The organism is Micromonospora sp. NPDC049201 (assembly GCF_055586805.1).
In genome coordinates this window covers 1-447,560 of the sequence record NZ_JBVJHM010000004.1, presented here as the reverse complement: position 1 = coordinate 447,560, position 447,560 = coordinate 1, and the positions used below count along the sequence as shown (strand labels likewise).

General features: G+C 72.7%; 436 protein-coding genes, 4 tRNA genes, 5 pseudogenes and 1 riboswitch (1 of these 446 running past the window's edge). Of the genes and pseudogenes, 195 read left to right on the top strand and 250 right to left on the bottom strand.

The genetic code is table 11. The annotated features are described in order from the left end of the window. A protein-coding gene (glpX, locus tag ACZ6O5_RS12085; RefSeq protein WP_107162337.1) for a class II fructose-bisphosphatase crosses the window boundary here: on the top strand, positions 1–872 show its 3' portion. Its footprint begins 160 nt before the window's first position; the window shows 872 of its 1,032 coding nt (coding positions 161–1,032); the start codon falls outside the window, past its left edge; it ends in the stop codon at positions 870–872. Continuing rightward, positions 869–1,876, top strand: coding sequence for a DMT family transporter (locus tag ACZ6O5_RS12080; RefSeq protein WP_465976520.1), 1,008 nt, complete (start codon positions 869–871; stop codon positions 1,874–1,876). The genes glpX and ACZ6O5_RS12080 overlap by 4 nt, the downstream gene beginning before the upstream one ends. Positions 1,877–1,901: 25 nt before the next feature. Here ACZ6O5_RS12080 and ACZ6O5_RS12075 read toward each other — a convergent pair whose 3' ends face one another. Further along, entirely contained in the window at positions 1,902–2,831 is a 930-nt protein-coding gene (locus tag ACZ6O5_RS12075) for an NAD-dependent epimerase/dehydratase family protein (RefSeq protein WP_465976518.1), read from the bottom strand. 140 nt (positions 2,832–2,971) lie between these two features. Here ACZ6O5_RS12075 and ACZ6O5_RS12070 point away from each other — a divergent pair, with 140 nt between their 5' ends. Then, complete coding sequence (locus tag ACZ6O5_RS12070) at positions 2,972–3,658, top strand: TetR/AcrR family transcriptional regulator (RefSeq protein WP_465976516.1); 687 nt, start codon at positions 2,972–2,974, stop codon at positions 3,656–3,658. A gap of 65 nt (positions 3,659–3,723) precedes the next feature. Here the strand turns inward: ACZ6O5_RS12070 and ACZ6O5_RS12065 are convergent, their stop codons facing one another. From ACZ6O5_RS12065 to ACZ6O5_RS12040, 6 genes are all read right to left on the bottom strand, one after another. Next, positions 3,724–4,692, bottom strand: a complete 969-nt coding sequence (locus ACZ6O5_RS12065; RefSeq protein ID WP_465976514.1) for an NAD(P)/FAD-dependent oxidoreductase — start codon at positions 4,690–4,692, stop codon at positions 3,724–3,726. A 101-nt stretch (positions 4,693–4,793) separates the two neighbouring features. Next, positions 4,794–5,453, bottom strand: a complete 660-nt coding sequence (locus ACZ6O5_RS12060; protein WP_465976512.1) for a rhomboid family intramembrane serine protease — start codon at positions 5,451–5,453, stop codon at positions 4,794–4,796. A gap of 103 nt (positions 5,454–5,556) precedes the next feature. Beyond that, on the bottom strand, positions 5,557–6,264 hold the full coding sequence (locus tag ACZ6O5_RS12055; protein ID WP_425785774.1) for an aggregation-promoting factor C-terminal-like domain-containing protein: 708 nt from the start codon (positions 6,262–6,264) through the stop codon (positions 5,557–5,559). 299 nt (positions 6,265–6,563) lie between these two features. Further along, positions 6,564–7,979: a PhoH family protein gene (locus tag ACZ6O5_RS12050; RefSeq protein WP_107162330.1), complete on the bottom strand. Its 1,416-nt coding sequence runs from the start codon at positions 7,977–7,979 to the stop codon at positions 6,564–6,566. 315 nt (positions 7,980–8,294) lie between these two features. After that, entirely contained in the window at positions 8,295–8,741 is a 447-nt protein-coding gene (locus ACZ6O5_RS12045) for a hypothetical protein (RefSeq protein WP_465976509.1), read from the bottom strand. A 22-nt stretch (positions 8,742–8,763) separates the two neighbouring features. Beyond that, positions 8,764–9,105: a hypothetical protein gene (locus ACZ6O5_RS12040; RefSeq protein ID WP_107162328.1), complete on the bottom strand. Its 342-nt coding sequence runs from the start codon at positions 9,103–9,105 to the stop codon at positions 8,764–8,766. A gap of 264 nt (positions 9,106–9,369) precedes the next feature. Here ACZ6O5_RS12040 and ACZ6O5_RS12035 point away from each other — a divergent pair, with 264 nt between their 5' ends. The 3 genes from ACZ6O5_RS12035 (at position 9,370) to otsB (ending at position 11,224) form a co-directional block, all read left to right on the top strand. Continuing rightward, positions 9,370–9,810, top strand: a complete 441-nt coding sequence (locus ACZ6O5_RS12035) for a helix-turn-helix domain-containing protein (protein ID WP_465976507.1) — start codon at positions 9,370–9,372, stop codon at positions 9,808–9,810. 162 nt (positions 9,811–9,972) lie between these two features. Further along, positions 9,973–10,326: a hypothetical protein gene (locus ACZ6O5_RS12030; protein ID WP_107162326.1), complete on the top strand. Its 354-nt coding sequence runs from the start codon at positions 9,973–9,975 to the stop codon at positions 10,324–10,326. A 70-nt stretch (positions 10,327–10,396) separates the two neighbouring features. After that, positions 10,397–11,224 carry a trehalose-phosphatase gene (otsB, locus tag ACZ6O5_RS12025; protein WP_465976505.1) on the top strand — a complete coding sequence of 276 codons (828 nt, stop codon included), beginning with the start codon at positions 10,397–10,399 and terminating at the stop codon, positions 11,222–11,224. 171 nt (positions 11,225–11,395) lie between these two features. On the opposite strand, the gene ACZ6O5_RS12020 is transcribed toward otsB, so the two are convergent. The 4 genes from ACZ6O5_RS12020 to ACZ6O5_RS12005 all read right to left on the bottom strand — a co-directional run bounded on the left by ACZ6O5_RS12020 (position 11,396) and on the right by ACZ6O5_RS12005 (position 16,431). Beyond that, on the bottom strand, positions 11,396–12,166 hold the full coding sequence (locus ACZ6O5_RS12020; protein ID WP_281942819.1) for an isoprenyl transferase: 771 nt from the start codon (positions 12,164–12,166) through the stop codon (positions 11,396–11,398). Positions 12,167–12,386: 220 nt separating this feature from the next. After that, a complete protein-coding gene (locus tag ACZ6O5_RS12015) occupies positions 12,387–13,520 on the bottom strand; it encodes a geranylgeranyl reductase family protein (protein ID WP_465976719.1) in 1,134 nt (377 codons plus the stop codon). A gap of 183 nt (positions 13,521–13,703) precedes the next feature. Beyond that, positions 13,704–14,549, bottom strand: a complete 846-nt coding sequence (locus ACZ6O5_RS12010) for a hypothetical protein (protein ID WP_465976503.1) — start codon at positions 14,547–14,549, stop codon at positions 13,704–13,706. Between the two features lie 40 nt (positions 14,550–14,589). After that, complete coding sequence (locus ACZ6O5_RS12005) at positions 14,590–16,431, bottom strand: phosphoenolpyruvate carboxykinase (GTP) (RefSeq protein WP_465976501.1); 1,842 nt, start codon at positions 16,429–16,431, stop codon at positions 14,590–14,592. A 441-nt stretch (positions 16,432–16,872) separates the two neighbouring features. Here ACZ6O5_RS12005 and ACZ6O5_RS12000 point away from each other — a divergent pair, with 441 nt between their 5' ends. Then, the gene (locus ACZ6O5_RS12000; RefSeq protein ID WP_465976717.1) at positions 16,873–17,409 is read left to right on the top strand and encodes a GtrA family protein; all 537 of its coding nucleotides are present in this window, start codon (positions 16,873–16,875) and stop codon (positions 17,407–17,409) included. Between the two features lie 63 nt (positions 17,410–17,472). Further along, positions 17,473–18,171 (top strand): GtrA family protein, encoded by a 699-nt coding sequence (locus tag ACZ6O5_RS11995; protein WP_465976499.1) that lies wholly within the window; start codon positions 17,473–17,475, stop codon positions 18,169–18,171. Positions 18,172–18,196: 25 nt separating this feature from the next. Here ACZ6O5_RS11995 and ACZ6O5_RS11990 read toward each other — a convergent pair whose 3' ends face one another. Both ACZ6O5_RS11990 and ACZ6O5_RS11985 read right to left on the bottom strand, forming a co-directional pair. Then, positions 18,197–18,766 carry a PH domain-containing protein gene (locus tag ACZ6O5_RS11990; RefSeq protein ID WP_465976497.1) on the bottom strand — a complete coding sequence of 190 codons (570 nt, stop codon included), beginning with the start codon at positions 18,764–18,766 and terminating at the stop codon, positions 18,197–18,199. 147 nt (positions 18,767–18,913) lie between these two features. Next, complete coding sequence (locus tag ACZ6O5_RS11985) at positions 18,914–19,789, bottom strand: biotin--[acetyl-CoA-carboxylase] ligase (RefSeq protein WP_465976495.1); 876 nt, start codon at positions 19,787–19,789, stop codon at positions 18,914–18,916. 97 nt (positions 19,790–19,886) lie between these two features. Between ACZ6O5_RS11985 and ACZ6O5_RS11980 the strand changes: the two genes are divergently transcribed. After that, positions 19,887–21,470, top strand: a complete 1,584-nt coding sequence (locus tag ACZ6O5_RS11980; RefSeq protein WP_281942833.1) for an acyl-CoA carboxylase subunit beta — start codon at positions 19,887–19,889, stop codon at positions 21,468–21,470. Positions 21,471–21,538: 68 nt separating this feature from the next. On the opposite strand, the gene ACZ6O5_RS11975 is transcribed toward ACZ6O5_RS11980, so the two are convergent. The 4 genes from ACZ6O5_RS11975 to ACZ6O5_RS11960 form a co-directional block, all read right to left on the bottom strand. Then, positions 21,539–22,417, bottom strand: a complete 879-nt coding sequence (locus ACZ6O5_RS11975) for a hypothetical protein (RefSeq protein WP_465976493.1) — start codon at positions 22,415–22,417, stop codon at positions 21,539–21,541. Next, positions 22,410–22,913, bottom strand: a complete 504-nt coding sequence (locus ACZ6O5_RS11970; RefSeq protein WP_281942863.1) for a SigE family RNA polymerase sigma factor — start codon at positions 22,911–22,913, stop codon at positions 22,410–22,412. The genes ACZ6O5_RS11975 and ACZ6O5_RS11970 overlap by 8 nt, the downstream gene beginning before the upstream one ends. A gap of 56 nt (positions 22,914–22,969) precedes the next feature. Continuing rightward, positions 22,970–23,953, bottom strand: coding sequence for a ketopantoate reductase family protein (locus ACZ6O5_RS11965; RefSeq protein WP_465976491.1), 984 nt, complete (start codon positions 23,951–23,953; stop codon positions 22,970–22,972). Positions 23,954–24,075: 122 nt separating this feature from the next. After that, positions 24,076–24,819 (bottom strand): M50 family metallopeptidase, encoded by a 744-nt coding sequence (locus ACZ6O5_RS11960; protein ID WP_465976489.1) that lies wholly within the window; start codon positions 24,817–24,819, stop codon positions 24,076–24,078. A gap of 90 nt (positions 24,820–24,909) precedes the next feature. Between ACZ6O5_RS11960 and ACZ6O5_RS11955 the strand changes: the two genes are divergently transcribed. Both ACZ6O5_RS11955 and ACZ6O5_RS11950 read left to right on the top strand, forming a co-directional pair. Beyond that, a complete protein-coding gene (locus ACZ6O5_RS11955) occupies positions 24,910–25,479 on the top strand; it encodes a Uma2 family endonuclease (RefSeq protein WP_465976715.1) in 570 nt (189 codons plus the stop codon). Between the two features lie 128 nt (positions 25,480–25,607). Next, positions 25,608–26,360 (top strand): GH25 family lysozyme, encoded by a 753-nt coding sequence (locus tag ACZ6O5_RS11950; protein WP_465976487.1) that lies wholly within the window; start codon positions 25,608–25,610, stop codon positions 26,358–26,360. 71 nt (positions 26,361–26,431) lie between these two features. Here ACZ6O5_RS11950 and ACZ6O5_RS11945 read toward each other — a convergent pair whose 3' ends face one another. After that, a complete protein-coding gene (locus ACZ6O5_RS11945; protein WP_107157229.1) occupies positions 26,432–26,647 on the bottom strand; it encodes a hypothetical protein in 216 nt (71 codons plus the stop codon). Positions 26,648–26,730: 83 nt separating this feature from the next. Continuing rightward, positions 26,731–28,731 (bottom strand): serine/threonine-protein kinase, encoded by a 2,001-nt coding sequence (locus tag ACZ6O5_RS11940; protein ID WP_465976485.1) that lies wholly within the window; start codon positions 28,729–28,731, stop codon positions 26,731–26,733. Between the two features lie 91 nt (positions 28,732–28,822). Here ACZ6O5_RS11940 and ACZ6O5_RS11935 point away from each other — a divergent pair, with 91 nt between their 5' ends. Then, positions 28,823–29,035, top strand: coding sequence for an acyl-CoA carboxylase subunit epsilon (locus ACZ6O5_RS11935; RefSeq protein WP_465976483.1), 213 nt, complete (start codon positions 28,823–28,825; stop codon positions 29,033–29,035). A 103-nt stretch (positions 29,036–29,138) separates the two neighbouring features. Continuing rightward, complete coding sequence (locus tag ACZ6O5_RS11930) at positions 29,139–29,594, top strand: hypothetical protein (protein ID WP_465976481.1); 456 nt, start codon at positions 29,139–29,141, stop codon at positions 29,592–29,594. Here the strand turns inward: ACZ6O5_RS11930 and ACZ6O5_RS11925 are convergent. After that, positions 29,570–30,151: a hypothetical protein gene (locus tag ACZ6O5_RS11925; protein WP_465976479.1), complete on the bottom strand. Its 582-nt coding sequence runs from the start codon at positions 30,149–30,151 to the stop codon at positions 29,570–29,572. The two genes, ACZ6O5_RS11930 and ACZ6O5_RS11925, sit on opposite strands and share 25 nt — an antisense overlap. Positions 30,152–30,957: 806 nt before the next feature. Between ACZ6O5_RS11925 and mycP (ACZ6O5_RS11920) the strand changes: the two genes are divergently transcribed. From mycP (ACZ6O5_RS11920) to ACZ6O5_RS11910, 3 genes are read left to right on the top strand one after another with little or no spacing between them, the layout of a single operon-like run. Continuing rightward, the gene (mycP, locus tag ACZ6O5_RS11920; protein WP_465976477.1) at positions 30,958–32,070 is read left to right on the top strand and encodes a type VII secretion-associated serine protease mycosin; all 1,113 of its coding nucleotides are present in this window, start codon (positions 30,958–30,960) and stop codon (positions 32,068–32,070) included. 10 nt (positions 32,071–32,080) lie between these two features. Beyond that, on the top strand, positions 32,081–32,737 hold the full coding sequence (locus tag ACZ6O5_RS11915; protein WP_465976475.1) for a Maf family protein: 657 nt from the start codon (positions 32,081–32,083) through the stop codon (positions 32,735–32,737). A gap of 9 nt (positions 32,738–32,746) precedes the next feature. Then, the gene (locus ACZ6O5_RS11910) at positions 32,747–33,400 is read left to right on the top strand and encodes an O-methyltransferase (RefSeq protein WP_465976473.1); all 654 of its coding nucleotides are present in this window, start codon (positions 32,747–32,749) and stop codon (positions 33,398–33,400) included. Here the strand turns inward: ACZ6O5_RS11910 and ACZ6O5_RS11905 are convergent. The 5 genes from ACZ6O5_RS11905 to ACZ6O5_RS11885 form a co-directional block, all read right to left on the bottom strand. Next, positions 33,378–33,917, bottom strand: coding sequence for an MFS transporter (locus ACZ6O5_RS11905; RefSeq protein ID WP_465976471.1), 540 nt, complete (start codon positions 33,915–33,917; stop codon positions 33,378–33,380). The genes ACZ6O5_RS11910 and ACZ6O5_RS11905 overlap by 23 nt on opposite strands. Continuing rightward, positions 33,917–34,879 carry an MFS transporter gene (locus tag ACZ6O5_RS11900; RefSeq protein ID WP_465976469.1) on the bottom strand — a complete coding sequence of 321 codons (963 nt, stop codon included), beginning with the start codon at positions 34,877–34,879 and terminating at the stop codon, positions 33,917–33,919. Before ACZ6O5_RS11900 ends, ACZ6O5_RS11905 begins: the two co-directional genes overlap by 1 nt. A gap of 117 nt (positions 34,880–34,996) precedes the next feature. Beyond that, positions 34,997–35,752, bottom strand: coding sequence for an ABC transporter permease (locus ACZ6O5_RS11895; RefSeq protein WP_107157220.1), 756 nt, complete (start codon positions 35,750–35,752; stop codon positions 34,997–34,999). A gap of 18 nt (positions 35,753–35,770) precedes the next feature. Then, the gene (locus tag ACZ6O5_RS11890) at positions 35,771–36,730 is read right to left on the bottom strand and encodes an ATP-binding cassette domain-containing protein (protein WP_396773009.1); all 960 of its coding nucleotides are present in this window, start codon (positions 36,728–36,730) and stop codon (positions 35,771–35,773) included. A gap of 94 nt (positions 36,731–36,824) precedes the next feature. Then, a complete protein-coding gene (locus ACZ6O5_RS11885) occupies positions 36,825–37,418 on the bottom strand; it encodes a PadR family transcriptional regulator (protein ID WP_465976713.1) in 594 nt (197 codons plus the stop codon). Positions 37,419–37,551: 133 nt separating this feature from the next. On the opposite strand from ACZ6O5_RS11885, the gene ACZ6O5_RS11880 reads away from it, so the two are divergent. Both ACZ6O5_RS11880 and ACZ6O5_RS11875 read left to right on the top strand, forming a co-directional pair. Further along, the gene (locus ACZ6O5_RS11880) at positions 37,552–39,306 is read left to right on the top strand and encodes an acetyl/propionyl/methylcrotonyl-CoA carboxylase subunit alpha (RefSeq protein WP_465976467.1); all 1,755 of its coding nucleotides are present in this window, start codon (positions 37,552–37,554) and stop codon (positions 39,304–39,306) included. 117 nt (positions 39,307–39,423) lie between these two features. Further along, on the top strand, positions 39,424–40,863 hold the full coding sequence (locus ACZ6O5_RS11875) for a GuaB1 family IMP dehydrogenase-related protein (RefSeq protein WP_431933166.1): 1,440 nt from the start codon (positions 39,424–39,426) through the stop codon (positions 40,861–40,863). Between the two features lie 4 nt (positions 40,864–40,867). Here the strand turns inward: ACZ6O5_RS11875 and ACZ6O5_RS11870 are convergent, their stop codons facing one another. Then, positions 40,868–41,416 carry a TetR/AcrR family transcriptional regulator gene (locus tag ACZ6O5_RS11870; RefSeq protein ID WP_465976465.1) on the bottom strand — a complete coding sequence of 183 codons (549 nt, stop codon included), beginning with the start codon at positions 41,414–41,416 and terminating at the stop codon, positions 40,868–40,870. A gap of 87 nt (positions 41,417–41,503) precedes the next feature. Between ACZ6O5_RS11870 and ACZ6O5_RS11865 the strand changes: the two genes are divergently transcribed. Continuing rightward, positions 41,504–41,947: a DoxX family protein gene (locus tag ACZ6O5_RS11865; RefSeq protein ID WP_465976463.1), complete on the top strand. Its 444-nt coding sequence runs from the start codon at positions 41,504–41,506 to the stop codon at positions 41,945–41,947. Positions 41,948–41,968: 21 nt separating this feature from the next. On the opposite strand, the gene ACZ6O5_RS11860 is transcribed toward ACZ6O5_RS11865, so the two are convergent. Beyond that, a complete protein-coding gene (locus tag ACZ6O5_RS11860; RefSeq protein ID WP_465976461.1) occupies positions 41,969–43,591 on the bottom strand; it encodes an MFS transporter in 1,623 nt (540 codons plus the stop codon). A 56-nt stretch (positions 43,592–43,647) separates the two neighbouring features. On the opposite strand from ACZ6O5_RS11860, the gene ACZ6O5_RS11855 reads away from it, so the two are divergent. From ACZ6O5_RS11855 to ACZ6O5_RS11840, 4 genes are read left to right on the top strand one after another with little or no spacing between them, the layout of a single operon-like run. Next, complete coding sequence (locus ACZ6O5_RS11855; protein ID WP_465976459.1) at positions 43,648–44,199, top strand: MarR family winged helix-turn-helix transcriptional regulator; 552 nt, start codon at positions 43,648–43,650, stop codon at positions 44,197–44,199. A 47-nt stretch (positions 44,200–44,246) separates the two neighbouring features. Further along, positions 44,247–44,780, top strand: a complete 534-nt coding sequence (locus ACZ6O5_RS11850) for a MarR family winged helix-turn-helix transcriptional regulator (RefSeq protein WP_465976711.1) — start codon at positions 44,247–44,249, stop codon at positions 44,778–44,780. Continuing rightward, positions 44,774–46,507 (top strand): ABC transporter ATP-binding protein, encoded by a 1,734-nt coding sequence (locus ACZ6O5_RS11845; protein WP_465976457.1) that lies wholly within the window; start codon positions 44,774–44,776, stop codon positions 46,505–46,507. Before ACZ6O5_RS11850 ends, ACZ6O5_RS11845 begins: the two co-directional genes overlap by 7 nt. 53 nt (positions 46,508–46,560) lie before the next feature. Then, complete coding sequence (locus tag ACZ6O5_RS11840; RefSeq protein ID WP_465976709.1) at positions 46,561–48,612, top strand: ABC transporter ATP-binding protein; 2,052 nt, start codon at positions 46,561–46,563, stop codon at positions 48,610–48,612. A 74-nt stretch (positions 48,613–48,686) separates the two neighbouring features. On the opposite strand, the gene thrS is transcribed toward ACZ6O5_RS11840, so the two are convergent. Next, positions 48,687–49,919 carry a threonine--tRNA ligase gene (thrS, locus tag ACZ6O5_RS11835; RefSeq protein WP_281943790.1) on the bottom strand — a complete coding sequence of 411 codons (1,233 nt, stop codon included), beginning with the start codon at positions 49,917–49,919 and terminating at the stop codon, positions 48,687–48,689. A 204-nt stretch (positions 49,920–50,123) separates the two neighbouring features. Continuing rightward, entirely contained in the window at positions 50,124–50,402 is a 279-nt protein-coding gene (locus tag ACZ6O5_RS11830) for an excalibur calcium-binding domain-containing protein (RefSeq protein ID WP_465976455.1), read from the bottom strand. Positions 50,403–50,649: 247 nt separating this feature from the next. Between ACZ6O5_RS11830 and ACZ6O5_RS11825 the strand changes: the two genes are divergently transcribed. Then, complete coding sequence (locus tag ACZ6O5_RS11825; protein ID WP_465976453.1) at positions 50,650–51,471, top strand: DedA family protein; 822 nt, start codon at positions 50,650–50,652, stop codon at positions 51,469–51,471. 26 nt (positions 51,472–51,497) lie between these two features. Here the strand turns inward: ACZ6O5_RS11825 and ACZ6O5_RS11820 are convergent, their stop codons facing one another. Next, positions 51,498–52,901, bottom strand: a complete 1,404-nt coding sequence (locus tag ACZ6O5_RS11820) for an NAD(P)H-quinone dehydrogenase (RefSeq protein WP_465976451.1) — start codon at positions 52,899–52,901, stop codon at positions 51,498–51,500. A gap of 106 nt (positions 52,902–53,007) precedes the next feature. On the opposite strand from ACZ6O5_RS11820, the gene ACZ6O5_RS11815 reads away from it, so the two are divergent. Then, positions 53,008–53,463 (top strand): gamma-glutamylcyclotransferase, encoded by a 456-nt coding sequence (locus tag ACZ6O5_RS11815; protein ID WP_281942908.1) that lies wholly within the window; start codon positions 53,008–53,010, stop codon positions 53,461–53,463. A 74-nt stretch (positions 53,464–53,537) separates the two neighbouring features. On the opposite strand, the gene ACZ6O5_RS11810 is transcribed toward ACZ6O5_RS11815, so the two are convergent. The 4 genes from ACZ6O5_RS11810 to ACZ6O5_RS11795 are packed head-to-tail and all read right to left on the bottom strand — an operon-like array spanning position 53,538 to position 56,935. Then, complete coding sequence (locus ACZ6O5_RS11810; protein ID WP_465976449.1) at positions 53,538–54,500, bottom strand: GNAT family N-acetyltransferase; 963 nt, start codon at positions 54,498–54,500, stop codon at positions 53,538–53,540. A gap of 42 nt (positions 54,501–54,542) precedes the next feature. Further along, entirely contained in the window at positions 54,543–55,289 is a 747-nt protein-coding gene (locus tag ACZ6O5_RS11805; protein ID WP_465976447.1) for an SCO6745 family protein, read from the bottom strand. Positions 55,290–55,329: 40 nt separating this feature from the next. Beyond that, positions 55,330–56,310, bottom strand: a complete 981-nt coding sequence (locus ACZ6O5_RS11800; protein WP_465976445.1) for a hypothetical protein — start codon at positions 56,308–56,310, stop codon at positions 55,330–55,332. Beyond that, positions 56,303–56,935, bottom strand: coding sequence for an MBL fold metallo-hydrolase (locus ACZ6O5_RS11795; RefSeq protein WP_465976443.1), 633 nt, complete (start codon positions 56,933–56,935; stop codon positions 56,303–56,305). Before ACZ6O5_RS11795 ends, ACZ6O5_RS11800 begins: the two co-directional genes overlap by 8 nt. Positions 56,936–57,059: 124 nt before the next feature. On the opposite strand from ACZ6O5_RS11795, the gene ACZ6O5_RS11790 reads away from it, so the two are divergent. After that, the gene (locus ACZ6O5_RS11790) at positions 57,060–58,034 is read left to right on the top strand and encodes a DUF4349 domain-containing protein (RefSeq protein ID WP_465976441.1); all 975 of its coding nucleotides are present in this window, start codon (positions 57,060–57,062) and stop codon (positions 58,032–58,034) included. Here ACZ6O5_RS11790 and ACZ6O5_RS11785 read toward each other — a convergent pair. Next, the gene (locus ACZ6O5_RS11785; RefSeq protein ID WP_281942918.1) at positions 57,991–59,250 is read right to left on the bottom strand and encodes an amidohydrolase; all 1,260 of its coding nucleotides are present in this window, start codon (positions 59,248–59,250) and stop codon (positions 57,991–57,993) included. The two genes, ACZ6O5_RS11790 and ACZ6O5_RS11785, sit on opposite strands and share 44 nt — an antisense overlap. A gap of 478 nt (positions 59,251–59,728) precedes the next feature. Beyond that, the gene (locus ACZ6O5_RS11780) at positions 59,729–61,312 is read right to left on the bottom strand and encodes an acyl-CoA mutase large subunit family protein (RefSeq protein WP_465976439.1); all 1,584 of its coding nucleotides are present in this window, start codon (positions 61,310–61,312) and stop codon (positions 59,729–59,731) included. Positions 61,313–61,514: 202 nt separating this feature from the next. Here ACZ6O5_RS11780 and ACZ6O5_RS11775 point away from each other — a divergent pair, with 202 nt between their 5' ends. Further along, on the top strand, positions 61,515–63,530 hold the full coding sequence (locus ACZ6O5_RS11775; RefSeq protein WP_465976437.1) for a serine/threonine-protein kinase: 2,016 nt from the start codon (positions 61,515–61,517) through the stop codon (positions 63,528–63,530). 49 nt (positions 63,531–63,579) lie between these two features. Continuing rightward, positions 63,580–65,244 carry a phospho-sugar mutase gene (locus ACZ6O5_RS11770; RefSeq protein ID WP_465976435.1) on the top strand — a complete coding sequence of 555 codons (1,665 nt, stop codon included), beginning with the start codon at positions 63,580–63,582 and terminating at the stop codon, positions 65,242–65,244. 87 nt (positions 65,245–65,331) lie between these two features. On the opposite strand, the gene ACZ6O5_RS11765 is transcribed toward ACZ6O5_RS11770, so the two are convergent. Further along, the gene (locus ACZ6O5_RS11765; protein WP_465976433.1) at positions 65,332–66,015 is read right to left on the bottom strand and encodes a GOLPH3/VPS74 family protein; all 684 of its coding nucleotides are present in this window, start codon (positions 66,013–66,015) and stop codon (positions 65,332–65,334) included. 140 nt (positions 66,016–66,155) lie between these two features. After that, a complete protein-coding gene (gene upp / locus ACZ6O5_RS11760; protein ID WP_396772968.1) occupies positions 66,156–66,788 on the bottom strand; it encodes a uracil phosphoribosyltransferase in 633 nt (210 codons plus the stop codon). A 136-nt stretch (positions 66,789–66,924) separates the two neighbouring features. On the opposite strand from upp, the gene deoC reads away from it, so the two are divergent. From deoC to ACZ6O5_RS11710, 10 genes are all read left to right on the top strand, one after another. Then, positions 66,925–67,953 carry a deoxyribose-phosphate aldolase gene (gene deoC, locus ACZ6O5_RS11755; protein ID WP_465976431.1) on the top strand — a complete coding sequence of 343 codons (1,029 nt, stop codon included), beginning with the start codon at positions 66,925–66,927 and terminating at the stop codon, positions 67,951–67,953. A gap of 5 nt (positions 67,954–67,958) precedes the next feature. Further along, the gene (locus ACZ6O5_RS11750; RefSeq protein WP_465976429.1) at positions 67,959–69,389 is read left to right on the top strand and encodes an aldehyde dehydrogenase family protein; all 1,431 of its coding nucleotides are present in this window, start codon (positions 67,959–67,961) and stop codon (positions 69,387–69,389) included. Then, the gene (locus ACZ6O5_RS11745) at positions 69,382–70,206 is read left to right on the top strand and encodes an aldehyde dehydrogenase family protein (protein WP_107157190.1); all 825 of its coding nucleotides are present in this window, start codon (positions 69,382–69,384) and stop codon (positions 70,204–70,206) included. The genes ACZ6O5_RS11750 and ACZ6O5_RS11745 overlap by 8 nt, the downstream gene beginning before the upstream one ends. A 160-nt stretch (positions 70,207–70,366) precedes the next feature. Then, positions 70,367–70,783: a BlaI/MecI/CopY family transcriptional regulator gene (locus ACZ6O5_RS11740; RefSeq protein WP_107157189.1), complete on the top strand. Its 417-nt coding sequence runs from the start codon at positions 70,367–70,369 to the stop codon at positions 70,781–70,783. A 9-nt stretch (positions 70,784–70,792) separates the two neighbouring features. Next, positions 70,793–71,698 (top strand): M56 family metallopeptidase, encoded by a 906-nt coding sequence (locus ACZ6O5_RS11735; RefSeq protein ID WP_465976427.1) that lies wholly within the window; start codon positions 70,793–70,795, stop codon positions 71,696–71,698. A 103-nt stretch (positions 71,699–71,801) separates the two neighbouring features. Next, positions 71,802–73,049, top strand: coding sequence for a cytochrome ubiquinol oxidase subunit I (locus ACZ6O5_RS11730; protein WP_465976425.1), 1,248 nt, complete (start codon positions 71,802–71,804; stop codon positions 73,047–73,049). A gap of 11 nt (positions 73,050–73,060) precedes the next feature. After that, on the top strand, positions 73,061–74,068 hold the full coding sequence (locus ACZ6O5_RS11725) for a cytochrome d ubiquinol oxidase subunit II (RefSeq protein WP_465976423.1): 1,008 nt from the start codon (positions 73,061–73,063) through the stop codon (positions 74,066–74,068). Beyond that, a complete protein-coding gene (gene cydD / locus ACZ6O5_RS11720; RefSeq protein ID WP_465976421.1) occupies positions 74,065–75,747 on the top strand; it encodes a thiol reductant ABC exporter subunit CydD in 1,683 nt (560 codons plus the stop codon). Before ACZ6O5_RS11725 ends, cydD begins: the two co-directional genes overlap by 4 nt. 103 nt (positions 75,748–75,850) lie before the next feature. Beyond that, positions 75,851–77,692: a thiol reductant ABC exporter subunit CydC gene (gene cydC / locus ACZ6O5_RS11715; protein ID WP_465976419.1), complete on the top strand. Its 1,842-nt coding sequence runs from the start codon at positions 75,851–75,853 to the stop codon at positions 77,690–77,692. A gap of 59 nt (positions 77,693–77,751) precedes the next feature. After that, positions 77,752–78,435 (top strand): permease prefix domain 1-containing protein, encoded by a 684-nt coding sequence (locus ACZ6O5_RS11710; protein WP_465976417.1) that lies wholly within the window; start codon positions 77,752–77,754, stop codon positions 78,433–78,435. A 56-nt stretch (positions 78,436–78,491) separates the two neighbouring features. On the opposite strand, the gene ACZ6O5_RS11705 is transcribed toward ACZ6O5_RS11710, so the two are convergent. Next, on the bottom strand, positions 78,492–78,833 hold the full coding sequence (locus tag ACZ6O5_RS11705; protein ID WP_465976416.1) for a PadR family transcriptional regulator: 342 nt from the start codon (positions 78,831–78,833) through the stop codon (positions 78,492–78,494). A gap of 116 nt (positions 78,834–78,949) precedes the next feature. Here ACZ6O5_RS11705 and ACZ6O5_RS11700 point away from each other — a divergent pair, with 116 nt between their 5' ends. The 3 genes from ACZ6O5_RS11700 (at position 78,950) to ACZ6O5_RS11690 (ending at position 83,769) form a co-directional block, all read left to right on the top strand. Further along, positions 78,950–79,945 carry a DNA primase gene (locus tag ACZ6O5_RS11700; RefSeq protein ID WP_465976414.1) on the top strand — a complete coding sequence of 332 codons (996 nt, stop codon included), beginning with the start codon at positions 78,950–78,952 and terminating at the stop codon, positions 79,943–79,945. Positions 79,946–79,985: 40 nt separating this feature from the next. Beyond that, positions 79,986–82,424, top strand: a complete 2,439-nt coding sequence (locus ACZ6O5_RS11695; RefSeq protein ID WP_465976412.1) for a serine/threonine-protein kinase — start codon at positions 79,986–79,988, stop codon at positions 82,422–82,424. A 124-nt stretch (positions 82,425–82,548) separates the two neighbouring features. After that, positions 82,549–83,769 (top strand): ABC transporter substrate-binding protein, encoded by a 1,221-nt coding sequence (locus ACZ6O5_RS11690; protein ID WP_465976411.1) that lies wholly within the window; start codon positions 82,549–82,551, stop codon positions 83,767–83,769. 120 nt (positions 83,770–83,889) lie between these two features. Here ACZ6O5_RS11690 and ACZ6O5_RS11685 read toward each other — a convergent pair whose 3' ends face one another. From ACZ6O5_RS11685 to ACZ6O5_RS11670, 4 genes are all read right to left on the bottom strand, one after another. After that, positions 83,890–84,483, bottom strand: a complete 594-nt coding sequence (locus tag ACZ6O5_RS11685) for a GTP-binding protein (protein WP_107157178.1) — start codon at positions 84,481–84,483, stop codon at positions 83,890–83,892. Position 84,484: 1 nt separating this feature from the next. After that, positions 84,485–84,862, bottom strand: a complete 378-nt coding sequence (locus ACZ6O5_RS11680) for a DUF742 domain-containing protein (protein WP_107157253.1) — start codon at positions 84,860–84,862, stop codon at positions 84,485–84,487. A gap of 100 nt (positions 84,863–84,962) precedes the next feature. Continuing rightward, positions 84,963–85,367, bottom strand: coding sequence for a roadblock/LC7 domain-containing protein (locus ACZ6O5_RS11675; protein WP_013731521.1), 405 nt, complete (start codon positions 85,365–85,367; stop codon positions 84,963–84,965). Further along, positions 85,364–89,146, bottom strand: a complete 3,783-nt coding sequence (locus ACZ6O5_RS11670) for a sensor histidine kinase (RefSeq protein ID WP_465976408.1) — start codon at positions 89,144–89,146, stop codon at positions 85,364–85,366. Before ACZ6O5_RS11670 ends, ACZ6O5_RS11675 begins: the two co-directional genes overlap by 4 nt. Before the next feature lie 501 nt (positions 89,147–89,647). Here ACZ6O5_RS11670 and ACZ6O5_RS11665 point away from each other — a divergent pair. Beyond that, complete coding sequence (locus ACZ6O5_RS11665; RefSeq protein ID WP_465976406.1) at positions 89,648–89,944, top strand: hypothetical protein; 297 nt, start codon at positions 89,648–89,650, stop codon at positions 89,942–89,944. On the opposite strand, the gene ACZ6O5_RS11660 is transcribed toward ACZ6O5_RS11665, so the two are convergent. Together ACZ6O5_RS11660 and ACZ6O5_RS11655 are read right to left on the bottom strand one after the other, a co-directional pair. Next, the gene (locus ACZ6O5_RS11660; RefSeq protein ID WP_465976404.1) at positions 89,945–91,021 is read right to left on the bottom strand and encodes an adenosine deaminase; all 1,077 of its coding nucleotides are present in this window, start codon (positions 91,019–91,021) and stop codon (positions 89,945–89,947) included. A 46-nt stretch (positions 91,022–91,067) separates the two neighbouring features. Beyond that, a complete protein-coding gene (locus ACZ6O5_RS11655; protein WP_396772936.1) occupies positions 91,068–91,487 on the bottom strand; it encodes a PPOX class F420-dependent oxidoreductase in 420 nt (139 codons plus the stop codon). Between the two features lie 64 nt (positions 91,488–91,551). Between ACZ6O5_RS11655 and ACZ6O5_RS11650 the strand changes: the two genes are divergently transcribed. Then, positions 91,552–92,403 (top strand): putative RNA methyltransferase, encoded by an 852-nt coding sequence (locus ACZ6O5_RS11650; protein ID WP_465976706.1) that lies wholly within the window; start codon positions 91,552–91,554, stop codon positions 92,401–92,403. Between the two features lie 6 nt (positions 92,404–92,409). Here ACZ6O5_RS11650 and ACZ6O5_RS11645 read toward each other — a convergent pair whose 3' ends face one another. The 9 genes from ACZ6O5_RS11645 to ACZ6O5_RS11605 all read right to left on the bottom strand — a co-directional run bounded on the left by ACZ6O5_RS11645 (position 92,410) and on the right by ACZ6O5_RS11605 (position 102,660). Next, positions 92,410–93,090 (bottom strand): DUF4272 domain-containing protein, encoded by a 681-nt coding sequence (locus ACZ6O5_RS11645; protein WP_465976402.1) that lies wholly within the window; start codon positions 93,088–93,090, stop codon positions 92,410–92,412. A 98-nt stretch (positions 93,091–93,188) separates the two neighbouring features. Further along, entirely contained in the window at positions 93,189–94,469 is a 1,281-nt protein-coding gene (locus ACZ6O5_RS11640; protein WP_465976400.1) for a thymidine phosphorylase, read from the bottom strand. A 144-nt stretch (positions 94,470–94,613) separates the two neighbouring features. After that, positions 94,614–95,315: a cytidine deaminase gene (locus ACZ6O5_RS11635; RefSeq protein ID WP_465976398.1), complete on the bottom strand. Its 702-nt coding sequence runs from the start codon at positions 95,313–95,315 to the stop codon at positions 94,614–94,616. A 101-nt stretch (positions 95,316–95,416) separates the two neighbouring features. After that, the gene (locus ACZ6O5_RS11630; protein ID WP_465976396.1) at positions 95,417–96,697 is read right to left on the bottom strand and encodes an ABC transporter permease; all 1,281 of its coding nucleotides are present in this window, start codon (positions 96,695–96,697) and stop codon (positions 95,417–95,419) included. A gap of 2 nt (positions 96,698–96,699) precedes the next feature. Further along, positions 96,700–98,055 carry an ABC transporter permease gene (locus ACZ6O5_RS11625; RefSeq protein WP_465976394.1) on the bottom strand — a complete coding sequence of 452 codons (1,356 nt, stop codon included), beginning with the start codon at positions 98,053–98,055 and terminating at the stop codon, positions 96,700–96,702. Further along, positions 98,052–99,656: an ABC transporter ATP-binding protein gene (locus tag ACZ6O5_RS11620; protein WP_465976705.1), complete on the bottom strand. Its 1,605-nt coding sequence runs from the start codon at positions 99,654–99,656 to the stop codon at positions 98,052–98,054. Before ACZ6O5_RS11620 ends, ACZ6O5_RS11625 begins: the two co-directional genes overlap by 4 nt. Positions 99,657–99,921: 265 nt before the next feature. After that, positions 99,922–100,995, bottom strand: coding sequence for a BMP family lipoprotein (locus ACZ6O5_RS11615; RefSeq protein ID WP_465976703.1), 1,074 nt, complete (start codon positions 100,993–100,995; stop codon positions 99,922–99,924). A 276-nt stretch (positions 100,996–101,271) separates the two neighbouring features. Continuing rightward, positions 101,272–101,613: a hypothetical protein gene (locus tag ACZ6O5_RS11610; RefSeq protein WP_091061503.1), complete on the bottom strand. Its 342-nt coding sequence runs from the start codon at positions 101,611–101,613 to the stop codon at positions 101,272–101,274. 57 nt (positions 101,614–101,670) lie between these two features. After that, positions 101,671–102,660, bottom strand: coding sequence for a hypothetical protein (locus ACZ6O5_RS11605; RefSeq protein ID WP_465976393.1), 990 nt, complete (start codon positions 102,658–102,660; stop codon positions 101,671–101,673). A 98-nt stretch (positions 102,661–102,758) separates the two neighbouring features. On the opposite strand from ACZ6O5_RS11605, the gene ACZ6O5_RS11600 reads away from it, so the two are divergent. After that, positions 102,759–103,346, top strand: coding sequence for a TetR/AcrR family transcriptional regulator (locus tag ACZ6O5_RS11600; protein ID WP_465976392.1), 588 nt, complete (start codon positions 102,759–102,761; stop codon positions 103,344–103,346). A gap of 55 nt (positions 103,347–103,401) precedes the next feature. On the opposite strand, the gene ACZ6O5_RS11595 is transcribed toward ACZ6O5_RS11600, so the two are convergent. From ACZ6O5_RS11595 to ACZ6O5_RS11580, 4 genes are all read right to left on the bottom strand, one after another. Continuing rightward, a complete protein-coding gene (locus ACZ6O5_RS11595; RefSeq protein ID WP_465976391.1) occupies positions 103,402–105,201 on the bottom strand; it encodes an alpha-amylase family glycosyl hydrolase in 1,800 nt (599 codons plus the stop codon). Between the two features lie 140 nt (positions 105,202–105,341). Continuing rightward, a complete protein-coding gene (locus ACZ6O5_RS11590) occupies positions 105,342–106,226 on the bottom strand; it encodes a sugar ABC transporter permease (RefSeq protein WP_465976390.1) in 885 nt (294 codons plus the stop codon). Beyond that, positions 106,223–107,866 (bottom strand): ABC transporter permease subunit, encoded by a 1,644-nt coding sequence (locus ACZ6O5_RS11585; RefSeq protein WP_465976389.1) that lies wholly within the window; start codon positions 107,864–107,866, stop codon positions 106,223–106,225. Before ACZ6O5_RS11585 ends, ACZ6O5_RS11590 begins: the two co-directional genes overlap by 4 nt. Further along, positions 107,866–109,119: a sugar ABC transporter substrate-binding protein gene (locus ACZ6O5_RS11580; protein WP_281942978.1), complete on the bottom strand. Its 1,254-nt coding sequence runs from the start codon at positions 109,117–109,119 to the stop codon at positions 107,866–107,868. The genes ACZ6O5_RS11585 and ACZ6O5_RS11580 overlap by 1 nt, the downstream gene beginning before the upstream one ends. Positions 109,120–109,316: 197 nt before the next feature. Here ACZ6O5_RS11580 and ACZ6O5_RS11575 point away from each other — a divergent pair, with 197 nt between their 5' ends. Both ACZ6O5_RS11575 and ACZ6O5_RS11570 read left to right on the top strand, forming a co-directional pair. Then, positions 109,317–110,384 carry a LacI family DNA-binding transcriptional regulator gene (locus tag ACZ6O5_RS11575; protein WP_465976386.1) on the top strand — a complete coding sequence of 356 codons (1,068 nt, stop codon included), beginning with the start codon at positions 109,317–109,319 and terminating at the stop codon, positions 110,382–110,384. A 182-nt stretch (positions 110,385–110,566) separates the two neighbouring features. Then, positions 110,567–112,198 (top strand): glycoside hydrolase family 13 protein, encoded by a 1,632-nt coding sequence (locus tag ACZ6O5_RS11570; RefSeq protein WP_465976384.1) that lies wholly within the window; start codon positions 110,567–110,569, stop codon positions 112,196–112,198. A gap of 152 nt (positions 112,199–112,350) precedes the next feature. Here the strand turns inward: ACZ6O5_RS11570 and ACZ6O5_RS11565 are convergent, their stop codons facing one another. The 6 genes from ACZ6O5_RS11565 to ACZ6O5_RS11540 form a co-directional block, all read right to left on the bottom strand. Beyond that, complete coding sequence (locus ACZ6O5_RS11565) at positions 112,351–112,794, bottom strand: hypothetical protein (protein WP_107157157.1); 444 nt, start codon at positions 112,792–112,794, stop codon at positions 112,351–112,353. 73 nt (positions 112,795–112,867) lie between these two features. Continuing rightward, entirely contained in the window at positions 112,868–113,242 is a 375-nt protein-coding gene (locus ACZ6O5_RS11560) for a GntR family transcriptional regulator (RefSeq protein ID WP_396772909.1), read from the bottom strand. Next, on the bottom strand, positions 113,239–114,180 hold the full coding sequence (locus tag ACZ6O5_RS11555; RefSeq protein ID WP_405092344.1) for a YihY/virulence factor BrkB family protein: 942 nt from the start codon (positions 114,178–114,180) through the stop codon (positions 113,239–113,241). The genes ACZ6O5_RS11560 and ACZ6O5_RS11555 overlap by 4 nt, the downstream gene beginning before the upstream one ends. A gap of 56 nt (positions 114,181–114,236) precedes the next feature. After that, the gene (locus ACZ6O5_RS11550) at positions 114,237–114,800 is read right to left on the bottom strand and encodes a 2'-5' RNA ligase family protein (protein WP_465976701.1); all 564 of its coding nucleotides are present in this window, start codon (positions 114,798–114,800) and stop codon (positions 114,237–114,239) included. A gap of 34 nt (positions 114,801–114,834) precedes the next feature. Then, on the bottom strand, positions 114,835–115,860 hold the full coding sequence (gene trpS / locus ACZ6O5_RS11545) for a tryptophan--tRNA ligase (RefSeq protein ID WP_405092343.1): 1,026 nt from the start codon (positions 115,858–115,860) through the stop codon (positions 114,835–114,837). 33 nt (positions 115,861–115,893) lie between these two features. Next, entirely contained in the window at positions 115,894–116,910 is a 1,017-nt protein-coding gene (locus ACZ6O5_RS11540; protein WP_465976381.1) for a hemolysin family protein, read from the bottom strand. Between the two features lie 228 nt (positions 116,911–117,138). Here ACZ6O5_RS11540 and galE point away from each other — a divergent pair, with 228 nt between their 5' ends. Continuing rightward, positions 117,139–118,071 (top strand): UDP-glucose 4-epimerase GalE, encoded by a 933-nt coding sequence (galE, locus tag ACZ6O5_RS11535; protein ID WP_465976699.1) that lies wholly within the window; start codon positions 117,139–117,141, stop codon positions 118,069–118,071. After that, positions 118,068–119,225: a galactokinase gene (gene galK, locus ACZ6O5_RS11530; protein WP_465976380.1), complete on the top strand. Its 1,158-nt coding sequence runs from the start codon at positions 118,068–118,070 to the stop codon at positions 119,223–119,225. Before galE ends, galK begins: the two co-directional genes overlap by 4 nt. 89 nt (positions 119,226–119,314) lie before the next feature. Here galK and cysN read toward each other — a convergent pair whose 3' ends face one another. The 9 genes and pseudogenes from cysN to ACZ6O5_RS11485 form a co-directional block, all read right to left on the bottom strand. After that, entirely contained in the window at positions 119,315–120,619 is a 1,305-nt protein-coding gene (gene cysN, locus ACZ6O5_RS11525) for a sulfate adenylyltransferase subunit CysN (protein WP_465976378.1), read from the bottom strand. After that, complete coding sequence (cysD, locus tag ACZ6O5_RS11520; protein WP_107157148.1) at positions 120,619–121,530, bottom strand: sulfate adenylyltransferase subunit CysD; 912 nt, start codon at positions 121,528–121,530, stop codon at positions 120,619–120,621. Before cysD ends, cysN begins: the two co-directional genes overlap by 1 nt. A gap of 79 nt (positions 121,531–121,609) precedes the next feature. After that, entirely contained in the window at positions 121,610–122,443 is an 834-nt protein-coding gene (locus tag ACZ6O5_RS11515) for an inositol monophosphatase family protein (protein ID WP_281943000.1), read from the bottom strand. 74 nt (positions 122,444–122,517) lie between these two features. Next, positions 122,518–123,108 carry an aminoacyl-tRNA hydrolase gene (gene pth / locus ACZ6O5_RS11510; protein ID WP_465976375.1) on the bottom strand — a complete coding sequence of 197 codons (591 nt, stop codon included), beginning with the start codon at positions 123,106–123,108 and terminating at the stop codon, positions 122,518–122,520. Between the two features lie 100 nt (positions 123,109–123,208). Then, on the bottom strand, positions 123,209–123,904 hold the full coding sequence (locus tag ACZ6O5_RS11505) for a 50S ribosomal protein L25/general stress protein Ctc (RefSeq protein WP_465976373.1): 696 nt from the start codon (positions 123,902–123,904) through the stop codon (positions 123,209–123,211). A gap of 284 nt (positions 123,905–124,188) precedes the next feature. Next, complete coding sequence (locus ACZ6O5_RS11500; RefSeq protein WP_107157145.1) at positions 124,189–125,169, bottom strand: ribose-phosphate diphosphokinase; 981 nt, start codon at positions 125,167–125,169, stop codon at positions 124,189–124,191. A gap of 50 nt (positions 125,170–125,219) precedes the next feature. After that, a pseudogene (gene glmU, locus ACZ6O5_RS11495) lies at positions 125,220–126,743 on the bottom strand (bifunctional UDP-N-acetylglucosamine diphosphorylase/glucosamine-1-phosphate N-acetyltransferase GlmU); the annotation flags it as partial. A 73-nt stretch (positions 126,744–126,816) separates the two neighbouring features. Further along, positions 126,817–126,887, bottom strand: a tRNA-Gln gene (locus tag ACZ6O5_RS11490). Between the two features lie 47 nt (positions 126,888–126,934). Next, positions 126,935–127,672 (bottom strand): resolvase, encoded by a 738-nt coding sequence (locus tag ACZ6O5_RS11485; RefSeq protein ID WP_465976371.1) that lies wholly within the window; start codon positions 127,670–127,672, stop codon positions 126,935–126,937. A gap of 76 nt (positions 127,673–127,748) precedes the next feature. Between ACZ6O5_RS11485 and ACZ6O5_RS11480 the strand changes: the two genes are divergently transcribed. Continuing rightward, positions 127,749–128,411: a TetR/AcrR family transcriptional regulator gene (locus ACZ6O5_RS11480; protein ID WP_107157143.1), complete on the top strand. Its 663-nt coding sequence runs from the start codon at positions 127,749–127,751 to the stop codon at positions 128,409–128,411. Here ACZ6O5_RS11480 and ACZ6O5_RS11475 read toward each other — a convergent pair. The 6 genes from ACZ6O5_RS11475 to ACZ6O5_RS11450 all read right to left on the bottom strand — a co-directional run bounded on the left by ACZ6O5_RS11475 (position 128,408) and on the right by ACZ6O5_RS11450 (position 134,321). Then, the gene (locus ACZ6O5_RS11475) at positions 128,408–128,881 is read right to left on the bottom strand and encodes a DUF4383 domain-containing protein (protein ID WP_465976369.1); all 474 of its coding nucleotides are present in this window, start codon (positions 128,879–128,881) and stop codon (positions 128,408–128,410) included. The two genes, ACZ6O5_RS11480 and ACZ6O5_RS11475, sit on opposite strands and share 4 nt — an antisense overlap. Positions 128,882–128,997: 116 nt before the next feature. Further along, positions 128,998–129,453 carry a DUF4383 domain-containing protein gene (locus ACZ6O5_RS11470; protein ID WP_465976367.1) on the bottom strand — a complete coding sequence of 152 codons (456 nt, stop codon included), beginning with the start codon at positions 129,451–129,453 and terminating at the stop codon, positions 128,998–129,000. An 85-nt stretch (positions 129,454–129,538) separates the two neighbouring features. Continuing rightward, positions 129,539–131,338, bottom strand: a complete 1,800-nt coding sequence (locus ACZ6O5_RS11465) for an ABC-F family ATP-binding cassette domain-containing protein (protein WP_465976365.1) — start codon at positions 131,336–131,338, stop codon at positions 129,539–129,541. A gap of 66 nt (positions 131,339–131,404) precedes the next feature. Then, on the bottom strand, positions 131,405–132,358 hold the full coding sequence (locus ACZ6O5_RS11460) for a 4-(cytidine 5'-diphospho)-2-C-methyl-D-erythritol kinase (protein WP_465976363.1): 954 nt from the start codon (positions 132,356–132,358) through the stop codon (positions 131,405–131,407). A gap of 84 nt (positions 132,359–132,442) precedes the next feature. Further along, positions 132,443–133,312 (bottom strand): 16S rRNA (adenine(1518)-N(6)/adenine(1519)-N(6))-dimethyltransferase RsmA, encoded by an 870-nt coding sequence (rsmA, locus tag ACZ6O5_RS11455; protein ID WP_465976361.1) that lies wholly within the window; start codon positions 133,310–133,312, stop codon positions 132,443–132,445. A 79-nt stretch (positions 133,313–133,391) separates the two neighbouring features. Next, on the bottom strand, positions 133,392–134,321 hold the full coding sequence (locus ACZ6O5_RS11450; protein WP_465976359.1) for a TatD family hydrolase: 930 nt from the start codon (positions 134,319–134,321) through the stop codon (positions 133,392–133,394). A gap of 82 nt (positions 134,322–134,403) precedes the next feature. Here ACZ6O5_RS11450 and ACZ6O5_RS11445 point away from each other — a divergent pair, with 82 nt between their 5' ends. Together ACZ6O5_RS11445 and ACZ6O5_RS11440 are read left to right on the top strand one after the other, a co-directional pair. After that, the gene (locus tag ACZ6O5_RS11445; protein WP_465976357.1) at positions 134,404–135,648 is read left to right on the top strand and encodes a hypothetical protein; all 1,245 of its coding nucleotides are present in this window, start codon (positions 134,404–134,406) and stop codon (positions 135,646–135,648) included. Between the two features lie 58 nt (positions 135,649–135,706). After that, the gene (locus tag ACZ6O5_RS11440) at positions 135,707–136,558 is read left to right on the top strand and encodes an alpha/beta fold hydrolase (protein WP_465976355.1); all 852 of its coding nucleotides are present in this window, start codon (positions 135,707–135,709) and stop codon (positions 136,556–136,558) included. Between the two features lie 55 nt (positions 136,559–136,613). On the opposite strand, the gene metG is transcribed toward ACZ6O5_RS11440, so the two are convergent. After that, the gene (gene metG, locus ACZ6O5_RS11435; protein ID WP_465976353.1) at positions 136,614–138,416 is read right to left on the bottom strand and encodes a methionine--tRNA ligase; all 1,803 of its coding nucleotides are present in this window, start codon (positions 138,414–138,416) and stop codon (positions 136,614–136,616) included. Between the two features lie 127 nt (positions 138,417–138,543). Between metG and ACZ6O5_RS11430 the strand changes: the two genes are divergently transcribed. Then, positions 138,544–139,371, top strand: coding sequence for a hypothetical protein (locus tag ACZ6O5_RS11430; RefSeq protein ID WP_465976351.1), 828 nt, complete (start codon positions 138,544–138,546; stop codon positions 139,369–139,371). Positions 139,372–139,445: 74 nt separating this feature from the next. On the opposite strand, the gene rsmI is transcribed toward ACZ6O5_RS11430, so the two are convergent. Beyond that, positions 139,446–140,285 carry a 16S rRNA (cytidine(1402)-2'-O)-methyltransferase gene (rsmI, locus tag ACZ6O5_RS11425; RefSeq protein ID WP_465976697.1) on the bottom strand — a complete coding sequence of 280 codons (840 nt, stop codon included), beginning with the start codon at positions 140,283–140,285 and terminating at the stop codon, positions 139,446–139,448. Positions 140,286–140,377: 92 nt separating this feature from the next. Between rsmI and ACZ6O5_RS11420 the strand changes: the two genes are divergently transcribed. The 3 genes from ACZ6O5_RS11420 (at position 140,378) to ACZ6O5_RS11410 (ending at position 144,479) form a co-directional block, all read left to right on the top strand. Then, positions 140,378–142,051, top strand: a complete 1,674-nt coding sequence (locus ACZ6O5_RS11420; protein WP_465976349.1) for a dolichyl-phosphate-mannose--protein mannosyltransferase — start codon at positions 140,378–140,380, stop codon at positions 142,049–142,051. Positions 142,052–142,413: 362 nt separating this feature from the next. Then, a complete protein-coding gene (locus tag ACZ6O5_RS11415) occupies positions 142,414–143,703 on the top strand; it encodes a VWA domain-containing protein (RefSeq protein WP_431935662.1) in 1,290 nt (429 codons plus the stop codon). A 2-nt stretch (positions 143,704–143,705) separates the two neighbouring features. Then, on the top strand, positions 143,706–144,479 hold the full coding sequence (locus tag ACZ6O5_RS11410) for a peptidase (protein ID WP_465976347.1): 774 nt from the start codon (positions 143,706–143,708) through the stop codon (positions 144,477–144,479). Between the two features lie 56 nt (positions 144,480–144,535). On the opposite strand, the gene ACZ6O5_RS11405 is transcribed toward ACZ6O5_RS11410, so the two are convergent. Further along, entirely contained in the window at positions 144,536–144,805 is a 270-nt protein-coding gene (locus ACZ6O5_RS11405; protein ID WP_465976345.1) for a hypothetical protein, read from the bottom strand. 120 nt (positions 144,806–144,925) lie between these two features. Here ACZ6O5_RS11405 and ACZ6O5_RS11400 point away from each other — a divergent pair, with 120 nt between their 5' ends. The 5 genes from ACZ6O5_RS11400 (at position 144,926) to ACZ6O5_RS11380 (ending at position 149,262) form a co-directional block, all read left to right on the top strand. Then, a complete protein-coding gene (locus ACZ6O5_RS11400; RefSeq protein ID WP_465976343.1) occupies positions 144,926–145,582 on the top strand; it encodes a 4'-phosphopantetheinyl transferase family protein in 657 nt (218 codons plus the stop codon). A 79-nt stretch (positions 145,583–145,661) separates the two neighbouring features. After that, positions 145,662–146,894 (top strand): DUF4352 domain-containing protein, encoded by a 1,233-nt coding sequence (locus tag ACZ6O5_RS11395; protein ID WP_465976341.1) that lies wholly within the window; start codon positions 145,662–145,664, stop codon positions 146,892–146,894. Positions 146,895–147,022: 128 nt separating this feature from the next. Then, entirely contained in the window at positions 147,023–147,742 is a 720-nt protein-coding gene (locus ACZ6O5_RS11390; protein WP_465976340.1) for a VOC family protein, read from the top strand. 259 nt (positions 147,743–148,001) lie between these two features. Further along, on the top strand, positions 148,002–148,733 hold the full coding sequence (locus tag ACZ6O5_RS11385; RefSeq protein ID WP_465976338.1) for a G5 domain-containing protein: 732 nt from the start codon (positions 148,002–148,004) through the stop codon (positions 148,731–148,733). A gap of 64 nt (positions 148,734–148,797) precedes the next feature. Further along, positions 148,798–149,262 (top strand): hypothetical protein, encoded by a 465-nt coding sequence (locus ACZ6O5_RS11380; RefSeq protein ID WP_465976336.1) that lies wholly within the window; start codon positions 148,798–148,800, stop codon positions 149,260–149,262. 125 nt (positions 149,263–149,387) lie between these two features. Here ACZ6O5_RS11380 and ACZ6O5_RS11375 read toward each other — a convergent pair whose 3' ends face one another. Then, the gene (locus ACZ6O5_RS11375) at positions 149,388–150,257 is read right to left on the bottom strand and encodes an alpha/beta fold hydrolase (protein ID WP_465976334.1); all 870 of its coding nucleotides are present in this window, start codon (positions 150,255–150,257) and stop codon (positions 149,388–149,390) included. Positions 150,258–150,353: 96 nt separating this feature from the next. Beyond that, complete coding sequence (locus tag ACZ6O5_RS11370) at positions 150,354–151,469, bottom strand: EcsC family protein (RefSeq protein ID WP_465976332.1); 1,116 nt, start codon at positions 151,467–151,469, stop codon at positions 150,354–150,356. A gap of 467 nt (positions 151,470–151,936) precedes the next feature. Between ACZ6O5_RS11370 and ACZ6O5_RS11365 the strand changes: the two genes are divergently transcribed. Continuing rightward, positions 151,937–152,320: a hypothetical protein gene (locus ACZ6O5_RS11365; protein WP_425785679.1), complete on the top strand. Its 384-nt coding sequence runs from the start codon at positions 151,937–151,939 to the stop codon at positions 152,318–152,320. A gap of 353 nt (positions 152,321–152,673) precedes the next feature. Here the strand turns inward: ACZ6O5_RS11365 and ACZ6O5_RS11360 are convergent, their stop codons facing one another. Beyond that, the gene (locus ACZ6O5_RS11360) at positions 152,674–153,045 is read right to left on the bottom strand and encodes a hypothetical protein (RefSeq protein WP_465976330.1); all 372 of its coding nucleotides are present in this window, start codon (positions 153,043–153,045) and stop codon (positions 152,674–152,676) included. Between ACZ6O5_RS11360 and ACZ6O5_RS11355 the strand changes: the two genes are divergently transcribed. Beyond that, positions 153,031–153,174: a hypothetical protein gene (locus ACZ6O5_RS11355; RefSeq protein WP_465976328.1), complete on the top strand. Its 144-nt coding sequence runs from the start codon at positions 153,031–153,033 to the stop codon at positions 153,172–153,174. The two genes, ACZ6O5_RS11360 and ACZ6O5_RS11355, sit on opposite strands and share 15 nt — an antisense overlap. Positions 153,175–153,260: 86 nt before the next feature. Here the strand turns inward: ACZ6O5_RS11355 and ACZ6O5_RS11350 are convergent. The 6 genes from ACZ6O5_RS11350 to ACZ6O5_RS11325 form a co-directional block, all read right to left on the bottom strand. Next, positions 153,261–153,334: transfer RNA gene (locus tag ACZ6O5_RS11350), tRNA-Ala, on the bottom strand. 239 nt (positions 153,335–153,573) lie between these two features. Continuing rightward, positions 153,574–154,356 carry a divisome protein SepX/GlpR gene (sepX, locus tag ACZ6O5_RS11345; RefSeq protein ID WP_465976326.1) on the bottom strand — a complete coding sequence of 261 codons (783 nt, stop codon included), beginning with the start codon at positions 154,354–154,356 and terminating at the stop codon, positions 153,574–153,576. Positions 154,357–154,534: 178 nt separating this feature from the next. After that, positions 154,535–155,176, bottom strand: a complete 642-nt coding sequence (locus tag ACZ6O5_RS11340) for a GNAT family N-acetyltransferase (RefSeq protein WP_465976324.1) — start codon at positions 155,174–155,176, stop codon at positions 154,535–154,537. Then, positions 155,173–156,486 carry a molybdopterin molybdotransferase MoeA gene (locus ACZ6O5_RS11335; protein ID WP_107157119.1) on the bottom strand — a complete coding sequence of 438 codons (1,314 nt, stop codon included), beginning with the start codon at positions 156,484–156,486 and terminating at the stop codon, positions 155,173–155,175. Before ACZ6O5_RS11335 ends, ACZ6O5_RS11340 begins: the two co-directional genes overlap by 4 nt. After that, entirely contained in the window at positions 156,483–157,472 is a 990-nt protein-coding gene (locus ACZ6O5_RS11330; protein WP_465976322.1) for a UTP--glucose-1-phosphate uridylyltransferase, read from the bottom strand. The genes ACZ6O5_RS11335 and ACZ6O5_RS11330 overlap by 4 nt, the downstream gene beginning before the upstream one ends. A 9-nt stretch (positions 157,473–157,481) precedes the next feature. Further along, positions 157,482–159,668, bottom strand: coding sequence for a sensor domain-containing diguanylate cyclase (locus ACZ6O5_RS11325; protein WP_465976320.1), 2,187 nt, complete (start codon positions 159,666–159,668; stop codon positions 157,482–157,484). A gap of 86 nt (positions 159,669–159,754) precedes the next feature. Between ACZ6O5_RS11325 and ACZ6O5_RS11320 the strand changes: the two genes are divergently transcribed. Both ACZ6O5_RS11320 and ACZ6O5_RS11315 read left to right on the top strand, forming a co-directional pair. Continuing rightward, complete coding sequence (locus ACZ6O5_RS11320) at positions 159,755–160,402, top strand: 5-formyltetrahydrofolate cyclo-ligase (RefSeq protein WP_465976318.1); 648 nt, start codon at positions 159,755–159,757, stop codon at positions 160,400–160,402. After that, positions 160,359–160,559 (top strand): annotated as a pseudogene (locus ACZ6O5_RS11315) (FmdB family zinc ribbon protein); the annotation flags it as partial. The gene ACZ6O5_RS11320 and the pseudogene ACZ6O5_RS11315, both read left to right, overlap by 44 nt. A 62-nt stretch (positions 160,560–160,621) precedes the next feature. Here ACZ6O5_RS11315 and ACZ6O5_RS11310 read toward each other — a convergent pair. Then, entirely contained in the window at positions 160,622–160,831 is a 210-nt protein-coding gene (locus tag ACZ6O5_RS11310; RefSeq protein WP_465976731.1) for a hypothetical protein, read from the bottom strand. A gap of 208 nt (positions 160,832–161,039) precedes the next feature. On the opposite strand from ACZ6O5_RS11310, the gene ACZ6O5_RS11305 reads away from it, so the two are divergent. Next, positions 161,040–161,552 carry a flagellar biosynthesis protein FlgA gene (locus tag ACZ6O5_RS11305; RefSeq protein ID WP_465976316.1) on the top strand — a complete coding sequence of 171 codons (513 nt, stop codon included), beginning with the start codon at positions 161,040–161,042 and terminating at the stop codon, positions 161,550–161,552. A gap of 145 nt (positions 161,553–161,697) precedes the next feature. Here the strand turns inward: ACZ6O5_RS11305 and ACZ6O5_RS11300 are convergent, their stop codons facing one another. Continuing rightward, positions 161,698–161,880 (bottom strand): hypothetical protein, encoded by a 183-nt coding sequence (locus ACZ6O5_RS11300; protein ID WP_281943797.1) that lies wholly within the window; start codon positions 161,878–161,880, stop codon positions 161,698–161,700. Positions 161,881–162,607: 727 nt separating this feature from the next. Between ACZ6O5_RS11300 and ACZ6O5_RS11295 the strand changes: the two genes are divergently transcribed. After that, complete coding sequence (locus ACZ6O5_RS11295; RefSeq protein ID WP_465976315.1) at positions 162,608–163,033, top strand: hypothetical protein; 426 nt, start codon at positions 162,608–162,610, stop codon at positions 163,031–163,033. 186 nt (positions 163,034–163,219) lie between these two features. Here the strand turns inward: ACZ6O5_RS11295 and ACZ6O5_RS11290 are convergent, their stop codons facing one another. After that, entirely contained in the window at positions 163,220–163,702 is a 483-nt protein-coding gene (locus tag ACZ6O5_RS11290; protein ID WP_465976313.1) for a DUF2231 domain-containing protein, read from the bottom strand. Positions 163,703–163,868: 166 nt separating this feature from the next. On the opposite strand from ACZ6O5_RS11290, the gene ACZ6O5_RS11285 reads away from it, so the two are divergent. Both ACZ6O5_RS11285 and ACZ6O5_RS11280 read left to right on the top strand, forming a co-directional pair. Continuing rightward, a complete protein-coding gene (locus tag ACZ6O5_RS11285) occupies positions 163,869–164,297 on the top strand; it encodes a Fur family transcriptional regulator (RefSeq protein WP_281943076.1) in 429 nt (142 codons plus the stop codon). Between the two features lie 45 nt (positions 164,298–164,342). Further along, on the top strand, positions 164,343–165,194 hold the full coding sequence (locus ACZ6O5_RS11280) for an oxygenase MpaB family protein (RefSeq protein ID WP_357292781.1): 852 nt from the start codon (positions 164,343–164,345) through the stop codon (positions 165,192–165,194). 72 nt (positions 165,195–165,266) lie between these two features. Here the strand turns inward: ACZ6O5_RS11280 and ACZ6O5_RS11275 are convergent, their stop codons facing one another. The 11 genes from ACZ6O5_RS11275 to ACZ6O5_RS11225 form a co-directional block, all read right to left on the bottom strand. Then, complete coding sequence (locus ACZ6O5_RS11275; RefSeq protein ID WP_465976311.1) at positions 165,267–166,220, bottom strand: RecB family exonuclease; 954 nt, start codon at positions 166,218–166,220, stop codon at positions 165,267–165,269. A 42-nt stretch (positions 166,221–166,262) separates the two neighbouring features. Further along, positions 166,263–166,877 carry a MarC family protein gene (locus ACZ6O5_RS11270; RefSeq protein WP_343443615.1) on the bottom strand — a complete coding sequence of 205 codons (615 nt, stop codon included), beginning with the start codon at positions 166,875–166,877 and terminating at the stop codon, positions 166,263–166,265. A 31-nt stretch (positions 166,878–166,908) separates the two neighbouring features. Next, on the bottom strand, positions 166,909–167,775 hold the full coding sequence (locus ACZ6O5_RS11265; protein ID WP_465976309.1) for a PHP domain-containing protein: 867 nt from the start codon (positions 167,773–167,775) through the stop codon (positions 166,909–166,911). A gap of 10 nt (positions 167,776–167,785) precedes the next feature. Further along, a complete protein-coding gene (locus ACZ6O5_RS11260; protein WP_465976307.1) occupies positions 167,786–169,066 on the bottom strand; it encodes a hypothetical protein in 1,281 nt (426 codons plus the stop codon). After that, positions 169,063–169,911 (bottom strand): SigE family RNA polymerase sigma factor, encoded by an 849-nt coding sequence (locus ACZ6O5_RS11255; protein ID WP_465976305.1) that lies wholly within the window; start codon positions 169,909–169,911, stop codon positions 169,063–169,065. Before ACZ6O5_RS11255 ends, ACZ6O5_RS11260 begins: the two co-directional genes overlap by 4 nt. 103 nt (positions 169,912–170,014) lie before the next feature. Further along, positions 170,015–170,887 (bottom strand): PH domain-containing protein, encoded by an 873-nt coding sequence (locus ACZ6O5_RS11250; protein ID WP_281943086.1) that lies wholly within the window; start codon positions 170,885–170,887, stop codon positions 170,015–170,017. A gap of 6 nt (positions 170,888–170,893) precedes the next feature. Then, the gene (locus tag ACZ6O5_RS11245) at positions 170,894–171,052 is read right to left on the bottom strand and encodes a hypothetical protein (protein WP_013283898.1); all 159 of its coding nucleotides are present in this window, start codon (positions 171,050–171,052) and stop codon (positions 170,894–170,896) included. Between the two features lie 118 nt (positions 171,053–171,170). Continuing rightward, positions 171,171–171,869, bottom strand: a complete 699-nt coding sequence (locus tag ACZ6O5_RS11240) for a DUF6758 family protein (RefSeq protein WP_465976303.1) — start codon at positions 171,867–171,869, stop codon at positions 171,171–171,173. Between the two features lie 89 nt (positions 171,870–171,958). Continuing rightward, positions 171,959–172,585, bottom strand: a complete 627-nt coding sequence (locus ACZ6O5_RS11235) for a TrmH family RNA methyltransferase (RefSeq protein ID WP_465976301.1) — start codon at positions 172,583–172,585, stop codon at positions 171,959–171,961. 35 nt (positions 172,586–172,620) lie between these two features. Next, positions 172,621–173,112, bottom strand: coding sequence for a hypothetical protein (locus tag ACZ6O5_RS11230; protein ID WP_465976300.1), 492 nt, complete (start codon positions 173,110–173,112; stop codon positions 172,621–172,623). Positions 173,113–173,204: 92 nt separating this feature from the next. Continuing rightward, positions 173,205–173,720, bottom strand: a complete 516-nt coding sequence (locus ACZ6O5_RS11225) for a MaoC family dehydratase (protein WP_357292824.1) — start codon at positions 173,718–173,720, stop codon at positions 173,205–173,207. 545 nt (positions 173,721–174,265) lie between these two features. Here ACZ6O5_RS11225 and trxA (ACZ6O5_RS11220) point away from each other — a divergent pair. The 3 genes from trxA (ACZ6O5_RS11220) (at position 174,266) to ACZ6O5_RS11210 (ending at position 176,141) form a co-directional block, all read left to right on the top strand. Next, positions 174,266–174,628 carry a thioredoxin gene (gene trxA / locus ACZ6O5_RS11220; RefSeq protein ID WP_281943096.1) on the top strand — a complete coding sequence of 121 codons (363 nt, stop codon included), beginning with the start codon at positions 174,266–174,268 and terminating at the stop codon, positions 174,626–174,628. A gap of 149 nt (positions 174,629–174,777) precedes the next feature. Continuing rightward, a complete protein-coding gene (locus ACZ6O5_RS11215) occupies positions 174,778–175,218 on the top strand; it encodes a hypothetical protein (protein ID WP_465976298.1) in 441 nt (146 codons plus the stop codon). Beyond that, positions 175,215–176,141, top strand: a complete 927-nt coding sequence (locus ACZ6O5_RS11210) for an MFS transporter permease (protein WP_465976297.1) — start codon at positions 175,215–175,217, stop codon at positions 176,139–176,141. The genes ACZ6O5_RS11215 and ACZ6O5_RS11210 overlap by 4 nt, the downstream gene beginning before the upstream one ends. Positions 176,142–176,193: 52 nt before the next feature. Here ACZ6O5_RS11210 and ACZ6O5_RS11205 read toward each other — a convergent pair whose 3' ends face one another. Continuing rightward, positions 176,194–176,613 carry a thiol-disulfide oxidoreductase DCC family protein gene (locus ACZ6O5_RS11205; RefSeq protein WP_465976295.1) on the bottom strand — a complete coding sequence of 140 codons (420 nt, stop codon included), beginning with the start codon at positions 176,611–176,613 and terminating at the stop codon, positions 176,194–176,196. On the opposite strand from ACZ6O5_RS11205, the gene ACZ6O5_RS11200 reads away from it, so the two are divergent. Beyond that, positions 176,549–178,771, top strand: a complete 2,223-nt coding sequence (locus tag ACZ6O5_RS11200; protein WP_465976293.1) for an intein-containing Rv2578c family radical SAM protein — start codon at positions 176,549–176,551, stop codon at positions 178,769–178,771. The genes ACZ6O5_RS11205 and ACZ6O5_RS11200 overlap by 65 nt on opposite strands. Before the next feature lie 26 nt (positions 178,772–178,797). Continuing rightward, positions 178,798–179,205: a CoA-binding protein gene (locus ACZ6O5_RS11195; protein WP_465976291.1), complete on the top strand. Its 408-nt coding sequence runs from the start codon at positions 178,798–178,800 to the stop codon at positions 179,203–179,205. 100 nt (positions 179,206–179,305) lie between these two features. On the opposite strand, the gene ACZ6O5_RS11190 is transcribed toward ACZ6O5_RS11195, so the two are convergent. Next, entirely contained in the window at positions 179,306–180,502 is a 1,197-nt protein-coding gene (locus ACZ6O5_RS11190) for an acyl-CoA dehydrogenase family protein (RefSeq protein ID WP_465976289.1), read from the bottom strand. 176 nt (positions 180,503–180,678) lie between these two features. Between ACZ6O5_RS11190 and ACZ6O5_RS11185 the strand changes: the two genes are divergently transcribed. Then, positions 180,679–181,083, top strand: coding sequence for a DUF4190 domain-containing protein (locus ACZ6O5_RS11185; RefSeq protein WP_465976287.1), 405 nt, complete (start codon positions 180,679–180,681; stop codon positions 181,081–181,083). A gap of 4 nt (positions 181,084–181,087) precedes the next feature. Here the strand turns inward: ACZ6O5_RS11185 and ACZ6O5_RS11180 are convergent, their stop codons facing one another. Further along, entirely contained in the window at positions 181,088–181,978 is an 891-nt protein-coding gene (locus tag ACZ6O5_RS11180) for an SDR family NAD(P)-dependent oxidoreductase (protein ID WP_281943110.1), read from the bottom strand. A 116-nt stretch (positions 181,979–182,094) separates the two neighbouring features. On the opposite strand from ACZ6O5_RS11180, the gene ACZ6O5_RS11175 reads away from it, so the two are divergent. Beyond that, positions 182,095–182,583, top strand: coding sequence for a DUF4190 domain-containing protein (locus ACZ6O5_RS11175; RefSeq protein WP_465976285.1), 489 nt, complete (start codon positions 182,095–182,097; stop codon positions 182,581–182,583). Positions 182,584–182,623: 40 nt separating this feature from the next. Here ACZ6O5_RS11175 and ACZ6O5_RS11170 read toward each other — a convergent pair whose 3' ends face one another. After that, on the bottom strand, positions 182,624–183,580 hold the full coding sequence (locus ACZ6O5_RS11170; protein ID WP_465976283.1) for an HpcH/HpaI aldolase/citrate lyase family protein: 957 nt from the start codon (positions 183,578–183,580) through the stop codon (positions 182,624–182,626). A gap of 124 nt (positions 183,581–183,704) precedes the next feature. Here ACZ6O5_RS11170 and ACZ6O5_RS11165 point away from each other — a divergent pair, with 124 nt between their 5' ends. Both ACZ6O5_RS11165 and ACZ6O5_RS11160 read left to right on the top strand, forming a co-directional pair. Next, the gene (locus ACZ6O5_RS11165) at positions 183,705–184,529 is read left to right on the top strand and encodes an SDR family NAD(P)-dependent oxidoreductase (RefSeq protein ID WP_357292891.1); all 825 of its coding nucleotides are present in this window, start codon (positions 183,705–183,707) and stop codon (positions 184,527–184,529) included. Positions 184,530–184,600: 71 nt separating this feature from the next. After that, entirely contained in the window at positions 184,601–184,888 is a 288-nt protein-coding gene (locus ACZ6O5_RS11160) for a hypothetical protein (RefSeq protein WP_465976281.1), read from the top strand. 4 nt (positions 184,889–184,892) lie between these two features. On the opposite strand, the gene ACZ6O5_RS11155 is transcribed toward ACZ6O5_RS11160, so the two are convergent. After that, positions 184,893–187,046, bottom strand: coding sequence for an APC family permease (locus ACZ6O5_RS11155; protein WP_465976279.1), 2,154 nt, complete (start codon positions 187,044–187,046; stop codon positions 184,893–184,895). A gap of 132 nt (positions 187,047–187,178) precedes the next feature. Between ACZ6O5_RS11155 and ACZ6O5_RS11150 the strand changes: the two genes are divergently transcribed. Continuing rightward, on the top strand, positions 187,179–188,135 hold the full coding sequence (locus tag ACZ6O5_RS11150) for a DMT family transporter (RefSeq protein ID WP_465976277.1): 957 nt from the start codon (positions 187,179–187,181) through the stop codon (positions 188,133–188,135). A 27-nt stretch (positions 188,136–188,162) separates the two neighbouring features. Here ACZ6O5_RS11150 and ACZ6O5_RS11145 read toward each other — a convergent pair whose 3' ends face one another. Next, entirely contained in the window at positions 188,163–188,678 is a 516-nt protein-coding gene (locus ACZ6O5_RS11145) for a hypothetical protein (protein ID WP_465976275.1), read from the bottom strand. A gap of 247 nt (positions 188,679–188,925) precedes the next feature. Then, complete coding sequence (locus tag ACZ6O5_RS11140; protein WP_465976273.1) at positions 188,926–189,795, bottom strand: PhzF family phenazine biosynthesis protein; 870 nt, start codon at positions 189,793–189,795, stop codon at positions 188,926–188,928. Between the two features lie 33 nt (positions 189,796–189,828). Between ACZ6O5_RS11140 and ACZ6O5_RS11135 the strand changes: the two genes are divergently transcribed. From ACZ6O5_RS11135 to ACZ6O5_RS11125, 3 genes are read left to right on the top strand one after another with little or no spacing between them, the layout of a single operon-like run. Further along, positions 189,829–191,109 carry a magnesium transporter MgtE N-terminal domain-containing protein gene (locus tag ACZ6O5_RS11135; RefSeq protein ID WP_405092283.1) on the top strand — a complete coding sequence of 427 codons (1,281 nt, stop codon included), beginning with the start codon at positions 189,829–189,831 and terminating at the stop codon, positions 191,107–191,109. Continuing rightward, positions 191,102–191,761, top strand: coding sequence for a DUF1003 domain-containing protein (locus ACZ6O5_RS11130; protein WP_465976271.1), 660 nt, complete (start codon positions 191,102–191,104; stop codon positions 191,759–191,761). Before ACZ6O5_RS11135 ends, ACZ6O5_RS11130 begins: the two co-directional genes overlap by 8 nt. 10 nt (positions 191,762–191,771) lie before the next feature. Next, positions 191,772–192,917, top strand: a complete 1,146-nt coding sequence (locus tag ACZ6O5_RS11125; RefSeq protein WP_343443645.1) for a P-loop NTPase — start codon at positions 191,772–191,774, stop codon at positions 192,915–192,917. Positions 192,918–192,964: 47 nt separating this feature from the next. On the opposite strand, the gene ACZ6O5_RS11120 is transcribed toward ACZ6O5_RS11125, so the two are convergent. Both ACZ6O5_RS11120 and ACZ6O5_RS11115 read right to left on the bottom strand, forming a co-directional pair. Further along, positions 192,965–193,393, bottom strand: a complete 429-nt coding sequence (locus ACZ6O5_RS11120; protein ID WP_431935705.1) for a twin-arginine translocase TatA/TatE family subunit — start codon at positions 193,391–193,393, stop codon at positions 192,965–192,967. 70 nt (positions 193,394–193,463) lie between these two features. Then, complete coding sequence (locus tag ACZ6O5_RS11115) at positions 193,464–194,771, bottom strand: S1C family serine protease (protein ID WP_465976268.1); 1,308 nt, start codon at positions 194,769–194,771, stop codon at positions 193,464–193,466. A 257-nt stretch (positions 194,772–195,028) separates the two neighbouring features. Here ACZ6O5_RS11115 and ACZ6O5_RS11110 point away from each other — a divergent pair, with 257 nt between their 5' ends. After that, a complete protein-coding gene (locus ACZ6O5_RS11110; RefSeq protein ID WP_281943139.1) occupies positions 195,029–195,637 on the top strand; it encodes an O-methyltransferase in 609 nt (202 codons plus the stop codon). Positions 195,638–195,647: 10 nt separating this feature from the next. Here the strand turns inward: ACZ6O5_RS11110 and ACZ6O5_RS11105 are convergent, their stop codons facing one another. Together ACZ6O5_RS11105 and ACZ6O5_RS11100 are read right to left on the bottom strand one after the other, a co-directional pair. After that, a complete protein-coding gene (locus ACZ6O5_RS11105; RefSeq protein WP_465976265.1) occupies positions 195,648–197,108 on the bottom strand; it encodes a leucyl aminopeptidase family protein in 1,461 nt (486 codons plus the stop codon). A 145-nt stretch (positions 197,109–197,253) separates the two neighbouring features. Then, the gene (locus tag ACZ6O5_RS11100) at positions 197,254–197,421 is read right to left on the bottom strand and encodes a DUF3117 domain-containing protein (RefSeq protein WP_013283866.1); all 168 of its coding nucleotides are present in this window, start codon (positions 197,419–197,421) and stop codon (positions 197,254–197,256) included. Positions 197,422–197,610: 189 nt separating this feature from the next. On the opposite strand from ACZ6O5_RS11100, the gene ACZ6O5_RS11095 reads away from it, so the two are divergent. Next, the gene (locus ACZ6O5_RS11095) at positions 197,611–198,429 is read left to right on the top strand and encodes a PaaX family transcriptional regulator (RefSeq protein WP_465976263.1); all 819 of its coding nucleotides are present in this window, start codon (positions 197,611–197,613) and stop codon (positions 198,427–198,429) included. A 4-nt stretch (positions 198,430–198,433) separates the two neighbouring features. Further along, the gene (locus tag ACZ6O5_RS11090) at positions 198,434–199,225 is read left to right on the top strand and encodes an enoyl-CoA hydratase/isomerase family protein (RefSeq protein ID WP_107154891.1); all 792 of its coding nucleotides are present in this window, start codon (positions 198,434–198,436) and stop codon (positions 199,223–199,225) included. A 3-nt stretch (positions 199,226–199,228) separates the two neighbouring features. On the opposite strand, the gene ACZ6O5_RS11085 is transcribed toward ACZ6O5_RS11090, so the two are convergent. From ACZ6O5_RS11085 to ACZ6O5_RS11070, 4 genes are read right to left on the bottom strand one after another with little or no spacing between them, the layout of a single operon-like run. Then, positions 199,229–199,852 (bottom strand): hypothetical protein, encoded by a 624-nt coding sequence (locus ACZ6O5_RS11085; RefSeq protein ID WP_396772762.1) that lies wholly within the window; start codon positions 199,850–199,852, stop codon positions 199,229–199,231. 25 nt (positions 199,853–199,877) lie between these two features. Next, positions 199,878–200,462 (bottom strand): DNA-3-methyladenine glycosylase I, encoded by a 585-nt coding sequence (locus tag ACZ6O5_RS11080; protein ID WP_465976261.1) that lies wholly within the window; start codon positions 200,460–200,462, stop codon positions 199,878–199,880. A gap of 46 nt (positions 200,463–200,508) precedes the next feature. Further along, on the bottom strand, positions 200,509–201,006 hold the full coding sequence (locus ACZ6O5_RS11075; protein ID WP_396772760.1) for an SRPBCC family protein: 498 nt from the start codon (positions 201,004–201,006) through the stop codon (positions 200,509–200,511). Continuing rightward, the gene (locus ACZ6O5_RS11070; protein ID WP_465976259.1) at positions 201,003–201,623 is read right to left on the bottom strand and encodes a DivIVA domain-containing protein; all 621 of its coding nucleotides are present in this window, start codon (positions 201,621–201,623) and stop codon (positions 201,003–201,005) included. The genes ACZ6O5_RS11075 and ACZ6O5_RS11070 overlap by 4 nt, the downstream gene beginning before the upstream one ends. A gap of 253 nt (positions 201,624–201,876) precedes the next feature. Here ACZ6O5_RS11070 and folP point away from each other — a divergent pair, with 253 nt between their 5' ends. Further along, a complete protein-coding gene (gene folP, locus ACZ6O5_RS11065) occupies positions 201,877–202,746 on the top strand; it encodes a dihydropteroate synthase (protein WP_281943157.1) in 870 nt (289 codons plus the stop codon). 3 nt (positions 202,747–202,749) lie between these two features. On the opposite strand, the gene ndhC is transcribed toward folP, so the two are convergent. Then, on the bottom strand, positions 202,750–203,127 hold the full coding sequence (ndhC, locus tag ACZ6O5_RS11060; RefSeq protein WP_405092275.1) for an NADH-quinone oxidoreductase subunit A: 378 nt from the start codon (positions 203,125–203,127) through the stop codon (positions 202,750–202,752). Positions 203,128–203,255: 128 nt separating this feature from the next. Here ndhC and ACZ6O5_RS11055 point away from each other — a divergent pair, with 128 nt between their 5' ends. From ACZ6O5_RS11055 to ACZ6O5_RS11045, 3 genes are all read left to right on the top strand, one after another. Continuing rightward, a complete protein-coding gene (locus ACZ6O5_RS11055; protein ID WP_465976257.1) occupies positions 203,256–204,689 on the top strand; it encodes a hypothetical protein in 1,434 nt (477 codons plus the stop codon). 197 nt (positions 204,690–204,886) lie between these two features. Then, complete coding sequence (locus tag ACZ6O5_RS11050) at positions 204,887–206,734, top strand: 2-oxoacid:acceptor oxidoreductase subunit alpha (protein WP_465976255.1); 1,848 nt, start codon at positions 204,887–204,889, stop codon at positions 206,732–206,734. Further along, positions 206,727–207,761 (top strand): 2-oxoacid:ferredoxin oxidoreductase subunit beta, encoded by a 1,035-nt coding sequence (locus tag ACZ6O5_RS11045; protein WP_281943165.1) that lies wholly within the window; start codon positions 206,727–206,729, stop codon positions 207,759–207,761. Before ACZ6O5_RS11050 ends, ACZ6O5_RS11045 begins: the two co-directional genes overlap by 8 nt. A 76-nt stretch (positions 207,762–207,837) precedes the next feature. On the opposite strand, the gene ACZ6O5_RS11040 is transcribed toward ACZ6O5_RS11045, so the two are convergent. After that, positions 207,838–208,479, bottom strand: a complete 642-nt coding sequence (locus tag ACZ6O5_RS11040) for an FMN-dependent NADH-azoreductase (RefSeq protein ID WP_465976253.1) — start codon at positions 208,477–208,479, stop codon at positions 207,838–207,840. Between the two features lie 83 nt (positions 208,480–208,562). Between ACZ6O5_RS11040 and ACZ6O5_RS11035 the strand changes: the two genes are divergently transcribed. Continuing rightward, positions 208,563–209,036 carry a MarR family winged helix-turn-helix transcriptional regulator gene (locus ACZ6O5_RS11035; protein ID WP_431935716.1) on the top strand — a complete coding sequence of 158 codons (474 nt, stop codon included), beginning with the start codon at positions 208,563–208,565 and terminating at the stop codon, positions 209,034–209,036. Positions 209,037–209,075: 39 nt separating this feature from the next. Here the strand turns inward: ACZ6O5_RS11035 and ACZ6O5_RS11030 are convergent, their stop codons facing one another. Further along, positions 209,076–210,089, bottom strand: a complete 1,014-nt coding sequence (locus tag ACZ6O5_RS11030; protein ID WP_465976251.1) for a potassium channel family protein — start codon at positions 210,087–210,089, stop codon at positions 209,076–209,078. A gap of 177 nt (positions 210,090–210,266) precedes the next feature. On the opposite strand from ACZ6O5_RS11030, the gene ACZ6O5_RS11025 reads away from it, so the two are divergent. The 3 genes from ACZ6O5_RS11025 to ACZ6O5_RS11015 all read left to right on the top strand — a co-directional run bounded on the left by ACZ6O5_RS11025 (position 210,267) and on the right by ACZ6O5_RS11015 (position 212,844). Then, positions 210,267–211,301 (top strand): hypothetical protein, encoded by a 1,035-nt coding sequence (locus tag ACZ6O5_RS11025; RefSeq protein ID WP_465976249.1) that lies wholly within the window; start codon positions 210,267–210,269, stop codon positions 211,299–211,301. Between the two features lie 107 nt (positions 211,302–211,408). After that, positions 211,409–212,029, top strand: a complete 621-nt coding sequence (locus tag ACZ6O5_RS11020; RefSeq protein ID WP_465976247.1) for a helix-turn-helix domain-containing protein — start codon at positions 211,409–211,411, stop codon at positions 212,027–212,029. A gap of 224 nt (positions 212,030–212,253) precedes the next feature. Beyond that, the gene (locus ACZ6O5_RS11015; RefSeq protein ID WP_465976245.1) at positions 212,254–212,844 is read left to right on the top strand and encodes an ATP-dependent Clp protease proteolytic subunit; all 591 of its coding nucleotides are present in this window, start codon (positions 212,254–212,256) and stop codon (positions 212,842–212,844) included. Positions 212,845–212,967: 123 nt separating this feature from the next. Here ACZ6O5_RS11015 and ACZ6O5_RS11010 read toward each other — a convergent pair whose 3' ends face one another. Continuing rightward, positions 212,968–214,755, bottom strand: coding sequence for an adenylyl cyclase (locus ACZ6O5_RS11010; protein ID WP_465976243.1), 1,788 nt, complete (start codon positions 214,753–214,755; stop codon positions 212,968–212,970). Between the two features lie 167 nt (positions 214,756–214,922). Between ACZ6O5_RS11010 and ACZ6O5_RS11005 the strand changes: the two genes are divergently transcribed. Next, entirely contained in the window at positions 214,923–215,768 is an 846-nt protein-coding gene (locus ACZ6O5_RS11005; RefSeq protein ID WP_465976241.1) for an SDR family oxidoreductase, read from the top strand. A gap of 35 nt (positions 215,769–215,803) precedes the next feature. On the opposite strand, the gene ACZ6O5_RS11000 is transcribed toward ACZ6O5_RS11005, so the two are convergent. After that, complete coding sequence (locus tag ACZ6O5_RS11000) at positions 215,804–216,580, bottom strand: HAD-IIB family hydrolase (protein WP_465976239.1); 777 nt, start codon at positions 216,578–216,580, stop codon at positions 215,804–215,806. A 172-nt stretch (positions 216,581–216,752) separates the two neighbouring features. Between ACZ6O5_RS11000 and ACZ6O5_RS10995 the strand changes: the two genes are divergently transcribed. The 5 genes from ACZ6O5_RS10995 to ACZ6O5_RS10975 all read left to right on the top strand — a co-directional run bounded on the left by ACZ6O5_RS10995 (position 216,753) and on the right by ACZ6O5_RS10975 (position 220,785). Continuing rightward, entirely contained in the window at positions 216,753–217,487 is a 735-nt protein-coding gene (locus ACZ6O5_RS10995; protein WP_465976237.1) for a class I SAM-dependent methyltransferase, read from the top strand. A 171-nt stretch (positions 217,488–217,658) separates the two neighbouring features. Then, a complete protein-coding gene (locus tag ACZ6O5_RS10990) occupies positions 217,659–218,864 on the top strand; it encodes a cytochrome P450 (protein WP_465976235.1) in 1,206 nt (401 codons plus the stop codon). Next, positions 218,861–219,082, top strand: a complete 222-nt coding sequence (locus ACZ6O5_RS10985) for a ferredoxin (RefSeq protein WP_405092258.1) — start codon at positions 218,861–218,863, stop codon at positions 219,080–219,082. Before ACZ6O5_RS10990 ends, ACZ6O5_RS10985 begins: the two co-directional genes overlap by 4 nt. A gap of 571 nt (positions 219,083–219,653) precedes the next feature. Next, positions 219,654–220,217 carry an Ltp family lipoprotein gene (locus ACZ6O5_RS10980; protein WP_465976233.1) on the top strand — a complete coding sequence of 188 codons (564 nt, stop codon included), beginning with the start codon at positions 219,654–219,656 and terminating at the stop codon, positions 220,215–220,217. A 139-nt stretch (positions 220,218–220,356) separates the two neighbouring features. Then, complete coding sequence (locus ACZ6O5_RS10975; protein ID WP_465976232.1) at positions 220,357–220,785, top strand: VOC family protein; 429 nt, start codon at positions 220,357–220,359, stop codon at positions 220,783–220,785. Between the two features lie 433 nt (positions 220,786–221,218). On the opposite strand, the pseudogene ACZ6O5_RS10970 reads toward ACZ6O5_RS10975, so the two are convergent. The 9 genes and pseudogenes from ACZ6O5_RS10970 to ACZ6O5_RS10930 all read right to left on the bottom strand — a co-directional run. Continuing rightward, positions 221,219–221,587 (bottom strand): annotated as a pseudogene (locus ACZ6O5_RS10970) (ADP-ribosylation/crystallin J1); the annotation flags it as partial. Positions 221,588–221,862: 275 nt separating this feature from the next. Then, a tRNA-Arg gene (locus ACZ6O5_RS10965) sits at positions 221,863–221,935 on the bottom strand. A 295-nt stretch (positions 221,936–222,230) separates the two neighbouring features. After that, complete coding sequence (locus ACZ6O5_RS10960; protein ID WP_465976230.1) at positions 222,231–223,946, bottom strand: tetratricopeptide repeat protein; 1,716 nt, start codon at positions 223,944–223,946, stop codon at positions 222,231–222,233. Positions 223,947–224,284: 338 nt separating this feature from the next. Beyond that, positions 224,285–224,467, bottom strand: coding sequence for a hypothetical protein (locus tag ACZ6O5_RS10955; RefSeq protein WP_465976228.1), 183 nt, complete (start codon positions 224,465–224,467; stop codon positions 224,285–224,287). 200 nt (positions 224,468–224,667) lie between these two features. Continuing rightward, positions 224,668–224,964: a helix-turn-helix domain-containing protein gene (locus ACZ6O5_RS10950; RefSeq protein ID WP_107154856.1), complete on the bottom strand. Its 297-nt coding sequence runs from the start codon at positions 224,962–224,964 to the stop codon at positions 224,668–224,670. A 1,168-nt stretch (positions 224,965–226,132) separates the two neighbouring features. Next, the gene (locus ACZ6O5_RS10945; RefSeq protein WP_465976226.1) at positions 226,133–228,172 is read right to left on the bottom strand and encodes a family 43 glycosylhydrolase; all 2,040 of its coding nucleotides are present in this window, start codon (positions 228,170–228,172) and stop codon (positions 226,133–226,135) included. Between the two features lie 176 nt (positions 228,173–228,348). Next, positions 228,349–229,740 (bottom strand): glycoside hydrolase family 6 protein, encoded by a 1,392-nt coding sequence (locus ACZ6O5_RS10940; protein WP_465976224.1) that lies wholly within the window; start codon positions 229,738–229,740, stop codon positions 228,349–228,351. Between the two features lie 148 nt (positions 229,741–229,888). After that, entirely contained in the window at positions 229,889–230,323 is a 435-nt protein-coding gene (locus ACZ6O5_RS10935; protein WP_465976222.1) for a DUF4913 domain-containing protein, read from the bottom strand. 26 nt (positions 230,324–230,349) lie between these two features. Continuing rightward, complete coding sequence (locus ACZ6O5_RS10930) at positions 230,350–231,153, bottom strand: hypothetical protein (protein ID WP_465976220.1); 804 nt, start codon at positions 231,151–231,153, stop codon at positions 230,350–230,352. Positions 231,154–231,308: 155 nt separating this feature from the next. Here ACZ6O5_RS10930 and ACZ6O5_RS10925 point away from each other — a divergent pair, with 155 nt between their 5' ends. Beyond that, entirely contained in the window at positions 231,309–232,883 is a 1,575-nt protein-coding gene (locus tag ACZ6O5_RS10925; RefSeq protein WP_465976218.1) for a DUF4139 domain-containing protein, read from the top strand. Positions 232,884–232,942: 59 nt separating this feature from the next. On the opposite strand, the gene ACZ6O5_RS10920 is transcribed toward ACZ6O5_RS10925, so the two are convergent. The 4 genes from ACZ6O5_RS10920 to ACZ6O5_RS10905 form a co-directional block, all read right to left on the bottom strand. Continuing rightward, a complete protein-coding gene (locus ACZ6O5_RS10920) occupies positions 232,943–233,212 on the bottom strand; it encodes a GlsB/YeaQ/YmgE family stress response membrane protein (protein WP_107154844.1) in 270 nt (89 codons plus the stop codon). A 114-nt stretch (positions 233,213–233,326) separates the two neighbouring features. Further along, positions 233,327–234,739 carry a DUF6297 family protein gene (locus ACZ6O5_RS10915; RefSeq protein WP_465976216.1) on the bottom strand — a complete coding sequence of 471 codons (1,413 nt, stop codon included), beginning with the start codon at positions 234,737–234,739 and terminating at the stop codon, positions 233,327–233,329. Further along, a complete protein-coding gene (locus ACZ6O5_RS10910) occupies positions 234,736–235,353 on the bottom strand; it encodes an ABC transporter ATP-binding protein (RefSeq protein ID WP_465976214.1) in 618 nt (205 codons plus the stop codon). The genes ACZ6O5_RS10915 and ACZ6O5_RS10910 overlap by 4 nt, the downstream gene beginning before the upstream one ends. A gap of 76 nt (positions 235,354–235,429) precedes the next feature. Continuing rightward, positions 235,430–236,350: an ion transporter gene (locus tag ACZ6O5_RS10905; RefSeq protein WP_465976212.1), complete on the bottom strand. Its 921-nt coding sequence runs from the start codon at positions 236,348–236,350 to the stop codon at positions 235,430–235,432. A gap of 176 nt (positions 236,351–236,526) precedes the next feature. On the opposite strand from ACZ6O5_RS10905, the gene ACZ6O5_RS10900 reads away from it, so the two are divergent. Next, complete coding sequence (locus tag ACZ6O5_RS10900; RefSeq protein ID WP_465976210.1) at positions 236,527–237,708, top strand: MFS transporter; 1,182 nt, start codon at positions 236,527–236,529, stop codon at positions 237,706–237,708. Here ACZ6O5_RS10900 and ACZ6O5_RS10895 read toward each other — a convergent pair. From ACZ6O5_RS10895 to ACZ6O5_RS10880, 4 genes are all read right to left on the bottom strand, one after another. Beyond that, positions 237,686–238,804, bottom strand: a complete 1,119-nt coding sequence (locus ACZ6O5_RS10895; protein ID WP_465976209.1) for a magnesium and cobalt transport protein CorA — start codon at positions 238,802–238,804, stop codon at positions 237,686–237,688. The two genes, ACZ6O5_RS10900 and ACZ6O5_RS10895, sit on opposite strands and share 23 nt — an antisense overlap. Positions 238,805–238,862: 58 nt before the next feature. Further along, positions 238,863–239,543 carry a response regulator gene (locus tag ACZ6O5_RS10890; RefSeq protein WP_465976207.1) on the bottom strand — a complete coding sequence of 227 codons (681 nt, stop codon included), beginning with the start codon at positions 239,541–239,543 and terminating at the stop codon, positions 238,863–238,865. A gap of 180 nt (positions 239,544–239,723) precedes the next feature. After that, positions 239,724–240,926: an FUSC family protein gene (locus ACZ6O5_RS10885; protein ID WP_465976205.1), complete on the bottom strand. Its 1,203-nt coding sequence runs from the start codon at positions 240,924–240,926 to the stop codon at positions 239,724–239,726. 37 nt (positions 240,927–240,963) lie between these two features. After that, complete coding sequence (locus ACZ6O5_RS10880; RefSeq protein WP_465976695.1) at positions 240,964–241,668, bottom strand: ANTAR domain-containing protein; 705 nt, start codon at positions 241,666–241,668, stop codon at positions 240,964–240,966. 212 nt (positions 241,669–241,880) lie between these two features. Here ACZ6O5_RS10880 and ACZ6O5_RS10875 point away from each other — a divergent pair, with 212 nt between their 5' ends. Both ACZ6O5_RS10875 and ACZ6O5_RS10870 read left to right on the top strand, forming a co-directional pair. After that, a complete protein-coding gene (locus ACZ6O5_RS10875; protein WP_465976203.1) occupies positions 241,881–242,327 on the top strand; it encodes an STAS domain-containing protein in 447 nt (148 codons plus the stop codon). A 174-nt stretch (positions 242,328–242,501) separates the two neighbouring features. After that, positions 242,502–243,212 (top strand): GAF and ANTAR domain-containing protein, encoded by a 711-nt coding sequence (locus ACZ6O5_RS10870; protein WP_465976201.1) that lies wholly within the window; start codon positions 242,502–242,504, stop codon positions 243,210–243,212. 14 nt (positions 243,213–243,226) lie between these two features. On the opposite strand, the gene ACZ6O5_RS10865 is transcribed toward ACZ6O5_RS10870, so the two are convergent. Both ACZ6O5_RS10865 and ACZ6O5_RS10860 read right to left on the bottom strand, forming a co-directional pair. After that, positions 243,227–243,445: a hypothetical protein gene (locus ACZ6O5_RS10865; RefSeq protein WP_281943282.1), complete on the bottom strand. Its 219-nt coding sequence runs from the start codon at positions 243,443–243,445 to the stop codon at positions 243,227–243,229. Between the two features lie 68 nt (positions 243,446–243,513). Beyond that, positions 243,514–244,545: an extracellular catalytic domain type 2 short-chain-length polyhydroxyalkanoate depolymerase gene (locus tag ACZ6O5_RS10860; protein ID WP_465976200.1), complete on the bottom strand. Its 1,032-nt coding sequence runs from the start codon at positions 244,543–244,545 to the stop codon at positions 243,514–243,516. A gap of 172 nt (positions 244,546–244,717) precedes the next feature. On the opposite strand from ACZ6O5_RS10860, the gene ACZ6O5_RS10855 reads away from it, so the two are divergent. Further along, positions 244,718–245,464: an SAM-dependent methyltransferase gene (locus tag ACZ6O5_RS10855; RefSeq protein WP_465976198.1), complete on the top strand. Its 747-nt coding sequence runs from the start codon at positions 244,718–244,720 to the stop codon at positions 245,462–245,464. A gap of 66 nt (positions 245,465–245,530) precedes the next feature. Next, entirely contained in the window at positions 245,531–245,956 is a 426-nt protein-coding gene (locus ACZ6O5_RS10850; protein WP_465976196.1) for an ATP-binding protein, read from the top strand. 3 nt (positions 245,957–245,959) lie between these two features. On the opposite strand, the gene ACZ6O5_RS10845 is transcribed toward ACZ6O5_RS10850, so the two are convergent. Both ACZ6O5_RS10845 and ACZ6O5_RS10840 read right to left on the bottom strand, forming a co-directional pair. After that, positions 245,960–246,937, bottom strand: a complete 978-nt coding sequence (locus ACZ6O5_RS10845; protein WP_465976694.1) for an aldo/keto reductase — start codon at positions 246,935–246,937, stop codon at positions 245,960–245,962. Positions 246,938–247,020: 83 nt separating this feature from the next. Beyond that, on the bottom strand, positions 247,021–247,884 hold the full coding sequence (locus tag ACZ6O5_RS10840) for a DUF3152 domain-containing protein (protein ID WP_465976195.1): 864 nt from the start codon (positions 247,882–247,884) through the stop codon (positions 247,021–247,023). Positions 247,885–248,022: 138 nt separating this feature from the next. Between ACZ6O5_RS10840 and ACZ6O5_RS10835 the strand changes: the two genes are divergently transcribed. From ACZ6O5_RS10835 to ACZ6O5_RS10820, 4 genes are all read left to right on the top strand, one after another. After that, positions 248,023–249,222 (top strand): DUF2786 domain-containing protein, encoded by a 1,200-nt coding sequence (locus tag ACZ6O5_RS10835; RefSeq protein WP_465976193.1) that lies wholly within the window; start codon positions 248,023–248,025, stop codon positions 249,220–249,222. A gap of 177 nt (positions 249,223–249,399) precedes the next feature. Further along, positions 249,400–249,759 (top strand): YciI family protein, encoded by a 360-nt coding sequence (locus ACZ6O5_RS10830; protein WP_465976692.1) that lies wholly within the window; start codon positions 249,400–249,402, stop codon positions 249,757–249,759. Continuing rightward, positions 249,756–251,000 carry an RNA polymerase sigma factor gene (locus ACZ6O5_RS10825; protein WP_465976191.1) on the top strand — a complete coding sequence of 415 codons (1,245 nt, stop codon included), beginning with the start codon at positions 249,756–249,758 and terminating at the stop codon, positions 250,998–251,000. The genes ACZ6O5_RS10830 and ACZ6O5_RS10825 overlap by 4 nt, the downstream gene beginning before the upstream one ends. Before the next feature lie 29 nt (positions 251,001–251,029). Continuing rightward, the gene (locus ACZ6O5_RS10820) at positions 251,030–251,665 is read left to right on the top strand and encodes a dihydrofolate reductase family protein (RefSeq protein ID WP_465976189.1); all 636 of its coding nucleotides are present in this window, start codon (positions 251,030–251,032) and stop codon (positions 251,663–251,665) included. Positions 251,666–251,753: 88 nt separating this feature from the next. Here ACZ6O5_RS10820 and ACZ6O5_RS10815 read toward each other — a convergent pair whose 3' ends face one another. From ACZ6O5_RS10815 to ACZ6O5_RS10800, 4 genes are all read right to left on the bottom strand, one after another. Next, positions 251,754–251,927 carry a CsbD family protein gene (locus ACZ6O5_RS10815; protein WP_013283784.1) on the bottom strand — a complete coding sequence of 58 codons (174 nt, stop codon included), beginning with the start codon at positions 251,925–251,927 and terminating at the stop codon, positions 251,754–251,756. A gap of 80 nt (positions 251,928–252,007) precedes the next feature. Next, a complete protein-coding gene (locus ACZ6O5_RS10810; protein WP_465976187.1) occupies positions 252,008–254,260 on the bottom strand; it encodes a heavy metal translocating P-type ATPase in 2,253 nt (750 codons plus the stop codon). Between the two features lie 16 nt (positions 254,261–254,276). After that, positions 254,277–255,227, bottom strand: a complete 951-nt coding sequence (locus ACZ6O5_RS10805) for a hypothetical protein (protein WP_465976185.1) — start codon at positions 255,225–255,227, stop codon at positions 254,277–254,279. 34 nt (positions 255,228–255,261) lie between these two features. Continuing rightward, on the bottom strand, positions 255,262–255,468 hold the full coding sequence (locus tag ACZ6O5_RS10800) for a heavy-metal-associated domain-containing protein (RefSeq protein ID WP_465976183.1): 207 nt from the start codon (positions 255,466–255,468) through the stop codon (positions 255,262–255,264). A gap of 79 nt (positions 255,469–255,547) precedes the next feature. Between ACZ6O5_RS10800 and ACZ6O5_RS10795 the strand changes: the two genes are divergently transcribed. The 3 genes from ACZ6O5_RS10795 to ACZ6O5_RS10785 all read left to right on the top strand — a co-directional run bounded on the left by ACZ6O5_RS10795 (position 255,548) and on the right by ACZ6O5_RS10785 (position 258,736). Further along, positions 255,548–255,847 carry a metal-sensitive transcriptional regulator gene (locus ACZ6O5_RS10795; RefSeq protein WP_281943313.1) on the top strand — a complete coding sequence of 100 codons (300 nt, stop codon included), beginning with the start codon at positions 255,548–255,550 and terminating at the stop codon, positions 255,845–255,847. A 266-nt stretch (positions 255,848–256,113) separates the two neighbouring features. Beyond that, positions 256,114–257,421 (top strand): YibE/F family protein, encoded by a 1,308-nt coding sequence (locus ACZ6O5_RS10790; protein ID WP_465976182.1) that lies wholly within the window; start codon positions 256,114–256,116, stop codon positions 257,419–257,421. Between the two features lie 154 nt (positions 257,422–257,575). Continuing rightward, positions 257,576–257,706: riboswitch (cyclic di-AMP (ydaO/yuaA leader) on the top strand. A 4-nt stretch (positions 257,707–257,710) separates the two neighbouring features. Beyond that, positions 257,711–258,736, top strand: a complete 1,026-nt coding sequence (locus tag ACZ6O5_RS10785; protein ID WP_281943317.1) for a coiled-coil domain-containing protein — start codon at positions 257,711–257,713, stop codon at positions 258,734–258,736. A 57-nt stretch (positions 258,737–258,793) separates the two neighbouring features. On the opposite strand, the gene ACZ6O5_RS10780 is transcribed toward ACZ6O5_RS10785, so the two are convergent. Next, a complete protein-coding gene (locus ACZ6O5_RS10780) occupies positions 258,794–259,447 on the bottom strand; it encodes a carbonic anhydrase (protein ID WP_425785385.1) in 654 nt (217 codons plus the stop codon). A gap of 170 nt (positions 259,448–259,617) precedes the next feature. Here ACZ6O5_RS10780 and ACZ6O5_RS10775 point away from each other — a divergent pair, with 170 nt between their 5' ends. Beyond that, positions 259,618–259,962: a helix-turn-helix transcriptional regulator gene (locus ACZ6O5_RS10775; RefSeq protein WP_281943321.1), complete on the top strand. Its 345-nt coding sequence runs from the start codon at positions 259,618–259,620 to the stop codon at positions 259,960–259,962. Positions 259,963–260,021: 59 nt separating this feature from the next. Continuing rightward, positions 260,022–261,260 carry a type VII secretion-associated serine protease mycosin gene (mycP, locus tag ACZ6O5_RS10770; protein ID WP_465976179.1) on the top strand — a complete coding sequence of 413 codons (1,239 nt, stop codon included), beginning with the start codon at positions 260,022–260,024 and terminating at the stop codon, positions 261,258–261,260. 155 nt (positions 261,261–261,415) lie between these two features. On the opposite strand, the gene ACZ6O5_RS10765 is transcribed toward mycP (ACZ6O5_RS10770), so the two are convergent. From ACZ6O5_RS10765 to eccCa, 7 genes are all read right to left on the bottom strand, one after another. Beyond that, a complete protein-coding gene (locus ACZ6O5_RS10765; protein WP_013283773.1) occupies positions 261,416–261,697 on the bottom strand; it encodes a WXG100 family type VII secretion target in 282 nt (93 codons plus the stop codon). Positions 261,698–261,725: 28 nt separating this feature from the next. Then, positions 261,726–262,034, bottom strand: coding sequence for a WXG100 family type VII secretion target (locus ACZ6O5_RS10760; protein WP_357294299.1), 309 nt, complete (start codon positions 262,032–262,034; stop codon positions 261,726–261,728). A 174-nt stretch (positions 262,035–262,208) separates the two neighbouring features. Beyond that, on the bottom strand, positions 262,209–262,496 hold the full coding sequence (locus ACZ6O5_RS10755) for a hypothetical protein (protein WP_465976177.1): 288 nt from the start codon (positions 262,494–262,496) through the stop codon (positions 262,209–262,211). Continuing rightward, complete coding sequence (locus ACZ6O5_RS10750) at positions 262,493–263,221, bottom strand: hypothetical protein (RefSeq protein WP_465976175.1); 729 nt, start codon at positions 263,219–263,221, stop codon at positions 262,493–262,495. Before ACZ6O5_RS10750 ends, ACZ6O5_RS10755 begins: the two co-directional genes overlap by 4 nt. A gap of 31 nt (positions 263,222–263,252) precedes the next feature. Then, complete coding sequence (locus ACZ6O5_RS10745) at positions 263,253–263,546, bottom strand: hypothetical protein (protein ID WP_405092214.1); 294 nt, start codon at positions 263,544–263,546, stop codon at positions 263,253–263,255. Between the two features lie 13 nt (positions 263,547–263,559). After that, the gene (locus ACZ6O5_RS10740) at positions 263,560–263,940 is read right to left on the bottom strand and encodes a YbaB/EbfC family nucleoid-associated protein (protein ID WP_465976173.1); all 381 of its coding nucleotides are present in this window, start codon (positions 263,938–263,940) and stop codon (positions 263,560–263,562) included. 99 nt (positions 263,941–264,039) lie between these two features. After that, positions 264,040–268,005 carry a type VII secretion protein EccCa gene (gene eccCa / locus ACZ6O5_RS10735; protein ID WP_465976171.1) on the bottom strand — a complete coding sequence of 1,322 codons (3,966 nt, stop codon included), beginning with the start codon at positions 268,003–268,005 and terminating at the stop codon, positions 264,040–264,042. Positions 268,006–268,159: 154 nt separating this feature from the next. Here eccCa and eccD point away from each other — a divergent pair, with 154 nt between their 5' ends. After that, a complete protein-coding gene (gene eccD, locus ACZ6O5_RS10730; protein ID WP_465976169.1) occupies positions 268,160–269,557 on the top strand; it encodes a type VII secretion integral membrane protein EccD in 1,398 nt (465 codons plus the stop codon). Here the strand turns inward: eccD and ACZ6O5_RS10725 are convergent. Beyond that, positions 269,541–270,710 carry a type VII secretion protein EccE gene (locus tag ACZ6O5_RS10725; RefSeq protein ID WP_465976167.1) on the bottom strand — a complete coding sequence of 390 codons (1,170 nt, stop codon included), beginning with the start codon at positions 270,708–270,710 and terminating at the stop codon, positions 269,541–269,543. The two genes, eccD and ACZ6O5_RS10725, sit on opposite strands and share 17 nt — an antisense overlap. A gap of 160 nt (positions 270,711–270,870) precedes the next feature. Here ACZ6O5_RS10725 and eccB point away from each other — a divergent pair, with 160 nt between their 5' ends. The 3 genes from eccB to ACZ6O5_RS10710 all read left to right on the top strand — a co-directional run bounded on the left by eccB (position 270,871) and on the right by ACZ6O5_RS10710 (position 274,068). Next, a complete protein-coding gene (gene eccB / locus ACZ6O5_RS10720; protein WP_465976166.1) occupies positions 270,871–272,349 on the top strand; it encodes a type VII secretion protein EccB in 1,479 nt (492 codons plus the stop codon). A gap of 104 nt (positions 272,350–272,453) precedes the next feature. Further along, entirely contained in the window at positions 272,454–272,825 is a 372-nt protein-coding gene (locus ACZ6O5_RS10715; protein WP_465976164.1) for a hypothetical protein, read from the top strand. Further along, positions 272,818–274,068 (top strand): WXG100 family type VII secretion target, encoded by a 1,251-nt coding sequence (locus tag ACZ6O5_RS10710; RefSeq protein ID WP_465976162.1) that lies wholly within the window; start codon positions 272,818–272,820, stop codon positions 274,066–274,068. Before ACZ6O5_RS10715 ends, ACZ6O5_RS10710 begins: the two co-directional genes overlap by 8 nt. An 88-nt stretch (positions 274,069–274,156) precedes the next feature. Here the strand turns inward: ACZ6O5_RS10710 and ACZ6O5_RS10705 are convergent, their stop codons facing one another. Next, positions 274,157–274,759, bottom strand: coding sequence for a lipocalin family protein (locus ACZ6O5_RS10705; protein ID WP_465976161.1), 603 nt, complete (start codon positions 274,757–274,759; stop codon positions 274,157–274,159). 207 nt (positions 274,760–274,966) lie between these two features. On the opposite strand from ACZ6O5_RS10705, the gene ACZ6O5_RS10700 reads away from it, so the two are divergent. From ACZ6O5_RS10700 to ACZ6O5_RS10690, 3 genes are all read left to right on the top strand, one after another. Continuing rightward, complete coding sequence (locus ACZ6O5_RS10700) at positions 274,967–275,365, top strand: hypothetical protein (protein ID WP_465976159.1); 399 nt, start codon at positions 274,967–274,969, stop codon at positions 275,363–275,365. A 140-nt stretch (positions 275,366–275,505) separates the two neighbouring features. Then, positions 275,506–276,342: a hypothetical protein gene (locus tag ACZ6O5_RS10695; RefSeq protein ID WP_465976158.1), complete on the top strand. Its 837-nt coding sequence runs from the start codon at positions 275,506–275,508 to the stop codon at positions 276,340–276,342. Positions 276,343–276,383: 41 nt separating this feature from the next. Further along, positions 276,384–276,719, top strand: a complete 336-nt coding sequence (locus ACZ6O5_RS10690; protein ID WP_396772660.1) for a hypothetical protein — start codon at positions 276,384–276,386, stop codon at positions 276,717–276,719. A gap of 134 nt (positions 276,720–276,853) precedes the next feature. Here ACZ6O5_RS10690 and ACZ6O5_RS10685 read toward each other — a convergent pair whose 3' ends face one another. After that, positions 276,854–278,641 carry a trypsin-like serine protease gene (locus ACZ6O5_RS10685; RefSeq protein ID WP_465976156.1) on the bottom strand — a complete coding sequence of 596 codons (1,788 nt, stop codon included), beginning with the start codon at positions 278,639–278,641 and terminating at the stop codon, positions 276,854–276,856. Positions 278,642–278,853: 212 nt separating this feature from the next. Between ACZ6O5_RS10685 and ACZ6O5_RS10680 the strand changes: the two genes are divergently transcribed. Continuing rightward, the gene (locus ACZ6O5_RS10680; protein WP_465976154.1) at positions 278,854–279,267 is read left to right on the top strand and encodes a pyridoxamine 5'-phosphate oxidase family protein; all 414 of its coding nucleotides are present in this window, start codon (positions 278,854–278,856) and stop codon (positions 279,265–279,267) included. 112 nt (positions 279,268–279,379) lie between these two features. Here ACZ6O5_RS10680 and ACZ6O5_RS10675 read toward each other — a convergent pair whose 3' ends face one another. After that, a complete protein-coding gene (locus ACZ6O5_RS10675; RefSeq protein WP_465976152.1) occupies positions 279,380–279,562 on the bottom strand; it encodes an antitoxin in 183 nt (60 codons plus the stop codon). 129 nt (positions 279,563–279,691) lie between these two features. On the opposite strand from ACZ6O5_RS10675, the gene ACZ6O5_RS10670 reads away from it, so the two are divergent. Then, complete coding sequence (locus ACZ6O5_RS10670) at positions 279,692–280,885, top strand: AI-2E family transporter (protein ID WP_465976151.1); 1,194 nt, start codon at positions 279,692–279,694, stop codon at positions 280,883–280,885. Positions 280,886–280,984: 99 nt separating this feature from the next. On the opposite strand, the gene ACZ6O5_RS10665 is transcribed toward ACZ6O5_RS10670, so the two are convergent. Continuing rightward, a complete protein-coding gene (locus ACZ6O5_RS10665; RefSeq protein ID WP_465976690.1) occupies positions 280,985–281,683 on the bottom strand; it encodes a dienelactone hydrolase family protein in 699 nt (232 codons plus the stop codon). Between the two features lie 160 nt (positions 281,684–281,843). Between ACZ6O5_RS10665 and ACZ6O5_RS10660 the strand changes: the two genes are divergently transcribed. The 3 genes from ACZ6O5_RS10660 (at position 281,844) to ACZ6O5_RS10650 (ending at position 282,795) form a co-directional block, all read left to right on the top strand. Beyond that, the gene (locus ACZ6O5_RS10660; RefSeq protein ID WP_465976149.1) at positions 281,844–282,236 is read left to right on the top strand and encodes a MerR family transcriptional regulator; all 393 of its coding nucleotides are present in this window, start codon (positions 281,844–281,846) and stop codon (positions 282,234–282,236) included. Next, complete coding sequence (gene trxA, locus ACZ6O5_RS10655; RefSeq protein WP_465976147.1) at positions 282,206–282,553, top strand: thioredoxin; 348 nt, start codon at positions 282,206–282,208, stop codon at positions 282,551–282,553. The genes ACZ6O5_RS10660 and trxA (ACZ6O5_RS10655) overlap by 31 nt, the downstream gene beginning before the upstream one ends. A gap of 62 nt (positions 282,554–282,615) precedes the next feature. Beyond that, the gene (locus ACZ6O5_RS10650; RefSeq protein ID WP_465976145.1) at positions 282,616–282,795 is read left to right on the top strand and encodes a hypothetical protein; all 180 of its coding nucleotides are present in this window, start codon (positions 282,616–282,618) and stop codon (positions 282,793–282,795) included. A 48-nt stretch (positions 282,796–282,843) separates the two neighbouring features. On the opposite strand, the gene ACZ6O5_RS10645 is transcribed toward ACZ6O5_RS10650, so the two are convergent. Genes ACZ6O5_RS10645 through ACZ6O5_RS10620 form a run of 6 tightly spaced genes read right to left on the bottom strand, consistent with a single transcriptional unit; the run spans position 282,844 to position 288,904 of the window. Next, positions 282,844–285,216: a glycoside hydrolase family 65 protein gene (locus tag ACZ6O5_RS10645; protein WP_465976143.1), complete on the bottom strand. Its 2,373-nt coding sequence runs from the start codon at positions 285,214–285,216 to the stop codon at positions 282,844–282,846. Next, positions 285,213–285,965 carry an HAD family hydrolase gene (locus tag ACZ6O5_RS10640; protein WP_465976141.1) on the bottom strand — a complete coding sequence of 251 codons (753 nt, stop codon included), beginning with the start codon at positions 285,963–285,965 and terminating at the stop codon, positions 285,213–285,215. The genes ACZ6O5_RS10645 and ACZ6O5_RS10640 overlap by 4 nt, the downstream gene beginning before the upstream one ends. A gap of 47 nt (positions 285,966–286,012) precedes the next feature. Continuing rightward, positions 286,013–286,480, bottom strand: coding sequence for a DUF4442 domain-containing protein (locus ACZ6O5_RS10635; RefSeq protein ID WP_107154791.1), 468 nt, complete (start codon positions 286,478–286,480; stop codon positions 286,013–286,015). A gap of 53 nt (positions 286,481–286,533) precedes the next feature. After that, positions 286,534–287,598, bottom strand: a complete 1,065-nt coding sequence (locus ACZ6O5_RS10630) for an ABC transporter permease (protein WP_465976139.1) — start codon at positions 287,596–287,598, stop codon at positions 286,534–286,536. Beyond that, the gene (locus tag ACZ6O5_RS10625; RefSeq protein ID WP_465976137.1) at positions 287,595–288,503 is read right to left on the bottom strand and encodes an ABC transporter ATP-binding protein; all 909 of its coding nucleotides are present in this window, start codon (positions 288,501–288,503) and stop codon (positions 287,595–287,597) included. Before ACZ6O5_RS10625 ends, ACZ6O5_RS10630 begins: the two co-directional genes overlap by 4 nt. Further along, the gene (locus ACZ6O5_RS10620) at positions 288,500–288,904 is read right to left on the bottom strand and encodes a GntR family transcriptional regulator (RefSeq protein WP_465976136.1); all 405 of its coding nucleotides are present in this window, start codon (positions 288,902–288,904) and stop codon (positions 288,500–288,502) included. The genes ACZ6O5_RS10625 and ACZ6O5_RS10620 overlap by 4 nt, the downstream gene beginning before the upstream one ends. A gap of 110 nt (positions 288,905–289,014) precedes the next feature. On the opposite strand from ACZ6O5_RS10620, the gene ACZ6O5_RS10615 reads away from it, so the two are divergent. Then, positions 289,015–289,545 carry a hypothetical protein gene (locus ACZ6O5_RS10615; protein WP_465976135.1) on the top strand — a complete coding sequence of 177 codons (531 nt, stop codon included), beginning with the start codon at positions 289,015–289,017 and terminating at the stop codon, positions 289,543–289,545. A gap of 8 nt (positions 289,546–289,553) precedes the next feature. Next, positions 289,554–290,093, top strand: coding sequence for a P-loop nucleotide/nucleoside kinase family protein (locus tag ACZ6O5_RS10610; RefSeq protein WP_465976134.1), 540 nt, complete (start codon positions 289,554–289,556; stop codon positions 290,091–290,093). Between the two features lie 8 nt (positions 290,094–290,101). Here the strand turns inward: ACZ6O5_RS10610 and ACZ6O5_RS10605 are convergent, their stop codons facing one another. From ACZ6O5_RS10605 to ACZ6O5_RS10595, 3 genes are all read right to left on the bottom strand, one after another. Further along, entirely contained in the window at positions 290,102–290,830 is a 729-nt protein-coding gene (locus ACZ6O5_RS10605; protein ID WP_465976133.1) for a hypothetical protein, read from the bottom strand. 75 nt (positions 290,831–290,905) lie between these two features. Next, complete coding sequence (locus ACZ6O5_RS10600) at positions 290,906–291,094, bottom strand: DUF397 domain-containing protein (RefSeq protein ID WP_465976131.1); 189 nt, start codon at positions 291,092–291,094, stop codon at positions 290,906–290,908. Next, entirely contained in the window at positions 291,085–291,912 is an 828-nt protein-coding gene (locus ACZ6O5_RS10595; RefSeq protein ID WP_465976129.1) for a helix-turn-helix domain-containing protein, read from the bottom strand. The genes ACZ6O5_RS10600 and ACZ6O5_RS10595 overlap by 10 nt, the downstream gene beginning before the upstream one ends. A 100-nt stretch (positions 291,913–292,012) precedes the next feature. Here ACZ6O5_RS10595 and ACZ6O5_RS10590 point away from each other — a divergent pair, with 100 nt between their 5' ends. Next, on the top strand, positions 292,013–292,240 hold the full coding sequence (locus ACZ6O5_RS10590; protein ID WP_465976689.1) for a hypothetical protein: 228 nt from the start codon (positions 292,013–292,015) through the stop codon (positions 292,238–292,240). Positions 292,241–292,268: 28 nt separating this feature from the next. Further along, a complete protein-coding gene (locus ACZ6O5_RS10585; protein ID WP_465976127.1) occupies positions 292,269–292,739 on the top strand; it encodes a MarR family winged helix-turn-helix transcriptional regulator in 471 nt (156 codons plus the stop codon). Positions 292,740–292,750: 11 nt separating this feature from the next. Here ACZ6O5_RS10585 and ACZ6O5_RS10580 read toward each other — a convergent pair whose 3' ends face one another. The 8 genes from ACZ6O5_RS10580 to ACZ6O5_RS10545 all read right to left on the bottom strand — a co-directional run bounded on the left by ACZ6O5_RS10580 (position 292,751) and on the right by ACZ6O5_RS10545 (position 303,291). Next, on the bottom strand, positions 292,751–294,016 hold the full coding sequence (locus tag ACZ6O5_RS10580) for an MFS transporter (RefSeq protein ID WP_465976125.1): 1,266 nt from the start codon (positions 294,014–294,016) through the stop codon (positions 292,751–292,753). Further along, the gene (locus ACZ6O5_RS10575) at positions 294,016–294,591 is read right to left on the bottom strand and encodes a winged helix-turn-helix domain-containing protein (RefSeq protein WP_465976124.1); all 576 of its coding nucleotides are present in this window, start codon (positions 294,589–294,591) and stop codon (positions 294,016–294,018) included. Before ACZ6O5_RS10575 ends, ACZ6O5_RS10580 begins: the two co-directional genes overlap by 1 nt. A gap of 98 nt (positions 294,592–294,689) precedes the next feature. After that, complete coding sequence (locus tag ACZ6O5_RS10570; RefSeq protein WP_465976122.1) at positions 294,690–296,000, bottom strand: ABC transporter ATP-binding protein; 1,311 nt, start codon at positions 295,998–296,000, stop codon at positions 294,690–294,692. Positions 296,001–296,104: 104 nt separating this feature from the next. Continuing rightward, on the bottom strand, positions 296,105–298,294 hold the full coding sequence (locus ACZ6O5_RS10565; RefSeq protein WP_465976120.1) for a bifunctional glycosyltransferase/CDP-glycerol:glycerophosphate glycerophosphotransferase: 2,190 nt from the start codon (positions 298,292–298,294) through the stop codon (positions 296,105–296,107). 16 nt (positions 298,295–298,310) lie between these two features. Continuing rightward, on the bottom strand, positions 298,311–300,287 hold the full coding sequence (locus tag ACZ6O5_RS10560; protein ID WP_465976119.1) for a DUF5941 domain-containing protein: 1,977 nt from the start codon (positions 300,285–300,287) through the stop codon (positions 298,311–298,313). Further along, positions 300,284–301,027: an ABC transporter ATP-binding protein gene (locus ACZ6O5_RS10555; protein ID WP_465976117.1), complete on the bottom strand. Its 744-nt coding sequence runs from the start codon at positions 301,025–301,027 to the stop codon at positions 300,284–300,286. The genes ACZ6O5_RS10560 and ACZ6O5_RS10555 overlap by 4 nt, the downstream gene beginning before the upstream one ends. Further along, positions 301,028–301,855 (bottom strand): ABC transporter permease, encoded by an 828-nt coding sequence (locus ACZ6O5_RS10550; RefSeq protein ID WP_465976115.1) that lies wholly within the window; start codon positions 301,853–301,855, stop codon positions 301,028–301,030. A gap of 65 nt (positions 301,856–301,920) precedes the next feature. After that, entirely contained in the window at positions 301,921–303,291 is a 1,371-nt protein-coding gene (locus ACZ6O5_RS10545) for an L-serine ammonia-lyase (protein ID WP_465976113.1), read from the bottom strand. Between the two features lie 436 nt (positions 303,292–303,727). On the opposite strand from ACZ6O5_RS10545, the gene ACZ6O5_RS10540 reads away from it, so the two are divergent. Beyond that, positions 303,728–303,931, top strand: a complete 204-nt coding sequence (locus tag ACZ6O5_RS10540) for a PspC domain-containing protein (protein ID WP_281943400.1) — start codon at positions 303,728–303,730, stop codon at positions 303,929–303,931. A 51-nt stretch (positions 303,932–303,982) separates the two neighbouring features. Here ACZ6O5_RS10540 and ACZ6O5_RS10535 read toward each other — a convergent pair whose 3' ends face one another. The 7 genes from ACZ6O5_RS10535 to pdxH form a co-directional block, all read right to left on the bottom strand. Beyond that, complete coding sequence (locus ACZ6O5_RS10535) at positions 303,983–304,747, bottom strand: DUF4230 domain-containing protein (protein WP_465976110.1); 765 nt, start codon at positions 304,745–304,747, stop codon at positions 303,983–303,985. A 99-nt stretch (positions 304,748–304,846) separates the two neighbouring features. Further along, complete coding sequence (locus ACZ6O5_RS10530) at positions 304,847–306,007, bottom strand: acyl-CoA dehydrogenase family protein (RefSeq protein WP_465976108.1); 1,161 nt, start codon at positions 306,005–306,007, stop codon at positions 304,847–304,849. Positions 306,008–306,011: 4 nt separating this feature from the next. Then, entirely contained in the window at positions 306,012–306,317 is a 306-nt protein-coding gene (locus ACZ6O5_RS10525) for a type II toxin-antitoxin system VapB family antitoxin (protein ID WP_107154773.1), read from the bottom strand. 54 nt (positions 306,318–306,371) lie between these two features. Next, complete coding sequence (locus tag ACZ6O5_RS10520; RefSeq protein ID WP_281943405.1) at positions 306,372–306,974, bottom strand: nitroreductase family protein; 603 nt, start codon at positions 306,972–306,974, stop codon at positions 306,372–306,374. Positions 306,975–306,976: 2 nt separating this feature from the next. After that, entirely contained in the window at positions 306,977–307,903 is a 927-nt protein-coding gene (locus tag ACZ6O5_RS10515; protein ID WP_465976106.1) for an aldose 1-epimerase family protein, read from the bottom strand. A 15-nt stretch (positions 307,904–307,918) separates the two neighbouring features. Next, positions 307,919–309,211, bottom strand: coding sequence for an MFS transporter (locus tag ACZ6O5_RS10510; protein ID WP_465976104.1), 1,293 nt, complete (start codon positions 309,209–309,211; stop codon positions 307,919–307,921). Continuing rightward, a complete protein-coding gene (gene pdxH, locus ACZ6O5_RS10505) occupies positions 309,208–309,837 on the bottom strand; it encodes a pyridoxamine 5'-phosphate oxidase (protein WP_405094125.1) in 630 nt (209 codons plus the stop codon). The genes ACZ6O5_RS10510 and pdxH overlap by 4 nt, the downstream gene beginning before the upstream one ends. Before the next feature lie 274 nt (positions 309,838–310,111). Between pdxH and ACZ6O5_RS10500 the strand changes: the two genes are divergently transcribed. The 3 genes from ACZ6O5_RS10500 to sepH all read left to right on the top strand — a co-directional run bounded on the left by ACZ6O5_RS10500 (position 310,112) and on the right by sepH (position 313,884). Continuing rightward, positions 310,112–311,218, top strand: coding sequence for a citrate synthase 2 (locus tag ACZ6O5_RS10500; protein WP_281943411.1), 1,107 nt, complete (start codon positions 310,112–310,114; stop codon positions 311,216–311,218). A gap of 260 nt (positions 311,219–311,478) precedes the next feature. After that, positions 311,479–312,606, top strand: coding sequence for a phosphoserine transaminase (serC, locus tag ACZ6O5_RS10495; protein ID WP_465976102.1), 1,128 nt, complete (start codon positions 311,479–311,481; stop codon positions 312,604–312,606). Between the two features lie 189 nt (positions 312,607–312,795). After that, the gene (gene sepH, locus ACZ6O5_RS10490; protein WP_465976101.1) at positions 312,796–313,884 is read left to right on the top strand and encodes a septation protein SepH; all 1,089 of its coding nucleotides are present in this window, start codon (positions 312,796–312,798) and stop codon (positions 313,882–313,884) included. Between the two features lie 168 nt (positions 313,885–314,052). On the opposite strand, the gene thpR is transcribed toward sepH, so the two are convergent. The 5 genes from thpR to ACZ6O5_RS10465 form a co-directional block, all read right to left on the bottom strand. Beyond that, on the bottom strand, positions 314,053–314,622 hold the full coding sequence (thpR, locus tag ACZ6O5_RS10485; RefSeq protein WP_465976099.1) for an RNA 2',3'-cyclic phosphodiesterase: 570 nt from the start codon (positions 314,620–314,622) through the stop codon (positions 314,053–314,055). 4 nt (positions 314,623–314,626) lie between these two features. Continuing rightward, the gene (locus tag ACZ6O5_RS10480; RefSeq protein WP_281943419.1) at positions 314,627–315,136 is read right to left on the bottom strand and encodes a hypothetical protein; all 510 of its coding nucleotides are present in this window, start codon (positions 315,134–315,136) and stop codon (positions 314,627–314,629) included. A gap of 125 nt (positions 315,137–315,261) precedes the next feature. Then, positions 315,262–316,548 carry an MFS transporter gene (locus tag ACZ6O5_RS10475; RefSeq protein ID WP_465976097.1) on the bottom strand — a complete coding sequence of 429 codons (1,287 nt, stop codon included), beginning with the start codon at positions 316,546–316,548 and terminating at the stop codon, positions 315,262–315,264. Positions 316,549–316,617: 69 nt separating this feature from the next. Then, positions 316,618–317,067, bottom strand: coding sequence for a MarR family winged helix-turn-helix transcriptional regulator (locus ACZ6O5_RS10470; RefSeq protein WP_281943423.1), 450 nt, complete (start codon positions 317,065–317,067; stop codon positions 316,618–316,620). A gap of 61 nt (positions 317,068–317,128) precedes the next feature. Continuing rightward, positions 317,129–318,610: an NCS2 family permease gene (locus ACZ6O5_RS10465; protein WP_357294731.1), complete on the bottom strand. Its 1,482-nt coding sequence runs from the start codon at positions 318,608–318,610 to the stop codon at positions 317,129–317,131. A 137-nt stretch (positions 318,611–318,747) separates the two neighbouring features. On the opposite strand from ACZ6O5_RS10465, the gene ACZ6O5_RS10460 reads away from it, so the two are divergent. After that, a complete protein-coding gene (locus tag ACZ6O5_RS10460) occupies positions 318,748–318,963 on the top strand; it encodes a DUF2530 domain-containing protein (RefSeq protein WP_374709276.1) in 216 nt (71 codons plus the stop codon). A gap of 4 nt (positions 318,964–318,967) precedes the next feature. On the opposite strand, the gene ACZ6O5_RS10455 is transcribed toward ACZ6O5_RS10460, so the two are convergent. Further along, on the bottom strand, positions 318,968–319,807 hold the full coding sequence (locus ACZ6O5_RS10455) for a DUF3027 domain-containing protein (RefSeq protein ID WP_465976095.1): 840 nt from the start codon (positions 319,805–319,807) through the stop codon (positions 318,968–318,970). A 65-nt stretch (positions 319,808–319,872) separates the two neighbouring features. Between ACZ6O5_RS10455 and ACZ6O5_RS10450 the strand changes: the two are divergent. From ACZ6O5_RS10450 to ACZ6O5_RS10440, 3 genes and pseudogenes are all read left to right on the top strand, one after another. After that, positions 319,873–321,274, top strand: a pseudogene (locus tag ACZ6O5_RS10450) (MFS transporter); the annotation flags it as partial. 92 nt (positions 321,275–321,366) lie between these two features. Continuing rightward, positions 321,367–321,534: pseudogene (locus ACZ6O5_RS10445) on the top strand (MFS transporter); the annotation flags it as partial. Then, a complete protein-coding gene (locus ACZ6O5_RS10440; protein WP_465976093.1) occupies positions 321,531–322,181 on the top strand; it encodes a futalosine hydrolase in 651 nt (216 codons plus the stop codon). The pseudogene ACZ6O5_RS10445 and the gene ACZ6O5_RS10440, both read left to right, overlap by 4 nt. Here the strand turns inward: ACZ6O5_RS10440 and ACZ6O5_RS10435 are convergent. Further along, a complete protein-coding gene (locus tag ACZ6O5_RS10435; protein ID WP_465976091.1) occupies positions 322,153–323,019 on the bottom strand; it encodes a helix-turn-helix domain-containing protein in 867 nt (288 codons plus the stop codon). The two genes, ACZ6O5_RS10440 and ACZ6O5_RS10435, sit on opposite strands and share 29 nt — an antisense overlap. A 627-nt stretch (positions 323,020–323,646) precedes the next feature. On the opposite strand from ACZ6O5_RS10435, the gene ACZ6O5_RS10430 reads away from it, so the two are divergent. Next, positions 323,647–324,477: a 1,4-dihydroxy-6-naphthoate synthase gene (locus tag ACZ6O5_RS10430; RefSeq protein WP_465976089.1), complete on the top strand. Its 831-nt coding sequence runs from the start codon at positions 323,647–323,649 to the stop codon at positions 324,475–324,477. Here the strand turns inward: ACZ6O5_RS10430 and ACZ6O5_RS10425 are convergent. Beyond that, positions 324,438–324,824: a cold-shock protein gene (locus ACZ6O5_RS10425; RefSeq protein ID WP_073826071.1), complete on the bottom strand. Its 387-nt coding sequence runs from the start codon at positions 324,822–324,824 to the stop codon at positions 324,438–324,440. The genes ACZ6O5_RS10430 and ACZ6O5_RS10425 overlap by 40 nt on opposite strands. A gap of 28 nt (positions 324,825–324,852) precedes the next feature. Then, positions 324,853–325,476, bottom strand: a complete 624-nt coding sequence (locus ACZ6O5_RS10420) for an HAD family hydrolase (protein ID WP_396856135.1) — start codon at positions 325,474–325,476, stop codon at positions 324,853–324,855. A 37-nt stretch (positions 325,477–325,513) separates the two neighbouring features. On the opposite strand from ACZ6O5_RS10420, the gene ACZ6O5_RS10415 reads away from it, so the two are divergent. Then, complete coding sequence (locus tag ACZ6O5_RS10415; RefSeq protein WP_465976087.1) at positions 325,514–327,979, top strand: helicase-associated domain-containing protein; 2,466 nt, start codon at positions 325,514–325,516, stop codon at positions 327,977–327,979. Position 327,980: 1 nt separating this feature from the next. On the opposite strand, the gene ACZ6O5_RS10410 is transcribed toward ACZ6O5_RS10415, so the two are convergent. Then, complete coding sequence (locus ACZ6O5_RS10410; protein ID WP_465976085.1) at positions 327,981–328,214, bottom strand: hypothetical protein; 234 nt, start codon at positions 328,212–328,214, stop codon at positions 327,981–327,983. A gap of 51 nt (positions 328,215–328,265) precedes the next feature. Continuing rightward, entirely contained in the window at positions 328,266–329,141 is an 876-nt protein-coding gene (locus ACZ6O5_RS10405; protein WP_465976083.1) for a L,D-transpeptidase family protein, read from the bottom strand. 173 nt (positions 329,142–329,314) lie between these two features. Between ACZ6O5_RS10405 and ACZ6O5_RS10400 the strand changes: the two genes are divergently transcribed. Continuing rightward, positions 329,315–330,994, top strand: coding sequence for a DNA repair helicase XPB (locus ACZ6O5_RS10400; RefSeq protein WP_465976081.1), 1,680 nt, complete (start codon positions 329,315–329,317; stop codon positions 330,992–330,994). 77 nt (positions 330,995–331,071) lie between these two features. Continuing rightward, positions 331,072–331,365, top strand: a complete 294-nt coding sequence (locus ACZ6O5_RS10395; protein WP_465976079.1) for a hypothetical protein — start codon at positions 331,072–331,074, stop codon at positions 331,363–331,365. 68 nt (positions 331,366–331,433) lie between these two features. Here ACZ6O5_RS10395 and ACZ6O5_RS10390 read toward each other — a convergent pair whose 3' ends face one another. The 6 genes from ACZ6O5_RS10390 to ACZ6O5_RS10365 form a co-directional block, all read right to left on the bottom strand. Continuing rightward, the gene (locus tag ACZ6O5_RS10390; RefSeq protein ID WP_465976077.1) at positions 331,434–332,384 is read right to left on the bottom strand and encodes a zinc metalloprotease; all 951 of its coding nucleotides are present in this window, start codon (positions 332,382–332,384) and stop codon (positions 331,434–331,436) included. A 390-nt stretch (positions 332,385–332,774) separates the two neighbouring features. Beyond that, a complete protein-coding gene (locus ACZ6O5_RS10385; RefSeq protein ID WP_465976075.1) occupies positions 332,775–333,494 on the bottom strand; it encodes a PaeR7I family type II restriction endonuclease in 720 nt (239 codons plus the stop codon). A gap of 3 nt (positions 333,495–333,497) precedes the next feature. After that, positions 333,498–335,372 carry an Eco57I restriction-modification methylase domain-containing protein gene (locus tag ACZ6O5_RS10380; protein ID WP_465976073.1) on the bottom strand — a complete coding sequence of 625 codons (1,875 nt, stop codon included), beginning with the start codon at positions 335,370–335,372 and terminating at the stop codon, positions 333,498–333,500. Positions 335,373–335,425: 53 nt separating this feature from the next. Beyond that, positions 335,426–336,286: a GNAT family N-acetyltransferase gene (locus ACZ6O5_RS10375; protein ID WP_465976071.1), complete on the bottom strand. Its 861-nt coding sequence runs from the start codon at positions 336,284–336,286 to the stop codon at positions 335,426–335,428. Between the two features lie 139 nt (positions 336,287–336,425). Further along, positions 336,426–337,148, bottom strand: coding sequence for a TIGR03089 family protein (locus tag ACZ6O5_RS10370; RefSeq protein WP_465976069.1), 723 nt, complete (start codon positions 337,146–337,148; stop codon positions 336,426–336,428). Between the two features lie 27 nt (positions 337,149–337,175). Beyond that, positions 337,176–337,754 carry a TetR/AcrR family transcriptional regulator gene (locus ACZ6O5_RS10365; RefSeq protein WP_465976067.1) on the bottom strand — a complete coding sequence of 193 codons (579 nt, stop codon included), beginning with the start codon at positions 337,752–337,754 and terminating at the stop codon, positions 337,176–337,178. A gap of 87 nt (positions 337,755–337,841) precedes the next feature. On the opposite strand from ACZ6O5_RS10365, the gene ACZ6O5_RS10360 reads away from it, so the two are divergent. Both ACZ6O5_RS10360 and ACZ6O5_RS10355 read left to right on the top strand, forming a co-directional pair. Then, a complete protein-coding gene (locus tag ACZ6O5_RS10360) occupies positions 337,842–338,216 on the top strand; it encodes a DUF4267 domain-containing protein (RefSeq protein WP_465976066.1) in 375 nt (124 codons plus the stop codon). Positions 338,217–338,316: 100 nt separating this feature from the next. Further along, complete coding sequence (locus ACZ6O5_RS10355; protein WP_465976064.1) at positions 338,317–339,393, top strand: hypothetical protein; 1,077 nt, start codon at positions 338,317–338,319, stop codon at positions 339,391–339,393. Here ACZ6O5_RS10355 and ligD (ACZ6O5_RS10350) read toward each other — a convergent pair. Both ligD (ACZ6O5_RS10350) and ligD (ACZ6O5_RS10345) read right to left on the bottom strand, forming a co-directional pair. Beyond that, the gene (gene ligD / locus ACZ6O5_RS10350; protein WP_465976062.1) at positions 339,320–340,234 is read right to left on the bottom strand and encodes a non-homologous end-joining DNA ligase; all 915 of its coding nucleotides are present in this window, start codon (positions 340,232–340,234) and stop codon (positions 339,320–339,322) included. The genes ACZ6O5_RS10355 and ligD (ACZ6O5_RS10350) overlap by 74 nt on opposite strands. Further along, a complete protein-coding gene (gene ligD, locus ACZ6O5_RS10345; protein WP_465976686.1) occupies positions 340,224–341,162 on the bottom strand; it encodes a non-homologous end-joining DNA ligase in 939 nt (312 codons plus the stop codon). Before ligD (ACZ6O5_RS10345) ends, ligD (ACZ6O5_RS10350) begins: the two co-directional genes overlap by 11 nt. Before the next feature lie 87 nt (positions 341,163–341,249). Here ligD (ACZ6O5_RS10345) and ku point away from each other — a divergent pair, with 87 nt between their 5' ends. After that, a complete protein-coding gene (gene ku, locus ACZ6O5_RS10340) occupies positions 341,250–342,248 on the top strand; it encodes a non-homologous end joining protein Ku (protein WP_465976060.1) in 999 nt (332 codons plus the stop codon). A 55-nt stretch (positions 342,249–342,303) separates the two neighbouring features. On the opposite strand, the gene ACZ6O5_RS10335 is transcribed toward ku, so the two are convergent. Then, positions 342,304–342,696: a PPOX class F420-dependent oxidoreductase gene (locus ACZ6O5_RS10335; RefSeq protein ID WP_281943457.1), complete on the bottom strand. Its 393-nt coding sequence runs from the start codon at positions 342,694–342,696 to the stop codon at positions 342,304–342,306. Positions 342,697–342,884: 188 nt separating this feature from the next. On the opposite strand from ACZ6O5_RS10335, the gene ACZ6O5_RS10330 reads away from it, so the two are divergent. From ACZ6O5_RS10330 to ACZ6O5_RS10315, 4 genes are all read left to right on the top strand, one after another. Then, entirely contained in the window at positions 342,885–343,556 is a 672-nt protein-coding gene (locus ACZ6O5_RS10330) for an FKBP-type peptidyl-prolyl cis-trans isomerase (protein WP_465976058.1), read from the top strand. 139 nt (positions 343,557–343,695) lie between these two features. Further along, positions 343,696–344,544 carry an SCO6745 family protein gene (locus ACZ6O5_RS10325; RefSeq protein WP_465976684.1) on the top strand — a complete coding sequence of 283 codons (849 nt, stop codon included), beginning with the start codon at positions 343,696–343,698 and terminating at the stop codon, positions 344,542–344,544. A 31-nt stretch (positions 344,545–344,575) separates the two neighbouring features. Then, on the top strand, positions 344,576–345,232 hold the full coding sequence (locus tag ACZ6O5_RS10320) for an HAD family hydrolase (RefSeq protein ID WP_465976056.1): 657 nt from the start codon (positions 344,576–344,578) through the stop codon (positions 345,230–345,232). A gap of 101 nt (positions 345,233–345,333) precedes the next feature. Continuing rightward, positions 345,334–346,347 (top strand): NADPH:quinone reductase, encoded by a 1,014-nt coding sequence (locus ACZ6O5_RS10315; RefSeq protein WP_465976054.1) that lies wholly within the window; start codon positions 345,334–345,336, stop codon positions 346,345–346,347. Between the two features lie 175 nt (positions 346,348–346,522). Here the strand turns inward: ACZ6O5_RS10315 and ACZ6O5_RS10310 are convergent, their stop codons facing one another. Further along, the gene (locus ACZ6O5_RS10310) at positions 346,523–348,172 is read right to left on the bottom strand and encodes a fatty acid--CoA ligase (RefSeq protein WP_465976052.1); all 1,650 of its coding nucleotides are present in this window, start codon (positions 348,170–348,172) and stop codon (positions 346,523–346,525) included. 84 nt (positions 348,173–348,256) lie between these two features. Here ACZ6O5_RS10310 and ACZ6O5_RS10305 point away from each other — a divergent pair, with 84 nt between their 5' ends. Continuing rightward, complete coding sequence (locus ACZ6O5_RS10305) at positions 348,257–348,748, top strand: NUDIX domain-containing protein (protein ID WP_465976050.1); 492 nt, start codon at positions 348,257–348,259, stop codon at positions 348,746–348,748. Between the two features lie 6 nt (positions 348,749–348,754). Here the strand turns inward: ACZ6O5_RS10305 and ACZ6O5_RS10300 are convergent, their stop codons facing one another. Together ACZ6O5_RS10300 and ACZ6O5_RS10295 are read right to left on the bottom strand one after the other, a co-directional pair. Further along, positions 348,755–350,428 carry an MDR family MFS transporter gene (locus ACZ6O5_RS10300; RefSeq protein ID WP_465976048.1) on the bottom strand — a complete coding sequence of 558 codons (1,674 nt, stop codon included), beginning with the start codon at positions 350,426–350,428 and terminating at the stop codon, positions 348,755–348,757. 55 nt (positions 350,429–350,483) lie between these two features. Further along, positions 350,484–351,041, bottom strand: coding sequence for a type 1 glutamine amidotransferase domain-containing protein (locus tag ACZ6O5_RS10295; protein WP_465976046.1), 558 nt, complete (start codon positions 351,039–351,041; stop codon positions 350,484–350,486). A gap of 138 nt (positions 351,042–351,179) precedes the next feature. Here ACZ6O5_RS10295 and rfaE2 point away from each other — a divergent pair, with 138 nt between their 5' ends. Further along, positions 351,180–353,066 carry a D-glycero-beta-D-manno-heptose 1-phosphate adenylyltransferase gene (rfaE2, locus tag ACZ6O5_RS10290; protein WP_465976044.1) on the top strand — a complete coding sequence of 629 codons (1,887 nt, stop codon included), beginning with the start codon at positions 351,180–351,182 and terminating at the stop codon, positions 353,064–353,066. Continuing rightward, positions 353,063–353,935 carry a glycosyltransferase family 2 protein gene (locus ACZ6O5_RS10285; RefSeq protein ID WP_357294949.1) on the top strand — a complete coding sequence of 291 codons (873 nt, stop codon included), beginning with the start codon at positions 353,063–353,065 and terminating at the stop codon, positions 353,933–353,935. Before rfaE2 ends, ACZ6O5_RS10285 begins: the two co-directional genes overlap by 4 nt. Here the strand turns inward: ACZ6O5_RS10285 and ACZ6O5_RS10280 are convergent. From ACZ6O5_RS10280 to ACZ6O5_RS10270, 3 genes are read right to left on the bottom strand one after another with little or no spacing between them, the layout of a single operon-like run. Further along, a complete protein-coding gene (locus ACZ6O5_RS10280) occupies positions 353,910–355,028 on the bottom strand; it encodes a glycosyltransferase family 9 protein (RefSeq protein WP_465976042.1) in 1,119 nt (372 codons plus the stop codon). The two genes, ACZ6O5_RS10285 and ACZ6O5_RS10280, sit on opposite strands and share 26 nt — an antisense overlap. 7 nt (positions 355,029–355,035) lie before the next feature. Next, positions 355,036–355,572 (bottom strand): Hsp20/alpha crystallin family protein, encoded by a 537-nt coding sequence (locus ACZ6O5_RS10275; RefSeq protein ID WP_465976040.1) that lies wholly within the window; start codon positions 355,570–355,572, stop codon positions 355,036–355,038. Further along, positions 355,569–356,075 (bottom strand): DUF2231 domain-containing protein, encoded by a 507-nt coding sequence (locus tag ACZ6O5_RS10270; RefSeq protein WP_465976038.1) that lies wholly within the window; start codon positions 356,073–356,075, stop codon positions 355,569–355,571. Before ACZ6O5_RS10270 ends, ACZ6O5_RS10275 begins: the two co-directional genes overlap by 4 nt. Positions 356,076–356,241: 166 nt before the next feature. Between ACZ6O5_RS10270 and ACZ6O5_RS10265 the strand changes: the two genes are divergently transcribed. Next, positions 356,242–356,862 carry a pyridoxamine 5'-phosphate oxidase family protein gene (locus ACZ6O5_RS10265; protein ID WP_465976036.1) on the top strand — a complete coding sequence of 207 codons (621 nt, stop codon included), beginning with the start codon at positions 356,242–356,244 and terminating at the stop codon, positions 356,860–356,862. Between the two features lie 4 nt (positions 356,863–356,866). Here the strand turns inward: ACZ6O5_RS10265 and ACZ6O5_RS10260 are convergent, their stop codons facing one another. The 6 genes from ACZ6O5_RS10260 to ACZ6O5_RS10235 form a co-directional block, all read right to left on the bottom strand. Further along, on the bottom strand, positions 356,867–359,020 hold the full coding sequence (locus ACZ6O5_RS10260; protein ID WP_465976034.1) for an acyltransferase family protein: 2,154 nt from the start codon (positions 359,018–359,020) through the stop codon (positions 356,867–356,869). 127 nt (positions 359,021–359,147) lie between these two features. Then, positions 359,148–359,546, bottom strand: a complete 399-nt coding sequence (locus tag ACZ6O5_RS10255; RefSeq protein WP_465976032.1) for a VOC family protein — start codon at positions 359,544–359,546, stop codon at positions 359,148–359,150. 78 nt (positions 359,547–359,624) lie between these two features. Beyond that, positions 359,625–360,107: a hypothetical protein gene (locus tag ACZ6O5_RS10250; RefSeq protein ID WP_465976031.1), complete on the bottom strand. Its 483-nt coding sequence runs from the start codon at positions 360,105–360,107 to the stop codon at positions 359,625–359,627. Next, positions 360,107–360,625 carry a SigE family RNA polymerase sigma factor gene (locus ACZ6O5_RS10245; RefSeq protein ID WP_465976029.1) on the bottom strand — a complete coding sequence of 173 codons (519 nt, stop codon included), beginning with the start codon at positions 360,623–360,625 and terminating at the stop codon, positions 360,107–360,109. Before ACZ6O5_RS10245 ends, ACZ6O5_RS10250 begins: the two co-directional genes overlap by 1 nt. 124 nt (positions 360,626–360,749) lie before the next feature. Then, positions 360,750–361,178: a hypothetical protein gene (locus ACZ6O5_RS10240; protein WP_465976027.1), complete on the bottom strand. Its 429-nt coding sequence runs from the start codon at positions 361,176–361,178 to the stop codon at positions 360,750–360,752. A 167-nt stretch (positions 361,179–361,345) separates the two neighbouring features. Further along, positions 361,346–361,422: transfer RNA gene (locus ACZ6O5_RS10235), tRNA-Thr, on the bottom strand. 132 nt (positions 361,423–361,554) lie between these two features. Here ACZ6O5_RS10235 and ACZ6O5_RS10230 point away from each other — a divergent pair. Then, positions 361,555–363,291, top strand: coding sequence for a metallophosphoesterase family protein (locus tag ACZ6O5_RS10230; protein ID WP_465976025.1), 1,737 nt, complete (start codon positions 361,555–361,557; stop codon positions 363,289–363,291). 21 nt (positions 363,292–363,312) lie between these two features. Here the strand turns inward: ACZ6O5_RS10230 and ACZ6O5_RS10225 are convergent, their stop codons facing one another. The 6 genes from ACZ6O5_RS10225 to tmk all read right to left on the bottom strand — a co-directional run bounded on the left by ACZ6O5_RS10225 (position 363,313) and on the right by tmk (position 369,277). Then, positions 363,313–364,158: a PSP1 domain-containing protein gene (locus ACZ6O5_RS10225; protein ID WP_405092124.1), complete on the bottom strand. Its 846-nt coding sequence runs from the start codon at positions 364,156–364,158 to the stop codon at positions 363,313–363,315. Between the two features lie 261 nt (positions 364,159–364,419). After that, positions 364,420–365,088, bottom strand: coding sequence for a hypothetical protein (locus tag ACZ6O5_RS10220; RefSeq protein ID WP_465976023.1), 669 nt, complete (start codon positions 365,086–365,088; stop codon positions 364,420–364,422). Continuing rightward, complete coding sequence (locus ACZ6O5_RS10215; RefSeq protein ID WP_465976021.1) at positions 365,088–365,393, bottom strand: hypothetical protein; 306 nt, start codon at positions 365,391–365,393, stop codon at positions 365,088–365,090. Before ACZ6O5_RS10215 ends, ACZ6O5_RS10220 begins: the two co-directional genes overlap by 1 nt. Position 365,394: 1 nt before the next feature. Beyond that, on the bottom strand, positions 365,395–365,724 hold the full coding sequence (locus ACZ6O5_RS10210) for a YbaB/EbfC family nucleoid-associated protein (protein ID WP_396772592.1): 330 nt from the start codon (positions 365,722–365,724) through the stop codon (positions 365,395–365,397). A gap of 149 nt (positions 365,725–365,873) precedes the next feature. Continuing rightward, the gene (locus tag ACZ6O5_RS10205) at positions 365,874–367,214 is read right to left on the bottom strand and encodes a DNA polymerase III subunit delta' (RefSeq protein ID WP_465976019.1); all 1,341 of its coding nucleotides are present in this window, start codon (positions 367,212–367,214) and stop codon (positions 365,874–365,876) included. Beyond that, positions 367,211–369,277 carry a dTMP kinase gene (gene tmk / locus ACZ6O5_RS10200; RefSeq protein WP_465976683.1) on the bottom strand — a complete coding sequence of 689 codons (2,067 nt, stop codon included), beginning with the start codon at positions 369,275–369,277 and terminating at the stop codon, positions 367,211–367,213. Before tmk ends, ACZ6O5_RS10205 begins: the two co-directional genes overlap by 4 nt. Before the next feature lie 306 nt (positions 369,278–369,583). Here tmk and ACZ6O5_RS10195 point away from each other — a divergent pair, with 306 nt between their 5' ends. Then, complete coding sequence (locus ACZ6O5_RS10195) at positions 369,584–370,792, top strand: amino acid deaminase/aldolase (RefSeq protein WP_465976017.1); 1,209 nt, start codon at positions 369,584–369,586, stop codon at positions 370,790–370,792. Positions 370,793–370,867: 75 nt separating this feature from the next. Here ACZ6O5_RS10195 and ACZ6O5_RS10190 read toward each other — a convergent pair whose 3' ends face one another. Next, complete coding sequence (locus ACZ6O5_RS10190; protein ID WP_281943818.1) at positions 370,868–371,443, bottom strand: TetR/AcrR family transcriptional regulator; 576 nt, start codon at positions 371,441–371,443, stop codon at positions 370,868–370,870. A gap of 219 nt (positions 371,444–371,662) precedes the next feature. Between ACZ6O5_RS10190 and ACZ6O5_RS10185 the strand changes: the two genes are divergently transcribed. Next, the gene (locus ACZ6O5_RS10185; protein ID WP_465976015.1) at positions 371,663–372,979 is read left to right on the top strand and encodes a D-arabinono-1,4-lactone oxidase; all 1,317 of its coding nucleotides are present in this window, start codon (positions 371,663–371,665) and stop codon (positions 372,977–372,979) included. A 304-nt stretch (positions 372,980–373,283) separates the two neighbouring features. On the opposite strand, the gene topA is transcribed toward ACZ6O5_RS10185, so the two are convergent. The 6 genes from topA to ACZ6O5_RS10155 all read right to left on the bottom strand — a co-directional run bounded on the left by topA (position 373,284) and on the right by ACZ6O5_RS10155 (position 381,135). Then, entirely contained in the window at positions 373,284–376,145 is a 2,862-nt protein-coding gene (topA, locus tag ACZ6O5_RS10180; RefSeq protein ID WP_465976013.1) for a type I DNA topoisomerase, read from the bottom strand. A gap of 314 nt (positions 376,146–376,459) precedes the next feature. Beyond that, positions 376,460–377,074, bottom strand: coding sequence for a hypothetical protein (locus ACZ6O5_RS10175; RefSeq protein ID WP_425785304.1), 615 nt, complete (start codon positions 377,072–377,074; stop codon positions 376,460–376,462). Then, a complete protein-coding gene (locus ACZ6O5_RS10170; RefSeq protein ID WP_465976011.1) occupies positions 377,065–377,604 on the bottom strand; it encodes a hypothetical protein in 540 nt (179 codons plus the stop codon). Before ACZ6O5_RS10170 ends, ACZ6O5_RS10175 begins: the two co-directional genes overlap by 10 nt. Before the next feature lie 101 nt (positions 377,605–377,705). Next, a complete protein-coding gene (locus ACZ6O5_RS10165; RefSeq protein ID WP_465976009.1) occupies positions 377,706–380,054 on the bottom strand; it encodes a sodium-translocating pyrophosphatase in 2,349 nt (782 codons plus the stop codon). A 293-nt stretch (positions 380,055–380,347) separates the two neighbouring features. Further along, positions 380,348–380,785, bottom strand: coding sequence for an ATP-binding protein (locus ACZ6O5_RS10160; protein ID WP_465976007.1), 438 nt, complete (start codon positions 380,783–380,785; stop codon positions 380,348–380,350). Further along, on the bottom strand, positions 380,785–381,135 hold the full coding sequence (locus ACZ6O5_RS10155) for an STAS domain-containing protein (protein WP_107154711.1): 351 nt from the start codon (positions 381,133–381,135) through the stop codon (positions 380,785–380,787). Before ACZ6O5_RS10155 ends, ACZ6O5_RS10160 begins: the two co-directional genes overlap by 1 nt. Positions 381,136–381,239: 104 nt before the next feature. Here ACZ6O5_RS10155 and ACZ6O5_RS10150 point away from each other — a divergent pair, with 104 nt between their 5' ends. From ACZ6O5_RS10150 to ACZ6O5_RS10140, 3 genes are all read left to right on the top strand, one after another. Beyond that, entirely contained in the window at positions 381,240–383,798 is a 2,559-nt protein-coding gene (locus ACZ6O5_RS10150; RefSeq protein WP_465976681.1) for a DEAD/DEAH box helicase, read from the top strand. Positions 383,799–384,203: 405 nt separating this feature from the next. After that, the gene (locus ACZ6O5_RS10145; RefSeq protein ID WP_107154710.1) at positions 384,204–384,410 is read left to right on the top strand and encodes a hypothetical protein; all 207 of its coding nucleotides are present in this window, start codon (positions 384,204–384,206) and stop codon (positions 384,408–384,410) included. A 210-nt stretch (positions 384,411–384,620) separates the two neighbouring features. Then, positions 384,621–385,199, top strand: a complete 579-nt coding sequence (locus tag ACZ6O5_RS10140; protein WP_465976005.1) for an LURP-one-related family protein — start codon at positions 384,621–384,623, stop codon at positions 385,197–385,199. A gap of 133 nt (positions 385,200–385,332) precedes the next feature. Here the strand turns inward: ACZ6O5_RS10140 and ACZ6O5_RS10135 are convergent, their stop codons facing one another. From ACZ6O5_RS10135 to ssd, 7 genes are all read right to left on the bottom strand, one after another. Continuing rightward, entirely contained in the window at positions 385,333–385,800 is a 468-nt protein-coding gene (locus ACZ6O5_RS10135) for an Rv3654c family TadE-like protein (RefSeq protein ID WP_465976679.1), read from the bottom strand. A 311-nt stretch (positions 385,801–386,111) separates the two neighbouring features. Continuing rightward, positions 386,112–386,522, bottom strand: coding sequence for a TadE family type IV pilus minor pilin (locus ACZ6O5_RS10130; protein WP_374709273.1), 411 nt, complete (start codon positions 386,520–386,522; stop codon positions 386,112–386,114). Between the two features lie 59 nt (positions 386,523–386,581). Continuing rightward, entirely contained in the window at positions 386,582–386,749 is a 168-nt protein-coding gene (locus tag ACZ6O5_RS10125) for a DUF4244 domain-containing protein (RefSeq protein ID WP_013283643.1), read from the bottom strand. 23 nt (positions 386,750–386,772) lie between these two features. Then, entirely contained in the window at positions 386,773–387,501 is a 729-nt protein-coding gene (locus tag ACZ6O5_RS10120) for a type II secretion system F family protein (RefSeq protein ID WP_465976002.1), read from the bottom strand. Further along, a complete protein-coding gene (locus ACZ6O5_RS10115) occupies positions 387,501–388,349 on the bottom strand; it encodes a type II secretion system F family protein (RefSeq protein WP_465976000.1) in 849 nt (282 codons plus the stop codon). Before ACZ6O5_RS10115 ends, ACZ6O5_RS10120 begins: the two co-directional genes overlap by 1 nt. After that, a complete protein-coding gene (locus ACZ6O5_RS10110) occupies positions 388,346–389,557 on the bottom strand; it encodes a TadA family conjugal transfer-associated ATPase (protein WP_465975998.1) in 1,212 nt (403 codons plus the stop codon). Before ACZ6O5_RS10110 ends, ACZ6O5_RS10115 begins: the two co-directional genes overlap by 4 nt. Then, the gene (ssd, locus tag ACZ6O5_RS10105) at positions 389,554–390,657 is read right to left on the bottom strand and encodes a septum site-determining protein Ssd (RefSeq protein ID WP_465975997.1); all 1,104 of its coding nucleotides are present in this window, start codon (positions 390,655–390,657) and stop codon (positions 389,554–389,556) included. The genes ACZ6O5_RS10110 and ssd overlap by 4 nt, the downstream gene beginning before the upstream one ends. 308 nt (positions 390,658–390,965) lie before the next feature. Between ssd and ACZ6O5_RS10100 the strand changes: the two genes are divergently transcribed. The 6 genes from ACZ6O5_RS10100 to ACZ6O5_RS10075 all read left to right on the top strand — a co-directional run bounded on the left by ACZ6O5_RS10100 (position 390,966) and on the right by ACZ6O5_RS10075 (position 398,535). Then, on the top strand, positions 390,966–391,658 hold the full coding sequence (locus ACZ6O5_RS10100) for a VHL beta domain-containing protein (RefSeq protein WP_465975995.1): 693 nt from the start codon (positions 390,966–390,968) through the stop codon (positions 391,656–391,658). A 120-nt stretch (positions 391,659–391,778) separates the two neighbouring features. Beyond that, the gene (locus tag ACZ6O5_RS10095; RefSeq protein ID WP_465975993.1) at positions 391,779–392,666 is read left to right on the top strand and encodes a hypothetical protein; all 888 of its coding nucleotides are present in this window, start codon (positions 391,779–391,781) and stop codon (positions 392,664–392,666) included. A gap of 1,127 nt (positions 392,667–393,793) precedes the next feature. Continuing rightward, positions 393,794–395,179: an HsdM family class I SAM-dependent methyltransferase gene (locus ACZ6O5_RS10090; protein ID WP_465975991.1), complete on the top strand. Its 1,386-nt coding sequence runs from the start codon at positions 393,794–393,796 to the stop codon at positions 395,177–395,179. Between the two features lie 10 nt (positions 395,180–395,189). Continuing rightward, positions 395,190–396,128: a restriction endonuclease subunit S gene (locus ACZ6O5_RS10085; RefSeq protein WP_465975989.1), complete on the top strand. Its 939-nt coding sequence runs from the start codon at positions 395,190–395,192 to the stop codon at positions 396,126–396,128. Between the two features lie 91 nt (positions 396,129–396,219). Next, complete coding sequence (locus ACZ6O5_RS10080) at positions 396,220–397,359, top strand: PIN domain-containing protein (RefSeq protein WP_465975987.1); 1,140 nt, start codon at positions 396,220–396,222, stop codon at positions 397,357–397,359. Positions 397,360–397,968: 609 nt separating this feature from the next. Continuing rightward, positions 397,969–398,535, top strand: a complete 567-nt coding sequence (locus ACZ6O5_RS10075) for an HD domain-containing protein (protein WP_465975985.1) — start codon at positions 397,969–397,971, stop codon at positions 398,533–398,535. On the opposite strand, the gene ACZ6O5_RS10070 is transcribed toward ACZ6O5_RS10075, so the two are convergent. Together ACZ6O5_RS10070 and ACZ6O5_RS10065 are read right to left on the bottom strand one after the other, a co-directional pair. After that, the gene (locus ACZ6O5_RS10070) at positions 398,523–398,993 is read right to left on the bottom strand and encodes an NUDIX hydrolase (protein WP_465975983.1); all 471 of its coding nucleotides are present in this window, start codon (positions 398,991–398,993) and stop codon (positions 398,523–398,525) included. The two genes, ACZ6O5_RS10075 and ACZ6O5_RS10070, sit on opposite strands and share 13 nt — an antisense overlap. A 4-nt stretch (positions 398,994–398,997) precedes the next feature. Continuing rightward, positions 398,998–399,756 carry an XRE family transcriptional regulator gene (locus tag ACZ6O5_RS10065; RefSeq protein WP_465975981.1) on the bottom strand — a complete coding sequence of 253 codons (759 nt, stop codon included), beginning with the start codon at positions 399,754–399,756 and terminating at the stop codon, positions 398,998–399,000. A gap of 179 nt (positions 399,757–399,935) precedes the next feature. Here ACZ6O5_RS10065 and ACZ6O5_RS10060 point away from each other — a divergent pair, with 179 nt between their 5' ends. From ACZ6O5_RS10060 to ACZ6O5_RS09995, 14 genes are all read left to right on the top strand, one after another. After that, positions 399,936–400,256, top strand: coding sequence for a hypothetical protein (locus ACZ6O5_RS10060; RefSeq protein WP_465975979.1), 321 nt, complete (start codon positions 399,936–399,938; stop codon positions 400,254–400,256). 232 nt (positions 400,257–400,488) lie between these two features. Continuing rightward, positions 400,489–400,917 (top strand): DUF3307 domain-containing protein, encoded by a 429-nt coding sequence (locus ACZ6O5_RS10055; RefSeq protein WP_465975978.1) that lies wholly within the window; start codon positions 400,489–400,491, stop codon positions 400,915–400,917. 115 nt (positions 400,918–401,032) lie between these two features. After that, positions 401,033–401,962 carry a hypothetical protein gene (locus tag ACZ6O5_RS10050; RefSeq protein ID WP_465975976.1) on the top strand — a complete coding sequence of 310 codons (930 nt, stop codon included), beginning with the start codon at positions 401,033–401,035 and terminating at the stop codon, positions 401,960–401,962. Positions 401,963–402,050: 88 nt separating this feature from the next. Beyond that, positions 402,051–402,917 (top strand): FtsK/SpoIIIE domain-containing protein, encoded by an 867-nt coding sequence (locus ACZ6O5_RS10045; RefSeq protein WP_208566250.1) that lies wholly within the window; start codon positions 402,051–402,053, stop codon positions 402,915–402,917. After that, positions 402,914–403,123: a hypothetical protein gene (locus ACZ6O5_RS10040; RefSeq protein WP_194823645.1), complete on the top strand. Its 210-nt coding sequence runs from the start codon at positions 402,914–402,916 to the stop codon at positions 403,121–403,123. Before ACZ6O5_RS10045 ends, ACZ6O5_RS10040 begins: the two co-directional genes overlap by 4 nt. 86 nt (positions 403,124–403,209) lie before the next feature. Further along, positions 403,210–403,650: a DUF6197 family protein gene (locus tag ACZ6O5_RS10035; protein WP_465975973.1), complete on the top strand. Its 441-nt coding sequence runs from the start codon at positions 403,210–403,212 to the stop codon at positions 403,648–403,650. Further along, the gene (locus ACZ6O5_RS10030; RefSeq protein ID WP_088643443.1) at positions 403,647–403,946 is read left to right on the top strand and encodes a hypothetical protein; all 300 of its coding nucleotides are present in this window, start codon (positions 403,647–403,649) and stop codon (positions 403,944–403,946) included. The genes ACZ6O5_RS10035 and ACZ6O5_RS10030 overlap by 4 nt, the downstream gene beginning before the upstream one ends. Continuing rightward, positions 403,943–404,287, top strand: a complete 345-nt coding sequence (locus tag ACZ6O5_RS10025; protein WP_465975971.1) for an RRQRL motif-containing zinc-binding protein — start codon at positions 403,943–403,945, stop codon at positions 404,285–404,287. Before ACZ6O5_RS10030 ends, ACZ6O5_RS10025 begins: the two co-directional genes overlap by 4 nt. After that, on the top strand, positions 404,287–405,045 hold the full coding sequence (locus ACZ6O5_RS10020; protein WP_465975969.1) for a hypothetical protein: 759 nt from the start codon (positions 404,287–404,289) through the stop codon (positions 405,043–405,045). Before ACZ6O5_RS10025 ends, ACZ6O5_RS10020 begins: the two co-directional genes overlap by 1 nt. Next, positions 405,042–405,311: a hypothetical protein gene (locus ACZ6O5_RS10015; RefSeq protein WP_357777198.1), complete on the top strand. Its 270-nt coding sequence runs from the start codon at positions 405,042–405,044 to the stop codon at positions 405,309–405,311. Before ACZ6O5_RS10020 ends, ACZ6O5_RS10015 begins: the two co-directional genes overlap by 4 nt. Continuing rightward, positions 405,311–407,125 (top strand): replication initiator, encoded by a 1,815-nt coding sequence (locus tag ACZ6O5_RS10010; protein ID WP_465975967.1) that lies wholly within the window; start codon positions 405,311–405,313, stop codon positions 407,123–407,125. The genes ACZ6O5_RS10015 and ACZ6O5_RS10010 overlap by 1 nt, the downstream gene beginning before the upstream one ends. Next, on the top strand, positions 407,122–407,397 hold the full coding sequence (locus ACZ6O5_RS10005; protein ID WP_465975965.1) for a helix-turn-helix domain-containing protein: 276 nt from the start codon (positions 407,122–407,124) through the stop codon (positions 407,395–407,397). The genes ACZ6O5_RS10010 and ACZ6O5_RS10005 overlap by 4 nt, the downstream gene beginning before the upstream one ends. Next, positions 407,397–408,668 (top strand): tyrosine-type recombinase/integrase, encoded by a 1,272-nt coding sequence (locus ACZ6O5_RS10000; RefSeq protein WP_465975964.1) that lies wholly within the window; start codon positions 407,397–407,399, stop codon positions 408,666–408,668. Before ACZ6O5_RS10005 ends, ACZ6O5_RS10000 begins: the two co-directional genes overlap by 1 nt. Positions 408,669–409,729: 1,061 nt before the next feature. Continuing rightward, complete coding sequence (locus ACZ6O5_RS09995) at positions 409,730–413,488, top strand: NACHT domain-containing protein (RefSeq protein WP_465975962.1); 3,759 nt, start codon at positions 409,730–409,732, stop codon at positions 413,486–413,488. A 1,074-nt stretch (positions 413,489–414,562) separates the two neighbouring features. Here ACZ6O5_RS09995 and ACZ6O5_RS09990 read toward each other — a convergent pair. The 5 genes from ACZ6O5_RS09990 to ACZ6O5_RS09970 all read right to left on the bottom strand — a co-directional run bounded on the left by ACZ6O5_RS09990 (position 414,563) and on the right by ACZ6O5_RS09970 (position 421,705). Continuing rightward, positions 414,563–418,495 carry a tetratricopeptide repeat protein gene (locus ACZ6O5_RS09990; RefSeq protein ID WP_465975960.1) on the bottom strand — a complete coding sequence of 1,311 codons (3,933 nt, stop codon included), beginning with the start codon at positions 418,493–418,495 and terminating at the stop codon, positions 414,563–414,565. Between the two features lie 297 nt (positions 418,496–418,792). After that, positions 418,793–419,227: a hypothetical protein gene (locus tag ACZ6O5_RS09985; protein WP_465975959.1), complete on the bottom strand. Its 435-nt coding sequence runs from the start codon at positions 419,225–419,227 to the stop codon at positions 418,793–418,795. 185 nt (positions 419,228–419,412) lie between these two features. Then, on the bottom strand, positions 419,413–419,856 hold the full coding sequence (locus ACZ6O5_RS09980) for a hypothetical protein (protein WP_465975957.1): 444 nt from the start codon (positions 419,854–419,856) through the stop codon (positions 419,413–419,415). Continuing rightward, entirely contained in the window at positions 419,835–420,380 is a 546-nt protein-coding gene (locus ACZ6O5_RS09975) for a GNAT family N-acetyltransferase (RefSeq protein WP_465975955.1), read from the bottom strand. Before ACZ6O5_RS09975 ends, ACZ6O5_RS09980 begins: the two co-directional genes overlap by 22 nt. 14 nt (positions 420,381–420,394) lie before the next feature. Beyond that, the gene (locus tag ACZ6O5_RS09970; protein WP_465975954.1) at positions 420,395–421,705 is read right to left on the bottom strand and encodes a hypothetical protein; all 1,311 of its coding nucleotides are present in this window, start codon (positions 421,703–421,705) and stop codon (positions 420,395–420,397) included. A 653-nt stretch (positions 421,706–422,358) separates the two neighbouring features. Between ACZ6O5_RS09970 and ACZ6O5_RS09965 the strand changes: the two genes are divergently transcribed. The 7 genes from ACZ6O5_RS09965 (at position 422,359) to ACZ6O5_RS09935 (ending at position 426,705) form a co-directional block, all read left to right on the top strand. After that, a complete protein-coding gene (locus tag ACZ6O5_RS09965) occupies positions 422,359–422,670 on the top strand; it encodes a hypothetical protein (RefSeq protein WP_465975952.1) in 312 nt (103 codons plus the stop codon). A gap of 12 nt (positions 422,671–422,682) precedes the next feature. Beyond that, the gene (locus ACZ6O5_RS09960) at positions 422,683–422,979 is read left to right on the top strand and encodes a DivIVA domain-containing protein (RefSeq protein ID WP_465975950.1); all 297 of its coding nucleotides are present in this window, start codon (positions 422,683–422,685) and stop codon (positions 422,977–422,979) included. Between the two features lie 70 nt (positions 422,980–423,049). Beyond that, positions 423,050–423,748: a GntR family transcriptional regulator gene (locus tag ACZ6O5_RS09955; protein WP_465975949.1), complete on the top strand. Its 699-nt coding sequence runs from the start codon at positions 423,050–423,052 to the stop codon at positions 423,746–423,748. 114 nt (positions 423,749–423,862) lie between these two features. Next, the gene (locus tag ACZ6O5_RS09950; RefSeq protein WP_281934512.1) at positions 423,863–424,291 is read left to right on the top strand and encodes a hypothetical protein; all 429 of its coding nucleotides are present in this window, start codon (positions 423,863–423,865) and stop codon (positions 424,289–424,291) included. A 97-nt stretch (positions 424,292–424,388) separates the two neighbouring features. After that, positions 424,389–424,688, top strand: coding sequence for a hypothetical protein (locus ACZ6O5_RS09945; RefSeq protein WP_465975947.1), 300 nt, complete (start codon positions 424,389–424,391; stop codon positions 424,686–424,688). Then, positions 424,679–426,106, top strand: a complete 1,428-nt coding sequence (locus tag ACZ6O5_RS09940) for an FtsK/SpoIIIE domain-containing protein (protein ID WP_465975945.1) — start codon at positions 424,679–424,681, stop codon at positions 426,104–426,106. The genes ACZ6O5_RS09945 and ACZ6O5_RS09940 overlap by 10 nt, the downstream gene beginning before the upstream one ends. After that, on the top strand, positions 426,103–426,705 hold the full coding sequence (locus tag ACZ6O5_RS09935; protein ID WP_465975943.1) for a DUF2637 domain-containing protein: 603 nt from the start codon (positions 426,103–426,105) through the stop codon (positions 426,703–426,705). Before ACZ6O5_RS09940 ends, ACZ6O5_RS09935 begins: the two co-directional genes overlap by 4 nt. On the opposite strand, the gene ACZ6O5_RS09930 is transcribed toward ACZ6O5_RS09935, so the two are convergent. After that, the gene (locus tag ACZ6O5_RS09930; RefSeq protein ID WP_465976677.1) at positions 426,687–427,004 is read right to left on the bottom strand and encodes a CPCC family cysteine-rich protein; all 318 of its coding nucleotides are present in this window, start codon (positions 427,002–427,004) and stop codon (positions 426,687–426,689) included. The genes ACZ6O5_RS09935 and ACZ6O5_RS09930 overlap by 19 nt on opposite strands. A 47-nt stretch (positions 427,005–427,051) precedes the next feature. Here ACZ6O5_RS09930 and ACZ6O5_RS09925 point away from each other — a divergent pair, with 47 nt between their 5' ends. The 4 genes from ACZ6O5_RS09925 to ACZ6O5_RS09910 all read left to right on the top strand — a co-directional run bounded on the left by ACZ6O5_RS09925 (position 427,052) and on the right by ACZ6O5_RS09910 (position 431,512). After that, the gene (locus ACZ6O5_RS09925; RefSeq protein ID WP_465975942.1) at positions 427,052–428,824 is read left to right on the top strand and encodes a replication initiator; all 1,773 of its coding nucleotides are present in this window, start codon (positions 427,052–427,054) and stop codon (positions 428,822–428,824) included. 3 nt (positions 428,825–428,827) lie between these two features. Beyond that, the gene (locus ACZ6O5_RS09920) at positions 428,828–429,124 is read left to right on the top strand and encodes a helix-turn-helix domain-containing protein (RefSeq protein ID WP_465975940.1); all 297 of its coding nucleotides are present in this window, start codon (positions 428,828–428,830) and stop codon (positions 429,122–429,124) included. 11 nt (positions 429,125–429,135) lie between these two features. Then, positions 429,136–430,539, top strand: coding sequence for a tyrosine-type recombinase/integrase (locus tag ACZ6O5_RS09915; protein ID WP_465975938.1), 1,404 nt, complete (start codon positions 429,136–429,138; stop codon positions 430,537–430,539). A 166-nt stretch (positions 430,540–430,705) separates the two neighbouring features. Next, positions 430,706–431,512 (top strand): HAD family hydrolase, encoded by an 807-nt coding sequence (locus ACZ6O5_RS09910; RefSeq protein ID WP_281943557.1) that lies wholly within the window; start codon positions 430,706–430,708, stop codon positions 431,510–431,512. Positions 431,513–431,630: 118 nt separating this feature from the next. On the opposite strand, the gene ACZ6O5_RS09905 is transcribed toward ACZ6O5_RS09910, so the two are convergent. Further along, positions 431,631–432,377, bottom strand: coding sequence for a Fic family protein (locus ACZ6O5_RS09905; RefSeq protein WP_281943559.1), 747 nt, complete (start codon positions 432,375–432,377; stop codon positions 431,631–431,633). Positions 432,378–432,584: 207 nt separating this feature from the next. Here ACZ6O5_RS09905 and acs point away from each other — a divergent pair, with 207 nt between their 5' ends. From acs to ACZ6O5_RS09880, 5 genes are all read left to right on the top strand, one after another. Further along, positions 432,585–434,570: an acetate--CoA ligase gene (acs, locus tag ACZ6O5_RS09900; protein WP_465975935.1), complete on the top strand. Its 1,986-nt coding sequence runs from the start codon at positions 432,585–432,587 to the stop codon at positions 434,568–434,570. Between the two features lie 206 nt (positions 434,571–434,776). Continuing rightward, positions 434,777–437,569 carry an immune inhibitor A domain-containing protein gene (locus tag ACZ6O5_RS09895; RefSeq protein WP_465975933.1) on the top strand — a complete coding sequence of 931 codons (2,793 nt, stop codon included), beginning with the start codon at positions 434,777–434,779 and terminating at the stop codon, positions 437,567–437,569. 346 nt (positions 437,570–437,915) lie between these two features. Beyond that, positions 437,916–440,318, top strand: coding sequence for an immune inhibitor A domain-containing protein (locus ACZ6O5_RS09890; protein ID WP_465976675.1), 2,403 nt, complete (start codon positions 437,916–437,918; stop codon positions 440,316–440,318). 106 nt (positions 440,319–440,424) lie between these two features. Beyond that, on the top strand, positions 440,425–440,955 hold the full coding sequence (locus ACZ6O5_RS09885) for a hypothetical protein (protein WP_465975931.1): 531 nt from the start codon (positions 440,425–440,427) through the stop codon (positions 440,953–440,955). Between the two features lie 86 nt (positions 440,956–441,041). Further along, positions 441,042–441,974 carry an alpha/beta fold hydrolase gene (locus ACZ6O5_RS09880; protein ID WP_425785263.1) on the top strand — a complete coding sequence of 311 codons (933 nt, stop codon included), beginning with the start codon at positions 441,042–441,044 and terminating at the stop codon, positions 441,972–441,974. A gap of 1 nt (position 441,975) precedes the next feature. Here ACZ6O5_RS09880 and ACZ6O5_RS09875 read toward each other — a convergent pair whose 3' ends face one another. Then, complete coding sequence (locus ACZ6O5_RS09875) at positions 441,976–442,341, bottom strand: hypothetical protein (RefSeq protein WP_281943568.1); 366 nt, start codon at positions 442,339–442,341, stop codon at positions 441,976–441,978. Beyond that, a complete protein-coding gene (locus ACZ6O5_RS09870; RefSeq protein ID WP_465975929.1) occupies positions 442,338–445,961 on the bottom strand; it encodes an SseB family protein in 3,624 nt (1,207 codons plus the stop codon). The genes ACZ6O5_RS09875 and ACZ6O5_RS09870 overlap by 4 nt, the downstream gene beginning before the upstream one ends. 153 nt (positions 445,962–446,114) lie before the next feature. On the opposite strand from ACZ6O5_RS09870, the gene mycP (ACZ6O5_RS09865) reads away from it, so the two are divergent. After that, a complete protein-coding gene (gene mycP, locus ACZ6O5_RS09865) occupies positions 446,115–447,323 on the top strand; it encodes a type VII secretion-associated serine protease mycosin (protein WP_465975927.1) in 1,209 nt (402 codons plus the stop codon). Positions 447,324–447,560 lie beyond the last annotated feature (237 nt).

The window sequence follows — 447,560 nt, the reverse complement described above, 5'->3', positions numbered from 1 at the left end:
TGATCAACTCGATCCCGATGCGGGGCGTCGTGGTGATCGGCGAGGGCGAGAAGGACAACGCCCCGATGCTCTTCAACGGCGAGGAGGTCGGCGACGGCACCGGTCCCGAGGTGGACGTGGCGGTCGACCCGATCGACGGCACCACACTGATGAGCAAGGGCATGCCGAACGCGCTCGCCGTGCTGGCGGTGGCCGAGCGCGGCGCGATGTTCGACCCGAGCGCGGTCTTCTACATGGAGAAGCTGGCGGTCGGCCCGATGTACGCCGACGTGGTCGACATCAACGCCGGGGTCGCCGAGAACATCCGCCGGATCGCGAAGGTCAAGGGCACCGACACCAGTGAGGTGACGGTCTGTGTGCTGGACCGGTCGCGCCACGACGACCTGGTGAAGCAGATCCGGCGCTCCGGCGCCGGCATCCGGCTCATCTCCGACGGCGACATCGCCGGCGCCATCGCGGCGGCACGCGGCGAGTCGGACGTCGACGTGCTGATGGGCATCGGCGGCACTCCCGAGGGCATCACCGCGGCCTGCGCGCTGAAGTGCATGGGCGGCATGATGCAGGCCAAGCTCTGGCCGAAGGACGACCAGGAGCGGGAGAAGGCGCTGGCCGCCGGGCACGACCTGGACCGGGTGCTGTTCACCGACGATCTGGTCACCGGCGACAACTGCTTCTTCGTGGCCACCGGTGTCACCTCCGGCGACCTGCTGCGCGGCGTGCGCTACCGGGCCGGTGGGGCGTACACCCAGTCGATCGTGATGCGCTCCAAGAGCGGCACGATCCGGGTCATCGACTCGTACCACCGGCTGGAGAAGCTGGCTCTCTACTCGGCTGTCGACTTCGACGGGCGCCCGTTGGCCGAGCAGGAGTGACCACGACCGGGACGCCGACGCCAGCGCCGACGCTGTCGACCAGCCGGCGGATCGCCGGGGTGGGGCTGGCCACCGGCTCCGGCGTCCTGGTGGCGATCCAGTCCCGGATCAACGGCGAGTTGGGCGTACGGCTGGCCGACGGGATCGCCGCCGCGCTGGTCTCGTTCGGCCTCGGCCTGCTGATCCTGCTGGTGCTGGTCCCCGCCACCGGAGGGGGCCGGCGAGGGCTGGCCGCGCTGCGCGGCGCGCTGCGCGGCGGCACGCTGCGGCCGTGGCAGTGCCTGGGCGGCGTGTGCGGCGCGTTCCTGGTGGCGACGCAGGGGCTGACCATCGGCGCGCTCGGCGTGGCCGTCTTCACCGTCGCGGTGGTGGCCGGGCAGTCCGGCAGCAGCCTGCTGGTGGACCGTGCCGGCATCGGCCCGACCGGCCGGCAGGCGGTCACCCCGAACCGGCTCATCGGCGCGGTGCTCACCGTGCTGGCCGTGCTGCTGGCGGTGGGCGACCGGCTGGGCGATCCGGGCGCGCTGGCGCTGGCGCTGCTGCCGCTGGCCGCCGGCGTGGGCATGGCCTGGCAGCAGGCGGTGAACGGCCGGGTCCGTGCGGCGGCGGACAGCGCGCTGACCGCGACGCTCGTCAACTTCGCGGTCGGCACGGTGACGCTGCTCGCCACGTTCGCGGTGGAGGTGGCGGTGCGGGGTCGGCCGACCGGCGGCTTCCCGAGCGAGCCGTGGCTCTATGCCGGCGGTCCCGTCGGCATCGTGTTCATCGCGCTGGCCGCCGCGCTGGTCCGGTTCACCGGGGTGCTGCTGCTCGGCCTGGCCACCATCGCCGGGCAGATCGTCGGCGCGGTGCTGCTGGACGTGGCGCTGCCGACCGCCGCCTCACACCCCGCCCTGAACACCTTCCTGGGCGCCGCCCTGACCCTCGCCGCCGTCCTCATCGCCGCCGGGGGTAAGGCGGGGCCCCCCGTTAACGCCTCCGGTAGAGGCGGGGCCCCCGCTTAACCAACGCGTTAACAGGGGGCCCGGCCTAACGTGGAGCCGGGACACGCAGGCCGGCGACCATCTCGTCGACGATCCGGTCCAGCGGGGTCGACTCGACGCCGAGCGTGGCGGTGGCCGCGGACGAGTCCAGCACGAACGGGCCGGCGAACTGGTGTGCCGTCTCGCGCAGTTCCCGGGCGAACGGGTTGACCACACCGGCCGCCCAGAGCACCGGGTACGGCATCCGGGTCAGCCGCGGCGCGGGCGCCCCGGCCCGGGCCGCGGTCCGCCGGGCCAACTCCCGCATGGTGGCCGCCGGCGGGCTGGGCACGTGCCAAGCCCGGCCCCAGGCCCGCGCGTCGGTCGCGGCGGCGACCAGGGTGGAGGCGACGTCCGGGACGTACGTCCAGGTGTGCGGCGCGTCCCAGTCGACCGGCAGGAACACCCGCTGCCCGGCGAGCACCCGGGGCAGCACCATCATGGCCAGGGAGGTGCCGCCGAGGCCGATGTAGTCGGAGCCGCGTACCTCGGTGACCCGGGCGTGACCGGCGCGGTGCGCGGCCAGGGCGTCGGCCCACATCCGGTTGCGGACCCGGCCCTTGGTGCCGGTGGCGGCGAGCGGGGTCGCCTCGGTCATCGGCGCGTCGACCGGGCCGTACCCGTAGAGGTTGCCGACCGTGGCGAGCACGGCGCCGCTGCGCCCGGCGGCGGTGAGCAGCGCGGCGGCCAGCGGCGGCCAGTCCGTGGCCCACCTGTGGTACGCCGGGTTGGCACAGTTGTACAGCGCGACCGCGCCCTCGGTCAGCGCGGTGAGCCGGTCGGCGTCACCGGCGTCCGCGGCGATCCGCTCGACCGCCGGGTGTTCCGGGCCGGTGCCGCGCCGGGTCACCACGCGCACCCGCTCGCCGCGCTCGGCGAGCAGTCGGGCGGTGGCGGTGCCGACGGGTCCGGCGCCGACGATCACGTGCAGGGCCATGACAGGGTCCACCTATTCTGAAGCAGTAGTCCGAATCGAGAGCACTGCTCTCGAAAAAGAGCATGACTCACGGAGCGGCCTCAGTCAAGAGCAGTGCTCTCTGTTTTGATTGCCGCTCTCGCTCATGGCACAGTGGGCGCATGGTCGCTCCCTCGCTCCGCGCCCGGGTCCGCGCTGGGATGATCGAAGAGATCAAGGCGGTCGCCCGCCGTCACCTGGCCACCGACGGCGCGGACCTCTCGCTGCGCGCCGTCGCCCGGGACCTCGGCATGGCCTCCTCCGCGATCTACCGCTACTTCCCCAGCCGTGACGACCTGCTCACCGCGCTGATCCTGGAGGCGTACGACGCGCTCGGCGACGCGGTGGAGGCGGCCGACGCCGCCGCCGACCACGACGACCTGCGCGGTCGCTGGCTCGCCGCCAGCCGCGCGGCGCGCGCCTGGGCGCTCACCCACCCCGCCGAGTACGCGCTGCTCTACGGCAGCCCGGTGCCCGGCTACGCGGCCCCCGACGACACGGTCGCGCCCGCCCAACGGCCCCCGATGACGCTGCTCGGCATCCTGCGCGACGGGATGGCCGCCGGCCGGCTCACGCCGCCGGACGAGGAGCCGCCCGAGCCGCTGCGCGGCGACCTGGCCGAACTGACCGCGCTGACCGGGGTGCCGTTGCCACCCGCGCTGATGGTCCGGGCCATGGCCGGCTGGACCCAGCTCTTCGGGCTGATCAGCTTCGAGCTGTTCGGCCGGATCAACCGGGCGCTGCCGCACCGGGACGAGTACTTCGACCACCAGATCGCCCTGACGGCCGACCTGGTCGGCCTGCCCTGACGGCCACCCGCAGGGGTTGAGAAGGGGCCCCATCTCTACCGCAGGCGTTAGGAGGGGGCCCCTCCTCACGTGCCGTCGGAGGAGTGGCCGGGGAATAGGTGCGCCGTCGGGTCGATGGCGACCGCCGCGTTGTTGACCGCGGTCGCCGCCTCGCCGAAGCCGGTGGCGATGAGCCGGACCTTGCCCGGGTACTCGGTGATGTCCCCGGCCGCGAACACCCGGGGCAGGTTGGTGGCCATGGCGCTGTCGACCACGATGTGCCGCCGGTCCAGGGCCAGCCCCCACTCGGTCAGCGGTCCCAGGTCGGCGGTGAAGCCGAGCGCGGCGACCACGGTGTCCACCGGGAGCGTCTCCACCGCGCCGCCACGTACGGTCAGCTCGGCGCCGGTGACGTGCTCCTCGCCGTACAGCCGGCTCACCTCGGCGTTGACCACCACCCGCACCGGCAGCGCGCGGACCCGCTCGACGGTGGCGGCGTGCGCACGGAAGCGGTCCCGCCGGTGCGCCAGCGTCACCGACCGGGCCAGCGGCGCGAGCGTGACCGCCCAGTCGAACGCCGAGTCGCCGCCGCCCACGATGAGCACGTGCCGGTCGGTCAGCTCGACCGGCTGCGGCACGAAGTAGACGATCCCGGCGCCGGTGAAGCTCTCCGCGACCGGCAGCGGCCGGGGCGTGAAGCTGCCCAGCCCGCCGGTCACCACCACCGCGCCGCAGCGGAGCTGCTCACCGCCGGCCAGCCCGAGCACCGGCCGGCCGTCGAGGTAGGACAGCTTCTCCGCGCGTACGCCGAGCAGGTAGTCGGGGTGGTACGGCGCGGCCTGGGCGAGCAGGTTCACGATCAGCTCCCGGCCCTTGACGGCGGGGAAGCCGGCGACGTCGAGGATCAACTTCTCCGGGTACATCGCGGTGACCTGACCACCCGGCTCGGGCAGCGCGTCGATCACGGCGACGGAGAGCCCCCGGAACCCGGCGTAGTAGGCGGCGAAGAGCCCGGTCGGACCGGCCCCGATCACGGCGAGATCGACTTCGCGCATGGCGTACCGTCACTTTCGGCCAGGGATCAACCCGTGCTGCCGACGGTAGGCGGGCCGGTGACCTGGGGCAAGGACGTCCCGCCGGTCGATCGATCGCGTCGTCAGGGCAGCCGGAGCGGCGGCGACCCGAGCGGGTCCGGCGTGCCGGTGTCCGCGCGACGGCGGAACAGGATCGCGGCGACCACGCCGCCGAGCAGCCCGAAGAGGTGCCCCTGCCAGGAGATCCGCTCGTCGGTGGGGAGGATGCCCAGCAACTGCCAGCCGTAGAGCAGGCCGACCAGCAGCACCACCGCGAAGTTCCACCAGCTCCGCTCCACCACGCCCCGGGTGAGCAGGATGCCGAGGTAGCCGAAGATCACCCCGCTCGCGCCGACCACCACGGAGCTGGGCGAGCCGGTGAACCACACGCCCAGCCCGCTGACCAGGATGATCACCACGGTGGACCAGAGGAACCGGCGGGTGCCGGCGGCCAGCACGAACGTGCCGAGCAGGATCAGCGGGATGCTGTTGCTGTAGAGGTGGTTCCAGCCGGCGTGCAGGAACGGCGAGAAGAAGACGCCGTCCAGGCCCTGGATGCGGTGCGGGATGATGCCGGCGGTGAGGTCGAGGTTGAGCCGCAGCCCGACGTCGAGCGCCTCGATGAGGAACAGCACCGGCACCACCGCGCACATGGCGACGAACGCCCGGCCGAGCGACGCGTAGAACGCGTCGGTGCCGAACCGGTGGGGGTCTCCGCCGCGCGGGCTGTCCTGCCAGGTCACCTGTCAACAGCTATCAGCAATTGCGGCGGACCGCCAGTCGGGCGGACAGACGGCGGCGGCGGGACACCCGGATCACCGGGCCTCCCGCCGCCGTTCGACTCGATCAGTACCAGCCCTCGCTCTGCGACTGCTGCCAGGCGCCGCACGGGGTGTCGTACCGGCCCTTGATGTAGCCGAGGCCCCAGGTGATCTGGGTGGCCGGGTTGGTCCGCCAGTCGTCGGCGACCGAGCCCATCTTGCTGCCGGGCACCGCCTGCGGGATCCCGTACGCGCCGGAGCTGCTGTTGGACGCCTTCGGGTTCCAGCCGCTCTCCTTCGTCCAGAGCTTGTCCAGACAGGGGAACTGGTCGATGCCGAAACCCTTGTCCAGCATGACCGCGCAGCCGACCTTGCGGTTGCCGCTGTACTCCGCGCAGGACGCCGGAATCGGCCCGTCGTACGGCTTGGCCTTCGCCTCGGACTCCGCCTCCGCCTTAGCCTTGGCCTCCGCCTCGGCGCGCTCCTTCTTGCGGTTCGCGGCGGCACGCTCGGCGGCCTTGGCCCGCTCGGCGGCCTCCTTCGCCGCCGCCTTGGCCCGCAGCTTGGCCTGGTACTCGGCGGCGCGCTGCTTGGACGACTGCAGGCGATGGTCGGCCTGCCGTTCGCGCTGGTAGATGTATTCGGTCCGGTCGACCTCGCGGCCGACCTGCGCGGTCAGGCCCTGCTGCTGGGTCTGACGATCTTCGCCCAGGTAGAAACCGCCGGCGACGCCCACGGAGAGCAGCGCGACGGCGGCCGTACGGGCGCCGAACCGGCTCCAGAGCCGACTCACGAAGTTTCCCTTCGTCGGAGGCAGGGACACGGCACCACGCGTGGCCGCACGGCCGCGCCCGGGTGCCGCGAGCGCCCCGACCCACCGGTCTCCGCCGGCGCACCGGCCCCCGTGGCTCCCGCCGTCGTGGCGGAGAATGCTCGACGAGGTGCCGGGTGCGGATGGGACTCCAGGCACTGGAGTTGTCGGTGACGCTCGATGGACACCATCGCGCACGGTGAGACGGGTGGGAAACCGCAGGAGCCAAAAGTGATCTGCACCACATTTGAAATAGGGACGAAGTGGGGCAGAACGACCAGTCAGCTCGGTATGTCCTCCAGCAGGTCGGTGACCATCGCGGCGATCGGCGAACGCTCCGACCGGCTGAGGGTGACGTGCGCGAAAAGGGGATGGCCCTTCAGCGCCTCGATCACCGCGGTCACGCCGTCGTGCCGCCCCACCCGCAGGTTGTCGCGCTGCGCCACGTCGTGCGTCAGCACCACCCGCGAACCCTGACCGATCCGGGACAGCACGGTGAGCAGGACCCCCCGCTCCAACGACTGCGCCTCGTCGACGATGACGAACGCGTCGTGCAGGCTGCGGCCCCGGATGTGCGTCAGCGGCAGCACCTCCAGCAGGCCGCGCGAGGTGACCTCCTCCAGCACGTTCTCGTGCACCACCGCGCCCAGCGTGTCGAAGACGGCCTGCGCCCAGGGCGACATCTTCTCCGACTCCGAGCCGGGCAGGTAGCCCAGCTCCTGGCCGCCGACCGCGTACAACGGACGGAAGACGATCACCTTCTTGTGCCGGCGGCGCTCCATCACCGCCTCCAGGCCGGCGCAGAGCGCCAGCGCCGACTTGCCGGTGCCGGCCCGGCCGCCCATCGACACGATGCCGATCGACTCGTCCAGCAGCAGGTCGAGCGCGATCCGCTGCTCCGCCGAGCGCCCGTGCAGACCGAACGCCTCCCGGTCACCACGGACCAGCCGAACCGTCTTGTCGGGCAGCACCCGGCCCAGCGCCGAGCCCCGCGACGAGTGCAGCACCAGGCCGGTGTGGCAGGGCAGGCCCGCGGCGGCGTCGACGTCGAGCGCCTCGCCCGCGTACAGCCGGCCGATCTCGTCGTCGGGCAGCTCCAGCTCGGCCATCCCGGTCCAGGTCGGGTCGCTGGCCTGGCCGTGCCGGTACTCGTCCGCGCGCAGGCCGACCGAGGCCGCCTTCACCCGCAGCGGCATGTCCTTGCTGACCAGGGTCACGTCGCGGCCCTCGGCGGCCAGGTTGAGCGCCACCGAGAGGATCCGGGCGTCGTTCGACTCGTTGCGGAAGCCGGGCGGCAGCACGCCGTCGTCGGTGTGGTTCAGCTCCACCCGCAGCGTGCCGCCGGAGTCGTTGGCGGGCACCGGACGGTCCAGCCGGCCGTGCCGCACCCGCAGCTCGTCCAGCATGCGCAGCGACTGGCGGGCGAACCAGCCCAGCTCGGGGTGGTGCCGCTTGCCCTCCAGCTCCGAGATGACCACCAGCGGCAGCACCACCTCGTGCTCGGCGAAGCGGTGGAACGCCGCGGGGTCGGAGAGGAGGACCGAGGTGTCCAGGACGAAGGCCGGGCCGGATGGTCGGGGCTCCTCGGTGCCGGCGGTGGTGGCAGCGGCGCTCCGCCGGCTGCGCGTGGTCCGGCGGGTCGTGGCGGTCGCGGCCGGGGTCGGCTCGGCTCCGGCGGGGGTACGGCGAGTGGTCACAGGCCTGCTCCGCGGATGGGCACCCGGCCACCCGAGTTCCGCCTCATCCGGTGCCCGGCGGACACGGGGTCGGATGCGGGCCCCGTGCGCGAGGTCGCAGGTCCGGGCTGTCCGGCTGGCCCGGGAAAACCCCGTGCCATGCCTAGACGCTAATCGCCGTGGGCCCGCTCGGCTAGAGCCCTGGATGGATCACCGGTGAACACGCCGGAACCGGCCGGGATGCATGCCCCCTGCGCGCATCCCGGCCGGGGCCGGAGCCGCCGGCGTCGCTCCGCCACGACGGCGGGCGGGCACGGCGCGTACCGGACGCGGGCCTCAGCCCGGCCGCCGCACCAGCGCCCCGGCTCTGGGGCCGGCGGCGGTCGCGCCGAACGAGGACCCGGTGTACGTGGTGCCGGCGCGGGCGACGGCTCCGCCGGGCCGAGCGGTCGCGGTGACCCGGACGGCCGGCGACCCGGTCCGTACGCCCGGCGCGTCGGGGCGGGCGGTGACCGCGGCGGGCACGGCGGTGCCGGCGAACGGCGCGCCGGTACGCCCGACCGAGGTCACCACCGTCGGGGCGGGCGCGGCCAGCGCCGAGGCGATGACGGCCTGCGCCTCCCGACGCCGACGGTTCCAGGCGCCCCGATCACCGTCGAAGTAGCCCTGCCGGTAGCCGAACCGGTAGCCGATCCGGTAACTGAGCTGGCCGTGCAGCCGGCCGGCGGCGTAGCAGGCGGAACCGAGCACCAGGACGAGGACGACGGCGAGAAAAGGGCTCACCGGGCCACCTCCGCCGCCCCGCTCATCGCTCGTCCGCCCCGGGCAGCGGATCGACCACCAGTAACCGCTCCAGATCGGCGGTACTGACCTCCTCGACCAGCTCCACACTGATCCGGCAGCCGTCGAGGATCACCTCGGCCACCGAGGCCCGGCGGATCTCGCCGCCGGAGTCGTAGACCCGCACGCTCAACTCGGGGCAGCCGAGGTGGGTCCGCCAGGCGTCCCACTCCTCCCGGTCGCCGACGTTGAGCGAGAGGTAGCGGCAGCCCCGGGCGAGGTAGAGGCGCCAGGGCGCGCTCAGCCCGGCGGAGACGCCGTCCGCGATCAGTCCGAAGGCCTGGGCGCGGGTCGCGAGTTCGGTCACGACACCCCCTCCGCACCGGCGGAGTGACGCATGTGAGCACTTGTCGTCTCAAGCACGTGACACAACGTAAGTTGTCTCATGGGCGTGACAGTATCAGCTTTTCGTCCGCTTGCCGCCGTACTGGCGTCTATCTATCCTGCCCGGGTGACACCCCTCAACAGCGGCTCTGGAGCGTTGATCGGCAGCCGCCCCCCGGCGTCACGTCAGCGTGACACCAGCGCGCCGAGCAACCCCGGTGCGAGCGACTGGTCGTACCGTCACGGGGTGAGCGAGACGGCCAATGCACGGAAGATCTCCTTTGCCACCTTCGTCCGCCGCGCGCTGGACGACGCCCGCGCCATGCGCGCGTGGAGTGGCACCGAGGTCTCCCGGCGCACCGGCGTCTCCCGCCAGACCATCAACCGCTGGGTGCGCGGCGACTGGGCGAGCGACCCCGAGGCCGAGCGGGTGGTCGCGTTCTGCGAGGGGCTCGGGCTCGATCCGAGCACCGCGTTCACCGCGCTCGGCTGGGACCGGACGACAGGCCCCCGCGCCGCCCCCGCGCCGCCCCCGATGGACCCGGACGTCGAGGCGCTGCTGCGCCGACTGGTCGACCCGAACGTCTCCGACGCGGAGAAGTTCCACATCCGGGAAACCATTCGTTACCTCGCATATCGCCCCACACTGCCAGCCAATGTCCGAAATAGGGGTAAACAGGCCGGGTAGTTCTCAGATGGTGAAAGAACGGAAAGGCAGTACCGATCGTTTCGCCTCGGGGCCGGATCGGACCGGCTAGCGTCCACGTTTGTACTGCTAAGGGCTCGTCGTCGGCGGGGGGACGGGACACAGCCGAACCCAGCCCTGCGGGACAGAAGGAGGGGTCTGTCCATGACCCTGAAATGGTTGGCAGTCGTGGTCGCGGTGGTGTCGGTGACATCGTGCGTGACCGGCAACGTGGTGGTCGGCGTGCTGGACGGCGGGCAGCTTCCCCTGGTCGTCAATCTCCTCGCGCTCACCACCACCGGCACGGCGGTGATCCTCGCCGTCGTGGCCGAGTTGCACGACCGGCTCAACGACCGGGTCAGCGCGCTCACCGAGTTCCTGGTGGCGCGACTCAACGAGATCGAGGCGCACACCGGCGACCGGAACACCGGCTTCGTGGAGGGGTACCTGCTCAGCCACGGGCAGGAGGCGGCCGTGGTGCCGTTCGGGCGCCGAGGACGGGGAGCCGCCGAACGCTGAACTCCCGCGTCGTCCCGACGTCACATCTCGGCCACGAATACGCCGCCCGGCGCGGGGTACGCTGTCGCGCGTGCCGCCGTTGAATCTGGGCAACCAGCAGCCGAAGACCCCGTTGGACGCCGAGCACGCCTGGCGGGCCACCGCCGCGCGTGCGGGTGACGTGGTGCTCTTCTTCGACTTCGACGGCACACTGGCGCCGGTCGACGACGATCCCACCGCGGTCCGCCCCGCGCCGAAGGTGCTCACCGCGCTGGAGGCGCTCGCCCCGCGCGTACGCCGGATCGCGATCGTCTCCGCGCGCCCGGTGGAGTTCCTCCGCGACCATCTCGGCGGCCTCACCGGCGTCGACCTGTACGGGCTCTACGGCCTGGAGCACAGCCACTCGGGCGGCGAGACGGTCACCGAGCCGGCCGCGTTGCCCTGGGTGCCGACCATGGCCGAGCTGGCCGAGCAAGCCCAGGCCGAGCTGCCGCCCGGCGCGCTCGTCGAGTTCAAGCGGCTCTCCGTCGCGCTGCACTGGCGCACCGCGCCGCAGCTCGGTGACCTGGTGCAGGAGTGGGGCCGGGCCCAGGCCGAGCGGCTGGGCCTGCGTTGTCAGGCCGGCCGCATGGTGCTGGAGCTGAAGCCGCCCGTGGACCGGGACAAGGGCATGGTCATCGGTGAGACGGTCCGCGACGCCGGCGGGGCGTGGTATTTCGGCGACGACGTCTCCGACATCAAGGCGTTCGCCGCGCTGCGCGCCCGCGCCGCCACCGATCCCGACTTCCTCGGCGTGTGCGTGGCGGTAGCCAACCCGGAGACCGGTCACGAGGTCGCCGACGCCGCCGACCTGACGCTCGACTCCCCCGCCGCCCTGGGCGACTTCCTCACCGCCGCCCTCCCCCACCTGGCCCCCTGACCCTCTCTCCCTCTCCCTCTCCCTTTCCCCGCCCCGTCCGCTTCCTCGATCTTGCACTTACCGCCCCGACAAAGATGGGCAAAAGCCCCAGGTACGGGGCTGAATGTGCAAGATCGGCGAGGCGAGGCGGGGCGAGGCGGGGGACGCGGGGGGACGGGACGCGGGGCGGGGTCAGGCGCCGTAGCGGCGTTGTCGGGTGGCGTAGGAGCGCAGGGCGCGGAGGAAGTCGACCTTGCGGAAGTCGGGCCAGTTCAACTCGCAGAAGTAGAACTCCGAGTGCGCGCTCTGCCAGAGCATGAAGCCGGAGAGCCGCTGCTCGCCGCTGGTCCGGATGATCAGATCCGGGTCCGGCAGGCCCTTGGTGTAGAGGTGCTCGGAGATGTGGTCGACGTCGAGCGTGGTGGCCAACTCCTCGATCGTCCCGCCGCGCGACGCGTGCTCCAGCAGCAACGAGCGGACCGCGTCGGCGATCTCGCGCCGGCCGCCGTACCCGACGGCGATGTTGACCTGGGCGCCGCCGTCGCGATCCCGGGTGCGCTCCTCGGCGGCCTTCAACGCGGCCGCGTGCTGCGCCGGCAGCACGTCGAGCGCGCCCACCATGCGCAGCCGCCAGGGATTGCCCTGCTCGGCTAGCTCGGTGGTGAGATCCTCGATGATCTGGAGCAGCGGGTCCAGCTCGGCGGCCGGCCGGGAGAGGTTGTCGGTGGAGAGCAGCCAGAGCGTGACGTGCCCGACGCCGGCCGCGTCGCACCAGCGGAGCAGCTCCTTGATCCGCTCGGCGCCCATCCGATGACCGTCGTTCGGATCGACGAAGCCCATCTCCCGGGCCCATCTGCGGTTGCCGTCGCACATCACGCCGACATGGGCGGGCACCGGCTTGCCCGCGAGCTTCGCGGTCAGCCGGCGCTCGTACACGGAGTAGAGGAGTTTCCGCAGAGTCATCACTTGCAGGGTAGCGACCCCCGGGAAAGATCAGTGCCGCGGTGGCGCATCGCGGGACGGCGGGTCGCCTCCGGCCCGGCACGCCGACGCCGGCGGGTCACTCCCCGGTCCGGCGCGACCGCGGCGCGTCATCCCCGGGGTCGGCATTGCCGCAGCGCGTCACCCCCGGGCCGGCATTGCCGCAGCGCGTCACCCCCCGGGCCGGCATTGCCGCAGCGCGTCATCCCCGGGGCCGGCGTTGGCGCGGCGCGGCGGCGGCGATCGCCCCCAGCGTGCGGGCGTCCAGGCGGCCGTCGCCGAGCCCCAGCTCCACCACCGTCCGGTAGACCCGCTCGTCCCGGCCGGCCGCGCCGACCACCGCGTCCACCACCCACTGCCGCCGGGCCAGCCAGGCCGCCGCCGAGCTGTGCCGCAGATGGGTGCCGAGCCGGGCGCGCAGCGCCGCCGCGTACCGCTGGGCCGCCTCGGCGGGCGCGCCGGCCGCCGCCGCCCCGGCCAGCGCGCCGGAGCGCAACGCGTAGAAGATGCCCTCGCCGGTGAACGGGTTGATCAACGACAACGCGTCGCCGGCCAGCACCACCCGGCCCCGGCCCGGCGCCGGCCGGTGGGTGGAGAGCGGCAGGTGGTGCGCCCGCAGGTCGGTCACCGTGGCCGGGTCGGTGCCGGGCAGCAGCGCGGCCATCCGGTCCAGCAGGTGCGCGCGGGTCAGCGGCTCGCCGCGCAGCACCTCCCCGTACCCGACGTTCGCCCGCCCGTCGCCGATCGGAAACACCCACGCGTACGCGGGCCAGCGCGCCGCCGAGGTCACGATGAGCTGCTCGGGTGGGCCGGGCGGCGCCGGCGCGTAGCCGCGGATGGCGAGCGCGAGGTGCCGGTCCGGGTTCACCGGATGCCCGAGCGCCCGGCGCAGCACCGAGCCGGCGCCGTCCGCGCCGACCACCGCGCGGGCGGTCAACTCCCCGTCGAGCACCACCCGGTCGACGCCGACCTCCACCCGGCGTACGGTGTGCCGCCGCAGCTCCGCCCCCGCCCCGACCGCAGCCCGGACCAGTCGCGCGTCGAACACCCGCCGGGGCACGGTGTACGCGGGCCGGGGCAGCGCGCGGGCCACCGCGCCGCCGCCGGGGCCGACCAGGCGCAGCGCCGGCAGCGGCGGATATCCGTCCACCGCGCCGGTCACGCCCAGCTCGGCGAGCACGTCCAGCGCGTGCGCGGCGATCCCGTCCCCGCATGCCTTGTCCCGCGGGAAGTCGTGCCGGTCGAGCAGCAGCACCCGCGCCGCCCCGGCCCGCCGCGCGGCGAGTGCCGCCGCCGCCCCGGCCGGACCCGCCCCCACCACCACGACGTCCCACACCGCGTCACCACCCACCCCCCGATCCTCCCCCGCCCACCCTCCCCCAACCCCCCACCGCGCCGCCCCACCCCGCCCCGACCCCGTTGATCAAGAGGTTTGCGTCGGAAAGCGGCTCGAATTTGACGCAAACTCCTTGATCAACGGGGTGGGGGCGGGAGTGGGGTGGGAGTGGGGTGGGGTGGGTCAGGGGGTGGGGGTGGCTCGGTGGAGGGAGTAGAGGGTGAGGGCGGCGGCGGTGAGAAGGGGGGCGCCGTCGCGGATCAGGCCGTCGGTGCCGAGCAGCCACCAGCAGAGCGGAAGGTCGAGCGCGAGCACGCCGAACGTCACCACCACCAGCGCCCGCCGGGCCCAGCCCTTGCCGCGCAGCAGGAACGCGGTGCAGAACAGCACCGCGTAGCTGGCCGCGATGCCGGCGCCGATCCAGAACAGCACCGCGGGTACGGCGGCGACCCCGCCGTCCAGCAGTGACCCGGTCGCCACCAACGCCGGCACCAGCATCAACGGGCTGTAGGTGAACGCGGCGACCCGGGCGGTCAGCAGCCACCCGTTCGCCTGTGGGCGCTTCGGCGTCACCTCGCGCCAGGCGATCGTCCCACCCTCGACGACCAGGCCCTTGCGGTGCCGGACCAGGTGCGCCCGGACCGCGTCGGAGCGGTAGAGCAGCACCACCACGGCGACGCAGAGCGCGGTGAGCGCCGCGAAACCGAGCAGGCCGGGCAGCGCCGGCACCCCCTGCCGGGGCACGATCAGGCGGCCCACCGCGAAGACGGTGGTCACGGCCAGGATCAACCCGAACGGGCGGGCCGCCACCCGTCCCCGGTTGACGTGCCCGATCAGGATCAGGAAACCCAGCGAGCGGAGCATCGCCCAACCGGTGCGCACCGCGAGGCCGAACTCCTGCTCCGGGGCGTACCAATAGTTGAGCAGCTCGACCACGACGGTGGCTCCCGCGGTCACGGCGAGCAGCGTGGTCAGCGCCCGGACGGCGGACGGCCGCCGGACCTCGACAGGTTCGGCGGCCGTCCTCATGGCATCCGTTGTTGCCCGGCGCGGGCAACCGGCACACCTGTTACTTCTGCGGCTCCACGTCCAGCCGGGCGCGCAGCGCGTCCAGCTCGGCCCAGAGCACGCCGGGGAGCTTGTCGCCGAACTTCTCGAACCACTCGGTGACCAGCGGCAACTCCTTGCGCCACTCCTCCGGGTCGACCTTCAGGGCGATCCGGACGTCCTCCGGGGTCATGTCGAGGCCGTCGATGTCCAGCGCGTCCTGCGCCGGGACCATGCCGATCGGGGTCTCCACCGCGTCGGCGGTGCCCTCCAGGCGCCCGATGATCCACTTGAGGACGCGGGAGTTCTCGCCGAAGCCCGGCCAGAGGAAGCTGCCCTCGGCGTCCTTGCGGAACCAGTTGACGTAGTAGATCTTGGGCAGCTTGGCCTCGTCGCCGTCCGTGCCCTTGCCCATCTCGATCCAGTGCCGGAAGTAGTCACCGGCGTGGTAGCCGATGAACGGCAGCATGGCCATCGGGTCGCGGCGCACCACGCCGACCGCGCCGGACGCGGCGGCGGTGGTCTCCGAGGAGAGCGTGGCCCCCATGTAGACGCCGTGCACCCAGTCCCGCGCCTCGCTGACCAGCGGGACGGTGTCCCGCCGCCGGCCGCCGAACAGGATCGCGTCGATCGGCACGCCGTTCGGGTCGTAGTAGTCGTCGGCCAGGATCGGGCACTGCGTGATCGGGGTGCAGAACCGGCTGTTCGCGTGCGAGGAGAGGTGGTCGCTCTCCGGCGTCCAGTCGTTGCCCTTCCAGTCGACCAGGTGCGCCGGCGGCTCACCCATGCCCTCCCACCAGATGTCGCCGTCGTCGGTGAGCGCCACGTTGGTGAAGACCGAGTTGCCGCGGTCCAGCGTCCGCATGGCGTTGGCGTTGGTCTTCCAGTCGGTGCCGGGCGCGACGCCGAACAGGCCGTACTCCGGGTTGATCGCGTAGAGGCGGCCGTCCGGGCCGAACCGCATCCAGGCGATGTCGTCACCGATGGTCTCGACCTTCCAGCCCGGGATGGTCGGCTCCAGCATGGCCAGGTTGGTCTTGCCGCAGGCCGACGGGAAGGCGCCGGCGATGTGGTAGACCCTCCCCTCCGGGGAGGTGATCTTGAGGATCAGCATGTGCTCGGCGAGCCAGCCCTCGTCGCGCCCCATCACGCTGGCGATCCGCAGCGAGTAGCACTTCTTGCCGAGCAGCGAGTTGCCGCCGTAACCGGAACCGAAGGACCAGATCTCCCGGGTCTCCGGGAAGTGCGAGATGTACTTGGTCTCGTTGCACGGCCAGGCCACGTCCTGCTGGCCGGACGCCAGCGGCGCGCCGATCGAGTGCAGCGCGTGCACGAAGTCGGCGTCGTCGCCCATCGCCTCCAGGATCGACGACCCCATCCGGGTCATGATCCGCATCGAGGCGACCACGTACGGGCTGTCGGTGATCTCGACGCCGAACATGGGGTTCTCGGCCTCGATCGGGCCCATGCAGAACGGGATGACGTACATGGTGCGACCGCGCATGCTGCCGCGGTACAGCTCCGTCATCGTCCGCTTCATCTCGGCCGGCGCCATCCAGTTGTTGGTGGGGCCGGCGTCCGCCTCGTCGACGGAGCAGATGAAGGTGCGCTCCTCGACCCGGGCGACGTCCGTCGGGTCCGTCCGCGCGTAGAACGAGTTGGGCTTCTTCTCGGGGTTCAGCCGGATCAGGGTGCCGTTGGAGACGAGTTCGTCGGTGAGGCGACGCCACTCCTCGTCGGACCCGTCCACCCACACCACCCGCTCCGGGGCGGTCAGTTCCGCGACCTCTCGGACCCAGGCGAGCAGTTTGGGGTGGGACGTCGGGGCCTGATCGATACCCCGCACAACAGCCGGAGCAACCATGTCACATCTCCTTGTGGTCGACGCTGACCGATCTATGGGATGCACGAGTTCTGGCGGGTGAGGCGCCGCCGTCGTGGAAACCTGGGATTGGGCTCAGCGTAAACCGGGCTGCCTCCCCAGTCAGTGGGACTGGTTGTGAAGAACTGCACAAGGTACGCCCACGCTGCGGCTACACGATCTGATACCCGCTTTCGCGCGCAGTTTCACGCAAATCCTTCGGCGAACCTTCGACGGCCCGACCCGCCGATGCGGGATTACGTGATGCGCCGCATGCATTCGTACGGTCGGTTACGCTCTGCTCACAGACATTCGGAACGGACCACCGGACCGCCTCCCGGCGACCCGGCCACGGCGGACGGCGGGGAAGTTGTCGCGGCCGACTCGCCGTTGCGGCGGGTCCCCCTTCCCCCCAACCGGTACTCTCGGCGGGTGGCCGCGACGATGACCGGGGACCAACCGGGGGCTCCGCCGACCCGTTCGGGTCCGATCGGAGCGCTGCTCCACCGCTTCGGCCACCTCATCCACGAGCTGAGCAAGTTCGCCACCGTCGGCGGCTTCGCCTTCCTCGTCGACTTCACGCTCTTCAACTACCTGTCGAGCGGGCGCGGCATGCCGCCGCTGGCGGCGAAGACCATCTCCACCGTGATCGCCGCGACGGTCGCCTTCCTCGGCAACCGGTTCTGGACCTGGCGGCACCGCCAACGCTCCAACCCCGCCCGCGAGTACGCGCTGTTCTTCTTCTTCAACGGGGTGGGCCTCGGCATCGCGGTGGCCTGCCTGGCGATCAGCCGCTACGGCCTGGGCGCGATCTGGCCGGCGGTGTTCCAGACGCCCCTGGCCGACAACATCGCCAGCTTCATCGTCGGCACCGGCCTGGGGACGCTGTTCCGCTTCTGGTCGTACCGACGATTCGTCTTCGTCGAGGCGGGAACTCCCCCCGTTCCGGCACCGAGCCGAGATCGAGAGTCCGGGGCGTGACGCACCGCCCATCCCGACCCGCCGGGCCCAGCCGGCCCTGCCCACTGCCCTAAGGTGTTCCGCATGCCTGGAGTCCGTCTGCTGCCCGAGCGCTGGCAGAAGTTCATCCGTGAGGCGGCCAAGTTCGGCATCGTCGGCGGCATCAACACCGTCATCAATTACGCGGTGTTCAATGCGCTGGCACTCACGGTTTTCCGGGACGGCCAGCTCAAGGCGACCGTGATCGCGACCGTCGTCGCTACTATCACGTCGTATCTGATGAATCGGCACTGGACGTACCGGGATCGACCGAAATCCGCCCTGCGGCGGGAATACGTCCTGTTCTTCCTGTTCAACGGTGCCGGCCTGGTCATCGAGCTCGGCGTCCTGGCGTTGGCGAAGTACGGCCTCGGCGTACACGGCCTGCTGGCGTTGAACGTGGCGAAGACGGTCGGTGTCCTGCTGGCCACCCTGTTCCGCTTCTGGTCCTACCGCACGTTCGTGTTCCAGCCGGTGCCGAAGCACGCCGAGGAGACCTGGCACGCCGTGCCCCGCGACGAGTGGGACAACGTCGCGGAGATGGACCCGGTCGCCGAGCTGGCCGAATCGGTGAGCGAGCTGGAGGAGGAGGAGCCGCCCCCGGGCGCGAGCCGCCCGACAAGCGACTACACGCCGCCCCAGGGGCGTACGGCTCCGGTCGACGCCGCGCTGGGCGGGGCGCTCCGCGCCGACCTGGACGCCGAACTGGCCGCCGAGTTCCCGTCCCGCCGCGCCCGCCGCTGAACGTGGGCGCCCGCCCTGGCGCGGCTCACGAGGGGTCGCGGAGCGGCTTCCCGTCGGCCATGTCGGCCAGCATCTCCCGCATCTCGCCGTCGCCCAGGCTGTGCTTGTCGTGGTGGGCCTCGACCAGTTCGTAGAGCTTCGTCTGCACCCGGTCCACGTGCGGCACGTCGTGCAGCACCGACTGGCCCCGCTCGCCGGCCGACTCGATGGTCAACGTGCCGCAGCCGAGCATCCGCTCCACGAAACGCTGGTGCATGGCGTGGTCGTTGATCCGGGTCAGCGGCAGGTCCCGCCGGTTGCGGGAGAGCACGCCCTCCTGGAGCAGCACCCGCTCGTTGGTGAACAGGTAGTGCGTGGTGCGCCAGACCAGGAACGGCCACAGGCCCAGCCAGAGCACCAGCACCAGGCCGAGCCCGGCGAGGACGTACAGCGCGATGGCGCCGCCGTCGCCGTCCGGCAGCAGGATCCAGCCGGCGACCACCGCCGCGACGGTGAGCGCCAGCACCAGGATCGGCCGGATCAGGGCCTTCCAGTGCGGGTGCAGGTGCAGCACGACGTGCTCGTCCTCGGTGAGCACGTCTTCGGGGAATGCCACTTCGAACCTCCTCGCGGAACCGGACGCGCTGACCGTAACCGGTCGGGGCGCCCCGGCGGCATCGGCCGCGCGGGCCGCTACCGGAGGTGGGAGGTGTTAAGCGGGGCCCCCGCCCATACCGGAGGCGTTAAGAAGGGGCCCCTCCTTTCACCGCAGGTGGAGGACGTCGCCGGCGGCCAGGCGGAGGGTATCGCCGGTGGTGGGGGCGACCAGGAGTTGGCCGTCGGGGTCGACGCCGGTCGCGGTGCCGTGCACCTCGCGCCCGTCCGGCAGCAGCACCCGCACCCGACGGCCGATCGTGGCGCACCCGGCCAGGTACGCCTCGCGCAGCCCGCTGGCCTCCGCGTCGCCCCCGGCGTCGCGCCAGCGCGCGTACCAGTCGGCGAGCGAGCGCAGCAGCGCCCGCAGCAGCGGATCGCGGTCGGTGGCCGTGGCGCCGGCGAGCTGGAGCGAGGTGGCCGGCAGGCCGGTCGGGTTCTCCGGCAGCTCGGCGGCGCGCAGCGTCACGTTGAGGCCGACGCCGACCACGATCGCGGGCGGGCCGGCCCCGTCGCCGGGCACCGCCTCGGCCAGCACCCCGGCGCACTTCGCGCCGTCCACCAGCAGGTCGTTGGGCCACTTCAGCCGGGCGTCCAGCTCGGCCAGCAGGCGGACCGCCTCGGCCAGCGCGACGCCGGCCAGCAGCGGCAGCCAGCCGTACCCGGTGGCCGGCACCGGCGACCAGCCGCGTTCGGCGTCCGCCTCCCCGGGCCGGAGCAGGACGCTGGCCGCGATGCCGGCGCGCGGCGGCGACTGCCAGACCCGGCCCCGCCGCCCCCGGCCGGCGGTCTGCCGCTCGGCGACCACCACCAGGCCCTCCGGTTCGCCGGCCCGCGCGGCGGCCACCACGTCGGCGTTGGTCGAGCCGGTCTCCACCAGCAGCTCCAACCGGCGCCAGGGCCCGTGCGGGGCGACCAGCGCGCGCCGCAGCCGGGCCGCCGACAGCGGCGGGCGGTCCAGATCGGTGTACGGCGAGCCGGGCATCCCGCCAGCCTACGGCCCCCCGGGTTCGCCGGTCGCCGGTAAGCGGTGAGGCGCACTGCACAACCTCACCCACCTGAACCATCGTTATATTCCACGGGTGACTACCGAGACCGGGACCACCATCCACACGACCGCCGGCAAGCTGGCGGACCTGGAGCGACGGCTCGACGAGGCGGTGCACGCCGGGTCGGCGCGCGCGGTCGAGAAGCAGCACGCGCGAGGCAAGAAGACCGCCCGGGAGCGGATCGGGCTGCTCCTCGACGAGGGCTCGTTCGTCGAGCTGGACGAGTTCGCCCGGCACCGCTCGACGAACTTCGGGCTGGAGCGCACCCGCCCGTACGGCGACGGCGTGGTGACCGGCTACGGCACCGTGGACGGCCGGCAGGTCTGCGTGTTCGCGCAGGACTTCACCGTCTTCGGCGGCTCCCTCGGCGAGGTCTTCGGGGAGAAGATCGTCAAGCTGATGGACCTGGCCATGAAGATCGGCTGCCCGGTCGTCGGCATCAACGACTCCGGTGGGGCGCGGATCCAGGAGGGCGTCGCCTCGCTCGGTCTCTACGGCGAGATCTTCTTCCGCAACGTGCGGGCCAGCGGTGTCATCCCGCAGATCTCCCTGATCATGGGTCCGTGCGCGGGTGGCGCGGTCTACTCCCCGGCGGTCACCGACTTCACCGTGATGGTCGACCAGACCTCGCACATGTTCATCACCGGCCCCGACGTGATCAAGACGGTCACCGGCGAGGACGTCGGCATGGAGGAGCTGGGCGGCGCCCGCACCCACAACGCCCGCAGCGGCAACGCGCACTACCTCGGCACCGACGAGGAGGACGCGATCGACTACGTGAAGGCGCTGCTGTCGTACCTGCCGTCGAACAACCTGGACGAGCCGGTGGTGTTCGACGCCCCGGCCGACCTGGCGGTCACCGACTCCGACCGGGAGCTGGACACGCTGATCCCGGACTCGGCCAACCAGCCGTACGACATGCACCGGGTCATCGAGCACGTGCTCGACGACGGCGAGTTCCTCGAGGTGCAGCCGCTGTACGCGCAGAACATGGTGGTCGGCTTCGGCCGCGTCGAGGGTCGCCCGGTGGGCGTGGTGGCGAACCAGCCGATGCAGTTCGCCGGCACGCTCGACATCGCCGCCTCGGAGAAGGCCGCCCGGTTCGTGCGCACCTGCGACGCGTTCAACGTGCCGGTGCTGACGTTCGTGGACGTGCCCGGCTTCCTGCCCGGCACCGGGCAGGAGTGGGACGGCATCATCCGGCGCGGCGCGAAGCTCATCTACGCGTACGCCGAGGCCACCGTCCCGAAGGTCACCGTGATCACCCGCAAGGCGTACGGCGGCGCGTACGACGTGATGGGCTCCAAGCACCTCGGCGCGGACCTCAACTTCGCCTGGCCGACCGCACAGATCGCGGTGATGGGCGCCCAGGGCGCGGTGAACATCCTCTACCGCGCCGAACTGGCGAACGCCGAGGACCCGGCCGCCGTCCGCGCCGAGAAGATCGCCGAGTACGAGGACACGCTGGCCAACCCGTACATCGCCGCCGAGCGCGGCTACGTCGACGGGGTGATTCCGCCGCACGAGACGCGGACCCAGATCGTCCGGGCGCTGCGGGTGCTACGCACCAAGCGCGAGACGCTGCCGCCGAAGAAGCACGGCAACATCCCGCTGTAGGTGTAAGGAGGGGCCCCCAGTTAACGCCTCGCGTAGAGCGGGGGCCCCTTCTCACCCGCGGCCCGGGTTCAGCAGCCGGGGTTGGCGGCGACGCACATCCGCGCGGCGGCGGCCCGGGCCACCTCCCGCATCTGCGCCTCGCGCACCTGGGCGTCGGGGAGGTCGGTACGCAGCGCCCCCGCCAGCACGAGGACGCTGACCAGGTCACCCACCCGGACGACCACCCGGCTCTCGAACACCGGCGGGTAGCCGGGCGGCTGACCCGTCGTCGCGTCGGGCAGCACCGTGGCGGTGTGTCGGAGCAGCACCGCCTGGTCGCCGGCGAACCCGCTCTCGGCGATCGTCCAGCGGTGCTCGACCCGGGCGTCGGTCCTTTCCCGATCGGTGTAGGCCTGGCCCGCCGCCTGCCACGCACCGCAGGCCCCCACCCGGTGTTCCAGGTCGCCGATGAACCGGCGGGCCGCGTCGGGCTCGATGCGGTAGAGATCCTGGGTGATCACCACTTCGGGAGTGGTCTGCGACTTTCCGGCCACGACCGCGGCCAGCATCGTCTGGGAACGGGAGTAACGCGAGCGCGGTTCCACCGCCGGCAGACCCTGGGCCTTACCGCAGACCTGGAGCAGGTCGTCGACCCGGGCGGGCTCGTCGAGACCCGAGTCGGCCAGGCGCTCACCGGTCGGGACCGGCACGTCCCCCGGCGCCAGCATCGCCGCCACCGGAATCTCCGCGTACCCGCCGGTGGTGTTGGCCGCGGGCGGCGGCGGGCCGCCGGCGCGGTCCACCATCGTCGCGGCGAGCGCGGCGACCACCACCACCGACACGGCGGCCAACGCGGCGGTCCGGCGGCTGCGCCGCCGGGCCGTGGCCCGGATCTCCGCCGGCTCCGCCCACCTGACGGTCCGCAGGTCCCGGTGCAGCGCCTCCACGAGCGTGACGTCGTCAGGCATCTGCCGCCTCCTCTTCCAGATCCACGACGGCGAGCAGCCCGGCGAGCGCGCTCCGCCCCCTCGACAGCCGGGCCTTGACGGTGCCGACCGGCGCCTCGGTCTCCCGGGCCACCTCGGCGACCGGCATGCCGAGCAGGTAGTGCATCGCGATGGCGGTGCGTTGCGCCTCGGGCAGCCGACGCAACGCGGCCACCACATCCATCGTCTCGGTGCTCGGCGCCGGTACGTGCTCGTCCGCCCCGTGCCGCAGGTAGGCGCGGGCCCGGCTGCGCAGGCTGCGCCACCGACTCACCGCGATCCGGCTGGCCACCACCCGCACCCAGGACTCCGGATCGTCGTACCCGCGCACGGTCGACCACCGCTGCCAGGCCCGGATGTACGCCTCCTGCACCGCGTCCTGCGCCTCGGCCAGGTCACCGGTGAGCACGTACACGAAGCCGAGCAGCCGTTGCCGGCTGCCCCGGTAGAACTCGTCGAAGCCGTCGCTGTCGGGCACTGCCACCTCCCCGTGTCGCCAGGGACACGCCTGGCGGCGCGGCTCGGGTTGCCCGCTCAGCCGACGAATTTCTCCAGTTCCTCGCGGAGGAAGCCGCCGGCCGGGATCCGTTCGCGGACCGCCCGCCGGACGGCGGTCTGGACCGCGGCGTTGACCGGGGTGGGCACCCCGTGCAGGCGGCCGAGCAGCACGATCTCGCCGTTGAGGTGGTCGGCCTCGGCGGAGCCGGCGCCCCGGGCGAGGCTCTGCCAGGTGGAGCCGCCGGACCGCGTCTCGCCGTCGACCGGTCGGTGCGCCACCAGGTCACCGCGCGCGGCGGCCTCCTCCTCGCGGGTCGTGTGCGGGATACCGGCGGCGGCCAGCGCCGCCTCGCCCTCGGCGCGGACCCGGGCCGACAGCGGCTCGGGCACGTCGCGGCCGAGCAGCGCCTGGAGGCCGTTGCCGAGGTTGGCCAGGAGCTTGCCGTACTTCCAGCGCATCACGTCGTCGCGGACCGGGGCGACGAACCCGGCGGCGGTCAGGTCGGCGGCGACCGCCCGGCCGGTGTCGTCGGTGCCGGTCGGGTAGCGCCCGAGGTGCAGCATCCCCGGATGCGGGTGCCCGTTGGCCACCACCACGCCCGGTTCCAGGTGGGTGGCGGGCAGCCACACGCAGACCGGGTGCACCCGGGCGAAGAGCCGCAGCGCGGCGGGTTCGTTCGCCACCCCGTTCTGGGCCAGCACGACCGGGAGCCGCTCGCCCGCCGTGCCGCCGCCCGCCACCGGCGCGTCGGCCCAGGTGGTCAGCGCGGCGACGGTGTCCTGCGACTTCACGGTGAGGACCAGCACGGTGTCGGCCGGCAACGGTGGGCCGCCCGGCCCGGCCGCCGCCGGCAGCCGGCCGGACACCGTGCCGCGCGGCGTCCGCAGCGTCAACCCCCGCTCACGCAGCGCGTCCAGGTGGGCGCCGCGGGCCACCAGCGTCACGTCGCGGCCGGCGTCGGCCAGCAGTACGCCGATGGTGCCGCCGACCGCGCCCGCTCCGATGATCACGTATCGCACCGGTCCGATTCTGCCTCGTCGGGCCGGGTTCCGCCCGGCACGGTGGCGTGTCCCGGTGCGACGAGGCGTGCCGCGTCCCGGCGTGGACACCGGAGCGGCGGGTGCCGGAGCACGGGACGGGGTCAGCCGGTGAGGCCGGTGTCGGCGAGGATCGGGCCGGCCAGCAGCAGCGCGCCGGCGACCAGCGCGCCGACACTGACCAGCAGGAACACGGCCACCCAGAACAGCGGCGGGAACGGCGTGAGCCGGGCGAGCTGGTCGGCGTCCGACTCCGGCATCCGGCCGCGGCTGCGTTGGCGTCGCAGCTCGAACACCGGGCGTACGCCGCCGAACAGCAGGAACCAGATCGACGTCCAGGCGAACGCGGCCTGGACCTGGGGCGGGGTGTACCAGGAGACAGCGAGCACCAGACCGCCGGTGACCAGCAGCGACAGCGCGCCGAACAGGTTGCGGATCAGCACCAGCATGGCCAGCAGCAGCGCCACCGCGACCCAGAGCAGCAGCGTGATCCGGTTGCCGGCGAGCAGCCACGCACCGGCCAGACCGAGCAGCGAGGGGGCGACGTAGCCGGCGAGCAGTGTGAGGATCATGCCCGGTCCGGAGGGCCGACCGGCGGAGAGCGTCAGCCCGGACGTGTCCGAGTGCAGCCGGATGCCGTGCAGCCGCCGGCCGGTGAGCAGCGCCACCAGCGCGTGGCCGCCCTCGTGGGCGATGGTCACCGCGTTGCGGGCGATCCGCCACGGCAACCGGGTGGCGACCACCGCGAGCGCGACCACGGCGGTGAGCACCACCAGCAGCGGGGGCGGGTCCGGCTGGGCGCTCAGCAGCGTGTCCCAGAGCGTGGTGAGACCGTCGATCAGGGGCATGGGCGGGGAGCCTACCGGCCGGAGTCGTGTCGATCGACCGGCCTGTCCTCGTAGAGTGTGAGACTGATCGGACGAGGCGCCGGAACGGAGGTGAGGTCGGTGAGCGCAGCCTCCCTGGAGCCCCACAGCTCGCACGTGGGTCCGTGGACCGAGGCCGACTACCTCGCGCTGGAGGACAGCCTCGACCGCATCGAACTGCTCGACGGGAGCCTGATCGTGACCCCTGCCCCGAGCAAGAGGCACCAGTTGGTGTCTTGGAACCTGGTGGACAGCCTGCGCCGGGCTGCCCGCCCGCTCGGATTGTTGGTGTTCGAGGCGGTGAACGTACGGCTCGGCGTCAATCGCATGGTCATCCCGGACGTGGTCGTCGCTGACACGGACGACGAAGGCGCCGTGGTCGAGGCCTGCGAGGTCAGGCTGATATGTGAAGTCGTCTCCCCCGGCAACGCCGCCGCCGACCGGGTCCTGAAGATGCAGCTCTACGCGATCGCCCGCATTCCGTGGTACCTGCTTGTCGAGCAGGACGGCGACAGCCACTCGCTGCGGCTGCACCGGCTCGACGGTGAGCACTACGTCGAGGACGCGATCGCCAAGGCCGGTGCGACACTGACGGTGACCGAGCCATTTCGCTGGGCAATGGACCCGGCCACGCTCCGCTGACTCCGAAGTCGCGCGCCACCAGGGACGACGACATTCGTCGATGAAAATTTCCTTGCTTGCTATTGCGATGCAGGGCAGTTATCTCCAAAGATGGGCGTCAATCAGTTGACGTCCCCTGGAGGCAAACCATGGCCCGTACCAGACTCTCCGTACGCCGGTTCCTCGCCGCCGGCCTGGCCGTCGCCGCCACCGCGGCCGCGGCCCTCGTGGCGACCGCCGGACCGGCCGCCGCCGCGACCACGCCCGGCATCGACGTCTCCCGCTACCAGGGCAGCATCAACTGGACCAGCGTGCGGAACTCGGGCATCCAGTTCGCCTTCATCAAGGCCACCGAGGGCACCACCTACAAGGACCCGAACTTCAACACGAACTACGTGAACGCCTACAACGCCGGCGTGATCCGCGGGGCGTACCACTTCGCCCGGCCGAACATCTCCGCCGGCTCCACCCAGGCCGGCTACCTGGCCAGCAACGGTGGCGCCTGGTCCGCCGACAGCCGGACGCTGCCCGCCGCGCTGGACATCGAGGCCAACCCGTACAGCGGCGGCTACTGCTACGGCCTGAGCACCACCGGCATGCGCAACTGGATCCAGGACTTCCTCAACACCTACCGCTCCCGCACCGGCCGGTACGCGGTCATCTACACCACCACGAGCTGGTGGAACCAGTGCACCGGCAGCTGGACCGGCCCGTGGGCCAACCACCCGCTGTGGCTCGCCCGCTGGTCGAGCACGCCCGGCTCGCTGCCGGCCGGCGCCCCGGTCTGGAGCTTCTGGCAGTACACCAGCAGCGGAAGCGTCTCCGGCATCAGCGGCAACGTCGACCGCAACTACTGGAACGGCGACCGCACCCGGCTGATCGCGCTGGCCAACAACACCTGACGGACCTGCACGGAAGCGGGACCGCCCCGAATCGGGGCGGTCCCGCTGTCGTCGTACCGTCTGATCGAAGTTCAGGCCCGGCGGCGCGAGGCGACCGGCACGGGCACCGCGGCAGGCCGACGGGTCCAGCGCCACGCCGCGACCCCGGCGACGGTCAGGGTGAGCACCCCGAGGACCGCGACCGGCGCGGACAGGCCGGCGGTGATCAGGAGCAGGACGGCGTCGCCGAGCGCGACCAGCATCCACAGTGCCAGCCGGGGGCCGGTGTCCCTGCGTCGGTAACCCATGTCGCACCTCCTTCGTCGGGGTATTCATACCCCCGACTACGGAAAGTCATGCGAACAAGTTTCGCGGGCGCGGGATTCGCCGGTCAGTTCTTCCGGTCCGGCACGAAACCCTTGGTGATCACGTCGAAGGCGGCCAGGTTGGCCTGCCAGTCCTTCGCCGGCACCTCCCAGCGCAGCGCGTAGCCCCGGTTGCTGGCCGTGGCCACGCCCCGGTTACGCACGTGGAAACGGGTGCCGTTGTCGCGCGTCTCCAGCCAGTCCCAGTCGGCGCAGGTGCGGTAGTAGCCCTTGCACGGGACGATGTCGACAAGCTCGTAGTTGCTGACCCGCGAACGCCGGTAGGGCTCCTGCTCCCGCCAGTCGGCGAGCGCGTCCTTCTCCGGACGGTCCGTCCACTGCATGAACAGCACCCGGCGGGCGCCGCCCACCTCGTAGAGCACGACCTGGTTGTTGCCGGGCCGGGCCTGCCAGCCGTTCGGGATCGGCACCTTGAAGCCGTTCGAGCCGGTGTAGTAGCGCCAGCCGGTCGGCAGCACGAACCCGGTCGGCGACGGGCTGGCCGACGGGCTCGGGCTGGTCGACGGGCTGGCCGACGGCGCGCTCGCACTCGGTGAGGCGCTGGCGCTCGGCGCGGGCGGGACCGCCGACGCCACCGAGGAACCGGTGGTCGGTCGAGCGTCGTCACCCCCGTCGTCGTCGCCGTTGTTCAGCAGCGGCACGGCCACCGCCAGGCCGACCAGCAACACCAGAACCAGCGCGCCGAGCAGCAGGTTGCGCCGGTTAGGCGCCGCCTTGACGCCCGGCAGCACGGTCGCCCGACCGGTCGACGACACCGGGCCACCCGCCGCCGGGCTGACCGGCGCGGATCCGGCCGGAGCCGGGCTGACCGGCGCCGGGGCCGGACGTTGCGCGGGCGCGGCGGCGACCGGCTCACCGTCGAGCCGGGTCTCGTCGAGCGCCGGGTCGGCGTCGTCCACCCGGGTCTCGTCGACCGGCGGATCGGCGTCGAGCTTCGTCGTCGGATCGGCGACCGGCGGCGTCACCTTCGCGGTCGGTCCGGCGTCCGAGGTGGACGCCGGCACCTTCGCGGTCGGCTCGGCGACCGCCCCACTAGCGGCGGCGGCCACCCCGGACGCCGAGGTGGAAGCGCGTTCGACCTGGTCGTCGGCGGGGCGCGGCGCGGGCACCAGCGGCGGTCGCGGCGCGCGCGGACCGTTCGGCCCCGGCCGGCGTACGCCGTCCAGCAGCGAGATGCCCCTGGCCCGCCGGCCGCCGACCTTGCGCAGCATGCGCTCCGCCACCTCGGCGGTGATCCGCTCGTCCGGATCCTTGCGCAGCAGGCCCTGGAGCACCGGCTTGAGCGGCCCGGCGTTGCGCGGCGGCGGCATCGGCTCGGTGGCGAGCGCGGCCAGCGTGGCGATCGCCGACGGGCGAGCGTACGGCGACTTGCCCTCGACGGCGGCGTAGAGCGTGGCGCCCAGCGACCACAGGTCGGCCTCCGGGCCGGCGGTGCCGTCCCGTGCCCGCTCCGGGGAGATGTACGCCGGGGAGCCCAGCACCATGCCGGTGCGGGTCACGTTCGGGTCGCCCGGAATGGTGGCCAGGCCGAAGTCGGTGAGCACCACCCGACCGTCCTCGCCGAGCAGCACGTTGCCCGGCTTCACGTCGCGGTGCATGATGCCGGCCTTGTGCGCGGCCTTCAACGCGCCCAGCACGCCGAGACCGATCTCGACCGCCTTGGCCACCGAGACCGGGCCGTCCTCGGCGATCGTGTCCTGCAACGACTTCGAGGCGACGTACTCCATGACGATCCACGGGTCGCCGTCGGTGCGCAGCACGTCGAAGATGCGGACCACGTTGACGTTGTTGAGCCGGGCGATCGCGCGCGCCTCACGCAGCGAGCGTTCCCGCATCTCACGGCGCTCGTCCGGGGTGAGACCGGGCGGCGGGACCAGCTCCTTGATGGCGACGTCGCGGTGCAGCACCTCGTCCCGCGCCTTCCAGACGCGGCCCATGCCGCCCTGACCGAGCGGCGTGATGAGCCGGTATCGGTCAGCGACGAGTTGGGGAAGCGCGTTCGACATCGCAGAAACGGTACCCGGCCGGTCCGACGCGTACACCGCCGGCACGCCACTCTACGACGAAGGTCGAGTTCGCGACGCGTACCCTTGGGTCATGTCTGCCGAAGAGCCGATGTTCCGGGTCGTCCGCGGCGTGCCCACCGCCGAGGAACTGGCCGCCCTGGTCGGCGCGGTCATGGTGCGCACCCGCCCGGTCACGGCCCCCGCGCCGGCCGCCGTCTCGCACTGGACGCGCAGCGCCCGCCCGGCCGGCGCGACGCCGGTCGCCGGCCCCGGCGCGTGGCGCGGCTCCGGCCTTCCCCGCTGAAACCTTCCCCGCAACGCGAGCGGTGCCGGGGCTGCCAGGATCAGCGTGGAGCCACTAACCTCACTCTGGGAAACCGTTCGGTGACAGGCAGCAGGGAGGTTCGATGATCCCGGAGGACAACCAGCCAGCCGGCTGGCTGCGCGGCTACGGCGGCATCGAGGCCGATATCCGACAGATGCGAGAGTTCGCCGACCGGCTACAGGACGAGGTCACGCGCAACTACTCGCCCCACCTGTCCTACATCGCCGACGACATGAAGGCCCCGGTGCCCAATCCGGCCGACGCCTTCATCGAGCTGGTGCAGTTCCTCCAGGCCCACCACGAGACGCAGAAGGCAGCGGTCAGCGCCGTGTGGGACCTGGCGCCCGCCACCGGCCGGCTGGCCGAGGCCGCCGGCCGGATCGCCGCCCGCTACGACGACTCCGACGCCTTCTCCTCCGCCCGGGTCGCCGACGTCGAACGGGCGCTCACCGGCCCCACCACCGCCGCCGTGGCGCGCCCCACCCCGCCACTCGCCGACCCCACCGGCCCCGATCAGGGGCGGGTGGTCCTGCCGTGATCGAACGGGGCGGCGGCCGCACCTCCGGGCTCACCGACTGGCGACTGATGGACGTGCTCAGCATGTGGGCGTGCCTCCAGGACCAGGACACCGCCGGTCAGTGGAAACAGGTCGCCGGCTGGCGCAAGGTGTGCGACCTGGCGCTGGCCCACCTCGGCCGGCTCCGGGAATACCGGCGCGGCCTCGCCGAGGCGTGGCCGCCCGAGACCAACGCCGCCGCCCAGGCGTACGTCGGCGAACTCGACCAGCTCATCGACCGGGTGCAGCGCACCCACGACGCCGCCGCCGCGAACTACGACGCGCTCGCCGCCGCCGCGCGCGCCATCGGCAGCGCCCGCAGTGAACTGCAACCGCTGTACGACGAGTTCGCCACCAAGCTGCGGCAGAAGCAGGCGTACGAGGCGACGATCGCCGATCCGAAGGCGGTTGCCGGAAGCCGACTGCCGGAGCGGCCCCCGGTGACCGACGACGACCTGGAGCAGTTGAACGTACGGGCACGCGGGTTGATGACGGGGTTGAGCGGAGAACTCCAACTGGCCCAGGTCATGCTCCGCCAACCTCCACCAAAGGCAAAGCTGCCAAGGCAAGCCGAAGACTCAGACGCATACGGAAACTCTGTCCCGATAATCCCGCCCGTCGTGCCGGCACCCATCGACAGCCCTGTTGGTTCCCGAAATCGGCTGAGTTCCAGGCCAGGCGCATCAGCGGGCTCCCCCGATGCAAGCAGGGGACCCGTACTAGGCAGCGCAGTAGGTGGGACTGCCTCGCCTCCTCCGCCCGTCCAGTCGGCGGCTAATCCGCTCCCCGGCACGGCGACAGGCGGAGCCACGAACCTCCCACCTTCGCCGATCACGGGCCATGGCACGAGGCCGCGTAGTCGGATCACCCCTGGGATAGACCGAGCTAATAGGCTCTTGGGTGGCGACATAGCGCCCACTTCTACGCCTCGATCTCTGCCGACAGGAGGGCTGATAGGCGGAAACTCGGCTACCGGGATGCCAATCTCAAATGGAGGTACATCACCTCGCAGGGTTAACCCGGTGGGCGGCGTGATCGGTGGAGGGGGGGCCGGGACAGCGCCAACAGGTGGCGCTGGCTCTCGACCCGGCAGCGGAAAGCCCATCTCGTCTAATGGATTCCACGGATTACCACCCATCGGCGGAAGTCCTGGCTCTGCACCGATGGGAGCAGGCCCGTTTAGCGGCCACACCACGCAATCTAGGAAAAGGAACGAAAGCGACGAGCAGCGCCGATGGGATCCCGACAACCCATGGCAGGTTGAGCAGGGTGTAGATCCGATCATGAGGCCGCCTGATGATGCCGGCCCGCCTGATCCAGGTCCAGCAATCGGCTTCGACCGATAATGACGCCCTACCTTGTCGCTGGGCTACTCCTTTCAGTCCTCGCCGGTTCCACGATTGCACCCCTAGTGGAACCGCCTCCAGTCGCTGTACGTAAAGACCAATGGCACCTTGAGTCACTAAAAGTGCTTGAAGCTCAGCGTTTTAGCCAAGGCGAAGGCGTTATCATTGCACTCCCAGACACCGGAGTCGACCCCCATCCAGACTTAGCAGGAAATGTCCTACCCGGAACCGACGTGACTGGCCGGGGAGATGGCCGCCGAGACAAGAATGGGCATGGCACTTCCATGGCCGGCTTAATCGCCGCCCATGGAAAAAGCGACAACACTGGAGCACTCGGAGTAGCCCCTAGAGCTAAGCTCCTGCCCATACGATCCGAACTATTCGCGGGCAGAGGGGATACCGACGAGCTCGCCGTAAGCATAGAATGGGCGGTCGCACACCATGCGGATATAGTCAGCGTCTCGGCAGTCGCTGGCGCCAGCACTCGCCTTCAGAAAGCCGTTCAATCAGCACTCGATGCAGACATCGTAGTGGTGGCATCCGCCGGAAATCGGCCAGAAGATGCAAACGTGGGCTACCCTGCTTCCGAACCGGGTGTAATCGCGGTCGGCGGCGTCGATCGCCGGGGACAACATGCCGCAATTTCTGTTAGTGGACCAGAAGTGGACGTTGTAGCTCCTGCTGTCGACATCTACAGCACCAGCTTTGGCGGCAAGTACTCGAAGGGCACGGGAACTTCCAGCGCCACCGCGATTGTTGCCGGCGCTGCTGCTCTGATCCGCTCCAAATATCCCCACCTCCCCGCCGCAGAGGTCGCGCACCGCCTTACCGCGACCGCTGTCGACAAGGGGCCGCCCGGTCGCGACGACCAGTACGGGTACGGGGTGATCGACCTGGTCGCGGCACTCACCGCCGACGTACCCCCGCTCGGGTTCGAGTCCACCGGGGTGACCGCCCCGGCACCGACGGCAGCCACGCCCGGGGCCGGCGGTGACGACGGCACGGTCCGGGGCCTCGCGACCCTCGGGGTGCTGCTGGCTGCCGGCGGCGGCTATCTGGTCTGGCGGCGTCGTCGACGTGCCGACGACCCACCACCGAGGGAGAGCCGGTAGCGTCGGCGGGGTGTCGACTTCCGCGCCGCTGCGCCTCGTACTCGCCTCGCAGAGTCCTGCCCGCCGCAAGCTGCTCCAGGCCGCCGGGATCGAGCCCGATGTGCTGGTCAGCGGCGTCGACGAGTCGCAGGTGGTCAGCGACCGGGCCGAGGAGTTGTGCCTCGAACTGGCCCGGCTGAAGGCGCAGGCCGTGCTCGGCCGGCTGCGTTCCGTCCCGGGCGAGCGCACGCTGGTGCTCGGCTGTGACTCGGTGCTCGCGTTCGACGGCGAGATCCTCGGCAAGCCGGCGGACGCGGCCGACGCCACCGGGCGGTGGCAGCGGATGCGCGGGCGCAGCGGCGTGCTGCACACCGGGCACTGTCTGATCGACGTGGCAGCCGGGGCCCGCGCGGAGGCGGTCGCCTCGACCACGGTGCACTTCGCCGACATCAGCGACGAGGAGATCGTGGCGTATGTGGCGACGGGCGAGCCGCTGGCGGTGGCCGGGGCGTTCACCATCGACGGGCTGGGCGGCGCGTTCCTGACCGGCATCGAGGGTGATCCCGGCACGGTGGTGGGGCTGTCCCTGCCGCTGTTGCGCCGGCTTCTCGGCGAGTTGGGGCTGAGCGTCGTCGACCTGTGGACGAAGGTCGCGCCGGGCGGCCAGGAGATCGAACATCTCGGCTAACGTCCGGACATGAGCACGAAGCCGTTGCCGCTGACCACGGAGCTGCACGCCTACCTGGTGGCCCACGGGTCCGCGCCCGACGAGATCGCCCGGGATCTGGCCGACGAGACCCGGGCGGCCCTGCCGGCCGAGGCGGGTATGCGGGTCGCGCCGGAGCACGTGGCGTTCCTGACGTTCCTGACCCGGCTGGTCGGCGTGCGGCAGGCCGTGGCGGTGGGCACCTGCACCTGGTTGCCCGCGCTGGCGATCGCCCGTGGGTTGGCCGATGGCGGCCGGCTGGCCTGCTTCGACACGTTCGAGGGGGACACCGGGGTGGTCCGCCGCCACTGGGCGCGGGCCGGCGTCGAGGAGCGGATCGACCTGCGTACCGGGCCGGTCGCGGACCGGCTACGTGAGCTGCCCCGGGAGCGGTACCTCGACGTCGCGTTCCTCGGCGCGGACGCGGTGGACCACCCGGTCCACTGGGACGAACTGGTGCCCCGGATGTGTCCCGGCGGGGTGATCACGGTCGACCGCACGCTCCGCGCCGGCCGGGTGCTTGCTCCGCGTGACGCGGATGATCGGGCGGTCGCCGCCTTCAACGACGAGGTCGCCGCGGACGCCCGCGTCGAGGTGGTCATGCTGCCGATCGCGGACGGGGTCACCCTCGCCCGGGTGCGCTGAGCGGGGGCAGGGCGCGGCCGAGGCGGACGGTCAGCAGCACGGCCGCCGCGATGAAGCACGGCAGCATCAGGAAGGCCGGATGCGGTCCGACGCCGTCGGCCACCCAGCCGAGCGCGACCGGCGCGATCCCGAAACCCACCGCCATCGAGTACGACGACCAGCCCGCCGCCCGGTCGGTGGCCGGTCCGGCCACCGCCAGCGCGATGGAGATCGCCAGCGGGTAGTGCAGGGCGTTGCCCAAGCCGAGCACGACCAGACCGGTGACCGCCAGCCAGCCGATCGGGCTGGCCCAGAACAGCGCGAACCCGGCGAGCGACACGGTGAACGCGCCGAGCAGCAGCGGCACCGGTGGCCAGCGCAGCGCCGCCCGTCCCCCGGCGGCCCGCCCGGCGAACATGCCGCAGACGATCGCCGCGACGGCCGCCGACGCGCCGCCGGCGCTCAGCCCGGCGTGGGTACGCAGCACGTCGGCGGTCCAGAGCGACAGGCAGACCTCGATCGAGCCGGTGACCGCCATCAACACCCAGGCGATCCAGTACGCGCGCGGCAACCGTCCCGACGCCGGCCGGTCGGCGTCGGCAGCCCGGAGGGATGCTGGTCGAGCGGGGCCGCGACCGGATCCGAACTCGGCCGGCCTCCAGCGGGATCGACGGCTGGCCCTGCGGCAGGAACAACAGCCGGCCCCGCAGCGGGAACAACGGCTGGCCCCGTAGCAGGAACGACGGCCGGCCCCGCGGCGGGAACAACGGCCGGTGCCGCGGCAGGAACGACGGCCGGCCCCGCGGCGGGAACAACGGCCGGCGCCCCGACGGGGACGACGGCCGGCGCCCCGACGGGGACGACGGCCGGCGCCCCGACGGGGACGGCGGCCGGCGCCCCGACGGGGACGGCGGCAGCCGCGGTAGCGGGGGCGCGCTGCGGCAGGCGTACCCAAAAGGTCAGGGCGGTGAGCGCGACCAACGTGATCAGCCCGACCTCGACGGCGGTCACAGGTCGCCAGCCGAGGCCGGCGTCGACGGTGGCCCCGATGGTCAGCGGGGCCAGGATGCCCATGCCGGCGCAGACGGCGTTGGCCTCGGTGAGCGCGGCGGGGGCGGCCGGGCCGTGCCGGGCGGTGAGCACCACGTTGACGCCGCTGATCACCATCATGCCGAAGGTGGCGACGACCGCGACGGCGGCGATGGTGGCGGGCAGCGGGCGGAGCACGCCGAGCGCGGTGACGCCGGCGGCCACGCCGGCGAGGCCGAGCCAGACGGCCGGGCCGCGGCCGTAGCGGCGGGCGACCGGGGCGAAGAGCGCGCCGCCGGCCAGCGCGCCGATCGCGATGCCGGTGCTGTGCAGGCCGGCCACCGCGGCGCTGGTGTTCTGCTCGTCGCGGAGCAGCGGTACGACGGGGCCGAACCCGTAGAGGAAGAAGCCCCAGAGGCCGAGCTGGGCGTAGGCCAGCCAGGTGGTGCGGTCACGGGTGAGGCGGGGCACCGGCCCGACGCTACGCGCGCGTGACCGGCACCCCGCCAGCAGTGAGAGGCAGCTCTCGCTGGGGTGTTAAGAAGGGGCCCCGCCTCTACCGAATGCGTTAAGAGGGGGCCCGGCCTTTCACCGGACGCTGCGGGCGAACTGGCGGGCGGCCCAGACGACGCCGGCCACCGCGAGCACGGCGATGATGCTGAGCCCCTGCCAGACCTTGTCGTTGCCCAGGTCGCCGGCGAACAGGGCGCGGGTGCCGTCGACCGCCCAGGAGAACGGGTTCCACTTGGCGACGCCCTGCAACCAGCCGGGGGCGAAGGTGAGCGGCAGCAGGATGCCGGAGAGGAGCAGCACCGGCTGCGCGACGGTGTTCATCAGCGGGGCGAGCGCGTCCTCGCTCTTGACCTTGAGCGCGACGCCGTAGGAGACGGCCGAGGTCATCAGCGCGATGAGGGCGAGCATCAGGTACGCCAGGAGCAGGTAGCCGATGAACACGCGCAGGTCGAACAGGACCGCCAGCAGCGTGATGATGACGGCCTGCGCGATCAGCGAGACCACGTCGCGCAGGGCGCGGCCGAGCAGCAGGGCGAGCCGGCTGACCGGGGTGACCCGGGAGCGTTCGATGACGCCGGCGCGCAGCTCGGCGATCAGGCCGAAGCCCTGGAACAGGCCGCCGAAGATGGCCAGCAGGACCAGCAGGCCGGGCACGAAGATCTTGTACGCGGCGGCCTGCGTGGGCGCGTTCAGGGCCGGCTTGAGCAACGGGGCGAAGAGCAGCAGGTACATGACCGGCTGGAAGACGCCGACGAAGACCCAGACCGGGTTGCGGAGCAGCAGTTGGGCCTGGCGCTGGAAGATCAGCCAGGTGTCGCGGGCGAGTTTCATGACGGGCTTCTCCGGGGGTCAGGACTCGCGCAGCGAGCGGCCGGTCTTGGTGAGGAAGACGTCGTCGAGGCTGGGTCGGTGCAGCTCGATCGAGCGCAGCTCCAGCCCGGCGTGGTCGAGGCGGCGCAGCACCTGCGGGATGGCGACGGCGCCCTCGTCGACGTAGAGGCGCAGGCCGCCCTCGTCGACGGTCTCCAGCTTGGTCACGTACGCCTCGGTGTCGAGCAGCTCGGCGGCCTGCGGGGTGCTGGCGGCGTCCAGGCCGACGATCACCACCTCGCCGGAGATCTCCCGCTTCAGCTCGGCCGGGGTGCCCTCCGCGACGATCTCGCCGTGATCCATGATCGCGATCCGGTCGCAGAGCGCGTCGGCCTCGTCCAGGTAGTGCGTGGTGATGAAGACGGTCATCCCCTCGGTACGCAGCCGGCGGATCTCGTCCCACATGTGGGCGCGGCTCTGCGGGTCGAGGCCGGTGGTCGGCTCGTCCAGGAAGACGATCTTCGGTTCGTGGATGATGCCGAGCGCGATCTCGACGCGCCGGCGCTGACCGCCGGAGTAGGTCTTGCACTTGCGGTCGGCGTACTCGCTGAGTTGGAACGCGTCCAGCGCGCGGGCGGCGCGGCGGTGCGCGTCGGCCTTGGTGATGCCGTAGAGGCGGGCCTGGAGCACCAGCTCCTCACGGGCGCTGGACTCGTCCCAGGTGCTGCCGCCCTGGGGCACGTAGCCGATCCGGCGGCGCACCCCTGACGGGTCCTTGCGCAGGTCGGCGCCGGCGATGGTGGCCTGGCCGCCGTCCGGCTCGATGAGGGTGGCGAGCATCCGCAGCGTGGTGGTCTTGCCGGCGCCGTTGGGCCCGAGGAAGCCGAAGATCTCCCCCTCGGCGACGTCGAGGTTGACGCCGCGGACCGCGTCCACGGTTTTCGTCTCGCGACCCGCGCGGGAGCGGAACGACTTCCGCAGCCCCCTGGTCTCGATCATTTCTGCTCCTGGTCGTCCGGGCCGGGGGCACCCGGCCACCGGTCAGCGGTTCGCGTCGAGGCTAACGCGATATAGCTCTTGTGGTCAACTTTGATTATTTCGTGTCACCGTCCGTCCAGCCGGACCACCCCTCGGCCCGTTCCATCCCCTCCGGCAGGTACGACACCCCGGCCTCGATGCGCTCCGCGATCCGCTCGCACCAGGCCATCTCCGCCTCTGCCCGGGCCAGCCACAGCTCGAACATCCAGCCCACGTGCACCGGCTTGCGGGCCCGTACCCAGTCCGAGTCCAGCGAGGCCCGCATCGACTCCACCCCGGCGCGCAGCAGGTTGGCCCGGTTGCGCAGCGCCGCCGCCGCCTCCTCACGCGGCATCGCCGGCAGGAACGAGAACGCCACCGCGAACGGGTCCGGCGACTCGTGGAGCTGCCACCACTGTGCCCGCAACAGCGTCTCGAACTCGTCCTCACCCTTCGCCGTCACCTCGTACGTGGTGCGGGCCGGACGCGCGCCCACCTGCTCGACCGAGACGGTCCGCAGCAGCCCTTCGTCGGTGAGCTTGCGCAACGCGTGGTAGATCGACCCGGGCTGCACGTTGGCCCATTTGTCCGCACTCCAACTGAGCAGTTCGCGGCGCACGTCGTAGCCGTGCACCGGCTGCATCCACCTGACCAGGCCCAGAATCATCATCCGCGTCGCCGACACCGGACAAGCGTAATAACCAAGTTTGACTACAGTGCGGCATCCCACACTGAGCGATCGTTAGGGCCGGCACCTCGGCCGATACACTCCCGGCATCGACCTCCCGGGAGGAGCCCCCAAGGTGCGCAAGGTTCTCATCGCCAACCGCGGCGAGATCGCCGTCCGCGTCATCCGCGCCTGCCGTGACGCCGGTCTGGCCAGCGTCGCCGTCTACGCGGACTCCGACCGGGACGCCCTGCACGCCACGCTCGCCGACGAGGCGTACGCCCTCGGCGGCGACACCGCCGCGGACAGCTACCTGCGCATCGACAAGCTGATCGACGTGGCCGCCCGGGCCGGCGCGGACGCCGTGCACCCCGGCTACGGCTTCCTCTCCGAGAACGCCGACTTCGCCCAGGCCGTCCTCGACGCCGGGCTGACCTGGATCGGCCCCACCCCGCAGGCGATCCGCGACCTGGGTGACAAGGTGACCGCCCGGCACATCGCGCAGCGCGCCGGCGCGCCGCTGGTGCCCGGCACGCCGGACCCGGTGGCCGGCGCCGACGAGGTGACCGCGTTCGCCACCGAGCACGGCCTGCCGGTCGCGATCAAGGCGGCGTTCGGCGGTGGCGGCCGGGGCCTCAAGGTGGCCCGCACGCTGGAGGAGATCCCGCACCTGTTCGAGTCGGCCACCCGCGAGGCGGTCGCCGCGTTCGGCCGGGGCGAGTGCTTCGTCGAGCGCTACCTGGACCGGCCCCGCCACGTCGAGGCGCAGGTGCTCGCCGACCAGCACGGCAACGTGATCGTCGTCGGCACCCGGGACTGCTCCCTCCAGCGCCGGCACCAGAAGCTGGTCGAGGAGGCGCCCGCGCCGTTCCTCACCGACGCCCAGCGCGCCCAGATCCACGACAGCGCCAAGGCGATCTGCCGGGAGGCCGGCTACCACGGCGCCGGCACGGTGGAATACCTGGTCGGCGGGGACGGCACCATCTCCTTCCTGGAGGTCAACACCCGGCTCCAGGTCGAGCACCCGGTGACCGAGGAGACCGCCGGCATCGACCTGGTGCGTGAGCAGTTCCGCATCGCCGACGGCGAGAAGCTGCGCCTCACCGAGGACCCGACGCCGCGCGGGCACGCCATCGAGTTCCGCATCAACGGCGAGGACCCGGGCCGCAACTTCCTGCCCGCGCCGGGCACCGTCACCGCGCTGCGGCTGCCCAGCGGTCCCGGCGTGCGGGTGGACACCGGCATCTCGGCCGGCGACGTGATCGGCGGCAACTTCGACTCGCTGCTGGCCAAGGTGATCATCGTCGGCGAGACGCGTACCGAGGCGCTGGAGCGGGCCCGCCGGGCGCTCGACGAGATGGTGGTCGAGGGCATGGCCACCGCGCTGCCGTTCCACCGCCTGGTGGTCCGGGACGAGGCGTTCACCACCGAGCCGTTCACCGTGCACACCCGGTGGATCGAGACCGAGTTCGACAACACCGTACCGGCGTTCACCGCCGTCGCCGGCGCCGCCGAGGCTCCGGCCGAGCGCGAGACCGTCGTGGTCGAGGTGGGCGGCAAGCGGCTGGAGGTCGTCCTCCCCGCCGGCCTCGGCGCGGGTACGGCGACCGCCGCGCCCGCCGCCCGCAAGCCGGCCCGCCGTGGTGGCGGCGGCAAGGCGGGCGCCGCGGTCGGCGGGGACACGCTCGCCTCTCCGATGCAGGGCACCATCGTCAAGATCGCCGTCGCGGACGGCGACACGGTCGCCGAGGGTGACCTCGTCGTGGTGCTGGAGGCGATGAAGATGGAGCAGCCGCTGCACGCCCACAAGGCCGGCACGGTGAGCGGCCTGGCCGCCGAGGTCGGCGCGGTGATCACCGCCGGCGCCCCCATCTGCACCATCGAGGGTTAAGGAAGGGCCCCTTCCTAACGTCTGCGGTAGAGAAGGGGGCCCTTCTCACCGCGCGGGTCCGGGTGGTCTGGGCCACCACCGGCGGCGGGACGCGTCGGGAGCGGGAATGATGTTCGGGTGAGGTTCCTCCATGGCGCGGTTCCCGCGCACGATCTGACCTACAACGACGTCTTCATGGCGCCCAACCGTTCGGAGGTGGGCTCCCGGCTCGACGTCGACCTGTCCTCCGGCGACGGCACCGGCACCACCGTCCCGCTCGTGGTGTCGAACATGACCGCGGTGGCCGGCCGACGGATGGCCGAGACCGTCGCCCGGCGGGGTGCGGTCGCGGTGATCCCGCAGGACATCCCGATCGAGGTCGTCGCCAACGTGGTCGGCTGGGTCAAGCAGCGGCACCTGGTGCACGACACGGCGATCACGCTCGGCCCGACCGACACCGTGGGCGACGCCATCCACCTGCTGCCCAAGCGCGCGCACGGCGCGGTGGTCGTGGTCGACACCGACGGCCGACCGGTGGGCGTGGTGACCGAGGCGGACACCGTGGGGGTGGACCGCTTCGCCCAGCTCCGGCACGTGATGTCCACCGAGCTGCACACCGTGCCGGCGGACGCGGACCCGCGTACCGGATTCGAACGGCTCTCGGCGGGCCGGCGGCGGCTCGCGCCGGTGGTGGACGCCGAGGGCCGCCTGGTCGGCGTGCTGACCCGCGCGGGCGCGCTGCGGGCGACGCTGTACCGGCCGGCGGTCGACGACCGGGGCCGGCTGCGCATCGCGGCGGCGGTGGGCATCAACGGCGACGTCACCGGCAAGGCCGCCGCGCTGCTGGAGGCCGGGGTGGACACGCTTGTCGTGGACACCGCGCACGGCCACCAGGAGCGGATGATGCAGGCGCTGCGGGCGGTCCGCAAGCTCGACCCGGCCGTCCCGGTGGCGGCCGGCAACGTGGTCACCGCCGACGGGGTACGCGACCTGGTCGAGGCCGGCGCCGACATCGTGAAGGTGGGCGTCGGGCCGGGCGCGATGTGCACCACCCGGATGATGACCGGGGTGGGCCGACCACAGTTCTCCGCGGTGCTCGACTGCGCGGCGGCGGCCCGTGCGCTGGGGCGGCACGTCTGGGCCGACGGCGGCGTCCGGCACCCGCGCGACGTGGCGCTGGCGCTGGCCGCCGGCGCCTCGAACGTGATGGTCGGCTCCTGGTTCGCCGGCACCTACGAGTCCCCCGGCGACCTCTACACGGATGCGGACGGCCGGCGTTACAAGGAGAGCTTCGGCATGGCCTCGTCCCGGGCGGTGAGCGCGCGGACCGCCGAGGACAGCATGTTCGACCGGGCCCGGAAGGCGATCTTCGAGGAGGGCATCTCCTCGGCCCGGATGTACCTCGACCCGACCCGGCCGGGCGTCGAGGACCTGATCGACGAGATCGTCTCCGGGGTACGCAGCGCGTTCACCTACGCCGGCGCGCGGACGCTCGACGAGTTCCACGAGCGGGCGCTGGTCGGGGTGCAGAGCACCGCCGGCTACACCGAGGGGATGCCGCTGCCGACGAGCTGGTGACGGCTCAGCGGAACAGCCGGCCGACCACCGTACGGGCGGCCGGCTCCGGGTCGGCGCCGACCCGGTCGGGCAGGGCGCCGGCCAGCCACAGCTCGGCGAAGCCGTGCGCGATCGACCAGGCGGCCAGCGCGTCGACGTCCGGCTCCCGGCCGGTGTGCCGGGACACCCCGCCGCGCAGCAGCTCCCCGGTCCGCTGCCGGGCCGCCAGCAGGTCCGGGTCGTCGGCCCGGTAGAGATCCGGACGGAACATCACCTCGAAGTGCGCGCGGTGTCGGACCGCGAAGACGACGTACGCGACGCCGCTCTCCCGGAAGTCGTCGCCCGCACCCCGCAGCGCCGCCCCGAGCAGTTCGAAGCCCTGGGTGGCGAGCGCGGTGAGCAGCCCCGCCTTGTCACCGAAGTGGTGCGTGGGCGCCGCGTGCGAGACGCCGGCCCGGCGGGCGAGGTCGCGCAGGCTCAACGCGGCCGGGCCGGATTCGGTGATCACCTCGACCGCGGCGGCGAGCAGCGCGCGGCGCAGGTCCCCGTGGTGGTAGGCGCGGGAGGACGTCATGCCTCCCACCATAACTTGTCATTGACAAGATGCTGGCGCCGGCGGCAATCTTGTCGCTGACAAGATGGCTCGACGGAGGGATCACCAGTGGCACCCCTGATCGCACTTCTCGCCGGCACCGCCACGGCCCGGATCGCCGGCCTGCTCGGCGTGGACGCGCTCGACGGCTGGCATCCCGCACTGCGGGTCGGGCTGGCGCTGATGTTCCTGCTGACCGGCGCGGCCCACTTCGCGTCCCGCCGGGCGGACCTGATCGCCATGGTGCCGCCGGCGCTGCCCCGGCCCGGCCTGCTGGTCACGCTCACCGGCGTGCTGGAGCTGGTCGGCGCGCTCGCCCTGCTCGTGCCGGCCACCGCGCGCGGGGCGGCGGCCGGCCTGGCGCTGCTAATGCTGGCCATGTTCCCGGCCAACGTCTCGGCCGCCCGCCGCCGGCTGACGCTCGCCGGCCGGCCGGTCACCCCGCTCGCCGCCCGCACGGCGCTCCAGGCCGTGTTCGTGGCCGCCGCGCTGGCGATCGCGCTGGGCGGCTGACCGCCCGGGCCCACGTTCGGCTCAGACCCGGGCCGGTTCCGCCCCGGTCGACGGGGCGTCCCCGGTGGCGTCGGCGCGGACGCTCGGCAGGCGCAGGCAGGCGAGCAGGCCGACCAGCAGGAATCCGGCCGCCGTGAAGGCCGCGTACCGGGTGGCGTCGGAGAAGGCCGCCTTCGCCTCCTCGGCCACCGGCGCGGTACGCGGATCCGCCGCCAGGCCGCTGATCGCCGCGCCGGCGCTCTCCTTCACCGCGGTCACCACCTGGTCCCGGCCGGCCGGGTCGAGGCCGGGCTGGTCGGCCAGCCGGTCGCCGAGCAGCCCGCCCAGGCCGGCGAAGAGCACGGTGCCGAGCACCGCGATGCCGAGCGCCGACCCGACCTGCCGGGCGGTGCTCTGCAACCCGGAGCCCTGCCCGCTGCGCCGGACCGGCACCTCGGCCAGCGAGACGCCGGTGAGTTGCGCGGTGGCCAGGCCGACGCCGACGCCGTAGACGAAGAGGAACGCCACCGGGGCCCACCAGTGGGTGTCCGGCGCGACCACGAGGCCGAGCCCGGCGACGCCGACCAGCTCGGCGGCGACGCCGAGCTGGACCACCCGGGCCGCGCCCCAGCGCTGGGTCAGCGGCGCGCCGATGCCGCTGGCCAGGAAGCTGCCGACGGCGAGCGGCAGCAGCGCCAGACCGGTGCGGAAGGCGCTGTAACCGAGCACGTTCTGGAACCACAGCGGCAGCGCGAAGAGCAGGCCGAACTCGCCCAGGCTCACGATCGCGGCAGCCAGGATGCCGTTGCGGAAGGACCCGATGCCGAACAACGACAGGTCGAGCAGCGCGGGCCGGCCGGCCCGGTTGCGGCGGACCTGCTGGGCCAGGAAGACGCCGAGCGCGGCCAGCCCGGCGAGCGCGGCCACCGGCACCGGCGAGATCGAGGCGGTGCAGTCCAGGCCGAACAGGCTGAACGGGCGCTCCCGCTCCCACCAGCCGTACGTGCGGCCCTCGATGAGCGCGAACACCACGCCGGTCATGCCGACCACGGAGAGCAGCGCGCCGAGCAGGTCGACGCCGCGTTCGGCGCGGTCGTCGCGGGACTCCGCGACCAGTAGCAGGGTGCCGACGATCACGGCGAGGCTGACCGGGACGTTGATGCCGAACGCCCACCGCCAGGAGTACGTGGTGGTGAGCCAGCCGCCGAGCAACGGCCCGAGCGCCGCCGCGCCGCCGATGGTGGAGCCCCAGACCGCGAACGCGATGCCCCGTTCGCGGCCGGTGAAGTTGGCGTTGAGCAGGGAGAGCGAGGTGGGCAGCATCATCGCGCCGCCGATGCCCTGGAGCACCCGGGCGGCGATCAGCGTCTCGCCGGAGTCGGCGAACGCGGCCAGCACGCTGGCCACCACGAAGACGCCGACCCCGACGACGAACATCCGCCGCCGCCCGGACCGGTCGGCGAAGCGGCCGGCGACCAGCAGCAACGACGCGAAGACCAGGGTGTACGCCTCCTGGACCCACTGTGCGTCGGTGGAGGTGATGTCCAGGTCCCGGATGATCTGCGGCACCGCGACGTTCACGATGGTGGCGTCCACGATGATCATCGCCACGCCGAGGCTGATGGCGAGCAGTCCGAACCAGCGTCCGCGCCCCTCGGTGCGCATGGCACCCCTCCCCTTTAGCTAGATTTTCTAGCTACCCGAGATGCTAGCTTTAACCCATGGAGGGGGTGCCGTCAACCGGGGAGACCGGACCGGCCGGGCCCACCGGCCCGCCGCCGAGCAGTGAGGCGGCCCGCGCCCTGCGCGAGATGCTGCGGGTCGCCGGGGACACCCGGGCCGCGCTGGCCCGCCGCCTCGGCATCGGCGCGACCGACGCCGCGGCCATCGACCACCTGATCTCCAGCCCCGAGCCGCTGGGCCCGGTCGAACTGGGGAACCGGCTCGGCATCCGATCCGCGTCCGCCACCACGCTCGTCGACCGGCTGGTCCGGGCCGGCCACGTCGCCCGCGCCCCGCACCCGTACGATCGCCGGCGGTTGAGCCTCCAGGTGACCGAACACGCGGTCGGCGAGGTGCTGGAGGCGCTGCGCCCGATGCTTGTCGGCGTGGACCGGGCGGTCGCCCGGCTCACCCCGGAGCAGGCCGAGGCCACCGCCGCGTTCCTGCGCGAGGTCGCGGACGTGATGCGCGACTACGTCGCCACCGCGCCGGACGAGCCGGGGCCGGCCCGGTCGCCCCGTGACGAACGCGACTGTGGCAATTCTCAGTAATTAGTTTGGGGCCTGATGATTCGGGCGCTAATCTGACGGCCGTGAACATGGGACCGCTCGTCCGCTTCCCCGACGCGTTGCAGCACGCGCCGCTCGGCCGGCTCATCTCCATCGCCGGCCACGTCGTCGAGCAGCACTGGGGGCGCTACCTGGCCGAGCACCACGGCCTCACCTCCGCCGGCATGCGCGTGCTGATGATCCTGCTGCGCTCCGGCGAGGCCACCCACCGGGAGATGGCCGAGCTGTGCTTCGTCCGACCGGCGACGCTCACCGGCATCGTCGACACGCTGGAGCGGGACGGCTTCGTCAGCCGGCAACGCGGCCCCGAGGACCGGCGGACCGTCCGACTCACGCTCACCGACAAGGGGCACGAGCACGCCCGCGCCATCATCGACATGATCCACAGTGACCGCCCGCTGACGGCGGTCGACGCCGACCCGGCCAAGCGCGCGATCATCCGCGAATTCCTGACCGAAATCATCACCGGCATGTCCGACGGGGACCTCCGTCGGTTGAACCGGGACAGCGAGTCCGACAGCGAGTCCGACACCGAGTCGCCAACGGGGAGACATCCGTGCTGATCCGCCTGCTCCAGACGCACCTACGCCCGTACCGACGACCACTGGCCGCCGTGGTGGCGCTCCAGTTCGTCGGCACCATGGCCTCGCTCTACCTGCCCAGCCTGAACGCCGACATCATCGACCGGGGCGTGGCGCGCGGCGACACCGACCAGATCCTGCGTACCGGCGGGTGGATGCTGGTGGTCAGCCTGCTCCAGATCGCCTGCTCGATCGCCGCCGTCTACCTCGGCGCCCGCACCGCGATGGGCTTCGGGCGGGACGTCCGCGGCACCATCTTCGGCCACGTCAACCGCTTCTCCGCCCGCGAGGTCGCCCGGTTCGGTGCGCCGTCGCTGATCACCCGCAACACCAACGACGTCCAGCAGGTGCAGATGCTGGTGCTGCTGAGCTGCACCATGCTGGTGGCCGCGCCGATCATGAGCGTCGGCGGCGTGGTGATGGCGCTGCGCGAGGACGTCGGGCTCTCCTGGCTGATGCTGGTCTGCGTGCCGGTGCTGGCCGTCGCGCTGGGCCTGATCATCCGCCGGATGGTGCCCGGCTTCCGGCTCATGCAGACCCGGATCGACACCGTCAACCGCGTGCTGCGCGAGCAGATCACCGGCATCCGGGTGGTCCGGGCCTTCGTCCGCGAGCCGTACGAGACCGACCGCTTCGCGGTGGCCAACACCGAACTGACCGCGACCGCGCTGCGCATCGGCCGGCTCCAGGCGCTGATCTTCCCGATCGTGATGCTGGTGCTCAACGTCTCCAGCGTCGCGGTGCTCTGGTTCGGCGCGGCCCGGGTCGACTCCGGTGAGATCCAGGTCGGCGCGCTGACCGCGTTCCTGCAATACCTGATGCAGATCCTGATGGCGGTCATGATGGCCACCTTCATGCTGATGATGGTGCCCCGCGCCGCGGTCTGCGCCGAACGCATCCAGGAGGTGCTGGACACCGACTCGTCGGTGGTGCCGTCGCCGGACCCGGTGACCGAGGTCTCCAGCCGCGGTGAGCTGGAACTGCGCGGCGCCGGCTTCCAGTACCCGGGCGCCACCGCGCCGGTGCTGCACGACATCTCGTTCCGGGCCCGGCCGGGCCGGACCACGGCGATCATCGGGTCCACCGGCGCCGGCAAGACCACCCTGCTGACGCTGATCCCCCGGCTGGTCGACCCCACCGCCGGCGCGGTGCTCGTCGACGGCGTGGACGTCCGCGAGCTGGCCCCGGACGAGCTGTGGCGCCGGATCGGGCTGGTGCCGCAACGGCCGTACCTGTTCAGCGGCACGGTGGCGAGCAACCTGCGCTACGGCAACCCGGCGGCCACCGACGCCGACCTGTGGACGGCGCTGGAGATCGCCCAGGCGCGCGACTTCGTCGAAGACATGCCGGGCGGGCTGGACGCGCCGATCGCGCAGGGCGGCACGAACGTCTCCGGCGGCCAGCGGCAACGCCTGGCCATCGCCCGCGCGCTGGTACGCAAACCGGAGATCTACCTCTTCGACGACTCCTTCTCCGCGCTCGACCTCGGCACGGACGCCCGGCTGCGGGCCGCCCTCAAGCCGGTCACCGCAGACGCCGCGGTGGTGATCGTGGCCCAGCGGGTCTCCACGATCGTCGACGCCGACCAGATCATCGTGCTCGAGGACGGGGGTGTCGTCGGCATGGGACGACACGAGGAACTGCTGGAGAACTGCCCGACGTACGCCGAGATCGTGGCGTCCCAGCAGACCACGGGGGTGCCGGCATGAGCGAACGCACCGAGCGCAGCGAGGGCCGTGAGGGCATGCCCGGCCGGCACGGCATGAGTAGGTCATCGGTGCCGCAGCAGGGGAGCGAGCCGAAGCGGCTGCCGGCGGCGGGGCGGCGGCCCGGCGGGCCGCCGCACATGAGCATGGGCATGCCGGCCGAGAAGGCGATGCGGTTCGGCCCGTCCGCGCGCCGGCTGCTGGGGCGGCTCCGGCCGCACCGGCTCCCGCTCGCCGGGGTGCTGGCCCTGGCGCTGGCCAGCGTCGGGCTCAGCGTGGTCGGGCCGAAGGTGCTCGGCCACGCCACCGACATCATCTTCAACGGGGTGATCGGCCGGCAACTGCCGCCCGGCACCAGCACCGAGGCGGCGGTGGCCGCGGCCCGGGCCTCGGGCAACGGCAACTTCGCCGACATGCTGGCCCGGATGAACGTGGTGCCCGGCGCCGGCATCGACTTTTCCCGGCTGGGCCGGGTGCTGGCGTTCGCGGTCGCGCTCTACGTCGTCGCCAGCCTCCTGATGTGGGCGCAGGGCTGGGTGCTCAACGGGGTGGTGCAGCGCACCGTGCTGCGCCTGCGCGCCGACGTGGAGGACAAGCTCAACCGGCTGCCGCTGCCCTACTTCGACAAGCAGCCGCGTGGCGAGCTGCTGAGCCGGGTCACCAACGACATCGACAACATCTCGCAGACGCTCCAGCAGACGCTGAGCCAGTTGCTCACCTCGCTGCTCACCGTCGTCGGCGTACTCGGGATGATGTTCTGGATCTCGCCGCTGCTGGCGTCGGTGGCCCTGGTCGCGATCCCGCTGTCGGTGATCGTCACCGGCCAGATCGCCAAGCGGTCGCAGCGCAAGTTCATCGCCCAGTGGACCCACACCGGTGAGCTGAACGCGCAGATCGAGGAGGCGTACACCGGGCACGAGCTGGTCAAGGTGTTCGGTCGGCAGAAGGAGGTCGAGGCCGCCTTCCGGACCAAGAACGACGAGCTGTTCGCCGCCAGCTTCGGCGCGCAGTTCGTCTCCGGGATCATCATGCCGGCGATGTTCTTCATCGGGAACCTCAGCTACGTCGCGATCGCGGTGGTCGGCGGCCTGCGGGTGGCCTCCGGCGCGATGAGCCTCGGCGACGTGCAGGCGTTCATCCAGTACTCGCGGCAGTTCACCCAGCCGCTCACCCAGGTCGCGTCGATGGCCAACCTGCTCCAGTCCGGGGTGGCCTCGGCCGAACGGGTCTTCGCGGTGCTGGACGCCGACGAGCAGACCCGCGACCCGGGCGAGCCGGCCCGGGTCGCCGACCCGCACGGCCGGGTCGAGTTCGAGCACGTCTCGTTCCGGTACGACCCGGAGAAGCCGCTGATCGACGACCTCTCCCTGGTCGCCGAGCCGGGGCACACGGTCGCCATCGTCGGTCCCACCGGCGCCGGCAAGACCACCCTGGTCAACCTGGTGATGCGCTTCTACGAGCTGGACGCCGGGCGGATCACGCTGGACGGGGTGGACATCAGCACCATGCGCCGCGACGACCTGCGTGGCCGGATCGGCATGGTGCTCCAGGACACCTGGCTCTTCGGCGGCACCATCCGGGACAACATCGCCTACGGGCGACCGGACGCCACCGAGGAGGAGATCCTGGCCGCGGCCCGGGCCACGTTCGTGGACCGGTTCGTGCGCAGCCTGCCGGACGGCTACGACACCGTGATCGACGAGGAGGGCAGCAACGTCAGCGCCGGCGAGAAGCAGCTCATCACCATCGCGCGGGCGTTCCTGGCCGAGCCGTCGCTGCTGATCCTGGACGAGGCGACCAGCTCGGTGGACACCCGTACCGAGGTGCTGCTCCAACGCGCCATGGCGGCACTGCGTTCCGACCGGACCAGTTTCGTCATCGCGCACCGGCTGTCCACCATCCGCGACGCCGACCTGATCCTGATGATGGAGCAGGGCCGGATCGTCGAGCAGGGCACCCACGACCAGCTCGTGGCCGCCGACGGCGCGTACGCCCGGCTCTACCGGGCGCAGTTCACCGGCGCGGTCATCTCCGACGAGGTGCCCGCGCCGGCGCCCGCCGGCCCGGCGGCCGGGATGCGTCCGGCCGGCGCGCCGGCCGGGAACTGACAGTGGACCCGGCGACAGCCCGGACACCGCGCGCCGCCCGGGTGACAGCCCGTCACCCGGGCGGCGCGGCCGGGTCAGGCCGGCGGGAGCAGGCCGGCGGACCGGCTCGCGACCACGGCGCCGATGAGGGCCAACGCGTCCGCGGCGGGCATCGGGGCCAACCCGCGCCCGTCGCGCAGGCGCAGCGACACCGCGCCGTCGGCCGCCTCCCGGGCGCCGACCACCCCGACGTACGGGACGCGCCGGCGGGACGCGTCCCGGATGCGCGCGCCGAGCGAGCCGCCGGCGTCGACCTCGACCCGCAGGCCGGCCGCCTCCGCCTCCCGGGCCAGCCGACCGGCCGCGTCGGCCTGCGCGTCGTCGACCGGGAGCAGGAGCAACTGCACCGGGGCGTACCAGGCCGGGAATGCGCCCTGGTGCACCTCGATCAGGTACGCGAACAGCCGCTCCATGCTGCCGACGAGGCTCCGGTGCACCATCACCGGCCGCTTCCGCCGCCCGTCCGAGTCGGTGTACGACAGGTCGAACCGCTCCGGCTTGTCGAAGTCGAGCTGCACGGTGGAGATGGTCGACTCCCGGCCGGCCGCGTCCACGATCTGGATGTCGATCTTCGGGCCGTAGAACGCGGCCTCGCCGGGGGCCTCGACGGCGTCCACCCCGTCGAGCGCGGCGCGGAGCAGTTCCTCGGCCCGCGCCCAACCGGCGTCGTCGCCGACGTACCGTTGCCCCGGCCCGCGCAGCGACAGGCGGAACCCGGCCGGCCGGACGCCGAGCGCGGCGTGCGCCTCGCCGATCAGCCGCAGGATCTCCCGGATCTCGTCGCCGACCTGCTCCAGCGCGCAGAAGTTGTGCGCGTCGTTGAGCGAGATGGCGCGCACCCGGGACAGCCCGCCGAGCACGCCGGAGCGCTCCGCGCGGTACATTCCGCCCAGCTCGGCGACGCGCAGCGGCAGCTCCCGGTAGGACCGGCCACGGGCGCGGAACACCAGCGCGTGGTGCGGGCAGAGCGCCGGGCGCAGCACGAACTCGTCGTCGGCGCTCAGCCGCATCGGCGGGAACATGTCGTCGGCGAACCAGCCCAGGTGCCCGGACCGTTCGAACAGCTCCCGCCGGCCCAGCGGCGGCGAGTAGACGTGCCGGTAGCCGGCCCGGCGTTCCAGCTCCCGCACGTACTCCTCGACGGCGTGCCGGGCGGCGGCGCCGGCCGGCAGCCAGATCGGCAGGCCGGCGCCCGCCAGCGGGTCGGAGACGAACAGCTCCAGGTCCCGGCCGAGCCTACGGTGGTCGATCATGTCGCTCTCCTTGATCGGGTACGACCCGGAGGCGAGCTGGTCCGGAACGCCGCGAGGCCCCGGAGCGGATCGCCCCGGGGCCTCGTCGACGGAAACGTCAGTGCGGCGCGCCGGGAACTCCCGGCGTCGTGGTCCTCACCGCGCTGCGCATGCGGTGACCGTACGGCCGGCCGACCGGACGGCGCGACCGCTTTTCCGGTCGACGCCGCCCGTGCCCGGTCAGCGCTTCTCGCAGGCCACGCCGTCCTTGTCCCGGTCGAGCTTCGTGTTCTTCGCGTAGACGGTGTTGGACACGGTGAAGGTGGTGACCGGCTTGGTGGTGCCGCGCACCTTGTCCTTCGCGCCCTTCTTGCCGACGCCGTGCTTGTAGGTCTTGTTCAGCTCGGTGCAGTTCTTGTATGTCTTGGCCGCCGCCTCCGCCGGGGCGACCGCGACGGCCGTGCCGCCGCCGATCGCCAGGGTCAGGGCGAACACACCCCGGAGCAGGGTGGAAACCATGGAGCCTCCTGTGCGCGATTGCTGCTGCTGAGGCCCAAGATCGTATCGAGGGAGGGCGCGCAGGGAGGCGTGCTGTCGCAGGCCCGACAGCGGAGGCCGGGTGCGGGTCGCCGGCACGGGACCTGCCGGCGACCCGCGGCGGCTCGGGCATCGGGAACGGGGGACCCGACGGCACCGGTGCCGCGTCCCGTCAACGGTACGCCGGTGCGCTCGGATCCGCCGCCCCGCCCGATCCCCGGCGGCGGTCATGGCTGACCTCATCGCCGGCGTCGCGTCGCCCATGTGGGCGTACGCGCTGCTGTTGACGCTGCTGGTCGCCGACGCCTTCGTCCCGGTGGTGCCGACCCAGATCGTCATGATCACCACCGGCGCGCTGACCGTGTACGGCGGGCTCAGCCTGCCGCTCACCATCGCGGTCGGCGCGGCCGGCGTCTTCGTCGGCGACCTGGCCTGCTACCTGCTCGGCCGCACCACGCCGGCCCGACGGGCGACCCGGGACGCGACGCCGGGGCGGGCCCGCCGGGCCGTCACCCGGGCCACCCGCCGGCTGCGCGAGCCCGGACCGCTGGTGATCCTGCTCTGCCGGTTCGTGCCCGGCGGCCGGATGGCGGCCTGTTTCTCGGCCGGCCGCAGCCGCTACCCGTACCGCCTCTTCCTGGGCTACGAGGCGGTGGCGGCCGTCGGCTGGGCCGGCTACGGCACGCTCGTCGGTCACCTGGGCGGCCGGGCGCTCACCCAGTCGGGCTGGCGGCTGCTGCTGATCGGCGGCCTGGCCGCGCTCGGGTTCGCGGCGGCCGGCTGGGTGATGACCTGGCTCAGCACCCGGCAGCCCCAGCCGGCCGGAGCGACACCACGAGCACGTGACCACAGCGGAGGAGAACCGAGCATGAATGACGGGACGAACTGGCGCGACGTCGGGACGCAGGCCCGGCGGCTCGATCCCACCTGGAACGACCCCGAGCGGGTGGCCCGGCGCCGGCAGCTCCGGAAGCAGATGTTGGCCGCGGTCGACGGGGCACGGCCCGACCGGGCCGGCGAGGAGCCGGACCCGCCGGCCCGGGCCGACTGACCCGGCGCCCGGTCGCGCCGGAGGGCCTACTCCAGCTCGTGCAGCATGAGCTGGCGGGCGGCCTCGGTGATCGAGCCGGACAGGCTCGGGTAAATCGTGATGGTCTGGGCCAGCTCGTTGACGGTGAGGTTGTTCTCCACCGCCATGGTGATCGGCAGGATCAGCTCGCTGGCCTTCGGCGCCACCACCACACCGCCGATCACCTGGCCGCTGGCCGGCCGGCAGAACAGCTTGACGAAGCCGTCGGCCAGGTCGTCCATCTTCGCCCGGGCGTTCCCGGACAGCGGCAGCATCACCTGGCGGGCCGGGGTCCGGCCGGCGTCCACCTCGTCCTGCGACACGCCGACGGTGGCCAGTTCCGGATCGGTGAAGACGTTCGCCGCGACGGTACGCAGGCGCAGCGGTCGCACCGCCTCGCCCAGCGCGTGCCACATCGCGATCCGGCCCTGCATGGCCGCGACGCTCGCCAGCGGCAGCACGCCGGTGCAGTCGCCGGCCGCGTAGACGCCCGGCACGTTGGTGCGGGAGACCCGGTCGACCGTGACGTAGCCGCCCCGGGCCAGCTCGACGCCGTACTCGGCCAGGCCCAGGTCGGCGGTGTTCGGGATCGAGCCGACCGCGATCAGCGCGTGCGAGCCGGTGACCTGCCGGCCGTCGGAGAGCATCACCTCCACGCCGTCGCCGACCCGGCGGACCGCCTCGGCCCGGGAGTTGTTGAGGATGCTCATGCCCCGGTTGCGGAACACCCGCTCGATCGCCATCGCGGCGTCGGCGTCCTCGTGCGGCATCACCCGGTCCCGGCTGGAGACCAGCGTGACCCGGACGCCCATCGCCAGGTAGGCGCTGGCGAACTCGGCGCCGGTGACGCCGGAGCCCACCACGATCAGGTGCTCGGGCAGTTCGGGCAGGTCGTACACCTGACGCCAGGTCAGGATGCGCTCCCCGTCGGGGAGCGCGGTGGGGAGCTGGCGCGGGGTCGCGCCGGTGGCGACCAGCACGGTGGCGGCGTCGACCGGGTACGGGGCCGCGCCGTCGGCGGGGGTGACGACGACCTGGTGGGTGTGGCCGAGCTTGTCCTCGCCGAGCCGTGCGGTCCCGGCGACGAACTCCACCCCGGCCTTGACCAGCTTGGCGTGGATGTCGGCGGACTGGGCGAGGGCGAGCCGCTTGACCCGCTCGTGCACCGCCGGGGCGTCGACCGTGACCGCCTCCAGGCCGTCGGAGTGCACCCCGAACTCCTCGGTGTCCCGGTAGCCGGTGACCACTTCCGAGCTGGCGATGAAGGTCTTGGAGGGCACGCAGTCGGAGAGCACGCAGGCGCCGCCGGCGCCCTCCGCCTCGACCACGGTGACATCGGCGTCCAGCTGGGCGGCGACCAGCGCCGCCTCGTACCCGGCCGGTCCACCGCCGATGATCACGATCTGGCTCACTGAGCCATCCTCTCGTCCGTGCTCACAGTGACTTTCTTCTCCCCGTCGTGCCCGACACGCACCGTCGTATTCTCCCCCACCCGCCGACCGGGCTATCGTCGTCGCCGTGCGTCTCTACGCCGCTTACGGCTCAAACCTGGACCCCGCTCGCATGCGCGCCTACTGTCCGCATTCGCCGATGGTGGGCACCGGCTGGCTGGAGGGGTGGCGACTCACCTTCGCGGGCGAGGACGTCATCGGCTGGGAGGGCTCGGTCAGCACCGTGGTCGAGTCCCCGGGTGACCGGGTCTTCGTGGCGCTCTACGACATCCACCCGTACGACGCCGCCCAGCTCGACGAGATCGAGGGCGTGACCGCCGGGACGTACCGCAAGCTGACCGTCCGCATCTCGACGCTGGACGGCGACGTGACCGCGTGGGTCTACGTCTTCGACGGCTACGAGGGCGGCCTGCCGACGTCGTGGTACCTGTCGGAGATCGCGAACGCGGCGGAGAAGGCGGGCGCGCCGGACGACTACGTCACCGAGCTGCGGTCCCGCCCCACCGGCACGGCGTCCGCGTAGCGCGTCTCCCACCCCGACAGTGTGCTCCGGACGGCCGCCCGGCCGCTCGGCGACCCCCGCACGGGGGGCCCGGGTCACACCCCCGGGGCGGGCACACTCCGCTCGTACATGTCGGTCCAGCGCTCCTCCACCAGCCCGACCGAGCGGTAGAGCGTGACCGGCGCGGTCGGGTTGGCCAGGTCCACGCCCAGCCCGGCCCGGACGCGCCCCTTGGCGGCGTAGACCGCGAACGCCCGGCGCAGCAGCGCCGCGCCCACCCCACGCCGCCGGTGGGCGGGCAGCACGGACAGCGTCCGGACCCAGCCCGAGCCGTGCTCCACCGCCTGGTCGGAGGACTGCAACGCACCGGCCGGCTCGCCGTCGACCTCGGCCAGGAACCACTCGTCCCAGACCTTGCCGTACGCCGGGATCAGCTCCCGCCAACGCGCGAAGTCGAGCGGCTCGTGATCGGCCGTGTCCCGGAACGCGGTGTCGTGGATCCGGTGGAACAGCCGCAGGTCGGCCTCGTCGTCGGGACGCAGCGGCCGGACCGTCACCCCGGCCGGCGGGGCCGGCTCGGCCGGCAGGTCGGCCAGCGGGCGGCTCATCCGGACGTACCGCTTGACCCGGTGGAACCCGGCCTCGACCAGCTCACCCGCCCAGCGGGTCTCCGGCGCGTACACGCCGGCGCGGGCGGTCAGCGCGGGCACGCCACGCTCGGCGGCGCGCTCGGCGACCCGGTCGAGCAGCCGGGCCAGCAGCGGGGCACGCAGCTCGACGCCCCGGGCCGGGTCGACGAGCACGTCCACCCACTCCCGGCCCACACCGGTCGGGTTGCTCAGGATCGACCAGGCCACCGCCGTCCCGTCGGGGTCGGTGACCAGCCAGGAGTCCCGGGCCGGGTCGACGAAGGGCGCGGTCAGCGCCTCCCGCACGTCGTCGGCGTCGAAGTCCGGGTGGCCCACCGCGAACGTGTCGGCGGCGTGCACCACTGCCAGGATCGCGGGGACGTCGTCGAGGGTGGGGCGGCGGGCCGTCCAGCCGGCGGGGAGCGTCACGCGGCCGATCCTGACAGCCGGCCCGGCCGTTCCGCCTCCCAATTATCCGCGCCGGGCGTGCCGCCGCGCGGCGGTGAGCAGCTCGACCAGCTCCGTGCCGGCGGCCGGACCGAGGACGTGGAACGCCGGGGACACCAGGCGGTCGGTGACCGCCTCGGCCCAGATCCGGCGGCGTACCAGCGGCCCGATCGGCGGGTACGGCGGCGCCCATCCGCACGCGGCGGCGCCCGCCTCCCCTTCCGGGCCGGCCAGCACCGCCTCCAGCGGGCTCAGCCCGGCGGCCCGCACCGCCAGCAGGTACGCCCCGGCGAAGTGCTCGCGCAGCAGCAGCAGGCCGACGGCCGCGCGGGCCCCGGCGGACGGGTCGGGCACCGGCATCGGCATGGCCCGCCAGGCGGCGAAGAGCGGCATGGCGCTGCCGTCCGCCGCGTCGACGGCCCGGCCGAGCAACCCGGCGAGCCGGGACACCCCGGGTGCGTCGCCCAGCCGGGCCGCGCCCCACCGGCAGCACTCGGCCAGGTTGGCGGCGGCCACCTCCAGCGGCGGCACCGTCCGCGCCGAGGCGTCCCACCCGTCCGCGACCGCCTCCGGGGCGATGAACCCGAGCGTCGCGGCCACCGTCTCGGCCCGGACGTCGCCGAGCGCGCCGGCCCGCCCGGTGATGTAGAAGGCCCACCCGGAGATGCCGAGCAGCCGGGCCCGGCGCAGCGTGGACGGGCAGCGGGAGAACGCTTCCCCGAGTTCCAGCACCAGTGGCTTGCTGGCGGCGACGACCTGCTCGGGAGTCATGGCCGGCCCGCCGTCCGTCCACCGTGGTCGTTCATCACGCTCAGTCTGCCCGGTCGTCACCGTCTTCGGCATCCCCCTCTTCGGCGTCGAGCGCCTCCAACACGGCCTCCACCTCGCCGGCCCGCCGCCGGGCGGCGGTGACCGTCCGTTCCGCGCCCCGACGGGCCAGCCGGGCCCGGCTCAGCTCCTGTTCGGCCACCGCCCGGCGGCGTTCCAGCTCGGCCAGCTCGGTCTCGATCCGGTCCAGCGCCGCCACACCGTCCCGTTCGGCCGCGCCCGCCCCGGCCAGTTCCTGTTCGGCCCGTTCCAGGTCCGTGTGGGCCTTCGCCAGCTCGCGGGTCGCCGCCCGCCGCCGGGCGGCCCGTTCGGCCCGCGCCGCCCGCTGGTCGCGGGCCCGCCGCGCCTCGGCCCGCGCGGTCGCCCCGTCCGGCCCGCCGGACCTACCCGCCCGGTCCGGCCCGCCGGACTCACCCGCCCGCTCCGGTACGCCGGCCGTGTCCTCGCCGCCGGTCACCAGCCGGAGCTGCGGGCGGGGCACCTCGCCGAACCCGGCGTAGTGGCTGGCCCGCAGCAGCCGGCCGGCGCGTACCTGCTCGGCCACCTCGGTGTCGGAGAGCGCGGCGTTGAGCGTCGCCTCCACCTCGCCCAGCGGCAGCTTGCCGGCCGGCGGCGCGGCGGGTTCGGCGGCGGCCAGCTTGCGTACCTCGGCGACCAGCGCGCCCACCACGGCGCGCCGCTGGGCGGAGAGTTCCCGCAGCTTGCCGCCGCGCAGGTCGCGTTGGGCGGCGCGGAGCGAGTCGGCGAGCTGGGCGAGGTCGGCGACCAATTCGGGTCGCCGGATCGCGAGCAGGTTGACCAGCCAGGCCGCGACCGTGGGGCGTCGCAGCCGGCCGATCTCCCGGGCGGTACGCGGATCGCCGGCCTCCCGCGCCTGCGCGACGGCGGCGTCCCGGGCCGCGACGAACCGGTCCGGCGGCGTGACGTAGAGCCGCCGGATCAGGTCGGCGGGAACGTCAGGCATCGATCCGGGTGCCCGGCTCCAGACGGCGGTAGTCGGTGCCGGACATCGCGGTGTACTGCCGGTCCAGCACGCCGAGGCCGTTGGCGTTGAGCAGCCCGTCGTGCAGCGCGTACGCGCGGCGTGGGGCGACCGCGCGGATGAAGTCGAGCACCTCGGAGAACTTCGACCAGGGCGCGTGGATCGGGGCGAACAGCGTGTCCACCCGGACGTCGTCGGGGGCGACCAACGCGTCGCCCGGGTGGTAGACCGTGTCGGCGAACAGGTAGCCCAGGTTCGGGATCACCGGGATGTCCGGGTGGATGACCGCGTGCTGCCCCCCGTACGCGCGCACCGGTACGCCGGCGGCGGTGAACGACTCACCGGGCGTGACCACGACGAACGCCTCGGCGGCGTCGCCGAGCACGCCGGCGAGCGAGGCGGGGCCGTGCACCGGCACCGCCCGCCGCTCCAGCGCCCGGCTCAGCGCGGCGACGTCCACATGGTCCGGGTGCTCGTGGGTGACAAGCACCGCGTCCGCCCCGTCCAGCGCCCCGGCCGCGTCGCTGAAGACACCGGGGTCGACGACCAGCACTCCCCCGTCGTGCTCCAGCCGGAGACAGGAGTGCGCGTACTTGGTGAGCCGCATCGTGACTCCTCCAATATCGAATCGTGACGTCCTCAGCGCAGTCTGCCGGAACCGGCGCGACCACGCGTCGCGTCCGAGGTATCGGTCCCGGCTGGCGGGGCCGAGACGACGATCGGAGCGGGGAATGGGTGGACGACGACTCCGGGGCGGGTCCCTGGTGGCGGTGGGCCTGGTCGCGATGCTGGCCGTGGGCGCGTGCAGCGCCGGCGGGGACAGCGATGGGAGCAGCGGTGGCCGCGACGCGGCGGCACCGGCTGCCGAGGGTGGCGCCGCGCCGGACCGGGACCAGGCGGCGCCGGGCGGGACCGGCGGCGCCGACCTGCGGGTGGACCAACGGTCCATCATCTACACCGGCACGATGCAGGTGCGGGTGGACGACGTGGACGCCGCGGCGCGGGAGGCGACCACCGCGGTCACCGCGGCCGGCGGCTTCGTCGGCGGGGACCGGCGGTCCAGTTCGTCGGCGGACGCCCGGGCGGTGCTGACCCTGCGGGTGCCGGCCGACAAGTTCGCCGGCGTGATCGACCAGCTCGCCGGCTACGGCCGGCAGGAGCGCCGGGAGATCCGCACCGAGGACGTCACCGAGCAGGTGGTCGACCTGGACGCCCGGATCGCCACCCAGCGGGCCCGGGTGGAGAGCGCCCGCAAGCTGCTCGCCCAGGCGAGTTCCGTGGATCAGCTCGTCACGCTGGAGAACGAGGTGGGCACCCGGCAGGCCGACCTGGCCGCGCTGGAGGCACGCAAGCGCCGGCTGGCCGACCTGACCGCGCTCTCCACCATCACCGTGACGTTCCTGGGTCGCGACGCCAGCACCGCCGAGGAGGGTGCCGACCTCGGCTTCCTCTCCGGGCTGGGCGGCGGCTGGGCGGTGTTCCTCACCTCGGTACGTGTGCTGCTCACCGTGCTCGGCGCCGTGCTGCCGTTCGCGGTGGTGATCGGCGTACCGCTGTGGTTGCTGCTGCGCTGGCGGCGGCGGGTGCGGGCCCGGCGGACGCCGCCGCCCGGCCGGTACCCGATGGGACCGCCGCCGCCGGTCGGGCCGGGCGGCGGTCCGGTCAGCGCGCCGCCGCCAGTGCCCGCAGCGCGGTCTGGACCATGAGGCGTACGCCCGCCTCGATGGCGCGCTCGTCCACGTCGAAGGAGGCCCGGTGCAGGTCCATGTTGGGACCGTTCCGGCCGACGCCGAGGCGGGCGAGCGCGCCGGGCACGTGCTCCAGGTACCACGAGAAGTCCTCGCCGCCCATGCTCTGCGGCGTCTCGGCGATGCCCTCCGGCCCGAGCGCCGACGCGGTGGCGGCGGTGAGCACGCCGATGGCCCCGGCGTCGTTGGTCACCGGCGGGCGACCGCGCAGGTATTCCAGGTCGACGGTGGCGCCGGTGGGGGCGAGCACGTCCCGCACCACCTGGGCCACGATCTTGGGAGCCTGCTCCCAGGTCTCCCGGTCCATCACCCGCAGCGTGCCGGCGGCGGACGCCTCGGAGGGGATGACGTTGTAGCGGGTGCCGGCCGAGGCGTGGCCGAACACCAGCAGCAGCCCGCTGTTGGCCGGCACCCGGCGACTGATCAGCGTCGGCACCTCGGTGACCAGCCGGCCGAGCGCGTCGACCAGGTCGACGGTCAGGTGCGGCCGGGCGGTGTGCCCGCCCGGCCCGGTGAGCCGGACGGTGACGTTGTCGGCGGCGGCGGTGATCGGGCCGACCCGCAGGCCGACCTTGCCGACCGGCAGGTTCGGGTCGCAGTGCAGCGCGAAGATCTGCACCACGTCGTCGAGGCCGCCGGCCTCGATCACCTCCAGCGAGCCGCAGGGCAGGATCTCCTCGGCCGGCTGGAAGATGAGCCGCACCCGGCCGTCCAGCTCGCCGAGGTCGGCGAGCTGGGCGAGCAGCATGCCGACGCCGAGCAGCACGGCGGTGTGCACGTCGTGGCCGCAGGCGTGGCAGACGCCGTCCACCGTCGAGCGGTACGGCACGTCCTTCGGGTCGCTGAGCGGCAGCGCGTCGATGTCGGCGCGGAGCGCGACCACCGGCCCGTCGGGGCGGCCGTCGATGTCGCAGATGACGCCGTTGCCCTTCGGCAGCAGGCGCGGGCTCAGCCCGGCGAGGGAGAGTTCCCGGTGCACCAGGGCGGCCGTCTCGAACTCCTCGCCGGACAGTTCCGGGTGGGAGTGGATGTGACGGCGGGTCGCGATGAGGCCGGGCACCCGCAGCGCGAGCAGATGGTCGAGCTCGAAGGGCAGGGGCTGGGAACCGGTCGGCGCCTCGGGCCGGGACGACGCCAGCGGGCCGCCCGAGGGCAGCGTCAACGCACTCGTCACGTCGAATTCTCGATCACTTGAGAGGGATGGATCATCGGGCAGAACAGCAGACAGCCTAGACCCCCGACGGTGACGCTGCGCAACATCTTTCGCGTAGCGATCGGACCGCGCAGCGTCACGAATGCCCTGGTGGGAGCGCTCGAATATCTGCGGGACAGCAGGTAGATCGTGGTCGGACGCGGTCATCTGCCCCCCACCTCCTACAACGCGTAACCGATTCATCGATTACCAAAAGCCGAGTCGTCGTTCCGAATTGTCGCATTAGTCGCGGCAATTAACTGCCACTCCGACAATTGCCCGACAACCGTCGGCTGTCGGGCGACTCCCGACGGTGACATGGCCGTCCGCTCACCGACCGCACATGCTGTCCGTCCCGTTCACCCGAACGAGTTACCCGCCTGACAAAATCGCACACCCGCCAGAATGCGAACGGCGGCCCGCGCCGGGCACTGCCGGCGGGGCCGCCGTCACCGACGTCTCAGAACCGGTCACTCGGTCGGTGGACCCCCCACACGCCGCGCAGCGTCCCGCAGACCTCGCCCACCGTGGCCCGGGCCCGCAGCGCCTCCTTCATCGGATAGAGCACGTTCGCGTCACCCTCGGCCGCGGCGCGCAGCTCGGTCAGCGCCCGCTCGACCGCTCCCGGGTCCCGCTCGGCGCGCAGCCTGGCCAGCCGGTCGGCCTGGGCCGCCTCGATCGACGGGTCCACCCGCAGCGGCTCGTACGGCTCCTCCTCGTCGACCCGGAACCGGTTCAGCCCGACCACCACCCGCTCGCCCGCGTCGATCTCCTGGGCGATCCGGTACGCGGACTGCTCGATCTCCCGCTTCTGGAAGCCGGCCTCGATGGCGTCCACCGCCGAGCCGTGGTCGAACACCCGGTCCATCAGCTCGACCGCCGCCGCCTCCAGCTCGTCGGTCATCGCCTCGATCACGTACGACCCGGCGAACGGGTCGACGGTGGCGGTGAGATCCGTCTCGTACGCCAGCACCTGCTGGGTCCGCAGCGCCAGCCGGGCCGCCTTCTCGGTGGGCAGCGCGATCGCCTCGTCGAAGCTGTTCGTGTGCAGCGACTGGGTGCCGCCGAGCACCGCGCCCAGGCCCTGCACCGCCACCCGGACCAGGTTGACCTCCGGCTGCTGCGCGGTGAGCTGCACACCGGCGGTCTGGGTGTGGAACCGCAGCATCAGCGACTTCGGGTTCTTCGCGCCGAAGTCGTCGCGCATCAGGCGGGCCCAGATGCGGCGGGCCGCGCGGAACTTGGCGACCTCCTCCAGCAGCGTGGTGCGGGCCACGAAGAAGAACGACAGCCGGGGCGCGAAGTCGTCCACGGCCAGCCCGGCCGCCAGCGCCGCCCGGACGTACTCCACGCCGTTGGCCAGCGTGAACGCGATCTCCTGCGCGGGCGACGCGCCGGCCTCGGCCATGTGGTAGCCGGAGATGGAGATGGTGTTCCACTTCGGCACCTCGGCCCGGCAGTAGGCGAAGGTGTCGGCGACCAGCCGCAGCGAGGGCTTCGGCGGGAAGATGTACGTCCCCCGCGCGATGTACTCCTTGAGGATGTCGTTCTGGATGGTGCCGTTGAGCGCCCCGCCCGGCACCCCGGTCTCCTCCGCCACGAGCTGGTAGAGCAGCAGCAGCACCGAGCCGGGGGCGTTGATGGTCATCGAGGTGGAGACCTTGTCCAGCGGGATCCCGCCGAAGAGCGTGCGCATGTCCTCGATGGAGTCGATGGCGACGCCGACCTTGCCCACCTCGCCGTGCGCGATCGGGTCGTCCGAGTCGTACCCCATCTGGGTGGGCAGGTCGAACGCGACCGACAGGCCCATGGTGCCGGCCCGCAGGAGCTGGTGGTAACGCGCGTTGCTCTCGGTGGCGGTGCCGAAGCCGGCGTACTGCCGCATGGTCCACGGCCGGGACGTGTACATCGTCGGGTAGACCCCGCGGGTGTACGGGTACTCGCCCGGCTCACCGAGTCGGGCGTCCAGGTCCGCCGGAAGGTCGGCCGCCGTGTAGACGCCCTTGATCGGGAAACCCGACTCGCTTGACCGCGCATCACTCATTACCGGATGGTAGGACGCGGTCGCCGCCCGGTGGGTGAGGGATACCGCACACCGGCACCGGCGGCCCACCGGAGGTGAGTAGCTGGCCACATACCGTCGAGTAGGTAAACGCCCGCCGCGTCGGGTTTCGCATCGGGCGTCGGAACCAGCAAGATAGAGGGGTTGTGTCCCAGCCCCCTCGATATCCCCCGGTGGCTTTTCTGTGACTCAGATTCCGACGTGGAGCGGCGGACCGGCCAGTCCCCCCACTGGACGCGCGGCGCCCGGCACCACCATCGGTGGTCGCTACTCGCTGCGATCCCCGGTGGGCAACGGCGGCATGGGCACGGTCTGGCGGGCCACAGACACACTTCTGCGCCGCGACGTGGCGGTCAAGGAGGTCGTCCTCCCGCCGGGGCTCGCCCCCAGCGACCGCGACGCGCTCTACGAACGGACGCTGCGCGAGGCCCGCGCCGCCGCCGCGATCCAGCACCCGGCCGTGGTGCAGGTCTACGACGTGGTCACCGAGGGTGGCCGGCCGTGGATCGTGATGGAGCTGCTGGACGCCCGCAGCCTGGCCGACATGGTGATCGAGGACGGGCCGGTCGCGCCGCGTGCGGTCGCCAAGATCGGCATCGCGCTGCTCGGCGCGCTGGAGGTGGCGCACGCGCTCAGCGTGCTGCACCGCGACGTCAAGCCGGCCAACGTGCTGATCTGCTCCGACGGGCGCTGCGTGCTGACCGACTTCGGCGTCGCCCGGATGCCCACCGACGTGCAGCTCACCACGCCCGGCATGGTGCTCGGCTCGCCGCACTTCATCTCCCCCGAGCGGGCCATGGGCCAGGAGTTCGGCCCGCCCAGCGACCTGTTCTCGCTCGGCGTGACGCTCTACACCGCGGTCGAGGGTCGGCCTCCGTTCGACAAGGGCGACCCGATCGAGACCATGCACGCCGTGGTCGAGGACCCGCCCGCCACGCCGCAGCGCAGCGGCCCGCTCACCGGCGTGCTGATGGGCCTGCTGGAGAAGGACCCGGCCCGCCGCCTCGACGTGCACCGGGCCCGGGCCATGCTGCGCGAGCTGCTCGCCGGCCCGCTGACCAGCACCGCCACCGCGGTCAACTCGGTCACCGACCCGTACGCCGTGGTGCCGGTGCCGCGCCCGACCACGCCGCCGCCGGCCGCGCCGGAGCCGAAGCCCAGCGGGCAGATCGGCGGCCGGGCGATGATCGGCCCGAGCGAGTCGCTCACCGACCGCCTCGCCGCGCTGCGGCGCGGGGAGCGCCCCGCCGCGAAGCCGGCGACCGGCGCCGGGGCGCTCGACGAGACCAGCGCCGACGCGCTCGCCGGCCCACTGCACACGCCGACCGGCGCGATGTCCGGGCCGGACGCGCCCGAGGCCACCCAGCGCATCTCTGCGGACGCCACCGTCCGGTTCGACCAGGGCGCGGGCACGGACGCCACCCAGCACGTCCCCACCGCCACGCCGGCCACCTACGGCGGCAACGCCGACGCCACCCAGCCGGTGTACGGCGGCGGCGGGCAGTGGTCGGTGCCGGGCACCGGCCAGCCGTGGACCACGCCGGCCACCGCGCCGGCCGCGGGCGGGGGCCGGCCTTCGGGGCTGCTCGGCAAGGTCAGGGCGTGGCCCCGCAAGGTCCAGCTCGCCGCCGCCGGCGGCCTGGCCGTGGTGCTGCTGGTGAGCGTGATCGCGCTGACCAGCGGCGGCGGTGACGACACGCCGCCGCCGATCGTGGGCACGCTGCCGTCGAACTCGGCCGCCGCCGCGCCGGAGATGCAGGAGCAGACCGTCAAGGGCGTCACCATCCAGGTGCCGAAGGGCTGGCAGCGGCAGACCGGCGGTCTCTACGTCGACTACGTCGACCCGAACGACGAGGGCCGCAAGGTGCGGGTCATCGCGGAGGAGTGGGGCGGCACCTCGATCAGCTGGGCCGAGTTCGCCTCGCGCAACCTGAAGAAGAACAGCGCCAAGAGCAAGAACTGCCCGGCCCCCTACACCGAGGTGTCGGTCTCCGAGCAGCCGCTCGCCGGCCAGAGCGCGGGCCAGGTCGAGTACACCTGCGGCGAGGGCGACGCCATGCGGCACGGCATCTGGCGGGGCCTGGTCAAGGACGGCAAGGTCTACTCGTTCTACCTCTCCTCCACCGACGCACGGTTCGCCGAGAGTAAGCCGATCTTCGACGCGATGGCCGGTTCGTTCCAGCTCACGGCCGACAACTGAGTCGAGGCCGACGACCGGTGGTGATCCGTCGCCGTGCTATCAAGAGGCCATGGCGGCGGACACCACTGACCTTGACGACCTTCGCGTTTCAGCCGAGCGCTGGCTCGCCGACGACCCCGACCCGGCCGACCGGGACGAGCTGCGCGCCGTCCTCGACGGGCTGCCCGGCACGGCCGCCGAGCTGGCCGACCGGTTCGCCGGCCCGCTGACGTTCGGCACCGCCGGCCTGCGCGGCCCGCTGCGCGCCGGGCCCAACGGGATGAACCTCGCCGTGGTCACCCAGGCCGCCGCCGGGCTGGTCGGTTGGCTCGCCGCCCAGGGCGGCGAGGGCCCGCTGGTGATCGGGTACGACGCCCGGCGCGGCTCCCGCGCGTTCGCCGAGCGCACCGCGCAGGTGGCCACCGGCGCGGGCCGGCCGGCGCTGCTGCTGCCCCGCCCGCTGCCCACGCCGGTGCTGGCGTTCGCGGTCCGGCAGCTCGGCGCGGTCGCCGGCGTGATGGTCACCGCCAGCCACAACCCGCCGCAGGACAACGGCTACAAGGTGTACCTGGGCGCGCAGCTCGGCGGTGAGCTGGGCGCGGGGGCGCAGATCGTGCCGCCGGCCGACGCCGGCATCGAGGCCGCCATCCGGGCGGTCGGCCCGCTCGCCCGGGTGCCGCTCGGCCCGGCCGGCCAGGTGCTCGGTGACGAGCTGGTCGCCGCGTACGTGGACCGGGCCGCCGCGGTGGTGGACCCGGCCGGCCCACGCGACCTGAGGGTGGCGTACACGCCGCTGCACGGGGTGGGCGCGGCGGTGCTGACCGCCGCGTTCGCGCGGGCCGGCTTCGGTGTGCCCGGGGTGGTGCCCGAGCAGGCGGAACCGGATCCGGCGTTCCCGACCGTCCACTTCCCCAACCCGGAGGAGCCGGGCGCGGTGGACCTGCTGGTCGCGCTCGCCGACCGCACCGGCGCCGACCTGGCGATCGCCAACGACCCGGACGCGGACCGGTGCGCGGTGGCCGTACGCGATGCCGGGTCCTGGCGGATGCTGCGCGGCGACGAGGTGGGCGCGCTGCTCGCCGACCACCTGATGCGGCGCGGCGTGACCGGCCTGTACGCCACCACCATCGTCTCGTCGACGCTGCTGCGGGCGATGGCCGAGGCACGCGGGCTGCCCTACGACGAGACGCTGACCGGGTTCAAGTGGATCGTCCGGGCCGGCGGCGGCCGGGAGCCGCTGGTGTACGGCTACGAGGAGGCGCTTGGCTACTGCGTCGCGCCGGGGCACGTGCGGGACAAGGACGGCATCACCGCCGCGCTGACCGTCGCCGAGCTGGCCGCCGGCCTCAAGGCCCAGGGCCGGACGCTCACCGACCGGCTGGACGAGCTGGCCGCCGAGTTCGGCGTGCACCACACCGACCAGCTCTCGGTGCGGGTGGAGGACCTGCGGGTGATCGCCGACGCGATGGCGCGGATCCGGGCGGCCACCCCGACGTCGCTGCTCGGGCAGCCGGTCGCCGAGGCGTCCGACCTGCTCCCCGAGGCGAACGTGGTGATCCTGCGCACCGACGCCGCCCGGGTGGTCATCCGGCCCTCCGGCACCGAGCCGAAGCTGAAGGCATACCTGGAGGTGGTGGCGCCGGTGACCGACGGCGACGTGCCGGCGGCCCGCAGCCGCGCCCGGGCGGCCGTCACCGAGCTGCGCACCGAGATCGCCGCCGCGCTGGGCCTCTGACCGTGGTGCAAGCAGGGGCCCCCTCTTAACACCTGAGTGTGAGAAGGGGCCCCATCTATACCGGATGCGTTAACAGGGGGCCCCGCCTTACACGCTGGGCCGCTTGCCGAGGGCGGCGTCGACCGCCTGGCCCAGCGCGACGATCACCAAGCTGACCGAGGGGCGTACCACGCTGTCGTCCAGGCTCACCGTGCCGGAGAAGCCGGCGCCGGCCGCGATCTCCTCCAGGCGCTTGCCGGCGTCGTCGGCGGCAGCGCCGGTGAGGCCGAGCGCCGGTTCCATCCGCAGCACCGCGACCAGCGTGGCGAGCGCGGCGGTCCGCTCGTCCGGGAGCTGCCCGCTGGTCAGCGCGTCGGCCAGCCGCCGTCGGATGTCCGCCTCGACCGAGGCGTCCGCCACCGGGTAGCGGTGCACGTGGATGAAGCCCAGCTCGGTCTCGTCGACGTCGCGGACCACGCCGCGTTCGCAGAGGTCGCCGAGGATCTTGTCGCGCAGCCCGTGCCGCAGGCGCTGCACCCAGGACGACGGCGTGTGCGGGGTGTCCGCGGCCATCTTGGCGAGCACCGCGTCCGCGATCGGCTCGCCGGTCGGCGCCGGGTCGACCACCGCGAGGTTCCCGTCCGCGTACGCGATCCGGCCGGCCAGGGCCAGCTCGACCAGCACCGCCGCGGCCATGCCCAGGTCCAGGCTGATCCGGGGCATGGCGGCCTTGCCGGATTCGTCGTCATACGCGAGGAGGAGCAACTCCTCGGCGAGCGCAACACCAGTCATGGCCCGGAACGCTAGCGCCTCCCCGCACCCCGCGCACCAACTCTCCGGGGTCGCGTCCCCCCGGTCGCCTGATTCACGGAAAGCGGGCCTTTCCGGGGGGAAATGCGCCCTCTTTCCGTGAATCAGCGACAACCCGGGCGTCAGAAGCGGGGCATGCCGCCGAACTGGCGGTCGCCGGCGTCGCCGAGGCCGGGGACGATGAACATCTTGTCGTTCAGGCCCTCGTCGATGGACGCGGTGACCAGGCGCAGCGGGAGGCCGCTCCGCTCCAGCCGCTCGATGCCGACCGGGGCGGCCAGCACGCAGAGCACGGTGATGTCGGTGCAGCCCCGGTCGGCGAGCAGCCGGCAGCAGTGCTCCAGCGAGCCGCCGGTGGCCAGCATCGGGTCGAGCACCAGCACCGGCAGGCCGCTGAGGTCCCGGGGCAGCGACTCCATGTACGCCCGCGGCTCGTACGTCTCCTCGTCGCGGGCCAGGCCCACGAAGCCCATCGACGACTCGGGCACCAGGGCGAGCGCGGCGTCGGCCATGCCGAGCCCGGCCCGCAGCACCGGCACGAGCAGCGGCGGGTTGGCCAGCCGGGTGCCCTCGGTGGCGGTGACCGGGGTCTGGATCGAGTAGTTCTCGACGGGGAAGGAGCGTGCGGCCTCGTACACCAGCATGGTGGTGAGTTCGCGCAGCGCCGCCCGGAACGACGAGGAGTCGGTCCGGGCGTCCCGCATGGCGGTCAGTCGCGTCTGGGCGAGCGGATGGTCAATGACGGTTACGTCCACGATCGCTCAACCTACCGGTCCCCGGCCCGGCGTACGGCGGGTGCGGGCGGACCAGCGACACCGCTCACGTGTGCCGGATACAACCCCTCGGCCGTGACCAAGATCACTCGACTCGCGGGTGCGTACTATTCGGGGCATGACGGCGACAGCGACGTCGGCCCGGTCGGACCTCTCCGAGCTGGGACGATCCGAGACCGCTCTGCGGACCTTCCTGCACGGCCTACCGGGCGTGGACCAGGTCGGCGCGGAGCAGCGGGCGGCCCAGCTCGGCACCCGCTCCATCAAGACCACGGCCAAGGCCGAGGCGATCGACCTGGCCATCCGGATGGTCGACCTGACCACCCTCGAAGGGGCCGACACCCCGGGCAAGGTGCGGGCGCTGGCGGCCAAGGCGCTGCGTCCCGACCCGGCCGACCCGTCCTGCCCGCACGTCGGCGCGGTCTGCGTCTACCCGGCGATGGTCCCGTACGTGGCCGAGGTGCTGCGCGGCAGCGATGCCGGCTCCGGGCGGCCATCCGGCGGACCGGGACAGGCGCACGGCGCCGCGCCGGCCGGAGTTGGCACTGTGCACCTGGCCAGCGTGGCGACCTCGTTCCCGTCCGGGCAGGCCCCGCTGGAGATCAAGCTCGCCGACGTCCGGGTGGCCGTCGAGGCCGGCGCGGACGAGATCGACATGGTGATCAACCGAGGCGCGTTCCTGGCCGGCCGCTACCAGGAGGTCTACGACGAGATCGTGGCCACCAAGGAGGCCTGCGGGGACGCCCACCTCAAGGTGATCCTGGAGACCGGCGAGCTGGCCACCTACGACAACGTGCGGCGCGCGTCCTGGCTCGCCATGCTGGCCGGCGGTGACTTCATCAAGACCTCCACCGGCAAGGTCCCGGTCGCGGCCACGCTGCCGGTGACGCTGGTGATGCTGGAGGCGGTCCGCGACTTCCGCGCCGCCACCGGGCGGCAGGTCGGCGTGAAGCCGGCCGGCGGCATCAAGAACACCAAGGACGCGATCAAGTACCTGGTCATGGTCAACGAGACGGTCGGCGCCGACTGGCTCGACCCGGACTGGTTCCGGTTCGGCGCGTCCAGCCTGCTCAACGACCTGCTGATGCAGCGCACCAAGCTGACGACCGGCGTCTACGCCGGCCCCGACTACTTCACCCTGGACTGACCGCGATGTTCGAATACGCACCCGCCCCCGAGTCGCGCTCGGTGGTCGACCTCAGGCCCTCGTACGGGCTCTTCGTCGACGGAGAGTTCGTCGACCCGGCCGACGGTGGCAGCTTCAAGTCGATCAACCCGGCCTCCGAGGAGGTCCTGGCCGAGATCGCCGAGGCCGGCAGCGCGGACGTGGACCGCGCGGTCCGGGCCGCCCGGACGGCGTACGAGAAGGTCTGGGGTCCGATGCCGGGCCGGGACCGGGCGAAGTACCTGTTCCGGATCGCCCGGATCATCCAGGAGCGCTCGCGCGAGCTGGCCGTGCTGGAGTCGCTTGACAACGGCAAGCCGATCAAGGAGTCGCGCGACGTCGACCTGCCACTGGTCGCCGCGCACTTCTTCTACTACGCCGGCTGGGCGGACAAGCTGGAGCACGCCGGCTTCGGATCCGAGCCGAAGCCGCTGGGCGTGGCCGCGCAGGTCATCCCGTGGAACTTCCCGCTGCTCATGCTGGCCTGGAAGATCGCCCCGGCGCTCGCCGCCGGCAACACGGTGGTGCTGAAGCCGGCCGAGACCACGCCGCTGACCGCGCTGCTGTTCGCCGAGATCTGCCAGCAGGCCGACCTGCCGGCCGGTGTGGTCAACATCGTCACCGGGGCCGGCGACACCGGCCGCGCGCTGGTCGAGCACCCGGGCGTGGACAAGGTCGCGTTCACCGGCTCCACCGAGGTCGGCAAGGCCATCGCCCGCGCGGTCGCCGGCACCCGCAAGAAGCTCACCCTGGAGCTGGGCGGCAAGGCCGCCAACATCGTCTTCGACGACGCCCCGGTCGACCAGGCGGTCGAGGGGATCGTCAACGGCATCTTCTTCAACCAGGGGCACGTCTGCTGCGCCGGGTCCCGGCTGCTGGTCCAGGAGTCGGTCGCCGAACAGGTGCTGGAGTCGCTCAAGCGCCGGATGGCCCGGCTGCGGGTCGGTGACCCGCTGGACAAGAACACCGACGTCGGCGCGATCAACTCGGCTGAGCAGTTGGCGCGCATCCGCGAGCTGTCCGACGTCGGCGCCGCCGAGGGGGCCGAGCGCTGGTCGCCGCCGTGCGAGCTGCCGGACCGCGGGTTCTGGTTCGCGCCGACCATCTTCACCGGGGTCACCCAGGCGCACCGGATCGCCCGCGAGGAGATCTTCGGCCCGGTGCTGTCCGTGCTGACGTTCCGCACCCCGGCGGAGGCGGTGGAGAAGGCCAACAACACGCCGTACGGGCTGTCGGCCGGGATCTGGACCGACAAGGGTTCCCGGATCCTGTGGGTGGCCGACCGGCTGCGCGCCGGGGTGGTGTGGGCCAACACGTTCAACAAGTTCGACCCGACCTCACCGTTCGGCGGCTACAAGGAGTCGGGCTACGGTCGCGAGGGCGGCCGGCAGGGGCTGGAGGCGTACCTCAATGTCTGAGCGGGTCGCGGTACGCAAGACGTACAAGCTCTTCATCGGCGGGAAGTTCCCGCGCAGCGAGTCGGGACGGTCGTATCTCGTGCAGGACTCCAACGTGTCGCTGGCCTCCCGCAAGGACGCGCGGGACGCGGTGGTCGCAGCCCGGGCCGCGGTGAAGGGCTGGGCCGGAGCGACCGCGTACAACCGGGGTCAGATCCTCTACCGGGTCGCCGAGATGCTGGAGGGCCGGCGCGAGCAGTTCGTGGCGCTCGGCGTCCCGGCCGACGAGGTGGACGCCGCGATCGACCGCTGGGTCTGGTACGCCGGCTGGTCCGACAAGCTCCCCCAGGTCTACGGCGGGGCGAACCCGGTGGCCGGCCCGTACTTCAACCTGTCCGCGCCGGAGCCGACCGGCGTGGTCGCCGTGGTGGCCCCGGAGTCCCCGGCGCTGCTCGGCCTGGTGAGCGTGATCGCCCCGGCGATCGTCACCGGCAACACGGTGGTGGTGGCCGCCTCCCCGGCCGCGCCGCTGGCGGCGGTCACGCTGGCCGAGGTGCTGGCCACCTCCGACCTGCCGGGCGGCGTGGTGAACATCCTCACCGGCAGGATCACCGAGACGGCGCCGACGCTTGCCGCGCACATGGACGTCAACGCGATCGACCTGACCGGTGTGGCGGACGCCGAGCTGGCGGTGGAGCTGGAGGTCAAGGCCGCGGAGAACCTCAAGCGGGTGCTCCGGCCGGCCCCGGCCGACCACGACTGGCACACCGACCCGGGTCTGACCCGGATGACCACGCTCCTGGAGACCAAGACCGTCTGGCACCCCAAGGGCGTCTGACCCCCTCACCCCCGCAAGATCCCCGCACTTTCACGGAAAGAGTGGCCATCCGCGCCTGGATGGCCACTCTTTCCGTGAATCAGGGGCGGGAGCGGGGTGGGGGTGGGTGGGGGCGGCGGCGGGGGTGGGGTGGGTCTACTACGGGGGGTAGGATTGGCGGGTGACTCGGCTGGGGGACCTTGAGCGTGCGGTGATGGACGTGCTGTGGGACTCGGTGCCCGCCACGTCGGACGGGGTGACCGTGCGCGAGGTCGCCGACGCCCTCGACGGGCGTGAGCTGGCCTACACCACCGTGATGACGGTGCTGGACCGGCTCGCCGGCAAGGGCATGGTCCAGCGCGAGCGGGAGGGGCGGGCCTGGCGGTACCGGCCGGCGGCCACCCGCGAGGCGCACATCGCCCAGCTCATGCTCGACGCGCTCGATCTCGGCGGCAGCCGGGACGCCGCGTTGGTGCGCTTCGCCCGCTCGGTCACCGGCACGGAGGCGGACGTGCTCCGCGCCGCGCTCGGCGCCGAGGCCGGGCTGGCCGACCCGCGACCGGGCGGGCCGGCGCTCGACGAGGCGACGGACCGGTAGGCGGCTGTCGTGGCGTACGCCGTGCACTTCGCCGCCACCGTCCTGGCCTGCTGGCTGACCGCGCAGGTCCTCGCCGCCGCGCGGTGGACGTGGCGCGCGCCGCGGGTGGCGATCGTCTGCTGGCAGGCGGTCGGGCTGGCGCTGGGGCTGTCCGCCATGGGGCTGCCGATGGCGGTCGGGCTGGCCGCCTACGACCGGCCGACCGGGAGCGCACTGCTGGCGCTCGGTGACGACCTGGCCCACGGCACGCTGCCGGCCGGCCTGGGCGCGGTGCACCTCAGCCTGGTGGGGGTCGGTTTCGGCATCGGCGCGGTGCTGGTCACCACCACGGTGCGCGCCGTGCACGGCGCGGTCCGCGCCCAGCGCCGGCACCGGGAGCTGCTGAGCCTGGTGGCCCGGCGCGATCCGACGGTGCCCGGCGCGCTGGTGCTCGACCATCCGAGTGCGGCGGCGTACTGCCTGCCCGGGGTGCGTCCCCGCGTGGTGGTGAGCGCCGGCACCGTCGACCTGTTGGACCCGGCCGAGCTGGCGGCGGTGCTCACCCACGAGCGGGCGCACGCGCAGGAGCGGCACGACCTGGTGCTGCTGCCGTTCACCGCGTTGTGCCGGGCGCTGCCCTGGTTCCGCTGGGTGCGCGACGCGCACGCGCGGGTGGCGTTGCTGGTCGAGATGCGCGCCGACGACAAGGCCCGGGAGCTGCACGCGGACGAGCCGCTGGCCGGTGCGCTGCGTCGGTTCGCCGCCGCCGGGCACCGGGTGACGCCGGCCGGCACGCTCGGCATCGGCGACCGGGACCTCGACGTACGGGTGCAGCGTCTCCTGGTGGCGGACCGCCCGCCCCGGGTGCTCGGCGCCACCGCGCTGGCCGTCGCCGGCACGCTCGTCGCGCTGCCGGTCTCCCTGTTCCTGAGCTGAGCCGCCCCCTACGGGGTTACTCCGGGTTCACGGGTCCGCATAGGTAGAAAGTCTACGTGTAGGGTGCCTATGACAAGCGAGCCAACCCGTGGGAGAACGCGCCATGGACCCCCTGCTCCTCGCCCGCCTCCAGTTCGCCACCACCACCTCGATCCACTTCCTGTTCGTGGTGGTCACGCTCGGCCTGGTCACGCTGCTCGTCGGCCTCCAGACCGCCGGCTACCTCACCGGCAAGCCGGTCTACGAGCGGCTGACCCGGTTCTGGGGCCAGCTCTACGTGATCAACTACGTGCTCGGCATCGCCACCGGGATCGTGATGGAGTTCCAGTTCGGGCTGAACTGGAGCGGCCTGTCGCGCTACGTGGGCAACGTGTTCGGCGCGCCGCTGGCCATCGAGACGCTCGTCGCGTTCTTCCTGGAGTCCACGTTCCTCGGGATGTGGATCTTCGGGTGGCACCGGCTGCGGCGCGGCGTGCACCTGGCGCTGCTCTGGGGCGTCGCGCTGACCGCGTACGCGTCGGCGTTCTGGATCATGGTGGCGAACGCCTGGCTCCAGCACCCGGTCGGCTACGAGGTGCGCGACGGCGTGGCCCACCTCACCGACTTCGGCGCACTGGTCACCAACCCCACGTTCGGCTTCGCGTTCGGCCACGTGGTGTCCGCGAGCCTGGTCACCGGCGGGCTGCTGATGGCCGCCGTCAGCGCGTGGCACCTGCTCCGGCGCACCCCGGACTTCCTGCTGTTCCGCACCTCGCTGCGGCTCGGCCTGGTCGCCGCGGCGCTCGCGGTGAGCGCGTTGCAGGGCTTCGGCTTCGCCCAGTTCGGCCCGGTCGGTCAGCTCCAGCCCACCAAGTTCGGCGGCGGTCCGGACCGGGACGCGATGGTCGCCGACTGGACCGCCCGGTTCGGCCCGGGCGACTGGGAGCCGCCGGTGCTGTCCAGCGTCGGGCTCGGCTTCATGATCCTGATCGGCTTCGCACTCGGCTGCGTCTGGCTGCTGCTGCCGCTGCTCTGGCGCGACTGGATCATCCGGCTGCGGTTCCCGCTCTGGCTGCTCCTGCTCGGCCTGCCGCTGCCGTTCGTGGCCGTGCTGCTCGGCTGGATCGCCCGCGAGGTGGGCCGCCAGCCCTGGGTGGCGTACGGGCTGCTGCCCACCGAGCGGGCCGTCTCGCCGGTGTCGCCCACGCTGATGCTCGCCTCACTGATCGCGTTCAGCCTGCTGCTCGGCGCGCTCGCGGTCACCAACTGGACGCTGCTGGCCCGGCACGCCGCCCGGGGCGCGCTCGACCCCGCGCTGGGCCGCCCGCCCGCGCCCGACACCGACGCCCACCACCAGCCCGTGTTCGCCTGAGGGAGCCCGCCGTGGAACTCGCCTGGTACGCCCTGCTCGGCCTCTTCTTCGCCACCTACCTGGTGCTCGGTGGCTACGACTACGGCGTCGGCCTGCTGCTGGCCCGCCGTGCCGGAGCGGGCACCGGTCGGGCCGCGCTCACCGCGGTCGGGCCGTTCTTCCTCGGCAACGAGGTCTGGCTGGTGGCCACCGTCGGCATCCTGTTCGGCGCGTTCCCCACGCTGGAGGGTGAGCTGCTCGCCGGCTTCTACCCGGTGGTGCTGGGCGCGTTGGCCGGGGTGGTGCTGGTGACCGCCGGCGTGCAGTTGCGCGGCCGGGCCGGCGGCGAGGCGACCCGGGCCGGCTGGGACCGGATCGTGGTCGTCGGCGGCGTGCTGGCCGCGCTGGGCTGGGGCGCGCTGCTCGGCGGGCTGCTCCAGGGCGTGCCACTGACCACCGACGGGCACGTGGCCGGCGTCGGCCACGTGGTGACTCCGTTCGTGGCCGCCACCGGGCTGACGCTGCTCACGCTGGTCGCGGTGCACGGTGCGACGTTCCTCACGCTCCGGCTGCCGCCCGCCGACGCCCCGGCCCTCGCCCGGCTGGCCCGCGGCCTGGTGCCCGCCGCACTCACCGCGGTCGCCGCGACCACCGTCCTGGGCCTGCTCTCCGATCGGGTACGCGCCGCCGTGGCGCGACCGGCGCTCGCCGTACTCCTGCCGTTGGTGCTGGTGGGGGCGCTGCTGGTGGCCCGCGCGGCGCTGCGCCGGGGCCGGGCCGGGGTGGCGTTCGCGGCGACCACGACGGCGCTGGCGCTGCCGGCGCCGCTGGTCGGGGCCGCGCTCTGGCCCCGGATCCTGGTCGCCACCGGTGACCCGGCGGCCTCGCTGACGGTCACCGGGGCCGCCGCCAGCCGCCCGACGCTGGCGCTGCTGGGCTGGCTCGTGCTGCCGCTCCTGCCGGCCCTACTAGGCTTTCAGGCGATGTGCTGGTGGGTGTTCCGAGGACGGATCGACGGCAGGGCACCGGTGTACTGGTGAACCGCCGCCCGTTCGATCCGCGTCTGCTGCGCCGGGTCCCCGCGGCCCGGCGCGACCTCGCCGTGCTCGCGGTGCTGGGCGGCCTGACCGCGCTGCTGGTGGTCGCCCAGGCCACCGCGCTGGCCACGCTGCTGGCCACCGCGATCGACGGGCGGCTACACCGGCCGGCGCTCGCCGGTTTCCTGGCCGCGGTCGCGGCCCGGGCGCTGGTGAGCTGGGCGCAGGGCACGGTGGCGGCGCGGGCCGCCGCGACGGTCAAGGCCGCGCTCCGGGCCGACCTGCTCCGCGCGGTCGGCCGGCACGGTCCCACCTGGGTCGCCGGCCGGCGGGCCGGGCAGCTCGCCACGCTGGCCGGGCGCGGGCTGGACGCGCTCGACCCCTACTTCACCGGGTACCTCCCCCAGCTCGTGCTCAGCGTGACCGTGCCGGCGGCGGTGCTGGCCCGGATCGTGTTCGCCGACTGGAGTTCGGCGCTGATCATCGCGCTCACCATCCCGCTCATCCCGATCTTCGGCGCGCTGCTCGGCTGGCAGGCGCAGGCCGCCACCGAACGGCAGTGGCGACGGCTGTCGCTGCTCGGCGGCCACTTCCTCGACATGGTCGCCGGGCTGCCCACGCTGCGCGCGTTCGGCCGGGCCCGGGCCCAGGTCGACGTGGTGCGCCGGATGGCCGACGGCCACCGCGAGGCCACCATGCGGACGCTGCGGATCGCGTTCCTCTCCGCGCTGGTGCTGGAGCTGGTCGCCACGCTCTCCGTCGCGCTGGTCGCGGTGCCGGTCGGCATCCGGCTGCTCGGCGGCGGGATCACGCTCTCCACCGCGCTGCTGGTGCTGCTGCTCACCCCGGAGGCGTACCTGCCGCTGCGGGCCGCCGGCAGCCGGTTCCACGCCAGCATGGAGGGGCTCGCGGCGCTGGACGAGGCGTTCACGCTGTCCGCGACCGACGCGCCGACCGCCCCGGCCGCCGCCGGGGACGCGACGCCGGACGGCCGCGGCGAGATCCGCTTCGAGGGCGTGACCGTCGCGTACGACCGGACGACCGCGCTGCGCGACGTCACGCTGACCATCCGGCCCGGCGACCGGGTGGCGATCATCGGTCCCAGCGGCGCGGGCAAGAGCACGCTGCTCAACCTGCTGCTCGGCTTCGTCGCGCCGACCGCCGGCCGGGTCACCGTCGACGGGACCGACCTGGCCGGGGCCGACCCGGACGCCTGGCGCCGCGAGGTGGCCTGGGTGCCGCAGCGGGCACACCTGTTCGCCGGTTCCCTGGCCGACAACATCCGCCTCGGGGCGCCGGACACCCCGGACGACGCGCTGGCCGCCGCCGTCGCCGACGCCGCGCTGGACGAGGTGGTCAGCGCGCTGCCCGACGGGCTCGGCACCCGGCTCGGCGAGCGCGGCCACGGCCTGTCCAGCGGGCAGCGGCAGCGCGTCGCGCTGGCCCGCGCGTTCCTGCGGGACGCTCCGCTGGTCCTGCTCGACGAACCGACCGCCCGGCTGGACAGCGCCAGTGAGGCGGTGGTGCTGGACGCCACCCGCCGGCTGGTCGCCGGCCGGACCGCGCTGCTCGTCGCGCACCGGCCCGCGCTGCTGGCCGACGCCGACCGGATCCTGCGCGTCGAGGACGGCCGGGTCACCGAACTGCGCCCGACGACCACCGGCCCGGCGGTGGCCCGATGACGCCCCCCGCCCGCCCGGCACCCGCCGGCCGCGTCGGCAGGACGGTGACCGGCCGCGTCGGCACGACGGTGACCGGCCGCGACGCCCGCACGGCGGTGGCCCGGTGACCGCCGGCGACGGCGTCACGCCGGTGGGCCGGGTGCCCGCCGGGCCGACCGGGGTTCCGGTGGAGCCGTCCGGCGCGCCGGAACCGCCGGCGCCGACCCGTCGTGACGCCGAGCGGGTCGTGCTGCGCCTGGCCCGGCCGTACCTGGGCCGGCTGCTGGGTGCCGGGCTGCTCGCCGCGGCCACCGAGTTCGCCGGGTTGGCCCTGATGGCCACCGCCACCTGGCTGCTGATGAGCGCCGCCGGCCGGCCGCCGCTGGACCGGCTCACCGTGGCCATCGTCGCGGTCCGGGCGCTCGCGGTCGGCCGGGGCGTGTTCCGCTACACCGAACGGCTCGCCGGGCACGACGCCGTGCTCCGCATGATCACCGACGTCCGGGCCCGGGTCTTCGCGACGCTCGCGGCCCGGCGCGACGCCGCCGACCGGCGCACCGGGGACGCGCTCAGCCGGCTGGTCTCCGACGTCGAGGCGGCCCAGGACCTACTCCTGCGAGTGCTGGTGCCGGGTGCGGCGGCGGCGCTGGTCAGCCTGCTCGCCGTCGGTGGCGCCGCGCTGATCTCACCGCCGGCCGCCGGCGTCCTCGCGGTCGGCCTGCTGGTGGCCGGGGTGGCGCTGCCCGCGCTGGCCACCCGGCTCACCCGTCGGGCCGCCGACGAGGTGGCCCCGCTGCGGGGCGCGCTCGCGGTGGACGCGGTCGACCTCACCCACGGTGCCGCCGACCTGGCCGCGTTCGGGGCGGCCGACGCCGCGCTGGCCGCCGCGAACGGGCGGGCCGACCGGCTGGCCCGGCTGGAACGCCGGCTCGCCGCGGTCGGCTTCGCGGTGGACGCGACGGGCGTGCTGGTGGGCGGCCTCACCGCCGCCGCCGTGGTGCTCGTGGCGCTGCGCTCCGACGTGCGCGGGGTGCTGGTCGGCGTGCTCGCGGTGGGCACGCTGGCCGCCGTCGAGGTGGCGCTCGCCCTGGTCGCCGCCGCCCGGCAACGGACCCAACTCCGGGCCGGCCTGGCCCGGGTCGCCGACCTGCTCACCGAACCCGCGGCGCCGGCCCCGGGACGCCGGACGGGGCCGGCGCCGAGCGGCCACGACGTGCGCTTCGAAGGCGTGACGGTCCGCTACCGGGCCGGTGCCGCGCCCGCGCTGGCCGGGGTCGACCTCGACCTGCCGGCCGGCCGCCGGGTGGCCGTCGTCGGTCCGAGCGGGGCCGGCAAGAGCACGCTGGCCGCGGTGCTCACCGGCGCGGTCCACCCCGACGCCGGCCGGGTCACCGTCGGCGGCGTACCGGTGGCGGAGCACCCGGCCGGTCAGCTCCCCCGGGTGGTCGGCGGCCTGCTCGCCGAGGCGTACGTCTTCCACGCCACGGTGCGGGAGAACCTGCTGCTGGGCCGCCCGGACGCCGGCGACGCGGACCTGGCCGGGGCCACCCGGGCGGCCGGGCTGCTGGACTGGGTACGCGACCAGCCCGAGGGCTGGGACACCGTGGTCGGTGAGCAGGGCGGGCAGCTCTCCGGTGGGCAGCGGCAACGGTTGGCGCTGGCCCGGGCGTTGCTGGCCGCCCCGCCGGTGCTGGTGCTTGACGAACCGACCGAGGGTCTCGACCCGGCGGCGGCGGACGCGGTGCTCGCCGCCACCCTGGCCGCCACTCCGGCCGGGCACTCGGTGCTGCTGATCAGCCACCGGCTCAGCGGCCTGGCCGGGCTGGACGAGATCGTGGTGCTGGAGGACGGCGGCGTGGTGCAGCGCGGCCGGCACGAGGAGCTGGTGGCGCGTCCCGGCTGGTACCGCGAGCAGTGGCTGCGCCAGGCGGCGGCCGAGCGCGGATATCTGGCGCTCGCCCCCTGAGCCCGCAATGGGGGAATTCCCGGACGCGCCGGCGTGCCCCGGGTGGCAGGCTGGTGACCATGTGGGAGCTACCGGTCGAGGGCCGGCTGCGTGAGCTGTCCGGGCGGCTGCACGGGCCGACCCGGCTCAAGGCCGACCTGCTGACCGAGGCGCGGCACGCGCTGGAGGACGCCGTCGAGGCGTACCGGGAGGGCGGTCTGTCGCGGGCGGAGGCGGAGCGGCGTGCGGTGGCCGAGTTCGGCACCGTCGGCCAGCTCGCGCCGGGCTTCCAGGCCGAGCTGGCCGCCGGCGCGCTGCGCGGGCTGGCGCTGCGCACGCTCGCGGTCGCCGCGGTGCTGATCGCCGCCGGGGACCTCACCTGGACCGGGTCGAGCTGGAGCGCCGGCCCGCGACCGCCGGCGGGCTACCTGCTGCTCGCCTCGTCGATACACGGCATCTGGGGGACGATCGCCGGGCTGGCGCTGGCCGGGCTGGCGCTCGGCGCGCTCGCCGCCCGTCGGGACTCGCCGGGGCTCGTCCGGTCGACCCGCGCGGTCGGCTTCGGGCTGACCGGCGGGCTGCTGGTCGGCGCGCTCGCCGGCGGCGCCCTGTTCGGCTGGTCGGTGCGACTGTGGGACGCGGCGCTGACCTGGCCGCCGATGATCATCGGGGCGGTGGTGGCGTCGGCGGCCTGGTTCTCGCTGGCCCGGTCGGCCCGCTGGTGGCTGCTCAGCGCACGCGGCCCACGGTTCGCCCGTCGGTGAGGCGGCTCAGGCCGGTGTCGCAGACGGGCGGTGCCGGCCGGCGCGTCGCGGGCGGCTCAGGCGGTCGTCGCGGGCGGCTCGGCGGGGCCGAGGAATCGGCCCACGGTGGCGCTGAACTCGCGCCAGCCGGCCCGTTCCCCGGCCAGTGCCCGGCTGCCGGCGTCGGTGAGCTGGTAGGTGCGCCGTTCCCGGCCGTTGACGGTGCTCCAGGTGCTGGCCACCAGGCCGGCCCGTTCCAGCCGGCGCAACGCCGGATAGATGGTGCCGGTGGGCAGGTCCAGCGTGCCGCCGCTGCGGGCCCGCAACGCCTCGATGATCGCGTAGCCGTGCTGCGCGCCCTGTTCCAGCACGGCCAGCAGCAGTGCGTCCAGGTGTCCGTGCAGCGCCTGCGCCCTCATGCGTAGAAAGCCTACTTGTCGGGCGATCGGGACGCCACCGGGGTGCGGCTCCCGGTCGGAACCGGTTGCCCACTAGGGTATGTGCGCAGAGTCACTCGGCGGCGCGACGCCGCCGGGTGGGCACCCAGACGCACACGGAGGTCAGCGTGGCCCGCCAGTCGCCCCAACGGCCCGACGCCGACGAGCCCGAGCTCGACGACACCGACGCCTCGGCCGCAGCAGACGAGGTCGAGGTCGACCGCCCGGCGGCGGACCGCGCACTCTGGGACGAGGTGCGGATCGACCCGGTGGAGATCGCCCTGCCCGCCGGCACCGGCTTCACGCTGCGGGCCTACCGGCCGGCGCGCGAGCTGACCCCGACCGACGTCGCCGAGCGCGACCAGGACGATCCCTTCCTGGCCCGCCGTCAGGTCGTCGAGACCGAGGAGGACGAGGAGGTGGTGATCCTCGACGAGGAGTTCGCCGCCCTCTCCGCCGAGGAGGACGACGAGGACGAGAAGTCTGACGGGAAGCGCCGCCGCGGCAGGGCCGACGCGGACGCCGACGGCGCCGACGACGCCGACGACGAGGCGGTTCCCGGCGACGACGAGGCGGACGAGGACGAGGACGACGACGCCGCGGGCGACGAGGAGGTGCCGGTCTTCCTCACCCACAAGGGGCGGCTGCTGCTCTTCAAGACGCCGGAGTCGCTCGTCACTTTCATCCGTTCCGGTGCGCCCAACGACCTCTCTCAACTGGACAGCTGGAATGAACTGTCCGAACGGCTCGAACCGGCCGACGTGGCCCCGCTGGACGAGGACACCTACGAGCTCGACCTGGTGGTGGAGAACCTGCGCGGCGGGCACGACGCGTGGGATCCGGCGCTGCTGATCGAGGCCGGCGAGGTCGCCCGTGACCTGGCGTACGCCCTGCGGCTACCGGCCGTTCTGGACATGCTCTCCGCCGGCTCCAGCCTGGACGATCTGGATGAGGCGCTGCGTGCTTCCGCCAACGGCGGGATCGGTGGTTTCCTGGGTCGTCGCCGGCTGAAGAAAATCGGGGCACAAACCGCAAGTTTGGGTTGGCGCACCATTGTCGGCAAGATCTCTGCCGTCGTGGACTGGCGCGACTGACCCGGAGCGGGGAGCATCAGTCTCTGGCAGAGCAAGACCTGTGTCCCGGGAGGAGGACGACGCTGTGGCGCTCGTACGCGTGTACTGCGGTCTGGCCTCGGCAGATCCGGCCGACCGAACGGCTTCGGCCGGAACGACGCTGACGTCCGCTGTGGTCGACGACGCAGGCCGTCTGCTGCACGTCTGTGAGATCGGTGACGAGCCCGCCGGCTACGCCCGGCTGGTCACGCTGCTGGTGGAGCGGTCCGGTGGGCCGAGCGGCGTGGCCATCGCCGCGGACAGCGACGACCACACCGTCACCTCGCTGCTCAGCGCCGCCGGCCGGCCGTTGGCGATCGCTGACGACGACTCGGTCGACGACTTCGCCGAGCGGTTCGCCGACGACGACTCGCTGGAGGAGATGCAGTCCCCGCCGGCCGAGCGCCGGGCGGTCGGGCTGGCCCGGGCGCTCCAGGCCGGCGCGCTCTCCGCGGTGACGCTCCCGGCACCCCGTGACCTGGCCGGCTACAAGCAGGTTCTCTCCGCCCACGCGGCACTGGCCAGCGGGCGGCACTCGGCCGCGGTGACGCTGCGCGAGGTGCTGCGCGAGCTCTACCCGGCCGCGCTGCGCGCCTACCCCGACCCCGCCGAGCCGGTCGCGCTGGCGGTCCTCGACGCGCTGCCCGAGCCGAGCATGCTGACCGGCACCTCGGCGCGGGGCCGTGACCTCGGCGCCGCCGCCGACGCGGTCGCCGCGCAACTGGCCGCCGACGGCCTGGCCGACGCCGACACCGTCACCGAGGCGGTGACCGCGCTCCGGGTCGCCATCTCCGAGACGCCCCGCCGGGCCACCGTCAACCGGGCGCTCACCGCCGCCGTCGCCGAGACGGTGCGGCAGGCCGTCGCCTCCGTCCGCGCCTGCGACGCCGGCTGCGACGCGCTGGTCGGCGCGCTGGCCGAGCGCACCACGCCGACCCCGGCCACCGGTCGTCGGGCCGCCGCCCGCCGTGGCGAGCAGGTCGACGACCTCGCCGTGACGCAGCCCGCGGGGCTGCGCCCGGTCCGCCCGGCGCAGCCCGAGCCGCTCGCCGAGCAGGCCGGCCGCCGCAGCCGCCCCGAGCCGGACCTCGACGCCACCGAGCCGGCCGGCCGCCGCAGCCGCCCCGAGCCGGTCCCCGGTGGCCGGCGCAGCCGCCCGGAACCGGTCTCCGGCCCGACCAACCCGACCGTGCCCCGCCCGCTCGGGCCGCCGCCGGTGGCGCCCGCACCGGTCGCCCCGCCGCCGGTCGCCCCCGCCCCGGTCACCCCCGTCGCCCCGGCCGCGTCGCTGGGCCGCCCGACGTCCGCGCCGCCGAGCCGTCCCGAGCCCACCGGCGCGCCCCTGCCGTCGCGGGTGGACGGGCCGACCAACCGGCCGGTCTCCGCGCCGCCCCCGCCGCCGCCCGGGATCACGCCGATCCCCCCGTCCTCGCGTGGCGCGGTGCCCCCGGCCGAGGCCGGCGAGCCGTTCCGGCCGACGCTGACCACCGCCGCGATCAACAAGGCTCGGGCCGAGCGGCAGCGCACCGTCATCCCGCCGCGCCCCAAGACCACCGCCCCGGAGCCGCCGACCGGTGGGTTCAGCGCCACCGACCTGAGCATTCCGGTGCCGTCGCCGCGTCCGCCGGCGCCGGCGCCGGCGCCGGCGACCGCCCCGCCGGGTTCCCGCGCCAACTGGCCGCTCGTCAACAACGGCGACGACCAGGCCGACCGGGAGCGGGAGGCCCCCGCCTACCCGTACGGGCGGAGCGTGGACGCGCCGAGCGATCCAGGACGCGTCACCCCGCCGTGGCTCGCCGACGACCTGCCGCCGGAGCCGCCGATGCTGCGGCTGGTGGAGCCACCGCCGCTGGCCGACCGGGCGCTGCGCGGCGAGTCGGAGCGGCCGGCCGACCCGGGGTTGGACAATCCGCCGCTGCGGCTGGTGGACCGGGGCAACGCCGGTCGACCGGTGCCCCGCGCCGAGTTGCCCGCCCCGCTGGAGCGGCGTCCCGCGCCGAAGGAGCACCGGCCGCCGCCGGTGTCCGACGAGGGTGACGGCGACCTGCTGATCTTCGCGCAGGCCAAGTCCGCCTGGTTCGTCGGGCACGGTGACGAGGCCGACCTGGAGTGGACGTCCACCGCCGACACCGGCTGGCAGGCCGCCGAGCAGGCGGCCCGCCCGTCGATCGGCGCGGAGACCAAGGCCGGCCTGCCCAAGCGGGTCCCGCAGGCCAACCTGGTGCCGGGCTCCCCGCTGCGCGAGGAGCGTCCACTGCGGATCGTCCGGAACGCGGCCAGCCTCGCCGAGAACACCACCGGCTACTTCCGGGGGTGGCGGCGTGGCCAGGAGATCGGCGGCTTCGCGGTCGGCGGTCGCCCCGGCCGGGAGGCGGCCGGCGGCTGGGACTTCAGCCGGGACACCGGCGACCGCGATGACGAGCGGGAATACGAGTTCCGTTCCGCGGGCTACCGGTCCTGAGCCGGGCCGCCGACGGCGTGTTCCTACCCACACCCGGATGATTTGACGTCGGGTCCGGCCGGCCGGGAACATACCCGGCGGACCAGCGGCGGCGCCTGTTCGCCGGGGTGGGAAGGCGACTCCATTGGCGACACCGGCATTCGACTCCACCGTGCTCACCCGTCGGGGCGTCCTCGCGGTCGCGGCCGGCAGCCTGCTGCTCGCCGGTTGCGGGCCGCAGGGGCAGCGGCCGGACGAGGGCGGAAGCAGCAGCGCGCCCGGTGACCAGAACCTGGTCGTCGGCGTCAGCCTGGAGCTGAGCGGTCGCGGCGCGGCACTCGGCGTGGTGCAGCGCCGGGCGCTGGAGATCACCGCGGAGTCGCTGAACCGGTCCGGGATCTCGGTCGGGAACCTGCTCCGGTCGGTCCGGTTGGAGATCCGGGACAACGGCAGCGACCCGCAGGTCGCCGCCCGGCACGCCGCCGACCTGACCCGCGCCGGGGCGCACGCGCTGATCGGCGGTGTCCTCGGCGAGACCGCGACGGCGCTCGCGACGGCCGCCCAGGAGCTCAAGACGCCGTTCCTGGCGCTCGGCCAGGGGGACCGCATCGTGCTGCCGCTCGCCGAGCGCACGTTCAGCTTCAAGCTCACCCCGGACGGCATCGACGTGGCCCGACGGATGGTGGACCTGCTCGAATCCCAGCGGGTCCGGCGGGTGGCCCTGCTGGCCGCGGACGGGCCGCACGGCGACTCGGGCGTACGGGCGGTGCGGGAGGCGCTCGGCAACAGCGGCGTGGAACTGGCGCGCACGCTGCGGCTGCCGGAGACCGGGCGGAGCTTCCGGGCGGTCGCCGATCGCGCCACCGCCGGCGACCCGGACGCCGTCATCGTCTGGGGCACCGCGCCCGATTCCGGTGACGTGGCCCGGGAACTGCGTCGGGCCGGTCACCGCGGCGCGATCTTTTTCGACGCCGGCGCGGTGGTGGACGACACGCTGCGCGGGGCCAACGCGAAGGCGGTCGAGGGGGCGTACGCCGTGCACCCGGCCTGCCTGGGCGGTTCCGCGTTGACCGCCACCAGCGGCGCCCAGGTGGCCCGGCGCGACTTCGACTACCGCTACACCCAGCGGCACGGCACCTCGGTCGGCTTCGCCCCGTACGCCGCGGACGCGCTCCAGCTCCTCGCGGCGGCGGCCCGGAAGGCGACCAGCCTCGACCGGGGCCGGCTGCGGGCGTTCCTCCAGACCCAGATGACCGAGGGCATCGCCGGCGGGTACGCGTTCAGCGCGGACCGGCACGGCGGCATGGAGGTCGACTCGCTCGGCGTCTACCGGGTGTCCCAGGGCAGCTGGACCCGGTACGCCTGACCGTCGTCCGGTGACCGTCGGGGGACGGCCCGGGTCACCGGACGACCGCGCACCGCGTTCGACCCCGGACGGCAGGAAGCGCCCGGTGGCCCAGGGCCATCGGGCGCTTCCGCGTGTCCCTCAGGCGGGCGCGACGGCCCGGGAGCGCCGCATGGTGAGCACGTACTCGACAAGCGAGATCAGCACGTGCTTCGTCGACTCCCGGTTACGGGCGTCGCAGGGCACCACCGGCACGTCACGGGAGATCGCCAGCGCGTCCCGTACGTCCTGCGGGTCGTGGTACTGCATGCCGTCGAAGCAGTTGATGGCCACCAGGTACGGCAGCCGCCGGTGCTCGAAGAAGTCGATGGCGGCGAAGCAGTCGGCGAGCCGACGGGTGTCGACCATCACCACCGCGCCGATCGCTCCCCGGACCAACTCGTCCCACATGAACCAGAACCGCGTCTGACCCGGCGTACCGAAGAGGTACAGGATCAGGTCACGGTCGATCGAGATACGACCGAAGTCCATCGCCACCGTGGTCGTCGTCTTGCCCGGCACCTGCCGGGTGTCGTCGACGCCCACGCCGGCGGAGGTCATGATCGCCTCCGTGGTCAGCGGCGTGATCTCCGAGACCGAGCCGACCAGCGTCGTCTTGCCGACGCCGAAACCACCGGCGATAACGATCTTCGCCGACGTCACGCGCCCGCTCGGGGCCGGCGGCCGGTGCGACATGTCAGAGCCTGCGAAGTCCACTCAGCACCCTCTCCAGCAATTCAGTGCCCACCGCGTCGTCGGAGTCGTCCAGAATGGTCGGCTCGTGGACTGCGACCAGGCCATCCGTCGCCATGTCGGCGATGAGCACCCGGGCCACGCCGAGCGGAAGCTGCATCCGCGCCGCGATCTCGGCAAGCGACTGCACGCGTCCGTCACACAACGCGGCTATGTACTGGTGTTCACGGCCTTGACCCCCGTTGCCGGTGGCCATCGCTCGGCCGCGCACCGTCGTCTCGACGAGTGCCTCCAGGGCGATGTCGAGCCGGGGACGGGTACGACCACGGGTTACGGCGTACGGCCGGACCAACGCTCCGGTCGGCTCGTCACGATCCGCCATGTCGCCGCTCACCTCCCTCGCACCCGGCACCGGCTCGCCCCGGTGGTATCCGTCGCTTTCCTTGTTCTTTCCGCCCCTGACCCACCGGCCAGCGCGTCATTCAGCCCATCATCCCCACAGCCGTACGCGGCTGTGGCGTCAGGGCGTCGCCCACCCGGTCGACGAGCAGGGCCATCTCGTACCCGACCTGGCCCACATCACAGCTGCGCGCGGCGAGCACCGCGAACGACGAGCCGTCGGAGATGGACATCAGGAACAGGAAGCCGTTGTCCATCTCGACCACTGTCTGCAGCACCGCCCCGCCCTCGAAGCATCGCGCCGCGCCCTGGGTCAGGCTGACCAGGCCGGAGGCGATCGCCGCGAGCTGGTCGGCGCGGTCCCGCGGGAGGTCACGGGACGAGGCGAGAAGCAGGCCGTCGGCCGAGACCGCGACCGCGTGCGCCACGCCGGGCACCCGGTCGGCGAAGTTGGCGAGCAGCCATCCGAGATCCTGCGTACTAGTCATCCTTGTTGCTCCTTCTGCCCGCTCCCGGCCACCGGGCCTGAGCCAGACTGCGAGGACTGCTGCCGTCCCGGAGTGCCCTCCGGGCCGGTCGTGTTGCTGTCGGTCGGGTTGTTACGCCCCCGCTGCACGCCCCGATGGTAGGCCGAGAGGAGACCCCGGACCGCCTCCGGCGTCCGCCGCTGGGCCGCCGGCGCCGGCTTGTCGATGCTGCCGGGCACGAGCTGCGCCATCGGCGTCCGCTTGGGCAGACCCTTCCGGGTGGTCTCCGCCACCGGCACCTCGGTGGCCGCCGAGGCGGCACGCCAGCCGTCGTCGGCCGCGGTCTGCCAGGGCGACGACGGCTGCGGCGCCGCCGGCTGCCGGCTGGGCAACCCACCGGCGTACGCGGGACGGCCGTTGCCGTTCGCCGGCCGGTCGTCACGGGGCGCTCCGCCGGCTGTCGGGGTCGGTGCCATCGGTGTGTTACCCGTCGTTGCGGATGTCGGCTGCGGCACCGGCCGCCCGGCGGTGTCCACCTTGGCGAACTGCTGGGTCGTGGCGCCGTTCGCCGGCGCGGCCTGGGCCGGTGCCTCGTCGCTCGGCCCCGGCCTGCGGGTGCGGAACCACGCGGACTCCAGCTCCCGGAAGATCGGCAGCTCCATCGTCTCGTCCGCGTACCGCTGACGGTTGCCGGCCTGCTGCGGTTGCGGCACGGCCGGCCGCGGCGCGGGCGCCGACGGCTGGGCGGCCTGCTGCTGGGCGGCGGCCGACGGTGTCTCCGAGCGCGGCACCCGCGGCAGCTCGGTGGTCATGTCGAGCCCGGCGGAGAGCCGCTCCGGCACCGCGGGAGCCGGCGCGGGCGTGGCCGGGGTGACCGGCGGCCAGACCGGCGGCGCGCCCACGTGCGGCGCGGGCGCCGGACGCGCCGGCACCTGGTCGGCCGGCGACGCGGGCACCGGGTTTCCGCCGACCGGCTGGCCGGAGACCGGCACGGCCGACACCGGCCGGGTCGGGAGCGGGTGGCCGGAGACCGGCGTCGCCGACACCGGACGCCCGGAGTACGGGTCACCCGACAGCGGACGCCCCGAGTACGGGTCACCGGAGGCCGGACGGCCCGAGTACGGGTCACCGGAGACCGGACGGCCCGAGTACGGGTCGCCCGACACCGGACGGCCCGAGTACGGATCACCGGAGACCGGGTGGCCGGAGACCGGCGCGGCCGAGACCGGACGGCCCGGGAAGGGGTGGCCCGAGACCGGGGCGCCGGAGACCGGCGGCAGCGGCGGGGCGGAGACCGGCGGGACCGGCGGGGCGGACACCGGCGGCGGCGAGTACGGCCGCGCCTCGGGGCTGCTGGGCAGCTGCCGTGGGATCACCGGCTGCTGGCCGCTGGTGGCCGGGTCGCCCTCACCCGGGGTGCGACGCTGGGGCAGCGGGTCGATCGGCTGGCCGTTGGACGACCGGGGCGGGTAACCGTCGCCGGCGTTCGCGTTGGCGCCGGTCAGGTCGGACCAGGCCGGCATGGCACGGCCGCCGTTGGCCGGCGTGCCGGCGCCGTTGCGGTGCGCCGGGTCGAAGGACCGCCCACCGAGCGTGACCTGGTTGCCGGAGGTGCCGGGATGCGGCGCGGGCGGCGGGGTGTGCGGGCCGTTGCCGAGCGCGGCCAGCGCGCCGAAGGCCGGCGCCGGACCACCCGACTGCCCGAAGGCCGGCGTCGGGCCGCTCGGCTGACCGAACTGGCCGAAGGCGGGCGCCGGGCCGGGCTGCTGCGGACCGGCGGCGGGCAGGGCGGCTGCCGGCCCGCCCCGGCCGGCGAGGGCGCGCGGCACCAGGACGGTGGTGGGCAGCGTGACGTCGGCGACGGTGCCCCGGTCGCTGGCAGGCCGCAGCTCCACCTTGACGCCGTGCCGGGCGGCGAGCCGGGCCACCACGACCAGGCCCATCATCCGGGAGACGGCCACGTCCACCTGCGGGGGCGTGGCCAGCCGCTCGTTCAGGTCGTGGAGCTGCTCGGCGCTGATGCCGATGCCCCGGTCCTCGACGTAGAGGGAGGCGCGGTCGCCGACCCGGCGGGCCTCCACCATCACGTGCGAGTCCGGCGGCGAGAACGCGGTGGCGTTGTCGAACAGCTCGGCGACCAGGTGCACCAGGTCGTTCACCGCGTGCGCGGCGACCTCGATGTCCCGGTCGATCACGCCGAACTCGATGCGGGTGTAGTGCTCGACCTCGGACTGGGCGGCGCGGAGCACGTCGATCAGGGCGGCCGGCTCGCGCTGCACACGGGTGGAGTCCGCGCCGGCGAGCACCAGCAGGTTCTCGTCGTTGCGGCGCATCCGGGTGGCCAGGTGGTCGAGCTGGAACAGCTCGGCGAGCCGGTCCGGGTCCTCCTCGCCGCGCTCCAGCCGGTCGAGGTGACCGATCAGCCGGTCGACCAGGATCTGCGAGCGGCGGGCCAGGTTGACGAACATGGTCGCGACGGACGCGCGCAGGGCGGCCTGCTCGGCCGCGGTCCGGACCGCCTCCAGGTGGACCGCGTTGAACGCCTCGGTCACCTGGCCGAACTCGTCCTTGCTGCGGACCGGCAGCGGCTCGGCGATCTGGTTGGCCAGCTGCACCGGGGAGAGCTGGCCGGTCACCTGCGGGTCGCGCAGCCGGGCCACCGCCTGCGGCAGGCCGTACTGGGCCACCGAGAGGGCGCCCTGGCGCAGGTCGCGCAGCGAGCGGGCCATCGAGCGGGCGACCAGGTAGGCGAAGAGGATGGCCAGCAGCAGCATGGTGAGCAGCAGGCCGGTCTCCAGGAACACCTGACGCTGGGTGTCCGAGCGCAGCTCGTCGGCCTGCTCGACCACGTTGCTGTCGAGGCGGGACTCGACGGTCCGGAGCAGCTTGGCGTTGCCGACCATGGCCTGGTCCCACTGGTCCGGCCCGAACGGCGCGTTCTTCATCGAGCCGCTGTTGTTCGCCGACATGAAGCCGGTGAGGTTGTCCGCCTTGCGCAGGTCGGGACCCTCGACGGTCTGGTCGAAGAACTCGGAGTCGGCCGGGGTGGCGACCGAGCGGAAGGTGGCGAGCGCCTGGGCCTGGGCGGTGCCGCTGGCGATGAACTGCTCGCGCAGCGCGGGACTGTACTGCCCCTGGGTGAGCGCCTGGTGCACGACCACCCGGCGCTGGGCCAGGTATTCCTTCTGCCGGGCCACCGCGCCGGCGGCGCGCATCCGGTCGCTGAGGTCGTTGTCACCGGCGAGCTGGGTGCCCGAGTCGCGGATCGACAGCAGGTCGTTGATCAGGCGCTCGTACGCCTTCTCCGCCTCGTCGATCTTGAGCTTGCCGTTCAGCACCTGGCTACGGGTCGCGGGCAGGTCCTTGAGCTGGTCGTCGATCTCGTTCAGCCGGACCTGGAAGTTGCGGGGCAGGTCGTCGATCTCACCGCGCTGCCGCAGGTAGGGACCCTTGGCCTGGTCCACCCGCTGGTTGGCCCGGTTGTAGGCCTCCTGGTACTGCGCCCGGGTCTGGACTTCCTTCGCACCGAGGAAGAGCACCGAGCCGACCCGCTCGTCCTGCATGGTGTCGGCCAGTTCACCCGAGTAGCCGATCAGGCTGGCCAGGTCGCCGGCCCGGTTGGCACTGTTGAGCGTCTCCAGGTGGTCGACCAGACCGCTGGTGCCCACCACGACCGTGGCGATGGTCGGCACGATCATGATCAGACCGAGCTTGGACCAGATCGGCATGTCGCGCAGCCGGCTCGCCGGCCGGCGCAGGCGCGACAGGAAGGAGCCCGCCGTCGTTGGCCGTTTGCTCACGTCACCGCCCTCGCAAAACCGCGTCCGACGTCACCTGCGGGCAACGCCGAGCGTCCGACCCGGCGGGTCGGACCTCCGAGATTCCATCACGCCGCCCCGCAAAGAGAAAGCCCAGGTTGTCCCTCACCGGAGGTGTGATGAGATGTTGATGCAATTTGATAGCAATCCGTCTGGCCGGAGTCACTGAAGGTAATGAATCACCCGCACCGCGTCGTCCTCCTCGCCGGACCCTCCGGCTCTGGAAAGTCGTATATAGCGCATCGAACCGGACTTCCCGTGCTCTGTCTGGATGACTTCTACAAGGACGGCGATGACCCTACGTGTCCGCGCCGGAACGGACAGGTCGACTGGGAGTCCCCGCTGTCCTGGGATGCGGACACGGCGGTGGAAACAATTGCCCGATTGGCCCGGGAGGGCAAGGCCGAAGTGCCGGTTTATGCGATCGGCGCGGACCGGCGGGTGGCCACCCGGCCATTCGACGTCGACGGATCGCCATTCTTCGTGGCCGAAGGGATCTTCGCCGCCGAGATCGTCGCCGAGTGCCGGCGCCGCGGCCTGCTCGCCGGGGCGTACGCGCTGCGCCGCCCGCGGGGCGCGACCTTCCTCCGCCGGCTCGCCCGTGACCTGGCCGAACAGCGCAAGGCACCGCGGGTGCTGGTCCGGCGCGGGATCGCGTTGCTGCGCGCCGAGCCGGCCGTGCTGCGCCGGCAGACCGGGCTGGGCGCCGAGGCCGCCCGGGCCCGGGAGGTGCTGCGCGGGGTGGCCGACCTGCTCGCCGGCCACCCGCGCCGGCCGTGATCAGTCGATCAGCTCGGCGTACGCCGGCTTGATCACCTCGTCGATGATCCGCAGCCGCTCGTCGAACGGGATGAAGGCGCTCTTCATCGCGTTGATGGTGAACCACTGGAGTTCCTTCCAGCCGTAGCCGAAGGCCTCCACCAGCAGCGCCATCTCCCGGGACATCGAGGTGCCGCTCATCAGCCGGTTGTCGGTGTTCACCGTCACCCGGAACCGCAGGTCGCGCAGCAGCCCGATCGGGTGGTCGGCGATCGACGCCGCCGCCCCGGTCTGCACGTTCGACGACGGGCACAGCTCCAGCGGGATGCGCTTGTCCCGCACGTACGCGGCCAGCCGGCCGAGTATCGGCGGGTTGCCCGGGGTGATGTCGTCGACGATGCGGACGCCGTGGCCGAGCCGGTCCGCGCCGCACCACTGGATCGCCTGCCAGATCGACGGCAGCCCGAACGCCTCACCGGCGTGGATGGTGAAGTGGAAGTTCTCCCGCTGGAGGTACTCGAACGCGTCCAGGTGCCGGGTGGGCGGGAAACCGGCCTCCGCGCCGGCGATGTCGAAGCCGACCACGCCGGTGTCCCGGTGCCGCACCGCCAGCTCGGCGATCTCCTGCGAACGGGCGGCGTGCCGCATCGCGGTGAGCAGCGTGCCGACCCGGATCGGGGTGCCCGCCTCGCCGGCCAGCGCGCTGCCCTCCCGGAAGCCGGTGACCACCGCGTCGACCACCTCGTCCAGGGTGAGGTTCCGCTCCAGGTGCTGCTCGGGCGCGAACCGGACCTCGGCGTAGACCACGCCGTCGGCGGCCAGGTCGAGCGCGCACTCCCGGGCCACCCGACGCAACGCGGACGCGGTCTGCATCACGGCCACGGTGTGCGCGAACGTCTCCAGGTAGCGCTCCAGCGAGCCGGAGTTCGCCGACTCGGCGAACCAGCGGCCCAGCGCGTCCGGGTCGGTGGTGGGCAGGTCGTGGTCGGCCTCGGCGGCCAGCTCCACGATCGTCGCGGGCCGCAGGCCGCCGTCGAGGTGATCGTGCAGCAGCGCCTTCGGGGCCTTGATGATGTCCTCGTACGAGATTGCGACCATGCTCAGACCCTAGTCACCGACGGTGCCGGCACGGCACCGGACCGGCTCAGGGACGCCAGCCGTACACCCGCTCCACCGCCAGGCGCAGGACCAGCCGGCCGTCGGCCACCATCGCGGCCCGGTAGTCGGCCCAGTCCGGGTGCTCGCCACGGATGCCCCGGTAGACCTCGACCAGCTCCTCGACCGTCGCGTCGTCGGTCGCGGCGGCCGGCGGCGTGAGCGTCACCGTGCCCTCGGCCACCGCGTACGCCCCGCCGTCGGCGGTGGTCACGTGGAAGCTGGCCCGCGGGTCCCGGCGCAGGTTGCGCACCTTGGCCCGGTCGCCCGTGGTGGAGCAGCGGAGGAGCCCCGGCTCGGCCAGGTAGTCGAGGTTGGACAGCTGCGGGCGGCCGTCCCGGCGCAGCGTGACAAGCACTCCGCGCCCGTGCCCGCCGAACAGCTCCCACAACCGCGCGCTTGTTGACATGGCACCCAATCTAGAGCCGCCACCCGGCCGCCGGAATAGGATCTTCGGCGTGGCCGGTCCCGCTCTGCTCCCGTCGGTGCTGACCCGGCTGCGCTGCCCGGTCTGCGGCGAGCCGCTCGCCGACGCCACCGCCGGCACCACCCGTGCGCTGCGCTGCCCGCACGGGCACAGCTTCGACACCGCCCGCCAGGGGTACGTCAACCTGCTCGCCGGCCGCGCCCCGCACAGCGGGGACAGCGCCGGGATGGTCGCCGCCCGGGCCGACTTCCTCGCCGCCGGCCACTACGACACCGTCGCCGCCGCGCTGGCCGCCGCCGCGACGCGGGTCGCGCCCGACGACCCGTACCCCCTGGTGGTGGAGCCCGGCGCGGGGACCGGGCACTACCTCGCGGCGGTGCTGGCGGCGCTGCCGGACGCCGCCGGCCTGGCGCTGGACGTCTCCAAGCCGGCGCTGCGCCGCGCCGCCCGGGCGCATCCGCGCGCCGCCGCCGCGCTGGCCGACACCTGGCAGCGGCTGCCGCTCGCCGACCGGTCCGTGACCGTGCTGCTGAACGTGTTCGCGCCGCGCAACGGCCCGGAGTTCCACCGGGTGCTCGACCCGGCCGGCGCGCTGCTGGTGGTCACCCCGGCCGCCGACCACCTCGCCGAGTTGGTCGACGCGCTCGACCTGCTGCGGGTGGACCCGGCCAAGGCCGACCGGGTCGCCGGCAGCCTGGGCGCGCACTTCGTCGAGGAGTCCGCCGGCGAACACCGGGCCCGGCTGGCGCTGACCCGCGCCGAGGTCACCACGCTCGTCGGGATGGGTCCCAGCGCCTGGCACGCCGACCCGGAACGGCTCGCCACGCGGATCGCCGCGCTGCCCGAGCCGGTGCCGGTCACGCTCGCCGTCCGGCTCGGCACGCACCGCCCCCGCTGAGCCGGCTCAGGTGGAGAGGTCGACCTCTTCCCACCCGGGGGGCTCGTCGTGGTACGGCCCGCGCAGCACCACCGCCCACTCCAGCGCCCACCGGCGCTGGCCGATCGCGTTCGCGTCCACCAGCCCCGGCAACACGCCGCCGGCCTGCTCGGTCTCCAGGTACGCCCAGTCCAGGCAGTAGTGCAGATCGAGCAGGGCGGCGGCATCGGCGGGGTGCTGCGGGGCGGCCAGGATCCGGGCCCGCCACTGCGCGAACGTCTCGCCGGTGACCAGGTTCGGCATCCGCTCGACCAGCCGCTCGTCCACCGGCACGGTCGGGTCGAGCTGCTTGCTCAGGCCGAGCACCCAGGCCAGCGAGAAGAGCGCGTCGTGGTGCAGCACGAACGACCGGTGGTCGCCCCGCCCGCCCATCACGAACTGCCACTCCGGTGGCGTCAGCATCTCCACCAGGTGCGACTCCAGCAGCCAGCTCATCGCGGCCTGCGGGGGCATCCCGAAGCAGCGGGCCAGGATCAGGTGCAGCACCGCGATGCGCGCCTCGATCTCCGGGGTGGGCCGCAACTCGATCTCGTCACCGGGCTCCCAGACCAGCGGGAACTGCGGTGGGGGCAGCGGAAGACCCAGCCGGGACAGCTCGTCGAGGCTCGCCTCACGGACGGCCCGGGGGTCGGGAGCGGATACGCGCAACGCCTCAGTCCCTGTCTGCTCGCCCCGGCTCGTCGCCGGTCGGTCCCCCTGGCCTGCGAGGATAGCCGCTCCGACCGGGCCGGCACCATGGCGGCCGGTCACCCGATGCGCTCGATGACCAGCGGCGTCGTGGTCGGGGCCGCCGGCGCCACCCGGAACGCCCCGCGCGCCTGCGCCAGCGCGGCCGGGATCCGCTCGGCGTGCTCGGCGCGCAGCTCGAACAGCGGGTCACCGACGCGTACCGGATCACCGGGACGCTTGTGCAGCATCACCCCGGCCGGGACGCTGACCGGGTCCTCCTTGCGGGCCCGGCCGGCGCCGAGCCGCCAGGCGGCCACCCCGATCGCGTACGCGTCCACCTCCGCCACCCAGCCGTCCTCGTCCGCGGTGACCAGCTCGACCTCGTTGGCGGTCGGCATCGGGGCGTCCGGGTCGCCGCCCTGCGCCCGGATCATGGCGCGCCACGCGTCCATGGCCCGCCCGTCGCGCAGCGCGGCGGCCGGGTCGGCGTCCGGCAGGCCGGCCGCGTCGAGCATCTCCCGGGCCAGCGCCAGCGTCAGCTCCACCACGTCGGCCGGGCCGCCGCCGGCCAGCACCTCCACCGACTCGGTCACCTCGACCGCGTTGCCGACGGCCAGGCCGAGTGGGGTGGACATGTCGGTGAGCAGGGCGACCGTACGCACCCCGTGCGCGCCGCCCAACTCGACCATGGTGCGGGCCAGCTCGCGGGCGTCGTCGACGTTCTTCATGAAGGCGCCGGAGCCGACCTTGACGTCGAGCACCAGCGCGCCCGTGCCCTCGGCAATCTTCTTGCTCATGATCGAGCTGGCGATCAGCGGGATCGCCTCGACCGTGCCGGTGACGTCGCGCAGCGCGTACAGCTTGCGGTCGGCCGGGGCGAGCCCGTCCCCGGCCGCGCAGATGACCGCGCCCACGTCCCGGAGCTGGGCGATGAACTCGTCGTTGCTCAGCGCCGCCCGCCAGCCCGGGATCGACTCCAGCTTGTCGAGCGTGCCGCCGGTGTGGCCGAGGCCCCGGCCGGAGAGCTGCGGCACCGCCGCGCCGCACGCCGCGACCAGCGGGGTCAGCGGCAAGGTGATCTTGTCACCGACGCCGCCGGTGGAGTGCTTGTCCACGGTGGGTCGGGCCACCGGCGACAGGTCCAGCCGCTCGCCGCTGGCGATCATGGCGGCGGTCCACCGGGCGATCTCCGGGCCGGTCATGCCGCGCAGCAGGATCGCCATCGCCAGCGCCGACATCTGCTCGTCGGCCACCAACCCCTTGGTGTACGCGTCCACCACCCAGTCGATCTGCCCGTCGCTGAGCACGCCTCCGTCCCGCTTCGCCCGGATGACGTCCACCGCCGTAAAAGCACTCACCTTCGAGTTCCCATCAGTAATGTGCGATGTCGCGCCCGACGCACGTACGGACGGCGACCACGTCGGGCCTGGGCCGACCGTGCCCGGCGCAGGGATCAAGCCTGACCGCCCGGAGCCGGGCACGGTCGACCCAGGCCCCCCAGCTCAACCCCACCGAACAGGGATCTCCAGCGGAGGCTCACCCTCACCGGCCCAGAAGATCGCGCCGGACGCGTCCACCACGACCACGCGCGGCGTCCGCGCCGCCCCCCACTCGATCGCCCCGGCCGGATCGTCCCAGGTCGGACCCTCCTCCAGCACACCGGTCTCGGCGCCCTCGGTGTCCCCGGCGGACCGCTCCCAGTACGCCGTCCAGACCTGCTGCCCGGCCGAGAGGTCCGGGTGCACGAACACCGTGCCGCGCCCCCGCCAGGCGGCCAGCCGGTCCGGCACCACCGGCACCGGATGTTCGCCGGTCACCGCCTCGATGTCCGCCACGTCGAACGCGTGCGGCAGCAGCTCGGCCATCCGCAGCGGGCCACCCTTCGCCTCGATCAGGCACTCCGGCCCGCCCTGCTCCCAGAGCAGTTGCCGACACCGGCCGCACGGCATCAGCGGCTCGCCTGTCGCGTCGACGCAGGACAGCGCCACGATCCGGCCGCCGCCGGTGGCGTGCAGCGAGGAGACCACGCCGCACTCGGCGCAGAGCACCACGCCGTACGCGGCGTTCTCCACGTTGCAGCCGACCACCACCCGGCCGTCGTCGACCAGGGCGGCCGCCCCGACCGGGAAGTTCGAGTACGGCACGTAGGCGTGCCGCATCACCTCGGTGGCGGCGGCCCGCAGCCGCTCCCAGTCGATGTCCATCACGACTCCCATTCTGCCCAATTCGCGCCGATCGGTCGTGGGCACGGCCGGAGACGACGGTGCCCGGCGGGTCACCCGCCGGGCACGGTGCGTCGGGCCGGTCAGCCCTTGACGTACGGCTTGCCGTCGGCGGCCGGCGCCCGCACCCGGCCGACGAGCCCGGCCACCGCCAGGATCGTCGCCAGGTACGGCAGCATCGCCAGGAACTGGCTCGGAATGCTACTGCCGATCGCGCCCAGGTAGGTGGCGAGCTGGTCGGCGAAGCCGAAGAAGAGCGCCGCGAGCAACGCCCCGGTCGGGCTCCACCGGCCGAAGATCAGCGCGGCCAGGGCGATGAAGCCCTTACCGCCGATCATGTTCTTGGTGAACGAGTAGAGCGCCAGCGTGTACGACGCCCCACCCACGCCGGCCACCAGACCAGCCATGATCACGTTGCGGTAGCGCAGCCGCAGCACCTTCACGCCGAGCGTGTCGGCGGCGGTCGGGTGCTCACCAACCGACCGGGTCCGCAGGCCCCACCGGGTGCGGAACAGCGCCAGGTGGATGACCAGCACCAGCAGCAGACCCAGGTAGAGGAAGATGTTGCCGCGGAACAGCGCCGGACCGATCAGCGGGATGTCCTTCAGCAGCGGGATCTCCCAGTTGCTGAAGCGTGGCGCGCTGTTGTACTTCGCCGCGTCGGTCGCCATCAGCCGCTCGTAGAGGAAGCCGGTGATGCCAACCGCGAGCAGGTTGAGCACGATGCCCATGACCACCTGGTCGACCAGGTAGCGGATGGCGAACACGGCCAGCAGCAGCGAGATGAACGCGCCACCGATCGCGGCGGCCACCAGGCCCACCCAGACACTGCCGGAGATGCTGCCGAACAGCGCGCCGGAGAACGCGCCCATCAGCAACTGCCCCTCGATCGCCACGTTGACCACGCCGGAGCGCTCGCAGAGCACACCGGCCAGCGCACCGAAGATCAGCGGCAGCGCCAGGACGAACGTGCCCCGCAGCACGTTGACCAGGGGCATGAAGTTGCGCCCCTCGGGGGCGGCGGAGACCTGCCAGCACAGGAAACTCAGCACGAAGGCGACCAGCCCGGCGCCGAGCAGCAGCGTGAACCAACGCTTGGGCACGCCGGCCAGCAGCGCGGCGCCGGCCGCGGCGGTGATGACGCCGAACAGGATCGCGCCGACCGTGCCGTTGATCTCCAGGGCGGCGCCGCCCTCGGTCTCGCTGAGCGTGAAGCGGGCCTGCTGGTCGGTGGCGAGCGCCCCGAACAGCACCGCAGCGACCACGCCCAGCGCCAGCAGGACGGCGCCGGCCTTGCGGGCCCGCGTCCAGAAACCCTCGTCGACCGCGGTGACCGCGACGTCGGGGACAGCGGTGGTGGACATGCTCACCAGCCCTTCGCGAGGCTCGTCTGCAGCCGGGCGGCGCGGGCCGCCCGGAGCTGGAAGATCGCCTTCACCAGGGCGGGCGCGGCGATGAAGATGACGATGAGCGCCTGGAGCACGGTGACCAGCTCCAGCGAGATCCCGGAGTACGACTGCATCCGGTTGCCCCCGGCCTGGAGCGCGCCGAACAGCAGCGCGGCCAGCAGCACGCCCCAGGGCTTGACCCGGCCCAGCAGCGCGACCAGGATGCCGTCGAAGCCGATCTGGGCGATCACCAGCGGGGTCAGCGCGTTGGCGGTGGAGCCGAGCACCATGTTCGAGCCGCCGAGGCCGGCCAGCAGACCCGCGATCACCATCACCAGCACGTACGTCTTGGTGACGCTGATGCCGGCGGTCCGGGCGGCGTCCGGGTTCGCGCCCACCGCGCGCAGCTCGAAGCCGAGCGTGGAGCGGTTGAGCAGCCAGGCGACGAACCAGGTGGCCAGCACCGCGAGCAGGATCCCGGCGTGCACCCGCAGGTCGTCGCCGAGCAGCCGGGGCAGTTGCGCGGAGGACTCGACCGGCTTGCTGATCGCGTCCGAGCGGGTCGGGTTCTGCACCCCGTTCTGGACGATGATCCAGGACAGGAAGTAGACCGCCACGTAGTTGAGCATGATCGTGTTGATCACCTCGTGGGCGCCGGTACGCGCCTTGAGGATGCCCGGGACGAAGCCCCAGAGCGCACCGCCGAGCGCACCGGCGATCAACGCGACCAGCAGGTGCACGCCGGGCGGCAACGGCAGCGCGAAGCCGGCCACGGCGGCCAGGATGACGCCGATGGTCGCCTGGCCCTGGGCGCCGATGTTGAACAGGCCGCCCCGGAAGGCCAGCGCGACCGACAGGCCGGTGAAGACCAGCGGCGCGGTGTAGGTGAGCGTCTCCGAGATCGGGCCCATGGCGGCGGTGAAGCCGACCGCGTCCGGGTCGAAGACCGCGCCCTTGAACAGGTTCGCGTACGCCTCGCTGACCACGGTCCAGCTCGCGTTCAGCGCGTCGGCCGGGCGGGCGGTGATGTAGCCGTAGGTGGCCAGCACGTCCGGGTCGGAGACGATGATCAGCACGGCGCCGACCAGCATGGCCAGCACCACCGCGAGCACGGTCACGGTGACCGTGTTGGCCGCCCAGAGGTTCTCCAGGAACAGCCGGCCCAGGCTGGGCCGGGGCCCCTCGGCCGGCTGCTTCGGCGCGGTGGTGGTCACCGCCCGCTCGGTGTCGCCGGCTGGCGCGGTCGGCGTCGCGCGGGCCTCGCTGCGCGCTTCCTGCGCCTCGGTCGCCGGTTCCTTGTCCGGGGAGCCCGACGCCGGGTTCGGGTTCGTCATGCCTCGTCCTCGTTGCCAGGGCCCTCGGGGGCCGGGGCGGCGGCGCTGCCCTCGTCCGCGGTCGCGGCGGCGCTGCCCTCGTTCGCGGTCGCGGCGGCGCTGCCCTCGTTCGCGGTCGCGGCGGCGCTGCCCTCGTTCGCGGTCGGGGCCGCGGTGTCCGGGGTGATGCCGGCCATCAGCAGGCCGATCTCCTCGCGGGGCGTGTCCGGGCCGACGATGCCGATGACCCGGCCGCGGTACATCACCGCGATCCGGTCGGCGAGACCGATCACCTCGTCCAGCTCGCTGGAGACCACCATGACCGCGGTGCCGACGTCGCGCTCGCGGATGACCTGGCTGTGGATGAACTCGATCGAGCCGACGTCCACGCCGCGGGTGGGCTGGGCGGCGATGAGGAGCTTCAGCGGCCGGGACAGCTCCCGGGCCACGATCACCTTCTGCTGGTTGCCGCCGGAGAGCGTGCCGACCGCCGCGTCGGCCGACGACGTGCGGACGTCGAACTGCGCGATCCGCTCCTTCGCCGACTTCGCGATCGCGTCCGGCTTCAGCGACAGGCCCCTGCCGAACGGCGGCCGGTCGTAGATGTCCAGCACCAGGTTCTCCGCCACGGAGAACTCCTTGACCAGGCCGTCGACGCTGCGGTCCTCGGGCACGTAGCCGACGCCGGCGCGGAGCACCTTCTTCGTCGACCAGCCGTGGGTCGACTCGCCGGCCAGGCTGACCGTGCCGGCGAGCGTCGGGCGCAGGCCCATGATCGCCTCGATCAGCTCGGTCTGGCCGTTGCCCTGCACACCCGCGACGCCGAGCACCTCACCGGCGTGCACGGTCAGGTCGACGCCGTCGACGGCGCGTACCTGCCGGTCGTCGTCGACGACCAGGCCGGCGACCTCCAGGACCGGCTCGCCCGGCCGGGCCGGCTCCTTGTCCACGGTCAGCCGGACGTTGCGGCCGACCATCAACGCGGCCAACTCGTCCCGGCTGGCGGTCGGCTCGGCGGTGCCGACCGTCCGGCCGCGCCGGATGACGGTGATCCGGTCCGCGATCGCCTTCACCTCGCCCAGCTTGTGGGTGATGAACACGATCGACTTGCCGGCGGCCTTGAGCGACCGCATGACGGTCAGCAGCTCGTCGGTCTCCTGCGGGGTGAGCACGGCCGTCGGCTCGTCGAGGATCAGCAGGTCGACGTCGCGGGTCAGGGCCTTGACGATCTCCACCCGCTGCTGGATGCCGACCGGCAGGTCCTCGATCACCGCGTCCGGGTCGACCCGGAGGTTGTACCGCTCGGAGACCTCGGCCACTTCGCGGCGGGCCCGCCGACGGTCGAGGAAGCCGGCGAAGGGCACCTTGACCTGCTCGGCGCCGAGCATCACGTTCTCGGCCACGGTGAAGACCGGCACCAGCATGAAGTGCTGGTGGACCATGCCGATCCCGGCGGCGATCGCGTCCGACGGGCCCTTCAGCTTCAGCGGCCGGCCGTCGACCAGGATCTCGCCCTCGTCCGGCTGGTAGAGCCCGTAGAGCACGTTCATCAGGGTCGACTTGCCGGCGCCGTTCTCGCCGAGCAGGGCGTGGATCTCTCCAGGCTCCACCGTGAGGTCGATGTGGTCGTTGGCGACCAGATCACCGAACCGCTTGGTGATGCCGCGCAGTTCGAGTCTCAGCGCAACCTCCTGGAGTGCGAGCGATGGTGCAGCGTAGCGACTTGCCGCGCCGCCACCGCGCCGGGTGGGGGATGGGGGGATGAAGGTGACCGGCCGCCCCGGGGCGCGGGGTTCGGACCCCGTACGCCCGGGACGGCCGGATCGTGCTACCTGGTGCCCGCCGGCCCCGCTGCCGATGATTTCACCGCGGCGGCCGGCGGAGCGGTCACTTGGTCGGCTGGGCCTTCGAGGTGACCGTGACGGTGCCGGCGGCGATGTCCGCCTTGATCTTCTCGACCTCGGTCTTCAGGTCCGCCGGGACCTTGCTGTCGAAGTCGTGGTACGGCGCGATCGAGACACCGGTGTTGGCCAGCGTGCCCACGAAGCCCGGCTGCGCCTGGAGCTTCTCGCCACCGGCGGCCTTCACCACGGCCTCCTTGACGGCCTCCGGGATGTTCTTGACGACCGTGGTCACGATCGCCGAGCAGTCCGGGGTGCTCTCGCAGCCGTCGACGTCCACCCAGACGACCGAGTACTTGCCGCCCGAGGCCTTGGCCGCGGCGGTGGTGCCGAGGCCGGCGCCACCGGCGACCGGCATGATGATGTCGGCGCCCTGGGCGACCAGCGCGTCGGAGACCTTCTTGCCCTCGTCCTGCTTGACGAAGTCGTTGGTGAAGGAACCCTTCTGGGTGGCCTTGTCCCAGCCCAGCACCTGGACGTTCTTGCTCTTCGCCTTGTTGTAGTACGCCACGCCGTCGGCGAAGCCGTCCATGAAGATGGTGACCGGCGGGATCGGCAGGCCGCCGTAGGTGCCCACCTTGCCGCTCTTGCTCATCCCGGCGGCCAGGTAGCCGGCCTGGAACGCGGCCTGGGCGGTGTCGAACTGCATCGGGTAGATGTTGCCCACACCCGGGTTGGCGTCGACGATCGCGAACTGCTGGTTCGGGTTCGCGGTGGCCGCCTTCTTGGTGGCGTCCGACATCAGGCCACCGACGGCCAGGATGAAGTCACACTTCTGGTTGACGAACCCGGTGAGGTTGACCTCGTAGTCCGCCTCGGCCTTCGACTGGACGTTCTTGATCTCGATGTTGTCGTTCTCCTTCTTCGCCTCCTGAAGGCCCTTCCAGGCGGAGGTGTTGAAGGACTTGTCATCGATGCCGCCCACGTCGGTCACCATGCAGGCGCTGTACTTCTTGCCGCCGTTGCCGCCGGCGTTGTCGTTCTTGTCGTCCGGAGCCTCACCACACGCGGCGGCGCCCAGCACGAGGCCACCCGCCACGAAGGCGGAGGCGATCCGCATCCCACGCACAGAGCGCAAGACGTCTCCTTCCCATTGCGCCCGCGTCGTGCGCGGTACGCATGCCCTTGCGCCGGCCTGCGGTGTGCGGCCGGCGTCCCACGTTACGGACGGGAGCGTACGCCCGCGCCCACCCACCGGCCGACAATCGTGCACGACTGTTGAGCGTCCGTTACCCCGGTGTAACCCTTGCGTGGGGCAGATCACTTCTGGGGCCGGTAGGGGTACACGGTCGTGTCCCGAACGTCCGTTTCCGGGGCCGCTCCCGGTCCCGGCGGACTACCGCCAGAACACCGCGACCGCCGCGTTGAGCAGCGTCAACCCGATGATCGCGAGGAAGTGCCCCCGGTTCACGGACTCCCGCTTACGGGAGAAGAAGACCATGACGAAGATGAGCAGCGCGAGCACCAACTTGGTAACAAGCTTCGCCGGGGCCGGCTCGTCGCCGTCCCGCAGCGGCGCGGAGAGCCCGAGACCCGTCAGGATCTGGATCACCGCTCCCCACAGCATGGCCGCGTTGATCCGCAGCCGGCCGCTGACGTACTGGGCGATCCCGCCGCCGAGCAGCAGCGCGAAGCCGATCAGATGGACATAGAGAAGGATCAGTCGAAGAGCTTCCACGCCGGCCATCCTCCCCCATCAACGACACCGCGTAGTAGTCGCCCCGCCGAGCTGCCGTCATACCGTGACCTGGGCCGGCTCGGGTGGCACCGTCACCTCCCCGGCCGCCCCGGCCCGCCGACCGGCCAGGACCAGCACCAGCCCCACCAGCGCGTACCCGGTCAGCACGGCCAGCGGCCGGCCGGCGCCCGCGCCGTCGAAGAACGTCGCCGAGCGCAGCAGCGTGCCGCCCGCGCCGACCGGCAGGAACTGGCCGAACGTCCCCCACGGCTGCGGCAGCAGCTCGGGCGCGGCGGCGACCGCGGAGAGTGGGTTGCCGAGCAGGAAGACGAGCAGCGCCCCGAGGCCGATGCCGGCGCGGCCGAGCAGCGCGCCGAGACCCGCCACCGTGGCGGCGGCGGCGAGCGAGAAGAGACCGATCGCGGCGGCCTCCCGCCACGGGTCGCCGTCGAGCAGGCCGAGCCAGCCGTGCAGCACCGTGACACCGGCCGTGCCGGCGAGCGCCGCGTACCCGAGCAGGCCGGCCAGCCGTGCTCGGCGGCCGGTGACCAGCAGCGTGAGCAGCGCGCCGACCAGCATGCCGGTGAGCGCCAGCGGCAGGAAGCCGGCGGCGAACCCGGCCCCGCGGGGGTCGTCCGGGTCGGTCGGCACGACCGCCGTCACCGGCACCGGGCGGCCGGCCGAGAGCTGGCCGGCGGCCTCGGTGAGCAGGGCCGCGACGGTCGGGCTGGCGGCCGGCGCGGTGTGCAGGGCGACGCCGTCCGGGCCGGCCACGAACGCGGCGTAGACCTCCCGGTCGCGTAGCGCCCGGTCGGCCGCCGCCGCGTCCGGCAGCGCGGTCACCGTGAAGCCGCCGGGGCGGGCGGCGGTCAGCCGGGCGGTCAGCTCGGCGACGGCGGGCGGCGGCCCGGCCACGGCCACCGGCAGGTCGCGCGGCGCGAGGTGCGCGGCAGGGGCCGCGAACAGCGGTACGAGCAGCACCTGTACCACCACCGCCACGCCGACCAGCAGCGCGGTGAGGGCCCAGGGCGAGCGGGCGCGGAGCATCGTCGCCTCCTTAAAACGAATGTTCGTTCTCTTGGAGAGAGCGTGCGCCGCGGTCGACGCGTTCGTCAAGAACGAACGTTCGCTTTAGAATGTGTGCCGTGCCACGCGTCTCCGAACAGCACCTCGCCGCCCGCCGCCAGCAGATCCTCGACGCGGCTCGGCGCTGCTTCCTGCGTGACGGGTTCCACCAGACCTCGATGCAGGACGTGATCAGGGAGGCCGGGCTCTCGGTCGGCGCCGTCTACCGCTACTTCCCCAGCAAGAACGACCTGATCACGGCCATCGCCCAGGCGGTCGTCGGCACCGCCGACGAGAACTTCGCCGACCTGTCCACCGCCGACCCGCCGCTGCCGCTGACCGGGGTGCTGGAGCGTGCCCTGGCCTTCGTCGACGGCCAGCTCGGCCCGGACGGCGTGCTGCCCCTGGCGTTGCAGGTGTGGAGCGAGGCACAGCGGGACCCGGTGCTGGCCGAGTTCGTCGCCGCCACCTACACCCGGTTGCGCGGCCATTTCGTGACCGCCGCCCGGCGGGCGCGCGACGCCGGCGAGCTGCCCCCCGAGGCCGACCCCGAGGCGGTCGGCGCGGCCCTGTTCGGCCTGGTGCCGGGCTACTTCACCCAGCGCATCCTCACCGGCTCCCCCGACCGCGCCACCTACCTGACCGGCGCCCGCGCCCTGCTCCGCTGAGGTGTTAGGAGGGGCCCCCTGTTATGCAGAATGCGTTAACCGGGGGCCCCTCCTTTCACCACCTCCAGAGCTGCAACGTGGGGCCGTCGGCGGGGAGGGTGGCCGTGCCGGGGGGCAGCGACGGGGCGCCGCCGTAGATGTTCTCGGCGGCGGGCAGGCCGGTCAGGCGCAGCGGGGTGCCGGGGGCGCGTCGGGCCAGGGCCAGCACGCTCCCGGTCGGGGCCTCGCGCAGGAAGACCAGCGTGTCCGCGTCGGCGTGCACCCACCGCAGGCCGCCGTGCCGCAGCGCCGGCTCGGCGCGGCGCAGCGCCAGCAGCGACCGGTACGCGTCGAACGTGCGCCGGTCCCAGCTCTCCGGCCGGTGCCACGGCATCGGGGTACGCGAGCCCTCCCCGTTCGCGCCGGTCAGGCCCAGCTCGTCACCGGCGAAGACGACAGGGGTCCCCGGCATGGTGGCGAGCAGCCCGGACGCGACCTCCTGCCGGGCCGCGTCGCCCACCACGCTGCGGATCCGGGCCGAGTCGTGCGAGCCGAGGAGCTGCCACGAGTGCGTGTACGACCGCCACGAGACCAGCGACCGGTAGGCGTTCATGGTGGCCAGCACCGCGTCCGCGTCCCGCCGCCGGACCCCGCCGGGCGTGCCGAGGAAGTTCGGCACCGGGCCGTCCCCCGCGCGCAGCCAGGACCACACCGGGTCGGTGAACCCGACGTAGTTCATCGTGCCGTGCCAGCCGTCGCGGTCCAGGTCGCCGGTGTGGTCGTGGCCGTGCTCGGCGAGCAGCAACGCGTCCGGTCGGGTCTCGGCGACCACCTCGCGCAGCAGTCGCGCCACCTCGTGGGTGTACGCGTCGGCGCCGCGCCGGCCGGTCATGTTCGCCACGTCCACCCGCCAGCCGTCCAGCCCGTACGGCGGACGCAGCCAGCGGCGCAGCAGCGAGTCCTCGGCGGTGGCGAACCGGCGGCGCAGCTCGGCGCTGCCCCAGTTGAGCTTCGGCAGCGACTTCACCCCGTTCCACGACTCGTAGTCCTGTCCCGGGAGGTCGAAGTAGTACAGGTCCCGCTCCAACGCGTTGACGTCGGACACCGCGGCGGTGAACCAGCGGTGCGCGTCACCGGTGTGGTTGCTGGTGATGTCGCCGAGCAGCCGCCAGCCCCGGGCGCGTACCGCGTCGGCGAGCCGGACCAGCGCCGCGTCGCCGCCGAGCAGCGGGTCGACGGTGTCGAAGCTGGACGCGTCGTACCTGTGGTTGGAGCGGGCCGGGAAGATCGGGGTGAGGTAGACCGTGTTGACGCCGAGCCGGTCCAGGTGGTCCAGGCGCTCGGTGATGCCGTCCAGGTCGCCGCCGTAGAACTGGCGGGGCGTCTCCGGGCCGCGCCCGATCACCGGCGTGTCCCAGTCGCACGGGATGGCCCAGTCCGGCGCGGTGCGCCCGTCCGCCGCGGCCGAGCGGGCGAACCGGTCCGGGAAGATCTGGTAGATCACCGCGTCCCGGGCCCAGGCCGGCGGCGGCGCGTAGCTGACCAGCTTGAAGTCGCCGTGGTCCGGCACGTCGTGGTCGGCGGTGCCGGCCGCGTTGAGCCAGCGGGCGCCGGCCTCGCCGTCGAGCAGGAAACGGTAGTTGCTGACCGGGTTGCGGACCTCGACGTCGGCCCGCCACCACACGTCGCCGTTCGTGGTGCGGTCGACCACCGCCTCGGCGAAGTGCGGCTCGCCGTCGCCGGTGGTGCGCACGTGCACCTGGTCGACGCCGGCGCCGGCCGGCACCCGGACGAAGACGGGGACGGTCTGCCCGAGCGCGGGCTCCTGCTCCGGGACGTAGGTGGCGGAACCGTCGTGGTGCGGTGAAAGGGACATGCCGCGGCCTTTCGCGTCGTACCGACAGGGAGTGGGCGGGCACCCGCCGCGGTCGGTCACCCGACCGCGACGGTCCGCCCTCCAAACCGCTCCGGTGTACGCCGACACGACGCCCTTGCCGCAGCGTGAGCCGAGGAGGCTCAGCCTTTGACCGCTCCGGAGGTGAGGCCGGAGACGATGTAGCGCTGGAGCAGTTGGAACACCAGCACGGTGGGGATCGCGGTGAGCAGCGTGCCCGCCGCGAACATCCCGAAGTTGTTGTTGCGTTCGCCCGCGACCAGGCCGAACATGCCGACCGCGAGCGTCTTCGACTCGGTGTTGGTGAGGAACACGTTGGCGATGATGAACTCGTTGATCGACCCGATGAACGCGAGCAGGCCGGTCACCGCCAGGATCGGCGCCACCAGCGGCAGCATGATCCGGAAGAAGACCTGCACGTGCGACGCGCCGTCCATGGTCGCCGACTCGTCCAGCTCCTTCGGCAGCGTGTCGAAGAAGCCCTTCATCAGCCAGGTGTTCGCGCCCAGCGCGCCACCCATGTAGAGCAGGAACAGGCCCCACGGGGTGTTGAAGCCGATCACCGGGTAGAGGTCGGTGATCGTGGTGAAGATCAGGAAGATCGCCACGATCGCCAGGAACTGCGGGAACATCTGGATCAGCAGCAGCGTGAGCAGGCCGATCCGCCGCCCGGCGAACCGCATCCGGGAGAACGCGTACGCGGCCAGCGCCGACAGGAAGATCGACGCGAAGCTGGCCACGCCCGCCAGCAGCAGCGAGTTGAGGAACCAGTGGCCGAACGCGGTCCGGTCGAACAGGTTGGTGAAGTTCTCCAGCGACGCCCCGGTCGGCAGCAGCTCGGTCGAGGAGAGCGTGCCGAGCGGGTTGAGCGCCGCGGAGATCACGAACATGATCGGGAAGAGGCTGAACAGCACCGCCAGCACCCCGACCAGATGCCGCCAGCCCACCTGGGCGAACCACCGGCCGCGCGACCGGCGGGCCGCCGGCGTTTCCGCGATGCTGGTCACGAGTACACCTCCTCCTGCTTGCGGGTGTTCCGGAAGCTGATCGCCGAGACGGTCGCCACGATCGCGAAGATGAAGATCGAGACGGTGGCGGCCAAGCCGTACTCGGCGCCCTGCGCGCCGAACGCCAGCCGGTACGTGTAGGTGATCAGCAGGTCGGTGGCGCCGTTGCGCGGGTTGTCCGGCGCGAACGGCCCGCCCTCGGTGGTGAACAGGATCGCGTTGACGTTGTTGAAGTTGAACGCGAACGACGCGATCAGCAGCGGCGAGAGCGCCACCAGCAGCAGCGGCAGGGTGACCGCCTTGAACGACTGCCACGGGCTGGCCCCGTCGACCGAGGTGGCCTCCGTCAGCTCCCGCGGGATGGCCTGGAGCGCGCCGGTGGCCACCAGGAACATGTACGGGTAGCCGAGCCAGAGCTGCACCAGCAGCACCGCGACCCGGGCCGACCAGGCACCGCCGAACCAGTCGACGTCCAGCCCGAACAGGTTGTTGAGCAGGCCGAAGTCGGTGTTGAACATGTCCCGCCAGACCAGCAGCATCGCGAACGACGGCATGGCGTACGGGAGGATCAGCAGCACCCGGTAGAGGTTCGTGCCCCGCATCCGGGGCGAGTGCAGCGCGAGCGCGATGGCCATGCCGAGCAGGAAGGTGAAGCCGGTGGAGCCGATCGCGAACGCGAAGTTCCAGGCCAGCGTGCCGAAGAACGGGCCGGAGATGTTCGGGTCGCTGAGCACCGCGCCGAAGTTCTTCAGCCCGACGTTGACCTTCCAGCCCTGGCTGAGCCGCTCGCCGTCGGCGGCGACGAAGGAGCCGACCTTCTCGTCGGCGGTCCAGGTCTTGCCGCTCTCGCTGTCCCTGATGCAGTCGCAGCCGGCGTCGTACGCCCGGGCTGCCTTGCCCTCGTAGGCCCGGGTGAGGCCGTTGGAGCGGATGGCGCCGGCGTCGGTCGGCACGATCAGCGCGGTGACCGCGTCGCTGCGGCTGCTGGCCTGCCCGATGTTCAGCACGGTGTAGCCGTCCGCGGCGGTGATCTTGCCGCTGAGGCTGCTGACGGTGACGTCACCGGCGTCGAGCTGGCGCAGCCCGCCCGCGTCGCCCGCGAAGACCTCCTTGCTCTTCGGGTCGCTGAGCAGGAAGGTCAGCGGGCCGGTCGCCGGGTCGCCGGTGGTGGCGATGGTGAGCGCGTACTCGGTCGAGCCGGGCACCTGCTTCACCGAGGAGGTCTGGATGGCGACGACCGCGTCGTCCTTGCTGCCGCGGTGGCCGTCGCCGAAGTTCGTGAACGCGGTACTCGCGGTGAGGAGCACCGGCAGCACCTGGAACGCGATCAGGAAGAGCGTGCCGGGGACCAGGTACTTGGCCGGGATGTGCCGGCGACCCAGGTAGAGGTAGAACAGGGCGGCGGTGGTGGTCACCAGGACGCCGAGCCCGATCCAGTGCCCGGCCTCGATGAGCGGGAACGCCGCCCAGAGCGCGATCCCGGCCACCAGGCCGAGCAGGACCACCTTGACGACGAGGCCGGTCGCGGTGATCGGCGCGTGGTGCCGCGCGGTACGCGAGGTGCGCGGGAGCCCGGGACGAGCGGGCTCCCGGCCCGGGGTCCGCGTGGCGGACCCCGGGCCGGACAGCGGCGCGCTCATTACTTGATCTGACCCTGGATGGTCTTGCCAGCGGCCGTGATCGTCTTGGCCGGGTCGGCGCCACCGATGACGGCGGCCTCGGCCTTGCCGAACGGGTCCCAGATCGCGGCCATGGCCGGGATCGCCGGGAGCACCTGGCCGTTCTTGCCGGCCTCGGAGAACTTCGCCAGGTCCGGGTCCTCGCCCTTGACCTGGTCGAAGGCGGCGGTCAGCGCCGGCGGGCGCGGCTCGGCCTTGTACAGCGCGACGGCCAGCTCGGGCTTGGTCACGTAGTTGGTGACGAACTCCTGGGCCAGGGCCTTGTTCTTGCCCTTGGCGGCGACGTAGAACGCCTGGACGCCCACGAACGGCTGGGCCTCCTTGCCACCGGCGAAGCCGGGGACCGGGGAGATGTCGTACTTGATGCCGGCCTTCTTGGCGTCGGCCACGGCCCACGGGCCGGAGACCAGGAAGGCGCACTTCTTGCCGGTGAAGGTGGAGATCGAGTTCTCCGGGGTGATGGACCGCTTCAGCGCGCCCTCGCCCTTCTCACCGAGCTTCGCGATCTTCTGGAACGCGGCGATCGACTCCGGCTTGCCCACGCCCAGGTCCTTCGGGTCGTAGTCGCCGTTGGCGGCGGTGCCGAACAGGTAGCCGCCGGCCGAGGAGTACAGCGGGTAGATGTGGTACGCGTCGCCGTTCTGGCCGGACTGGAGGCAGAGGATCTCGCTGGCCTTCTTCTCCGCCTTGAGCTTCTTGCCGGCGGTGACCAGGTCCTCGATCGTCTTCGGCGCTTCGGGGGCCAGCTCGGTGTTGCGGAGCAGCGCCAGGTTCTCGGTGGCGTAGGGCACGCCGTAGAGCTGGCCGTTGAAGGTGACCGCCTTGACCGCGGTCTCGTTGAAGCCCGCCTTCTGCTCGGCGGTGAGCTGGACCGGGTCGATGGCGCCGTTCTGGACCAGGTTGCCGATCCAGTCGTGCGCGCCGACCACGGCGTCCGGGCCGCTGCCCTGCTGGGAGGCGGTGACGAAGTTGGTCTGCAGGTCCTTGGAGACGGCCTGCACCTCGACTGTCACGCCGTTCTCCTTGCCGAACTCCTCGGCGAACGGCTTGAGGGCGGCGGTGCGCTTGTCGTCGGCCCAGATGACCAGCTTGCCGCCGGTCGCCTTGCTGGCGGACTGCTCGGCGGCCGGCTTGTCGCTGCCGCTGTCACCACAGCCGGACGCGGCGAGCGCCAGACCGAGGACGGCGACCACACCCGCGGTACGGATGCGCATCGGTACTCCTGTCGTCATGGCGGCACGCCGGGGGAAGGGCGACCGCCAGTGGGAACCTCTGAAAGTTCTTGCTGACCGGCGCCGGGGTGCTGCGCCGCTGCTCTCGCATGTTGCGGGGACGTTAGCAAGAGGTTGCAGAGAATGGAAGGGCTTGCAGAAGTGTACGCAAGACTTTGCCGTTGAGCTAAAGTGCCGCCATGCGCGCTCGACTGTCCGACATCGCCCAACAGGCCGAAGTCAGCGAGGCCACGGTGTCGCGGGTGCTCAACGACCGCCCCGGAGTGGCCCCGGAGACCCGGCAGGCCGTCCTCACCGCCCTCGACGTACTCGGCTACGAACGACCGGCCCGCCTGCGCAAGCGCAGCGCCGGGCTGGTCGGCCTGGTCGTGCCCGAGCTGGACAACCCGATCTTCCCGGCGTTCGCCCAGATCATCGAGTCCGCGCTGGCGCCCACCGGCTACACGCCGGTGCTGTGCACCCAGACCCCCGGCGGCGTCCGCGAGGACGAGTACGTCGAAATGCTGCTGGACCGGCAGGTCTCCGGCATCGTCTTCGTCTCCGGCCTGCACGCCGACACCGCCGCCGACCACGACCGGTACCGCACGCTGCTCGCCCGGCCGCTGCCGATCGTCATGATCAACGGGTACGCGCCGGGCATCCCCGCGCCGTTCGTCTCCTGCGACGACCGGGAGTCCGCCGAACTCGCGGTCGCCCACCTGGTCGCGCTCGGGCACCGGCGGATCGGCCTGATCACCGGCCCGGACCGGTTCGTCCCGGTACAGCGCAAGGTCGCCGGCTACAAGGCCGCGATGCGGCGCCTCACCGACATCTCCGACGACGACCTGGCCGAGCTGACCGAGCTGTCCCTGTTCGGCGTGGAGGGCGGCGAGGCCGCCGCCGGCCGGCTCATCGAGCGCGGGGTGACCGGCCTGGTCTGCGGCTCGGACCTGATGGCGCTCGGGGCGATCCGGGCGGCCCGGCAACGCGGCCGGTCCGTCCCCGAGGACGTCTCGGTGGTCGGCTACGACGACTCGCCGCTGATGGCCTTCACCGATCCGCCGCTGACCACGGTGCGCCAGCCGGTCGCGGCCATGGCGGTTGCCGCCGTACGCGCCCTGGTCGACGAGATCAACGGGCACCCGTCCCCGAACTCCGAGTACCTGTTCCGCCCGGAGTTGGTGGTACGCGGCTCCACCGCGGTCGCCCGACCCGCCCCCGCCCCCAAACGCCAACGCCCCGCCCCCACCCTTCCCGTCCCCGCCTGACCCCCGTGCCGCCCGACCCCGCGCGGGCGTCTCGGGATCTGGGAGAGGTGCGGACGGTGACCGCGCTGGTGGGGCAGGTGATCGGCGTCATTTCTTGCGCAAGGAATGCTTGACTCTTGCAGCGCTGAGGCGGCATCCTGCTCAGACACCCCCTGCGCCGCCACAGAACGGGATCGCCACCGATGACCTCCGCCCCCACCCCCACGCCACCGGCCACCGACGACTGGTGGCGGTCCGCGGTCGTCTACCAGGTCTACGTCCGCAGCTTCGCGGACGCGAACTCCGACGGCGTCGGTGACCTCCAGGGCATCCGGGGGCGCCTGCCCTACCTGCGCGAGCTGGGCGTGGACGCGCTCTGGCTGACGCCGTTCTACACCTCCCCGCAGGTCGACGCCGGCTACGACGTGGCCGACTACCGCGACGTCGACCCGCTCTTCGGCAACCTCACCGACTTCGACGAGATGATCACCGACGCGCACGCGCTGGGCCTGCGGATCATCGTCGACCTGGTGCCGAACCACACCTCCAGCGCGCACCCCTGGTTCGCCGCCGCGCTCGCCGCCGGCCCGGGTTCCCCGGAGCGCGAGCGCTACCTGTTCGCCGACGGCAAGGGCGAGCAGGGCGAGCTGCCCCCGAACGACTGGGAGAGCATCTTCGGCGGCCCGGCCTGGACCCGGGTGGTCGACGGCCAGTGGTACCTGCACCTGTTCGACCCGGCCCAGCCCGACCTGAACTGGCGCCACCCCGAGGTGCGCGCCGAGTTCGAGGACGTCCTGCGCTTCTGGCTGGACCGCGGTGTCGACGGCTTCCGGATCGACGTGGCACACGGAATGATCAAGGCCGAGGGCCTGCCGGACGTCGGATTCAGCACGATGACCACCGGGCAGCGCCAGTCGGATCTGCTCGGCAAGGCCCGGCTGCCCTACTTCGACCAGGACGAGGTGCACGACATCTACCGCGCCTGGCGGCCGATCCTGGACAGCTACCCGGGCGGCCGGATGGCGGTCGCCGAGGCGTGGGCCGAGACGCCGCAGCGGCTGGCCCGCTACATCGGCCCGGACGAGCTGCACCAGGCGTTCAGCTTCGACTTCCTGGAAGCCACCTGGTCGGCCGACTCGTTCCGCAAGGTGATCGACACCGCACTGGCCGAGTCGACAATCGTCGGCGCGCCGACCACCTGGGTGCTCTCCAACCACGACAAGCAGCGCCACGTCACCCGGTACGGCGACGGCGAGGTCGGCCTGCGCCGCGCCCGGGCCGCCGCGCTGCTGATGTTCGCGCTGCCCGGCTGCGCCTACGTCTACCAGGGCGAGGAACTGGGCCTGCCCGAGGTGCTGGACCTCCCCGACGAGCTGCGCCAGGACCCGTCGTTCCTGCGCACCGGCGAGAGCCGGGACGGCTGCCGGGTGCCGATCCCGTGGAGCGGCGAGCTGGCCCCGTACGGCTTCGGGCCGGACGGCAGCGAACTGAGCTGGCTGCCGGCGCCGGCGACCTGGCGGGCCCTCTCGGTGGCCGCCCAGACCGGGGTGCCCGGCTCGACGCTGGAGCTGTACCGGGCGGCGCTGCGGGTCCGGGGCACGCACCCGGCGCTGGCCGGCCTCGGCGGCATCACCTGGCTGGAGACCGAACCCGGCGTGCTGGCGTTCCGTCGGGCCGCCGGGGACACGGAGCTGACCTGCGTGGTCAACCTCAGCGGCGCGGACGTGACGGTCGCCGGCTTCGGCCGGCCGCTCGTCGCCAGCGCCGATCTCACCGAGCGGGGCGACGGGCACGCCCTGCCGGTGGACGCGGCTGCGTGGTTCGAACGGCGCTGAGCCGGGTAACCCGCCAATGACCTGGTCGTCCGTTGTGCTCCGCGCCGACGGGCGGCTGGGCTGCCGACCCCTTGTGGTGGGGGGTGAGGTGACATCGGCCCCCGGGAGTCCGCTCCCGGGGGCCGGCGTCCGTTCGGGCGCCGCGCCGGTGATCAGCCGCCCTTCGCGGTGAGCAGCGCGGCGATCCGGGCGAAGCCGGCGCGGACCTCGTCGGCGTCCGGCGGCTCCGCCGGTTGCGGCTCCGGCTGGCGTTCGGCGGCCAACTCCAGCTCGTCGTCGATGACGTCCTCGAAGTCGCCGTAGAGATCCGCCTGGTCGGCCTCGGCCGCCTCGTCCTCGGCGGCGATCTGCGCGGCGGCGATCTCACCGCGGATCTCCTCCGGCGTCAGCGCCGGCAGCAACGGTTCCACGACCGCCATCAACTGCTCCTCGGCCACCACCGCCTCGGCCAGCGCCAGCGCGTGCGGTCGCTCGTACGGGCCGCAGACCACGGGCTCCCACTCGTCGTCGGCGGCCAGCGGACCGAACGTGATGATCCAGGGCAGGCCGAGCATCGGCGAGTCGTCCGGCAGGTCCAGTGTCACGAGTGCGCCCACCGGCCCATCATTGTCGTTCCGCGCCCGCCCGGGGACCGCAATCCCCCGAGTCCCACCGCTCAGGCGACGGCGCTCAGCCGCGCGTACCGGCGTCCAGCGCCGCCCGGACCAGGGCGACCGCCCGCTCCGGCGGCACCCCCAGGCGACGCGCCTCGGCGGCGTAGTCGGCCGCGGCCCGGTGCAGCCGGTCGGTGGCGTCGTCGCGCCCGGGCGCCACCACCGTGCCGTGCCGGCCCCGGGTCTGCACCAGGCCGGCGGCCTCCAACTCGCGGTAGGCCCGCGCCACCGTGTTCACCGCCAGCCCCAGGTCGGCGGCGAGCTGCCGGACCGCGGGGAGCCGGGTGCCCACCGGCAGCCGTCCGTCGCCGACGGCGCTCGCGAGCTGGGCGCGCACCTGCTCGTACGGGGGTGTCGCCGACTCCGCGTCCACCCGGATCCGCGGGCTCATCCCCCGCCACCCGGGGTGCCCGGATCGGTCTCCTCGTCCAGCACGTCGGCCTCCACGTCCACCTCCCGCGCACCGCCCTCGGCCAGGTCCACCACCCGGCCGTACCGGCTGGTGGCGGCGAGCGCGGCGCCGAAGAGCACCATCTGGTTGAGCAGGTAGAGGTAGAGCAGCAGGCCGACGGCGGTCGCCACCACCGTGTACGCCGGATTCCGCTCGGTGCGCACCACGTAGTAGCGCCCCACGGTGTTGAGCAGCGTGATCCCGATCGCGACGGTCAGCACCGCCGGGCGCAACCGGCGGCGGCTCATCCGCAGCCGGGGCACGGCCAACAGCAGCGCGGCGGCGAGCACGGCGTTCACCAGCACGCTCAGCACCGCGCTGACCGTGGTCAGGCCGACCGAGCCGGTGCTGCGCAGCAGGAAGCGCAGCAGCGACTCCAGCGCGTCGACGGCGGCGACCGAGACGAAGAGCAGCACGAAGACCGCGACCAGCACGCCCAGGTCGACCAGGTGGCGCACCACCAGGTTGCCGGGCTGCTGGTTCAAGCCGTACATCAGGCGCTGCGACGAGCGGATCGCCTCCACCCAGCCGATCCCGGTGAAGACGAGGATGATCAGGCCGACCACGCCGACGGTGTTGCTGCTCTCGGCGATCTGCGCCGGGTCGACAAAGGGCAGGTTCTCCCGGAGGAACTCGGCCGCCGCACGGCTGACGTCCTCGTTGTCCCGCAGCACCGCGCCGAAGATCCAGTACGCGACCAGGGCGAGCGCGAACACGGCGAAGAAGCCGTAGTAGGCGATGGCGGCGGCGAGCCGCCCGGCGAGCAGGTCGGCGTAGAGCGTCCCGGCCAGCCAGACGTGGTCGAAGGCGGACGAGCGACCGCGGGCCGCGTCGATCCGACGCCCGACCGCCACCTCGATCCGGCCGAAGACGTTCACCCCGCCATCCTCGCCGATCGTCGCCCTCGGCGGAGGCGGCCCGGCCGGCCGGATGTTCAGCGCGGGCCGCCGAGCCGGAAGTCGCGACGGGGCTGCCACCGGGTCGCCCCGCTGTGCGAGAAGAGCGTGAACGCCTCCACCTCGAACAGCGCGGAGAAGTCGGCCAGGTCCTCGTACGCCTTGTCGAGCACCTCGGGCGGCACGTCCTGGGCCACGGTGACGTGCGGGTGGTACGGGAAGCGGGCCTCGCGGTGCAGCTCCGGGGCCGAGTTGATGGCGGCGGCGAGCAGCTCGCACTCGCTGATCCCGGCCGCCACCGTCACGAAGACCACCTGGGTGACCGGGCGGAACGTGCCGGTGCCGCGCAGGTGCAGCGTGAACGGCAGGTGCGTGGCGGCCACCCGGCTCAGGTGCGCCTCGACCGCCGGCAACGCGCGTACCGGGATCTCGGTGGGCCCGAGCAGGGTGACGTGCGCCGGGACGGCCTGCGGGTCGCCGGCGGAGACCCGGCGGCGGGTGAGCAGCCCGCCCCACGGCTCGGGCACGTCGACCGCGATGCCGATCTGGATCGTGTCCCCGCCGCCCGGCGCTGGTTCACTGCCCGCCACGTTGCGCGCCATCCCTCCGCTCACCGTCACCGTTCCCCGCCCGCCGCTACGCGGACCGCACCGGGGGAAGGAACCCGACCCGTTCGTACGCGGTGCGCAGCGTGTCGACCGCCACCGCCCGGGCCTTCTCCGCGCCCCGCGCGAGCAGCTTGTCGAGCTGGGCCGGGTCGTCCAGGTAGCCGTTGGTGCGCTCCTGGATCGGGGTGACGAACTCCCGCACCACCTCGGCGAGGTCCTTCTTGAGGTCGCCGTAGCCCCGGCCGTCGTACGCGGCGACCAGGTCGTCGATGCCGCGACCGGAGAGCGCGGAGTAGATGGTGAGCAGGTTGGAGATGCCCGGCTTCCCCTCCGCGTCGAAGACGATCTCGCGGCCGGTGTCGGTGACCGCCGAGCGGATCTTCTTGGCCGAGCGGGCCGGGTCCTCCAGCAGGTCGATGATGCCGGCCGGGGCGGAGAACGACTTCGACATCTTGGCGGTGGGGTCCTGGAGATCGACGATCTTGGCGGTGTCCTTCACGATGTGCGGCACCGGCACCCGGAAGGTGGGGCCGAACAGCGAGTTGAACCGCTGCGCCAGGTCACGGGAGAGTTCCAGGTGCTGCCGCTGGTCCTCGCCGACCGGCACCGCGTGCGCCTGGTAGAGCAGGATGTCGGCGGCCTGGAGGATCGGGTAGGTGAACAGGCCGACGCTGGCCCGGTCGCTGCCCTGCTTCTGCGCCTTGTCCTTGAACTGGGTCATCCGGCCGGCCTCGCCGAACCCGGTGATGCAGCCCAGCACCCAGGCCAGCTGCGGGTGCTCGGGCAGCTGCGACTGGACGAACAGGGTGCTGCGTTCCGGGTCGATGCCGAGCGCGAGGAGCTGCGCGGCGGCCACCCGGGTGCGCTGCCTGAGCACCTTGGGGTCGTGCCCCGCGGTGATCGCGTGCAGGTCGACGACGCAGTAGAACGCGTCGTGGCTGTCCTGGAGCGCCACCCAGTGCCGCAGCGCGCCCAGGTAGTTCCCGAGATGGAACGAGTCGGCCGTCGGCTGGATGCCGGAGAAGACGCGCGGGCGGGCGGGTACGTCGGACATGGCGGCAATTCTGTCAGCAAGCACCCGGGTCCGTCATGACGGGCCGGCGGGTCGGGCGGGTACGGACGCGCGCGGGCCGCTGACCTCGCGCCGCGGCTCGGGCAGTCGGCGTACGGAGACCGCCAGGCGGGACACCCGCCGGCCGTCGAGCGCCAGCACCCGCAGCAGCCAGCCCTCCGGATCGGCGGCATCCGGCCCGTCGGCCGGGTCGTCCCGCACCGGCACCTCGTCGCCGACCAGCGGCAGGCGGCCCAGCGCGGCCATCACGTACCCGCCGACCGTCTCGTACGGGCCGGCGGGCAGCGGCACCCCGGTGCGTTCGGCGAAGTCGGCGAGGTTGAGCCGGCCGTCGACCACGGCGGGCAGGCCGGCGGGCCCCGGATCGGATGGGCCGTGACTTCCGTCGCGGATCTCCCCGACCAACTCCTCCACCAGGTCCTCGCAGGTGACGATGCCGGCGGTGCCGCCGTACTCGTCGACCACCACGGCCAGGTGGTGCCCTTCCCGACGCATCTCGGTGAGCGCCGCGAGCACCCGTTTGCTGCCCGGCAGCCGCTTCACCTCGCGGGTCAGCGCGCCGACCGGGACCCGGCCGGCCGGCTCCGGGCGCAGCAGCACGTCCCGCAGGTGCACCAGGCCGACGACGTCGTCGTGCGTGCCGTCCACCACCGGGTAGCGGGTGTGCGGGTCGGCCCGCACCAGCCGCTGCGCCTCGGCCACCGGCAGGCCGGCGGCGAGGAAGACCACCTCGGTGCGGGGCACCATCACCTCGCGGACCAGCCGCGCGCCGGCCACCAGCACCTCGTCGATGATCCGGCGTTCGTCCGGGTCGAGCAGCGTGTTGGCGGCGACGAGGTCGCGCAGGTCGGCCTCGCTGATCCGTTCCCGCCCGGCGGTGGGGCTCGCCCCGAGCAGGTGGGTCACCACCCGGGTCGCGCCGTCGGCGGCCCGCACCACGAGCCGGGCCACGGCCCGGGCCAGCGGGCCGGATTCGCGTCGGGGCCGCCCCGACGGTCGCCGCCGGGGCCCGGGACCACCCGCTTCCCGCATGACAAGCATGGTAGACAGCGACCGGTGCCAGCCCGCCCCGATGTGCGGATCTGTTCAATCCTGATGGATCGTGGTGGAATGGAGTGACACTCACTCGACCGCCACGCCGCAGCCCGCCGGCCGTAGGGTGATCACGGACGGCCGACACGGACGCGGCCAGGCAGGAGGATCGACGTGAAACTGCTCGTCACCGGCGGCGCCGGCTACATCGGCAGCGTGGTGACCCGGATGCTGCTCGACCACGGCCACCAGGTGACCGTGCTGGACGACCTGCGCACCGGTCACCGCGAGGCGCTCGCCCCCGACGCCACCCACGTCGACCTGCCGGTGCACGAGGCTGCCCGGGTGCTCACCCCCGACGCCGGGTTCGACGGCGTGCTGCACTTCGCCGCCCTGATCGCCGCCGGCGAGTCGATGATCCGCCCCGAGCTCTACTGGGACACCAACACCGTCGGCTCGATCGCCCTGATCGACGCCGTCCGCGCCGCCCGGGTGCCCCGGATGGTCTTCTCCTCGACCGCCGCCGTCTACGGCAACCCCACCGAGCTGCCCATCCCGGAGACCGCCGTCAAGGCGCCCACCAACACGTACGGGGCGACCAAGCTGGCCGTCGACATGGTGCTCACCTCCGAGGCGGTCGCGCACGAGCTGGGCGCCGTCTCGCTGCGCTACTTCAACGTCGCCGGGGCGTACCTGCGCGACGGGACGGCGATCGGCGAACGGCACGACCCCGAGACGCACCTCATCCCGATCGCGCTCGACGTGGCCGCCGGCCGGCGCGAGAAGCTCCAACTCTTCGGCGACGACTACCCCACCGTCGACGGCACCTGCGTCCGCGACTACATCCACGTCGAGGACCTCGCCCGCGCCCACCTGCTCGCGCTCGACGCCGCCACCGGAGGCCGGCACCGGATCTACAACCTGGGCAACGGCAACGGCTTCACCAACCGCCAGGTCGTCGACGTGGTCCGCGAGGTCACCGGCCACCCGGTGCCGGTCGAGGTGGCGCCACGCCGCGAGGGAGACCCCGCCGAGCTGGTCGCGTCGTCCGCGCTGGCCCGCGACGAGCTGGGCTGGGTGCCGGAGAAGCCGACCCTGCACGACATGATCGGCGACGCCTGGGCGTTCTACCGCGACCACCGCACCGGGCACACCTCATGAGCGGCGCCGTCGCGGACCGCGCCACCGAAGGCTTCCGGCAGCGGTACGCCGCCGAGCCGGCCGGCCACTGGGCGGCTCCCGGGCGGGTCAACCTGATCGGCGAGCACACCGACTACAACGACGGCTTCGTGCTGCCCTTCGCGCTGCCGCTGCGTACCGTGGTCGCCGCGGCGCCCGGCCCGGACGCGCGCTGGACGGTCTGGTCGGAGCTGGACGACGCACCTGTCGAGTTCGGTGCCGCGGAGGCCGACGAGCCCGGCCGGGTCGACGGCTGGGCCGCCTACGTGGCCGGCGTGGTGTGGGCGCTGCGGGCCGCCGGCCTCGACGTCCCCGGCGCGCGGCTCGCCATCGCCTCCGACGTGCCGGTCGGCTCCGGCCTCTCCTCGTCGGCCGCCATCGAGGCGGCGGTGCTGGCCGCGCTTGTCGACCTCGGTGGGCTCGACCTGCCCGCCGACCGCTGGCCCCGGCTCGCCCAACGCGCCGAGAACGAGTACGTCGGCGCGCCCACCGGGATCATGGACCAGTCCGTGGTCGTCCGGGGCCGGGCCGGTCACGCGCTCTTCCTCGACTGCCGCACCGAGGAGGTCGAGCAGATCCCGTTCGACCTGGACGCGGCCGGGCTGGCCGTGCTGGTGATCGACTCCCGCGCGCCGCACCGGCACGCCGACGGCGAGTACGCGGCCCGGCGCAGGAGCTGCGAACGGGCCGCCGCGACGCTCGGCGTGACCGCGCTGCGCGACGTGCCCACCGACGGTCTCGACGCGGCGCTGGCCCGCCTCGACGACGACGAGACGCGGCGCCGGGTCCGGCACGTGGTCACCGAGAACCAGCGGGTGCTCGACACCGTCGCGTTGCTGCGCGCCGACCGGGTCCGGGAGACCGGTCCGCTGCTGACCGCCTCGCACGTGTCGATGCGTGACGACTTCGAGATCACCGTTCCGGAGATCGACACCGCGGTCGAGGCGGCGCTCGCGGCCGGCGCGTACGGCGCGCGGATGACCGGCGGCGGGTTCGGCGGCTGCGTGCTCGCCCTGGTCGACGCGGACGCCGCCGAGGAGGTGGCCGCCGCCGTCACCACCGCGTACGCCGACCGCGGCTACGCCACCCCCCACACCCTGACCGCTCTCCCCGCCCCCGGCGTCACCCGGATGTAAGGAGGGGCCCCTTCTTAACGCCTGCGGTAGAGGAAGGGGCCCTTGTTAACACTGAGCTGTTAACAAGGGCCCCTTCCTCACACCCAGGGTCAGGCGGCTTCGACGATCATGCCGGCGCCTACCGTGCGGTTCGTGGCCTCGTCGATGATGACGAAGCCGCCGGTGGTGCGGTTGCGGCGGTACTCGTCGGCGAGCAGCGGCACCGTGGTGCGCAGCCGGACCCGGCCGATCTCGTTCAGCTTCAGCTCGGCCGCCGTCTCGTCCCGGTGCAACGAGTTGACGTCCAGCCGGTAGTGCAGCTCCCGCACGATCGTCCGCGCCGAACGGGTGGTGTGCTTGATCGCGTACCGGCCGCCGACCTGGAGTGGCCGGCTCTCGTCCATCCAGCAGACCATCGCCTCGATGTCCTGCGCGACCATCGGGGCGTTGTTCGGCCGGCAGATCAGGTCACCCCGGGAGATGTCGATCTCGTCGGTCAACCGGACCGTCACCGACATCGGCGGGAACGCCTCCTCCACCGGGCCGTCGGCCGTCTCCACCGCGGCGATCCGGCTGGTGAAGCCGGACGGCAGCACCATCACCTCGTCGCCCGGCTTGAGCACGCCGGAGGCCACCTGGCCGGCGTAACCCCGGTAGTCGGTGACGGTGGTGGACTGCGGCCGGATCACGTACTGCACCGGGAACCGGACGTCGACCAGGTTGCGGTCCGACGCGATGTGCACCCGCTCCAGGTGGTGCAGCAGCGACGGGCCCTCGTACCAGGGCATGTTCTCCGAGCGGGTGACGATGTTGTCGCCGCGCAGCGCGGAGATCGGCACCACGGTCAGGTCCGGCGCGTCGAGCTTCGCCGCGAACGCGGTGAACTCGTCGGCGATCCGCTCGAAGACCTCCTGCGACCAGTCGACCAGGTCCATCTTGTTGACGCACAGGACCAGGTGCGGCACCCGCAGCAGCGAGCAGAGGAACGCGTGCCGGCGGGACTGCTCCACCAGACCCTTGCGCGCGTCCACCAGGATCAGCGCCAGGTCGGCCGTGGACGCGCCGGTGACCATGTTCCGGGTGTACTGGGTGTGCCCCGGCGTGTCGGCGATGATGAACTTCCGCCGCGGCGTGGCGAAGTAGCGGTACGCCACGTCGATGGTGATGCCCTGCTCCCGCTCGGCACGCAGGCCGTCGGTGAGCAGCGCCAGGTTGGTGTATTCGTCGCCCCGCGCCGCACTGACCGCCTCGACCGCGGCGAGCTGGTCGCTGAAGAGCGACTTGGTGTCGTACAACAGCCGGCCGATCAGGGTCGACTTACCGTCGTCCACGCTGCCGGCGGTGGCGAACCGCAGCAGGTCCATCGGCCGTGCGGCGGTCTCACCGTCGGCCGGCGCCAGGGTGTCGACACTCATCAGAAGTAGCCCTCTCGCTTGCGGTCCTCCATGGCGGCCTCGCTGACCCGGTCGTCGCCGCGGGTCGCGCCGCGCTCGGTGATCCGGGTGGCGGCCACTTCCTCGATCACCTTCTCCACCGTGTCGGCGTCCGAACGGACCGCCGCGGTGCAGGAGGCGTCACCCACGGTCCGGTACCGCACCTGGGCCTTGAACGGCTGCTCACCGGCGCGGGCCCGGAAGAACTCGTTGACCGCGTAGAACATGCCGTCGCGCTCGATCACCTCGCGCTCGTGCGCGAAGTAGATCGCCGGCAGCGGGATCCGCTCCCGGGCGATGTAGTGCCAGACGTCCAGCTCGGTCCAGTTGGAGAGCGGGAACACCCGGATCGACTCGCCGGGGTGGTGCCGGCCGTTGTACAGCGACCACAGTTCGGGGCGCTGGTTCTTCGGGTCCCACTGGCCGAACTCGTCCCGGAAGCTGAACACCCGCTCCTTGGCCCGGGCCTTCTCCTCGTCCCGCCGGGCGCCGCCGAACAGCGCGTCGAAGCGGTGCTTCTCCACCGCGTCGAGCAGCACCGGGGTCTGGATGCGGTTGCGCATGCCGTCCGCCGACTCGCGGACCATGCCCTTGGTCAGCGCCTCCGGCACGCTGGCGACGATGAGGTGCAGGCCCAGCTCGGCGACCCGCTGGTCGCGGTAGTCGAGCACCTCGGGGAAGTTGTGCCCGGTGTCCACGTGCATCACCGGGAACGGAATGTTGGCCGGCGCGAACGCCTTCTGCGCCAATCGGAGCATCACGATCGAGTCCTTGCCACCGGAGAAGAGCAGGACCGGCCGCTCCATCTCGGCGACGACCTCGCGCATCACGAAGATGCTCTCCGCCTCGAGCGCGTCGAGGTGCGACACCTGGTACGCGGCGGGGGACGTCATGACACGAACTCGATTCGCTCGGATCCGTACATCGGATTCCAGACCTTTCCGGTCGGAGTCGTGAAGAAGAACGCTCAGGTTACCCGGAATGACGCTGCAACGCCGCAAGCAACCGACTCGCGAGATCCTTGCGGCAGACCAGCAGATCGGGTAGGCGCGGGTCGGCCTCGTTGTATTTCAGCGCAGAACCGTCGATCCGGGAAGCGTGCAGTCCGGTGGCCGTCGCCACAGCGACCGGAGCGGCCGAGTCCCACTCGTACTGGCCGCCGGCATGGATGTACGCGTCGACCTCACCGGTCACCACCGCGGCGATCTTCGCACCCGCCGAGCCCATCGGAACCAGATGAGCGCCGACGTCCGCTGCCAGATCGGTCAGGAAAACTGGCGGACGGCTACGACTGACCGCCAGTCGGACGGTCCGCGCGTCGCCTGCCGTGGCCGCCTCTACCGTCATCGGCGGGTACGCCGGCGGGTGGTCCGTGCCCAGCACCCGGTGCTGCGCCGGCAGGCCCACCGCGCCCGCCACCAGACCGTGCGGCGTGGGCGCGTGCCGCGACCAGAGCGCCACGTGCACCGCCCAGTCGGCGCGCCCCTCCTCCGCGTACTCCCGGGTGCCGTCCAGCGGATCGATGATCCACACCCGGTCGGCGGTCAGCCGGGACATCGCCTCCCGGCTCACCTCGGCCGTCCAGGCCAGCCGCGAGCCCTCGTCCTCCTCGGACAACACCGCGTCCGCCGGGCGCCACCGGGCCAGCTCGGTCCGGATCAGGTCGTGCGCGACCTTGTCGCCGGCCGACGTCAGCGCCCCGGCGTCCGCGAAACCCAACTCCGCGCGCAGGTCCGTCAACGCCTGCCCCGCCCGCGACGCCAACCAGCGGGCGAACGCGCCGTCGATCATCGGAGGACTGCCCATGGTGTCACCGCTCCCGTCGCCGGCCCCGCTCACGTCGCGAGGCGCAGACTACCGGCCGGCACTCCGGGAGCCGGTCAAGCCCCGTGGTACAGGTTCTGCGTCGGCTCCACACCCTTGGTGACCACCGACTCCACCACGTCCGCCGCGCGGTCGACCAGGAACTCCAACTCCTTGCGCTCCGCGGCGGAAAAATCCGAGAGTACGTAGTCCGCCGGATCCTGCCGGCCCGGTGGCCGCCCGATGCCGAACCGCACCCGGACGTAGTCCTTCGTGCCCAGCGACTTCGACATCGACCGCAGCCCGTTGTGGCCGCCCTCGCCGCCGCCGCACTTCACCCGCACCTGCCCGTAGGCGATGTCCAGCTCGTCGTGCACCGCGATCACCCGGGCCGGGGGGATCTTGTGGAACTGCGCCAGCCCGGCCACCGGCCCACCGGAGAGGTTCATGTAGGTGAGCGGCTTCAGCAGCACCAGCTTCGGGCCGCCGAACCCCAACCGCCCCTCGGCGGCCTCGGCCATCGCCCGCTTGTGCCGCCCGAACCTCGCGCCCACCCGCGCCGCCAGCAGGTCGGCCACCATGAACCCGACGTTGTGCCGGTTGGCCGCGTACTCCCGACCGGGGTTGCCCAGGCCGACCACCAGCCACGGCCCCGCCTCGTCCGTCACCCCGACGCCCCTTCCCGCTCGCTTCCCCGACGCCCCGCCCCGATACGCCGACAGGCGCCCCCGGAACCCGGGGACGCCTGTCGCACAACCTGCGGACCGGTCAGGCCTCGGTCTTCGCCTCGGCCGGGGTCTCCTCGCCCTCGGCGGCCGGAGCACCCTCCGGAGACTCGGCGGTCTCCTCGCCGGCCTCGGCCTCGGCCTCCTCGGTGGCCGCCTCGACCTCGGGGAGGGTGGCCTCGAGCTGCTCGGCGGTCGGGGCGGCGGTCACCGAGGCGACAGCGGTCTCCTCGTCGGTGGCCAGCTCGACACCGGACGGCAGCTCGACGTCGGCGGCGGTGATCGTGGTGCCCGGCTCGGCGCCCTCGATCGACGCCTCCAGGTGGTCCGGCACCTTGGTGGCGTCGGCGGTCACCGAGAGCGTGTCGTGGTCGTGCACGATCAGGGTGTCCTTCGCGGCCTCACCGGTCAGCTGGACCGGGACCTCGACGGTGACCTTCTCGCCCCGGCGGACCAGCAGCAGGTCCACGTGCTCGAAGGAGTCCTTGATCGGGTCGCGCTGGATCGCCTTCGGCAGCGCCAGCACCTGGGTGCCGTCACTGACCTCGATCGCGAAGAGCTGGTTCGCACCGCCCTTACGGATCGCGGCGGCGAACTCCCGCGCCGGGAGCGCGATGTGCTTGGGCTTCTCGCCGTGGCCGTACAGCACGGCGGGCACCTTGCCGGCCCGGCGGGTACGACGGGCACCACCCTTGCCGAACTCGGTACGGGGCTCGGCGCTGATCTTTACCTCGGACACGGGGAAACTCCTGATACTTCGCTGCGGCGGCTTGTCGTCTGGCGGTGCTGGGCGAGGGGCTCGCTGGGGCTCAAGGTCATGAACGACCGCCCGGAGCACCGCGTCGATGACGGCGCCTCCGTGCGGTGCTTTTCAGCAGCCCGCCGGGCACCCTCGCCGTGGCAACCGCACCAGTCTACCCGAACGGATTCCGCGCCTGCCGGCAGTCCCCACTATCACCACACCGGCCGGTCCGCAGCGCGACGGCCCGGCCGCCGGACCACGCCGGCGACCGGACCCCCCGGTCAGCTCAGGCCACCGAACAGGGTGGTCACCGAACCGTCGTCGAAGACCTCCCGGATCGCCCGCGCCAGCAGCGGGGCGATCGACAGTACGGTCAGCTTGTCGAGCTGCTTCTCCGGCGGCAACGGCAGCGTGTTCGTCACCACGACCTCGCTGATCGGGCTGTTCTTCAGCCGCTCGGTCGCCGGGTCCGACAGCAGCGCGTGCGTCGACGCGACCACGATCTCCGCCGCCCCGGACTCCTTCAGGATGTCCGCCGCCTTGGAGATCGTGCCACCGGTGTCGATCATGTCGTCCACGATCAGGCACACCCGGCCCTCGACCTCACCCACCACGCGGTTCGCCACCACCTGGTTCGGCTTCAACGGGTCCCGGGTCTTGTGGATGAACGCCAGCGGGCAACCACCCAGCCGGTCCGTCCAGCGCTCCGCCACCCGCACCCGGCCCGAATCCGGCGCCACCACCGTCATCGGCCGGCCCGCGTACTTGTGCTCCACGTACTCGGCGAGCACGTCCATCGCGAACAGGTGGTCCACCGGGCCGTCGAAGAAGCCCTGGATCTGCGCGGTGTGCAGGTCCACGGTCAGGATCCGGTTCGCGCCCGCGGTCTTCAGCAGGTCGGCCACCAGCCGCGCCGAGATCGGTTCCCGACCCCGGTGCTTCTTGTCCTGCCGCGAGTAGGGGTAGAACGGCAACACCACGGTGATCCGCTTGGCCGAACCGCGCTTCAGCGCGTCCACCATGATCAGGGTCTCCATGACCCACGTGTTCACCCCGTGCGTCACGGACTGCACCACGAAGGCGTCCGAACCACGGACCGAGTCCTTGAACCGTACGAAGATCTCACCGTTGGCGAACTCGTAGGCGTCGGCGGGCGTCGGCGCGACGCCGAGCACCTCACCGATCTCCTTGGCCAGCTCCGGAAAACCCCTCCCGGAGAAGAGCATCAGGCTCTTGCGGTTCTCGGCGACGATGCTGCCCATGGGCCCGTCTGCTCCCGTATGTCGGTGGTGCCCGGCGCGGCCGGGAACTGTTCGGTTGCAGTATCCCCCGGGTTCACCGGTCCACCCACCGCCCGGCGGTCCCCGTGGATTCAGTCACCTTCGCTTGCGGCCCCGTCCGCCCCGGCCTCGCCGTCGCGGGCCTGCCGGGCCGCGTCCGCCGCCGCCGTGCCGGCCCGCTTGCGCAGCACCCAGCCCTCCACGTTGCGCTGCTGACCGCGCGCCACCGCCATCGCGCCCGGCGGCACGTCACCGGTGATCACCGAACCGGCCGCGGTGTACGCGCCGTCGCCCACCCGCACCGGGGCCACGAACATGTTGTCCGCCCCGGTACGCGCGTGACTGCCGATCGTGGTGTGGTGCTTGTGCACCCCGTCGTAGTTGACGAACACCGTGGCGGCGCCGATGTTGCTGTGGTCGCCGATCGTCGCGTCCCCCACGTACGACAGGTGGGGCACCTTCGAGCCCTCACCGATCGTCGCCTTCTTGGTCTCCACGAACGTGCCGACCTTCGCCTTGCGGGCCAGCCGCGACTCCGGCCGCAGGTACGCGTACGGGCCGACGCTGGCCTGCGGGCCCACCTCGGCGCCCACCGCGTGGCTGCGCACCACGCTCGCGCCCTCGCCCACCGTGGTGTCGACGAGCGTGGTGTCCGGGCCGACCGACGCGCCCGCGCCGACCGTCGTGGCACCCCGCAACTGGGTGTTCTGGTCGACCACCGCGTCCCGTTCCAGCGTCACCGTCACGTCGATCCAGGTGGTGTGCGGGTCGAGGAGGCTCACGCCGGTACGCATCCAGCCCTCGTTGACCCGGTCGCGCAACAGCCGGCGCAGCCCGGCCAGCTCCACCCGGTCGTTGCAGCCCAGCGTCTCCACGTGGTCGGCCGCCCGGTGCACCGCCACCGGCTCCCCCGCGTCCCGGAGCAGCGCGAAGACGTCGGTGAGGTACTCCTCGCCCTGGTCGTTGTCGGTGGAGAGCTTGCCCAGCGCCTCCCGGAGCCGGACCGCGTCGAACGCGTAGATGCCCGCGTTGATCTCCCGCAGCGCACGCTGCTGCGGCGTGGCGTCGCGCTCCTCGACGATCTGCGCCAACCGCCCGTCCGTGTCCCGCACGATCCGGCCCAGGCCGGTCGGGTCCGGCACCTCGGCGGCCAGCACGGTCGCCGCGGCGGCGGCGTCCTCGTGCGCCTCGACCAGGGCCGCGACGGTCTCCGGCCGCAGCAGCGGCACGTCGCCGTTGATCACCACGACGGTGCCGGCCGCGTCCGGCACCGCGTCCAGCGCGATACGGACCGCGTGCCCGGTGCCGAGCTGGCGCTCCTGGAGCACCGGCGTGGCGGCCGGGGCCACCTCGGTCAGGTGCTCCCGCACCTGGTCGGCGCCGTGGCCGACCACCACCACGGTGCGGTCCGCGCCGAGCGGCCCGGCCGCGGCCAGGACGTGACCGAGCAGGGTACGGCCGAGCAAGGGGTGCAGCACCTTGGGCAGGGACGACTTCATCCGCTTGCCCTCACCGGCGGCGAGCACGACAACGGTGCGGAGGTGGGGCTGGGACACGACGTGGCTCCCGTCGGGACGGCGACAGTCTCGCGGTCATGCTAACCACGCGACGAAGGGCAAAGAGCAGAAGCTCCCGGGAGAGGATTCGAACCCCTATAATCAGGACCAAAACCTGACGTCCTGCCATTAGACGACCCGGGATGGTCGAAAACGGGCAGAAAGGACGCTGCCCGGCGGCTGCCTACACCTTACCGGTCGAGAGGTGGATCTTCATTGCTCATTCCTTTCATGATCCCCTCGATCCGCCAGTAGAGCCGACTGCCGCCCACCACGTACACGGTCAGGCAACCGCGGTAATCGCCGCCGACGTTCTTTCGGGAGGTCGTCGGGCGGTGCCTCTTGATCGTGCTGCGCTGGAAACGCTCCGCCGGCACCCCGACCCGCGCCGCCCACCACCGGACCGCGGCGGCGGCGTCCGCCGTCTCGTGGATGCTGACGCGGAAACGACGGTCGTCGGGCGGCACCTCGACGGCGTCCAGGAAGCGCAGGAAGAGCCCGACCAGCAGGGGGTCACTGTTGACGAACGTGATCCGGCAGTCGTGTGGACGCCACGGTTTGGCCTTTCCACCCTCGCACCAGTAGATCGCCGCACCGACCAGCAGGAGTTCACGTCGATCCAGCCGCCGCGCCCATCCGGCAGCCGCCTCGACCCCCTCAGCGCGGGCCGCGTCGCGAGCCGCGCGATGTGCCGCCCACTGGGCGTCGGCACGGGCCCGTTGGGCGACTCGGCGCCGCCGGCTCACCACCTCGGGATCGAGCCGCAGATGCCGCGTCCAGAGGTAGGCCGTCGACTTGGACACCCCGAGCCGCTCCGCGATCTCCCCCAACCGGGGAGCCGGATCGCCGCAACGCGAGCGCTTCGGCGTACAACTCCGGCTTCCAGCCGCGATAGGTCGGCGCGTCGGGGGTTCGTCATCGGCTACCACGAGCGAAGATTAGAACATGTGTACGACAGTGGTCGCCGGTCGGCCGGCGCGGACCGCGCCTGGCAGGATGGGGTGGGTGACCGACGTTCCCGGCAGCGACAGTGCTCGCCGGCGGGCCGTCCCGGCGGCCAAGCCCCGGGTGCGGATGTCCGCGGCGCAGCGGCGCGAGCAGTTGATCTCGATCGCCCGGCAGATCTTCGCCGAGCGCGGGTTCGACGCCACCTCGATCGAGGAGGTGGCGTCGCGGGCCAAGGTCTCCAAGCCGGTGGTCTACGAGCACTTCGGCGGCAAGGAGGGGCTCTACGCGGTGGTGGTGGACCGGGAGGTCCGCTCGCTGCTGGACCGGATCACCACGGCGCTGACCGCGGGCCATCCGCGCGAGCTGCTGGAGCAGGCCGCGTTGACGCTGCTGACGTACATCGAGGAGGAGACCAGCGGCTTCCGGGTGCTGGTCCGGGAGTCACCGCTGATGTCGGCGACCGGCAACTTCAGCAGCGTGATGAACGACGTCGCGCACCAGGTGGAGCACATCCTCGGCGCCGAGTTCTCCAGCCGGGGGTACGACCCGAAGCTGGCGGAGCTCTACTCGCAGGCGCTGGTGGGCATGGTGGCGTTGACCGGGCGCTGGTGGCTGGAGGTGCGCAGGCCGCGCAAGGAGACGGTGGCGGCGCACCTGGTGAACCTGGCCTGGAACGGCCTGTCGCACCTGGAGTCGAAGCCGGGGCCGATCCAGGGTTAGCGGTTGCCCTCGGCGAGCGGGTGGTAGCGGCGGCGGCGCTCCTCCTCGGCGTGCTCGGGCGGCCCGACCTTGTCGTAGAGCCCGGTGGCGAGCAGGATCAGCCCGAACAGCAGCGACACGATGACTGTGGACATCGAGAAGTTCAGGAAGTTCGCCGAGGTCTGGAGCACGGCCATCATCAGGATGCCGGTGACCAGGAAGACCGCGCCGGCGGTGAGGTTCATGTAGTGCCCGAGGTTGTTCCTTCGGGACGCGCCGATGATCAGGACCGCGCCGAAGACCACCGAGACCAGCGAGAAGGCCAGGTTGGTGCGCAGCCCGAGGGCGTAGGTGTCCTGCCGGCTGAACAGCCCGTCGCCCCAGGTCTCGAACACGCCCCAGACGCCGAAGGCCAGGATGTAGAGGCCGATCAGCCCGGACAGCAGCCGGTAGAGCGGTCGCGCGGGGTGGTTCACCGGGAAGTGCGCCATGGTGCCCTCCAGCCGTGGAGACTGATTCGGGGCAATTGTCCCCCGGGGCGTCCGGTTCCGTACCGGGAAACGCCGAAGGCCCGGCGCGCACGCCGGGCCTTCGGGGTGGATCGGGCTCAGAGCACCAGGCGGGCCTTCTGCCAGGCCTCGTGCTCGTCGTCGGTGCCGACCTTGCCGTACATGCCGGCCACCAGCAGGACCAGCGACAGCGTCATGACCACGATCACGGTCACGATCGAGAAGTTGAGGAGGTTGGCGTCCGTCTGGAGGAACGCCAGCGCGGCCAGGCCGATGACCATGAGCGTGTACGCCAGCCACTGGTTGACCGCCACGTCGAGGTTGCGGCCGATCGCGGTGCCGACCAGGATCACCACGCCGATCAGGATCGACAGCAGCGAGAAGCCCATGTTGGTGCCCTGGCCGAGCACCCTGGTGTCGTCCTGGGCGAAGAAGTCGTTGCCGGCGCTGGCGATGATGCCGAGGCCGCCGAAGACGACGAAGTACAGACCAACGAGCCCGCCGATCGCCCGGTAGATCGGCCGCGCGGGGTGGTTGACGGGGGTGTGGGCCATCTCAGCGTCTCCAAGACCGTTCGGATGAGGGTTCCTCGGTGATTGTCCCGTACGGCGGTCAGTGACGCCGCACACCCCCCACGCCTCAGCCGGCGGGCAGTTCCTCGGCCAGCCCCAACCAGGTCTCCTCGGTGCGGTCCCGCTCGGCCCGGACCTCCTTGAGCTGGGCGTCCAGCTCGGCGACTCGGGCGTAGTCGGTGGCGTTGGCGGCGAGCTGCTCGTGCAGGCCCGCCTCCTTCTGTTCGAGCTTGGCGATCTGTCGTTCCAGCCGGTTGAGTTCCTTCTTCGCGGTGCGTACCTCGGCGGCGGACATGCCGTCGCGGGCCGGCGCGGCCGTGCCCGGGGTGAGGTCGGCGGGCGCCGGGCCACCGGCTGCGGCGGCCCGGGCCAGGTACTCGTCGATGCCGCCGGGCAGGTGCACGAGCCGCCCGTCGCCGAACATGCCGTACGCGACGTCGGTGACCCGCTCGATCAGGTAGCGGTCGTGGCTGGCCACCACGATGGTGCCGGGCCAGGAGTCGAGCAGGTCCTCCAGCGCGGCGAGCGTGTCGGTGTCCAGGTCGTTGGTGGGCTCGTCGAACAGCAGCACGTTGGGCTCGCCGGCCAGCAGGCGCAGCATCTGGAGGCGGCGGCGCTCGCCGCCGGACAGGTCGCTGACCGGCGTCCATAGCCGCCGGTCGTCGAAGCCGAAGATCTCGGCGAGCTGGGACGCGCTGATCTCCCGGTCGCCGAACTGCACCCGGCGGGCCACCTCCTCGACGGCTTCCAGCACGCGCAGGTGGCCGGGGAGTTCGGCGAGTTCCTGGGAGAGGAACGCCGGCCGCACGGTCTGCCCGGCGGCGAAGCGCCCGCCGTCGGCGCGTGTCACGCCGGCGAGCAGCCGCAGCAGCGTGGTCTTGCCGGCGCCGTTACGGCCGAGGATCGCGATCCGGTCACCGGGGCCGACCTGCCAGGTGGTGTCACGCAGGATCTCCTTCGGGCCGGCGTGCAGGGTGACGTGCTCCAGGTCGTACACCTGCTTGCCGAGCCGGGCGGTGGCGAGCCGTTGCAGCGACATGGTGTCGCGCGGTTCCGGCACGTCGGCGATGAGCGCGTTCGCGGCGTCGATGCGGAACTTGGGCTTGGAGGTGCGCGCCGGCGGGCCCCGCCGCAGCCAGGCGATCTCCTTGCGGAGCAGGTTCTGCCGGCGGGCCTCGGTGGCGGCGGCGATCCGCTGCCGCTCGACGCGGGCCAGCGTCCACGCGGCGAAGCCGCCCTCGTACGCCCGGACGGTCCGGTCGGCGACCTCCCAGGTGGTGGTGCAGACGGCGTCGAGGAACCAGCGGTCGTGGGTGACCACGACCAGCGCGCCCTTGCGGGTGACCAGGTGCCGGGCCAGCCAGTCGACGCCACCGACGTCGAGGTGGTTGGTGGGCTCGTCGAGGACGAGCAGGTCGGCGTCGCGGACCAGCAGCGCGGCGAGCGCGACCCGGCGGCGCTCCCCGCCGGACATGGTGCCGACCGCGGCGTCCAGGCCGAGGTGGGGCATGCCGAGGCCGTCGAGGATGGCCCGGACGCCGGCGTCGCCGGCCCACTCGTGCTCGGCGCCCATGCTCTCGCCGAGCCACGCGGTGCCGAGCACGACGTCCCGCACGGTGAGGTCTCCGGCCAGGTCGAGGCGCTGCGGCAGCCAGGCGACCCGCAGGTCGCGGCGGTGGGTGACCCGGCCGTCGTCGGGCTCCTCGGTGCGGGTGAGCATCCGCAGCAGCGTCGACTTGCCGGCGCCGTTGAGACCGACCACGCCGATCCGGTCGGCGTCGTCGAGGCCGAGCGAGACGTCGGTGAGCAGCGGCCCGGCGGCGCCGTACCCCTTGGACACCCGGTCCAGGTTGACGATGTTGGCCACTGGTTCACCTTTCACACGACTCAGGCGCCCCGGGGTCCGGGACGCCTGAGTCAAGGGTACGGGGCGTCAGACGATGCGGGCGCCGTGCACGGGCCCGTGCGCGACCCGCGCCTCCCGGCATACTCCGGCGGCGGTCAGCTCGTCGGAGATCCGCTCCGCGTCGGCGGCGTCGGCGGCGAGGAACACGCAGGTGGGCCCGGAGCCGGAGACGATGCCGGCGAGCGCGCCGGCGGCCTCGCCGGCCTTGAGCGTCCCGGCCAGCGCCGGGCGCATGGCCAGCGCGGCGTCCTGGAGGTCGTTGCCGAGCGTGACGGCGAGCACTCGCGGGTCCCGCTGGCGCAGCGCGCCGAGCAGCGCGTCGGTGCTGCCCAGCGGCGTGCCGGCGGCCCCGGTGTCGCGCAGCCGGTCCAGTTCGCGGTAGGCGGCCGGGGTGGAGAGGCCGCCGTCGGCGATGGCCACCACCCAGTGCCAGGAGGTGGGGCGTGCCAGCACCGGGCTGACCGCCTCGCCCCGGCCGGTGCCGAGCGCGGTGCCGCCGTGGATCAGGAACGGCACGTCGGAGCCGAGGTCGGCGGCGATGCCGGCCAGTTCGTCGCGGGACAGGCCGGTGCCCCAGAGCGCGTCGCAGGCGACCAGCGCGGCGGCGGCGTCGGCGCTGCCGCCGGCCAGCCCGCCGGCGAGCGGGATGTGCTTGCGCAGGTGCAGCCGGGCGTGCGGGGCGACCCCGGCGTAGCCGGCGAGGGCGTGCGCGGCGCGCAGCACCAGGTTGGTGTCGTCCAGGGCCAGCTCGCCGGCGCCCTCGCCCTCCATGGTGAGCGCGAGCGTGTCGCCGCGGCGGGCGGTCAGCTCGTCGTAGATGGAGATCGCGTGGTAGACGGTGTTCAGCTCGTGGTAGCCGTCCCGCCGTAGCGGTCCCACCCCGAGGTGCAGGTTGACCTTGGCGGGCACCCGCACCTTGACCGGGCCGCTGGAGCCGCGCCGCTGCCCGTCCTCGTCCTCCGGTCGCCAGGCCTCGGTCACCGGGACAGCTCCCGTGGGCGCAGGCGGGTGTCGAACGGCTTCTGCACGGTCAGCTCCTCGGCGGGGTCGGGCAACGGCGCCAGCCTACTGGGCCCCGGCGGAGCCGTCCGGGGCCGACGCGGCGATGGCGGCGAACTGCTCGACGGTGAGCGACTCGCCGCGGGCGCCCGGGTCCACGCCGGCGGCGGTGAGCGCGGTGGCGGCCCGGTCCGCGCCGCCGGCCCAGCCGGCCAGCGCGGCGCGCAGCGTCTTGCGGCGCTGGGCGAACGCGGCGTCGACCACCGCGAAGACCGCCCTGCGGGGTACGTCGGGCCGGGGCGGCTCGCGGCGGGTGAACGCGACCAGACCGGAGTCGACGTTGGGCACCGGCCAGAACACGTTCGGCGGGACCTTGCCGGCGGCGCGGGCGCGGGCGTACCAGGCGAGCTTGACCGAGGGGATGCCGTACACCTTGGAGCCGGGACCGGCGACGAGCCGGTCGGCGACCTCCTTCTGCACCATCACCAGGCCGTGCCGCAGCGTGGGCAGCTCGGCGAGCAGGTGCAGCACCACCGGCACGGCCACGTTGTAGGGCAGGTTCGCCACCAGCGCGGTGGGGGCCGGGTCACCCAGGTCGGCGGCGGTGACCCGCAGCGCGTCGGCGGGGTGCACGGTGAGCCGGGCGGCGTCCGGGCCGGCGAACCGGTCGGCGGTGCCGGGCAGTGCGGCGGCGAGCACCGGGTCGAGTTCCACGGCGTGCACGTGCGCGGCGACCGGCAGCAGCGCCAGGGTGAGCGAGCCGAGCCCGGGGCCGACCTCCAGCGCGACGTCGTCCGGGGCCAGCCCGGCGGTGGTGACGATCCGGCGCACCGTGTTCGGGTCGTGCACGAAGTTCTGGCCGAGTTTCTTGGTCGGCGTGACGCCGAGCCGCGCGGCGAGTTCCCGGATCTCCGCCGGGCCGAGGAGTCCGGTCACGCCCCGTAGCGTAAGCGCCCGCCCATTGGTGAAAGGAGGGGCCCCTTCTTGACGCCTGGCGTCATGAAGGGGCCCCTCCTCACCGCCACGGGCCGAAGGCGCGCTCACCGTTGGTCGACAGCGCGGCGCAGAGTTCGTCCAGGTCGGTGCCGGTGGTGTCGGCCAGGAACCGGACCGTCAGCGGAATCAGGTACGACGCGTTCGGCCGGCCCCGGTACGGCATCGGGGTCAGGTACGGCGCGTCGGTCTCCACCAGCATCTGATCCGGCGGGGTGGCGGCGGCGGCCTCGCGCAGCGCGGCGGCGCTGCCGAACGTGACCGTGCCGGCGAAGCTGAGCAGGTGGCCCCGGCGCACGCACGCGCGGGCGAAGTCGGCGTCGCCGGAGAAGCAGTGCATCACCACGGTGTCCGGGGCGCCCTCGTCGTCGAGGATGCGCAGCACGTCGGCGTGTGCCTCGCGGTCGTGGATGACGAGCGCCTTGCGGTGGCGCTTGGCGATGGCGATGTGCGCCCGGAAGCTCTCCTCCTGCGCGGCCCGGCCCGCCTCGCCGGTGCGGAAGAAGTCCATTCCGGTCTCGCCGATCCCACGGACCCGGTCCCGCCCGGCCAGCGCCTCGATCCGGCGCAGCGCCTCGTCCAGGTCGGCGAGGCGGGGCGCCTCGTTGGGGTGCAGCGCCACGGTGGCCAGCACCGCGGGGTACCGGTCGGCGACGTCGGCGCTCCACTCGGACGACGCGATGTCCACGCCGACCTGGACGAGCCGGTCCACGCCGGCGTCGGCGGCGACCGCGAGCGCGGCGGCGACCGGGTCGCCGTCGCCCACGCCGCCCGGGAAGGAGCCACCGTCCCCGCCGGGGGGTGCGCCGTACTCGCCGACGGTGATGTCGAGGTGGGTGTGGCTGTCCGGTACGGGCATCGGCAGCGGCTCGGGGGCGGGTGGGAACTCGCCGGCCCGGCGGGCGGCGCGCTGCTTGCGGGTCTCGGTCTGCTCGGTCATCGCGGCCAGCATCACACACCCGCGCCGGGCCGCGTTCCCGGACCGCCACCGGCCGTTCACACGCCCCACATCTGGCCGGCCTAGCGTCCCGGAAATGACCGTCACGGACCGTACCGGCGGCGCCGCCTCCGAGCGGACCGGGCTGCGCGTGGCGTACGACGGGCGCGTGCACCCGGCCGAGGAGCTCGCCCGGGGCGCGGCGTACGAGCTGTTCAGCGCCGACGAGGTGCCCGGCTTCGAGTGGTGTCCCCGGCCGGGTGGCGGCCTGCCCTGGCGGAAGTTCGTGCACGCGACCGAGGTGGACGCGGTGCACGGGGCGGCCGAGCCGACCGAGGAGCCCGACTCGCCGCTGCTGATGCCGGTGCACCGGGACCGGGGCTGGGCATACGTGCACCAGCTCAGCCAGCGGCCGGCGGCGGCGGGCGACCCGACGTTGGCCGCGGTGCGGGCGTCGGCGGTGATCCGGCCGGGCACCCGGATGGTGAAGGTGCTCTCCGCCCGGCAGCTCGCCGGTTACGTGCGGGGCTGGTTGCCGCACGGCTTCTGCTACCGGGAGCACGACGTGGCACACCTGCGGACGCCGGCGGGGCTGGCGGTGCTGCGCGGCGACTCCGAGGGCGGCGACGTGGCGTACGCGTTGCGGTGGCGGGCCGCCGACCCGACCGACTACGACGTCCCGGTCGGCCCGGCGCACCGCGGGCTGACCGCCCTGCCGCCCCGGGACCGGATCGGGCCGCCGGTGCTGGGCACCGGGTTCGTGCCGAGCGACGGGCAGCTCGTCCCGGAGTTCGTCACCCGGGACTTCGCCGACCTGCCGGTGCCGGCCAACGCCACGCTGCTCGCCTACCCGGCGGAGGGGGTGGAGGTGGTGCTCTACACCTATCAGGCGGAGCAGCGCGGCTGGCTGCGGCTGGCCGGTCCGCAGTGGCGGCACCTGCTGGCCGCGGTGCCCGGCCTCGCCGCCGACCAGGAGTACGTGCCGACCGGCGACGCGCCGCGCTCGACCCGGCTGGTCGGCGCGTACGCCGGGGCCGAGTACGAGGCGGTGGCCGACCAGCCGGGCGGGTTCCGGGTGCTGGCGATGACCCGGGCGGCCCGCTACCCGGTGGACGCGGCGGCCCGGCGGCTGCGGACGGCCGTGTGGCGCGGGGTGCCCTGTCTGGTGCTCCGGGAGGAGGCGGGCTGGCTGCGGTTACGGCTGCGTCGCCCGGATCCGGACGCGGTGGCGGTGACCGGGGCGCAGTGTCACGAACGGGGCGTCTACGAGGTGTGGGCGCCGGGTGGCGAGCTGACCGAGGACCGGGTGGTGGACCTGCCGTACCCGCGCCGCGACGCATAGCCGGCGGCGGGTCGGGAAGGCGTGGGCGTCCGAGACCCACGCGAGGGGGAATTCCGACATGCCTTTCGTCACCGTCGGTACGGAGAACTCCGCACCCATCGACCTGTACTACGAGGACCACGGTTCCGGTCAGCCGATCGTGCTGATCCACGGTTTCCCGTTCAACGGGGCGACCTGGGAGAAGATGAGCGGTCCGCTGCTCGCCGCCGGATATCGGGTGATCACGTACGACCGGCGCGGGTACGGCAGTTCCGCGCAGCCGGCGTTCGGCTACGACTACGACACGTTCGCCGCCGACCTGGACGTGCTGATGACCGAGCTGGACCTGCGCAACGCGATCCTGGTCGGGCACTCGATGGGCACCGGTGAGGTGACCCGCTACCTGGGCGCCTACGGGTCGGACCGGGTGGACCGCGCGGTGCTGATGGCGCCGTTGGCGCCGTTCCTGCTGAAGACCGCCGACAATCCGGAGGGCGTCGAGAAGAGCCTGTTCGACGGGTTCCAGCAGGCGATCATCCAGGACCGGTTCGCCTACCTGACGCAGTTCTGCGACGTGTTCTTCAACGCCAGCGAGAACAAGGGCAAGCTGGTCAGCGACGAGGCGTACCACGCGCACTGGCAGATCGGCGCGCAGGCGTCCGCGAAGGGCACCCACGACTCGGTGGACGCCTGGCAGACCGACTTCCGCGGCGACCTGCCGAACATCAAGATCCCGGTGCTGATCATCCAGGGCGACAAGGACAACGTGTTGCCGTACCCGAAGACGGGTCAGCGCCTGGTGAACATGCTGTCCGACGCCAAGCTGGTCACCCTCAAGGGCGCCCCGCACGGCACGCCGTGGACCCATCCGACCGAGGTCAACAACGCGATCATGGAGTTCATCGGCAAGCCCAGTATGGCCCGGGCCTGACCCGGACGACACGCGGCCCCGGGGGAACACCCCCGGGGCCGCGGTGCCGTCGTGATCAGCCGGCGAGGCGGGCCAGTTCCTCGTCGACGATCGAGGGGTCGAGCTTGCGGAACACCGGCTTGGGCGCCGCGAGCGGCCGGCCCGCTTCCAGGGGTACGGACTCCCAGCGCGTCCCGACCGTGTAGTCGCCGGTCAGCACCGGGTACGCCGGGCCACCGTCGAGGTCGTCGACCTCCTCGATCACCGGCATCGGCGCGTGCGTCCCGGTGCCGCCGAGCAACTCGTGGATCTGCTGGGCGGAGTGCGGCAGGAACGGGGTGAGCAGCGTGTTGGCGTCGCTGACCACCTGGAGCGCGACGTGCAGGATGGTGCCCATCCGCGGCTTGTCGTCGTCGCCCTTGAGCTTCCAGGGCGCCTGTTCGGACAGATACTTGTTGGCCTCGGCGACCACCTTCATGGCCTCGCCGATGGCCTGCTTCTGCCGGTGTCGGGCGATCAGGTCACCGACGGTGGCGAAGCCGGCCCTCGCGGCGTCGAGCAGCGCCCGGTCGGCGTCGGTGAGCCCGGCCGGGTCGACCGGCGGGATCGCGCCGAAGTTCTTCGCCGCCATCGACACGGACCGGTTGACCAGGTTGCCCCAGCCGGCGACCAGTTCGTCGTTGTTGCGGCGGAGGAACTCCGCCCAGGTGAAGTCCGTGTCGTTGCTCTCCGGGCCGGCGACCGCGATGAAGTAGCGCAGCGCGTCGGCGTCGTAGCGCTCCAGGAAGTCCCGGACGTAGATGACGACCTTGCGGGAGGAGGAGAACTTCCGCCCCTCCATGGTGAGGTATTCGCTGGAGACGACCTCGGTGGGCAGGTTGAGCCGGCCCAGCCGGCCGGGCTCGCCGTCGCGGGCGCCCTCGCCGGAGTAGCCGCCGAGCAGCGCCGGCCAGATCACCGAGTGGAAGACGATGTTGTCCTTGCCCATGAAGTAGTAGCCGAGCGCGTCCTTCCCCTCGGCGTCGGCCGACCACCACTTCCGCCACGCCTCCGGGTCGCCGGTGCGGCGGGCCCACTCGATGGACGCGGACAGGTAGCCGATCACCGCGTCGAACCAGACGTAGATCCGCTTGTCGTTCCGGTCCTGCCAGCCGTCGAGCGGGATCGGCACGCCCCATTCCAGGTCCCGGGTGATGGCCCGGGGCTGGAGGTCGTCGAGCAGGTTCCGGGAGAACCGCAGCACGTTGGGCCGCCAACCCTCCCGGGTGTCCAGCCACTGCCGCAACGCGTCGGCGAGCGCGGGCAGGTCGAGGAAGAAGTGCTCGGTCTCCACGAACTCCGGCGTCTCGCCGTTGATCTTCGACTTGGGGTCGATCAGGTCGATCGGGTCGAGCTGGTTGCCGCAGTTGTCGCACTGGTCGCCGCGGGCGCTGTCGTAGCCGCAGATCGGGCAGGTGCCCTCGATGTAGCGGTCCGGCAGGGTGCGGCCGGTGGACGGGGAGATCGCCCCGGTGGTGACCTTCGGGACGATGTAGCCGTTGCGGTGCAGCCCGGTGAACAGCTCCTGCACCACCGCGTAGTGGTTACGGGTGGTGGTGCGGGTGAACAGGTCGTACGACAGGCCGAGCGCCCGCAGGTCCTCGGCGATCACCCGGTTGTAGCGGTCGGCCAGCTCACGCGCGGTGACCCCCTCGGCGTCGGCCTGCACCTGGATCGGGGTGCCGTGCTCGTCGGTGCCGGAGACCATGAGCACGTCGTGACCGGCCATCCGCATGTACCGGGCGAAGACGTCGGAGGGAACGCCGAATCCGGATACGTGGCCGATGTGGCGCGGGCCGTTGGCGTAGGGCCAGGCGACCGCAGCGAGAACGTGACTCATGAGCGTCAAGACTAGTGATTGCCGCGGGTGCCCCGCGAACCAATAGGGCGGTCCGGCCCGGCGTACGCCCGATTTGTCGCCGACACGCGGCCTGAGCTGCCCGGCGAGCCGGCGTCGCGGGTGTGGAATGAACGGCGTGACCAGCAGACCAGCGGCGCCCGAGCCGTCCGCGTCCGCCCGGGCCGCGCCGCGCGGCACGCCGGTCGCCCCGCAGCCCCGGGTGGACCCGGTGGATCCGACGGTGGAGGTGGAGCCGACCACCGGGGCGCCGGTGGACGCCGTGCCGCGCCGGGTGCCGGTGCGGCAGCCGCGCTGGCAGCGGCGGTCCGTCCCGGCCGGCGACGAGGCGACCGGCTGGGCGCCGATCGAGGAGGTGCACTGGGACGGCACGCCGCTGCGCGACGAGCCGCGCCGCCGGACCGTCCGGATCCGCGCCCGGCGGGAGCCGGCCCGCCCGGCCCACCCGCCGGACCCGCCCGCCGGGCTCGCCGTGCTGGTGACGCTGAGTTTGCTCGCCGCGTTCTTCGCCTGGGTGAGCGCCGGCCCGTTCTGGCTGGCGGTGGGGCACTCGACGGGCGGCACCGTGATGATCACCGAGTGCGCGGGCGGCGGACTCACCCAACGCTGCCGGGGCATCTTCCAGGCCGACGGCGACCGCTTCCAGGCGCAGGGCGTACGGGTCAGCGGCGTGCCCGCCGGACACACCGCCACCGGCAGCACGTTGCCGGCCCGGATGACCGGACCGGGCGGCGCCACCGCGTACGCGGACTCCGGCGTCGGGCGGCACCTGCGCTGGCTGCTCGGACTGGCCCTGGTGGCGGGCTGCGCCGCCGGGATCGCCCGATGGACCGGCGCGACCCGACTGGCGGACCCGCGACAGCGGCGCTGGGCGGTCGGCCTGACCGTGGCCGCCCCCCTCCTGATCCTGATCGGCTTCCTCACCGCCACCTGGTGAGGTGGAAGGAGGGGCCCCTTGTTAACGCCTCCGGTAGAGAAGGGGCCCCCGCTCACCGCGACGGCGGCTCAGCCTCAGCGGTGCACGACCGCGTAGACGTCGCGGCGGCGCAGCCCGTACGCGGTCGCGACCTCGGTGATCGCGTCCCGCCGGGACGTCCCGGCCGCCTCGCGCTCGGCCACCGCGGCGCGCAGCGCGTCGTCGTCGGGGCGGACCGCCGGGGCCGCCGGGGCACCGGCCACCACCAGCGTGATCTCGCCGCGTACGTCCCCCGCGGCGGCCCACTCGGCCAGCTCGCCCAGGGGCCGGCGGACCACTTCCTCGTAGGTCTTGGTCAGCTCGCGGCAGAGCGCGGCGGGCCGGTCCGGGCCGAACGCCTCGGCCAGGTCGGCAAGCGCCCCGGCGATCCGGTGGGTCGCCTCGAAGAGCACCAGCGTGCGTTCCTCGCCGGCCAGCGCGCGCAGCCGGGAGCGGCGGGCGCCGGGGGTGCGGGGCAGGAAGCCCTCGAAGCAGAACCGGTCGCAGGGCAGCCCGGACAGCGCCAGCGCGGTGGTGACCGCGCTCGGGCCGGGGGCGGCGGTGACCGGGACGCCGACCTCCAGCGCGGCCCGGACCAGCCGGTAGCCGGGGTCGGAGACGCTCGGCATGCCGCCGTCGGTGACCAGCGCGACGGTGTAGCCGGCGGTGAGCACCTCGGCGAGTTCCGGGGTACGCCGCTCCTCGTTGCCCTCGAAGTAGGAGACGATCCGGCCGGGCACGGTGATGTCGAGGTCGCGGGCCAGCCGGGTGAGCCGCCGGGTGTCCTCGGCGGCGACCACGTCGGCGGTGGCGAGCACCTCGCGGAACCGGGTGGACGCGTCGGCCGGGTTGCCCAGCGGCGCGCCGAGCAGCACCAACCGTCCCACCTCGGACATTTCCCCCACGGCGTGCGCTCCTTCATCGATGGTCGTACCAATTTCGGGGACGATGGACGCCACCGGGCACCCTCGCAGCCTACGATCGCCGGGTGACGAGTGCCTCGACAGCACAGGAGCCCTCCACCACCGACCGGGCCGCCGGCTCACCCGGCGACGACGGCGGGGGTGGCATCCCGGCCGCGGTCCGGCGTCGGCTCGCCACGGTCGACGACCATCTGGGCCGGGGGCAGGCGTGGCTGGCCACCGCCGTGGTGGTGGCGATCGCCGCGATCCTGCGCTTCGTCGGGCTCAGCCACCCCTCCGGCAAGATCTTCGACGAGACCTACTACGCCAAGGACGCGTACGGGCTCATCGACCGGGGCGTCGAGTGGAACTACAAGGACAACGGCCCGTCGTACGTGGTCCACCCGCCGCTGGGCAAGTGGCTGATCGGGCTCGGCGAGTGGGCCTTCGGCTACCAGGACGCCGAGACCAACATCTCGGTGCCGGGGCACCTGATGACCACCGCCCCGGAGTTCGGCTGGCGGTTCGGCGCGGCGGTCTGCGGCACGCTGTCGGTGTTGCTGCTGGTGCGCATCGGCCGGCGGATGTTCCGCTCCACCACGCTCGGCTGCGCGGCGGGCCTGCTGCTCGCGCTCGACGGTTTCCACCTGGTGCTGTCCCGCACCGCGATCCTCGACATCTTCCTGCTGTTGTTCGTGCTGGCCGCGTTCGGCGCGCTGGTGCTCGACCGGGACGCCCGGCGGCGACGCTGGTCCCGGGCGTTGGAGGCGGGGCTCGACCCGACGGCGCCGGGGCGCGCCGGCCGGCCGGCATCGGGCTGGCGGAACTGGCCGTGGTGGCGGCTGCTCGCCGGCGTGCTGCTCGGCTGCGCCTGCTCGGTGAAGTGGAGCGGGATCTACTTCGTGCCGGCGTTCGCGCTGCTGGTGCTGCTCTGGGAGGTCGGCGTCCGCCGGTCGGCCGGGGTCCGCCGCCCGTGGCGGGACGCCGTCCTCGACGAGCTGCCCTGGCTGCTCGCGGCCGGCGTGCTGATGGTGGTGACCTATGTGGCCACCTGGTCGGGTTGGCTGCTGAGCGACGAGGGTTACTACCGTCTGGCCAGCCGCTACCCGAACGTCGAGGGGCTGAGCGACACGCCCGTGTTCGGCGCGCTGATCAACCTGTGGGAATACCACAAGGCCGCGTACGGCTTCCACACCCAGCTCGACGACCCGCACAAGTACCAGTCCTGGCCGTGGCAGTGGCTGCTGCTGGGCCGGCCGGTGGCGTTCGCCTGGTCCGGTGACGGCAGCTGCGGCGCGGCGAGCTGCGCCTCCGAGGTGCTGCTGCTGGGCACCCCGCTGCTCTGGTGGTCGTTCCTGCCGGCGCTGGCCGCGACCGTCTGGCTCGGCCTGGCCCGGCGGGACTGGCGGGCCGGGGCGATCCTGCTGAGCGCGGCGGCCGGGCTGCTGCCCTGGTTCTGGTTCGCGCTCGACGGCCGGACGATGTTCTCGTTCTACGCCGCGCCGGCGGTGCCGTTCCTGGTGCTCGCCGTGGTCTACGTGCTGGGCGCGATCGTCACCCCCGCACCGGTCACCGGCACGGCCGCGCCGCCGAGCGAGGAGCAGACCAATGACCGCCGTCTGGTCGGCGGCATCATCGTGGGCGCCTACGTGCTGCTGGTGGCGCTCTGTTTCGGCTACTTCTACCCGATCTTCGTGGGGAAGCTGCTGCCGTACGCGGACTGGTCCGCCCGGATGTGGCTGGACGGCCGCTGGATCTGACCGCGGGCCGAAACGCACGACGGCCCGGTGGAGACCTCTCCACCGGGCCGAAATGCGCTTGCGCCCACGCCGCAAATCTGCTTAGCGGCCCTGGGGCAGAAAAAAGCGCGCCCCGATCGCCTGCCACGGGGGAAGCGGGCGATTGGGGCGCGCAAGACAGAGCTTAACCACACTGCGCCGACCGCACAACGGGTGCAGCTCAGTCAGATTTCCGACCAACGCGCCACCCCCCGAAAGGTTTACATCGGGCAGCTAACGGTGGGTCATCCCCCCGGAACATAACGAGTTCGACACCATCGTCGACCGGATCGCACCCCACCACCCGGATGATCCTCCATTGTGGATCTCACTACACTCGCCCGGTGATCAACAAGAGACGATCGACGGCCGTCCTGTGGGGACTGCTGGCGGCGATCGCGCTGATCGGTCCGAGCCCCGCCGGGGCCGACGACGAGACCACCGAACCCGCCGCCGAACCGCCCAAGGTCGAGCTGGTGCTCGACGTCAGCGGCTCGATGCGGGCCCGCGACATCGACGGGCGCAGTCGGATCAGCGTCGCCCAGCAGGCGTTCAACGAGGTGGTCGACGGCCTGCCCGACGAGACGCAGCTCGGCATCCGGGTGCTCGGCGCCACCTACCGGGGCAAGGACAAGAAGCAGGGCTGCCGGGACACCCAGCAGATCGTGCCGGTCGGCCCGGTGGACCGGGCCCAGGCCAAGGCCGCCGTCGCCGGGCTGCGCCCCACCGGTTTCACCCCGGTCGGGCTGGCGCTGCGCTCCGCCGCGCAGGACCTGGGCACCGGCAGCACCGCCCGCCGAATCGTGCTGATCACCGACGGCGAGGACACCTGCGCCCCGCCCGACCCGTGCGAGGTGGCCCGCGAGCTGGCCGCGCAGGGCACCCGGCTGGTGGTCGACACACTCGGCCTCGCCCCCGACGAGAAGGTACGCCGGCAGTTGCTCTGCATCGCCGGCGCCACCGGCGGCACCTACACCGCGGCGCAGAGCGCCGACGAGTTGACCGGCCGGATCAAGCAGCTCGTCGACCGGGCCCGCGACACGTACACGGTCACCCCGGCGGTGGTCGGCGGCGCGGCGGCCTGCGCGGACGCGCCACTGCTCGCGCCCGGCGTCTACACCGACCGGGAGGCGTTCTCCGAGCACCGCTGGTACCGGGTGCCGGTGCGTGCCGGGCAGGAGCTGCGCGCCTCGGTCAGCGTCGGGCTGGACCGGCCGGTGAACCCGGACTACGGCGTGCTGCTGCGGGCCACCGCGCCGGACGGGCGGGAACTGGTACGCGGCGTCGACGCCGGCAGCGGGCGTACCGACGTGGTCTCGGCCGGCCTGCGCTGGTCGGCCGCCGAGGAGGAGGACGCGGCGGGCCCGACGCCCACCCCGAGCGCGACGGCGGCGGCCCGGACCGTCTGCCTGGTGGTCAGCAACTCGTTCGCGGCCCGCGCCGGCACCCGCGCCGAACCGGGCATGCCGGTGGAGCTGACCGTGGACGTGGTCGCCGCCTCCCCCGCCCCGGACGGGCCGGACCTGGGCCGTGGCTGGGCCCTGCTGCTCCTGCTCACCCTGGCCGGCCTCGTCACCGGCCTGGTCGCCGGGCTGCTCACCCGCTGGTGGGTCGCCACCTGGAGGGAGAACTGAGGATGCGTACCCTCATCCGCCTCGCCGCGGCGACCGCCGCCGCCGGCCTCGCGCTCGCGCCCGGCGCCGCCCTCGCCGCCCCGAGCCCGTCCCCCGGTGCCACCACCGTGACCAAGGCCGGCACCTCGTTCCTCACCGCCACAACCATCACCGCCGGCCAGCCGGTACGGGTCGGCGCCTCGACCGGCGACCACCTGTACTGGTCGTTCCGGGCCGAGGCCGGGCAGGTGCACGAGGTCGGCGTCACGGTCACCTTCGGAAAGCCGCGCACCGGCCCGTCCACCTGGACCGTCGACGTGTTCGACGGGCTGCGTCGCCGGCAGGCGTGCACGGCCGGCGCGCAGACCCCCACCGTGGACGTCGTGGCGACCGGCGTGACGCTCGGCTGCACGCTGCGCCGGGTGCGGCCGTGGGCCGAGCCGTGGTCCGGCGACCCGCTGCCCGGCACCTACTACGTCCGGCTCTCCGTCACCGACCTGCCCGAGCCCGACCTGGGCCTGCCGATCGAGGTGGACCTGCTGGCCGGCGCGACCGACTCCGGCGGCGCGTCCGGTGACGACGGTGAACTGGCGGCGCCGCTGGTGCCGAACACGCGGGCCGGGACGGTGCTGACCGCCGAGCCGACGCCGGAGCCGGCCGCCGAGGAGGAGACCGACCTGACCGGCTGGCTCCCCGAAGCCGGCTCGCGCTGGGTGTGGACCAGCGTGGGCGGGGTGCTCGCCGCCGCGGCAGGCGTGGTCGGCTTCGCCCTCACCCGGCGGCCCCGCCGCCGCTGAGACCGCGACCGGTGGTCGCCGCGAACCCGACGCGGCGGCCACCGGAAGCGCCACACTCAGACCGTACGCGAACCGCGCGGCACCCAGCCGATGAACCGGTCCTGCAACGCGGTGACCGGCGCGGCACGCAGGTCGTGCGTGGCGGACGCCAGGCAGGAACCGAGATAGACGCTCAGCGACGCCCGGTCCACCTGGTACTCGATCAGCAGGTTCCGGCGTTTGGTGGCACAGGGCCAGTCTTCGCCGCACGAGCCGCAGGTCCAGTCGGGCGTCACGGGGATGTGCTCGCCGGACCGTGGTTCCGACGCCTCCACACAGGGGGCCATCGGCCGCTCCTTCCATCGATGTCGATGACGCTGCCTCCCCCCACAACGTTCTTTCAGCGCCACACTGCGCTCCGCCGTTACGGTACGGTCACCGCGTGTCCCAGTCACCCACTGACGCACGTGCGTGACCTGTTGCCGCCCACCGTGGCGGTGGCGGTGGCCGGTCCGGCCGACTGGTCCGGCACGCTTCTGCCGGCCGAGCGGGCCGGCCTGGGCGACCGCGCGGTGCCCCGCCGCCGGCGCGACTTCACCGCCGGCCGGACGTGCGCCCGCCGGGCGCTCGCCGCGCTCGGCCTGCCGGTCACGCCGCTGCCCACCGGCCCGGACCGGGCCCCGGTCTGGCCGGCCGGCGTCGTCGGGGCGATCACCCACACCGAGGGCTACTGCGCCGCCGCGGTCGCCCGCGCCACCGACGTGCGCGCGGTCGGCATCGACGCCGAGGGGCACCGCCCGCTCACCCCGGGGGTACGCCGGAAGGTGTGCCGCCCCGACGAGGAGGCGGACCTGGTCCGGCTGCCGTCCGGGCTCCCCTGGCCGACCGTGCTGTTCAGCGCGAAGGAGACCGTCTACAAGGTCTGGTACCCGCTCGTCGGCACCTGGTTGGGCTTCCCGGACGCCCGACTCACGCTCGACCCCGACGCGGGCACGTTCCGCGCCGAGATCGCGCCGGCCCGGCTCGCCGCCGCCCCGGTGCCCGATCCGCCATCGTCGATCACCGGACGGTTCGCGGTGGACGACGACCTGATCCGTACCGCCGCCGTCCTGGCACGTCGGTGAGGGCCGGACGGCGGCGTTGTAGACGGCTTGTACCGTCGTCCCGACTGAAATCTCCTCCCGAAGGTGCCCAAGGAGTACGGTGAGCCACCCTCAGCCTCCGTCCGGGTCACAGGACCCGGACCAGCAGCCGCAGGAACCGCCGACGCAGGCGTTCCCCACCGCGCCGATGCCGCCGGTGTCCGGCAGCCCCTGGGCGCCGCCGCCGACCCCGGACGCGCCGACGGCCCCCCTCTCGGGCGCGCCCCACCCGCCGGTCTCCGGGCCGCCCCAGCCGCCGGCCCCGCCGACCCAGGCGTTCCCGCCGGTCCCACCGACCCAGGCGTTCCCGCCGCCACCGTCCACCGAGGCGTTCCCGCCGGCGCCACCGACGTCGGGCACGCCGTACCCACCGTCGGGTGGGGCGTACCCACAGGCGGGCGGCTATCCGCAGGCGGAGGGCTACCCACAGGCGGGCGGCTATCCGCAGGCAGGCGGCTACCCGCAGGCGGAGGGTTACCCGCAGGCAGGTGGCTATCCGCCGCCGGAGGGCTACCCGCCGCCGGGCGGGGCGCAGCCGCGGTATCCGCCCGCGTCGGGCGCGCCGTACCCGCCACCGGGTGGGCAGTACCCGCCGCCGGGCGGTGAGGCGTACAAGGCGACCGGGCCGTACCCGCCGCCACCGGGGCAGCCGTTCGGGCCGCCGGCGAAGAAGTCCGGCCGGAACGTCTGGCTCACCGTCGGCATCGTGGTGGTGGTCCTGCTGCTGCTCTGCTGCGGCGGTGGCGTCTTCGCGCTCTACAGCGGCGCGAAGAAGACCAAGGAAGCGATCGACACGCTGCCCACCCCGGGCATCAGCTACAGCAACCCGATCGATCCCCCGCCGCCCACCGGTGACCCGTCCGTCACCACGCCCCAGCCGGGCACCACCGACGACGAGACGTTCAACATGCCCGCCGGCGACAAGCTGATCGTCAACGACGACGAGGGCACGGTGGAGATCACCGTCGGCAACTTCCGGACCAAGGACACCGCCTGCCGGGAGTACGCGTCCGCCCCGAAGAACGGCACGTTCCTGATCGCCGACGTGTCCGCCGAGGTCACCAAGGGCACCGGCTCGATCAACCCGTTCTTCTTCACCTGGAAGGGCGCGGACGGCACCGAGGAGAGCGGCATCGCCGGCGCGTTCTCCGGCTGCGGCAAGCTGATGACCTCCGGCAACAACCTGCCGGCCGGTTCCAAGCGCAGCGGTCAGCTCATCTTCGACGTCAAGGACCGCAACGGCGTCGTCGAGTACGAGCACCACCTGCGTACCGCCGGGTCCTGGAAGCCCTGACCGGAGCGTGACCCCGCCCGGGGGCCGGTCCCGTCGGGGGCCGGCCCCCGGGCCGTTCGGTCGGTGCCGCCGAGCCGTTCGGGTGTTTTCATGTGCGTGTGCCACTCGCCGGCCGCCAGGCTCGACGGATGGCGAACGAGACCACCATCCCGCTGCTGCCGTGCCGCTCCCTGGACGACGTCGCGCCGTTCTACCGGGCCCTCGGTTTCGAGGTGACGCACCGGCAGGCGCGCCCCAACCCGTACCTGGCGCTGCGCCGGGAGGATCTGAACCTGCACTTCTTCGGCATGCCGGAGTTCGATCCGGCCACCTCGTACGGTAGCTGCCTGGTCGTGGTGGACGATCCGGTCGGCATCCACCGGGCCTTCGCGGCGGGCCTGCGGGCCGCCTACGGCAAGGTGCTCGTCTCCGGCGTGCCCCGGATGACGCGTCCCCGGCTCCGGCGCAACGCCGACGGGCACACCGGGTTCAGCATCGTCGACCCCGGCGGCAACTGGATCCGGTTCGTGGCCCGGGCCGCCACCCCGGACGCCGACGACGACCGGGCCGGGCTGGCCCGGGCACTGGGGAACGCGGTGGTGCAGGCCGACTCGCGCGGGATGCCCGAGCAGGCCGCCCGGATCCTCGACGGCGCGCTGGCCCGGCCCGACGCCGCCGACGATCCGGGCGTCCACGTCGAGGCGCTCGTCTACCGCGCCGAGCTGGCGCTGCTGCTGGACGAGCCGGCGGTTGCGCGTGGGCTGCTGCGGCGGGCCGACGCGGTGCCGCTGGACGAGGCGCTGCGCGGCCGGCTGGCCGACACGCTGCGGCACGCCACCGACCTGACCGCCCTGCTGCCACCGGCGTAGCCGTTCCCGCCGCACCGAGACCTCGGTGCGGAACGGCCCTGGCGAGGGCGGCCCCGTACAGGATCTATGGCGGTGCCGCGGCGGAACGATCGGCCGGCCGTCGTCGGTCACCGGTCGGGGTCGGTCGACCGGGCGCCACCGGGGCCCGCCGGTTGTCCGAATCCCGCAACTCGTCGTCGCCGGACGCTGCCGCAGCGTCGATGTGGAGCGCACCGATTGACCGCTGGCAATCGTTGCGTACGCAAGCAGACTGTGGTGCGTGACGAACCCATCACCGCAGGTCCCGGGTCCCCGCCCGGCGTATCCCGCTCCGAGACAGTCCTGGTGGCGCCGGCTCTCCAGCGGCGCGAAGGTCGCGGTCGTGGCCTCGGGCGTGCTGGTGCTCTGCTGCTGCGGCGGCGTGGCGATCGGAGCCGGCCCCGACTCCTCCTCGGCTCCGGCCGGGAAGAAGGCCGCGCCGGCCACCTCCGCGACGACCGGTGTCGAGGCGGCGGCGATCGCCGCGCCGACGACCTCCGTCCCGTCCCCGGCCGCGTCGCCGACCGAGGCGAGCCCGAGCCCGAGCGCGCCGCCGTCACCCCAGGTCCGGACCACGACCGTCACCGCGACCGCGAAGATCGCCTACCCCACCCGGACCGTCAAGGACGCCACCCTGACGCAGGGCACGAAGAAGGTACGCACGCGCGGCGTCAACGGGGTGCGCACGCTGACCTACCGGGTGACGGTCACCGAAGGGGTGCAGACCGCCCGGAAGCTCATCCGGTCCGTGGTCAGCAGGCAGCCGGTGACGCAGGTGGTCGCCATCGGCACCAAGCCGGCGCGCAAATGCGACCCGAACTACAGCGGGGCCTGCGTACCGGTCGCGAGCGACGTGGACTGCTCCGGCGGCAGCGGCAACGGTCCCGCGTACGTCGACGGCCCGGTCCGGGTCGTCGGCAGCGACATCTACGACCTGGACCGGGACGGCGACGGGGTGGGCTGCGACGACTGACGGCTGCTGCCGGGGTGCCGGCGCAGGGGCGCGGGGACGACTTCCGCGCCCCTATGCTGAGCCGGTGATCATCGCTGACGCCACCGGCTCCTGGGCCGGCACCAACGGTTTCCGGATGTTGCCCGCCGATCCGTTCGCCGAGTCGCCGGCCTCGCTGACCGTGACAACCGCTGCCGGCGGCCACCTGACCACCGTGGCGTACGCGTGGACGCATCCGGACGACGGCCCGCAGGACGGCCTGCTCGTGATCGCCAGCGGGGAGCAGCCGGGGTCGCTGGCCGCCTGGTGGGGCGACTCGTGGCACCAGCAGCCTACCGCGATGACGCTCACCGGCGCGACGGGCGCGGCGTCGGCGGTCGAGCTGGCCGCCGAGTACGCCGGCGGGTGGGGGTGGCGGATCACGCTGGACGCCGCCGACCCGGCGACGCTGCGGCTGGTGATGGAGAACGTGGTCCCGGCGGACCAGGCCGGCCCCGACACGCCGGCCGGTCCCTACCCGGTCATGGTCGCCGAGCTGCGCCGGGCCTGAGGCGGTTCAACCGCACCAGCACCGTGCCGCGTGGCCGCGGAGCCCGCGACGCTCGTAGCGCGGCGACCGGGTCGCCGGCGACGCCCGCGACGCGGTGGCCGGGCGGCGAGGCCGGGGCCGGCCGGTCAGCCCCGGCCGTCGAGGATCTCGCGCAGCCGGCGGGCGAACGCCTCCGGCTGGCCGGCGTAGCCGCCCTCCCCACCGACGAAGCCTCCGTGGTGGCTCGGGAAGACCGCCGGCCGCCCGCCGAGCAGCTCGGCCGTCGCCACCGACGTGCGGCCGGTGAACGTGTCCGCCGACTCCTCGCCCACCGCGATGACCAGCCGGGTCGGTGCCACGCGGAGCGCGTCGACGTCGGGCCGGTAGCTGGTGACCGCCACGGACCGGTCGGAGAGCAGCGGGTCGTCCCGGGAACCGTCGTCCTCGACCGGCATCCCGAACGCCGCCGGGTCGGGCAGGGGCCGGGCGAAGTAGTCGTCGGTGAACTCGCCGCGCCACGACGTCATGGCCACGAACGCGGCCATCCCGGCACCCCAGCCGTTCTTCCGGTACGCCTCCTGGCAGGCCGCGGTGGCCCGGGCGGCGGCGTCCGCGTCGGGCAGCAGCGTGACGAGCGGCGGCTCGTGCGCCACCAGCGTGCCCACCGTGTCCGGGTACGCCGCGACGAGGGCGAGCGCGGTCACCGCGCCGCCGCTGCTGGCGAACATGTCGACCGGGCCCGTGCCGAGCGCGTCGACGACGGCCCGTACGTCGCCGGCCTGGGTCTCGGGCACGGAGTCGGTCCGGCCGTCCCGGCGCACGCTGCGGCCGAGCCCGCGCGGGTCGTAGGTGATCACGGTCCGGTCCGGGAAGTACGAGGCCAGCGCCGCGAAGCCGTCGGCGCACATCGGCTGGCCGATCATGAACAGCGGCCGGTGCCCGCCGGCGGTGGTGTTCGGGGCGTGCACGTCGTAGACGAGGTCGACGTCGGGTGTCTGGAGCGTGTGCGTGGTCATGCTCCGGTCGACAGCCGTCGGCCCGGAAAGTCATCGGTCCGCCGGGATTCCCATGCCGGTGCTGCTCACGGCGGTGTCCACGCCCACCGCCACCCGTCAGGCGCGGGGACCGTTCAGCCGGTCGTCCGAGGCGGGCCGGACGTCGCCGGCGTCCTCCCCGGCGGACGAGTCGCCCCGCTCCACGGACGAGCCGCCCTGCTCGACGGACGTGACGTCGTCGAGCAGCTCGTCGACCTCGACCACCGTCGCGTCCGCCTGCGGGGCGGGCTCCGTCGCGTCCGCCGCCGACGTCGGCTTCGTGATCCACTCCTCCCACGACAGACCGTGCTTCTCCGCCAGGTAGCGGGCGCGGTAGAGCCGGGTCGCGTCCTCGATGGCCGACTGGAGCATGGCGAAGCTGAGCCCGGCGGCGACGAGCGCGCCGGCGATCGGCACGACGTTCGCCAGCCGCGTCCGGACCAGCCGCAGCCCGAGCAGCTTGAAGATCTGCTGGATGACCCGGACGAGAGGGTCCCGGCCCAACTGGCTCCACGTGGCGCGGCGCATCATCTGCTGGGTGAGGCGCGACAGGCTCGCGAGCGCTGCCGTCTTGCTCGCGGACGACGACGCCATGCTGTAGTTCAGGACCCCCATCAGGAACAACTCCTCCTCGGGGTCCCGTGGGTCGTAGCCGTAGTGGACCGCCACCTCCGCCACCGCCCGGCCGAGCAGCGCCAGCGAGATCACCACGTCCGATGCCACCGCGGCGACCGCGACACCCGCCGTCGTGCCGCCGCTGACGGTGGTGCTGACCGTGGCGCCGGTGACCGCGACGGAGGCAAGGCCGGATTCGATCACCCCGACGAACGGGATCGTCATCGCGGGCCGACCCTTGTCGAGGTCCTTCAGGTCGAGCGAGCCGAACGGCGAGCCCTCGGCCAGGTCCGGGTGGTCACGGCGCAACCGCTCGGCCCGCTTGGCCAGCGACGCCGAACGCAGGGCCGGCAGGAAGATCGCCTTGAAGCCACCCTCCAGCGCCTTCATGATGGTCTCGTCGCCGAGCTGCATGGTCCGGCTCCCGCCGGGGATCTTCTTGATCTGTTCGCCGGCACGCCTGGTGAGCGACGCGACCTGGCCGACCATGCGCGCCCGCACGCCGTCGCGGCGCTTCCGCTCGCTCTCCAGCAGGCTGGACCAGGCCCGGGCCTCGTAGTCGGACATGCCTTCCCGCATCAGCGCCCCCCCTGTCGATTCGTGAAAACCCGATCAAGTCTGGTGCCGGGGACTCGGGGCCTCAAGCGATCCGACAAGCGGCTATCCGACTCAAGAGCGGTCACCCGTGGCGGTGGGCGGTATGGCCGACTCGGGCCGAAGTCCGAAAAGGACCACGGTGGGCCTTCGAACTGCACGGGATTTGAACGTGCCATGCCGGGTGACACCCGATAAGTCAGCCTGAATAGGGCCAGATCAACGATTGTCATGCACTCTAGCGGTTTTACCGATAGCTACATTTGGGAGCGCTCCTATCGTAGTCTCCGCGTCACCGACCGATCACCCATCGACGTTTCCGAACGGGGGTAGACACAGTGGACTATGCTCGGCGGAGATCGCTGGGGGGCGGCGGGTGTGCCGATTCCCCGGATGTCGTGTTCAACGAACCATGAAGGCGCCTAATGCGGTGCCCGGGAACGGAGTTCGTCATGAAGCTAGCCCGAAGGATCGGATTCACCGCCAGTGCTGTGGTGGCACTTGTTGCCGCATCCGCGACTCCCGCGCTCGCCGACTCCGGCGACACCATCTACGGATTCTGGCCGAACCGGATCGCGCATGCGACCTTCACCAGCTACGGCGACAAGTTCACCGTGTGGGACGACGAGAGCGACGGGCGGGCCGCGATCGCCTTCTGGCAGGTGGGCAGCCGCAGCGGCCAGTGTGTGAACAGCAACGGCGCGGGCACCTCCAAGACCTGCAACTACGACTTCCCGGAGAACACGACGATCGTCTGGAATCTTACCGCGCAGGGTTGGGCGAACCCCGGCTGCTGCACGGCGATTGTCGGTGGGGAGCAGCGGGACAAGACCTGATCCGGACCGACGAATGACGCGCGGAAAGCCACCACGGCATCGCCACGCGTCATCTGGTCGGATTAACCGATAAACGATGTGGTGTGGTTGCCGCAGGCAGCAGGGTGACGCGAGATCGGCACCCCGACTGTCTGCGGCAACCGCGCCTCTCACCCACTCGCTCTGAACCCCCGCCGGCCATTGACGTCAATGGTGCAGGTGCACCTGCCTTCTCGACACGAACCGGCCTTCGACGGATCGGGTGGAGGCTCGTCCGACGTCAATCAGCCTGCGGGGAACGCGGAGAATCCACCGGGCGGCGACAATCAGCCGGTTGCGGATCTGGGCCAGGGACAGAAACGGCGCGGTCATCGTCAGCCCACCCCGAGCGCGGCGGCGAGGTAAACGAGCATCGCCGGGGCGCGCGGATCACGGGCAACGCGGGCGAGGATGTCCCGCCCGTCCGGCCGGTGACGGATCTCGGCCGGCGCGACCCGGTCGGCCTCCACCACGAGCCGGCCGGCACCGACCGGGTCACCCGCTTGCAGGTACGCACGGGCGACATCCATCAGGTACGCGGCCCGATGCTCGGCGGTCAGCCACCGCCATCCGTCCCGCGTGATCACCCGCTCGTGCCGGGCCACGGCGTCCGCCGCGTCACCGCGTTCCGCCGCTACCGCGATCCGGGCAAGCTCGACCGCCGTCGGGCCGAACCCGGTCCGGTGGTGGTCATGGCCGTCCCCCACCCACGCCGCCATCTCCGCGGCCTCGTCGACCAGTTCGACGGCGGCGCGGCCGTCCCCGTCACGGCGCTGAAGGACTGCCAGCGCTGGCGCGACCTCGAACAGGAAACGCTCGACCGGCTGTTCGACTGACAGCGCGGACGACCGGCACGGTAGTGGCTCGTCGGAGACGGCAGAAAGGCCGCCTCCGACGAGCGGAAAACGGCCTTTGAACTGGGTGGAGCTGAGGGGATTTGAACCCCTGACCCCCTCGATGCGAACGAGGTGCGCTACCAGTCTGCGCCACAGCCCCTCCGCTGGCGGACCAGCGCAGGTCCCACCCGGCTTGCACCGGGCGGGCCGGCACAAGGCTAACAGGTCGCGCCCCTCACACGCGAACCACCCCGCCCGACCCGAGGCCCCACCCGACCCGTCCCGTCGATCTTGGAATTGTGGCACCTCCGATAAGCCTTCAAAGGGGCAAACCTTGGCACCACAACTCCAAGATCGACGCAGCGTCCCCTGCCGGCGCGCGCCCGAGGACAGGCGCGGTCAGGCGCCCCGGCCGGACTGGTACGGGCGACCGCGCAGGCCGCCCGCCCGCCGGTAGGACACCGAGCCGCCGCTCGCGGCCGGCGGCAGGTCCGCCGGCCGGTCCAGGCCCATCGCGGTACGCCGGACCGCCTCCCGCTGGGCGGCCAGCCGGCGCTGCGCCTCCCGCCGGGCTGCCGCGCGCCGGGCCTGTTCGCGGCGCACCTCGGCCTGGCGGGCGGCCAGCCAGGCCGCTTCCCGGGCGTCCGCGCGCCGCCGCCGGCGTTCGGCGAGGGCCCGCTGCCGCAGGTGTACGACGTACGCGACGAGCAGCGCGCCGGTGACCGAGACGCTGATCCAGAACCCGGGCCCGACCAGCATCACGCCGACCAGTTCGACCAGGTTGAGCAGCAGCAGCGCGGCGAGCACCCGGCGTCGGCGGTAGACGGCCGTGGTGTGCCGTCGGCGGGGCGGGTGCCGTCGGCGGGACTGTGCGGGGACCGCCGAGACGGGCCGGAGCCGGCCGGAGCGCCGCCGGACGGGGGGCGCGGAGACCGGACGGACCAGACCGCCCGTGTCGGAGTTCTCACTCAAGGTGACGACGAGGGCGCGGGGCGGATGTACCGGCTGGCGTCCGGGCACGGTGCGTCGACGACGCTGGCGCTGAAGCACCCGCGCCGTCGACTGCGCCCGCTCCGCCACCAGCCGCTCGGTGGCGTCGTACCGGCGGACCAGCGCCGGAGCGAGGGCGAGCAGACCGGCGGCGGCGAGGACGGCGAGGAGCACCGACGTCGGCACCCTCACCCCTCCCGTCACCAAGTTCGGGGCGAGCGCCACACGGCCGCAACTTCTTCCGTCGACTCTCGTTAACGGCGCACATCGTGCGGGCCAGCAGCGCTTGCCACAGCTTGCAGTTACTTGAGGTTACGGGCCGCCGACCCGCTTCACCGTGCGCCGCGCCGGGCGTCACGGCCGGAACGGCTCAGCGCCGGCTGTCACGTACGCGGTGCCACCGCGCCAGCAGACCGCCCTCGGCGGCCACTTCCTCGCCGGTCATCGCGTATCCGATGTGGTCCCGCCAAGCACCGTCGATGTGCATGTACCGCACGTGGTAGGCCTCCTCGCGGAAGCCGAGCTTCTCCACCACACGCCGGGACGGGACGTTCTCCGGCCGGATGTTCACCTCGATCCGGTGCAGGCCACCGGGGCCGAACGCGTGGTCCACGGCGAGCGCGACGGCGGTCGGGATCACACCCCGCCCGGCCACCCGCGAGTCCACCCAGTAGCCCACGTACCCGGAGCAGAACGCCCGCCGCACGATGCTGCCCACGTTGAGGTGGCCGACGAGCCGCTCCTGCCCGTCCTCGCGCAGGCAGACCGCGAACGGCATGCCGTCCCCGGTCCGCGCCGACCTCCGCTGGTCGGCGTGGACCAGACGGAACGCGGCCGGCGAGTTCGTCGCGTCCCAGCCGCCCGGCACGTGCGACTCCCACGGGGCCAGCCACTCCCGGTTCGCGCGCCGGATCGCCGACCAGACCGCCGCGTCGGAACGCCGGTACGGCCGCAGCACCACCGGACCGTCCACCAGCACCGCCGGCCACCCCGGCGCCCGCCGGAACCTCACCGGCGCCGGTCCAGCAGGAGCACGTCCACGGTGGAGCCGGCGGCGGCGGTGGTGACCCGCTCGCCGAGCACCAGCAGGCCGTTCGCCTCGGCCAGGCCGGAGAGCGTGTACGGCCCACCGGCCAGCGGCTGCACGGTGTAGCCGCCACCGCGCCGTTCGGCCACGTGCGCGGGGCGGAACTCGCGCAGCCCGCCCGGCGAGGAGACGGTCTCCAGCAGGTGCGCGCGCACGCTGGGCCGGAACACCGGCTCGGCGCCGGCCAGCAGTTGGATGGCCGGGCGGGCCAGCACCTCGAAACCGATCAGCGCCGCACCGGGCTCACCGGGAAGACACACCACCGGCACCTCCTCGGCGCCGACCGTACCGAACCCCAACGCCGTGCCGGGATAGAGGGCCACCTCTGTGAAGGCCACCGGCCCGGCCCGGCCGCCGTCGCGGCGGGACAGGATGCGGCGGACCATGTCGCCCGGCCCGGTGCCGGTGCCGCCGGTGGTGATGATCAGGTCGGCCCGCAGCGTCTGGTCCTCCAGCAGGCCGCGCAGCGCCTCCGGGTCGTCGTCGCAGATCCCGACCCGGTACGCGAGCCCGCCCGCCTCGGCCGCCGCCGCGGTCAACGCGTGCGAGTTGGTGTCCACCACCTGACCGGGCTGGCTGCCCCGTCCCACGTCGACGAGTTCGTCACCGGTGGCCACGATGACCACCCGAGGGCTGGGGCGCACCACCACGTGCCCGATGCCGGTGGCGGCGAACACCGCGACCAGGGCTGGTGAGACGTACGCGCCGGCGCGGGCGAGCAGCGTGCCGGCGACGAGTTCCTCACCGGCGCGGCGCAGGCCGTACCCGCGCTTGGGCGCGCGGAAGATCTCCACGGCGGCCATGCCCTGGTCGGTCCACTCCACCGGCACCACCACGTCGGCGCCCACCGGCAGCGGCGCGCCGGCCGCCACCGAGAAGCAGGCGCCGGGGGTGAGCCGGACCGGACGCCAGCTCGCCGCGCCCAGGTCACCGACCACGTTGAGCCGGATGCTGCGCCCGCCGCGGATACCGGAGGGGGCCGGGACGTAGCCCGGCCCCCGGCTCCCTCCGGAGATGTCCTCCCAGCGCGCGGCGTACCCGTCCACCGCCGCCTGGTCGAAGGCGGGGAACGAGTGCGGGGCGACCACGTCCTCGGCTAGCACGTTGCCGTACGCCTGGGTCAGGTCGAGGTCGAGCGGAGGCAGCGCGCGTAACCTGCGCAGCACGCTGCCCAGGTAGTCGGCGAGCGGCGTCAACTCGTTCGCGGCCGCCTCGGCGTCGGCCGTCGCGGTCATGTATCGGCACCGCCGGACGCGTTGCGCAGCCCGTCGAGGACCGCGTCGGTGACGGTCTCGTCGCCGTTGTTGACGAACTCCGCGAGCCACTTGCGGAACTCGGTGCCGATGTCCTCCCGCTCGGCGGCGATCTGCACCACGGTCTGGAGGTAGCCGAGCGGCATGCCGGTGTCGTAGCGGGTGCCCCGGTAGACGATGGCGTGCACCGGCACCCCCTCGGTGCGCAGGAGCTCCATCGCGTCGGTGAGCTGGATCTCGCCGCCGCTGCCCGGCTTCGTCCGCCGGATCGCGTCGAAGATCCGCCCCGGCAGCACGTACCGGCCGAGGACGGCCAGGTTGCTGGGCGCGTCCTCCGGGCTGGGCTTCTCCACCATGCCGGTGACCCTGACGACCTCGGCGATGTCGGCGTACTCCGATTCGGCCGGCTCGACCGAGGCGATGCCGTAGCGGCTGGTCTCGGCCGGGTCGACCTCGAAGAACGCGAGCACCACGCCGCCGGTGCGGGCCTGGAGTTCCAGCATGGCCGGCAGCAGCGGCTCGGAGGGCTTGACGAACTCGTCGCCGAGCAGCACCGCGAAGGCGGCCTCACCGACGTGCGACTCGGCGAACCCGACGGCGTGGCCCAGGCCGAGCTGCTCCGGCTGGCGGACCGTGTAGACGGCGGCCAGTTCCTCGGTGCGCTTGACGGCGGCCAGCAGCTCGGGCTTCTTGGCGAGCCGTTCCTCCAGGTCGGGTCGCCGGTCGAAGTGGTCGACCATCGAGGTCTTGCCCCGCCCGGTGATCAGCAGCACGTCGGTGATGCCGGCCTGGGTGGCCTCCTCGACGATGTACTGCAGAACCGGCCGGTCGACCACCGGCAACAGCTCCTTCGGGACCGCCTTGGTGGCCGGCAGGAACCGGGTGGCCAGGCCGGCGGCCGGGATGACGGCCTTGACCGCACGGGAGCGACCGGGGGCCGCTGAGGGGTTCGCTGAGTGCTCCGACATGCCGCGAGACTATCGGCCACGGCTCTGCCGCGGCGGGTGAGGACCGGAAGACGCGCCGCCCTGTACGGCGCCCGCCGGGTCCGCCGCGCCGGCCCGGGGCAGCCCGTCGGGCGGGCTGACGGTGGCGGCCACCACCGGAATCTCCTGGGTGCGAGCCGGATCTCCGACGGCTACGGGGGCCATCCGGTAGCCGTCCCGCCCGGCCGCCTTGGCCGCGTAGAGCGCGTCGTCGGCCGCGTCGAGCACCTGCTGGCCGCCGGCGGCGTGGTCCGGGTAGACGGCGATGCCGATGGAGACCGTCACCGGCACCCGCAGCGGCCCGTCGCCGTGACCGTCGACCGGCACCGGCTGGTCCCGCACCACCGCCCCGAGCCGCTCGGCGACGATCGTGGCACCCCGGGCGTCGGTCTCCGGCAGCAGCACCACGAACTCCTCGCCGCCCTGCCGGAACGCCAGGTCCACCTCGCGGATCACGCCGCGTACCCGGCGGGCGAACTCGACCAGCACGGCGTCCCCGGCGGCGTGCCCCCAGGTGTCGTTGACGTCCTTGAAGCGGTCCAGGTCGAGCGCGAGCACGCTGAGCATCCGGCCGAACCGGTTCGCCCGTTCCACCTCCCGCCGGATCGACTCGCGCAGGTAGCGGTAGTTCCACAGCCCGGTCAGCGGATCGGTGAGGGAGAGCCGCTGCGCCTCCTCGTGCACCCGGACGTTCTCCACCGCCACCGCCGCGTGGCCGGCGAAGGTGCGCAGCGTGGCCAGGTCGTCGTCGTCGAACTCGTGCCCGCCGAGCCGGTCGTAGAGAGCCAGCACGCCGAGCGCCGCGCTGGGCGGCGCGGCCGGGTCGCCGTCCAGCGGCGGGTGCCCGGGGCGCTCCGGACCGCGCGGGTCGGGGGCGGCGAACGGCACCGCCACGTACGTCTCACAGGTCGGCTCCCCGGTCGGCGGGTCCGACGCGGTCCAGCGGCCCCGCACCGGCTCGCCGGTGGCGGCCACCGCGCCGACCACGCCGGTGCCGACCGGCACCCGCAGCGTCGCCGGGTCCGCCGGGTCGTCGGTCGGCCAACGCCCGGCCAGCCCCTCGACGCACTGGCCGACCAGCACGCCGTGACCGTCGAGCAGCAGCACCGCGCCGGCCCGTGCGCCGGTCCCGGCGATCGCGCTGTCCAGGATCACCCGCAGGATGCGTTGCAGGTCGTGCGTGCTGGCCAGCGTGTCGCCGAGCACGACGAGGTGGTTGCGGAGCTGGTCCCGGCTGCTGGTCAGCGCCGCCACGTAGCTGCCGGTCTCGCGCATCATCCGGTTGAACGCGGCGGCCAGCCGGCCGATCTCGTCGCGGCTGCGGACCGGCACCCGCGCGGTCAGGTCGCCGTGCGCCACCCGGTCCACCGCGCCGGCCAGCTCGACCAGGGGCCGGGTCGTCACCCGGGCCAGTCGCCAGGCGGCCAGCACGGCCAGCAGTGCGGCCAGCGCCACCGCCGCGGCCAGCGCGCCGAACAGGACGGGTGGACGCCGGGCCGGCACCGAGAGCACCAACGGCAGCGGCTGCCCCCTGGACGGCCCCACCCGACGCACGTACCGCCCGTCGCCGGTCCCGGCCACCCGCTCCCCGACCGCCTGGCCGGCGGCGGCCAGCACCGCTGCGCGTACCCCCGGGTCCTCGGTCGTGTGGGTGATCCGCCCGGGGCCGTCGAGGAGGGTGACGTCGACGCCGGTCACGGCCGCGAGCCGCGTCACGAAGGCCGGGTCGACGGGCTGCGCGGCGGCGACCGCGCCCAGGTCGGCGCCGGCCGGGTCGCGGAGCCGGACCTGGACGGCGAGCGCCCCCACCCGGCCGGTAGGCGCGCCGGCGCAGTCCTGCCAGGGACCGGGCGGCCCACCGGCGGTGGCGTAGGTGGTCCGGCCCGCCGCGTCGGCGATCATGACGGCGGTGGCCAGCCCCCGGCCGACCACCTGGTCGGCGGCGCGCGACCGGGCGACCGGGTCGGCCCCCAGCGCGACCGCGTCGGCCGCCGCGCGCAGTTGCTGGCAGAGCGCGTCGACCGAGGTACGCACGCCGGCCGCGGCCAGGCCCAGCCGCTCGGTGGCGCGGCTGCGGTCGATCGCGCTGAGGGTGGCGCCGACGAAGAACGCGCCGAGCAGGACGGGGCCGAGGACCACCACGAGGAAGGCCACCGTCAACCGCCCGCGTAGCGTCAAAAGCCTTCCCCCCGGAAGTTCCGCGCCCCTTGGTGCGATGCTGACACAGAGCGACCGGTAGGCAAGCGTTGCGTCAGGAGTGTTGCGTGCCGGATTTTTCGGATGAGGTGCACGAGGCGAAGCGGGAACTGCGCGTCGCGCTGCTCGCCGCCCGCCGGTCGCTGTCCGCGCCGCGTCGCGCCGAGGCGGCGGCGTCCGTCCAGGCCGAGCTGACCGCCCTGGTACGCCGGCTGCGCCCGGCCCGGATGACCGCGTACGTGCCGGTCGCCTCGGAGCCCGGCGGGGACGATCTGCCGGAGGTGCTGCGGGCCGCGCTGCCGCCCGGGGCGGAGCTGTTGCTGCCGGTGCTCCGGGACGACCTGGACCTGGACTGGGCCGCCTACACCGGGCGGGAGTCGCTGCGCGCCGCCGGCCGGGGGCTGCGTGAGCCGACCGGGCCACCGTGGGGCCGGACCGCCGTGGCCGGCGCGGACCTGGTGGTGGTGCCCGCGTTGGCGGTGGACCGCCGGGGGGTCCGGCTGGGCCGGGGCGGCGGCTCGTACGACCGCGCGCTGGCCCGGGTGCCCGCCACCGTGCCGACGGTGGCGCTGCTGCACGACGGGGAGCTGGTCAGGTCCGTGCCCGCCGATCCGCATGACCGGCCGGTGCACTGCGTGATCACCCCCGGGGGCGGGCTGGTGGCGGTGCCGGATGTGGGACCGGGCGCTTCCGCTGGACGAATCCGGGTGCGATGACGCACCATTGGCACTCGAAGACCACGAGTGCCAGACCGGCCGTGCCAGAGATCCGGAGGAGAACGTGCCCACGTACCAGTACGCCTGCACCGCGTGCGGCCACCAGCTCGAGGCGGTGCAGTCCTTCTCGGACGAGCCGCTGACCGAGTGCCCGGCGTGTGAGGGGCGGCTGCGCAAGCTCTTCAACTCGGTCGGCATCGTGTTCAAGGGCTCCGGCTTCTACCGGACGGATTCCCGTTCGTCCGGTTCCGACAGCGCGCCGAGCCCCGCGAGCAAGCCGGGGAAGTCCGACTCGTCCTCGTCCGACTCGTCCTCGTCCGGTTCGTCCTCGGGCTCGTCCTCTGGGTCGGGCTCCGGCTCGTCCGGCTCGGGGTCCGGCTCTTCCGGGTCGGGCTCGTCCGGCTCGGGCTCCGGCGCGTCGGCCAGCAAGGCGCCGGCGGCCTCCAGCTCCTCCTGATCACGCGCTGACCCGACGTGGCCGTCCCTGCCCCCGGGGGCGGCCACTTCCGTGCCCGCCGTCGCCGGTTGTCCACAGGCCGACCGGGTTGTCCACAGGCGCGGGCGACGGGGCGACGGGGCGGTACCGGGCGCGCCTAGCCTGCTGGCGGAACGGTCGGCCGGCGGGCGGGAGGCAGCGGTGACGGGTCGGGAGACGACGTTACGGCCGGTGCGTTGGCGCGGGCTGCCCCGACGCCGCACGCTGGTGCGGGTGACGCTGGTCGCGGTGCTGCTGGGGCTGGCCGCGGCGGTGCTCCGAACGCCGGCCGGCTGTCCGCCCGGGCCACCGCCGCCCGGGTCGGCTCCGTCCGGGTCGTCCGCGGGCACCGGCGTCACGGCGTCCGCCGACGCACCGTCCGCCGGCCCTCAGCCGCTGCCCGACGGGTCGGTAGGCGTGCCGATCCGGCTGGCCGAACCGGCCGCGCTCGCGGTGCTGCGTCCGGGCGCCCGGGTCGACCTGCTGGTGGTGCCCGCCGGCGGCTCACCGGACCCCACGCTGCTCGCCCCGCGCGCGCTGGTGCTCGACGTGGTGGGGGCCGGCGGGGCGGTCGACGGCTCGTCCGCGCTCTACCTGGCTCTGCCGCCCGAGCAGGCCCGGCGCGCGGTCGGGCTGCCCGAGGGCAGCCGCTTCGCCGTGGTCGTCCGCAGCTGACCACCTCCGCCCGGACCAGCCCGTGCCGCCCGCCGGGAGTCGGCCTGCGCCGCCCGCCGGGGGTAGCCTGCGCCGCCCGGAGCCGGCCCGGCGGGGCCAGCCTGCGCCGCCCGGCGGGAGGTCGGCCGGTGCGGGTCCGGCGTGGTCAGCCCCAGTGCGGAGGGCGCTCAGCGAGCAGCCAGTCGTCATCGCCGCCGGGCCGCTCGCCCCAACCGTGGTCGGTGTCGTCGGTGGTCTGCTCGGGCAGCACCACGAGATCGTCGCTGAGGTCGACCACGCGGTCGTCGTCGCCGCGCGGGACGCGGATGCCGGGTTCGGTCACGAGCAGCAACGATACCGCCGCCGGACGGGCCATCACGCCCCTCGGTGACCCCGCTCGCAAATTCACGGAAAGAGGGGTCATTACGCGCCCCGGAGCCACGCTTTCCGTGAATCAGCGGGCTGAACGGGGCGCGTGCGGGTGTGGCGTGGGTGGGTCGGGCTTCGCCGCGTCGGGCGGCCGGTCGGCCGTGGCGTTGGTAGCGTCGGTCGGCGTGACGACGCCGAGTGGTGGCAGCACCGACGACGAGACCTGGCGACGCCCCGAGCAGCCGGCCGCCCCGGACGGGACACCGCCCGACGACCAGCCCGCTGGCCATCCGCCAGCCGGGGGAAGCCCCGAAACGCCCTCGGAGACAGATCCCACCGTTGACGCCGACCCGGCCGATGCCGAGCGCCCCGGCAGAACGGACGCGGATCTTCCACCCGGCACCGATGCCATCGGCCGCCCGACAACCCGCACCGACGACGGGCCGGACTCTGGATCGACGGAACAGCCCACGACCGCGGCCGGCACGGCCACCTGGTCTGCCACCGGGACAGCCCCGATCGGGCACTCCACCACCGGGACAGCCCCGATCGGGCAGTCCACCACCGAGGCCGGCAGGGCCGAGCCACGCACCGGACCGCACACCGCCGAACCGCACCGGACCAGGCCGCAGACCGCCGAACCGCACGGGACCGGACCGCAGACCGCCGAACCGCACGGGACCGAGCCCTCAGCCGGTGGGGCCGACGTGGTCGAAGGAGCCGCGAGCCCGTGGTCGCGTGCGGGTGCGGCGGAGAGTCCCTGGGCCAGGCCGGACCCGGCCGCACCGACCGGCGGCTGGACCGCGACCGGTGGTGAGTGGCCCGGCACGCCTGGGGCCGCCGTCGATCCGGCAACCGGCGGGTATGCGGGTGGACCGGCCACCGCCGGGTACGCCGGCGGGCCGCCCGACGCCGGATACGCCGGGCCGCCGCCGAGCACGCCACCGCCCCCCGGCTGGCGACCGCCGGTGCACGTGCGGACGCCACCGCCCCGGCAGCTCCCGCCGCAGGACATGGCCGCCATGGACCGCTCGGAACAGCGTGCCCAACAGCTCACCTACGGCATCGGCGCGGTCGTCGGCGTCGTGCTGGTGCTGCTGATGTGCCTGCTCTGCTCGCGGTTGCTGTTCTAGCGTCGGTGGCGGCCGTCGCCCACGGCTGAAGCGACGGCCGGCGTGTCGGGGCGGCGACACTGAAGTGCGTGAAGCGATATACCTCAGCGTCATAAATATGACGCTGAGGTATATCGCTTCACACTCGATAGTTCCTTCGCCGGAAGTCACGCACGGTAACTGGCGGCGAGATGCAGCCCGTAGCCGTCAGACGATGCCGTCCCACACCATCTTGGCGCCGCTGTCACCGGTCAGGTAGACGTAGACCAGCGCGAACACGGCGAGCACGGCGGCCACGGCGGTGAGCGCCAGCGGCAGCCAGCGGGGCAGGTTCCGGGCCCGGGCGAAGCCCGCGGTGGACAGCAGCAGCAGGAGCGCCGCCACGGCCAGGCCGAGCGTGAACCAGAGCAGCGTCTCGCCGTACTCGGCATGTTCGTGGATCTTCTGAAGGCCCTCGGGCGGATAGCCCCGCGACCGCAGCGCCTCCTCCAACTCCTCGCCCGACTCGGTCGCCACCCAGGCCACGATCGGGGTGACCACGGCCAGCGCCGCCACCGCCCAGTCCAGTCGGGGCCGCCAGCGGGGCAGTACGCCGTACGCGACGGTGAGCACGGCCAGCAGCGGCACCAGCACCACCACGGCGTGGATGACCAGAACGTGGCCCGGGAGGCCGTTGATTTCCCTGAACACCGACACCTCCGGCGAGTGGACGGATTCGCGCGGTCAGCGTACGACGCTGCGCCGCCGCACACCTGATCACACGTACGGGTCGCCGTGCCGGTTCACACGGCGGCCGGGACCGGCGTGGCGGAACGCTCACTTGTCGGCGCGGCCGGCTCCGTGCTGTCATGAGCGCATGGCCACGGGTGAGGAACTGCTCCGGTCGCGAGGGCTGCGGGTCACCCGGCCGCGGCTGGCCGTGCTCGCCGTGCTCGCCGACGGCGGTCACCTGGAGGTCGACGAGATCACCCGGCGGGTCCGCGAACGGCTCGACTCGGTCTCCACCCAGGCGGTCTACGACGTGCTGGGCGCGCTCTCCCGCGCCGGCCTGTCCCGGCGGATCGAACCGGCCGGCAGTCCCGCCCGCTACGAGGCCCGCGTGGGCGACAACCACCACCACGTGGTGTGCCGTGGCTGCGGCGTGATCGCCGATGTCGACTGCGCGGTCGGCAGCGCCCCCTGCCTGGACCCGAACGAGGCCCACGGCTTCCAGCTCGACGAGGCGGAAGTGACGTTCTGGGGTCTCTGCCCGGCCTGCCAGTCCCGTCGTTCCGCCGACGACTGAGCCGGCCCGACCGGGCCGATCCGGCCGGCGTGGCACTCTTGATCGGTGGACACCGACGACCTCGGCCTGTTCGGTCCGGGATCGGTCACGTGGAAGGTGCACGAGGAACCGATCCTGATCGTCGCCGGCCTGCGCTCGCTCTACCTGCAGGCGTTACACCCACGCGCGATGGCGGGCGTCGCGCAGAACAGCAACTACCGCGCCGACGCGTGGGGCCGGCTGGTCCGGACCTCGACCTACGTGGCGACGACGATCTACGGCACCACCGCCGAGGCGGAGGCGGCCGGCCGGCGGCTGCGGATGCTGCACGCCCGGATGCGCGCCACCGACCCGGTCACCGGCGAGGAGTTCCGCGTCGACGAGCCGGACCTGCTGCGGTGGGTGCACGTCACCGAGGTCGAGTCGTTCGTGAGCACCGCCCGCCGGGCCGGGCTTGCGCTGACCGACGACGAGGTGGACGGCTACTACACCGAGCAGCGCCGGGCCGCGGCCCTGGTCGGCCTGGACCCGGCCGGGGTGCCGGGCACCGCCGCCGAGATCGAGGCCTACTACCGGGACGTACGCCCGGAGCTGCGGATGACCCGCGAGGCGGCCGAGACCGCGCTGTTCCTGACCGCCCCGCCGATCCCCTGGAAGCTCAACCTGCCGGCGCGGCTCGGCCTCAGTCTCGGCCCGCCGCGCTGGGCGTACCTCGGGGTGGCCGGCACCGCGTTGGGTCTGCTGCCGCCCTGGGCGCTGCGCCTCTACGGCGGGCTGGGCCTGCCCACCACCGCGCTGTCGGCGGAGGTGGGCGTGCGGGCGTTGCGGCTGGCGCTGGCGGCGGTGCCGCGGCGCTATCGGGAGGGGCCGTTGCAGCAGGCCGCCAAGGAACGCGCCGCCCGCCTCGCGGCGGCCTGAGCCGGCGGCTGCGGCGGCCGGCAGCGGCGACAGCGCGGTGCCGATGAGGGGCTGCGCCAGCGGGGGCCGGTTTCAGCCGGCGTCGGCGGTGGGCTGCGCGGGACGGTCGACGGCGGACCACGGCTCCTTGCCGGGGACCTGGGCGCCGGTGGGGCAGGTGCGCCGGTAGTCGCACCAGCCGCAGCGCGGCCCCGCCTCGGTGGGGAACGCCTCGTCCGGGTCGGCCCCGTCGGCGACCGCCCGCTCGGCGGCCATGATGTCGCGGGCGGTGTCCTCCGCGCGGGTCAGCTGCCGATGCAGCGACTCCGGCGTGTGCTCGTGCGCGGCGACCGTGCCGGTGGGCAGGTGGTGCAGCTCGACCCGGCGGCACGGCCGCCGGAACACCCGCTCGGCCGCGTACGCGTAGAGCGCGAGCGCCTGCGAGCCGCGCGCGTCGTCGGCGTCGAGCCCGGTGCGGCCGGTCTTGTAGTCGACGATGACCAGCTCGGGCCGCCCGTCAGGGCCGGGGCGGGAGTCGATCCGGTCGGTGCGGCCGTTGAAGGCGAGCACCGCTGTCTTCACCGCCACCACCCGCTCCACCCCGACCGGCTCGTCGGCCGGGTCGAGACCCGCCACGTAGGACTCCAGCCAGGTCAGCGCCCGCCGGAACGCGTCGCGCTCCTGCTCGTCGTCGCGGTACCCCTCGCGCACCCAGGTGCCCTTGAGCAGCGTGCCGAGCATCTCGGGGCGGCGGCGGTCGGGGGCCAACGCATACCAGTTCTTGAGCGCGGTGTGGACGCTGGCGCCGAGCGAGTTGTGTGCCCACGGCGGCCCTTTCGGCGGGGCGGGCCGGTCCACGTACGCGTAGCGGTAGCGCCGGGGGCAGTCGGCGTAGGCGCCGAGCTTGCTGGGTGTGCAGACGAAGAGCCGTTCCGGCATGCCCTCGAAGCCGAGCTGCTCGGCCTGCTCGGCGCGGGGCCGGGGCGCCCGGCCGCCGGTGGGTCGGCTGCTCGACGCGGGGCGGCCGGTCGATGGGGGTCGTCGCACGCCTGCGATCCTGCCACCCGGGTCCGACACCGGACGACAGGCTCAGGCGTTGTTGACGTATTCGGTCACGAACGCGGCGATCGCGTCGGCGATGAGCTGCACCGCGATGGCGGCCAGCAGCAGGCCGGCGATCCGGGTGAGCACCTCGATGCCGCCCGGACGGAGCACCTTGACGATCCCGCCGGAGAAGCGCAGCACCACCCAGACCGCGACCATCACCGCGACGATGGCCAGGGCGATCGCGACGTAGTCGGTGACGCCGCCGGCCTGCTGCACGAACAGCATGGTGGCCACGATCGCGCCCGGCCCGGCCAGCAGCGGGGTGCCCAGCGGCACCAACGCGATGTTGGAGGTGACCTGCTGGCTCGGGTCGTCCGCCTTGCCGGTCAGCAGCTCCAACGCGACGAGTATCAGCAGCAGCCCGCCGGCGGCCTGCAACGCGGGCAGGTCGACGTGCAGGTAGGCCAGGATCGTCTGCCCCGCCACCGCGAAGATCACGATGACCCCGAGCGCCAGCGCCACGGCCTGCCAGGCGGCCCGGTTCCGGTCGCGGGCGGGCAGCGGCCCGGTGAGCGCGAGGAAGATGGGCATCATTCCGGGCGGGTCGACGATCACCAGCAGGGTCACGAAGACCTCGCCGAAGAGCTTGAGATCCACGCGGACACGGTAGCCGTGCCGCCGGAACGCTTCAGCCTGAAGCGACCGGGGTCACCCCCCGGGCCAGCGCGACGATCCGCTCGTACGCCTCGGGGGCGGTGGTGTACGCGCCGAGCCGGACCGTCTTGTGCGTGCCGTGGAAGTCCGACGCGCCGGTGACCAGCAGCCCCAACTCGGCGGCGAGCCGGCGGACGTGCTCCCGTTCGGCCGGGCTGTGGTCCTCGTGGTCGGCCTCCAGGCCGGCCAGTCCGGCCGCCGCCAACGCCGCGATCAGTTCGTCGGGCACGATCCGGCCGCGCCGGCTGGCCCTCGGGTGGGCGAAGACGGGCACCCCGCCGGCGGCCCGGACCAGCGCGACCGCCCGGAACACGTCGATGTCGTCCTTGGGCAGGCGGTACCGCTCCCCCAGCCAGTCCCTGCCGAACGCCTCGGTGGTGGTGGCGACCAGGCCGGCCCGGATCAGCGCCTGCGCGATGTGCGGCCGGCCGACCGTTCCGCCGGCCGCCCCGGCCAGGATCTCCGACCAGCTCACCGGGATGCCGTCGGCCTGGAGCAGCCGGACGATCCGCTCGCCGCGTTCCTCGCGGGCTCGCCGGACCCGGGCCAGTTCGGCGGCCAGCTCCGGTTCGGCCGGGTCGAAGAGGTACGCGAGCAGGTGCAGCGGGAGCGCCGGCTCGGTACCGGACCAGCGGCAGGAGAGTTCGGCGCCGCGGACCAGGGTGAGACCGGACGGCAGGGCGGCGACGGCCGCCGCCCAGCCGGCCGTGGTGTCGTGGTCGGTCAGGGCCACCACGTCGAGCCTGGCGTCGGCGGCGGCCCGGACCAGTTCGGCCGGGCCGAGCGTGCCGTCGCTGGCGGTGGAGTGGGCGTGCAGGTCGATGCGGGCGGGAACGCTCACCGACCCGACGCTACGCCCCGTCGGGCAGCGCGGGGGTGTCGGCCACCACCACCGGCCGTTGCCCGGGCGCCATCCCGTCGATCGTGGACGGGGTCGGGCGTTCGCCGGCCAGCACCCGTTCCGGCCGGACCCGGACCAGCCCGCCGGCGGCGTCCACGTGCAACGCGACACCGGCCCGGGTCCAGGCCACCAGGCCGACCAGCTTCGGGCCGGCCGGGTGGGTCGCCGGCGCGGCGGCCGGGTCGGCCAGGTCGATCAGCAGGGCGGTCCGCCCGGTGCCGTTCACCAGCAGCCACCGCCCGTCCGGCGAGACGGCGCCGAGCCCGTCGGCGGCCAGCTCGGCGACGCAGCCGGTCCGGGTCGGGGTGAGACCGCGCGCCGGGTCGAGCAGTGCCACGCAGGGCCGCCGCGTCGACCCGGTGGTGACCAGGGCGACGAGCCGGCCGTCCGGACGGGTGCCGTAGACGACTCGGACGTCCGGGTTCACGGTGCCCGGCGCGCCGCCCATCGCCCGCCGCCAGACGCTCATGCCACCCTGGCCGGGTTGGGCGATCAGCACGTCGTCGCCGGTGAAGCCGACCGGCACGACGCCGGTCGGCGCGCTCACCCGGCTGGGCGCGATGAGCTGGCCGGCGACCACGCTGGCGGCGACCACGTCCGGGCCGTCCCGCCAGGCCACCTGCCGGCCGTCCGCGGAGACCGCGACCGCGTCCGCGGCGGCGAGCATCACCTGCGGCGTGCCCCCGTCGGCCGACACCCACCAGAGGGTACGGCCGGCGGCGGTGGCGGCCGAGGTGAGCAGCCAGCCCTCCCCGTCGTGGATCCGCTGCGCCCGTTCGACGCCGTCCACGCCTGTCAGTTCCCGACGCTGGCCGCCGCTGGTGTCGAGCTGGTCACCGACGAGCAGGTCGAGTTCGGCGCGGACCGGCCCCGGCCGGTACACCGGCGTCGGCTCGCTGGGCAGCGGGGAGAGGGAAAGCCCGGGCGGGTCGCCGAGCACCACGGTCGGCGTGCCGCCGCGCCCGTCCGGCCCGCTGAGCTGCGCCATGCCGGTGGTGACCAGCACCGTGGCGACGCCGGCCAGGGCGAGGCCGGTGAGCGTCCGGCGGCGTCCGGTGCGGCGGGCCCGGCGCAGCACCTCCCCCGCCGGGTCGGCGCGGCGCGGCGCGGGCGTGTCGACCCGGCGGGAGAACGTCTCCCGCAGCGCCCGTTCCAGCTCGGCCTCCCCCACGGGGAGTGGACGCTCCGGGCTGCTGGTTCGGTTGTCACCGGAGGGCCGGGCGCCGCTCATCGGGTCTCCGCCGGGATCGGGGCGGCGGGACGGACCGGGGCCGACGCGGTCGCCGCCGGCGGCGTGGTCGGGGCGGGCGGTGGGGCGGCGGGCTGCCGCGTGGACCCGGCCGGAAGTCGCGGCGTCGACGTCTCGACGGATGACGGCGTGGCACCGGCCGGACGGCGAGCGGGTCGGGGGGCGGCCGGCGGCCGGGCCGACCCGGCCGGGAGGCGGGACGTCGGCGGCACGACGGGCTGCCGGGCCGCGGGCGCGCGCCCGACCCGCGGACCGGCCGGGGCCGGCAGGACGCGGGGTGGGGTGGCGGCCGGGCCGGGTGCGGGGGCCGGCTCGCCCGGCAGGCCCAGGGCGGCCTCCGAGCCGAGGCGGCGGCGCAGCGTGTTCAACGCCCGAGAGGTCTGACTCTTGACCGTGCCCGGGGAGATCTCCAGCAGGGCGGCCGTCTGCGCCTCCGACATGTCCTCGTAGAAGCGGAGCACCAGCACGGCCCGCTGGCGGGCGGGCAACGCCTGGAGGTGCCGCCAGAGCGCGTCCCGGTCGAGCTGGTGTTCGATCTCGTCGACGCCGGCCCGCTCGGGCAGTACCTCCGTCGGCCGTTCACCGTGCCAGCGGCGACGCCACCAACTGGTCGACGTGTTGACCAGGACCCGGCGGGCGTACGGCTCGATGGCGTCGATCCCGCCGAGCCGCTTCCAGGCCAGGTAGGTCTTGGTCAGCGCGGTCTGGAGCAGGTCCTCGGCGGTCGCCCAGTCACCGGCAAGTAGATAGGCGGTACGCAGCAGGGCGCCGGACCGGGCCGCGACGAACTCGCGGAACTCCTCCTCCAGCGGATCCCTGCTCGTCACGCCCACCTCCGCGCCCCCGTCCTGCCTGGCAGGCTCCCACGACCGAGCGGGTCGGGTCGACGGCGAAAGGTGCGCAGTCCTTGAGATGTTCGGACGAAAAGTTTCAGGCGCCGTCGTCGGCCTTGGCCTCGTCGGCCTCCTTGCCCAACCGCGCCTCGACGGCCTGCGGCTCGTACATCTCCTCCACCACGCGCAGGTAGAGCTCGTTCGGGTTGGGCAGATTCTTGACCTCGCGGAGCGCCTGCTCCTGACCCGCCGACTCCAGCACGAACGTGCCGTAGTTGAGGGCCCGGCCGGTCGGGGTCTGTTCGTACTTCATGTCGGTGACCCGGACCAGCGGCATCATCGCGACCCGGCGGGTGATGATGCCGTTGACCACCATCACCCGCTTGTTGGTCAGGATGAAGCGGTCGTACCACCAGTCGGCGACCCGCCAGGCGACCCAGCCCATCACCGCGAACCAGAGCAGCACCGCGATGGTGGTCAGCGCGCCGACGTCCCGCCCGGCGAGGAAGCCGGAGAGGTAGCCGAGCACGAACGTGGCCGCGATGCCGACGATGATCGGTGTGCTGAGGTGGATCCAGTGCCGCTTCCACTCGCCCCGGTAGCGCTCGGTGGGGAAGAGGTAGCGGGCGACCAGCGAGCTGGGCTCGTCCTCCAGGGGCAGCACCCGGCGCGGGGCCATGCCGGAGGCGTCGACCCGGAGACCGGCCAGCTCCTCCTCGGAGATCGGCTGCTCCGGATAGCCCTCCGGGTCACGCGCCCAGGCGCGACCGGAGCGACCCTCACCGGCGAAACCCGGTCCGTCGCCGAACGCGGCGTCGCCCGAGAGGGAGGGGCCGGCCCCGTAGCCGGGACCGGCGCCGTAGCCGGGACCGTCGTCCGGGTCGATCCGGGGGATCGGCTCGGTGTCGCGCTCCCGGCGTGCCCGGTCGGGATCGTCCGGGTCGAAGGGGGGACCGGAAGGGCTTCCCATGGCCGGCTAGGCGACCAGGTTGGTGAAGAAATCACCGAAGCCCTGCGCGATGTCCATGATGCCGCCACCGAGAGACTTGAACACGTCGGCCGCCGAGTTGGGTCGGTAGGCGACGAAGAAGATCAAGAATGCGATGCCGGCCCAGGTGAGGACCTTCTTGACCATAGCGGGCCATCCTCTCGCGCGGAGCCGGGTCCAAGTACCGCAGCGGCACCCAGAGTATCAGCATGGTGTCGTACCGTGAATATCTGCGTCCGTTCCCCGACTCGCCGGTGCCGGCCGGTCAGGCCTGCCCGTGCAGGTACGGGGACGGTGCGCCATACACGAGCTCGGGCGGTGTCCACTCGGTGAGGTCGCACAGGACGACTTCTTCCGCGAGGAGGTGACCCGCGCTCGCCGGCCAGGCTATCGCATGGAGCCACATTCCCCGAGCCTCACCGGCGTACGCGCTTCGATCCGTTTCGGACCGGACGAGCCACAGTGGAGTCGGATGGCCGGCCACCCGGATCTTCGCGTGCGGCACACGCTCCGGGTGACCAGGGCCGGGATCGGTCAGCGCCTCCTCGACCTGAGGGCCGGGATCGGGGCCGGGGAGTCCCGCGAAGCGGGAACCCAGGCCCACACCGGGCTCCTCGGCGACGAAGATGAGGTCGGCCGGTCCACCGTCGAGCAGCGCCGGGCCGGCGCAGGCGACCACCGTGGCCCGGATGCCGGCCCGGTCGTCGCCCGCCCAGGCCACGCCGGTCAGCGTCCAACCCGGTGGGAGCGGCCACGGACACCAGAGCGGCACGCCGGGCCGGTCGGGCGTGTCGCCGTCGGCGGCCACCCGCTCGACCACGCTCGCCATGATCTCGGCGCCGATGTGCTCCGGCACGTGCAGGGGCGGGACCGGGCCGCAGCGCAGGCACCGGTACTCGCCGTGCATCAGGTCCGGCTCGCGTACCGGGCCCGCACATCTCGGACAACTCACCGCGACAGTCACGCCTTCACCGTCCCGCCGAGGCGGCGAGCCGTCAAGCGGGGCGGGCCGACGAACGTGGGATTTTCGCCCGGCGACACACTCGCGATCCGTCAACCGGGCGGCGGCGGGCCGGCGTACGACCGGACCCAGGCGTGCATGGCGATGCCGCTGGCCACCCCCGCGTTGATCGAGCGGGTGGAGCCGTACTGGGCGATCGAGAACAACGCGTCGCAGGCCGTCCGGGCCACCGGGGACAACCCCGGCCCCTCCTGGCCGAAGAGCAGCACGCAGCGGCGGGGCAGGACGGCGGTCTCCAGCGGCCGGGAGCCGGGCAGGTTGTCGATGCCGACCACCGGCAGCCGCTCGCCGGCCGCCCACGCGACGAACCCCTCGATCGTCGGGTGGTGCCGGACGTGCTGGTAGCGATCGGTCACCATGGCGCCCCGACGGTTCCACCGCCGGTGCCCGACGATGTGCACCTCGGCGGCGAGGAACGCGTTGGCGTTGCGGACCACGGTGCCGATGTTGAAGTCGTGCTGCCAGTTCTCGATCGCCACGTGGAAGTCGTGTCGCCGCCGGTCCAGGTCGGCCACCACGGCCTCGCGCCGCCAGTAGCGGTAGCGGTCCACCACGTTGCGCCGGTCGCCGGCGGCGAGCAGCTCCGGGTCGAGTCGCGGGTCGTCCGGCGGGTCACCGGTCCACGGCCCCACCCCCACGTCGAGCTGGTCCTCGGTCACGGTCGCCGAGCGTACGCACCCGGCGGCGCGCGCCGTCAGCGCAGGTCGAGCGCGCCGGCCAACCGGTCCAGGAAACGCCGGTCGGCGGGGCTGGGCGCCGTCCCGCCGGCCCGGCAAACCCGGGCGGCCACCGACTCCAACCACTGCCGGTACGCGGCGGAGTCGGCCGGGTCGGCCCGGCGGCGCAGCACGCGCACCGCGGCCCGGGCGGCGGCGAGCAGGTCCACCAGATCGGTGAGGCGCTCGGCCCGGACGGCGGCCCCGTCGTGACGCGCGTAGATGGCGGTGACCACCGCGCGGATCAGGTCACTGTCGAAGGCGCGGCCGGCGGCCACCGCGTCCAGGCCGGCCAGCCCGGCGGCGATCCCCCGTGGCGGGCGACCGGGGCCGGGCGACGCGGCGGCGACGAGGACCCGGCCGGGCAGGTCGGTCAGCAGGTCCCACTCCGAGGCGGAGTAGGCGGCGGTGGTGAGCGGTGCGGCGCGGCGACCGGCAGAGGGCGGCTCTCCGGCGACGGAGTGGCTCATGGGGACCTCCAGCCAGAGCATATGCCCCGGAGGCCGGTCCGGGTCCCGTCCCCCGGGAACGGGACCGGGACCCGGTCGGCGGGGTGCCCGACTCAGCGCGGCTCGGGGAAGCTCGGGCGCTCCGGGTCGACGCCCTCCGGCACGGCGGCGGCCGCGTACTCCTGCTTCGGAACCATGACCTTGCGGCGGAAGACGCAGACCAGCGTGCCGTCCTGGTTGTAGCCACGGGTCTCCACCGCGACCACGCCGCGGTCGGGCTTCGAGGCCGACTCGCGCTTGTCCAGCACCGTGGTCTCGCCGTAGATGGTGTCGCCGTGGAACGTCGGGGCGACGTGTCGCAGGGACTCGATCTCCAGGTTGGCGATCGCCTTGCCACTCACGTCCGGTACGGACATGCCCAGCAGCAGCGAGTAGATGTAGTTGCCGACCACCACGTTGCGCTTGAACTGGGAGGCGGACTCGGCGTAGTGCGCGTCCAGGTGGAGCGGGTGGTGGTTCATGGTGAGCAGGCAGAAGAGGTGGTCGTCGTACTCGGTGACGGTCTTGCCCGGCCAGTGCCGGTAGACCGCGCCGACCTCGAACTCCTCGTAGTAGCGGCCGAACTGCATCCTGGTCCCTTCGACGGGCGGCGATGGAGTTCGGCACAGCATGCCTTACCGCTGGTTAAGGCAAGGGGCGGGGCGCTCGCGCGGTGGAAATGTCACACCGGGCGCCACCCGGGGGGAGACGCAATGAGCGGCGGGGCCCTCCCCGGCACCCGCCGCCCACGCTCTGATGTGAAAGATTCTGCCGTACGGGGCCAGCATTCGACAGAGACCGGCGTCACATTTATCTTTTCGTAACAATACTCAGAGTTACTGCCCGCCTCCCCCTAAGCGATCTCCGCAGGCCGGATCACCGCTTGTCAGCACGCAAATTACCGATTCGTAGCGGCAACACAGCGTGATCTCCTTGGAAACGCTCCCATCACGTCCCGTCACGCAAATGCGTCCTGCACTTGCAAGTCGCACGATCTTGCGAACAGATAAGGTTCGATGTGCTGGAGGACGCGTCCGGAGCGGCCGGCGTTTCGTCGCGCAGGTCACGGGAATTCTCACGGACCGACCCTGGTTCCACCGGACGTACGGCAATCCGCGGTGATCGGAGAGAGCACATGGCAACGGTTGAGCTGACCACGGCCAACTTCGACGAGGTGACCAGCCGGGACGGCATCGTCCTGCTCGACTTCTGGGCGGACTGGTGCACTCCGTGCAAGCGCTTCGCGCCTGTCTACGAGCGCTCCTCGGAGAAGCACCCGGAGATCGTCTTCGGCAAGGTCGACACCGAGGCGCAGCAGGAGCTGGGGGCCAAGTTCAACATCAGCTCCATCCCGACCGTGATGGCGATCCGCGACGGCGTCATCGTGTTCGCCCAGCCGGGCGCGCTGCCCGAGTCGGCGCTGGAGAACCTCATCGAGCAGGTCGAGCAGCTGGACATGGACGACGTCCGCAAGAAGCTGGCCGAGCACAAGCACTGAGCAAGGCGCGTCTTCCGCCGCCGGCCGGGCCCGTTCGCGGGACCGGCCGGCGGCGTTTCGCGTGCCCGGGTGACCGGCGGGACGGGCAGCGGGAAATGGCCGACTGAGGGACAGTTCCGGACGGTTCACTCCCGTATCGTCACGACCTGATGGAGACCTTGACCGCGCGCGGGCGCGCCGTCCGGCTCGGCGCCACCCTGCTCGGGATGGCGCTGCTCCTGCTCGGCACCGTGCACGGCACGGACGACGACTTCCCGTTCGGGCCGTTCCGGATGTACTCCACCTCCGACCCGCCGGACGCGCCGGCCCCCGACACCCGGGTCGAGGGCGTCGACGAGATCGGCGCCGTGGTCCCGCTCGGCCAGGACGCCACCGGCATCCGCCGCGCCGAGATCGAGGGCCAGCAGGACCGGTACGCCGCCGATCCCAGCCTGCTGCGCACCGTCGCCGAGGCGTACGCGGAACGCCACCCCGGCGCGCCGGCGCTGGTGGAGGTGCGCATCGTGGTCCGCCTGCACGACATCCGGGGCGGACGCCCGACCGGCAGGTGGACCGATCGCACGGCCGTACGCTGGGACACCGCCGGATGACCGGCTGGCTCACCGAGGCGGTGCCGCGCGGCCGGGTCGCCGCGTTCCGCACGCTCGTCTACCTCTTCGTCGCCGCCGACCTGGTCGTCTTCACCCCCTGGGTCCGCACCCGCGTCGACGTGCCCGGCGACCTCTACCAGCCGCTGCTCGTCGGCCGGCTGCTCCCGCTGCCCACGCCCACCCCCGCCCTGGTCGGCGTGGTCTTCTGGGTGCTGCTGGTGGCCGCGCTGCTGGCCGCGACCGGCCGCGCGCCGCGGCTGCTCGGCTGGACGGTCTTCGCGCTCTACTTCGAGTGGATGATCGTGGCGATGAGCTACGGCAAGGTCGACCACGACCGGTTCGGGCTCCTGGTGGCGCTGGCCGCGCTGCCCACCGCCGGCCGGGCCCGGCACGGCGACCCGACCCGCACCGAGGCGGGCGGCTGGGCGCTGCGGGTCACCCAGATCGCGGTCATCTGCACCTACTTCCTGGCCGCCTGGGCGAAGTTCCGCTTCGGCGGTCTCGACTGGGCCACCGGCTCGGTGCTGGCCCGGGCGATCATCCGCCGCGGCACCGACCTCGCCGACCTGATCGCACAGGTGCCGCACCTGCTGATCGTGGCCCAGTTCGGCATCCTGGCGTTCGAGCTGCTCAGCCCGCTGGCGTTCGTGCTGCCCGCGCGGTGGCGGACGACCATGGTGGGCTTCTTCTACTCGTTCCACCTGGTGACCGTCGCGACCATCACCATCTCGTTCGCGCCGCACCTGGTGGCGATGACCGCGTTCCTGCCGCTGGAGAAGGTCCGCCCGGTGGCGTTCGCCCGCCGCCTGCGCCGCCGCCCCACCCCGCCCCCACCATCCTCCCCGCTATCCTCCCCGTCGCCCGCCACGGTGATCAAGGAGTTCGCGTCTCCGCAGAGATCGACGCCGACCCAAACTCCTTGATCAGGCCACAGTGGGGCCGGGGCGGGGGTCGGGGTTCCGTGGGAGTGGGCGGTCAGGGGGTGGGGTCGGGGCGGCCGGTCGGACCGTAGAGGCGCTCGCGGGCCTCCTGGGGCAGGGCGCACGCGGCGGTGCCGCCGGGCAGCCGGTGCCGGTTGCGGGCCACCCAGCGGTACGCGGGCCAGGCCGCGGCGCGTACCGGCGGCAGCCGTAGCCCACCCCCGGCGACGCGCCAGAGCGGCCCGCTGTCGCCGAGCAGCCGCGCGATGGCGTCCGGCCCGGCGGCCCGGGAGCCGTCGGTGCCCACCCACTGCACCGCCTCCTCGCACTCGGCCTCGGTCAGGCCCAGCGCCGCCAGGTCGGCGAACTGCCACGGGACCACCCGGGCCCCGGTGGGGATACGACGTTCGATGAACTGCGCGCAGCGGGTGCAGAACGCGCAGTCGCCGTCGTACACGAAGGTCGACGTCTCCATGCGTCCATCCTGCACCCGGGTCGGTCGCGACGGCACGCGGTGTCCGGCGCGTCACTTGCGCTTCGTTCGTACACGTGTTCGAATGAACGCCATGCGCTGGGACAACCTCTCCGCTCCCCCGGACGAGGGGACTCCTGACCGGGCAGCGCCGGCGGCTCCACCCCTGCCGCTGGCGCTGCCCCACGCGGTCGTCCGCACGTTCGACACCCCCGACTTCGCCGGCATGACGTTCTACGAGGTGCAGGCCAAGTCGATCATCAACCGGGTGCCCGGTCAGTCGCGCGTGCCGTTCGAGTGGACGGTCAACCCCTACCGTGGCTGTTCCCACGCCTGCACCTACTGTCTTGCCGGCGACACGCCGATCCTGATGGCGGACGGTCGCACCCGGCCGATCAGCGAACTGACGCCCGGCGACCGGATCTACGGCACCCAGCGGCGCGGCGCCTACCGGCACTACGTCGTCACCACCGTGCTCGACGCCTGGTCGACGGTGAAGCGGGCCTACCGGGTCACCCTGGCCGACGGCACCACGCTGGTGGCCAGCGGCGACCACCGCTTCCTCACCGAACGCGGCTGGAAGCACGTCACCGGCGGCATGCGCGGCGGCGGGCGGCGTCCGCACCTGACCACCCGCAACCGCCTGCTCGGCACCGGCCGGTTCGCCGTTCCGCCGAAGCGTTCCACCGACTACCACCGGGGTTACCTGCACGCGCTGGTCCGCGACGCCGACCCACGCCGGCTGCCACGGCACGAGGCGGCGGCCGACGGCCCGCGCCTCCGCTTCCGGCTGCGCACCGTCGAGGCCGAGGCGCTGGAGCGGGCCGAGCGGTTCCTCGCCGACGCCGGGGTCGACGTCGAGCGGACGACCGGGCGACCGGCCCGCCGGTTGACCACCCTGCGCACGGTGGGGCCGGTCCGGGCCGAGGTCGTCGCCGCGCTGGTCCGGCCACCCGACGAGCCGACCGACGACTGGCGGCACGGCTTCCTGGCCGGCATGTTCGACGCCGCCGGCAGTTGCCGCCGGGGCGTGTTCCGGATCGGCGTCACCGACGACGAGAGCCGGCGCCACACGGTCGAGGCGCTCGACCGGCTCGACTTCCGGTGGGCGCTCGACGATGCCGGCAACCGCAACGGGGGCCTCCAGATCCGGCTGACCGGCGGACTGCCGGAGCGGCTGCGTTTCTTCCACCTGACCGATCCGGCGGTCACCGACCGCCGCTCGATCGAGGGCACGGCGCTCAAGTGCGCGGCGCGGCTCCAGGTGACATCCATCGAGGACCTCGGGCTGGAGCTGCCGCTGTGGGACATCACCACCGGCACCGGCGACTTCATCGCCAACGGGGTGGTCAGCCACAACTGCTTCGCCCGCAACACCCACACCTACCTCGACCTGGACGCCGGGGCCGACTTCGACCGCAAGGTGATCGTCAAGGTCAACGCCGGCGAACTGGTCCGGCGCGAGCTGGCCGCCCCACGCTGGCGGGGCGCGCACGTCGCCATGGGCACCAACGTGGACTGCTACCAGCGGGCCGAGGGGCGCTATCGCCTCATGCCGCCGATCCTGGCGGCGCTGCGCGACTTCGCCAACCCGTTCTCGATCCTGACCAAGGGCACCCTGCTGCTGCGCGACCTGCCCCTGTTGCGCCAGGCCGCCGAGGTCACCCGGGTCGGGCTGTCCTACTCGGTGGGTTTCGTGGACGAGACGCTCTGGCGCCTGGCCGAGCCGGGCACGCCGAGCCCGCGCCGCCGGTTGGACGCGGTCCGCCGGCTCACAGACGCCGGCTTCCCGGTCGGCGTCCTGATGGCCCCGGTCCTGCCCGGCCTCAGCGACGACGAGGAGTCGATCGACGCCACCGTCGCGGCGATCGCCGCCGCCGGGGCCGTCGACGTGACGCCGCTGCCCCTGCACCTGCGCCCCGGCGCCCGGGAGTGGTACGCGCGCTGGCTGGCCCGCGAGTTCCCCCACCTGGTGCCCCGCTACCGCCAGCTCTACCAGGCCGGGGCGTACGCGCCGCAGGCGTACCAGCGGGAGGTGACCGCGCGGGTGCGGATGGCGGCCCGCCGGCACGGCCTGCACCGCGGCGAGGTCGGCGACAACCGGCGGCTGCCCGACACCGCGCCACCGACACCGGCCGCCGAACAGCTCGCCCTGCTGTGACCGGGCCGGCGGGTTAGTCTCGGTGGATGCGGTCCGCCCAGCAGCTCCTCGCCGACTCCGCCGTGATCGCCGTCGTCGGGGCCTCCCGTGATCCGGGCAAGGCCGCGCACCGCGTGCCGCTGGAGATGCAGCGGCACGGGTGGCGGATCATCCCGGTGAACCCGACCGTCGACGAGTTGTTCGGCGAGAAGGCGTACCCGACGCTTGCCGACATCCCGCACCCGGTCGATCTGGTGGACGTGTTCCGCCCGGCGCCTGACGCGGTCGAGGTGGTCCGACAGGCGGTGGCGATCGGCGCGCCGGCGGTCTGGTTGCAGCTCGGGATCGTCTCCGCCGAGGCGCGCCGGATCGCCGAGGCCGCCGGCATCGACTACGTCGAGGACAGGTGCCTCATCGTGGAGCGGGTCGCGGCCGGCCTGACCCGGCACGGCTGACCGTTTCGACAGGCAGCGCCCGCCGACCCCGTCGCGCGCCGGCCGAAGCGTTGAGAGGGGGCCCCTTCTCGACCGGAAACGTTAAGAGGGGGCCCGTCCCTCAGAGCTTGTACTCCTTGAGCAGGCCGCGGGAGATGATGGTCTTCTGGATCTCCGAGGTGCCCTCGCCGATCAGCAGGAACGGGGCCTCCCGCATCAGGCGCTCGATCTCGTACTCCTTGGAGTAGCCGTAGCCGCCGTGGATCCGGAACGCCTCCTGGACCACCTCGGCGCAGTACTCCGAGGCGAGCAGCTTGGCCATGCCGGCCTCGACGTCGTTGCGCTGGCCGGCGTCCTTGAGCCGGGCCGCGTTGACCATGAGCGCGTGCGCGGCCTCGATCTTGGTGCCCATCTCGGCGAGCTTGAACGCGATCGCCTGGTGCCGGGCGAGCGGCTGGCCGAACGTCTTGCGCTGCTGGGCGTACGCGACGGCCAGCTCGAACGCGCGGATCGAGATGCCGCAGGCGCGGGCCGCCACGTTGACCCGGCCGACCTCGATGCCGTCCATCATCTGGTAGAAGCCGCGGCCGACCTGCTCCTCGCCGCCGAGCACGGCGGAGGCGGGGACGGCGACGCCGTCGAGCACCATCTCGGTGGTCTCGACGCCCTTGTAGCCCATCTTGTCGATCTTGCCGGGGATGGTCAGGCCGGGCGCGGTCTCGCCGAAGCCGGGCTCCTTCTCCAGCAGGAACGTGCTCATGTTGCCGTAGACCGAGTCGGCCCCGGTGTCGGTCTTGACCAGGGTGGCCACCACCGAGGAGTACGCGCCGTTGGTCAGCCACATCTTCTGGCCGTTGAGCACGAAGGTGTCGCCGTCGCGGACCGCCTTCGACTTGATCGCCGAGACGTCCGAGCCGCACTCCGGCTCCGACATGGAGAACGCGCCCCGCACCTCGCCGGTCGCCATCCTCGGCAGCAGGCGGGCCTTCTGGTCGGCCGAGCCGTGCTGTGAGACCAGGTACGCCACGATGAAGTGCGTGTTGACGATGCCGGAGATCGACATCCAGCCCCGGGACAGCTCCTCGACCACCAGCGCGTAGGTCAGCAGCGACTCGCCGAGACCGCCGTACTCCTCGTCGATGGTGAGGCCGAACAGCCCCATCTCGCGCATCCCGTCGAGGATGTCGGTCGGGTACTCGTCGGCGTGCTCCAGCCGCTGGGCGTGCGGAATGATCTCCTTGTCGGCGAACTCCCGGACCGTTTCCAGGATCGACCGCTGCACATCGGTCAGGCCGGGCGTCTGGGCGAGTCGGGCCATCTCAGCCTCCGGGGTCGGCGCATTACTCATGGGTAACTGAACGCTCGGTCAGTATCGGCCCCGCAACCGGCCGCGCCAAGGTGACCAGTCCACACAACCGCTGTGAAAAGGTTCACCGCTGCGGGTAGCGTCCGCAAGAGAAAGGGCGGTTGACCTGCGGATCCGAGGGGGCCGGCGTGACCGACGAGCAGCCACCGTCGCCGTACGAGCCGCCGGACCGCAGCCAGCCGCACGGGCCGCAACCGCCGTACGGGCACCAGCCGCAGTGGGGACAGCAGCCGCCGTACGCCCCGCAGCCGCCCTACGGCCAGTACGGCCCGCCCGGCGAGGGCCCGCGCCCGCGCGGCGGCCCCAACGTGCTCGCCATCCTGTCGCTGGTCTTCGCGTTCGTCTTCGCGCCCGCCGGCATCGTCTGCGGCCACCTAGCCAAGCGGCAGATCCGGCAGACCGGCGAGGAGGGCGACCAGCTCGCCACCTGGGGGCTGATTCTCAGCTACGTCTTCACCGCGCTCGGCCTGCTGGTCTGCTGCGGCTGGATCGGGCTGGCGATCTGGGCCAACGCCGACAACAACGGCTACTGACGCGTCAGCGGAACTGCGCCTCCCGGACGCTGTTGCCGCCGTCCACCACCAGCATCTGCCCGGTGATGTACGACGCGGCCGGTGAGCAGAGGAACGCGATCGCGGCGGCCACCTCGTCCGGCAGGCCGGGTCGGCCCACCGGCGTGCCGAGCCCCTGCTTGATCTCGGCCATGGTGGACGCGGCGGTGTGGATGATGCCGGGCGCCACCGCGTTCACGGTCACCCCGTCGGCGATCATCTCCATCGCCAACGCCCGGGTCAGCCCCACCACGCCGGCCTTGGCCGCCGCGTAGCCCGCCTCGGTGGGCAGCGCGTTGACCGGACCGGCGGTGGCGGCCAGGTTGACGATCCGCCCCCAGCCGCGCTCCGACATCCCGTTGATGAACGCGCGGCTGCACAGGAACGCGGTGGTCAGGTTGCGGTCGATCTCGCCGCGCCACTCGTCGTAGGTCAACTGGGCCACCGGCCGCAGCACCTCCGGGCTGGCCCGGCTCGCCAGGCCCGCGTTGTTGACCAGCACCTCGACGTCGCCGAGCTGCTCGGCCACCGCGTCGGCGAGCGCACCCACCTCCGACTCGTCGGTGAGGTCGGCGACGAAACCGGTGACGCCCAGCTCCTCGGCGCGGTCGTGGATCCGTCGGGTGGTCGACACGATCGCCACCCGGGCGCCCAGGTCGGCCAGCCGGCGCGCGGTCGCGTACCCGATGCCGTCCGCGCTGCCCGCGCCGGTCACCAGCGCGACCCGGCCGTCCAGCCGCATGGTGGCCGGCTCCGGGAGCGGCGCGGCCCGTTCCTGGTCGGCGGCGCCCGCCGGCTCCCCGGCGCGCGGGCGGCGCACCGACCCCGGCCGGCTCGTGTCCCGTCGCGACCGACCCCCACGCGCGTCAAGTGCCATGTCGAGGATCCTGCCCGCTGTGGACCTTCCGGGCAATGCGGCACCCGGAAAGGGGGTGCTCCGGGTTTTCCGTTGGTGGCTACCCTGACCCGGACCACGTACCTGGAGATGATCAGATGAGCTATCCCCCGCCGCCCGGTGGCTGGCACGACCCCTCGGCCGGGCCGCATTCGAGCCCGCCGGTCGACCCCTACGCGCCCGAGGACCCGTACGCGGTCGGGAAGTCGCCCTACGCGCCCCCGCCTGGCGACCCGTACGCGGCGCCCGGCTACCCGCCGGCCGGCTACCCGCAGCCGGGCGCGTACCCGCCGCCCGGCGCGTACGCCGGCTACGCGCCGCCGGCGAGCCGGACGAACACGCTGGCCATCGTGGCGCTGGTGCTCTCGCTGATCGGCTTCACGTCCTGCATCACCGCGCCGGTCGGCGCGATCATGGGACACGTGGCCCAGCGGCAGATCCGGGAGACCGGCGAGCAGGGCGAGGGGATGGCGAAGGCGGCCATCATCGTCGGCTGGATCCTCACCGCCCTGCTGGTCGCCGGCATCATCTTCTACATCGTGATGATCGCGATCGCCATCAACTCGGACAGCTCCACCAACTACTGACGCGACCGGGCCGCCCCGCGCGGGGCGGCCCGGCGCGCGGTCACGCCGAGGGCGGGGTGAACGAGGAGGTACGCGTCATCCCGGCGGCCCGGCCCTTGGCCGAGATCACCAACGCCATCTTGCGGGACGCCTCGTCGATCATCTCGTCGCCGAGCATCACCGCGCCCAGCTTCCCGCCCGCCTCGGACGTGTAGTAGTCGTACGCGTCGAGGATCAGCTCGGCGTGGTCGTAGTCGGCCTGCGCCGGCGAGTAGACCTCGTTCGCGGCGTCGATCTGGCCCGGGTGCAGCACCCACTTGCCGTCGAAGCCCAGCGCGGCCGAGCGCTTCGCCACCTCGCGGAACGCGTCGGTGTCGCGGATCTGGAGGAACGGGCCGTCGATGGCCTGCTTGTCGTGCATCCGGGCGGCCATCAGGATGCGCATCAGGATGTAGTGGTAGGGATCGCCCGGGTAGTCCGGGATCAGCGCGCCGACCACCAGCGACTTCATGTTGATCGAGGCCATGAAGTCGGCCGGGCCGAATATGATCGTCTCGACCCGGGGCGAGGCGGCGGCGATGGCGTCCACGTTGACCAGGCCGGCGGCGTTCTCGATCTGCGCCTCGATGCCGATCCGGCCGACCTCCAGGCCGAGCGTCTTCTCGATCTGCGTGAGCAGCAGGTCCAGCCAGTGCACCTGCTCGGCGTTCTGCGCCTTCGGCAGCATGATGCAGTCCAGGTTCGCCCCGGCGCCCTCGACCACCTCGATGACGTCCCGGTAGGTCCACGGCGTGGTCAGGTCGTTCACCCGGACCACGCGGGTCCTGCCGGCCCAGTCCCCCTCGTTCAGCGCGGCCACGATGTTCTTGCGCGCGTCCGGCTTGGCCAGCGGGGCGACCGCGTCCTCCAGATCCAGGAAGACCTGGTCGGCGGGGAGGCCCTGGGCCTTGCCGAGCATCTTGACGCTGGACCCGGGAACCGCCAGGCAGGACCGGCGGGGGCGACCGACAGCGGTCATGGATGCGCTCCTATCAGCGTCCGGCGGCAGCACGCGACGCGGCGGTGGAAGTCGGAACTTAACGATCCCAAAGGACGGGGCTACGTCACGGTAACCTCGTGCCGTGACCGGGGTGAATGGACCTGTGGAAGATCTCACTGAGCGTCGGATCGTGGTGCTGACCGGCGCGAGTTCGGGCATCGGGCTGGCCGCCGCCGTCGAGCTGGCCCGCCGCGGTGACCAGGTGGTGCTGGTCGGCCGGGACCCGGCCCGGCTGCGCGCCGCCGGCGAGCGGGTGCGCGAGTCCAGCGGCGAGCAGCCGGAGCTGTTCCGTTCCGACTTCGCCGTGCTCGACGACGTACGCGGGCTCGCCGAGCGGCTGCGCGCGAACTACGACCGGATCGACGTGCTGGCCAACAACGCCGGCGCGATCGTGCTCGAACCGGTCACCACGGTCGACGGGTTCGAGCTGAGCATGCAGGCCAACCACCTCGCCCCGTTCCTGCTCAGCAACCTGCTGGCCGACCGGGTGCGCCGGATGGTGGTGACCGCCTCCAACGCGCACCGCAGCGGCGTGCTCGACCCGGACGACCTCAACGCCACGCTGCGCCACTACCGGCCGTTCCGGGCGTACGGCACCAGCAAACAGGCGAACATCCTGTTCACCGCCGAGGCGGCGCGGCGCTGGCCACGGGTGCGGTCGTACGCGTTCCACCCCGGCGTGGTGAGCACCCGGTTCGGCAACGAGAGCCGGGTGGTGGCGCTCGGCATGCGGCTGCTGCCGTTCCGCACCCCGGAGAAGGGCGCGGAGACACTGGTCTGGCTCGCCGGCCAGGACCCGTCCCGGCTGATCGACGGCGGCTACTACGCCGACCGCAGGCCGCACCGGCCGCGCCCCTGGGCGGCCGACCCGGCGCTGGCGGCCCGGCTCTGGACGGCCAGCGCCGAGGCCGTCGGCCTCGCCGGCTGAAGGACACCGCGCCGACCGGCCGGGCCGCCGCGGGACTCCGCGCCGGTCGGCCGGCTGGGACACTCGACGCCATGACGACGGGGAACGAGGTCCTGCTGGTCGCGTTGGTCGACCTGAGCGCCGACGCCGACGCCGGCCGGCGCTACGAGGACGCGGTGCTGGCGCTGCTCGACCGGCACGGCGGGCGGCTGGAGCGGCGGTTGCGCACCGGGGACGGGGAGACCGAGGTGCACGTGATCCGGTTCACCGCCCGCGACGGGCTCGACGCGTTCCTGGTCGACCCGGAGCGCACCGCGCTCCGGGCGGAGCTGGGCGACGCCGCCCCCACCACCCGCGTGCTGGAGGTCCACGACGTCTGAGGCGTCACTGCGACACGTGCACCGGAACGCTCGTCACCACCACGCCGGGCAGCGCCCGCAGCGCGGCGCGCAGCCGCTGCTCGGCGCGACTGTGCAGCAACCGGTGCCGACGCCGGCGCAGCACCACCTCCGGCACGATCACGGTGAGCGTCAGCTCCGGCCCGGCGGCGTGCAGCGCCTCCAGGTAGTGCGCCAGCGGCCCGATCACCGACCGGTACGGCGACACGATCGTCTCCAGCCGCAGGTGGTCGCCCCAGGCCCGCCACTGGTCCCGGAACCGGTCCGCCTCGGCCTCCTCCGGCGCGATGTGCACGGCCAGCGTCGGCCGGCCCAGCGAGGCCGCGTACGCCAGCGCGCGCAGCGAGGCCCGGTTCAGCCGGGCCACCGGCACGATCACCAGGTGGCGTACCTGCTGGGGCAGCTCCTCGCCCTCGGCGGAGCCGGCCGGGCCGGGCGGCGCCCCGGGCGGCGGCGGGTGCAGCGCCAGCGCCCGGTGCAGCGTGGCGTAGTGCCGGTGGATCCGGCGGAACAGCAGCACCAGCAGCGGCACCGCGACCACCACCACCCAGGCGCCCTCGGTGAACTTGGCGACTGCGGCGGTCAGCAGCACCAGCCCGGAGAGCGTCGCGCCGACCGCGTTCACCGCGAGCCGGCGACGCCAGCCCCGCCCGCGCCGGCGTCGCCAGTGCACCACCATCCCGGTCTGCGACAGCGTGAACGCGAGGAAGACGCCGACCGCGTAGAGCGGGATCAGCGTCTGGGTGTGCCCACCGAAGGCGACGAAGACGGCCGCCGCGGCGAGCGCGAGCGCGACCAGCCCGTTGCTGAACGCGAGCCGGTCACCCATGTGCAGGAAACGGCGCGGCGCGTGCCCGTCCCGGGCCATGAAGAACAGCAGCCGGGGGAAGTCGTTGAACGCGGTGTTCGCGGCCAGCAGCAGGATCAGCGCGGTGGTGGCCTGGAGGATCGCGTACCCGGGGCCGGTGGGGAACGTGACGCGGCCGAGCTGGGACAGCAGCGTCTCGTCCGCCCGGGGCACCAGGCCGTCCAGGTGGATCAGCCCGACCAGCGCGGCGAAGAGCGTGACCAGCATGGCGACCATCCAGCCCAGCGTGGTGCGGGCGTTGCGCCACTCGGTCGGGCGGAACGCCGGCACCGCGTTGGAGACCGCCTCGATGCCGGTCATCGACACCGCGCCGGAGGAGAACGCGCGCAGCACCAGTAGCAGCCCCAACCCCTCCGCGGCCGGCACCGCCGGTGGCGGCACCGGCGCGAAACCCCGCGCCGCGGCCTTCGCGTAGCCGACCGCCAGCACCGCGAGGACCACCACCACGAACGCGTACGTGGGCAGCACGAAGATGTTGCCGGCGGTGCGTACGCCACGCAGGTTGCCGGCGAGCAGCACGGCGATCACCAGCACCCCGAGCGGCACGGTCCACCTGGTGAACCCGGGCAGCGCCGAGGTGACCGCGTGCACGCCGGCGGCCACCGACACCGACACGGTCAGCACGTAGTCGAGCATCAGCCCGGCCGCGGCGGCCAGTCCCGCCGTTCGTCCCAGGTTGTCCCCGGCCACGAGGTACGACCCGGCGCCGTGCGGATAGGCCGGGATGGTCTGCCGGTAGGAGAGCCCGACCGCGACCATCAGCACCGCCAGCAGCGCGGCCAGCGGCAACGCCAGTCCGAGCGCGGCACCACCGGCCAGCACCAGCACGGCGAGCATCGCCTCCGGCCCGTACGCGACGGAGCTGAGCAGGTCCGAGGAGAGCACCGGCAGCGCGACCAGCTTGCGCATCCGCTCGTAGAGCACGGAACTGCTGGCCAGCGGCGGGCCGACCAGGGTCCGGCGTACCCGGGCCACCGCCCGGCCGGCCCGGTTGCCGGGCAGGTACGCCGGTCCGGTGGCGACCAGTTCGTCCGGTTGCGCCACGGTGAACAGGTCGATCGGGGCCAACCGCCCGAACCGGGTGGGTCGGGGCGGCTGCCCGCGCCGGCCGAGCGTCGGGTCGACGGGCAGGTCGCCGGCCTCCCGGGGGCCGCGCCAGCGCGTGCCGAGCCGGCCGAGCGCGGCCCGCTCCTCGGCACCGAGCGGCGGGAACTCGGCCGACGGCGTGACCACGGTGCCCGGCTCCGCCGCGTCGTCCCGCTCTGCCTCCACTCCCGCACTGTCGTGCACCGCGGCCGCTCCGGTGGCCGGTTCGGCGACAGTTCGGCCCGGGGAGACGCCTCCGATCGGCCCGGGAAGACGTCTCCGGCATCCCGGATCGCCGGAACGCGCATGATCGGAGCCGTGCACACCGCTGGACACCGCCCGCCGCTCGACACGCCGACCGTCGGCGCGCTCGCGCTTGCCGTCGCCGCCGTCTCGTCGTCCGCGCCGCTGGTGGCGTTCGCCGCCGCGCCGGCCCTGGCCGTCGCGTTCTGGCGCAACATGTTGTCGGTGGCGGTGCTCGGTCCGGTCGCGGTGACCCGTCGACGAGCCGAACTCCGGGCGCTCCTGGTCGGGCCGGGCCGCCGGGAGGGGCTGTACTGCGTACTCTCCGGGGTGGCGCTGGCCGCCCACTTCGCCACCTGGATGCCGAGCGCGAAGCTCACCTCGGTCGCGGCGGCGACCGCGTTGGGCGCGACGCAGCCGGTGTGGCAGGGGCTGATCGCCCGCTGGCAGGGGCACCGGCTGCCGGCGGCGGTCTGGGCCGGCATCGCGGTGGCGGTGCTCGGCGCGGCGCTCGCCACCGGCGCCGACGTCGCCGTCTCCGGCCGGGCGTTCGCCGGGGACCTGCTGGCCGTGGTCGGCGGCATGTTCGCGGCCGTCTACACCGCCCTCGGCGAGCGTGCCCGGGCCAGCGTCAGCACCACCGGCTACACCACCGTCTGCTACGGCGTGTGCGCGCTGATCCTGCTGGTGGTCTGCCTGGTCGGCGGCGTACGCCTGCACGGCTACGACGGCGGGACGTGGCTGGCCATCCTCGGCCTGGTGGCCGGCGCCCAGCTCCTCGGGCACTCGATGTTCAACTACGCGCTGCACCGGGTCTCCGCCACCACGGTCAGCGTGCTGATCCTGCTGGAGGCGCCCGGCGCGGCGCTGATCGGCTGGGCCTGGCTGGGTCAGCTACCCCGGCCGCTGGCCCTGCCCGGGCTGGCGCTGCTTCTGGTGGGCGTCGCCGTGGTCGTTCTCGCGGGCACGCGGGCCGGCCGCCGCGCCGCGCCGGTCCCGGTGCCGGCCGACCCGCCGCCGCTGCGGGACTGACCGCCGCTCCCTACGTTCCGTGGCGGGTCAGCGGCGGCGGACGCGGTGCAGGCGGAACGGCTTGCGGACGGCTCGGACCACGGACGCCGGGCGCGGCTGTTCGGTCAGCGGGCCGTCCGGCAGGTCGGCGCCGCTCACCGCCGTGGCGGCCGGCGTGAGCCGGTTGAGCGCGCAGCCCTCGGCCGCCCACCGGGCCACCAGCTCGGTGGCCGAGCCGGACGCGTTGAGCCGCTTCGCCGCCACCAGCGGCGCGACGGTGTCCCACTCCTCGGTGCCCGGCCGGAGCCGACCCACCCGCGCCGGCCAGCTCACGATCCGCCCGCCGTGGTCGCCGCGCAGCGTCACCTCGGCCGCCTCGGTGTCGGCCAGCCCGGGCGCCGCCTGCTCGCCGGGGCCTGTCACCACCAGCAGCGCGCCGTCCAGCGGCAGGCACCACAACGCGTACGCCGGGCCGTCGCCGACGCCGACCCAACAGACGGCGGCCTTCTTCACCGCCTCGTCCACCAACGGCGGGGTCACCCGTTCGTCCACCTCGTCGCTCACCCCACCATCCTCCCGCACCGTCCGGGACGGTGGGTGGCTCGACCGCCGACCGGGGCCGCCCGACGGCCGCCGGGGACCCGACAGGCGGGTGGTGGGTGCCCTTTCGAGCTGATAGCAGGAACGACTCAACGGGCGCGCGGGCCTCGCCGCGACGACGGCGCGGCCGGCGATATCACCGACGACTCAGCTCGAAAGGCGCGCGGAACCCCACCCGCACCCGCCTCACCAACCGGCCGGTGGACAGGGCTCAGCCGACGAAGGGCGGGACGGTGATCTCGCCGCGGGCCACCGGCACCACCTGACCCGAGACGGTCGCGCCGACCGCCGTCCCGCCGGCCGCGGTCACGGTGCAGGCCAACGACGAGGGCCGGTGGATCTCGATGCCCTGGCGCACCGCGTACGGCGTCCGACCCTCGCCCGGCAGCAGGCCGCTGGCGACCAGCCAGACGCCCAGCCCGAGCGCGGCCGAACCGGTGGCCGGGTCCTCCGGGACGCCGATCCCGGGCACGAAGACCCGGGCGTGCGCGGTTTGCGACTCCGGGTCCCAGGAGAAGAGGCTGACGTGCTCGACGCCGTACCGCTCCGCCGCCGCCGTGTTCAGTCGCGCCCGGGCCACCGCCTCGGGGCGTACCGGAAGGTAGGGGAACTCCAGCCCGCACCCGGCGACGCGCGGCGGCGGCCCGGCGTGGTCGGCCGCGGTGAGCCCGACGATCTCCAGCAACGGCTCCGGGTCGAGTTCCGGGCCGAGCGTCGGGGTGCCCCCGGTCAGCGTCGCGCCGGTGGGGGTCACCTCGATCGGCAGCACGCCGGCACCGCATTCCTGGGTGACCCGGCCCACCTCGAAGAGACCGCGCCGGCCGGCGGTCACCGCGGCGCCCACGCTGGGGTGCCCGGCGAACGGCAGCTCGTCGGTCGGGGTGAAGATGCGGGCCCGGTACGTGGCGCCGGCCTGGGTGGGCGCCAGCACGAAGACCGTCTCGGACAGGTTGAACTCCAGCGCGAGCGCCTGCATCTGCTCGGTGGCCAGCGTTTCCGCGCCGAACACCACGGCCAGCGGGTTGCCGGCGAACGGGCGGTCGGTGAAGACGTCCACGATCTCGTAGGCCAAGGTCGACATGCTGTTAGAGAGTAGGCCCTTAGGCTGGTGCCCGTGAGCACGCCGAACCGGGTCTACATCGCTCGACTCGCCGGAGTCGCCGTCTTCGACCCGAACGGCGACCAGGTGGGCCGCGTCCGCGACGCGGTCGCCCGAATGCGTCCGACCCAACGCCCGCCCGAGGTGGTGGGGCTGGTCGCCGAGATGCCCATGCGGCGACGCATCTTCCTCTCCATCAACCGGATCACCTCGATCGACCCGGACGCCGTGGTGCTCGGCAGCGGCACGCTCAACCTGCGCCGGTTCGAGAAACGACCGAACGAACTGCTGGTGCTCCAGGAACTGCTCGACCGGCGGGTCCAGCTCGAGAGCGGGCAGGCCGGCTCGGTGGTGGACGTGGCCATGGAGCACAGCCGGGGCGGGGAGTGGGCGCTGACCCGGGTCGCCGTCCGCGAGCAGACCAGCCGGCTCACCCGCCGCGGTCACCTGCACCAGGTCGAGTGGGACCGGGTCCGCGGCCTCGGCGTCGTGGGCGACAACCGGGGTACGGCCAACCTGCTCGCCGTGCTGGAGGACATGCGCCCGGCCGACCTGGCCAACGCGCTCCAGGACCTGCCCGACGCCCGGCGCAACGAGGTGGCCGCCGCGCTCGACGACGAGCGTCTCGCCGACGTGCTCAGCGAGCTGCCCGAGCGCGACCAGGTGGAGATCCTGGCTGCCCTGGACCGGGAACGGGCCGCCGACGTGCTGGAGGAGATGGACCCGGACGACGCCGCCGACCTGCTCAACGAGCTGCCCCCGCCGGAGCAGGACGTGCTGCTCGACCTGATGGAGCCGAACGAGGCCGACCCGGTGCGCCAACTGCTGCGCTACGCCTCGGGCACCGCCGGCAGCGTGATGACCTCCGAGCCGGTGATCCTGCCCCCGGACGCCACCGTCGCCGAGGCCCTGGCCCGGATCCGGGAGGTGCAGCTCTCGCCCGCCGTGGCGGCGCAGGTCTTCGTGACCCGCGCGCCGTTGACCACGCCGACCGGGCGTTACCTGGGTATGGTGCACTTCCAGCGGTTGCTCCGCGAGCCTCCGGCCGACCTGCTCGGCGGCATCGTGGTCAACGACATCGACCCGCTCCGGACGTCCACCCCGCTGACCGAGATCACCCGCCGGATGGCCACCTACGACATGGTGGGCATGCCGGTGGTGGACCGGAGCAACCGGCTGGTCGGCGCCGTCACGGTGGACGACGTGCTGGACCATTCCCTGCCGCGCGACTGGCGGGACCGGGACGCGGCACCGACCCCGTCCGCCACCGACGACGGGACCGTGGACGATGAGTGAGCAGCGACGCGGCGAGCGGCTCGACCAGCCGCGCGCCCCCCGGGGCCTGCACCTGCCCCGGATCGACGCGGATTCCTTCGGCCGTTGGGCCGAGGGCATCGCGCGGGGCATGGGCACGGCCAACTTCCTGGTCTACATGACGCTGATCCTGGCCGCCTGGTTCCTGTGGAACACGCTCGCCCCGGCGCACCTGCGGTTCGACCCGTACACGTTCACGTTCCTGACCCTGGTGCTCTCCCTCCAGGCCTCGTACGCCGCCCCGCTGATCCTGCTCGCGCAGAACCGGCAGGCGGACCGGGACCGGGTCTCGCTGGACGAGGACCGGCGGCGGGCCACCATGCAGAAGGCCGACACGGAGTACCTGGCCCGGGAGATCGCCGCGCTGCGGATCGCGATGGGGGACGTGGCGACCCGGGACTTCCTCCGCTCCGAGCTGACCCGGCTGGCCGAGGAGCTGGACGAGGCGGCCGAGCGGCGGCGCAAGCTGGAACGGCGGCAGCACGAGCGGGGACAGCAGGACCGCGGACAGCAGGACCGCGGACAGCAGGACCGAGGGGCGCGGCGACCGCCCGGTGGGCGCCCGCTCGACGAGCCCCGCGACGAGCTCGACGGTGACCACGCCCACGACGCCCGGCACCAGAGCCCGACGTAGCATTACGGGCATGTCAGCACCCGTCAGCACCGTCTCCGACGCGATCCAGGCCGCGCTGGCCACCGTCAACGACCCGGAGATCCGCCGGCCGATCACCGAACTCGGCATGGTCCGCTCCGCGGAGCGGGACGACGACGGCGTGGTGCGGGTGGAGCTGCTGCTCACCGTGGCCGGCTGCCCGCTGAAGGACAAGCTGCGTACCGACATCACCGCCGCGGTCGGGGCGGTGCCCGGGGTGAGCCACGTCGAGATCATCTTCGGGGTGATGAGCCCGGAGCAGCGCCAGGAGTTGCAGTCGAAGCTGCGCGGCGGCGGCACCGCCGAGCCGGTGATCCCGTTCGCCCAGCCCGGCTCGCGGACCCGCGTCTACGCGGTGGCCAGCGGCAAGGGCGGCGTCGGCAAGTCCAGCGTCACGGTCAACCTGGCTGCCGCGTTGGCCGCCCGTGGTCTGTCGGTCGGCGTGGTGGACGCCGACATCTACGGCCACTCGGTGCCCCGCATGCTCGGCGCCGACGGCGCGCCGACCCGGGTCGAGGACATGATCATGCCGCCGCAGTCGCACGGCGTGAAGGTCATCTCGATCGGCATGTTCACCCCCGGCAACGCGGCGGTGGTCTGGCGCGGCCCGATGCTGCACCGCGCGCTCCAGCAGTTCCTCGCCGACGTCTACTGGGGTGACCTGGACGTCCTCCTGCTCGACCTGCCGCCGGGCACCGGCGACATCGCGATCTCGGTGGCCCAGCTGCTGCCGAACGCGGAGATCCTGGTGGTCACCACGCCGCAGGCAGCCGCCGCCGAGGTGGCGGAGCGGGCCGGTGCCATCGCGTTGCAGACCCACCAGCGGGTGGTCGGTGTGATCGAGAACATGTCCTGGCTCGAACTGCCGGACGGTTCCCGGATGGAGGTCTTCGGCGCCGGCGGTGGCGCGGCGGTGGCCGAGTCGCTGACCCGGACCATCGGCGCGCAGGTGCCGGTGCTGGGGCAGATCCCGATGGACACCCGGGTTCGCGAGGGCGGCGACGCCGGCCAGCCGATCGTGCTGACCCAGCCGGACGCGCCAGCCGCGAAGGCCATGTTCGAGGTGGCCGACCGGCTCGCCGTGCGCCGCGAGTCCCTGCTCGGCAAGCCGCTCGGCCTCAAGCCCGCCGGCCGCTGACCCACGTCCCCTCACCCCCTCCCCCGCGGATCCCGTGGGGGACGGGGTCAGGTGGCGTCGTCGTAGGACGGACGCGGGGTCGGGGTGGCGGGGGTGGCGGTGGGGGTCGCCACCGCCGGGCGGGGGGTGGGGGTCCGCAGGTCCGCCGCCTTGGCCACGTCCTTCAGCTCGTCGTGCACGCCGGTGACGTCCGAGCGCAGGTTGTCGTACATGCTCTGCAACGGCTTCCGGATCGCCTGCTCATCGTCCTCGCTGAGCAGGTGCTTGCGGATGAACGCCTTCGGGTGCAGGTCCTCCAGTTGGATGTCGGTCCCCAGCTCGCGGCTCAGGTCTCCGGTCGCGTTCCGCGCCATGTTCCGCAGGTTGCGCACCATCCGCAGGCCGTCGTTGATCACGTTGGGCAGCCGGTCCCCGAAGATCAACAGTGCCAGGAGCAGCAGGGCGCCGATCTCCCACCAGTTCAGGTTCTCGAACACTCCGGCCTCCTCGTCCGTCAGGGCAAGACTACGCACGGAAGGCGGCCCGGCGGGAGGGGGTCACCGGTCCTCACTTGGCGTCCGCGGCGAGCGTCACCGAGGTGTTCTGCCGGGCCGACCCGCGCCGGTACTCCACCGTCACCACCGAACCCGGCGCGTACTTGCGCACCAACGCCACCAGGTCGGTCGGGTCGGTCATCGGGTGCTTGTCCAGCCGGAGCACCACGTCCCCGGTACGCATCCCGGCCGCCGCCGCCGGGCCGGCCGGCTCGACGGCGTTGAGCCGCACCCCGCCGCCGGTGGCGCCGGTGCCGCCCACCGAGGCGCCGATCACCGTACGCCGGGCCTTGCCGGTGCCGATGATCTCCTCGGTGACGCGCTTGGCCTGGTTGATCGGGATGGCGAAGGCGAGCCCGATGTTGCCGGCCTCCTGCCCGTCGGCCACCAGCGACTTGATCGTCGAGTTCACGCCGACCACCCGGCCCGCCCCGTCCACCAGCGGGCCGCCGGAGTTGCCGTGGTTGACCGCGGCGTCGGTCTGGATCGCCGCGTAGTAGCGGGTCGGCCCGCCCGGCTCGCCCGCCTGCATGGTGCGGTCCAGCGCGCTGACGATGCCGGCGGTGACGGTGTTGGCAAGCGACAGCGGCGAACCCATGGCGAGCACCGGGTCCCCCACCGCGAGCGCGTCCGAGTCGCCGAACTGCACCGGCGTCAGCCCGCCGCGGGTGACCTTGATGACCGCGATGTCCGACTCCGGGTCCTGCCCGACCACGGTGCCGGCGGCGGTGCTGCCGTCGTTGAACACCACCGTGGCCCTGCCCGGGCCGTCCGCGACCACGTGGTCGTTGGTGACGATGTGCCCGTCGGTGCTCACCACGAAGCCGGAGCCCTCGCTGGTGCCGCCGAGACTGGCCACCCGGATGGTGACCACGCTGGGCAGCACCCGCTCGGCGACCCCGGCCAGCGACTCCGGCTTGCGCTGGGCGAGCGCCGGAGCCTGCCCGGCCTGCGCGCCCAGCGTCGGCACGGCGCCGCCACCCAGGAAGGCGTAGGTCAGCGCGCTGCCCAGTGAGCCGGCCAGCAGCGCGGTGATCAGCGAGATCAACACCACCTGACGCAGCCCCGGCCGGGTCGGCGCGTCCGGGTCGGTGACCGGCTCCGGCTCACCCGCCCCGGTGGGCGCGGTGGCCGGGACCACCACGGCCGCGGGCGCGTACGGGTCCCGCCACGGGTCGGCCAGCGCGTCGGACCACCAGGGCGACGTCGTGCCACCCCCGGCGCTCGGCGGTGGCTGCCCGGGCACCGGCCCTCCCGCCGGTGCGCCCGAGCCGCCGGGCCGGCGCCAGTCCCAGCCGTCGGTCACGTCCGTGCCTCCCACATTCGTCCCGCGCGCCCCGCGCCGACGCCGGCGGAGCCGGACGATCGAGACGCGCGGGACCCATCCAGGATTGCACGGATGCCCCGGGTGGAGTCAGGGGTTGCCGCCCGTGATCGCCCGAGGGCCGACTCGCGGCTGCGCGCATACCGGCTCGCCTCTACGCTCACAGTGCCAACCGACCCCTCGCACCAGCCCCGCCCCCCAGGAGGTGCCCCATCGCCACGGTCGCCGGTCCCGGCGGTTCGACGGCCCAGGCGTTGCAGTTCGCCGAGTCGTACGTCACCGAGGACATCGTGCTGCGCACGGCCCGCGCCCTCGCCCACGAGGTGGGTGTGGAGGCGGTGACGTCCGGTGCCGGTGCCGCGCTGCGCCTGCTCGCCGCCGCCGGCAACGCCCGCGCGGTGGTGGAGATCGGCACCGGTACCGGGGTCAGCGGCGTGTGGCTGCTGCGCGGTATGCGCCCCGACGGCGTGCTCACTACGATCGACGTGGAGGTGGAATACCAGCGCATCGCCCGGCGGCTGTTCCAGGAGGCGGGCTTCCCGTCAGGGCGTACCCGGATCATCACCGGTCGGGCGCTCGACGTGCTGCCGCGTCTCGCGGACGGTGTCTACGACCTGGTCTTCGCGGACGCGCCGGGGCCCGGCTTCGCGGCGTACGTGGACGCGGCGCTGCGGCTGCTGCGCCCCGGCGGGGTGCTCGCGCTCAACGGCGCGCTGGCCGCCGGCCGGATCGGTGACCCGGCCGCGCGGGACATGGAGACGGTGACGGTGCGGGAGACCATCAAGGCGATCCGCGAGTCGGAGCACTGGGTGCCCGCGCTGCTGCCGGTCGGCCACGGGCTGCTCGCCGCCGTGAAGAGCTGACGCCGCCCGCTCAGCCCAGCGTCGCCAGCCAGCGCAGCAACCCGCGTACGCCCCAGCCGGTGGCGCCCCTGGTCAGCTCGCCGTGCACGTCGTCGGACCAGGACGGGGCGGACATGTCCAGGTGCGCCCAGCGGTCCCGCAGGTCGCCGGTGAACTCGCGGAGGAAGAGCGCGGCCACCACCGAACCGGCGCCCCGGGCCGGGGAGCTGTGCAGGTCGGCGACGTCGCTGGCCAGGTATTCCAGGTAGTCGTCGGCGAGCGGCATCCGCCAGGCCCGCTCGCCGGCCGCGCTGATCGCGGCCAGCAGGTCGGTGGCCAGGTCGTCGTTCTCGGCGTAGAGCGCGGCGTGCCGCTTGCCCAGGGCGACCGCGTTCGCCCCGGTCAGGGTGGCCAGGTCGACGAGCAGGTCGGGCTTCAGCTCCCGGACCGCGTACGCCATCGCGTCGGCGAGCACCAGCCGCCCCTCGGCGTCGGAGTTGGTGCTCTCGCTGGTCAGCCCGCCGTAGTGCCGGATCACGTCGCCGGGGCGGAACGCGGAGCCGCTGACCATGTTCTCGGCCAGCGGGGCCAGCGTGGTGATCCGGACCGGCAGGCGCAGCGCGGCGGCGCCCAGCGTGGCGGCGACCACGGCGGCAGCGCCGGCCATGTCCTTGCGCATCAGCTTCATGGCCGGCACCGGCTTGATCGAGATGCCGCCGGTGTCGAACGTGATGCCCTTGCCCACCAGCACCACGTGGGTACGCGCGCCGGCCGGCCGCCAGTCCAGTTCGACCAGGCGCGGCCCCTGGACGGAGCCGCCGCCGACGGCCAGGATGCCGCCGAAGCCCTCGGCCGACAGCTCCTCCGGGCCACGCACGCGCAGGTGCAGGTCGGGGCGGTCGGCGGCGGCGCCGGCCACCTGGTCGGCGAACCACGCCGGGTGCTTGGTGGAGGACGGGGCGTTGGTCAGGTCGCGGGCCAGCCGGGTCATCTCGGCGGTGACCCGGGCCGCGGCCAGCGTGTCGGCGAGCGCGTCCGGGTCGGCCACCAGCACGTCCACCCGGGCCAGCGCGGGTCGCGCGCCGGCCTCGGTGAGCCGGAACCGGTAGGAGCCGAGCAGCAGCCCTTCGGCCAGGCCGCGCAGCACCGCCTCGGACCCGCCCGGAACCGAAATCGTGATCTGTGTCTCATCCTTGCCGGCACGGGCCAGCGCGGCCCCGGCGGAGCGCCAGCCCGCCTCGTCGCCGTCGCCGACACCGAGCAGCCAGAGCCGGCTCGGGACCGCACCGGGACGCAGATGTTCGCGGATCTCGCCGGCCGCGCCGGTGAGGCGGGCGGCGGGCAGCAGCGCGGTCGCGGCGGCCCGGACGTCGTCATCGGGCCCGACGGCGGTCGGGACCAACGTCGGCGGGGCGTCCGGCCCACCGGGACGGACGGGCAGGACGAGGGCGTCGGGTCGCGTGGACCCGCTCACCAGGCGAATGGCCAGCACGCTGGACCGTACCTCCGAAAACGCTCTAAGCGGGACGGGTTGCCGCTTACCGGCCGAGGAAGGCCCTGAGCCACCGGGCAAGCCGGTGGCTCAGGGTAGGACGAACCGTCCGCGCGGTGGGACACCACGCGGCCTGCTCCTCGAATCAGCCGGCGGCCGCCTTCAGCGCGTCACCCAGCGCGGTGGCCTCGTCGGGAGTCATCTCGACGACGAGCCGGCCACCACCCTCCAGCGGGACCCGCATGACGATGCCCCGGCCCTCCTTGGTGACTTCCAGCGGACCGTCGCCCGTCCGCGGCTTCATCGCCGCCATGTTGTCTCCCCTCAGACCTACGCCAGGGTCGGTGGGTTGCCCCACAGCCACTTCGCCATCGCACCCGCAACAGTCGCGGAGGCGTCGACCAACGATTTTCCCTGATGAACACCGCCGGACCCAAACCGAAGCAGCATTGATGTAACAGCATCTAGCTTATCTTGGGTAGGCCTGTCACAATGTGCGGTCATGCAGGCACGGTCGGCACTCTTCGACCTGTACGGCGACCACCTCCGCGTCCGGGGTGGCCGTGCACCGGTCGCCGCCCTGGTCAAGCTGCTGGCGCCGCTCGGGATCGCCCCACCGGCGGTACGCACCGCGGTGTCCCGGATGGTCCGTCAGGGCTGGCTGGAACCACTCCGGCTCGCCTCCGGACCGGGATATTCGATCACCCCGAAAGCGGGTCGTCGACTCGACGAGGCGGCCTCCCGGATCTACCGGACCGGTCGGCACAGTTGGGACGGACGGTTCGATCTTCTCGTCCTCACGACGCCTGCCTCCCGCCGGGACCGGCAGCGGCTCGCCGCCAACCTCACCTTCCTCGGCTACGGCACGCTCGACGACTGCACCTGGGTAGCCACCCGCCCCGGCGAGGACGTCGACCTGCTGCTCGCCGAGGCGGGCGTGCGCTTCGAACGGTTCACCGCCGCGCACGCCGCCGGCACCCCGGGCGCCATGGGCGTGGTCCGGCGGGCCTGGGACCTGGTCGAGATCGGCCGGGCGTACGAACGCTTCGTCGCCGAACAGAAGCCGCTGCTGTCCGGCGTCACGGTCCGCAGCAGCGACGAGGAGGCGTACGCGGCCCGGTTCCGGCTCGTGCACGCGTGGCGTACCTTCCTGTTCCGGGACCCGCAGTTGCCCCCGGCGCTGCTCCCCGAGCGCTGGCCGGGCACCAGCGCGGCCGGGTTCTTCGACCGGCACGCGGCCCGGCTCCGGCCGGCCGCCGACCGGTACGTCGAGCAGTGCCTCGACGCCAGCCACCGCCTCGCCCGACAGAAGGGTCGTTAGAAACGTGACCGAGCCGCTGCTCGTCGACCGCACCGACGCCGTCGTCACCCTGACGCTGAACCGCCCGACGGCGATGAACTCGCTCGACGTGGCGCTCAAGGAGGCGCTCCGGGAGACGCTGGCCGAGTTGGAGACCGACCGCTCCTGCCGGGCGGTCGTGCTGGCCGGCGCGGGCGGCTCGTTCAGCGCCGGGCAGGACCTGCGGGAGCACGTGCAGACGCTGGAGTCGGCGGACGCCGACCCGCTCGCCACCGTGCGGGCGCACTACAACCCGATCGCCGCCCGGCTGGCCAACCTGCCCAAGCCGGTGGTCGCCGCGGTGCGTGGGATGGCCGCCGGGGCCGGCGCCTCGCTGGCGTTCCTGGCCGACTTCCGCATCGGCGGCCCGAAGACGCGGTTCCTGATGGCGTTCGCCGGGGTCGGGCTCGCCGCCGACACCGGGGCCTCCTGGACGCTGCCCCGGCTGGTCGGCCACGCCAAGGCGGTCGAGCTGCTCATGCTCGCCGAGCCGGTGGGGGCCGAGGACGCCTGCCGGCTGGGCCTGCTCACCCGGTTGGTGGACGACGACGAGCAGGTGCTCCCGGCCGCGCAGGAGCTGGCCGTCCGGCTCGCCGCCGGCCCGACCGTCGCGTACGGGGCGATCAAGCGTCAGCTCTCCATCGCCGACGCCGGCACGCTCGCCGACGCGCTGGCCGCCGAGGCGCAGGCGCAGGCCATCTGCGGCGGCACCGCCGACCACCGGGCCGCCACGATGGCGTTCGTCAACAAGCAGAAGCCGGTCTTCGAGGGACGCTGAGGCTCAGTCGTCCTCCTCCGGGTCCTGGTTGGCCTCGACACCGAGCACGAACGCCTGCATGGCCAGCTCGTCGCCGGCCGGCGAGACGAACGCCGGCAACTCACGCGGGCCCAGCTCCTGCACGTAGGACCAGAAGATCCGGACCGCCTCGGCCCGCGTGGCCGCCTCGATCGGCAGGTCGAGGCTGACCAGCCAGGTGCGCCGGGCCGGCGGCGGACCGAGCCGGTCGGCCAGCGCCCGCCAGCGCGCCGGGTCGAGCGCGACGACCGGGCCGTCCGGGGCCGGGCCGTCGACCGGCACCGGCTCGTCGAGCGCCCGCCGGGTGTACGTCACCACGAGCGCGCCGGCCACCGCGTCGGACTGGGGGTCGTCCGGATCCTCCCGGCCCCCGGCACCGGCCCGCGTCACCCGGCCGAGCGCCACCAGCCGCAGCGGCTCCTCGACCAGCACCGCCACCCGGTCACCCGGGCGCGGCCGGGCCGCACCCGGCAACCCGGTCAGCTCCAGCACGTCGTGGTGCACCAACCGCTCGGCCTGGTAGCGCTCGGCGGGCAGCAGCACCGCCCAGGCGCCCGGCGTGGTGTCGGCGTCGGTCGTCCCACTCGTCCGTGGCTCGGTGTCGGTCATGCCCCAATCCCATCACGCCGCGTCGTCACACCCCGGCCCGGTCACCACCGGCGTGGCATCCGGCGAGGTGATCGTTCACCATGCCGGTGGCCTGCATCAACGCGTAGGCGGTGGTCGGGCCGACGAAGCGGAAGCCGCGCTTCTTGAGCGCCTTGGCCATCGCGGTGGACTCCGGGGTGAGCGCCGGCACGGAGGCGAACGAGCGGGGGCGCGCCGGTCGGGGCGGGGGCGCGAACGACCAGAGCAACGCGGAGAGCCCCTCGGGCAGCTCCAGCGCGGCGCGGGCGTTGGCGATCGCCGCCTCGATCTTGGCCCGGTTGCGGACGATCCCGGCGTCGGCCAGCAGCCGGGCCGTCTCGGCCTCGCCGTAGCCGGCGACCGACTCGATCCGGAACCCGTCGAAGGCGAGCCGGAACGCCGGCCGCTTGCGCAGGATGGTCAGCCAGGACAGGCCGGACTGGAACGCCTCCAGGGTGAGCCGCTCGTAGAGCGCGTCGTCGCCGCGCAGCGGCCGACCCCACTCCTCGTCGTGGTAGGCGGCGTAGTCGGGGGTGCTCGCCCCCCAGGCGCAACGGGGCAGCCCGTCCGGGCCGGTCACCAGGTCAGTCACGCCGCACAGGGTAGTGCGACCCACCGACTCCGCCGGCACGCCACGGTCAGGGCAGGCGGCCCTGCTCAACCAGCCGGGCGAACCTCTTCAGCGCCTGGGTCAGGCCGAACTTCGAGCCGGGCCAGAGCACCGGCCAGGCCACCCGGCCCGCCGTCCCGCCCGGCAGGTGGAACCACTCGTGCCAGACCACCTGGGTGCGCTCCCGGTCCATCGGGGTGCACCGCAGCACGCCGGGGCCGCGCAGCAGCTTGCCGCAGTGCACCACGCCGACCTCGTACGGCGCGTCGACGCGCACCACCCGCATCTCGTCGCGGAGCACTGCCGGGCCGACCGCGGTGACCGCCTCGACCAGGCTGCCCTCGCCGCCGTCGCCCTCGACCACCCGGACCCTGGTGAACGGGATCCAGTCCGACTGCCGTTCCCACGCGGTCAGCGCCGCGAAGACGCGCTCCGCCGGCGCGTCGACGATCACCGTGGCGGTGACCTCGGCGGCACCCGGCTGGGCCGCCTCGGCGAAGCCTGCGGACCCCTCCGCGCCGGTCACGCCGGCTCCGAGCGGGCCACCGGCCCACGGGCCCGGTCGGCCACGTCGCTGTCGTCCGCGCTCGCGCCGGCCGGCCCGGCGGTGAGCCCACCGGCCGGGGACGTGGTGTCCTCGACCGCGGCGGCGGCCGGCGCCTCCGCCACGCCCGCCTCGGCCGGCGGAGCGGTCTGCGGCTCAGGCGTCGACAGGTCGATGGTCACCGGACCGGCGCCCGACGGGTCGAGGGCCGACTCGTCGCCGCCGGTCCCGGCCCCGGCAACGACGGCCTCCTCGCGCGCCCGGCGCAACGCGTCGGCCTCTTCGGTCCGCCCCTCCCGCAGTGCGGTGTTCTCGGCCTCCAGCACGCCGATCAGCTCGGACTTGTAGCCGATGTCGTAGGCGGCCCGCCGGAGCGCCACGTCGACCTGGGCCATCCGGTAACCGCGCAGCGCGGTGTCGAACCGGACCCCGGTCACGTCCGACTCGTCGAGCGGGCGCCCGCCCGGCAGCGGCACGGCCCGGCCGTCCGGCTCGGCCGGCACCAGCCCCGGATCCCGCCCGGAGACGAGCACCGTCACTCCGAACACCACTGCCGCGACGGTCAGCGCGACGACCAAGAGGAGCAGAACCTCACCCATGGAGAGATCGTGGCATGCGGGCCCGGATCGGGCGAGCCCTCCACGGCCTCCGGTCCGCAAAACCCGCGCTCCCGGCGTGGTGGAGGTTCGTTCCCGACCGCCGCCCGCCTTCCACATTCCAGGAAACGCGAAGATCTTGGTACGTAGGTGCCCCGGAAGGGGCCGTTTCGTACCAAGATCTCGGGGCGGTGGCGGGTGGCACCGCGGGGACATGCGAAGGTGCGACGGTCGGCGCGGGGACGAGGAGGCGGGGATGACCGGGATGTTGCGGCTCGGTGGACGGGCCTTCGCCCCGGGTGAGCTGGTGGTGATGGCGATCGTGAACCGCACCCCGGACTCGTTCTTCGACCGGGGCGCCACGTTCGCCCGGGACAGCGCGCTGCGGGCGGTCGAGCGGGCGGTGACCGAGGGCGCGGAGATCATCGACATCGGCGGGGTGAAGGCCGGGCCCGGCGACGAGGTGGACGTGGCCGAGGAGATCCGCCGCACGGTGGACACCATCGCCGCGGTCCGGGCCGCCTTTCCCGACGTGGTCGTCTCGATCGACACCTGGCGGGCGGAGGTGGCGGTGGAGGCGGTCGCGGCCGGCGCGGACCTGCTCAACGACACCTGGTCGGGGGCGGACCCGGCACTGGCCCGGGTCGCCGCGGCGACCGGCGCCGGCCTGGTCTGCTCGCACGCCGGTGGGCTGGCCCCGCGTACCCGGCCGCACCGGGCGGCCTTCGACGACGTGGTGACCGACGTGCTCGACACCGTCACCGGGCTGGCGGAACGCGCGGTCGGGCTGGGGGTACGCCGGGACGGCATCCTGATCGACCCGGCGCACGACTTCGGCAAGAACACCCGGCACTCGCTGGAGATCACCCGGCGGCTGGCCGAGCTGACCGACACCGGTTGGCCGCTGCTGGTGGCGCTGTCGAACAAGGACTTCATCGGCGAGACGCTGGACCTGCCGGTGCCGGAACGGCTGGAGGGGACGCTCGCCGCCACCGCGGTCTCGGCCTGGCTCGGCGCCCGGGTGTTCCGCGCCCACCAGGTCCGCCCGACCCGTCGGGTACTCGACATGGTGGCGTCGATCCGGGGGGACCGGCCGCCGGCGGCGACCCGACGCGGGCTGGCCTAGGGGTCAGGTCCAGCGCAGCACGCCGCGCCGCCAGGCATAGAGGATGCCGAGCGCCACGATCGCCACGAAGACACCCATCTCCACCACCGTGGTCGCCCCGAAGCCGGGCCGGTCGAAGACCAGCGCCCACGGGAAGAGGAACACCGCCTCCACCGCGAACAGGACATAGAGGTACGCGTAGACGTAGTAGCGGATCTGCATCTGGGCCCAGTCGCCGCCGACCGGGTCGAGCCCGCACTCGTACGTGGCCCGCTTGCCCCATGGCTCCGCCGGTCGGGCCGGACGTAACATCCGGTTCGCCGAGAACGCCGTCAGGAAGAAGAGCACGGCGGCGAGCAGCAGTAGACCGAGCGTGGCGTACGAGCCGAGGTATCCGGTCACGACCCGGAGCGTACCGGTCCCGTCGAGACGTCTCGGACACGTTACGAATTCGTTTCCTGGCGGGACTAGTGCCGGAGGGCAACCGTCCCCGAATAATGAGACCTCGTTGACACGTCCCCGGAGGACAGATGACCCGCCCCCGCGTCCGGCCTGCCCGCCGGGTCACGCCTCGCCGTACCCTCGCCCTGTTCGCGCCCGCGCTGATCGCCGCGGCCGCGGCGGTCGCCGTGGTGGCGCCGGGATGGGCAGCGGTCACCCCCGCCGCCGCGGCCGGGGTGGTCCGGGCGGCCGACCCGGGGCCGCCGGGCGACCCGGGCGGCGACCCCGGCGACCCGACCGAGCCGACGCCGACCGGGGACGCGACCACCACCGCTCCGGCCCCGACCACGGCACCGCCGACGGAGGAGGCCCCGCCGCCGACCACACCCCCGCCGCCGGTCACCACCGAGCCGGCCCCGCCGCCCACCACGGCGCCGGCCCCGCCCGCCACCACCGCGCCGGCCACCACCACCGCACCGGCCCCGCCGCCGGTCGGGCCGCCCGTCAAGCCCCCGCCGCCACCGCCCACCCAGGCCGCCGGCGGGCCGTTGGGGGTGCAGGTCAGCACCGGGGACCTGGCACTGACGCCGGACTACTGGAACGCCGACAGCACGGTGGCCACGCTGCGGGTGACGGTGACCAACACCGGTGGACGCGAGGAGCAGATCAGCCTCGGCTACTCGTTGCCGGCCGGACTGGTCGACGGCGGCACGCCGGGTTGCGTCGACGCCGGGGGCGGCAACCACCGCTGCGGCGGGTGGACCGTCGCGCCCGACGCCCGGTTCAGCGCCACCATCCGGGTCCGGGTCGCCGGGGATGCCTGGCAGACCATGCCGCTGAGCGGATCGGTCCAGGTCACCGCCGTCGCGCCCGGCGTCGCCGGGGCGGCGTACGACGACGAGGGCTTCGCGGTGCTGTTCCCGCCCGGCCCGCCGGTGCCCGGCATCTCGCTCCGCGCCGACGAGGTCCTCTTCGACATCAGCGGCGCGCCGAGCACGCTCACCGTACGGCTGGGCAACACCGGCGAGGTGGACGCCGCCGGACGGGTGGAGGTGCTCCTCCCGGGAGGGGTGACGGTGAGCGACGCGGGGAACGCCTGCGCCCCGGTGGCCCCGGACCGGACCCGGTGCGAACTGGGCACGCTGCCGGCCGGCCGGACCGCGACGCTGCGCCTGCCGGTGACCGCGTCGGCGGAGGCCCAGCGCATGGCCCCGCTCGCCGGCGCGGTGATCGGCCGGTTGGACCCGCGCAGCGGGCGGGACCGACAGGTGCAGATGAGCTTCCGGATCAGCGCGGCGGCGGCACAGTCCACGCCGGTGGCGGGGGCGCCCGCGCCCACGGGTTCTCAGGGAGTGCTGACTGCGTCCGAGCGGTCCGATTCCGGCGACGGCCCGGCCCGAGGGATCGCCATTGCCTTGATCATCATGTCGGCGTTGCTCGTCGTTTTCGCGTTGACGCTGGCCACGCGCTCGCTGCGACGCCGCAGCGACATCACCGTGCCGGAGCCGACCACGGAGCGGTGAGCCGCGCGGCGCGGTGATCTGGATTACGGTCGGCGGTACTAACCGTCCCTAATCGGGGCATACAGCAGCCCGTTCGGGTCTCACCCGTCGGACCACCACCAAGGCGGCCCTAACCGTCCGACGTAGGCTCTGACGGTGAGAAACGGAGCGGGCCGCGTCGACGAGGGCGACGGCGCTCAGCGAAGCGAGGTGCGGGCGTGACCAAGCAGATCCGTCAACTGGACCGGGTGGTCATCCGGTTCGCCGGTGACTCCGGCGACGGCATGCAGCTCACCGGCGACCGGTTCACCTCGGAGACGGCACAGTTGGGCAACGACATCTCCACGTTGCCCAACTTCCCGGCCGAGATCCGGGCGCCCGCCGGCACGCTGCCGGGCGTGTCGAGCTTCCAGGTGCACTTCGCCGACTACGACATCCTGACCCCCGGCGACGCGCCGAACGTGCTGGTGGCGATGAACCCGGCCGCGCTCAAGGCCAACCTGGCCGACCTGCCGCGCGGGGCGGACATCATCGTCAACACCGACGAGTTCACCCGCCGCAACCTGGCCAAGGTGGGCTACGCGACCAACCCGTTGGACGACGACACGCTCGACGGCTACGCGGTGCACCCGGTCGCGCTCACCTCGATGACGATCGGCGCGCTGGCCGAGCTGACGGTGTCCAAGAAGGACGCCGAACGGGCCAAGAACATGTTCGCGCTCGGGCTGCTGAGCTGGATGTACTCCCGGCCGTACGAGTCGACGCTGCGGTTCCTGGAGCGCAAGTTCGCCCGCCGGCCGGAGCTGGTGGCGGCGAACGTGGCCGCGTTCCGGGCCGGCTGGAACTTCGGCGAGACCACCGAGGACTTCTCCGTCCGGTACGAGGTCAAGCCGGCGAAGATGCCGCCCGGCACGTACCGCAACATCACCGGCAACGCGGCGCTGTCGCTGGGCCTGGTGGCCGCCGGGGTGCGCTCCGGGCTGCCGGTGTTCCTCGGCGCGTACCCGATCACCCCGGCCTCGGACATCCTGCACGAGCTGAGCAAGCACAAGAAGTTCGGCGTGGTCACCATGCAGGCCGAGGACGAGATCGCCGCGGTCGGCGCGGCGCTGGGCGCGTCGTACGGCGGCTCGCTCGGCATCACCACCACCAGCGGGCCGGGCGTGGCGCTGAAGAGCGAGACGATCTCCCTCGCGGTGGCGCTGGAGCTGCCGCTGGTCATCGTCGACGTGCAGCGGGCCGGGCCGTCCACCGGCATGCCCACCAAGACCGAGCAGGCCGACCTGAACATGGCCCTGTACGGCCGGCACGGTGAGGCGCCGGTCGCGGTGATCGCGCCGAAGTCGCCGTCGGACTGCTTCCACGCCGCGCTGGAGGCGGCGCGGATCGCGCTGACCTACCGCACGCCGGTGATCCTGCTCTCCGACAACTACGTGGCCAACGGCTCCGAGCCGTGGCTGCTGCCGGACGTGGAGTCCCTGCCCGACCTGCGGGTGGAGTTCGCCACCCGGCCCAACGGCGAGGACGGCACCACGTTCCTGCCCTACCTGCGCGACCCGCAGACGCTGGCCCGCCCGTGGGCGGTGCCCGGCACGCCGGGGCTGGAGCACCGGATCGGCGGCCTGGAGAAGGCCGACAAGACCGGCGACATCTCGTACGACCCGACGAACCACGACTTCATGGTGCGGACCCGGGCGGCCCGGATCGAGACCATCCCGGTGCCGGACGTGGAGGTCGAGGACCCGGACGGCGACGCCCGGGTGCTGGTGCTGGGCTGGGGCTCGACGTACGGCCCGATCGGCGCGGCCTGCCGGGGGCTGCGCCAGCGCGGGCTGCCGGTGGCCCAGGCGCACCTGCGGCACCTGGCCCCGATGCCGGCCAACCTCGGCGAGGTGCTGCGCTCCTACGACCGGGTGGTCGTGCCCGAGATGAACCTCGGCCAGCTCGCCCACGTGATCCGGGGGAAGTACCTGGTCGACGCGATCGGCTACAACCAGGTCCGCGGCCTGCCGTTCACCGCCGCGGAGCTGGAGACGATGCTGGAAGAGGTCCTGAAGAATGTCTGAGCCCGTCGCCCTGAAGCTCACCGCCAAGGACTTCAAGTCCGACCAGGAGGTGCGTTGGTGCCCCGGCTGCGGCGACTACGCCGTCCTGGCCGCGGTGCAGGGCTTCATGCCGGAGCTGAACATCCCCCGGGAGAACATCGTCTTCGTCTCGGGCATCGGCTGTTCGTCCCGCTTCCCGTACTACATGAACACGTACGGCATGCACTCGATCCACGGTCGCGCCCCGGCGATCGCCACCGGCCTGTCGGTGTCCCGGCCGGACCTGTCGGTCTGGGTGGTCACCGGTGACGGCGACGCGCTCTCCATCGGCGGCAACCACCTGATCCACGCGCTGCGCCGCAACGTCAACCTGAAGATCCTGCTGTTCAACAACCGGATCTACGGGCTGACCAAGGGGCAGTACTCGCCCACCTCCGAGGTCGGCAAGATCACCAAGTCGACGCCTGTCGGTTCCGCGGACGCCCCGTTCAATCCGCTGTCGCTGGCGCTCGGCGCCGAGGCCACGTTCGTGGCCCGGACGCTCGACTCGGACCGCAAGCACCTCCAGTCGGTGCTGCGGGCCGCCGCCGAGCACAAGGGCTCGGCGTTCGTGGAGATCTACCAGAACTGCAACATCTTCAACGACGGCGCGTTCGAGCCGCTGAAGGAGCCGACCACCCGGGACGACTACCTGATCCGGCTGGAGCACGGGCAGCCGATCACGTTCGGCACCGACGGGCAGTTCTGCGTCGTCCACCCGCCGGGCGGCTTCGGGCTGGAGGTGCGGGAGACCGCGGCCACCCCGGCGGAGCAGATCGTGGTGCACGACGTCACGGTCGCCGACCCGGCGTACGCGTTCGCGCTGTCCCGGCTGCCCGGGCTGGATCTGCGCAACACGCCGCTCGGGGTGTTCCGATCGGTGGACCGGCCCTCCTACGACAGCGTGGTGCAGGAGCAGGTCGCGTCCGCGCGGGCGAGCGTCGACCAGACCCCGGAGCAGCAGCTCTCGGCGCTGCTCGGCAGCGGTGACACCTGGACGATCATGTAGCTCCGCCCTGATCCGCGCGTCCGTTAGGGCGGGCCGCCCCCGGGGACGGCCCGCCCTTTCGCTGTTTCCGGACCGGTCAGACGGTCGCCGGCACCCACAGCTCGTCGATCGCCCGCTCGGCGGCGGCGAGGCTCGCCTCGTGCAGCGGGACCAGCTCGGCCATCGCCGGGTTGACCGGGGCCAGGGTCAGCTCGGCCGAGATGAACCGCGGCTCCAGGCCGGTGCGCGACAGTCCGTGCGGCAGCCAGGGCTCGGCGTGGTCCCAGCCGGCGCGCGGGGTGCCCGCCCCGTAGCCGCCGCCCCGGGTGCCGAACACGATGAACTCGCGACCGCCGAGCAGCCCGGCGCCGGTGGCCGGGTCGAGCGCCAGACCGGGCGCGATCAGGTGGTCGACCCAGGCCTTCACGCTGCTGGGCGGACCGAAGTTGTAGAGCGGCAGGCCGAGCAGGATCGTGTCGGCGCGCAGGACCTCGTTCACCAGGTCCTCGGTCACCCGCCAGGACGCGCGCTGCTCGGGCGTGTGCTGGTCGGGCGGCACCGCCCGGGCGAGACCGCCGGCGGTGTCCAGGTGCGGCACCGGGTCCTGACCGAGGTCCCGGTAGGTGACCGTGCCGCCGGGGTGGGCGGCTCGCCAGGCGTCGGCCGCGCGGGCGGTGAGGCGACGGCTGACCGACCGCTCACCGGTGATGCTCGAGTCGATGTGCAACAGGTGGGCCATCGTTTACTCCTCCATAGATCGTTCGTGTAGCACGAACCATTTATAGCAGGTCGATGTTCCTTGTTCGCCGTAGACTGGGTCACATGCCAGCCGAGCCCGCCGACGAGCGCCGCTCCGGGCCGCTGCTCCAGCACCTTGCCCGGCGGATGCGGCTGCGCTCGGAATCGGTGCTGACCCCGCTCGGCCTGCGCGTCCGGCACCTGGTCGCGCTCACCGTGCTGCGGGACTCGGGCGACATCAGCCAGCAGGGGCTGGCCGGCACGCTCCAGATCGACGGCACCAACGTGGTCGGGCTGCTCAACGACCTGGAGTCGGCGGGCCTGGTCGAGCGCCGTCGCTCCCCGACCGACCGCCGGCGGCACGTCGTCAGCCTCACCGGGGCGGGCGCCACCCGGATCCGCGAAGCCGAGTGCGCGCTCGCGGACGCGGAGGACGAGGTGCTCGGCGCGCTGGCGCCCGACGAGCGGGAACTGCTCTACGACCTGCTCCGGCGGGCCAGCCAGGGCTGCGCCCCGACCTGCACCGAAGCGGTCACGGAGAGCCCGGACGCCTGCTGACCGGGCCGGCGCCGGTCACGCCCGGACGGTCGGCGGCGCTCAGGCCGTGGTGGTCGCCTGCGGGCGGTCGTCGCGGACGTGGACCAGCATGTCGCCGGTCTCGATCGTCGCGGCGGCCCGGTCGTTCAACGTGACCACCTTGCCCCGGCGGACCAGAGCGATGACAAGCGACTCCAGCTCACGCGGCGAGCGGCCCACCTCGCTGCGCTCGGCCGAGCGCATCGCCAGCGCCATGCCCTGACCGGGGGTGAGCAGATCCTCCACCACGTCGATCAAGGGCGGGGCCGAGGTGGAGAGGCCGAGCAGCCGGCCGGCGGTGGCCGACGAGACGATCACGTGGTGCGCGCCGCTCTGCTTGAGCAGCGGCGCGTTCTCCGCCTCCCGGACCGCCGCGATGATCCGGACCTGACCGGCGGTGAGCTGCCGGACGGTCAGCGCCACCAGCACCGAGGCGTCGTCGCTGTCGGTCGCGATGATGACCGCCTTGGCGGTGCGGATGTGCGCCTCCTCCAGCACCGACGAGCGGGTCGCCGAGCCCTCGATCGTCACCAGCCCGTTCGAGGTGGCCTGGCGCAGCGCCGGCCCGCTCCGCTCGACCACCACGATCTTGGACTTGTCCGCCCCGTTCTCCAGCAGCGCGGAGACCGCGCTGCGGCCCTTGGTGCCGTAGCCGCAGATGATGACGTGGTCCTTCACGGATCTCCTCCACCGCGACAGGCGACGGCCGGTCCGGTACTGCTCGGTCAGGACTTCCAGGGTGGTGCCGACCAGGATGATCAGGAAGAGCACCCGGGCGGGGGTGATGAACAGGACGTTGATCAGGCGGGCCGACGGACTGGCCGGCGTGATGTCGCCGTACCCGGTGGTGGAGAGCGAGACCACCGTGTAGTAGAAGCAGTCGAGCAGCGTCAGGCCGTCCTCGTTGACGTCGCGGTACCCGTCGCGGTCGAGCCAGACCACGAAGACGGTGGCGAAGACCAGGCCGAGGGCGGCGAGCAGGCGCAGGCTCAGTGCGCTCAGCGGCCCCCGCCGTTGCGCGGGAAAATGGATCACCGTCGGTCCCGCTCCGCCACCGTCGCCTGCACGCCCTCAAGATAGCGGGTACGCCGGGAGTCGGCCGGGCGGGCCGTGGGACCGGCCCCCGCACCGCAAGCGGTAAGGATCTCGTCACATCCGTCGACGCCCCAGCGGGTGAGACTCGACCCGACGAATGTGACGAGGGGGAGTCGGATGCGTACAGGTGCGGCACTGACCACGCTGGCCGTGGTCGTCGGGGTGGCTCTGGCCGGCCCCTCACCCGCGGTGGCGGGCACGCGGACGCCCGCCTCGGCGATGCCGACGGCGAAGCGCACCGCCGTCGTCCTGCCGTCGCTGACCGGCCGGGGCAGCACGGCGTACGACGTCAACCGGGCCGGGGTGGTGGTCGGGTCGGCGGAGCTGGCCGGCGGCTACTGGCACGCGGCCCGCTGGGTGGACGGGCGGATCGAGGACCTGGGCACGCTCGGCGGGCCGAACAGTCAGGCCCAGGCGATCGACGAGCGGGGCCGCATCGTCGGCACCGCCCAGGCCGCGGACGGCAGCAGCCACGCCGTGGCCTGGGTCGACGGGAAGATCCAGGACCTCGGCCTCACCGGTGGCATCTTCTCCATCGCGTACGACACCGCCGGGGACCGGGTGGTCGGCGTGTATCACGTCACCGACAGCTTCGCCGGGCGGCGGGCGTTCGTCCGCACTGGCAACACCGAGATCACCATCGACGCGCCGCCGGGTGCGAGCGCCGTCGCGGTCAACGAGGCGGGCACGGTCGCCGGCACCTACGGCTACCGGGACTGGACCGACCCGCCGTTCGTCAATCAGGCCTTCGTGTGGCGCAACGGGGTCGTCCGGCCGCTCGGCACCCTCGGCGGTCCCACCAGCGACGCGAGCGGCATCAACGACCTCGGTCAGGTGGTCGGCACCAGCCGGACCGCGGACGGCGCGTTCGCCGCCTTCTTCTGGGACGGTAGGACGATGCGCCGACTGTCCACCGGTTCGGCGTCCCCCACCGCACAGGCCGTGAACGACTCGGGTCTGGTGGTCGGCACCGACGGCACCGCCGGCCGGGCGATGCTCTGGCCCGCACCGACGGCGGGCTCCCGACTGCTGCCGCTGCCGGACGGGGCGGTGGGCAGCGTCGCGATCAATGTCAACGACGCCGGTCTGATCGTCGGCCAGGCGGACTTCCTCTCGCCGAGCTTCCACAGCCGGGCGGTCGTCTGGCGTTGACCGACCCCGGCCCGGTCGGTACCACGGGGGCCGACCGGGGCGGTCCACGCCGCCGGGACGGGGCATGATGGGTAGCGTCGGCGAACGGCGACCGCGAGGAGGCCGGCATGTCGTTGCTGCGACGGGTGATCGGCGGGGTGCTGCGTCGGATCCGCCTGCGTCAGGGCCGCACGTTGCGCGAGGTGGCACAGGCGGCCGGCGTCTCCCTGCCCTACCTCTCCGAGGTCGAGCGTGGGCGCAAGGAGGCCTCCTCGGAGGTGCTGGCCGCGATCTGCCGGGCGCTCGGCATCCACCTCGCCGACCTGCTGGAGGAGGCGCGCGACGAGCTGCGCCGGGAGCGGCCCACGCCGGTCGGTCCCGGGGTGCCACTGGCCCGGCTCGACCGGGTGCCCGCGGCCCGCAGCGGCCCACAGCTCCGGGTCGGGCCGCCCCGCCTGCACGCCACCCGGCGCCCGGGCGGCCCGAACGCGCCGCATCCGGCCCGGCCGGTCACGCCGCCGCACACCGCGCATCCCGTCCGGTCGACCCCGCTGCTCGGCGGCGGGCTGCGCCCGATGGGCGTGTCCCCCACGCCCATCGGCCCGCCGCTCGGCCACGGCACACCGGAGCTGTTCGGCGCCGGCACCCGGATCTGGCTGATCCCGACGCCGGCCGCGCGCCCGCGTACCTCACCGGCGCTGGCCCGGCGCCGGGCCCGCGCGGCCCGACGGCGGCCGGTCGCGGCGTAGCGCCACGGTCGGCCGGACGAACGCCGACCGGGCGTGGCGCAGGTCGCCCGCGACGGACGACCGGGGTGCGGCCCGCACCGACCGGCGACGCCGACCCGATTCTGCCGAGGGCGAGTCTGCCCGGGGCAGAAAGCCTGGGCCGCGCGGGTGCGCCCGGCGGACGCTGGAGACCGCCGGCTCGCCGGGCGGTCCCCCGCCCACCGGCGTCACGGAGGTGGGCAGTCATGAGCGGCATCTGGATGCGGGACGAGGGACAGCCGGTCTTCGGCGACCGGGTCTTCGAGCGGCTGCTCAAGGAGCGGATCATCTTCCTCGGCACCGAGGTCACCGACGACTCGGCCAACCAGATCTGCGCGCAGATCCTGCTGCTCGCGGCCGAGGACGCGGAGCGGGACATCTATCTCTACATCAACTCGCCGGGCGGCTCGGTCAGCGCCGGGATGGCCGTCTACGACACCATGCGGTGGGTGAAGAACGACGTGGCGACGCTGGCGCTCGGGATGGCCGGCTCGATGGGGCAGTTCCTGCTCTGCGCCGGCACGGCGGGCAAGCGGTTCGCGCTGCCGCACTCGCGGATCATGATGCACCAGCCCTCCGGCGGGTTCGGCGGCACGGTCGCCGACATCACCATCCAGGCCGAGAACATGCTGCACGTGAAGCACACCATGCAGGAGCTGATCGCCCGGCACAGCGGGCACACGCTTGAGGAGATCCAGCGCGACTGGGACCGGGACCGCTGGTTCACCGCCGAGGAGGCCCGCGAGTACGGGCTGGTCGACCAGGTCCTCTCCCGGGTCGACCAGCTCGCCGGCTGAGCCGCGGTCGGCCGGCTACCGGAACTCGCCGCGGTAGGCCGCGCGGCGCGGCGGCGGCGCTCCGGGGCGGCCCACCCGGACCGCCCCGGCCACGCGGGCCGGGGCCGTCCGGGCCACCGCCGGTCAGGGGTAGCTGACCACCGGGCTGGTGCCGTACGAGCCGACCACCGGGGTGCCGGCCTCGTTGATCGTGCGCTCGATCCCGCCGCTGCCGTTCAGGAACACGGTGATCGCGTCGTGGAACCGTACGCCGGCCCGGCGCGGCGCCTCGATCGCCCGGTCGCAGCGGATGTCCACGCCCTGGTTGAAGTACGCGTAGACGCCAAGCCCCCACGCCTCGTGCGTGCGGACGTGCGGGGCCACCCGGTAGGAGGCCCAGCCGTCGCCGGTCGGGCTGCGCCAGGCCGCCTGGCTCGGCGGGTCGTAGGGCAGCTCGCTCTGGTAGAACACGGTCCGGCCGCGCTCGCCGTGCCAGAGGGTCTGCCAGCGCTGGTAGTGCTCGACGAAGAGCCCGTACGCGGTGACGTCGTCGCCGTTGACGACCACCCCGGTGGCGGCCGTGTTGACGTCCCAGCCGATGGTGCCCGGCTGGCCGTGGTCGCCCCGCCAGGCCCAGATGTTGTCGATCAGCGTGTGCCGGCTGTGGACCACCAGACTGGTCACCGCCCGGCCGGCGGACGGGCCGCCCACGCGGAAGAAGACGTCCTGCAACGAGATCGGGTTGGCGGCGTGCGCCCGATGGCTGTGCCGCCCACCGACCTCGACAAGCACCTCCGACTCGACCGGCCCGGCGTCGACGAGCACCCCGGCGATCCGTACCCCGTCGACGTCCTCGATCCGCAGCGCCGCGTCGCCGGTGACCGGCGCGAGGCTGGGCATGCCGAGGCCGAGCACGACGGTGTTCGGCCGGCGGACCCGCAGCGCCCGGTCCAGGCGGTAGACGCCGGGGGTGAGCAGCAGGTGGCGGCCCCGGGCGAGTTCGGTGTTGATCCGCGTCGCGGTGTCGGTGGGCCGGGCGATGAAGAAGTCGGAAAGCGGCAGCGACGGCGTCGGCGCGCCGCCGGCGCCCCAGGTGGTGCCCGCGGTGTCGCGGCGCAGGCGGGGCACCGCCACCCGCCAGCAGCCCGCGCTGTCGACGAAGAGGTACGGCTTCTCCCGGATCACCGGGCTGGTCGGCAGCGTGGTGTACGGCGGGTCGGGGAAGCCCTGCGCGGGCGCGCCGACCACCCCGGAGAAGACCTGGTTCCACACGCCGTTGGTCCACTCGCCGCCGAGTTCGCTGTCCCGGGTGAGCCACTGCTGCTGGGAGCCGTTGATGGTGATGCCGTCCACCTTGGAGTCGGCGATGAAGCCGCCGCTGGAGTAGCCGCCGTTGCCGGGCTCCAGCCAGAGCACGCCCTTGACGTGCACCCGGCGCATCGGCGACGCCTGGGAGACGGCCCACTGGTTCGACCAGTCGGTCGGGGTGACGGCGAGGTTCTCGGCCGAGCGCCAGAAGTTGGTCAGCGCGGAGATGCCGGCGGGCGAGTTCGGGTCGGGCTGGCCGATCACCCGGACCGCGCCGTGGATCTCCACGTCGTCCGGGTGGGCGCCGAGCCCGGCCACGGTGGTGTAGTAGCCGAGTCGGGCGTCCACCTCGTAGCGGCCGGGCTTGAACAGCACGGCGTACCGGTCGGCGCCCATCTCGTTGTGCTCCTGGGCGGCGAAGATCCGGTCCAGGGTGGACTGGATCTCCTCGGTCGGGGTGCTCGGGTCGTAGACGAAGACGTTCGGGCCGAGGTCGGGCTCGCGGGCGGGCCGCGCGGTCGGGGACGCGACGGCGGCGCCGGCCGGGAGGCCGAGGGCGGTGAGCGAGGCCGCCGAGGCGGTGAGTGTGAGGAAGCGGCGGCGGGAGGGGTCGGGTGATCGCATCTGCCTGCCTGTTCGGTGGTGGAAGGAGAGCGGAGAGCGCTCTCTCGCCGTTCCTACCGCATCCCCGTCGATCCCACCAGAGCCCGCCGGTTCCGGAACCGGGAAGCATCGCGGCGCGGCGGCGGTTGTCTTCAAAGAAGTTGAACTCGCAACCACAGGGAGCGCGCATGTCCATCGCCGTCACCGGGGCCACCGGCCAGCTCGGCCGCCTCATCGTCACCGCGCTGCTCGACCGCGGCGTACCGGCCGGGGAGATCGTGGCGATCGGCCGCGACCGCGAGCGGCTGGCCGACCTCGCCGGTCGAGGCGTCGTCACCCGGCCGGCCGACTACGACGACCCCGACTCGCTCCGGGCCGCCCTCGCCGGGGCCGAGAAGCTGATGTTCGTCTCCGGCAGCGAGGTCGGCCGACGTCGACCCCAGCACGCCAACGTGGTCACCGCCGCCCGGGAGGCCGGCGTCGGGCTGGTCGTCTACACCAGCATCGCGCACGCCGACACCGCCGACATGCGGCTGGCCGGCGAGCACCGGGACACCGAGCGGCTCATCCGCGACTCCGGGCTGCCGTACGTCTTCCTGCGCAACAGCTGGTACCTGGAGAACTACACCGACCAGCTCGACGCGTACCGGGAGCACGGGGTGGCGGGCGCGGCGGGCGACGGGCGGGTCAGCGCCGCCACCCGCGCGGACTACGCCGAGGCCGCCGCCGTGGTGCTCACCACCGACGGTCACGACCAGCAGGTGTACGAGCTGGGCGGCGCGCCGTTCACGCTCACCGACCTCGCCGCCGAGGTGGCCCGGCAGACCGGCGCGCCGGTCGGCTACACCGACCTGCCGGCGGACCGCTACACCGAGGTGCTGGTCGCCGCCGGCCTGCCCGAGGGGTACGCGGCCGTGCTCGCCGACAGCGACCTCGGTCTCGCCCGGGGCGAACTGGAGGTCGGCGACGATCTCGCCAAGCTGCTCGGCCGCGCCCCGACCACGCTGGCCGAGGCGATCCGCGCCGGACGCTGACGACGCCGCCGCGCCGGGCCGCCCACGACCGGCGGTCAGGCGCGGTCGGCGCGCTGCTTCACGAGGTCGTCGACGAGCGTCTCGACGTAGTCCGCGGTCTCCTCCCAGCGGGTCACCGCGACGCTGCGGATGCCCATGGCCTTGACCGGGTAGTCGTTGCCGCCCACGTCCAGCCGGTCCCCCACGAACAGCACGTTGTCGATCTTCAGATCGAGGTGCTCCAGCAGCTTCCGCATGCCGTACGCCTTGTCCACGCCCTTGCGTGTCACGTCGATCGAGGTCGAGCCACCGCCCCGGACCTCCAGGTCGGGCAGCTTCGCGGCGACCGCGTCGCGCAGCCGCTTCTTCTTGCTGCCGTCCGGGTCCCAGCCGTACTTCTCCGCCGGCGGAGCGGACTGCCCGAGCGCGGAGAACGTGATCTGGCTGCCCCGGTCCTCGACGATGTCACCCCAGGTCTTCGTCTCCCACAGCCCGAGCGCCTGCGCCGACTCGGTGAGCGCGGCGATCACCCGGGCCTTGTCCACCTCGCTCAGATCCTCCGCGTAGACCAGCCGCCAGTCGCCGGACGACCAGCGGTAGTAGCGGGTGCCGCAGGTCGGCATCAGGTGCAGCCGGTCGCGCTGCTCCTCGGTGAGGTCGAGGTGGGCCAGCACCTGCGACTGGAACTGCTCGAACCGGCCCCCGGAGATGATCAGGACGTCCACCTCGGTGAGCAGGTGACCGAGCAGGTCCGCCATCCGACGATCGATCTGGGACTTGGAAATCGCCAGGGTGTCGTCGAGGTCGAACGCCACCACTCGAAGATCGTTCACGAATACCTCATGTGTCGTCGCGGGCTGGTCGGGACTAGCAGGGTACCGATGCGGCCTGACGCGTTCCTGAGCGCCCGGGGCCTCCACCCATTGACGGAGAGTAACAAGCAGGCCGCGTACGACGACCGGAAAGCGCTGGACACGCGGCATCCCCGACGCCGATGGTGGGCCGATGCGCCAGGACGAGATCTGGGACGGCGAGGCCGCCCGACGCTACGACACGCCGGGCACCGGGATGTTCGCGCCGGAGGTGCTCGGCCCCACCGTCGACCGACTCGCCGCGCTCGCCGGGACCGGCCGGGCCCTGGAGTTCGCCATCGGCACCGGCCGGGTGGCGGTGCCACTCGCCGCCCGCGGCGTGCCGGTCAGCGGGATCGAACTCTCCGTACCCATGGTGGAGCAGTTGCGGACGAAGGTCGACGCCGCCACGGTCCCGGTGGTGGTCGGCGACATGGCCGGGGCGACCGTGCCTGGCGAGTTCAGCCTGGTCTACCTGGTCTACAACACCATCGCCAACCTGCTCGACCAGGACCAGCAGGTGGCCTGCTTCCGCAACGCAGCGCGGCACCTCGGGCCGGGCGGCCGGTTCGTGATCGAGCTGTGGGTGCCGGAGCTGCGCAAGCTGCCCCCGGGCCAGCAGGCGACCGTGTGGCACACCGAGGCCGGCTACATCGGCCTGGACACCTACGACGTGCTGCGCCAGCGGGTGGTGTCGCACCACTTCCACTTCGGTGACGGCCGCGAGGCGCGGGTCTTCCGCACCCCGCACCGCTACATCTGGCCGTCCGAACTGGACCTGATGGGCGAGCTGGCCGGCTTCACGCTGGAGAGCCGGCACGCCGACTGGGCCGGCACGGAGTTCACCGAGGAGTCCCGCTCGCACGTGTCGGTCTACCGGCTGGCCTGAGCGCTCGCCGACGGCGACGGCGCTCGTCACCGGCACGTCCGGCCGATCACGTCACCCGGGCCGCTGGCACCGATCCACACCCTCCGCTACGATCGGCAATCGAAACGTCACTATAGGTTGATCACCCCGGGCTGGTCCGCGGGTGACCCGATCTGCTTCGGGGGTTGACCGATGCCGGACGTCGCCAAGGTCACCGCGCAGCCGTACCCGTTCAGCCCTCCCGACCGGCTCCACCTCGACCCGCGCTACGCCGAGCTGCGGCGCACCGGGCCGCTCATCCGGGTGCGGCTGCCGTTCGGCGAGGAGGGATGGCTCGCCACCCGGCACACCGACGTGCGGACCGTCCTCGGTGACGCGAGGTTCAGCCGGGCCGCCAGCGTCGGCCGGGACGAGCCGCGGCTCACCCCGAGGCAGATCGAGGGCGGCATCCTGTCGATGGATCCGCCGGAGCACACCCGGCTGCGGCGGCTGGTCGCCAAGGCGTTCACCGCCCGCCGGGTCGAGCAGCTCCGGCCCCGCACCCGGCAGATCGCCGACGAACTCATCGACGCCATGGTGGCGGGCGGGCCGCCGGCCGACCTGGTGGAGCACTTCGCCACCCCGCTGCCCATCCAGGTGATCTGCGAGCTGCTCGGGGTGCCCTTCGCCGACCGGCACCTGTTCCACGTCTGGTCGGAGGCGATCGTCTCGACCACCTCGCTGCCGCCCGAGCGGATCCAGGAATACCTCGACAACCTGTACGCGTACATCGGCGAACTGGTCGAGCAGCGCCGCCGGGCGCCCACCGACGACCTGATCTGCGCGATGGTGCGGGCGCGCGACGAGGACCAGGACCGGTTCACCGAACAGGAGATCGTGCAGCTCGCCGCCGGGCTGCTCGCCGCCGGCCACGAGACCACCGTCACCCAACTGCCGAACTTCGCGTACGTCCTGCTCACCCACCCGGAGCAGCTGGCCTGGCTGCGGGCCGACCCCGCTCGGGTGCCGACCGCGATCGAGGAGCTGATGCGCTACGTCCCGCTCGGGGTGGCGTCCTCGTTCGCCAGGTACGCCACCGAGGACATCGAGGTCGGTGGGGTGCTGGTGCGGGCCGGGGAACCAGTGATCGGCTCGATCTCGTCGGCGAACCGCGACGAGACCGTCTTCGCCGACCCCGATCGGCTCGATCTCGGCCGGGAGACCAATCCGCACATCGGTTTCGGGCACGGCGTGCACCACTGCCTGGGGGCCCAGCTCGCCCGGATGGAACTACAGGTCGGGATCGGCACGCTCGTCGCCCGGCTGCCCGAGCTGCGGATCGCCGTCCCCGAGCCGGAACTCACCTGGAAGACCGGCATGATCGTCCGAGGCCTGGCCCGGATGCCGGTGGCCTGGTGAGCGCCGGCTGGCGGATCGCCGTCGACGCACGGCGCTGCATCGGATCGGGCGGCTGCGTCGGCATGGCACCGGCCCACTTCCGACTGGAGTCCGGGTCGGCCACCCCGATCGCGGCGACCGTCGAACCGGACGAGACGGTGATCGACGCCGCCGAGTCGTGCCCGGTCGAAGCGATCACCGTACGCGACGACGACGGTGAGCTGGTCGCCCCCGCCTGACCTCCACGCACCGGAATCGTTCTCGCGCGTCGGCGTCACTGGCGCTTTCGGGGACCGATGCAGATTCATCAAGATCCTGGCCAGCTCTTTGCTGGTCGCAGCCTTTTACTGGTGCCCCGGGGGCAGGATATCCAACCGGGTCAGTTTCTCGGGTCATGTGTCAGCTACCCGATCCGTCATGCGCCCGAACGCCCCGTCGTCGTCTACAGGAATCCGACGGTACTCATACCATCACCGCTCAGTTTCGAGACGAAACCCTTTGCGCGTCCGCCGCATGGTGGATGCTGCCGTCCCCTACGGAGACGAAGTGCCCAAGGCGCTCACAACCACATGTCCCGCCCTGGCGAACTAATGCAGCACAACCTCCGGGCAGTCGGCCGACATTCCACCAGCAACGACTGAGGAGATCATCGGCTGAAGCGGGGATGGTTCTTGATGGCCCGGCTGAGCAGACTCGCCGTGTACGCCGTCACACACAGTCTCCTGAAGGGTCCCATCAGTGAGCTACAGCGCTCCGCCGCCCCCCGGTTATTCAGCCGTGCAGTCGCAGCAGCCTCCGAAGAAACGCCCCATGAAGCTCGTCATTGGAGCGGCCGTCGGCGCTGTCTTGGTGCTTTGCTGCGGCGGAGTGACTATCGCTGCGGCGGTCGGCGGTAAGGACTCGCCGCCCGCAAGAAGCGCCAACGCGGAGACGACCGCCGCAGCCTCAATTCCGACAGAAAGCCCCGCAGCACCGGCGGTGGAGATCACCACCGCAGCGCCCACCACCGCAGCACCCACCACCGCAGCACCTACTACAGCAGCGCCGAAGCCGAAGGCCACCACCACGGCGCCGGCCGAGCCGAAGCTGTCCGTGGAGCAGCAGAACGCCATCAGGGCCGCCTCCAATTACCTGCAATTTCAAGCGTTCTCCCGCTCCGGCCTGATCAAGCAGTTGGAGTTCGAGGGTTACCCGAGGAAGATCGCAACCACAGCCGTGGACTCCCTGAAGGTTGACTACAGAAAACAGGCCGCCAAGACGGCCAAGAATTACCTCGACACCCAGGCGTTCTCCCGTTCGGGCCTGATCAAGCAGTTGGAGTTCGAGGGGTACACGCACACACAGGCCGTCTACGGCGTCGATCAGGTGATGTGAGATGGGCGTGCGGGCTCCTGTTGCGGCTCTTTCCATGGCGGGTGGTGGGCTCTGGCGCGACTGGCCGCACCACGTACCGGATCTGCCGCTGTCATCGCGCGGTAGCGCGGGCGACGGACGCCATGCGTACGCTGCCGGGGTGCAGATCGACCTGGTTGCCCTGATCGTTGACGAGTACGACTCGGCCATCGCCTTCTTCACGGGTGTGCTCGGCTTCGACCTCATCGAGGACTCACCGTCGCGCACCACCGACGGGCGGCCGAAACGCTGGGTGGTCGTCCGCCCTCCCGGCGCGCAAACCGGCCTTCTCCTCGCCCGCGCCGACGGCGAACATCAGAGCGCGGCTGTCGGTCATCAGGCAGCCGGACGTGTCGGATTCTTTCTTCGCGTCGACGACTTCGACGCTACCTATCGGAGGATGGCCGAGGCCGGCGTCACCTTCGTACGCCCACCGCGTACCGAACCCTACGGCCGCGTCGCGGTTTTCCTCGACATCGCCGGAAACCGGTGGGACCTCCTCGGAACCGCACACGTCGGGGTGAGTGCGCCGAAGGACCAAGTTCACTGATCTGCCGCGAGGTGCGCGTTGGGCCGCTCGCCAACGTCCGCTAGTCCTCGAAGTCGAAGGCGAAGGTGCCCGCTTCGATGCGGTCGATGAGTTCGCCGACATCGTCGGCTTGCCGGGTGGCGTTGTCCCATCCGCTGCTGGTGATGTCGACCAGCAGCACCGGTGCGGGGTCGCTGCGCAGGTCGAGCACGAGTTGGTCGCGGGATCCGTCACCGCCGATGATCGCGATGCCGGGGTGCGCGTCGGTGCTCTCGTCCCATGCGTGGTGCAGCTTGAGCATCTCGCGTGGCGTGTTGAGCCAGACATAGGCTCCACCTGCCATCCACCCTCGCCGGAACCATGACGCACCTTGCAGGTAGGCCCGCCACGCGGCCGGTAGCGCTCTGCCCAACGCGTGGTGGGCGTCGGTGAACTCCTGGTCGTCTACCGGACCGCGGTAGTCGGCTTCCTCGATGATCGCGCCGACGATGTGGGCGTTGAGGTCGGCAAGCTCCGCTGCGGGGATCCAGTACTCCAGCACGTCGCGGCCGCCGACCTGATGAACCTCGTAACGGTCCAGGCACGCACGTTGGACCTCGAAGCGGGTCACGTAGCCGACGCCACCGGCAGGGACATTCCACTCGCGGGCGATCTTTGTGGCGTACCAGCGGTTGAGCACCGGGTAGAAGATCGGCTGGTCCGGCAGGCGTGGTGGCCATGCCCGCCATCCGGACGCCGCGACAAGGTCGAGTTCAGCCTGTCCGGTGGGCCGCCACAGGGTGATCGTGTCGGAGGCGTCGATGAGTCTGCCTCCTTCAACCATGGATATCGCAGGATCGTGGCGAGCCACGCCTACAGCTTTCGCATGCGGCCGACCCCGGACGATACCGCAGCCAGTTTCGGCCAGGTCGCTGACACATGGGACCCCGGACGACGCTCATGCCGCGATCCGGGCGCGTTCGGCGTCCTTCCGATGAGGCAACGCGAGGATGCCCCGGCTGCTGGGCCGGGGCATCCTCGATCGTCTACGCCAACGTGCAACCAGCTTCCACGACCAGTGATCGTCCGGTCGCGTTTCGCGTTTACAGTTCTGTGACGTGCCCCCGGCAGGATTCGAACCTGCGACACACGGTTTAGGAAACCGATGCTCTATCCCCTGAGCTACGAGGGCGCGAGCGCATAGTCTAGCGACCTGGGGCTCGCCCGGGGTGGCAGGGAGTGGCAGGCGTTCTCCCCCGCTCCCCGGATCGCTGTTCGACCAGCCCAGGACCACACACGAACCCCAGTTTGCGCCGGGCGGTCGGCCGCGGTGAACGACGTTGACACACCTCGGCCGGGACGCGCCAGGCGCTGGACATTCGCCGTCGTCGATCCGCGCGACCGGCTCGGTGGCGGGCGCCGCGCCGAGGACGCGGATGGGGCGGCGGAGGACACCGCCGCACGATGAGCGCTGGGCTTCCCGGTGGTCAGCCGGCCATCGTCCGGCGGCAACGGGCGAGTTCCGCGCGCAAATCCCGGCGCAGGGCACGGTTCAGGCCGGGCTGGGTGAGCGCCTGGGCGAAGTCGCGGGCCGCCTCGTCCCACCGGCCCAGTCGGGCCAGGGCGGTGCCCCGGTTGTAGCGCGGCACGGGGGCAGCCGACAGCGCCACCGCCCGGTCCAGGTCGGCGAGCGCGGCGGCCACGTCGCCGCGCTCGAACCGGACGGCGGCCCGGTTCGTCCACGCCTCCACCAGTTCGGGGTCCTCACTCAGGGCTCGGGTCAGCAGATCGTCGGCCTCAGCGGCTCCGCCGCGCTCGGCCCGGACCAGGCCAAGGGTGCACAGCAGTGCGGGCTCCTGCGGAGCGCCGGCCAGCCCGGCACGCGCGCCGGCCTCGGCGGCGTCGAGCGCGCCGCGCTCCACATGCAGGTTGACCAGAGCGATCCGGGCGTCAAGGTGGCCCGGGTCGATGGTGAGCACGCGTTCCAGGTCGCCGCGCGCTCGCCCGGGGCGCCCCCGCTCCTGCTGGAGCATGGCCCGGTTGTAGTACGCCTCAGGCAGGTGCGGTCCCAGTCGGATGGCGGCGTCGTAGTCCTTGATCGCGGCCCGGGTCCGGCCCGCCGCCCGGTACAGGGCAGCGCGGTCCACGTAGTACTCGCAGTTGTCGGGGTCGTGGGCGATCACGGTGTCCAGGTCGGCCAGCGCCCGCGCCGGGTCGCCCAGCGCGAGGTGAACCTGCGCCCGGTTGTGGCGCAGCCGGGCCAGGTCCTGCGGACGCTCGCCGGGGCCGAGTGCGGCCGTCAGCCGGGCCAGCCCGTCGTCGACGCGCCGCAGCGCCTGGTCGGGCCGGCCGGCCCGGCTGTCCAGCAGCGCCAGGCCCTGCTCGTAGAAGACCGTCGACAGCAGCCGCTGGCGGGGGTCGGCCAGCCCGGCGGCGAGACGCAGCGCCCGTTCCAGCCAGAGCCGGGCCAGTTCCGGGTCCTGGTCGGCCGCCGGCAGGTGCCGGGCGTGCAGCATGGCGGTGGCGTACGCCGCCGACATGGTGATCTTCGGATCGTCGGTGACGGCCCGCGCCTCGTCGTAGAGGTCGAGCGCCTCGGTGGCCCGGTCCAAGGCCGCCAGTGCGGTGGCCAGGCCGGTGGTGAATGCCCACCAGTGCCGCAGGTCGCCGTCCGGGGTGACCGCCGCCCGCCCGTGCCGGGCGACCCGGGCCGCGTGGTGGTAGAAGCCGCCGGCCAGGCCGTCACCCAGGGCCCGCCGTAACGCCTGCGGGGTGCGGGCGTCGGGCGTCGGGTCGGGGGCTCCGCCATCGCGTAGGTCGAGGCGCACCGGGGCCGACCCGAGTCGACGGCCCAGCGCGGCCAGCAGTTCGGCGGTCGTCTCGTCGGCACTGGCGACATGATCGAACCGGATGGTCACGGGCCGCCGGAGCGTACCGGCCCATGCCGCCACCAGTTCCGCCGCGCCGTAGGCCAGGCAGGCGGTCCGGCGGGCGGGGTGGAACCGGATCGGCTCCTCCTCGGCGGCCGGCCGGGCCGCCGGATCGAACTGGGGGGCGATCGCGCGCAGTTCGACCGTGTGCCGGGCCGCCAGGCGGGGTCGGTCGGCGGCGACCCGGCCGAGGAAGGCCGAGACCCCGGCGTACGGCCCGTGGTCGCGGTGGCAGTCGTAGCGCTCCGGTCCGCCGGTCACCGCCGTGCCCACCGCCGCAGCGGCGGGCGCCCGGGAGCGCCCGCCTGGCGGTCAGCTACCAGCACCACTCGATCCACAGCCGACGTGCACCGGACACCAGGCGGAGTGCAGTGGTGCGACGGATGGTCATCTTCTTCATGGGAACCTCCGATGTGATCCACCTCAGGATTGGCCCAGAGCGTAACGCCGGTCGATGGAGATATGAAGAGTCCTCATGCTCCGGTCCGCCAGCTTCGTCAGCTCGGTGTGCCGCTGTCTCGGGCTACTGCAACTGACAACCGGTGAGCGCCGCCAGGCTGATCGCACACAAAGTCGAGCGCAGGCTCACGCCCCCGTGGATCTCCAGCGGTTCACCCCTGGCAGACGTGGCGCGCGACGATCCGCTCCCGAATGGCCTGCCGCTGTGGGTCGTCGGTGTCGTCGAGCAGGTGGAGGGCTTCCCGGCCCCGGCTGAGAGCGTTGTCGTGGTCGCCGACCGCGCCGAGAACCTCCGCCAGTACGGCGAGAGCGCGCGCCTGGGAGGCGTCCACCACGCCGCCCACCATCCGGTACACCGCGGCGAACTCGGCCGGGGTCGCGGTGGTTTGGTTGCGGCTGCGGAGCAGTTCCCCCAGCCCTCGGCTCTGCGCCTCGATCTGTTCAGCGGGGAGTCCTCACCGGCCAGATCCGGGCGACCTTCCGGTCGTTGCGGGTCTCCTGACCGCGCTCCCGCCCCACCCGCCGGCCAGTCCCGTCACCGCTTCCCGTTCTGCCGAAGGGCTTCCTCGAGCTGGTCCTCCAGGATGATGATCCGGCAGGCGGCCTCCAGGGCGGTGCCCTGGTCGACCATCTCGCGGGCCCGGGCGGCCAGCCGCAGCTGGTAGCGGGAGTAGCGGCGGTGCCCGCCACCGGAGCGGTGCGGGTTGATCAGTTTTGCCTCGTCCAGCCGGCGCAGGAAGTCCTGCGTGGCGCCGAGCATCTCCGCGGCCTGGCCGATGGTGTAGGCCGGGTAGTTCTCATCGCCGAACATGTCATCGGGCTGCTGCCCCATGCCACCTCCACGTCGAGGGCCCCGGCGCATGTGCGCCGGGGCCCAGGGTTACGGGTCAGAACACCTACTGCCGACAGGAACGTCGGCTTGTCGTGTCCGCGCCGGCCGTCGTGGACGGCTTCGGGCGCGAGGATCGCGTATGCGTGACCGGAGACCACCTCTCGTTCGATGGAAACTGCGGTGTCCGCCCGGCCTGACGTGACGGCCGTGGGCGGGCGATCCAACGGTGTACGGCCCTCCCTTTCCTCTGCTTACTTCCCACACGTGCTGTCGTACGGCCCGCCGGTGTCGGAGCCCACGCGACTTCATGGCCCCGACACGTGCGGCGAGCATCAGGTGCAGCCCCGAAAAGAGCCCTGGCTCCACCTGCACTTCGCCGTCCGTCATGACCTCACGGCCGGACGGCCCGTCCACGTCTTGACGGATCTTCTCTCTCGACTTGAAGAAGAGTATGCCACGCCATGGAAGATGTCTAGTCTCGTTAGCCCAGGTTTTCTGGTCCCCGCCCCTGACGTTCTTCGCCGGGGGCGGGAGCCGCTCCGAAGGGCTCGGCGTCGACCGTCACGACCGCAGCGCGGTCGCGGCGGGGTCCAGGTCGACTCGTCCCCGACGTCGGCGACCGTGATCCCCTTGGCGATCTTCTCCAGCTCGGTCCGGGGCAACGTGTCGCCGAGGCCGGTGGCAGTGACCTGGCGGACGACGGTGCCGTCGGCGCTCCGGACGTTGCAGAAGTCGCCGATCGTGAGTCCCGTCGCGCCGCCGTAGTCACCGGCTCGGGCGATGCCGATGAGGCCGGGCATGGCGTGCGTGCCGGTCTGCAACGGCAGGTAGCCGGCCGGCAGGCAGCCCACCGTGAACGGCACGAGGGCCGGCGTCGGCCGGCGGGGCTTCAGCCCGTCGACCAGGCCGCCCAGGTCCGCGAAGCTCGGCGTGGCCCCGGTCACTGGAGATCGACGTGACGGCCGCCCACGCGTTGTCGGCGTACTCGGCGCGGCACCCGACGAGCGGGCGGGCCGCCCTGTCCTGGGCGTACGCGCGCTCGTAGCCCCGGCCGAGGACGCACAGGTTCCCCGACGCGGGCCGTCGTTCGCGCCCGCCGAGGGCCCGGTGGGCCGGTCCGGGGCGTGCCCGCACCCGGCCCACCGACGCCCGTCGGCGGTCGACCGGCTCAGGGCGTGGTCAGGTCGAACTTCCGGACGGTGACCGCGCCGCCGAGCGACTGGGTGGCGTAGTTGAACATGGCGAACCGGTAGGCCATGAAGAACTGCCAGGCGTGGTTGAGGGTGAACGCCGGCCCGAGGCTGACGAAGGTGGTGCCGTCGGTGCTGTAGGAGAAGCGGGCCTGCCGTCCCGCGCCGGGTCTGACGTCGGCGTTGACCCGGAGCCAGATCCGGCTGCCGCTGACCGCGGCGCTGGCCTGTTCGGTGCCGGTGCCGGTGGTCTGCCAACTGCTGTTCATGGTCAGGCCGTTGGTCATCACGACCCGGGTGGTGCCGTTGTCCCGGCGCAGGCCGATCCAGGCCGACGAGTCACGTAGCAGGGCCAGGCCGGCCCGGTCGCCGTTGGCCATGGCGGAGTGGTCCAACTCGATCGTCGCGGTCGACGACGGCCCCTGGATCCGGTGGGTGAGCGTGTTCCGTGCCTGGTAGAGGTCGTTGGTCACGGTGGCGGTCTGCAACCGCAGGCCGTTGTTGGCCGACCAGCGGGTGTTGTCCGGGTTGTGGTTCCACTCCCAGTCCGGCCCGAGCGTGGGCCCGACGAACGTGTCGGCGCCGATCATCGGCTTGACCTGGCGCGGCGGGCGGGGCACGTTCGGGTACGGGTAGTTCGCCGCCCACCGTCCGTTGACGGTCTGCAACACCGGCCAGTCCGCGTTCCAGGTGATCGGGGCCAGCGTGGGGATCCGGCCGCCGGGGTAGGCGTCGATGAACGCCATGTAGTACCAGTCACCGTTCTGGGTCTGCACCAGTCCCCCCTGGTGCGGCACGGAACCCGGTTCGCCCTGGATCGGGCCGGGCAGGTTCAGCAGCACCTCCTTCGTCTCGTACGGGCCGAAGGGGCTGCGCGAGCGCAGCACGTACTGACCGTTGGCGGGCTTGGTGAGCCAGATGTAGTAGTACCCGTTGCGCTTGTAGAAGCGGGCGCCCTCGATGTAGCCGATGTTCGACGGCGAGGTCCAGACCTGCTGGGCGCGTACCTGGGACAGGCCGTCGGCGGAGAGCTGGGCGACACTGATGTTGGTGCTGCCGTACGCCACGTACATGGTGTCGTTGTCGTCCACCAGCAGGCCGGCGTCGTAGTAGCAGTTGTTGATCCGGGACCGCTTCTGCCACGGCCCCTCCACCGAGGTGGCGGTGTAGACATAGGTGCGGTTGAACTCGGTGCACCCGATCCAGTAGAACGTCTTGTTGCTCGGCCGGTAGTTGAACGCCGATGCCCAGATGCCCTTGACGTACGCCCGGCTGCCGCCGGACAGGTCGTAGGCGCTGGAGTCGAAGTCCAGGTTCGGCACGGAGTGGCCGGCGAACTCCCAGTTGACCAGGTCGTACGAGCGCAGGATCGGCGCGCCGGGCGAGTAGTGCATGGTGGACGCCGAGTAGTAGTAGGCGTCGCCCACCCGGATGATGTCGATGTCGGCGAAGTCCTGCCACAGCACCGGGTTGGTGAACGTCGACGACGGCGGCCAGGGGCCGCTCGTGGGCGGTGGGGTGGTGGGCGGCGGGGTGCTCGGCGGGGGCGTCGTCGGCGGGGGCGGCGCGCTGGTGGTGGGCGCGGGTTCCCCGGTGGTGGGCGTGACGGAGCCGGTGCAGGTGGTGCCGTTGAGCGCGAAGGCCGTGGGCACCGGGTTGGCCGTCGTCCAGGTGCCGTTGAAGCCGAAGTTGACGGTTCCGCTGGTCGGGATGCCGGCGTTCCAGCCGGCGTCGGCGACGGTGACCTGCGCGCCGGATTGCGTGACGGTGCCGTTCCAGATCTGCGCGACGGTCTGGCCGGCGCCGAACGACCAGGTGAGCCGCCAGCCGTTGACCGGGTCACCGAGGTTCTTGACGGTCACGTCGGCGCCGAATCCGCCGGACCACTGGCTGGTCACCGTGTAGGTGACCTGACAGCCGGCGGCGGCCGAGGCCGAGGCGGAGACGAGCCCGCCGGCGCCGGTGACGGCCAGCACGGTGGCGGCGGCCAGGCCGATCCGATATCGGGTGCGCTGCACGGGAACCCTCCTGACAGGTGTGTCGATCAAGAGCGGAAGCCGGCCTGCCCACGGGACCTTCTCCGGTCACGGAACGTGGTGACGAGGGATAAGTTAGCGTTAACAATTAAGGTCGTCAATAAACGGGGGCCGGCGCGGCGAGTCGTCCTCCGCACCGGGCCCCGGCGTCGCGCGGGTCAGGCAGCCGCGCAGGTGGCCGTCGCACCGGGGCCGGTGCCGGTGCCCTGGAAACCGAAGTTGGTCGACTGCCCGGCGCCGACGTGCCCGTTGTAGCTCACGTTGGTGAACCGGATGGTGCCGCTGGTGCCGCTGGCCTGGGCGCTCCAGACGCCGGTGGTCGCGGCGCCGCCGGGCAGCGTGATGGTCACGGTCCAGCCGTTGAGGTCCGCCGAGCCGGCGGTGACCGTCACGCTCGCGGTGAAGCCGCCGGCCCACTGGTTGAGCGACACCGACGCGGAGCAGCCGTTGCCGTTCGGCGGCGGCGTGGTCGGCGGCGCGGTGGTCGGGGGCGCGGTGGTCGGCGGGGCCGTGGTGGGCGGCGCGGTGGTCGGCGGCGCGGTGGTCGGCGGCGCGGTGGTGGGCGGGTTCGGGGCGCCGTTGGCCAGGCTGAAGGCCAGGTCGGGCTGGAACGAACCGGCCGTGTAGCGGCAGCCGTCCGCCTCACCCGGCGGCTTCACCCACAGGTACGCGTCGATGTTGGCGTCGTTGGTGGCGGTGGTCGGGTACATCCCGATGCGCCGGTCGGTGTTGTCGTCGCCGCACCAGTCCCCGCTGGCGCCGCCGTTGCGGCTGGTGTCGATGACCTGGCGCTTGCCGGAGATGCCCATGCCGTTGAGGGCGGAGATGACGCCCCGGCCGAAGTTCGCCTCGCTCGAGGTGGGGTTGAAGTTCGACACGTTGGTGAAGAAGCCGTCGGCGTACTGCACGCCGGCGTTCCGGAGCCGGTTGGCGGTCTCGTTCGCGCTGTTCCAGGTGGAGTGACCGCCGTCGAGGTACACCTTGGCGTTGGGGTTGGCCGACTTGATGGTCCGGGTGGCGGTCGAGATCGCCTGGTTGCGGGCGTTGAGCTCGCCGCTGCTCAGGCACGTCTGGAGCGCCAGCGAGTCGGTCTCCAGGATGATCAGGACGGTCTGGTTGCCCAGCCCGCGGGCGAAGTTGGACACCCACGTCTGGTACTGGTTGAGGTCGGGCGCGCCGCCCGCGCTGGCCCCGCCGCAGTCCCGGTTGGTGATCTCGTAGACCGAGAGCACCGGGATCTGCTGCGCGGCGTTGGCCGCGCCGATGAACCCGGAGACCTCGGACTGGATTGTCGACGGGTTGAAGTTGGCGAACCAGCGGGCCTGCGGCTGACTCGCGATCTTGTCGCGGATGACGGCGGCCCGCGAGTCACCGGGGTTGGCGGCGACCCAGCGGACGACCGCCGAGCTCGGGTCGCGGTAGAGCGAGCCGGACACCGTGCCGGCGGACGCGTCGCCGATGGTGAGACTGACGCCGGCGGCCGTGACGGCCGCGACGGCCGCCACGCCGAGGGCCGCGGATCTGCGGCGCAGCGGGGAGAGGATAGCCACGACGTGTTTCCTCCTGATCACATAGATGTATCTAAGTTTATGGGAGCGTTCCCATGAAGGTAGCGGAGTGTGGCACCGCTGCCAAGACGGGAAACACGTCGAAGGGCGGATCCGCGACGTTCGCGGACCCGCCCATCGGCCGACTGCCTCACCCGGCGAAGTAGTCCTCCACCTCCGGACTCTCCTTGTCGCGGTGGACCCCGGCCTTGCACCCGGCGAACGGGCCCGCCGGATCCCGCAACGACGACATCACCGGATTGAGGTGGTCGCGGTGCCAGGACGCCGGGCCGGACAACCCGCCTCCCACCCCGGTCAGCTCCTGCCAGGCCAACCAGAGACCGTGCAGGAGGGCGACCGCCTCGGCGTGTTCCCACCAGCGCGGGCACCACGGCGCCCGCGAGGTCACCTCCCGCCCGTAGATCGGGAGCAGCAGGTGCTCCACCCAGACGGCCAGCCCGGCCAGCGCGGCGTCGTACTCGTCGCCGTCCAGGTGCACGATGAACGGCGACCGGAGCACCGGCGGGGGCGGGGGCGGCGGGGGCAGCTCCGGCGCGCGGTCGACGTCGACGACTGCTTCGGTCATGTGGTCCCTTTCCGATTCGGCGGCGGCTACTTGGTCGGTGCCGGTCCCTTCGACTTCGCCTCGGTGTTGGTGAAGGCCGACGTCCGGGTGGAGGCGGCCGAATCGACCGGACCGATCCGGGCCACCTCACCGCCGGTCACGCGCCGGGCGGACGCCTCGTTGTAGATCGCCCGGACCTGGTTGTTGACCGGCCCCTGGAGACCGGCGCTGTTCAGCGTGCCGATCATTTCGGCGGCCACGCTCTCGTTGTGCTGGTTCGGCGACGACTGGACGTAGTTCACCCGCCGGTCGACGTACTCCGGCCAGCCGGGATTGTTCTGGATGCCCGCGTCACGGGCGGACGCCGAGCGCACCTCGTCCCAGTTGGCGGAGATGGTGTCCGCCTGCCGGGAGTAGGACTCGCGGAGCGCCGGCGCCTCGGCGTCGGTACCGGGCAGGTGGAAGTTGGCCCCGTAGAGGTCGCGGTCGACCGGGTGCTGGTAGACGTTGTTCGCGTCCTCGTGGTGCAGCTCGTGGTCGAGCGTCGCCTGGGCGGTGTACCCGGGCGTGCCCGACTGCGGGTAGTAGGGGTAGGTGGGGTCGTAGGTGATCGTGTTCGGCCCGGACTGGCTCGCCCCCCACCGGGCCGACTGGCCGTCGTCCTGCTGCTGGAACTGGACCCCGCCGACGTTCTGCGCGGCGGTGTCGCGGATGCGTGACGTCTCCGAGTCGGAACTGGACGGGTCCGACGGTGCCCGCCCCCCGCTCACCTCCCGCCGCCGCTGCTCGTACTTCAGCCGGCTCATCTTGATGCTCTCGCCGCCGTCGTGCTTCTTGTCCTTCTTCCCCATCGCACCGTTCCTTCCATCCGCTCGGGTCCGGCCCGCCTTGACCGGTGCCGGACGACCAACGCACCCCATGACGCGGCGATCCAGGCTCCGGTTCACCAGCGCCGCCGGAAAAGCGGCCCGAGCGGCGCGGGCGCCGCTGAACTACCCTCGCCGCCGTGGACACCGCAGAGATCGAGGCACCCGTCGTCGGCGTCACCGTCTATCCGGACCGGGCCCGGGTCACCCGCCGCGGCAGCATCCGGCTGCCCGCCGGCGACCATCGGGTACGCGTCGCGCCACTCCCGCTCGGCCTGCGACGCGACTCGGTCCGGGTCGGCGGCCGGGGCGCGGCCACCGTGCTCGGCGTCGACGTGACCACGTGGCGGCAGGCCCGCAGCACCGACGCGCAGGTGGCCGGTCTGGAGCAACGACGCCGCGACCTGGCCGACGAGCTGGCCGGGACCGAGGACGCGGACGGCATCGAGGAGCAGCGCGAGCAGTTCCTCACCCGGCTGGCCGAGCGCGCCGGCGGCACGTACGCCCGGGCGCTGGCCGCCGGCGACGCCGCGCCGGCCGACGTGGCGGCCTTCACCGACTCGCTCGCCGGTCAGCTCGCCGACTCCCGGGCCCGACGTCGCGGACTGCACCGGCGTCGGACCGAGCTGGCCGAGGAGCTGGCCGCGGTCGAACGCGACCTGACCGCCGCGCAGGACAAGCGGGCACCGGACCGGCTGGCCGTCGAGGTGACCGTCGCGGTGACGGCCGACGACGCCGAGGTCGAGCTGGAACTGAGCTACCTGGTCGACGGCGCGCGCTGGACGCCCTCCTACGATCTGCGGCTGCTCGACGACACCGTGACCGTCACCTGGTTCGGGCTGGTCAGCCAGAGCACCGGGGAGGACTGGCCGGAGTGCGAGGTGCGGCTCTCCACCGCCCGGCCGGCGGCGTCTGCCGGCGTACCCGAGCTTTCGCCCTGGTATCTCGACCGGTTCCGGCCGGCGATACCACGCGCGATGTCGGCGGACATGCCGGCGCCGCCGGCTCCCGGCGCGGCGCTGGCCGGCGGTGGGCCGGTCCGGTCCGCGGCGCCCAAGCCGCGCCTGCGGGAGAGCGTCGCGGAGGTCGAGCAGGGGGTCAGCGCGGCCACCTACCGACCGGCCCGGCCACTGGCGGTGCCGGCCGACGGCAGCGCGCACCGGGCCACCATCGCGGTGCTGGAGCTGCCCGCCCGGCTGGACCACGTGACCGTGCCGGTCCGCGCCGCCGAGGCCCACCTGCGGGCGACGGTACGCAACACGTCGGAGCACACGCTGCTCCCCGGCCCGGCGTCGGTGTTCCACGGCGCCGACTTCGTCGCGGCGACCCGGCTGCCGACGTGGGCGCCGGGCGAGGAGACCGAACTGGCGCTCGGGGTGGACGACCGGCTGCGGGTGGAGCGGAAGCTGCACCGGCGCACCGAGACGAAGGCGACGCTCGGGTCGACCCGGCGGCGGGAGGTGGAGTACCGGATCACCGTCGCCAACCACACGCCGCGAGCGGCGACGGTCGAGGTACGCGACCAACTGCCGGTCTCCCGCGACGAGACGGTGGTGGTACGCGAGACGGCGGTGGCGCCGCAGCCGGCGGAGCGTACCGAGCTGGGCGAGCTGATCTGGCGGTTGTCGCTGGCACCGGGCGACCGCGGGGAGATCACGCTGGGCTTCCGGGTGGAGCTCGCCAAGGGTGTCGAGTTGACCGGCTGGCGGGAGTAGCCGTTAGGCGGGGCCCCTTGTTATGCAGAATGCGTTAACAAGGGGCCCCGCCTTTCACGTCAGTGGCGGCGGCGTCCGTACGCCCCGGCGGCGATGTACACGCCGGCCGCGGCGAAGAGCACCTGGAGCAGCAGTTCGATCCAGTCGATGCCGGCCGTGTCGTCCACGCCGAACAGGCCGGCCACGAGGGTGCCCAGGATCGCGGCGACCACACCGATGAGCAGGGTGAGCCAGATCGGGATGTTCTGCTTGCCCGGCACCACCAGGCGGCCCAGCGCGCCGATGATGAGGCCGATGATGATCGCAGTGAGGAAACCGGTAACTTCCACGGGAGCCGTCCTGTTCTTCCGATGGGCTGACGTCTCGTTCGGTGCCCCGCCCGACCCGCCGCCGAAACGCGAGTCGCGTTTTTTCACACAACTGTCATGGCGAGCCGGCCCAGGTCAGGGCCAGAGAAGCTGCGCCACGACCAACGCGCCGACCACGTCCGGTCCCCGGACCACCTGCCGAATGAGATCGACCGGGATCATTCCGACAGGGGTGTCCACGGCGACGCCGCCGTACTTCATCGGCGGCCGGGTGGCGGCCCGGTAGGCGGCGGCCACGGTGCCGAGCACCAGCACCCCGTCGAGCACGCCGACGCCGGCGCGCACCATCGGCAGGGACACCGCGTACCAGATCACCACGGACACCGCCGGCACCACCAGGTGCGCCAGGTTGAGCACGGTGTCCCCGCCGCCCAGCGAGCGGCGCAGGCCGGCGGAACGCCCGACGGCACGCAGGCCACCGGTCAACCGGCCGACCGCAAGAAACCCGAGGACCACCTGCGCCGGACCGGCCAGCGTCGGCAGCGCCACCGCGACCGCGTACAGGGTGAGCAGCAGGGCCACCCAGACCACGAGCGCGCTGGGGTGGCGGACCGGCCGCCACAACTCGGCCTGCACCAGCACGCCGAAGCGGCCGAGCGGGCGGAACCGGCGACTCGACACCACACCGATCGACCGCCAACGGCGGCTCTCCACCAGACCGGTGAGGAACGACGGGTCGAGCAGCAGCGCGGCACCGGCCGCCGCGTCCGCCACCTGGGCGCCGCCGACCAGGGACGCCCGGTCCACCGACGGCAGCGCCCGGTACGCCCGGAGGACGGCCACCACGACCGGGGGCACCGCCGCGAACCCGAGCGCCCAGGCGAGGGACGCCGTCGGCGGCGGCACGGAGAAGCCGGTCAGGTGACCCACGACCAGCGCCGCCGCCACCACGGCGGCGGCACCAAACAGCCCTCGGTCGAGGATCCGGGCCCACCCGGCCCGGCGCGGACTGCCCTGGGCGACGACCGCCGACGCCACGGCGAGCGTGCCGCAGGCGGCCCCGGCCACGGCCGAGCCGGCGAGGTCGGTCGCGCCGCCGGCGCCGGTCGCCACCGCCGCGGCCAGACCGACCAGGCCGCCACCGGCGACCGCCGCGACCAGCAGCACGACGAAGCGGGGCAACAGCCAGCCCCGCCGGTCGACCGGTGAGCTGACCACCCAGGACTGCGCGGCCGGCGACACCACGAGCGGACCCACCGTCCGCAGGCCCCGCCAGGCGAGCCCGGCGACGGCCAGGGCGGCGGCGACCCCGAGCCAGTACCGGTCCCCCGGATCACCCTGCCGGCCCGGCGGTGACCCGAGGTAGTCGCGTACCTCGCTCACCAGCGCCCAGCCGTACATGCCGGCGAAGAGCACAAGGACGTAGGCGTCGGTGAGCACGTCACCGAGCGACACCGCCCGGTGGCGTCGCCGGGTCCGCCGCAGCCGGCCCCGGAGCCGACGCGCGTCGGGTGGGCTGCCGGGCCGGACGCCGAGTTCCGTGCTCACGCACCGCCGCCGATCTCGAGCCGGTCGTCCGCGGTCGCCGCCGCCAGCTCGGCGTCGTGCGTCGCCATCAACACGGCCGTGCCCGCCCGCTTCTCGCGCAGCAGCCGGTCGGCCAGCCACGCCCGGCCCCGGGCGTCGAGGCGCTGCTCCGGCTCGTCCAGCACGAGCAGGCGGCGGGGGCGGACGAAACACGAGGCCAACGCCAGCCGCCGCCGCTGCCCGCTCGACAGCGTCGCGGGCAACTGGTCGCGGGCACGCTCCAGCCCCAGCTCGGCGATCACCTCGGCCACCGTCGCACCGGACCCCCCGTGGGCGTACGCGACGAGTTCGAGGTGCTCCACGACGGACAGGTCCGGAAAGAAGTCGATGTCGTCCAACGCGGCGGCCAGCAGGGCGCGCGTCCGGGCATCGGTCTCGTAGCAGCGCCGGCCGTCCAGCAGCACCTCGCCCGCGTCGGGGCGGTCCGCGCCCACCACGCACCGCAGCAGCGTGGTCTTCCCGCTGCCGTTCGGCCCGACCACCACGGCGAGCCGGCCGGCGGCCAGGCCGAAGGACACGTCCTCCAGCACGGTCAACTGTCCGAACCGCCGGGTCAGGCCACGTACCGTGAGCATGTCCACGACTCCACACTGTGGCACAGCGGCGCAGCCGTCCCACCGTGGCACAGCGGCGCAGCCGTCCCGCTGTGCCTCAGCGCCGGTGCGCGTCCTCCCGGTCGATCCGCAGTTCCCGCTCCAGCTCGGCGACGACCGTACGCAGGTCGTCCAGGCGCTGGCTGATGGCGATCCGGTCCACCTCGTCCGGCACCCCGTCGCCGTCGGAGTCGTAGTCCGGCGCCAGCCCCTCGGTCATCTCCAGCCGGCGGGCCTCCTCCATCGAGTTGACGATGACGGCGATGAGGATGTTCAGCAGCAGGTTGACCGCGATCATCACGAAGCTGACGTAGTAGAGCAGCGTCCACGGCGACAGCTCCAGGCCCTGTTCGAGCAGTTCGGGCAGCGTCTCCAGGGAGAGCAGCACGAAGAGCGTCACCAGCGAGCGGCCGATGTCGCCGTACTGCTCGGGATAGCGGTCGCCGAAGATCAGCCAGCCGGCCATGCCGTAGACGTAGAGCGTGACGCCGGCCAGCGCCAGGAACGCCGCCACGCCGGGCAGGCTGCGCCACAGCGCCGTGACGATGGTGCGCAGGCCGGGCGAGAAACGGACCAGCCGCAGCACCCGGGCCACCCGCACGAAACGCAGCACGGCCGGGTCGCCGTGCAGCCACGGGATGAAGATCGCGACGGTCACCAGCAGGTCGAACACGTTCCAGCCGTGCCGGAGGAAGTCCTGCGGCCGGCGCCCGTACGCGAGCACCCGGACGGCGATCTCCACGACGAAGACCACCCGGAACACCCACTCGATGCCGCGCAGCACCGCCGCCGTGGCATCCGGATGCGGATACGTCTCGATGCCCAGCACCGCGCCGTTGGCCATGATGAGCACGACGATCGCGACCTCGAACGGCCGGGACGCGACGACCCGGGCGCACCCGGCCGCCAGTCCCCGTTCCGCGCCGCCCGGACGGCGCGCCCCCCGCTGGGCCGGCACGTCGCTCCGCCGGTCAACCATTCCGACACCCTATGGGGTTAACGTCGGCGGATGATCCCGGCGACCGCCTTCGCACAGTGGATCACACCGGCCCTCCCGCTCTACGGCGACGACCCCGACCGGGCCGACTTCGCTCCCTGAGGCGCGCCACGCCACCGACGCCTCCACCCGATCCGCACTCCGGGAGCGATGCCCCCATGTCCGTCGACGTCTCCATCCGGGCGGTGCTGCGTGCCCCGCAGGTCGCCCGCGTCCTCCTGGGCAGCCAGCTCGGCCGGCTGCCCACCGCCAGCGGCCCGCTGGCGCTGCTGCTCTTCGCCCGCCAGTCGCTGAGCCTGGCCGTCGCCGGCCTGCTGGTCGCCGCGTACACGGCCGGCATGGCGGTGGGCACCCCACTGCTGGCCCGGGCGGTGGACCGCTGGCGGCAGCCGCCGGTGCTCTGGGCGGCGGCGGTCGTCTCCGGGCTCGGCTTCGGCGCGGTGGCGCTCACCGGCGGGCACCTGACCGGCGCGGTCACCGGCGCGGCGGTCGCCGGACTCGGCACCCCGCCGCTGGAGGCGTGCCTGCGCACGCTCTGGCCGGCGCTGCTGCCGCCGGGCACGGTGCCCACCGCGTACACGCTCGACATCGCCGTCCAGGAAGTGATCTTCGTGGTGGGTCCGCTGGTCACGCTGCTCGCGGTGACCGTCGGTGGGCCGTCCGCCGGGCTGTTCGCCGCCGCCGTGGTGCAGCTCGCCGGCACCGCGGTGTACGCGCTGAGTCCCGCCGCCCGGTCCTGGCGCGGGGTGGCCGCGGTGCGGCACTGGGCCGGGCCGCTGCGCGTACCCCGGTTCGCGGTGATGATGCTCGGCGTGGTCGGCGTCGGCGCGGCGGTCGGCAGCATCGCGGTGGCGGTGACCGGCTACGCCGAGGCGGCCGGCGACCGGCGGCTCAGCGGGTGGCTGCTGGCCGCGCAGGCGACCGGTGCGCTGGTCGGCGGCCTGTGCTGGACCCGGGTCCGGCCGGGCGGCCCCGGCCGGCTGCCGCTGCTGGCCGCCGCGCTCACCGTCGGTTTCCTGCCGCTGCTGCTGGCGCCCGGCCCGGTGCCGATGGCCGGCCTGCTCGCGGTCAGCGGGCTGGCGCTGCCGCCGGTGCTGACCGCCGTCTTCCTCACCGCCGAGCGGCTCGCCGAACCCGGCACGGTGGCCGAGGCGTTCGCCTGGGTGAGCACCGCCTTCGTGGTGGGCAGCGCGGCCGGCTCGGCGCTCGCCGGCGTCGCGGCCGGCCTCCGGTACGGGCTGGTGGTCGCGCCCGCCGCCGCGCTGCTCGGCGCCGCGGTGCTGTGGACGGTCGCGCGCCCCGCCCGGACGGTCGGGCTCACAGCCAGCCGCGGCGCTTGAACAGCAGGTAGAGCGCCGCGCAGACGGCGAACATCAGGGCGACCGCGAACAGGTAGCCGTACCGCCAGCCCAGCTCCGGCATGTGGGTGAAGTTCATCCCGTAGATGGTGCCGATCAGGGTGGGCGCGAACAGGATCGCCGCCCACGCGGAGACGCGCTTGACCTCCTCGTTCTGCTCGAAGCTGGCCGCGGTGAGGCTGCGCATCTCCTCGTTCTGCGCCTGCGAGACCAGCGTCGCGTTGACGGTGAGGATGTTCTGGAGCAGGTGCCGGAACCCGTCCACCCGCTCCACCACCTGGGTCAGATGGTCGGCCACGTCGCGCAGCAGGCGGCGCAGCTCCTCGTCCGTGCCGTAGCGGTCGAAGCCGCCGGAGAGCGCCTCGACGACCTTCAGCAGCGGTCGCGCCGCCCGCTGGAACTGGATCACCTCGCGGCTGAGCTGGTAGATGCGGCGGCTGGCGTTCGGGTCGCCGCCGAACACCTCGGTCTCGATCTCGTCGATGTCGTTCTCCAGGCCGGCGACCACCGGGGCGTAGCCGTCGACCACCCGGTCGAGCACGGCGTAGAGGACCGCCTCGGGACCGAGCGCGAGGACGGTCGGGTCCGCCTCCAGCCGCCGCCGGACGGCCGCCAGGTCGGGCGTGCCGCCGTGCCGGACGGTGATCACGAAGCCGGGACCGAGGAAGAGGTGCAGCTCGGCGAACTCGACCGCCTCCCGCGCGTCCAGGTACCGGGCGGCGCGCAGCACCACGAACAGGGTGTCGCCGTACCGCTCCAGCTTCGGTCGCTGGTGCGCGTTGATCGCGTCCTCGACGGCCAGCTCGGGGAGCTGGAACTCGGCGGCCAGCGAGGCGACCTGCGCGCGGCTCGGCCGACGCAGCCCGATCCAGGCCATGCCGCCGTCGAGCTGTTGCAGGCAGCGGAACGTGTCGGCGAGACCGACCGGTGACGCGCGCCGGACACCGTCGACGTAGACGCCGCTGTCGACCAGCCCTTCGGGCCGTTCCGGCTCGGCCGCGCCGGCGTCGACGGCGTGCTCGTCCAGGCGGCGGCCGAACCCCTCCGGCGGCGACGTCACGAACCGGTTGTCCGCCATGCCCCTCCCCCGCTGCCCGACCGGCTCGCCGAGTCCCCCGTGCGGGCCGGCGCAAACGTCAGGGCCGGTAGCGGTAGCCCATGCCGGGCTCGGTGATCAGGTGCCGGGGCCGGGCGGGGTCGTCCTCCAGCTTGCGGCGGAGCTGGGCCAGGTACTGCCGGAGGTAGGTGGTCTCCTGCTGGTACTCCGGCCCCCACACGTCGTGCAGGAGCTGCCGCTGGCTGACCAGCTTGCCGGGGTTGCGCAGCAACTTCTCCAGCACCGCCCACTGGGTGGGGGTCAGCTTGATCTCGGTGCCGTCGTCCCGGGTGACGGTGCGGTCGGCCAGGTCGACGGTGGTCCGGCCGATGCGCAGCGCGGGAACGCCGGGGGTGGCAGGTGCCAGCCGTCGGGTCACCGCGCGGATCCGGGCGAGCAGCTCGTCCACCCCGAACGGCTTGGTGACGTAGTCGTCGGCGCCCGCGTCCAGCGCGGCGACCTTGTCCTCGCTGCCGGCCCGGCCGGACAGCACGATGATCGGCACGGCGGTCCAGCCGCGCAGCCCCCGGATGACGTCGGTGCCGTCCAGGTCGGGCAGGCCGAGGTCGAGCACCACCAGGTCCGGCGGGTGGCCGGCGGCGGCCTTCAACGCGGCGGCGCCGCTGCCGGCCACGTCGACGTCGTAGCCGCGGGCCCGCAGGTTGATCCGCAGCGCGCGGACGATCTGCGGTTCGTCGTCGACGACCAGGATGCGCGTCATTCCCGCGGCCCTTCCGACTCGGTGGCGGCGGGCAGCCGCAGCACCATGGTGAGACCGCCGCCGGGCGTGGTCTCCGGGGTGATGCTGCCACCCGTCGCCTCGGCGAGCCCCGGGGACAGCGCCAGGCCCAGGGGTCGTCACGCGACCATCACGCCGGACGGCGGTTTCCTGACGCGTCCTTCACGCGGGCGGGTCGGGCCGCGCCGCCCGGTCCAGCGGGCCGAACGCGGACCGGACCAACCGGTTCGCCTCGTCCTGGTCGACGTCGGTGGCGACCAGCAGGTCACTGGCCGCGGTGCGCACCTGGGCCACCACGACCGCGCCGGAGAAGTCCACCCCGGTCCGGTACGCGCGCCCGGCCTCGGCCACCGCCCGCAACGCGGACTCCCGGCAGCGGGTCGGCTCCGCCACGCCCCGGGCGAACTCCCTGCGCAGCAGGCGGACCGCCTCGGCCAGCCCCGACACGGCAGCCGGCATGGCGTCCGGGATCCGCTCGTCGTCGGCGAGCAGCGTGACCGCCCGCCGGATCAGCGTGCCGCTGTTGCGCATCGCCCGGTCCACCGGCTCGACCGAGTTCGCGTACCGGCCGAGCGGCCCCTGCCGGGCGGTCCAGTAGACCGGCGAGAGCGTGGCGGCCTCCCGGGCGCCCTGCGCGGCCTCGCCGAAGGCACCCATCTCCTGCTTGTTGCCGCGCAGCCGGTCCCGGGCGGCGATCGCCGCCTCGACCTCCCGCTCGCGCAGGGCAGCGGCGGTGCGGTCCAACTGGTCGGCGAGCAGCGTCAGCGCGGGGCCGGCCGCCCGGTTGATGATCCGCAGCGGGTTCAGGGGCAGCAGCACGGCGGTCACCAGCAGCGTCGCGCCGCCGCCGATCAGCGCGTCGACCACCCGGGGCGCTTCGAGGTCCGGCATGGTCGGCGTCAGCGTGCCGATCAGCACCGCGGTCGCGCCGGCCTGGACCACCAGCGCCGGGCTGCGACCGACGAACGCCGCCACCAGGACGGCCAGCGCCACGATGGCGCCGAGCTGCCAGGCGCCGACCCCGACCAGTTTGATCAACAGGTTGCCGATCAGGATGCCGACCGCCACGCCGAGCACCAGTTCGACGGTACGGCGCAGGCGTTGCCCCACCGAGGCGGCGAGCGCCACCACCGCCGAGATCGGGGCGAAGACCGGTTGGGCCACGTGCAGCAGCGAGTCCGCGGCCCACCAGGAGAGGCCGGCGGCCAACCCGGCCTGGGCGGCCAGCCCGACGCCCGCGCGTACCCGGTGGAACCGGTCCGTCAGCAGCGCCGGCACGGCCCGCAGCCGGCGGGCGAGGCGCTGGTCACCGGCGGTCCTGTCCCCGGCGGCCTGGTCACCGCCGCCCGCTCCCGCACCGGCCACGGCCGGGCGTACCCGCCTCCGGGCGGATCAATCCCGCTCAGCGACCGGCGGCGTTGGCGACCAGCGCCTCGGCCACCTCGCGCACCTTGCGGTTGGCGTCCTGGGAGAGCTTCGACAGCAACGCGAACGCCTCGTTCGCCGTGCATCGCCGCTCACCCATGATGATCCCCTTGGCCTGCTCGATCACCGCCCGGCTGCGCATCGCCTCCTGCATCTGCCGGGCCAGCGTCGCGGCGTTGTCGTAGAGGTGCGCGTTGGCCAGGGCGACCGCGGCGTACGCGGCGAAGTTCTCCGCCGCCCGTACGGCCGCGCTGTCGAACGCGTGTGCGGTGAGACCGTAGAGGTTGAGCGCGCCGGTGACGGCCTCCTGGATCGGCAGGCCGATCGACAGGGAACTGCCGATGCCCGCCGCCCGGGCCCGCACGGCCCACTCCGGCCAGCGCTCCTCCACCGCCAGGTCGGGCAGTGAGACGCTGGCCGCGCTGGCCGCGGCGTCCAGGCAGGGCCCCCGCTCGTACCGGTACTGCCACTCGTCGAGCGCCCGGGCCAGGTCGCTGGTGCAGGCGGCGCTGGAGTTGGCACCGCCCTGGGCGAGGGTGACCGTCACGTGCGCGCTGCCCGGAACCGTCTGGTTCGCCAGCTCGGCGACGCGTCGCAGGACCTCCGCCAGGTCGACCTCGTCGAGCCGGATGCTGCTCAGCTCGGCCAGGGCGTCGCCGGGGTCCGTGGGCAGGGCTGCCATCAGCGTGTCCTTCGTCGGCCGGCGGTCGGACGGGTCGGGCACCGCCCAACCTACTCGCCGGGGTCCCGGGCCGCCCGGAAGCCCGAGGTGCGGCGGCGGCCGGAGCGACGTAATGTCGAGAACGGGTCAAGACATGCGCCCTCCACCCGCTCACGGTCGATCTTGTTCTCCCGGCCGGGGAGCGTCCGCCGATTCGTCGCGTGGAAGGTGCCATGTCGGAAAATCTGCCGGGCTTCGGCCGTCACCATGTGCCCACCGCCTCCGGGTCACTCCGACCCGACGAACCGATCATGTGGCTGAGCTGCGAGGTCCACGGGAACCTGACCCGGGTCGCGGTGGTCGGCGAGGTCGACCTGAGCAACGCCCATCTGCTCGCGGAGCTGCTGGAGAACGTCGCGGCCCGAACGCCGACGGTGACGGTGGACCTCTCGGCGGTCACCTTCTTCGGCGCCAACGGCACCGACGCGCTGGTCCGGGTCCACCAGGCGCTGACCGACCGGGGTGGGCGGCTCACGCTGTGCCGGCCCTCGTCGGTGGTCCGCCGGGTCCTGGAGATCACCGGCACGCTCGGCACGTTCGAGGTCGTCGACCGTCCACGCGCCCGGGTCACCGGCGACGCGCCGGCACGTCCCGTCGTCCCGGCCCGCGCCGGGTCGTAGAGTTGACCCGTGACTGACGCCCCGGTCGGGGCGTCACGAACGGGCGTCAAGAAGCGGCGCATGTCCCGGTCCGTCGGATCGGGACAGCGGTCCGCGACTGCGGGCCGTCCTCCCCGCCACCCGCCGTCCCACCCCCCTGGGCCGACGGCGCTTCGCACAAGGACGTCACAGCTCATGCCGCAGGCCCACCCCGACCTCGCCGCAGCCCTGATCAGACTCGGGCGGATCAAGTACGACGAGGTCGACCTCGACGTGGTGTTGTCGACCATCGCGCAGGTCGCCAAGGACACCATCCACGGCACCGCCGAGGTCTCGGTCACCCTGGTCCAGGGCGCGGAGGCGCACACCGCCGCCTACACCGGGGACCTGGCGTTGACCCTGGACGAGTGGCAGTACGAGCAGGGTCGCGGACCGTGCCTGGACGCCGCGACCACCGGCACCGCCATGCTGGTGCCGGACATGTCGGCGGAGAGCCGCTGGCCGGAGTGGGCGGGCCGGGCCCACGAGGCGGGCGCGGCCAGCTCGCTGTCGATCGGCCTGCCCATCCAGGAGGCGATGGTCGGCGCGCTCAACATCTACGCCGCCGTGGCGGGCGTCTTCGACGACCAGGTCGAACTCGCGCAGACGCTGGCCGGGTACGCCGCCATCGCGCTGGCCAACGTGCACCTCTACGAGAGCACCGCCACGCTCGCCCAGCAGATGCAGGAGGCGATGCAGAGCCGGGCGGTGATCGAGCAGGCCAAGGGCATCATCATGGGCCAGCGACGCTGCTCGGCCGAGGATGCGTTCGCCATCCTGGCCCGGGTGTCGCAGGACTCCAACCGCAAGCTGCGCGAGGTGGCCGAGTCACTCGTCGACCGGGCGGTGCACGGCGGCCGGGACTGACCGCCGCGCCCGGATCAGCGGGGCATCTCCCGCCAACCGGTGCCGCCCGACCGCCATGCCCCGGCGAGGATGCTCGCCGAGACGCGGCTCGGACACTGCTGGATCTTCGACCGGCCGGCGGCGCCGCCGATCTGGGCCTGGACCTGCCACTGCTGTCCGTCGGTGCAGATGTAGACGTCGCGGCGCCCGCGGGGGATGTTGACGCCGTTCCACCAATGTTCCTCGACGACCATGAACTGACCGTACCGCAGGTGACCCGGTCCGGCCCAGACCCGGGGTACGGGCCGGGCCGCACAGGGGGTCAGCCGTCCAGCCGGCGGACCATGTTCAGCACGGTCTCGACCTGGGCACCGCCCTTGATCGGGTAGTTCGTGCCGAGGTAGCCCCACCAGTCCCAGCAGCCGTTCGGGTTGACTCCGGAGGCGATCGCCTGCGGATAGAGGACGATCAGTCGGTTGGTGTCGGCGTACTGGTTGAGGTTGGCCCGGTCGACGAAGGCGGTGCCGACCCGGGCGTACCCCTGGGCGCAGCCGTGCAGCGCGACCAGCAGCCGGCAGGTGGTGCCGGCGGCGCAGGCGGCCGGCACGTACGCGAAGCCGCTGCCGTCCATGCTCAGCCCGTTGGCCCAGCCGTTGACCGCGAAGCTGTCCTGGCTGAATCGGATCAGCGTGCCGCCGAGCGGGCCGGTGTTCGGCGCGGCGACCGGGCCGAGCAGGTGGGCCAGGAACGCGCCCTGCGGGTCGGTGCCGCAGTCGGCGAGGAACGGCGAGGCGGTGGCCGTGCAGCCGACCGCGCCGTAGGGCGTGACCCAGGAGTGCCCGGCCGCACCGCCGGAGTCGTAGCGGACGCCGGCGCCGAAGTCCTGGTAGTAGCGGACCAGGTCGTCGGTGACCGATTTCTTCACGGTGGCGTCGTTGGCGCCGTGGTAGAGGTACACCGGCTGGCCGGCCAGGTTGCCGGTGCCGTCGATCCAGCCGGACGAGGCCCAGGCGCGGGTGTACGCCTCCAGGTTGCCCAGGTACGTCGGGTAGATGTTGTCGCCGCAGCCGTAGAGCGCCTGCGGGACGCTGTTCTGCGCGCAGTAGTACGGCCCGGCCGCGAAGATCGCCGCGCCCCGGATCCGGGCCGAGTAGGCGACCTGGAGCTGGGTGGCCAGGTACCCGCCGGAGGAGACCCCGGCGACGTAGACGGCGGAGACCGGGTACGCGCGCAGCGTGCCGGCGACCGGAGCCTTCGTGTACGGAGTGCTCGCGGCCCGGGCGGCGACGCCACCGGGCAGGACCAGCAGGAGCGCGGCGGCGAGGGTGGTGACGGCTTTCCACGGTGTCTTCATGGCGTTCTCCCGTCCGACCGCCGGTGGGACGACCGGCGTGCCGGCACGCTAGCGTGACATCGACCACAGCAGATATCCGTACGGTCGACACCTCGCCCGCCGGGGCGGTGTGGGCCGGCCACCCCGAAAATCCCCTGGACCGTCGCCGGGGCCCGAACTACCGTCCCGACGGATGGACCTGCCACGGAGCTTCACCATCCGCGAGGGCGACCTGCGCGTCCTCAATCCGATCGACGAGGCCAAGCTGGCCACGCTGGGCCGGGCGCTCCGGCTCCCGCCCGGCACGGAGCTGCTCGACCTGTGCAGCGGCAAGGGCGAACTGCTCTGCACGTGGGCCCGGGACCACGGCGTCACCGGCACCGGCGTCGACATCAGCACCGTGTTCACCGCCGCCGCCCGGGACCGCGCCGCCGAGCTGGGCGTCGCCGACCGGGTCCGGTTCGTGCACGGCGACGCCGCCGCGTACGTTCCGGAACGTCCGGTCGACGTGGCCGCCTGCGTCGGCGCGACCTGGATCGGCGACGGCGTCCCCGGCACGCTGGACCTGCTCGACCGCGCGCTGCGCCCCGGCGGCCTGGCGCTGGTAGGCGAGCCGTACTGGCGGCGGGACCCACCCGACGCCGAGACCGTGACCGGCTCGCACGCCCGGTCCCGGGACGAGTTCCACGACCTGCCCGGCCTGGTCCGGCTCGTCGGCGCGTGCGGCTGGGACCTGGTCGAGATGGTCCTCGCCGACCAGGACAGCTGGGACCGCTACGCCGCCGCGCACTGGTTGAACCTGCGCCGTTGGCTGGACGCCAACCCGGACGACGAGCTGGCCCCGGAGCTGCGGCAGGAGTTGACCGAGGACCCACTGCGGTACGTCCGCTTCCAGCGCGAGTATCTGGGTTGGGGAGTGTTCGCGCTGATGCGCCGCTGATGCCCCGGACCCGCCGACGACGGAGGGCCGGGCTTAGCAGATCGCTACGCAGGGTAAAGACAGATCATGGGACAGTTGCGCACGTCGCCGCCGCCGCCGCAGGCCGCCGAGCTGGAGCGGTGGGTGCTCGCCACCCCTGCTGAGCTGCGGGAAGTGCGCGCCTTGCTGCGCGACGCGTTGAACCGGCACGGGCTGGTGCAGGGCGAGGATCTCGACGAGGTGCCCCACATGGTGCTGCTCGTCGTCACCGAGCTGGCCAGCAACGCGCTCCGGCACGGGCGACCCCCCACCATCGTCACGCTGCTGGCCACCGACGACTGCTTCCTGCTCGACGTGGCCGACCACGACGTCAGCTCGGTGCCGGAGCTGTCCGACATCCACCCGATGGACTCGGGCGGGCGCGGGCTCTTCCTGGCCCAGTCGATCTCGCTCGACGTCGGCTGGTACGCCACCGGGGAGACCAAGAACATCTGGGCCTCCTTCTCCCGGTAACGCTCAGAAACCGGACACCGGGTGCGGGACGTACGGCGCCTCCAGCTCCGCCACCTCGGCGTCGGTCAACTCCATCTCCAGCGCGGCGACCGCGTCGGTCAGGTGGTGCGGCTTCGTGGCCCCGACGATCGGCGCGGTCACCGCCGGATGACGCGCCACCCAGGCCAACGCCACCTGGGCGCGCGGCACGCCACGCCGCGCGGCGACCCGGCCCACCGCGTCGACCACCGCCCGGTCGTGCTCCTCGGTCCGCGCGTACAGCTTGCGGCCGAACTCGTCGGTGTCCGCCCGCGCGGTCCGCTCCCCCGGGTCGCGGGTCAGCAGGCCGCGGGCCAGCGGACTCCACGGGATCACCGCGACGCCCTCGTCGAGGCAGAGCGGCAGCATCTCCCGCTCCTCCTCGCGGTAGATCAGGTTGTAGTGGTTCTGCATCGAGACGAACCGGGTCCAGCCGTGCCGCTCGGCGAGCCCGAGCGCCTTGGCGAACTGCCACGCGTACATCGACGAGGCGCCGAGGTAGCGGACCTTGCCGACCCGGACCAGGTCGTGCAGTGCCTCCAGCGTCTCCTCGATCGGCGTGGCCGGGTCGAGACGGTGGATCTGGTAGAGGTCGACGTAGTCGGTGCCGAGCCGGCGCAGGCTCGCGTCGATCTCGCTCATGATGTGCTTGCGGGACAGGCCGCCCCGGTTCGGTCCCGACCCCCTCCGGCCGTGGACCTTCGTCGCGATCACCACCTCGTCGCGGTCGGCGAAGTCCGTCAACGCCCGGCCGACGATCTCCTCGCTGGTGCCGTCGGAGTAGACGTTGGCGGTGTCGAAGAAGTTCACCCCCAGCTCCAGCGCCTGCCTGATGAAGGGCCGGGCGTCGTCCTCCGGCAGCGACCACGGGTGCGTGCCCCGTCCCGGCTCGCCGTAGCTCATGCAACCCAGGCAGAGCCGGGACACCTGAAGGCCGGTGGAGCCGAACGTCACGTAATCCATGCGGTCCATCTCACCACCGCCGTCCGGGCTGCGCAGTCCGGCGGCCCGGCCACCGGGACGTATTCACCCGGCGGGTCGGCGGGTCAGTGGTCCCCGGCCGGGATCGGGTCGTCGTACTGCCCGGACGGCCCGGCCAGCGGCTCGCCACCCACCAGCGGCCACGCGTTCGGCGTGCAACCGTGCAGGCCGAGCGTCTGCTGCACCATCACCGGCGCCGGGCCGCCGGAGCGGGGGCAGCGCTCGTGGCCGTGGCCGAGCCGGTGGCCCACCTCGTGGTTGAGCAGGTAGTGCCGGTAGAGGCCGAGGTCGGGCACGTGCGGCACGCCGTACACCCAGCGGGCCACGTTGATCACCACCCGGTCGCCGTTGCGGCAGGACGTGTAGCGGTCGGTCGGGTCGCCGCACAGCTCCCCCCGGGTGACCGGCGTGGTCAGCAGCACGGTGAAGTCGGCCGGCGCGTCCCGGCCCACCCGTTGCAGCCGCCACCGGCCGTCACCGGTCCAGCCGCGCGGGTCGGCGAGCGTCGCCGCGACGTCCCGGGCGAAGCGCTCCACGTCCACGTTGCGGATGCCGTCCTCGACCGCGACCCGGTACCGCAGCAGCTCACCGCCGCGCCCGGCGACCGCGCCGGTGGTGTCGGCGGTGCGGAACCCGCCCCCGCCCCGGAGCGGGTAGCCGATGGCGGGTGGCACCCGGCCGGCTGCCGGGACCGGCGACGGGGCGACCTTCACCGGCGGGGCGGTCGCCGCCGGCGGGCGCGCGGACGGCATCGCCGCCGGCACGGTCCGGTCCACCCCGACCGAGGCCAGCAGCTCCGGGTGGCGTCGCACCGCGTACCCACCGATCGCCGTGAGGCCGGTCACGACGAGCACCGCCGCGAACGCGCGGAGGCCGGCCCCCGACCGTCGTCGTCGGCGGCGGTGCACGCCCCGGTCCTGCCCGCCCACGCCGCTCTCCGTCCGTCGCCCCACCCGCGTTCCGGCCAGGAGTACGGATACCAGGCCCGGACGGTTGAACGGAAGGGCCGGGTACCGTCTGTGCCGGGGTGGACGACCTGCCGCCTGTCGGAATCCAGGGAGCCACCCGTGTCACCAGCCGAGACGCTGCTCGACGACGCCCTCGCGGCGGCGCGCGGCACCGACGTACGCGCCGCCGAGCGCGCCCTCGACGCTCTGGTGGTGGGCGACGGCGCGGCGGTGGACGCGGCGCTGCTCGCCCGCCTGTCCCGCGCCGCCGGGCGGCTCTGGCCGCGCGGCTGGCAGCCGGTCGACCTGGACCGGCTCGCCACCCGCCGGCTGACCGCACGCGGTGCCCGGCTGCTGCGCGACACGCTGGCCGCCCAGCGGCGCGCGCTGCCCGCACCGGTGCCGGCCTGGTTCGACGAGCAGCTCACCGACCTGGCCGCCCACTGGGACGCCGACGCGGGCTGGCTGGACCGCCGCGCCGACGGCGACCGGATCACCGCGTTGCGGGACGCGGTCGACGCGCTGGCGCTGGTCGAGTCACTGCCGCCGATCGCGGTGCTCCGGCCACCGCCCGGCGCCGCCGCCGTCCCGCTCGCCGCCGTGCCGGCCACCGGTTCCCGGATGCTCGACCGGGTACGCGCGCTGCTGGCCAAGGCCGAGTCGAGCGGCTACCCGGCCGAGGCGGAGGCCTTCACCGCGAAGGCGCAGGAGCTGATGGCCCGGCACAGCATCGACGCGGCGCTGCTCGCCGCCACCGCCGAGCGGCCCGACCAGCCGGGCGGGATGCGCCTCGGCACCGACGCCCCGTACGCGGCGGCGAAGGCACTGCTGGTCCAGGAGGTGGCGGCGGCGAACCGGTGCGAGTCGGTCTGGTCCGACGACCTGGGCTTCGCCACCGTGCTCGGGTTCCCGGCCGACCTGGCCGCGGTGGAGCTGCTGCACACGTCGCTGCTGGTGCAGGCCACCGCCGCGATGCTGCGCGGGCGTGGCGATCGCAGTGGGCGCGGCAAGGGCGGCGGCCGGCGTACGAAGGGTTACGACGAGTCGTTCCTCAACGCGTTCGCGCTGCGGATCGGGGAGCGGTTGCGGGCGGCCAGCACGGCGGCGGCCGAGGAACACGCCGACGACCGGCTGCTGCCGGTGCTGGCGGCCCGGTCGGACGCCGTCCGGGAACGCGCCGACCAGCTCTTTCCCGGCACCACCCGGCACCGGCTCCAGGTGCGTGACACGGAGGGGTGGAGTTCCGGCACCACCGCCGCCGACCGCGCCTCGCTGGACGCCGGCCGCCCCGCGCCCCGCCCCCTGCGCGGCCCACGCTGACCCGTCTTCCCGCCCGACGCGAGGCGTGCGAGGTTCAGGTGCGTTTGTAGTGGTGGAGCGACGTCAGACGCACCCGAAGAGGCGTCTCCCCCGTGTCGGATCGGGCCGGTCGGCTCCGACCCGTCCGTGAGGCGCCACCGACGGTGGCCCGTACCCGAGGAGTGGACCGTGAAGTACATGCTGCTGATCTGGAACCGGCCCGGCTTCGCCGACGAGCTGACCGAGGCGGAGCGCACCGCGATCTTCGGCGAGGTCGGCGACATCATGAAGGCGCTGACCGAGTCCGGTGAGCTGGTCGGCGGGGAGGCGCTGGCCGACCCGTCGCAGACCCGGACCGTACGCCCCGCGGGCGGCGGCACGGAGATCACCGACGGCCCGTTCGTGGAGAGCAAGGAGCAGTTCGCCGGCTACCTGACGGTCGACTGCGAGACGCCGGAGCGGGCCGTCGAGATCGCCGCGAGCTGGCCGGACGTGCGGCTCGGCTTCGGCGTGCTGGAGGTGCGCGCGGTGATGGAGCAGGCCGGGACGGAGATGTGACCTCCCGGGCGGTCGAGGACCTGCTGCGGACACTCGCGCCGCAGGTCCTCGGCGTGCTCGTCCGCCGGCACGGCCAGTTCTACGCCTGCGAGGACGCGGTCCAGGAGGCGCTGCTCGCCGCCGCCACCGGGTGGCCGGCGCAGGGCGTGCCGGAGCATCCCCGCGCCTGGCTGGTCACCGTGGCCACCCGCCGGCTCACCGACGAGTGGCGCAGCGAACACGCCCGCCGGGCGCGCGAGGTCGCGGTGGCGGTCCGGCAGCCGGCGTACGCGGCGGTCGCCCCGCCCGCCGACGAGGAGCCGCCGAGCCGGGACGACACGTTGCGGTTGCTGTTCCTCTGCTGCCACCCGGCGCTGCCGGTCAACGCCCAGGTGGCGCTCACGCTGCGCGCGGTGGGCGGGTTGAGCACCGCCGAGGTCGCGCGGGCGCACCTGGTGCCGGAGGCGACGATGAGCCAGCGGATCCGCCGCGCCAAGCAGCGGATCGAGGCGGCCGGGGCACGCTTCACGCTCCCGTCGGGAGCGGACCGGGACGAACGGCTGGGCGCGGTGCTGCGGGTGCTCTACCTGATCTTCAACGAGGGCTACACCGCGTCCAGCGGGGAGGCGCTGCACCGGGCCGAGCTGACCGGGGAGGCGATCCGGCTGGCCCGGGAGCTGCACCGGCTGCTGCCGGACCAGGGCGAGGTGGCCGGGCTGTTGGCGCTGATGCTGCTCACCGACGCGCACCGGGCCGCCCGGGTGGGACCGGACGGGGAGCTGGTGCCGCTGGCCGAGCAGGACCGCACCCGCTGGGACACCGCTGCCGTGGCGGAGGGGATCGCGCTGGTGACCGACGCGCTGACCTGGTCGGCGCCCGGCCCGTACCAGGTGCAGGCCGCCATCGCCGCGGTGCACGCGGAGGCGCCCACCGCCGCGACCACGGACTGGCCGCAGATCGTGGCGCTCTACCGGGTGCTGGCCCGGCTCGCGCCCAACCCGATGGTCACGCTCAACCAGGCCGTCGCGGTGGCCATGGTGGACGGCCCTCGGGCGGGCCTGGCGATGCTCGCCCCGCTGCACGCCGACGACCGGACCGCCGGCCACCACCGCCTCGCCGCCGTCCGCGCCCACCTGCTCGAACTGGCCGGCGACCGGGCGGACGCCCGGACCGCCTACCTGGCCGCCGCCCGGGCCACCACCAGCCTGCCCGAGCGGCGTTACCTGGAGGTACGCGCCGCGCGGCTGGCCGCCGAGCGATGAGTTCCGCCGGCCCGGCGGGTCCACTCCTCATGGGAGAGGTCACCAGTCAACTGTCGATGTCGTTGGACGGGTACGTGGCCGCGCCGGGTCAGAGCGTGCAGGATCCGCTCGGGCAGGGCGGCCTGCGGCTGCACGAGTGGGCGTTCGCCACCGAGAGCTGGCGCGCGCAGCACGCCCTCACCGGCGGGGAACGCACCGTCGACGCCGACGTGGTCGAGGAGATGACCGCCGGCGTCGGGGCGTACGTGATGGGCCGGCGCATGTTCGGCGGCGGCGAGGGGCCGTGGGACCGGGCCTGGACCGGGTGGTGGGGTGCCGATCCGCCGTTCCGTACCCCGGTGTTCGTGCTGACCCACCACCCGCGGGCGTCGCTGCTGATGGCCGGCGGCACGGAGTTCCACTTCGTCACCGACGGCGCCGAGGCGGCGCTGGAGCGGGCCCGGGAGGCGGCCGGCGACGGCGACGTGTGTGTGGCCGGTGGCGGCGGCACGGTACGCGGCTACCTGGCGGCGGGCCTGCTCGACTCGCTCTGGCTGCACGTGGTGCCGATCGTGCTGGGCGGCGGCACGCCGCTCTTCGACGGACCGCTGGACGTGGCCCTGACGCCGGAGCGGGTGGTCGCGGGTCCCACCGTCACCCACATCCGCTACCGCGTGCCGCGCTGACCCGGCGTCGGGTCGGCGCGAGCGTTCCTCGCCACGCGGCACGCCGGGCCGGCCCGAAGGCCGGCCCGGTGAGGTGTGCGAGCGTACGTCAGCTCTTGAAGGCGTCCTTGATCTTCTCGCCGGCCTGCTTGAGCTTGGCGCCGGCCTGGTCGTTGCGGCCCTCGGCCTCGAGGCGCTCGTTGTCGGTCGCCCGGCCGACGCCCTCCTTGACCTTGCCCGCGGTGTCCTGGGAAGCGTTGTCGATCTTGTCGTCGAGACCCATCGGAACCTCCAGCTCAACAGTTGCGTGACGACAACGAGTTACCCAACCGGTCGCCCGCCCAATCATGCCGGTGCCCGGCGTCACCCGATCGGGCGAAAGCGCCGCAGCCGCAGGCTGTTCGCCACCACGAACACCGACGAGAAGGCCATCGCCGCGCCGGCGAGCATCGGGTTGAGCAGCCCGGCAGCGGCCAGCGGCAGCGCGGCCACGTTGTAGGCGAACGCCCAGAACAGGTTGCCCTTGATGATCGTCAACGTGCGGCGGGAGAGCCGGATGGCGTCCGCCGCGGCCAGCAGGTCGCCCCGCACCAGCGTCAGGTCGGCGGCCTCGATGGCCACGTCGGTGCCGGTGCCCATGGCCAGCCCGAGGTCGGCGCGGGCCAGCGCGGCGGCGTCGTTGACCCCGTCCCCGACCATGGCCACCACCCGGCCCTCGCCCTGGAGCCGCTCGACCACGGCCACCTTGTCGGCGGGCAGCACCTCCGCGATCACCTCGTCGATGCCCACCTCGGCGGCCACCGCCCCGGCCACGGTGGCGTTGTCGCCGGTGAGCAGCACCGGGGTGAGCCCCAGGCCGCGCAGCCGGTCGACCGCCGCCCGGCTGGTCGGCTTCACCGCGTCGGCCACCGCGAGCACCCCCCGGGCCCGCCCGTCCCAGCCGGCCAGGACCGCCGTGCGGCCGGCGGCCTCCGCGCCGGTCGCGGCGCGCACGACCTCCTCGGGTACGTCGAGACCGCGCTCCCGCAGCAGTCGGAGCCGCCCGACCACCACGCTCCGGCCGTCGACCGTGCCGGTCACGCCGAGCCCCTCGGCGTTCGCGAAGTCACCGACGGCGGGCGTCGGCCCGGCCTCGGCCGCGCCCTCGGCGACCGCCCGCGCGATCGGGTGCTCGGAGGCCGCCTCCAGCGCGCCGGCCAGCCGGAGCAGTTCGCCGGCGTCCTCGCCGTCGGCGGGCAGCACCTCGGCCAGCGTCATCCGGCCGGTGGTGACGGTGCCGGTCTTGTCCAGCACCACGGTGTCCACCCGGCGGGTGGACTCCAGCACCTCCGGTCCCTTGATCAGCACGCCGAGCTGCGCGCCGCGCCCGGTGCCGACCAGCAGCGCGGTCGGGGTGGCCAGGCCGAGCGCGCACGGGCACGCGATGATCAGCACGGCCACGGCGGCGGTGAACGCGGCGGTCGGCCCGGCGCCGGTGCCGAGCCACCAGCCCAGCGTGCCGGCGGCCAGGGCGATCACGATCGGCACGAACACGCCGGAGATCCGGTCGGCGAGGCGCTGCACCGCCGCCTTGCCGGTCTGCGCCTGTTCCACCAGCCGGGCCATCTGGGCGAGCTGGGTGTCGCCGCCGATCCGGGTGGCCCGGACCACCAGCCGGCCGCCGGCGTTGACGGTGGCGCCCACCACGGCGTCGCCCGGCCCGACCTCGACCGGCACCGACTCGCCGGTGAGCATGCTGGCGTCGACCGCCGAGGTGCCCTCCTCGACCACGCCGTCGGTGGCGATCTTCTCGCCGGGCCGGACCACGAACCGGTCGGCGACCGCGAGCTGGTCGACCGGGATCCGGACCTCCGACCCGCCGCGCAGCACGGCCACGTCCTTCGCGCCCAGCTCCAGCAGGGCCCGCAGCGCGGAGCCGGCGGTGCGCTTGGCCCGCGCCTCGAAGTAGCGCCCGGCCAGGATGAAGACGGTCACCCCGGCGGCGGCCTCCAGGTAGATGTTGCCGGCGCCGTCGCCGCGGGTGATGTCGAACCGGAACGGGTGCGTCATCCCGGGCATCCCGGCGTCGCCGAGGAAGAGCGCCCAGAGCGACCAGCCGAACGCGGCCAGCGTGCCGAGCGAGACCAGCGTGTCCATGGTCGCCGCGCCGTGCCGCAGGTTGACCAGCGCGGCCCGGTGGAACGGCAGCCCGCCCCAGACCACCACCGGCGCGGCCAGCGTGAGCGAGGCCCACTGCCAGTAGTCGAACTGCCAGGCCGGCACCATCGCCAGCACGATCACCGGCAGCGTCAGCACGGCGGACACCCACAGCCGGGTACGCGCCACCCGCAGCTCGTCGACCGGCTCGGCGGCCGTGCCCTCCCCGGCGCGGGCGGGCGGCGGCACCTCGGCCGTGTAGCCGGTCTTCTCCACGGTGGCGATCAGGTCGGCCGGCGCGATGTCGTCGGCGTACCGGACGGTGGCCTTCTCGGTGGCGTAGTTCACCGTGGCCTCGACGCCGTCCATCCGGTTGAGCTTCTTCTCGATCCGGGCGGCGCAGGACGCGCAGGTCATGCCGCCGATCGCGAGTTCGATCAGGTTCGGCGCGGTCGGCAGCGTCTTTCCCGTGGTGGTCATCGCGACACCTCCCCGGTCAACTGTGCCCGTGCCCCGGCGTGCCGTGTCCGGCGTCCGGGGTCGGTGCGGTGGTGGATGCCGGCGTGGGCTGATCGCCGGCCAGGACGGTGAACTCGGCGGTGTGCACCGCGTCGCCGTGGCGGAAGTCCAGGTAGAGACGGTACGCCCCGGCGGACGGCACCTCGGCCGCGAACGTGACCGCCGGCCCGGCGGGCGTGCGCCCGTCGTCGGGCGTGCCTTCCGGGTGCACGTGCAGGTAGGCCAGGTCGCCCTGGCGCAGCGCCACCAGGTGCCCGTACGCGCCGAGGTAGGGCTGGAGGTCGGTGACCGGGCGACCGGCCCGGCTGACGGTGAGCGTGAGCCGGCTGGTGCGGCCCGGCTCCGGCGTGCCGGTGAGCGTGACCGTGTAGCCGTCGACCGTGGCGGTGGTGGCCGGCGCCGGCAGCGGCCGGGCGGCCAGCGGGCCGGGGACGGTGACGTCGACGCCGAGCGTCAGCGGTTCGCCGCCGGTCGGCGTGAAGTCGGCGAACGCCCGCCAGACGCCGGGCCCGGCGAGCGGCGAGGCGACCCGCCAGGTGCCGTCGGCGGCCAGCTCCGGGTGCACGTGCCGGAAGCCGGACAGGTCGCGGCGGGCGACGATCAGGTGCATGCGCCTGTCGTGCGCCACCTCGTAGCGGGTGACCGGTGCGCCGTCCGGGCCGGTGATCCGGAACGCGAACTCGCCGGCCGGGGCGGTCACCGGCTGGAGCGTGTAGCCCCGCTCGGAGACCAGCAGGCCGCCGGGCAGGTGCGCGCCGCCGGTGCTCCCGTCGCCGTGGCCGGCGGCTGCGTGGTCGGTGTCGGTGGTGTCGTGCCGGGTCTCGGCGGCCGGGGCGGCGGGACCGGCCACGTGACCGATCCCGTACGCCCCGGCGAACACCGCCGCGAGGCCGAGCGCGAAGCCACTCAGCTTCGTCGCCGTGTTCATGGTGCCTCCTCGGTTCTGCGGGTCCGCGGACCCGTCACGCCCCGGCGAGGTCGTAGCCGGCCTCGTCGACGGCGGCGCGCACGGCGTCCGCGTCCAGTGGTTCCCGGCTGGTGACGGTGACCCGGCCGGCGTCCAGGTCGACCTGGACGTCGGTGACGCCCGGCAGCGCGCTCAGCTCGGTGCTGACCGCGTTGACGCAGTGCCCGCAGGTCATGCCCCGCACCTGGTAGGTGGTGTCCATCTCGCCCTCCGATCCGATACCCCCTGGGGGTACGAGTCGTACGGTATCATACCCCCGAGGGGTACGGTATCCTCGACGCATGACCACGCCGTCCACCCCGGTCCGGGGCTACACCGCCAGCAAGGACCAACTGCTCGCGCGGCTCCGCCGCATCGAGGGGCAGGTCCGGGGCATCGAGAAGATGGTCGAGGACGACCGTTACTGCATCGATGTGCTGACCCAGATCTCCGCCATCCAGGCCGCGCTGGACAAGGTCGCGCTGGGCCTGCTCGACGGCCACGCCCGACACTGCATGCACGAGGGCGCCGCCGAGGGCCGAGCCGACGAGATGGCAACCGAGATGATGGCCGCCGTAGGCCGCCTCATGAAACGCGGCTGACCCCCTCCCCACCCCACCCCGCCCCACCCCGCCCCTCCCCGCCCCCGCCCCGCCCCTCCCCGCCCCCGCCCCGCCGATCTTGCAGTTGCGGCCCTCGAAGCGCCCTGTTCGCGCCGTTTGCCGGGGCCGCAACTGCAAGATCGCGCAGGTGGGGTGGCTACCATGACCCGGGCGGCGAGCCCGGGCGTGGCAGGACGCGTCCGCGCCGGCCGGGTGGACGACCGGGCCGGTGAACCGGTGCGCCGCGACCCGTAGGGAGAGCCGCCGTGGGCGCCGACCACACCCGTCCCGCCCCCGCCGCGCCGCCGGGCGTACGCCGGCTCCTGCTCGCGACCGTGGTGCCGCTCTTCGTGCTCACCGTGCTCGCGGCGCTGGTGCTCTGGCCCCGGGGCGGCGGCCCGGAGCCGGCCGAAGCCGAGAACGTGCCACGCCACCACGGCACGGTGACCCGGGTGGTGACCGAGCCCTGCCCACCGACCCCGGAGGCCCCCGAGGGTGGCGGCGGCCGGTGCGGCACCGTGACGGTCGCCGCGGAGCAGGGCCCGGACGCCGGCCGGCAGGTCGAGACGCCGATCCCGGCCGGGCCCGGGGCGCCGCGCGTCGAGGTCGGCGACGAGGTGATCCTGGTCGAGCTGACCGACCCGGCCGACCCGTCGGTGAAGGCGTACAACATCGCCGAGCACCAGCGCGCCACGCCGTTGATCTGGCTGGTGGCGCTCTTCGCCGCCGCGATCGTGGCGTTCGGGCGCTGGCGCGGGCTGGCCGCGTTGGGTGGCCTGGTGGCGAGCTTCGCCATCCTGCTCGGCTTCGTGCTGCCCGGAATCGGCGCCGGCCGGTCCCCGCTGCCGGTGGCGATCGTCGGCGCCGCGCTGATCATGTTCGTGGTGCTCTACCTGACCCACGGGATCAGCGCGCAGACGTCGGTGGCGGTGCTCGGCACGCTCGGCAGCCTGGTGGTCACCGGCGTGCTGGGCACGCTCGCCACCGCCGCCACCCACCTGACCGGCTTCGGCAGCGAGGACGCCACCACGCTCTCCATGTTCCAGGGCGGCGTGGACCTGCACGGGCTGCTGCTGGCCGGCATCATCATCGGCTCGCTGGGCGTGTTGGACGACGTCACGGTCACCCAGGCGGCCACCGTCACCGAGCTGGCGCACGCCAACCCCGACCTGTCCCGGCGGCAGCTCTACCGGGCGGCCACCCGGGTGGGCCGGGCGCACATCGCGTCCACTGTCAACACCATCGTGCTGGCGTACGCGGGCGCCTCGCTGCCGCTGCTGCTCCTGCTGGTGGCCGACTCCCGGCCGGTGAGCGAGATCCTCACCAGCGAGTTCCTGGCCCAGGAGATCGTCCGCAGCGCGGTGGCGACGCTCGGTCTGATCGCCGCCGTACCGCTCACCACCGCGCTGGCCGCGGTCGTGGCCACCGCCGGACGGCGCGGGCCGGCGGCCGGGGCGTCGTCACCACCGCCGGACCGGCCCCCGGCGGCCCGCGGCGAGGCGCTGGAGGCGCTCGGCGGAACGCCGGCCGAACGGTGGCCCGGCCGCCGGGGAAGTACGGATGTCGCATGGTGACACTCCGCAGCGTGACGGCGGGCGAGAAACGCGATGCTGGTCACGCTGGGCAATGTCGAATTCTCGCGATTGGTCGGCTTCCGGGCGTAGATCCCCGGTCGACATCTCGGGTAACCTCGCTGCCGGTCACCGCCGAAGGCGCGCACCCGCGCCTGCGGTGCCGCCGCCCAATCGCCTCCGGGCGAGCCGGGGAACCAGGTACATGGGGTGAATCCGCGTCAGCGGTAGGGGCCGCTTCCGTCCCGAACCCGTCAGCTAACCCGGTCGGCGGCCGACGGAAGGGAACACTGTGACGGCACCCCTGCGCCGCTGCTTGACACCCGTGGTGGCCGTGCTCGCCGCGCTCGCCGTGCTGGTCGGGCCAACCCCGGCGTCGGCAGCCCCGCACACCGCCGCCCCCAACCCCTCGGGGCACTCGGAGGACGACGACCCACCGCTGATCAGCGAGGCCGTCACCGCCGCCAACCGGGCCTATCTCCAGGCCAAGTCCAAGCTGGACACGTCGCGCAAGCGGCAGCTCAAGCTCGCGCTCGAGGTGAAGGCGGCGCAGAACGAGCTCGACGCGCTCAGCCCGCAGGTCACCGAGATCGCCGCGCAGTCCTACCGCACCGGTCGGGTCGGTGCGATGGCGATGCTGCTGGAGAGCGACTCGCCCGACTCGTTCGTCCGCCGGGCCAGCGCCCTGGACGAACTCAACCTGTTCAACGGGCAGCGGCTCGCCGCCATCAACGCGGTGAAGACGCGCGCCGAGCAGGCCAAGATCGCGCTCGACGCCGAGGTGCGCGAGCAGGAGAAGCAGACGAACGCGATGGCCCGCGAGAAGGTCGAGGCGCAGAAGGCGCTGAAGCTGGTCGGCGGGCTGGACTTCACCGGCGGCCTGGTCTCGGCCACCTCGCCGGTTGCCAAGATCGGCCCCGGCCGCACCGCCGACGGCGGGTGGAAGTCCGAGTCGTGCAGCGAGAACGACCCGACCACCTCCGGCTGCGTCACGCCGCGCACGCTGCACGCGTACAAGGAGGTCAAGCGCGCCGGCTTCAACCGCTTCGTGGGCTGCTACCGCCCCGGCGGGCCGTGGGAGCACCCCAAGGGCAAGGCGTGCGACTGGTCGTTGCAGAACAGCGGCTTCTCGCCGTGGCACAACAACGACACCCGCCGGTACGGCAACGAGGTGGCCGCCTTCCTCATCCGTAACGCCGACCGGTTGGGCATCTACTACGTGATCTGGAACCGGCAGATCTGGTTCCCGGCGACCGGCTGGAGTTCCTACAGCGGCCCCTCGAACCACACCGACCACGTGCACATGTCACTGCTCTGACGCGTACGCGAGAAGGGGCCGCCTCCGGGCGGCCCCTTCCGTGTGTCCGGGGGGTGGTCAGCCGGCGAGCGCCGGGTCCACCGGTGCGGCCGGCGCGGGCACCGGGGCCGAGGACTGCGCCACCGTCCGCACCTCGCCGCCACTGAGCCGGTACGACATGCCGGCCACCGCGCACGCTCCGGCGGCCACCCGCTCGGCGAGCACCGTCGAGCGGGCCAGCAGCGTCTCCACGGTCTGCGCGATGTGGATGTCGATGATGCCGTCGAGGTCCGTGACCTCCTGCCGGGCGGCCCGGAGCAGGCTGGGCGAGACGGCGTCCACCACCGCGCCCAGGTGCCCGGCCGGCGCGGAGCCGGTGCGGACCGCCTCGCGGGCCGCCTGGACCGCGCCGCACGAGTCGTGGCCGAGCACCACCACGAGCGGCGTGCCGAGCACGGTCACCGCGTACTCGACGCTGCCGAGCACCTCGGGGCCGGCGGTGTGCCCGGCGGTACGCACCACGAAGAGGTCGCCGAGACCGCGGTCGAAGATGATCTCGGCGGCGAGCCGGGAGTCGGAGCAGCCGACGATCACCGCGAACGGGTGCTGGCCCTCGGCGACCGCGGCCCGGTGCCCGGCGTCCTGGTTCGGATGCTGCGGCACGCCGGTGACGAACCGGTGGTTACCGGCCCGCAGTTCGGCGAGTGCCTCGTCGGGAGTGCTCGGGATCATCGCTGCTCACCTCGTCCTCGGGCGGAACGACCAGGCCGGCGGTCGGCGGTGTCGGCCTCGCGACCCACCGTCACACGAGACCGATGGCACGTCAAGATTTCGTGATACGCGTTTCATGCGTTATGACTCGACCTGCTCCGGGTCCGGGCAGTCGCCCGCCACGCCATACGATGACCACCATGGCGACCACACCAGGCGAGGACGGGAGCCGCCGGCACTGGACCTTCCTCACCAACCACGGGCACGTGCTGCTGGCCATCGCGCGCAACCCCACGGCGCGGCTGCGGGACGTGGCGGACGAGGTGGGCGTCACCGAGCGGGCGGCCCAGGCGATCGTCGCCGACCTGGAGGCCGGCGGCTACCTGCACCGCACCCGGGTGGGTAGGCGCAACGAGTACACGATCAACCCGAACGGCCGCTTCCGGCACCCCGCCGAGGCCGACCAGCAGGTCGGGGCGTTGCTCGACCTCTTCGCCGCCGAACCGGCGGCCACCGACGCCACCCCCGAGCGTTGACCACGACCGGGCGGCCGGCCGTGCCCGCACGCGACCGGCCACGACGGTAATCTCACCGCGTGCGCGACAGCTTGCGGCCGGGCCGGACGACAGGACGCGCCCGGGCCGGCCACCGGGTCAGGTCCGTCCTGTCCGGAACGGCGGTGGCCGCCCTCGTCGCCGGTGCGGCGGCGGTGCCCGCCCCGGCGGTGGCGGCACCGAAGTGCGGGCCCACCGGCGGTCCGGCCCCCACCGAGGCGCCCTGGGCGCTGAGCCGGCTCGACCCGGCCGCCGCCTGGCGGGTCGGCAAGGGGCGGGGCGTCACCGTCGCGGTCGTCGACTCCGGCGTCTCACCGACCCACCCGTTGCTGCGCGGCCGGGTGCTGCCCGGCGAGGACTTCAACCGGCTGGTCCACCTGCGCGGGCAGTGCGACCTGGTCGGGCACGGCACCATGGTGGCCGGCATCATCGCCGGCCGGGAGGGCAGCGGTTCGCCCTACACCGGCATCGCGCCGGACGCCAGGATCCTGCCGCTGCGGGTGCTGGCGGAGAACAAGGAGAACTTCGACCCGGACGTGCCGGCTGAGATCGGCCGGGCGATCCGCTGGGCGGTCGACCACGACGCCGACGTGATCAACCTGTCCCTGGTCACGCTGGACGACCCGGCGTTGCGGTCGGCGGTCGCCCACGCGCTCGACAAGGGCGTGGTGGTGGTCGCCTCCGCCGGTAACCGGCAGGAGAACCGGGAGGACCGGCCGGCCTACCCGGCGGCGTACCCGGGGGTCATCGCCGTGGCCGGCATCGACGAGCAGGGCGGGCACGTCGGCAGCTCGGTCAGCGCGGACTACGTGGACATCGCCGGCCCCGGCCTGAACATCGTCGGCCCCGCGCCGCAGGGTCCGGGCTACCGGGCCGAGCCGCAGGGCGGGACGAGTTTCGCCACCGCGTACGTCTCCGGGGCGGCGGCGTTGGTGCGCGCCGCGTACCCGGACATCAGCCCCGACGAGGTGGCCTACCGGCTGACCCGCACCGCGGACAACCCACCCGACGGGCACAACCCGCAGGTCGGCTACGGGATGGTCAATCCCTACCGGGCGGTGACCAGCCTGCTGGGCACCCGGAGCGACCCGCCGCTGGGCGCGCTGCCGCCGCCCGCCCCGCGCACCGACCCGCTGGAACGGCAGCGCACCGCGGCGATCTGGGTCGCCGTGGTCGGCACGCTGCTGGCCGGCGTGCTGCTGACGGTGCGCCCGATCCTGGTACGCGGCCGGCGACGCGGATGGCGACCCGGCCGGCGCGACGTCCCACGGGACGCCTGACGCACGACCGGCCGGCGACGCGGACGGCCGAGCCGAGACAGGGCGGACCCGGGCCGGGGCGGACCCGAGCCGCCGGGCCCGGGCCGCCGGGCCCGGAACACGGCACGGCTCCGCCCGACGCGAGCCGGAGCGGAGCCGTGCCGGACCGGTCGAGGTCAGTTGCCCCAGACCTTGGAGTTGCTCATCTCCGTGGTCATGTAGTTCTCGCGGGCGATGCCCACCGCGCCGCCGATCTCGTTGAGGACCTTGTTGATGTCCCGCACGGCGGCGTCCCACTGGGCCTGGTGCTGCTGGTAGGCGGCCCGGTCCTGGCCCTCCCACTCGAGCTTGGTCAGCATGGCCCGCAGCGTGTCCAGCTTCTCGTCGATGGTCCGCGAGATGGCCTGCATCTGCTGGTTGCTGCTCTCGAGGACGGCGTAGTCAACCTTGATGCTCATCGATTCCCCCTCTGCCTGTCTACGCGGATCACGGGTTGAGCGCAGCGTGGAACTTGTCCAGCATCTGCTGCTGCTCCTCGTCGTTGACCTGGTGCGTCGTGCCGGACTTGTCGAGCAGGTCAGCGATGTTGTCCATCGCGGTGAGCAGCTTGTTCGTGTCCTCGTTCCAGCGGGTCATCAGGCCCTGGAAGCCCGTGGAAGCCTGGCCCTTCCAGGCCATGGCCAGGTCGTCGACCACGTTCCACAGCTTCTTGAGCTCACCGTCGACATCGCTGCGCGTGGACCGCACGTCACTCGCGGCGGTGTGCAGACTCGCTGCACTGACCTCGAACGCCATGCTTCACACCCTTCCGTCATCTTGTGGCGGCGGATCCGCCGCGCCCTCCCCGCGGCAAGGCGAATCCACCCCACCGACGGCACATCAAGCGAACCGTAGCGGACGACGTCCAAACCGCGCAGCCCTGCCGAGCGACCCGAAGCCGACTGTCCGCAGTGGAGGCACGGGTCGTGGTCAGATCCGGTCGCGGCGCGTCCTGACCAGCAGCGTCACGCCGAAGATCAGCACCGCGACCAGCAGCGCCGCCGCCAGCCACAGCAGCGGCTTGTCGAAGGCGCCCTCGACCACCACCACCAGCAGCGCGGCGCAGCCGCTGAGCACCACCACCTCGGCGGCCAGCCGGAGCCGGGGCGATCGGGTCAGCCCGGCGATCAGGGCCAGCACCAGGAAGCCCGGGATGGTGAGCACGAAGTAGACGAACAACCAGGTGATCAGCGTGTCCACGTGGTCGGCTCCCGTCACTGGTAGAACTTGCTGTCCTTGACCCAGTCGATCTTGATGTCCTTGATCCCCGGGTCGGTGCCGGTGGGCGCCCAACCGGGCCGGGAGTCCGCCGCGAACATCACCCGGCTGTCGGTGTTGAACCCGGCCATCACGGCGTGCAGGAGCGCCCCGATGTCCCCGAAGACCATCACCAGGATGGCGGCGGTCGCCGTCAGGCCGGCGATGCCGATGGCCTGTGCCAACGCGGAGGTGGCCGGGAAGAACTGGAGCGCGATCGAGGCGATCACCGCCACCAGGACCGGCATCATCGCCTGGGCGAACCCGGAGACCGCGTCGTTGTAGGCGTCCCGGGCCGAGGTGAGCGTCTCCTTGTTGGTGTTGAACGCGTCGGCCAGTGAGTCGATCTCCGCGCCGAGCTTGCGGATGAAGAGGTCGAACGCGTCCCGGTCGTCGAAGTCCCACTCCTTCGCGTCCGGCGGGACCGCCGCCATCGCGGCGCCGAACTGATCCGACCCGAGCAGACGCGCGGCCTCCTCCCACTTCTTGATCGTCTCGTTGACCTGCTGGTTGTCGAACATCTCCAGGTAGAGGATGGCGCCGATCAGCCCCGCCGAGGCGGCGATCCACATCAGGTTGCCCCGGGCGATCGCCGCCGCCGACCGGACCGGCGCGGTCGTCTCGGCGACCGAGACCGTGCCGGTCACCGAGCCGGAGGCGTTGGCGATGAAGATCTCCGGTGGCATCAGGCGTCCTCCCCCTGGTCGACCCGGCCGGTCACTTGACCACCCAGGGCTGATCCGACTTCTCCCAGTTCTTCGCGCTCTGTTCGAGCTGCTCCGCGGCCCGGTGCAGGTGCTCGATGCCGGCCCGGACATTGTCGAGGTGCCCGTCCACCGAGGCGTTGTGCCGCTCCACCGCACCGTGGCCGAACATGCTCAACGCGCCGCCCGGCAGTTTCACGTCCGCCAGCAGCGTCTGCACGTTGCGCAGGTACTGGATCGGACCGTCCGGCGCGTCGAGCATCCGGCCGGCCTTACGGATCGCGTCGACGTCCACCGTGTTCGCCATCGTCGGCCCCCGCTCAGCGCCGCAGACCGCGGGTCGGGTCGGACAGGTCCACCCCGAACTGGCGGAACCAGTCCTCCGGGGTCAGCGTGCCGTCCTGCGCGCGGCGGACCAGGTCGGAGTCGCCGAGCGTCTCGGCCAGCATCTCCTGCTGCCGCTCCGCGAAGGCCGCGTACGCCGCGTCCACGGCCGCCTGGACCGACTCCGCCAGCGAGAAGCTGTCCATCCGCATGGCCCGGGCGTTCAGCTCGATGTTCCCGACCTTCATCTCACCGTCGACAGTCACCCGGACCAGGCCGTCCGGGCTCTCCCCGGCCACCCGCAGCTCGGCCCGCTGCTGCTGAAGCTCGACCAGCCGGCGCTGCTGCTCCTGGGCCTGCCGCAACAGGCTCTCCACGGCTCCACCGATACCCGACGGGCTACTCACCACGGGCTCCCCTCCACACTCGCGACGTCGCGCCGACGCTACCGGACCGACGGTCCGCCGTCCGACCCGTCAGGCCGGCTCCGTCCAGGCGGTCTGGATCAACTGCTGGCCGTCGCGGCGGCGGACCAGGGTGCCCCGGCCCGGCGGCTGCGGGCTGGGCCGCAGGTTGCCGAAGACCGCGCCCTCCTCCCGGCTGCCGGACATCAGCAGGCCCGGCGAGTCCAGCTCGCGCAGGCGTTGCAGCACCGGCTCGTAGAGCGCCCGGGCCACGCCGCCCACCCGCCGGGTGACGATCAGGTGCAGGCCGATGTCCCGCGCCTGCGGCAGCAGCTCGTGCAGCGCGCTGAGCGGGTTGCTCCCGCCGGAGGCGACCAGGTCGTAGTCGTCCACCAGGATGTACAGCTCCGGCCCCTTCCACCAGCTCCGGTCGCGGAGCTGCGCGGTCGTCACGTCCGGGCCCGGCAGCCGGTTCTGCAGGGCGCTGCGGATCGAGCCGAGCCCCTGACCGAACACCTGGTTGGACGGCGCGTAGTCGAGCAGGTGGTCCCCCTCGACCGCGCCCAGCAGGCCACGCCGGTAGTCGGCGATGACCAACCGCGCCTGCGCCGGCGTGTACCGCTCGGCGATCCCCCGGGCGATCAGCCGCAGCAGGTTGGTCTTGCCGCACTCGGCGTCGCCGAAGACGGTCAGGTGCGGCTCGCCCGCCAGATCGAGGTAGACCGGGGCCAACGCCGACTCGTTCACCCCGATCGGGATGCCCGGGACGGCCCGGTCGACCACCGTGGCCAGCTCGTCGACCGTGAGCCTGCGCGGCAGCAGCCGGACCCTCGGCGCCGGCCGGCCCGGCCAGTTCGCCGCCACGTGCCCGGCCAACGCGACCGACGCCTCGGTCAGGTCCTCGATGTCGCGCCTGCCGTCGATCCGCGAGACCGCGGTCAGGAAGTGCAGCTTGTCGCGGGTCAGGCCGCGACCCGGCGCACCGACCGGCACGTTCTGCGCGGCCCGCCGGTCGATCTCCGACTCGGCCGGGTCACCCAGCCGCAACTCCAGCCTGGTGCCGAGCAGATCACGCATGCTGATCCGGATCTCCGCCCACCGCACCGCCGTGACCACCACGTGTACGCCGAAGCCCAGCCCCCGGTTGGCCAGGTTGGTGATGGTCTGCTCCAGCTCCTCGTACTCCTGGCGCAGTGTGTTCCAGCCGTCCACGACGAGGAAGACGTCCCCGAACGGGTCGTCGGCGAACTCCCCGGCGGCCCGCCGCCGGCGGTAGCTCGCCACCGAGTCGATGCCGTGCTGGGTGAACCGGTTCTCCCGCTCGTCGAGCACGGCCACCACCTCGGCCACCGTCCGGCGGACCGCCTCGACATCACGCCGGCCGGCCACGCCCGCGACGTGCGGCAGCGCGTCCAGGCTGCGCAGCGCGCCACCACCGAAGTCGAGGCAGAAGAACTGCACCTCGCGCGGCGTGTGGGTGAGTGCCAGGGCGGCCAGCAGTGAGCGCAACATGGTGCTCTTGCCACTGAGCGAGGCGCCGACGATCACCACGTTGCCGCCGGCCCCGGCAAGATCGACCATCATCGGGTCGCGGCGCTGCTCGTACGGCCGGTCCACGATGCCCACCGGCACGGCGAGCCGGCCGCGGCCCGGCCACTCCGCGGTGGTCAGGCCGAACGTCGGGTGCACGCTCAACGGCGGCAGCAACTCGGCCAACCCGGACGGCTCGGCCAGCGGCGGCAGCCAGACCTGGTGCGCGGGGCGTCCCCGCCCCGCGAGCTGGCCGATCAGCACGTCCAGCGTGGACACGGTCTTGCCGTCGCCGGTCTGCTCGGGCTCCGGCGCGGTCTCCGCCGCGCTCGGCAGCGCCGGCACCGGCACGTGGTCGACGCCGTACGGCACGATCCGGCGCTGCACCTGCGCCCGGGTGGAGCGCTGCACCTGCCCCGGCGCCCGGTACGGGCCGGAGACGTAGGCGGCGCGGAACCGCAGCATGGTGGCCGTGTCGGTCTTGAGATAGCCGTGCCCGGGCGCGCTCGGCAGCTCGTACGCGTCCGGCACGCCCAGCACGATCCGGCTCTCCACCGCCGAGAACGTCCGCAGGCCGATCCGGTACGACAGGTGCGTGTCCAGCCCGCGCAGCTTCCCCTCCTCCAGCCGCTGCGAGGCGAGCAGCAGGTGCACGCCGAGCGACCGACCGAGCCGGCCGATCATCACGAACAGGTCGATGAAGTCCGGCTTGGCGGCCAGCAGCTCGGAGAACTCGTCGCAGATGATGAGCAGGCTGGGCATCGGCTCCAGCGGCTCGCCGGCCGCCCGCGCCTTCTCGTAGTCGTAGCGGGACACGTAGTTGCCGGCCGCCCGCAGCACCTCCTGCCGCCGGTTCATCTCGCCGGCCAGCGCGTCGCGCATGCGGTCGACCAGCGGCAGCTCGTCCGACAGGTTGGTGATCACGGCGCTGGTGTGCGGCAACGCGTCGAGCGAGGCGAACGTCGCGCCGCCCTTGAAGTCGACCAGGACGAAGTTCAGCTCCGCCGAGGAGTGCGTGACCGCCAACGCGCCGACCACGGTCCGCAGCAGCTCGCTCTTGCCGGAACCGGTCGCGCCGATGACCAGGCCGTGCGGGCCCATGCCCTCGTGCGCGGACTCCTTGAAGTCCAGCTCGACCACGTTGCCGTCCGGCCCCAGGCCGAGCGGGATACGCAGCCGGTCCCGGTGGTTGCGGGGCTGCCAGGTCTGCCGGACGTCCACCGTGGCCGCGTCGCCGACGCCGAGCAGGTCGGGCAGCTCCATGCTGCGGGCCAGCGGCTCGTCGGTGCTGGCGCCCTGCTGCGGGGAGAGCCGGAACGGCGCGAGCTGCCGGGCCAACCCCTCGGCCGCCGGCCGGGTCAACCGGTCCGGCCGGCCGAGCCGGGGCGCGGTGGCGGCACCGATCAGGCCGAGCCCGGTGCCGTCGCCGACGTCCAGGCCGAGCAGCCAGCGGCCGGCGTCCCGGGGCACCGCCCCGGACAGGTCCACCACCGTGGTGCCGAGCAGCCCCAGCCCGGTCAGCGCGCAGGTCGCCGACACCTCGCCGCCGTCGAGCACCACCACCACGTGCGGCGCGGTGGTGAGCGGCTTCGCCTCGGGGGTGAACCGGGGCCGGCCACCCAGCTCGTGGGCGAGGGCCGACTCCGCCTCGGCCAGGCCGGCGAAGACCAGTCGGCGCGCGCCCGCCGCGTCCGTACGCCCCGGGTGCTGGGCGTGCGGCAGCCACTTGACCCAGTCCCAGGCCGGCTGCCGGTCCGGCGCGGCCACCACGACCACCAGCAGGTCCTCCGGGGCGTGGAACGTCACCAACTGGCCCAGCGCGGCCCGCGCCAGGTCGAGCACCGGCTCCCGGTCGCCGCGCAACGCGATCCGGCCGAACGCCCGCAGCGACAGCGCGGTGGGCAGCTCCGGCACGCTGGAGTGGGCGCGGACGAACCGGCGCAACGCGATCGCGCTCATCGGTTCCAGGTCCTCCACCGGCTTGGTCTCCGGCGGCACGATCTCCACCGCCAGCCGCTGCGGGCCGAGCGCGATGCGTACCTCGCCGAAGTCGTCCTCGGTGGGCCGCCGCTCCCACCGCCGGCGGGAGGCGGCGATCGACCAGAGCGCGTCCGGCTCCGGGTGCCGCCAGGTCATCGCGGCGCGCTGCTGCTCGGCCGCCCGCCGGGTGCGCTTGCGCATCTGCGCCAGGTAACGCATGTAGTCGCGGCGCTGGGCGTTCAGCTCGGCCTTGTCGTTGCCGCCGGTGCCGAGCGTGCCGATCGCCATGCCCAACATGGACACGCCGAACAGGCCGCCGGCCACGTACGTCATCATGCCGCCGCCACGGCCGGCGTAGAGGAAGGCCATCGCGCCGACGCCGCAGAGCATCGGCAGGATCATCAGCACCTGCCCCATGCCCTTGGCCTGCGGCTCCGGCAACTCGGGCGGGGACTCCAGCAGCACCTCACCGCGCGGCATCGCCGGCCCCGGTTGACGCGGTGGCCGGCGGAACACCACCGTACCCACGGCTCTCCCCTCCCCCGCAGGTCCGCCACCGCCGCGAGCGTCGGGTGGGCGACCTGTGCGACCGCCATCGTAGGTAATCTCCCGGAGGCGTCGTGGACCCGTGGGGACGACGTCGACGGCCGGCGGGATCGTAGGCGAGCGCGAGGAGGCCACTGTGGCGACGAAGACGGCGACCGGCGGGCTGAGCCGGATCACCATCGTGGCGCCGCGGACCCGGATGGACCTGGCCCTCCCCGCCGACGTCCCCCTGGCCGACCTGCTGCCGACGCTGCTGCGCCACGCCGGCGAGGAGCTCGCCGACGAGGGCGTGGGGCACGGCGGGTGGAGCCTGTCCCGGCTCGGCGGGCCGCCGCTCGACGGCGGGCGTACCGCCGCGCAGCTCGACGTCCGCGACGGCGAGGTGCTCTACTTCAACCCGCGCGCCGCCACCGCGCCCGAGATCGTCTTCGACGACGTGGTGGACGCCGTCGCCACCTCCACCGCCCAACGGGCCGGCGCCTGGCAGGTGGGCACCACCCGGGCGTACGCGGTGCTGCTCGCCTCCTCGGCGCTGGCTGCCGGCGCGGTCGCGGCGCTGCTCGCCGGGCCGCCGCAGCTCCCCGGCGCGGTGGCCGCCCTGGTGGTCGCGGTGGCCCTGCTGGTCGGTGCCGCGGTGCTGTCCCGGGCGGCCGGCGACAGCCGCACCGGCGCGGTGCTGGCCCTGGTCGGGGTCGGCCACGCGGGCGTCGGCGGCCTGCTGGTGCTCGCCGGGGACCGGCCGCTGACCGAACTGGCCAGCCCGCACGTGCTGCTCGCCGGCACCGCCGTGGTGCTCTTCGGCGCGCTCGCCGCGCTCGCCGTCGGGGACCGGACGCCGTGGTTCCTCGGCACGGTGGGCGTGGGCGCGGCGGTCGGCTTCGGCGCGGTGCTCAGCCTGGCCTTCGACATCGACGCCGCCGCCTCGGCGGCGGTGGTGTCGGCCGTGGCGTTCGGCGCGCTGCCGGCGCTGCCGATGCTCGCCTACCGGCTCGCCCGGCTGCCGGTGCCGTCCATTCCGACCGGCCCGGAGGACCTGAAGACCGACACCGAGTCGGTGGACGGGCCGTCCGTGCTGCGCGACAGCGAGCGGGCCGACGGGTTCCTCACCGGTCTGCTGTGGACCGTCGCGCTGCTGGTGCTCGGCGGTGAGCTGGTGCTGGCCGTTGACGGTCGGCTCCCGGCGGTGCTGCTCTGCCTGGTGCTCGCGCTGCTGTCGCTGCTGCGGGCCCGCCCGTTCCTCGGCCGCGACCAACGCACCCCGGTGCTGCTCGCCGGCACGCTCGGCCTCGGGCTGGTCGCCGCGGCGGTCTTCGACGCCGGCTCGCTGCCGGTGCGGCTCGGCCTGATCCTCGGCGGGCTGACCGTGGTGGCCGTGATCAGCCTGGTCTACGGGCTCACCGTGGCCGGCAAGCGGATCTCCCCGGTCTGGGGGCGGGTCCTGGACATCGTCGAGATCCTGCTGATCGTCGCGCTGGTGCCGCTGGCCGTCTGGGTCTGCGGCGCGTACGGCTGGATCGTCAACCTTCGACCGTGACGGTGCCCATCGCGGTGCCCACCGGCGCGGTGGCGTAGACGCCGGGCCCGTGCTGGCCGTCCAGCGGGCGGGCCGGCACCCCGGCCCGGCGGGCCATCTCCCGGACGGCCTTCACCAGCGCCTCGGCGTGCCCGTCCATGGCCGCCACCCGCAGCAGCGGGGGGAGCCGCCGGCCACCGGGGAGCACCACCGCCGCGACCGTGTGCGACGGCGCGGAGGTGGCGGTGACCGCGTCCACAAGCGCGCCCAGCGAGCCGTGGGGACGGACCCGCAGCGCCAGGCAGCGTTGCGTCCAGCCGCCCCCGCGCAGGCCGGTCCAGGTCTCGGTCGGGGACTCCGGCGCCAGGTCGAGCCCGGCCCCGGAGACCACCGCCGCGTGCAGCTCGTCGCGACCCAGCACGCGGTGCCCGAGCCCGGCGGCGTGCAACGCCTTGCCGAGCCGACCCACGCCTGCCGCCACCGTCCGGTGCACGCCGCGCAGGCCGCCGCCGCGGCTCACCGTCTCGGCCCGGGCGTCACCCACGGCCAGCCGCAGCGCCACCCACACGGTGCGGTGCGCGGCCGGGGCCGCCCCCGGCGCGGGGTACCAGACCAGGGTGTGCGAGACGACCTGGGTCTGGGTGACCGGGCCGGCGAAGTCGGCGAGCACCGCGAGGGCACGGTCCACGGTCGCCGCCTCGATCGACCCGGCGGGCGCACCGGGCCGACCGGTCAGCGCCACCGCCGCGAACCAGCCCCGGTCGTCCTGACCGATGCCGAGCCGGGTGCCGCGCTCGGTCAGCTCCACCACGGTCAGCTCGGGCGCGAGCGCGGCCAACCGGGGGTCACCGGCCGGCAGCGCGCCCCGGGCCCGGTCCCGACGACGGCGCAGCCGACGGCGGAGCAACAGGTCCTCGTACCACCATCGGCCGCCCCGCCGGGCGAACGCGGCCACCACGGACAGCAGCGCGAGCAGCGCCACGGTGGCGAGCAGCCAGGTCGGGCCGGCGGTGGCGAACCAGACGGCGAGCGCGGCGCACTCGGCCACCACGAGCTGACCGACGACGACCGGGCCCAGGCGGCCCCGGCGTCGGCTGTCCGCCGGCGTCACCGGCCGGTCCGCCGGGGCGGGGGCGGTCGCCGTACGACCGGGTGGCGCCTGGAGCTGCGTCATCGGTGAGCGTCCCTTCTGGACATGTGGGCATCTGCCGGCGGATGCCCTCGCCGGGCGGCGGACGGGGTCCGGCGCACCCCCGACGGCCCCTTATCGTAGGGAAGCCCGCGGCGCTGTTCGGCCCTGATCGTCGCGGGCCCACCCGGCCCGGAGGTTAGTCATGCGGACCCGCCGCGATCAGGTGCAGGCGTACCGCTTCGTCACCCGCCGCATCGTCTCGGCGCTGCTCTCCGGTGACCCGGAGACCAACGACCTGCCGATGCGCCGGCTCGGCCTGGCGGTGTTCGGCAGCGTCATCGCCGCGGCGGTGGTCCTCGGCGGCGTGGGCGCGTACGGGCAACTGACAAGCAACGCCGCCCCGCTCGAACCGAACACCGTGGTGATCGAGCGGGAGACCGGGGCCACCTACTGGTTCGGTGACGACCGGGTGCTGCACCCGACGCTCAACTACGCCTCGGCCCGGCTCGTCGTCGACGACGCGTCGGCGACGGTGCGTACCGTGTCGCAGGCGTCGATCCGGGACCGGCCGCGGGGCCGGATGGTGGGCATCGTCGGTGCGCCGGACGACCTGCCCGACCGTGGGTCGCTGGTCGGGCTCCCCTGGTCGGTCTGCGACGTGCCGGACCCGAACGACAGGCGCCGCTCGACCACCCGGCTGCTGATCGACCGGCCGTTGTCCGGCGGCACCCCGCTCACCGACCGGGCCGTCCTGGTCCGCTCCGGCGACGCCCGCTGGCTGCTGACCGGCGGCGCCCGGCTGCGCGTGGTCGGCGACGAGCAGGCGCTGGTGGCGTTGCGGATGGCCGGCGCGGCCAACCTCACCGTCGGCCCGCAACTGCTCAACGCGGTGCCGGTGGGCCCGGCGCTGCGCCGGCCCACGATCGGCGGGGACGGCGGCCCGAGCGGGCTGACGGTGGCCGACCGGCCGGCCCGGCTCGGTCAGGTCTACCAGGCCGCCGGCCAGTTCTACGTCCTCACCCGGCAGGGCCTGGCGGCGGTCGGCGAGGTCACCGCCCGGCTGCTGCTCGGTGGCGGCGGCGGGATCACCGACATCACCCCGGACGAGGCCGGCCGGCTCTACACCGACCAGCGGCTGGAGGCGGACGGGCTGCCGGCCCGGATGCCCACGCTGCACGAGGTGCGCCCCGGCCGTACCGTGCTCTGCGCCACCTACCGGTCCGGTCCGGCCGGCCAGCCGCCGGCCACCACGCTGGAGGTCTTCGACGCCCCGCCGGCGGAGCTGACCGCGGCGACCGCGCTGCCGGCGCGGCAGGGTGCCCGGGACGCGGTCCGCACCGCCGAAAGCGTGCTGTTGCCCGGCGGCAAGGGCGCGTTGGTGCAGGCCACCGCCGGGGAGAGCGGCAAGCCGGCGGCCGGCGCCACGGTCTACCTGATCACCGCGCAGGGGATCCGCTACCCGCTCGGCACCGCCGCCGGGGACGCGCGGAGCGCCCTCGGCTACGGCGACGTGAGCCCGGTGGCGGTGCCCGCCTCGCTGCTGGCGCTGGTGCCGACCGGGCCGACCCTGGCCCGCGCGGACGCCATGGCGTACTTCGATGCGACGGCGCTGCCGGAGCGCGCCGCGACGCCCGTGCCGGCCCCGCCGGACGGTGCGGCGACCCAGGTCGGAGGCGGCTGACCGGCCGACGTGGAGCGGCGCGTCCGGGGGTCACCCAGGTGGGCGCGGTTCGACTAATCTGAGCACGGCCACCGGCTCTCGACGAGGACAACGGGGATTCCGCCATGACCGGGCGCACCACAGTCGACGTTCTTTCCCTTGAGGATTTCCACAAGCGGCTCGAACGGCGTCTGCACGAGGCCGAGTCGGTGTTGCGCACGCTCAACACCGAGATGCAGTGCCGGCCCCCCGCGCTTGGCACGTTCACCGACGCGACCGACAACTCACGCCGGTACGCCGAGACGCACCAGAGCTACGTCGACCACGTCGACCGGCTCCGCCGGGCGATCCTGGCCGCCCGCGGGGCCACCGCGACGATCATGAAGAACTACCGGACCGCCGAGGCCCGCAACGCCGCCGCCGCGGCCGACATCGCCGCCGCCCTCGCCGGGCTGAACGAGGCGATGACACAGCCGAGGGAGGATCCCCGTGTCTGAGTACACCCGGCGCTACGAGCATGTCAGCCACGAGGAGCTCTACCAGGGCGTCAACGCCGGCGACCCGGCGCAGATCGACGGGCTGAGCGCCCGCTGGACCTCCCTCAAGGGCACGCTCGACGACCTGTCCCGTGACCTCACCGCCGACCTGGACGCGCTGGCCAAGAGCTGGACCGGGGACGCGAGTCGCGAGTTCCAGCGCCGGCTCACCATGGTCGCCGGCTACTCCGGCGACCTGGCCGAGGGCATGACCGGCATCCGGCAGGCGCTGGACATGATGGCCGGCGACCTGCGCGCCGCCCAGGCCGAGGCGGAGAGCCCGGAGAAGACCGACGACCACGACAAGCTGCTCTCCGGCGCCGGCAAGGGCTTCCTGCTCGGCGGCGGCCCGGGCGCGGTGATCGGTGGCATCATCGGCCATCAGCAGGACGAGGCCGAGCAGGAGAAGGCGCACCAACGGATGGTGCGGGTGGTGGCGAAGCTGGCCGAGGGTTACGACTTCTCGGCGTACGGCCGGGTCGTCGCGCCGGAGCCGCCCGGGAGCGAGCTGCCCGGCCACCACGCTCCGCGGGATCCGACGTTGCAGGACGGCCCGTCGGTCCGGACCCCGTCGTCCGGCCCGAGCCTGGGCAGCTTCGGCCCCGGGGCGCACGCCTCCGCGACCACTTCGGGCGTGCACCACACGGCCCCGACCAGCGGTACGCCGGGCGACGGCACACCGGGCGGCCAACCGGGCGGTCGCCCCGGTGCGGGCGTCCCGGGTTCGGTCCTGACCGGCGGCACGGTCGACCCGAGCGGCACGTCGCTGGCCGGCGCCGGCCCGCTGACCACCGTCCCCGGCGGCCCGGCGATCGGCGGCGGCCCGGGTTTCGGCCCCGGCGGCGCCCAGCCGGCCGGCGGGGGCGGGCTCTTCGGCGGCCCCGGCGTGTTGAGCACCGGCTCGCTCGCCGGCACCGCCAACGCCGCCGCCCCGGGCCGGTTCGGCGGCGTGTCCGGCGCGGAGAGCCGCTCGGCGGCCGGCACCGGCCGGCTCACCTCCGGCCGGAGCCTGGCCGTCGACGCGGAGGGCAGGTCGACCGGTCGCACCGGGCGGCCCGCGACGGCCGGCCGCAACGGGGTGCTGGGCGCACGCGGCAACTCCGACGACGACGAGTCCGACGGCCGGCTGACCTGGCTCACCGAGGACGACATGGTCTGGGGGGACGGCCGGGCCGCCCCGCCGCCGGTCATCGACGGCCACTGACCTCGCACGGCGGACGGCGCGGCACCCGCCGGGTGCCGCGCCGTCCGGCGTCGGGGCGGCGCGCGTTCCCCCGAAGTGGGCCGGGCCGTCAGCAGAACGCGCCGGCCCGGGCGCCGCCGTCCTGCCGGGTGGTGCGGAAGTCGCAGAGGTCGTAGCCGTTGTCGGTGAGCGTGGCCCGCACGTCGGCGAGCTGCGCCGCGTCCAGCGCGGGCTGGCGGGACAGCACGAAACCACTGCTGCGGTCCGGGTCGCCGACGACCGCCCAGCGGTACTCCGGGTCCAGCCCGATCACCACGTAGTTGGGGCCGCCCAGGTAGATCCACCGGTCGCCGAGCCGGAGGAAGGAGACGGTGAGCGCCGAGTCGGCGGGCGGGTTCTCGCTCCGGGCCCGGCCGGTGGCCGTGCTCGTGGTGCCGAGGATCGTCCGGCAGGTGTTGCGGACGCCGACGGTCCCGTCGGGCTGAACGTCGTACCGGGCCTTGACGTTCTTGAAGCACTGGATCTCGAACCACTGCGGGATGGCGGCGACCTGGTACCAGTCGCCCGCGTACCGGTTGACGTCGACGGCGGCCACCGGTCGCAACGGACCGGTGTCGACCGAGGTGGTCGCGGCGTGGGCCGGGGTGGCGCCCAGGACCGTGGCGGCGGTCAGCGCGGCGACCAGCGCGGTGGTGGTGCGGCGTACGCCCATGGTTTCTCCTCGCGGTGGGGGTCGTCCGCGCCAGTGTGCCCCGCCCGACCGGCCGAAAACTGTCGACAATCTCATCGTCGTCGATGCATCCGTCGACCTGGTCCGAAGCGAAGAAGAGGGTCCGTCCACACCGATCCGTGGGCCGGCTCACGTAACCGGGAAGATCGTCGAGCTGCGTGCGCCGGCATCAACCGATAGGTTGAGGGGGTGCTGCCCGTAGCGTTCGCCTCGTCCACCTGGACGGCGATGCTGCGCCGGATCGCCCGCACGGCCGTGACCACCCTGGCGCTGATCGCCGGCCTCCAGGGCATCGCCGCGACCTCCGCCGACGCCGCCACGGTGACTCGTCCCGCCGTCGTCACGGTGACCGACACCCGTGTGTCGTCGACCGTCGACGCCGGCCGCGAGGCCGCGTCGACCGCGTCGGTCGCCGGGCCGGGCGCCGCCACGGTCGCGGCGTGGGCGGTCACCCACTCGGCCACCGGCCCGTCCGTCGCCGACCGGTTCGACGACGCGTCCGTCGCGCCGATCCCGGCCGTCGAGGTTCCGGCCACCGACGACGCGAGCCGGGCGACAATCGCCCGCCGCGGGCCGCCGCGCGCCTGACGGGCCACCTTTCCGGTCGCCCCGGCGCGGCCCCACCGCAGGCCGCCCCACCCGCGCACCCCGTCGCGCGCCGACGCGCACTCCGCCCGATGCCCGGGCCCACCCGTTGATCGTGAACAGTTCCACCGCGAGGTGCTGGTATGCAGACTGTCTTCTCCACCGTCCTGCCGGACGTCCCCGCCGCCGCCGTGATCTGGCTGGCCCTGCTCGCCCTGGCGGCGGTCGTGGTCGCCGCGCTCGTCGTCCGCCCCACCCGGTTCCGCGCGGTCTTCGGCGAGCGGATCAGCGACGCCGCCCGGCCGAGCAGCATCGACCGGGCCGAGCAGGACCGTGAGCGGACCCGCGAACGAGCCCGGTACGCGGACGAGGTGTCGGTGGCCGCGTCCCGCGCGACGGTGACCGCCGAACGGCGTCGGGCCGAGTGGCTGGCCGCCCAGGACGAGGCCGAAGCGGCGTGGCTCGCCTGCCAGGCGGCGGAGGAGGACGTCCGCCGGCTCGCCGCCGCCGCGGCCCTGCCGCTGCCCCGGACCGCCCGCACCCCGGCCGAGTACGCGGACCGGGAGCGCTGGCTGCACCGGGCGGCGCTGGACGCCCAGTGGCGCAAGGAGATCAGCGTGCAGCAGCTCAGTGACATCCTCGGCGGGCGCGGCTGGGACCCGAGCCGGCACCCGGTGGAGCAGGAGCTGCTGCTGCGCCGGCTGGTACGGGACAATCTGCTCATCCGGCAGCGTGCCGCGTCGGAGCGGGAGCAGGCCGCCTGGCGGGCCGCCGAGACGGCCGCCGCGGCGGCGCGGAGCCTGCGCGAGGAGGCGTTCACGGCGCTGCACCCGGTCGTCGAGCCGCAGGCGGCACTCTCCATCGTGGGCTTCGCCGGCCCGGAGAGCACGCGGGAGTTGCCGACCGCGACGCCGGTCGCGGAGACCACCCGGGAGCTGACGCCGGTGGCCCGGGGCCGGGCGGCCGTGCCGGCGTACTGAGCATCCGGGCGGCGGCGGCCCGGCTCCGCTAGCGTGGTGTCGTGTCCCGTGAAACGTGGGTGCTCGTTGTCGTCGCCGCAGTCGTCGCGGCCGCGACGCTGGTCGGTGCGGTGCTGCTCGCGATCCGGGTGGTTCGCACCCGTCGCATGCTGGGCGCGCTCGGCGCCGGCGGCAAGGTTGCCTTCTACGGCGCGCTGATCTACACGATCCTGCCGGTGGACCTGCTCCCCGACCCGATCTACCTGGACGACATGGGCGTGCTGGCCGGTGCGCTGTTCTATCTGGGCCGGCTGGCGGCCAAGCACCGGGCGGCGCAACGCGCGACACGCGACGCCCCCGCCACGTCGTTGCCCGCCGCCCCGCCACGCCGCCCCTAACCCGCGCCGCCCCGCAAGCACGGGCCCCCTGTCAACGCCTCCGGTAGAGGTACGGCCCCCGCCTGACACGGCCCCGGACAGGCGCCGCTCCGCAGGGGCGGAGGGACGCCGGTCCGGGGCTCGTCCGGTCGGTCCTACTCGCCGTCCATCCGCATGCTCGGCCACCAGCCGTAGACGCCCGAGCCGACCCGCCAGGAGGCGAGCGGCACGTTGAACCCGCCGGTCGGTGTCGAGGTGAACGTGTGCAGGCCCAGCCCGTTGTCCGGGTACTTGTAGAGGACGGCCAGGTCGTCCCGCCGGTCGCCGTTGTAGTCGCCGCCGACCAGCTTGATGCTGGCGAACTGCCCGAAGATCGACGACGACCACGACTCGACCGGGTCGGTGAAGTTGCCGTCGGGCTTGCCGGTCCAGGTCAGCAGGCGCAGCTTGTTGTCCTTGGTCTGGAGGGCGGCCACGTCGGCCCGCCCGTCACCGGTGAAGTCGCCGTCGACGATCTTCAGGGTGGAGAGGGCGCCGGGCGCCTTGTCCGCCGCGACGGACCACGAGGTGTAGCCGGCGCCGAACTTCCCGTCCGCCTGCCCCGGCCAGGTGATGGCCGCCATCGAGCCGTTGCCGTACGCGTAGAAGAGGCTGGCGTCGGCCCGCCCGTCGCCCGTCACGTCACCGGCGAAGACGCTGGTGCTCGCCCAGTTGCCGAAGTTCGACGCCCGCCAGGCCTCGATCGGCGCGTCGAACCCGCCGTCGGGCCGGGCGAGCCAGTTGATCCACGCCTCGTCGCCGCTGGCGTAGCCGTAGAAGGCGGTGAGGTCGGCCCGACCGTCGCCGTTGATGTCGCCCGACGCCATCTTCATGCTGGTCAGGTGGCCGAAGTCGGGTGAGGTCCAGGAGCGGACCGGTGCGCCGTGGGTGCCGTCCGGACGGGTGACGAACGTGTCCAGCGCGAACGCGTTGGCGGTGGTGGTGGACATGACCGCGAGGTCGTCGACGCCGTCGCCGTCGAAGTCGTCGTTGAACACCTTGACCCGGTCCGTGGCGTACGCGCCGGCGCCGCCCCGCCAGACACCGAGCGGGCTGCCGAACCCGCCGGTCGACGTGGCCGGGAACGTCTGCGGCGCGATGTCGCCGTTGGCGTAGACGTAGAGGAAGTTGATGTCGCCGTACTGGTCGGTGGCCGGCCCCTGCGGCATGGTGGCGGTGAGCCACGGGCCGAGGTCGTCGACCCGGGTGTCCACCGCGTCCCGGCGGGTCTCCGTCTCGGCGAGGCAGCCGCCCTGCCAGGAGGAGTGGTGCAGGCCGACCAGCCGGGGCGTGCCGCCGGTCGCGCGGACGGTCGGGCCGCCCAGGTCACCCCGGCAGATGCCGGCCGTGCCGGTGCCGAGGATGCCGGTCGTGCCGGCGTCGACGCTCTGCACCTCGAACGGCCCGGTGTGCAGTTGGTCCGGCACCCAGGTGGTGGCCGTGCGGCCGAAACCGGCGGCGGTGAGCTGCTCGCCCACGACCGGCGCCGTGCCGAGCGCCACCGGCGCGACGTCCACCCGCCGGGTCAGCCGCACCAGCGCGACGTCGCGGTCGGGGTGCGGCACGACCCGGAAGGCCGACGACGTGGCACCCGTCGAGGTGGTCAGGTCGGAGCGCCCCACGGTGACCGTGGTGGGCCGCGCCGGCTTGCCGTCGACGACGGGCTGGCCGTCGAAGCTGAAGCAGCTCTTGGCGGTGAGCACCCACCACGGATCGACGAGCGCCCCGCTGCACGAGCGGTCGGCCGGACCGATCGAGATCTTGGCGGCGAAGGCGTAGGAGCCGTCGGTCACGGCGGCACCGCCGGTGACGGCCTGCACGGGTGTGGCGGCGGTCCCGGCCAGCAGGACCATGGCTAACAGGCCGGCGCCGCGAACGGCGACACGGCGGTACGACAGTGACACGACGATTCCCCCGATTCGAACGGCACCCACCGCGACGGTGGGCACACGGGGTCACCTTATGAAGCGTTCGGTACACCCACTGTCCACCTTGGCGTGAAGAAGCGCACACCTGGGAGCCTTGCTCCGGACATCGGGCATGACGTATCCCGTCGTCCGGCGCGCCGCCGGTTCGGCATGTGATGATCGGGCTCGGGGACGAGTGAGGAGACGGCATGACTGGGCGGCACGGGTTGGATCCGCACGACGGGCGGGTCGCGCGTTTCTTCGCCGACCGGCACCTCGCCACGTTGACCACGTTGCGCGCCGACGGCACGCCGCACGTCGTACCGGTCGGGGTGACCTTCGACCCGGACGCCGGCCTGGCCCGCGTGATCACCTCTGGCGGTTCGGCGAAGGCGCGGCACGTGGCGGGCGCGGGCCCGGCGGGCACGCCGGTCGCGGTCTGCCAGGTCGACGGCCGCTGGTGGTTGACCGTGGAGGGCCGGGCGGTGGTGCGTCGTGACCCGGAGTCGGTGGCCGAGGCCGAGCGCCGGTACGCCGAGCGCTACCGCACCCCGCGCCCGAACCCGGAACGGGTGGTGCTGGAGATCGCGGTGACCCGCCTGCTGGGCAGCCTGCCCGACTGAGCGGCCCGCCCGGCTCCCGCCGCCGACGGGTCCCGCTGCCCGGAACGCGCGCCGGACACACCGGATCCCGGGCACCCGCTTCGGGGTGACCCGGGATCCGCCGCCCGGATGCTCAGCGTCCGGTGTCGCCCTCGCCGGTGCGCTGCTGCGCCATGTCGACGCCCTTGTCGATCTGCTGGTCGTACTTGCCGCCGGTGCGCTTGTCGGCCATGTCGCCAGCCTTCTCGACGCCCTGGTCGACCTGCTTGTCGTGCTTGTCGGCGAAGTCGCGGGCCTTGTCCATGAAGTCACTCATGTCGCATCTCCCTTCGGTACCTTGAAAGCCTTCCCCGGTGCCGGGGTGACAAACACCGGACGGGCGATGACGGACCGGGTGTCGGATTCGGCCGGGTCGGGTACCAACGGCCACGATCGAGGAGGCGACGTGGACGACGACGCTGGTACGCCCGACCCGGCACGCCCCGCCAGGGCCCGGTTCGACCCGACCCGCTCCGAGCCGGCCCATGCCGAGCCGGGCCATGCCGAGCCGGCACGGGTCGGGCCCCGGCAGACGTGGGCGGGGCTGCCCTGGCCGGTGCGCACGGCGGTCACCTGGAGCCTCTGCCTCCTGGTGGTGGCCGCCGGGCTGTGGCTGCTCGGGCAAATCGCGGTGCTGCTGGCGCCGCTTGCCGTGGCGTTGGCCGGCACGCTGTTCCTCACCGCGCTGCTCGACCCGGTGCTGGTGCGGCTGCGCCGGCTCCGGGTGCCGGCCGCGCCGGCCGCGCTGCTCACCGTCCTGCTGCTGCTCGGGGTGCTGGCCGGCGCCGGCGTCCTGGTCTGGAACCTCACCGCCAGTCAGTTCGGGGAGCTGAGCCAGCAACTCGACGAGGGCCTGCAACGCAGCCGTGACTTCGTCACGTCCTCGCTGCCGGTCAGCGACCAGCAGCTCGACAAGCTGGTCGAGCAGATCCGGCAGGGTGTCAGCGCCGGCGCCCCCGACCCGGTCGCCGGCGCGCAGAAGGTCGCCGAGGTGGCCGGCGCGTTGCTGCTCGGCCTGGTCCTCCTCTTCTTCCTGCTCAAGGACGGCCGGTCGATGTGGCACTGGGTGCTGCGCCGGCTGACCGGGCCGCGTCGCGACGTGACCGCCGAGGCCGGCCGGGCCGGCTGGCGGACGCTCGGCGCGTACAGCCGGGGCACGATGATCATCGCGGCGATCGACGCCATCGGCATCGGGCTGGCGCTGGTCGTGCTGCGCGTTCCGCTCGCGCTGCCGCTCGCCCTGATCACGTTCCTCGGCGGGTTCGTGCCGATCATCGGCGCCACCGTGGCCGGCGCGGTGGCCGTGCTCGTCGCGCTGGCCGCGAACGGCCCGACCACCGCCCTGCTCACGCTGGCGGCGGTGATCGCGGTGCAGCAGATCGAGGGCAACCTGCTGGAGCCGCTCGTGATGCGTCGGCAGGTGCAACTGCATCCGGCGGTCATCCTGGTGGTGGTCACCGCCGGCACGCTCGTCGCCGGCGTCGCCGGCGCGTTCGTCTCGGTGCCGATCGCCGCGGTGCTCTGGCGGGTGCTCGACACCGTGCAGCGGCACCGGTCCGGCGGGACCGCGCGAGCCGCCGGCGTGGACGCCGCCGGCTGACCCGCCGATGCCACCGGCTGGCCGGGCCCACGCAACCGGCTGGCCCGGCGGACGCCACCGGCTGACCCGCCGACGCCGGCAACCCCGGGCGTCGGCGGGTCAGGCCGGATGCGGGTGGCGCAGGTGGGCGACGAACCAGGCGCCGGCCTGGTCGGCCACCTGCTCCAGCGTGCCGGGCTCCTCGAAGAGGTGGGTGGCGCCCGGCACGATCCGCAGCTCCGCCACCTCGCCCAGCTCGTCCCGCGCCTGCTCGTTGAGCGTGATCACCTGCTCGTCCAGCCCGCCGACGAGCAGCAGCGTGGGTGCGCGTACCGCGGTCAGTGAGCTGCCGGCCAGGTCCGGCCGGCCGCCCCGGGAGACCACCGCGCCCACCCGGTCCGGGCGGGCCGCGGCGGCGACCAGGGCGGCGGCCGCGCCGGTGCTGGCGCCGAACAGCCCGAACGGCAGGCGTCCCAGCTCCGGGTCGGCGCCCATCCAGTCGACCATGCCGGCCAGCCGTTCGGCGAGCATCCCGATGTCGAAGCGCAGCTCGGCGGTGACCTCGTCCCGGGCCTCCTCGTCGACCGTCAACAGGTCGACGAGCACGGTGGCCAGTCCGCGCGCGTTGAGCGCCCGACCCACCGCCACGTTGCGCGGGCTGTGCCGGGAACTGCCGCTCCCGTGGGCGAACAGCACCACCCCGCCGGCCCCGGACGGAACGGAGACGTCCCCCGTGAGCCCACCCTCCACCACCGGCACCGAAACCTCACGCACACCCCTCACCTCCGTCCCCGGCATACCCCGCCCCTCGGCGATCATGAAGTTGGCGGCCGGGAGAGCGCTTGCCCAGCCCGTCAACGTCATGATCGCCGAGGAGAGCGGGAGGGAGGAGGTGGAGGAGCGGCGCGGGGTTGCCTTGACGTCGGCGGCAAGGTTTAGCGTCGGCGGGGCGAGGGACGGACGGCGGGCGGGGGCACGGATGCGGATCGGGGAGCTGGCGGAACGGGCCGGTACGAGCGCCCGCACGCTGCGCTACTACGAGAGCCAGGGGCTGGTCCGGCCACGCCGGTCCGCCAACGGCTACCGGGTGTACGACGAGGCGGAGCTGCGTGTCGTGCACGAGATCCGGTCCCTGCTGGCGATCGGCTTCGGGCTGGACGACATCCGCCCGTTCGTCGCCTGCCTGCGCGCCGGGCACGACTCCGGCGACGTCTGCCCCGACTCGGTGGCGGTGCTGCGACGCAAGCTCGCCGAGGTGGACGACTACCTCGACCGGCTCGGCGCGGTCCGCCGCCGCCTGCACGACCAACTCGCCCACGCGATCGCCCACCGGGAGGAAACATGCCTCAGGACACGCAGACCGACCGACTGACCGCGGTCACCGACGCCACGTTCGCGGCGACGGTGCTGGCCGCCGACCGACCGGTGGTGGTCGACTTCTGGGCCGAGTGGTGCCCGCCCTGCCGGGTGGTCTCGACGCACCTGGCCGAGTTGGCCGAGGAGTTCGGCGACGCGCTGCGCTTCGTCACCCTGAACATCGACGAGAACCCGGCCGCCGCGCGGGCCCACCGGGTGATGTCCGCGCCGACCATGCTGGTCTTCCGCGACGGCGAGGTGGTCGGCTCGATCGTCGGTTCCCGGCCGAAGAACCACCTCCGCCAGAGCTTCGCCCGCCACCTGGACGGTTGAGCCCCGCCCGGGCGGGAACGCGCGGCGTGACCACGGACCCCGACCGATCGCGAGGATCTCCGATGGCGAAACAGGACCGGGAGCGAGACCAGGAACGCACCGACCAGAAGCGTCGCGAACAGGAGCTGGAGGGCTCGCCGGAGTGGGCCGACCGGGCCGCGTCGGCGCGTACCCCCGAGGACCCACGGGCGGTGGCGCCGCGCGACGCCGGCGGGCGTCCGTCGAACGGCCGCCAGTTCTGAGGTACGCGGACAGCGCGGTCCCGCCCTCCGGGGCGGGACCGCGCGGCCTCAGCCGGCGTGCTCCGGCAGGTGCATGAGCGGCGCCCGACCCGGCGGCTGCTCCGGCTGCGAGCCGGCCGGGTGCGCCGCCGGCACCGGCACGGTGACCGGCCGGGCGGAGGTGACCCGCAGCGGCTCGCCATGGTGCAGCAGGTCCAGCACCGTGTCCGGGCCGCCGTTGCGCAGCGAGTACGTGGTCTGGTGCGGTCGAACGTCGACCCGCAGCCGCATCGACCGCCACTGCAACGAGAACTCCAGGCGGCTCAGCCGGCTGGAGAGCCGGGGCGTGAAGGACAGCGTCCCGTCGTGGTCGCGCAGCCCGCCGAAGCCGGAGACCAACGCGATCCAGGCACCGGCCAGGGACGCCATGTGCACCCCGTCGCGGGTGTTCTCGTTCAGGTCGTGCAGGTCCATCAGCGCGGCCTCGCGCAGGTAGCGGTGGGCCAGCTCGGGGAAGCCCACCTCGGCCGCCAGCACCGCCTGTGTGCAGGCGCTCAGCGACGAGTCCCGGACGGTGCGGCGCTCGTAGTAGGTGAAGTTGCGCAGCTTCTCGGCGGCGCTGAACGCGTCGCCCCGCCAGTGCATGGCCAGCACCAGGTCGGCCTGCTTCACCACCTGCTTGCGGTACAGGTCGAAGTACGGATAGTGCAGCAGCAGCGGGTACTTCTCCGGCGGCGTGTGCTCGAAGTCCCACTCCTGCAACCGGGTGAAGCCCTCCACCTGCTCGTGCACGTCGATCTCCGAGTCGTACGGGACGTGCATGTCGTTCGCGGCGTCCCGCCACGCGGCTGCCTCCTCCTCGGTGACGCCGAGGTCCATGGCCTGGTCGCGGTAGCGCATCGCGCAGTCGGCGGCGGTGAGCAGGTTCCGCTGCGCCATCAGGTTGGTGTAGACGTTGTCGTTCTTCACCGCGGTGTACTCGTCCGGGCCGGTCACCCCGTCGATGTGGAACCGGCCGGCCCGGTCGTGGTGGCCGAGCGAGCGCCACAGCCGGGCGGTCTCGACGAGCAGTTCCAGCCCGATCTCCCGCTCCAGCGCCTCGTCGCCGGTGACCAGCACGTAGCGGCGCAGCGCGTCGGCGACGTCGGCGGCGATGTGGAACGCGGCGGTCCCGGCCGGCCAGTACGCCGACGACTCCGGCCCCTCGATGGTGCGCCACGGGAACGCCGCGCCTTCGAGGTTCAACGTGCGGGCCCGCTCCTGCGCCTGGGCCATCGTGTCGTAGCGCCACTGCAACGCGTGCTTCACCGCGCCCGGCTGGGTGTAGGTGAGCACCGGCAGCACGAACATCTCGGTGTCCCAGAACGCGTGGCCGTCGTACCCGGGACCGGTGAGGCCCTTGGCGGAGATGGGCCGCCGTTCCGCGCGGGCACCGGCCTGGAGCACGTGGAAGAGACCGAAGCGGACCGCCTGCTGCACCTCCGGGTCGCCCTCGACCCGGACGTCGGCGGCGTCCCAGAACTCGTCCAGGTATTCCCGCTGCGCCCGGCGCAGCCCGTCCCAGCCGTCGAGGCGGGCCGCGGCCAGCGCGGCGCCGACCTGGTCGCGCAACGCCGGCAGGGACCGTCGGCTGGACCAGCCGTACGTGAGGTACTTGATCACCCGCAGCTTCTCGCCGGGCTTGAGCACGCAGCCGACGGTGGTGCGGACCCAGTCCTCGTACCCCTCGGACTCGATGGTGGTGCGTTCCGGGCCGTGCACGTCGTGGCCCATGGCGGCGGCGACCCGCAGACCGCTGACCTTGGTGCGGTGGATGAGCAGGCCGCCGTCGTCGGTGGTCAGCTCCTCCTCCGCCTGCAACGGCGACTCCAGCACGGCGGCCACCCGGGGGTCCCGGCTCTGCGGCGGCAGTGACTCGTTCGCCACCAGCTCGGACTGGAGGATCAGCCGCAGCGGCCCGTCGACCGCCTCCACCTCGTAGCTGATCGCGGCCACCGAGCGCTGGGTGAACGACACCAGCCGGGTGCTGCGGACCTTGACCTCGCGACCGGCCGGGGACCGCCAGCGCACCTCCCGCTGGAGCGTGCCGGCGCGCAGGTCGAGGACCCGCTCGTGGTCGATCAGCTCGCCGTAGCGGACGTCGAGCGGTTCGTCGTCGACGAGCAGCCGGATCAGCTTGCCGTTGGTGACGTTGACGATGGTCTGCCCGGACTCGGGGAAGCCGAAGCCGGCCTCCGCGTACGGCAGCGGACGCAGCTCGTAGAACGAGTTCAGGTACGTGCCGGGCAGGCCGTGCGGTTCGCCCTCGTCGAGGTTGCCGCGCAGCCCGATGTGGCCGTTGGAGAGCGCGAGGACGGACTCGGACTGGGCCAGCACGTCCATGTCGAGGCGGACCTCGCGGACGTGCCAGGGCTCGACCGGGTACGACCGTTCCCGGATCACGGGGCGGACTCCGTGGTCAGCAGCTCGGCGAGGTCGGTGACCACCACGTCGGCGCCGTGCGCGCGCAGCTCGTCGGCCTGGCCGACCCGGTCCACGCCGATCACGTACCCGAAGCCGCCGGCCCGGCCGGCGGCCACCCCGGCGAGCGCGTCCTCGAAGACGGCGGCCCGCGCCGGCTCGACGCCGAGCATCCGCGCGCCTTCCAGGAACGTGTCCGGGTGCGGTTTGCCCTGGAGACCGCGTTGCCGGGCGACCACGCCGTCGACCCGTGCCTCCAGCCACCGGTCCAGCCCGGTGGCGTGCACCACGGCCTCACAGTTGGCGCTGGCCGAGACGACCGCCCGGCGCAGCCCGGCGGTGGTGGCCGCCTCCAGGTAGCGCACCGAGCCGTCGTAGACCTCGACGCCGTCGTGCGCGATGCGCTGGAGCAGGACGACGTTCTTGCGGTTGCCGACACCGTTGACGGTGTCCGCGTCCGGTGGGTCGTCGGGGGTGCCCTCGGGCAGCGTGATGCCTCGGGAGGCCAGGAACGATCGCACCCCGTCGGCACGCGGTTTTCCGTCCACGTACCGGTTGTAGTCCGGTCCGGGGTCGAATGGGCGGAACGGCTCGCCGGTCTCGGCGGACCGGCGTCGCAGGAGCGCGTCGAACGTCTCGGCCCAGGCGGCGTTGTGCACCTTGGCGGTCTGCGTCAGCACCCCGTCCAGATCGAAGAGACACGCGGTCACGTGCGCGGGTAGGCCCAGCATTGCCTGAATCTATCCAGGCGGCTCACCGGGCAAACCCGCTTCGCGTGTCAGCGGTTCGGGCGCAGCGTCCAGGTCACGGTGAGCGCCGAGGTGACGGTGCCGTCCTCGGTGCCGATCTCGACCTCGACGTCGAACTCGGGCCGCTGCCCGGCGGCCAGCTCGGCCAGCACGTCGGCGGGCGGGCGGGCGAGCCGCGCCGTCGCCAGCACCGGCCCCATCGCCACCTTGCGGTAGCCGATGGTGGCGGTCACGGCGAGCGGTACGGCCCGGTCGAGCACCTGCCCGAACGCGGCGAGCACGACCGCGCCGGAGGCGGTCTCGCCGAGCGTGAACATGGCGCCGGCGTGCGGGCCGCCCACGTGGTTGTGGTGCGCCGGGTCGTCGGGGAGCCGAACCACGGCGCGGACCCCGCCGTCGGCCTCGGGCGCCACCTCGACGATCTCGATGCCGAGCGTACGGGCGAACGGCACGGCTTCGAGGAGACCGGCCGCCACCTGGCGAGAGTCGATGGTCATGACCGAACGCTACTCGGCGGTAACTTTTCGGGCAAGCGGCAACCCGGCCCGGTTCAGCCCGCGCTGAGATCGGTGCGGCGGACGATCCACCAGACGGCGAGGAGCGCCACCGCGGTCAGACCCAGGTAGCCACCGGCGACGATCAGGTGGAAGTCGGTGATCCGGCTGCCCGGCTGATAGAGCAGGTGCTGCTCCAGACCGTGCTCGGTGAAGCAGGTGAGCGTCCGGCCGCTGCCGTTGTCCGGCGGGCAGAGGTTTTGCAGCTCGACGCCGGTCAGCTCGCGCCCGGAGGCGTCGTACGCGCCGGACGGCCCATCGATCCCATAGTCGATCATGCCGCCGCTGACGACCAGGGCGTTGTCGCGGAGGACGTCGATGTTCGGCCCGCCGATGGGACGGTGTGCGGACAACGGCGTCATCAGCGTGGGATAGCGCCACTGGACGAGGTAGGTCAGTCCGACGAAGCCCACGATCACGCCGAACACGGCGGGGAGCGTGCGCCTGAGCACCCCGCCGAGGGCGACCCCGATCGCGAACCAGCAGAGGCTGATCACGGCCGGCAGCATCGCGGTGTTCAGGAACGGCTCGTACTCGAACAGGCTGACCGGGCCGACCAGGGCCCGGGTTCGCTCCAGATGGTCGCTGACCCCGCCGACGGCCGTGGTCACCGCGGCCACGAACAGGCCGAGCAGGGCCAGCCTGGTCCACAGCCACCGCTCCCGCGAGACGTCCTGGCTCCAGGCCAGCAGCAGGGTGCGCTGCTCGTGCTCCCTGGTCAGCACCGGAACGCCGACGAACACGCCGATCAGCAGCGGCATCCACTGCACCACCCGCAACAGGGCGGCCATGGCCAGAACCAGGGGTGCGGACCCGCCGAGCCGTCGGCCCTGCGGGGAGCCCTCCGGGCAGAACGTCTCATGGCACTGGTGCCACAGGCTCGTCAGCTCCACGGAGAGGTAGGTCATCCCACCCACCAGCGCCGCGGCCAGGACCAGCGCGCCGATCAGGGTCCACCGGTGCTGACGCCAGGTCAGCCAGAGCAGACCGCGTACGCCCCCGGCGTACCCGAGGTCGTCCCGGCGGTTGGGGTGGGCGGACACGTCGGTGACCAGGCTCATGCGGCTGCCTTCCGCTCGTGCGACGCCCTGGACGACGCCTTGAGATGGGTCAGGATCAACTCGTCGAGGGTGATGGGCTGGGCGGTCCAGCCGGGGGCCACGACGGCGTGCGCCGTCGGTGGCGTCGCCTGCCGGACGACGAAGGTGGACTGGCGTTCGGTGTGCTGGGCCTGGACGATCGCGCCCGGGCCGGGCGGCTGGTCCGCCCGGGGGCCGGTGAGCCGGAGGTGGCTGTCGAGCAACTCCTCGACGTCGCCGGCGAGGACCGGTCGGCCTTCGTCGAGCAGCAGCAGGTGGTCACCGACGCCACTCAGTTCGGCGATGATGTGGGTCGACAGCACGACCGTCATGTCGGCGTCGGCGGCCTCCGCCATGAGTTCGCCGGTCACCTCCGTACGGGCCACCGGGTCCAGGTTGGCGAGCGGTTCGTCCAGCAGCAGCACGGCCGGGCGGGAGCCCAGCGCGACCGCCAGCGCGACCTGGGCCCGCTGCCCACCGGAGAGCCGGCCGCAGCGACGGTCCAGCGGGATGTCGAAGCGCCGCAGCCACGACAGCGCGCGCTGCTGGTCCCACACGCGGTTCGTCGACCGGCCGAAGCGGAGCATCTCCGACACGGTGAAGTCGCGGTAGAGCGGCTTGTCCTGGGCCAGGATCGCGACCCTGCTCCCGCCGCCGGTGGAACCGCCCCGGGTCACCGGCCGGCCGTGCACCAGCAGCGTGCCACTGGTGGCCGCCAGCGTGCCGGCGATGATGCTCAGCAACGTCGACTTGCCCGCGCCGTTCGCGCCGACCAACGCGACGATGCGGTTCGCCGGCAACTGGAAGGCGCACTCCCGCAGCGCCCACACGCTGCCGTAACGCCGGCTCAGCCCGCGTGCCTCGACGGCGACGGGTTGCCCGCTCACGCGACACCCTCCCGCTTCTGGCGCGTGGAGTTCTCCACGATCACCGAGGCGAGCAGCGCCTGGACGTCCTCGTCCTCCAGGCCGGCCTCCCGGGCCTGGCCGAGCCACCGGGCGAGGCTGCTCCGCAGGCGGGCCATCACATGGGGGTCGGTGGAGCCGAGCGTCCCGCTGACGAAGGTGCCCGCCCCCTGCCGCGCCTCCACCAGACCGGACAGCTCCAGCTCCCGGTAGGCCTTGAGCACGGTGGTCGGGTTGACCGTGCACGCGGTCACCACGCTGCGCACGGTGGGGAGCTGGTCCCCGGGTTGCAGCGTCCCGATCCGCAGCCCTTCGCGGACCTGCCGCACCAGTTGGGCGTAGGCGGGGACGCTGCTGGACCGGTCGACATGAAAGTTGATCACCTGGTGAGCCCCTCCACGATTGTTATGGTTAAGTAGAACACCAGTCAAGCAGCATGGCAAGACGCCCTCCGGCGTTTCACCGGCCGCCGGCTCCGGGTAGCCAGTGACGCATGAACCGCGATCTCGCCAGAGGGCTGACGGTGGCCTGGGGGCTGCCGGAGTTCCGCGACGGCCTGCGCCACCTCGTCGACCTCGACGAGGTGACAGTGCTGCTGGCCGCGCTGTCCGGCCCGGACCGGGACGGCGAGGTCGAGCGGAGCCTGCTGGGTCTGCTGCGGTCCGGCCTGGCGACGACCGAGGTCCGGGAGGCGGTGTTGCTGCTGCTGGAGCGCGACACGGTCCGCCGGCCACTGGTCGCCGCGGCGGTGGAGCCGCTCGCGGACCGACCGGCCCGGGCCACCGCCATCACGTCGGCGACCGAGGACCCCGCGGTACGCCGTGAGGTGCGCACGATGCTGGACAGCGCCGACGTGCGCGAGCTGATCTGGCAGGCGATCGACCGCCAGGTGAGCGACGACCGCTTCGGTCTGATCCGCCGGGCGGCGGTGCTGTTCGTCCGCCATCCGAGCGCCCGGCGCCTCGCGTGGGCGCTCCGCCGGCACGGCGTACTCCGCGAACTACGCCGCCAGCGTGATCATTGAGTGTGGCGATGACGAGGCGACCGACGCTGTATCTGACCGTGGGGCTCCCCTGCACCGGCAAGACCACCGCCGCTCGGCGCATCGAACGGGAGCGGCAGGCGCTTCGTCTCACCAAGGACGAGTGGGTGAAGGCCCTCTACGGGCCCGAGAACCCGTCATCGGCTCAGGACGTGATCGAGGGACGCCTCATCCAGATCGGCCTGCGCGCGCTCGAACTCGGCACCAACGTCGTGCTCGACTTCGGCCTCTGGAGTCGGGACGAACGCTCCGCGCTGCGGCAGGCCGCGGCGGACCTCGGCGCGGCGGTGGAGCTGCACTACTTCACGCTCACCGCCGCCGAGCAGCGCCGGCGACGCGATCAGCGGCAGGCCGAGGCGCCGCACACGACGTGGCCCATGACCGACGAGGAACTCGCCGGGTGGGCCGCCACCATCGAGATCCCCACACCTGGCGAACTCGACGGCAGCGAACCGGTCGACGATCCACCGGCCGGGTTCGCGAGCTGGGACGAGTGGCGTACGCGTCGCTGGCCGCCGTCGATCCCCTGATTCCTGGGTCAGCGGTGCTGAACCCACAGGTTTTCCTCGACGTACACGCCCCGATCATGCTCGCGGTCGATGAGCACGAGGTTGAGCGCGCCCGGCACCACATAGTCCCCGGAGACCGGGAACGGCATGTCCGCCCAGCGTTCCCACTCCGCGACGGACCCTTCGACGACCATCGACTCAGGGGCCGGACGGACCACCCGGGCACCCATGCGTTGGTGGGTACGGATCCACGGGTCGATCGAGAGCCCGTCCGGTCGCGTCCACGAGGCGTACTCGGCCATCGACACCAGCGGGTATCGCGCCTTCCACGTCGGCCGCAGCGGAGCGACCACGTGCGCGAGCCCGTCGTCGAGCGCACGTCGGGTCAGCTCGGCGAGCACCTCACCGGCCACGCCTCGCCGGGCAAGTGACGAGCCGACGGCGACCGCCATGAAGCTCAGACACGTCGGTACGACGCCCGCTTCCCGGCCCTGCACCGCCCGGATCAACGTGTCGTCATAGCCAGCGGGCAGATCGTCAGGCGTGCCGTTCCAGGCCATTGGCACGCCCCAACCGCCGGCGACGACCCGACCCTCGTCGAGCGCCATGACGTCGTATCGGGGAAAGAATTTCCCCACCCGAACCATGTAGTTCGTCGGAACATCGTCGTGGAAGATGAACTCCGGCCAGTCCTCTCGGAAAACGGCTTCCGCGGAATCGTGCAGATCGGGCCGGTCGATTCTGGTGACGAATTCCACCGACGCACGTTAACGACGGCATCCGGAGCCACGCAACGGCGTTCCTCGTCGGGGCAGGGCTTCCGAGGTGGCGAGTCAGGCGCGCTTGGTGTGGGCGACGAACGCCGCCCAGCTCGCCGGCGTGAACGTCAGCGCCGGCCCCTGCCGGTCCTTGCTGTCGCGGACCCCGACCACGCCGGGCAGATTGTCCGCCACCTCGACGCAGTTGCCGCCGTTGCCGCTGCTGCGGGCGCTCGTGCGCCAGGTCGCGCCGGTCAGCTCCATCGGTTCGCCGCCTCCGAGATCGCCGCCAGGGTCGCCCCGTGCGGCATCGCCTCCGCGCGGACGGACTCCCAGGTCTGCCGCAGGGAGTTCACGTCCGCCGTCCGTTCCACGATTGTGCCGTGCATCTGGTTGTCGAGATAGCCCACGTCGTCGCCGTCGGCCGGGGTGGCGAGCACGAACGCGCCGTTGAGCCCCGGGTACGCGCCCACCGTCTCCGGCACCACATGCAGGTGCACCCGGGTCCGGCGGCCCATCTCGACCAGGTGCGCCAACTGCTCCCGCATCACCTTCGGGCCGCCGACCGGTCGGGTCAGCACCGAGTGGTCGAGCACGGCCACGAACTGCGGCGGCGCGGGCTGGTCCAGCACCGCCTGCCGGGCCAGCCGCGCGGCCACCTGCTGCTCCAGCGCCTCGGCCACGAACTGCGCGGCCCCCTCGTAGAGCGCGCGGGCGTACTCCTCGGTCTGCAACAGGCCCGGAATCACCAACGGCTCGTAACTGCGCAGCGCGGTCGCCTCCTGCTCGATGCCCACCCACTCGCGGAACCACGGCAGCAGCGACTCCTGCACCAGCGCGGCCCGGATGCGGACCAGCAGGCCACCGGCGTCGAGCACGTCGTCGCAGCGCTCGGTGAACTCGGCCCGCGGCGCGCGGCGGCACTGCTCGACGGCCGCCACCAGCGACGCCGAATAGCTCACCCGCTCGCCCAACGCCTCCTGCGTCAGCCCGGCCTCGGCACGGAGCCGGCGCAGCTCACCGGCGAACAGCTCCCACAACGCCATACGGATCATCTGCGCGGTGACGACACTGTCACGCAACGGAGCCGAACTCGTCCGTTACCCGCTACCGACAGGAGCGCCCGTGACCAATCAACGCCCGTACCCCCGGCATGCCGCGCCGCACACACCGCTGCGTCCGATGTGGTGCTGCCGGGCGTGCGGCCAGCAGTGGCCCTGCCCGACCGCCCGCCTGCTGCTCAAGAGCGAGTACGAGGACAACAACGTCAGCCTGTCGCTCTACCTGTGCGGGCTGTTCTACGAGGCCACCCGCGACCTCTACCGGCTGAACCCGGCCGGCGCCCCGGACCCCGCCGACGTGTTCGCCCGCTTCGTCGCCTGGGGCGCAAGGCGTGAACCCTTGAGCTGAAGTCGGGTTGACGTTCTACGTTCGGCCCATGACGACCCCGCAGTCGACCGACGCCGAACTGGCCGGCCAGCCCGCCGCCTACTGGACCGGCGTGGCCTACGAGTCACTCATCGCCTTCACCCGCGCCCGGCACGCCGAACTCGGCTTCACGCAGCCGCAGTTCTGGCTGCTGCGCAACCTCTCCCCGAACGACCTGCTGCCGCAGGGCGGCGGACTGACCGTCGCCGAGCTACGGCAGGCGATGCGCTCCTACCTGCGGGCCGAGGACGACCTGGACGCCGAGTCGCGGGTGCTGCTGGAGCGCGGCTGGCTGGCCCGCGACGAGGACGGACGGCTGTCGATCACCGAGGCCGGCGAGGCCGCCCGCCTCGACCTCAAGCGGCACGCGCCGACGATCCGGGCCCGCATCCACGAGGGCATCGACGACGCGGACTACGTCACGACGCTGAAGGCGCTCCACCGGATGATCAGGAACACCGGCGGCTCCGTCCCGGCCTGAGGCGCGTCTGGTCAAGTCGTCACATCGGCCGGACGTCGATCCGGCACCTTGGTTGCCGGCCGGTCGAGGCGCAGGGCCGCGGTGAAGGTGACCGCGCCGAGGGCGGCCAGGGCGGCGATCCCGGCGAAGACCGGACGCAGCCCGCTGAACTGCAACGCCGGCCCGGCAGCGGTGTAGCCGACGAACGCGGCCAGGTTCTCGGTGGTCGTCACCGCGGTCATCACGTGCGGTCGGAGGAGCGCCGGGGCGCGTACGGTGGCGCGTGTGTTGATGGTCGCCGCCAGCACCGGCGTGGCCAGCCCGACCAGGAACAGCGCACCGGCCACCACGGCCACCTGATCGACGAGCAGCAGCCACAGCGGGGCGCACTGCAACAGCGCGGCGGCGGTGAGCGCGGATCTGGTCATCCGCCCCAGGCCGGCGACGGCCGCCAGGCTGCCGATGACGAGGCCGGCGCCGTTCGCCGAGGTGAGCAGCCCCAACGTCCGCGGGTCGCCACCCAACTCCTCCCGGACCAGCACCTGGAGGCAGATGAACACGGCGGGAATCGAGAGGGTCACGAACGTCTGGGCGAGCACGAAGAGCCGCAGCGCCGGATGGCGCAGCGCGTAACGCAGACCCGCGAAGGTGGTGCCCCGCGCACCCGCCCGATCGGCGGCCCGGTGCGCGCCGGTCGCGCCGGTCGCGGCGGACGCGGCCGGCCGGACGAAGGCGATCAGGATGAGGTACGAGACGAGGTAGGTGCCGGCGTCGATCCAGAGCACCTGGACCGGGCCGAGCAGGGCGATGAGCAGGCCGCCGAGCGCGGGGTCGGCGAGGGCGGCGATCCGGGTCGCGCCGTCGATCAGGCCGTTGGCCCGGGCCAGCAGTTTCTCGTCGCGGCCACGCGCCGGGCCGAGCAGCTCGGGCAGGATGAGCCGCTGCGAGGAGACGTAGGGAGCGGTGAACGCGCCGAGGCTGAACGAGACGACCAGCAGGGCCGGCAGGCTCAGCCGGTCCGCCTGGTGCAGCAGCGGGATGAGCGCCATCAGCGGTACGCGCGCGGCGTCGCAGATCAGCATGGTGCGGCGCACCCCGAGCCGGGCCACCACCCGCCCGCTGGGCAGGCCCAGGCTCACCACACCCAGGAACTCCGCGGCCAGCACGGCGCTCATCCGCACCGGCGAACCGGTGGTCACCAGCACGAACCACGGCAGCGCCAGCAGGGTGAGCCAGGAACCGAAGGTGGAGAGCAGCTTCGCCGCGAACAGGGCGAACAATCCGGGCGTACGCAGCATCAGTTCGGGCCGTCGGGGCTCGGGACGGCGTACCCGAAGAAGGCGACGCGGCGGGCGCGGGCGCTGCGCGGCCGGGCGGCGGCGGTGTACTCGCCGACGACCGCCTTGATGCGCTCGGTCATCTCGACCAGCTCGTCCGGGTCGAGATGACCGACGTCCTCGCCGACCCACGCCGCTTCCTGCCAGGCGGGGTCGAAATCGTCCTGGTGACGCTGGTACGCCTCCAGCGCGGCGAGCCGCTGCGCGATGAACTGCTCCCGCAGCGCCCGGGACGCGGCCACGAACTCCGGTGATCCGTCGCCGGTCGCGGACCAGGTGATCCCCCGGCTGGTTGCCCGCCAGGGCCGTTCGCGGCCTTCCGCCAACTCGGGTGCCGGCTCGACCAGGCCCCACTTGGCCAACTGGCCGACGTGGTAGCTGACGGACGCCGTGGACTCGCCGGTCCGGTCCGCCAGCTTCCGGCCGGAGGCCGGTCCGTCGACGGTCAGCAGTTCGAGGAGCGTGAGCCGGAGGGGGTGGGCGAGCGCGCGCAGCGCCTGCGGGTCGGTGATCTGCCGCTTCTGCTGGGGTGGCATGTAAGCCAACATACCTTGGCCAAGACATCTTGGCTTGACGTGCGATGTTAAGCGGGGCCCCCTCCTATGCAGAAAGCGTTAAGAGGGGGCCCCTCCTTTCATCTCCAGCCGACGTCGATGCGGTCGCCGCGCTCGTCGAAGAAGTGCAGCGCGTCCATCCGCACCTGCACCGCCAGCGAGTGTCCGGCCGACACCTGCGGGTACGGGGCCAGCCGTACCGCCAGTTCCGCCGGGCGGCGGTGGTGCCGGCCCGGGTCGGGCAGCACGCTGGTGCGGTTGCCGGCGCCGTTCGGGGCCGGCGCGGGCGGGGCGGTCTCCGCGGACCGGCCGGCGAGCCGCTGCACCACCTGGCCGAACCGGCGCAGGCCGCGCTGGCCGGGAGCGGTCCGCTCGACCGGGGTGCCCATCTCGTCGACCACGATCGCGGTCGCGCCGATGTCGAGGAAGGCCAGCGACTCGTGGCCGTGGTGCTCCAGGTAGCGGATCCGGCCGTGCAGCACGTCGCCGGGGGTGTCCGAGGCGACCGGGGTGAGCGCCTCGGCGCGCAGCCCGACCACGATCCGCTCGCCGTGGTAGTGCGCCACCGCGCGGCTTCGGATGTCGTCCCAGGGCAGGTAGAGCGCCTGGTCGCCGAGGCTCAGCGTGACGTACCGGTCGAGGTGGACGTAGACGGACGCCTCCAGCAGGTTCATCCGCGGGCTGCCCAGGAACGCGGCGACGTAGAGCGTGGCCGGCCGCCCGTACACCTGGGTGGGGGTGCCGACGTCCTGGAGGACGCCCTTGCGCATGATGGCCACCCGGTCGGCCATGGTGAGCGCCTCGGCCTGGTCGTGGGTGACGTAGATGGTGGTGACGCCCAGCTCCCGGGTCAGCGCGGAGATCTCGGCCCGCAGCTCGGCGCGCAGTCCGCTGTCCAGGTTGGACAGCGGCTCGTCCATGAGGAACAGGCCGGGCCGCCGGACGATCGCCCGGCCCATCGCCACCCGCTGCCGCTGGCCGCCGGAGAGCTGGCTGGGCTTGCGCGCGAGCACGTCGCCGATGCCGAGCGCGCCCGCCACGTCCTGGATCCGCTCGCCGCGCGGCCCGGGCTCGATGCCGGAGAGCCGCAGCGGGAAGCCGATGTTGTCACCGACGGTCATGTGCGGATAGAGCGCGAAGTCCTGGAAGACCATGGCGATCTTCCGGTCCCGGGGCGGCAGGTCGTTGGCCAGCTCGCCGCCGAGCATGACCGCGCCCGAGGTCGGATCCTCCAGGCCGGCCACCATCCGCAGCACTGTCGACTTGCCGCAGCCCGACGGGCCCAGCAGCACCATGAACTCGCCGTCGTTGACGTCCAGATTTATGTTGTCGACCGCGATCGTTCCGTCCTGGAACACCTTGGTGACATCCTTGAGCGCGACGGTGGTCACCGTCACCTCCCCAGTCGCTCGCCCGAACCCGGGAATGACTGTGACCAGGATCATTCGATTCGCACATCGGGTAAACGTGCCATGTTCGGCTCGTGACAGTCTTATTACGCGGATTTGCCGAGGAACACGCGTCGGACCACCCGATCCGCCGCGTGCCCGTCCTCCAGCGCGCAGAATCGGGCCCGGAACGCCGCCCGCGCCCGCTCGGCCGCCCCGCCGTTCACCACGCCGGAGCGGAAGACGTCCAGCAGCCCGGGGAAGTCCGTCGCGACCGCGCCCGGCGGCTCGGCCAGCAGGTCGAAGTAGACACCCCGGGCCACCCGGTACGCGTCCCAGTCCGGCGCGTAGACCACGATCGGCCGGTCCAGCACGGCGTAGTCGAACATCGCCGACGAGTAGTCGGTGACCAGCACGTCGGCGGCCAGGTAGAGGTCCTCCACCCGCTCGTGGGCGCTGACGTCCAGCACCCCGCCGGCGGCCGGCCCACGCGGCCGTCGCTCCCGGTCGTGGAAGTAGTGACTGCGCATCAGCAGCCGGCCGGCCGGGCCGAGCACGTCCCGCATCCGGTCCGGGTCGAACGGCGGACGCCAGCCGGGCAGGTGCTCGCGGTGCGTCGGCGCGTAGAGCACCACGTACTCCTCCGCGCCGATACCCAGCGCGGCGCGGACCTGACGGCACTCGTCGGCGGTGGCCCGGGCCAGCCGGTCGTTGCGCGGGTAGCCGACCTCCAGCGTGGTGTGGTCGGCCGGGTACGCCCGCTCCCACATCTGCGTGGAGAAGGCGTTCGCGCTGACGCTGTAGTCCCAGCGGTCCACCCGGCGCAGCAGGCCGGCGAAGTCCATGCCCATCGCGCCCACCGGATAGCGCTGCTGGTCCAGACCCATCACCTTCACCGGCGTGCCGTGGTGGGTCTGCACGTGCACCGAACCGGGACGCTTACGGACGAAGTCCGGGAAGTTGACGTTGTTGACCAGCCAGTGGGCGCGGGCCAGCACCCGGTGGTACTCCGGGGTGCCGGCGACCACGTACTCCACGCCCGGCGGCAGCGTGGCGACCCGGTCCCGCCGGACGATCCAGACGCCGCGTACCTGCGGGGCGAGCCGGCGGGCGGCCTCGTAGACGGCGGCCGGATTGCACGCGTACCCCCGGTACCAGTAGGCCGCGTAGACGGCCAGCGTCGGGTCGATCGGGCGGCGCAGCTCGGCCCGGTAGTACTCGCGCAACGCGGTGTCGCGGGCCCGCCGGGCGGTCCGCCGCACCACCGGCTTCACCCGCCGCCGGGCCTGGTCGGCCGTCCGCCGGGCGGTCTCCCCGGCCTGGTGGGCACCGCGCAGCGCGCTGAACGTCCGCCACCGGCCGGCCGCCACCAGCCGGTGTTTCAGCCCCTCCACCCCGGGCGGCACCGGGTAGCCGCCGGACGGCCGGAACCGCCTGTAGTCCTCGTGCATCTGGGCGAAGAACGGCGCCCGCAGCTCCGGCGCGATCCGCTCCCCGTGGCCGAGCACGGTCAGGTAGTGCCAGATCATCCGCTCGAAGACCGCCGGCCGCAGCTCGTCCACCGCCGGCGCCCACCGGTCCATCAGCCGGAACACGCGGTGCCACTGGGCGAACACCTCGAAGTGCCGGTCGCCCCGGGTCCGGGTGATCGCACCGGTGCGGCGCTGCCGGTAGTTGAGGCAGACCCGGTCCAGTACGCCGATCCGGTCGGCGGCCATCAGCGCGGGATAGCTGAACGAGACGTCCTCGTACCAGCCGGGCGCGAAGCGCAGCCCGCGCCCGACCAGGAACTCGCGGCGGACCAGCCGGTTCCAGGCGGTGTGCAGCAGCCGCAGCGTCTCCGGCCGGTCCCGCAGCGTGAACGTCTCCGGGCCGGGCGGTTCCGGGAAGACGTCCCGCATGGCGCTGCGCGTGCCGACGAAGTTCCAGTGCGCCCGGACGTGGTCCACGACCAGCACGTCCGGGCGGGTGTCGCGGAGCCGGTCGGCGACGTGCGGCAGGCAGCCGGGCACCAGCCAGTCGTCCCCGTCGACGAACCACACGTACTCGCCGGTGGCCCGGTCCAGCCCGGCGTTGCGGGCCGGACCGAGCCCGACGTTGTCGGTGAGCCGCACCGGGTGGACCCGGGGGTCGCGAGCCGCGTACTCGACCAGGATCTCGCCGCCGGCGTCCGGGGAGGCGTCGTCCACCCCGATCACCTCTAGGTCGGCGAACGGCTGGTCGAGGATCGAGTCGAGGCATTCCCGCAGGTAGCCCTGCACCCGGTAGGCCGGCACGACGAAACTGATCAGGGTCATGCCGGCCCGCCCTCCGTCAGCCCGGCGAGCGCACACCCCCACGGGCGCGGGCCGGCAGGACCACCCAGGCGAGGACCACGCTCACAACGAAAACCACGAAAAGGTACGCACCAAGTGTAGCCAGCGTGATACTCGCAATTCCGGCGATCAGCGCAATTGCCAGCACCGCCGAGCGCCCCTCCCAGCCCAGCGTGGCGACGTGCAGCGGCGGGGCCGACTGCCGCTTCTCCAGCCGGGCGGTCAGGTCGTAGTGGTGCAGCGTGAGCACCAGGACGTACCCGAAGATCAACCAGGCCGGTGCGCGCCCGGCCACGCCGACCGCGATGGCGAACAGGTACTCGGCGGCCCGCAACGCGGCCGGCACCAGCCAGTCCAGCGCCCCGGCGTGCGGCGTCCGCGCGCCCTGCGCCGCGCCCAGCAGCAGCACCAGCGCGAGGACCGGCGCCCAGATCGGCAGGTCACCCCCGCCGTGCACCGTGCGCAGCGCCCACACCAGCATCCCGGCCGCGCCGAGCGCGCCGAGCACCGCCAGCAGCAGCGGTCCCCGCGCCGGGGGCAGCGTCCGCACCAGCGGGCCGTCGTCGCGGTGCAGGCCGGTGTCGACAGTGGTCAGCACCGGCACCCGCATCCACCGGGCCCGCAGCGTCCGCAACGCCCCGGTGTACGCGAACGCCAACGTGCCCCAGACCAGCACCGCGCAGAGCGCCACCAGCGGCCCGAACAGCGCGGCGGCCAGCGCGATCAGCGCCCACCGCTCACCGATCGGGAACACCACGGTCCGCTTCAGCCAGTACGACACCGAGCCGGTGTCCGCCTGCACCCTCGTCGACGCGGCGTTCAGCTTCCCGCCGATGCCGCCCGCGTCGCCGGACACCACCTTCGGCCGCCGGGCCGCCTCGTCGTGCAGCGCGCCGTACCAGGTGTCGGTCATGTGCCGCACGGTCTGCAACGTCATCGCGGCCAGCGCCAGCGCCCAGCCGTAGCGGAACCCGGCGTGCGTGGCGCCGAACCCGAGACCGGCGTAGACCACGTACTCCTTGAACCGGTCGGCCATCGTGTCCAGCCAGCCGCCCCAGGCGCTGAAGTGCCGGGTGTAGCGGGCCAACTGCCCGTCCACGCAGTCCAGCACGAACCCCAGGTAGAGCAGGACCGCGCCGGCCACCAGCGCGGGCCGGCCACCGACGCCGAACAGCACGGCCGCCGCCACCGCGAACGCCACCGAGACCATGGTGACGCCGGTCGGGCCGATCCCGATCCGGGCCGCCGCCTTCGTCACGTACGGCGACCAGGTGCTGACGAAGAACGTGGTGAAGAAGTCGTCCCGCTCCTTCACCGACAGTTTCAGCTCGGCCCGGTCCTCGTCGACGGCCGCCACCTCCGCCTCGGCCGCCGCCCGTCCGGCCGCGTCGCCGACCCGGTGCGCGACGAGCAGGCGTACCCGATGGGCGAAGATCAGGGTGCCCCGGGCGGCGAGCCCGGCCACCAGCCGGTCCACCGCGCCGAGCGGCCCGCCCGACTCGGTCGCCGGACCGGCCGGCTGCACGCCGGGCGCGGCCGGGGCGGTCGCGGACGCCGCGCGGGCCGCGTCGGCGAGCGCCGGCAGGTCGGCCGCGCCGACCCGCAGCGCGCCGCCGAACACGCCCGTCGCGTCCGCCGCGTCACCGACCGCGACCACCTGGCCGCGCTCCTCGCGCACCACCGCCTGCCCGGCGGCCGGCGGGTCGGTGAGCACCAACGCCACCGTCGGCCCGACCGGGCTGGTCGCGAGATGCCTGAGTACGGCCGTGTGCGCCACCAGGTCGACGCCGCTGACCAGCACCGGGCCGGTCGCGCCGGCCACCAGGTCGGCCAGCTCGCCCAGGTCGGCGGCCACCCGCACCTGCTCCGCCCCGGCCCGCCGCCACTGCGCGGCCAGCCGGTCGGCCGGCGGCTCCGCGCCCTCGGTGGCTCCGCCCGCCGCCGGCCCGGCGGCGAGCACGATCGCGAGCGTCACCGCTGCGCCGCGTCGGCGTAGGCCGCCAGCGCCTCGTCGATCGTCCCGTCGACGACCAGCCGTCCGGCGTCGAGGTAGAGCCCCCGACGGCAGAACCGGGTGAGGTCCTTGTCGTTGTGTGACACCAGCACCAACGTGCGTCCTTCCGCGAGAAGTCGCTCGATGGTCGCATAGCACTTCGCGCGGAACTCCGCGTCCCCGACCGCGGTCACCTCGTCCACCAACAACACCGGGTGCGGCAGGTGCGCGATCACCGCGAAGCCCAACCGCACCTTCATCCCCGACGAGTAGTGCCGCACCGACGTGTCGATGGCGCGTTCCACCTGCTCACCGGCGAACGAGACGATCTCGTCGAAGTGCCGCCGCAGGTACGCCGGGGAGAGCCCGTGCAGCCCGCCCACCAGGTACAGGTTCTCCCGGCCGGTCAGGTCGCCGGAGAACCCGGCGGACAACTCCAGCAGCGGCGCCACCCGGCCGTGCACCGAGATCGTGCCCTCGTCCGGGATGAGCACCCCGGCGATCAACCGCAGCAGCGTGCTCTTGCCGGTGCCGTTGCGCCCCACCACCCCGACCGTCTCACCCGGCTCGATCCGGAACGACAGGTCCCGCAGCGGCCAGAACCGGCCGGCGTCCGGGTCCCGCGCGCCCCGGTGCACGATCAGCTCCCGCAGCCGCAACTGCCGGCGCCGGTTCCGCACGAACCGGATGCCCAGCCCGTCCGCCGCGATGATCGGCGGCACTCAGAGTTCCTTCAGCACGGCCGGTTCCAGGCGGCGGAACGCCCACCAGCCGACCACCAGCACCAGCACGCTGCCCGCCACCGTCACGGTGAGCAGCCGGGCGTCCGGGAACTCGTCCGGGTACCAGACCGCGTGGTGCAACTGGAAGATCCCGACCAGCGGGTTCAGCTCGTACGCGAGCTTCAGCCAGCCCGGCATGCCGGAGTCCCGGACCAGGTTGAACGGGTAGATGATCGGGGTGGCGTAGAACAGCAGCCGGATGACCAGCCGCATGGTCCGCTCGATGTCGCGCATCAGCACGTTGCCCGCCGACAGCAGCAGCGCCAGGCCCACCAGCAGCACGAACTGCACGGCCACCGCCAGCGGCAGGGCGAGCAGGCTCCACCCGGGGTGGATCTTCCCGCGGGCGGCGTAGAGCGCCGCGATGGCGACCAGGATCGGCAGGCCGGCCAGGTACTCGGCGAAGCGGCCGGCGACCCGGCCGATCGGGAAGATCGGCCGGGGCAGGTTCATCGTGGTGATCAGCCGGGCCTGCCCGGTCAGCGCGCCGGCCGCCTCGGTCAGCGCCGAACTGGCCCACATCCAGGCGAAGATCCCGGTGATCAGGAACAGCGGGTACGAGCCGGCCGCCTCGCCCAGGTGCCGCCGGGTCGCGCCGGAATAGAGCACGCCGAAGACGAACCAGTAGATCAGCCCCATGCCGAGCGGCTCGATGAGCGACCAGAGGTAGCCGAGCACCGACTGCTGGTACTTCACCGCGAGATCCCGCCGGACCAGGATGCGCAGCGAGGTGCGGGCGGACCAGAGCGCCGCGACGCCGGACGTCACCGCACCATCGTCGCGCTGTTTTTCGCGGCGCCTCCCGGCTCGGGCCCCAGATCACCCCAACGGGGTCAGCACTCGATCACGTTGACCGCGAGCCCGCCCCGCGCCGTCTCCTTGTACTTGACCTTCATGTCCGCGCCGGTCTCCCGCATGGTCTTGATGACCTTGTCCAGGGACACGTGGTGCACGCCGTCGCCGCGCAGCGCCAGCCGGGCCGCGGTGATCGCCTTGATGCTGGCCACCGCGTTGCGCTCGATGCACGGGATCTGCACCAGCCCGCCCACCGGGTCGCAGGTCAACCCCAGGTTGTGCTCCATGCCGATCTCGGCGGCGTTCTCCACCTGCTCCGGCGTGCCGCCCAACGCCTCGGCCAGCCCGGCCGCCGCCATCGAGCACGCCGACCCGACCTCGCCCTGGCAGCCCACCTCCGCGCCGGAGATCGAGGCGTTCTCCTTGAACAGCACGCCGATCGCGCCGGCCGCCAGCAGGAACCGGACCACGCCCTCGTCGGAGGCCCCGGGCACGAAACGGGTGTAGTAGTGCAGCACGGCCGGGATGATCCCGGCGGCGCCGTTCGTCGGCGCGGTCACCACCCGCCCGCCGGCCGCGTTCTCCTCGTTGACCGCCAGCGCGAACAACGTCACCCAGTCCATCGCGCGCAGCGGGTCGTCCGCGCCGGTCTCCGCCTCCAGGCCGCGCCGCAGCTCGGCGGCGCGGCGACGGACCTTCAACCCACCCGGGAGTACGCCGTCGCGGGTGCAGCCGCTCTCCACGCACTCCCGCATCACCCGCCAGATGTCCAGCAGCCCGGCGCGGACGTCCGCCTCGCTACGCCAGGACAGCTCGTTGGCGAGCATCACCTCGCTGATCGACAGGCCGGTCCGGGTGGTGACGTCGAGCAGTTCCGCCCCGGTGAGGAACGGGTGACGCACCCGGGTGGTGTCCGGCTTGATCCGGTCCGCCCCGGCCGCCGCCTCGTCCACCACGAACCCGCCGCCCACCGAGTAGTAGGTGCGCGCCCGCACCTCGCGCCCGGCCGCGTCGTACGCCGCGAACGTCATTCCGTTCGGGTGGTACGGCAGCGAGCGCCGGCGGTGCAGCACCAGGTCCCGGTCCGGGTCGAAGTCGACCTCCTGGGTGCCCAGCAGGCGCAGTCGCCGCGCGTCCCGGATCCGCGTGATCCGCTCGCCCACGGTGTCGGTGTCGACCGTCTCCGGGGCCTCGCCCTCCAGTCCGAGCAGCACCGCCCGGTCGCTGCCGTGGCCGTGGCCGGTGGCGCCGAGCGAGCCGAACAGCTCCGCCCGCACCCGGGCCACGTCGGCGAGCAGCCCGTCGGCCTTCAGGCCGCCCACGAACGTCCGGGCGGCCCGCATCGGCCCGACGGTGTGCGAGCTGGACGGCCCGATACCGACGCTGAAGAGGTCGAAAACACTGATCATGGCTGCGCTTTCCTCGCCGTCGTCCCCGTTGTGCGGTTCCGAACCGGTGTCTGCCACGACCCGCTCGCGGGCCGACGGCGCGGCGCCCGGGGTGGGGGCGCCCGACCGGCGAGCCTACCCGCCCCAGCTCAATACCCGTCCCCACCCCGCCACACTCCCCACCCCGCCACACCCCCACCCCCCACCCCGGCATGCGCAGATTCACGGAAAGAGTGGCCATCCGCGCGTCGATGGCCACTTCTTCCGTGAATCTGCGACTGCGCCGGGGGTGGGGCGGGTGGGTCGGGGCACGGTGGGTGGGTCGGGAGGGGTGCGCGGGGGTATGTACCTACGGGTGCCCGGGTCGCCGATCCTCCTCGGGGCCGAGGGCGCGACGCGCATCGGAGACCTAGCGTGGAATCAGCGCGGCGGATCGCCGCAGAAGTGGGAGACGACGATGAGTCGCAAACTGGTCCGGCCCCGCGAGGGGCGCATGATCGCCGGTGTCTGCGCCGGCCTGGGACGGCGGTTCGGCATGTCGGCCGGCATGGTCCGGCTGCTGTTCCTGCTGTCCCTGCTGCTGCCCGGCACCCAGGTGATCGTCTACCTGATCCTGTGGGTGCTGATGCCGAACGAGGACCGCTACCTCGCCACCCGCTGAACCGCACGCGACGACGCGCCCGCCCCGGGAGGGCGGGCGCGTCGTGCGAGGTCAGGGGGCCGTGTAGGTGACGGTCACCTTCTCGTAGCCGAGGGAGCGCAGCAGCCCCTCCAGCATCTTGCGGGTGTTCTCCTGCGCCCGGGCGGCGAGCCCGCTGTCCCGGGCCGCCGCGGTGATCCGGTCCTCGGCCAGCTTGTAGACCTGCTGCTGCCGGTTGGGGTCACCGGCCACCAGGTCGTTGAGCCGGTTGATCAGGCCGCGCTCCTCGGCGAAGACGTAGCTCTTGTCCATGTCCAGGTCGGTCTCGCCGAGCTGCGGCGCGGGCAGTTTGATCTCGACGGACTTGCCGTCGTCGGAGGCCACCACCGCCCCGTCGGCGATCTTCGCGAAGTCGACGTACGCCTCGACCCGGCCCGCCCCGACGAAGAGCGTGCGCTCGTTGAGCAGGAAGTCAGGCACGTTGCGCCGGTCCTTCTGCACGTCGACCACCACCTGGAAGTTGCCCTCCGCCGCGACGTAACGGCTCAGGTCACGGATCGACTTGAGCAACGGCGGCTGACTGCGGTCGGTCTGCTCCTTGGCGAACGGGTTGCGGAAGTCCGGCAGCAGGCCGGTCGCCTGCACGCCGAGCAGCACCACCACCGCCAGTGCCGCCGCACCGAGCACCCAGAGCAGCCCGCGCGCGGCCCCGCCGGCCGAGGGCCGGGTGCCCGGCCCGGGCTCGGGCGGGGCGTCCGCCCGGTCGTGCAGGGACTCACTGGTCGGGTATTCCGGGAACTCCCTGGTGGGCTGCTGGGTGTCACCGTCGCGGGCCATCGCCCTCACCGTCCTCGTCCGACACATCGACTGCCAATGACGGTACGGGGACTGTGCGACACTCGCTCGTCGAGTGCCCCGATCGGGTGAACCGGCAGGTCAGGCGAAGGCGGAGAGCCCGGTCAGCCGCTGGCCGATGACGAGCTGGTGGATCTCCGAGGTGCCCTCGTAGGTGAGCACGCTCTCCAGGTTGGCGGCGTGCCGCATGATCGGGTACTCCCCGGAGACGCCGTTCGCGCCGAGGATGGTGCGGCACTGCCGGGCGATGGCGAGCGCCTCCCGGACGTTGTTCAGCTTGCCCACGCTCACCTGCTCGGGCCGCAGCTTCCCGGCGTCGGCGAGCCGGCCCAGGTGCAGCGCCAGCAGCAGCCCCTTGTTCCACTCCACCGCCATGTCGGCGAACTTGGCCTGGGTGAGCTGGAAGCCGGCCAGCGGCCGGCCGAACTGGGTGCGGGTGGTCGCGTACGCCAGGGTGGTCTCCAGGCAGTCGCGGGCCGCGCCGAGCGCGCCCCAGACGATGCCGTGCCGGGCCTCGGTCAGGCAGCTCAGCGGCGCCTTCAGCCCGGTCGCCTCGGGCAGCCGCGCATCCGCCGGCAGCCGCACGTCGTCGAGCGTGATCTCACCGGTGAGCGAGGCCCGCAGGGACATCTTCCGGCGGATCTCCCGCGCGCCCACCCCGGGGGTGTCCATCGGCACGAGGAAACCCCGCACGCCGTCGTCGGTGCGGGCCCAGATCACCGCGACGTCGGCGATCGGCGCGTTGGTGATCCACATCTTGCCGCCGGTGAGGATCCAGTCGTCGCCGTCCCGACGGGCCCGGGTGGCCATCGAGGCCGGGTCGGAGCCGTGGTCCGGCTCGGTCAGCCCGAAGCAGCCGATCGCGTCGCCGGTCGCCATCGCCGGCAGCCAGCGCTGCTTCTGCTCCTCGCTGCCGAAGCGCCAGATCGCGTACATGGCAAGCGAGCCCTGCACCGAGACCAGCGAGCGGACGCCCGAGTCGCCGGCCTCCAGCTCCAGGCAGGCCAGCCCGTACGCGACCGCCGACGCGCCGGCGCAGCCGTACCCGGTCAGGTGCATGCCGAGCAGGCCCAGCTTGCCGAACTCGCGGGCCAGCTCACGGGCCGGCACGTCGCCGTCCTCATACCAGCCGGCGACGTGCGGGCGGACCCGGTCGGTCACGAGCTGGCGGACGACGGCCCGGATCTGCCGCTCCTCCTCGCTCAGCGAGGCGTCGACGTCGAGCAGGTCGAGCGTGGTCACGTCGTCACTCCCCCTGGTCGCCGAGGACCAGCACCCGGGCATGGATCTGGTTGCGCTGCTGCAACGCCGCACGCAACGCCCGGTGCAGGCCGTCCTCCAGGTAGAGGCCGCCGTTCCACTGCACCACGTGCGGGAAGAGGTCGCCGTAGAAGGTGGAGTCCTCGGCGAGCAGCTTGTCCAGCGCCAGCTCCCGCTTGGTGGTGATGAGCTCGGCCAGCCGCAGTGGACGCGGTGGGATCTCGGCCCACTGCTTCAGCGTGAAGTTGTGCTCCGGGTAGGGACGCCCGTCCCGGACCGCCCTGAAGATCACCGCGTGCTCTCCTCCCCCAGGCCGGGCTGACGATGTGGCTGCCAGCCTAACCGCTCAGCTCCACCGCCCCCGCCGGACCACATCATCCACCGGGCGCCGCCCCCGGCGCAGCGACGGTGACCGATGGTCGACGGCTCGGTAGCCAACAGTGACAGCGCCGATCGGATGCAGCTCCGGTGGCACCCCGAACGCCTCCCGGTACGCCCCGACGCGCTGCGGCGGGATGCCGAAGAAGCAGGCGCCCAGCCCCTCGTCCACGGCGGTGAGCAGCATCAGCAACGCCGCGAAGCCGGCGTCCACGTACCAGTAGGGCACCGGCCAGCGGTCCTCGGCGCGGTCCGTCCAGCCCTTGTCCGGCTCGGCGTACCGGTCCAGGTAGGCGTCCCGGTTGGCGTGCGGCACCACGATCAGCGGGGCCCGGCGCATCCCGGCCAGCCAGCGTTCCCGACCGCCGCCGTCCGGCGTGGTGGCCGCCCAGAACCGGGCCCGGTCCGCCGGCTCCTCCAGCACCAGGAAGCCCCAGCCCTGCGCGAACCCGGCCGACGGGGCCCGGACCGCGTGCGCGAGCAACCGGTCCACCACCTCGGGCGGGACCGGCCGGTCGGGGTCGTAGTTGCGGACCATCCGGCGACGCCGGACGACCTCGGCGAACTCCACGTTCAGCGCCCCGGCCGGACGCCCCAGGCGCCGCGCCACGTCTGCCCGGCCTCCAGCGTGATCACGTCCCGGCCGGACCGGAACGCGTCCGGCGGGCACGTCATCGGCTCCACCGCCACCGAGCGGCGGTGCCGCTCACCACCGAGCGTGTCCCCGGTGAACACCTGCCACCAGCCGAACTCGCGGTCCGCCCAGACCGCCAGCCCGGACGAGCCGTCCGGCGCGCCGAGCGTCACCGCCGAGCCGCCGTCGGCGTCCCGCTCCACGTCCCCGAAGGCCAGGTCGAGCACCAGGTCGCCGATCGGCCGGGGCGCGGTGAAGTCGTACTCGGTGCCGGCCACCGGGCTGGCGCCCACCGGCAGCAGCCGGCCGTCCACCAGCACCCGGTTCCGCCCCGGCACGCGCAGCACCAGCTCGTCCACGCCCACCTTGGGAAGCTGGAAGTAGGGGTGCACGGAGAAGCCGAACGGCGCCGGCTCGGCGGAGAGGTTCGTCACCTCGTGCTCGGCGCGCAGGCCGTCCGGGCCGACGCTCCACCGGCTACGCAGCCGCAACGCCCACGGGTAGCCCGGGGTGGGCGGCAGGTCGTAGCCGAGCGTGACGCTCCCCGGCGACTGCTCGACCAGCTCCCACCGGACCCAGTTGACCAGGCCGTGCAGCGCGTTGTGCCGCTCCGGCTCGGTCAGGTCGAGCTGGAGCGAGCGGTCCCCGAACGTGTACGCGCCGTCCCGGATCCGGTTCGGCCAGGGCGCCAGCACGTGCCCGGCCGAGCCGGGGCTGAGCTCGTCCTCGGCGTACCCGTCGAGGTAGTCCACCCCGTCGTGCCGATAGGCCCGCAGCCCGCCGCCGACCTCCACCACGACGGCCTCGTGGCCGTCGGCGGAGATGGTCCACTGTGTTCCGGACGGTGCCCGCTCGTCGATCCCCATTCGGCGACCCTATCGTCACCGACGGTCCTCGGTGGGAGCGGTGGCGCGATAGCGCAGCAACGCGGGGAACGCCGTCACCAGCAGTACCGCCAGCACGGCGGCGGCGATACCGCCACCGACCATGGCGACGCCGGTGCCGAACCCGGCGGCGGTCACGCCGGCCCGCAGGTCACCCAGGCGGGGGCCACCGGCCACCACCACCGTGTTCACGCCCTGGAGCCGGCCGCGCATCCGGTCCGGCGCGTACACCAGCAGCATCGACTGCCGCAGGGTGGCGCTGACCAGGTCGGCGGCGCCGGCCACGCCGAGCAGCAGCACCGCCAGCCAGAGCCGGCCGGCCAGCCCGGCCAGCGCGATGGCCACGCCCCAGCCGACCACCGCCACGGCGAGCGCCAGCCCCTGCCGGCGCACCCGGCCGATCCAGCCGGAGGTGAGGCCGCCGAGCATCGCGCCGATGGCGATGGCGCTGTAGAGCCAGCCGACCGCCGCGCCGCCACCGAAGCGCTCCTGCGCCAGCTCCGGGAAGAGCGCCCGCGGCATGGCCAGGATCATCGCGATCAGGTCGATGGCGAAGGAGAGCAGCAGCACCGGCGTGGTGGCCAGGTAGCGGAAGCCGTCGACGACGCTGCTCAGCCCGGCCCGGCGGACACCGCCGCCCGGCTCCGGCTCCGGCGGCATCGCCGGCAGCCGCAGGGTGGCCCAGAGCGACACGGTGAACAGCAGCGCGTCCAACCCGTACGCGATGGGCAGCGCCGCGTCGACCCGCCAGGTGGCGAAGATCAGCCCGGCGGCCAGCGGCCCGGCGACCGCGGCGGCGGTGAACGTGGTGTAGTTCAGCGTGGTCGCGGCCGGGACCAGTTCGGCCGGCACCAGCCGGGGCAGGATCGCGCTGCGGGCCGGGGAGGTGATCGCGAACGCCACCGACTGCACGCCCACCAGCAGCAGGAGCAGCACCGGGCTGCGCGCGCCGACCAGTGACTGCACCAGCAGCCCGAGCGTCGCCGCCCAGAGCAGCGCGCCGCCCGCGAGCAGTACCCGCCGCCGGTCCCGGGCGTCGGCGACCGCGCCGCCCCAGAGCCCGAAGACCAGCAGCGGCACGAAGCCGGCGACGCCGAGCAGCCCGACCCAGAACGAGCCGCCGGTCAGGTCGAACATCTCCACCGGCACCGCCACGGCGGTGAACTGGAAGCCGAACATCGCCACCGCGTTGCCGAGCCACACCCGCCGGTAGGCGGGCACGCGCAGCGGACGCAGGTCGATCGCCCAGCGGCGGCGTCCGCGCGACCGGGCCTTGGTGACCTCCGTCACGGTGCGAGCCGCTCGACGACCCACACCCCGTCGGCGGTACGCCGGAACCGCAGCCGGTCGTGCAGCCGGCTGGCCCGGCCCTGCCAGAACTCCACCGTCTCCGGGCGGACCCGGAACCCGCCCCAGTGCGGCGGGGCGGGGATCGACCCGACGCCGGCGAACCGCTCCGCCGCCGCCCGGTACGCCTCGTCCAGCGCGGCCCGGTCCGGGACCACCGCCGACTGGGTGCTGGCCCACGCGCCGAGCTGCGAGCCGCGCGGCCGACTGGCGAAGTACGCCTCGGTCTCCGCCCGGTCGACGTGCGCCACCCGGCCGGTGACGGTCACCTGCCGCTGCATCGGGAACCACGGAAAGACCAGGCTGGCCCACGGGTTGGCGGTCACCTCGGCGCCCTTGCGCGAGCGGTGGTTGGTGTAGAAGACGAAGCCCTCCGCGTCGTAGCCCTTGAGCAGCACGGTGCGTCCACTGGGCCGGCCGTGGTCGTCGGCGGTGCCGACCACCATCGCGTTCGGCTCGGGCAGCGGATGCGCCACCGCGTCGGCGAACCAGCGGGCGAACTGGCTGTGCCAGTCCGGTGCCAGGTCCGGTTCGGTTAGGCCCAGGTCGGCGGCGTACTCGTTACGCATGCCGGCCGGAGCGGGTGTGTCGCCTGTCACTTTGGCCGTCCCTCTCCCGGGCGTACCGGCGTCCCCCGACGCTGGCCAGGCCCCGACGCCTAGTCTTCTCCTGTCCGCATGCGCGTCCACCGGCGGGGATGTCGCGTGGCGCACAGTCGCTGCGGGTCGCGCAGCCGGTTACCCACCGGGCAAGATGTTTCGAACCACATCCCTGAGGGGTCGCCTGAGCTACGGGGCTGGATCAGCCCGCCCGGGCGCACCGAGCCGGAAGCCAGGAGACGACATGTCCGATTTCAAGCCGGGCCTGGAGGGCGTCGTAGCCTTCGAGACCCAGATCGCCGAACCCGACCGCGCGGGTGGATCGCTGCGCTACCGGGGCGTGGACATCGAGGATCTGATCGGCCAGGTCTCCTTCGGCAACGTCTGGGCACTGCTGGTGGACGGTCGGTTCGGCCCCGGCCTGCCGCCGGCCGAGCCGTTCCCGGTGCCGGTGCACTCCGGCGACATCCGCGTCGACGTGCAGTCCGCGGTCGCCATGCTGGCCCCGTACTGGGGGCTCAGTCAGCTTCTCGACATCTCCGACGCCCAGGCCCGCGAGGACCTGGCCCGGGTGTCGGTCACCGCGCTCTCCTTCGTCGCCCAGTCGGCGCGCGGGCTGGGCCTGCCGGCGGTGCCGCAGAAGGAGATCGACAAGGCGGAGACGATCGTCGAGCGCTTCATGAAGCGGTGGCGCGGCGAACCCGACCCCCGGCACGTCAAGGCCGTCGACGCGTACTTCATCTCGGCCGCCGAGCACGGCCTGAACGCCTCCACCTTCACCGCCCGGATCGTGGCCTCCACCGGCGCGGACGCCGCGGCCTGCATCTCCTCCGGCATCGGCGCACTCTCCGGCCCGCTGCACGGCGGCGCGCCGTCCCGGGTGCTCAGCATGCTGGAGTCGGTCGAGCGCAGCGGCGACGCCGAGGGGTACGTCAAGGGCGTGCTCGACCGCGGCGAGCGGCTGATGGGCTTCGGGCACCGGGTCTACCGGGCCGAGGACCCGCGCGCCCGCGTGCTGCGGCGCACCGCCAAGGAGTTGGGCGCGCCCCGCTTCGAGGTCGCCGAGGCGCTGGAGAAGGCCGCCCTGGCCGAGTTGCAGGCCCGCCGCCCGGACCGCGTCCTCGCCACCAACGTCGAGTTCTGGTCGGCCGTGGTGCTGGACTTCGCCGAGGTGCCGGCGCACATGTTCACCTCGATGTTCACCTGTGCCCGGATGGGCGGTTGGTCCGCGCACATCCTGGAGCAGAAGAAGCTGAACCGGCTGGTCCGCCCGTCCGCCACCTACGTCGGCCCGGGCACCCGCAAGCCGCAGCAGGTCGAGGGCTGGGACGCCATCCCGCACGGCGTCTGAGATGTGCAAGGAGGGGCCCCCTCTTAACGCTTCAGGCATAGGCGGGGCCCCTTCTTAACGCCCGCCTGTGGCGTACGCCTCAGCACTCGCGGTGGGACCAGCGGGTGGTGCCGGCCGGGCGGGTGCGAGGATGAAGGCCGGCAGCGCTGCCGGCCGGGTTCGGATCCCGGCCGCCCCGTGCGTCCGGCGCACGAGCCGGCCGTCGGTCCGCGCCCGCAGGAAGGGCCCGCCCTCGCCCATGCGGAAGGATCGAGACAACCGTGGCTGACGCACCGACCATCCGGATTCCCGACGACCTCAAGCCCGCCGACGGCCGTTTCGGCTGCGGCCCGTCCAAGGTTCGTCCGGCGGCGGTCTCCGCGCTCGCCGACGTCGCCACCAGCTACCTGGGCACGTCGCACCGGCAGAAGACGGTCCGCGACGAGGTCGCCCGGCTGCGCCGGGGCATCGCCGAGTTCTTCTCCCTCCCCGAGGGCTACGAGGTGATCATCGGCAACGGCGGCACCACCGCGTTCTGGGAGGTCGCCACGTTCGGCCTGGTCCGCGACCGGGCCCAGTTCGCCAGCTTCGGCGAGTTCGGCGCCAAGTTCGCCAAGTCGGTCAAGGACGCGCCGTTCCTGGGCGAGCCGACCGTCCGCAAGTCCGAGGCGGGCAGCGCGCCGACGCTGGTCGCCGAGGCGGGCGTGGACGTCTACGCCACCCCGCACAACGAGACCTCCACCGGCGTGGCGGTGCCGATCAGCCGGGTGCCCGGCGCCGACGAGGGCTCCCTGCTGCTTGTCGACGCCACGTCCGGCGCCGGCGGGCTGGACGTCGACGTCGCCGAGACCGACGTCTACTACTTCGCCCCGCAGAAGTGCTTCGGCTCCGACGGCGGCCTCTGGCTGGCGCTGATGTCGCCGGCCGCGCTCGCCCGGGCCACCGAGATCAAGTCCTCGGGCCGCTACATCCCGGCCTTCCTGGACCTGGTCACCGCGATCGACAACTCGCGGCTGGAGCAGACCTACAACACCCCGGCGCTGGCCACCATCTTCCTGGCCGCGGAGCAGACCGACTGGATGAACTCCCAGGGCGGGCTGGCCTGGGCGGCCAAGCGCACCGCCGAGAGCGCCGGCATCGTGTACGGCTGGGCCGAGCGCTCGTCGTTCGCCACCCCGTTCGTGACGGACCCGGCGCTGCGCTCCAACGTGGTCGCCACCGTCGACTTCGCCGACGGGGTGGACGCGACGGCGATCGCCAAGGCGCTGCGCGCCAACGGCATCGTCGACACCGAGCCCTACCGGAAGCTCGGCCGCAACCAGCTCCGGGTCGCGCTCTTCCCGGCCGTCGAGCCGGCCGACGTCGAGGCGCTCACCGCGTCCATCGACTACGTGGTCGAGCGACTCTGATCACGCCGTGACGCTGGGTGGTCGTCGGGGCTCCGGCGGCCACCCACCGTGATCATCGCCGCAGCTCAGTCGCGACATGCCGGGGTGTCGCAGTCCCCATCGTCGGGTAGATGAGCGTACGGTGGTGGGGACGCCCCGGGTGGCCGGCTCGTGGCGTGACGGCCAGCGAAGCGGGACGGAGGCAAGCCCATGCGCCCAGTACGCTTCGTCGCCCTTTCCGAGGACGGCCAGGCCCTGGTGCTCACCGACGAGGTGGGCCGCCTGCTCGCGCTCCCCATCGATGAGCGCGTGGCCTCGGTGCTGCACGCCGAGCCGGGCGCGACCCCGCTCGCGGTGGTGCCGGCCTCCACCGATCCCACGCCGTCGCTGTCCCCGCGCGACATCCAGGCCCGGATCCGTTCCGGCGAGTCCGCTGAGGACGTCGCCCGCATCGCCGGCGTGCCGGTCGACCGCGTGCTGCGCTACGCCGGCCCGGTGCTCCAGGAGCGGGCCATGCTCGCCCAGCACGCCCGCCGCACCCGACTCAAGGGCGCCGAGAAGCCGACCCCGCTGGCCGAGGTGGTCAACGGCCGGCTGGCCCAGCACGGCATCGACACCGAGAAGATCTCCTGGGACGCCTACCGCCGCGACGACGGCACCTGGCGGATCATCGCCACCTGGCCGTCCGGCAAGGCCACCGCCCAGGCGGTGTGGGATCTCGACAAGTCCCGGCAGAACGTCATCGCGCACGACGACATGGCGCAGTACCTGTGCGCCGAGCGGCCCACGCCGATCCTCGGCCAGGAGCCGGCACCCGAGCGGGGCGGTCACGCGCTGCCCGGCCCGTCGCGCGGCGAGCCGAGCCGGGGCGGGCACGGCCTGCCGTCCGGGGTCGAGCAGGCCCGTCCGGGGCGCGACCCGATCCGGGCCGGCCGGGACGCGCTGCTCGCCTCGCTGGACCGGCCGCTCGGCGGTACGTCCGGCCGCGGTCTCGACACCCGTTCCCCAGCCGCGCTCGCCGGTTCGGAGGCACCCCGCCAGCGGGCTGTCGCCGGGGGTGCCGCCGCGCTGCTCGGCGGCGGGCAGGGCTCGGCGTTCGACGACGACTCGGACGCGCCGAAGGAGATCCCCGCTGTGCCGTCGTTGGCCGTGCTGCGGCCTCGGCGCACCGGCAACCCGCCGTCGTCCGGCGGCTCCGGCACCGAGTCCGGTGAGGCCGGCGGCAAGCCACGCAAGCGGCTGCCGAGCTGGGACGACGTCCTCTTCGGCAGCGGCCCGGCGGCCCGCGAATCCTCCTGATCGACCGTTGGCGTGCCGGGCACTCGACGTGCCCGGCGGCCACCGGCCCGCAGGTCCTCCTGATCGGCCGGTGACGTGTCGAGCACTGGACGCGCCCGGCGGCCACCGACCCCGCGAGCTTCTTCCTGATCGACAGTTGGCGTGTCGGGCACCCCACGTGCCCGGCGGTCACAGGGGCCAGGCGGCGAGGCGGGTGTGGTGGGTGCGGGCGCCCGGGTGGCTGCGGACCAGGACCAGCTCGTCGGCGGGCCACTCGGGGCCGGCGTACCCGTGCAGCGTCTCCCGGTCGGCGCGCACGTCGACGTGGTCGCCGGGGCGGGCGATGGTCAGGTGGGGCCGGAACGGCTTGTCGTCGTGCGGCAGTCCGGCCCGTCGCAACGCGTGGCGGACCAGGCGGGCCAGCGCGTCCAGCGCGTCGGTCTCGCCGCGCACGTCCACCCAGAGCACGGTGGAGCGGCCCTGGCCGAAACTGCCCCCACCGCCGAGGCGCAGCCGCGGTGCGCTGCCCCGACCGTCCCGGAAGGACTCCGCGGCCAGACCGAGTGCGCTCGTCACCTCGACCAGCCGGCCGTCCGGCACCTCACCGAGGAAGGCGAGCGTGAGGTGGAGGTGGGCGGGGTCGGCGAGCCGGACGTGCACACCGGCGGCGGACGCGACGCCGACGCGCAGCCCGACGACCCGGGCGGTGAGGTCGGTGACCGCCGCCGCAGACGGGTAGACCGCCGCGAAGAGCCGCACCCGGTCAGCGGTGCCGCTGGTGGTGCGCCGCGCGGGCGGCCGGCAGCGTCAGCCCGGCGGCGTGCAGCAGCCCCTCCACCCGGACCCGTTCGATCTCCCGGTCGACGCCGGCCAGCTCGGCCAGGTGCTCGGCGATGCCGAGGGCGTGGCAGGCGGCGCGCAGCCGCTCGTCGTACGCCTCGATGACCGCGCCGTGCCACACCACCGAGCGGTCGGCGGCGGCAAGCCGGTGGCCGCCGAGCCGGCGCAGGTCGGTGGCGAGCTGCTCCAGCGGGCGGCGGCCCTCCCGCTCGAACTCGGTCAGGTCGATGTCGCGGGTCAGCGCCTCGGCCTCGATGGCGCGGTCGAGCCGGGCGATGGTGCGGCGCTCACGGCGCTGCTCGCGCCACTCGGCCCACCCGCACGCGAACCGGTCGATGATCTCGTCGGCGCAGAAGACCAGCGCGAACACGGCAGGGAGGCAGCAGACAGCAAGGATCGCCAGCGCCAGCAGCAGCCCCTGCCCCAATCCCACACATCGACGCTAAGCCCTGTCAGACGCACCCGCCACCCAATTGCCGAAACCGGGCGGTACGCATTTGTGCGGTGTTAAGCGGGGCCCCCTCCTCTGCGGAATGCGTTAAGAGGGGGCCCCTCCTTTCACTCGGCCCGGGGGGACACCACGTAGAAGCGCGGCATCGGCAGCACGCGCAGGCGCAGGCGGGCGCCGGAGCGGCGCAGTTGCCAGGTGAGCGCCAGCAGCGCGGCGGCCAGCGAGATGAGGCCACCGATCCAGATGCTCGCACCGGCGCCGAACGTCTCGGCCGTCCACCCGATGATCGGCGCGCCGACCGGGTTGGTGCCCAGGAACACCAGCACCCACAGCGCCATCACCCGGCCCCGGAAGGAGGCGTCGACGCCGAGTTGCACCCGCTGGTTGGCGGCCTGGGCGAAGAAGATCATGAAGAACCCGGTGGGCGGCAGCAGCGCCACCACCATCCAGTACGCGGGGGCGAGCCCGACCAGCGTGCCGAAGCTGGCGCAGCCGATGGCGGCGCCCAGCACCAGCCAGACCGAGGGGCGGCTGCGCCGGCCGGTGCCGGCGAGCGCGCCGACCAGCGCGCCGACCGCCAGCACGGTGCTGAACAGGCCGAACGACGCGGCACCGGTGTTGAAGACGGTCTTGGCGAGCGCGGCGAGGGTGAGCTGGAAGTTGAACAGGCTCATCCCGATCACCGACATGACGACCATCGGCAGCAGCAGGTCGGGGCGGCGCGCCACGTACCGCAGGCCGTCCACCACCCTGGCCTGGTCCCGTTCGCCGGCCGGCGGCAGGTCCTTGCGGTGCAGTTCGGCGGGGCGCATCTTGACCACGTTGACCAGCGGCGCGATGGAGCTGAACGCGGTGACCAGGAAGACCGGGCCGACGTCGAACGCGGCGATGGCCAGGCCGGCGACGGCGGGGCCGACGATCCGGGCGGAGTTGAACACGGCCGCGTTGAGCGAGAGCGCGTTCGGCAGCAGCGTCACGCCGACCAGCTCGGAGACGAACGCCTGCCGCACCGGGGTCTCGACCGCGTTGGCGACACCGAGCAGCGCGGCGAACGCGAACACGTGCCAGAGCCGCACCACGCCGGTGACGACCAACATGCTCATCCCCAGCGCCAGCACGGTCCAGAACGCGTTGGCGACGAAGAGCAGCATCCGCTTGTCGTAGCGGTCGGCGAGGCGGCCGGAGAGCAGCGTGAGCAGGAGTACGGGGGTGAACTGCAACGCGGTGACCACGCCGAGCGCGGTGGCGGAGTTGTCGCTCAGCTCGAGGACGAGCCAGTCCTGGGCGATGAACATCATCCAGACGCCGATCAGTTTGATCAGCTGCCCGGTGGCGAAGAGTCGGTAGTTGCGGACTCGTAGGGACTGGAACATCGTGCTCAGCTTGGCCTGCACTCTAGGTGCGCCTCCTCGCGTCAGGTACGCCTCATCGACAACTGACGAAGCGGACCGCGCGACGCGGGGTCAGCCGCGGGCGATGCCCTGGAGGATGTCGGCGGCCCGCCGCAGCGTGTCGCGTTCCTCCTCGGTGAGCGCGGCCAGTCGGCTGGCCAGCCACTCGTTGCGGGCGCGCTCGAACTGGTCGAGCACGGCCCGTCCCCCCTCGGTCGCCGCCAGGATGACCTGCCGTCCGTCGGTCGGATGGGGGGTGCGCTGCACGAGGCCGCGCTCCTCCAACTTCGCGACGATCTTCGTCATCGTCGGCGGCTGCACCCGTTCGACGTCGGCCAGTTCCCGTGGCGTGAGGGCGCCCGCCAGCTTGAGGCTGGTGAGCGCCGACAGCTGGGTGACCGTGAGGTCGCCGACCGGTCGGGCCTGTCGGACCCGCCGGTTGAGTCGGGTGATCGCATCACGCAACTGGGGGGCCAGCTGCGCCGGTGGCACGCGTTTCGCCGTCACCGTCCGCTCCGTCACACTCGTTAGCTTAACTAATGAGCCTGGCTAACGACGTCCGTTATGACCAGGCTCACCAGCGTCAGAGCAGCACGGACTCGATCGGCCCGCGCAGGAAGTAGAGGATGAACAGGGCGGCCACGCCGTACAGCAGGGGGTGGACCTCCCGGGCCTTGCCCTTCGCCAGCTTCACCAGCACGTAGCTGATCACGCCGGCCCCGATGCCGTTCGAGATGGAGTAGGTGAACGGCATCAGCACGATGGTGAGGAACGCCGGGATCGCGATCTCGTAGTCGGTCCAGTCGATGGTCCGGACCGCCGTCATCATCAGGAAGCCGACCACCACCAGCGCGGTCGACGCGGCCTCGAACGGCACGATCGCCGACAGCGGCGCGAGGAACATGGCCAGCAGGAACAGGCCGCCGGTGACCAGGTTGGCCACGCCGGTCCGGGCGCCCTCACCGACACCGGCGGCGCTCTCGATGTACGACGTGTTGCTCGACACCGACGCCGCGCCACCCGCGGCGGCGGCGATGGAGTCGACCAGCAGGATCTCCTTGGCGCGCGGCGGGGTGCCCTGCTCGTCGAGCATGTCCCCCTCCTGGCCGATCGCGACCATCGTGCCCATGGTGTCGAAGAAGTCCGTGATCAGCAGCGTGAAGACGAACATCAGCGGGACCAGCCAGCCGACCCGGGTCCACGAGTCCAGCACGTTGAAGTTGCCCAGCAGCGACAGGTCCGGCAGGTCCACCACCTGCTTCGGCAGCTCGGGCACGTTCAGCGCCCAGCCCTTCGGGTTCGGCTTGCCGTCGACGAAGGAGGGGCCGATGTTGCCGACCGCCTCGACCACGACGGCCAGCACGGTGGAGGCCAGGATGCCGATCAGGATCGCGCCGCGCACCCGCCGTACCACCAGCACCACGGTCACCAGCAGACCGACCACGAACACCAGCATCGGCCAACTGACGATCTTGCCGTTGATGCCCAGCCCGACCGGCACGGTGGTGTTCGCGGCGTCCGGGACCCGCCGCACGAACCCGGCGTCGACCAGGCCGATGATGGTCAGGAACAGGCCGATGCCGACGCCGATGGCGGTCTTGAGCTGCGTCGGCACCGAACGGAACACCGCGGTACGCAGCCCGGTGAGCACCAGGATGCCGATCAGCACGCCCTCGATGACCACCAGACCCATCGCGTCCGCCCAGGTCATCTGCGGCGCGATCTCGAAGGCCACCAGCGCGTTCACGCCCAGCCCGGCGGCCAGCGCGATCGGGAACCGGGCCACCACCCCCATCAGGATGGTCATCAGGCCCGCGACCAGCGCGGTCGCCGCGGCCAGCGCCGGGATGGCGAGGGTACGCCCGTCGGCGTCCTCCGCGCCGCCGAGGATCAGCGGGTTCAACACCACGATGTACGCCATCGTGAAGAACGTGGCGAAGCCACCTCGGATCTCCCGACCCGTGGTGGACCGGCGGGCGGAGATCTCGAAGAAACGGTCGAACGCGTTGCGCGGGTGCGCGGGATCGGGCGGTGTGCCGTGGTCCGCCGGCGGGGCAATGGCCATCGGGTCCTCATCTTGTCGATCAACCGGTTTGTCGCGCGCATCGTGCCAGATCACCCGGCGGACAGGGAAGAACGATCACGTACGCTGGGCCGGTGCCCGAGGAGCAACAGCCGCGGCCGGAGCCGCTCGACCCGCCGATGGTGCCGTTCGCCGTCGCCGGGCTGATCGCCTGGGCGGTGGCCGGTCTGGTGCTGCTGATCTTCTGCCGGGGCTGGCTCACCGCGCACGGCCACCAGAACTGGCTCTGGACCTGTCTTGCCGGTTTTCTGTGGGGCTTTCCCGGTTTGGCCACCATGATGCGGCACGACGCCAACCGGCGTCGCCGCCGGGCGGCCGCCGCGCGTCAGCGCTGACCGGTCAGGAGCGCGCGTACGGCTCCGCCGGCTCGGCCGCCTCGGCGGGAGCGAGGGCCCCGCCGACCGGCACCGCCTCGACCGCGCTGTCGTCGTAGATGGTGGGCAGCTCGGCGACCGGCGTCTCGGTGGTGTCGACGAGCGTCTCCGAGTGCGCGCCGCAGCCGTGGTCGGCGCTTACCACCCGACCGTCGTCCGGGGCGAAGAAGTTGCCGCACGCCCCGAAGGACTGCCGCAGCGAGCCGGCCAGCGGCAGGTAGAAACCACAGGTGCCGCAGCGGGCGGCGGCCGGCGCGGCGGTCGAGATGACGGCGTCCGGGCCGTGGTCGCCGTCGTACCACCGCTGGGCGGTGTCCGCGCGCCCCTCCCGGGACAGCACCCGGGCCCGGCCGAGGCCCAGCTCCCAGGCGGTCTCCTCCACGGCCGGATCGTCGGAGAGCAGGTACCCGGGGGCGAGCCGCTCGTCGTCGGCCGGGGTCGGCAGCAGGTCGCCCGGGCCCAGGTCGCCCGGCTGGAGCCGCTCCTGCCAGGGCAGCCAGCCGGGGGCGAGCATCGCGTCCGAGCCGGGCAGCAGCACGGTCTCGCAGATGGTGACGTGCTTGCTGCGCGGCACCCGGGTCACCGTGACGGCCCAACGCCAGCCGCGGTAACCGGCCATCCGGCAGTCGAAGTAGTGGGTGACGACCCGGTCGCCCTCGGCGACGGCCTGGAGGTGGTCACCGACGTCGGTCGGCTCCACCTCGGTGATGGCATCGCGGGCCACCTCGACGGCGGCGGCGCATACCTGGTCGAGCCGGGGGGCGCGGGCGGAGGCGGGCCTGGTCACTCCACCATTGTTCCCCATGCCCGTCGGCGGGTTCTCTCCGGGTGATGCGGCACGCACGGAGTAGATGGGTCAGGATGGGACACATGGCGCTGTCCTCCCGCTCCGGCCGCTCCTTCCTCGGGCGGACCGTGGGCACCGGCATCCGCGCCACCCGGCTGTTGCTGCGGGGCTCGCTGCACGGTGGGCGCTGGATGACCCGCCGGGCCGGCACCGCCCGGGCCCGCAGCGCCGGCAACGAGGTGGGCATGGTCCGCCTGTTCGACCTGCACGCGCTCTCCTGCGCCGGCGACACGCTGATCGCCATCGGCCTGGCCGGGACGATCTTCTTCGACGTGCCGCTGGGCGAGGCGCGCAACAAGGTCGCGCTCTACCTGCTGGTGACCATGGTCCCGTTCGCCATGCTCGCACCGGTGGTCGGCCCGCTGCTCGACCACTTCCGCCACGGCCGGCGGTACGCGCTGGCCACCACCATGCTCGGCCGGGCGTTCCTGGCCTGGCTGATCTCCGACTACATGGGCGGGCTCGGGCTCTACCCGGCGGCCTTCGGGGTGCTCGCCCTCTCCCGCGCCTACGGCGTGGCCCGGTCCGCGGCGGTGCCCCGGCTGCTCCCCGACGGGTTGGGGTTGTCCCAGGTCGGCGCGCGAGCCAGCGTCTACGGCACGGTGGCCGGCGCGCTGGTCGCCCCGATCGGGTTGGCCGCGTTCTGGTTCGGGCCGCAGTGGCCGCTCCGGGTCGCCACGGTGATCTTCCTGATCGGCATGGTCGTCTCGCTCCGGCTGCCGCCGAAGGCCGACTCGGAGCCGCCGGAGCGGATGCCGCACCCGCTGCGGGCGATGCGCCGCCGCGACGGCGAGCGCCCGCTGGGTCGGGGCCGCCCCGCCGGCCGCCTGGTGATCGCCACGTTGATCGGGGCCGCGGCGCTACGCGGGATCTACGGCTTCCTGCTGCTCTTCCTCGCCTTCGCCATCAAGGCCGGCGACCTGACCACCGACTTCTTCGGCCGTGAACTCGGCGCCCAGGCCGCGTTGGGCCTGGTCGGCGGCGCGCTGGCGGTCGGCACGTTCCTGGCCACCGCGCTCGGCACCCGGCTGCGCATCCACCGGCCGACCGCGATCCAGTCCAGCGGCTCGATCGTCGTGGCCGGCGTGGCGCTGCTCGCCGCGATCAAGTTCTCGCTGCCCATGGTGGCGCTGCTCTGCCTGGTGGCGGCGCTGATGAGCGGGATCGCCAAGCTGGCGGTGGACGCCTCGATCCAGGAGCGCATCCCGGAGCGGCTGCGGGCCAGTTCGTTCGCGCACTCGGAGACCGCGCTGATGCTCGCGTTCGTGGCCGGCGGCGGGCTGGGGCTGGCGCCGTTCACCGGCCTGATCGGGGTGGCGGTAGCCGCCGGCGTGGCCGCGCTCGTGGCCGTACGCGGTGTGCTGATCGCCGGCCGACTGCGCGGCGAACACCTGGTCGGTCGCCCGCTCGGCGACGACGAGGTGGTCAGCGGTCGCCCGCTCGGCGACGACGAGGTGGTCAGCGGTCGCCCGCTCGGCGACGACGGGCGGGCGACGCCGCCGGTCACCTCGTTCGACGACCCGGCACCCACCTCGCCCGCGCCGCAGCGGGTCGACATCCCCCCGCCGGACGACGACGCGCTCGCTCCGCCCGGCTTCCACATCTACCGCCCCTCCTCGTCGGTCGGCGGGGTCGGGGCGGCGGAGGACGAGAACCGGCGCGATCCCCGGGGGCCGGTGGCGTGACCGGTCTGCTGGTGGTCACGGCGGTGCCCGCCGAGGCCGAGGCCGTCCGCGCCGGCCTCACCGACCCGACCGTGACGGTACGACCGGTCGGCGTCGGCCCGGCCGTCGCCGGTGCCGCCACCGCGCGCCTGCTGGCGCTGGCCGAGGCGGCCGGCCGGCCGTACCGGGCGGTGGTCAGCGCCGGCATCGCCGGCGGCTTCGTCGGCCGGGTCGCGGTCGGCGGCACCGTGCTGGCCGACCGCAGCGTCGCCGCCGACCTCGGTGCCGAGTCGCCGGCCGGCTTCATCCCGGTCGAGGAGCTGGGCATGGCGCCCGAACTGCTGGGTGGCGGCCGGACCGTGCCCGCCGACCCGACCCTGCTGGACGCGCTGCGCGCCACGCTGCCCACGGCCACCGTCGGCACCGTGCTCACGGTCAGCACCGTCACCGGCACCGCCACCAGCACCGCCACGCTCGCCGACCGGCACCCGGACGCCGTGGCCGAGGCCATGGAGGGGTACGGCGTCGCCGTGGCCGCCGCCCACGCCGGGGTCCCCTTCGCCGAGCTGCGGACGATCTCGAACCCGATCGGCCCCCGCGACCGTGGCGCGTGGCGTATGCGCGAGGCGTTCGCCGCGCTCACCACCGCAGCCGCGGCTCTCCGCTGACCGGCAGCTCGAACCGCAGCGCCGCCGGTCGGCTCGCCTCGACCGCGAAGCCGCACGCGTGCAGAAAGGAGATACCCGGCTGTTCGGTCAGCGCCCGCAGGGAGACCGCGCCATGCGCGGCGAGTGCGGCGACCAGCGCCTCGACGAGGCGCCGGCCGATGCCCAACCGCCGGTACCCGCCCGTGACCAGCACGCCGTCGAGCACGGTCTCCCGCTCCTCCGGACGTTCGCTGTCGCCCCACCGCAGATGCGGGCTCTCGTCATGCGCCCGCAGCTCACCGATCAGCTCGCCGGTCGGCAGCTCGGCCACGAACCGCCAGGCCGTGGCCGGCACGCTCGGGTCGGTGACCCGACGCACCGTCACCGATCGCCGCACCCGCTCGCGCTCCCGGCGCTCGTCCCGGTAGTTCCGGTTCAGCCGGTAGCTGGCCGGCGGCAGGGGCAACGGCCACAGCCCCGGTGGCAGCGAGTACCACTCGGCCCACCACGCTCCCGGCCAGTCCCGTGGCTCATGCACCTCCCAGACGTCGAGGTGCGCGGGATAACGGCGACCGGCCCGATCACGCATGCCGTCCTCGGGCGGCGGCTCTGCCTCCGCGTCCTCGTGACCGGGCTCGAACTCGACGCCGATCCGTCCGCCCGCCGCCCGCACCAACCGTTCGACGGTGCGGTAACGCGGATCCGTACCCCGGCCGGACTCGATCCGCGCGACCGCCGACTGCGGAAGACCCGCCCGCTCGGCCAGCTCGCGCTGGCTCAGATCGGCCCGCCGCCGCAGCCGCCGGAGCAGCCCACCCAGGTCGAGCCCCTGATCGGTCGACGAAATCGGCTCAGCCACCGCCCCATGGTGCCGACGACGGCGCGCGCTCTCAACAGCACCGGCCTTCCTGTGGATAACTCTGTGGAAATCCGCTTCTTCGGGGAGCGGAGTGTGGATGGTCGCGTCCCTTTGGAGCTGAGTCGTTGGTGCTATCGCCGCTCTCCGCCGGACTGGCCCGGCGGCAGCCTCACCCAACGACCCGTCCAGTAGATCTCCACCGCAGCCACCACCGGGACCGCGCAGGCCGCACCGAATCAGCCGGGCGAGCCGGTCCGAGCGGGCGCGAGCCGGGTTGGCTCAAGCCGTGCCAGCTCGGATTGAGCCAGGGCCGGGTCGGGCCGAGCGGGACCCGGCAGGACCGGGCGGGAACGGGCAGGACGGGCTCTCCGGCGGGGCATGGCCCGGCCGGGCAGGCCGGGCAGGCCGGGCAGGCCGGGCAGGGTTGAAAGGCGGAGAGCTGGGACGACGGGTGAACCTGAGTCGTTTCTGCTATCAGCTCGAAAGGCAACGCAGCAGAGTCATTTCAGTCCGGGAAGGCACGGAGCCGCGCGGGACAGAGCAACCCGGGCCGGCACCTGACCCAGGGCCGGAGGCTGAGCCGGGGCCCGGAGGCCAAGCCGGGCGGGCGGAGTTACGGTGGGAGGCATGGCGCTCTCCCTGGCGATCTCCCCCTGCCCGAACGACACGTTCGTCTTCGACGCGCTGGTGCACGGCCGGGTGGCCGGGGCGCCGCCGGTCGAAGTGACCTACGCGGACGTGGACGTCACCAACACGGCCGCCGAGCGGGGGGCGTTCGACCTGGTGAAGGTGAGCTACGCGGCGCTGCCGTGGCTGCTCGACGAATACCATCTGCTGCCCTGCGGCGGCGCGCTGGGCCGGGGCTGCGGCCCGCTGGTGCTCACCCGGGGCGACCGGCCCGACCTGTCCGGCGCGACGGTGGCGGTGCCCGGCGAGCGGACCACGGCGTACCTGCTGTTCCGGCTCTGGGCGGCCGGGCAGACGCCCAAGCGGATCGAGGTGGTGCCGTTCCACGAGATCATGCCGGGCGTGGCGGCCGGCCGGTACGACGCCGGTCTGGTGATCCACGAGGCCCGCTTCACCTACCCGCGCCACGGGCTGACCGCGCTGGTCGACCTGGGCGAATGGTGGGAGGGCGACACCGGGCTGCCGATCCCGCTCGGCGCGATCCTGGCCCGGCGTGGCGCGGTCGACCCGGTCGAGGCCGCCGCCTGGATCCGCGAGTCGGTGCGGCAGGCCTGGGCGGACCCGGAGGCCAGCCGCGGGTACGTCCTCGCGCACGCGCAGGAGATGGAGCCCGACGTGGTGGACCGGCACATCGGCCTCTACGTCAACGAGTTCACCGCCGACCTGGGTGAGGCCGGCTTCGCCGCCGTGGAGGCGCTGCTGGGCCGGGCCGCCGACGCCGGGCTCGTCCCTCAGACCTCCAGCTCGCGCGCCACCGCGTGGACCAGCTGAGCGATCTTCTGCGCGGCCTTACGATCCGGGAAGCGCCCTCGGCGCAGGTCCGGCTGGACCTTCGCCTCCAGCACCTTGATCATGTCTTCGACCAGGCCGTGCAGTTCCTCGGCCGGCCGGCGACGCAGCTCCGCCACGGACGGCGGCGCCTCCAGCAACTTCACGCCCATCGCCTGGGCGCCCCGCCGGCTGTCCACCACGCTGAAATCGACCCGCTGGCCACCCTTCAGGTCGGCGACACCCGCCGGTAGCGCGCCCTTGGGCAGGAACACGTCGCCACCCTCGTCACTGGTGACGAACCCGTATCCCTTGGCCGCGTCGTACCACTTCACTCGACCCGTCGGCACCTGTCGAACCCCGCTCCACTCGAACCGTCTACCCCTCCAAGGCTAGCCCGATGATCCGGTCCACCGCCGCCGGGAATTCGCCGAGATCATCAAGCACCAGTTCGGCCCCGGCCGCGCTCAACTCGGCCGCCGAGCAGGGGCCCGTTGCCACTCCCACGCCTGGGATTCCCGCTGCTCGTGCAGCCGCCATGTCGGCCACGTGGTCACCCACGTAGAGCGTCGCGCCGTGCTCCCGCAGCGCGGTCGCCTTCTGCTCCGCGAACAGGTCGCCGGCCAACTCGTCGACGGCCAGGTCGAGGTGGTCCAGGTGCAGTTTCGCCAGCCGGCCGATCTTCGAGGTCACCACCATCACCCGCCCACCGCGCTCGTGCACCGCGCGCACCGCGGCCTCCGCGCCCGGCATCGGCACCGTCGGCGTGATCGCGTACGCGGGATACAGCTCGCGGTAGAGCGTCACCGCCTCCTCGATCCGCTCCGGCGGAAACCAGTGCGCCAGCTCGGTACGCAGCGGCGGGCCCAGCCGGGACACCGCCAGTTCCGCGTCCACCGGGACGCCGGTGCGCTCGGTCAGGGCCCGGTAGGCGGCGGCGATCCCGGGACGGGAGTCGACCAGGGTCATGTCGAGGTCGAAGCCGACCATCAGCGGAGGCATGCCGAGAACGTACCCAGCGGGCTAGCGTGGTACGACGATGACCACCTCACTCGCCGACCATCTGCGGGCCCTCCCCGACGAGTCGCTGGCCGCCCTGCTCCAACTGCGGCCGGACCTCGTCGTGCCGGTGCCGGCGGACGTGTCCGCTCTCGCCCTGCGCGCCCAGTCCCGGGTCTCCGTGGCCCGGGCGCTCGACGGGCTCGACCAGTTCACCCTCCAGATCCTCGACGCCGCCCGGCTCACCCGGGGCCCCGACGGCGCCACCTCCACCGACCAGATCCTCGCCACGGCCACCGCCGGGCCGCACCCGCCCGCCCCGACCGCGGTCCGGGCCGCCGTCGACCGGCTCCGGGCACGGTTCCTGCTGTACGGCCCCGAGCACGACCTGACCGTGGTGGGCGGCGTCGACGAGGTGTCCCCGTACCCGGCGGGGCTGGGTCGCCCGGCGGCGGAGCTGGACGCGCGCGCGGCGGCCCTCTGCGCGGACCCGGCGAAGCTGCGGCGGGCGCTGCTCGCCGCACCGCCGTCGGCCCGGGCGGTCCTGGACCGGCTCGCCGCCGGGCCGCCGGTCGGCACCGTGGCACCGGGCGCGCTGGAGGCCCCCGCCACCGGCGGCGAGGACGTGCTCCCGCCCGACCTGGTCAACGGCGGCGCGCCCACCGGCTCCCCGATCCGCTGGCTGGTCGAGCACCACCTGCTGGTGCGGATGTCCGGCGGCCCCCACGGCACGGTCGAGCTGCCCCGGGAGGTGGGGCTGGTGCTGCGCCGCGACACCGGTCCGCTCGGCCCGCTGCGCACCAGCCCGCCCGAGGTGTCCGCCCCGCCCCGGGAGACCAAGGCCGTCGACTCGGCCGGGGCCGGGCAGACCATGGAGGTGGTCCGGCACACCGAGGCGCTGCTGGAGGCGCTTGTCGTCGAGCCGGCCCCGGTGCTGCGGTCCGGCGGCGTCGGCGTACGCGACCTGCGCCGGCTCGCCCGGCTCCTCGGGCTGGACGAGCCGACCACCGCGCTGATCTTCGAGGTGGCGTACGCGGCGGGGCTGACCGGTGAGCTGGAGCTGACCGGCGCGGCCACCACCCGGTACGGCGGGGACCAGCAGATCGCGCCCACCGGCGGGTACGAGGTGTGGCGCGCGGCGTCGCTCGCCCAGCGCTGGGAGCAACTCGCCCGGGCGTGGCTGGCGATGACCCGGCAGGTGGGTCTGGTCGGTCAGCGGGACGACCGGGACCGGCCGATCTCGGTGCTCTCGCCGGAGGCGGAACGCGCCGGTGCGCCGGCCGCCCGCCGCGCGGTGCTCGCCGTGCTGGCCGACCTGCCGGCGGCCACCGCGCCGACACCGGACGAGGTGCTGGCGTTGCTGGAGTGGCGGGCGCCCCGGCGGGCCCGGGGACGGGAGACGGCGCACCGCGACGTGCTGGCCGAGGCGGCCCGGCTCGGGGTGACCGGGCTGGGCGCGCTCACCTCGTACGGGCGGCTGCTGCTGGCCGAGCTGGCCGACGCCGACGAGCGCGGCGACGACCCGCTGGGGCTGCGCTCCGACGCCGAGTCGGGCGACCCGTCGACGGCGGTACGCGCACTGGACGGGCTGCTGCCCGCCCCGGTCGACCACGTCCTCGTACAGGCCGACCTGAGCGTGGTGGTGCCCGGCCCGCCCGACCCGGCGCTCGCCGCCGAGCTGGACGTGGTGGCCGAGCACGAGTCGGCGGGCGGGGCGAGCGTGCACCGGGTGACCACGGCCAGCATCCGACGGGCCCTGGACGCCGGGTACACCGCCGACGACCTGCACGCGCTGTTCCGCCGCCGGTCGCGTACCCCGGTGCCGCAGGGGCTGACCTATCTGGTGGACGACGTGGCCCGCAAGCACGGCGGGCTGCGGGTCGGTTCGGCCGGGGGCTACGTGCGCAGTGACGACGAGGCGCTGCTCACCGAGGTGCAGGCGGACCGGCGGCTGGAGTCGCTGGCGTTCCGCCGGCTGGCCCCGACCGTGCTGGTCACCCCGTACCAGGTCAACCGGATGCTGCTCGCGTTGCGCGACGCGGGGTACGCGCCGGTGCCCGAGGACGCCACCGGCGCGACGGTGCTGTCCCGGCCGAAGAACCGGCGGGCGCCGGCCCGGACGCCGCTCACCGGCCGGACGGTGGACCCGCTGGCCACGCCGAGGCTGCCGATGCCCCGCCTGCTGGGCGTGGTGGAGCAGATCCGCCGGGGCGAGGCGGCGGCCCGGGCGGCGCGGCGGGCCCCGGCGGTGGTCCGCGGCGGGCCGGCGGTCACCGGCCCGACGGCGGTGCCCGGGCACGGCGACGCGTTGGCGGTGCTCCAGCAGGCGGTACGGGACAAGGCGCGGGTCTGGGTGGGTTACGTCGACGCGCACGGGGCGACCGCGTCCCGGCTGGTCCGGCCGGTCTCGATCGGCGCCGGCTACCTGCGCGCCGAGGACGACCGCACCGAGATGCTGCACACGTTCGCGCTGCACCGGATCACGGCCGCCGTGCTGGAGGAGTGAGTCACTCCCCGTTGCGGCGCAACGTGCCGATCACCGAGATGGCCAGCAGCAGCGCGAACGCCGCGCCGGCCGACTCGCCGACCGAGTCGACGAAGCCCTGCCGCTGCACCAGCAGCCCGAAGAGAAACCAACCGAACACGCCCGCGGCGGCGGTCGCGTAACCGACCAGCATCGCGGTGGAGACCTGCGGCGGCGTCCGCTCGTCCTCGGGAAGCACGTCCTGATCGACGGTCATGCCAGCCCCTCCCCGCCCGGTGGTGGACCCGGCTCCCAGGGTACCGGCAGCTCAGGTGCCGGGACGGCGGCCGATCACCACCACGCGGGTGCCGACCGAGCCCAGCTCCCAGAGGCGGACCGCGTCGCGGTGCAGCAGGTTGACGCAGCCGTGCGAGCCGATCGCGCCGTTGTGCAGGTAGGTGGTGGTCTCGTGGAAGCCGATGCCACCGTTGAACTGCTGCCAGTACGGCAGCCACACCTCGTACGGGTTGGACCACTCACGCAGGTTCTTCCAGCCGACCGAGTACGTGCCGGCCGGCGTGGCGTAGCCGGACATGCCGGTGCGGGTGACGGTCGGGCCCAGCACCACCGTGCCGCCACGCATCGCCCACACGGTCTGTCGGGTCAGGTCCACGCAGAACGTGAGCCGGGCGCCGGCCCGGCAGCGGGACACGTCGGTGTCGGCCAGCCGCTTCGCCACGTCGTACGTGGTGGGGCCGGCGCGACCGGAGACCGGGCTGATGCCGTACCGGGTCTGGAACTTCTTGATCGCGACGCAGTCGGCGGCGGACTGCGCGCCGTCCACGGTCAGCGTCCCGAACCCGCCCAGCCGGCTCAGGTAGCGCTCCACGGCCCGTTGGTGCTCGCCCTGCGGGCACCCGGCGGAGCGGCTCGGCTTCGGCTTCGGCTTCGGGGAGGCGGTCGCCGACGGCGACCGGGAGGGTTTCGGCGTGGCCGTCCGGCTCGGCTGCGCCGACGGGGACGTGGCCGACCGCTCGGGCGTGGGCGGCGCGCTCGCCCCCGATGCTCCCTCCGTCAGCCCGACCGGCGCGGGGGTGGTGACCCCGGCGCCCTCCGTCTGCGGATCGAGCGCGCACGCGCCGACGCCGACCAGCACGACCACCGCCAGGCCGGCGACCCGGGCGAGAAACCGGACACGCTTCATGGGCCCTCCCTGGACAGTTGTCCCGCTTGCTAGACGTGTGAGAGGAGTATGACGTTGCCTGTCCAGCGAGACTTTTTTCTGACACTCCCCGGCGTGCAACACTGGATGGTCCGCCTTCGGCAGGTCAGCCGGCGTGCGGGCAGGTTTCCCGGGCCAGGCGAGGAGGACGCGGCGTGAGCGGTGGACCACTGATCGTGCAGTCGGACAAGACGCTGCTGCTGGAGATCGACCACCCGGACGCGCAGGCCTGCCGGATGGCCATCGCGCCGTTCGCCGAGTTGGAGCGCTCCCCCGAGCACGTGCACACGTACCGGCTCACCCCGCTGGGGTTGTGGAACGCGCGGGCGGCCGGTCACGACGCGGAGGGCGTGGTCGACTCCCTGATCAAGTATTCGCGCTACCCGGTGCCGCACGGGCTGCTCGTCGACGTGGCCGAGACGATGGACCGGTACGGCCGACTCCAGCTCGCCAACGACCCGGTGCACGGGCTGGTGCTGCGCGCCCTGGACCGGGTGGTGCTGATCGAGGTGGCGAAGAGCAAGAAGCTCGCCGGCATGCTCGGCGCGAAGCTCGACGACGACACCATCGCGGTGCACCCGTCCGAGCGGGGCCGGCTCAAGCAGGCGCTGCTCAAGCTCGGCTGGCCGGCGGAGGACCTGGCCGGGTACGTGGACGGCGAGGCGCACCCGATCGAGCTGGCCGAGTCCGGCAAGGACGGCGGCAGGCCGTGGACGCTGCGGTCGTACCAGCGGGAGGCGGTGGAGGCGTTCTGGGCCGGCGGGTCGGGCGTGGTGGTGCTGCCCTGCGGCGCCGGCAAGACGCTGGTCGGGGCGGCGGCGATGGCGGAGGCGAAGGCGACCACGCTGATCCTGGTCACGAACACGGTGGCGGGCCGGCAGTGGAAGCGGGAGCTGATCGCCCGCACGTCGCTGACCGAGGAGGAGATCGGCGAGTACTCGGGCGAGCGCAAGGAGATCCGTCCGGTCACCATCGCCACGTACCAGGTGCTCACCTCGCGGCGCGGCGGCGCGTTCACCCACCTGGACCTGTTCGGCGCCCGCGACTGGGGCCTGGTCGTCTACGACGAGGTGCACCTGCTGCCCGCGCCGATCTTCCGCTTCACGGCGGACCTCCAGGCCCGCCGCCGGCTGGGCCTCACCGCGACGCTGGTCCGCGAGGACGGCCGGGAGGGCGACGTGTTCAGCCTGATCGGCCCGAAGCGGTACGACGCGCCGTGGAAGGACATCGAGCAGCAGGGCTGGATCGCACCGGCGGAGTGCACCGAGGTACGGGTGACGCTCACCGACGCGGAGCGGATGACGTACGCGACGGCGGAGGCGGAGGAGCGCTACCGGATGGCGGCGACCGCCCGCACCAAACTGCCGGTGGTCCGCGCGCTGGTGGAGCGGCACCCGCAGGAGCAGGTGTTGGTGATCGGCGGTTTCCTCGACCAGTTGCACCAGTTGGGGGAATACCTGGACGCGCCGATCGTGCAGGGGTCCACCACGAACAAGGAGCGTGAGCGGCTGTTCGACGCGTTCCGCTCCGGTGAGATCCGCACCCTGGTGATCTCGAAGGTGGGCAACTTCTCGATCGACCTGCCGGAGGCGGCGGTGGCGATCCAGGTGTCCGGCACGTTCGGGTCGCGGCAGGAGGAGGCGCAACGGCTGGGCCGGGTGCTTCGCCCGAAGGCCGACGGCCGGCAGGCGCACTTCTACACCGTGGTCTCGCGGGACACCATCGACACCGAGTACGCCGCGCACCGGCAGCGCTTCCTCGCCGAGCAGGGGTACGCGTACACGATCGTGGACGCCGACGACGTGCTCGGCCCGAAACTGCCGACGGTCGAGTAGGCGAACCGGGTCCACCCGGGTTGTCGGTCCACAGTGGCACAATCGTGGCCGTCACTGGAACACCGGAAGGGACCCGAGTGAAACGACGTATTCTCTCCGCACTGACGGTCGCCACCGTCGGCCTCGCCGGCGCGGCCGTGGCGGCCTCGCCGGCCTCGGCGAGCGACGCGCCCGGCTTCGTCTGCAACCTCACCCAGAACACCTGGCTGCGGGCCGCACCGCACGGCATGGTGCTGCGCACCCTGACCGCCGGGCGTGGGTTCCGCGCGCACGGGGGCTGGGCCGAGAACGACGACGCCTGGGTGTACGGCCACGGCGCCGAGGACCCGTCGCTGGACGGCTGGGTGCCGCTGGGCAACACGACCTGCTGATTCGGGGCTGCTGATTCGGGCAGCGGAGGGGACGGCCGAGGTGCGAGATGGCCGTCCCCTCCGACGTGTCAGCCCTGGCCGCCGGCGCGGAACGCGACCCAGGCGTCGCTCATCCGGTCGGCCTGGCCCGGGGTGAACATGTCCATGCAGGAGTCCTGCGTGTAGTCCATGAAGTTGTGGATCGGGTCGAGGCCGGGCGCGGTGCAGGTGTCCGCGCCGACCGGGCAGTTGAACTGCGGCGCCGCCTCACGCGGCGTGTCGGCGACAAAGTCGCCGGAGGCGGAGCAGCCGTGCGCGAACGTGTGCTCCAGCATCAGCCAGTGCCCCACCTCGTGGGTGAGCGTGTCGCCGAGCGCGTACTTGCCGGCCGTGCCGCCCGGCATCGACTCGTCGAGCATGACCACGCCGTCGATGTAGTCGCGGCCGTTGTTGTAGCCCTTCGGGAAGTACGCCCAGCCGAGCAGCCCGCCGCCGATGTTCGCCGCGTAGACGTTGAGCGTGCGGGAGTCGCCGGTGTAGAGCGCCTTCTTCATGTCCCGCTCGTTCTTGCCCGGCTCGACCGTGTACCAGGCGCTGTTCACGGTCCAGGTGGTGTCGACGAGCGAGAAGCGGAACGGCGTGTCCGAGGCGTCGGCGGCGGTACGGCCCGCGTACGAGTCGTTGAGCACGGTCATCTGCGCCGCGATCAGCGTGTTCCACCGGGCCTTCTCGGCCGCGCCCAGCTCGTGGTCGGAGATCATGTGGAAGACCGTCGGCACGGTGACGCTGCCGTTGGCCAGGCGCGGCACGTCCTTGATCACGCCGTACGCGTTGGCCTCGTTCTTCGAGTAGAGCTCCGGCTCCTGGGCGGTGGCGCCCTCGCTCACCCGGGCGACGCTGTGCTGGTCGGCGCCCGGTTGGCAGGCGGCGGCCTGGGCGGAGGCGGTCACGGGTGCGGCCGTGGCGTGCGCTCCGCCGGTCAGGAACGCGGCGGCGGCCGTTGCCAGCATCGCCAGGTGGATTGTCGGTCTCCTGTGCATCGCTGCACCTTTCGAGAGGCATGAAAGGAACACGGAACCGACGCGGGGTTGTCAAAGCTGCGGGTCGATGACGTCGTCGTTCCGACATAAGACCACGTCAGCGGCCTCCGCAACAGTCCCCGCCCGCCCGAGGCGGCACTACCCCCCGGCCCTTTCGAGCTGAGCGCAAAAACGACTCAACGGACCTGCTCGTCCTGGAGCGCCATGTCGGCGATCCCCCCACGCAGGAGATCCTGAAGCCCTCGCAGCGCCTTGATCTCGTCGGCATCCAGCCACGAGAGGGACAGGAACTCGGCGTGGTGGCGACGAACTCATGGTCCTCGGCCGACCACGTGACGCGGTGGGTGAAGCGGGGGAGCCCGGGCCGGGATTCGCACATCACCCGCGATTTTAGTTTCGCTTGGGCTGCACGACGCCGAACTCCTCAGTCCGATCCATGATGGCACCGACGAATGCGGGGAAACCAACCTCAAGATCGGGCTGCCGGACCGGAGCATCGGCTTCGCGAGAGGAGGTGACGAGACAGGTTGCGTCATAGAGGCCGGCGCTGCGCAGCCGCTTGCACAGAATCACGTAGCGATCGACATATGAAGTCTTGGTGAAAGCGGGGTCGATCGGAAAGGTGCCGCTCCTCGGCATGCCCGGGCGGAGGGATGCTGGCGCTTCTTCCACGAGCAATACATATCCCAGCCAAGGCCGCAGCCGACCGAGCAGTCCGTGATCGTAGGCCCGCCGCAGGTCGACCGCGCTGCCGATCGCCTCTTCGTTCCGGTTGTTGTAGTTGTTGCCGAAGGACGGACCGACGTGGGACTTCAACTCGATGGCAGCGACCAGTTCACCTTCGTGGAGCACCACCAGGTCCCACTTCTTCGTCGGCCGGAAGTAGCCAGGTAACTCGACCTTGGACTTGGAGCGAACGGCATCGGGTGGGAATCCAGCGTCGAGGAACACCTGGGCAAGCAATGTGGTCAGCGCGTCGAGGTGAGCACCGCCGGTGACCGCGCCTCGCCCACCAGTATCGGTCTTGCCGCCCAGCAACTTCTTCGCAGCCTGTGACTCCCGGATGTCCCAGGAGCTACGTACCGCCGCTTCCCATGAGCGCTGATCCACCGGCTACTCCCCCATCGCCTCGATTCCGTACACGCGCAGCGCAATCTTCGTCGCCGCTCGTGAATCCCGTTCGTCAAAGGCGGCGGCAAGCGCGGCACAGTCAGCGGCCGAGACGTTCTCCGGCCTGGGTACACGGATCCGACGCAGGTACTGAGCCTGGAAGCGAAGGGTGCCTCCCCGCATCTTAACCGCATAAGCCTCCACAAAGGCCTGCGCCACGCCTGACAACAACAACCCGCCCAGCACCCGCAGATCCCAGACGTCCGAGACGATGTAGTACAGGTTGTGGTGAGGATAGAAGCCGCCCTCATCCAGCACCGGATGGATCACGGTCTTCATGTCCGGAAGAAGCAGCTTTGGTCGATCGATCAGAGAATGGTCGACCTTGTCGATGGTCCGGTACCAGTGCGCCGGCCGCCTGCCCGCCACGTGTCGGCCTTTGAGGGCCGCCGCGTGCCGTTGGTAGTACTCCCGCAGCCGCGGCAGCGAAGCCAAGTCGACGAGGGCGCCTTCCGCGTCCCAAGGGCTCACCAGATAGTGACCCGACCAGGAAAAAGTCCCCGAAGTAGTGTCCTTGACCATGGACAACGGCAGCAGTCGCCGTGGCTCGACGTCTGCGTGCGTGGTGACAAAGACCTTGTCAGCGCCCGTCGCTACACCGATGCCGACCCGAGTTCCGGTGCTCTGATCCTCCAGCGGGGGGAAACGGTCGTTCAATGTCTCGATCAGCGCGATCCTCGATGGTGAGCCAGCCGGCCATGACTCGCCCCCGGTGAACCAGTGGGGCAACCGGGCCACCTCGAAACTGCCGTTCGCCGCCGTTCGCTGTTCCGTAGCGTGGATCAACTCCACCAGCCCTGGTGCGTCCTGCGGCCCGAAGCCTCGTCGCGTATCCGCGACCATGACGGCACCCTGTTGGGCTCGGCTCAGCACAGTGACGGCCGGATACGCCGACACCTGATCCTCGAACGCATCGACATCATGCATGCTGATGGTGGCGTCGACGCTGTAACCCGCGGCGACGAGCTCTCGCAACTGACGGCCGTACTGGTTGCGCATCCAACGGTCCGCACAGATGAACGCGAGGACTCCTCCTACGCGCAGGGATCGCAGCGCGCGTTCGTAGAAGCCGACGTAGAGATCCGACCGACCCGTCATGGTGGGGCAGGCTGCTCGGTAGGCCTGCATGCGGTCCGGAGGCACATCCTCAAGACGGACGTAGGGCGGATTACCTACGACGAAGTCCACCCCTGTCGGCACGTGCGGGTCGAGCAGAAAGTCACCTTGACGCACCCACGCCGTTGTCGCCTCGCGCGCTTCGGGAAGCGACCAACCCTCATCAACCAGCACGTTCCGGATGAGCGCCCTACTGGTAGCCACGTTCGGGGCGAGCAGGTCGAAGGCGCGCAGAGCTGACTTGGCGTCGAGGAGCGGTCGGTCGTGCTTACGGCACGAGGCGCTGAGGCGGGACGCCATCACCGCCAGGAAGGCGCCGCCGCCACACGCTGGCTCGACCGCCACCAGCTCAGCAAGATCACGGTCGGCGGTGTACCCAGCAAGGTCGAGGATCAACTCGACAACCCAACGACGGGTGAACACCTCGCCGTGCTCGACCGACTCCGCAGGGATGGCCGTCAGGAACGGCACCGTCTCGCCTGGCACAAGGTGCCGTGTCTGTGCTGCTACCGCCTTCACTCGACGAGCATAGGGCAGCGGGAATACCCACGACTCGGCCCCGCGCGCGGTCAAAACCGATCCCATCACGACCGTCTCAGCCGTCAGCGACGTGGGTACTCGGCAACAAAGACGTGGGTACTCGGCAACAAAGACGCCCGGGCCGGGGCGGCCCACCAACACGCCCAGCAGACGCTCGCTCACTTCCCGTTCGTTGACGTCGTCGAGAATGCACACCGTATGCGTCGGGTCGTCCGTCAGCGACGCAGGTAGCGCGCCCGACGGCCGGCCTCGCGGAAGCCGAGCCGGCGGTACAGCCCGGTCGCCGGGTTGTCGTCGTTGACGCAGAGCCACGCGGCGTCCGCGCCCACCTCGGCGAGCCCGCGCAGCACCCGAGCCACCAGGTACGCGCCGACCCGCCGGCCGCGCCAGCCGGGCACCACGCCGACCTGGTCGATCCAGTTGTCGAGCACGGTGACGAAGCCGGCCGCGCCGCCGTCCGGCCCACGCGCGACCATCGACAGCTCCGGTCGGTAGCCCTCGTCCTCGCGCAGGTCACCCAGCCATTCCTCGGCCGCCGGCTCGACGAAGCCGGGCCGGTCGGCGAACGACGCCCGGTAGGTGTCGAACAGCTCCGGGCCGAGCGTGACCGGTTCCAGCGTGACGCCGTCCGGCGCGACCACGTCGGGCGGCGCGTCGAGGTCGTGCCGCAGCACCCGTTCCAGGAACGTCCGCCGTAGTCCGCGCGCGACGAACAGCGTCTCCGCGTCGGCGGTCCACGTCTCGGTGGTGAGCAGCAGGTCCGCGCCGCCCGCCTGCTCGCCGGCCCAGTCCAGCAGCGTGCCGCCGAGGCCGCGTCCGCGCCAGGCCGGATGCACCAGCCCGGTGGCGGTGGCGGGCGCCCGTCCGGTGCCGACCCCGATGGCCGCGACCGGGCCGCCGTCGTGCCAGGCGCCGAGGGTACGCGTCTGGAGCAGCCGCGCCCGCAGCAGCGGAGTACGCGTGAACAGCGGCAATCCGCCGTCGACAGCGAGGCACGCCTCGACCAGCCCGGTCAGCGCGGCGAGATCACTCTCCCCATAAGCCCGCCAGACCAGCCCGTCCCCCAGCCCCACCATGCACCCCTCCCAACAGCGTTGATCTTGCAGTTTACGCCCCGGCAGAAGCCACGAAAACGGCATTTCCCGGACCACAACTGCAAGATCGACGGGGAGGGAGGGAGGGCGGGAGGGAGGGAGGGAGGGAGGGAGGGAGGGGTCAGAGGCGGCGGGTGTGGGGTGGGGCGGGGTGGGTGGGGTTGGCGTGGATCACGAGGGTGGCGCGGGCGGCGAGCGGGGCGAGCAGCCACTTCAGGGGCTGTTCGTGCTCGGTCGGGTCGACCAGGAGGCGATCGCCGGGGCGCAGGTCGAGCTGGGCGGCGATCTCGGCGGCCAGCCGCCGCCACGCGCCGAAGCTGGTGCCGTCCGGGGTGGCCGGGTCGGCCGGGTCCACCGCCGTGTAGTCCGGCGGGTCGGCGGGGTGCCGCAGCACCTCGGCCGACCAGTCCAGCCAGCCCGGTGGCACCTCGTCGACCGGGTCGGGACGCACGCCGACCAGGTAGCGGTGGGTCCCCTCGGGCACGGCCTCCAGCCAGTCGTCCAGGCGCTCCGGGGTCACGAACACCGCGTCGAAGGGCCGGTCCGCGCCCGGCTCCAGCGCCGGCAACCCGGCCAGCGCCCGGGGCCGGAAGGACACCGTCAGCCCGACCGACCACGCGCCGAGCAGCACCGCCGCGGTACGCCAGTGCGGCGGCAGCAGCACCGCCACCCGGTCACCGGGACGCAGCCCACAGCCGTCCCGCAGCAGCCCGGCGCTGCGGGCGACCCACGCGCCGAACTGCGACGCGGTCAGGTCGGTGCGTTCACCGGTGGCGTCGTCGAGGTAGCTGAGCAGCGGCTCGTCGGTGGCGACGGAAGCGGGTGCGGGTGCGTGGCTGGCCATCGGATGTGCTCCTTCCGGGCGGCCGGCTCAGCCTAGCGGGGCGAACCGGTCCACCAGGAGCGCCAGCCGACGCTCGTGTTCGGCCCGCCGCAGCCGACCGTCGCGCATCAGCGTGACCAGGCCGTGCAGCCCGCTCCAGAAGGTCTCGGTGAAGGTCTCCAGGTCGTCCCCACCGGTGAACGGACGCAGGGTCTCGGCCATCTCGGCGAAGGCTCGGGCCAGCTCGACCGGGGCATCCTGGCTGGCGAAGGAGAGGGCGACGGGGAGCCTGAAGATCGCGTCGTAGAGCGCGGGCCGACGTTCGGCGAATGCGGCGTACGCCGTCGCGATGCCGGCCACCGCCTGCCGGGGGTCGGCCGCGGCGGCGCGGGCGGCGGCGAGTTCGGCGGCCAGCTCGCCGCAGCCCTCCACGGCGACCGCCGCCATGATGGCGTCCTTGCCCGTGAAGTGGCTGTAGAGGACGGGCTGGCTGTACTCGATCTCGGCGGCGAGCCGGCGGGTGGTGACCGCGTCCCAGCCCTCCGACTCGGCCAGTTCCCGGGCGGCGGCGACGATGGCCCGCTCGCGCTCCGCCCGCTCCCGCTCTCGGCGTGCCTGGATGGACATGACCGCAACCCTAGCACCGCTAGGCAATCTATCGATGCTCTGCTAGCTTCGCTCTCATCCCTAGCAGCGCTAGATTCGGAGTCGACCATGCTCAACCTCCTCGCCTACGGGCTCGCCGTCGTCCTCAGCCTGTTCATCGTCTTCATCGGCGCCCGCTTCCTGACGACGCCCCGGAACGCCGCCGCCGGCTACGGCGTTCCGGCGTCGACGGGTGGGCCCGAATCCGCCTACCTGACCGTCAAGGGCGTCCGCGACCTCACCTACGGCCTGGTGGGACTCGCCCTGATCGCCTTCACCAGCGCCGACGCCGTCGCCTGGTTCATGCTTGTCGTCGCGCTCGCCCCCCTGGGCGACACCGTCATCGTGCTGCGGCACGGCGGCACCCGGGCCGTCGCCTTCGGCATCCACTTCGCCACCGCGCTGGTCATCCTCCTCGACGCCGCCCTGCTGTTCGCGCTCTAGCCGAGCCGCCGCCCTCGGGTCCGTGACCGTCGACTTTGGTCACGGACCCCTCGGCCGATGGCCGTATCGACGGGCCGGCCGGCTGCGGCACGGTGCGGGCATGACGACCGAACCCCTGCGCCGTCGGCTCGCGCCGGCCGTCGCGTTGCTGCTGCTCGCGCCCTGGACCGCCGAGTGCTCCTGGGGCGGATTCACGCTCGTCGGCATGCCGTTCGTGGTGCTGGTGCTCGCCCCGATGTACGGCGGGGCCGCGCTGCTGATCCGGGAGACCGCCCGGCGGCTCGGACTGGGCTGGCCGGGAATCGTGCTGCTCGCCGCCGCCTTCGGCGTGGTCCAGGCCGGCTTGGTCGACCAGTCGCTGTTCAATCCGGACTACCTCGACGACACCCAGTTCGCCGACGCCCGCGCCGTCGCCGAGGCGACGATGGTGCCCGGCCTCGGGTTCAGCGCCCGGCAGGCGGTCGACTACGTGGGCAACCACGTGGCGTTGACCATCTGCGCGTCGATCGCGCTCGTCGAGTCGTACCTCGGGGTGGGTCGCCGGTCGCGGTCCTGGCTGGGTCGTCCGGGCCTGGTCGTGGCCGCGCTGCTCTGGCTCGGCGGCAGCCTGCTGGTCTTCGCCGACGACGGCGGGCGCAAGGGCTTCCTGGCCTCGCCGGTCCAGCTCACGTTCGCGGCCGGCGTGGCGCTGGCCCTGCTCGTCGCCGCGCTGCTGCGCGTCGGACGCGCCGCCGACACGCGCATCGACCCGGCCGCCGGCACGCCCGTCGACCGGACCGCCAGGACCGCGCCGCGGCCCGTCTGGGCGGGGCTGGTGGTGCTGGTCGCCTACGCCGGGGCCGGGGCCGTGCCGGGGTGGACCGGGATCGGCGTCGCGCTCGCGCTCGCCGTGGTCCCCGCCGTCCTGCTGGCGCGCTGGTGCCGGCGGGCCGGCTGGGGTCAGCACCACGTGCTCGCCGCCGGCTCGGCCGCCGTGGTCGTCGCGGCCGTCTTCGCGTACGGCGTGCCGACCTACACCCCGGCGGGCCCGGCGGCCGACCTGGTGGGCGACGTGGCGATCAGCGTGATCGTGCTGCTGCTGGTCAGCGGCGCGTGGTGGCGGGTCAGCGGGCGGGCAGTTCGGGGCCGCCGTCGAGCAGCGGCGCCAGCAGATCGCCCTGCTTCGCCACCCGCCTGAGCACCTCCGTGGCCGTGTAGGGCCGCGTCGCGGGCCGTTTCCCGGCCGCACCGGCCGCCACCTCGTCCCAGGTCAGCGGCGTGGAGGCGGCCGGTACGGGCTGGGCGCGCAGCGAGTACGGCGCCACTGTCGTCTTCGCCGCGTTGTTCTGGCTCCAGTCGATGAAGACCTTGCCGCCGCGCAGGTTCTTCGCCATCCTCGACACGATCAGCTTCGGGTACGCCTGCTCCAGTTCCTGCGCGATCCGCTTGGCGTAGCCGGAGACGACGTCGGCGTCCTGGGTGCCGGCGATCGGGCAGCAGAGCTGCATGCCCTTCTTCCCGGACGTCTTCGGGTACGCGTCGATCCCGTCGTCAGCCAGCCGGTCGCGCATCAGCAGCGCCACCTGGCAGCACTGTCGCAGTGCCGCCGGGGTGCCCGGATCCAGGTCGACCACCATCATGTCCGGGTGTTCGCCGACCTTCCACTGCGGCGTGTGCAGCTCCAGCGCGGCCAGGTTCGCCAGCCAGACCAGCGTGGGCAACTCGTCGCAGACCACGAAGTCGATGGTCTCCCGCCCCTTGGTCGACCCGGGGACGGGTAGGTTCTCGGTGCGTACCCAACCGGGGGTCGCGGCCGGTGCGTTCTTCTCGAAGAACGAGCCGCCGTCGACGCCGTTGGGGAAGCGGATCCGGGTGAGCGCGCGGTCGCGCAGGTGCGGCAGCAGCACCGGGGCGATCCGGGTGTAGTAGTCGATCACCTCGCCCTTGGTGAAGCCGGCCTGCGGGAAGAGCACCTTGTCCAGGTTGGACAGCTCCAGGGAGCGCCCCTCGACCTCGACCTTGAACCGGTCAGCCGGCATCCTCGACCTCCTCGGGCGGCTTGTCCGGGCGCAGGCGCAGGACCCGGGGGAAGCGCAGCCGCCCGTCCGGGGTGCGTTGGCCGTACTTGACCTCCACCACCACCCGGGGTGATACCCAGATCGCACCGCGCGCATCCTCGCGCGGCACGTCCCCGGCGAACGGCGACGCGCCGGCACGCAGTGGCTCCAGCTCGCGCAGCAGGTCCCGTTCGACGGCCGCGCCGATGCCGCCGCCGACCCGCCCCCGGTAGACCAGCCGTCCGTCCGGGCCGGGCACGCCGACCAGCAGCCCGCCGACCCGGCGCGCGCCCGGCCGCCAGCCGCCGACCACGAAGTCGCCGGTGACCTCCAGCTTGACCTTCACCCAGTCCGGCGAGCGCACCCCGGGCCGGTAGACCGAGTCGGCCCGCTTGGCCAGCACGCCCTCCAGCCCGTGCTCACCGGCCGCCGCGTAGGTGGCCGGCCCGTCGGTGAAGACCGGCGGCACCGCCCACCGGGCGGCGCCGAGCCCGAGCGCCTCCAGTGCCGCCCGTCGCTCGTCCCAGGGCCGGGTGGTCAGGTCCACGCCGTCGAGCCGCAGCAGGTCGAAGATCATGTACGTCACCGGGGCGGTCGCCGCCAGCCGTGCCGCCTTGGCCGGGTTGCGCACGTGCATCCGCTCGGCCAGCGCGGTGAACGACGGCTGCCCGTCCGTGAAGATCACCACCTCGCCGTCGAGCAGCGCGTCGTCGACCTGCTCGGCCAGGTTGAGCAGTTCCGGGTACGCGGCGGTGATCTCGACGCCGGAGCGGGCGTAGAAGTGCCGGTCGCCGTGGGAGATGTCGGCGAGCGCGCGGATGCCGTCCCACTTGAACTCGTACGCCCATGCGGCACCGGCCGGGAGCTGCCCGGTCATCGCGAGCATCGGCTTCAACGGCGCGCCGGGCACCTCCTGACTGTAGTAGGGCACGGAAGGGCGTGCGTGCCGTTCGATCGTTTGGGATTCTGGTCTACAACCGGGGAGAGGAGCGCGGGAATGCGGGCCATCTGGAAAGGAGCGGTGTCGTTCGGCCTGGTGTCGATCGGGGTGAAGGTCTACTCGGCAACCGAGGAGAAGGACATCCGGTTCCATCAGGTGCACCGCGAGGACGGCGGCCGTATCCGTTACAAGCGCACCTGCTCGGTCTGCGGCGAGGAGGTCACCTACGACGACATCGCCAAGGGGTACGACCTCGGCGGCGGCGAGATGGTGATCCTGACCGACGAGGACTTCGCCGACCTGCCGTTGAGCACGTCGCACGCGATCGACGTGCTGGAGTTCGTGCCGGCCGAGCAGGTCGACCCGATCCTGTACAACAAGGCCTACTTCCTCGAGCCGGAGGGCACCGCCACCAAGCCGTACGTGCTGCTGCGGGACGCGCTGACCGACTCGGAGCGGGTGGCGATCGTCAAGGTGGCGCTGCGCCAGCGGGAGCAGTTGGCGACGCTGCGGGTCCGCGAGGGCGTGCTGCTGCTCAACACGATGCTCTGGCCGGACGAGATCCGTCAGCCCGACTTCGGCTTCCTGGACGAGGACCTGAAGGTCCGCCCGCCGGAGCTGGCGATGGCCAGCTCATTGATCGACTCGATGGCCGGCGAGTTCGAGCCGGACGCCTTCACAGACGACTACCGGGCCGCGTTGCAGGAGGTCATCGACGCGAAGGTGGAGGGCCGCGAGGTGGTGCAGCCGGAGGAGGAAGAGGCCGCGCCGGCCGCCGCGGTGGACCTGATGGCCGCGTTGAAGGCGTCCGTCGAGCGGGCCCGGGCGGCCCGGGGCGAGGCGCCGTCCGGCGGCGGGGCCGAGCCGACCCCGATCTCGTCGGCCCGCTCGGCGAAGAAGACCGCCGCGAAGAAGACCCCGGCCAAGAAGGCCGAACCGGCGAAGAAGGCCACCCCGGCGAAGAAGACCGCCGCGAAGAAGACGGCGGCGAAGAAGGCCGAACCGGCGAAGAAGACCGCCGCGAAGAAGACCGCCGCGAAGAAGAAGACCGCCTGAGGGGTAAGGAAGGGGCCCCGCTTAACGTATTCGGTATAGGCGGGGCCCCCGCTTATCACCCGCGGCCGAGCTTCTCCGTCGGGGTGATGCGGACGATGACGCGCTCCTCGCCCGCGCGCCGCCACGGGTAGGTGTCCTGGCCGAGATACTTCTTCGCCATCCGGTCGATGTGCTCGTCGGCGCCCTCGGTGACGAACTCGACGGTGCCCTTCACCCAGAGCGTGCGGTAGTCGTCCGCCTTGTCGACCACCGACACCGCGACGACCGGGTTGCGGGACATGTTGAGGTACTTCTGCCGGCCCTTGGCGGTGTTGAACACGATGTGCTCCCCGTCGGTGTCCACCCAGACCGGGGTGACGTGCGGGGTGCCGTCGGACTCGATGGTGGCCACGTGCGCGAGCTGCGGCTCGCCGAGCAGGGCCAGGTCTTCTTCGGTGAGGATCGCCATGTCCGAGAACGTACCCGCTCGGTGTCCGGTCCGGCCCGGGGTGTGAAGAAGGGGCCCCGCCTATACCGAATGCGTTAAGAAGGGCCCCCGCCTTTCGTCGCTGTGGGGGTGCGGGCGGGTACCGTGTGCGCTGGCCTCGGCGGCGGCCCGCCGGGGGCGTACCCACCCCCCACCTGCAGGGAGTCGACGTGAGCGAGCGTGTGGAGAACCGGTCGGAGGACCAGGCCGCCCCGGCCACCAAGGCCGGGCGGCGGCTGGCCGCCCAGTTGGCCGAGAAGAAGGCCGCCGAGGCGCGCCGGCGCCGGCAGTCGATGCTGGGCGCCGCCGCCGGTGTGCTCGCCGTGGTGGCCCTGGTCGGTGGTCTCGTCTGGCTGAACAGCGGAGACGACGACAAGCCGGCCACCACCGCCTCCTCGGCCAGCCCCAGCGCCCCCGCCGACCAGGCGGAGCCCACCGCGCCGCCCGCGCCGGAGCTGCCCGCCAACGTCGACCCGGCGCTGAAGACCAAGCCGGCGGTCAAGGCCGGCTCCGGTGAGCTGAAGAAGCTGACCGTCACCACGCTGGTCAAGGGCAAGGGGCCGGCGGTGAAGGCCGGACAGACGATCACCACGAACTACGTGGGCGTCTTCTACAAGGACGGGAAGCAGTTCGACGCGTCCTGGGACAACGGCCAGCCGGCCACCTTCCAGATCGGCGTGGGCCAGGTCCTCAAGGGCTGGGACCAGGGCCTGGTCGGCGTGCCGGTGGGCAGCCGCGTGCAGCTCGACCTCCCGGCCGCGCTGGCCTACGGCGACAAGGCCGAGGGCGGCCGTCCGGCCGGGCCGCTGCGCTTCGTCGTCGACGTGCTGGCTGCGCAGTAGATCACTCCAGGCTTCCGTCCGGTCACCCAACGGCAGTAGGTTCTTGGTCACCGCGGGCGGTCCGTCCGTCCGCGGTGACCTGACCACCGACGCGGAGGTGCACGTGGCGGCGCTTGACGACCCCGGGGTGGCCCGGCAGATGTGGACGCTGTTCGAGCCGGTCCACGCGGTGACCTACTTCCACCCGCGCGCCCGCTCCGCGTTCGAGGCGGTCGGGCTGCGCGGCTACTGGCGCGGCTACTTCGCCGGCCGGGCCGCGCCGCTCGGACCTGTCGACGCGCCGACGGTGACGGCCGCGTTCTTCAGCTTCGCGCCGCCGATGGTGGCCCGCGCGTTGCCGTCGGTGTGGCGGCTGGCCACCCCGGAGGAGGCGCTGCGCGCCCGGCTCACCGGCGCGGTGCAGGCGCTCGCCGAGTTCACCTACGAGCTGCCCGAGTCGCACCTGGTCGAGGCCGCCGAGCTGCTGGAGGCGGCGGCCGACCGGGTGGACACCGCCGGGCGGGTGCTCGGCGCGGTCAACGCCGCCCTGCCGCGCGGGGAGTACCCGCTGGCCCGGCTCTGGCAGGCCGCCGCCACGCTGCGCGAGCACCGGGGCGACGGGCACGTGGCCGCGCTGGTCGGCACCGGGCTGGAGCCGGTCGAGGTGGTGGCCTGGCGGTGCCGGGTCGACCAGTCGCGCGAGTTCCACCAGCCGGCCCGGGGCTGGACCGACGAGGAGTGGTCAGCCGCCGAGGAGCGGCTGGTCGACAAGGGCTGGCTGACCGCCGACCGGGGGCCGACCCCGCAGGCCACCGCCACGTTCCGGGCCGTCGAGGAGGCCACCGACCGGGCCGCGGCGGGCCCGTGGCGGGCGCTGGGCGCGCAGCGTACGGAGCGGCTGCGGGAGCTGCTCGAACCGGTCGCGACGCGCTGCCGCACGATCATCCCGGCGCAGGCCCCGATCGGGTTGCCGGCGCAGCGTTCGGTCGGAGCGACGCGGCCGGGGTGAGCCGGGCCGCCGGCTGGGGCAGGATGGCGGCATGGTGGACGCGGTGCTCTTCGACCTGGACGGCGTGATCGTGGACTCGGAGCCGGTCTGGGAGGAGGTCCGCCGGGCGTACGTGGCCGAGCACGGAGGCGTCTGGCAGCCGGACACCCAGCGCCGGCTGATGGGCATGAGCACCGGCGAGTGGGCCGCCTACCTGAGCGGTGAGCTGGGCGTCGACCGGTCGGCCGAGCAGGTCGCCGTCGAGGTGGTGGCGGAGATGACCCGGCGGTACGCGCAGCGCGTACCGCTGATCGACGACGCCGACGCGGTGGTGCGCCGGACGGCCGCGCGGTGGCCGCTGGGGTTGGCCAGTTCCTCGCCGACCCGGCTGATCGCGGCGGCGCTGGAGGCGACGGGCCTGGTCGACGCGTTCGGCGCGACGCTGTCGACGGAGGAGACCGCCCGGGGCAAGCCGGCGCCGGACGTCTGGCTGGCGGTGGCGGCCCGGTTGGGCGTCGACCCGACCCGGTGCGTGGCGGTGGAGGACTCGTCCAACGGCGTCCGGTCGGCGGCGGCGGCCGGGTGCCGGGTGGTGGCGGTGCCGCACCTGTCGTACCCGCTGGATCCGGACGCCGAGGCGCTCGCCGCCGTGCGGCTTCCCTCGATCGGCGCGCTCACCCCGGAGCTGCTCGTGGGGTTGGGGTGTTAAGCGGGGCCCCTTCCTCTACCGGAAGCGTTAAGCGGGGGCCCCGCCTTACATGTTCGCCCCGAGTTTGGGTAGCGCATGGCGACTAGAGCGGAGGGACGGCGATGAGGGCAATCGTGTACGAGCGCAGCGGGGACGCCTCGGTGCTCCAGGTGGCGGAGCGGCCGGTGCCGGAGCCCGGCCCGGGCGAGGTGCTGGTGCGGCTGGCCGTCTCGGGGGTGAACCCGACGGACTGGAAGGCGCGCGAGGCGTGGCCGCTGCCGGCCGGCTGGCAGATCCCGCACCAGGACGGCGCCGGGGTGGTGGAGGCGGTCGGCGAGGGCGTCGACCGGATCCTGATCGGCGAGCGGGTCTGGCTGTGGGAGGCGGCCTGGCAGCGCCCGTGGGGCACCGCGGCGGAGTACACGGTGGTCCCGGTCCGGCACGCGGTGCCGCTCGGTTCGACCTCGTTCGATCTGGGCGCGGCGTTGGGCATCCCGTTCATGACCGCGCACCGCTGCCTGACCGTCGGTGAGTTCATGCCGGACACGTTGCACGCCGGCGCGTTGAGCGACCACGTGGTGCTGGTGCAGGGCGGGGCGGGCGCGGTGGGCAACGCGGCGATCCAGCTCGCCCGCTGGGCCGACGCCTGCGTGATCACCACGGTGAGCACCCCGGAGAAGGCGCAGCTCGCCGCCGCGGCCGGTGCCGACTTCGTGATCAACTACCGCGAGCAGGACGTGGTCGAGGAGGTCCGCAAGGTCGCGCCCGACGGGGTGCACACGATCGTCGAGGTCTCCGCCGCCCGCAACGCCGCCGCCGACGTGCGGATGCTGCGTTCCGGCGGCGCGGTCTGCGTCTACGCCGACGACGGCGGCGAGGAGGTGACGTTGCCGATCCGGCCGTTGATGGGGCCGAACGCGCGCTGGCAGTTCGTGCTGGTCTACACCGCGCCGAAGGTGGCCAAGGCGCAGGCGGTGACCGACATCGCGGCGGCGGTGGCGCAGGGCGCGATTCGGGTCGGCGCGGAGGCCGGGCTGCCGCTGCACCGGTATCCCCTGGCGGAGACCGCGTCGGCGCAGCAGGCGGTGCGGGACGGCGCGGTGGGCAAGGTGCTGGTCAGCACCGCCGAGGAGTAGGGGATTTCTCCGACACCGGGACAGAGGCGAACAAGTTTCGCAACAATGGCGGTGCGGGTCACCCCGTAACGGACGGGCGGCCCCGGCGCGGTGCGAACGCCGGGGCCGCCCTCTGGGAGGAATGTCCGTGGGAAACGTGTTCCTACCTGTGTAGGCGACGGTACGCCGGAAAGCGTTACGGCGCGGACAGTTCCCGCACCTCAAGCCCGCCGTCGGCGTACCGCGAGCGCACCACCTTCTTGTCGAACTTGCCGACGCTGGTCTTCGGCACCGCGTCGATGAACGCCCAGCGCTCCGGCAACTGCCAGCGGGCCACCGAGCCGGCCAGGAAGTCCCGCAGCGCCTCCGCGGTGACCGAGGCGCCCTCGCGGACCACCACGGTGGCCAGCGGGCGCTCGTCCCAGCGCTCGTCAGGCACGCCCACCACGCACGCCTCCAGCACCGCCGGATGCGCCATCAGCGCGTTCTCCAGCTCCACCGAGGAGATCCACTCCCCGCCGGACTTGATCACGTCCTTGGCCCGGTCGGTGAGCGTGATGAACCCGTCCGGCGAGAGCGTGCCGACGTCCCCGGTCCGCAGCCAGCCGTCCCGGAACTTCTCGGCGTCCGGCTCGTCGTCGCCGACGTACCGGGCGGTCACCCACGGCCCCCGCACCTCCAGCTCGCCCACGGACGTCCCGTCCGCGGGCAGCGGCTCACCCAGCGGCCCGACGATCCGCGCGGCCACGCCGGCCGGGACGCGGCCCTGGGTGTAGCGGTAGCGCCAGGCGTCGTCGCCGGTCGCACCGGCCGGGGCGCGGGACACCGAACCCAGCGGCGACATCTCGGTCATCCCCCAGGCGTGGATGACCTCGATGCCGTGCCGGTCGCGGAACGCGTGCATCAGCGCCGGCGGGCACGCCGAGCCGCCGACGATCACCTCGGTCAGCGAGGAGGTGTCCACGTCGTGGGTGTCCAGGTAGGCCAGCAGGTCGGTCCAGATGGTCGGCACCGCGCCGGCCAGCGTGGGCCGCTCGGCGGCGATCATCGCGGCGATCGGTTCGGCCTGGAGGAAGCGGTCCGGCATGATCAGCGAGGCGCCGGAGAGGAACGCCGCGTACGGCAGTCCCCACGACATGGCGTGGAACATCGGCACGATGGCCAGCTCCCGGTCGCCCGGGCCGAGGCCGAAGCCCTCCGGCATGCAGACCTGGAGCGAGTGCAGGTAGATCGAACGGTGCGAGTAGGCCACGCCCTTGGGGTGGCCGGTGGTCCCGGACGTGTAGCAGAGCGCCGCCGCGTCCCGCTCGTCCACCTCGGGCCAGTCGAACGTGTCCGGCCGGTCGGCCAGCAGCGCGTCCCAGTGGTGCACGGTGATCCGGTCGCCGGCGGCGGCCACCAGCGGGGCCGGGTCCCCGCCGCCGACCACCACCACGTGCCGCACCGTGGCCAGCTCGCCGAGCACGCGGGCCAGCAGCGGGATGAGCGTGCTGTCGACGAGCACCACCCGGTCCTGCGCGTGGTTGGCGATGTAGGCGACCTGGTCCGGGAAGAGCCGCAGGTTGAGCGTGTGCAGCACCGCGCCCATGCTCGGCACCGCGAAGTAGGCCACCAGGTGCTCGTTGTTGTTCCACATGAAGGTGGCGACCCGCTCGTCACCGGTCACCCCGCACTCGTCGCGCAGCGCGTGCGCCAGCCGGGCGGCGGCGCGCCCCACCTCCGCGTACGTCATCCGGCGGGGTTCGGCGCCGGTCCAGGTGACCACCTCGGCCGTGCCGTGCACGGTGGCGCCGTGTTCGAGGATGCGGGCTACCTGGAGTGGGGCGTCCATCATCGTGCTACGCATGGGTAACAACGTAGTGTCGCCGTTCACACCAGCGGAACCCCCGGAACGGCCGAGCCGGCCGGCGATGCTGCGTAGATTGTCCGGGTGAGCATCTCCTGGGCCGACTCGTACGTCGGGCAGCTCCGCGCGCTGGCCGGTGACCGCACGCTGATGTTCGTCGGCGCCCGCGCCGTGGTGCGCGACAACGCCGCCCGGGTGCTGTTGATCCAGCGCTCCGACAACGGCCAGTGGGCACTGCCGGCCGGCGCGATGGAGCTGGGCGAGTCGATCGCCGACTGCGCGGTCCGCGAGGTCCGCGAGGAGACCGGCCTCCGCGCGCTGCGGGTCAGCGCGTTCGCGCTCTACACCGGCCCGGACCGCACCCACACCAACATGTACGGGCACACCTACCAGGTCTTCACCGCCGCGTTCCGGGTCGACGAGTGGGACGGCGAGCTGTCCCGGTTCACCGACGAGACCACCGACGCCGGCTTCTTCCCCCGGACGGAGTTCCCCACCCCGCTCTCGTCGAGCGTCGCCGAGACGCTGGCCGACCTGGACGTCTTCGAGCAGACCAACCGCCTGATCCTGAAATAGGGCGGCTCACAGCATCGTCTGCGACTTCGCCTCCATCTCGGCGGCGGCCTCGTCCTTCGACTCCTTCGGCAGCGGCTTGCCACCCGGCGCGGCGGCCTTCCCGCCCAGCGGGTCCGCGCCGCCGGTGGCGCCCTGCGGGCCGGCGCCGCGGAGCTGGTGGTTCGGCATGGCCAGGGTGACCAGCACCGCCAGCACCGCGATCAGCCCGGTGGTCAGGAAGACCAGGTGCAACGCGTCGACGAACGAGGACTGGATCGCGGCGCGTACCGGGCCGGGCAACGCCAGGATGGTGGCCGGATCGTTGATCGAGATGTTCTCCGCGCCGCCGGCCGCCACCGCCGCCCGCTGCTGCGGCGGGAGCTGGGCGAGCGCGCCCGGCAGCCGGTCGGCCAGCGCGCCGGTGAGCCGCGTGGACAGCACCGCGCCCAGGATGGCCACCCCGAACGAGCCGCCCAGCGAGCGGAAGAACGTGGCCGAGGAGGTGCCCGCGCCCAGGTCGCGGACGTCCACCGCGTTCTGCACGGCCAGGATCAGCGACTGCATGCACAGGCCCAGCCCGACGCCGATCACCACCATGTAGCCGAACGCGGCCCACAGCGACGTGCCCACCTGGAGCTGGCGGAACAGCAGCATGCCGACCACCAGCACGGCGGTGCCCGTCACCGGGAACCACTTGTACCGGCCGATCCGGCTCATCGCCCGGCCGGTCAGGATCGACGTGACGATGATGCCGGCCATCATCGGCAGCATCAGCAGGCCGCTACGGGTCGGCGAGGCGCCCTTGACGATCTGGAGGTAGAGCGGAATGAAGATGATCGACCCGAACATCACCAGGCCGAGCACGAAGCCGGCGGTGTTGGCCAGCGCGAACGTGCGGCTGCGGAACAGCCGCAGCGGCAGGATCGGCTCCCGGGTCCGGGCCTCCTGGAGCAGGAACGCCACGCCCAGCACCGCACCGGCCACGAACAGCCCGACGATCACGGCGGAGCCCCAGGCGTACGAGGTGCCGCCCCAGCTCAGCGCCAGCAGCAGGCAGCTCACACCGGCGACCAGCAACGCCGCGCCGAGCCAGTCGACGGTGTGCTCGCGGCGCTGGAACGGCACCAGCCGCATCACGTGCCAGCAGACCACGATGGCGAGAATCGCCAGCGGCACGTTCAGGTAGAAGATCCACCGCCAGTTGGTCTCCGCGAAGTAGCCGCCGACCAGCGGGCCGGCCACCGACGACACGCCGAACACGGCGCCGAACAGACCCTGGTAGCGGCCCCGCTCCCGGGGCGGCACCACGTCCGAGATGATGACGAACGCCAGCGTCATCAGGCCGCCCGCGCCGAGCCCCTGCACGCCCCGGGTGACGATCAACTGGGTCATGTCCCGCGACAGCCCGGCCAGCAGCGAGCCGACCAGGAACGCGCCGATCGAGAACAGGAAGACCGGCCGTCGTCCGTACAGGTCGGCCATCTTGCCGTAGAGCGGCGTCGAGGCGGTCGACGCCAGCAGGTACGCGGTGACCACCCACGAGTAGTGGTCGATGCCGCCCAACTCCCCGACGATGGTGGGCAGCGCGGTGCCGACGATGGTCTGGTCGAGCGCGGCCAACAGCATGCCGGTCATCAGACCGAACATCAGCAGCCGGATCTGGCGGGCGGGCAACGCGGGTGCAGCGGCCTGGGCGGTCATCCCGCTTCGTATCCCACCGGGGGCGGATCATGCCCCCGGTGGGCGGATGAGTTTTCTAGCCGGCGGTGTGCCGGCCCTCGGCGAACTCCTCGACGATCTTGGCGCAGAACGCCGGCAGGTCGTCCGGCTTACGGCTGCTGACCAGCCCGTTGTCGGTGACGACCTCCTCGTCGACCCAGATGGCGCCGGCGTTCGTGAGGTCGGTGCGCAGGCTCGGCCAGGAGGTGATCCGGCGACCGCGCACCACGTCCGCCTCGACCAGCGTCCACGGGCCGTGGCAGATCACCCCGACCGGCTTGCCGGCGTCGAAGAACGCCTTCACGAACCGGACCGCGTCCGGGTCGGCCCGCAGGAAGTCCGGGTTCGCCACGCCGCCGGGCAGCACCAACCCGTCGTACGCGCCGGCGTCCGCCTCCTTGGTGGTGACGTCGACCTGGTACTGCTTGCCGTGGTCCAGGTGGTTGAACGCCTGGATCGAGCCGGACTCGATGGAGACCAGCTCCACCCGGGCGCCGGCGTTCTCCACCGCCTCGCGCGGCTTGGTGTACTCGACCTCCTCGACGCCGTCGGCGGCCAGGAACGCGATCCGCTTGCCCTGAAGTGTCGCTGCCATGCTGCTTCTCCTCTCCGGGTGTGTCTGGACGATTCCCCCGGCCGATGCCCGGAAACCGGACGCACCGGGTGGCCCGCGTCGCAGCCGGGCCGCGGCCGGGCTGGTTTGGCCGGCCGACGCCGGGGGACCCGGGAGGGCATGGCAGGAGCAGCAGCGGAAGAGCGCCGGCTGGCCACCGTGGTGGCGAGCTGGCAGGGGCGTCCCGTGCTGGTCGTCGGCGACGCCATGCTGGACGAGTGGCGGTTCGCCGAGTCGGAACGGCTCTGCCGGGAGGCGCCCGCGCCGGTCCTCACGCTGCGCCGCCGGATCTCCGCCGCCGGCGGCGCCGCGAACACCGCGGTCAACGTCGCCGCGCTCGGCGGCCGGGCCGCGCTCGTCGCCCCGGTCGGCGCCGACGTCGCCGGCGACGAGCTGCACGACTGCCTGGACCGGGCGACGGTCTGGGACCGGACGGTCAGCCAGCCCGGCCGTCCCACCCCGGTCAAGCGCCGGATGCTCGCCGGCAACCAGATCCTGCTCCGGGAGGACTCCGGCGGCCCGGAGGACACGCTCGACGACGACGGGGTGGCCCGCCTGCTGACCGCGCTGCACTGCGCCACCGAGGAGCTGCGCGCGGTGGCCGCCGGGCAGCCGCTCACGCTTGTGGTCTGCGACTACGGCCTGGGTGCGCTGCCGTCGGCGGTACGCGCCTGGCTGGTCGCCAACCGCGACCGGTACGGCACGGTGGCGCTCGACGCGCACGACCTGGCCGACTGGCGCGGGCTCAACCCGACGGTGGTGACGCCGAGCTTCGCCGAGGCGACCCGGCTGCTGGCCCGCGCCGCCGCCGGGTTCGCCCACGCCGAGCGCGGCGTCGTCCGCACCGGTGACCTGCACCTGGATCATCCGGCCGCGACCGACGGCCCGTCCGAGCTGGTGGTCGGCGCCGCACCCGGCGGAGCCGGCGAACGGGCGGTGGCCACGCCCCCCGGCGAAGCCGGTGAACGGGCAACGCACGCCATGTCCGGCGACCGTACGCCGGGCAGTCCGCACCCCGCCTCCGGCGCGCCGGTGCACCGGCCCACGGGGGGCTCGTCCGGGCCGACCGGCGAGCCGACTCCGGGCGAGGAGCGGGTGGCGCTGACCGGCAACGGGCTCAGCGTCACCGGCACCGGGGTGACCGTGAACGCGGCCGTCGGGGAGGGCGTGGACCGGGCCGAGCTGGCCGAGTCGCGCCTGTCCGAGCTGCGCGCGCACACCGGCGCGGACGTGGTCGCGGTGACCCTGGACACCGACGGCGCGGTGGTCGGCGGCGCCGACGGCTCGCCCCGGCGCAGCCACAGCACGCCGGTCCCGGCCAGCCACGCGGTCGGCGCCGGGGACGCGTACCTGGCGGCCATGACGCTGGCGCTGGCCGCCGAGGCGGGCCTGCCGACCGCCGCGCAGCTCGCCCAGCTCGCCGCCACCATCACGGTCGCCGACACCGGCACCTGCGTGTGCCGCCGGGAGGACCTGCTCACCGCGCTGGGCACCGGCGGCGAGGAGGCCGGGCACCCGGCCCTGGTCGGCGCCGACGAGCTGGCCGCGCTCGTCGACGAGCACCGGCGGTCCGGGCGGTCGGTGGTGTTCACCAACGGCTGCTTCGACGTGCTGCACCCGGGGCACGTCCGCTACCTGACCCAGGCCCGCGCGCTCGGCGACCTGCTGATCGTGGCGGTCAACTCGGACGGCAGCGTACGCCGGCTCAAGGGCCCGGACCGGCCGGTCAACCCGGTCGAGGACCGCATCGCGCTGCTGGCGGCGCTGGCCTGCGTGGACCACGTGGTGGTCTTCGAGGAGGACTCACCGGCCCGGCTGATCGAGGCGGTCCGCCCGGACCTCTACGTCAAGGGCGGCGACTACCCGCCGGAGATGGTGCCGGAGGCGCCGCTGGTCCGCCGGCTCGGCGGCCAGGTCCGCACGCTCGGCTACGTGCCGGACCGCTCCACCTCGGCCATCATCGACCGCATCCGAGCCCAGCCGGTCGGCGAGAGCAGGCCGGCGTGACCCGACCGCTCGACCCGGGCACCCCGGAGCAGTTCCGGCATCCCCGACGGCTCGACGTGCTGATCCCCACCCGCAACCGGCCGGCCGAGCTGGCGGTCACGCTGTCCGGGCTGGCCGCCCAGGAGGGCGTGCCCGGCTTCGGGGTGGTGGTCAGCGACCAGTCCGACGGCGACCCCGCGTACGCGCACCCGGCGGCGGCCACCATGGTCCGGGCGTTGCGCCACCGGGGACACCCGGTGCTGCTGACCCGGCGGCTGCCCCGGCGCGGGTTGGCCGAGCACCGCTCCTACCTGTTGTCCCGGTCGGCGGCCGACGCCGTGCTCTGCCTCGACGACGACGTCTGGCTGGAGCCGGGCACGTTGTCCCGGCTGGTCACCGCGCTGCACGAGCTGGGCTGCGGGTTCGTCGGCAACGCGGTGCACGGGCTCTCCTACGCCGAGGACGTCCGCCCGGACACGCACCGGCACTACGAGGAGTGGCCGGGCCGGCCGGAACCGGAGCGGATCCGGCCGGGCACGCCGGAGTGGCACCGGGCGTCGATCCACCCGGCGGCGAACCTGCTGCACGTCACCGAGAAGCTCGACCTGCCGGTGGGCGCGTGGCGGGCGTACAAGGTCTCCTGGATCGGCGGCTGCGTGCTCTACGACCGGGCGAAGCTGGTCGACGCCGGTGGCTTCGACTTCTGGGAACGGCTGCCCGAGCGGCACCAGGGCGAGGACGTGGCCGCGCAGCTCGCGGTGCTGGAGCGGCACGGCGGCGCCGGGGTGCTGCCCAGCGGGGCCTACCACCTGGAGTCGCCGACCACGGTCACCGAGCGGGACGTGGAGGCGTGGGAGGTCGTGCTCAACGAGTCGGGCGCGGAGGTGTGAGCAGCTCGCGGGCCGCCTCCACCACCTCGACGGCCGGCACGTCGGCCACGAACGACACCCGGTGCGGGCAGTCGCCGTCCCCGGGGCGGTGCGGGTAGATCCCGGGCGTGCAGTCGACGCCGCAGACCGGGCAGCGGGTCGTCCAGGCGGCGATCGGGCGGTGCCGGCCGCGCAGCGGGGACGCGCCGTTGATCAGGTTGCCGACCCAGAAGATGCCCACCGTGGGCGCGCCCACCGCGGCGGCCAGGTGCAGCGGGCCGGTGTCGTTGGAGACCACCAGCGCGCAGTCCGCGTACGCGGCGGCGAGCGCGCCGAGGCTCAGCGTGCCGACCTGCGGGCGCACCGGCACGCCGGCCGCCGCGACCACCGCGTCGACCGTCTCCCGCTCGGTGGGCGTGCCGGTGACCAGCACCTCGTACCCGTCCCCGACCAGCACGCGGGCGACCTCGGCGAAGCTCTCCGCCGGCCAGCGCCGCCGGGTGTCGGTGGCACCCGGGTGCAGCGCCACCCGGGGTCGGCCGGGCGCGCCGAGCACCGCCGCCGCCTCGGCCCGGTCCGCGTCGGTCACCGCCAACGCCGGGGTGATCGTGGTGGCCGGTGCCCCGACCAGCGCGGCCACCTCCAGGTAGCGGATCACCTCGTGCTGGTAGTAGACGTACCGCAGCCAGCGGTCCAGCGGCGGCGCGTCGTCGGCGCGCAGCCCGGCGGTGACCCGGGCGCCGAGCGCGGTGACGAACGGGTTGGAGTTGGCGCCGCCGCCGTGCACCTGCAACGCCAGGTCGAACCGTTCGGCGCGCGCCGCGGCCAGGAAGTCCGCCGGGCCGGCCGGCGACTCGTCCGGGCCGGCGTCGCGGATGCCGGGCGCGGGGGGCACCACCAGCACCCGGTCCACCGGGCCGGGCCGGTCGCGCCACAGCTTCGCGTGCCACGGCGCGCCGAGCAGCACGATCTCCGCCGACGGGTACGCGGCCCGCAGCGCCGCCAGCGCGGGCAGCACGAAGATGAAGTCGCCGAGCGCGTTGGCCCGGAGCACGGCGATCCGCTCGACGTCCGGCACCCACGCGCCCACCGGACCGAGGGGGAGGCTGGTCACGCCGCCCCTACGGCCGCTCGGTCTCGTCGAGCGTGGTGTCCGGGTGGTGCAGTTCCCGGTCCGCGGCCGGGTCGACCGGGGCCGGCGTACGGCCGACGGTGTCGCGCGGGCCGGTACGGCCGACGGTGATGGTGCGTGGCGCGGGCCGGGCCGCCCGGGGTAGCCGCACCCGGAGCAGGCCGTGGTCCATCACCGCGTCGATCCGCTCGGGGTCGACGCGCGAGGGCAGGTCGACGCGGTACTCGAAGCCCCGGGTGGTGAACCCGCCCGGGATGCCCTGGTCGGCGTTGACCTCGGCCTCCGACCGGGCCCGTACGCACAGTTCCCGCTCGTCCAGCTCGACGGCCACCTCCTCGGGTGCCACGCCGGGCAGCCGGACCGTCACCTCCCAGCCGTCCGCCACCTCGGTGACGTCCACGTCCGGGGTGCCGGAACGGCCGCCGACCAGACGGCTCAGCTCGGCGCGCAGCGCCTGCAACTCGCCCATCGGGTCCCAGCCCTGCTGGCGGCCCCGCCAGCCCCGACCGCCGTCCGGCTCGGTCATCGCAGGTCTCCGATCCGGTGGGTCGTCGAGGTGGGCCGCAGCGAGCTGGACGCGTTGAGGTCGTGGTCCGGGTCGACGCCGACGCCGAGCCGGTCCACCAGCTCGCCGCCGAGCCAGGCGCTGATCCCGAGGATCGCCACGGCCACCACCTCGATCGCGATCAGCGCACCGCCGGCGTTCCGCGACCCGGCGTTGAGCCGGACCACCCAGACGGCGGCGAAGAGCAGGATCACCGCGATGTTGGCCGCGGCGTGGAGCAGCCCGACCCGCTTGGCGCGGGTGCCGGTCGGCAGGGCGAGCAGGTCGAACGCGCCGGCCACGGCGGCGAGCAGGCCACCGATCAGGCCGACGGTGATGTTCCAGTACGCGACCTCGCCGAGGAGGTCCGGCCCGCCCACCGTGTCGACCACGTCGAAGATGACCGCGGTGACCAGGAGCGCCACCGGGAACATCACCAGCATCGGGTGCACGGGATGGCCGAGCACTTTCAGTCGGCTCTCCATCGCGGCCTCCATCCGTCACGTTCCGGACACGCGCTGTGTTCCGGTCCCTACCCGCCGCTTCCGGGGGCAAACCCGGCGTCCGACGCGCCCCTAGACTGACGATGACGGATTCCGACCCGTCGCGGGCCGGAACCGTCGTCAAGGTCAACGGACGGGGGAGGAAGACGTGACGACACGGGAGATCACCGACGAGGCGGAGCTGCGTGAGCTGATCGGGGCGCCGATGCCGCGGGCGGTCGCCAAGGAGCGCCGTACGCTGCACCGACGCGACCGGGAGTGGCTGGCCGCCTCGCCGTTCTGCCTGATCGCCACCGCCGGTGCGGACGGCAGTTGCGACGTCTCGCCCAAGGGTGACCCGCCCGGGTTCACGCTGGTGCGGGACGACACCACCATCGCGATCCCGGAACGGCCGGGCAACCGGCGCGCCGACGGCTACCACAACATCCTGGCCAACCCGCACGTCGGGCTGATCTTCCTGATCCCGGGGCGCACCGACACACTGCGGATCAACGGGCGGGCCCGGCTGGTCCGGGACGCGCCGTGGTTCGCCGACCTGGAGGTCAAGGGCCACCGGCCGCTGCTCGCCGTCGAGGTGGCGATCGAGCAGATCTTCTACCACTGCGCGAAGGCGTTCCTCCGCTCCGAGCTGTGGCAGCCGGAGACCTGGCAGCCGGACGCGCTACCGTCGCGGCCCCGACTGGTCAAGGAGGTCGAGGCCCCGGCGGAGAGCCTGGCCGACCTGGAACGGCACTACGGCCCCGACTACGCCAAGAAGCTCTACGTCTGAGCGGTCACTTCTGCGGCGCGTACACCGCCGGCACGCCCACGTCGGACAGGGCGCGGGCGAGGTGCGGGGCGGTGGTCTTCACGTAGGCGGCGCCGATGTGCGATCCGCCTCGGTAGATCAGCACGTTGCCGAACACCACCGGGCACCGCTCGGTTGGGCAGATGGCGTCGAACAGGTCGATCATCCTGACCTCGGGCACCCCGGCCACCGCCCGCCGCTGCATCCGGTACGCCTGGTCCTGGTCGTGCAGCACGCGGTCGAACGCGCAGACGGACAGGCGCTTGCGGTTCTTGTCGGCGCACGCCACCGGCGCGCCCGGGGGCCCTGGATTGTTGGCCATCACGACGACCTGCGAGCCCACCGAGTCGAGCTTCTTCCAGGAGGCCCGCACGCCCGCGACCATCGCGTCGACCGAGACCCCCGTGCCGGTGGCGTTCAGTGCGGTCGGCGCCGACTGCGAGGTGACCACGTAGTCGGGACGCTCCCGCAGCAGCCGGCTCAGCAGCGCCTGGTTCCACTCGATGCAGTCGGTGTAGGGCTTGCCGGACTTGTCGGCCTTGAGCACCTTGGCGCTGGTGAACGCGCACCCGGCCTTGGCGGCGATCACCAGCTTCCAGTCGTTCTGCTCGGCAAGCACCTGGAACGCCGGCAACCACTGGTCCATCTTCGAGTCGCCCACCAGGGCGACGGTGGTGGCGCCCTGGGGGTTGCCGTACGTGCACCACAACACCTCGGCGCCCTCGACCTGCTGGAAGCAGTTGTCCCGTTTCGTGACGGGCACGTCCAGGAACCCCTGCCGGATCTGGAGCGGATCCGGCGTGATCACGTCGAACCGCTCCGGCGCCGGGCCGATCGGGGCGGTGCCGGGCGTGGCGGACAGCAGCGCCGCGCCCGGCGCGTACCGGCTCTTGGTGGGGACCGCGGCGGCGGCCCAGGCACCGAGCAGGACCAGCGCCAGGCCGGCGCAGATCCCGGCCATGGTGAAGTTGCCGCCGAGACTCAACGCGAGCCGCGGCGACGTGGCGATCTTCCGGGAGTACCGCAGCGGGTTCTCCACCAGCCGGAACGTGAGCCAGGCGGGCACCACCGAGGCGAGCGCCACCGCCAGTCCCTCGACCGTCGACAGCTCACCGAAGCGGGCGGCGGCCACGATGAGCATCGGCCAGTGCCACAGGTACAGCGAGTACGACAGGTCACCGACCCAGCGGAACGGGCCGGTGCCGAGCAGCACCACCGGCCCCCGCGAGCCCGCCGCCGGGCCGGCCGCGACGACCGCGGCGGCACCGAGCGTGGGCAGCGCGGCAGCGTACCCGGGCCAGGCCGTCTTGCCGCTCACCAGCGCCGCCGCCGCCACGATCGCGGCCAGGCCGAGCCACCCGAGGACGACCGCCACCGCCCGTGGCATCCGCGCGGCCCGCGTCGCGATCAGCGCGACGCCCGCCCCGACGGCGAGTTCCCACAACCGCGTCGTGGAGACGAAGAACGCGCGGGCCGGCGAGTTCGCCGTCTCGATGATCGACCAGACGAACGACGGCACCGCCAGGACCGCGAGACCGACCCACAGGACCGGCCGCACGTTCGCCCGCCGCAGCGCCCGCGCGGCGAGCAGCGCCAGCACGATCAGCAACGGCCAGACCAGGTAGAACTGCTCCTCGACGGCGAGCGACCAGTAGTGCTGCACCGGCGAGACCACCGCGTTGTCGGCGGCGAGGTAGTCGACCGCCCGGTCGGCGAACCGCCAGTTCACCACGTAGACCGCCGCGGCGGCGATGTCGCCGCCGATGGCCTGCCAGTCGCCGCGGGGCACGAAGAGCCGGACCGCCACCGCGGTCGCCGCGAGCACCACCGTCGCGGCGGGCAGGATCCGCTTGGCCCGGCGCGCGTAGAACCCGACGAGGGAGAGCCGGCCGGTGCGCTCGATCTCGGCGACGATCTGCCCGGTGATCAGGAAGCCGGAGATCACGAAGAAGACGTCGACGCCGACGAAACCGCCGGGCAGGAACGACAGCCCGGCGTGGTAGAGCAGTACCACCGCGACGGCCACGGCACGGAGGCCGGCGACGTCGCCCCGGAACCGGCTCGGGGCGCGACCGGCAGTCTTCTCCTCGGTGCGGGGATCGTGCCGGACAACCTGGTTCGTCAACTCCGGGGAAGTCACCGCGATCCTCGAACTCCGGGGGCGTCTGGCCAGGGAACGATAGCGGCTCTCACGGATGCGGGCAATGTCGTACCGGCTGGTCGGGGCCCGTCGCCCCGGGCTCCGCGCGCCGGTTCCGGACCGTGCGTCAGGACGCCGTGATCATCCACAGGTGGCCGTCCGGGTCGGCGAACGTGGCGGCGTACCCCCATGGCTGTTCGGCCGGCGCCGTCACGACGCGGGCACCCGCGGCCCGGGCCCGGTCGACGATCCGCCGCACCTCGGCGGGATCCGCGGCGCTCAGGCCCAGCACGCACTCGCTGCGGCCCCGTTCGGCGACCTCGTGGTCGCCGATGACCCAGCCGAAACCGCCGCTCGGCACCAGCATCAGGCGCAGGCCGTCGTGCACGGCGAACTGGAGCGGCTCGGGAACGCCGTCCGCCGCCGGCTCACCGACCGTCGGCCAGCCGAGCGCCTCGGCGTAGAAGCGGTGTGCGGTCACGCGGTCGGCGATCGGCAGGCTGACGGTCACGGGCGAGGTGGGCACGGTGGCGACTCCAGGTCTGGACGGAGGGAGCGGTCACCGGATGGACCGGCCAGCCGGTCCCGAATCATCGGCGCGCGGTCAGGAGGTGCAGAACGGTGCCGGCCGGGTGAGACCGAGCTCCCGACAGTTCCATTCGGTGCCCTGTTCCTGGTACCGCCAACCCGCATCGGACGTGTGGTGGAACAGGTAGCGGACGTCGCCGCCGGCCGGGCGCTTCACCTCGACTGCCGCCCACGTCTCCGCGCACTGCACACCGGTGGACGCGAAGGACCAGCCCTGCGGCAGTTCGACCAGGTCACCCAAGGTTTCGATGGACGGACACTCGGGTTGCCCGGGAGCGGTCGCGGGCGGCGTCGCCGGGTCGGACCAGTGGCTGACGGCGAAGGCGACCGTACCGCCGACGGCGAACACCAGCGCTACGGCTGTGGCGCCGGTGGTGACGGTCGCCCGCCGGTGCAACTGCCGCGACCTGCGCAGGGTCCGCTCGTACAGGTCGGCGCTGCCGCCGTGCTCGCTCAGATCGGACATGGCCTGACGCAGCGGCCCGAGGTTGTCGGTCATCAGGCCTCCTCCATCACGGCCGAGAGCAACTCGGGCGCGATCTCCCGCATGCGGGCCAGCGCCTTGCTGGTCTGGCTCTTGATCGTGCCGACCGAACACTGCAGAAGCTGCGCTGCCTCGGCCTCGCTGCGGTCCTCGAAGAAGCGGATCACCAGCACCGCGCGCTGTCGCGGGGTGAGTTGGGCGAGCGCCTGGTGCAGGGCGAGCTTGAGATCGGTACGGCCGGCGTGGTCACTGCCGGGCTGGACCACGTCGGCCAGTTCTCCGGGCAGGGACTCGACCACCCTGCGGCGCCGCCACCAGCTCACCTGCTGGTGGTACATCGCGGTGCGGGTGTAGGCCTCGAAGTGCCCCGGATCGTTCAGCCGCCGTCGGCCCCGATGGGTTCGGGCCAGCGCGTCCTGCACCAGGTCCTCGGCGAGGTGGCGGTCGCCGGTCAGCAGGAACGCCGTCCGGAGCAACGCGGACGAGCGGGTCCGGACGAACTCCCGGAACTGCTCGTCGATCGAGTCCGCCATGCCCCGCTCGCATCCCCACGTACCCGCACAGGTTGTCAGGGCGCGACGGCGTCGGTGCGGCCGGCTGACAGTGGCGCACACCGTAGTCAGTGTGCGCCACAGCGCGCAACCGCGGTCGATCCGATCAGCCGGAGACGCAGAACGGCGCCGGCTCGGTGACGCCGAGGTCCGTGCAGTCGTACCCGCTGCCCTCGCCGTAGTACTTCCAGCCCGTACCGGCCGTGTGGTGGAACAGGTAGACGCCGTCACCGGTCTTCGGGCCCTGCGGGACGGCTCCCGCCCAGCCCTGCACGCACTCGACACTGCCGAAGGTCATGCCGGTCGGCAGCTCGACGAGCTTCTGCAGGTCCGTCCCCGAGGGACAGTCGGCGCTCCGGACACCCCCGGCCGCCTTGGCGGTCACCGTGGGCGAGGCACCGGGGGCGCCGTTCGTCGGGGCAGCCGAGGCCGGAGCGGACGCGGTCGCGCCGGTACCGGGTTCCTCCGTGGCGGCACAGGCGGTGAGTACGAAAAGGACGGTGGCAGCGGGCAGCAGCAGACGACGTGCGGACATTTCCGGCCCCTATGGATCGCGGTGATCGTTGCTTACATCCGGGCACATGCGATCCACCGCCCGCAGGTTGCCGTCACCCGGAACTTTTTCTCCGGATCTTCGGCGACCCGCCCGCCAGACACGAAAGCGAGCCCCTGGCCAGCACTTCTGCTGGCCAGGGGCTCATCTGGAGCCGCCTGACGGAATCGAACCGTCGACCTACGCATTACGAGTGCGTCGCTCTAGCCGACTGAGCTAAGGCGGCAACGACCACCAAGTGTACGGCACGCGCCGCCGGGAGCCGAACCGGATCCCCCTCGTCCGGAACCGGACAACCAGGTTCCTCGGCCCCGGCACGGGAGAGACTTCCCGCCCGGTCCGGACTACCCTGCGGCGGGTGAGCGACGACCACGTACCGCCGCGACAGCCGGATCCGGAGGTGCGCCCGGGCGAGCGGGCCAGCCGTCGGCCGCACAGCCTGGACCCGCGGGAACTGGGTTTCACCCCACGCCGACCGGTGCCCTGGCTCGCGCCGCTGCTGCTGATCAGCACCGGCCTGCGGACGCTGCTGGCCATGCTGTTCGGGGCGTACCTGGACAAGCGGGAGTTGCAGAACGCGTTCGGCGACGACACGTTCCGGCAGGTCGGGCCGGACGGCGGGCTCTGGCTGGACTACGTGGCCGACCTGGGCGACGGCTTCGACGCCACGTACTCGATCGCCTACCTGCTGGCTCAGCCGGAGCTGACCGTGGACGGGCACCGGCTGCCCCGGGCGCAGACGCTGGTGATGGGCGGCGACCAGGTCTATCCGTCGGCCGGCTACGAGGCGTACGAGGACCGGTGCAAGGGCCCGTACCAGGCGGCGCTGCCGGTCGCCCCGCCGGAGCGGCCGACGCTCTTCGCGGTCCCCGGCAACCACGACTGGTACGACGGCCTGACCGCGTTCCTGCGGCTGTTCGTGCGCTCCCGGGACCGCCACTTCGCCGGCTGGGGCACCGGCCAGTCCCGCTCCTACTTCGCGGTGGAGCTGCCGGCCGGGTGGTGGCTGCTGGGCCTCGACGACCAGTCCGGCTCGTACCTGGACGATCCGCAGCTCACCTACTTCGACGCGGTGGCCCGCAAGCTCACCCCACGGTCGCGGGTGATCGTGGCGGTGCCGGCGCCGACGTGGGTCAAGGCCGCCGACCACCCCAACGCGTACGACTCGGTCGACTACTTCATCCGCACCATCGTGGCGCCCACCGGGGCCCAGGTCCGGGTGCTGGTCTCCGGCGACCTGCACCACTACGCCCGGTACGCCGGCCCGGAGCGGCAGCTCATCACCTGCGGTGGCGGTGGTGCCTACCTCTACCCGACGCACCAGCTTCCGGAGCGGCTGGAGGTGCCGCCACGGGACACGCTGACCCGACGGGCCAGCCGCACCCGCGAGTACGAGCTGGCCGCCCGCTATCCGGAGAAGGCCCGCTCCCGCCGGTACGGCTGGGGGATCTTCCGCCGGCTGCCGTTACGCAACCCGGGCTTCACCACGCTGCTCGGCACGCTGCACACGCTGCTGATGCTGGCCATGGCCGGCGTGACGGCGCAGCGCGCCGACTCCACCGCGCAGCGGCTGTTCAGCGTCCCGCTGGTGGCGATGCTCGCGGTGACGTTGCTGGGTGCGGCGTTCTTCGCGAAGCCGCCCAGCGCGGGCGGCAAGCGGCACGCCCGGCACTGGATCCTCGGGGTGGCGCACGGGGTGGCGCAGGTGGCCCTGGCGGCCGGCGGCACCTGGCTCTGGCTGCACCTGCCGTTCTACGACTGGCCGTGGCCGCTGCCGGCGGTCGCCGCGGCGGTGCTCTACGGCCCGGTCAGCGGACTGGTCGCCAGTCAGCTGGTGGCGCTCTACCTGCTGGTGGCGGGCGCGTTCGGCGTGAACCTGAACGAGTTGTTCGCCGGTCAGGGCATCGAGGACTCGAAGGCGTTCCTCCGGTTCCGATTCGACCCCGACGGCACGGTGACGATCTACCCCGTCGCGCTGGACCGGGTGTCCCACGCCTGGCAGCTCAACCCGGACCAGTCCGCCACGGCCCCGTGGCTGACCCCGAAGACCCCGCTGACTCCCCGCCTGGCCGAACCCCCCATCACGCTCCGCTGACCGCCTACCCCCGCCGGGCGGTCAGGGGGTGGGGTTGTAGTGCTGGTCGTGGGACTGGCGGGGGGCGCAGACCGAGGCCCGGCTGCACTGGCAGCGGGAGCCGTCGGCGTCCAGGCGGACCGTGACGGCGTCGCGCGGAACGCTGTGGCCGACCACCTTGCCCTCGCCCTGCGGGGTCTCCACCCGGGTGCCGACCGCCGGAGCGGACTCCTGGAACCGCTGGTACAGGGGATGTTCGTACTTCAGGCAACACATCAGCCGGCCGCACGCGCCGGAGATGCGCAGCGGGTTGAGCGGGAGGTCCTGGTCCTTCGCCATCCGGATCGTCACCGGCTCGAAGTCGGTGAGGAACGTGGCGCAGCACAGGTCACGACCGCACGAGCCGATCCCGCCCTGCACGCGCGCCGAGTCGCGGGCGGAGAGCTGTCGCAGCTCGACCCGGCAGTGCAGCGTCGCGCCCAGATCACGGACCAGGGAACGGAAGTCCACCCGGTGCGGCGCGGTGAAGTAGATGGTCGTGCGGTCGCTGCCGGACTCCGGCGTGGCCAGGACGTGGTCGACGGCCACCACCTTCATCGGCAGGCCGTGCTCGCGGATCAGCCGCTTGGCGGCCACCTTCGCGTCGGCCTTGCGCCGGCGCAGCAGCTCGTCGCGGTGCAGGTCGTCCTCGCCGGCCAGCCCGGCCAGCTTCGGGAAACCGTCGGTGTCCTCGCTGACCCACTGCGCGGCCCAGACGCACTCGGCCACCTCGGGGCCCTCGTCGGTGGGCACCAGCACCCGGTCCCCCACCTGGGGGCGGAACTCACCGGGATCGAGGTAGTAGAGGCGCCCGTACCGGTTGAAGCTGACCGCGCAGAGCATGCCCATGCGCCTACCCTACGCGGACCGGAGCGGTCGGACGGTCCACCGGTCGCCGTCCGGTCACACCGTGCAGCGATCCATCCCGGTGGACCGGACCGAACCGGCCCCCGCGCCTCGCCCGGACGGTTGAAACCTGGGCCGCCCCCGGGACAAACGCCCATCCACCGCGTTGAGTGAAGGCATACCTGCGGGGGGTGCAGGGGAAAGCCACGGCGTCGCACGCCGGTGCCCGGCCACGGTCGGAGCGGCGTGCGACGCCGTGGGCCGTCAGTAGCCGATCCGGGTGGTGCCGCCGTAGCGCGGCGCGGAGACGGCGCGGTCCCGCCAGGTCGTCTCCGTCAGGCTCGGCCCCCACTGGCGCAGCAGCGTCTCGGCCCCGTCGTAGGCCACCCCGAGCACACCCAGCACCCGGGTGGCGATCTCGGCTGCCGCCGACGCGCCGACCGGGCCGGACTCGACGCCCGGCCGGCTCGCGGCGTGCACGGCGACCGCCTCGGCCGAGCCGACCACCTCGGCGAGCGCCCGCGCCAGGGCGGCCCGGCTGCTCTCCACCCAGCCGGCCAGCGCGTCCGCGTAGCCCGCGGTCGACTCCAGCCGCCCGACCAGGCTCTCCGGCCCCTCGTCGAGATGCCGGAGCAGGGCGGTGCGTGCCTCGTCGTAGGCCGACGCGGCGGACCCGGACCAGGCGACCGGGTCGGTGAGCACGGCGCAGGTGTCGTCGTACCCCCGGACGAGCCGGCGCACGGCGTGGCCGGCGCCGTTCAGCGGCGCCGGGTGCAGTTCGAGGAACTCCCGCACGGCCACGCCGGGGAGCACCTGCATCCGGCGCAGCAGCGGCCAGAGCCGGTGCCCCTCGGGCGCACCGGCGGCGAGCAGCGCGTCGACGCGGGTGAGCAGGTCGAGGCCCGGCTCGGCGAGACGGTCCAGCGCGTCCATCAGGCCTCCCGGGCCAGCCGGCGGACGACCGCGTCGTCGGTGGCCGCGTAGCGCTCGGCGGCGCTGCGCAGCGCCGCCGCGGCGGCGGCCAGCCGGTTCGCGGCCGCCTGCGCCTCGCGGGCCCGGTCGGCGGTGGCGGCGGTCCACTGCCGGTGCAGCGCGCGCCCGACCTCGCCGGGCCGGCCGGCCGCGTGGGCGCCGAACGCGGGGTGCGGCGGGTCGGTGGCGGGCACGGTGCGGGCCAGCATGGTGAGACCGGCGGCGGCCTCGTCGAGGCGGGCGGCCAGCGCACGCAGCGATTCCATGTCAGGCTCCCGCGAGCGGCCGGTAGGCCGCGAACGTCTCGTTGTGCAGTTTCTCCCGGGCCCACTGCGCCGCGTCCGCGGCGGCGCTCACCGCGGCCCGCACCGAACCGGCCACGTCACGCGGGTTGCGCTGGTGCAGCGGGCCGAGGAAGCGCACGTCGGTGATCCGCCCACCGGCCGTGACCACCACCTCGACGAGCCCGTCGGGTGAACGGACGGTGACCTCCACCGTGGCGACCGCCTGGTCGAACTCGGCCTGGAGCGTCTCGATGCGGCGGTAACGCCGCACCGCCTCCTCGATCCAGGCCTCGTCGATCTCCCCCCGCGCCATCGGCGGACTCCTCCCCGGTCGGCGCCGCCGCCCCACCCCGACGCCACCCTCACTGAGCGTGCCGCCTCGGTGACCACGGCATTCCCCGGACCGTACCGCACGTCAATCGCGCGTGTCGATGCCCTGTGGACAGCGTGGGGTGGGGTGGGTCAGCCCCGCCAGAGCGACACCATCATCGCCTCGACCGCGATCCGTGGCTTGACGTTCGTCTCGATCGCCGCCCGGCACTCCAGCACCGCCTCCAGGCGGCGCAGCGAGCCCTCGGCGTCCCACTTCTGGGCGCCGGCGGCGGCCAGCGTCGCGGTGTCGGTGTGCACCGGGGCGACCGGCGCCCGCAGCGCCATGGTGAGCGCGTCCCGGTAGAAGCCGGCCAGGTCGACGAGCGCCCGGTCCAGCGCGTCCCGCTGTGCCCGGGTGGCCCGCGACTTCTGCCGCTTCTCCAGATCCTTGAGCTGGCCGGCGGCGCCCCGCATGGCCCCGGCCGCACCCCGGCCGGTGCCGCCGGCACCGAGCGCGGTCTGCAACGCCGCCCGCTCCGCCTCGTCGACCTCGGCGACCGAGGCGGCGGCCTCCGCCTCGGCGGCCTCGATCAGCGCCGAGGCGGCGTCGAACGCGGCGCCCACGCCGGTGAGCCGGCGCGGCACGGCCAACACGGCGTCCCGCCGCTGCCGGGCCTCCGGGTCGCGGGCCAGCCGCCGGGCCCGGCCCACGTGCCCCTGCGCGGCTGCGGCGGCCCACTCGGCCACGTCCGGGGCGATGCCGTCCCGACGGACCAGCACCTCGGCCACCGCGCCGGCCGGTGGCTGGCGCAGCGGCACGACCCGGCACCGCGACCGGATGGTCACCGAGACGTCGTCCGGGTGCGTGGACGGGGCGCAGAGCAGGAAGACCGTACGCGGAGGCGGCTCCTCGACCGCCTTGAGCAACGCGTTGCCGGCGGCCTCGGTGAGCCGGTCGGCGTCCTCGATGATCACGATCTGCCAGCGACCGCCGGAGGGCGTGCTGGCCGCCCGCAGCACCAGCGCGCGCATCTCGCCGACGCCGATGGACAGCCCTTCGGGCACCACGAGCCGCACGTCGGCGTGGGTGCCGGCCAGCGTGGTGTGGCAGCCGGGGCAGCGACCGCAGCCGGTGCCGTGCACGCACTGGAGCGCGGCGGCGAACGCCCGGGCGGCCACCGACCGGCCGGAACCGGGTGGCCCGGTGAAGATCCACGCGTGCGTCATCCCGGCACCGGGGTCGGCGGAGGGCGCCGTCGCGCCCGGGTCACCGGTCGCACCGGGCCCGTCCGGGTCGCCCGGCTCGTCGAACTGCTCGGCGAGCGCGTCGAGGTCGTCGTACCCGTCGAGGTCTCCGCCGCCGGTCGGGGCGCCCGCGCCGGCCGCCCCGAGGGTGGCGGCGCGCAGCAGCGCGGCGGCCGAGGCGGCGGCACGCCGCAGCGTGGCCACCGCCTCGTCCTGCCCGACCAGATCGCCGAAGACGTCCGTCATTGTCGGCGTTGCTCCATCGTCACCAGCTCCGATTCGGATAACTCGGGCTGGACCGAGGTGTCCGGGCCCTGGGCCGGACGCGGGTGCACGATGCCGGCCGGGTCGACGAGGAACTCGTCCACCCGGCGGGCGACCGCGTCGGCGATCTCCTCGACCGGGCGGGACGCGTCGAGGACCAGGTAACGCTTCGGGTCGCCGGCGGCCAGGTCGAGGAACGCGTACCGGACCCGCTCGTGGAACGCCACCGACTCGGCCTCCAGCCGGTCGGTGCCCTCCCGGCGGGCCGCCACCCGGCCGAGCCCGGTGCGCGGCTCGACGTCGAGCAGGACCACCAGGTCGGGCTTGAGCCCTCCGGTGGCCCAGGAGGAGAGCCACGAGACCTCGTCCACCGGCAGCGTCCGGCCGGCACCCTGGTACGCCAGCGACGAGTCGACGTACCGGTCACTGATCACCACCGCGCCCCGCACCAGCGCCGGGCGGACCACGGTGGCCACGTGGTGGGCCCGGTCGGCGGCGTAGAGCAGCGCCTCGGCACGCGGCGACGGCGCGTCGTCGGAGGTGGTGCCCAGCACCAGCGAGCGGATCCGCTCACCGACCCCGGTGGCGCCCGGCTCGCGGGTGACCACCACGTCCCGACCGTCGCCGCGCAGCCGCTCGGCGAGCGCGGCGAGCTGGGTGGACTTGCCGGCGCCCTCGCCGCCCTCGAAGACCACGAAGAGGCCGGAGGAGACGAACGACTCGGCCGGCATCAGCGGGCGGCCCCGGATCGAGCCCCAGAGGTCGGCCAGGACCGGCACGCCCTTCTTGTCGTCCATCTGGCCGAACGCGCTGATCCCGGCGAAGATGCCGGCCGCGCCGGCGGCGAGCAGCAGCAGGCGGGTCGAGGAGATGGAGATGCCCAGGTCGGCGATGGCGAGCTGGCGGGAGCCGCCGACGCCGACCAGGAGGCTGCTCAGCGCGATGGCCAGGATCAGCACCAGCCGGGTGCCGATCTGCACCACCGCGAAGACCCGTCCGCGCACCTCGTCGGCGACCTCGCCGCCGAGCAGCGTGGTGCCGGCCAGGAACGCCATGCCGGCGCCGGCGCCGACCAGGATCGCGCCGAGGATGGCCATGGACAGGTGGATGGCGAACGCCAGCACCAGCACGGAGGCGCTGGCCAGCACGATGCTCATGCCGAACCAGCGGCGCCGGGACATGTCCCGCACGACCATCGGCCCCAGCCCGATGCCGAGCGCCAGGCCGACGAAGATCGCGCCGAAGAGCAGCGAGAACGCGGCGTCACCGGCACCGAGCGAGTTGGCGAAGAACTTGCCGGTGCCGACCACGATGCCGCCGCCGGCGAACGCGCCGAAGATGCCCAGCACCAGGCCACGGACCAGCGGCGTCTGGCCGATGAACTTCCAGCCGTCGGCGAACTGGCGGAACATGCTCTGCTCGGTGCGCTGGGCCTCGCCGCGCTGGGCCTCGCTGATCTCCTTGATCCCGAACGCCACCACCAGCGCGGTGGCCAGCCGGGAGAAGGCGTTGAACCAGAGCGCGAGCTGGGCCGGCTGGGCCCAGTCGGGCAGGTGGCCGCCGACCACGCCGGGCAGGCCGCGGGTCAGCACCGCCAGCGCGACGGCGGCGGCCACCGGGGTCAGGCCGTACGTGGTGATCAGCGTGAGCTGGTTGGCGGCCTCCAGCCGGGTACGCGGAATCAGGTTGGGGACCGCCGCCTCCTTGGCCGGGATCCACAGCAACGTGATCGACTCGATCAGGAACGTGGCGATCAGCGCCCAGCCGACCACCAGGCCGCCCGCCGCGCCGGTCAGCGCGTAGAGCGGGATCGAGGCGAACAGCACGAAGCGCAGCAGGTCGCAGATGACCATCGTCCACCGGCGGTCGAACCGGTCGGCGAAGACGCCCGCCACCGGGCCGAGCACCAGCGCCGGCAGCAGCCGGATCGCGGTGACGCCGCCGAACGCCGCGCCCTGGGCGGTGCTGCCGGAGACCTGCGAGGCGGCGAACAACGCGGTGGCGAGCAGGCCGAGCCAGTCACCGAAGGAGGCGGCGCTGAGCACGATCCACAGCCTGCGGAACGGCCGGATGCGCAGCACCGAGCGGATGGCGGCGAACCCGGACCGGTCGGCGGCTGTCCCGGACGACGACACGCCGGACGACTCGCCGTTCTTCTGGCTTTCGATGGCCGTACCTCCACGTGCCGGCCCAGGTCTGGGCATCCCCGGTGGAACACTCTAGCCGCGCGGAGGGTCTCGCCCTCCGTGACATCGCCTGTTCGCCGAGCCTAGGCCGCCGGGGCCACCGCCCGCAGCCCGGACAGACGCGAGGGTATTTCGCATTGCCGTCCGGACAGTTAGCGTGCAGACGTGGCCATCGACCGTGCCGAACTTCGCGATCGTCTCGACCGGGCGACCGCCCACCTCGACCCGCCGTACGCGGTGGTCGACCTCTCCTCGTTCGACGACAACGCCGACGCGCTGGCCGGCCGGGTTGCGGGCAAGCCGCTGCGCGTGGCGAGCAAGTCGGTGCGGGTCCGCGAGCTGCTCACCCGCGCGCTCAAGCGCCCCGGCTGGCACGGTGTGATGGCCTTCACGCTGCCCGAGGCGCTCTGGCTCGCCCGCACCGGCGTCGCCGACGACGTGCTGGTCGCGTACCCGACCGCACACCGGGGAGCGCTCGCCGAGCTGGCCGCCGACCGGGCGCTCGCCGACGCGGTCACGCTCATGGTCGACGACGCCGGGCAGCTCGACCTGATCGACCGGGTGTGCCCGCCCGGCAGTCGGCCCGCGCTGCGCGTCTGCCTCGACCTGGACGCCTCCTGGCGACCGCTGCGGGGCCGGGTGCACGTCGGCGTGCGCCGCTCCCCGGTGCACAGCGCCCGGGCGGCCGGCGCGCTCGCCGCCGCCGTCGCCGGCCGGCCGGGCTTCCGGCTGGTCGGCCTGATGTCGTACGAGGCACAGATCGCCGGTCTCGGGGACGCCCCGCCCGGGCAGGCGGCGCTCGGCTCGGCGATCCGGGTCGCGCAGCGCGGGTCGTACCGGGAACTGCTGGCCCGCCGCTCGGCCGCGGTCGCCGCGGTACGCGAGCACGCCGACCTGGAGTTCGTCAACGGCGGCGGCACCGGCAGCGTGGCCGCCACCAGCGCCGACCCGGCGGTCACCGAGGTCACCGCCGGCTCCGGCCTGTACGGCCCGACGCTGTTCGACGCGTACCGCGCCTGGCGGCCCACCCCGGCGGCGTTCTTCGCCTGCGCGGTGGTCCGCCGGCCGGCGCCCGGGCTGGCCACCGTGCTCGGCGGCGGCTGGATCGCCTCCGGCCCGGCGGCGGAGAGCCGGCTGCCCCGGCCGTGGCTGCCGGAGGGGCTGAAGCTGCTCGGCGCGGAGGGCGCGGGCGAGGTGCAGACCCCGCTCGCCGGCGACGCCGCGGACGACCTGCGGGTCGGCGACCGGGTGTGGTTCCGCCACGCCAAGGCGGGCGAGGTGTGCGAGCACGTCAACGAGGTGCACCTGGTCGACGGCGACGCCGTGGTGGCGACCGTGCCCACCTACCGGGGCGAGGGCCACGCGTTCCTCTGACCGGGCGGGAACAGGTCGGGACATGACGACGGCGGGCCCCGGCGCACTCTCAGAACCCGCCGCTCGGCGTGCCGCTCAGCCCTGTGGGACGGCCTCGGTCGGGGCGTCGACCTGACGGTGCAGGTACTCCCGGATGAGCGCCTTCGCCTCGACCAGCACCCGCTCGTCGCCGTCGGCACGGCGGCGGAACGCCAGCTTGATCAGGGCGTCGGCGGCCTCCACCGCGACCTCCAGGTGGAACCGCAGGTCGGGCACGCCGGCCAGACCGAACCGCTCGGTGAGCACGCGGGCGAGCTGCTCCGCGATGACCCCGTTGTTGTCGCGCTGGTCGTCCAGCAGGTGCAGGTCGACCACGTCGCCGAAGTGCAGGGTACGGAAACCGGGCACCGTGCGGTGCATCGAGATGTACTCGTCGATCGCCGCGTCGACCCCGTCCCACCAGTGGGTCAGGTCGTCCGAGGCGAAGCGCTCGTCGAGCCGCTGGAGGTAGGACTCCATGGTCCGCAACGTCAACGCCTGCACGATCGCCCGCTTGTCCGGAAAGAACTGGTAGACCGACCCGATCGCCACCTCGGCACGCTCGGCGAGCAGGGTCGTGGTCAACCCCTCGTACCCCACCTCGTCGACGAGCTCGGCGCAGGCGTCCAGCATCCGCTGGACCCGCGCGACACTTCGACCCTGCACCGGTACCCGACGCAGCGGCCCGGTCGTGGCGGCTGGTGTGGACACTCGGCGCCACCCCCCTTCGACGGTTGAACATATCCGCACGTCACGAGTCTGTGACTACCGGTACAACGAGCCGACCTCGATTGCGGTATTTACCAGGCACAACGTTCCTGATATGAATTCAGTTCATATTCATGTCGAGGAGTGTTCGCCATGGCCGGTAGCCCCGCCGACTGGTCCAACTGGGCCGGCAACCAACGCAGCACGGCACTGGTCACCGCGCGACCCCGGAGCGTGGCGGACGTCGCCGAGGCGGTCCGCCGGGCCGCCGCCGCCGGCACCACCATCCGGGCGGTCGGCAGCGGTCACTCCTTCACCGCCACCGCCGTCGCCGACGGGCACCGGCTCGACCTCGCCGACCTGGCGACCGACGTCACCGTCGACGTGGCGCGCCGCCTGGTCACCGTACCGGCCGGGACGACGCTGCACGCGCTCAACGACCTGCTCGCCGGTCACGGGCTGGCGGTGCCCAACCTCGGCGACATCGACGCGCAGACCGTCGCCGGCGCGATCTCCACCGGCACCCACGGCACCGGCGCGACACTCGGCTGCCTCTCCACGTTCGTGGCCGGCCTGACGCTTGTCACCGGCACCGGCGAGGTGCTGCGCTGCTCCGCCGACGAGCACCCCGACGTGTTCGACGCCGCGCGGGTCGGGCTCGGCGCGGTCGGCATCCTGGTCGAGGTCACCCTGCGCTGCGTGGACGCCTTCGTGCTGCGCGCACACGAACGGCCGGCCGCGCTCGCCGAGGTGCTGGCCGACCTGCCCGGCCTCTACCAGGCGCACGACCACGCGGAGTTCTACTGGTTCCCGTACACCGACCGGGTGCAGGTCAAGACCAACGACCGGGTGCCCGCCGACGACCTGCCGCTGCCCCGCTGGCGCGGCTGGCTGGACGACGAGTTCCTCGCCAACACCGTCTTCGCCGGGGCCTGCCGCCTCGGCCGCGCGGTGCCGGCGCTCGCGCCCGGCATCAGCGCCGTCTCCGCCCGGGCGCTCACCGAGCGCACCTACACCGGCCGCTCCGACCGGGTCTTCTGCACCCCGCGCCGGGTCCGGTTCGTGGAGATGGAGTACGGGCTGCCGCGCGACGCGCTGCCCACCGCGCTGGCCGAACTGCGCCGGATCGTGGACCGGCTGCCGTTCAAGGTGCTGTTCCCGGTCGAGGTGCGGTTCACCGCCGCCGACGACATCTGGCTCTCCCACTCGTACGGGCGGGAGTCCGCGTACGTGGCGGTCCACCAGTACGTGGGGATGCCGTACGAGCCGTACTTCCGCGCGTTCGAGCAGGTGGCCACCGAGCTGGGCGGTCGTCCGCACTGGGGCAAGCTGCACTGGCGCGACGCGGCCTCGCTGGCCCCCGCCTACCCGAAGTTCGCCGCGTTCCAGTCCCTCCGCACCCACCTGGACCCGCAGAACCTCTTCACGAACCCCTACCTCTGTCAGGTCCTCGGTTCCTGACACCCATGACGTTCCGCGAGCGTCAGGGCTTCGCTCAAGAAGCAGCGCCCCTGGCTGCCGGTTTCAACCCGCAGCGCGCCCTGACCTCGATCACTCTCCGTGTTGTGCGGCGAAAGAACTCCCAGAAAAATGCCGTATACCTCTGAGTCATAATTATGACCAGGAGGCATACCGCTCAACAGTGATGCTTCGTTCCCAGCGCGACACGCCCACCGCCCACGCCCACCGTCCAGCGCTGGGTCGCGGTGCTCACGGCTGGACCGGCACCAGACCCGTCGCCTGAGGGGCGAATCCGTACGACTATTCACTCGTTGGGGATTGAGGTCGCCTTCCGGGGGGCCGCCTTCTTCGCTGGGGCCTTCTTCGCGGCCGTCGTCTTCTTCGCGGCCGTCGTCTTCGCCGCAGCCGTCGTCTTCTTCGCCGCCGCCGTGGTCTTCTTCGCGGCCGTGGTCTTCTTGGCGGGGGCGGCCTTCTTGGCGGGGGCGGCCTTCTTGGTGGCCTTCTTCTTCGGCGCCGGGCCCTTCGCCCGCTTCTCGGCGAGCATCTCCGACGCCTCCTCCAGCGTCAGCGCCTCCGGCGTCTGCGCGCGCCGCAGCGACGCGTTGGTCTCCCCGTCCGTGACGTACGGCCCGAAGCGCCCGTCCTTGATCACCAGCGGCTTCTCGGTGAGCGGGTCGACGCCCATCTCCCGCAGCGGCGGCGCGGCGGCCCGGCGCTGGCGGGTCTTCGGGGCGGCCAGCAGCGCCAGCGCCTCGTCCAGCGTGACGGTGAACATCTTGTCTTCCGAGTCCAGCGAGCGGAACTCGTCGCCACGCTTGACGTACGGGCCGTAGCGGCCGTTGTTCGCGAAGACCTCCCCGCCGTCCGGGGCCACGCCCACCAGCCGGGGCAGGCTGAGCAGCCGCAGCGCCTGGTCCAGCGTGAGGTCGTCCGGCGACTGCGAACGCAGCAGCGACGACTTCCGCTCCCCGCTGGCCACGTAGGGGCCGTAACGGCCGGACTTCAGCACGATCGGCTCACCGGTCGACGGGTCGTCGCCGAGCTTGCGCTCGCCCCCGCCGCCGAGGAACAGCTCGTGCACCTTCTCCGGGGTCAGCTCGTCGGGCGCCAGGCCCTCCGGGATCGGCGCCCGGTCGCCCTGGGAGCCGCCCTCCTCGCCCTCGGCCGGGGCGGCCGGCGCCTGCTGCTCGCCGGGCACCGCCCGCTGGAGGTAGGGGCCGTACCGGCCGACCCGGACGACGACCTCGCGCCCCTCGTCGTCGGTGAACAGCGGGATCGAGTTGACGCTGCGCGCGTCGATCTCGCTGAGGTTCTCGGTGACCAGCTTCTTCAGCCCACCGGCGTGCGCGATGGCCTGGTCGCCGGCGCCGTTGGCGCTGCCGAAGTAGAACGAGGTGAGGAAGTCGACCGCGGCGTGGTCGCCGCCGGCGATCTCGTCCAGTTCGTTCTCCATGCTGGCGGTGAAGTCGTAGTCGATCAGGCGCGGGTAGTGCCGCTCCATCAGCCCGATCACCGCGAACGCCAGGAACGTCGGGATCATCGCCTGGCCGCGCTTGGTGACGTACCCGCGGTCCTGGATGGTCTGCATGATCGAGGCGTACGTGGAGGGGCGGCCGATGCCCAACTCCTCCAGAGCCTTGACCAGCGACGCCTCCGTGTAGCGCGACGGCGGCTGGGTGTGGTGGCCCTGCGCGGCCAACTCGTCGGCGGTCAGCGGCTGGTCCTTGACCAGCGTGGGCAGCCGCCGCTCGGCGTCCTCCGCCTCGGCGTTCTCGTCGTCGCTCGACTCGACGTACGCGCGCAGGAAGCCCGGGTCGGTGATGGTCTTGCCGGTGGCGCCGAAGTCGGCCTCCTCCTGCGCGGAGGAGACGGCCCGGATGCGCACCGACACGCTGGAGCCGACCGCGTCGGTCATCTGCGAGGCGATGGTGCGCCGCCAGATCAGCTCGTAGAGCTTGAACTCCTCGCCGGACAGCTCCTTGGCCACGTCGCCCGGGGTGCGGAAGTTGTCGCCCGCCGGGCGGATCGCCTCGTGCGCCTCCTGCGCGTTCTTCACCTTGCCGGTGTAGCGGCGGGGCTCCGGCGGCACGCTGCGCTCGCCGTACAGCTCGACGATCTGCCGGCGGGCCGCCGCGATGGCGGTCTCCGACAGGTTCACCGAGTCGGTACGCATGTAGGTGATGTAGCCGTTCTCGTAGAGCCGCTGCGCGGTGCGCATCGTCTGCTGGGACGAGAACCGCAGCTTGCGGGCCGCCTCCTGCTGGAGCGTGGAGGTGATGAACGGCGCGTACGGGCGACGGCGGTAGGGCTTCTCCTCGACCCGGGTGACCGTGAACGGCCGGTCCGCCAGCCGGGCGGCAAGCCCTCTGGCCCCGCCCTCGTCGAGGTGGACCACCCCGGCGCCGGGCCTGACGCGACCCGTGGTCGGCTCGAAGTCCTTGCCGGTGGCGATCCGGTCGCCGTTCAGCGCGACGAGCGTGGCGTTGAACGTGCGCGGACCCTCGCCCGGCTTCGCCACCGCCAGGGTGGCCAGGATGTCCCAGTACTCGGCGGTGCGGAACGCCATCCGCTGGCGCTCCCGCTCGACCACGATCCGGGTCGCCACGGACTGCACCCGGCCCGCCGAGAGCTTCGGCATGACCTTCTTCCACAGCACCGGGGAGACCTCGTAGCCGTAGAGCCGGTCCAGGATGCGCCGGGCCTCCTGGGCGTCGACCAGGTCGCGGTCGATCTCCCGGGGGTTGGCCACCGCGGCCTGGATGGCCGGCTTGGTGATCTCGTGGAAGACCATCCGCTTGACCGGCACCTTGGGCTTGAGCGTCTCCACCAGGTGCCAGGCGATCGCCTCGCCCTCGCGGTCCTCATCCGTGGCCAGGAAGATCTCGTCGACCTCCTTGGCCAGCTTCACCAGCTTGTTGATCTGCTGGCGGCGGTCGGCCGAGACCACGTAGAGCGCGTGGAAGCCGTTGTCGACGTCGACGCCGAGCCGCGCCCACGGCTCGCCCTTGTACTTCGCCGGCACGTCGGCGGCGTTGCGGGGCAGGTCCCGGACGTGGCCGAAGCTGGCCTCCACGACGTACCCCGGGCCGAGGTAGCCCGAGATCGTCTTGGCCTTCGCCGGTGACTCGACGATGACCAGACGGGTGGTTCCAGCTTTGCTCGGCACGTCTCTCCCCGACCTCACTCCTACGCCACGCCCACTCCGGGCCGTGTTGCCCCGCCCGGACCGCGGTCGGCCCGGACGTCCAACGTAACGCGCCGTCCGCGCCCCGGGTTTCGTGGGCGGCGAACAGGCCGCCTCCCCGGCGGTCGCCGGCCGCACCCTGCCGGACGGCGCCACCGTACACCGTGGGTAGGGCGCCGGGCGGGTCACTGTGACGATCACACACCCCCCGGCGGAGGCGGCTCCAGTCGAATTCCTGCGCAAACCGCCGCCGGGACGGTCGGCGATCGGACAGCCGGCGGGGTTGCGCCGACGGGTCAGCCGTGCGGGCCCGGCCAGTCGGCGGGCGGCGCGGCCGGCGGCCGTTCCCCCACCAGCTCCGCCAGCCGGGTCACCCGCCGCCCACCGATCCGGTACGCGGGCCCGCCCTCCCCCGGCTCCACGAACGCGGCCGGCAGGCCCACCGCGGCCAGCGCGGCGCGCACCGCCTTCCAGCACTGCTCGTCGGCCGGGCCGAGCCCGAGCCGGAACCCGGCCGGTTCGGCGGCCCCGGCCGCGGCGGCCCAGAGCCGTAACCGCCGCCCGTCCAGGTGGAACCGGGCCGGCGGTCGCTTCGCCGCGCCGTGCAGCCAGCCCCGGGCGAGCGGCGTCAGCGTGCTCGCGTACGCCGTGCGCACCCGGTACCGGCCGTCCCCGGTCGGCTCCCAGCCCGCCGGCACGCCCCGGGCACCCAGCTCGGCCACCAGCACGTGCACCCGCCAGGCCGCGTCCACCACCACGGAGAGCCGGGCCGTGCCGCCCATCCGCACCACCTCACCCGGCCCGGCGAGCAGGCCGGCGAGGTCCGCCAGCGCGGGATCGGCCGCCTCGGTGGAGAACAGCGAGGGCTGGCGGGCCGGGTTCGGATTCGGGGAGGGTGGCGTCAGCGACACTCCGGGACCTCGTCGAAGGCCTCTTTGAGTTCGGGTGAGTTGAGTTTGCTGGTGTCCAGCGCGCTCGCGTCGTACTCCTGGTTCAGCGTGTCCACGGCGGCGCGCACGCCGTCGTAGAACGGGCCGGCCTGGGCGGTGTCGAGCCGGTCGATGGTGGTCCGGGCCCGCCCGTACGCGTCCCGCATCTTGCTCAGTGAGCCACGGAACCCGGCGGAGACCTCGGGGCCGTGGTCGACCTCCGGCACGCCCGCCTCCTCGACCTCGCGTCGGGCCGTCTCGCTGGCCTGCTCCGCCCCGGCGAACAAGCGCACCAGGTTCTCCTTGGCCTGCGGCGGGGTGGTCTGCGCGGTCATCTGCTGCCGGGTGCTGCTGGTCAGCTTGGAGATCTCCGCGCGCCACGGGGTGAGCGCCTGGCACACCGACGCGGCCCAGGCCCGTGGGCTGGGCCCGCCGCAGCCGGCGGCGACGAGGACCAGCGTGGCCAGGACCACCGTGAGCTTTCCGGCGGTTGCCGCCCGGCGCGTACGCATGCGATGCAGCGTACGACCTCCGGGGGGAACCGCCACCGTGCAGGTTTCGTGCACGGGACGGTTCCCGGCCGACCGGGGCCGGCCGGGAACCGTCCCGTCGGTCAGGCGCCCACCGTCTCCGGGTGCTGGTCCGAGGTGCCCGCACCGTGGTCCGAGCTGTCCATCACCACGCCCTTGCGCTTGCTGAACACCACCGCCGCCGCGATGATCAGCGCGGCCACCACGGCGATCGTGATCCGCAGCGCGGGGTTCTTGTCGTCGCCCACGCTCCAGGCCACCACGGCCGGGGCGATCAGCAGCGAGACCAGGTTCATCACCTTGATCAGCGGGTTGATCGCCGGGCCGGCGGTGTCCTTGAACGGGTCGCCGACCGTGTCGCCGATGACCGTGGCGGAGTGCGCCTCGGAGCCCTTGCCGCCGTACGCGCCGTCCTCGACGAGCTTCTTGGCGTTGTCCCAGGCGCCACCGGAGTTGGACAGGAAGACCGCCATCAGCGTGCCCGCGCCGATCGCGCCGGCCAGGTAGGAGGCGAGCGCACCCGGGCCGAGGCCGAAGCCGACCGCGATCGGGGCCAGGATGGCCAGCAGGCCGGGGGTCAGCAGCTCGCGCTGCGCGTCCCGGGTGCAGATGTCCACGACCTTGCCGTACTCGGGCCGCTGGGTGCGGTCCATGATGCCGGGCAGCTCGCGGAACTGCCGACGGACCTCCATCACCACGGCGCCGGCCGAGCGGGAGACCGCGTTGATGGCCAGGCCGGAGAAGAGGAAGACCACGGCCGCGCCGATGATCAGGCCGACCAGGTTGCGCGGGTTGGCCACGTTCAGCGCGTTGAGGATCTCGGTGCCGACGTCGCCCACACCCGCGTCGGAGTACGAGGTCCGCAGCGTGTCGGTGTACGAGCCGAACAGCGCGGTCGCGGCCAGCACCGCGGTGGCGATCGCGATGCCCTTGGTGATCGCCTTGGTGGTGTTGCCGACCGCGTCCAGCTCGGTCAGCGTGCGCGCGCCGTGCTCGTCGATGTCGCCGGACATCTCGGCCACGCCCTGCGCGTTGTCCGAGATCGGGCCGAACGTGTCCATCGCGACGATGACGCCGACGGTGGTGAGCAGGCCGGTGCCGGCCAGCGCGACCGCGAACAGCGACAGCGTGATCGAGCTGCCGCCGAGCAGGAACGCGCCGAAGACGCCGGCGCCGATCAGCAGCGCCGAGTAGACAGCCGACTCCAGGCCGATGCTGATGCCGGCCAGGATGACGGTGGCGGCGCCGGTCTGCGAGCTCTTGCCGATGTCCTGCACCGGGCGGCGGTTGGTCTCGGTGAAGTAGCCGGTCAGCGCCTGGATCGCGGCGGCCAGCACGATGCCGATCACGACCGCGCCGATGGCCACCAGCCGCGGGTTGCGGTCGACGTCGGTCAGCCCGCCCTCCAGCTCGCCGAACGTGGCCGGCAGGTACGCGAACGCGGCGATCGACACCAGCACCGCGGAGATCACCGCGGAGAGGTAGAAGGCCCGGTTGATCGCGGTCAGGCCGTTGCGGTCGCTGGCGCGCAGCCGGGTGATGAACACGCCGACGATGGCGACCAGCACGCCGATGGTGGAGATGATCAGCGGGAAGACCAGGCCGTCCTCGCCGAACGCGGCCCGGCCCAGGATCAGCGCGGCGACCAGCGTGACCGCGTACGACTCGAACAGGTCGGCGGCCATGCCGGCGCAGTCACCGACGTTGTCGCCCACGTTGTCGGCAATGGTGGCGGCGTTGCGCGGGTCGTCCTCCGGGATGCCCTGCTCGACCTTGCCGACCAGGTCGGCGCCGACGTCCGCGGCCTTGGTGAAGATGCCGCCGCCGACCCGCATGAACATGGCCAGCAGCGCGGCGCCGAAGCCGAAGCCCTCCAGCACGGTCGGCGCGTCGCCCCGGAACAGGATGACGACGAGCGCCGCACCGAACAGGCCGAGGCCGACGGTGAGGAAGCCGACCACGCCGCCGGTGCGGAAGGCGATCTTCATGGCGCCCTCGCGGCCACCTTCGCGCTCCCGCGCGGCGGCGGCGACCCGCAGGTTGGCGCGGGTGGCCAGCCACATGCCGGCGCCGCCGATGAACGCGCTGAACAGCGCACCCACCACGAAGAACGCCGACCGGCCGATCTTCACCAGCGTCTGGTTCCCGTCGGTGTCGTGCACCGGTAGCAGGAACAGCAGCACGACGGCGATCACCACGAAGATCGCCAGGGTGCGGAACTGCCGCAGCAGGTACGCCGACGCGCCCTCCTGCACCGCCCCGGAGATCTCCTGCATGTTGGTGGTTCCCGTACCGGCTGCCAGTACCGCCTTGGTCAAGGCGGCGGCGAAGACGAGCGCCACCAGCGCGATGACCGCGGCGATGACGACGTACGTCACATTGGCTCCGGTAAGGGACAGTGCGCCGCCGTCGGCGGCCAAGGTCCCGGACATCTGTGTCCTCCTGTACCGAACACTCGCGTCGGCTCGTGGAGACGCACGGCCGACGCCTGGATGCGAACTCGCCAGCGTGCGCCATCCACCCGTTCCCGCTGGCTGCGGGGAGCGATCACTTGCTGACAACCCGGGTACTGTAGCCCTCCGGCGTGGTGAGGGTCACATGGAGGGGGCACCGTGTCTCGATGATCTTCGTAACTGTGTTATGCGAGGAAATCTGATATATAGGCCGGTCAACACGACAAGGCCGCGCTCCCCGTGCGGGGAACGCGGCCTGCGGAACGATCGGATCAGCCGCGGCCGGTCGGCCAGGCCATCCGGACCTCGGTGCCGACACCCTCGTCGACCGGGCGGACCTGGAGGTCCTCCACGAAACCGGCGAGCAGCGCGAACCCCACGCCGGTGGTGAGCGCGTCCTCGCTCAGCGACTCCTTCGCCAGCTCGTCCGGGCCGAGCGCGGCCAACCCGAGACCCGCCTCGATCGGGGCCCGGTCCACCACCCGCACCGTGTACGGCCCGCCGTCGGACATCTCCACGTAGACCAGATCCGCCAGCCCGTACTGCCGGTGCAGCGCGACCGCCCGGGTGCACGCCTCACCGATGGCCAGCCGCACCTCGTCGAGCAGGTCCTCGCGGACCCCGGCCCGCCGGGCCACCGCGACACCGACCAGACGGGCGGTGCGCACGTGCACCGGCGCCGGTGAGAAGGAGAGCTTGACGGTGGCCATCACGCGCCGGTGGTGTCGGCGGCGATGGCCGCGTCGACCGTCGGGTGCAGCGGGAAGACCTGATCCAGGGCGGTGATGCGGAAGATCTTGAGCAGCGGCTCCTTGTCGCAGACCAGCGCGAACGAGCCGCTGGCCGACCGGAGCCGCTTGAGCGCGCCGACCAACACGCCGAGCCCGGTCGAGTCGAGGAAGTCCACCCGACCCAGGTCCACCACCACGTGGCGGGCCCCACCGTCGATCAACTCGATGAGCCGTTCCCGCAGGCGGGGTGCGGTGTAGACATCCACCTCACCGCCGACCTCGAGCACCGTGTGCTCCCCCACGGTGCGGGTCGCCAGCGACAGCTCCATCGGCCCCTCCTCGGTAAACTCTCCTGGGCATCTAACCATCCCCCCGTGCGACCGCTTCGGGTCACCGGCCCGGCCCTCCCCATACCCCGACCCGGCGGTTCCCAATTCCGAACACCAGTGCGAGAGTGCAGGACGTGACCGACGACAGCCCCGGCCCGAGGCGTACGCCGGACGAGCTGCTGCGTCGGTTGCGGCTGCGCCACGCCACCGACCCGGTCACCCACGTCGAGCGGGTGCCGGCCCGCGTCGGCGAGCCGGCGCCGTGGCCCGACTGGGCGCCCGCGGAGCTGCGGGCGGCGTTCGCGCGACGCGGCGTGGTCGCGCCGTGGCGGCACCAGGCCCAGGCCGCCGAGCTGGCGTACGCGGGGCAGCACGTCGTCGTCGCCACCGGCACGGCGTCCGGCAAGTCGCTGGCGTACCAGCTTCCCGTGCTGAGCACGCTGCTCGCCGACCCGCGCGCCACGGTGCTCTACCTGGCCCCGACCAAGGCGCTCGCCGCCGACCAGCTCCGCGCCGTCGCCGGCCTGGACCTCGACGGGGTACGCCCGGCCACCTACGACGGCGACACCCCGCGCACCGAACGGGAGTGGATCCGTCGGCACGCCCGGTTCGTGCTGACCAACCCGGACATGCTGCACCACGGCGTCCTGCCCGGGCACGCCCACTGGTCCGGCTTCCTGCGCCGGCTCGCGTACGTGGTCATCGACGAGTGCCACACCTACCGGGGCGTCTTCGGCTCACACGTCGCGCACGTGCTGCGGCGGTTGCGTCGACAGTGCGCCCGCTTCGGGCGTACGCCGGTGTTCCTGCTGGCCTCGGCCACGTCGGGCGACCCGGCGACGGCGGCCGGGCGGCTCACCGGCCTGCCCGTCACCGCCGTCACCGAGGACACGTCGCCGCGCGGCGGGGTGACGTTCGCGCTCTGGGAGCCGCCGCTGCTGCCGCCCACGGATTCGGCTGTTGACGCTGATCTCGTCCAGGTCCGGCGCTCCGCGCTGCGGGAGACCGCCGACCTGCTCGCCGACAGCGTGGTCGAGGGCGTCCGCACGCTCGCGTTCGTCAGGTCCCGCAAGGGCGCCGAGGTGGTCGCCGCGAACGCGCGACGGTCGCTCGACGAGGCGGTGCCGGGGCTGGGCGACCGGGTCGCCGCCTACCGGGCCGGCTACCTGCGCGAGGAGCGTCGCGAGCTGGAACGGGCGCTGCTGCACGGCGACCTGCTCGGGCTCGCCTCCACCAACGCGCTCGAACTCGGCGTCGACCTGGTCGGGCTGGACGCGGTGCTGATCTGCGGCTGGCCCGGCACCCGCGCCTCGCTCTGGCAGCAAGCCGGCCGGGCCGGGCGCTCCGGCGACGAGGCGCTCGCGGTGCTGGTGGCCCGCGACGACCCGCTCGACACCTACCTCGTGCACCACCCGGAGGCGCTGTTCGGGCGTCCCGTCGAGGCCACCGTGCTCGACCCGGCCAACCCGTACGTGCTCGCGCCGCAACTCGCCTGCGCCGCGCACGAGACCCCGCTCACCGCCGCCGACCTGGACCTGTTCGGCGACGGCGCGAAGGAGGCGGTGGACTCGCTGGTCGAGGCGGGCGCGCTGCGGCAGCGGCCCACCGGCTGGTACTGGCGGCACCGGGAACGCCCCGAGGTGGACCTGCGCGGCGAGGGCGGCGCCCCGGTCTGCGTGGTCGAGGAGTCCACCGGGCGGCTGCTCGGCACCGTCGACGGCGGCTCCGCGCACTTCCTGCTCCACACCGGCGCGGTCTACCTGCACCAGGGCGTCTCGTACGTGGTCGACACCCTCGACCTGGCCGACGGCTGCGCGCTGGTGCACGCCGAGGAGCCGGACTGGTCCACCCACGCCCGCGACGTCACCTCGCTGTCCGTGGTGTCCGTCCGCTCGTACGTCGACGCCGGCCCGGTCGGGCTGTTCCTCGGCGAGGTGGACGTGACCAGCCAGGTGGTGTCGTACCAGCGCCGGCGCATCGCCACCGGCGAGGTGATCGACACCCGCCCGCTGGACCTGCCCGCGCGCGAGCTGCGTACGGTCGCGGTCTGGTTCACGCTCTCGCCGGAGTCGCTGGCTCGTGCCGGCGTCGAGGCCGCCGACGTGCCGGGCGCGCTGCACGCCGCCGAACACGCCGCGATCGGCCTGTTGCCGTTGATGGCGACCTGCGACCGCTGGGACATCGGCGGGTTGTCGACCGCCCTGCACCCGGACACCGAGGCCCCGACCGTGTTCGTCTACGACGGTCACCCCGGCGGGGCGGGTTTCGCCGAGCGCGCGTACCGGACGGCCGCCGCCTGGCTGCGCGCCACCCGCGACGCGATCGTCGAGTGCGGGTGCGAGACCGGGTGCCCGTCCTGCGTCCAGTCCCCGAAGTGCGGAAACGGCAACAACCCACTGGCCAAGCCGGAAGCCGTCAAGGTCCTCGACGTGGTGCTCACCAACTTCGCCGCCGCATCGACGCCCACCGCAACGGCCGCCGACGCGGTGGCCGGCGACGCGGTGGGCGTCCATGCGGTGAGCGTCGATGCGACGGCGGGCGGTGGCTTGCCGGGTGACGTCGCGGCGGATGACGGGTCGGGGGCGGAGCGCGACGGGGTGCTGCCACGGCAGGACGACCGGGCAGCACGGCGATCGGCGACCGACCGCATCACGACGGACTGACCTCGCCGCATCACTCGTCACCACCTCGGCCGACCGACGCGGTGACGCCAGCGAGCGAGGACTGTTCCCCTCCCCTCCCCTCCCCTCCCCTCCCCTCCCCTCACCTCCCTCACCTCCCTCACTCCCTCACCTCCCTCACCGACGCGCCGCCCGATGCTCGACCGGCACAGGCCCCACCGCCCCCGTCGATCTTGCAGTTTCGGCCCACATCTCGCCCTTTTGGCCCGATACGCCTGGGCACAAGGTGCAAGATCGACGGGTGGGTTGGTGGGAGGAGTGAGTCTGGTGGGTGGGACGGGTGCATGAGGATGGGTGCTGCGGGGCATTGATGTATGGGAGCGCTTCCATGCATCATTCCGGTAGCGCAGACGCGACCCCGAGACCCGTCCCGCCGGAGGTGCCGCCGTGGCCGACACGATCGCCGAGACCGTCGAGCTGCTCTACACCATCGACCAGGAAAGCCTCACCCCGGACCAGCAGATAGCGCTGGGTACCGCGCTGGCGAACCTGGCCCAGGCGGAGCGGCTGGACCAGATCAACGAACGCCTGCGCGGCATCCACCAGGTGCTCAACACGTGGGCGATGAAGGCCACGGTCGACGGCGGACGCTGACCGCCCCGTTGCGGCCCGAACCGCTGTGCGAGTGAGCGGGGTCGGGCCGGGTGGCGTCTCGCCAGCTCACCGGGAGGACGGTGTCGGACGATGACCGGCACCGCCACTTCGGTGCGCGGGAGTCGATCAGGGTCACCGGCAGGGCTGACCAGCGGTGCGCGCTGGTGGCGGCGCTGTGCGACACTCCGGCGACCCCTCGAAGGAGATCAGATGTCGCTCGACAACCTGCAGGCCCAGCACCGGTTCATCGTCCGCCAGCGGATCCGGATGATGGTCAACCAGTACGAGGTGCACGCCGTGGCACCGGACGGCTCCGAGGGCGGGCTGCTCGCGTTCGCGCAGCAGAAGCGGCTCGCCTTCAAGGAGCAGGTCACCATCTACACCGACGACACCAAGCAGTACCCCCTGCTCGGGTTCAAGGCCCGCCAACGGCTCGATCTCGGCGCCACCTACGACGTGACCGACCACGCCGGCACCCCGATCGGCCTGTTCCGCAAGGACTTCGCCCAGTCGCTGCTGCGTTCGACCTGGCACGTCGAGCAGCCCGGTCTGCCGCCCGCGACGGGCCAGGAGCGCAGCCTGCCGGTGGCGCTGCTGCGCCGCTTCGTCGACTCGCTCTCCTGGCTGCCCTACCACTTCGACTTCCTGGCCGGCGGCCAGTCGGTGTTCTCGGTCGACAAGAAGTGGGGCCTACGCGACCGGTACGTCGTCGACATCCAGCACCCGCACATCGACCGCCGCCTGGTCATCGCCATGGCGGTGGGCCTGGACGCGCTCCAGTCCCGCTGACGCCGATGTCGACCGGTGCGGCCCGTCGCGGCGGGCTCCACCGGTCGACCGCCGGGTGGGTTCCGCCGCCCGACCGCCGGTAGCGAAACCAGTGTCGCCGGGCAGGCGGCAGGCGGCAGGCGGCAGGCGATGGTCATGGCGTGGCGGCGAGTTCGCGTACCGGGCCGGCCCGGGACGTGGCGGTGGCGACGCGGGTCAACCCGGGTAGCGGCGCGACCCGTACCTGCGCCGTGACGATCAGGTCGAGGCCGTCGACCTGGCATCCGGTCATCCGGCCCGCGTTGGCGGACACCAGCGCGTCGGCCGACCCGCAGGCGGCGTCCGTTCCGTCGAGCACCCGGCTCGCGCCCGCGAGCGCGCCGAAGTCAGCCGCCACCCGGGCCTGATGGCGCGCGCAACGGGCGGCCCCGAGCCTGGCGCCGAACAACCCGACGAGCACGAACACCAGGCCGATGGCGAGCAGGCACACGGTCGCCCCACCCCGCTCGGACGCCGACCGGCCGGTGGGCCGTCCGTGTGCGTGCGGTCCACCAAGGCTCGGCCCGTCAGCGCTCGGCCCGTCAGCGCTCGGCCCGGCAAGGCTCGGCTTGTCAGGGCTCAGTCCGGCAAGGTCTGGCCTGTCAGGGCCCGGCCCGGCGAGGCCGGGCTCGGCGAGGCCCAGCCCGGCAGGGCCCGCTCCGGCAAGGTGCGGCCCGGCGGGGTCCGACAACTCATCCGGGTGCGGCTCACGGTCGGCCGAGCTGACGGTCGGTGACAAGGTCCCCATCTCCTCCAGCGTCCCCAGCCGCCCTGGCGTTGCCGGCGTCGCCGGCCTTCCCGACTTCTCCAGCGTTCCCGGCGTCGCCGGCCTTCCCGACTTCTCCAGTGTTCCCGGCTTCTCCGGCGTTGGCGGCTTCTCCGGCGTTTGCGGCGTCACGGCGTCGGCCCGGGGGCGCCGGGTTCCACGGCGGCCACCGCGACGCCGGAGACGGTCGACCGGGGCAGCCTCGTGCCGAACGTCCGGACGGGTGCCCGGACGGTCGCGGTCACCCGATCACCGGTCACGGTCAACGTCACCTCCGCGCCCGCCGGGGCGTACCGGGTGGCGGCGGGTGGGCCCGGCTCGCCCCGCGCGGCGGCGAGTGCCGCTTCCCGGGCCGCGTCGACGCAGCCGGCACGCGTGGTCACCGCGTCGACCGCGGTGAGGCCGGCGACGAGCAGGAACATCAACGCCGGCAGGCCGACCGCCAGCTCGGCGGTGAACGACCCCCGTTCCCGGGCGTCCCAGGGGCGACGGCGGGCGGCACCGCACCGGACGCCGTACGGCGCCCCGCCACTCGCCACCGGGGCGGCCGGAACGCGGGCGCACCGGCCACGGTGTCGGCCGGCCCACCGGCGCCCGGTCACTTCAAGGCCCGGTCGATGACGGCGGTCAGCGCGGACTGCACGTTCCCGGAGGTGAGCACCTTCAGCAGGATGCCGGCGAAGGCGACCGCGGCGAGGGTGCCCACGGCGTACTCCGCGGTGTTCATGCCGGCGTCACCCCGCAGTCGGGTGAGGAGCTTGCGCATGTCGTACGTCCCTTCTCGATGGTTCACAGCACGTCGCCGAGGACGGCGACGATCACCGGCACCAGACCGGCGAGAATGAAGGCGGGCAGGAAGCAGAGCCCGAGCGGCAACACGATGAGCACGCCCGCGCGTCGGGCCGCCGCCTCGGCCGCGGTCGAGCGCTCCGCCCGCAGGTCGTCCGCGAGTCGGCTGAGCGCGCCGGCCAGCGCGGCGCCACTGTTCGACGAGCGGACCGCGGCGGTCACCAGGCTCTCCGCCCCGGCGACCGGGCGCAGGTGCGCCCACGCCTCGGTGGCCGTACCGCCCAGGCCCAGCGTGCGGCCCACCCGGCCGAGCCGGTCCGCGAGTGGCCCGCCGAGCGCCTCGGCGACCGCGAGCGCCGCGCGGTCGACAGGTGCGCCGGCCCGGAGCGCCGCGGCCAGCAGATCGGCGGCGAGCGGCAGGTCCGCGGTTTCGCGCAGGCGACGCTCCCGTACGGCGCGGGGCTCGATCCGGCGCAGCAGACGGTCGGCGGCCACACCGGCCAGCAGACCGGTGAGCAGACCGGCCCAGCCACCGGCGACCACCGCCACGGCCACGGCGACCAGGCCGGCACCCAGCCGGATCCGGTCCGGCCACCAGTTCGGGCGGCCTTGCCGAGGGGTGGGTGCGAGCCGGCGCAGCCGCCGGACCGGCCGGGCGGTGGCCCCGGTGACGAGTAGGAGGGAAGCGGCGCCGCCGAGGCAGACGGCGGCAACCACCTGGCGGGACATCAGGCCGTCCGCCCTGGCCCGGCGCCGAGCCGTTCCGCCCAGAGCAGCCCGCCCACCTGGAGGGCCACGGCCGCCACGGCGCTGCCACCGCCGACCGGCGTGTGCAGGAGTACGGCCACCGGGTCGACGCCGATGGCGTAGCCGAGACCGATCCCGCCGAGCGGCAGGGCGGCGAGCAGCCACGCCGTCGCCCGCGCCCCGGCGGCCTGGGCGGCGGCAGCGGCGAACCCTCGGTCGGCCGCGCGGGCGTCGGCTTCGATCCGTTCGAGCAGGTCGGCCAACGGCGCTCCGGTCCGGTCGGCAAGTCGCACCGCGGCCCGGGTCAGCCGCGCGATCCGCCCCGTACCGTTGTCGAGCAGGTGGCCGGTGGGCAGACCGGCCCGCAGATCGGCGGCGACGGCACCGAGCCGGTCGAGATCACGACGGTGTGCCGCCTGGGCCGCCTGCCGGGTGCGCCGGCGCACCACCGCCCGGGCCGCGAGTGTGCCGTAGACGGCAAGTGCCAGCGCCGCCACCGGACCACCGAGGAGCGCCCCCATGCCGCCACCGAGCAGCGCCGCCGCCGGCAGGGCCCGCCGGACGGAGACGGTCCGGAACGCCGCCAGACCCACCGACGTCGAGGCAGACCGCCGGTCAGAGTCGGGCCGCGTCGGGAACGCAGCCCGACCGCCTGACGTCGAGGTGAACCGCCGGTCAGGGGTGGGCCGGCTGCCGGAACCGGGGCCCGGGTCGAGGACCGCCCGCTGTCGGGTCCGGCCGGCGCGTACCGGCCAGCCGACCGTCACCGCGGCACCGACCAGCAACACGACCACCAGCCCGAGCTGACCGGTCACGAGTTGGCCGGTCACGAGGGGGCTGCCGCGTCGGGCCAGACCGCACAGAGGATCGGCGGCACGGGCACGCCCCGCTCACGCAGCAGGTTGCCGAGCGGCCGGGCGGCCAGGCCGAGACCACGGCCCCGGATCCAGGCCGGAACAACTGTCACCACCCGTTCGGGGCCACCCGGCAGGAGCAGGCCGATCGAGTCGAGCACCCGCCCCTCGCCGGTCCGGCGTACCTGGAGGACGACCTGCAACGCGGCGGCAACCTGGGCGTGCAACGCGACCCGCGGCAGCCCGCCGAGCATCCCGAGCGCCTCCAGTCGGGCGGGCACATCCGTCGAGGCGTTGGCGTGCAGCGTCCCCGCCCCGCCGTCGTGGCCGGTGTTCAACGCGGCCAGCAGGTCGACCACCTCGGCGCCCCGGCACTCGCCCACCACGAGCCGGTCCGGTCGCATCCGGAGCGCCTGCCGGACCAGGTCGCTGAGGCCGACCGCGCCGACGCCCTCGACGTTCGCGGTGCGCGCCTGCAACCCGATCACGTGCGGGTGCACCGGGCGCAGTTCGGCGGCGTCCTCCACCAGCACGATCCGCTCGGTGCCGGGCACCAGCCCGAGCAACGTGTTGAGCAGCGTGGTCTTGCCGGAGCCGGTGCCGCCGGTGACCAGGTACGCGAGCCGGGCGGCCACCACCGCGTCGAGCAGCGGGGCGACCGGCCGGGGCACGGTGCCGTGGTCGACCAGTTCCGCCAGCGTGAACGGCCGTTGCCGGAAGGTACGCAGCGACAGGTAGGGGCCGTCGGTCGCCACCGGTGGCAGCACGGCGTGCAGCCGGGTGCCGTCCGGCAGCCGGGCGTCAGCGTAGGGGGACGCGTCGTCCAGCCGGCGACCGGCCGCCGCGGTCAACCGCTGCGCCAACCGGCGTACGTCGTCGACCGTGCCGAGCGGCACGGCCACCTGGTGCAGGCCCCGCCCCCGGTCGACCCAGACCCGAACGCCGTTCACCAGCACGTCGGTGACCTGTGGGTCGGCGAGGAGCGGCGCGAGCGGGCCGGCGCCGACGAGATCGTCGTGCACCCGGTCGGCGATCCGCAGCAGAGTGGTGTCGCCGAGCACGCCGGCGCCCGGCTCGGCGCGTACCGCGGAGACCACCGCGGCGGAGGTGACCGGGGTGGCGTCGGCGGCGAAGCGGTGCCGGACGCGGGCGGCCAGCTCTCCCGGATCGGCGGGGCCGGTCACGCCGCGCCCGCCGTGGACCGACCGGTCAGCTCGTCGACGAGCCGCTGGCACAGTACGGCGAGCGGGCCCTTGCCGGTGGCGCCCGGGGCCTCGCCGCGCTCCAGCCCACGGCACAGGCCGGGCTCCGGCCTGAGCGTGCCGGCGAGCGGCAGGCCGAGCGCGCGGGCCACCTCGGCCGCCCGGAGCCGGCCCGGCGCCGGACCGCGCACGATCACCGAGAGGTCGGCGCACTGGGGTGCCACCACGGCGGCCACCCGGGCCGCGGCGGCGGTGGCACGCAGCTCCGCGGGCACCACGAGAAACGCGCGGTCGGCCGCCTGGAGGGCGATCACCGCCGCGTCGTCGAGATGCCGGGGCAGGTCGAGCACGACCAGGTCCCGCCCGCGCCGACCGGCGTCGACAGTGGCGGCCATCGCCTCGGCCGGCAGGTGCCGCAGGTCCCCCCGGTCCCACGAGAGCACCACCAGGTCGCCACGGCTGGGCAGCGCGCGGACCAGCGACGGTGGATCCACCCGGCCGTCGGCACCGGCCAGCTCGGGCCAGCGCAACCCGTCGAGCTGCTCCCACCCGAGCACCAGGTCGAGGCCGCCGCCCAACGGGTCGGCGTCGACCAGGAGCGTGCGGAGCCGGGCCCGGGCCGCACTGACCGCGAGCCCTCCGGCGAGCACGCTGGCTCCCGCGCCGCCGCGCCCGCCGAGCACCGCCACGACCCGGCCCGGGCCCGCCCCGACCGGCCCGGTCACGCACTCGGCGAACCGGTCGACCAGCCAGGGTTCCGCCGCCGGCAGCGCCGCGACATGCTCGGCGCCGATCAGCTCGGCCAACTCCGTACCCGGATCGAGCTGGCCGGAGCGCCCGACCAGCACCGTGCGCGGACGCCGCGGCAGGCGGGCCCGCAGGCAGGCCGCGGCCTGGTCGACGCCGACCAGCACCAGCGGCGCGGGCGCCCAGCGGGCGCGGGCGGCGGCCGGGTCGGCCGCCAGCTCGACCTCGGTGCCGCCGGCCGCGGCCAGGCGCAGCAGCTCATCGAGCAGGTCACCGTCGGCCGTGACGAGCAACGGCAGTCGACGGTACGGCGGAAGCGGGGTGCGGGGCGCCATGGCGGCCTCCAACGGTCAGACTCGGACGTGCCGTGGTGGAGCCTGCCCATCGGGCCGACCGTGCGGGTGCCGCAGCCGCTCGCCTGTGGACAACGAAGGGGCTTGTGGACAGACCTCGCCGAACGAGTCGATCTGCTATGCGTCGGCGCGGCCGGATCGGCGGGGAACGTTGCCCGGACGACTGGTCCGGCCCAGCTCACCGGCCGCGACCGGTGGCCCCGCCAGCCATTGACTGGGAACGCTGCCCGTCCCGCATAATCGGAGCCCCCTGCCGTGGAACGGACGGCACCGCTCGCGGAATCGAGGCCATGACCGATTCACCGCACGGCACCGGGATCCCGTCCGGCCGACGCCGCGCCGCCCGGCCGGCCCCGCCGAGCGGCGGCGAGGCCTGGCTCCGCGACCCGTCCCCGGCCACGCTCGCCTCGGTGGCGATCGGGGTCATGGTGGTGGTGCTGGCCGGCACGCTCAGCTTCTTCGCCATGCCGCGCCGCCCCGACCTGCCGCCGCCCGGCGGCGCCGAGGCGATCCTGGCCTCGCCCGACACGCCGGCCGCGGACCTGGCGACCGAGTCGTACTCCCCGGCGCCCGTGTCGCTCTCCACCCGCGCGGCGCTGCCGACCCGCGCGCCGGCCCCGCCCCGCCGCACCACTCCGACCACCCGACCACCGGCGCCGAAGCCGTCGGCCAGCCGCACGACGCCGCCGCTGTCCCGGTCCGGCGAACTCACTCCGCTGCCGGCGTCCCGGGAGTCGTCGCTGCGCTCCAGCGGGGGCGGGCCGGAGACCTTCGTCGACGTCGTCAACGCCCGGACCGCGCCCGTGGTCGTCAACTGGCTGGACTACGACGGCCGGCGCCAGCGGTACGCGGTGCTCCAGGCGGGGCAGGCCTACCGGCAGCAGACGTACGTGGGCCACCCGTGGGTGGTGACCGACGAGCAGGGCCGAGGGCTCGCCTGCTTCGAGCCGGCCCGGCAGACCCTGCGCGCCGTGATCCGCTGACCGTCCCTTTCGGACGCTTCGTCTTCGCGGTGTAACGACATCACCACTCCGTGCGGTAATTGATCGACAGCAACTTTCGGGCGGTACGACCGCCCAGCTGTCTCACCGAGAGGAGCGGGGATGCACAAGACCTGGCGGAGGGCGGCCCTGGCGGCCAGCCTGTCGATCACGGGGGCGCTGGGTGGGCTGGTCGCTGCCGCGCCGGCACAGGCGCAGCCGGTGGCGTCCGGTTCGGTCACCTTCAGCGGTGACCAGGGCGACTACATCACCGGCGGCGGGTCGTACGCCTATTCGGTCGCCGACGGCGACCAGCTCACCACCTCGGCGTCGACCGACGCCAGCCACGTGTCGGTCAACGTCAACGGCTACGGCGGCGACTGGTGGTACCTGGACTTCGACGCCCCGGGCAGCCAGCCGCTGACCCCGGGCACCTACGAGAACGCGACCCGCTACCCGTTCAACGGCGCGGGCCCCGGCCTGAGCCTGGACGGGAACGGCCGCGGCTGCAACGAGCTGACCGGCACGTTCACGGTGCTCAACGCCGTCTTCGGACCGAACGGCTACGTCCAGACGTTCGACGCCACCTTCGAGCAGCACTGCGAGGGCGGCACCGCGGCGGCCCGCGGCGAGGTGCACATCGCCAACCCGCCGGCCCCGGCGCCGCTGGACCTCGCGCTCGCCGTGGCCACGCAGGGCACCGCCAGCACGGTGAGCGGCAAGGCGGTCGTGCACGGCACGGTCACCTGCAACCAGCCGACCTCCGTGGCGCTGTACGGCACCGTCACCGAGATCGTCAAGAAGACCATCGTCCGGGGTGACTTCACCACCCGCGTGGACTGCGTCCCGGGCAGCCCGGCGGCCTGGACCGCCACCGCCACGCCGGCCGGCACCACGCCGTTCGTCAAGGGTGACGTGGAGGTCAGCACCAGGGCTCAGGGCTACGACAGCGAGTACCACCAGTACGTCGAGGTCAACGACACCGCGGTCGTCAAGCTGATCAAGGGCTGATCCGCCGATCGGAGCGGCCGGCCTGGCGAAGGGGCGGCCGCTCCGCCACGCCGGCACCCGGCGACGACCGAGCCGAAAAGCGCTCCCACCAGGGCGGGAGCGCTCCCCGGAAAGGGACGACCCCCGTCGGGGGGATGCGGACTCAAGCCGTCAACTGCCGACAACTTATGGCAGGCCAAGTCAACGAGCAGGCACCGAGCACCGTCGGTTGACGTCCCGCGCCGGCCCGCATCGAGGCTCACGCTGCATCCTTGCTGCCTCGCTGCCCGACGTCCCGCTTACAAGCTCGGTGCGGCCGATCCGTCCCCGCCCGGCCGGCGTTGTGGCTCCAGAGTTCCGACTGCCGCCAAGCCCACTTGCCCTTCTTCGTTCAGCTCGGTTGCTGTCACGCTTACTGACGGTAACTCCAAAGCACCACTGGACAGTCCGACCTCACAGCCGGTGGGTGCATCGCGATGCGGCGTAGGACCAGTCACGTGCCTTCAACGGGCACCGCATCTCGTGTGGGTCGCTGGGCAAGGTCAGAGGCGGTGTATACCCTTCCTCCGACGGGCCGCGCCCTGGAGGCGACTCTCCGACACAGCTTGCGGCAGACGCTGGAGGAAGACGACCTAGTGGTCAACGAACGTACAACCGAGGAACTCGTCCGCGACCACCTCAGGTCGCATGGGTCGGTTGGGCAGAAAGTGGAAGAGCAGACTAGCTCTTCCCCCATGATTCGGCGTGCTCTCTCTGCCGCAAGCAAATCGGGATCGGGAGTAGGGAAGCCTGAATTCATCGTCACATTCCCAGAGGACGCGCCTAAGCTTGTAGTAGTAGTCGAATGCAAGGCAGACGTCTCGCACCACGAATCCGCAGCTGGCGACAGTCCTGCAAGCTATGCCGTTGATGGGGCACTTCACTACTCGGCCCACTTGGCCAACACCTTCGATGTAATCGCCATTGCGGTTAGTGGAACCAGCAGGCGACACCTCAAGGTTTCGACTTACAGGCAGCTCAAGGGTTCTCCCCTCGCGGAGCCTCTTCCGTCGCCCGAAGGCCCGATAAACCAACTGCTACCCGTAGACGAGTACCGCCGCCTCCTGACGTATGACCCGGCAGTCAGGGCAAGGACACATGCTGAACTGATGGCATTCAGCCGGATCTTGCACAACTACATGCGGGATTACGCCAAGCTATCAGAGTCAGAGAAACCACTGGTGGTTTCCGGCATCCTGCTCGCGCTCCGCGACGAGGTGTTCAAGCGCAACTGGTCGGACTATAAGCCGAGAGACCTTGCACGGGAGCTATTCGCAGCAATCGGACGCACGGCAAGGGATTCCGACATCCCAGAGGCGAAGCGAGAAATCATGCTTGCGCCCTATTCTTTTATCCGCACGCATCCCGAACTGAGCAAGGTTGGCACCAACGGCGAAACGCCTCTCCTGCGGCTCATTGCCGACCTTGACGAGCACGTGCGCCCATTCTTGGATGCTTACCACGACGTCGACGTGATCGGCCAGTTCTATGGCGAGTTCTTGCGATACACAGGCGGGGACAAACGAGGGCTTGGCATCGTGCTTACCCCAAAGCACTTGACCGAGCTTTTTGCCAAAATTGCAGATGTCGGGCCACATGATACCGTAATTGACACCTGCGCCGGCACCGGCGGCTTTCTGATCGCGGCTATGGCCGAGATGGACGCAAAGGTCGGTCCGGACGACGCAGCGCGGCGCCGCATTCGCGAACAGCGCTTGGTAGGAGTGGAACAGCAGCCGCACATGTTTGCGCTTGCAGTTTCCAACATGCTCTTGCGAGGAGATGGCAAGGCGAACCTATACCAAGGCAGTTGCTTCGAGCCGGGGATCATCGATCAGCTCGCCCAGGGTGTGCCAGGTCGATTTAAGCGACCGAATATCGGCTTAATCAATCCGCCTTATTCCCAGAAGGGCGAAGGTCTCCACGAGCTGGATTTCGTCGACACACTGCTACGCTGCCTTAGCCCAGGCGGCACGGCGGTCGCGGTCGTCCCGATGTCGTGCGCAATCACTCCACACCCTGCCCGGCATCGCCTACTAGAACACCATTCACTGGTTGCGGTCATGTCGCTCCCCAACGACCTGTTCGCCCCGGTGGGAACCGTGCCTTGCATTATGGTCTTTCGTGCTCACACACCCCACAGCCATGCACCTCAGCCTACTTGGTTCGGGTACTGGAAGCATGACGGGTTCGTAAAGACAAAGGACCGAGGTCGGATTGACCTGCGCGGGGACTGGCCAGCTATCCGTGACCAGTGGCTAGGCGAGTTCCACAGTCGGGCTGTCCGACCCGGGCGGAGCATTCTCAAGAGAGTCGGCCCGGACGACGAATGGTGCGCCGAGGCCTACATGGAAACGGACTATTCGACTCTTACGCCGGACGATTTCAACCGAGAGCTGCGCAAGTATGTTCTCTACCAACTGATGCATCAGAACGAGTCGGCAGCAGAAGATGAGGAACTAGCTGAATCGGCGACAATCGGCGGCGAGGAATAACATGCCCCAGGTGCGGGACCTTTTTGAAGTGCGGTACGGGCATTCGCTTGAGCTCAATCGGCTTCAGCAAGTAGACCCCGGAAAGAATGCCGTCGCCTTCGTATCGCGGACCGCCAAGAATAACGGTGTCTCGGCATGGGTGAAGCCTATCGGCGGCCTGGAGCCAGCTCCCGCTGGAGCAGTCTCCGTCTCCCTTGGGGGCCGCAACTATCCGCTCGAAACCAGCTTGCAGGTGAATCCCTTCTACTGCGGCCGAGACATGAGCTACCTCTTGCCCCTCAAGCCAATGGATACGGGCGAAATCATTTGGTGGGCACTTTGCATCAAGGCAAATCGCTACCGCTATAACTTTGGTCGGCAGGCGAACCGCACGCTGGCTACGCTGGAACTGCCAGCAGACATCCCGGACTGGGTATTAGAGTCTGAGCTGCCACGGATTGAACCCTCTTCGACTGCTCGACAGATTGCGCTACCACTAAAGACAGAGGACTGGCAGCCTTTCACCTTTGAAGAGCTTTTCGAACTCGAACGGGGCATCCGACTGCTCAGGCGCGACTTGAAGCCAGGCAAGACGCCCTATGTTCGAGCAAGCGCCGTCAACAACGGAGTCAGTCAACTCGTAAACGTTCCGCCGATGTTTCCCGCAGGACTGATTACCGTTTCCTCGAATGGAAGTGTCGGCGAGGCATTTGTACAACCTGAACCCTTCATCGCGTCGGACGACATTGTGGTTCTTACACCAAAGACGCAGCTGCCAAGAGCCGCCTTGTTCTTCGTCTGCACTGTAATTCGCGCCGAGAAGTACCGATTTAACTATGGCCGAAAGTGGTTCACCGAGAGGATGCGGACGTCGACCATACATCTGCCGGTGACGGAGGATGGGAAACCCAACTGGGTCTTCGCTGAGGAATACGTCCGCGGGCTCCCTATGGCGTCCCTAGTTCTATAATCCATCCGCTGGAGCTTCGGACTAAAGTTGACCGTCTACTTAAACATTCCTTGCGTTAGAGCTATGAGCTTCCAAGTGAACGGATGGGTGAGTGGCAGAGCCAACCGAGGGACCTACTCTCATAGTAGACACGACTGCGATATGGCCAGACCTGTTGCTCCGCAAGTCGGCTTGGGAACAGGTGCTGCTTTGGAGTAGTCGTGACCAACTTAAGCTGTGCATTCCAGAGGTCGTGGTTCTGGAAGCTAGTCGCCACTACGCGAAAGAAAAGCTTAAGGCGGTGAAGGACTTCAATCAGGGCCTGTCGGCGCTCCGAGACTTGAACCTTAGCGACGGCCCCGCAATCCCCGGCCCCATCCCGGAACAATTCGATGACTGGAAGTCCGAGTACGACACATACCTGCGGGCAAGAGTAACTGAGGCCGGTGGCGAGGTGCTGCCCCTGCCGCAAGTCTCTCACTCCCGTCTAGTTGGCCGCGACCTGAAGCAGCGGAAGCCCTTTCGGGATAACGGCACCGGATATAGGGATGCTCTTCTGTGGGAGACCGCCCTCGAAATGCTTGAGCGCGATGCTCCAAGCTTAACGATATTCGTGTCGAAGAACACCAAAGACTTTACCGACAGCACGGGCAAAGCTCTAGCACGGGAGTTGTTAGAGGATTTGGCCGAACGCGCAATTCAGTCTCCCCTTGAAGTCTGCACTTTGATGGGTGAGCTGACTGAATCACTCGGCGATAGATTACCGAGTCGCAAGATTGATGTCGAAGACGTTGCTCGGCCAATTTCATCCGGCGAATTGATCAAAAGAGCCATAGCCAGCGCCTGCGAAAACCTTGCAGGGCAGAGCGTGGCGGACTCTGAGGAGCACAGTCGCGGCCTTGAGGTCGAATGGCACGGCTCAGAGGCTCCTCACGTCGAAAACCTTGCGGTCGAGTACGCGGAGCCGGTTCTAGCAAGCGCGGATTGGCAGGTGTATGACCATTATGAGGGCGGCGAACTGTTAGTCCGAGCGGAAATTCAGGCAGAGGTCTCTTTCGAGGGCTTCGTCTACAAGCCGGAACTTTACAGCCTACCCGACGATGTATCGGTGTTCGATCGGGATTGGAACGACCATTATGGTTTCGTAAGCTTCTCGCGGCCAATGTTGCTAACCTTCCACCTCCGGGTAAACCCGGATAGCGAGTCAGTTCAGGACGTCGAACTCGAATCCGCCGCAGTAATAAGGGAGTAACCCTCGCCGCACCATCCCGTCTGCCCTCGACCCGCCCTTGGGGGAGCGGGCCGCCGCCCGGCCCGCCACGTCAAGCGGACCTTGACGCACGTTCGCACGCTGGCGGGTCGGGCGGTGGTCTGCTCGGCTTGCCCGGGTCGAGGGCAGACGGGATGGCTTACCGCAACCATCGACGGACCGTGACCCGCCGATGCAGCCCCTGCCATCCTGGAGCCGGAGCGCCCCCGCCGGAGGCGCAGTAGCCGCGCCCCCGCGACCGCCGTCAGCTCGCCGACGCGGCCGGCGCGCGCTCCCCTACGCCGCGCGGGCTCATGGCCGTGCGGCCCGGCCGGCTGCCGGCCCATCACCTCACCGGTCACCCCTGTCGTTCTGCGGCGGCCTCTTGGGCTTTCAGCTTCCGCGCCAGCCGCCGGGCATGTTGCGTGGCCGGAGTCGGAGCGCCAGCGGAGCAACGGACGCGCGCCCAGGCGGCGGCGCGTGCGGCCCGTTCAGGGCCGCCTTGAAGACGTACAGAAACTTTGAACCACATCGCCGGCAGCCGGCCGCCCCGGCCGTCGGTGACTGGACACGGGATGGTGCGGAGACCGGGTCGCTCCGTACCCTGGCGGGATGGCCGACCTCGTCGATACCGCTCGGGAAGTTGCGCGACATCTGCTGGAGACGCCGTTGCCTCGTCGGTGGAGTCACGTCCAGGCCGTGGCCGCCAAGGCGGACCGGATCAGCGCAGCGGTCCCGGCCGAAGATCGCGCGGTGCTCGTAGCGTCGGCGTGGCTGCATGATGTGGGCTACAGCCCCGACCTGGTCGACACCGGCTTTCACTCCCTCGACGGTGGCCGCTGGTTGCGCCGTGAGCGGTTCAACGAGCGCATTGCCGCCTTGGTGGCTCATCACTCCTGTGCGTGGCTGGAAGCCGAGGAGCGTGGGCTCGGTGAGGTCCTGGCCGCCGAGTTCCCTCGCGAGGAGACCGCAGTGACCGACGGGCTCTGCTTCTCGGACATGACGACCGGGCCGGACGGCCAAGACTTGGAGGTGTTGGAGCGGCTGGCGGAGATCCGGTCACGGTATGGGCCGGAGCACCTGGTGACCCGTTTCATCGGTCGGGCGGAACCGGAGATGGTCGCCGCTGTGCGACGGACTCAGGAGCGGCTCGCCGGCGGTGTCCGTCAGCCGATATAGGGCTCGGGACGTTCCTCGTAGCCGTGGGTGATGCGGAGCAGGGTCGACGGGTGGATGTCGAGCGCGGCCAGCTCGTCGCGGGTAACCCACCGGACTTCGTGTGACTCGTCGCTCGGGGTCGGGGTGCCGCTGACCGGTACGGCGCGGAAGCAGAGCGAGAACTGTTGGCGTACCTCGCCGTCTGAGTACTCGATGACGTGACCGGGGTCGGAGTAGACGCCGACCATCCCGGCCACCTCGACACTGATGCCGGTCTCCTCGCGGGTCTCCCGGACTGCCGTCTCGGCGACCGATTCACCGATCTCCTGACCACCGCCGGGCAGGGACCACAGACCGTTGTCGGTGCGCCGGATGAGCAGCACCCGGGCCTGCTCGTCTAGGACGAAGACGGAGACGGCGACGACGATGCTGTTGGCCTTCGGCGCGTTCGGGTCGTGGTAGTGCTCGGTTCTCGCCATGTCTCTAGGCTGCCACCTCGTCGCCGGGTCGGCGCTTCGAGACGCCCAAGATCCGGTCGAAGCTGTCTGAGTAGGTGCGGAACAGGTCGCCCCCGTTGAGCTTGCGTAGGTGCATGACGGGCGCGTGTGGCGCCGGGAAACCGAGGACGTGCATGTTGACCAACATCTCGTCATCGAAGCGGTAGATCGAGTTGTAGAGGGTCGTGTCGTGGTAGAGCACGTTCACCCCGGGCGCATCGTCAAGCCGTTTGTAGTACCCCTGAACTTGGCGGATCTTCGCGGCCATCACGCCGGGGGCACCCTCCTCGACACTCCTTCGCTCGATCGCCGCACTGGTCGGATCACCGAGCAGGATGTTCACCGTTACGCCGTCAAGGCCCTTTTGACGTAGGACGTCAATTAGCATCGGGTCCTGCTCTACGAGGAATAGGCCGGCGTAGGCCAGTACGTCGATGCGCTGCTCGGCCCGTTCGATCAGTCGTCGCCACAGGTCGTTTGGCACTGAGGAGCGCCGGGAGTAGAGCTGGACCAATTCGCTCTGCCCGATCTTCGATGCCCGTTCCGGGGTCACCGCCTCCGGCCACAGGTACGGGACGTCTTCACGCACCATCGCCGCGATGGCGTGCCGATGGCGCGGGTACGGCGTCCGATTCTGGGTGATCCAGCGTTCTACGGTCTTCGCGTCGACCCCGATCCTCTCCGCCACGGCGACGGGAGTCAGGCCGTTGCGCAGGATGGCATCGCGTAGCCGGTCGTTCGGCATCGGACACTCCTCAAGGGACGACTTTAGGACGACTACAAGGTAGCTGAGACGTCCCATAGTCGTCCAGCCCATCGGATGGGTTGTCCCCCGCTTTCCGGGAGCCTTTACCGCAGAGGCCAAGAGCAAGAAGTCCACCGGGGACAAGCTCACTACCTGGCCCGAGACACAGGAGGTTTGTTGTGAAGCTGTACGTGGACACCCAGAGCAAGCAGGTTCAGGTGACGAGGGACCCGGAGCCGAAGAACGACCAGAACGGCAACCAGCGGTCGGAGAAGAACACTGGCCGGCTCATGTGGTCCACCCAGGTCTTCGTGCTCGACGAGACCGGTGGCGAGATCATCACCATCACCACGGCGGGAGAGAAGCCGAGCGTGACGGTGGGACAGCTCGTCGCTGTCGAGCAGTTGGAGGCCATTCCGTGGGCGACCAACGGGCGTAACGGCGTCGCGTTCCGCGCCATCTCGCTGAAGCCGAAGACTGGTACCTCGGCGGCAAAGTAGGTCCCTCGCTCACCGTGCTGCGTGAGCCTCTGGTGTCTTCGCACGAAGCGGCCTGACGGTCCGCTGATCTGATCCACCCAAGGTTCCGGGAGCGTTTCTGGCTCCTACTCTCCCGGCCCTCGGCAACCTGCGGTTGCCTCTCGATATGGCGCGGGGTCGGTACTGGCTCCTACACCTGCCGACCCCGCCTGCCATCCAACCCGTCTGCCCATTGTCGTTGGGAGTGGTTGTCATGCTCGTTTCCGCCATCGTGTTCGCCGTTGTCGCGGCGACCTTCTACGCCGGCCACCAGGTGGCCGACCACGTCTTCGGTCAGTCCGACAAGCAGGCCGCCCACAAGGCCGCTCCCGGCTGGGACGGCTGGCGTCACCTGCTGGGCCACATCGTGGCCTATCACCTCGTGGTGGTGGTCATGTTGACCATCGCCATCGTCGCGCTCGACCTGCCCGTCACCGTTGTCGGGCTCACTGCCGGTGTCGGCTTCTCCGCCGTCTCACACGCCATCCTCGACCGGCGTTGGCCGGTGCGGTGGCTGCTCGTCCACACCGGAAGCGCGGACTTCGCCGACCGTCAAGCCCCGATCTGCGGCATGTACCTGGCGGATCAGTCCCTGCACGCGGCCTGCCTCTGGGTGTCCGCACTGCTCATCGCCTGCATTTGAGCACTGGTCACTGCGCGACCTGAGTGATTTCGAGCGCGGGGCCGGTACTGGCTCCTACACCTGCCGACCCCGTGCTCTCCAACCCATCCAGCCCAATCGCTTGGGAGGACGTGTCATGTCCAAGTCTAGCCCTCGCCGCTCGTTCGGGCGGAAGTCAACCGGAACCGTGACGGTCATCGAGGCCAAGGTTCACCGGTCGTCGGCCCGGAACGCTCGCATGGCGTTCATCCTCACTGCGGTCATCATCGGCGTACTCGCTGCCGTGGTGGCCGCTGCCTACGTACACCCGATCATCGCGCTGTTCATCGGCGCGGCCGTCAGCGTCCCGTGTGGCGCGCTGGCCTGGCTCCTGGTCCGCATCTGGCCGGTACTGCGGCTGCTGTGGTGGTGGACCCCCGAAATCCTCCTGGCCGTGCTGCTGCTCACCGGCTGGGTGCAGCTCGCCACTCACACCTCGACCCTGGTCACCCTGGCCGTCGTCGCCGTCGTCCTCGGCGTTCCGGCTGCTGTTCCTGCTCTCCGCCGTCAGGTCGTCGCCTGGGTGTGGTGCCTGATCGTGCGCCACCGGCTGCGGGTGTGCTTCGCGCAGTTCATCATCGCCAACCAGTCGGGCTCCCTCCCGCTGATCCTCTGGGCCACGCCGACCCCGGTCGGCGAACGGGTCTGGGTCTACCTGCGTCCCGGCCTGTCCCTGGCGGACCTCGAAGGCCGCCTCGACAAGATCGCCGTGACCTGCCACGCCTCATCCGTCCTGGTCGAACGGGCCTCCGACGGTAACGCCGCGTACCTGCGGTTCGACATCAAGCGCCGTGAGGTGCTCACCGCCACCGTCACGTCTCCCCTGGCCGACGTCATCGACCCTGACGCCCCGGCCACCGACCGGCCGATGCCGGTCATCCCCACCGCCCTGGACCTGCCCGACGTCCAGGCGTCAACCATCACCCTGCCCGTCCAGCCCAAGAAGCAGACCGCCACGTCGGTCAACGGCAGCAAGCCGGCCCCCGCGCCGTCGTCGGACGCCGACGACCTCTCCGACTGGCTCTGACCCCACCCCAACCCGACCCGGACGCGGGGAGCCCTACGGGCTCCTTCGTGTGGCTTCCCGCGCCCACCAACGCCCAAGGAGGGCACCCATGGCTACGGCATCCGCCCCGACCGCCGGCATTCCGGTGGGGCCTGGCCTGTCGATGTTCGACCCGATCTTCATCGGCATCGACGAGTTCGGCCAGCACGTCTACATCACCCTGGCCTACCGCAACCTCCTTGCCGGGGGTGAACCCGGCGGAGGCAAGTCCGGCCTCCTCAACACCATCGCCGCTCACGCGGCGCTCTCGGTCGACTCCCGCCTTGTGCTGCTGGACGGCAAGCTCGTCGAGCTGGGTCAGTGGGAGGACTGCGCCGACGCGTTCATCGGCCCCGACATCACCGCCGCCCTCGACGTCCTGCGACGCCTACAAACGGTGATGAACAACCGCTACGCCTGGCTACGCGCCCACGGACGTCGCAAGGTCACCGCCCTCGACGGACTCTCCGTCATCACGGTGCTGGTCGACGAGATCGCCTTCTACTCCGCCACCATCGGCAGCAAGCAGGAGCAGGAAGAGTTCGTCGCCCTGCTCCGCGACCTGGTCGCCCGGGGACGTGCCGCCGGCATCCCCGTCATCGCCGCGACTCAGCGGCCGTCCTTCGACATCATCCCCACCAGCCTGCGGGACCTGTTCGGCTACCGCGCCGCGTTCCGCTGCACCACCCCCAACAGCTCGAACATCGTCCTCGGTCACGGCTGGGCCGAGCAGGGCTACACCGCCACCGACATCGCCCCCACCAACCAGGGCGCGGCCTACCTCATCGCCGAAGGCGGGACCCCTCGCCGCATCAAGGTGGCCTACCTCGATGACGCCCAGATCGCCGGCATTGCCGACTACGCCACCTGGACCCGTCGCCCCACCCGCTTGTCCGCACCCACCGGAACCCGAGTCGACTGGGAGACCGCCGCATGAGCCTGCTCCAGCGCATCCACGCACGTCGCACCCCGCGACCGACCACCCGGTACGTCAACCGCTTCGTTGTCGGCACACCCGCCGAACTCGCCACGCTCCTGAAGCTGGCCGCCGACCACGGGATTCTCGCCTTCGCCTCCGCGCCCGTGCCGCTGCCCGACGACCCCACCCGATTCCGCCGCTACCTGCGGCTACGCACCAACTGAACGGCCGACGGAACCGGCTCAAGCCCTGGAAAGCAGACCGGTTCCGCCGACCTCCCACCAAGCCCTTCTGAAAGGACGTGGCTGCCGTGAAGGCTACCCAGAACCCACCCACCACCGGAACGGTCACCACTGCTGACCTGCTCCGGATGGCTGCCCTCTACCTGCGCCGGCACGGCTGGCACCAGGGCACCTACTACGCCTCCACCACCGACATCCCCACCCCGCCGGCCTGCGCCGCCGGGGCCATCCGCATCGCCTGCGCTGGTCGCCGGATCGAGCAGTTCGTCCAACTCGACAGCGATGCCCTCACCGACTATGTCACCGCCCTCGACGTGTTCGTCGACCACCTCGACGCCACCGCGCCCATGTTCTTCATCGACGAGGACGGCTACCTCCTCGACGAACACACCTCCCCCTACTCCTGGAACGACGACCCGGCCCGCACCGCCGAGCAGGTCGTCACCGCCCTTGAGGCCGCCGCCGACGAGTGGGACCGCCTCCACACCGCCGGGGGTGAGAACCGGTGAGCACCGTCAAGGCGTCCTTGACGCCATCCGTCCCCCGGCAGAAGCGTCGCGAGGTCGTCGAGAACGACCAGTTCGCCGCCTTCACCCGGCGCATCATCCGCGCCCACGGCCGCCGCGTCGCCACCGGCGACGTCGAAGCGCTCCGCGACCTCGTCGCGCTGTCCGCCGACCTCGACCGGGCCATCGGTGACGCCGTCATCGGCTTGCGGGCCTTCGGCTACTCCTGGGCCGAGATCGGCTCCCGGCTCGGCATCTCCCGCCAGGCCGCCCAACAGCGTTGGGCAGACCGCTCATGACCGTCTTCTACGACCCGACCGGCAGCCGATACGGCATGCCCACCTACCCGTACCGGATGGCCCCCGACGGCCTGGCCACCCGGCGGCAACTCCGCGCCGCCGGCCTACGGCCCGCCGGACAGGAACCCGTCTGCCAGATCCTGTGGCGTCGCGGTAAGCGCGTCGCCTACCTCTACCGCCTCGACCTCGCCAAGCCGAAGCGGACCGCCACCCCCGCCCAACGGGACGCCATCACCAAAGCGCTCCGCGCCCGCCGCACCTGCGCCGTCTGCGGCCTGGTGCAGCCCTACTACATCCCCCGCCGCTACGGCTGCTGCCTCGACTGCCACGGAGGCCACTGATGCCCGCGAAGACCCCCACCGCCGGCACCCGTGTAGAGGGTGTCGTCCTGGTCCTCATCCTCATCGCCGTCGCCGGCTTCGCCGGGGCCGCCTCGTTCACCCACGTCAAGGACTGGACCCTCGCCAACTCCCCCACCGGCACCGGCGAATGGTTCGGTTGGGCCAACGCCGTCATCTCCGAACTCGTCCCCATCGCCTGCCTCCTCACCATCCGCCGACGCCGCCGGACCGGCGCTTCCATCGGCTACCCGCTGTTCCTGCTCCTCGCCGCCGCCGGCCTCTCCCTCGCCGCACAACTCGCGGTCGCCAAACCTGGCCTCTCCGGGTGGCTCCTGTCCGCCGTACCCGCCCTGGCATTCATGGCCCTGGTGAAACTCGTCCTGGCCCCGGCACCCGCCAGCACCGACACCATGCCGCCGGCCGCCAAGCCGGCCGAGCCGATTCACGTCCAGGTGGCCGAGCAGGTCACCACCGAGCCGGCACCGCCGGCCGCCATCACCACCGACCCGCAACCCCTCCCGGCCACCGCGCCGGAGCCCATCACCGTCGCGGTGAACTCGCCGCAACCCGTCAACCCGCCGGCACCGGAGCCGGTCGACGTCCCGACCCACCTGCTGCCCATGGCCCGGTTCGCCGCCGTGCAACACGAGCAGACCAACGGGGCACCCATCACCGCCGCCGAGTTGGCCGACCGGCTCGATGTCACCCCGGCCGTCGCCGGGCAGCTCCTCACCACCCTGACTGGTGGTGCCCGATGACCATCGTCATCGTCGACATCGAACACGTCACCCACACCTGCCCCGTCTACCCCGACGGGCACCCGTACGACATTCGGCGCACCGTCGTCGACGTCATCCCCGGCGGACCCTGCCGGGCACCGGTCACCGTCCGCTGCGGTGAACAGACCACCCTCATCCCCTGCCACCGGCACGAACCGACCAAGCGCCAATGCGGCGCCTGCCGGGTCATCGTCACCGAACGCACCATCACCACCCGCACCCCCAACGACGGGAACGCGGCCTGATGGCCTCGACGCTGGACCTCACCCCCCGCGCTTCGGCCCGGGGGGTGGGCTCGAACGCCGACGTCCCACCCATCTACGACTACACCGCCGCCGGCTCCGCCTTCGAACGCGCCACCCGACCCGACTACTTCGGCTGGATCGAACACGTCCGCGCCGCCGCCAGCTGCACCCGCCCTATCCGCCTCGCCGGAAGCCTCCACACCGTCGACCCCACCACCGGTCGGGTCCTCGACCAACGGCACACCGACACCATGCCCGACGCGGTCATCTACACCGCCTGCGGCAACCGACGCGCCACCGTCTGCCCCTCCTGCGCCCACACCTACCAACGCGACGCCTACCAACTCCTGCGCGCCGGCCTCATCGGCGGCAAGGGCGTACCCGACACCGTCACCCAGCACCCGGCGGTGTTCCCCACCTTCACCGCACCGTCGTTCGGACCGGTCCACGTCCGGGCGGTCCGCAAACACACCTGCGCCAACCGCAAGCGCTGCGACTGCCGCCCCGACCCCTGCCACGCCCGCCGTGCCACCGACGCCACCGCCGGCCGCTGCCCACACGGCCGCCCCGCCGTCTGCTGGGCCAGGCACGAACCCGGTGACGCCACCCTCGGTCAACCGCTCTGCCTCGACTGCTACGACCACGACCACCAGGCCGTCTGGAACCTGTTCTCCGGTGAGCTGTGGCACCGCACCAAGCAAGCCGCAGAACGGCACCTCGCCAAACTCGCCCGACGGCGCGGCATCCCCCGCGTCCAGGTCGTCACCGCCGCCGGCAACACCCGCACCGTCCCACCCGTGCGGCTCTCCCACGGCAAGGCCGCCGAGTTCCAGGCACGCGGTGCGGTCCACTTCCATGCCCTCGTCCGCCTCGACGGCGTCGACCCCGACGACCCGGTCGCCGTCGTCCCACCACCGGCCGCGTTCACCGTCGCCGACCTCGTTGACGCGCTCCGGCACGCCGCCGTGCAGGTCGCGTTCGCCACCCCCGCCCACCCCGACCGGCCCGACGGCTGGCCGATCGCCTGGGGCGAGCAGCTCGACATCCGCCCCATCACGCTGAACGGCGACGGCGAGGTCACCGACAGCATGGTCGCCGGCTACCTTGCCAAGTACGCCACCAAGAGCACCGAGGTAACCGGGCACCGCTCCGTCAGGCTCACCGCCGACACCATCGGCGACCACGCCGACCCCGACGGCAACCACACCGCCCGCCTCATCGACGCCTGCTGGCGCATCGGCCGACCCACCGGCACCCCCGTCCCGCTGTCCCAGCGGCCCCGCGACCACCGGCCCCGGCCCGGCTTCGTCGACCGCTGGGAGTGCCCCGACTGCGGCACCCACACCCGGTACGCCGCCTGCCCCGTCTGCGTCGCCCACCGTCAAGCCGGCCTTGACACCGAATCGACGCGACCGGCCAACCCCAACCCCTACGCCCGGCTGCGCCGCTGGGCGCACATGCTCGGTTTCGGCGGCCACTTCCTCAGCAAGGCCCGGCGGTACTCCGTCACCTTCCAACTCCTGCGCGACACCCGCCGCCACCACCGGCAGCGTGAGGACCACGCGCACCCGACCGGCGGCCAGCTCGTCGACGAGCACGACGACACCGCCCTGATCGTCGGCACCCTCACCTTCGCTGGCGTCGGCTGGCACACCACCGGTGACGCCCTCCTCGCCAACACCGCCGCCGCCATGGCCCGCGAGCGACAAGCCACAGGCCGCGAAGAACTCGCCCACGAACTCGGCACCAACCCGGCCGGCATCGCGCCGGCTGTCGCCCGATCCCAACAGACCTGGGGAGGTCATCAGTCATGAGCACCACCGCCCGCCCGAGTCCCGTCGTCCGGCTCGTCCCACGCACCGGGGCAACCGTCGTCGGACCGGTCACCTACACCGTCCGGGAGGTCGCCAAGCTGCTGGGCATCTCGCTGGGCAGCACGTACGCCCTCGTCCGGGACGGCACGATCCCGGCGACCCGCCTGGGTGGTCGCTGGCTGATTCCCCGCGCCCGCTTCCACGCCTGGCTCGACGGCGTTACCGAGGAACCGGCCGCCACCACCGGCACCGAGCACGGGCGGAGGCGCTGATGGGCTTCGTCCGCAAGACTCCGGCCGGCACCTACCGCGCCTGCTGGCGCGACCCTGCCGGCGGGCAGAAGTCCAAGAGCTTCCGCACCAAGCGGGAGGCCAACGTCTACCTCACCGAGGTCGAGGGAAGCCTCAACCGGGGGACCTACGTCAACCCGCATGCCGGCCGTACCCGCTTCGGTGACTTCGCTCAGCAGTGGCTCGCCACCCGGACCGTCGAGGCGCGCACCACCGAGCGGACCGTGTCCATGCTCCGCACGCACGTCCTGCCAAAGTGGGGTGACTGGCCACTCGGCAAAGTCGACTTCATGTCGGTGCAGGAGTGGGTGAGCGGCCTCGGTCGGGATCTCGCCCCCACCACCGTGGCCAAGTGCTACCAACTCCTCTCGATGATCCTCCGGACGGCGGTTCAGGCCCGACTGATCGCCACCAACCCGGCCGAGGGCGTGAAGCTGCCACGCGACCGGTCCCGCGACGTCAAGCCGGTCACGATCGGCCGGGAAGACTTCCTCGGTCGGCTACTGCCAGCCGTGCCACCCCGCCACCGGGCGATCGTCTCCACCGCTGCCGGGGCTGGGCTGCGCTGGGGCGAGTGCGCCGGGCTGACGTGGTCGTCGGTCGACCTCGACCGGGCATCGCTGCGTGTGGTCCAGGTGGCCGAGGAGACCCACGGCGGGATCGTGCTGCGTCCATACCCGAAGAGTCGCGCCGGGGTCCGGACCGTTCCGCTACCCGGCTTCCTGCTGGCCGCGCTCCGCAAGCTGCACGCCGACACCGACGACCCGGACCCGCGCACGTTGGTCTTCCGTGACCGGGTGGGACGTCCGCTGCGGCGGTCGAACTTCCGGCGTCGGGTCTGGCTGCCGTCGTTGGTCCGCGCCGGACTGCTCGGTCAGGTCGTCGCCACCGGCCCGCACCGGTACCGCGCGGTCTGGACCGATCAGGAAGGCGTCGAGTGGTCGGCCGAGTTCACCACCCAGCGGGAAGCCGTCGCGTGTGTGGCGGCCAGGTCCGCTGGAGGGATGCGGTTCCACGACCTGCGGCACGCCTACGCCACCTGGCTGGTCACCGACGGTGTCCCGATCAATCTGGTGCAGCGGGTCATGGGGCACGAACAGGCGTCGACGACGCTCAACCGGTACACCCACACCCCGGACGACTACGCGTCCCGCGTCCTGGAGGCGTTCGACGGCTCCGCTGCCTCTCTGCTGCCTCCGGCCGAGGAAAAGCCATCGGGGCACCACCTCGACAAGGAAGATGACGACCTGTGACCTGCGTCGGAGCGCTCCCACCGGAAAGGGACGACCCCCGTCGGGGGGAAAGTGAGCTGACGTAGCAGCGAGTGTGATCAAGTGCCGTTCCGCGTGGTCAGACGCACCGGTCGTACCGTCGAACATGATCGAGTCGAGCTGCGCGGTACGGCGTTCGCTGACGATCCGCTGACTTTCTGCGCTTTGCGCCGTACCGCCGAACCGCCAGTGCTCAACCGTCACGGGCGCCACCGGCCGCCCGGCGCCGCTCTCGGCGAAGTAGCCAGCTCGGCTTCAACCCGCCAGGCCTGCCAATGTGTTCGCACAGCTCGCGTGGGCGGTAGCCACCAGGAGTGCTGTGCCCAACAGCCATCCAGAACGCCTTGGCCTCGCCCAGGTGCCCGCTGCCGGTGTACCAGTGCAGTCCTGGATTCTCCTTACGGAGCGCCCACAGGGCCACCGAAGCAAGGCCCTGACGCTGGTACTCCTCAGCGGTGCATGGCTTGTCGACCCAGGCCGTCTTGCAGTGCGGGCACACGATGTACTCGACGGCAAAGGCAAAATCCCCGTTGAGGGTCGCCTGCCGGCACCGCCAACCGAAGTACCTGCCCGACGCAGTGTCCTGCCAGGGCGTGTCAAGGGTCGGGAGCTGGCCGACCGAGTAGCGTGGTCGCTTGTCGATCCGCCCACGTGTCGCGTGGTAGAGGGCGTCGCGAAGTGGAGCCCGCCCAGACCATCGACCAACGCCGGTGAGCGCTTGGTCGCGAAGTCGCCGGACTGCTCGTCGAACCTCCTCCGTCACACACCCAACGCTATCGGCAGCGTGACGGGATGAAGTCACGGACGAGCTCTGCACACTCCGTCCGGCAGGATCCGCCCACGTCTGCCGCCTAGGCTGGCTGGGCGTTCGCGACTGGGTAGGCGCTGGGCCGGAGCCCGTTCCCCTGAACCCCTGCCACATCTTGCGAGAGTGTCACATTAGCGACTGAAAACGCCAAGACAGTCCGATCAGGCGATATGCCCCTTGCCGTACCTGGTCTAGCTTGGAGACCCTGTTATCTGCGCCTCGGGACGGGAGCAACGTGGGGTACGACTACGAAAGTCTCTTAGACGAGCATTTTCAGCATCTCTGCCAGTCGTTGCTGATTGACTCTTTTCCCCGTCTTCAGTGCATGCCTGTAGGCATGCCCGACGGCGGCAGGGATGGAACTTCCCCAGCGGACTTGCGTGGGACTATCGTCTTCCAGGTCAAGTTTGCGCGGAATCCGCATGCCATCAAGGACCCGGTCGCTTGGGTCAAGAACGCCATCGAGGGTGAACTCGATAAGATCCAAGAGCTAGTCAATCGAAACGCAACGGAGTACATACTCCTTACCAATATGCCGGGGACGTCTCACCTTGACTCCGGACGAATTGACAAGGTGTCGGCATACCTCCGAGATGTCCTCCAAATTCCTGCGGCATGCTGGTGGCGAGATGAGATCGATCGACGACTCGACCGAAACTTTGATCTCAAGCTCCGATTCCCCTCGCTGCTCAACGGAGCGGACTTCCTGCGCCTGTTCTGGGAGAGCAGTAAAGAGCGACCCGCAGCAGATAACAGCGCTCTAAAAGCATATCTGGCAGCGCAGTACGAACAAGATAAGACGGTTCGGTTCAAGCAAGCCGAACTACAGGCTAGTTCCCTATTTCAAATATTCGTTGACGTTCCTGTTAGTGTTACACCTCGCAGAGGCCGGAAGGCTTTCGACTCGCGAACGGCAGAGCAGTTAGCGGCAGCGGCCCGCCGAGCAGCCCGAGCGTCGGGAGATAAGATAGTCGGAGTCCTCGACGGGAGCGACGACGGCCAGCCGGAATACGTAATCGGCGCAGCGGGAGAGGTTTTCGTTCGGTCAATCAAGGGCTCCGGAGCCTATTCCCTGGCGAGGGCTGGCGCGGCTGACGTACTGCTAGACTCCGAGTTTTCGAGCGATGTTAGGTTCGTAGTCCTCGAAGGTGCGCCGGGGCAAGGGAAATCAACTCTGACGCAGTATTTAGGGCAAGTCCACCGCTCCCGCTTGCTCACGAATGACGACGGCCGAAATTTGCCGAGGCTTCATTCGCAGAGTTCTATCGCGGTGCCGTTCCGGCTCGAATTGCGAGACTTGGCGCAGTGGCTCAACGGCATCGATCCTTGGAGTAACGAAGAAGGCCAGCTGCACAAGGGGCAACGGTCTCTTGAAACAGCGATCGCTGGTCAAGTGCATCACCTCTCCGGCTATGCGCCGTTTGGCGTCGCCGATCTGCACAGGCTAATCGAGTCTACGCCGGTCTATCTGCTACTCGACGGGCTCGACGAGGTAGCAAATCTCGACGACCGACGTCGAGCGGTCGAGGAAGTCCTGGCCGCTATCACCCGACTGGACGGGATAGCAAAGAACCTCCGTGTGCTGGTTACGTCCCGGCCCACCGTATTCTCAAGTAGCGCGACTTTCCCTGAAGACCGATTTACATTCCTCAAACTCGGTGCCATCCACCGAGAACTCGCCCTTGAGTACACCGATCGATGGGCGGTGGCCCGGAATCTGGAGGAGAAGGACAAGGCTGAAGTTCGAGCGGTGCTTGCCGAGAAAATGAATGCACCGCACATGGCAGAACTTGCCAAGAACACGATGCAGTTGTCAATTCTGCTCTCTCTCATATACCTGCGAGGAGCAAGTCTTCCAGACAAGAGAACGGAGCTGTACGACACATACGTCGACACCTTCTTCAATCGCGAATCGGAGAAGAGTGCAATTGTAAGAAAAAATCGCAAGCTACTGATCGAGATCCACTGGTACTTAGCTTACTATATCCACGCGAATGCTGAGGGAAATCGCTCAAACGGTCGTATTCGCGCTGCCGAACTACGAAAGGTGCTGACAGAGTATCTCGCGAAGGAGGGGCGATCAGCAGAACTGGTGGAGGACCTCGTTATTGGGACCGTGGAGCGTGTGGTTGCTCTTGTGTCTCGAGTCGAGGGCACTTACGAATTCGAGGTACAGCCTCTTCGGGAGTATTTTGCGGCACGCTTCTTGTATGAAACGGCCTCCTACTCGCCAGCAGGTAGGGCGCGTAAGGGCACCAAGCCCGACCGATTTGACGCGGTCGCTCGAAATCCGTACTGGCTCAATGTCGCTAGGTTCTTTGCCGGCTGCTTCAGCAAGGGCGAGTTGCTTGATTTGGCTGAGCGCATTTGCCTTCTGGTCGAATCCAGACAAGGCACCTATCCTCGGTCTCTCGCTATCGCGTTCCTCCAAGATTGGGTATTCGCGCAGTCGGTAACAGCCACGAACCAAGTGATTGATGCGGTATTTGACGCTTACGGAATAAGAGTGTACGGCGGAGTCACGCCATCGAGGCGTGATCAAGTCGACATCGATGACGACTTTCGACTCGGTCCGGAAGCAGGGGGCACCCGTCTCGCTGAAATCCTTTGGGAGCACCTGAAGCGCGAGCGCAGGAAAACCGAAAGGACGGACTCTCAGTGCCGACTCTTGGTTCGCCACGCCGACAGTGCTTCGCTGGCTGACACTTGGCTGACTGAGGCGAGGAAGCGGAAGGGGGATCGGCTGATAGGTTGGCTTCGGATCGGAAGATTGCTCGGCGTATTGTCAGAGGTTTCTGAGGCCGACCTCGAAGTGCTTCTGGGAGAAAATAAGACTGACCCGTCCTGGGTAAGCCTCGCGCTCGCTGGCGCCGGCAAGATCGACTTAGATGACGAGGGCCTTCGGGAATCAATAACGTACGCTTTGAATCACCCTAAGGCGCTCAGCAGTATACAAATTGACACCGGCATGGGGCTCCTGCTAGCTCTTACTTCCCCCGAGCATTGGGTGGAGGCGCTTAAGCCGTTCTACTATGGGTTGCTAAAGGGGGGGCTGGCTTCCGAGGATGTTCCGAAATTCCGTGACCCTAGACTGAACGCCATCGGCCGGAAATTTATCGACCTGATGCGAGAGCCGAGACACGTAAGGCTTTCGCCGTGGGTGGAAGCAGTTCAACGGCTGGACGAAGAGTTTGGCCAAACGTGGACTAGCCACGAGATTGCTTTAATCTCCGGCGCAGTCACCGATCCCGACGAGCGCGGGGCTGGGGCGAAGCAGCTGTTAGGTGAGCAGTTCCAAGTCACCGACCGGGTGCGCTTCGCAAAGCGACGCCCTCGAAACATTGAATGGTGGGTGGCCCAAGCCTCGTCCGCGAACAGCGACTTGGACAAGGCGTTCTGGGTTGCGGCAACTTACGTCTGGGCAGATACAACTACGATCGTGCATGCTATACCCAAGATCAACGAATTCATGCGATCATTGCCGCCAGATATGCGGTCGGTGGTTGCTTACGCCTGCCGGCGCTCGCCTTACTATTCGGATCGGGCTCGCAAAGCGCTGCCAATCCGTGTTCAGGAATTGGCCGCGATGCGCGTGACTGCGCCGACGCTTTGTCTGCTCTCCCAGCGGCTTCAGGAATATGACCTCAGCATTCTTAAGACCATCGATCGACAGGCGCGCGAGCCATGGACTGCGTCTGCGCTATTGACTGTCGCCGTGGCTCTCTGGGGTAACGGCACCATTCCGACTTCCCACTTTCTCTCCATCTGCGAAAAGGCTCAAGCCCTGAACGGCAGGCTTTTCGGTCCTCTTAAGTCGGACTTGGCGGGTCGCGCTACGAAAGAGTTTTTAGGAGAGGTCGCTGCTCGATCTTGGACTATGCCGGATGGCCTAATTTCCTGGTCCGTGCGATATGCGAACCGTCCTCGAAAGGTGCGGTCGGTTCTATCTGTTGCGGAAGAGGAGGACTGGCTCGGACAGGGAGAAGCCCGGTAGCAACCTGCCACCCGGGTCCCCACGACTCTGGCTGGTGCCATCCCTGTCTGCCATCGACCCACCGCCGGGGAGCGGGGCGCCGCCCGCTCGCCACGTCAAGCGGACCTCGACGCACGTTCGAACGCTGGCGGGTCGGGCGATGGTCTGCTCGGCTCGCCCGGGTCGATGGCAGGCGGGATGGCCTACCGCCACCGCCCACGGACCGTGATCCGCCGGCGGCGCCCCGGCCATCCTGGAGCCGGAGCGCCCCCGCCGGAGGCGCAGTGACCGCAACCCCGCGACCGCCGCCAGGTCGCCGACGCGGTCGGCGTGCGCTCCCCTACGCCGCGCGGGCTCGTGGCCGCGCGGCCCGGCCGGCTGCCGGCCCACCAACCTCACCGGTCAACGCTCCTGTCGTTCTGCGGCGGCCCCCGGGCTTCCCGCTCTCCGCGCCAGCCGCCGGGCATCAGGCGTGACGGCCGCAAAGCGGCAAGCGGCAGCGGCGGCACGCGCCCAGGCGGCGGCGCGTGCGGCCCGACGAGGCCGCCTTGAAGAAGTGCAGAAGCTACGAACCATATCGCCGTGCCGCCACACCAGCGGTTCGAAGATCCGGCGCTACCCTGCCGGCCCCAATCAGGGCTCCAGAGAGCGATCTGCGCCGCTCAATCATCTGGTCATCAGTGGCAAGCCGCGGAGCGGCGCGGCAGCGATCGCCCTGCCCGCAGCGCTGCTCTACTCCGCACGCGATCGTCACGGCATCGATGTCCGCGATCGCCCATATCCCAATCCTGCCCGGCGTGCCGGCCGATGCCGGCCGGAGGCCGCCAGCAGGCCGAGCGCGCCGGGCGGGGCCGCGCGTGCGCGGCCTTGATCCTGAAGAGAGTGTTTCGGCAGTGGTGTCCTTGCGGACGTTGCCCTCCGTCGGCTGATGCGCGACACGCGTCCGCCAACTGATCTGCGACACCTACGACACTGATCGCGGCATGTCCATGCACCCGATCGTGGTCAGGGACCCCGTGTGGGGTGACCAGTTGAGAGTTCCCAGTTAAGCGGTGTCGGGCGCTGCCTCGTCGGCGTGGGGTGACCTGTGTGGTGTCAATTGGGTTGCTGACTGACGGCGTTGTGGCGTAGTTCGGCCAAGGTGGATGCCGCCGCGTCTCGGCGTGCGGTGAACGCCTGCGGGTCGGTGGCTGCGAGTTCGTGGAAGTATTGCGCCCCTTCGGCAACTGCATCGAGGATCTGCTCCGACGTCTCTCCGAGAGTGCGCGCTACGTATCCGATGGTCCACAGAGACATGGCGAGGTCGGGCAGGTAGGCGTCGCGATTGCCGTCGGCCAACTCGCGGCGCAGGTAAACGGCCTCCTGGCTGGCCTCCAACGCCTCAGCGCGGCGCCCTGCCTCCGCCAACCGAACAGCGTGGTTGTTTACCGACGCGGCGAGGTCGGGCAGATAGGCGTCGCGATTGCCGTCGGCCAACTCCCGGTAGAGGTCAACGGCCTCCTGGCTGGCCTCCAACGCCTCAGCCCTCCGCCCCACCGCCGCCAACCCAACAGCGAGGTTGTTCACCGACGCGGCGAGGTCGGGCAGATAGGCGTCGCGATTGCCGTCGGCCAACTCCCGGCGCAGGTCAACGGCCTCCTCGCTGGCGACTAACGCCTCAGCGCGGCGCCCTGCCTCCGCCAACCGAACAGCGTGGTTGTTCACCGACATGGCGAGGTCGGGCAGATAGGCGTCCCGGTTACCGTCGGCCAACTCCCGGCGCAGGTAAACGGCCTCCTGGCTGGCCTCCAACGCCTCAGCGCGGCGCCCTGCCTCCGCCAACCGAACAGCGAGGTTGTTCACCGACGCGGCGAGGTCGGGCAGATAGGCGTCGCGATTGCCGTCGGCCAACTCCCGGCGCAGGTCAACGGCCTCCTCGCTGACAACCAACGCCTCAGCCCTCCGCCCCACCGCCGCCAACCGAACAGCGAGGTTGTTCACCGACGCGGCGAGGTCGGGCAGATAGGCGTCGCGATTGCCGTCGGCCAACTCCCGGTAGAGGTCAACGGCCTCCTGGCTGGCCTCCAACGCCTCAGCGCGGCGCCCTGCCTCCGCCAACCGAACAGCGAGGTTGTTCACCGACATGGCGAGGTTGGGCAGATAGGCGTCGCGATTGCCGTCGGCCAACTCCCGGCGCAGGTCAACGGCCTCCTGGCTGGCCTCCAACGCCTCAGCCCTCCGCCCTGCCTCCGCCAACCGAACAGCGTGGTTGTTCACCGACGCGGCGAGGTCGGGCAGATAGGCGTCGCCATTGCCGTCGGCCAACTCCCGGCGCAGGTCAACGGCCTCCTGGCTGGCCTCCAACGCCTCAGCCCTCCGCCCCACCGCCGCCAACCCAACAGCGTGGTTGTTCACCGACATAGCGAGGTCGGGCAGGTAGGCGTCGCGATTGCCGTCGGCCAACTCCCGGCGCAGGTCAACGGCCTCCTGGCTGACGACTAACGCCTCAGCCCTCCGCCCCACCGCCGCCAACCGAACAGCGTGGTTGTTCACCGACGCGGCGAGGTCGGGCAGATAGGCGTCGCGATTGCCGTCGGCCAACTCCCGGCGCAGGTCAACGGCCTCCTCGCTGACAACCAACGCCTCAGCCCTCCGCCCCACCGCCGCCAACCCAACAGCGTGGTTGTTCACCGACACGGCGAGGTCGGGCAGATAGGCGTCCCGGTTACCGTCGGCCAACTCCCGGCGCAGGTCAACGGCCTCCTGGCTGACGACCAACGCCTCAGCCCTCCGCCCCACCTCCGCCAACCCAACAGCGAGGTTGTTCACCGACGCGGCGAGGTTTGGCAGATAGGCGTCGCGATTGCCGTCGGCCAACTCCCGGTAGAGGTCAACGGCCTCCTGGCTGACGACCAACGCCTCAGCCCTCCGCCCCACCGCCGCCAACCCAACAGCGAGGTTGTTCACCGACATGGCGCGGTCGGGCAGATAGGCGTCCCGGTTGCCGTCGGCCAACTCCCGGTAGAGGTCAACGGCCTCCTGGCTGGCCTCCAACGCCTCAGCGCGGTGCCCTGCCTCCGCCAACCAAATAGCGTGGTTGTTCACCGACATGGCGAGGTCGGGCAGATAGGCGTCCCGGTTGCCGTCGGCCAACTCCCGGTAGAGGTCAACGGCCTCCTGGCTGGCGACCAACGCCTCAGCGCGGCGCCCTGCCCCCGCCAACCGAACAGCGAGGTTGTTCACCGACATGGCGAGGTCGGGCAGATAGGCGTCCCGGTTACCGTCGGCCAACTCCCGGCGCAGGTCAACGGCCTCCTCGCTGGCGACTAACGCCTCAGCGCGGCGCCCTGCCTCCGCCAACCGAACAGCGTGGTTGTTCACCGACATGGCGAGGTCGGGCAGATAGGCGTCCCGGTTACCGTCGGCCAACTCCCGGTAGAGGTCAACGGCCTCCTGGCTGGCGACCAACGCCTCAGCCCTCCGCCCCACCTCCGCCAACCGAACAGCGTGCATGGTCAGTAGGGGCGCTCGGTCGTTTGACTCGGTCTCCGCTGCCGGGGCGGTCAGGGCGTGGGTGGTCAATGCGACCGCGATCTGGCCGAACTCGATCGAGGGGTACGGCACCCGCCGCGCTGTCCGCTGAACCCAGTCGGGATCGAGTTCAGCCGTGACGGTGACGAGCAGGGCCGCGGCCCGCGAAGCGAGCATTCCGGGGAACTGGAGACCGACCTGGAGCACGGCCTCGGTCATCACCGGCAGATCCGCGGCCAGCGCCACGTCGATCATCTCCGCAGCGTCGGACTGGTGGCTGCGCGCGCGGCTCAGAACCGTCAACGCCTGCACCGCCTGACCGGGAGCCAACCCTTGCAGGATCCTGCTGCGCTCGGCCAGGGTGCTTTCGGACAGGACCGCGACCGCGAGATTCTCTGCGAGCAGGTCCGGCTGCAACGTCCCCAGCCCACCGCCCGTTCCCGCTGCCGGGTACAGACCGTACAACCAGTCCACGTACCCGTTGACCAGCTCCGGCTGCGCCCTGTTCAGGCCCGGCACCCGGCGGACCAGTTCCATGGCCTGCTCACGGTTGTCCGCACCTAGCAGCGCCGCCACGGCGACCAGCCGCCGCAACACGGCGTCGGCATGTGGCTCGCCCGAACCTGCTAGACCGTCGCGGCGGGCCCGGTGCCGCCAGTACCGGGCCTCATGGCCCAGCACCTCGGCCAGCACGTCGTACCGGTCATCACCACGCGGCCCGCCCAACACCGCCAGCAGCGCCTGCGCATGCAACCGCAACACCGGAACATCAGGACCCAACCCACCCAGTGGAACAACACCCGCAGGCCGGCGACGCAGCCGGGCGGCAAACGCCACCATCGCCTCGGCCACGATCTGTTGCGGGGAGTAGCCCTCAATACGAGCCGGCACCTCTATGACGTTCGCCGGCACGGTCAACGCGTCCACCAGATGCGCCTGTGGCGGGTACGCCGCCGACAGCGACGACCACCACAACCCGGCCGACCGGGCCAGCAACAACACCCGCACACCACCGGCCCGCTGCGCGACACACAACAGATGCGCCAACGCCTGCGGGTCACGGGTCTCGGCGTAGTCCACCGTCAGCAGCAACCGGCCCGGCCGGTTGCCCGTCTCAAGCTGCCCGGCTACCGTCGCCTCCCCGCCGGGAGCCACAGGCCAGCACTCCCAGCCCGTCAACCGGCCGGCGAAGTGTCGCCCCAACCGGGTCTTGCCCACCCCGCCCGCACCCACCAGCAGCCGCACCCCGCTCGCGTCCGGATCCGCGCACCACCTGTCCAACGCTGCCAGTAGCCACCCACGACCAACGAATCCGACCACCGCCGCCTGCGGGCGCAAGAGCCACACCACCGATTCCGGCAGCTCCGCTACCAACGCCCCCGCGACCGCCCGATCCCGCCGCTCACGCTGTTGCCGCGCGACCCGAACCCACTCCAGGACCGACGGCGCGAACGCTCCCACCACCGCCGCCGCTACGCCCGCGACCACCGTCCAGACCGGCTTGTCGTCCGTGACCAACGCCCACACTGCCGCCGCAGCGACCGCTGCTGGAACCAGCACCGCCCACCAACAGCGCCCGATCCACCTCAACCCAGCCCGAAGCACACCCGCACGATACTGAAGGTGATCAGACCAACACATAGTCGATCGTCTGAGAATGGCACCGGCTCATCGGCGGATCCATACGTCCCGATGCCCACTGATGCGCCCTAGGCTCATCGCGCTGTCGCGCATCAGTTGGCGAAGATGTGTCGCGCATCAGTTCTCGAATCACGTGTCCAGCCGCCCGGCACTCGGTCAACGGCCCGCCGTACGTCACGAACACAGGTTCGCCCGGACATGTACCCCGCACCAGGCCGGAAGGGCGACGGACCACACCCGCCACCCGCCACGGTCCTTGCGCAGCTCCCACCGCCACGGATGCGCAGTACCGGCGAGAATCTGCGCGTCGTCCCACCACACCGCGCGTACCTGCTCGGTCACCGTGGCCCGGTCGGCGGCCTGGTGCTCGATCGTGCTCGGCCCCACGCTCTCCAGCTTCGAAGGCTCCCGGCCGCTACCGGTCATCTCAGCTCGGTAGTCCCGCCACTGCCGCCGCAGCTCGTCATGGCGCGGGCCAGCCAGCACCCGCGACAGCCCCAGCTCCTCGCCGGCGCTGAGCTGCAACAGCCACACGCGGGCTGCGGCCTCGGGCGTCGCCTCGCCGCGCTCTGCCTCCAACTGCTTGCGTACGGCCCATGAGGCGGGCACGGCGACAAGGCCAGCGCAACTGATCACCACCAACGCCAGCAGCACCCAGTGCCACCGCCGGGGACGCCCAGCTTGTCGGACTCGACGCGACCACCACCCCTGCGAATCCTCCCCCAAGATCACTTGGGCGAGTCTACGAGATGACCTTGGAGGTCGCCGGGCGGCGCAAAGCTAAGAGCACTTCGCTATCCGCATGCCTGCCGAAGTCGCTCGACTGCCGCAAAGATCTGTTGCTCCGGCCCCGGCCGGCTCGGGCGCCACTCAACGAGCACGGGACGAACGGCGCCGACGATTGCGGCAAGATCCTCCAAGGTCTCGGGCTCGGGCAACGCGTCGAGCGCTGCGACAGCGTCCGCCGTCACCGCGTACCGGTGAGCGTTCGTTGGTGTGTACTGCCAACCTGGGGCGTGCCGCCACTCTTGGACACGTTCGTACACCTCGGCTGTGGCGGCGCGGATACGGGCCGCGTGCTCCTGGGGTGTGAGGGCGGTGTCGGCGTAACGGCGGTCGGCGGGTTCCTGCGGCGGCGTGTCGGCGTCGCGCATGCCGGCGATCGTACCGGCGCCATGATCCGGCCGGCGCTGGCCGTCGAGCCGCCGGCGGTTGGTCAGCCGGCGTTGCTGGTCCACTCCTGGGCGAGGATGGAGTAGAGCAGGGAGTCGCGCCATGCGCCGTTGGTGAAGACGTGGTCGCGTAGCCGGCCCTCGTACTGCATGCCGAGCCTTTCGGCAACGGTGATGGAGGCGGCGTTGTCGGGGCCGATGGCCGCGGTGATGCGGTGGAGCTTCAGCGTCTGAAAACCGAAGTCAACCATCGTGCGGGCAGCGTCAGTGGCGTAGCCGTGGCCCCAGTGATCGGCCCCGATCGCATACCCGAGTTTGGCGGCCTGGTGCCCAGTGAGGCCGAGTCGCGCGAATCCGATCATGCGGTCTGAGGAGTCGGCAACGGCTAGGTAGTACTCGGTCCGCGGGGTGAGCTGGGCTCGCTCGATGGCGCCTTCCACCATGGCGACGGCGGCGGCCTTGTCTCGGCTGTCGAAGGAGAGCCACTGAGTGACCCGGTCATCTCCGACGATTGCCCAAGCATCGGCCGCGTCATCGGAGCGCAAGTCGCGCAGGGTGATGACGCGGCCGGGAATGGTGATCGGCTCCATGGCCCGATCGTGCCCTATCGAGGAAGTGCGTTGGCCGGGGTGTGGGTGAAGTGCTCGATGCCATCGATGAGTTCGCGGGCGTCGTGGGCGTGGCCGGCGCGGGTGATGGCCTGGTGAACCCGCCGCACGGAGTGGATGATGCCGTTGATGCGCTGATCGGCGGGCAGGTCGAGCACGGGGGCCAGGGCGTCGGCGGCGGCGTCCAGGTCGCCGCCGGCCACTCGGGCAATGGCGAGGTTGGCGTGTGAGCCGGCCTGGTCACCGAAGGCCCATGCCGGGTCGTTGGGGTCGGCGTACGCCTGGGTGGCGCGCAGGGCGTATCGCTCGGTGTTGGCAGCCTCGCCGGGGAGCCAGGCCAGGGCGTCGCTGGCGTAGTAGAGGGTGCGGGGCTGGTTGAAGGTGCAGATGCCGCCCATCTCATCCATCTCGTCGGGGCGTACCCGGGACCAGGCGTCCTCGGCTTCGGTGATGGCGGCCTTGGCCTGCTCGGCGTTGCCCAGGGCGGCGTACGCGCGGGCGGCGCTGGCGGGCAGCCAGACGGCGGAGGTGCCGCCGGCCCGGGTGGCGTACTCGCGGCCGGCTTCGGCGTAGCGGACCGCCTCGGCGTAGCGGCCGACCCAGTAGGCGACGAGGGATTGTAGGCCGCGCAGCCACGCTTGGAGCCCGGGGTGGCCGGCCTGCTCGGCGCAGAGAACCGCGGTGCGGGCCTGGAGCATGGCCGAGTGCGGGTCGGCCATGTCGTGGGAGACCTTGGCGAGCAGGCCGCTGGTGATACCGGCGAGGAAGTGCAGGTCCCTGGACTGGTTCGGGGCCTGGCGGCGCTCCAGGAGAGTGAACAGGGTGTCCTGTGTCTCGGCCAGGTCGGGGAGCACGTGGCTGACGGGGCGCTGCGGGTAGGCGAGCGCCAGGCGCTGCACGTCCTCGGCGAGCTGTTCGATGGCGGCCGGGCTGGTGGACTCGGCGGCGAGCATGGCGTACTGGCGGGCGCGTTGTGCGGCCATGGCGAGGAGGTTCCTTTCCGGGCCGGCGCCGGCGGGATCGACAAGGAGGTGTCGCTCCGGCGCAGGGGTCAACTGGTGGGAAGTCCAAGGGCGCTGTAGTTCGTCGATGGGCTTGCTGAACATGGCCTGTAGTGCCCGCCGGGTGGCGGGGGTCGATGAGGCCAGGTCGCGTTCGCCGCGTGCCAACCGCCCGAGGTGCCGGGCGCTGATCGCCGCCCGGGGGTCCATCCGGGAGAACTCGTCGGCCAGCTCCTCGTACGTACGGTCGCTCTGCTGGATCAGGTGCTCCAGCACGGTGCGAGGTTCGCGGCGTTCTCGTGCCATCCGTCTACGCCTTCCTGATGGGCTTTCTCCACGCTCGCCCGGGTGAGGTCCTTCCGGCAATGCAGGTCCTCATGGTGTCCGTTCGATGTCCGCCAGAGGTGTCCCTACGGGTCCTCGATCGGTCCCATAGGTCCCGTGCAATCTCTCCTTCATGGACGGCTCACCCACCGCAATTGTGCATGTGCATCCCGTCGATGCACATGGGCAGCAGCGTCGGCGCGGACACCGGGAGGTGAGTTCAGCGAGGAGGGGCGCTGAGCAAACCGGGGTTCGGGTCGTGCGGTGTGTGGATGGGTCGCGCCCGCGGCGGGGGACGCTCCAGCCCTCACCGTCCGCGCCGATTGCATGCTCGGCGTGCGAGGGGCGGGGCTGGAAGATGGCCAGCCCTCGCCGCTCGCTCCGGGCTCCCGGTGACCCGAACCGGTTGCAACGGCGCAACTGCCTCGACTGCGCAGGCACCGGCGTTCAGGGGCAGGGGGCGGGGCTGGCGGTCGTCTGACAGCGACGGCCGCCAGCCCTCCGATCATCACGCGGCAGTCTGCCGCGTCCTGAGTTGGCCCGGGGTGGGTGCGGTGGAAGCGCGGTGTCGGCCGCGCTCGGAAGCCCGCCCGCCTCGGCGCCCCGGTCATCCGATACGCGGAAGGCGGGTAGTCATGGTCCCGAAGCCGGGAGACGTGCTCTACGTCAATCGGCGCGCGTCGGTGCAATTCGGCGGCGACCGAGCGTTGATCTTCCGGGTCATCACGGTCTCCGGCGAACTGGCCTACCACGACTGGATCTGGCTGACCGGCTACGTACTCGACCAGGCGGGCACCGCCCTAGCACGTCGAGAGATCTTCGTGCAGAAAGCGGGACTGCTACGGACGGACCCACCGAAGGCCGTGGTCCGCCAACCGCGTCGACGGCCAGCAGCAGCTACGCCAGCCAGGAACAGCCCTCGGCAGGGAACAACCGCGACGACTTGATGGGAGAGTTCGATGGCAGTGGGAGTCTTTCGTGTGGCCTCGCGGCTCGCACCGATGGTCCCTGAGCAGGTGCGCCTACAGCGGTTCCGGCGTACCGGGTTCGGCCGGCGGGGTCTCGTCGAGGCACACGTCTACGCGTTCCTGCATCGCGTCGTCGACGAGCTGATTGCCAGGGATCGGGTCGAGGCGAGCCTCCGGGAAGAGAACGCCCGGCTGAAGAACGCCCTGCGGGACTGGCAGGGCGGCTACGCGCCGAGGCCGGGTCAGATGGACGGCAGCGCATGGACAGGGGATCAGCAGCGCAGATAGCCTGTTGACAAGCTGAGTTGTCGTCTGGAGTGAACCGGTGCCGATCGAGGTTGCGCCGCCGAAGTACGTGGTGATCGTCAACGCGGTGCAACAGCGCATCGATGACGGCACCTACCCGCCGGGTGCGATGCTGCCCAGCGAGACCGAACTCATCCGCGAGTTTGGCGCGTCCCGGCCCGTCGTGGTCCGGGCCCTTGATCTCCTGCGGCAGGGCGGCTGGATCGAGAGCCGCCAGGGCAAGGGTCGGTTCGTCCTGGGCCGTCCGGGCGGCACCGACCAGCGATCACGTGAACGCCGGTACGGGCTACTCGACGACGACGAGCGGGCCGGATCGACGCTGCTGGCCGCCGGCACCGTTCCCGCTCCCCCACGAGCCGCTGCCGCCCTCGGCGTGAAACCGGGGACTCCGGTCATGGCACGTCGGCGCCTCATCACGGTCGACGGCGTCGGCCCGGTGGAGCTGGGCACGGCGTTCCTGCCCGTCGAGCTGGCCGACGGAACCGGCGTGGGCTCCCAGGACGTGATGCCGGAGGGCCTGCTCAGGCACGTCGCCTCCCGCAAGCGCCTCAAGCTCGACCACGTGACCGAACGCATCTCGGCGCGGCTACCCAGCACCGAGGAAGCGGAGCTGTTGCAGGTCCGCGAAAGTGATCCGGTGCTGACCGTGCTCCTGGTCATCTGCGACCGAAGCGCCACGCCACTTCTGGCGGTGGACGTGCTCCTTCCCGCCTCCCGGCACGATCTGGAAGACGTCTACCCGCTCGACTGACCAAAGTGGATTAGCCACTTGACAAGTCAAGTTGGCACTCTTTACCTTCAATCTAACTTAACAAGTCAACTAGTCGAGTTGCCTTGTGGATTTGGAGGTCTCGTCGTGGTTCCGATGACGTTGAAGGTGCCGGTCCCGTCCGAGTACGTCTTCCCCGCCGGCGCGCTCTGCCTCGGCGTCTCGCCTCAGATCGACTTCGAGCGGCGGGGCGAGGCGGACAACCAGGCGCGCGACAAGGACACCGGCGAGCGGGTCTGGTTGGTGCGGGTGATGGACCTGGACCCGGAGGCGGGGAAGTTCGGCCGGTCGACCGAGGTGAAGGTCAAGGTCGTGGCTCCGCAGCAGCCGGTGCCGCCGCCGTCGACCGTTCCCGGCTATCCGCCAGCCGTGGAGTTCGAGGGCCTGACCCTCACCCCATACGTGGACTCGCAGCGGTGCAAGCCGGGTCGTTCCTCGGGTGACTGCCGTTCCCGCATGGCGTACTCGCTGCGGGCCACTGCGATTCGTCCGGCGTCGGTGGTGCCGGGCTCGGTGGCGGCCTGACCGCTGCTGGTTGTGCGCGCGGGGCGGGTCGTTTCCCCGCCAAGAGTCCCGACCCGTCCCGCGCTCTGCCATCCCTCATCTGGCGAAGGAGGGCGTGATGCCCACCGTAATTCCCCCTGCCCTGATCATCGCCGCGCCCCTGCTCCTCGGCGCGGCCCTGGCCCTCACCCGCACCCGCTCTCTCCTGGCCGGTCTGCGCTACGCATACCGGGAGACCGAGGCCGCTATCCGGTCGGCTCTGCGGCTGCCGCCGGCTTCCGCCCGGGTTTACGCGATCCGCTGCCCCCGCTGCTGCCGGTGGGTGAAGCCGCGCCGGTTCGACCTGCGCCGCATGTCGTGCCACTCGTGCATCTCGACGCTGGGGCGCTCGGCTCGGGGTGGTGACCTGTGCCTCTGATCAACGTCATTCCCGGGGACAAGATCCCCATGGCGCCGATGAACGTGCGCCTTCCTGCCTGGCGGGTTCCGGGTTGGCTGCTGGTGCTGTGGTGGCTGGCCCGGGGCCTGTTCCGCGCCTGCGTGCTGGCGGTCCGGTACTGGTGGCTCACCGCCCCCGCCGCCCTCTTCCTGTGGATCCGGGTCGAGTTCGGCGGCCTGGTCCTGGCCGGCGTCGTCCTGACTGTTGCCGCCGGCTGCGTGGCATGGTGGCGGTGGCACTCGTCGTCGTGGTTGCGGTTCGGCTGGTACCCGCTCGTCAGCCGGGTCCGTGCGCTGTTGGTCTACCGCCGGCGGTGGGCATCCGTGATGGCCACGTGTGGGCTGGCGACGGCGTTCGCCGGTGACCGCTATGTGCCGCAGCTCCTGCGGGTGCGCTGCGACCGGTTCGGCGACGAGCTGACCGTCCGGCTATTGCCGGGGCAGATCCCGGACGACTGGGGGCAGGCCGCGGAACGCCTCGCCTACGCCTTTCGCCGCCGCAGCGGACAGGCGCGCTCGACGGCACGACCGGACCGCGTGGTGGTGCGCCTCGTACGCCGTGACCCCCTCGCCGCCGTCGTGGCGCCGCTTCCGGTGGCTGACGTGCCGGAGCTGGGCGGGCTCGTCCTCGGCGTCGACGAGAACGGGCAGCCGTATCGGCTGCGGCTGGCCGGGTCGCATGTGCTGATCGCGGGGGCGACCGGCTCGGGCAAGGGGTCGGTGCTGTGGTCGCTCCTCCGTTCCCTGGCCGGCGGTATCCGGTCGGGCCTGGTGGAGGTGTGGGCGTTCGACCCCAAAGGCGGCATGGAGCTGGCGGCAGGGGTGCCGCTGTTCACCCGGTTCGCCTACGACGACCCCGACAGCATGGCCGGTGTCTTGGAAGAGGCCGTGAAGCGGATGCGGCTGCGCGCGGCCCGGCTGCGCGGGGTGACCCGCCAGCACGTGCCGACCCAGGAGGAGCCGTTGCTCGTCCTGGTCGTCGACGAGCTGGCCGCGCTCACCGCGTACATCACCGATCGGAAGGTCCGCGACCGGATCAAGGAATCACTCGGGCTGCTGCTGTCGCAGGGCCGCGCGGTCGGCGTGCACGTAGTCGCCGCGTTGCAGGACCCGCGCAAAGACGTGCTGCCTTTCCGCGACCTGTTCCCCACCCGCATCGGGCTGCGGCTGACCGAGCCCGAGCAGGTGGACATGGTCCTCGGCGACGCCGCCCGCGACCGAGGAGCCCTCTGCGATCGCATCCCGGAATCGTCGCCAGGGGTGGGATTCGTGGTCCTCGACGGCGTCCGCGAACCCGTCCGGGTTCGGTTCGCCTACCTCACCGACGACGACATCCGCCAACTCGGCCGCGACTACCGCCGCCTCTGCGACGACACCGACCAGGAGGTGACCCCGTGAAGAAGACCGACACCGAACGCGCCGAAGGGCTCGCCCTGGTGCTCATCGTCCTCACCGTCGGCGGCCTGGCCGGAGCCGCGTCGTTCACCCACGTCCACGACTGGACCATGGCCAACTCGCCTACCGGTACCGGGGACTGGTTCGGCTGGGCCAACGCCGCCATCTCCGAACTACTCCCCTTCGCGGCGCTGCTGACCATTCGGCGACGCCGCCGCACCGGCGGTCCGGTCGGCTATCCGCTGTTCCTGCTCGTCTGCGCTGTCGCGCTGTCCCTCGCCGCGCAACTGGCGGTGGCGAAGCCGAGCCCGTCCGGGTGGCTGCTGTCGGCCGTGCCCGCGCTGGCGTTCCTCGGCCTGTCCAAGCTCGTCTTCTCCACCGCCCCGGCGGCGCCCGTCGACCAGCCCGCCGGCGACCGGGGCGAGGTGCCGCCTGGCTACGACCCGATCGAGGACAACCGGCCCGTGGTGGTCGACGCCGTCGACGAGGACCAGGCAGCGCGGCCGGGGGTTGCGGCACAGCGGCCGGGCCTGGTGCCCGTGCCTGCGGCGGCGTTCATGCCTCGCCGCGCCGCTGGCGTGATTCAGGGGGTGCGGCCTTGATCGCCGAGTGGATGCTCTTCGGGCAGGGGTGGCCGCACGTGGCGCAGGTCTTTCGGGTCGGCCGCCCCGTGCTTGGCGAAGTTGCGGCGTGCGTCGAGCAGGCTCAGATTCCGGTTCGGCCCGCCGCGTACTCGGCCGGCGTCGTGCTCGTCTTGGCCGTCGTCCTCCCAGAAGCAGACCTCGCAAATGTCGTAGCCGCCTCGCTCGTCGAGGGTGAGGTAGCCGCAGCAGGGGCAGGCGTAGGGGCCGCCTTCGGGTCCTCGGTACACGTTGACGAACTTCCCCGCGTCATCCCGCATCACGACGCCCAGCTTTCCACTGCCGCCGCGGGAGGGGTGTCCTACCGATGACGCAACCGACGCTCACCGCCGTTGAGCAGCCGCGGCCCGGTTCACGGGCCGACCGGATGCGCAAACCACTCGCCAAGGACGCGCTCAAGCAACTCGCCGAGTCGCACGGCGTCTGCGTCCGCCCCCTGGCCCTGCGCCGCACCGACACCGCCACCGGCCTGACCGAGGTCGTGGAAGTGCCGTGCGGGGCGACCCTGGCCGTCAAGTGCAAGCCATGCGCCGAGAAGGGCCGGCGGCTGCGCATCCAGCAGATCCGGGAGGGCTGGCACCTCGCTGACGAGCCCGCCATCCGACCCGACAAGCCCGGTGAGGACGCGCTCGCCCTCGTGCGGGTCCGGGCGCACCTGGAGTTCGAACGCGAAGCCGTCCAGTACCAGCCGATGACCCCAGACGAGCGGGCCGCCCAGGTGGCCGAAATCGACGCCGCCATAGCGGAACTCGACGAAGCCCTCGGCGAAACCAGCCTGCGCGGCCACCTCACCCCGAAGGAACGCGACGAACGACCCCGCCGCAAGCGATCCACCCGCCGACGCCAAGACTCGCCCGACCTGCCCCGGCTCCCCGTCGACCCGCGCACCGTCGGCCGGGCCTACGCGGGCCGGACGGGAAAGACCTACCGGCCGTCGATGCTGGTCACGCTGACCCTCGACTCGCATGGACCCGTGCACTCCCACCTCCGCCGCGGCGCATACATCGCACCTTGCGAGTGCGGCACCCGGCACGGCCCGCACGATGACCTGCTCGGCACCCCCGTCGACCCGGCCGGCTACGACTACCGGCGCGCGGCCCTGGACGCGATCCACTTCGCCCGGGTCCTTGACCGGTGGTGGCAGAACGTCCGCCGCGCCGCCGGCTGGAACGTCCAATACGCCGGAGCGGTCGAGCTGCAACGACGACTCGCCCCTCACGCGCACTTCGCCATCCGGGGCACCCTGCCGCGTCGGCTGCTCAAGCAGATCGCCGCCGCCACCTACCACCAGGTTTGGTGGCCACCCTTCAACGAACCGGTCTACCGGGTCGACAAGCCGCCGGTCTGGGACGTCGACCGACAGGCATACGTCGACCCGAAGACCCGAGAGCCGCTGCCCACCTGGGGCGAAGCCCTCGACGCCCTGGAAGAACCCGACAGCCGACCCGCCTACGTCGCCCGCCTGGGCCGCATCGACGCCCGCGGCATCGAGCAGGGCACCAAGGACGCCGAACGGTCCATCCGCTACGTGACCAAGTACGTCACCAAGGATCTGACCGACCAGGCCAAGCCCCGATCCGACCCGCAGAAGGCGCACTTCGACCGGCTCCACGCGGAACTCTCGGTGCTGCCGTGCTCGCCGACGTGCGCGAACTGGCTGCTCTACGGCGTTCAGCCGGACGGCGTCAAGGCTGGTTTGACCCCGGGCCGGTGCACCGGGAAGGTCCACCAACGCTCCACCCTCGGCTTCACCGGCCGCCGCGTGCTCGTCTCCCGCCAGTGGTCCGGCAAGACCCTAGCCGACCACCGCGCCGACAGCCGGGCATGGGTGCGCGCCATCCTCGCCGGCGGCATGGCCGACACCGAAGAGCACGACCAGGCGGCCGACGACGCGGACGGATCCAAGCGGTACCGCTTCGAACTCGCCCGACCTGAAGACCCCGACGTACCGCCACTGGAGCACCGGCTCCTGCGCGCGATATCCGCCCGCATCCGCTGGCGCGCGGACCTCGACACCGCACGGCTACGAACAGCCGCGCTCTCGCCGTCATCCGATCAACCTGCCGCGCTCGCGGCCTGAACCATGGGGGAAATCTTGTCTAACGTCGTGCCATTCGAGCTGCGTCAGGCCGGCCCTCGGGTTGGTGAAGTCGGCTCCGAGGTCAGGCCGGTCCGGGCCGTCTACACGGTCAAGGAGGTGGCCGCGATGCTGTCTCTCTCGGTCAGCTCGGCCTACGCCCTGGTCCGGGCCGGGCAGATCCCCGCCGAGCGTCTGGGGCGACGCTGGGTGGTGCCGCGTAGCCGTTTCCATGCCTGGCTTGACGGCGCGGCCGGCGCACTCTCGGCGACCGGGACCGACTCACCGCGTAGGGGTTGGTGACCGTGGGCTTCGTGAACAAGACGCCGGCCGGGACCTACCGGGCGAACTGGCGGGACTCGGCCAACCGGCAGAAGGCCAAGACGTTCCGTACGAAGAAGGAGGCGAACGCGTACCTGGCCGAAGTGGAGGGCACGATCAACCGGGGCACGTACGTCGACCCGCACGCGGGTCGGATGCGGTTCGGTGAGTTCGTGACGCGGTGGCTGGCCGGGCGGTCGGTGGAGGTCCGGACGGCCGAGCGGACGGAATCCATGCTGCGGGCACATCTGCTGCCGCAGTGGGCGGACTGGCCGTTGTCGCGGATCGACTACCTGGCGGTACAGGAGTGGGTGACGAACCTCGGCCGGACCCTGGCGCCCTCGACGACGGCGAAGCACCTCGGCATGCTCTCGATGATCATGCAGACGGCGATCCGGGCGCGGCTGATCGCGGTGAACCCGTGCGAGGGGGTGCGGATACCGCGCAACCGGGCTGGTGAGGCTCGCGCCGGCATCATCAGCCGGGAGGCGTTCCTCGGCTGGCTGCTGCCCGCTGTGCCGGCCGAACACCGGGGGATCGTCTGCGCCGCCGCCGGGGCGGGACTGCGCTGGGGCGAGTGTGCGGGTCTGCCGTGGGAGGCGGTCGACCTCGACCGTGGGCTCGTGCACGTCGCTCAGGTGGCGGTGGAGACCCATGGCGGGATCGTGCTGCGGGCGTACCCGAAGACTCGGGCCGGCGTGCGCGCGGTGCCGATGCCGCGGTTCCTCGTCGACGAGCTGCGGCAGCGGCGTGGGGCCGGCTCGCCGGACGGCCGGGCGTTGGTCTTCGCCGACCGGGATGGCGGGCCGCAACGGCGGTCGAACTTCCGGCGGCGGGTGTGGCTGCCGTCGCTGGTGCGGGCCGGCCTGCTCGGGCGCGTGACCGAGGTGGCGCCGGGCCGGTGGCTGGCGGTGTGGCCGGATCGGGACGGGCGGGAGCAGCGGGCGGAGTTCGCCACGGAGGCGGCGGCGGTCGCGCACGCGGCGGCCTCGGCGGTCGGCGGGCTGAGGTTCCACGACCTGCGGCACTCGTACATCACGTGGCTGGTGTCGGACGGGGTGCCGGTCAACGTGGTGCGGCGGGTGGCGGGCCACGAGAAGGCGTCGACGACGCTGGACCGCTACACGCACACGCCCGACGACTACGCCGACCGGGTCCGGCTGACGTTCGCTGACGATTCGCTGACTTTCCGCCCGGCGTCGGGCCCGACCGAGCCGGGGAAGGCGCTCCCACCAGGGCGGGAGCGCTCCACACAAAGGGACGACCCCCGTCGGGGGGAGACGGGGGTCGTCGGGTGGTTCGGCTCCGGGGGGGTCGAGCCGAACCGACTCAGCGGTCACGGGGGGTGCAACCGCCGAGGGCCTCCAGCAGCGACGGGACGTGAACTCCCGTCGTGAGGACAAGCATGCCGCAGCCGACCCTTATACGTCGAGTGGTGTTCACTCCACGCAAAGCTAATTTCTTGCGCGTTCGTGTGACCGGCGTCACTCAGCCGGGTGCACCTCAGGTTAGGGGTCCGGGCCGGGCGGCTCTGGGCGTCCCGTCCGGCTAGACTTTCGCGCCGTGGGCCGTGGTGCCGCTTTCTTCGATCTCGACAAGACTGTCATCGCCAAGTCGAGCGCTCTGGCGTTCGGTCGGCCGTTCTACCGGGACGGGCTGATCACTCGGCGTGACGTGGTCAAGTCGGCGTACGCGCAGCTGATGTTCCGGCTGGGCGGCACCGACGAGCAGACCATGGCCCGCACCCGGGACTATCTGGCCACGCTCTGTAAGGGCTGGCCGGTGGAACAGGTCCGCCAGATCGTCGCGGAGACGCTGCACGAGCTGATCAACCCCTATGTGTACGCCGAAGCAGCCGCCCTCATCGAGGAGCACCAGGCTGCCGGCCGGGATGTCGTGCTGGTCTCCGCCTCGGGCGAGGAGATGGTCCGGCCGATCGGCGAGCTGCTCGGGGTGACCGACGTGATCGCCACCCGGATGGCGGTCGTCGAGGGCCGCTACAGCGGCGAGGTCGAGTTCTACGCGGCCGGCCCGAGCAAGGTCGACGCTGTGGGCGAGCTGGCCCAGGAGCGCGACTACGACCTGGCCGAGTCGTACGCGTACTCCGACTCGTACAGTGACCGGCCCCTGCTGGAGTGTGTGGGCCACCCGTCCGTGGTCAACCCGGACCGGGCGCTGCGCAGGCTGGCGATGGAGAACGCCTGGCCGGTGCTGGAGTTCCGGCATCCGATCCCGCTGGGCCGCCGGTTGCGGGAGCGGCCGGCGGTGCCGGTCGCGGCGGCGGCGCTGGGCGTGGGCGTCGGTGTCGCCATCGGCATCGCCTGGTACGGCCGGCACCGCCGCACCCGGGCCGTCGCGCCCACCGCCTGACCAGGTTCGGCCGCGACCGTCGGGGAGACGGCACCACGAGAAGACAGCACCACCCGAAGACAGCACGCCCAGAAGCCGGAGGCACCCAGGAGCCGGAAGCGCCAGGAGGCAGCGCGCGTCAGGAGGCGGCGAGGATCTCGTCGCCGATGAGCGTGATCTGCTCCGCTCCGACCTCCACCGCGGCCATGTAGTGCCGCAGCCAGGAGCGCAGGCCGTCCGGGGTGCCGGTGGCGAAGGCGCCGGCCGCGCCGACGTACTCCGGTTCCCGCTCACGGTGCCCGACGTCCACCGCGACCAGCCCACGGGGGTCGAACCCGGTGGAGATCAGCACCAGTCGCGCGGCGGCGCGGGCGACCACGCCGGAGGGGCCCGGGAACGGGCGCAGGTTCAGCAGTTCGCCGTGCACGACGGCGGCCAGCACCAGCGGCGGTACCTTCGTGCCGCCGGCCACCAGGCCGGACAGGCCGTCGAGGCGGGCCGCCACCACCGGGTCGGCGACCGGGCGTCCCAGTTCCTCCTCGGTCACCACGTCCCGGGCGGCGAGCACGTGCAGCCGGGCGAGCACCTGTCGGGGCGCCTTCGGCCAGAGGTCGCTCAGGCCGGGCAGCGCGCCGGCCACCCGCAGCGCGCCCTGGAGCACCGGGTCGGTGACCGTACCGGCGCGTACCTCCTCGCGGTCGTGGTCCCGGCCCTCCAGCGCGGCGCTGGCCACGGCCGAGCGGAGACTGATCTCGGCGGCGAGGGGACCGCCCTGGCGGCGCAGCGCGCGGTGCCGGTGGGCCTGGTCGACCCGGTCCCGGGCCTGCTCGACGGCGGGCGCGACGTCGGCGAGCGCGAGCAGCGGGGCGAGCGGATCGGTGGTCACCCCGTCACGCTAGCGACACGGTCCGGGGCGTTAAGAGGGGGCCCTTTCTCTACCGGAGGCGTTAACAGGGGGCCCGGCCTTGCACCTCGGCGCGGAGGGGGAGCCGCTGAGCGCGCGGAGCGGGGCGGGCGGTCGCGAGTGGGGTACGGCGGGACTAACCTTCCCCGGAGTAGGGAGACGCAGGTCACGCGACGAAGGAGTCACCGTATGAGCGAGGCATTGGCCAATCTGCTGAACGAGACGCGCCAGTTCCCGCCGCCGGCCGAACTCGCCGCGAACGCCAACGTGACCGCGGAGGCGTACGAGGAGGCGACCGCCGACCGACTCGCCTTCTGGGCGCGTCAGGCCGGCCGGCTGAGCTGGGCCGAGCCGTGGGAGCAGGTGCTCGACTGGTCGAACGCCCCGTTCGCGAAGTGGTTCACCGGTGGCCGGTTGAACGTGGCGTACAACTGCCTGGACCGGCACGTGGAGGCGGGCCACGGCGACAAGGTGGCGATCCACTGGGAGGGCGAGCCGGGCGACACCCGCACGGTCACCTACGCGGACCTGCACCGGCTCACCTGCCAGGCGGCGAACGCGCTGACCGAGCTGGGCGTGACGGCCGGTGACCGGGTGGCGATCTACCTGCCGATGATCCCGGAGGCGGCGGTGGCGATGCTCGCCTGCGCCCGGATCGGCGCCACGCACAGCGTGGTGTTCGGCGGCTTCTCCGCCGACGCGTTGACCAACCGGATCCAGGACGCCAGCGCCAAGGTGGTGATCACCGCGGACGGCGGCTTCCGCCGGGGCAAGCCGTCGGCGCTCAAGCCGACCGTGGACGAGGCGGTGGCGAACTGCCCGTCGGTGGAGCACGTGCTGGTGGTCCGCCGCACCGGCGAGGAGGTCGGCTGGTCGGCTAAGGACCACTGGTGGCACGAGACGGTGGAGACCGCCGCGCCGGAGCACGAGGCGCAGGCGTTCGACGCCGAGCACCCGCTGTTCATCCTCTACACCAGCGGCACCACCGCCCGGCCGAAGGGCATCCTGCACACCACCGGCGGCTACCTGACCCAGACGTCGTACACGACGCACGCGGTGTTCGACCTGAAGCCGGAGACCGACGTCTACTGGTGCACGGCCGACATCGGCTGGGTGACCGGGCACTCCTACATCGTCTACGGCCCGCTCTCCAACGGCGCGACCCAGGTCATGTACGAGGGCACGCCGGACACCCCGCACAAGGGCCGGTTCTGGGAGATCGTCGACAAGTACCGGGTCAGCATCCTGTACACCGCGCCGACGCTGATCCGCACCATGATGAAGTGGGGCGAGGACATCCCGGCGGGCTACGACCTGTCGTCGCTGCGGCTGCTCGGCAGCGTCGGTGAGCCGATCAACCCGGAGGCGTGGATCTGGTACCGGCAGTACGTCGGGCGCGGTGAGCTGCCGGTGGTCGACACCTGGTGGCAGACCGAGACCGGGGCGATGATGATCTCGCCGCTGCCGGGGGTGACCGAGGCGAAGCCGGGTTCGGCGATGGCCCCGCTGCCCGGCGTGGTCGCCGACGTGGTCGACGACCAGGGTGAGTCGGTGCCGAACGGCGGGGGTGGCTACCTGGTGCTCACCGAGCCGTGGCCGTCGATGCTGCGCACCATCTGGGGTGACGACAGCCGGTTCCTGGAGACGTACTGGTCGCGGTTCGGGGCGGGCGCCAACGCCGGCGACAAGTGGGTCTACTTCGCCGGTGACGGTGCCAAGAAGGACGACGACGGGCACATCTGGCTGCTCGGCCGGGTCGACGACGTGATGCTGGTGTCCGGGCACAACATCTCCACCACCGAGGTGGAGTCGGCGCTGGTCAGCCACCCGTCGGTGGCGGAGGCGGCGGTGGTCGGCGCGACCGACCCGACCACCGGGCAGGCGATCGTCGCGTTCGCCATTCCGCGCGGCAGCGCGGAGACCACCGGCGACGCGGGCGAGCAGCTCATCGCCGAGCTGCGCAACCACGTGGCGCGGACGCTCGGCCCGATCGCCAAGCCGCGGCAGATCATGCTGGTGCCGGAGTTGCCGAAGACCCGCTCCGGCAAGATCATGCGCCGGTTGCTGCGGGACGTGGCGGAGAACCGGTCGCTGGGCGACGTGACCACGTTGCAGGACTCCTCGGTGATGGAGTTGATCTCGTCGGGGATGAGCGGCAAGTCCGACGAGGACTGACCACACCGGTACGGCGAGGGGCGGGTCGCGCGGCGGCCCGCCCCTCGTCGTACCCGGGAGCCGTGCCGGTCGATCGGCGGAGGAGCACTGGCCTGTTCACCCCTGTCGATGGTGCTTCCCGTCGACTACGTTCAGCCGCACCGGCAAATTTCGACACGCGTCATCGAGACGGCCGGTCCCTCACCATTCCCTACGAACGGAGTGGCATGCTCCCCAGTTCCCAGTCCCGGGCCCGCCGGCGACTACTCGTCGCGCTGCCCGCCATCGCCCTCGCGGCCACGTCGCTGACCGTGACGGGTAGTGCGTCGGCTCAGCCGTCCCGCTCCGCGCCGGCCACCATCGCGGCGGACGAGTTCTACATCAACTACGCCGAGCCGGAGGTGCAGCCGGACACCGGCGGCAAGGAGGCCAAGGGCAAGGACGGGGTCTTCTCCGCACCGGCGGACGAGGCCCGCGCCTACGACCGCAAGTACGCCGGCGGCAACCCGATCGCGGCCCGCGAGCTGGCCAAGCTGGAGGCCAAGTCGATCCGGACCGGCCAGAGCCCTCGCAAGATCAAGAAGGCCAAGAACACCCAGACCGCCAAGCTGCTGACGCTGCTGGTGGAGTTCAACGACAAGGCCAACGACGACTTCACAGGCGTGATGGTGCCGAAGACGGTCTTCGAGGACCGCACCTGCGTGCCCGGCACGGTCCAGAACGGGCCGCGGCACAACACCATTCCGAACCCGGCCACGTTGCCGCACAAGGACAACAACTCGATGTGGGTGCCGGACTTCTCGCCGGCGCACTACAACAAGATGCTCTACACCAAGCAGGGCATCACCGAGCGGGTCCGCAAGGACCTCAAGGGGCCGGACGGCAAGCCGGGCATCAGCCTCGCGGGCCGGACCATGCACAACATGTACCTGGAGATGTCCAAGAACGCGTACACCGTGGACGGGCAGGCCAGCCCGTGGATCACCGTGCCGCACTCGGAGGGCTGGTACGCCGCCTCCCGCTGTTTCCAGGACGAGAACGGCAACTGGGTCGCCGGCCGTGAGCAGTCGATGAACGGTCACCCGGACAACCCGCAGGGCGCGGGCCGGCTCGCCACCGACGCGATCGACGCGTTGGCCGCCGCCGACCCGAACTTCCCCTGGGCCGACTACGACATCGAGGACCAGAGCGACCGCGACGGCGACGGCAACTTCCACGAGCCGGACGGCGTGATCGACCACCTGGTGCTGGTACACGCCAACCAGGGCAAGTCCCGTGGTGGCGGCGACGTCGGCGTCTACTCGGTCTGGGCGCACTCCTCCACCGTGGCCGGTGGCTACACCATCCCGGGCACGAGCCTGAAGGTGTCGAACTACATCGTGCAGCCGGAGGACGCCGGTGTCGGTGTCTTCGCCCACGAGTTCGGGCACGACCTGGGCCTGCCGGACCTCTACGACACGTCCGGCAACGCCGACTCCGACGTGGACTTCTGGGACCTGATGGCGTCCGGATCGCACTCCGGTGAGATCTTCCAGGCGCTCCCCACCCACATGGGCCTCTGGGACAAGTGGGTGCTCGGCTGGGCCGAGCCGAAGACGTTCGGGCCGGGCGACCGGGCCAAGCTGGTCAAGCTCGGGCAGACTTCGCGTACGCCGGTGGGCACCGAGGACGGCATCAAGATCGACCTGCCGGACAAGGTGATCACGCTGGCCGAGCCGCACAGCGGCGCGAACATGTGGTACTCCGGCGCCGACCAGGCCTGGGCGGACGTCAAGCTGAGCCGCACGGTGAGTGTCCCGAACGCCGCCGACGCGAAGTTCTGGATGTGGAACGACTTCGTCATCGAGGAGGACTGGGACTACGGCTTCGTCGAGGTCTCCACGGACGGCGGCGCCACCTGGACCGAGCGCAAGGTGTACGACGAGTCCGGCGCGCTGGTCTCCACCGATGACGGCTACGCCGACCCGAACGGCCGGATGGTCGACTTCGGCAACAAGAAGTACGGCCTGACCGGCAGCACCGGCGGCTGGCGCCACGACTACGTGGACCTGTCGCCGTACGCCGGGCAGACCGTGCAGGTCCGGCTGCGGTACGCCACCGACGAGGCGTTCCAGGAGCGCGGCTGGTTCGCCGACGACTTCTCGGTGACCGGCGGCGGCGCCACCACCTGGAGCGACGACGTCGAGGGCGGCGCGGCCGGCTGGACGCAGACCGGCGGCACGTTCACCGACACCACCGGCGCGGGCTGGCACGTCGACTCGGGCACCCAGGTCCGCTCGCACTACTACCTGGCCGAGTGGCGCAACTTCGACGGCTTCGACAAGGGCCTCAAGTACGCCTACGACACCGTCTACTCGCACGAGGCGTGGAAGGTCGACCGGATCGCGTACAACGCGCCCGGCATGCTGGTCTGGTACCGGGACACCGAGCTCGGCGACGTCAACCACGTCACGGCGCAGATGACCGCGCTGCCCAGCTACGGCGCCAAGGGCGGACTGCTGATCGTCGACTCGCACAACGACCCGCTGCGTCGCAAGGGCGTGGCGGCCGAGAAGGACCCGTCGGTGCTGGACAACCTGCCCAGCCGGCCGCAGTCCTCCAACGCCGCGTTCGGGTTGACGAAGACCTACCCGTTCAAGGAGTGCCTGGAGGCGGCCGACGAGCCGTACAGCGAGTACTGCACCAAGTTCGGCGCGCAGGCGCCGGTGCGGGGCTTCACCGACAACAAGGGCTGGTACCCGGGCATCGAGATCCGCGACGGTTCGCCGTACGCGCGGGACAACGACGCCTCGGTGGTGGTCCCGTCGAAGGGCAACCAGCAGTACACGACCCGGGTGGTGAACCCGGACGGCACCCCGGCGACCGACTACTACGGTTCGACGCTGGGTGGCGGGGCGATCGTGCTCGGCACCGGCAACCCGGGTGACGCGGGCGTCGGGTACGGCACGTCGATCATCATCAAGCGCGCCGCCAAGGACAACGCGTACGCCCTGGTGTACGTGGTTCCGCCGCGGAGCTGATCGACAACTCCAAACCGGAACCGGAATGCCCGGAATACGGGCCGAACGAGCCGGATGACGGACGGGCCGGGAGCATGGCGCTCCCGGCCCGTTCCGCATATCCATCCGTTTCACTACCTTCGGCCGAACGGCCATCGCCGCTGGTCAACGCCGAGGTGACGAACCAGAGTGTGACGGCGAAAGTCAACCCCAACAAAAAGTTGCTACAAATCGACGCACACATCTTCACAGCAGTCCCGGCAGTGTCTATGTTCACCGTGGGTCCCACTTGTGGGACGTTCCACCGGCCCGTACCCCCATGGGGCCGGTTCCCTCACACCGGAGGTACCACGTGCGCAAAGTCGCAGTGGGTCTGCTCGGGCTTTCGCTGACCGCGACGGGGCTGATGGCGGGCACGTCCGCCAGCGCCGCGCCGACGCCGAAGCTGCCAGCCGCCGCCCCGTCGGTGGCCGAGCCTGCGCAGGCTGAGCACGACCTGCCCAACCCGCTCGAGGACAAGCGGCGCGCGCTGCGCCAGGAGGGCCTCAGCGAGGTCCTGTCGGGTAGGGCGAAGGCCCAGAAGATCAACGGCAGCACCGTCGTCAAGGTTGGCGAGAAGGCTGCCGAGGGTGCCGCGGCGGGCAAGGCCGCCCGGAGCACCAAGGCCGGCAAGGGTCCCACCGAGGACCAGTACGTCGAGCTGTCCCGCGAGAAGACCGACAAGATCTTCGTCATCCTCGCGGAGTTCGGCGACGAGCGGCACCCGAACTACCCGGACCAGGACACCGCCCCGGCGGTGCCGGGTCCGACCCGGTTCGACGGTCCGCTCGTCAACCAGATCCCCGAGCCCAACCGGGCCGTGGACAACTCCACGATCTGGCAGCCGGACTTCAGCGCCGACCACTTCCGGCAGATCTACTTCGGCACCAACCCCGGTGACGAGTCGCTGAAGCAGTACTACGAGGCCCAGTCCTCGGGTCGGTACAGCGTCGACGGCGAGGTCACCAACTGGGTGAAGGTCAAGTACAACGAGGCCCGCTACGGCCGTTCCAACGGCTACCCGTGCGCCTCGAACGTCTGCAACAACACCTGGGCGCTGGTCCGCGACGCCGCGAACCAGTGGGTCGCCGACCAGAAGGCCCAGGGCCGCTCCGACGAGGAGATCGCGGCCGACGTCAAGTCGATGGACGAGTGGGACCGTTACGACTTCGACGGCGACGGCAACTTCAACGAGCCGGACGGGTACATCGACCACTTCCAGATCGTCCACGCCGGCGGCGACCAGGCCGACGGTGACCCGATCCAGGGTGAGGACGCGATCTGGAGCCACCGCTGGTACGCGTTCGCCAGCGACCAGGGCAACACCGGTCCGGAGAACTTCCCGGCCGGCGGCACCCAGATCGGCAACACCGGCGTCTGGATCGGTGACTACACGATCCAGCCGGAGAACGGTGGCCGGAGCGTCTTCTACCACGAGTACGGCCACGACCTCGGTCTGCCGGACGACTACAACGTCACCAGTGGTGGGGACAACAACAACGAGCACTGGACCCTGATGGCCCAGAGCCGGCTCGGCGCCAAGAACGACGCCGGCATCGGCGACCGCGGCGGCGACCTCGGCGCCTGGAACAAGCTCCAGCTCGGCTGGCTCGACTACGAGGTGGTCGTCGCCGGTCAGAAGCGCACCCTGGAGCTGGGCCCGCAGGAGTACAACTCCGCCAAGGCGCAGGGCGCCGTGGTGGTGCTGCCGCAGCGGGCGTACGAGTTCCAGAACGGCAAGCCGTTCGAGGGTACGAAGCAGTTCTTCTCGGGCAACGAGGACGACCTGAACACCACGATGACGCGGAGCATCGACCTCACGGGGAAGAGCAGCGCCGCGGTGTCGATGAAGGGCCGTTACAGCATCGAGGCGGACTTCGACTACCTCTTCTTCGAGGCCTCCACCGACGGTGGCCAGAACTGGGTCTCGCTCCCGGGCACGGCCAACGGCCAGGCCCTGAAGGAGATCTCCCCCGGGCGTTACGCCCTGGACGGCTCCAGCGACGGCAACTGGGTCGACGTCAACGTCAACCTGGACTCGGTCGTCGGCAAGGCCGTGCAGTTCCGGCTCCGCTACCAGACCGACGGTGGCGTGTCCGAGGGCGGCTTCTACGGTGACGCCCTCACCGTGACCGCCGACGGTCAGACGCTGCTCACCGATGGCGCCGAGGCCGGTGCCCCCGGCTGGACGCTCAACGGCTGGAGCATCGTCGAGGAGACCTACACCCGTCTGTTCGACAACTACTACATCGCCGGTAACCGGTCGTACGTCTCGTACGACAAGTACCTCAAGACCGGCCCGTACTTCTTCGGTTACGCGAACACCCGCCCGGACTACGTGGACCACTACGCGTACCAGGAGGGTCTGCTGATCTCCTACTGGAACCTCCGGTGGGCGGACAACGACACGTTCGTGCACCCGGGTGAGGGTCGGAACATGATCATCGACGCCCACCCGCGGCCGATCTACAACCTGACCGGGGCGCCCTGGCGGGCCCGCGTCCAGGTCTACGACGCGCCGTTCGGCCTGAAGAAGGCGGACTCGTTCACGCTGCACCTCAACAGCCAGCCGCAGTACATCCGTGGCCAGGCCGCGCAGCCGCTGTTCGACGACACCCAGCAGTACTGGTACCCGGAGCTGCCGAACCACGGCGTCAAGCTCCCGGCCACCGGCACCAAGATCAAGGTTCTGGAGCAGGACGGCACCTCGCTGAAGGTCCGCTTCTCCTGAGCCACTGATCCACGCGACACCACGACGAGGCCCGGGCAGGTCACCTGCCCGGGCCTCGCCCTGTGTCGGACGGGAACCGTCGCCACCCGCGGCGCGTCCCAAGCGGGTGACCACAACCCTCGACCGCCGGCTCGCCGCGGTCCTCGCACTGCCCCTGGCCCTGGCGCTGGCCGGCTGCGCGAACCCGGAGAACGGAGGAGACGTGTCCGCGTCCGAACCCCCCGCCGGTCCCGGCGCACCCACCGGACCCGTCGACGCCACGCCGCAGCCCCCGTCCCCGGCCGCACCGCGCCCGACCGCACCGCGCCCGACCGCGCCGGCCCCGGCCGCCTCCACCGGCCGGCCCCCGCTCTCCGCGACCGATCTGCCGACGCTCCGGCCGCCGACCGGGCCACCACGGCAGCCCACCGACCAACGCAAGCCGAACGTCCTCGCCGGCCGGCTCAGCCACGGCGGAAACGGCCCCTGCTACACGCTTGTCACCGACGACGGCCAGGAACACGCCCTGTACGGCCCGGACCAGGGCACCTGGCCCGCCGGCACCTGGGTCCGGGTCACCGTCGGCCCGCCGCCGGCGGGCGTGGAGTGCGGGCCCGGGCGGCTGGTCGGCCTGCTGCGCATCGAACGCGTGGGCTGACCCGCTCGACGCCCTGTCCCGGAGAATCCCCTGATCCTGGGCACCTACGGGACCGGCGGTCGACCGGCGGCCCTAGGCTGTGCCCCATGACCGACCAGCGCGGCGGGTTCGCCGACGAATCCTGCGTCCTGCCCGAAGGGCCGTGGACGCACCGGTTCGTCGGCGCCAACGGCAGCCGGTTCCACGTCGTCGAGGCGGGCACCGGCCCGATGGTGCTCTTCCTGCACGGCTTCCCGGAATACTGGTACGCCTGGCACGAGATGCTGCCGGCGGTCGCCGACGCCGGCTTCCGCGCGGTCGCCGTCGACCTGCGCGGTTACGGCGCGAGCGACAAGCCACCCCGGGGGTACGACGGCTACACGCTCGCCGCCGACGTGGCCGGCCTGATCCGCGCGCTCGGTGAGCGGTCCGCCACCGTGGTCGGCACCGGCGCGGGCGGCCTCATCGGCTGGACCGCCGCCTCGTTCCACCCCACGCTGGTCCGCCGGCTCGTGGTGCTCGGCGCACCGCACCCGCTGCGGCTGCGGGCCGCCATCGTCGCCGACCCGCGCGGCCAGTTCGCGTCCGCCACGGCCACGCTGAAGTTCCAGCTCCCCCGCTACGAGCACGTGCTGACGCGGGACGACGCCGCCGAGGTGGCGGAGATGCTGCGCCGCTGGGGCGGGCCGACCTGGGTCGACGGCCCGGACTTCGACGACTACGCCCGGTGCTGCCGAGTGGCGATGCAGATCCCGCAGGCCGCGTTCTGCGCCCTGGAGGGCTACCGCTGGGCGTTCCGGTCGGTGCTGCGGCTGCACGGCTACCGGTTCGTCAAGCTGATGCAGAAGCCGCTGGTCGCCCCGACCCTGCAACTGCACGGCGCGCTGGACCGGGCCTCGCTCCCCCGCACCGCGCAGGGCTCCGGCCGGTACGTCAGCGCGCCGTACGAGTGGCGGCTGCTCGACGGGGTGGGCCACTTCCCGCACGTGGAGGCGCGGGACGTGGTGCTCGGCGAGATCCTGCGGTGGGCGAAGTCCTGACTCAGACCCGCTGCTCGCCCAGCCCGGCCACCTCGGTCGCGGGCGCCCAGCCCTGGTAGACGCCGAAGTCGAACGCCTCCAACCCCATCGCCTCCGCCACCGGCCAACGCCCACCTGTGTACTCCACCCGCAGCCAGCCCTCGTGCTCGGCCAGCACGATGAACGGCTGCCCCTGCCAGGTACAGGTGGTCCGCACGTACGCCAGGTCGTCGACCTCGGCCGCCGGCACCACCCGGACGTACCGGCCGGGGCGCGCCTCCGTGAAGCCCTCGTCCGGTTCGGGCTGGTAGAGCCGCACGTCGTCACCGTCCGGGCTGGCCTGGTACTCCCGGCCGCGCCACCGGGCCACGTAACCGTCGCGGCTCACGCCCCGTCCGCCTTCCGCCACAGCAGCGCGTCGGTGTCCAGCACCGCGACCAGCCGGGCATCGCCGTCGGCGGCGACCCGCCACAGCTCGGCGCCGTGCGGCAGCCGGGCACTGTCCACCTTGAACTCGGCGATCACGTCGCTGCTCTCGCCCGGCGCGAAGCCGTTGCCCCGGAACGGGTACCGCTCGATGACCCAGCCCTCCATCGCCCGCATCGCGGCCTCGTTCTGCCCGCCGTACGGGATCCGGTAGAGACTCGGCCGGTAGGCCGGCCAGCGCAGCAGGTACAGCTCCTCGGCGTCCCGGGAGAACGGGGACCCGGGATGGCCGAGACCGAGCGCGTCGAACAGCTCCGCCGGCGTACGCAGGTGGGCCAGCTCGCCGGCCCGGTGCACGAAGCCGGACACCCGGTCGTAGCCACGCTCCAGGTAGTAGGCGAGCTGGCTCGCCGCGATGGCCTTCTGCATGACCACCGGCCGGGTCGGCTTCGCCGTCGGCGCGTCCGGCCGCGGCTCGGTCGTGGGCGCCGGTCCGGTGGCGGGCGGCTCCGGCTCGGTCTCCGGGTCGTCGCCGAGCCCCACCTCGGCAGCCCAGTTGGCAAGCGCCAGGACCTGCTCCCCCGGGTACGCCGCGCCGACCGGCGTGTCCGGGTTGACCCGGAACGACCAGGCCACGTCCGGCCACTGACGGATGAGCTGGACGAACTTGACCCGTACCGTGTCGACCGGCCCCCCGGCGTGCTCGGCGAGCCGCTCCGGCGAGGTGTAGACCACCACGTACCGCACCCCGTCGACCGTCTCGGTACGCCAGGAGAAACCCGGATCGCCGGGCCGGCTGCCCGCCGCCGAGTCGAACGCGACCGGCAACATCACCCGGGCCAGCAGCAGCGTGGTGAGGAAGCCGTCCGTGTTACCGCTGGCGGCGGCTGCCAGCAGTTCCTCCTCCACGTCGTTCGCCGGCACGAAGTCCGGCTCGACCGCCGGGCGACCGGTGCCGTCGGTCACCGGCTCGACGCGCGGCTCCTCGGCGATGACGTACGGGATCGTCTCCGTCTCCAGCCCCGTCTCCGACGACGGGGACGGCTCCTCGGACGGCGACGGCGCGAAGAGCGACGTGGTCGGCTCGTCCTCCGCCGGCCGGCCCGGCGCGAAGAGTGACGTGGTGGCCTCGTCCACCGCCGGCGCGAAGAGTGAGGTGGTCGGCTCGTCCTCCGCCGGCGCGAAGGGTGACGTGGTCGGCTCGTCCTCCGCCGGCCGGCTGGCCGGCGCGAAGGGTGACGTGGTCGGCTCGTTCGTCGCCGACGAGAACAATGAGGTGGTCGGCTCGTCCGAGGGCACCGGCGCGAACAGGGACACCGTCGGCTCCGCCGCGACCGGCGCGGACAACGACGTGGTCACCTCGTCCCCGGCCGGCGCGGACAACGACGTGGTCACCTCGTCCCCGGCCGGCGCGAACAGCGACGTGGTCACCTCGTCCGAGGTTGCCGGCGCGGGCAGGGACACCGTCGGCTCGTCCGGGACCGGCGCGAACAGGGACACCGTCGGTTCGGCCGGGACGGGCGCGGCTGGGGAGGACAACGGCTCGAACAGCGACCTGGTGGGTTCTCCGGCGGAGGACGTCACCGGGTTGCCCGGCTCGTCCGACGGCGACGCCGACGCTGGCGACGTCGGCTGAGACGGTGAAGACGAAGGCGTCGGCGACGACGAAGGCGTCGGCGTGAACAGCGGTGTGGTCGGCTCGAACAACGACACCGTCGGCTCGTCCGGGTACCTGGCCGGCCGGGCGAGCGACACCGTCGGCTCGTCCGGTCCGGTCGGCAACGGTGCCGCGTCCGCCGGCACGGATGCCTCGGCCGCCGGTCGGAGCGGATCGAACACCGAGCTGGTCGGCTCGCTGGCGGGGGACGGGAACGGCTCGGCGGCGGCCGGCGAGAGCGGTGCCGTCGTCTCCCACGCCGACCCCACCCGGTCCGAGCGCGACCCGGTGGCGAACGGCTCGGTGGGGGCCGATGACCCGACGTCGAACGAGTCGGTGGCCGACGGCTCGGTGGCAAACGGCTCGCCAACAGACGGCTCGGAGACAGACAGCCCGGCTACAGACGGCTCGGTGACGAATGGTTCGGGCGCCCTGCGGTCGTCAGCCCACGCGGGCTCGTCGACGTCGACGGCCGGCGACCCGACCGGCTCGGCGGCGTCCATCCGGGGCACGACGGGGCCGGTGGCGGCGTACCCCTCGGAAGCTGGCCCGGCCGCCGCGGGTGCGGTCAGGTCACGGGCCTCGATGACGGTGCCCTCGATGACGATCGGCGTGAAGTCGCGGCGCGGCGCGGGCGGAGCGGACACCGGCTCGGCCATCGACGGTGGCAGCGCCTCGGCTTCCGCCGGGTCGTCGAGCGGGGTCCAGCCCGGCGCGTCGAGGTCGGTACGCGTTCCGGCCCACCGGTCGGGAGCGGGCGGGCCGGAGTGCCGGCGGGGCAGTGTCCGGGGGGTGTCCTCGGGCGGCCGGGCCGGCCGGAACGGCGCTGTTGGTTCGACCGGCGTCGGCGCGGGCTCGTCCGCTCCCACCCGGAACGGTCGGGTCTGGTCCTCGCGCACCGGCTCGTTCAGCGGCCGGCGCCGGGGGAACGGTTGGCCGCCGGCGAACCGGGAGGGCGGCGTCGCCCGCTCGCCGGACCGCCTGGGGGTGTCCAGCGGCGAGGGCCGCCGGGTCGCGCGGCCCGAGGTGGGCTCGAAGAAGGAGCGGGCCGGTGGTGGGGCCGGCGGCGCCGGCGGCTCGTCCGGCGTCGCACGGCCGGCCGCGAACGGGTCCGGCTCGTCGGGACGGCGACGCAGGTCGGTGAGCCAGCCGTCGAGCGCGTCCGGGTCGGCCCCGTTGCCCGCCCCGGCGCGGCCGTGGTCACCGGACGCCGGACGGCGGTGCGGCGCCGTCGGGGCGCGGCGGCCGAGGAGGGGAACGGATCGCATGGGTACGGTGGCGGGCTCCTCGGCCTCCGCCACCCGCCCGCCACGGCCCGACGGGGCCGGGGGTGTCGCGGCGGCCGGAACCGGAACGGACGGCGCCTCGCGGGCGGGTTCCGGGACAGCGAAGCGGCCGGATTCGGCGCCGACGTCACGCACCGGCCCGGGGACGGTGTCACGCACCGGCCCGGAAACGCTGTCACGCACCGGCCCGGGAGCGCCGTCGCGGGCGGCCCGGGCGGCGCTCTCCACCCGCTCCAGACGGGCTCGGGCGCCCATGGTCCGGCCGGGCAGCCGGACGTCGCCCCGGGCGAGCTGGGCGACGTACCAGGCGGGCAGGTAGCCCTCGATCGGCAGGCCCGGGTTCACCGCCAGCCACCACTCCTGGTTGGGCCAGCCGGCGGCCAGGTCCGGGTACGCGACGAGACGCGTGGCGCCGGCGTTCTCGCCCAGGCTGGCGCGCAGCGCGGCGACCGACGTGAACGCCAGCACGTGCGTGCGGCCCTCGGAGGTCCAGGTGCCCCACCCCGCGGTCGGGCCGCCGGCGATCGGCAGCACCAGATCGACATGGGTCAGCACACGGAAGTATTGCTGCTGGTCCTGCGCTCGTAGCGCGTCCCGCATCGCCACCTCGGCCTCGGTGGCCGGCTCCCATCCGGTCACGGGCCACCTCTCCTTCCGCGCACAGGCCACAGGCATCGCCTACAACCTACAAGGTGGTAACAAGATCACAATGCCTGGCCATCGACGGTCGGCCGTGGCGTCGGCGAGGCGCTAACATCCCGTTCCGGAGTCGACACGTTACGGAGGTCGTCGATGCCCCGGCCCCTCGCGCGCTCCACCGCGGTCGCGCTGGCGACCCTCCTCGTCTCCGGTCTGCCGGCGGCCCCGGCGGCGGCGGCCCGCGTGCCGTCCGGCTGCGCCACGCCGCCCGCGCCGGCCCGCCCGTTGGCCGAGCAGCCCTGGCCCCAGCAACGGTACGCGCCGGAGCGGCTGGCCCCGCTCGCGACCGGCGCGGGCGTGGTGGTGGCGGTGGTCGACTCGGGGGTGGACCGGTCCCATCCGCAGCTCGCCGGTCGGGTGCTGGCCGGCGCCGACTTCCTCGACCCGGGCGGGGACGGCACCCGCGACTGCGCCGGGCACGGCACCGGCGTGGCGAGCATCATCGCCGCCACGCCACGGCCGGGTGTCGCGTTCCGGGGCCTCGCGCCGGGCGCGCGCATCCTGCCGGTACGCGTCAGCGAACAGCAGGTGGTCGACGGGCGGGAGTCGGGGCGTACGGTCGACGCGGCCGACTTCGCCCGGGCCGTCCGCTGGGCCGTGGACCACGACGCCGACGTGCTCAACCTCTCGGTCGTGCTGTACGCGGACGACCCGGCGGTGCGCGCCGCGGTCGCCTACGCGGTGCGGCGGGACGTGGTGGTGGTGGCCGCCGCCGGCAACCTGCACGACAGCGGTGATCCCCGCCCCTTCCCGGCCGCGTACGACGGGGTGCTCGGCGTGGGCGCGATCGGGCGGGACGGGACGCGTGCCGCGTTCTCCCAGACCGGCCCGTACGTCGACCTGGTCGCCCCGGGCAGCGAGGTGCTGATGGCGGCACCCCGGCAGGGCCATCGCCGGGCGGAGGGCACCAGTTACGCCACGCCGTTCGTCGCCGGCACCGCCGCGTTGCTGCGGCAGTATCGCCCCCGGCTGCACGCGGCCGAGGTCGCCGGGCGGATCATGGCCGGCACCGACCCGGCACCGGGGCGGGGCGAGGGCTACGGAGCCGGGGTGCTCAACCCGTACCGCGCGGTGACCGAGTCGCCAGGCGGGGCGGACGCCCGGTCCGGCCGTGCGGCCGCACTCCCGGCGGACCACCCGGACCCGGCCATACTCGCCCGCCAGTCCCGCCGGGCCACGGCCCGGGACCGGGCGCTCCTGGTGGCCGGCGTGACAGGTGGCGCCGCAGCGCTCGTGGCGCTGCTGGCCGTGGTGCTACCCCGGGGAACCCGCCGACGCTGGCACCCCGCCAACCCCACCTGACCCCCACCCCACCCCACCCCCACCCCACCCGCGCGCCGATCTTGCGGTTGGTGCCCGGGCGAAACGGGCAAAACGCCTAACCCGGGGGCCGAAAGTGCAAGATCGCGGAAGCGGGGCGGGGGCGCGCGGGGGGGCGGGGGGCGGGGGGTGTCCCTATGGGTTTCGTCAAGCAGCGATTGAGGCGGTTGGGCGGGGTTGGTAGGGGATCTTGTCGCGGAGCATGGCGAACAGGACGTC

Excerpts from the sequence above, each read along its gene's own strand:
- ACZ6O5_RS12075 (WP_465976518.1), bottom strand. The coding sequence starts at position 2,831 with ATGGCCCTGCACGTGATCGTCGGCGCCGGACCCGTCGGCACCGCCACC.
- ACZ6O5_RS12070 (WP_465976516.1), top strand. The coding sequence starts at position 2,972 with ATGGTCGCTCCCTCGCTCCGCGCCCGGGTCCGCGCTGGGATGATCGAA.
- ACZ6O5_RS12065 (WP_465976514.1), bottom strand. The coding sequence starts at position 4,692 with ATGCGCGAAGTCGATCTCGCCGTGATCGGGGCCGGTCCGACCGGGCTC.
- ACZ6O5_RS12030 (WP_107162326.1), top strand. The coding sequence starts at position 9,973 with ATGACCCTGAAATGGTTGGCAGTCGTGGTCGCGGTGGTGTCGGTGACA.
- ACZ6O5_RS12020 (WP_281942819.1), bottom strand. The coding sequence starts at position 12,166 with ATGACTCTGCGGAAACTCCTCTACTCCGTGTACGAGCGCCGGCTGACC.
- ACZ6O5_RS12010 (WP_465976503.1), bottom strand. The coding sequence starts at position 14,549 with ATGAGGACGGCCGCCGAACCTGTCGAGGTCCGGCGGCCGTCCGCCGTC.
- ACZ6O5_RS12005 (WP_465976501.1), bottom strand. The coding sequence starts at position 16,431 with ATGGTTGCTCCGGCTGTTGTGCGGGGTATCGATCAGGCCCCGACGTCC.
- ACZ6O5_RS12000 (WP_465976717.1), top strand. The coding sequence starts at position 16,873 with ATGACCGGGGACCAACCGGGGGCTCCGCCGACCCGTTCGGGTCCGATC.
- ACZ6O5_RS11995 (WP_465976499.1), top strand. The coding sequence starts at position 17,473 with ATGCCTGGAGTCCGTCTGCTGCCCGAGCGCTGGCAGAAGTTCATCCGT.
- ACZ6O5_RS11985 (WP_465976495.1), bottom strand. The coding sequence starts at position 19,789 with ATGCCCGGCTCGCCGTACACCGATCTGGACCGCCCGCCGCTGTCGGCG.
- ACZ6O5_RS11975 (WP_465976493.1), bottom strand. The coding sequence starts at position 22,417 with ATGCCTGACGACGTCACGCTCGTGGAGGCGCTGCACCGGGACCTGCGG.
- ACZ6O5_RS11960 (WP_465976489.1), bottom strand. The coding sequence starts at position 24,819 with ATGCCCCTGATCGACGGTCTCACCACGCTCTGGGACACGCTGCTGAGC.
- ACZ6O5_RS11950 (WP_465976487.1), top strand. The coding sequence starts at position 25,608 with ATGGCCCGTACCAGACTCTCCGTACGCCGGTTCCTCGCCGCCGGCCTG.
- ACZ6O5_RS11945 (WP_107157229.1), bottom strand. The coding sequence starts at position 26,647 with ATGGGTTACCGACGCAGGGACACCGGCCCCCGGCTGGCACTGTGGATG.
- ACZ6O5_RS11940 (WP_465976485.1), bottom strand. The coding sequence starts at position 28,731 with ATGTCGAACGCGCTTCCCCAACTCGTCGCTGACCGATACCGGCTCATC.
- ACZ6O5_RS11935 (WP_465976483.1), top strand. The coding sequence starts at position 28,823 with ATGTCTGCCGAAGAGCCGATGTTCCGGGTCGTCCGCGGCGTGCCCACC.
- ACZ6O5_RS11930 (WP_465976481.1), top strand. The coding sequence starts at position 29,139 with ATGATCCCGGAGGACAACCAGCCAGCCGGCTGGCTGCGCGGCTACGGC.
- mycP (WP_465976477.1), top strand. The coding sequence starts at position 30,958 with ATGACGCCCTACCTTGTCGCTGGGCTACTCCTTTCAGTCCTCGCCGGT.
- ACZ6O5_RS11910 (WP_465976473.1), top strand. The coding sequence starts at position 32,747 with ATGAGCACGAAGCCGTTGCCGCTGACCACGGAGCTGCACGCCTACCTG.
- ACZ6O5_RS11905 (WP_465976471.1), bottom strand. The coding sequence starts at position 33,917 with ATGGCGGTCACCGGCTCGATCGAGGTCTGCCTGTCGCTCTGGACCGCC.
- ACZ6O5_RS11895 (WP_107157220.1), bottom strand. The coding sequence starts at position 35,752 with ATGAAACTCGCCCGCGACACCTGGCTGATCTTCCAGCGCCAGGCCCAA.
- ACZ6O5_RS11890 (WP_396773009.1), bottom strand. The coding sequence starts at position 36,730 with ATGATCGAGACCAGGGGGCTGCGGAAGTCGTTCCGCTCCCGCGCGGGT.
- ACZ6O5_RS11885 (WP_465976713.1), bottom strand. The coding sequence starts at position 37,418 with ATGATGATTCTGGGCCTGGTCAGGTGGATGCAGCCGGTGCACGGCTAC.
- ACZ6O5_RS11870 (WP_465976465.1), bottom strand. The coding sequence starts at position 41,416 with ATGACGTCCTCCCGCGCCTACCACCACGGGGACCTGCGCCGCGCGCTG.
- ACZ6O5_RS11860 (WP_465976461.1), bottom strand. The coding sequence starts at position 43,591 with ATGCGCACCGAGGGGCGCGGACGCTGGTTCGGACTGCTCGCCATCAGC.
- ACZ6O5_RS11855 (WP_465976459.1), top strand. The coding sequence starts at position 43,648 with ATGGAGGGGGTGCCGTCAACCGGGGAGACCGGACCGGCCGGGCCCACC.
- ACZ6O5_RS11850 (WP_465976711.1), top strand. The coding sequence starts at position 44,247 with ATGGGACCGCTCGTCCGCTTCCCCGACGCGTTGCAGCACGCGCCGCTC.
- ACZ6O5_RS11840 (WP_465976709.1), top strand. The coding sequence starts at position 46,561 with ATGAGTAGGTCATCGGTGCCGCAGCAGGGGAGCGAGCCGAAGCGGCTG.
- ACZ6O5_RS11830 (WP_465976455.1), bottom strand. The coding sequence starts at position 50,402 with ATGGTTTCCACCCTGCTCCGGGGTGTGTTCGCCCTGACCCTGGCGATC.
- ACZ6O5_RS11825 (WP_465976453.1), top strand. The coding sequence starts at position 50,650 with ATGGCTGACCTCATCGCCGGCGTCGCGTCGCCCATGTGGGCGTACGCG.
- ACZ6O5_RS11805 (WP_465976447.1), bottom strand. The coding sequence starts at position 55,289 with ATGACTCCCGAGCAGGTCGTCGCCGCCAGCAAGCCACTGGTGCTGGAA.
- ACZ6O5_RS11800 (WP_465976445.1), bottom strand. The coding sequence starts at position 56,310 with ATGCCTGACGTTCCCGCCGACCTGATCCGGCGGCTCTACGTCACGCCG.
- ACZ6O5_RS11795 (WP_465976443.1), bottom strand. The coding sequence starts at position 56,935 with ATGCGGCTCACCAAGTACGCGCACTCCTGTCTCCGGCTGGAGCACGAC.
- ACZ6O5_RS11790 (WP_465976441.1), top strand. The coding sequence starts at position 57,060 with ATGGGTGGACGACGACTCCGGGGCGGGTCCCTGGTGGCGGTGGGCCTG.
- ACZ6O5_RS11780 (WP_465976439.1), bottom strand. The coding sequence starts at position 61,312 with ATGAGTGATGCGCGGTCAAGCGAGTCGGGTTTCCCGATCAAGGGCGTC.
- ACZ6O5_RS11770 (WP_465976435.1), top strand. The coding sequence starts at position 63,580 with ATGGCGGCGGACACCACTGACCTTGACGACCTTCGCGTTTCAGCCGAG.
- ACZ6O5_RS11765 (WP_465976433.1), bottom strand. The coding sequence starts at position 66,015 with ATGACTGGTGTTGCGCTCGCCGAGGAGTTGCTCCTCCTCGCGTATGAC.
- deoC (WP_465976431.1), top strand. The coding sequence starts at position 66,925 with ATGACGGCGACAGCGACGTCGGCCCGGTCGGACCTCTCCGAGCTGGGA.
- ACZ6O5_RS11750 (WP_465976429.1), top strand. The coding sequence starts at position 67,959 with ATGTTCGAATACGCACCCGCCCCCGAGTCGCGCTCGGTGGTCGACCTC.
- ACZ6O5_RS11745 (WP_107157190.1), top strand. The coding sequence starts at position 69,382 with ATGTCTGAGCGGGTCGCGGTACGCAAGACGTACAAGCTCTTCATCGGC.
- ACZ6O5_RS11730 (WP_465976425.1), top strand. The coding sequence starts at position 71,802 with ATGGACCCCCTGCTCCTCGCCCGCCTCCAGTTCGCCACCACCACCTCG.
- ACZ6O5_RS11710 (WP_465976417.1), top strand. The coding sequence starts at position 77,752 with ATGTGGGAGCTACCGGTCGAGGGCCGGCTGCGTGAGCTGTCCGGGCGG.
- ACZ6O5_RS11705 (WP_465976416.1), bottom strand. The coding sequence starts at position 78,833 with ATGAGGGCGCAGGCGCTGCACGGACACCTGGACGCACTGCTGCTGGCC.
- ACZ6O5_RS11685 (WP_107157178.1), bottom strand. The coding sequence starts at position 84,483 with ATGTCGCACCGGCCGCCGGCCCCGAGCGGGCGCGTGACGTCGGCGAAG.
- ACZ6O5_RS11680 (WP_107157253.1), bottom strand. The coding sequence starts at position 84,862 with ATGGCGGATCGTGACGAGCCGACCGGAGCGTTGGTCCGGCCGTACGCC.
- ACZ6O5_RS11675 (WP_013731521.1), bottom strand. The coding sequence starts at position 85,367 with ATGACTAGTACGCAGGATCTCGGATGGCTGCTCGCCAACTTCGCCGAC.
- ACZ6O5_RS11660 (WP_465976404.1), bottom strand. The coding sequence starts at position 91,021 with ATGGTCGCAATCTCGTACGAGGACATCATCAAGGCCCCGAAGGCGCTG.
- ACZ6O5_RS11655 (WP_396772936.1), bottom strand. The coding sequence starts at position 91,487 with ATGTCAACAAGCGCGCGGTTGTGGGAGCTGTTCGGCGGGCACGGGCGC.
- ACZ6O5_RS11635 (WP_465976398.1), bottom strand. The coding sequence starts at position 95,315 with ATGGACATCGACTGGGAGCGGCTGCGGGCCGCCGCCACCGAGGTGATG.
- ACZ6O5_RS11630 (WP_465976396.1), bottom strand. The coding sequence starts at position 96,697 with ATGTCCACCACCGCTGTCCCCGACGTCGCGGTCACCGCGGTCGACGAG.
- ACZ6O5_RS11625 (WP_465976394.1), bottom strand. The coding sequence starts at position 98,055 with ATGACGAACCCGAACCCGGCGTCGGGCTCCCCGGACAAGGAACCGGCG.
- ACZ6O5_RS11615 (WP_465976703.1), bottom strand. The coding sequence starts at position 100,995 with ATGCGGATCGCCTCCGCCTTCGTGGCGGGTGGCCTCGTGCTGGGCGCC.
- ACZ6O5_RS11605 (WP_465976393.1), bottom strand. The coding sequence starts at position 102,660 with ATGCTCCGCGCCCGCTCGCCCTGGGCCCTCACCGCGCTGCTGGTCGGC.
- ACZ6O5_RS11595 (WP_465976391.1), bottom strand. The coding sequence starts at position 105,201 with ATGTCCCTTTCACCGCACCACGACGGTTCCGCCACCTACGTCCCGGAG.
- ACZ6O5_RS11585 (WP_465976389.1), bottom strand. The coding sequence starts at position 107,866 with ATGAGCGCGCCGCTGTCCGGCCCGGGGTCCGCCACGCGGACCCCGGGC.
- ACZ6O5_RS11580 (WP_281942978.1), bottom strand. The coding sequence starts at position 109,119 with ATGCGCATCCGTACCGCGGGTGTGGTCGCCGTCCTCGGTCTGGCGCTC.
- ACZ6O5_RS11575 (WP_465976386.1), top strand. The coding sequence starts at position 109,317 with ATGCGCGCTCGACTGTCCGACATCGCCCAACAGGCCGAAGTCAGCGAG.
- ACZ6O5_RS11570 (WP_465976384.1), top strand. The coding sequence starts at position 110,567 with ATGACCTCCGCCCCCACCCCCACGCCACCGGCCACCGACGACTGGTGG.
- ACZ6O5_RS11560 (WP_396772909.1), bottom strand. The coding sequence starts at position 113,242 with ATGAGCCCGCGGATCCGGGTGGACGCGGAGTCGGCGACACCCCCGTAC.
- ACZ6O5_RS11550 (WP_465976701.1), bottom strand. The coding sequence starts at position 114,800 with ATGGCGCGCAACGTGGCGGGCAGTGAACCAGCGCCGGGCGGCGGGGAC.
- trpS (WP_405092343.1), bottom strand. The coding sequence starts at position 115,860 with ATGTCCGACGTACCCGCCCGCCCGCGCGTCTTCTCCGGCATCCAGCCG.
- ACZ6O5_RS11540 (WP_465976381.1), bottom strand. The coding sequence starts at position 116,910 with ATGCGGGAAGCGGGTGGTCCCGGGCCCCGGCGGCGACCGTCGGGGCGG.
- galE (WP_465976699.1), top strand. The coding sequence starts at position 117,139 with ATGCTGCTCGACCACGGCCACCAGGTGACCGTGCTGGACGACCTGCGC.
- galK (WP_465976380.1), top strand. The coding sequence starts at position 118,068 with ATGAGCGGCGCCGTCGCGGACCGCGCCACCGAAGGCTTCCGGCAGCGG.
- cysN (WP_465976378.1), bottom strand. The coding sequence starts at position 120,619 with ATGAGTGTCGACACCCTGGCGCCGGCCGACGGTGAGACCGCCGCACGG.
- cysD (WP_107157148.1), bottom strand. The coding sequence starts at position 121,530 with ATGACGTCCCCCGCCGCGTACCAGGTGTCGCACCTCGACGCGCTCGAG.
- ACZ6O5_RS11515 (WP_281943000.1), bottom strand. The coding sequence starts at position 122,443 with ATGGGCAGTCCTCCGATGATCGACGGCGCGTTCGCCCGCTGGTTGGCG.
- ACZ6O5_RS11500 (WP_107157145.1), bottom strand. The coding sequence starts at position 125,169 with ATGGGCAGCATCGTCGCCGAGAACCGCAAGAGCCTGATGCTCTTCTCC.
- ACZ6O5_RS11475 (WP_465976369.1), bottom strand. The coding sequence starts at position 128,881 with ATGGCGCACTTCCCGGTGAACCACCCCGCGCGACCGCTCTACCGGCTG.
- ACZ6O5_RS11470 (WP_465976367.1), bottom strand. The coding sequence starts at position 129,453 with ATGGCCCACACCCCCGTCAACCACCCCGCGCGGCCGATCTACCGGGCG.
- ACZ6O5_RS11450 (WP_465976359.1), bottom strand. The coding sequence starts at position 134,321 with ATGCTGGCCGCGATGACCGAGCAGACCGAGACCCGCAAGCAGCGCGCC.
- ACZ6O5_RS11445 (WP_465976357.1), top strand. The coding sequence starts at position 134,404 with ATGACCGTCACGGACCGTACCGGCGGCGCCGCCTCCGAGCGGACCGGG.
- ACZ6O5_RS11440 (WP_465976355.1), top strand. The coding sequence starts at position 135,707 with ATGCCTTTCGTCACCGTCGGTACGGAGAACTCCGCACCCATCGACCTG.
- metG (WP_465976353.1), bottom strand. The coding sequence starts at position 138,416 with ATGAGTCACGTTCTCGCTGCGGTCGCCTGGCCCTACGCCAACGGCCCG.
- ACZ6O5_RS11430 (WP_465976351.1), top strand. The coding sequence starts at position 138,544 with ATGAACGGCGTGACCAGCAGACCAGCGGCGCCCGAGCCGTCCGCGTCC.
- rsmI (WP_465976697.1), bottom strand. The coding sequence starts at position 140,285 with ATGTCCGAGGTGGGACGGTTGGTGCTGCTCGGCGCGCCGCTGGGCAAC.
- ACZ6O5_RS11410 (WP_465976347.1), top strand. The coding sequence starts at position 143,706 with ATGCGTACCCTCATCCGCCTCGCCGCGGCGACCGCCGCCGCCGGCCTC.
- ACZ6O5_RS11405 (WP_465976345.1), bottom strand. The coding sequence starts at position 144,805 with ATGGCCCCCTGTGTGGAGGCGTCGGAACCACGGTCCGGCGAGCACATC.
- ACZ6O5_RS11390 (WP_465976340.1), top strand. The coding sequence starts at position 147,023 with ATGGCGAACGAGACCACCATCCCGCTGCTGCCGTGCCGCTCCCTGGAC.
- ACZ6O5_RS11375 (WP_465976334.1), bottom strand. The coding sequence starts at position 150,257 with ATGACCACGCACACGCTCCAGACACCCGACGTCGACCTCGTCTACGAC.
- ACZ6O5_RS11370 (WP_465976332.1), bottom strand. The coding sequence starts at position 151,469 with ATGCGGGAAGGCATGTCCGACTACGAGGCCCGGGCCTGGTCCAGCCTG.
- ACZ6O5_RS11365 (WP_425785679.1), top strand. The coding sequence starts at position 151,937 with ATGAAGCTAGCCCGAAGGATCGGATTCACCGCCAGTGCTGTGGTGGCA.
- ACZ6O5_RS11355 (WP_465976328.1), top strand. The coding sequence starts at position 153,031 with ATGGCCGTCCCCCACCCACGCCGCCATCTCCGCGGCCTCGTCGACCAG.
- ACZ6O5_RS11335 (WP_107157119.1), bottom strand. The coding sequence starts at position 156,486 with ATGACCGCGACGGCCGACGCCGAGGCGGCCGCGAACGAGTTGACGCCG.
- ACZ6O5_RS11330 (WP_465976322.1), bottom strand. The coding sequence starts at position 157,472 with ATGTCGGAGCACTCAGCGAACCCCTCAGCGGCCCCCGGTCGCTCCCGT.
- ACZ6O5_RS11285 (WP_281943076.1), top strand. The coding sequence starts at position 163,869 with ATGGCCACGGGTGAGGAACTGCTCCGGTCGCGAGGGCTGCGGGTCACC.
- ACZ6O5_RS11260 (WP_465976307.1), bottom strand. The coding sequence starts at position 169,066 with ATGAGCGGCGCCCGGCCCTCCGGTGACAACCGAACCAGCAGCCCGGAG.
- ACZ6O5_RS11250 (WP_281943086.1), bottom strand. The coding sequence starts at position 170,887 with ATGGGAAGCCCTTCCGGTCCCCCCTTCGACCCGGACGATCCCGACCGG.
- ACZ6O5_RS11245 (WP_013283898.1), bottom strand. The coding sequence starts at position 171,052 with ATGGTCAAGAAGGTCCTCACCTGGGCCGGCATCGCATTCTTGATCTTC.
- ACZ6O5_RS11230 (WP_465976300.1), bottom strand. The coding sequence starts at position 173,112 with ATGAGCCACTCCGTCGCCGGAGAGCCGCCCTCTGCCGGTCGCCGCGCC.
- ACZ6O5_RS11225 (WP_357292824.1), bottom strand. The coding sequence starts at position 173,720 with ATGCAGTTCGGCCGCTACTACGAGGAGTTCGAGGTCGGCGCGGTCTAC.
- trxA (WP_281943096.1), top strand. The coding sequence starts at position 174,266 with ATGGCAACGGTTGAGCTGACCACGGCCAACTTCGACGAGGTGACCAGC.
- ACZ6O5_RS11215 (WP_465976298.1), top strand. The coding sequence starts at position 174,778 with ATGGAGACCTTGACCGCGCGCGGGCGCGCCGTCCGGCTCGGCGCCACC.
- ACZ6O5_RS11210 (WP_465976297.1), top strand. The coding sequence starts at position 175,215 with ATGACCGGCTGGCTCACCGAGGCGGTGCCGCGCGGCCGGGTCGCCGCG.
- ACZ6O5_RS11200 (WP_465976293.1), top strand. The coding sequence starts at position 176,549 with ATGAACTGCGCGCAGCGGGTGCAGAACGCGCAGTCGCCGTCGTACACG.
- ACZ6O5_RS11205 (WP_465976295.1), bottom strand. The coding sequence starts at position 176,613 with ATGGAGACGTCGACCTTCGTGTACGACGGCGACTGCGCGTTCTGCACC.
- ACZ6O5_RS11195 (WP_465976291.1), top strand. The coding sequence starts at position 178,798 with ATGCGGTCCGCCCAGCAGCTCCTCGCCGACTCCGCCGTGATCGCCGTC.
- ACZ6O5_RS11190 (WP_465976289.1), bottom strand. The coding sequence starts at position 180,502 with ATGGCCCGACTCGCCCAGACGCCCGGCCTGACCGATGTGCAGCGGTCG.
- ACZ6O5_RS11180 (WP_281943110.1), bottom strand. The coding sequence starts at position 181,978 with ATGGCACTTGACGCGCGTGGGGGTCGGTCGCGACGGGACACGAGCCGG.
- ACZ6O5_RS11175 (WP_465976285.1), top strand. The coding sequence starts at position 182,095 with ATGAGCTATCCCCCGCCGCCCGGTGGCTGGCACGACCCCTCGGCCGGG.
- ACZ6O5_RS11170 (WP_465976283.1), bottom strand. The coding sequence starts at position 183,580 with ATGACCGCTGTCGGTCGCCCCCGCCGGTCCTGCCTGGCGGTTCCCGGG.
- ACZ6O5_RS11160 (WP_465976281.1), top strand. The coding sequence starts at position 184,601 with ATGACGACGGGGAACGAGGTCCTGCTGGTCGCGTTGGTCGACCTGAGC.
- ACZ6O5_RS11140 (WP_465976273.1), bottom strand. The coding sequence starts at position 189,795 with ATGTCGACCTTGGCCTACGAGATCGTGGACGTCTTCACCGACCGCCCG.
- ACZ6O5_RS11130 (WP_465976271.1), top strand. The coding sequence starts at position 191,102 with ATGAGTGAGCAGCGACGCGGCGAGCGGCTCGACCAGCCGCGCGCCCCC.
- ACZ6O5_RS11125 (WP_343443645.1), top strand. The coding sequence starts at position 191,772 with ATGTCAGCACCCGTCAGCACCGTCTCCGACGCGATCCAGGCCGCGCTG.
- ACZ6O5_RS11100 (WP_013283866.1), bottom strand. The coding sequence starts at position 197,421 with ATGGCGGCGATGAAGCCGCGGACGGGCGACGGTCCGCTGGAAGTCACC.
- ACZ6O5_RS11095 (WP_465976263.1), top strand. The coding sequence starts at position 197,611 with ATGCAGGCACGGTCGGCACTCTTCGACCTGTACGGCGACCACCTCCGC.
- ACZ6O5_RS11085 (WP_396772762.1), bottom strand. The coding sequence starts at position 199,852 with ATGACCGACACCGAGCCACGGACGAGTGGGACGACCGACGCCGACACC.
- ACZ6O5_RS11070 (WP_465976259.1), bottom strand. The coding sequence starts at position 201,623 with ATGGGTGAGGTTCTGCTCCTCTTGGTCGTCGCGCTGACCGTCGCGGCA.
- folP (WP_281943157.1), top strand. The coding sequence starts at position 201,877 with ATGACCGGGATGTTGCGGCTCGGTGGACGGGCCTTCGCCCCGGGTGAG.
- ACZ6O5_RS11055 (WP_465976257.1), top strand. The coding sequence starts at position 203,256 with ATGACCCGCCCCCGCGTCCGGCCTGCCCGCCGGGTCACGCCTCGCCGT.
- ACZ6O5_RS11045 (WP_281943165.1), top strand. The coding sequence starts at position 206,727 with ATGTCTGAGCCCGTCGCCCTGAAGCTCACCGCCAAGGACTTCAAGTCC.
- ACZ6O5_RS11040 (WP_465976253.1), bottom strand. The coding sequence starts at position 208,479 with ATGGCCCACCTGTTGCACATCGACTCGAGCATCACCGGTGAGCGGTCG.
- ACZ6O5_RS11035 (WP_431935716.1), top strand. The coding sequence starts at position 208,563 with ATGCCAGCCGAGCCCGCCGACGAGCGCCGCTCCGGGCCGCTGCTCCAG.
- ACZ6O5_RS11025 (WP_465976249.1), top strand. The coding sequence starts at position 210,267 with ATGCGTACAGGTGCGGCACTGACCACGCTGGCCGTGGTCGTCGGGGTG.
- ACZ6O5_RS11020 (WP_465976247.1), top strand. The coding sequence starts at position 211,409 with ATGTCGTTGCTGCGACGGGTGATCGGCGGGGTGCTGCGTCGGATCCGC.
- ACZ6O5_RS11015 (WP_465976245.1), top strand. The coding sequence starts at position 212,254 with ATGAGCGGCATCTGGATGCGGGACGAGGGACAGCCGGTCTTCGGCGAC.
- ACZ6O5_RS11010 (WP_465976243.1), bottom strand. The coding sequence starts at position 214,755 with ATGCGATCACCCGACCCCTCCCGCCGCCGCTTCCTCACACTCACCGCC.
- ACZ6O5_RS11005 (WP_465976241.1), top strand. The coding sequence starts at position 214,923 with ATGTCCATCGCCGTCACCGGGGCCACCGGCCAGCTCGGCCGCCTCATC.
- ACZ6O5_RS10995 (WP_465976237.1), top strand. The coding sequence starts at position 216,753 with ATGCGCCAGGACGAGATCTGGGACGGCGAGGCCGCCCGACGCTACGAC.
- ACZ6O5_RS10990 (WP_465976235.1), top strand. The coding sequence starts at position 217,659 with ATGCCGGACGTCGCCAAGGTCACCGCGCAGCCGTACCCGTTCAGCCCT.
- ACZ6O5_RS10980 (WP_465976233.1), top strand. The coding sequence starts at position 219,654 with ATGAAGCTCGTCATTGGAGCGGCCGTCGGCGCTGTCTTGGTGCTTTGC.
- ACZ6O5_RS10950 (WP_107154856.1), bottom strand. The coding sequence starts at position 224,964 with ATGGGGCAGCAGCCCGATGACATGTTCGGCGATGAGAACTACCCGGCC.
- ACZ6O5_RS10935 (WP_465976222.1), bottom strand. The coding sequence starts at position 230,323 with ATGACCGAAGCAGTCGTCGACGTCGACCGCGCGCCGGAGCTGCCCCCG.
- ACZ6O5_RS10930 (WP_465976220.1), bottom strand. The coding sequence starts at position 231,153 with ATGGGGAAGAAGGACAAGAAGCACGACGGCGGCGAGAGCATCAAGATG.
- ACZ6O5_RS10910 (WP_465976214.1), bottom strand. The coding sequence starts at position 235,353 with ATGCTCACGGTACGTGGCCTGACCCGGCGGTTCGGACAGTTGACCGTG.
- ACZ6O5_RS10905 (WP_465976212.1), bottom strand. The coding sequence starts at position 236,350 with ATGGTTGACCGGCGGAGCGACGTGCCGGCCCAGCGGGGGGCGCGCCGT.
- ACZ6O5_RS10900 (WP_465976210.1), top strand. The coding sequence starts at position 236,527 with ATGTCCGTCGACGTCTCCATCCGGGCGGTGCTGCGTGCCCCGCAGGTC.
- ACZ6O5_RS10895 (WP_465976209.1), bottom strand. The coding sequence starts at position 238,804 with ATGGCGGACAACCGGTTCGTGACGTCGCCGCCGGAGGGGTTCGGCCGC.
- ACZ6O5_RS10890 (WP_465976207.1), bottom strand. The coding sequence starts at position 239,543 with ATGACGCGCATCCTGGTCGTCGACGACGAACCGCAGATCGTCCGCGCG.
- ACZ6O5_RS10880 (WP_465976695.1), bottom strand. The coding sequence starts at position 241,668 with ATGGCAGCCCTGCCCACGGACCCCGGCGACGCCCTGGCCGAGCTGAGC.
- ACZ6O5_RS10875 (WP_465976203.1), top strand. The coding sequence starts at position 241,881 with ATGTCGGAAAATCTGCCGGGCTTCGGCCGTCACCATGTGCCCACCGCC.
- ACZ6O5_RS10870 (WP_465976201.1), top strand. The coding sequence starts at position 242,502 with ATGCCGCAGGCCCACCCCGACCTCGCCGCAGCCCTGATCAGACTCGGG.
- ACZ6O5_RS10865 (WP_281943282.1), bottom strand. The coding sequence starts at position 243,445 with ATGGTCGTCGAGGAACATTGGTGGAACGGCGTCAACATCCCCCGCGGG.
- ACZ6O5_RS10860 (WP_465976200.1), bottom strand. The coding sequence starts at position 244,545 with ATGAAGACACCGTGGAAAGCCGTCACCACCCTCGCCGCCGCGCTCCTG.
- ACZ6O5_RS10855 (WP_465976198.1), top strand. The coding sequence starts at position 244,718 with ATGGACCTGCCACGGAGCTTCACCATCCGCGAGGGCGACCTGCGCGTC.
- ACZ6O5_RS10850 (WP_465976196.1), top strand. The coding sequence starts at position 245,531 with ATGGGACAGTTGCGCACGTCGCCGCCGCCGCCGCAGGCCGCCGAGCTG.
- ACZ6O5_RS10845 (WP_465976694.1), bottom strand. The coding sequence starts at position 246,937 with ATGGATTACGTGACGTTCGGCTCCACCGGCCTTCAGGTGTCCCGGCTC.
- ACZ6O5_RS10830 (WP_465976692.1), top strand. The coding sequence starts at position 249,400 with ATGCTGCTGATCTGGAACCGGCCCGGCTTCGCCGACGAGCTGACCGAG.
- ACZ6O5_RS10820 (WP_465976189.1), top strand. The coding sequence starts at position 251,030 with ATGGGAGAGGTCACCAGTCAACTGTCGATGTCGTTGGACGGGTACGTG.
- ACZ6O5_RS10815 (WP_013283784.1), bottom strand. The coding sequence starts at position 251,927 with ATGGGTCTCGACGACAAGATCGACAACGCTTCCCAGGACACCGCGGGC.
- ACZ6O5_RS10810 (WP_465976187.1), bottom strand. The coding sequence starts at position 254,260 with ATGACCACCACGGGAAAGACGCTGCCGACCGCGCCGAACCTGATCGAA.
- ACZ6O5_RS10805 (WP_465976185.1), bottom strand. The coding sequence starts at position 255,227 with ATGAACACGGCGACGAAGCTGAGTGGCTTCGCGCTCGGCCTCGCGGCG.
- ACZ6O5_RS10800 (WP_465976183.1), bottom strand. The coding sequence starts at position 255,468 with ATGGACACCACCTACCAGGTGCGGGGCATGACCTGCGGGCACTGCGTC.
- ACZ6O5_RS10795 (WP_281943313.1), top strand. The coding sequence starts at position 255,548 with ATGACCACGCCGTCCACCCCGGTCCGGGGCTACACCGCCAGCAAGGAC.
- ACZ6O5_RS10780 (WP_425785385.1), bottom strand. The coding sequence starts at position 259,447 with ATGATCCCGAGCACTCCCGACGAGGCACTCGCCGAACTGCGGGCCGGT.
- ACZ6O5_RS10775 (WP_281943321.1), top strand. The coding sequence starts at position 259,618 with ATGACCACCATGGCGACCACACCAGGCGAGGACGGGAGCCGCCGGCAC.
- ACZ6O5_RS10765 (WP_013283773.1), bottom strand. The coding sequence starts at position 261,697 with ATGAGCATCAAGGTTGACTACGCCGTCCTCGAGAGCAGCAACCAGCAG.
- ACZ6O5_RS10760 (WP_357294299.1), bottom strand. The coding sequence starts at position 262,034 with ATGGCGTTCGAGGTCAGTGCAGCGAGTCTGCACACCGCCGCGAGTGAC.
- ACZ6O5_RS10750 (WP_465976175.1), bottom strand. The coding sequence starts at position 263,221 with ATGCCACCGGAGATCTTCATCGCCAACGCCTCCGGCTCGGTGACCGGC.
- ACZ6O5_RS10745 (WP_405092214.1), bottom strand. The coding sequence starts at position 263,546 with ATGGCGAACACGGTGGACGTCGACGCGATCCGTAAGGCCGGCCGGATG.
- ACZ6O5_RS10725 (WP_465976167.1), bottom strand. The coding sequence starts at position 270,710 with ATGACGCAGCTCCAGGCGCCACCCGGTCGTACGGCGACCGCCCCCGCC.
- eccB (WP_465976166.1), top strand. The coding sequence starts at position 270,871 with ATGCGGACCCGCCGCGATCAGGTGCAGGCGTACCGCTTCGTCACCCGC.
- ACZ6O5_RS10715 (WP_465976164.1), top strand. The coding sequence starts at position 272,454 with ATGACCGGGCGCACCACAGTCGACGTTCTTTCCCTTGAGGATTTCCAC.
- ACZ6O5_RS10705 (WP_465976161.1), bottom strand. The coding sequence starts at position 274,759 with ATGGGCGTACGCCGCACCACCACCGCGCTGGTCGCCGCGCTGACCGCC.
- ACZ6O5_RS10695 (WP_465976158.1), top strand. The coding sequence starts at position 275,506 with ATGCAGACTGTCTTCTCCACCGTCCTGCCGGACGTCCCCGCCGCCGCC.
- ACZ6O5_RS10680 (WP_465976154.1), top strand. The coding sequence starts at position 278,854 with ATGACTGGGCGGCACGGGTTGGATCCGCACGACGGGCGGGTCGCGCGT.
- ACZ6O5_RS10675 (WP_465976152.1), bottom strand. The coding sequence starts at position 279,562 with ATGAGTGACTTCATGGACAAGGCCCGCGACTTCGCCGACAAGCACGAC.
- ACZ6O5_RS10665 (WP_465976690.1), bottom strand. The coding sequence starts at position 281,683 with ATGATCGCCGAGGGGCGGGGTATGCCGGGGACGGAGGTGAGGGGTGTG.
- ACZ6O5_RS10660 (WP_465976149.1), top strand. The coding sequence starts at position 281,844 with ATGCGGATCGGGGAGCTGGCGGAACGGGCCGGTACGAGCGCCCGCACG.
- trxA (WP_465976147.1), top strand. The coding sequence starts at position 282,206 with ATGCCTCAGGACACGCAGACCGACCGACTGACCGCGGTCACCGACGCC.
- ACZ6O5_RS10650 (WP_465976145.1), top strand. The coding sequence starts at position 282,616 with ATGGCGAAACAGGACCGGGAGCGAGACCAGGAACGCACCGACCAGAAG.
- ACZ6O5_RS10640 (WP_465976141.1), bottom strand. The coding sequence starts at position 285,965 with ATGCTGGGCCTACCCGCGCACGTGACCGCGTGTCTCTTCGATCTGGAC.
- ACZ6O5_RS10635 (WP_107154791.1), bottom strand. The coding sequence starts at position 286,480 with ATGACCATCGACTCTCGCCAGGTGGCGGCCGGTCTCCTCGAAGCCGTG.
- ACZ6O5_RS10630 (WP_465976139.1), bottom strand. The coding sequence starts at position 287,598 with ATGAGCCTGGTCACCGACGTGTCCGCCCACCCCAACCGCCGGGACGAC.
- ACZ6O5_RS10615 (WP_465976135.1), top strand. The coding sequence starts at position 289,015 with ATGAACCGCGATCTCGCCAGAGGGCTGACGGTGGCCTGGGGGCTGCCG.
- ACZ6O5_RS10610 (WP_465976134.1), top strand. The coding sequence starts at position 289,554 with ATGACGAGGCGACCGACGCTGTATCTGACCGTGGGGCTCCCCTGCACC.
- ACZ6O5_RS10600 (WP_465976131.1), bottom strand. The coding sequence starts at position 291,094 with ATGGAGCTGACCGGCGCGACCTGGCGCACGAGCGCCCGCAGCAGCGGC.
- ACZ6O5_RS10590 (WP_465976689.1), top strand. The coding sequence starts at position 292,013 with ATGTGGTGCTGCCGGGCGTGCGGCCAGCAGTGGCCCTGCCCGACCGCC.
- ACZ6O5_RS10585 (WP_465976127.1), top strand. The coding sequence starts at position 292,269 with ATGACGACCCCGCAGTCGACCGACGCCGAACTGGCCGGCCAGCCCGCC.
- ACZ6O5_RS10580 (WP_465976125.1), bottom strand. The coding sequence starts at position 294,016 with ATGCTGCGTACGCCCGGATTGTTCGCCCTGTTCGCGGCGAAGCTGCTC.
- ACZ6O5_RS10575 (WP_465976124.1), bottom strand. The coding sequence starts at position 294,591 with ATGCCACCCCAGCAGAAGCGGCAGATCACCGACCCGCAGGCGCTGCGC.
- ACZ6O5_RS10565 (WP_465976120.1), bottom strand. The coding sequence starts at position 298,294 with ATGACCCTGATCAGTTTCGTCGTGCCGGCCTACCGGGTGCAGGGCTAC.
- ACZ6O5_RS10545 (WP_465976113.1), bottom strand. The coding sequence starts at position 303,291 with ATGATCAGTGTTTTCGACCTCTTCAGCGTCGGTATCGGGCCGTCCAGC.
- ACZ6O5_RS10540 (WP_281943400.1), top strand. The coding sequence starts at position 303,728 with ATGAGTCGCAAACTGGTCCGGCCCCGCGAGGGGCGCATGATCGCCGGT.
- ACZ6O5_RS10535 (WP_465976110.1), bottom strand. The coding sequence starts at position 304,747 with ATGGCCCGCGACGGTGACACCCAGCAGCCCACCAGGGAGTTCCCGGAA.
- ACZ6O5_RS10515 (WP_465976106.1), bottom strand. The coding sequence starts at position 307,903 with ATGGGGATCGACGAGCGGGCACCGTCCGGAACACAGTGGACCATCTCC.
- pdxH (WP_405094125.1), bottom strand. The coding sequence starts at position 309,837 with ATGCGTAACGAGTACGCCGCCGACCTGGGCCTAACCGAACCGGACCTG.
- ACZ6O5_RS10500 (WP_281943411.1), top strand. The coding sequence starts at position 310,112 with ATGTCCGATTTCAAGCCGGGCCTGGAGGGCGTCGTAGCCTTCGAGACC.
- sepH (WP_465976101.1), top strand. The coding sequence starts at position 312,796 with ATGCGCCCAGTACGCTTCGTCGCCCTTTCCGAGGACGGCCAGGCCCTG.
- ACZ6O5_RS10465 (WP_357294731.1), bottom strand. The coding sequence starts at position 318,610 with ATGGCCATTGCCCCGCCGGCGGACCACGGCACACCGCCCGATCCCGCG.
- ACZ6O5_RS10460 (WP_374709276.1), top strand. The coding sequence starts at position 318,748 with ATGGTGCCGTTCGCCGTCGCCGGGCTGATCGCCTGGGCGGTGGCCGGT.
- ACZ6O5_RS10455 (WP_465976095.1), bottom strand. The coding sequence starts at position 319,807 with ATGGGGAACAATGGTGGAGTGACCAGGCCCGCCTCCGCCCGCGCCCCC.
- ACZ6O5_RS10430 (WP_465976089.1), top strand. The coding sequence starts at position 323,647 with ATGGCGCTCTCCCTGGCGATCTCCCCCTGCCCGAACGACACGTTCGTC.
- ACZ6O5_RS10420 (WP_396856135.1), bottom strand. The coding sequence starts at position 325,476 with ATGCCTCCGCTGATGGTCGGCTTCGACCTCGACATGACCCTGGTCGAC.
- ACZ6O5_RS10415 (WP_465976087.1), top strand. The coding sequence starts at position 325,514 with ATGACCACCTCACTCGCCGACCATCTGCGGGCCCTCCCCGACGAGTCG.
- ACZ6O5_RS10410 (WP_465976085.1), bottom strand. The coding sequence starts at position 328,214 with ATGACCGTCGATCAGGACGTGCTTCCCGAGGACGAGCGGACGCCGCCG.
- ACZ6O5_RS10405 (WP_465976083.1), bottom strand. The coding sequence starts at position 329,141 with ATGAAGCGTGTCCGGTTTCTCGCCCGGGTCGCCGGCCTGGCGGTGGTC.
- ACZ6O5_RS10390 (WP_465976077.1), bottom strand. The coding sequence starts at position 332,384 with ATGCACAGGAGACCGACAATCCACCTGGCGATGCTGGCAACGGCCGCC.
- ACZ6O5_RS10375 (WP_465976071.1), bottom strand. The coding sequence starts at position 336,286 with ATGGTGGGGCTGGGGGACGGGCTGGTCTGGCGGGCTTATGGGGAGAGT.
- ACZ6O5_RS10370 (WP_465976069.1), bottom strand. The coding sequence starts at position 337,148 with ATGGCCAGCCACGCACCCGCACCCGCTTCCGTCGCCACCGACGAGCCG.
- ACZ6O5_RS10365 (WP_465976067.1), bottom strand. The coding sequence starts at position 337,754 with ATGTCCATCCAGGCACGCCGAGAGCGGGAGCGGGCGGAGCGCGAGCGG.
- ACZ6O5_RS10360 (WP_465976066.1), top strand. The coding sequence starts at position 337,842 with ATGCTCAACCTCCTCGCCTACGGGCTCGCCGTCGTCCTCAGCCTGTTC.
- ACZ6O5_RS10355 (WP_465976064.1), top strand. The coding sequence starts at position 338,317 with ATGACGACCGAACCCCTGCGCCGTCGGCTCGCGCCGGCCGTCGCGTTG.
- ligD (WP_465976062.1), bottom strand. The coding sequence starts at position 340,234 with ATGCCGGCTGACCGGTTCAAGGTCGAGGTCGAGGGGCGCTCCCTGGAG.
- ku (WP_465976060.1), top strand. The coding sequence starts at position 341,250 with ATGCGGGCCATCTGGAAAGGAGCGGTGTCGTTCGGCCTGGTGTCGATC.
- ACZ6O5_RS10335 (WP_281943457.1), bottom strand. The coding sequence starts at position 342,696 with ATGGCGATCCTCACCGAAGAAGACCTGGCCCTGCTCGGCGAGCCGCAG.
- ACZ6O5_RS10325 (WP_465976684.1), top strand. The coding sequence starts at position 343,696 with ATGTGGACGCTGTTCGAGCCGGTCCACGCGGTGACCTACTTCCACCCG.
- ACZ6O5_RS10320 (WP_465976056.1), top strand. The coding sequence starts at position 344,576 with ATGGTGGACGCGGTGCTCTTCGACCTGGACGGCGTGATCGTGGACTCG.
- ACZ6O5_RS10315 (WP_465976054.1), top strand. The coding sequence starts at position 345,334 with ATGAGGGCAATCGTGTACGAGCGCAGCGGGGACGCCTCGGTGCTCCAG.
- ACZ6O5_RS10310 (WP_465976052.1), bottom strand. The coding sequence starts at position 348,172 with ATGCGTAGCACGATGATGGACGCCCCACTCCAGGTAGCCCGCATCCTC.
- ACZ6O5_RS10300 (WP_465976048.1), bottom strand. The coding sequence starts at position 350,428 with ATGACCGCCCAGGCCGCTGCACCCGCGTTGCCCGCCCGCCAGATCCGG.
- ACZ6O5_RS10295 (WP_465976046.1), bottom strand. The coding sequence starts at position 351,041 with ATGGCAGCGACACTTCAGGGCAAGCGGATCGCGTTCCTGGCCGCCGAC.
- rfaE2 (WP_465976044.1), top strand. The coding sequence starts at position 351,180 with ATGGCAGGAGCAGCAGCGGAAGAGCGCCGGCTGGCCACCGTGGTGGCG.
- ACZ6O5_RS10275 (WP_465976040.1), bottom strand. The coding sequence starts at position 355,572 with ATGACCGAGCCGGACGGCGGTCGGGGCTGGCGGGGCCGCCAGCAGGGC.
- ACZ6O5_RS10270 (WP_465976038.1), bottom strand. The coding sequence starts at position 356,075 with ATGGAGAGCCGACTGAAAGTGCTCGGCCATCCCGTGCACCCGATGCTG.
- ACZ6O5_RS10250 (WP_465976031.1), bottom strand. The coding sequence starts at position 360,107 with ATGACCGACAACCTCGGGCCGCTGCGTCAGGCCATGTCCGATCTGAGC.
- ACZ6O5_RS10245 (WP_465976029.1), bottom strand. The coding sequence starts at position 360,625 with ATGGCGGACTCGATCGACGAGCAGTTCCGGGAGTTCGTCCGGACCCGC.
- ACZ6O5_RS10240 (WP_465976027.1), bottom strand. The coding sequence starts at position 361,178 with ATGTCCGCACGTCGTCTGCTGCTGCCCGCTGCCACCGTCCTTTTCGTA.
- ACZ6O5_RS10225 (WP_405092124.1), bottom strand. The coding sequence starts at position 364,158 with ATGGGCATGCTCTGCGCGGTCAGCTTCAACCGGTACGGGCGCCTCTAC.
- ACZ6O5_RS10220 (WP_465976023.1), bottom strand. The coding sequence starts at position 365,088 with ATGGACGCGCTGGACCGTCTCGCCGAGCCGGGCCTCGACCTGCTCACC.
- ACZ6O5_RS10215 (WP_465976021.1), bottom strand. The coding sequence starts at position 365,393 with ATGGAATCGCTGCGTGCGCTGGCCGCCCGCCTCGACGAGGCCGCCGCC.
- ACZ6O5_RS10210 (WP_396772592.1), bottom strand. The coding sequence starts at position 365,724 with ATGGCGCGGGGGGAGATCGACGAGGCCTGGATCGAGGAGGCGGTGCGG.
- ACZ6O5_RS10205 (WP_465976019.1), bottom strand. The coding sequence starts at position 367,214 with ATGACGGACGTCTTCGGCGATCTGGTCGGGCAGGACGAGGCGGTGGCC.
- ACZ6O5_RS10190 (WP_281943818.1), bottom strand. The coding sequence starts at position 371,443 with ATGCTGGACGCCTGCGCCGAGCTCGTCGACGAGGTGGGGTACGAGGGG.
- ACZ6O5_RS10170 (WP_465976011.1), bottom strand. The coding sequence starts at position 377,604 with ATGCGTACGCGCCGGGCGGCAACCGCCGGAAAGCTCACGGTGGTCCTG.
- ACZ6O5_RS10165 (WP_465976009.1), bottom strand. The coding sequence starts at position 380,054 with ATGTCCGGGACCTTGGCCGCCGACGGCGGCGCACTGTCCCTTACCGGA.
- ACZ6O5_RS10160 (WP_465976007.1), bottom strand. The coding sequence starts at position 380,785 with ATGGCCACCGTCAAGCTCTCCTTCTCACCGGCGCCGGTGCACGTGCGC.
- ACZ6O5_RS10155 (WP_107154711.1), bottom strand. The coding sequence starts at position 381,135 with ATGGAGCTGTCGCTGGCGACCCGCACCGTGGGGGAGCACACGGTGCTC.
- ACZ6O5_RS10140 (WP_465976005.1), top strand. The coding sequence starts at position 384,621 with ATGTCGCTCGACAACCTGCAGGCCCAGCACCGGTTCATCGTCCGCCAG.
- ACZ6O5_RS10125 (WP_013283643.1), bottom strand. The coding sequence starts at position 386,749 with ATGCGCAAGCTCCTCACCCGACTGCGGGGTGACGCCGGCATGAACACC.
- ACZ6O5_RS10120 (WP_465976002.1), bottom strand. The coding sequence starts at position 387,501 with ATGTCCCGCCAGGTGGTTGCCGCCGTCTGCCTCGGCGGCGCCGCTTCC.
- ssd (WP_465975997.1), bottom strand. The coding sequence starts at position 390,657 with ATGGCGCCCCGCACCCCGCTTCCGCCGTACCGTCGACTGCCGTTGCTC.
- ACZ6O5_RS10100 (WP_465975995.1), top strand. The coding sequence starts at position 390,966 with ATGACCGATTCACCGCACGGCACCGGGATCCCGTCCGGCCGACGCCGC.
- ACZ6O5_RS10095 (WP_465975993.1), top strand. The coding sequence starts at position 391,779 with ATGCACAAGACCTGGCGGAGGGCGGCCCTGGCGGCCAGCCTGTCGATC.
- ACZ6O5_RS10090 (WP_465975991.1), top strand. The coding sequence starts at position 393,794 with ATGGCATTCAGCCGGATCTTGCACAACTACATGCGGGATTACGCCAAG.
- ACZ6O5_RS10075 (WP_465975985.1), top strand. The coding sequence starts at position 397,969 with ATGGCCGACCTCGTCGATACCGCTCGGGAAGTTGCGCGACATCTGCTG.
- ACZ6O5_RS10070 (WP_465975983.1), bottom strand. The coding sequence starts at position 398,993 with ATGGCGAGAACCGAGCACTACCACGACCCGAACGCGCCGAAGGCCAAC.
- ACZ6O5_RS10065 (WP_465975981.1), bottom strand. The coding sequence starts at position 399,756 with ATGCCGAACGACCGGCTACGCGATGCCATCCTGCGCAACGGCCTGACT.
- ACZ6O5_RS10055 (WP_465975978.1), top strand. The coding sequence starts at position 400,489 with ATGCTCGTTTCCGCCATCGTGTTCGCCGTTGTCGCGGCGACCTTCTAC.
- ACZ6O5_RS10050 (WP_465975976.1), top strand. The coding sequence starts at position 401,033 with ATGTCCAAGTCTAGCCCTCGCCGCTCGTTCGGGCGGAAGTCAACCGGA.
- ACZ6O5_RS10045 (WP_208566250.1), top strand. The coding sequence starts at position 402,051 with ATGGCTACGGCATCCGCCCCGACCGCCGGCATTCCGGTGGGGCCTGGC.
- ACZ6O5_RS10040 (WP_194823645.1), top strand. The coding sequence starts at position 402,914 with ATGAGCCTGCTCCAGCGCATCCACGCACGTCGCACCCCGCGACCGACC.
- ACZ6O5_RS10025 (WP_465975971.1), top strand. The coding sequence starts at position 403,943 with ATGACCGTCTTCTACGACCCGACCGGCAGCCGATACGGCATGCCCACC.
- ACZ6O5_RS10020 (WP_465975969.1), top strand. The coding sequence starts at position 404,287 with ATGCCCGCGAAGACCCCCACCGCCGGCACCCGTGTAGAGGGTGTCGTC.
- ACZ6O5_RS10015 (WP_357777198.1), top strand. The coding sequence starts at position 405,042 with ATGACCATCGTCATCGTCGACATCGAACACGTCACCCACACCTGCCCC.
- ACZ6O5_RS10010 (WP_465975967.1), top strand. The coding sequence starts at position 405,311 with ATGGCCTCGACGCTGGACCTCACCCCCCGCGCTTCGGCCCGGGGGGTG.
- ACZ6O5_RS10005 (WP_465975965.1), top strand. The coding sequence starts at position 407,122 with ATGAGCACCACCGCCCGCCCGAGTCCCGTCGTCCGGCTCGTCCCACGC.
- ACZ6O5_RS10000 (WP_465975964.1), top strand. The coding sequence starts at position 407,397 with ATGGGCTTCGTCCGCAAGACTCCGGCCGGCACCTACCGCGCCTGCTGG.
- ACZ6O5_RS09975 (WP_465975955.1), bottom strand. The coding sequence starts at position 420,380 with ATGGAGCCGATCACCATTCCCGGCCGCGTCATCACCCTGCGCGACTTG.
- ACZ6O5_RS09970 (WP_465975954.1), bottom strand. The coding sequence starts at position 421,705 with ATGGCACGAGAACGCCGCGAACCTCGCACCGTGCTGGAGCACCTGATC.
- ACZ6O5_RS09965 (WP_465975952.1), top strand. The coding sequence starts at position 422,359 with ATGGTCCCGAAGCCGGGAGACGTGCTCTACGTCAATCGGCGCGCGTCG.
- ACZ6O5_RS09960 (WP_465975950.1), top strand. The coding sequence starts at position 422,683 with ATGGCAGTGGGAGTCTTTCGTGTGGCCTCGCGGCTCGCACCGATGGTC.
- ACZ6O5_RS09950 (WP_281934512.1), top strand. The coding sequence starts at position 423,863 with ATGACGTTGAAGGTGCCGGTCCCGTCCGAGTACGTCTTCCCCGCCGGC.
- ACZ6O5_RS09945 (WP_465975947.1), top strand. The coding sequence starts at position 424,389 with ATGCCCACCGTAATTCCCCCTGCCCTGATCATCGCCGCGCCCCTGCTC.
- ACZ6O5_RS09930 (WP_465976677.1), bottom strand. The coding sequence starts at position 427,004 with ATGCGGGATGACGCGGGGAAGTTCGTCAACGTGTACCGAGGACCCGAA.
- ACZ6O5_RS09925 (WP_465975942.1), top strand. The coding sequence starts at position 427,052 with ATGACGCAACCGACGCTCACCGCCGTTGAGCAGCCGCGGCCCGGTTCA.
- ACZ6O5_RS09920 (WP_465975940.1), top strand. The coding sequence starts at position 428,828 with ATGGGGGAAATCTTGTCTAACGTCGTGCCATTCGAGCTGCGTCAGGCC.
- acs (WP_465975935.1), top strand. The coding sequence starts at position 432,585 with ATGAGCGAGGCATTGGCCAATCTGCTGAACGAGACGCGCCAGTTCCCG.
- ACZ6O5_RS09895 (WP_465975933.1), top strand. The coding sequence starts at position 434,777 with ATGCTCCCCAGTTCCCAGTCCCGGGCCCGCCGGCGACTACTCGTCGCG.
- ACZ6O5_RS09880 (WP_425785263.1), top strand. The coding sequence starts at position 441,042 with ATGACCGACCAGCGCGGCGGGTTCGCCGACGAATCCTGCGTCCTGCCC.
- mycP (WP_465975927.1), top strand. The coding sequence starts at position 446,115 with ATGCCCCGGCCCCTCGCGCGCTCCACCGCGGTCGCGCTGGCGACCCTC.